At 71.0% G+C, this 457111-nt stretch carries 412 protein-coding genes, 2 tRNA genes, 9 pseudogenes and 1 riboswitch (2 of these 424 running past the window's edge); of the genes and pseudogenes, 231 read left to right on the top strand and 192 right to left on the bottom strand.

Features of this window, described 5'->3' with window-relative positions; all coding sequences use genetic code 11:
* The 3 genes from ACQEU8_RS13855 to ACQEU8_RS13845 form a co-directional block, all read left to right on the top strand.
* Positions 1-585 carry the 3' end of a cytidylyltransferase domain-containing protein gene (locus tag ACQEU8_RS13855; RefSeq protein ID WP_433100370.1) on the top strand. Its footprint begins 696 nt before the window's first position, so only the last 585 of its 1281 coding nucleotides appear in the window; its start codon lies off the left edge, out of view; the stop codon is at positions 583-585.
* 186 nt (positions 586-771) lie between these two features.
* A complete protein-coding gene (locus tag ACQEU8_RS13850) occupies positions 772-1755 on the top strand; it encodes an N-acetylneuraminate synthase family protein (RefSeq protein WP_433100368.1) in 984 nt (327 codons plus the stop codon).
* Positions 1756-2164: 409 nt separating this feature from the next.
* Positions 2165-3286 carry a hypothetical protein gene (locus ACQEU8_RS13845; protein WP_433102371.1) on the top strand — a complete coding sequence of 374 codons (1122 nt, stop codon included), beginning with the start codon at positions 2165-2167 and terminating at the stop codon, positions 3284-3286.
* 32 nt (positions 3287-3318) lie between these two features.
* Here ACQEU8_RS13845 and ACQEU8_RS13840 read toward each other — a convergent pair whose 3' ends face one another.
* From ACQEU8_RS13840 to ACQEU8_RS13830, 3 genes are all read right to left on the bottom strand, one after another.
* Positions 3319-3819, bottom strand: coding sequence for an NUDIX domain-containing protein (locus ACQEU8_RS13840; protein ID WP_433100366.1), 501 nt, complete (start codon positions 3817-3819; stop codon positions 3319-3321).
* An 85-nt stretch (positions 3820-3904) separates the two neighbouring features.
* On the bottom strand, positions 3905-4582 hold the full coding sequence (locus ACQEU8_RS13835) for a YdcF family protein (protein WP_433100364.1): 678 nt from the start codon (positions 4580-4582) through the stop codon (positions 3905-3907).
* A gap of 16 nt (positions 4583-4598) precedes the next feature.
* A complete protein-coding gene (locus ACQEU8_RS13830; RefSeq protein WP_433100362.1) occupies positions 4599-5711 on the bottom strand; it encodes a helix-turn-helix domain-containing protein in 1113 nt (370 codons plus the stop codon).
* A gap of 153 nt (positions 5712-5864) precedes the next feature.
* Here ACQEU8_RS13830 and ACQEU8_RS13825 point away from each other — a divergent pair, with 153 nt between their 5' ends.
* Entirely contained in the window at positions 5865-6236 is a 372-nt protein-coding gene (locus ACQEU8_RS13825) for a hypothetical protein (RefSeq protein WP_433100360.1), read from the top strand.
* 8 nt (positions 6237-6244) lie between these two features.
* Positions 6245-6667, top strand: coding sequence for an ATP-binding protein (locus ACQEU8_RS13820; RefSeq protein ID WP_433100358.1), 423 nt, complete (start codon positions 6245-6247; stop codon positions 6665-6667).
* A 144-nt stretch (positions 6668-6811) separates the two neighbouring features.
* Here the strand turns inward: ACQEU8_RS13820 and ACQEU8_RS13815 are convergent, their stop codons facing one another.
* Positions 6812-7462, bottom strand: coding sequence for an NADPH-dependent F420 reductase (locus tag ACQEU8_RS13815; RefSeq protein WP_433100356.1), 651 nt, complete (start codon positions 7460-7462; stop codon positions 6812-6814).
* Between the two features lie 75 nt (positions 7463-7537).
* On the opposite strand from ACQEU8_RS13815, the pseudogene ACQEU8_RS13810 reads away from it, so the two are divergent.
* The 8 genes and pseudogenes from ACQEU8_RS13810 to ACQEU8_RS13775 form a co-directional block, all read left to right on the top strand.
* Positions 7538-7876: pseudogene (locus ACQEU8_RS13810) on the top strand (winged helix-turn-helix transcriptional regulator); the annotation flags it as partial.
* Between the two features lie 685 nt (positions 7877-8561).
* Entirely contained in the window at positions 8562-9860 is a 1299-nt protein-coding gene (locus ACQEU8_RS13805; RefSeq protein WP_433100354.1) for an amidohydrolase, read from the top strand.
* A gap of 290 nt (positions 9861-10150) precedes the next feature.
* Entirely contained in the window at positions 10151-11182 is a 1032-nt protein-coding gene (locus tag ACQEU8_RS13800) for a BMP family lipoprotein (protein WP_433100352.1), read from the top strand.
* A gap of 61 nt (positions 11183-11243) precedes the next feature.
* Positions 11244-13100: an ABC transporter ATP-binding protein gene (locus ACQEU8_RS13795; protein WP_433100350.1), complete on the top strand. Its 1857-nt coding sequence runs from the start codon at positions 11244-11246 to the stop codon at positions 13098-13100.
* Positions 13097-14272: an ABC transporter permease gene (locus tag ACQEU8_RS13790; protein ID WP_433100348.1), complete on the top strand. Its 1176-nt coding sequence runs from the start codon at positions 13097-13099 to the stop codon at positions 14270-14272. Before ACQEU8_RS13795 ends, ACQEU8_RS13790 begins: the two co-directional genes overlap by 4 nt.
* Positions 14269-15582 carry an ABC transporter permease gene (locus tag ACQEU8_RS13785; protein ID WP_433100346.1) on the top strand — a complete coding sequence of 438 codons (1314 nt, stop codon included), beginning with the start codon at positions 14269-14271 and terminating at the stop codon, positions 15580-15582. The genes ACQEU8_RS13790 and ACQEU8_RS13785 overlap by 4 nt, the downstream gene beginning before the upstream one ends.
* Positions 15583-15646: 64 nt before the next feature.
* Positions 15647-15991, top strand: a complete 345-nt coding sequence (locus tag ACQEU8_RS13780) for a cytidine deaminase (RefSeq protein ID WP_433102369.1) — start codon at positions 15647-15649, stop codon at positions 15989-15991.
* A gap of 131 nt (positions 15992-16122) precedes the next feature.
* Positions 16123-17397, top strand: a complete 1275-nt coding sequence (locus ACQEU8_RS13775) for a thymidine phosphorylase (protein ID WP_433100345.1) — start codon at positions 16123-16125, stop codon at positions 17395-17397.
* Positions 17398-17404: 7 nt separating this feature from the next.
* Here the strand turns inward: ACQEU8_RS13775 and ACQEU8_RS13770 are convergent, their stop codons facing one another.
* Both ACQEU8_RS13770 and ACQEU8_RS13765 read right to left on the bottom strand, forming a co-directional pair.
* Positions 17405-21463 (bottom strand): amino acid adenylation domain-containing protein, encoded by a 4059-nt coding sequence (locus ACQEU8_RS13770; RefSeq protein ID WP_433100343.1) that lies wholly within the window; start codon positions 21461-21463, stop codon positions 17405-17407.
* A 164-nt stretch (positions 21464-21627) separates the two neighbouring features.
* Entirely contained in the window at positions 21628-22947 is a 1320-nt protein-coding gene (locus ACQEU8_RS13765) for an MFS transporter (RefSeq protein ID WP_433100341.1), read from the bottom strand.
* A 103-nt stretch (positions 22948-23050) separates the two neighbouring features.
* Here ACQEU8_RS13765 and ACQEU8_RS13760 point away from each other — a divergent pair, with 103 nt between their 5' ends.
* On the top strand, positions 23051-24082 hold the full coding sequence (locus ACQEU8_RS13760; RefSeq protein WP_433100339.1) for a LysR family transcriptional regulator: 1032 nt from the start codon (positions 23051-23053) through the stop codon (positions 24080-24082).
* Positions 24079-24981: a class I SAM-dependent methyltransferase gene (locus ACQEU8_RS13755; protein ID WP_433100337.1), complete on the top strand. Its 903-nt coding sequence runs from the start codon at positions 24079-24081 to the stop codon at positions 24979-24981. Before ACQEU8_RS13760 ends, ACQEU8_RS13755 begins: the two co-directional genes overlap by 4 nt.
* 95 nt (positions 24982-25076) lie before the next feature.
* Here the strand turns inward: ACQEU8_RS13755 and ACQEU8_RS13750 are convergent, their stop codons facing one another.
* Entirely contained in the window at positions 25077-25880 is an 804-nt protein-coding gene (locus ACQEU8_RS13750) for an alpha/beta hydrolase (RefSeq protein WP_433100334.1), read from the bottom strand.
* An 86-nt stretch (positions 25881-25966) separates the two neighbouring features.
* Between ACQEU8_RS13750 and ACQEU8_RS13745 the strand changes: the two genes are divergently transcribed.
* Positions 25967-27097: an adenosine deaminase gene (locus ACQEU8_RS13745; protein WP_433100332.1), complete on the top strand. Its 1131-nt coding sequence runs from the start codon at positions 25967-25969 to the stop codon at positions 27095-27097.
* Between the two features lie 209 nt (positions 27098-27306).
* A complete protein-coding gene (locus ACQEU8_RS13740) occupies positions 27307-27735 on the top strand; it encodes a hypothetical protein (RefSeq protein ID WP_433100330.1) in 429 nt (142 codons plus the stop codon).
* Between the two features lie 82 nt (positions 27736-27817).
* Here ACQEU8_RS13740 and ACQEU8_RS13735 read toward each other — a convergent pair whose 3' ends face one another.
* From ACQEU8_RS13735 to afsQ1, 5 genes are all read right to left on the bottom strand, one after another.
* Positions 27818-28021, bottom strand: a complete 204-nt coding sequence (locus ACQEU8_RS13735) for a PspC domain-containing protein (protein ID WP_433100328.1) — start codon at positions 28019-28021, stop codon at positions 27818-27820.
* A 121-nt stretch (positions 28022-28142) separates the two neighbouring features.
* Positions 28143-28745, bottom strand: coding sequence for a VanZ family protein (locus ACQEU8_RS13730; RefSeq protein WP_433100326.1), 603 nt, complete (start codon positions 28743-28745; stop codon positions 28143-28145).
* 220 nt (positions 28746-28965) lie between these two features.
* Positions 28966-29589, bottom strand: a complete 624-nt coding sequence (locus ACQEU8_RS13725) for a hypothetical protein (protein ID WP_433100324.1) — start codon at positions 29587-29589, stop codon at positions 28966-28968.
* Positions 29586-31247, bottom strand: a complete 1662-nt coding sequence (locus ACQEU8_RS13720; RefSeq protein ID WP_433100322.1) for an ATP-binding protein — start codon at positions 31245-31247, stop codon at positions 29586-29588. Before ACQEU8_RS13720 ends, ACQEU8_RS13725 begins: the two co-directional genes overlap by 4 nt.
* Positions 31248-31329: 82 nt before the next feature.
* Positions 31330-32007 (bottom strand): two-component system response regulator AfsQ1, encoded by a 678-nt coding sequence (gene afsQ1 / locus ACQEU8_RS13715; protein WP_433100320.1) that lies wholly within the window; start codon positions 32005-32007, stop codon positions 31330-31332.
* A 202-nt stretch (positions 32008-32209) separates the two neighbouring features.
* On the opposite strand from afsQ1, the gene ACQEU8_RS13710 reads away from it, so the two are divergent.
* The gene (locus ACQEU8_RS13710; RefSeq protein WP_433100318.1) at positions 32210-33109 is read left to right on the top strand and encodes a SigE family RNA polymerase sigma factor; all 900 of its coding nucleotides are present in this window, start codon (positions 32210-32212) and stop codon (positions 33107-33109) included.
* Positions 33110-33250: 141 nt separating this feature from the next.
* Here ACQEU8_RS13710 and ACQEU8_RS13705 read toward each other — a convergent pair whose 3' ends face one another.
* Positions 33251-33871: a uridine kinase family protein gene (locus ACQEU8_RS13705; protein ID WP_433102367.1), complete on the bottom strand. Its 621-nt coding sequence runs from the start codon at positions 33869-33871 to the stop codon at positions 33251-33253.
* A 273-nt stretch (positions 33872-34144) separates the two neighbouring features.
* On the opposite strand from ACQEU8_RS13705, the gene ACQEU8_RS13700 reads away from it, so the two are divergent.
* The 3 genes from ACQEU8_RS13700 to ACQEU8_RS13690 all read left to right on the top strand — a co-directional run bounded on the left by ACQEU8_RS13700 (position 34145) and on the right by ACQEU8_RS13690 (position 36646).
* A complete protein-coding gene (locus ACQEU8_RS13700) occupies positions 34145-35233 on the top strand; it encodes an S-(hydroxymethyl)mycothiol dehydrogenase (RefSeq protein ID WP_433100316.1) in 1089 nt (362 codons plus the stop codon).
* A complete protein-coding gene (locus ACQEU8_RS13695; protein WP_433100314.1) occupies positions 35233-35838 on the top strand; it encodes an MBL fold metallo-hydrolase in 606 nt (201 codons plus the stop codon). Before ACQEU8_RS13700 ends, ACQEU8_RS13695 begins: the two co-directional genes overlap by 1 nt.
* 97 nt (positions 35839-35935) lie before the next feature.
* Positions 35936-36646, top strand: a complete 711-nt coding sequence (locus ACQEU8_RS13690) for a hypothetical protein (protein ID WP_433100312.1) — start codon at positions 35936-35938, stop codon at positions 36644-36646.
* A gap of 18 nt (positions 36647-36664) precedes the next feature.
* Here the strand turns inward: ACQEU8_RS13690 and ACQEU8_RS13685 are convergent, their stop codons facing one another.
* Positions 36665-37876: a pyridoxal phosphate-dependent aminotransferase gene (locus ACQEU8_RS13685; protein WP_433100310.1), complete on the bottom strand. Its 1212-nt coding sequence runs from the start codon at positions 37874-37876 to the stop codon at positions 36665-36667.
* Between the two features lie 88 nt (positions 37877-37964).
* Here ACQEU8_RS13685 and ACQEU8_RS13680 point away from each other — a divergent pair, with 88 nt between their 5' ends.
* The gene (locus ACQEU8_RS13680; RefSeq protein ID WP_433100308.1) at positions 37965-38669 is read left to right on the top strand and encodes a winged helix-turn-helix transcriptional regulator; all 705 of its coding nucleotides are present in this window, start codon (positions 37965-37967) and stop codon (positions 38667-38669) included.
* 179 nt (positions 38670-38848) lie between these two features.
* On the opposite strand, the gene ACQEU8_RS13675 is transcribed toward ACQEU8_RS13680, so the two are convergent.
* The 5 genes from ACQEU8_RS13675 to ACQEU8_RS13655 form a co-directional block, all read right to left on the bottom strand.
* Positions 38849-39745, bottom strand: coding sequence for an aldehyde dehydrogenase family protein (locus ACQEU8_RS13675; protein ID WP_433100306.1), 897 nt, complete (start codon positions 39743-39745; stop codon positions 38849-38851).
* Positions 39732-41198 (bottom strand): aldehyde dehydrogenase family protein, encoded by a 1467-nt coding sequence (locus ACQEU8_RS13670; protein WP_433100304.1) that lies wholly within the window; start codon positions 41196-41198, stop codon positions 39732-39734. Before ACQEU8_RS13670 ends, ACQEU8_RS13675 begins: the two co-directional genes overlap by 14 nt.
* Positions 41199-41201: 3 nt before the next feature.
* A complete protein-coding gene (gene deoC, locus ACQEU8_RS13665) occupies positions 41202-42179 on the bottom strand; it encodes a deoxyribose-phosphate aldolase (protein ID WP_433102365.1) in 978 nt (325 codons plus the stop codon).
* 500 nt (positions 42180-42679) lie between these two features.
* A complete protein-coding gene (locus ACQEU8_RS13660) occupies positions 42680-43237 on the bottom strand; it encodes a GNAT family N-acetyltransferase (protein ID WP_433100302.1) in 558 nt (185 codons plus the stop codon).
* Between the two features lie 57 nt (positions 43238-43294).
* Positions 43295-44572, bottom strand: a complete 1278-nt coding sequence (locus ACQEU8_RS13655) for a hypothetical protein (protein WP_433100300.1) — start codon at positions 44570-44572, stop codon at positions 43295-43297.
* Positions 44573-44788: 216 nt separating this feature from the next.
* Here ACQEU8_RS13655 and ACQEU8_RS13650 point away from each other — a divergent pair, with 216 nt between their 5' ends.
* Positions 44789-45250 (top strand): ATP-binding protein, encoded by a 462-nt coding sequence (locus ACQEU8_RS13650; RefSeq protein WP_433100298.1) that lies wholly within the window; start codon positions 44789-44791, stop codon positions 45248-45250.
* Here the strand turns inward: ACQEU8_RS13650 and ACQEU8_RS13645 are convergent.
* Together ACQEU8_RS13645 and ACQEU8_RS13640 are read right to left on the bottom strand one after the other, a co-directional pair.
* Positions 45211-45594, bottom strand: coding sequence for a helix-turn-helix domain-containing protein (locus ACQEU8_RS13645; protein ID WP_433100296.1), 384 nt, complete (start codon positions 45592-45594; stop codon positions 45211-45213). The genes ACQEU8_RS13650 and ACQEU8_RS13645 overlap by 40 nt on opposite strands.
* Positions 45595-45701: 107 nt before the next feature.
* Positions 45702-46271, bottom strand: coding sequence for a dihydrofolate reductase family protein (locus tag ACQEU8_RS13640; protein WP_433100294.1), 570 nt, complete (start codon positions 46269-46271; stop codon positions 45702-45704).
* 162 nt (positions 46272-46433) lie between these two features.
* Here ACQEU8_RS13640 and ACQEU8_RS13635 point away from each other — a divergent pair, with 162 nt between their 5' ends.
* A complete protein-coding gene (locus ACQEU8_RS13635; RefSeq protein ID WP_433100292.1) occupies positions 46434-47180 on the top strand; it encodes a PH domain-containing protein in 747 nt (248 codons plus the stop codon).
* Here ACQEU8_RS13635 and ACQEU8_RS13630 read toward each other — a convergent pair.
* From ACQEU8_RS13630 to ACQEU8_RS13615, 4 genes are all read right to left on the bottom strand, one after another.
* A complete protein-coding gene (locus ACQEU8_RS13630) occupies positions 47177-48037 on the bottom strand; it encodes an arylamine N-acetyltransferase family protein (RefSeq protein ID WP_433100290.1) in 861 nt (286 codons plus the stop codon). The two genes, ACQEU8_RS13635 and ACQEU8_RS13630, sit on opposite strands and share 4 nt — an antisense overlap.
* Before the next feature lie 144 nt (positions 48038-48181).
* Positions 48182-49882 (bottom strand): phospho-sugar mutase, encoded by a 1701-nt coding sequence (locus tag ACQEU8_RS13625; protein ID WP_433100288.1) that lies wholly within the window; start codon positions 49880-49882, stop codon positions 48182-48184.
* A 350-nt stretch (positions 49883-50232) separates the two neighbouring features.
* The gene (locus tag ACQEU8_RS13620; RefSeq protein ID WP_433100286.1) at positions 50233-51054 is read right to left on the bottom strand and encodes a purine-nucleoside phosphorylase; all 822 of its coding nucleotides are present in this window, start codon (positions 51052-51054) and stop codon (positions 50233-50235) included.
* Positions 51055-51161: 107 nt separating this feature from the next.
* A complete protein-coding gene (locus ACQEU8_RS13615; protein ID WP_433100284.1) occupies positions 51162-51599 on the bottom strand; it encodes a gamma-glutamylcyclotransferase in 438 nt (145 codons plus the stop codon).
* A gap of 339 nt (positions 51600-51938) precedes the next feature.
* Between ACQEU8_RS13615 and ACQEU8_RS13610 the strand changes: the two genes are divergently transcribed.
* The 3 genes from ACQEU8_RS13610 (at position 51939) to ACQEU8_RS13600 (ending at position 55734) form a co-directional block, all read left to right on the top strand.
* Positions 51939-53390: an NAD(P)H-quinone dehydrogenase gene (locus tag ACQEU8_RS13610; protein ID WP_433102363.1), complete on the top strand. Its 1452-nt coding sequence runs from the start codon at positions 51939-51941 to the stop codon at positions 53388-53390.
* 161 nt (positions 53391-53551) lie between these two features.
* The gene (locus tag ACQEU8_RS13605; RefSeq protein ID WP_433100282.1) at positions 53552-54472 is read left to right on the top strand and encodes a DeoR/GlpR family DNA-binding transcription regulator; all 921 of its coding nucleotides are present in this window, start codon (positions 53552-53554) and stop codon (positions 54470-54472) included.
* A 104-nt stretch (positions 54473-54576) separates the two neighbouring features.
* Complete coding sequence (locus tag ACQEU8_RS13600; RefSeq protein ID WP_433100280.1) at positions 54577-55734, top strand: CapA family protein; 1158 nt, start codon at positions 54577-54579, stop codon at positions 55732-55734.
* Between the two features lie 188 nt (positions 55735-55922).
* Here the strand turns inward: ACQEU8_RS13600 and ACQEU8_RS13595 are convergent, their stop codons facing one another.
* Positions 55923-57707, bottom strand: coding sequence for a biotin carboxylase N-terminal domain-containing protein (locus ACQEU8_RS13595; protein WP_433100278.1), 1785 nt, complete (start codon positions 57705-57707; stop codon positions 55923-55925).
* A gap of 446 nt (positions 57708-58153) precedes the next feature.
* Here ACQEU8_RS13595 and ACQEU8_RS13590 point away from each other — a divergent pair, with 446 nt between their 5' ends.
* Complete coding sequence (locus ACQEU8_RS13590; RefSeq protein ID WP_433100276.1) at positions 58154-58627, top strand: hypothetical protein; 474 nt, start codon at positions 58154-58156, stop codon at positions 58625-58627.
* Here ACQEU8_RS13590 and ACQEU8_RS13585 read toward each other — a convergent pair.
* The 4 genes from ACQEU8_RS13585 to ACQEU8_RS13570 form a co-directional block, all read right to left on the bottom strand.
* Positions 58602-59222 (bottom strand): Maf family protein, encoded by a 621-nt coding sequence (locus ACQEU8_RS13585; RefSeq protein ID WP_433100274.1) that lies wholly within the window; start codon positions 59220-59222, stop codon positions 58602-58604. The genes ACQEU8_RS13590 and ACQEU8_RS13585 overlap by 26 nt on opposite strands.
* A gap of 87 nt (positions 59223-59309) precedes the next feature.
* Positions 59310-59447 (bottom strand): morphogenic membrane protein MmpB, encoded by a 138-nt coding sequence (gene mmpB / locus ACQEU8_RS13580; RefSeq protein ID WP_209240091.1) that lies wholly within the window; start codon positions 59445-59447, stop codon positions 59310-59312.
* Between the two features lie 88 nt (positions 59448-59535).
* Entirely contained in the window at positions 59536-59790 is a 255-nt protein-coding gene (locus ACQEU8_RS13575; protein ID WP_433100272.1) for an acyl-CoA carboxylase subunit epsilon, read from the bottom strand.
* 10 nt (positions 59791-59800) lie between these two features.
* A complete protein-coding gene (locus ACQEU8_RS13570) occupies positions 59801-61405 on the bottom strand; it encodes an acyl-CoA carboxylase subunit beta (RefSeq protein ID WP_433100270.1) in 1605 nt (534 codons plus the stop codon).
* Between the two features lie 788 nt (positions 61406-62193).
* Between ACQEU8_RS13570 and ACQEU8_RS13565 the strand changes: the two genes are divergently transcribed.
* The 4 genes from ACQEU8_RS13565 to ACQEU8_RS13550 all read left to right on the top strand — a co-directional run bounded on the left by ACQEU8_RS13565 (position 62194) and on the right by ACQEU8_RS13550 (position 66862).
* Positions 62194-63042, top strand: coding sequence for a biotin--[acetyl-CoA-carboxylase] ligase (locus ACQEU8_RS13565; protein ID WP_433100268.1), 849 nt, complete (start codon positions 62194-62196; stop codon positions 63040-63042).
* 165 nt (positions 63043-63207) lie between these two features.
* Entirely contained in the window at positions 63208-64662 is a 1455-nt protein-coding gene (locus tag ACQEU8_RS13560; protein WP_433100266.1) for an adenylate/guanylate cyclase domain-containing protein, read from the top strand.
* Positions 64663-64682: 20 nt separating this feature from the next.
* Positions 64683-65492 (top strand): enoyl-CoA hydratase/isomerase family protein, encoded by an 810-nt coding sequence (locus tag ACQEU8_RS13555; protein WP_433100264.1) that lies wholly within the window; start codon positions 64683-64685, stop codon positions 65490-65492.
* A 125-nt stretch (positions 65493-65617) separates the two neighbouring features.
* Positions 65618-66862 carry a diguanylate cyclase domain-containing protein gene (locus tag ACQEU8_RS13550; RefSeq protein WP_433100262.1) on the top strand — a complete coding sequence of 415 codons (1245 nt, stop codon included), beginning with the start codon at positions 65618-65620 and terminating at the stop codon, positions 66860-66862.
* Positions 66863-67052: 190 nt separating this feature from the next.
* Here ACQEU8_RS13550 and ACQEU8_RS13545 read toward each other — a convergent pair whose 3' ends face one another.
* Together ACQEU8_RS13545 and ACQEU8_RS13540 are read right to left on the bottom strand one after the other, a co-directional pair.
* Positions 67053-67916, bottom strand: a complete 864-nt coding sequence (locus ACQEU8_RS13545) for an alpha/beta fold hydrolase (protein ID WP_433100260.1) — start codon at positions 67914-67916, stop codon at positions 67053-67055.
* A gap of 14 nt (positions 67917-67930) precedes the next feature.
* Positions 67931-68527, bottom strand: a complete 597-nt coding sequence (locus ACQEU8_RS13540; protein WP_433100258.1) for a TetR/AcrR family transcriptional regulator — start codon at positions 68525-68527, stop codon at positions 67931-67933.
* A 143-nt stretch (positions 68528-68670) separates the two neighbouring features.
* Here ACQEU8_RS13540 and hutH point away from each other — a divergent pair, with 143 nt between their 5' ends.
* On the top strand, positions 68671-70224 hold the full coding sequence (gene hutH, locus ACQEU8_RS13535; RefSeq protein ID WP_433100256.1) for a histidine ammonia-lyase: 1554 nt from the start codon (positions 68671-68673) through the stop codon (positions 70222-70224).
* A 627-nt stretch (positions 70225-70851) separates the two neighbouring features.
* Positions 70852-72084 carry a L,D-transpeptidase gene (locus tag ACQEU8_RS13530; RefSeq protein WP_433100254.1) on the top strand — a complete coding sequence of 411 codons (1233 nt, stop codon included), beginning with the start codon at positions 70852-70854 and terminating at the stop codon, positions 72082-72084.
* An 89-nt stretch (positions 72085-72173) separates the two neighbouring features.
* On the opposite strand, the gene ACQEU8_RS13525 is transcribed toward ACQEU8_RS13530, so the two are convergent.
* Positions 72174-72617 (bottom strand): acyl-CoA thioesterase, encoded by a 444-nt coding sequence (locus ACQEU8_RS13525; protein ID WP_433100252.1) that lies wholly within the window; start codon positions 72615-72617, stop codon positions 72174-72176.
* A gap of 145 nt (positions 72618-72762) precedes the next feature.
* Here ACQEU8_RS13525 and ACQEU8_RS13520 point away from each other — a divergent pair, with 145 nt between their 5' ends.
* A complete protein-coding gene (locus ACQEU8_RS13520; RefSeq protein ID WP_433100250.1) occupies positions 72763-73113 on the top strand; it encodes a DUF1330 domain-containing protein in 351 nt (116 codons plus the stop codon).
* A gap of 36 nt (positions 73114-73149) precedes the next feature.
* Here ACQEU8_RS13520 and ACQEU8_RS13515 read toward each other — a convergent pair whose 3' ends face one another.
* The gene (locus tag ACQEU8_RS13515) at positions 73150-73557 is read right to left on the bottom strand and encodes a YybH family protein (RefSeq protein ID WP_433100248.1); all 408 of its coding nucleotides are present in this window, start codon (positions 73555-73557) and stop codon (positions 73150-73152) included.
* 17 nt (positions 73558-73574) lie between these two features.
* On the opposite strand from ACQEU8_RS13515, the gene ACQEU8_RS13510 reads away from it, so the two are divergent.
* Both ACQEU8_RS13510 and ACQEU8_RS13505 read left to right on the top strand, forming a co-directional pair.
* Positions 73575-74006 carry a winged helix-turn-helix transcriptional regulator gene (locus ACQEU8_RS13510; RefSeq protein ID WP_433100246.1) on the top strand — a complete coding sequence of 144 codons (432 nt, stop codon included), beginning with the start codon at positions 73575-73577 and terminating at the stop codon, positions 74004-74006.
* A gap of 669 nt (positions 74007-74675) precedes the next feature.
* Positions 74676-76289, top strand: a complete 1614-nt coding sequence (locus ACQEU8_RS13505) for a hypothetical protein (RefSeq protein WP_433100244.1) — start codon at positions 74676-74678, stop codon at positions 76287-76289.
* 13 nt (positions 76290-76302) lie between these two features.
* Here ACQEU8_RS13505 and ACQEU8_RS13500 read toward each other — a convergent pair.
* Both ACQEU8_RS13500 and ACQEU8_RS13495 read right to left on the bottom strand, forming a co-directional pair.
* Positions 76303-76773 (bottom strand): annotated as a pseudogene (locus ACQEU8_RS13500) (NAD(P)H-dependent oxidoreductase); the annotation flags it as partial.
* The gene (locus ACQEU8_RS13495) at positions 76770-77420 is read right to left on the bottom strand and encodes a short chain dehydrogenase (protein WP_433100242.1); all 651 of its coding nucleotides are present in this window, start codon (positions 77418-77420) and stop codon (positions 76770-76772) included. The pseudogene ACQEU8_RS13500 and the gene ACQEU8_RS13495, both read right to left, overlap by 4 nt.
* 183 nt (positions 77421-77603) lie before the next feature.
* Here ACQEU8_RS13495 and ACQEU8_RS13490 point away from each other — a divergent pair, with 183 nt between their 5' ends.
* On the top strand, positions 77604-78314 hold the full coding sequence (locus ACQEU8_RS13490) for a helix-turn-helix domain-containing protein (RefSeq protein WP_433100240.1): 711 nt from the start codon (positions 77604-77606) through the stop codon (positions 78312-78314).
* A 63-nt stretch (positions 78315-78377) separates the two neighbouring features.
* Here ACQEU8_RS13490 and ACQEU8_RS13485 read toward each other — a convergent pair whose 3' ends face one another.
* Positions 78378-79514, bottom strand: coding sequence for a substrate-binding domain-containing protein (locus ACQEU8_RS13485; protein WP_433102361.1), 1137 nt, complete (start codon positions 79512-79514; stop codon positions 78378-78380).
* 454 nt (positions 79515-79968) lie between these two features.
* On the opposite strand from ACQEU8_RS13485, the gene ACQEU8_RS13480 reads away from it, so the two are divergent.
* From ACQEU8_RS13480 to ACQEU8_RS13465, 4 genes are read left to right on the top strand one after another with little or no spacing between them, the layout of a single operon-like run.
* The gene (locus ACQEU8_RS13480; RefSeq protein WP_433100238.1) at positions 79969-82518 is read left to right on the top strand and encodes an ATP-binding protein; all 2550 of its coding nucleotides are present in this window, start codon (positions 79969-79971) and stop codon (positions 82516-82518) included.
* A complete protein-coding gene (locus ACQEU8_RS13475) occupies positions 82499-82975 on the top strand; it encodes a roadblock/LC7 domain-containing protein (RefSeq protein WP_433100236.1) in 477 nt (158 codons plus the stop codon). The genes ACQEU8_RS13480 and ACQEU8_RS13475 overlap by 20 nt, the downstream gene beginning before the upstream one ends.
* 51 nt (positions 82976-83026) lie before the next feature.
* A complete protein-coding gene (locus ACQEU8_RS13470; protein WP_433100234.1) occupies positions 83027-83470 on the top strand; it encodes a DUF742 domain-containing protein in 444 nt (147 codons plus the stop codon).
* Positions 83418-84029: a GTP-binding protein gene (locus ACQEU8_RS13465; RefSeq protein ID WP_433100232.1), complete on the top strand. Its 612-nt coding sequence runs from the start codon at positions 83418-83420 to the stop codon at positions 84027-84029. Before ACQEU8_RS13470 ends, ACQEU8_RS13465 begins: the two co-directional genes overlap by 53 nt.
* A 118-nt stretch (positions 84030-84147) precedes the next feature.
* Here ACQEU8_RS13465 and ACQEU8_RS13460 read toward each other — a convergent pair whose 3' ends face one another.
* The 7 genes from ACQEU8_RS13460 to ACQEU8_RS13430 form a co-directional block, all read right to left on the bottom strand.
* The gene (locus ACQEU8_RS13460; protein WP_433100230.1) at positions 84148-85566 is read right to left on the bottom strand and encodes a HAMP domain-containing sensor histidine kinase; all 1419 of its coding nucleotides are present in this window, start codon (positions 85564-85566) and stop codon (positions 84148-84150) included.
* Complete coding sequence (locus tag ACQEU8_RS13455; RefSeq protein WP_433100228.1) at positions 85541-86311, bottom strand: response regulator transcription factor; 771 nt, start codon at positions 86309-86311, stop codon at positions 85541-85543. Before ACQEU8_RS13455 ends, ACQEU8_RS13460 begins: the two co-directional genes overlap by 26 nt.
* The gene (locus tag ACQEU8_RS13450; protein ID WP_433100226.1) at positions 86259-87959 is read right to left on the bottom strand and encodes a sulfatase family protein; all 1701 of its coding nucleotides are present in this window, start codon (positions 87957-87959) and stop codon (positions 86259-86261) included. The genes ACQEU8_RS13455 and ACQEU8_RS13450 overlap by 53 nt, the downstream gene beginning before the upstream one ends.
* Positions 87960-88105: 146 nt before the next feature.
* Positions 88106-88693 (bottom strand): snapalysin family zinc-dependent metalloprotease, encoded by a 588-nt coding sequence (locus tag ACQEU8_RS13445; protein WP_433102359.1) that lies wholly within the window; start codon positions 88691-88693, stop codon positions 88106-88108.
* 240 nt (positions 88694-88933) lie between these two features.
* Positions 88934-89932, bottom strand: a complete 999-nt coding sequence (gene gap / locus ACQEU8_RS13440; RefSeq protein WP_433100224.1) for a type I glyceraldehyde-3-phosphate dehydrogenase — start codon at positions 89930-89932, stop codon at positions 88934-88936.
* A 130-nt stretch (positions 89933-90062) separates the two neighbouring features.
* Positions 90063-91019 (bottom strand): GlxA family transcriptional regulator, encoded by a 957-nt coding sequence (locus tag ACQEU8_RS13435; protein WP_433100222.1) that lies wholly within the window; start codon positions 91017-91019, stop codon positions 90063-90065.
* 43 nt (positions 91020-91062) lie between these two features.
* Entirely contained in the window at positions 91063-91515 is a 453-nt protein-coding gene (locus ACQEU8_RS13430; RefSeq protein ID WP_433100220.1) for a MarR family winged helix-turn-helix transcriptional regulator, read from the bottom strand.
* Between the two features lie 75 nt (positions 91516-91590).
* On the opposite strand from ACQEU8_RS13430, the gene ACQEU8_RS13425 reads away from it, so the two are divergent.
* Both ACQEU8_RS13425 and ACQEU8_RS13420 read left to right on the top strand, forming a co-directional pair.
* A complete protein-coding gene (locus ACQEU8_RS13425; protein ID WP_433100218.1) occupies positions 91591-91812 on the top strand; it encodes a hypothetical protein in 222 nt (73 codons plus the stop codon).
* 132 nt (positions 91813-91944) lie between these two features.
* Positions 91945-93405, top strand: a complete 1461-nt coding sequence (locus ACQEU8_RS13420) for a recombinase family protein (protein WP_433100216.1) — start codon at positions 91945-91947, stop codon at positions 93403-93405.
* A gap of 137 nt (positions 93406-93542) precedes the next feature.
* Here ACQEU8_RS13420 and ACQEU8_RS13415 read toward each other — a convergent pair whose 3' ends face one another.
* From ACQEU8_RS13415 to ACQEU8_RS13400, 4 genes are all read right to left on the bottom strand, one after another.
* Entirely contained in the window at positions 93543-94901 is a 1359-nt protein-coding gene (locus tag ACQEU8_RS13415) for a replication initiator (RefSeq protein ID WP_433102357.1), read from the bottom strand.
* Positions 94902-95232: 331 nt separating this feature from the next.
* Positions 95233-95430 (bottom strand): hypothetical protein, encoded by a 198-nt coding sequence (locus tag ACQEU8_RS13410; RefSeq protein ID WP_433100214.1) that lies wholly within the window; start codon positions 95428-95430, stop codon positions 95233-95235.
* Entirely contained in the window at positions 95423-96739 is a 1317-nt protein-coding gene (locus ACQEU8_RS13405) for an FtsK/SpoIIIE domain-containing protein (protein WP_433100212.1), read from the bottom strand. The genes ACQEU8_RS13410 and ACQEU8_RS13405 overlap by 8 nt, the downstream gene beginning before the upstream one ends.
* Positions 96739-97101 carry a hypothetical protein gene (locus ACQEU8_RS13400; protein ID WP_433100210.1) on the bottom strand — a complete coding sequence of 121 codons (363 nt, stop codon included), beginning with the start codon at positions 97099-97101 and terminating at the stop codon, positions 96739-96741. Before ACQEU8_RS13400 ends, ACQEU8_RS13405 begins: the two co-directional genes overlap by 1 nt.
* Before the next feature lie 172 nt (positions 97102-97273).
* Here ACQEU8_RS13400 and ACQEU8_RS13395 point away from each other — a divergent pair, with 172 nt between their 5' ends.
* Positions 97274-98038 carry a GntR family transcriptional regulator gene (locus tag ACQEU8_RS13395; protein ID WP_433100208.1) on the top strand — a complete coding sequence of 255 codons (765 nt, stop codon included), beginning with the start codon at positions 97274-97276 and terminating at the stop codon, positions 98036-98038.
* Between the two features lie 939 nt (positions 98039-98977).
* Positions 98978-99451: a very short patch repair endonuclease gene (locus ACQEU8_RS13390; protein ID WP_383150740.1), complete on the top strand. Its 474-nt coding sequence runs from the start codon at positions 98978-98980 to the stop codon at positions 99449-99451.
* On the opposite strand, the gene ACQEU8_RS13385 is transcribed toward ACQEU8_RS13390, so the two are convergent.
* From ACQEU8_RS13385 to ACQEU8_RS13360, 6 genes are all read right to left on the bottom strand, one after another.
* A complete protein-coding gene (locus tag ACQEU8_RS13385; protein WP_433100206.1) occupies positions 99429-100049 on the bottom strand; it encodes a hypothetical protein in 621 nt (206 codons plus the stop codon). The two genes, ACQEU8_RS13390 and ACQEU8_RS13385, sit on opposite strands and share 23 nt — an antisense overlap.
* Complete coding sequence (locus tag ACQEU8_RS13380) at positions 100049-101701, bottom strand: helicase-related protein (protein WP_382933903.1); 1653 nt, start codon at positions 101699-101701, stop codon at positions 100049-100051. Before ACQEU8_RS13380 ends, ACQEU8_RS13385 begins: the two co-directional genes overlap by 1 nt.
* The gene (locus ACQEU8_RS13375; protein ID WP_433100204.1) at positions 101698-104055 is read right to left on the bottom strand and encodes an ATP-binding protein; all 2358 of its coding nucleotides are present in this window, start codon (positions 104053-104055) and stop codon (positions 101698-101700) included. Before ACQEU8_RS13375 ends, ACQEU8_RS13380 begins: the two co-directional genes overlap by 4 nt.
* Positions 104052-105236, bottom strand: a complete 1185-nt coding sequence (locus ACQEU8_RS13370) for a DNA cytosine methyltransferase (protein WP_433100202.1) — start codon at positions 105234-105236, stop codon at positions 104052-104054. The genes ACQEU8_RS13375 and ACQEU8_RS13370 overlap by 4 nt, the downstream gene beginning before the upstream one ends.
* Before the next feature lie 866 nt (positions 105237-106102).
* On the bottom strand, positions 106103-106393 hold the full coding sequence (locus ACQEU8_RS13365; RefSeq protein ID WP_433100200.1) for a hypothetical protein: 291 nt from the start codon (positions 106391-106393) through the stop codon (positions 106103-106105).
* 629 nt (positions 106394-107022) lie between these two features.
* Positions 107023-107313, bottom strand: coding sequence for a hypothetical protein (locus ACQEU8_RS13360; protein ID WP_433100198.1), 291 nt, complete (start codon positions 107311-107313; stop codon positions 107023-107025).
* Between the two features lie 188 nt (positions 107314-107501).
* Here ACQEU8_RS13360 and ACQEU8_RS13355 point away from each other — a divergent pair, with 188 nt between their 5' ends.
* Complete coding sequence (locus ACQEU8_RS13355) at positions 107502-108839, top strand: XRE family transcriptional regulator (RefSeq protein ID WP_433100196.1); 1338 nt, start codon at positions 107502-107504, stop codon at positions 108837-108839.
* 4 nt (positions 108840-108843) lie between these two features.
* Here ACQEU8_RS13355 and cutA read toward each other — a convergent pair whose 3' ends face one another.
* The 4 genes from cutA to mca form a co-directional block, all read right to left on the bottom strand.
* Complete coding sequence (gene cutA / locus ACQEU8_RS13350; RefSeq protein WP_433100194.1) at positions 108844-109176, bottom strand: divalent-cation tolerance protein CutA; 333 nt, start codon at positions 109174-109176, stop codon at positions 108844-108846.
* An 82-nt stretch (positions 109177-109258) separates the two neighbouring features.
* Positions 109259-109948, bottom strand: a complete 690-nt coding sequence (gene msrA / locus ACQEU8_RS13345; RefSeq protein WP_433100192.1) for a peptide-methionine (S)-S-oxide reductase MsrA — start codon at positions 109946-109948, stop codon at positions 109259-109261.
* A gap of 45 nt (positions 109949-109993) precedes the next feature.
* Positions 109994-110278: a hypothetical protein gene (locus ACQEU8_RS13340; protein ID WP_433100190.1), complete on the bottom strand. Its 285-nt coding sequence runs from the start codon at positions 110276-110278 to the stop codon at positions 109994-109996.
* Between the two features lie 4 nt (positions 110279-110282).
* Positions 110283-111161, bottom strand: coding sequence for a mycothiol conjugate amidase Mca (gene mca / locus ACQEU8_RS13335; RefSeq protein WP_433100188.1), 879 nt, complete (start codon positions 111159-111161; stop codon positions 110283-110285).
* 178 nt (positions 111162-111339) lie between these two features.
* Here mca and ACQEU8_RS13330 point away from each other — a divergent pair, with 178 nt between their 5' ends.
* Together ACQEU8_RS13330 and greA are read left to right on the top strand one after the other, a co-directional pair.
* Positions 111340-111771: a DUF4307 domain-containing protein gene (locus ACQEU8_RS13330; RefSeq protein WP_433100186.1), complete on the top strand. Its 432-nt coding sequence runs from the start codon at positions 111340-111342 to the stop codon at positions 111769-111771.
* Between the two features lie 196 nt (positions 111772-111967).
* A complete protein-coding gene (gene greA / locus ACQEU8_RS13325; protein ID WP_433100184.1) occupies positions 111968-112465 on the top strand; it encodes a transcription elongation factor GreA in 498 nt (165 codons plus the stop codon).
* A 120-nt stretch (positions 112466-112585) separates the two neighbouring features.
* Here greA and ACQEU8_RS13320 read toward each other — a convergent pair whose 3' ends face one another.
* From ACQEU8_RS13320 to ilvA, 3 genes are all read right to left on the bottom strand, one after another.
* Positions 112586-113443, bottom strand: coding sequence for an ABC transporter permease (locus ACQEU8_RS13320; RefSeq protein WP_433100182.1), 858 nt, complete (start codon positions 113441-113443; stop codon positions 112586-112588).
* A complete protein-coding gene (locus ACQEU8_RS13315; RefSeq protein ID WP_433100180.1) occupies positions 113440-114492 on the bottom strand; it encodes an ATP-binding cassette domain-containing protein in 1053 nt (350 codons plus the stop codon). The genes ACQEU8_RS13320 and ACQEU8_RS13315 overlap by 4 nt, the downstream gene beginning before the upstream one ends.
* 173 nt (positions 114493-114665) lie before the next feature.
* Positions 114666-115913, bottom strand: coding sequence for a threonine ammonia-lyase (gene ilvA / locus ACQEU8_RS13310; RefSeq protein WP_433100178.1), 1248 nt, complete (start codon positions 115911-115913; stop codon positions 114666-114668).
* Positions 115914-116141: 228 nt separating this feature from the next.
* Between ilvA and ACQEU8_RS13305 the strand changes: the two genes are divergently transcribed.
* The 3 genes from ACQEU8_RS13305 (at position 116142) to ACQEU8_RS13295 (ending at position 117527) form a co-directional block, all read left to right on the top strand.
* Positions 116142-116726 carry a MarR family winged helix-turn-helix transcriptional regulator gene (locus ACQEU8_RS13305; protein WP_433100176.1) on the top strand — a complete coding sequence of 195 codons (585 nt, stop codon included), beginning with the start codon at positions 116142-116144 and terminating at the stop codon, positions 116724-116726.
* Positions 116727-116815: 89 nt separating this feature from the next.
* Entirely contained in the window at positions 116816-117286 is a 471-nt protein-coding gene (locus tag ACQEU8_RS13300; protein WP_433100174.1) for a sigma factor-like helix-turn-helix DNA-binding protein, read from the top strand.
* Positions 117273-117527 (top strand): hypothetical protein, encoded by a 255-nt coding sequence (locus ACQEU8_RS13295; RefSeq protein ID WP_433100172.1) that lies wholly within the window; start codon positions 117273-117275, stop codon positions 117525-117527. Before ACQEU8_RS13300 ends, ACQEU8_RS13295 begins: the two co-directional genes overlap by 14 nt.
* Before the next feature lie 23 nt (positions 117528-117550).
* On the opposite strand, the gene ACQEU8_RS13290 is transcribed toward ACQEU8_RS13295, so the two are convergent.
* A complete protein-coding gene (locus ACQEU8_RS13290; protein ID WP_433100170.1) occupies positions 117551-118744 on the bottom strand; it encodes a cystathionine gamma-synthase in 1194 nt (397 codons plus the stop codon).
* A 121-nt stretch (positions 118745-118865) separates the two neighbouring features.
* Between ACQEU8_RS13290 and ACQEU8_RS13285 the strand changes: the two genes are divergently transcribed.
* Positions 118866-120035 (top strand): hypothetical protein, encoded by a 1170-nt coding sequence (locus ACQEU8_RS13285; protein WP_433100168.1) that lies wholly within the window; start codon positions 118866-118868, stop codon positions 120033-120035.
* Positions 120036-120108: 73 nt separating this feature from the next.
* Positions 120109-122136: a thioredoxin domain-containing protein gene (locus ACQEU8_RS13280; RefSeq protein WP_433100166.1), complete on the top strand. Its 2028-nt coding sequence runs from the start codon at positions 120109-120111 to the stop codon at positions 122134-122136.
* A 29-nt stretch (positions 122137-122165) separates the two neighbouring features.
* Here the strand turns inward: ACQEU8_RS13280 and ACQEU8_RS13275 are convergent, their stop codons facing one another.
* Positions 122166-122819 (bottom strand): TetR/AcrR family transcriptional regulator, encoded by a 654-nt coding sequence (locus tag ACQEU8_RS13275; RefSeq protein WP_433100164.1) that lies wholly within the window; start codon positions 122817-122819, stop codon positions 122166-122168.
* Between the two features lie 5 nt (positions 122820-122824).
* Positions 122825-124336: an MFS transporter gene (locus ACQEU8_RS13270; protein ID WP_433102355.1), complete on the bottom strand. Its 1512-nt coding sequence runs from the start codon at positions 124334-124336 to the stop codon at positions 122825-122827.
* Positions 124337-124547: 211 nt separating this feature from the next.
* Here ACQEU8_RS13270 and ACQEU8_RS13265 point away from each other — a divergent pair, with 211 nt between their 5' ends.
* Positions 124548-125759 (top strand): pyridoxal phosphate-dependent aminotransferase, encoded by a 1212-nt coding sequence (locus ACQEU8_RS13265; RefSeq protein WP_433100162.1) that lies wholly within the window; start codon positions 124548-124550, stop codon positions 125757-125759.
* Positions 125760-125855: 96 nt separating this feature from the next.
* Positions 125856-126269, top strand: coding sequence for a hypothetical protein (locus ACQEU8_RS13260; RefSeq protein WP_433100160.1), 414 nt, complete (start codon positions 125856-125858; stop codon positions 126267-126269).
* Positions 126270-126519: 250 nt separating this feature from the next.
* Here ACQEU8_RS13260 and ACQEU8_RS13255 read toward each other — a convergent pair whose 3' ends face one another.
* On the bottom strand, positions 126520-128427 hold the full coding sequence (locus ACQEU8_RS13255) for a phosphoenolpyruvate carboxykinase (GTP) (RefSeq protein WP_433100158.1): 1908 nt from the start codon (positions 128425-128427) through the stop codon (positions 126520-126522).
* A 516-nt stretch (positions 128428-128943) separates the two neighbouring features.
* Here ACQEU8_RS13255 and trhA point away from each other — a divergent pair.
* The gene (gene trhA / locus ACQEU8_RS13250; RefSeq protein ID WP_433102353.1) at positions 128944-129609 is read left to right on the top strand and encodes a PAQR family membrane homeostasis protein TrhA; all 666 of its coding nucleotides are present in this window, start codon (positions 128944-128946) and stop codon (positions 129607-129609) included.
* A gap of 89 nt (positions 129610-129698) precedes the next feature.
* On the opposite strand, the gene ACQEU8_RS13245 is transcribed toward trhA, so the two are convergent.
* Together ACQEU8_RS13245 and ACQEU8_RS13240 are read right to left on the bottom strand one after the other, a co-directional pair.
* Entirely contained in the window at positions 129699-131294 is a 1596-nt protein-coding gene (locus ACQEU8_RS13245) for an N-acyl-D-amino-acid deacylase family protein (RefSeq protein ID WP_433100156.1), read from the bottom strand.
* 13 nt (positions 131295-131307) lie between these two features.
* Positions 131308-132658, bottom strand: a pseudogene (locus ACQEU8_RS13240) (alanine racemase).
* A 221-nt stretch (positions 132659-132879) separates the two neighbouring features.
* On the opposite strand from ACQEU8_RS13240, the gene ACQEU8_RS13235 reads away from it, so the two are divergent.
* The 6 genes from ACQEU8_RS13235 (at position 132880) to ACQEU8_RS13210 (ending at position 138742) form a co-directional block, all read left to right on the top strand.
* Positions 132880-134010, top strand: a complete 1131-nt coding sequence (locus ACQEU8_RS13235) for a sugar kinase (RefSeq protein WP_433100154.1) — start codon at positions 132880-132882, stop codon at positions 134008-134010.
* A complete protein-coding gene (locus ACQEU8_RS13230; protein ID WP_433100152.1) occupies positions 134007-134801 on the top strand; it encodes an IclR family transcriptional regulator in 795 nt (264 codons plus the stop codon). The genes ACQEU8_RS13235 and ACQEU8_RS13230 overlap by 4 nt, the downstream gene beginning before the upstream one ends.
* Positions 134798-135211, top strand: coding sequence for a RidA family protein (locus ACQEU8_RS13225; RefSeq protein WP_433100150.1), 414 nt, complete (start codon positions 134798-134800; stop codon positions 135209-135211). The genes ACQEU8_RS13230 and ACQEU8_RS13225 overlap by 4 nt, the downstream gene beginning before the upstream one ends.
* 86 nt (positions 135212-135297) lie before the next feature.
* Positions 135298-136761, top strand: a complete 1464-nt coding sequence (locus ACQEU8_RS13220) for a GntP family permease (protein WP_433100148.1) — start codon at positions 135298-135300, stop codon at positions 136759-136761.
* Positions 136762-136956: 195 nt separating this feature from the next.
* The gene (locus tag ACQEU8_RS13215; protein ID WP_433100146.1) at positions 136957-137814 is read left to right on the top strand and encodes a S1 family peptidase; all 858 of its coding nucleotides are present in this window, start codon (positions 136957-136959) and stop codon (positions 137812-137814) included.
* 70 nt (positions 137815-137884) lie between these two features.
* Positions 137885-138742, top strand: a complete 858-nt coding sequence (locus ACQEU8_RS13210; protein WP_433100144.1) for a S1 family peptidase — start codon at positions 137885-137887, stop codon at positions 138740-138742.
* A gap of 84 nt (positions 138743-138826) precedes the next feature.
* On the opposite strand, the gene ACQEU8_RS13205 is transcribed toward ACQEU8_RS13210, so the two are convergent.
* Complete coding sequence (locus ACQEU8_RS13205) at positions 138827-139864, bottom strand: chitinase (RefSeq protein WP_433100142.1); 1038 nt, start codon at positions 139862-139864, stop codon at positions 138827-138829.
* A 234-nt stretch (positions 139865-140098) separates the two neighbouring features.
* On the opposite strand from ACQEU8_RS13205, the gene ACQEU8_RS13200 reads away from it, so the two are divergent.
* The 13 genes from ACQEU8_RS13200 (at position 140099) to ACQEU8_RS13140 (ending at position 152087) form a co-directional block, all read left to right on the top strand.
* A complete protein-coding gene (locus tag ACQEU8_RS13200; protein ID WP_433100140.1) occupies positions 140099-141406 on the top strand; it encodes an Nramp family divalent metal transporter in 1308 nt (435 codons plus the stop codon).
* Positions 141407-141686: 280 nt separating this feature from the next.
* Positions 141687-142706, top strand: coding sequence for a hypothetical protein (locus ACQEU8_RS13195; RefSeq protein WP_433100138.1), 1020 nt, complete (start codon positions 141687-141689; stop codon positions 142704-142706).
* The gene (gene cpaB / locus ACQEU8_RS13190) at positions 142703-143449 is read left to right on the top strand and encodes a Flp pilus assembly protein CpaB (RefSeq protein WP_433100136.1); all 747 of its coding nucleotides are present in this window, start codon (positions 142703-142705) and stop codon (positions 143447-143449) included. The genes ACQEU8_RS13195 and cpaB overlap by 4 nt, the downstream gene beginning before the upstream one ends.
* A 7-nt stretch (positions 143450-143456) precedes the next feature.
* Positions 143457-145214 (top strand): AAA family ATPase, encoded by a 1758-nt coding sequence (locus ACQEU8_RS13185; RefSeq protein ID WP_433100134.1) that lies wholly within the window; start codon positions 143457-143459, stop codon positions 145212-145214.
* A 6-nt stretch (positions 145215-145220) separates the two neighbouring features.
* On the top strand, positions 145221-145637 hold the full coding sequence (locus tag ACQEU8_RS13180) for a TadE family protein (protein WP_433100132.1): 417 nt from the start codon (positions 145221-145223) through the stop codon (positions 145635-145637).
* Positions 145638-145650: 13 nt separating this feature from the next.
* A complete protein-coding gene (locus ACQEU8_RS13175; RefSeq protein WP_433100130.1) occupies positions 145651-147021 on the top strand; it encodes a CpaF family protein in 1371 nt (456 codons plus the stop codon).
* Entirely contained in the window at positions 147018-147995 is a 978-nt protein-coding gene (locus tag ACQEU8_RS13170; RefSeq protein WP_433100128.1) for a type II secretion system F family protein, read from the top strand. The genes ACQEU8_RS13175 and ACQEU8_RS13170 overlap by 4 nt, the downstream gene beginning before the upstream one ends.
* 5 nt (positions 147996-148000) lie before the next feature.
* Positions 148001-148891 carry a DUF5936 domain-containing protein gene (locus ACQEU8_RS13165; protein WP_433100126.1) on the top strand — a complete coding sequence of 297 codons (891 nt, stop codon included), beginning with the start codon at positions 148001-148003 and terminating at the stop codon, positions 148889-148891.
* Positions 148892-149112: 221 nt separating this feature from the next.
* Positions 149113-149316, top strand: a complete 204-nt coding sequence (locus tag ACQEU8_RS13160; RefSeq protein ID WP_433100124.1) for a hypothetical protein — start codon at positions 149113-149115, stop codon at positions 149314-149316.
* Between the two features lie 53 nt (positions 149317-149369).
* On the top strand, positions 149370-150014 hold the full coding sequence (locus ACQEU8_RS13155; RefSeq protein ID WP_433100122.1) for a hypothetical protein: 645 nt from the start codon (positions 149370-149372) through the stop codon (positions 150012-150014).
* A gap of 71 nt (positions 150015-150085) precedes the next feature.
* Positions 150086-150649: a hypothetical protein gene (locus tag ACQEU8_RS13150; protein WP_433100120.1), complete on the top strand. Its 564-nt coding sequence runs from the start codon at positions 150086-150088 to the stop codon at positions 150647-150649.
* Positions 150650-150652: 3 nt separating this feature from the next.
* On the top strand, positions 150653-151405 hold the full coding sequence (locus ACQEU8_RS13145) for an OmpA family protein (RefSeq protein ID WP_433100118.1): 753 nt from the start codon (positions 150653-150655) through the stop codon (positions 151403-151405).
* 133 nt (positions 151406-151538) lie between these two features.
* Positions 151539-152087, top strand: coding sequence for a hypothetical protein (locus ACQEU8_RS13140; protein WP_433100116.1), 549 nt, complete (start codon positions 151539-151541; stop codon positions 152085-152087).
* 159 nt (positions 152088-152246) lie between these two features.
* Here ACQEU8_RS13140 and ACQEU8_RS13135 read toward each other — a convergent pair whose 3' ends face one another.
* Both ACQEU8_RS13135 and ACQEU8_RS13130 read right to left on the bottom strand, forming a co-directional pair.
* Positions 152247-153107 (bottom strand): hypothetical protein, encoded by an 861-nt coding sequence (locus ACQEU8_RS13135; protein ID WP_433100114.1) that lies wholly within the window; start codon positions 153105-153107, stop codon positions 152247-152249.
* A 98-nt stretch (positions 153108-153205) separates the two neighbouring features.
* Positions 153206-153427: a hypothetical protein gene (locus ACQEU8_RS13130; protein ID WP_433100112.1), complete on the bottom strand. Its 222-nt coding sequence runs from the start codon at positions 153425-153427 to the stop codon at positions 153206-153208.
* 198 nt (positions 153428-153625) lie between these two features.
* On the opposite strand from ACQEU8_RS13130, the gene ACQEU8_RS13125 reads away from it, so the two are divergent.
* The gene (locus ACQEU8_RS13125) at positions 153626-154387 is read left to right on the top strand and encodes a prepilin peptidase (protein WP_433100111.1); all 762 of its coding nucleotides are present in this window, start codon (positions 153626-153628) and stop codon (positions 154385-154387) included.
* A 133-nt stretch (positions 154388-154520) separates the two neighbouring features.
* Here the strand turns inward: ACQEU8_RS13125 and mgrA are convergent, their stop codons facing one another.
* The gene (gene mgrA / locus ACQEU8_RS13120) at positions 154521-155615 is read right to left on the bottom strand and encodes an L-glyceraldehyde 3-phosphate reductase (protein ID WP_433100110.1); all 1095 of its coding nucleotides are present in this window, start codon (positions 155613-155615) and stop codon (positions 154521-154523) included.
* A 149-nt stretch (positions 155616-155764) separates the two neighbouring features.
* On the opposite strand from mgrA, the gene ACQEU8_RS13115 reads away from it, so the two are divergent.
* The 4 genes from ACQEU8_RS13115 (at position 155765) to ACQEU8_RS13100 (ending at position 161292) form a co-directional block, all read left to right on the top strand.
* Positions 155765-156526 (top strand): isoprenyl transferase, encoded by a 762-nt coding sequence (locus ACQEU8_RS13115; protein WP_433100108.1) that lies wholly within the window; start codon positions 155765-155767, stop codon positions 156524-156526.
* Positions 156527-157150: 624 nt separating this feature from the next.
* Positions 157151-158476, top strand: a complete 1326-nt coding sequence (locus ACQEU8_RS13110; RefSeq protein WP_433100106.1) for a PhoH family protein — start codon at positions 157151-157153, stop codon at positions 158474-158476.
* A 418-nt stretch (positions 158477-158894) separates the two neighbouring features.
* Positions 158895-159629 (top strand): transglycosylase SLT domain-containing protein, encoded by a 735-nt coding sequence (locus tag ACQEU8_RS13105; protein ID WP_433100104.1) that lies wholly within the window; start codon positions 158895-158897, stop codon positions 159627-159629.
* A 244-nt stretch (positions 159630-159873) separates the two neighbouring features.
* Positions 159874-161292, top strand: a complete 1419-nt coding sequence (locus tag ACQEU8_RS13100) for an AI-2E family transporter (protein ID WP_433100102.1) — start codon at positions 159874-159876, stop codon at positions 161290-161292.
* Positions 161293-161327: 35 nt separating this feature from the next.
* Here ACQEU8_RS13100 and ACQEU8_RS13095 read toward each other — a convergent pair whose 3' ends face one another.
* Entirely contained in the window at positions 161328-163334 is a 2007-nt protein-coding gene (locus ACQEU8_RS13095; protein WP_433100100.1) for an alpha/beta hydrolase, read from the bottom strand.
* Positions 163335-163621: 287 nt separating this feature from the next.
* Here ACQEU8_RS13095 and ACQEU8_RS13090 point away from each other — a divergent pair, with 287 nt between their 5' ends.
* From ACQEU8_RS13090 to ACQEU8_RS13070, 5 genes are all read left to right on the top strand, one after another.
* The gene (locus ACQEU8_RS13090) at positions 163622-164107 is read left to right on the top strand and encodes a hypothetical protein (RefSeq protein WP_433100098.1); all 486 of its coding nucleotides are present in this window, start codon (positions 163622-163624) and stop codon (positions 164105-164107) included.
* A gap of 7 nt (positions 164108-164114) precedes the next feature.
* Positions 164115-165890 (top strand): alpha/beta hydrolase, encoded by a 1776-nt coding sequence (locus ACQEU8_RS13085; RefSeq protein ID WP_433100096.1) that lies wholly within the window; start codon positions 164115-164117, stop codon positions 165888-165890.
* Between the two features lie 64 nt (positions 165891-165954).
* Positions 165955-166431, top strand: coding sequence for a hypothetical protein (locus ACQEU8_RS13080; protein WP_433100094.1), 477 nt, complete (start codon positions 165955-165957; stop codon positions 166429-166431).
* Positions 166432-166641: 210 nt separating this feature from the next.
* Positions 166642-167577: an SPFH domain-containing protein gene (locus ACQEU8_RS13075; RefSeq protein ID WP_433100092.1), complete on the top strand. Its 936-nt coding sequence runs from the start codon at positions 166642-166644 to the stop codon at positions 167575-167577.
* Complete coding sequence (locus ACQEU8_RS13070; RefSeq protein ID WP_433100090.1) at positions 167574-167852, top strand: hypothetical protein; 279 nt, start codon at positions 167574-167576, stop codon at positions 167850-167852. Before ACQEU8_RS13075 ends, ACQEU8_RS13070 begins: the two co-directional genes overlap by 4 nt.
* A gap of 92 nt (positions 167853-167944) precedes the next feature.
* Here the strand turns inward: ACQEU8_RS13070 and ACQEU8_RS13065 are convergent, their stop codons facing one another.
* Positions 167945-168946: a LysR substrate-binding domain-containing protein gene (locus tag ACQEU8_RS13065; protein ID WP_433100088.1), complete on the bottom strand. Its 1002-nt coding sequence runs from the start codon at positions 168944-168946 to the stop codon at positions 167945-167947.
* Between the two features lie 275 nt (positions 168947-169221).
* On the opposite strand from ACQEU8_RS13065, the gene ACQEU8_RS13060 reads away from it, so the two are divergent.
* The 3 genes from ACQEU8_RS13060 (at position 169222) to ACQEU8_RS13050 (ending at position 170886) form a co-directional block, all read left to right on the top strand.
* On the top strand, positions 169222-169527 hold the full coding sequence (locus tag ACQEU8_RS13060) for a hypothetical protein (protein WP_433100086.1): 306 nt from the start codon (positions 169222-169224) through the stop codon (positions 169525-169527).
* A gap of 265 nt (positions 169528-169792) precedes the next feature.
* On the top strand, positions 169793-170347 hold the full coding sequence (locus ACQEU8_RS13055; protein WP_433100084.1) for a peroxiredoxin: 555 nt from the start codon (positions 169793-169795) through the stop codon (positions 170345-170347).
* 5 nt (positions 170348-170352) lie between these two features.
* Positions 170353-170886: an alkyl hydroperoxide reductase gene (locus ACQEU8_RS13050; protein WP_433100082.1), complete on the top strand. Its 534-nt coding sequence runs from the start codon at positions 170353-170355 to the stop codon at positions 170884-170886.
* A gap of 337 nt (positions 170887-171223) precedes the next feature.
* On the opposite strand, the gene ACQEU8_RS13045 is transcribed toward ACQEU8_RS13050, so the two are convergent.
* The 4 genes from ACQEU8_RS13045 to ACQEU8_RS13030 all read right to left on the bottom strand — a co-directional run bounded on the left by ACQEU8_RS13045 (position 171224) and on the right by ACQEU8_RS13030 (position 176442).
* Positions 171224-173353, bottom strand: coding sequence for a SpoIIE family protein phosphatase (locus ACQEU8_RS13045; RefSeq protein ID WP_433100080.1), 2130 nt, complete (start codon positions 173351-173353; stop codon positions 171224-171226).
* A gap of 49 nt (positions 173354-173402) precedes the next feature.
* Positions 173403-174113, bottom strand: a complete 711-nt coding sequence (locus ACQEU8_RS13040) for a class I SAM-dependent methyltransferase (protein ID WP_433100078.1) — start codon at positions 174111-174113, stop codon at positions 173403-173405.
* 109 nt (positions 174114-174222) lie between these two features.
* On the bottom strand, positions 174223-174915 hold the full coding sequence (fomD, locus tag ACQEU8_RS13035) for a cytidylyl-2-hydroxypropylphosphonate hydrolase (RefSeq protein ID WP_433100076.1): 693 nt from the start codon (positions 174913-174915) through the stop codon (positions 174223-174225).
* A 96-nt stretch (positions 174916-175011) separates the two neighbouring features.
* Positions 175012-176442 carry a class II fumarate hydratase gene (locus ACQEU8_RS13030; protein ID WP_433100074.1) on the bottom strand — a complete coding sequence of 477 codons (1431 nt, stop codon included), beginning with the start codon at positions 176440-176442 and terminating at the stop codon, positions 175012-175014.
* 66 nt (positions 176443-176508) lie between these two features.
* On the opposite strand from ACQEU8_RS13030, the gene ACQEU8_RS13025 reads away from it, so the two are divergent.
* Complete coding sequence (locus tag ACQEU8_RS13025) at positions 176509-176877, top strand: VOC family protein (protein WP_433100072.1); 369 nt, start codon at positions 176509-176511, stop codon at positions 176875-176877.
* A gap of 23 nt (positions 176878-176900) precedes the next feature.
* On the opposite strand, the gene ACQEU8_RS13020 is transcribed toward ACQEU8_RS13025, so the two are convergent.
* Together ACQEU8_RS13020 and ACQEU8_RS13015 are read right to left on the bottom strand one after the other, a co-directional pair.
* The gene (locus ACQEU8_RS13020) at positions 176901-180407 is read right to left on the bottom strand and encodes an NACHT domain-containing protein (RefSeq protein ID WP_433100070.1); all 3507 of its coding nucleotides are present in this window, start codon (positions 180405-180407) and stop codon (positions 176901-176903) included.
* Positions 180408-180501: 94 nt separating this feature from the next.
* On the bottom strand, positions 180502-182202 hold the full coding sequence (locus ACQEU8_RS13015; protein WP_433100068.1) for a fumarate hydratase: 1701 nt from the start codon (positions 182200-182202) through the stop codon (positions 180502-180504).
* Positions 182203-182349: 147 nt separating this feature from the next.
* Here ACQEU8_RS13015 and ACQEU8_RS13010 point away from each other — a divergent pair, with 147 nt between their 5' ends.
* On the top strand, positions 182350-183111 hold the full coding sequence (locus ACQEU8_RS13010) for a DUF1707 SHOCT-like domain-containing protein (RefSeq protein ID WP_433100066.1): 762 nt from the start codon (positions 182350-182352) through the stop codon (positions 183109-183111).
* Positions 183112-183347: 236 nt separating this feature from the next.
* Positions 183348-183713, top strand: coding sequence for a WhiB family transcriptional regulator (locus ACQEU8_RS13005; protein ID WP_433100064.1), 366 nt, complete (start codon positions 183348-183350; stop codon positions 183711-183713).
* 149 nt (positions 183714-183862) lie between these two features.
* Here ACQEU8_RS13005 and glpX read toward each other — a convergent pair whose 3' ends face one another.
* Positions 183863-184897, bottom strand: a complete 1035-nt coding sequence (gene glpX, locus ACQEU8_RS13000) for a class II fructose-bisphosphatase (RefSeq protein WP_433100062.1) — start codon at positions 184895-184897, stop codon at positions 183863-183865.
* Positions 184898-185119: 222 nt separating this feature from the next.
* On the opposite strand from glpX, the gene ACQEU8_RS12995 reads away from it, so the two are divergent.
* Positions 185120-185728 carry a DUF4245 domain-containing protein gene (locus ACQEU8_RS12995; RefSeq protein ID WP_433100060.1) on the top strand — a complete coding sequence of 203 codons (609 nt, stop codon included), beginning with the start codon at positions 185120-185122 and terminating at the stop codon, positions 185726-185728.
* 135 nt (positions 185729-185863) lie between these two features.
* Here ACQEU8_RS12995 and ACQEU8_RS12990 read toward each other — a convergent pair whose 3' ends face one another.
* The 4 genes from ACQEU8_RS12990 to ACQEU8_RS12975 form a co-directional block, all read right to left on the bottom strand.
* Positions 185864-186457, bottom strand: a complete 594-nt coding sequence (locus ACQEU8_RS12990; protein WP_433100058.1) for a malonic semialdehyde reductase — start codon at positions 186455-186457, stop codon at positions 185864-185866.
* An 82-nt stretch (positions 186458-186539) separates the two neighbouring features.
* Positions 186540-186854, bottom strand: coding sequence for an exodeoxyribonuclease VII small subunit (locus ACQEU8_RS12985; RefSeq protein ID WP_433100056.1), 315 nt, complete (start codon positions 186852-186854; stop codon positions 186540-186542).
* A gap of 9 nt (positions 186855-186863) precedes the next feature.
* Positions 186864-188078 (bottom strand): exodeoxyribonuclease VII large subunit, encoded by a 1215-nt coding sequence (xseA, locus tag ACQEU8_RS12980; protein ID WP_433100054.1) that lies wholly within the window; start codon positions 188076-188078, stop codon positions 186864-186866.
* Positions 188079-188186: 108 nt separating this feature from the next.
* Positions 188187-189635 carry an APC family permease gene (locus ACQEU8_RS12975; RefSeq protein WP_433100052.1) on the bottom strand — a complete coding sequence of 483 codons (1449 nt, stop codon included), beginning with the start codon at positions 189633-189635 and terminating at the stop codon, positions 188187-188189.
* Positions 189636-189782: 147 nt separating this feature from the next.
* Here ACQEU8_RS12975 and ACQEU8_RS12970 point away from each other — a divergent pair, with 147 nt between their 5' ends.
* Complete coding sequence (locus tag ACQEU8_RS12970) at positions 189783-190820, top strand: 4-hydroxy-3-methylbut-2-enyl diphosphate reductase (RefSeq protein ID WP_433100050.1); 1038 nt, start codon at positions 189783-189785, stop codon at positions 190818-190820.
* A gap of 100 nt (positions 190821-190920) precedes the next feature.
* Here the strand turns inward: ACQEU8_RS12970 and ACQEU8_RS12965 are convergent, their stop codons facing one another.
* The gene (locus ACQEU8_RS12965; RefSeq protein ID WP_433100048.1) at positions 190921-191673 is read right to left on the bottom strand and encodes a DUF6542 domain-containing protein; all 753 of its coding nucleotides are present in this window, start codon (positions 191671-191673) and stop codon (positions 190921-190923) included.
* A gap of 317 nt (positions 191674-191990) precedes the next feature.
* Here ACQEU8_RS12965 and ychF point away from each other — a divergent pair, with 317 nt between their 5' ends.
* Entirely contained in the window at positions 191991-193079 is a 1089-nt protein-coding gene (gene ychF, locus ACQEU8_RS12960; RefSeq protein WP_433100046.1) for a redox-regulated ATPase YchF, read from the top strand.
* Between the two features lie 118 nt (positions 193080-193197).
* Here ychF and ACQEU8_RS12955 read toward each other — a convergent pair whose 3' ends face one another.
* The 4 genes from ACQEU8_RS12955 to ACQEU8_RS12940 form a co-directional block, all read right to left on the bottom strand.
* Complete coding sequence (locus ACQEU8_RS12955) at positions 193198-194097, bottom strand: hypothetical protein (RefSeq protein WP_433100044.1); 900 nt, start codon at positions 194095-194097, stop codon at positions 193198-193200.
* Positions 194098-194188: 91 nt separating this feature from the next.
* Positions 194189-194566, bottom strand: a complete 378-nt coding sequence (locus tag ACQEU8_RS12950) for a peptidase inhibitor family I36 protein (protein WP_433100042.1) — start codon at positions 194564-194566, stop codon at positions 194189-194191.
* Between the two features lie 11 nt (positions 194567-194577).
* Entirely contained in the window at positions 194578-194955 is a 378-nt protein-coding gene (locus ACQEU8_RS12945; RefSeq protein ID WP_433100040.1) for a peptidase inhibitor family I36 protein, read from the bottom strand.
* 28 nt (positions 194956-194983) lie between these two features.
* Positions 194984-195361 carry a peptidase inhibitor family I36 protein gene (locus ACQEU8_RS12940; RefSeq protein ID WP_433100038.1) on the bottom strand — a complete coding sequence of 126 codons (378 nt, stop codon included), beginning with the start codon at positions 195359-195361 and terminating at the stop codon, positions 194984-194986.
* A gap of 802 nt (positions 195362-196163) precedes the next feature.
* On the opposite strand from ACQEU8_RS12940, the gene ACQEU8_RS12935 reads away from it, so the two are divergent.
* Positions 196164-196418, top strand: coding sequence for a hypothetical protein (locus tag ACQEU8_RS12935; RefSeq protein WP_433100036.1), 255 nt, complete (start codon positions 196164-196166; stop codon positions 196416-196418).
* A 90-nt stretch (positions 196419-196508) separates the two neighbouring features.
* On the opposite strand, the gene ACQEU8_RS12930 is transcribed toward ACQEU8_RS12935, so the two are convergent.
* Positions 196509-197048 (bottom strand): hypothetical protein, encoded by a 540-nt coding sequence (locus tag ACQEU8_RS12930; protein WP_433100034.1) that lies wholly within the window; start codon positions 197046-197048, stop codon positions 196509-196511.
* Positions 197049-197157: 109 nt separating this feature from the next.
* A complete protein-coding gene (locus ACQEU8_RS12925) occupies positions 197158-197613 on the bottom strand; it encodes a VOC family protein (RefSeq protein WP_433100032.1) in 456 nt (151 codons plus the stop codon).
* Between the two features lie 227 nt (positions 197614-197840).
* Here ACQEU8_RS12925 and ACQEU8_RS12920 point away from each other — a divergent pair, with 227 nt between their 5' ends.
* The 3 genes from ACQEU8_RS12920 to ACQEU8_RS12910 all read left to right on the top strand — a co-directional run bounded on the left by ACQEU8_RS12920 (position 197841) and on the right by ACQEU8_RS12910 (position 200720).
* A complete protein-coding gene (locus ACQEU8_RS12920) occupies positions 197841-199175 on the top strand; it encodes an MFS transporter (protein WP_433100030.1) in 1335 nt (444 codons plus the stop codon).
* Complete coding sequence (locus tag ACQEU8_RS12915; RefSeq protein WP_433100028.1) at positions 199172-199876, top strand: helix-turn-helix domain-containing protein; 705 nt, start codon at positions 199172-199174, stop codon at positions 199874-199876. The genes ACQEU8_RS12920 and ACQEU8_RS12915 overlap by 4 nt, the downstream gene beginning before the upstream one ends.
* A gap of 199 nt (positions 199877-200075) precedes the next feature.
* Positions 200076-200720, top strand: coding sequence for a dihydrofolate reductase family protein (locus ACQEU8_RS12910; protein ID WP_433100026.1), 645 nt, complete (start codon positions 200076-200078; stop codon positions 200718-200720).
* A gap of 45 nt (positions 200721-200765) precedes the next feature.
* Here ACQEU8_RS12910 and ACQEU8_RS12905 read toward each other — a convergent pair whose 3' ends face one another.
* On the bottom strand, positions 200766-201359 hold the full coding sequence (locus ACQEU8_RS12905; protein WP_433100024.1) for a hypothetical protein: 594 nt from the start codon (positions 201357-201359) through the stop codon (positions 200766-200768).
* A 322-nt stretch (positions 201360-201681) separates the two neighbouring features.
* On the opposite strand from ACQEU8_RS12905, the gene ACQEU8_RS12900 reads away from it, so the two are divergent.
* From ACQEU8_RS12900 to ACQEU8_RS12880, 5 genes are all read left to right on the top strand, one after another.
* A complete protein-coding gene (locus ACQEU8_RS12900) occupies positions 201682-202434 on the top strand; it encodes a GntR family transcriptional regulator (RefSeq protein ID WP_433100022.1) in 753 nt (250 codons plus the stop codon).
* Positions 202435-202633: 199 nt separating this feature from the next.
* Positions 202634-202846 carry an SPOR domain-containing protein gene (locus ACQEU8_RS12895; RefSeq protein WP_433100019.1) on the top strand — a complete coding sequence of 71 codons (213 nt, stop codon included), beginning with the start codon at positions 202634-202636 and terminating at the stop codon, positions 202844-202846.
* 170 nt (positions 202847-203016) lie between these two features.
* On the top strand, positions 203017-205602 hold the full coding sequence (locus tag ACQEU8_RS12890; protein WP_433100017.1) for a SpoIIE family protein phosphatase: 2586 nt from the start codon (positions 203017-203019) through the stop codon (positions 205600-205602).
* Between the two features lie 327 nt (positions 205603-205929).
* The gene (locus tag ACQEU8_RS12885) at positions 205930-207945 is read left to right on the top strand and encodes an ATP-binding SpoIIE family protein phosphatase (protein ID WP_433100015.1); all 2016 of its coding nucleotides are present in this window, start codon (positions 205930-205932) and stop codon (positions 207943-207945) included.
* Positions 207946-208149: 204 nt separating this feature from the next.
* A complete protein-coding gene (locus ACQEU8_RS12880; RefSeq protein ID WP_433100013.1) occupies positions 208150-208833 on the top strand; it encodes a response regulator transcription factor in 684 nt (227 codons plus the stop codon).
* Positions 208834-209016: 183 nt separating this feature from the next.
* Here ACQEU8_RS12880 and ACQEU8_RS12875 read toward each other — a convergent pair whose 3' ends face one another.
* Positions 209017-209703: a response regulator gene (locus ACQEU8_RS12875; protein WP_433100011.1), complete on the bottom strand. Its 687-nt coding sequence runs from the start codon at positions 209701-209703 to the stop codon at positions 209017-209019.
* Positions 209700-211130: a sensor histidine kinase gene (locus tag ACQEU8_RS12870; RefSeq protein WP_433100009.1), complete on the bottom strand. Its 1431-nt coding sequence runs from the start codon at positions 211128-211130 to the stop codon at positions 209700-209702. Before ACQEU8_RS12870 ends, ACQEU8_RS12875 begins: the two co-directional genes overlap by 4 nt.
* 212 nt (positions 211131-211342) lie before the next feature.
* Here ACQEU8_RS12870 and ACQEU8_RS12865 point away from each other — a divergent pair.
* From ACQEU8_RS12865 to ACQEU8_RS12825, 9 genes and pseudogenes are all read left to right on the top strand, one after another.
* A pseudogene (locus ACQEU8_RS12865) lies at positions 211343-212242 on the top strand (ATP-binding cassette domain-containing protein); the annotation flags it as partial.
* Complete coding sequence (locus ACQEU8_RS12860) at positions 212229-213104, top strand: ABC transporter permease (protein ID WP_433100007.1); 876 nt, start codon at positions 212229-212231, stop codon at positions 213102-213104. The pseudogene ACQEU8_RS12865 and the gene ACQEU8_RS12860, both read left to right, overlap by 14 nt.
* A gap of 237 nt (positions 213105-213341) precedes the next feature.
* Positions 213342-213467, top strand: coding sequence for a lasso RiPP family leader peptide-containing protein (locus ACQEU8_RS12855; protein ID WP_433100005.1), 126 nt, complete (start codon positions 213342-213344; stop codon positions 213465-213467).
* Between the two features lie 337 nt (positions 213468-213804).
* A complete protein-coding gene (locus tag ACQEU8_RS12850; RefSeq protein ID WP_433100003.1) occupies positions 213805-215739 on the top strand; it encodes an asparagine synthase-related protein in 1935 nt (644 codons plus the stop codon).
* Entirely contained in the window at positions 215736-215996 is a 261-nt protein-coding gene (locus ACQEU8_RS12845) for a lasso peptide biosynthesis PqqD family chaperone (protein WP_433100001.1), read from the top strand. The genes ACQEU8_RS12850 and ACQEU8_RS12845 overlap by 4 nt, the downstream gene beginning before the upstream one ends.
* Positions 215993-216547, top strand: coding sequence for a lasso peptide biosynthesis B2 protein (locus ACQEU8_RS12840; protein ID WP_433099999.1), 555 nt, complete (start codon positions 215993-215995; stop codon positions 216545-216547). Before ACQEU8_RS12845 ends, ACQEU8_RS12840 begins: the two co-directional genes overlap by 4 nt.
* Positions 216534-217511 carry an ATP-binding cassette domain-containing protein gene (locus tag ACQEU8_RS12835; protein ID WP_433099997.1) on the top strand — a complete coding sequence of 326 codons (978 nt, stop codon included), beginning with the start codon at positions 216534-216536 and terminating at the stop codon, positions 217509-217511. Before ACQEU8_RS12840 ends, ACQEU8_RS12835 begins: the two co-directional genes overlap by 14 nt.
* Positions 217508-218395, top strand: coding sequence for an ABC transporter permease (locus tag ACQEU8_RS12830; RefSeq protein WP_433099995.1), 888 nt, complete (start codon positions 217508-217510; stop codon positions 218393-218395). Before ACQEU8_RS12835 ends, ACQEU8_RS12830 begins: the two co-directional genes overlap by 4 nt.
* A 136-nt stretch (positions 218396-218531) precedes the next feature.
* The gene (locus ACQEU8_RS12825; RefSeq protein WP_433099993.1) at positions 218532-219257 is read left to right on the top strand and encodes a phosphatase PAP2 family protein; all 726 of its coding nucleotides are present in this window, start codon (positions 218532-218534) and stop codon (positions 219255-219257) included.
* A gap of 88 nt (positions 219258-219345) precedes the next feature.
* On the opposite strand, the gene ACQEU8_RS12820 is transcribed toward ACQEU8_RS12825, so the two are convergent.
* The 7 genes from ACQEU8_RS12820 to ACQEU8_RS12790 form a co-directional block, all read right to left on the bottom strand.
* Positions 219346-220032 carry a response regulator gene (locus ACQEU8_RS12820; RefSeq protein WP_433099991.1) on the bottom strand — a complete coding sequence of 229 codons (687 nt, stop codon included), beginning with the start codon at positions 220030-220032 and terminating at the stop codon, positions 219346-219348.
* A gap of 67 nt (positions 220033-220099) precedes the next feature.
* Entirely contained in the window at positions 220100-221641 is a 1542-nt protein-coding gene (locus ACQEU8_RS12815; protein WP_433099989.1) for a sensor histidine kinase, read from the bottom strand.
* 75 nt (positions 221642-221716) lie between these two features.
* Complete coding sequence (locus ACQEU8_RS12810; RefSeq protein WP_433102351.1) at positions 221717-222517, bottom strand: succinate dehydrogenase/fumarate reductase iron-sulfur subunit; 801 nt, start codon at positions 222515-222517, stop codon at positions 221717-221719.
* A 53-nt stretch (positions 222518-222570) separates the two neighbouring features.
* On the bottom strand, positions 222571-224583 hold the full coding sequence (locus ACQEU8_RS12805; protein WP_433099987.1) for a fumarate reductase/succinate dehydrogenase flavoprotein subunit: 2013 nt from the start codon (positions 224581-224583) through the stop codon (positions 222571-222573).
* A gap of 16 nt (positions 224584-224599) precedes the next feature.
* A complete protein-coding gene (locus tag ACQEU8_RS12800) occupies positions 224600-225451 on the bottom strand; it encodes a hypothetical protein (RefSeq protein ID WP_433099985.1) in 852 nt (283 codons plus the stop codon).
* Positions 225452-225533: 82 nt separating this feature from the next.
* A complete protein-coding gene (locus ACQEU8_RS12795; protein WP_433099983.1) occupies positions 225534-225821 on the bottom strand; it encodes a hypothetical protein in 288 nt (95 codons plus the stop codon).
* Between the two features lie 125 nt (positions 225822-225946).
* Positions 225947-226561, bottom strand: a complete 615-nt coding sequence (locus ACQEU8_RS12790; RefSeq protein ID WP_433099981.1) for a Uma2 family endonuclease — start codon at positions 226559-226561, stop codon at positions 225947-225949.
* Positions 226562-226882: 321 nt separating this feature from the next.
* Between ACQEU8_RS12790 and ACQEU8_RS12785 the strand changes: the two genes are divergently transcribed.
* The 7 genes from ACQEU8_RS12785 to ACQEU8_RS12755 all read left to right on the top strand — a co-directional run bounded on the left by ACQEU8_RS12785 (position 226883) and on the right by ACQEU8_RS12755 (position 237236).
* Positions 226883-229207, top strand: coding sequence for an ABC transporter family substrate-binding protein (locus ACQEU8_RS12785; RefSeq protein WP_433099979.1), 2325 nt, complete (start codon positions 226883-226885; stop codon positions 229205-229207).
* A gap of 183 nt (positions 229208-229390) precedes the next feature.
* Complete coding sequence (gene typA, locus ACQEU8_RS12780) at positions 229391-231262, top strand: translational GTPase TypA (protein WP_433099977.1); 1872 nt, start codon at positions 229391-229393, stop codon at positions 231260-231262.
* A 172-nt stretch (positions 231263-231434) separates the two neighbouring features.
* A complete protein-coding gene (locus tag ACQEU8_RS12775; RefSeq protein ID WP_433099975.1) occupies positions 231435-233084 on the top strand; it encodes a peptide ABC transporter substrate-binding protein in 1650 nt (549 codons plus the stop codon).
* A gap of 6 nt (positions 233085-233090) precedes the next feature.
* The gene (locus ACQEU8_RS12770; RefSeq protein WP_433099973.1) at positions 233091-234014 is read left to right on the top strand and encodes an ABC transporter permease; all 924 of its coding nucleotides are present in this window, start codon (positions 233091-233093) and stop codon (positions 234012-234014) included.
* Positions 234015-234158: 144 nt separating this feature from the next.
* The gene (locus ACQEU8_RS12765; RefSeq protein WP_433099971.1) at positions 234159-235121 is read left to right on the top strand and encodes an ABC transporter permease; all 963 of its coding nucleotides are present in this window, start codon (positions 234159-234161) and stop codon (positions 235119-235121) included.
* A 5-nt stretch (positions 235122-235126) separates the two neighbouring features.
* Positions 235127-236107 (top strand): ABC transporter ATP-binding protein, encoded by a 981-nt coding sequence (locus ACQEU8_RS12760; RefSeq protein WP_433102349.1) that lies wholly within the window; start codon positions 235127-235129, stop codon positions 236105-236107.
* Complete coding sequence (locus ACQEU8_RS12755) at positions 236097-237236, top strand: ABC transporter ATP-binding protein (protein WP_433099969.1); 1140 nt, start codon at positions 236097-236099, stop codon at positions 237234-237236. The genes ACQEU8_RS12760 and ACQEU8_RS12755 overlap by 11 nt, the downstream gene beginning before the upstream one ends.
* 30 nt (positions 237237-237266) lie before the next feature.
* Here ACQEU8_RS12755 and ACQEU8_RS12750 read toward each other — a convergent pair whose 3' ends face one another.
* Entirely contained in the window at positions 237267-238268 is a 1002-nt protein-coding gene (locus ACQEU8_RS12750) for a hypothetical protein (protein ID WP_433099967.1), read from the bottom strand.
* Between the two features lie 487 nt (positions 238269-238755).
* Here ACQEU8_RS12750 and ACQEU8_RS12745 point away from each other — a divergent pair, with 487 nt between their 5' ends.
* The 5 genes from ACQEU8_RS12745 to ACQEU8_RS12725 all read left to right on the top strand — a co-directional run bounded on the left by ACQEU8_RS12745 (position 238756) and on the right by ACQEU8_RS12725 (position 245072).
* On the top strand, positions 238756-239790 hold the full coding sequence (locus ACQEU8_RS12745; protein ID WP_433099965.1) for an ABC transporter permease: 1035 nt from the start codon (positions 238756-238758) through the stop codon (positions 239788-239790).
* 95 nt (positions 239791-239885) lie between these two features.
* Complete coding sequence (locus ACQEU8_RS12740) at positions 239886-241679, top strand: ABC transporter substrate-binding protein (protein WP_433099963.1); 1794 nt, start codon at positions 239886-239888, stop codon at positions 241677-241679.
* A 156-nt stretch (positions 241680-241835) separates the two neighbouring features.
* Entirely contained in the window at positions 241836-242813 is a 978-nt protein-coding gene (locus ACQEU8_RS12735; RefSeq protein WP_433099961.1) for an ABC transporter permease, read from the top strand.
* A gap of 12 nt (positions 242814-242825) precedes the next feature.
* Complete coding sequence (locus tag ACQEU8_RS12730) at positions 242826-243896, top strand: ABC transporter ATP-binding protein (RefSeq protein ID WP_433099959.1); 1071 nt, start codon at positions 242826-242828, stop codon at positions 243894-243896.
* Between the two features lie 24 nt (positions 243897-243920).
* Positions 243921-245072 carry an ABC transporter ATP-binding protein gene (locus ACQEU8_RS12725; protein WP_433099957.1) on the top strand — a complete coding sequence of 384 codons (1152 nt, stop codon included), beginning with the start codon at positions 243921-243923 and terminating at the stop codon, positions 245070-245072.
* Between the two features lie 98 nt (positions 245073-245170).
* Here the strand turns inward: ACQEU8_RS12725 and ACQEU8_RS12720 are convergent, their stop codons facing one another.
* On the bottom strand, positions 245171-247345 hold the full coding sequence (locus tag ACQEU8_RS12720; RefSeq protein ID WP_433099955.1) for a prolyl oligopeptidase family serine peptidase: 2175 nt from the start codon (positions 247343-247345) through the stop codon (positions 245171-245173).
* Between the two features lie 276 nt (positions 247346-247621).
* On the opposite strand from ACQEU8_RS12720, the gene ACQEU8_RS12715 reads away from it, so the two are divergent.
* From ACQEU8_RS12715 to ACQEU8_RS12680, 8 genes are all read left to right on the top strand, one after another.
* On the top strand, positions 247622-247816 hold the full coding sequence (locus ACQEU8_RS12715; protein ID WP_433099953.1) for a hypothetical protein: 195 nt from the start codon (positions 247622-247624) through the stop codon (positions 247814-247816).
* Positions 247817-248022: 206 nt separating this feature from the next.
* The gene (gene mshB, locus ACQEU8_RS12710; RefSeq protein ID WP_433099951.1) at positions 248023-248985 is read left to right on the top strand and encodes an N-acetyl-1-D-myo-inositol-2-amino-2-deoxy-alpha-D-glucopyranoside deacetylase; all 963 of its coding nucleotides are present in this window, start codon (positions 248023-248025) and stop codon (positions 248983-248985) included.
* The gene (locus ACQEU8_RS12705) at positions 248982-249392 is read left to right on the top strand and encodes a DUF6113 family protein (protein WP_433099949.1); all 411 of its coding nucleotides are present in this window, start codon (positions 248982-248984) and stop codon (positions 249390-249392) included. The genes mshB and ACQEU8_RS12705 overlap by 4 nt, the downstream gene beginning before the upstream one ends.
* 128 nt (positions 249393-249520) lie before the next feature.
* Complete coding sequence (locus ACQEU8_RS12700; RefSeq protein ID WP_433099947.1) at positions 249521-252040, top strand: peptidoglycan binding domain-containing protein; 2520 nt, start codon at positions 249521-249523, stop codon at positions 252038-252040.
* Between the two features lie 196 nt (positions 252041-252236).
* A complete protein-coding gene (locus ACQEU8_RS12695; protein ID WP_433099945.1) occupies positions 252237-253220 on the top strand; it encodes an ABC transporter ATP-binding protein in 984 nt (327 codons plus the stop codon).
* A complete protein-coding gene (locus tag ACQEU8_RS12690; RefSeq protein WP_433099943.1) occupies positions 253217-253954 on the top strand; it encodes an ABC transporter permease in 738 nt (245 codons plus the stop codon). The genes ACQEU8_RS12695 and ACQEU8_RS12690 overlap by 4 nt, the downstream gene beginning before the upstream one ends.
* A gap of 64 nt (positions 253955-254018) precedes the next feature.
* Entirely contained in the window at positions 254019-255170 is a 1152-nt protein-coding gene (locus ACQEU8_RS12685; RefSeq protein WP_433099941.1) for a sensor histidine kinase, read from the top strand.
* Between the two features lie 4 nt (positions 255171-255174).
* Positions 255175-255780 carry a response regulator transcription factor gene (locus tag ACQEU8_RS12680; protein WP_433099939.1) on the top strand — a complete coding sequence of 202 codons (606 nt, stop codon included), beginning with the start codon at positions 255175-255177 and terminating at the stop codon, positions 255778-255780.
* A gap of 26 nt (positions 255781-255806) precedes the next feature.
* Here ACQEU8_RS12680 and ACQEU8_RS12675 read toward each other — a convergent pair whose 3' ends face one another.
* The gene (locus ACQEU8_RS12675; RefSeq protein WP_433099937.1) at positions 255807-256730 is read right to left on the bottom strand and encodes a transglutaminase-like domain-containing protein; all 924 of its coding nucleotides are present in this window, start codon (positions 256728-256730) and stop codon (positions 255807-255809) included.
* A 1-nt stretch (position 256731) separates the two neighbouring features.
* Positions 256732-257730, bottom strand: coding sequence for a GNAT family N-acetyltransferase (locus ACQEU8_RS12670; RefSeq protein ID WP_433099935.1), 999 nt, complete (start codon positions 257728-257730; stop codon positions 256732-256734).
* Positions 257731-257880: 150 nt separating this feature from the next.
* Here ACQEU8_RS12670 and fdxA point away from each other — a divergent pair, with 150 nt between their 5' ends.
* Both fdxA and dapC read left to right on the top strand, forming a co-directional pair.
* Positions 257881-258207, top strand: coding sequence for a ferredoxin (fdxA, locus tag ACQEU8_RS12665; protein WP_016469573.1), 327 nt, complete (start codon positions 257881-257883; stop codon positions 258205-258207).
* Between the two features lie 177 nt (positions 258208-258384).
* On the top strand, positions 258385-259482 hold the full coding sequence (gene dapC, locus ACQEU8_RS12660; protein WP_433099933.1) for a succinyldiaminopimelate transaminase: 1098 nt from the start codon (positions 258385-258387) through the stop codon (positions 259480-259482).
* A 237-nt stretch (positions 259483-259719) separates the two neighbouring features.
* Here dapC and ACQEU8_RS12655 read toward each other — a convergent pair whose 3' ends face one another.
* On the bottom strand, positions 259720-260127 hold the full coding sequence (locus tag ACQEU8_RS12655; RefSeq protein WP_433099930.1) for an ATP-binding protein: 408 nt from the start codon (positions 260125-260127) through the stop codon (positions 259720-259722).
* Positions 260128-260434: 307 nt separating this feature from the next.
* Complete coding sequence (locus tag ACQEU8_RS12650; protein ID WP_433099928.1) at positions 260435-261469, bottom strand: heavy metal transporter; 1035 nt, start codon at positions 261467-261469, stop codon at positions 260435-260437.
* 119 nt (positions 261470-261588) lie between these two features.
* On the opposite strand from ACQEU8_RS12650, the gene dapE reads away from it, so the two are divergent.
* On the top strand, positions 261589-262668 hold the full coding sequence (gene dapE / locus ACQEU8_RS12645; protein WP_433099926.1) for a succinyl-diaminopimelate desuccinylase: 1080 nt from the start codon (positions 261589-261591) through the stop codon (positions 262666-262668).
* A 156-nt stretch (positions 262669-262824) separates the two neighbouring features.
* Positions 262825-263571 carry a TIGR00730 family Rossman fold protein gene (locus tag ACQEU8_RS12640; RefSeq protein WP_433099924.1) on the top strand — a complete coding sequence of 249 codons (747 nt, stop codon included), beginning with the start codon at positions 262825-262827 and terminating at the stop codon, positions 263569-263571.
* On the opposite strand, the gene folP is transcribed toward ACQEU8_RS12640, so the two are convergent.
* On the bottom strand, positions 263568-264461 hold the full coding sequence (gene folP, locus ACQEU8_RS12635; protein WP_433099922.1) for a dihydropteroate synthase: 894 nt from the start codon (positions 264459-264461) through the stop codon (positions 263568-263570). The genes ACQEU8_RS12640 and folP overlap by 4 nt on opposite strands.
* Before the next feature lie 147 nt (positions 264462-264608).
* On the opposite strand from folP, the gene ACQEU8_RS12630 reads away from it, so the two are divergent.
* Both ACQEU8_RS12630 and ACQEU8_RS12625 read left to right on the top strand, forming a co-directional pair.
* Complete coding sequence (locus tag ACQEU8_RS12630) at positions 264609-265109, top strand: DivIVA domain-containing protein (protein WP_433099920.1); 501 nt, start codon at positions 264609-264611, stop codon at positions 265107-265109.
* Positions 265106-265720, top strand: a complete 615-nt coding sequence (locus ACQEU8_RS12625; RefSeq protein WP_433099918.1) for a DNA-3-methyladenine glycosylase I — start codon at positions 265106-265108, stop codon at positions 265718-265720. Before ACQEU8_RS12630 ends, ACQEU8_RS12625 begins: the two co-directional genes overlap by 4 nt.
* Before the next feature lie 25 nt (positions 265721-265745).
* Here ACQEU8_RS12625 and ACQEU8_RS12620 read toward each other — a convergent pair whose 3' ends face one another.
* The gene (locus ACQEU8_RS12620; protein WP_433099916.1) at positions 265746-266534 is read right to left on the bottom strand and encodes an enoyl-CoA hydratase-related protein; all 789 of its coding nucleotides are present in this window, start codon (positions 266532-266534) and stop codon (positions 265746-265748) included.
* Between the two features lie 309 nt (positions 266535-266843).
* Here ACQEU8_RS12620 and ACQEU8_RS12615 point away from each other — a divergent pair, with 309 nt between their 5' ends.
* The gene (locus ACQEU8_RS12615; protein ID WP_016469583.1) at positions 266844-267011 is read left to right on the top strand and encodes a DUF3117 domain-containing protein; all 168 of its coding nucleotides are present in this window, start codon (positions 266844-266846) and stop codon (positions 267009-267011) included.
* 132 nt (positions 267012-267143) lie between these two features.
* On the opposite strand, the gene ACQEU8_RS12610 is transcribed toward ACQEU8_RS12615, so the two are convergent.
* Positions 267144-267839 (bottom strand): O-methyltransferase, encoded by a 696-nt coding sequence (locus tag ACQEU8_RS12610; RefSeq protein ID WP_433099913.1) that lies wholly within the window; start codon positions 267837-267839, stop codon positions 267144-267146.
* A gap of 127 nt (positions 267840-267966) precedes the next feature.
* Between ACQEU8_RS12610 and sigE the strand changes: the two genes are divergently transcribed.
* The 5 genes from sigE (at position 267967) to ACQEU8_RS12585 (ending at position 273387) form a co-directional block, all read left to right on the top strand.
* The gene (gene sigE, locus ACQEU8_RS12605) at positions 267967-268740 is read left to right on the top strand and encodes an RNA polymerase sigma factor SigE (protein WP_433099911.1); all 774 of its coding nucleotides are present in this window, start codon (positions 267967-267969) and stop codon (positions 268738-268740) included.
* The gene (locus tag ACQEU8_RS12600; protein ID WP_433099909.1) at positions 268737-269843 is read left to right on the top strand and encodes a zf-HC2 domain-containing protein; all 1107 of its coding nucleotides are present in this window, start codon (positions 268737-268739) and stop codon (positions 269841-269843) included. The genes sigE and ACQEU8_RS12600 overlap by 4 nt, the downstream gene beginning before the upstream one ends.
* A gap of 147 nt (positions 269844-269990) precedes the next feature.
* Positions 269991-271892, top strand: a complete 1902-nt coding sequence (locus tag ACQEU8_RS12595; protein ID WP_433099907.1) for a trypsin-like peptidase domain-containing protein — start codon at positions 269991-269993, stop codon at positions 271890-271892.
* A 96-nt stretch (positions 271893-271988) separates the two neighbouring features.
* Positions 271989-272507, top strand: a complete 519-nt coding sequence (locus tag ACQEU8_RS12590) for a sec-independent translocase (protein WP_433099905.1) — start codon at positions 271989-271991, stop codon at positions 272505-272507.
* 223 nt (positions 272508-272730) lie between these two features.
* The gene (locus ACQEU8_RS12585; RefSeq protein ID WP_433099903.1) at positions 272731-273387 is read left to right on the top strand and encodes a hypothetical protein; all 657 of its coding nucleotides are present in this window, start codon (positions 272731-272733) and stop codon (positions 273385-273387) included.
* Positions 273388-273468: 81 nt separating this feature from the next.
* Here the strand turns inward: ACQEU8_RS12585 and ACQEU8_RS12580 are convergent, their stop codons facing one another.
* The 3 genes from ACQEU8_RS12580 to ACQEU8_RS12570 are packed head-to-tail and all read right to left on the bottom strand — an operon-like array spanning position 273469 to position 276511.
* Positions 273469-274629, bottom strand: coding sequence for an Mrp/NBP35 family ATP-binding protein (locus tag ACQEU8_RS12580; protein ID WP_433099901.1), 1161 nt, complete (start codon positions 274627-274629; stop codon positions 273469-273471).
* 45 nt (positions 274630-274674) lie between these two features.
* Positions 274675-275190: a DUF1003 domain-containing protein gene (locus tag ACQEU8_RS12575; RefSeq protein ID WP_433099899.1), complete on the bottom strand. Its 516-nt coding sequence runs from the start codon at positions 275188-275190 to the stop codon at positions 274675-274677.
* A complete protein-coding gene (locus ACQEU8_RS12570) occupies positions 275183-276511 on the bottom strand; it encodes a magnesium transporter MgtE N-terminal domain-containing protein (RefSeq protein ID WP_433099897.1) in 1329 nt (442 codons plus the stop codon). The genes ACQEU8_RS12575 and ACQEU8_RS12570 overlap by 8 nt, the downstream gene beginning before the upstream one ends.
* Positions 276512-276728: 217 nt before the next feature.
* On the opposite strand from ACQEU8_RS12570, the gene ACQEU8_RS12565 reads away from it, so the two are divergent.
* A complete protein-coding gene (locus ACQEU8_RS12565; protein ID WP_433099895.1) occupies positions 276729-277499 on the top strand; it encodes a hypothetical protein in 771 nt (256 codons plus the stop codon).
* A gap of 42 nt (positions 277500-277541) precedes the next feature.
* On the opposite strand, the gene ACQEU8_RS12560 is transcribed toward ACQEU8_RS12565, so the two are convergent.
* Together ACQEU8_RS12560 and corA are read right to left on the bottom strand one after the other, a co-directional pair.
* On the bottom strand, positions 277542-278093 hold the full coding sequence (locus tag ACQEU8_RS12560; RefSeq protein WP_433099893.1) for a hypothetical protein: 552 nt from the start codon (positions 278091-278093) through the stop codon (positions 277542-277544).
* A 9-nt stretch (positions 278094-278102) separates the two neighbouring features.
* The gene (gene corA / locus ACQEU8_RS12555) at positions 278103-279233 is read right to left on the bottom strand and encodes a magnesium/cobalt transporter CorA (protein ID WP_433099891.1); all 1131 of its coding nucleotides are present in this window, start codon (positions 279231-279233) and stop codon (positions 278103-278105) included.
* Between the two features lie 540 nt (positions 279234-279773).
* Between corA and ACQEU8_RS12550 the strand changes: the two genes are divergently transcribed.
* The 4 genes from ACQEU8_RS12550 (at position 279774) to ACQEU8_RS12535 (ending at position 283067) form a co-directional block, all read left to right on the top strand.
* Complete coding sequence (locus ACQEU8_RS12550; protein WP_433099889.1) at positions 279774-280367, top strand: suppressor of fused domain protein; 594 nt, start codon at positions 279774-279776, stop codon at positions 280365-280367.
* Between the two features lie 260 nt (positions 280368-280627).
* Positions 280628-281266 carry a DUF6758 family protein gene (locus tag ACQEU8_RS12545; protein WP_433099887.1) on the top strand — a complete coding sequence of 213 codons (639 nt, stop codon included), beginning with the start codon at positions 280628-280630 and terminating at the stop codon, positions 281264-281266.
* A 135-nt stretch (positions 281267-281401) separates the two neighbouring features.
* A complete protein-coding gene (locus ACQEU8_RS12540; RefSeq protein WP_433102347.1) occupies positions 281402-282247 on the top strand; it encodes a PHP domain-containing protein in 846 nt (281 codons plus the stop codon).
* Between the two features lie 211 nt (positions 282248-282458).
* Positions 282459-283067, top strand: coding sequence for a MarC family protein (locus ACQEU8_RS12535; RefSeq protein WP_433099885.1), 609 nt, complete (start codon positions 282459-282461; stop codon positions 283065-283067).
* Positions 283068-283079: 12 nt separating this feature from the next.
* On the opposite strand, the gene ACQEU8_RS12530 is transcribed toward ACQEU8_RS12535, so the two are convergent.
* Both ACQEU8_RS12530 and ACQEU8_RS12525 read right to left on the bottom strand, forming a co-directional pair.
* Positions 283080-283973, bottom strand: a complete 894-nt coding sequence (locus ACQEU8_RS12530) for an alpha/beta fold hydrolase (protein ID WP_433099883.1) — start codon at positions 283971-283973, stop codon at positions 283080-283082.
* Positions 283974-284476: 503 nt separating this feature from the next.
* The gene (locus ACQEU8_RS12525; protein ID WP_433099881.1) at positions 284477-286093 is read right to left on the bottom strand and encodes a DEAD/DEAH box helicase; all 1617 of its coding nucleotides are present in this window, start codon (positions 286091-286093) and stop codon (positions 284477-284479) included.
* Between the two features lie 532 nt (positions 286094-286625).
* Between ACQEU8_RS12525 and ACQEU8_RS12520 the strand changes: the two genes are divergently transcribed.
* Positions 286626-287420 carry a ferritin-like fold-containing protein gene (locus ACQEU8_RS12520; RefSeq protein WP_433099879.1) on the top strand — a complete coding sequence of 265 codons (795 nt, stop codon included), beginning with the start codon at positions 286626-286628 and terminating at the stop codon, positions 287418-287420.
* On the opposite strand, the gene ACQEU8_RS12515 is transcribed toward ACQEU8_RS12520, so the two are convergent.
* The 4 genes from ACQEU8_RS12515 to ACQEU8_RS12500 all read right to left on the bottom strand — a co-directional run bounded on the left by ACQEU8_RS12515 (position 287371) and on the right by ACQEU8_RS12500 (position 289457).
* Positions 287371-287730 carry a hypothetical protein gene (locus ACQEU8_RS12515; protein WP_433099877.1) on the bottom strand — a complete coding sequence of 120 codons (360 nt, stop codon included), beginning with the start codon at positions 287728-287730 and terminating at the stop codon, positions 287371-287373. The two genes, ACQEU8_RS12520 and ACQEU8_RS12515, sit on opposite strands and share 50 nt — an antisense overlap.
* A 227-nt stretch (positions 287731-287957) precedes the next feature.
* Complete coding sequence (locus ACQEU8_RS12510) at positions 287958-288185, bottom strand: DUF3107 domain-containing protein (protein ID WP_209265775.1); 228 nt, start codon at positions 288183-288185, stop codon at positions 287958-287960.
* Between the two features lie 168 nt (positions 288186-288353).
* Complete coding sequence (locus ACQEU8_RS12505; protein WP_209210737.1) at positions 288354-288977, bottom strand: TetR/AcrR family transcriptional regulator; 624 nt, start codon at positions 288975-288977, stop codon at positions 288354-288356.
* A gap of 228 nt (positions 288978-289205) precedes the next feature.
* Positions 289206-289457: a hypothetical protein gene (locus ACQEU8_RS12500; RefSeq protein ID WP_433099875.1), complete on the bottom strand. Its 252-nt coding sequence runs from the start codon at positions 289455-289457 to the stop codon at positions 289206-289208.
* 231 nt (positions 289458-289688) lie between these two features.
* On the opposite strand from ACQEU8_RS12500, the gene ACQEU8_RS12495 reads away from it, so the two are divergent.
* The 7 genes from ACQEU8_RS12495 (at position 289689) to moeZ (ending at position 299073) form a co-directional block, all read left to right on the top strand.
* Positions 289689-290744 carry an alpha/beta fold hydrolase gene (locus ACQEU8_RS12495; RefSeq protein WP_433099873.1) on the top strand — a complete coding sequence of 352 codons (1056 nt, stop codon included), beginning with the start codon at positions 289689-289691 and terminating at the stop codon, positions 290742-290744.
* Positions 290744-292228 (top strand): DUF3152 domain-containing protein, encoded by a 1485-nt coding sequence (locus ACQEU8_RS12490; RefSeq protein ID WP_433099871.1) that lies wholly within the window; start codon positions 290744-290746, stop codon positions 292226-292228. Before ACQEU8_RS12495 ends, ACQEU8_RS12490 begins: the two co-directional genes overlap by 1 nt.
* A 224-nt stretch (positions 292229-292452) precedes the next feature.
* Positions 292453-294423, top strand: coding sequence for a DUF3492 domain-containing protein (locus tag ACQEU8_RS12485; RefSeq protein WP_433099869.1), 1971 nt, complete (start codon positions 292453-292455; stop codon positions 294421-294423).
* Entirely contained in the window at positions 294420-295745 is a 1326-nt protein-coding gene (locus ACQEU8_RS12480) for a hypothetical protein (protein WP_433099867.1), read from the top strand. The genes ACQEU8_RS12485 and ACQEU8_RS12480 overlap by 4 nt, the downstream gene beginning before the upstream one ends.
* A 181-nt stretch (positions 295746-295926) precedes the next feature.
* Positions 295927-296973 (top strand): NAD-dependent epimerase/dehydratase family protein, encoded by a 1047-nt coding sequence (locus tag ACQEU8_RS12475; RefSeq protein WP_433099865.1) that lies wholly within the window; start codon positions 295927-295929, stop codon positions 296971-296973.
* Positions 296961-297809, top strand: a complete 849-nt coding sequence (locus ACQEU8_RS12470; RefSeq protein ID WP_433099863.1) for a spherulation-specific family 4 protein — start codon at positions 296961-296963, stop codon at positions 297807-297809. Before ACQEU8_RS12475 ends, ACQEU8_RS12470 begins: the two co-directional genes overlap by 13 nt.
* 85 nt (positions 297810-297894) lie before the next feature.
* The gene (gene moeZ, locus ACQEU8_RS12465; protein ID WP_433099861.1) at positions 297895-299073 is read left to right on the top strand and encodes an adenylyltransferase/sulfurtransferase MoeZ; all 1179 of its coding nucleotides are present in this window, start codon (positions 297895-297897) and stop codon (positions 299071-299073) included.
* Between the two features lie 78 nt (positions 299074-299151).
* Here moeZ and ACQEU8_RS12460 read toward each other — a convergent pair whose 3' ends face one another.
* On the bottom strand, positions 299152-300840 hold the full coding sequence (locus ACQEU8_RS12460; RefSeq protein WP_433099859.1) for an alpha/beta hydrolase: 1689 nt from the start codon (positions 300838-300840) through the stop codon (positions 299152-299154).
* A 134-nt stretch (positions 300841-300974) separates the two neighbouring features.
* Positions 300975-304019: a flippase-like domain-containing protein gene (locus ACQEU8_RS12455; RefSeq protein WP_433099856.1), complete on the bottom strand. Its 3045-nt coding sequence runs from the start codon at positions 304017-304019 to the stop codon at positions 300975-300977.
* A 176-nt stretch (positions 304020-304195) separates the two neighbouring features.
* Here ACQEU8_RS12455 and ACQEU8_RS12450 point away from each other — a divergent pair, with 176 nt between their 5' ends.
* The 5 genes from ACQEU8_RS12450 to nudC all read left to right on the top strand — a co-directional run bounded on the left by ACQEU8_RS12450 (position 304196) and on the right by nudC (position 314420).
* Positions 304196-304591, top strand: a complete 396-nt coding sequence (locus ACQEU8_RS12450) for an MGMT family protein (protein WP_433099854.1) — start codon at positions 304196-304198, stop codon at positions 304589-304591.
* A gap of 179 nt (positions 304592-304770) precedes the next feature.
* A complete protein-coding gene (locus ACQEU8_RS12445) occupies positions 304771-308295 on the top strand; it encodes an ATP-dependent helicase (protein ID WP_433099852.1) in 3525 nt (1174 codons plus the stop codon).
* A gap of 166 nt (positions 308296-308461) precedes the next feature.
* Complete coding sequence (locus tag ACQEU8_RS12440; protein ID WP_433099850.1) at positions 308462-311800, top strand: ATP-dependent helicase; 3339 nt, start codon at positions 308462-308464, stop codon at positions 311798-311800.
* Positions 311801-311828: 28 nt separating this feature from the next.
* Positions 311829-313238: a dipeptidase gene (locus tag ACQEU8_RS12435; protein ID WP_433099848.1), complete on the top strand. Its 1410-nt coding sequence runs from the start codon at positions 311829-311831 to the stop codon at positions 313236-313238.
* 270 nt (positions 313239-313508) lie between these two features.
* Complete coding sequence (gene nudC, locus ACQEU8_RS12430; RefSeq protein ID WP_433102345.1) at positions 313509-314420, top strand: NAD(+) diphosphatase; 912 nt, start codon at positions 313509-313511, stop codon at positions 314418-314420.
* 58 nt (positions 314421-314478) lie between these two features.
* On the opposite strand, the gene ACQEU8_RS12425 is transcribed toward nudC, so the two are convergent.
* A complete protein-coding gene (locus ACQEU8_RS12425; RefSeq protein WP_433099846.1) occupies positions 314479-314721 on the bottom strand; it encodes a mycoredoxin in 243 nt (80 codons plus the stop codon).
* Between the two features lie 180 nt (positions 314722-314901).
* Between ACQEU8_RS12425 and ACQEU8_RS12420 the strand changes: the two genes are divergently transcribed.
* The 4 genes from ACQEU8_RS12420 to ACQEU8_RS12405 all read left to right on the top strand — a co-directional run bounded on the left by ACQEU8_RS12420 (position 314902) and on the right by ACQEU8_RS12405 (position 318448).
* Positions 314902-317112 carry an ATP-dependent DNA helicase UvrD2 gene (locus ACQEU8_RS12420; RefSeq protein ID WP_433099844.1) on the top strand — a complete coding sequence of 737 codons (2211 nt, stop codon included), beginning with the start codon at positions 314902-314904 and terminating at the stop codon, positions 317110-317112.
* Between the two features lie 212 nt (positions 317113-317324).
* On the top strand, positions 317325-317597 hold the full coding sequence (locus tag ACQEU8_RS12415) for a hypothetical protein (protein ID WP_433099842.1): 273 nt from the start codon (positions 317325-317327) through the stop codon (positions 317595-317597).
* A gap of 132 nt (positions 317598-317729) precedes the next feature.
* A complete protein-coding gene (locus ACQEU8_RS12410; protein ID WP_209241054.1) occupies positions 317730-318098 on the top strand; it encodes a WhiB family transcriptional regulator in 369 nt (122 codons plus the stop codon).
* Positions 318095-318448: a hypothetical protein gene (locus tag ACQEU8_RS12405; protein ID WP_433099839.1), complete on the top strand. Its 354-nt coding sequence runs from the start codon at positions 318095-318097 to the stop codon at positions 318446-318448. The genes ACQEU8_RS12410 and ACQEU8_RS12405 overlap by 4 nt, the downstream gene beginning before the upstream one ends.
* A gap of 70 nt (positions 318449-318518) precedes the next feature.
* Here the strand turns inward: ACQEU8_RS12405 and ACQEU8_RS12400 are convergent, their stop codons facing one another.
* Positions 318519-319169: a TetR/AcrR family transcriptional regulator gene (locus tag ACQEU8_RS12400; protein WP_433099837.1), complete on the bottom strand. Its 651-nt coding sequence runs from the start codon at positions 319167-319169 to the stop codon at positions 318519-318521.
* Positions 319170-319249: 80 nt separating this feature from the next.
* Between ACQEU8_RS12400 and ACQEU8_RS12395 the strand changes: the two genes are divergently transcribed.
* Entirely contained in the window at positions 319250-319657 is a 408-nt protein-coding gene (locus tag ACQEU8_RS12395) for a RidA family protein (RefSeq protein WP_433099835.1), read from the top strand.
* A 62-nt stretch (positions 319658-319719) separates the two neighbouring features.
* Here the strand turns inward: ACQEU8_RS12395 and ACQEU8_RS12390 are convergent, their stop codons facing one another.
* Positions 319720-321138 carry an ABC1 kinase family protein gene (locus ACQEU8_RS12390; protein WP_433099833.1) on the bottom strand — a complete coding sequence of 473 codons (1419 nt, stop codon included), beginning with the start codon at positions 321136-321138 and terminating at the stop codon, positions 319720-319722.
* Between the two features lie 60 nt (positions 321139-321198).
* Positions 321199-322305 carry a ThiF family adenylyltransferase gene (locus ACQEU8_RS12385; RefSeq protein WP_433099831.1) on the bottom strand — a complete coding sequence of 369 codons (1107 nt, stop codon included), beginning with the start codon at positions 322303-322305 and terminating at the stop codon, positions 321199-321201.
* Between the two features lie 208 nt (positions 322306-322513).
* Between ACQEU8_RS12385 and ACQEU8_RS12380 the strand changes: the two genes are divergently transcribed.
* The gene (locus ACQEU8_RS12380) at positions 322514-323077 is read left to right on the top strand and encodes a M48 metallopeptidase family protein (protein ID WP_433099829.1); all 564 of its coding nucleotides are present in this window, start codon (positions 322514-322516) and stop codon (positions 323075-323077) included.
* On the opposite strand, the gene ACQEU8_RS12375 is transcribed toward ACQEU8_RS12380, so the two are convergent.
* Both ACQEU8_RS12375 and ACQEU8_RS12370 read right to left on the bottom strand, forming a co-directional pair.
* Positions 323049-323627 (bottom strand): NUDIX hydrolase, encoded by a 579-nt coding sequence (locus ACQEU8_RS12375; RefSeq protein WP_433099827.1) that lies wholly within the window; start codon positions 323625-323627, stop codon positions 323049-323051. The two genes, ACQEU8_RS12380 and ACQEU8_RS12375, sit on opposite strands and share 29 nt — an antisense overlap.
* The gene (locus tag ACQEU8_RS12370; RefSeq protein ID WP_433099825.1) at positions 323624-325135 is read right to left on the bottom strand and encodes a zinc-dependent metalloprotease; all 1512 of its coding nucleotides are present in this window, start codon (positions 325133-325135) and stop codon (positions 323624-323626) included. Before ACQEU8_RS12370 ends, ACQEU8_RS12375 begins: the two co-directional genes overlap by 4 nt.
* Before the next feature lie 189 nt (positions 325136-325324).
* Between ACQEU8_RS12370 and ACQEU8_RS12365 the strand changes: the two genes are divergently transcribed.
* The 4 genes from ACQEU8_RS12365 to ACQEU8_RS12350 all read left to right on the top strand — a co-directional run bounded on the left by ACQEU8_RS12365 (position 325325) and on the right by ACQEU8_RS12350 (position 328721).
* Complete coding sequence (locus tag ACQEU8_RS12365) at positions 325325-326425, top strand: SDR family oxidoreductase (RefSeq protein ID WP_433099823.1); 1101 nt, start codon at positions 325325-325327, stop codon at positions 326423-326425.
* Between the two features lie 157 nt (positions 326426-326582).
* Complete coding sequence (locus ACQEU8_RS12360) at positions 326583-327083, top strand: molybdenum cofactor biosynthesis protein MoaE (protein WP_433099822.1); 501 nt, start codon at positions 326583-326585, stop codon at positions 327081-327083.
* Between the two features lie 254 nt (positions 327084-327337).
* Positions 327338-327580 (top strand): hypothetical protein, encoded by a 243-nt coding sequence (locus ACQEU8_RS12355; protein ID WP_433099820.1) that lies wholly within the window; start codon positions 327338-327340, stop codon positions 327578-327580.
* Positions 327581-327605: 25 nt separating this feature from the next.
* Positions 327606-328721, top strand: coding sequence for a YlbL family protein (locus ACQEU8_RS12350; RefSeq protein WP_433099818.1), 1116 nt, complete (start codon positions 327606-327608; stop codon positions 328719-328721).
* A 104-nt stretch (positions 328722-328825) separates the two neighbouring features.
* On the opposite strand, the gene ACQEU8_RS12345 is transcribed toward ACQEU8_RS12350, so the two are convergent.
* Entirely contained in the window at positions 328826-329392 is a 567-nt protein-coding gene (locus tag ACQEU8_RS12345) for a PPA1309 family protein (RefSeq protein WP_433099816.1), read from the bottom strand.
* 162 nt (positions 329393-329554) lie between these two features.
* On the opposite strand from ACQEU8_RS12345, the gene ACQEU8_RS12340 reads away from it, so the two are divergent.
* The 4 genes from ACQEU8_RS12340 (at position 329555) to ACQEU8_RS12325 (ending at position 334766) form a co-directional block, all read left to right on the top strand.
* Complete coding sequence (locus tag ACQEU8_RS12340) at positions 329555-332452, top strand: UPF0182 family membrane protein (RefSeq protein WP_433102343.1); 2898 nt, start codon at positions 329555-329557, stop codon at positions 332450-332452.
* Between the two features lie 47 nt (positions 332453-332499).
* Positions 332500-332576, top strand: a tRNA-Met gene (locus ACQEU8_RS12335).
* A 166-nt stretch (positions 332577-332742) separates the two neighbouring features.
* Positions 332743-334623, top strand: a complete 1881-nt coding sequence (locus ACQEU8_RS12330; protein ID WP_433099814.1) for a tetratricopeptide repeat protein — start codon at positions 332743-332745, stop codon at positions 334621-334623.
* A gap of 69 nt (positions 334624-334692) precedes the next feature.
* Positions 334693-334766 (top strand) — tRNA-Met (locus ACQEU8_RS12325).
* A 189-nt stretch (positions 334767-334955) separates the two neighbouring features.
* Here the strand turns inward: ACQEU8_RS12325 and ACQEU8_RS12320 are convergent.
* Positions 334956-335372, bottom strand: a complete 417-nt coding sequence (locus ACQEU8_RS12320; protein WP_433099812.1) for a Fur family transcriptional regulator — start codon at positions 335370-335372, stop codon at positions 334956-334958.
* A 134-nt stretch (positions 335373-335506) separates the two neighbouring features.
* Between ACQEU8_RS12320 and ACQEU8_RS12315 the strand changes: the two genes are divergently transcribed.
* Complete coding sequence (locus tag ACQEU8_RS12315; RefSeq protein ID WP_433099810.1) at positions 335507-336973, top strand: catalase; 1467 nt, start codon at positions 335507-335509, stop codon at positions 336971-336973.
* A 103-nt stretch (positions 336974-337076) separates the two neighbouring features.
* Here ACQEU8_RS12315 and ACQEU8_RS12310 read toward each other — a convergent pair whose 3' ends face one another.
* Both ACQEU8_RS12310 and hisN read right to left on the bottom strand, forming a co-directional pair.
* Complete coding sequence (locus ACQEU8_RS12310) at positions 337077-337499, bottom strand: CBS domain-containing protein (RefSeq protein ID WP_433099808.1); 423 nt, start codon at positions 337497-337499, stop codon at positions 337077-337079.
* Between the two features lie 154 nt (positions 337500-337653).
* Positions 337654-338448 carry a histidinol-phosphatase gene (gene hisN / locus ACQEU8_RS12305; protein ID WP_433099806.1) on the bottom strand — a complete coding sequence of 265 codons (795 nt, stop codon included), beginning with the start codon at positions 338446-338448 and terminating at the stop codon, positions 337654-337656.
* Between the two features lie 126 nt (positions 338449-338574).
* Here hisN and ACQEU8_RS12300 point away from each other — a divergent pair, with 126 nt between their 5' ends.
* Complete coding sequence (locus ACQEU8_RS12300) at positions 338575-339171, top strand: TetR/AcrR family transcriptional regulator (RefSeq protein ID WP_433099804.1); 597 nt, start codon at positions 338575-338577, stop codon at positions 339169-339171.
* 111 nt (positions 339172-339282) lie between these two features.
* Here ACQEU8_RS12300 and ACQEU8_RS12295 read toward each other — a convergent pair whose 3' ends face one another.
* The 4 genes from ACQEU8_RS12295 to ACQEU8_RS12280 all read right to left on the bottom strand — a co-directional run bounded on the left by ACQEU8_RS12295 (position 339283) and on the right by ACQEU8_RS12280 (position 342952).
* Complete coding sequence (locus ACQEU8_RS12295) at positions 339283-339606, bottom strand: DMT family transporter (RefSeq protein WP_433099802.1); 324 nt, start codon at positions 339604-339606, stop codon at positions 339283-339285.
* 91 nt (positions 339607-339697) lie between these two features.
* Complete coding sequence (gene rsgA, locus ACQEU8_RS12290) at positions 339698-340717, bottom strand: ribosome small subunit-dependent GTPase A (RefSeq protein ID WP_433099800.1); 1020 nt, start codon at positions 340715-340717, stop codon at positions 339698-339700.
* A 13-nt stretch (positions 340718-340730) separates the two neighbouring features.
* Complete coding sequence (gene aroA, locus ACQEU8_RS12285; protein ID WP_433099798.1) at positions 340731-342143, bottom strand: 3-phosphoshikimate 1-carboxyvinyltransferase; 1413 nt, start codon at positions 342141-342143, stop codon at positions 340731-340733.
* Positions 342144-342199: 56 nt separating this feature from the next.
* Entirely contained in the window at positions 342200-342952 is a 753-nt protein-coding gene (locus tag ACQEU8_RS12280; protein WP_433099796.1) for a M50 family metallopeptidase, read from the bottom strand.
* Positions 342953-343072: 120 nt separating this feature from the next.
* Between ACQEU8_RS12280 and ACQEU8_RS12275 the strand changes: the two genes are divergently transcribed.
* The 8 genes and pseudogenes from ACQEU8_RS12275 to def all read left to right on the top strand — a co-directional run bounded on the left by ACQEU8_RS12275 (position 343073) and on the right by def (position 350531).
* The gene (locus ACQEU8_RS12275; RefSeq protein ID WP_433099794.1) at positions 343073-343915 is read left to right on the top strand and encodes an SOS response-associated peptidase; all 843 of its coding nucleotides are present in this window, start codon (positions 343073-343075) and stop codon (positions 343913-343915) included.
* Positions 343916-344056: 141 nt separating this feature from the next.
* Positions 344057-344737 (top strand): alpha/beta hydrolase family protein, encoded by a 681-nt coding sequence (locus tag ACQEU8_RS12270; RefSeq protein ID WP_433099792.1) that lies wholly within the window; start codon positions 344057-344059, stop codon positions 344735-344737.
* A gap of 346 nt (positions 344738-345083) precedes the next feature.
* Positions 345084-345755: a sigma-70 family RNA polymerase sigma factor gene (locus tag ACQEU8_RS12265; protein WP_433102341.1), complete on the top strand. Its 672-nt coding sequence runs from the start codon at positions 345084-345086 to the stop codon at positions 345753-345755.
* Positions 345752-346135 carry a mycothiol system anti-sigma-R factor gene (gene rsrA / locus ACQEU8_RS12260; protein WP_433099790.1) on the top strand — a complete coding sequence of 128 codons (384 nt, stop codon included), beginning with the start codon at positions 345752-345754 and terminating at the stop codon, positions 346133-346135. The genes ACQEU8_RS12265 and rsrA overlap by 4 nt, the downstream gene beginning before the upstream one ends.
* Before the next feature lie 311 nt (positions 346136-346446).
* Positions 346447-347280 (top strand): annotated as a pseudogene (locus ACQEU8_RS12255) (HD-GYP domain-containing protein); the annotation flags it as partial.
* On the top strand, positions 347277-348593 hold the full coding sequence (locus ACQEU8_RS12250) for an HD-GYP domain-containing protein (RefSeq protein WP_433099788.1): 1317 nt from the start codon (positions 347277-347279) through the stop codon (positions 348591-348593). The pseudogene ACQEU8_RS12255 and the gene ACQEU8_RS12250, both read left to right, overlap by 4 nt.
* A gap of 163 nt (positions 348594-348756) precedes the next feature.
* On the top strand, positions 348757-349758 hold the full coding sequence (locus ACQEU8_RS12245; protein ID WP_433099786.1) for a tetratricopeptide repeat protein: 1002 nt from the start codon (positions 348757-348759) through the stop codon (positions 349756-349758).
* Between the two features lie 128 nt (positions 349759-349886).
* Positions 349887-350531, top strand: coding sequence for a peptide deformylase (gene def, locus ACQEU8_RS12240; protein ID WP_433099784.1), 645 nt, complete (start codon positions 349887-349889; stop codon positions 350529-350531).
* Between the two features lie 25 nt (positions 350532-350556).
* Here the strand turns inward: def and ACQEU8_RS12235 are convergent, their stop codons facing one another.
* The 6 genes from ACQEU8_RS12235 to ACQEU8_RS12210 all read right to left on the bottom strand — a co-directional run bounded on the left by ACQEU8_RS12235 (position 350557) and on the right by ACQEU8_RS12210 (position 358415).
* Complete coding sequence (locus ACQEU8_RS12235) at positions 350557-351570, bottom strand: ribonucleotide-diphosphate reductase subunit beta (RefSeq protein ID WP_433099782.1); 1014 nt, start codon at positions 351568-351570, stop codon at positions 350557-350559.
* The gene (locus ACQEU8_RS12230) at positions 351570-353981 is read right to left on the bottom strand and encodes a ribonucleoside-diphosphate reductase subunit alpha (RefSeq protein ID WP_433099780.1); all 2412 of its coding nucleotides are present in this window, start codon (positions 353979-353981) and stop codon (positions 351570-351572) included. Before ACQEU8_RS12230 ends, ACQEU8_RS12235 begins: the two co-directional genes overlap by 1 nt.
* 120 nt (positions 353982-354101) lie before the next feature.
* A riboswitch (cobalamin riboswitch) is annotated at positions 354102-354233 on the bottom strand.
* A 65-nt stretch (positions 354234-354298) separates the two neighbouring features.
* Positions 354299-354796 carry a GNAT family N-acetyltransferase gene (locus ACQEU8_RS12225; RefSeq protein WP_433099778.1) on the bottom strand — a complete coding sequence of 166 codons (498 nt, stop codon included), beginning with the start codon at positions 354794-354796 and terminating at the stop codon, positions 354299-354301.
* 40 nt (positions 354797-354836) lie between these two features.
* Positions 354837-355055, bottom strand: a complete 219-nt coding sequence (locus tag ACQEU8_RS12220; protein ID WP_433099776.1) for a YbdD/YjiX family protein — start codon at positions 355053-355055, stop codon at positions 354837-354839.
* A complete protein-coding gene (locus ACQEU8_RS12215) occupies positions 355052-357250 on the bottom strand; it encodes a carbon starvation CstA family protein (RefSeq protein ID WP_433099774.1) in 2199 nt (732 codons plus the stop codon). The genes ACQEU8_RS12220 and ACQEU8_RS12215 overlap by 4 nt, the downstream gene beginning before the upstream one ends.
* Before the next feature lie 370 nt (positions 357251-357620).
* Positions 357621-358415 (bottom strand): GntR family transcriptional regulator, encoded by a 795-nt coding sequence (locus ACQEU8_RS12210; protein WP_433099772.1) that lies wholly within the window; start codon positions 358413-358415, stop codon positions 357621-357623.
* Between the two features lie 327 nt (positions 358416-358742).
* Here ACQEU8_RS12210 and ACQEU8_RS12205 point away from each other — a divergent pair, with 327 nt between their 5' ends.
* The 7 genes from ACQEU8_RS12205 (at position 358743) to ACQEU8_RS12175 (ending at position 367149) form a co-directional block, all read left to right on the top strand.
* Positions 358743-359969, top strand: a complete 1227-nt coding sequence (locus ACQEU8_RS12205) for an extracellular solute-binding protein (protein WP_433102339.1) — start codon at positions 358743-358745, stop codon at positions 359967-359969.
* A gap of 118 nt (positions 359970-360087) precedes the next feature.
* The gene (locus tag ACQEU8_RS12200) at positions 360088-361056 is read left to right on the top strand and encodes a carbohydrate ABC transporter permease (RefSeq protein ID WP_433102337.1); all 969 of its coding nucleotides are present in this window, start codon (positions 360088-360090) and stop codon (positions 361054-361056) included.
* Entirely contained in the window at positions 361056-361886 is an 831-nt protein-coding gene (locus tag ACQEU8_RS12195) for a carbohydrate ABC transporter permease (RefSeq protein WP_433099770.1), read from the top strand. The genes ACQEU8_RS12200 and ACQEU8_RS12195 overlap by 1 nt, the downstream gene beginning before the upstream one ends.
* Before the next feature lie 89 nt (positions 361887-361975).
* The gene (locus ACQEU8_RS12190; protein ID WP_433099769.1) at positions 361976-363517 is read left to right on the top strand and encodes a glycoside hydrolase family 3 protein; all 1542 of its coding nucleotides are present in this window, start codon (positions 361976-361978) and stop codon (positions 363515-363517) included.
* 105 nt (positions 363518-363622) lie between these two features.
* Entirely contained in the window at positions 363623-364684 is a 1062-nt protein-coding gene (locus ACQEU8_RS12185) for an SIS domain-containing protein (RefSeq protein ID WP_433099767.1), read from the top strand.
* An 11-nt stretch (positions 364685-364695) separates the two neighbouring features.
* Positions 364696-365346, top strand: coding sequence for a class II aldolase/adducin family protein (locus ACQEU8_RS12180; RefSeq protein ID WP_433099765.1), 651 nt, complete (start codon positions 364696-364698; stop codon positions 365344-365346).
* Positions 365347-365673: 327 nt separating this feature from the next.
* Positions 365674-367149, top strand: a complete 1476-nt coding sequence (locus ACQEU8_RS12175) for a sensor histidine kinase (RefSeq protein WP_433102335.1) — start codon at positions 365674-365676, stop codon at positions 367147-367149.
* Between the two features lie 250 nt (positions 367150-367399).
* Here ACQEU8_RS12175 and ACQEU8_RS12170 read toward each other — a convergent pair whose 3' ends face one another.
* Both ACQEU8_RS12170 and ACQEU8_RS12165 read right to left on the bottom strand, forming a co-directional pair.
* A complete protein-coding gene (locus ACQEU8_RS12170; protein ID WP_016469673.1) occupies positions 367400-367663 on the bottom strand; it encodes a WhiB family transcriptional regulator in 264 nt (87 codons plus the stop codon).
* Between the two features lie 314 nt (positions 367664-367977).
* Complete coding sequence (locus ACQEU8_RS12165; protein WP_433099762.1) at positions 367978-368946, bottom strand: diacylglycerol/lipid kinase family protein; 969 nt, start codon at positions 368944-368946, stop codon at positions 367978-367980.
* A gap of 108 nt (positions 368947-369054) precedes the next feature.
* Between ACQEU8_RS12165 and ACQEU8_RS12160 the strand changes: the two genes are divergently transcribed.
* Positions 369055-369453: a hypothetical protein gene (locus ACQEU8_RS12160; protein ID WP_433099760.1), complete on the top strand. Its 399-nt coding sequence runs from the start codon at positions 369055-369057 to the stop codon at positions 369451-369453.
* 49 nt (positions 369454-369502) lie between these two features.
* Here the strand turns inward: ACQEU8_RS12160 and ACQEU8_RS12155 are convergent, their stop codons facing one another.
* The 5 genes from ACQEU8_RS12155 to ACQEU8_RS12135 form a co-directional block, all read right to left on the bottom strand.
* On the bottom strand, positions 369503-370432 hold the full coding sequence (locus tag ACQEU8_RS12155; protein ID WP_433102333.1) for an RNA polymerase sigma factor SigF: 930 nt from the start codon (positions 370430-370432) through the stop codon (positions 369503-369505).
* Between the two features lie 20 nt (positions 370433-370452).
* On the bottom strand, positions 370453-370866 hold the full coding sequence (locus ACQEU8_RS12150; RefSeq protein WP_019354516.1) for an anti-sigma regulatory factor: 414 nt from the start codon (positions 370864-370866) through the stop codon (positions 370453-370455).
* Positions 370867-371387: 521 nt separating this feature from the next.
* Positions 371388-372308: a 1-aminocyclopropane-1-carboxylate deaminase/D-cysteine desulfhydrase gene (locus ACQEU8_RS12145; RefSeq protein WP_433099758.1), complete on the bottom strand. Its 921-nt coding sequence runs from the start codon at positions 372306-372308 to the stop codon at positions 371388-371390.
* 42 nt (positions 372309-372350) lie between these two features.
* Entirely contained in the window at positions 372351-372941 is a 591-nt protein-coding gene (locus ACQEU8_RS12140; protein WP_433099756.1) for an N-acetylmuramoyl-L-alanine amidase, read from the bottom strand.
* A gap of 83 nt (positions 372942-373024) precedes the next feature.
* Positions 373025-374788 carry a hypothetical protein gene (locus tag ACQEU8_RS12135; protein WP_433099754.1) on the bottom strand — a complete coding sequence of 588 codons (1764 nt, stop codon included), beginning with the start codon at positions 374786-374788 and terminating at the stop codon, positions 373025-373027.
* Between the two features lie 250 nt (positions 374789-375038).
* Here ACQEU8_RS12135 and ACQEU8_RS12130 point away from each other — a divergent pair, with 250 nt between their 5' ends.
* Positions 375039-376394 (top strand): transcriptional regulator, encoded by a 1356-nt coding sequence (locus ACQEU8_RS12130; protein WP_433099752.1) that lies wholly within the window; start codon positions 375039-375041, stop codon positions 376392-376394.
* Positions 376395-376479: 85 nt separating this feature from the next.
* Positions 376480-377010, top strand: coding sequence for an NUDIX hydrolase (locus ACQEU8_RS12125; protein ID WP_433099750.1), 531 nt, complete (start codon positions 376480-376482; stop codon positions 377008-377010).
* Positions 377011-377114: 104 nt separating this feature from the next.
* Here the strand turns inward: ACQEU8_RS12125 and ACQEU8_RS12120 are convergent, their stop codons facing one another.
* Positions 377115-377348: a hypothetical protein gene (locus ACQEU8_RS12120; RefSeq protein WP_433099748.1), complete on the bottom strand. Its 234-nt coding sequence runs from the start codon at positions 377346-377348 to the stop codon at positions 377115-377117.
* A gap of 262 nt (positions 377349-377610) precedes the next feature.
* On the opposite strand from ACQEU8_RS12120, the gene ACQEU8_RS12115 reads away from it, so the two are divergent.
* The gene (locus tag ACQEU8_RS12115) at positions 377611-378810 is read left to right on the top strand and encodes a methyltransferase (RefSeq protein ID WP_433099746.1); all 1200 of its coding nucleotides are present in this window, start codon (positions 377611-377613) and stop codon (positions 378808-378810) included.
* Positions 378811-378864: 54 nt separating this feature from the next.
* On the opposite strand, the gene ACQEU8_RS12110 is transcribed toward ACQEU8_RS12115, so the two are convergent.
* Positions 378865-379833, bottom strand: coding sequence for an AraC family transcriptional regulator (locus ACQEU8_RS12110; RefSeq protein WP_433099744.1), 969 nt, complete (start codon positions 379831-379833; stop codon positions 378865-378867).
* Between the two features lie 265 nt (positions 379834-380098).
* Here ACQEU8_RS12110 and ACQEU8_RS12105 point away from each other — a divergent pair, with 265 nt between their 5' ends.
* Positions 380099-380917, top strand: coding sequence for an ANTAR domain-containing protein (locus tag ACQEU8_RS12105; RefSeq protein ID WP_433099742.1), 819 nt, complete (start codon positions 380099-380101; stop codon positions 380915-380917).
* A gap of 226 nt (positions 380918-381143) precedes the next feature.
* Here ACQEU8_RS12105 and ACQEU8_RS12100 read toward each other — a convergent pair whose 3' ends face one another.
* From ACQEU8_RS12100 to ACQEU8_RS12050, 11 genes are all read right to left on the bottom strand, one after another.
* Entirely contained in the window at positions 381144-381404 is a 261-nt protein-coding gene (locus ACQEU8_RS12100) for a gas vesicle protein K (RefSeq protein ID WP_247746887.1), read from the bottom strand.
* Between the two features lie 65 nt (positions 381405-381469).
* Complete coding sequence (locus ACQEU8_RS12095; RefSeq protein WP_180289756.1) at positions 381470-381709, bottom strand: gas vesicle protein; 240 nt, start codon at positions 381707-381709, stop codon at positions 381470-381472.
* The gene (locus ACQEU8_RS12090) at positions 381696-382613 is read right to left on the bottom strand and encodes a GvpL/GvpF family gas vesicle protein (protein ID WP_433099740.1); all 918 of its coding nucleotides are present in this window, start codon (positions 382611-382613) and stop codon (positions 381696-381698) included. Before ACQEU8_RS12090 ends, ACQEU8_RS12095 begins: the two co-directional genes overlap by 14 nt.
* A complete protein-coding gene (locus ACQEU8_RS12085) occupies positions 382610-383017 on the bottom strand; it encodes a gas vesicle protein (protein ID WP_433099738.1) in 408 nt (135 codons plus the stop codon). Before ACQEU8_RS12085 ends, ACQEU8_RS12090 begins: the two co-directional genes overlap by 4 nt.
* A gap of 12 nt (positions 383018-383029) precedes the next feature.
* The gene (locus tag ACQEU8_RS12080) at positions 383030-384118 is read right to left on the bottom strand and encodes an SRPBCC family protein (RefSeq protein WP_433099736.1); all 1089 of its coding nucleotides are present in this window, start codon (positions 384116-384118) and stop codon (positions 383030-383032) included.
* Positions 384111-384818, bottom strand: a complete 708-nt coding sequence (locus ACQEU8_RS12075; RefSeq protein ID WP_433099734.1) for a hypothetical protein — start codon at positions 384816-384818, stop codon at positions 384111-384113. Before ACQEU8_RS12075 ends, ACQEU8_RS12080 begins: the two co-directional genes overlap by 8 nt.
* Positions 384815-385174, bottom strand: coding sequence for a gas vesicle protein GvpG (locus ACQEU8_RS12070; protein ID WP_433099732.1), 360 nt, complete (start codon positions 385172-385174; stop codon positions 384815-384817). The genes ACQEU8_RS12075 and ACQEU8_RS12070 overlap by 4 nt, the downstream gene beginning before the upstream one ends.
* A gap of 1 nt (position 385175) precedes the next feature.
* Positions 385176-385955, bottom strand: a complete 780-nt coding sequence (locus ACQEU8_RS12065; RefSeq protein WP_433099730.1) for a GvpL/GvpF family gas vesicle protein — start codon at positions 385953-385955, stop codon at positions 385176-385178.
* A gap of 3 nt (positions 385956-385958) precedes the next feature.
* Complete coding sequence (gene gvpJ, locus ACQEU8_RS12060) at positions 385959-386489, bottom strand: gas vesicle protein GvpJ (RefSeq protein ID WP_433099727.1); 531 nt, start codon at positions 386487-386489, stop codon at positions 385959-385961.
* Positions 386490-386541: 52 nt separating this feature from the next.
* A complete protein-coding gene (locus ACQEU8_RS12055; RefSeq protein WP_433099725.1) occupies positions 386542-386868 on the bottom strand; it encodes a gas vesicle protein in 327 nt (108 codons plus the stop codon).
* Between the two features lie 78 nt (positions 386869-386946).
* Positions 386947-388650 carry a serine/threonine-protein kinase gene (locus ACQEU8_RS12050; protein WP_433099723.1) on the bottom strand — a complete coding sequence of 568 codons (1704 nt, stop codon included), beginning with the start codon at positions 388648-388650 and terminating at the stop codon, positions 386947-386949.
* 292 nt (positions 388651-388942) lie between these two features.
* On the opposite strand from ACQEU8_RS12050, the gene ACQEU8_RS12045 reads away from it, so the two are divergent.
* From ACQEU8_RS12045 to ACQEU8_RS12035, 3 genes are read left to right on the top strand one after another with little or no spacing between them, the layout of a single operon-like run.
* Positions 388943-390028, top strand: a complete 1086-nt coding sequence (locus ACQEU8_RS12045; protein WP_433099721.1) for a type III polyketide synthase — start codon at positions 388943-388945, stop codon at positions 390026-390028.
* Positions 390025-390612 (top strand): cupin domain-containing protein, encoded by a 588-nt coding sequence (locus ACQEU8_RS12040; protein WP_433099719.1) that lies wholly within the window; start codon positions 390025-390027, stop codon positions 390610-390612. Before ACQEU8_RS12045 ends, ACQEU8_RS12040 begins: the two co-directional genes overlap by 4 nt.
* A gap of 1 nt (position 390613) precedes the next feature.
* Entirely contained in the window at positions 390614-391810 is a 1197-nt protein-coding gene (locus tag ACQEU8_RS12035; RefSeq protein WP_433099717.1) for a cytochrome P450, read from the top strand.
* A 165-nt stretch (positions 391811-391975) separates the two neighbouring features.
* On the opposite strand, the gene sodN is transcribed toward ACQEU8_RS12035, so the two are convergent.
* Positions 391976-392371: a superoxide dismutase, Ni gene (sodN, locus tag ACQEU8_RS12030; RefSeq protein WP_209241145.1), complete on the bottom strand. Its 396-nt coding sequence runs from the start codon at positions 392369-392371 to the stop codon at positions 391976-391978.
* Between the two features lie 163 nt (positions 392372-392534).
* Between sodN and ACQEU8_RS12025 the strand changes: the two are divergent.
* Positions 392535-392819, top strand: a pseudogene (locus tag ACQEU8_RS12025) (S24 family peptidase); the annotation flags it as partial.
* An 89-nt stretch (positions 392820-392908) separates the two neighbouring features.
* Here ACQEU8_RS12025 and ACQEU8_RS12020 read toward each other — a convergent pair.
* A complete protein-coding gene (locus ACQEU8_RS12020; RefSeq protein WP_433099715.1) occupies positions 392909-393589 on the bottom strand; it encodes a CGNR zinc finger domain-containing protein in 681 nt (226 codons plus the stop codon).
* A 77-nt stretch (positions 393590-393666) separates the two neighbouring features.
* On the opposite strand from ACQEU8_RS12020, the gene ACQEU8_RS12015 reads away from it, so the two are divergent.
* Positions 393667-394455, top strand: coding sequence for a class I SAM-dependent methyltransferase (locus tag ACQEU8_RS12015; protein ID WP_433099712.1), 789 nt, complete (start codon positions 393667-393669; stop codon positions 394453-394455).
* 83 nt (positions 394456-394538) lie between these two features.
* Here ACQEU8_RS12015 and ACQEU8_RS12010 read toward each other — a convergent pair whose 3' ends face one another.
* On the bottom strand, positions 394539-395735 hold the full coding sequence (locus tag ACQEU8_RS12010; protein ID WP_433099710.1) for an NAD(P)-dependent malic enzyme: 1197 nt from the start codon (positions 395733-395735) through the stop codon (positions 394539-394541).
* 531 nt (positions 395736-396266) lie between these two features.
* On the opposite strand from ACQEU8_RS12010, the gene ACQEU8_RS12005 reads away from it, so the two are divergent.
* From ACQEU8_RS12005 to ACQEU8_RS11985, 5 genes are all read left to right on the top strand, one after another.
* Positions 396267-397223, top strand: a complete 957-nt coding sequence (locus ACQEU8_RS12005; protein WP_433099708.1) for an ABC transporter substrate-binding protein — start codon at positions 396267-396269, stop codon at positions 397221-397223.
* Between the two features lie 86 nt (positions 397224-397309).
* The gene (locus ACQEU8_RS12000; protein WP_433099706.1) at positions 397310-398281 is read left to right on the top strand and encodes an amino acid ABC transporter permease; all 972 of its coding nucleotides are present in this window, start codon (positions 397310-397312) and stop codon (positions 398279-398281) included.
* Complete coding sequence (locus ACQEU8_RS11995; protein WP_433099704.1) at positions 398278-399039, top strand: amino acid ABC transporter ATP-binding protein; 762 nt, start codon at positions 398278-398280, stop codon at positions 399037-399039. The genes ACQEU8_RS12000 and ACQEU8_RS11995 overlap by 4 nt, the downstream gene beginning before the upstream one ends.
* An 85-nt stretch (positions 399040-399124) precedes the next feature.
* Positions 399125-400030, top strand: coding sequence for a TIGR03620 family F420-dependent LLM class oxidoreductase (locus tag ACQEU8_RS11990; protein ID WP_433099702.1), 906 nt, complete (start codon positions 399125-399127; stop codon positions 400028-400030).
* A 109-nt stretch (positions 400031-400139) separates the two neighbouring features.
* Positions 400140-401102 carry a zinc-binding dehydrogenase gene (locus tag ACQEU8_RS11985; RefSeq protein ID WP_433099700.1) on the top strand — a complete coding sequence of 321 codons (963 nt, stop codon included), beginning with the start codon at positions 400140-400142 and terminating at the stop codon, positions 401100-401102.
* Positions 401103-401129: 27 nt separating this feature from the next.
* Here the strand turns inward: ACQEU8_RS11985 and ACQEU8_RS11980 are convergent, their stop codons facing one another.
* Positions 401130-401660, bottom strand: coding sequence for a DUF6624 domain-containing protein (locus ACQEU8_RS11980; RefSeq protein WP_433099698.1), 531 nt, complete (start codon positions 401658-401660; stop codon positions 401130-401132).
* A 73-nt stretch (positions 401661-401733) separates the two neighbouring features.
* The gene (locus ACQEU8_RS11975; RefSeq protein WP_433099696.1) at positions 401734-402540 is read right to left on the bottom strand and encodes a class I SAM-dependent methyltransferase; all 807 of its coding nucleotides are present in this window, start codon (positions 402538-402540) and stop codon (positions 401734-401736) included.
* A 237-nt stretch (positions 402541-402777) separates the two neighbouring features.
* Here ACQEU8_RS11975 and ACQEU8_RS11970 point away from each other — a divergent pair, with 237 nt between their 5' ends.
* A complete protein-coding gene (locus ACQEU8_RS11970) occupies positions 402778-403374 on the top strand; it encodes an NADAR family protein (protein WP_433099694.1) in 597 nt (198 codons plus the stop codon).
* Here the strand turns inward: ACQEU8_RS11970 and ACQEU8_RS11965 are convergent.
* The 4 genes from ACQEU8_RS11965 to ACQEU8_RS11950 form a co-directional block, all read right to left on the bottom strand.
* Positions 403349-404428, bottom strand: coding sequence for an NAD(P)H-dependent flavin oxidoreductase (locus ACQEU8_RS11965; protein WP_433102330.1), 1080 nt, complete (start codon positions 404426-404428; stop codon positions 403349-403351). The two genes, ACQEU8_RS11970 and ACQEU8_RS11965, sit on opposite strands and share 26 nt — an antisense overlap.
* A gap of 71 nt (positions 404429-404499) precedes the next feature.
* Complete coding sequence (locus tag ACQEU8_RS11960) at positions 404500-405252, bottom strand: CoA-transferase subunit beta (RefSeq protein ID WP_433099692.1); 753 nt, start codon at positions 405250-405252, stop codon at positions 404500-404502.
* Complete coding sequence (locus ACQEU8_RS11955; protein WP_433099690.1) at positions 405249-406115, bottom strand: CoA transferase subunit A; 867 nt, start codon at positions 406113-406115, stop codon at positions 405249-405251. The genes ACQEU8_RS11960 and ACQEU8_RS11955 overlap by 4 nt, the downstream gene beginning before the upstream one ends.
* Positions 406116-406120: 5 nt before the next feature.
* Entirely contained in the window at positions 406121-406882 is a 762-nt protein-coding gene (locus tag ACQEU8_RS11950; RefSeq protein WP_433099688.1) for an enoyl-CoA hydratase family protein, read from the bottom strand.
* 86 nt (positions 406883-406968) lie between these two features.
* Between ACQEU8_RS11950 and ACQEU8_RS11945 the strand changes: the two genes are divergently transcribed.
* Both ACQEU8_RS11945 and ACQEU8_RS11940 read left to right on the top strand, forming a co-directional pair.
* On the top strand, positions 406969-407724 hold the full coding sequence (locus tag ACQEU8_RS11945) for an SDR family oxidoreductase (protein WP_433099686.1): 756 nt from the start codon (positions 406969-406971) through the stop codon (positions 407722-407724).
* 14 nt (positions 407725-407738) lie between these two features.
* Positions 407739-408686: an SDR family oxidoreductase gene (locus ACQEU8_RS11940; protein WP_433099684.1), complete on the top strand. Its 948-nt coding sequence runs from the start codon at positions 407739-407741 to the stop codon at positions 408684-408686.
* 89 nt (positions 408687-408775) lie between these two features.
* Here the strand turns inward: ACQEU8_RS11940 and ACQEU8_RS11935 are convergent, their stop codons facing one another.
* The 4 genes from ACQEU8_RS11935 to ACQEU8_RS11920 are packed head-to-tail and all read right to left on the bottom strand — an operon-like array spanning position 408776 to position 412276.
* Positions 408776-409594 carry a hypothetical protein gene (locus ACQEU8_RS11935; RefSeq protein WP_433099682.1) on the bottom strand — a complete coding sequence of 273 codons (819 nt, stop codon included), beginning with the start codon at positions 409592-409594 and terminating at the stop codon, positions 408776-408778.
* A 46-nt stretch (positions 409595-409640) separates the two neighbouring features.
* A complete protein-coding gene (locus ACQEU8_RS11930; protein ID WP_433099680.1) occupies positions 409641-410804 on the bottom strand; it encodes an acetyl-CoA C-acetyltransferase in 1164 nt (387 codons plus the stop codon).
* 18 nt (positions 410805-410822) lie between these two features.
* The gene (locus ACQEU8_RS11925; RefSeq protein ID WP_433099678.1) at positions 410823-411437 is read right to left on the bottom strand and encodes a TetR/AcrR family transcriptional regulator; all 615 of its coding nucleotides are present in this window, start codon (positions 411435-411437) and stop codon (positions 410823-410825) included.
* 47 nt (positions 411438-411484) lie between these two features.
* Entirely contained in the window at positions 411485-412276 is a 792-nt protein-coding gene (locus ACQEU8_RS11920) for an SDR family oxidoreductase (protein ID WP_433099676.1), read from the bottom strand.
* 115 nt (positions 412277-412391) lie between these two features.
* Between ACQEU8_RS11920 and ACQEU8_RS11915 the strand changes: the two are divergent.
* From ACQEU8_RS11915 to ACQEU8_RS11905, 3 genes and pseudogenes are all read left to right on the top strand, one after another.
* Positions 412392-413243, top strand: a pseudogene (locus ACQEU8_RS11915) (enoyl-CoA hydratase); the annotation flags it as partial.
* Between the two features lie 191 nt (positions 413244-413434).
* Positions 413435-414643, top strand: a complete 1209-nt coding sequence (locus ACQEU8_RS11910; RefSeq protein WP_433099674.1) for an acyl-CoA dehydrogenase family protein — start codon at positions 413435-413437, stop codon at positions 414641-414643.
* Between the two features lie 6 nt (positions 414644-414649).
* The gene (locus ACQEU8_RS11905) at positions 414650-415612 is read left to right on the top strand and encodes an acyl-CoA dehydrogenase family protein (RefSeq protein WP_433099672.1); all 963 of its coding nucleotides are present in this window, start codon (positions 414650-414652) and stop codon (positions 415610-415612) included.
* Positions 415613-415656: 44 nt separating this feature from the next.
* Here ACQEU8_RS11905 and ACQEU8_RS11900 read toward each other — a convergent pair whose 3' ends face one another.
* Positions 415657-416364: a permease prefix domain 1-containing protein gene (locus tag ACQEU8_RS11900; RefSeq protein ID WP_433099670.1), complete on the bottom strand. Its 708-nt coding sequence runs from the start codon at positions 416362-416364 to the stop codon at positions 415657-415659.
* Positions 416365-416459: 95 nt separating this feature from the next.
* On the bottom strand, positions 416460-416846 hold the full coding sequence (locus tag ACQEU8_RS11895; RefSeq protein WP_433099668.1) for a PadR family transcriptional regulator: 387 nt from the start codon (positions 416844-416846) through the stop codon (positions 416460-416462).
* A gap of 101 nt (positions 416847-416947) precedes the next feature.
* On the opposite strand from ACQEU8_RS11895, the gene ACQEU8_RS11890 reads away from it, so the two are divergent.
* Both ACQEU8_RS11890 and ACQEU8_RS11885 read left to right on the top strand, forming a co-directional pair.
* Positions 416948-417448 carry a DUF2269 family protein gene (locus tag ACQEU8_RS11890; RefSeq protein ID WP_433099666.1) on the top strand — a complete coding sequence of 167 codons (501 nt, stop codon included), beginning with the start codon at positions 416948-416950 and terminating at the stop codon, positions 417446-417448.
* A 252-nt stretch (positions 417449-417700) separates the two neighbouring features.
* Positions 417701-417817 (top strand): annotated as a pseudogene (locus tag ACQEU8_RS11885) (TetR/AcrR family transcriptional regulator); the annotation flags it as partial.
* A gap of 127 nt (positions 417818-417944) precedes the next feature.
* Here the strand turns inward: ACQEU8_RS11885 and ACQEU8_RS11880 are convergent.
* Both ACQEU8_RS11880 and ACQEU8_RS11875 read right to left on the bottom strand, forming a co-directional pair.
* Entirely contained in the window at positions 417945-418505 is a 561-nt protein-coding gene (locus ACQEU8_RS11880; RefSeq protein ID WP_433099664.1) for a transglycosylase SLT domain-containing protein, read from the bottom strand.
* Positions 418506-418818: 313 nt separating this feature from the next.
* Complete coding sequence (locus ACQEU8_RS11875; RefSeq protein ID WP_433099662.1) at positions 418819-420003, bottom strand: sensor histidine kinase; 1185 nt, start codon at positions 420001-420003, stop codon at positions 418819-418821.
* Between the two features lie 266 nt (positions 420004-420269).
* Here ACQEU8_RS11875 and ACQEU8_RS11870 point away from each other — a divergent pair, with 266 nt between their 5' ends.
* The 11 genes from ACQEU8_RS11870 (at position 420270) to fxsT (ending at position 435517) form a co-directional block, all read left to right on the top strand.
* The gene (locus tag ACQEU8_RS11870; RefSeq protein WP_433099660.1) at positions 420270-420482 is read left to right on the top strand and encodes a hypothetical protein; all 213 of its coding nucleotides are present in this window, start codon (positions 420270-420272) and stop codon (positions 420480-420482) included.
* A gap of 118 nt (positions 420483-420600) precedes the next feature.
* Positions 420601-420780, top strand: coding sequence for a DUF6104 family protein (locus ACQEU8_RS11865; protein WP_433099658.1), 180 nt, complete (start codon positions 420601-420603; stop codon positions 420778-420780).
* Positions 420781-420971: 191 nt separating this feature from the next.
* Positions 420972-421994 carry a DUF4097 family beta strand repeat-containing protein gene (locus ACQEU8_RS11860; protein ID WP_433099656.1) on the top strand — a complete coding sequence of 341 codons (1023 nt, stop codon included), beginning with the start codon at positions 420972-420974 and terminating at the stop codon, positions 421992-421994.
* Between the two features lies 1 nt (position 421995).
* On the top strand, positions 421996-423090 hold the full coding sequence (locus ACQEU8_RS11855) for a helix-turn-helix transcriptional regulator (protein ID WP_433099654.1): 1095 nt from the start codon (positions 421996-421998) through the stop codon (positions 423088-423090).
* Between the two features lie 147 nt (positions 423091-423237).
* Positions 423238-423669, top strand: coding sequence for a CU044_2847 family protein (locus ACQEU8_RS11850; RefSeq protein WP_433099652.1), 432 nt, complete (start codon positions 423238-423240; stop codon positions 423667-423669).
* Positions 423670-423923: 254 nt separating this feature from the next.
* The gene (locus tag ACQEU8_RS11845) at positions 423924-426290 is read left to right on the top strand and encodes a trypsin-like peptidase domain-containing protein (protein WP_433099650.1); all 2367 of its coding nucleotides are present in this window, start codon (positions 423924-423926) and stop codon (positions 426288-426290) included.
* An 11-nt stretch (positions 426291-426301) separates the two neighbouring features.
* Positions 426302-427366, top strand: coding sequence for an AAA family ATPase (locus ACQEU8_RS11840; protein WP_433099648.1), 1065 nt, complete (start codon positions 426302-426304; stop codon positions 427364-427366).
* 7 nt (positions 427367-427373) lie between these two features.
* Positions 427374-430574 carry an SAV_2336 N-terminal domain-related protein gene (locus ACQEU8_RS11835; RefSeq protein ID WP_433099645.1) on the top strand — a complete coding sequence of 1067 codons (3201 nt, stop codon included), beginning with the start codon at positions 427374-427376 and terminating at the stop codon, positions 430572-430574.
* A gap of 175 nt (positions 430575-430749) precedes the next feature.
* Positions 430750-431112, top strand: a complete 363-nt coding sequence (locus ACQEU8_RS11830) for a hypothetical protein (RefSeq protein WP_433099643.1) — start codon at positions 430750-430752, stop codon at positions 431110-431112.
* Complete coding sequence (locus ACQEU8_RS11825) at positions 431099-432436, top strand: aKG-HExxH-type peptide beta-hydroxylase (RefSeq protein WP_433099641.1); 1338 nt, start codon at positions 431099-431101, stop codon at positions 432434-432436. Before ACQEU8_RS11830 ends, ACQEU8_RS11825 begins: the two co-directional genes overlap by 14 nt.
* A 60-nt stretch (positions 432437-432496) precedes the next feature.
* On the top strand, positions 432497-435517 hold the full coding sequence (gene fxsT, locus ACQEU8_RS11820; protein ID WP_433099639.1) for an FxSxx-COOH system tetratricopeptide repeat protein: 3021 nt from the start codon (positions 432497-432499) through the stop codon (positions 435515-435517).
* 106 nt (positions 435518-435623) lie between these two features.
* Here fxsT and ACQEU8_RS11815 read toward each other — a convergent pair whose 3' ends face one another.
* The 4 genes from ACQEU8_RS11815 to ACQEU8_RS11800 all read right to left on the bottom strand — a co-directional run bounded on the left by ACQEU8_RS11815 (position 435624) and on the right by ACQEU8_RS11800 (position 442537).
* On the bottom strand, positions 435624-439499 hold the full coding sequence (locus ACQEU8_RS11815) for a multifunctional oxoglutarate decarboxylase/oxoglutarate dehydrogenase thiamine pyrophosphate-binding subunit/dihydrolipoyllysine-residue succinyltransferase subunit (protein ID WP_433099637.1): 3876 nt from the start codon (positions 439497-439499) through the stop codon (positions 435624-435626).
* 224 nt (positions 439500-439723) lie between these two features.
* Positions 439724-440881 carry an ATP-binding protein gene (locus ACQEU8_RS11810; RefSeq protein WP_433102328.1) on the bottom strand — a complete coding sequence of 386 codons (1158 nt, stop codon included), beginning with the start codon at positions 440879-440881 and terminating at the stop codon, positions 439724-439726.
* 89 nt (positions 440882-440970) lie between these two features.
* Entirely contained in the window at positions 440971-441768 is a 798-nt protein-coding gene (locus ACQEU8_RS11805) for a response regulator transcription factor (protein WP_433099635.1), read from the bottom strand.
* Positions 441769-441838: 70 nt separating this feature from the next.
* Entirely contained in the window at positions 441839-442537 is a 699-nt protein-coding gene (locus ACQEU8_RS11800; RefSeq protein ID WP_433099633.1) for a spermidine synthase, read from the bottom strand.
* Between the two features lie 299 nt (positions 442538-442836).
* Between ACQEU8_RS11800 and lon the strand changes: the two genes are divergently transcribed.
* A complete protein-coding gene (gene lon / locus ACQEU8_RS11795; RefSeq protein ID WP_433099631.1) occupies positions 442837-445323 on the top strand; it encodes an endopeptidase La in 2487 nt (828 codons plus the stop codon).
* Positions 445324-445572: 249 nt separating this feature from the next.
* Here the strand turns inward: lon and ACQEU8_RS11790 are convergent, their stop codons facing one another.
* On the bottom strand, positions 445573-446526 hold the full coding sequence (locus ACQEU8_RS11790) for a lysozyme (RefSeq protein ID WP_433099629.1): 954 nt from the start codon (positions 446524-446526) through the stop codon (positions 445573-445575).
* A gap of 236 nt (positions 446527-446762) precedes the next feature.
* Here ACQEU8_RS11790 and ACQEU8_RS11785 point away from each other — a divergent pair, with 236 nt between their 5' ends.
* Positions 446763-447296, top strand: coding sequence for a MarR family winged helix-turn-helix transcriptional regulator (locus tag ACQEU8_RS11785; protein ID WP_433099627.1), 534 nt, complete (start codon positions 446763-446765; stop codon positions 447294-447296).
* A 36-nt stretch (positions 447297-447332) separates the two neighbouring features.
* On the opposite strand, the gene ACQEU8_RS11780 is transcribed toward ACQEU8_RS11785, so the two are convergent.
* On the bottom strand, positions 447333-448145 hold the full coding sequence (locus ACQEU8_RS11780; protein WP_433099625.1) for a roadblock/LC7 domain-containing protein: 813 nt from the start codon (positions 448143-448145) through the stop codon (positions 447333-447335).
* Positions 448142-450955, bottom strand: a complete 2814-nt coding sequence (locus ACQEU8_RS11775; RefSeq protein ID WP_433099623.1) for a sensor histidine kinase — start codon at positions 450953-450955, stop codon at positions 448142-448144. Before ACQEU8_RS11775 ends, ACQEU8_RS11780 begins: the two co-directional genes overlap by 4 nt.
* A gap of 536 nt (positions 450956-451491) precedes the next feature.
* Between ACQEU8_RS11775 and ACQEU8_RS11770 the strand changes: the two genes are divergently transcribed.
* Positions 451492-452319, top strand: coding sequence for a protein phosphatase 2C domain-containing protein (locus tag ACQEU8_RS11770; protein WP_433099621.1), 828 nt, complete (start codon positions 451492-451494; stop codon positions 452317-452319).
* 59 nt (positions 452320-452378) lie between these two features.
* On the opposite strand, the gene ACQEU8_RS11765 is transcribed toward ACQEU8_RS11770, so the two are convergent.
* The 5 genes and pseudogenes from ACQEU8_RS11765 to ACQEU8_RS11745 all read right to left on the bottom strand — a co-directional run.
* On the bottom strand, positions 452379-453359 hold the full coding sequence (locus ACQEU8_RS11765) for a C40 family peptidase (protein WP_433099619.1): 981 nt from the start codon (positions 453357-453359) through the stop codon (positions 452379-452381).
* Between the two features lie 730 nt (positions 453360-454089).
* Positions 454090-454974 (bottom strand): protein kinase domain-containing protein, encoded by an 885-nt coding sequence (locus ACQEU8_RS11760; protein WP_433099617.1) that lies wholly within the window; start codon positions 454972-454974, stop codon positions 454090-454092.
* Positions 454975-455313: 339 nt separating this feature from the next.
* Positions 455314-455595 (bottom strand): hypothetical protein, encoded by a 282-nt coding sequence (locus ACQEU8_RS11755; protein WP_433099615.1) that lies wholly within the window; start codon positions 455593-455595, stop codon positions 455314-455316.
* Between the two features lie 163 nt (positions 455596-455758).
* Positions 455759-456211, bottom strand: a pseudogene (soxR, locus tag ACQEU8_RS11750) (redox-sensitive transcriptional activator SoxR); the annotation flags it as partial.
* A gap of 218 nt (positions 456212-456429) precedes the next feature.
* Positions 456430-457111, bottom strand: partial view of a TetR/AcrR family transcriptional regulator gene (locus ACQEU8_RS11745; protein ID WP_433099613.1) — the 3' portion only. 65 nt of this gene lie beyond the right edge of the window; only the last 682 of its 747 coding nucleotides appear in the window; its start codon lies beyond the right edge, outside the window — the gene reads right to left on this strand; it ends in the stop codon at positions 456430-456432.

Here is a 457111-nt window from a genome sequence, read left to right as displayed (position 1 = left end):
GTCCGTACCGACCCGGCGCGCGTACTGGAGATCGACGACCCGCACGACCTCGCCCGCGCCCGCGCGCTGGCCCCCCTGCTTGACGCGCGCCGCGACGGGCCGGGCGCGCTGCCGACGCGGGACGACGTGGACGCGGTCGTACTGGACTTCGACGGCACCCAGACCGACGACCGGGTCTACATCGACGCGGAGGGGCGGGAGATCGTCTCCGTGCACCGCGGCGACGGACTCGGTATCGCCGCGCTGCGCCGCGCCGGCCTGGAGGTGCTGATCCTCTCCACGGAGACCAATCCGGTCGTGGCGGCCCGCGCCGCGAAGCTGCGGCTTCCCGTGCTGCACGGCATCGACCGGAAGGACCTCGCGCTCAAACAGTGGTGCGAGGAGAAGGGCATCGCGCCGGAGCGCGTGCTCTACGCCGGCAACGACGCGAACGACCTGCCGTGCTTCGCGCTTGCGGGCTGGCCCGTCGCCGTCGCCGACGCCCATGACGTGGTGCGCGCAGCCGCGCGGGCCGTCACGACGCGGGGCGGAGGAGCGGGAGCCGTCCGCGAGATCGCGGGGTGGTTGGTGGGGGCGGAGTTGTGAGGGGGGCCAGTCGCGGCAGGGCGGCCCTCTTGGTTGGGCCCACCCACAAAGGAAGCCCGCCGGAGCCCCCGACGCCCACACCCGCCGCCTCCTGACCAGCACAAACCCTACTCCCCGCACCACCCACCACCCCCGCAGAACCACCCACCGACCTTCTGCACCAACCCAAGAACGAAACCCCCGGAAATGGTGAACATGTCCAGCAACGCCCAGCACATCAGCGCCCACGCCAACGGTCACACCCCCCGTGTCCGCACCCTCGGCAGCAAGACCGTCGGCCCGGGCCACCCCGTCTACGTCACCGGCGAGATCGGCATCAACCACAACGGTGACCTCGACAATGCGTTCGCCCTCATCGACGCCGCCGCCGAAGCGGGCTGTGACGCCGTCAAGTTCCAGAAGCGGACGCCGGAGATCTGCACCCCGCGCGACCAGTGGGACCTCGAGCGCGACACCCCCTGGGGCCGCATGACCTACATCGACTACCGGCACCGCGTCGAGTTCGGCGAGGACGACTACCGCGCCATCAGCGAGCACTGCGCCGAGCGCGGCATCGACTGGTTCGCCTCCCCGTGGGACGAGGAAGCCGTCGCCTTCCTGGAGAAGTTCGACGTCCCCGCGCACAAGGTGGCCTCCGCGTCGCTCACCGACGACGACCTGCTGCGCGCTCTGCGTGCCACCGGCCGCACGATCATCCTCTCCACCGGCATGTCCACCCCCAAGCAGATCCGGCACGCGGTCGAGGTGCTGGGCAGCGAGAACATCGTGCTCTGCCACGCGACTTCCACCTACCCGGCGAAGGCCGAAGAGCTGAACCTGCGGATGATCCACACCCTCCAGGACGAGTTCCCCAACGTCCCGATCGGCTACAGCGGCCACGAGACCGGTCTTCAGACCACTCTGGCCGCCGTCGCCCTCGGCGCCGTCTTCGTGGAGCGGCACATCACGCTGGACCGCGCCATGTGGGGCTCGGACCAGGCCGCTTCCGTCGAACCGCAGGGTCTGCAGCGCCTGGTGCGGGACATCCGCACCATCGAGGAGTCCCTCGGTGACGGCGTCAAGAAGGTGTACGACAGCGAGCTGGCGCCCATGCGCAAGCTGCGCCGCGTCAAGGGCGTCGTGGCCGAGGAGGCCGAGGGAGCCGAGACCCGCGAGCCGGCCACGGTCTGACGCGGGCCGCCAACCCGGCACCTCCCAACCCGTCACCACCCCCCCGCAACCCCCACAGCGGAACGGAGCGTATGCGCACATGTCCCGTAGCCGCTCCGCACAAGGAGCGATGAGCCGCTCCATCCGAGGAGCATCCGCAGCGGCACTGTCCGCGAGTCTCCGCTCCGGCCACGGAGCGGAGCCCGCGAACCGCCGCCCGGGGCACGGGCCGGAGCCCGCGGCACCGCCCGCGAGCCCCGACTCCGCCCCCGGAGCCGATCCCACGAGCTACAGCTCCGAGCAAGCGAGCCCCGGCTCCGAGCCCACGAGCTACAGCTCCGGCCATACGGCGAACCCCGCTGCGGACCCCGCGGCACTCTCCCCGGGCGACATCAGCTCCGACACCGGAGCCGAGTCCGCGTGGGAGCCCGTGCCCGACCCCGGGGGCGGAGCCACCCCTGGGTCGGGCGCGCGGGACGGGGCTCTCGCTTTCGTCGAGAGCCCCGTCCAGCTCCTCAACGTCCTCGAGTGGGCGCACAACCACCCCGCTCCCGACACCGCGACCCCGCTCACCCTCGTAGTACTGCCCCCGCACGACCCCATGACCCGCGGCCAGTTGCGCCGGATGGCCGAGCTGGCCCGCGACGAGGGGATCACGGTGAGCTGGCAGGAGGCTCGCGACGGCCTGGGGGGCGCACTCACCAGCCTGCTCGCCCTCGCCCGCAGACTGCGCAAGGCGCGCACGCTGGTCATCGGCGACCCCTTCTCGCGCTACGTCCAACTGCTGCTCGCCCTCACTCCCGCCCGCGCCGAACGGCAGATCACCGTGGTGGACGACGGCACCGCCACCATGGAGTTCGTCGCCCAACTGGCCAGTGGCGAACGGTTCGTACGCTGGCACCGGCGCGGCGTACGGGGAGGAGCGCGCGGACTGCTCTTCGCGCCGATCTCCCGCCGCGCACGCCGCCGCCTCACTCCCCGCCCGGACCGCAGGCGCCCCGTGGAGGTCTTCAGCTCCATGCCGGTGGAGCCGCCGGAGAATGTGATCGTGACGGCCAACGAATTCGCCTGGACCCGCGCCCGGTTCGGACCGCCCCGGCTGACCAAGGGCGCCGACCTGGTGGGCACCTCCCTTGTGGAGACCGGTGTGGTGGACACCGAGCGCTATCTGGAGGCGGTCGCCTCACTGGCCCGTGAATACGGCGCCACCCGCTACTTCGCCCACCGCCGCGAGAGCAACGAGAAGCTCCAGCAGGTCAGCGCCGCCACCGGCCTGGAGATCGTCCGCCCGGACCTGCCACTCGAACTGGTCGCCCGCCGCGGCCCCGTCGGCCGTACGATCCTCAGCTTCCCCTCCACCGTCGTCCACACCCTGCCGCTGGCACTCGCGGGCACCGCCGTGACCGTGGCCGTATGCGACGTCGACCCCGCCTGGCTGACCCGCACCGCCTCCCCCCGCGCCCAGGGATTCCTCGCCGGCGTCACCGGCACCGCCCGCGGCGCCCGCCGCCTCCCCTCCGCCCTCCCCACCCCACCGGGCCAGAGCGCCTAGCCGTATCTCACAAAGGACGGGCCTCCGCGGTCTCAGTCGGCCCAGCCGTCGAGGGAAACCTGTTGCCCCTCCGAGAGATAACCGTGCAGAGCGTTGGCAGTCGTGTTGACGAATTCCTCGGGGATGGCGTCAGCCCCGACCCAACGGACTTGGGCGTGCTTGCGGGGCTCGCGATTCTCCGGTTCGCCGGACCATTCGTGGGCGACGAAGACGACCGTCAGGAAACCGTTGGGAGCCTCGACGCCCCAGGCGCCGTGGATGATGTGGGCGACGCGGAGGTCTTCCGGCCGCACAGTAACGCCCGTCTCCTCGTACAGCTCGCGGACAGCCGTGGCGGTGACGGGCTCACCGGGATCACTCTTGCCGACCGGGAGATCCCACTGCCCTCGGGCGAACTTCGCGTTGGGCCCGCGCTGGAGGAGCAGGACGCGATCCGTGGCCTTGTCATGGACGATGACCGCGGCGACGAGCAGCGTCATGGAGCCCAGGGCGGGCGGGAGAGCGTCGGGCCGGTCGGTCCGCGGGTGAGCCATGGGGAGGTTCCCTCCGTTCGACGGTGGCGGTCGTGGCGCCAGAGGAGCGGGCCGAGCCCACGTCGTGACCATCTGCGCCGACAGGTCAGGTTGTGATGAGGCGGCTGGTGAAGCCGGCGGTGAGGAGCGACTCGTAGGCGGCACGCACGTCCTCCGGGACGTCCTGCTCGATGGCGAACCCGAGCTTCGGATACTCGATCACCCGTTGGAGGTCGCCGACGAGCATGTCCAGGACCAGCTTCTCGTCTCCGATGCTCTTGACGTAGTCGTCGAGTTCCAAAGGTTCCGAGGCGCAGCACACCTCGGCCTCCGGCCACAGTTTGCGGGCGGTGGCATAGGAGCGGCGTTCCATGTACGGCTTCGAGACGAGGAGCACCGTGGCCGGGGTGATCCCCGCTGCATCGAGGACCTGGCGGGAGTACGTGATGTTGTGGCCGGTGTTGGCAGCGTTCGGCTCCAGCAGGATCGCGGAGTCGGGCACGCCGAGGGACAGGGCGTGCTCGCGGTAGTGAACGGCTTCGCCACGCGGGAAGCGGGCTGCGGTGGTCGGGCTGTTGCCGCCTGTGAAGACCACAGTGGGGAAGAGGCCGGCGTGATAGAGCTTGGCCGTAGTGGTGGCCACCCCCAGATCATGGCTGCCCAGCGCGATCGCGACATCCGCCGGCCGCAGCTCATGGTGCATCTGGTGGTAGTCCCAGATCAGCAGGGCGTTCCGCCAATGCTCGCCGGTCACGGTCTGCTGGCTGTCCGTCGATCCCGTCACTGCCGTCTCTCCCTGGTCAACGGCGCCAAGGGCTGGTCGCCCCGCCGTACATGGACTGCGTACTCCTGATGCCCTCGATGCTGCGCTGCTGGTGGCTGAGGCCGTACTCAGCGGCCACCTTCGCGGCGTTTTCGAGGACTTCAAGACCATCATCCAGGGTGGCCGGGTCCGACAGCAGGATGTGACCGTGAGCCGTGTCCAGGCGTACGCGTTGTATGGGCGAGTCGGTCGTGCCCGTTGTACGGGCAATGTCCATGCAGCGGAGGGCGGAGGTGAGATCGCCCGCACCTCGGTGGGCGAGGGCGAGCTTCTGATGGGCCACCGACCAGTCGTCCGGCTCTGCGAGGTCCTCGAACTCGTGGATGGCGGCGAGCATGACGCGGGAGGCGTAGTCGTGGTTGCCGTCCTTGCTCAGCGCGGTGCCAACCCAGAGCCTGGCACGGGCGCGATCGCGCCGGGAGAGCCGGTCATCGACGGCGAGGGTCTCGTACCGACGGGCGGCCACCTCCAGTTGACCGGACATCTCGGCGACGACCGCCGTGGAGAGGTCGACCTGTGCGACGCGGCGCGGAATGTCGAGCTGCGAAAGGACCGCGCGGGCACCCGCGTAGGAGCGCTGTGCCGACAGTGGTCCGACAATCGCTCCCCGGTCGCGCTGTAGGTCGCCGAGCAGGGCGGTGGAGCGAGCGTAGAGGTACAGGCCCTTGTCGTCCAGCTCGGCCGGTGCAAAGCGGGCCAGCCAGCGGCGCAGCAGATCGTCTGCGAAGCCGAAGTTCTGCCGGGAGAGCGCGACGACCGTCCGGTCCAGGTCATCGGTCCACGTCTCGTACTCCCAGGCGCGGGGGCCGGCCACCGTGACCCGGCGTCGTCCGGCCCCTGAACCGGGCCGCCCGGCCTCGGACAGGTTCGTCTCGAAGCGCAGATGGACAGCAGCGTCCGCGCGGGCGAGGGCCGTGTCGAGGATGGCCTGCGTGTCCTGCCGCGGCTCGGTGGAGGAGAGGAGCTTCTCCCACTTGGAGATCGTGCGCACGCCGACACCGAGATGCGCGGCGAAGGTGCGGACGCTCATGCGCAGGGCGAGCCGCAGGGCCCTGGCTTCCAGGCCGGTCCAATGGTGCACGGTCGCCACGCGTTGCTCCCTTCCGGCCGTCATGCAAGCACGCGTTCCGGGGCCGGGGGGACGGAAGTGCCACGGAAGTGCGACAGGCGGCCATTGGACGAGCGGTGGTCTGTCGCCAAGCTCGAAGAACCAGCCACTTCGAGCCTTTCGGATGGTCACCGTATGGAACCACTCACCGAGCACCGCCCGGTCAACGGACCAGTCGTCTACGGCTACCTACGCCTGGTCCGCTCTTCGCCCACCCGGCACGAGGCCCTCACCGCTTCGCTTGCCGAGTACTGCCGACAGCACGAGCTGCGACTGTCCGGGCTGTTCACCGAGCGCCGCGGTCCGGCCGACGGGGTGGCGGCGTTCTCCGGCCTGCTCGACGTCCTCGAACTGCCGGACACATACGGCGTCGTCGTACCGGCGACCTCCCACCTCGGCCCCAGGGCGATGGCCGCCGAGCGCGAGCGGCAGATCGAGAGGGCCGGTGGCCGGTTGCTACTGGTCCGGCGAAACCAGCGGACTCCGGTTCCGGGCTACCGGAGGTGAGGTACGTCATGACCAACAAGCTGCACAAGTACTTCGAGGCCAAGCCGCGGTCGGTCGGTCTCGCCCGGGAGTTCGTGCTCGTCACTCTGACGTCGTGGGGTATCACCGGCGACCCCGTGGACGACATCCGCCTTTGCGTCTCCGAACTGGCCGCCAACGCGCTGGCCCACGGCACGCGTCGCGGCCACGGCTTCTTGGTACGCCTCTCCGCCGAGGAAGGTTTCGTACGCTTGGAAGTCCACGACAGCCGAGACATCGGCGCCGGCGCGCGCTACCCTCAGGTGCGCGAGGCCTCCGTCACGGACACCGCCGGGCGCGGCCTGCACATCGTCGAACTGCTCGCCGACGGCTGGGGCGTCGAGGACCGCGATCCATACGGAAAGGTCGTCTGGTCCCGCTTCAAGGCCGTCCCCGAGATCCAGCCACTCTGAGCCGCCCTGTCCCCGCCGACCCATTGGCCCTGATGCAAGGAAGAGCAGCCTGCAATCCTTCGAGCGCCCTAAAGAACGCCTCCACGCCCGGGACGGTGCACGCCTCCGCTGTTGATACCGCCCTCGCATGGGGCCGGCCCTCCCTCACAACCCCGCCCCCGCCGCATACGCCAGCGGCGGTGCGATCGCCTGCGCGTCCGCGCCCTCTCCGACCCACAGCGCGATGAACAGGGCGGCGGTCGCCTCCAGCAGTCCTGCCCGTTCGAGGCCGCCTGCGGACACGGGCTCGCAGCCCGCGTCCCGCACGAGTCCACCAACGAGCGCGAGGGCCGCCGCGTCGTCCCCGCAGACCGGGACGGCCAGCGGCCGGCCGTCGAAGACCGGTGGGTTCATCCGCCACACGTCCTCATGGCAGAGGTTGAACGCCTTGACGACCCGCGCGCCGGGGGCCGCCGCGGCCAGCCGCTGTGCCGCCGAGGGGCCGGCTCCGGTCAGCAGCCGGAATCCGGCCCCGACCGGGTTGGAGCAGTCGACCAGCACCTTCCCGTCCAGTGCCGCGCCCAGCTCCCCGGCGACCTCCTGCCCCGCGCCGTACGGCAACGCGGCCAGCACCACCTCGCCGAACCCGGCCGCCGCGCGCGGACTGCCGTGCCGTACGCCACCGCCGATCCGCGCCGCGAGCCGCCGCGCCTTCTCCTCGTCCCGCCCTCCGACGATCACCTCGTGCCCGGCCCGCACCCAGTGGGTGCCGAGTGCGTCCGCCATGTTGCCCGTCCCCAGTACGCCGATCTTCATCGAGAGCCCTCTCCGCCGGATGGTTCAGCTGCTTCCGGAAGGACACTAGGGAGCCCGTCAGGCACCATCTGGTACGTGACGACCGACGCCTTCCTCGCCGACTGCCGGGCCCGCCTCGCCTTCGACCTGCTCTCCAACACCTGGAACGCCGTGGTCCTCTGGGCGCTGCGCGAGGGCCCCAGCCGCCACGGCGAGCTGCGCGAGCGGATCGGCGGCATCAGCTCGAAGGTGCTCACCGAAACGGTACGGCGCCTGGAGTTCAACGGCCTGGTGGCCCGGCACGCCTACCCGGAGGCCCCACCCCGCGTCGAATACGAACTCACCCCGCTCGGCCGCATCTTGCTGGCCCCCATCGACACCATCGGCGCCTGGGCCTTCGAACACGGCGACGAGGTCATGGCAGCGCAGGACCGCGCCCTCAGCGGGGCGGATCAGGACACCGTTCCCCCTCCCGCGGACACACCAGCGCACACCGCACCACCAGCTGCCCATGCGAATACGAGTAGTAGCCCGCATACGCGTCCGCACCCCGATCGACACAGCCCCGCAGATTCGCCAGCTTCCCCTCGACGTCCCGGGGTGGCACCGCCCGGACTTCCCTCTCCAGCCAGGCACAGACCTCGTCCCGGTCAGTGAACGTCCCCGCCCGCATCGACTGCGGCTTCCGGAACCACTGGCTGATCGTGTTCGGCGGAACGGCCGCCTCAAGATTCCGCGCCTCACCGCTGAGCCTGGTCGTACGGGACGGCATGGATCCGTCGAGCCATGCCCTTCCCCTCCCTCGTCGAGTGACCGGACCATTTCGCACAGTAGCCGCCCCGAGTCGGGCGATGCGGGCCGTCCGGGAAGTCGGCGCGGAGGTTCGGTCGGGCGGTGTGCGGGCACCCGGTGCAGGCGAGCTCGGTCGGGGCAAGTGGCGGCGGGCCGACAGCCGTGTCGGGGCAGTGCTTTCAGGGGAGGGGTGCTCGGCGAAGCTCGTAGGTATACCCAGCCGCATCTGGACATAACCGCCGCCCAGCCTAGATTTTCTTCCCCTGGAGGGTTGAACTTTGGTGGATCTCTAGTGAGTTGCGGTGTCAAGGGGCCTACTCTTCGGACCATGAACGAACTCCTGTCCCCTGCAGCACCGGAGGTAGACGCACGCGGGGCCGCCGGCGTACTTCCCGAGCTGCCCGGCCGGCTGACCGAATCCCTCCGCCGCGAGCTCATCGCTTTCCGTCGCGACCTCCATATGCACCCAGAGCTGGGTAACCAGGAGTTCCGCACGACCACCGCCCTCAAGACGAGGCTCGAGCGGGCGGGGCTGCGTCCCCGGGTGCTTGCCATGGGCACCGGACTCATCTGCGACATCCACCCGGCGGCGGGCGAGGAGGGCGGACAGGACACCGAGCCGGTCGGGGCCGGGGGTGCCCCGCCGCAGGCCGCCCCGCCCATGCTGGCGCTGCGTGCCGACATCGACGCGCTGCCCATCCCGGACACCAAAGAGGTGCCCTACCGCTCCACGGTGCCGGGCCGCGCGCACGCGTGCGGGCACGATGTGCACACCACCGTGGTGCTCGGCGCCGGCCTGGTGCTGGCGGAGCTGGCCCGCGCCGGTGCGCTGCCCCGCCCTGTACGGCTGCTGTTCCAGCCCGCCGAGGAGGTGCTGCCGGGCGGCGCCGCGGACGCGGTGGACTGCGGGGTGCTGGACGGCGTCGGTTCGATCCTCGCCGTGCACTGCGACCCCCGGGTGGACGTGGGCCGGATCGGGCTGCGCGCGGGGCCGATCACCTCGGCCTGCGACCGGCTGGAGGTGGTGCTCAGCGGCGCGGGCGGGCACACCGCGCGGCCGCATCTGACGACGGACCTGGTCACAGCCGCCGCGAAGCTCGTCACCGAGGCGCCCGCGCTGCTGGCCCGCCGGGTGGACGCGCGCTCCGGGCTGTCGCTGACCTGGGGCCGGATCGAGTCCGGGCACGCGCCGAACGTGATCCCGCAGCGCGCCGAGCTGTCCGGCACGCTGCGCTGCCTGGACCTGCCGACCTGGCGCGAGGCGCCCGACCTGGTGCACGCGGCCATCGACGAGCTGGCCACGCTGCACCGGGCCAAGTGCGAGCTGACGTACGTACGCGGTGTGCCGCCCGTGGTCAACGAGCCCTCGGCGACGGCGCTGCTGCGCGAGGCGATGGCGGCGCGCTCGGGCGCGGCCGCCGTGGAGACGACGGAGCAGAGCCTGGGCGGCGAGGACTTCTCCTGGTATCTGGAGCACGTACCGGGCGCGATGGCCCGGCTGGGGGTGCGGCCCGTCGGCGATCGCCGTACCCGCGATCTGCACCAGGGCGATTTCGACGCGGACGAGGGCGCGATCACCACCGGCGTCGAGCTCTTCACGGCCGCCGCGCTGCTGCACCGTTCGTGAGGTGGAGAGGGACGGGAGGGACCCGGGCCGCCGAAGGGTCGGGCCCCCTCCCGACGGCCCCTCCCCAGCGCCCCCGCCACCATCTCCGCTCCCACCCCCGAAAGCCCCCATCACCACGGGGATAAAAGGGGCAGCTGCGTGGAAGTCGCCGCCGTTCGCGACGATCCGATAACAGCGGTTCCCGTCTTCTTCTGCTGGAAATCTACGCGCGTTAATCTGTGGCCGTCTCAAGGGCCGGAACCCTACTGCGGTGCCGGAACCGGTGCTCCACGACTCGAAGGGGACTCCTGTTGCGTCGGGTAACAAAGCTGGCTGCCGCGGTCACCGCCACTGCGGCTCTCGCACTGACGGCCACCGCGTGCGGTGAGAGCTCTACGGAGTCGGGTGGCAAGAAGAACAAGGGCGTCGGACTCGCTTTCGACGTCGGCGGCCGGGACGACCACTCGTTCAACGAGGCGGCGGCCCGCGGTACCGACAAGGCCGAGAAGGAACTCGGCGTCAAGACCAAGGAGATGACCGCCGGCAACAACGAGACGGAGGAGACCCGCGAGCAGCGCCTCTCCTCCCTCGCGAAGGCGGGCTACAACCCGGTCATCGGGGTCGGCTTCAACTACGGCAAGTCGGTCAACAAGGTGGCCAAGGACTTCCCCGACACCACCTTCGGCGTGGTGGACGAGCAGTCCCACACCAAGAACGTCGTCGGTATGACCTTCGCCGAGAACGAGGCGTCCTACCTGGTCGGCGTGGCCGCGGCCAAGAAGACCAAGAGCAACAAGGTCTCCTTCATCGGCGGCGTGGACAACGCGCTCATCCAGAAGTTCGAGGCGGGCTACGTCAAGGGCGTCAAGGACACCAACCCCAAGATCAAGGTCGAGGTCGACTATCTGTACAAGGAGTCCGACAAGGGCTTCAACGACCCCGCGCGCGCCAAGAGCATGGCCAAGGGCATGCTCGCCCGCGGCAACGACGTGATCTACACGGCGGCCGGCCAGTCCGGTGCCGGATCCATCGAAGAGGTCAGCAAGAAGAAGGGCGCCTGGGCCATCGGGGTCGACTCCGACCAGTACCGGCAGAAGGGCCTGGAGAAGTACAAGGACGCCATCCTGACCTCGTCGGTCAAGAACGTCGACGTCGCCGTCTACGAACTGATCAAGAGCGTCAAGGACAAGAAGCCGCTCAAGGGCAACCAGACCTTCTCCCTCAAGGAGAAGGGCGTCTCGGTCGCCACGTCCGGCGGGTTCATCGACGACGTCAAGGGCGACATCGACAAGGCCAGCGAGAAGATCACCTCCGGCAAGGTCAAGGTTCCGGCCAAGCCGTGACCTGAAGGCGACGGCACCGTACGCAGCGCGGCGCGTACGGTGCCGCCCGCAGTCCCGCACCATGAGCCGTCACCGCCCACAGGGCGGACGACGGCGGTCGGCCTCAGGCCCAGCAGCCCAGCAGGTAAGCCCGCGAGCAAGTGAGCCGGTGTCGGCCTCAGCGCCAGCAAGGGAGCGCGTCAGTCAAGTGTCCAGCGAGTCCAGCGGCAGCAGCGGCGCGCCGTCCGGGGCGGGCCAGGAGTCCGCGGCGGCCGTCGAACTGCGCGGCATCACCAAAAGATTCCCCGGCGTCGTCGCCAACCGCGACATCGACATCCGGGTCGAACGCGGCACCGTGCACGCCCTCGTGGGCGAGAACGGCGCGGGCAAGTCCACCCTGATGAAGATCCTCTACGGCATGCAGCGGCCGGACGAGGGCACCATCAGCATCGACGGCGCGTACGTCAATCTGCACAGCCCCGCGGACGCCATCGCCCGCGGCATCGGCATGGTGCACCAGCACTTCATGCTGGCCGACAACCTCACCGTGCTGGAGAACACCGTGCTGGGCGCGGAGAAGCTGCACGGCATCGGCTCCCGCGCCCGCAAGAAGATCAAAGAGCTCTCTGACGCCTACCAGCTCGGTATCCGCCCCGACGTCCTGGTCGAGGAGCTCGGCGTCGCCGATCGGCAGCGGGTGGAGATCCTCAAGGCCCTCTACCGCGGCGCCCGCATCCTCATCCTCGACGAGCCCACGGCCGTGCTGGTCCCGCAGGAGGTCGACGCGCTCTTCGCCAACCTGCGCGAACTCAAGGCCGAGGGCCTGACGGTGCTGTTCATCTCGCACAAGCTGGGCGAGGTGCTCTCCGTCGCCGACGCGATCACCGTCATCCGGCGCGGTACGACGGTGGCGTCCGTACGGCCCGAGGAGACGACGCCCAAGCAGCTCGCGGAGCTGATGGTCGGCAGCGAGCTGCCGTCGGCCGAGACCCGCGAGTCGACCGTCACCGACGAGCCGATGCTGCGGGTGGAGGGCCTGCACCTGTCGGCCACCGACCCCGACGGTGGCCGGCGTACCGTACTGGACGGGATCTCCCTCACCATCCACAAGGGCGAGGTGCTCGGCGTCGCCGGTGTGGAGGGCAACGGCCAGGCCGAACTGGTCGAGGCCATCATGGGCATGAGCGACCCGGACGACGGCACCGTCACCCTCGACGGCCAGGACATCTCGCACGCGCCCACCCGCATCCGGCGCGAGAGCGGCATCGGCTACATCCCCGAGGACCGCCACCGGCACGGGCTGCTGCTGGAGGCCCCGCTGTGGGAGAACCGCATCCTGGGCCACGTCACCGAGAAGCCCAACGCCAAGGGCCCGGCGCTCGGCATCCCCGGCGCGCCCCAACTGCTCGCCCTCAAGGAGGCGCGGGCCGACGCCGAGCGGATCGTCGCCGAGTACGACGTACGCACCCCCGGCATCGAGGTGACCGCCGCCAGCCTCTCGGGCGGTAACCAGCAGAAGTTCATCGTCGGCCGGGAAATGAGCCACGACCCCAAGCTGCTGATCGCCGCGCATCCCACCCGGGGTGTGGACGTCGGCGCGCAGGCGCAGATCTGGGACCAGATACGCACGGCCCGCCGCGAGGGCCTGGCCGTGCTGCTGATCTCCGCCGACCTGGACGAGCTGATCGGCCTCTCGGACACCCTCCGGGTGATGTACCGGGGCCGCCTCGTGGCGGACGCCGACCCGGCGACCGTCACCCCGGAGGAGCTCGGCTCGGCCATGACCGGCGCGGCCACGGGTCATCTGGAGGGCGCCGCGGAGCCGGGGGATGCCGCGGAGCCGGGGGACGCCGCGGGACCCGAGGACGCCGACGAGCCGCAGGACGCGGACGACAGCAACGACTCCCGGAACGAGCCGGAGAGGGGAGGCGACAAGTGAGCCGTCTCAAGGACAAGTTCAGCGCCCAGGCCGTACTCCAGGCGCTGGCCGCGCCGGCGCTCGCCCTCCTCGCGGCGTTCCTGCTCTCCTCCGCCGTCATCGCGGCGACCGGCAAGGACCCGTTCCACGCCTTCTTCGTCATGATCGACTTCGGTTCGAAGAGTGACAGCCAGGTGTGGATCATCAACAAGGCGATCCCGTACTACCTGTCGGCGGCGGCCGTGGCCATCGGCTTCCGGATGAACCTCTTCAACATCGGGGTGGACGGGCAGTACCGGGTGGCCGCGTTCTTCGCGGCGGTCGTCGGCGGGGCGCTCGCGCTGCCCGGCGCGCTCCAGATCCCGCTGATCATCATCGTCGCGATGGCCGTCGGCGCACTGTGGGCGGGTATCGCCGGTGTGCTCAAGACGACCCGCGGGGTCAGCGAGGTCATCACCACGATCATGCTGAACTCCATCGCGGGTTCGCTGATCGGCTACTTCCTCGCCGAGGACAAGCTGGCCGTCAAGGACGGCAACCTCTTCCACACGCCGAACATCCCCGCCTCCAGCCACTTCTTCCTCATCCCGACCACACCCGACCCGATCTACGGCACCGTGATCATCGCCGTCGTCATCGGGCTGGCCTACTGGTTCGTGCTGGGCCGCACCCGCTTCGGCTTCGACCTGCGCGCTGTGGGGCGCAGCGAGTCGGCAGCCTCCGCCAGCGGCGTCAGCGTCCGCCGGATGGTCGTCACCAGCATGGTGCTCTCCGGCGCCGTCGCCGGCCTGGTCGGCATCCCGACGCTGCTGAACAAGTCCTTCAGCTACGGCACCGACTTCCCCACCGGCGTCGGCTTCACCGGCATCGCCATCGCCCTGCTGGGCCGCAACCACCCCATCGGCATGGCACTGGCCGCGCTGCTGTGGGGCTTCCTGGAACGCACCGGCCTCCAGCTGGAGTTCGAGGGATACGCGCAGGAGATCGTCGGCGTCATGCAGGGGATCATCGTGCTGTGCGTGGTCATCGCGTACGAGATCGTCCGCCGCGTCGTCCTGCGCAGGCAGCAGAGCGCGGTCGGCGCCGAGCTGAGCGCCCGGAGCGCCCAGGGCGGCCAGGACGGCGACCAGGACGCAGAAGGCACCCAGAGCGAAGAGAGCACCCAGGACAAGAAGGCGGGGAGCACCGCATGAGCACCACAACGTCCTCCTCGTCCGCGTCCTCCGCGCCGAAGAACGCCACCGCCGGGCCCCCGGCCCCGGGCGGCAGGCGCAAGCTGTCCTACCCGGTCGTCCTGCTGCTCATCGCCGGCGGACTGCTGCTGCTCTCCCTCATCCGTGTCGTCACCGGGGACGAGCAGCTCAGCAACAGCGACCAGTTCTCCTCCGCGCTGAGCGCCGCCGTCCCCATCGGGCTGGCCGGGCTCGGCGGGCTGTGGGCCGAACGGGCCGGCGTGATCAACATCGGCCTCGAAGGCATGATGATGCTCGGCACCTTCGCCGCCGGCTGGATCGGCTGGCAGCACGGGCCGTGGATGGCGATCCTCGCCGGTGTCGTCGGCGGCGCCCTGGGCGGACTGCTGCACGCGCTGGCCACCGTCACCTTCGGCGTCGACCACATCGTCTCCGGTGTCGCCCTCAACATCCTCGCGCTCGGCCTCGTCCGCTATCTGGCCAAGCTGTGGTTCGGCGCCCCCGGCAGCGAGGCGGCCGAGGCAGGCGGCAACGACAAGCAGTCACCGCCGATGAGCGACATGCCCAGCTTCACCGTGCCCGGCCTCGCCGACGGGCTGGGCAGCATCGAGAAGCACCACTGGTTCCTCGTCTCCGACCTGGCGGGCATCCTGCGCGCCCTGGTCGACGACGTCTCCCCGGTGACGCTGCTGACCGTGCTGCTCTTCGTCGGCAGCTTCTTCGTCCTGTGGCGGTCCTCCTTCGGACTCCGGCTGCGCTCCTGCGGTGAGAACCCGGTCGCCGCCGAGTCGCTGGGTGTGAACGTCTACACCTACAAGTACGCGGCGCTGACCGTCTCCGGCGCGCTGGCCGGGCTCGGCGGCGCGTTCCTCGCCGTCGGCGTGCACATCTACCAGGAGAACCAGACCGGCGGTCGCGGCTACATCGGTCTCGCCACCATGATCTTCGGCAACTGGCGCCCCGGCGGCGTAGCCATGGGCGCCGGACTCTTCGGCTTCATGGACGCGCTGCGCGTCGTCGGCGGCGGCACCACGGTGCACGCCATGCTGCTGCTGATGGCCGTGCTGCTGGTCGGGCTCGCCGGCTGGAAGCTGCGTACGGGCCTGCGCAGCGCCCGTATCCAGGCCGCCGTCAGCCTCGTCATCGCCGTACTGCTCGTGCTGTGGTACGCGCTGACCGAGACCGTGGCACTGGAGTTCGTCGAGATGACGCCGTACGTCACGACGCTGCTGGTGCTCTCCCTCGCGGCCCAGCGGCTGCGTGCGCCACGCGCGATCGGCAAGCCGTACCGCCGGGGCGAGGGAACGTAGCGTGGACGCCGTGCACAAGGCGGACATCGACTGGAACACCCTGCGCGAACAGGCCCGGCAAGCCATGTCCCGCGCGTACGCCCCCTACTCCGGCTTCCCCGTCGGTGCCGCGGCACTGGTCGACGACGGCCGTACGGTGACCGGCTGCAACGTGGAGAACGCCTCCTACGGGCTCGGCCTGTGCGCCGAGTGCGGTCTGGTCTCCGAGCTGTTCGCCACCGGCGGCGGCCGGCTGGTCGCCTTCACCTGCGTCGGCGGCGACGGCGCTGTGGTCGCCCCCTGCGGGCGCTGCCGCCAACTGCTGTGGGAGCACGGGGGCGGCACCCTGCTGATGGAGGCACCCTCGGGGGTGCGCCCTCTCTCGGAACTGCTGGTGGACGCCTTCGGGCCGGACGATCTGGCCCGCTGACCGATACCGGTCACGGACCCGCTGACCGACACCGGTCGTCGAAGAGGACCCACCGGCCGTCGGGAAGGACCCACCGGTCGTCGAAAAGGAACCACCGGTTCGTCGAAAGGAACAGGTAGACATTCATGGCCATGGACGCCATCTCCGTCATCCGCGCCAAGCGGGACCGCCACGAGCTGACCGGCGAGCAGATCGACTGGGTCATCGACGCGTACACGCGGGGCGTGGTGGCCGACGAACAGATGTCGGCCCTCGCCATGGCCGTCTACCTGAACGGCATGACCCGTACGGAGATCTCCCGCTGGACGGCGGCGATGATCGCCTCCGGCGAGCGGATGGACTTCGGCGGCTTGGACCGTCCCACCGCCGACAAGCACTCCACGGGCGGCGTCGGCGACAAGATCACCCTGCCGCTGGCCCCGCTGGTGGCGGCCTGCGGCGCGGCCGTCCCGCAGCTCTCCGGCCGCGGCCTCGGCCACACCGGCGGCACCCTCGACAAACTGGAGTCCATCCCCGGCTGGCGCGCTTCGCTCACCAACGCCGAGATGATGGAGGTCCTCCGGGATGTCGGCTCCGTCATCTGCGCGGCCGGCGACGGCCTGGCCCCCGCGGACAAGCGGTTGTACGCCCTCCGTGACGTCACCGGCACTGTGGAATCCCTCCCGCTGATCGCCTCGTCCATCATGTCCAAGAAGATCGCCGAGGGCACGGGCGCGCTGGTCCTGGACGTCAAGGCGGGCTCCGGCGCGTTCATGAAGAACGTGGAGGACGCCCGCGAACTGGCCGCCACGATGGTCGAACTGGGCCATGACCACGGCGTACGGACAGTCGCCCTCCTCACCGACATGAACACCCCGCTCGGCCTGACGGCGGGCAACGCCCTCGAAGTCCGCGAGTCGATCGAGGTCCTGGCGGGCGGCGGCCCGGCGGACGTCGTGGAACTCACTGTGGCTCTGGCCCGCGAAATGCTCGACGCCGCGGGCCTGCCGGACGCCGACCCGGCCAAGGCCCTCGCCGACGGCTCCGCCATGGACGCCTGGCGCCGCATGATCACCGCCCAGGGCGGCAACCCCGACGCGGAGCTGCCCACGGCGAGGGAACGCCATGTGGTGACGGCGCCGGTGTCCGGCGTCCTGACCCGCCTGGACGCCTACGCCGTCGGCCTGGCCGCCTGGCGCCTCGGCGCCGGCCGCGCCCGCAAGGAAGACCCCGTCCAGGCAGGAGCGGGCGTCGAGTTGCACGCCCGCCCCGGCGACCAGGTCACAGCCGGCTCCCCCCTCCTGACCCTCCACACGGACACCCCGGACGCCTTCCCCTACGCGGAGGCCGCACTTGAGGGAGCCATCGACATCAGCGCATCGGGTTCGTTCGCACCGGCACCACTGATTTTGGACCGGATCGGCTGACACCCCTCTATCGCGCCTCCAGCAGCCGCCCCAGTACCCGTCCCACCGCCGCCATCGGTTCCGGTTGGCCCATGGCGGAATGGGTGCAGGGGATGTCGTGGAGGGTGAGGGTGCCGGTGAGATGGGAGTGCCAGGCTTCGGGGTCGGTGGCGTCGTCCGGGGCGGTTTCGGTGGCGCGGAAGTAGTGGGCGTCGCCCTGGTGGACGGCCGGGGACCAGGTCGCCCGCAGGGTCGCGTAGTGGGCCAGCATGCGGGTGACGGCGGTCAGTTGGGCGTCGTCGACCAGGTCATGGCCGACGGCCTCGGTGACAAGGCGGCGGACGACGGACGGGTCGGCGTCCGGGTCGAGGCGCGGCGTCCGGTCGAGCGGCGCCGAGTCCAGCAGGGCCAGCATGCCGATGTCCTCGCCGTCCTCCTGGAGGCGGGTGGCGACGGCGTGCGCCAGCGCGCCGCCCAGCGACCAGCCGAGCAGCCGGTAGGGCCCGCGGGGTTGGACGGAGCGGATGCGGGCCACGTACTCCGCGATCAGGTCGGGGAAGCTCGCGGCGAGCTCGTCCGTCGGGCGCAGGCCCTGCGCCTGGAGGGCGTAGACCGGTACGGACGGCGGCAGATGCGGCGGAAGAGTGGCGTAGCACCAGCCCAGCCCGCCCGCCGGATGGACGCAGAACAGCGGCGCGGCGTCACCTGCCGTACGCAGCGGCAGCAGCATGTCGTAGGCGTGGTCGGCGGGGGGCCGCGGGCCTGCCGCAGTGTCGAGCAGCTTCGCCAACTGGCCCACGGTGGGCGCCTGGTACAGGGCACCGAGGGAGAGCTCGGCGCCCAGCTCCGTATGGATACGGGCCAGCAGCCGGGTGGCGGCCAGCGAGTGGCCGCCCAGCGCGAAGAAGTCGTCGTCGAGCCCGGCCTCGGTCACATCGAGGACCTCGGCGAACAGCGCGCACAGCGTCCGCTCCCGCTCGCTGGCCGCCGTACGGGGCTGCCCGGCCCCGTCCGTGCGGCCGGCCTGGTCCGGGAGGTCGGCGGCGAGAAGTGCGGCGCGGTCCAGCTTGCCCTGCGGAGTCATGGGCAGCGCCTCATGCGTGTAGAAGGCGGCGGGCACCATGGCGGAGGGCAACCGGGACGCGGCCCACGAGCGCAGCTCGGCCGGATCCAGCGAGGGCGGCGCGGACAGGGGGGAGGGGCTGCCGTCGCCGGACGCGTGCGGCTCGGACAGGGGCGCGGGAGAGGGGCGGCCGTTGCCGGACGCACGCGGCGCGGGCACCACGTGCGCCGCCAGATGCACAGGCCCGCTCTCCGGATCGTCCCCGGCCCGCTGGACCGCGACGGCGACCTGTGCCACATGCGGATGCCGGGCCAGTACGGACTCGACCTCCTGCGGCTCGATCCGTACGCCGTGCACCTTCAACTGCCCGTCGGTGCGGCCGAGATACTCCAGTACGCCGTCGTCCGTCCACCGCACCAGGTCCCCGGTGCGGTACATCCGCGAGTACGGCCCGTCCGCGTCCGAGGGGTCGGCCGCCGCGAACGGGTCGGGCAGGAACTTCTGAGCCGTCAGCTCGGGTGCGCCCAGATATCCGCGGGCCACCTGGGCACCGCCCAGGTGGAGTTCACCCGGGACGCCCGGCGGCACCAAGTGGCCGTGCCGGTCGAGTACATAGGCGCGCAGGTTGTGCCCGGGGCGGCCGATGACCGGCTGGGGGCCCTCCCGGTCGAGGCGGCACCAGACGGCGTCCACCGCGCACTCGGCCGGGCCGTAGCAGTTGTGCACGGCGACATCGGTCAGGGCACGCAGCCGCTGCCACAGGACGGGGTCCACCGCCTCTCCGCCGACCAGCAGCGTGCTGGGGCGGTGGTGCTGTCCCGGGTCGAAGAGCCCGGCCGCCAGCAGGGCCCGCACATGGGTGGGGGTGAGGGCGAGCAGGTCGATGCGCTGCTCGTCGATACGGGCGGCAAGGGCGGCCGGGTCGTGGCGTACCCCGTCCTCGATCAGGTGGAGTTCGTGCCCGGCGGCCAGGCACAGCCACGCTTCCCAGGAGGCGTCGAAGCAGAACGAGGCGGTCTGTGCTGCCCGCAGCCTGCGCCCGGCGGCCTCGGCCGCGGGGGAGAGGAGCGCCGTGCGGTGGTCGTGGTACAGGTTGGCCAGCTGCCGGTGCTCGACCGCCACGCCCTTGGGGCGTCCGGTGGTGCCGGAGGTGAAGGCGATGTACGCCACGTCGTACGGCCGCAGCGGTCGCGGCCGGTCGCGGTCCCCGGGGTCGGTCGCCGACTGCTGCGCCACCTCGCGTACCGTCGCCGCCGCGTCGACGATCAGCAGCGGTGCGCCCTCCGTCGGCACACTGGCAGCCGATTCACCGGCCGTCAGTACGCACACCGGCGCCGCGTCCGTGAGCATCTGCCGGGTGCGTTCGGCGGGGTGGTCGACGTCCAGCGTCAGGCAGGCGGAGCCCGTCTTGAGGACGGCCAGCAGCGCGACGGCGTAGTCGGCGGTGCGGGGCAGGGCGAGCGCCACGGTGCTGCCGGGGCCCGCGCCCCGGCCGAGCAGCAGGTGCGCGAGCCGGTTGGCCCGCACGTTGACCTCGCCACGCGACAGCCCGGTTCCGCCGCACACCAGCGCGCTCGCCCCGGGCTCCTCCCGTACCCGCTCCTCGAAGGCGGCGTGCAACGGCACGAAGGGGAAGGCGCGTTCGGGCCCGCGCCCCCAGGCCAGTACGCGCTCCCGCTCGGCGGCCGTCAGCAGCTCCACGTCCGTCAACGGGGTCGCGTCCGTCGCGGCGGCGAGAGTACGCAGCAGCGCGAGGAAACGGCGATGGTGTGCGGCGATCCGCTCGGTCGGATAGACGTCGGGATCGGCCTGGAAGTCGATGCGCAGGGAACCGTCCGAGGGACGGTCGTAGACGTTGACGGCCATGCCGGTGACCGGGCCGTTGGACAGGTTGTGCAGCGTGGCCGGATGCCGCCCGAAGCTGATCTGCTGGTCGTGGAGCATCACATTGATGCCCCAGTCCTCCATCCGCCCCGCGGCGGGCCGCCGGGCGTGCGGGCCGCGCACCAGATTGACGTAGCTGTAGCGCTGGTGCCGCAGCAGGGCCTTGGCCTGTGCGGCGGTCTTGCGCAGCAGTTCCCCGACGGTGCCGTCCGACGGCTGCGGGACGCGCAACGGCAGCACATTGGCGACCATGCACGGTACGTCGCGGGTCGCGGGACCGCGGGCCGCCACCGTCATGTCCACCACGGCGTCGTCCCGCGCGTCATCGGCGAGCCGGTGCACATACAGCGCCAGCGCCGCCATGGCCACGGTCGCGATACCGGTGCGGGCGGTACGCGCCAGCGCGCGCAGCTCCCCGGCGGTTCCGGCGTCCAGATGGCCGGTCTCCCGAACGAAAGCAGGCGCCGGTTTCGGCAGCCGGCCCGAGGTGGCGGGCGCGGAGACGGCGCACCGGGCCAACTCCTCGGCCCAGTAGGCACGGTCGCGCTCCTTGCGCTCGGAGCGCGCGTAGGCGGCCTCGTCCTCCAGTGCCTGGCGCAGCGGCGCCAGCCGGGACGGCGGCACGGGCGCGCCGCTCTCCAGCGCGGTGTAGACCTCGGCGATCCGCGGCGCGAACAGGCTGTTCGCGTAGCCGTCCATGAGAATGTGGTGGCTGCTCAAGTAGAGCAGGAAACACTCCTCGGCCGGGCGCAGTACGGCGAACGAGAACAGCCCGGCACGGTGCATGTCCATCGGGGCTCGCAGATCGGCCCACATCCACTCCTGCGCCGCCGCGTCGGGGTCGGCCGCGCCCCGCAGGTCGATCAGCGGGAACGGCCAGTCGGCGCAGGGCTCGACGATCTGCCGTACGTCCTCGTCGCCGTCCGGCCCGCCGGGGACGAACCGTACGCGGAGCGCCTCCGTCTCGAACACGGCCTGGCGGAGCGCCCGCTCCAGCAGCGCCACGTCGACGGCGCCGTGGATCTCGATCACCTCGGCGGGCCTCAGGCAGGCGCTGTCCGGGGCAAGCTGCTGCGTGAACCACATCCCCGACTGCGCCGCCGTCAACGGCAGACCCTCACCGATGTCGAACCTGGCCATCCGTACCAACTCCCGATCGCAGCCTCACGTCTGGGAGCACAACGAGAAGGGCAGGGGAGAGGGCACCTTCACAGCGGAAGGCGTCCTCCGGGCCGGGAGAACGCCTTCCGGGCGGGGCCCTTCGAGCAGTACGGCGCACGCGCTCGCACACGCGCGGCGCACTCTCAGGCGCGCGCCAGCACCACCGCGCGGCGGGTGGCGTACAGGGTGATCCCGGCGGCGAGCACCATGGCGCCCAGTGCCAGCGCGACGGTGGCGGCCCAGCCGCCCGCGGCGAACGCGACAGCGCCCAGCGCGCCGCCGAGCGAGCTGCCGATGTAGTAGCTCATCTGGTACAGCGCCGAGGCCTGCGCGGCCCCGTGGGTCGCGGTGTGGCTCACCGAGCCCGAGGCCACCGCGTGTCCGGCGAAGAACCCGGCGGTGATCAGGACGAGGCCCGCGACCACGGCCACGATGCTGTCGGCCAGACTGATCAGCAGCCCCGCCGAGGCGGTGCCGATACCCAGGTACAGCGTTCCGCGCCGGCCGAGCCGCGCGTTGAGCCGGCCGGCCGTGGCCGCCCCCGCGGTACCCACCAGGTAGATGACGAAGATCGAGCCGACCAGGCCCTGCGAGAGCCCGAACGGCTCGGCCACCAGCCGGTAGCCGATGACGGTGTAGACCGCGCCGAACACCGTCATGAACAGCAGCCCGATCGCGTACAGCCGCAGCAGCAGCGGATTGCCCAGGTGCGCGCGTACCGTCGCGGCGACCCGGCGCGGGTGCAGGGGGACGGGGGTGAAGTGCCGGGCCGGCGGCACCAGCAGCCGGAAGGCGACCGCGCACAGCAGCGAGGTGACGGCGACGGCGCCGAGCCCGGCCCGCCAGCCCCACGCCTCGGTGACCCACCCGGTGAGAATGCGCCCGCTCATCCCGCCGACGCTGTTGCCCGCGACGAACAGCCCGACGGCGCCCACCAGATGCCTGGCCCGCACCTCGTCCGACAGGAACGCCATCGCCGAGGCGGGCACGCCGGCGACGGCTGCCCCCTGGAGCGTCCGCAGCGCGATCAGCACCGGCAGACTGGGCGCGAACGGGATGACGAGGGCGAGCGCCACAGCGACCGCCATGGAGACGGTCAGCATCCGGCGCCGCCCGAAGCGCTCGGAGAGCGCCGCCAGCGGCAGCACCGCGACGGCCAGCCCGATGGTCGCGCCGGAGACGGTCCAGCTCGCCTGGTCGGGAGCGGCGTGCAGGGCGTGGGAGATCTCGGGGAGCAGCGCCTGGGTGGAGTAGAGCAGCGCGAACGTCGACAGACCGGCGGCGAACAGCGCGAGCCGCATCCGCCCGTGCCCGGGGTCACCGGGGCTCAGCTTCGTGGCGTCGGAGTGCTTCGCCGCACAGGAGTGCTTCGCCGCGTCGGAGTTCTCGGAAGTCGGGGAGGTGCGAGTGACAGCTGAGGCGTCCACCGGTGCGGTGGACGCCCCGGTATCAAGAGCAGGCATGCCTCGAACGTACGACCCCGCATTTCATCCGTCCAATGCATGAAAGTGCGAGAATCGATCCCCACACGCATCATCGCAGCTAACAGCAGTCCGGGGGAGCCACTTGTCACCGTCACGCAACAGGAAAGACACCTCCGCCACACCGTCACCCGACGACGCCGCGTCCTCGGCAGCACTCTCCCTCACCCCGCGCCTCGCACAGTTCGCCGCCGTGGCCCGGCACGAACACGTCACCCGTGCCGCCCAAGAGCTCGGCATCCCGCAGTCCTCCCTCAGCCGTGCCCTCGCCCGGCTGGAGGAGGACCTGGGCGTCGCCCTCTTCGCACGGCACGGCCGCGCCCTCTCCCTCACCCCGGCAGGCCGCACCTTCCTCGCCTCCGCGGAGCGCGCGCTGGCCGCCGTCGAACAGGCGGCCGAGGCCGTACGGTCCGACGCCGACCCCGCCACCGGCAAGGTCGCCTTCGGCTTTCTGCACACCCTCGGCTGGGAGACGGTCCCCGGACTGCTGCGCGCCTTCCGCGCCGACCATCCGCGGGTCCGCTTCGCCCTGGTGCAGAACTACGGTGAGGCCATGCTCGACCGACTCCGCGCCGGCGAGCTGGACCTGTGCCTCACCTCGCCCATCCCGGAGGCACCCGACCTGGTCGCCCGGCGCCTGGACGAACAGCGGCTGCGGCTGGTCGTACCGGACGACCACCGGCTCGCGGCGCGCAAGCGGGTGCGGCTCGCCGAGGCGGCCGAGGAGTCCTTCGTCACCCTGGAGCCCGGCTACGGCATGCGGCGCATCCTCGACACGCTGTGCGCCGAGGCCGGATTCACCCCCCGGATCGCCTTCGAGGGCGAGGAGGCCGAGACCATCCGCGGACTGGTCGCCGCCGGTCTCGGCGTCGCGCTGCTGCCGCCGCCCGTCCTCCCGCGGCCCGGCGTACGCGAACTGACGGTCACCGCGCCTCGGGCCGTCCGCGAGATCGGGCTCGCCTGGTCGGCCGGGCGCCCCGACACCCCGCCGGTCGCCGCGTTCAAGAAGTTCCTGCTCAGCCGCAGGGGCCGGCTCCTGCGCGCCGAGCCGACCCCCGAACCCGCCCGGCCGGCGGCCGAGCAGCCCGCCCACCCCGCATCCCAGGAGGCCCCATGACCCCGCACGCGCACGGCCACCAGCACTCCCACACGCACCACGCCCACTCGTCCACCACCGAGCCCGACTGGGCGGCGCTCGCCGCGCACCTGGAACGCGACGCCGAACTGAAGGTGTCCTTCCTGGAGGACGCCGCCGCCTGGCTGCACGACCTGTTCGGCCACCGCCAGGTCACCCGCGTCCTCGACTTGGGCAGCGGACCCGGCGTCACCACCACCGCGCTGGCCCACGCCTTCCCCGGCGCCGAGACCGTCGCCGTCGACAGCACCCCCGGACTGCTGGAGCGGGCCCGCGCCCGCGCCGAACGCGAGGGCTTGGCCTCCCGCATCACCATCCGGCAGGCCGAACTCCCCGCCGACCTGCCCGAGCTGGGCACCGCCGAACTCATCTGGACCAGCAACGTCGTCCACCACCTCGGCGACCAGCGCGCCGCACTGGAGTCCTTCGCCGCTGCGTTGCGACCCGGCGGCGTACTGGCCGTACGCGAGGGCGGCCTGCCGACCCGCTTCCTGCCCCGCGACATCGGCATCGGACGGCCCGGTCTCCAGGCGCGGCTCGACGCCGCCGAGGAGGAATGGTTCGCCGCGATGCGCGCCGAACTGCCCGACCACACCCACACCGTTGAGGACTGGCCCGCGCTGCTCGTCGCCGCCGGACTCGCCCCCACCGGCAGCCGCACCTTCCTCACCGACCTGTCGGCCCCGCTGGACCCGGTCGCCCGCGCCCATGTACGCGCGCGCGTCGAACGCTTCCGGGAAAGTCTGGCCGACAGCCTCTCCGAGGAGGACTGCGCCACCCTCGACGCGCTGCTGGACGACACGTCCGCCGACGGCATCCTCCGCCGCCCGGATGTCTTCTATCTGACGGCGACAACTGTCCATACGGCCGTACGGACCTGAGGGCCGGGGAGGGGTTGCCCCTGCCCGATGTCTGCGGTCTGCGGACCCGTTGCGGCTTGTCGCGCAGTTCCCCGCGCCCCTTCGGGGCGCAGCCCCTACCGCAAGTGCTTGCCGAAGCCACTCGCCAGCGGCATCCGCAGGCCCAGCGGTGGGGGAGCGGCCAGCGCGTCGGTCAGGGGACGGCACAGATCGCCCCCGCACAGGGTGCCCAGGACGAAGTCCTGGGTGAGGGCGGCGACTTCGGAGGCGTACCCCCGCAGACCGTGCCCATCGGTGTGCACCTCGAAGCGGCACACCTTGCTGTTGACCTTCTTCGCACGCTGGGCGAGGCGGAAGGAGAGCTCGGGGGCGCAGCGGGTGTCGTTCGTACCGTGCACGATCAGCACATGGCGGCCCCGCAACTGCTGCACGGGCTCCTCGTCGTCCGTGCCCCCGGGCCCGTCCGGCGCCTCCCGCAGCAGCGGGGCCAGGGCCACCACCGAGGCGACGGCCTGGTGCCCGGCGGCGCGCAGCGCGGCCAGAGCGCCGATGTCGGTACCGACCAGGCAGACCGGCACGTCCCCGTACCGCCGCACCACTTCCTCCACCGCCCACTCGGTGTCGGCCGTGCACTCCGCCGTACGGCTCACGGCACCGCCCGCCGCGGCGCCACCCCGGTCCCGGCTGCCGTTGCGGTAGTGCACGATGTGGGTGACCAGAGGGTCGTCGTCCGAGGTGGCGCGCCCCAGCCGGCGCGCCAGCGGTACCGCGGAGGCCGCCGCCAGCGTCGCCCCGCGCCGGGCGCCCGCCACCGGACCGCCGCCCGGCAGTAAGAGGACGACGGCGTGCGGGGCCCTCCCCACCGCCCCACGGGGCCGTCCCAGTCGTGTTTCCCTCCCGGGCAACGATCGCTGAGCCATGGCGCAACAATGGCACGCCGTAACGCGTTCGTAAGGCAGTTGACAAAGCACATGCGATCTACGCGCGTAGGAGCTAGAGTGCCGTGATGGCAAGCGAATCCCCGAACACCGTCCCCACCAGGGAGCAGATCCGCCGCGCACCCAAGGTTCTGCTCCACGATCACCTCGACGGCGGGCTGCGCCCCGCGACCATCGTCGAGCTGGCCCGCGAGACCGGCTACGACGCGCTGCCGGAGACGGACGCGGACCGGCTGGAGGTCTGGTTCCGCGAGTCGGCCGACTCCGGGTCCCTTGAGCGCTATCTGGAGACGTTCTCGCACACGGTCGGCGTCATGCAGACCCGCGAAGCGCTCTTCCGTGTCGCCGCCGAGTGCGCCGAGGACCTGGCCGCCGACGGCGTCGTCTACGCCGAGGTCCGCTACGCACCCGAGCAGCACCTGCTCGGCGGGCTGACCCTCGAACAGGTGGTGGAGGCCGTCGACGAGGGCTTCCGCGAGGGCGAGCGCCGTGCGCGTGCCGCCGGGCACCGCGTCCGGATCGGCGCGCTGCTGACCGCCATGCGGCACGCGGCCCGCGCCCTGGAGATCGCCGAGCTGGCCAACCGCTACCGCGATCTGGGCGTCGTCGGCTTCGACATCGCGGGCGCCGAGGCAGGCCACCCGCCCACCCGCCACCTGGACGCGTTCGAGTACCTCAAGCGCGAGAACAACCACTTCACCATCCACGCGGGCGAGGCGTTCGGGCTGCCGTCCATCTGGCAGGCCCTCCAGTGGTGCGGCGCCGACCGGCTCGGCCACGGGGTGCGCATCATCGACGACATCCAGGTCGGCGAGAACGGCGCCGTCAAGCTCGGCCGGCTGGCGTCCTACGTACGGGACAAGCGCATCCCGCTGGAGCTGTGCCCCACCTCCAACCTGCAGACCGGCGCAGCGCCCTCCTACGCCGAGCACCCCATCGGGCTGCTGCGCAAGCTGCACTTCCGGGCGACGGTCAACACCGACAACCGGCTGATGAGCGGCACGAGCATGAGCCACGAGTTCGAGCAGCTCGTGCGGACTTTCGACTACACGCTGGACGACATGCAGTGGTTCACGGTCAATGCGATGAAGTCCGCGTTCATTCCTTTCGATGAACGTCTCGCCATGATCAACGACGTGGTCAAGCCCGGATATGCCGCGCTCAAAGCCGAATGGCTTTTCCGGGAAACATCCCGCTGACCCCCGGTGACCAGCGGTTCAGCCGCCGCCGTACGCCGTGTACGGGGCGGCTGAACCCGCTCCGAATACCGCCGGAAAACACCCCCGGGCGGCGACTTACGGCACCGTCGACGTGTTTGCGACTCCTCGGAATTCCTGGCTACGTTCGCCAAGCTGCTCAAGCCCCCCTTCGGGCTGCTCAAGCCCCCATTCCGAGGACGTAAACACTGATGAAGCAGGTAGCCAAGAAGACCCTGGGTGTCGCCGCGATGAGCGCGGCGGTCGTAGTGTCGGGCGCCGGTGCCGCCTCCGCGCTCCCCGTCGACACGCTCGGTGCCCCTACCGGCGTACTCGGCGGCGAGGCGGTCAAGGCGAGCGGCCGGGCGCTCGGCCCAGCGGTCAAGACCACCGGGAAGGTCGTCGGGGAGCTCCCCCTCGAGGAGACCACCAAGGGCCTTCCCGTCAACGCCTCCAAGCCGGTCGGCGTCGCCCAGGAGGCCCTGGCCGGAACGCTGACCGGCACCCCGCTGGAAGCAGCCACCGACAAGGCGGCCGACCTCCCTCAGAAGACCGTCAAGGGCAAGAGCTCCAAGCCCGGCGGCGGCATGATCGGCGGCCTGCCGCTGGGCAAGGCCCTGCCGGTCGGCGGCTCGCACTGACGGCCGGCTCCCTGACGCACGCCACGGCGGGCGCCCCAACCGGGGCGCCCGCCGTCAGTGTTGCCGCGTGAGTACGGAGTCGTCACCAGGCGGAGCTGTGCTTGCGGCTCTCGTCAGGGAGCAGGATCCACAGCGCGATGTAGAGCAGGAACTGTGGTCCGGGCAGCAGGCACGAGGCGACGAAGAGCACCCGCATCGTGGTGGGTGTGGTGCCGAACCGACGGGCGAGCGCGGCGCACACGCCGCCGATCATCCGGCCTTCGGTGGGGCGGGCAAGTGCGGTCATGAGGACTGCTCCTTCTTCCCCGGCTGACACCGGGAGGTACTCCCGGTCCGGTCACTGGGGTACGGCTGTCGTTGCTGTACCGCCTTCGACGGTAGACCGGACTTACGGGGCGTACCTCGCCTTAGGGTGCCATTCCGACCCTGGTTGCTCTCGGGGTCGAACCCTGAGCCTTCTCCTCCCGCAGCCGGAGACCGGCCCGGGGCGAAGCGGAACCTGACCGCTGCCGGCGGTCCTCCAGCCGGTCGCCGTGCCCCCCGTCCCGGTGCCGCAGCCAGCGGCGCAGCAGCGGGAAGACCAGCCCGGCGGAGAGCGCCACTCCCGTGGTGTTCAGCAGCACCGAATCGACGTCGGCGACATGCCCCGGCACCCCCGTCTGCGCCAGGGCGAGCACGACCGACACCATCGCCCCCGCGAAGACGGTGCTCGCCACGGTGCCCGGCAGCCGCCGGTGCAGTCGCCCGGTGGCCAGCGGCAACAGCACCCCGAACGGCGCCAGCAGCAGCAGTCCCCCGCCGATCCCCTCCAGCGCGGCCCGCGGTCCGTCGGCCAGATCGGTGCGGATGGTGGCCAGCGGGTGCAGGTTGGCCGGTGCCACCCAGGGCACCGCCAGCGGGCGCAGCGTCAGCCAGCCGACGAAACACAAATGGGCCGCCAGCAGGAGGAGTCCCGCGAGGCGGATTCGGGAGGCGGGGGAGGTCGGGCCGCCGGAGCCTAGGCGCTGCACGTCTCAAAAGACGCCCGGGCGCTCCGCTGTGGTTCCGGCACCTTGTTCTGAGCGGGTCAGGGGTATGTCACACGCGTGTTCCGTGTCGGGGTTCGGGGACCGCCGTTGCGGTGGGGGTTGTCGCCCCCGCTGCGAGTGCGCTGTGGCTGGTCGCGCAGTTCCCCGCGCCCCTTCGGGGCGCGCCCCCCGGTCCCTGTGCGCCCCTTCGAAGCGCCCGCCCCTACAAGTGAGTGCCTGCTGATTCGGCGGACTGGGGGTGGGTGCGTAGGGCGGGGCCGCATTCGTAGCGTCGTACTTGGGGCTTCTTTCCGCTGTCGGTCTCGGGGGGTCCGCCGAGGACCACACCGCCCTCGGCGTCGGCCGCCGAGGTGTCCGCGTAGGTGCACACGATCTGGGCCAGCGCGTACGGCGGCAGCTCGTCCAGTGGCTCGCTCAGCCGCAGCGCCTCGTCCGGGTCGTCGTCCGTGCCGCTGTTGATCGTCAACTCCCGGGGCACGGCTGTCTCGAAGCCCGCCGTGTCCTCCACGGCGCGCGGCTGCTGCTTCAGCTCGTCCAGCAGCTTGCGGGCCACCGGCAGCCGCTCGGCGGAGGAGCGTCCGCCGGGCATCCGCACCTCCCGCTCGACGGGCGAGACGCGCGAACCGCACACCAGATAGACGCGGATGACGGATGCTGTGTCGCCGCCGTCCGGGCCCTTATGGTCGTTCGGCAGCACACAGCCCACCCGGGAGGGCGCAGCGCCGGCGTCCACCGGTACGGACGTGGCGCGGATGCCGCACCCGGAGAGCATGGCGAGGGCGGCGAGGACGCACAGCAGAGCCGGCGCGGTGGCACGGCGGATCATCGGTCGTCCTCCGTCTCCGGTCCCTCGGCACCGTTGTCGCCCCGGTTCAGGCCGCTGTCACCGGCACCCTCCGCTGGCCCCGCGCCCCTCTCGGCTGTTTCGCCGCTGTCACCGTTCTCACCGTTCTCGCGCTCCTCGGCGACCCGGCGGGCGTCCCGGGGCAGCCGCAGGGTGAAGACCGCGCCGCCCTCGCCCTCGGGTGCGTTGTGCGCGGTGATCTCGCCGCCGTGGATGTGGGCGTTCTCCAGCGCGATGGACAGCCCGAGACCACTGCCCTCGGAACGCGGCCGGGACGCGCTGGCCTTGTAGAAGCGGTCGAAGACATGGGGCAGCACGTCCTCGGGGATACCGGGGCCCTGGTCGGCGACCTCGATCACCAACTCGTCGCCCTCGTCACCGTTGTCGCCCTCGGTCCGTACCGACACCCGCACCGGGGAGCCGCCGTGCTTGAGGGCGTTGCCGATGAGGTTGGCGAGGATGACATCGAGGCGGCGCGGGTCGAGCCGGGCCATGATCCCGCGGTCGGCGTCCAGTTGCACCGCGTCCAGCCAGGCACGGGCGTCGATGCAGGCGGTCACCTGGTCCGCCACGTCCACATCGTCCAGCACCAGCTTGGCCGTTCCCGCGTCGAAGCGGGTGACCTCCATCAGGTTCTCCACGAGGTCGTTGAGCCGCCGGGTCTCGCTCACCACCAGCTGTACGGCGGGCGCGATCATCGGGTCGAGGTTGTCCTGCTCCTCCTCCAGCACCTCGGTGACCGCGGAGATCGCCGTCATCGGCGTACGCAGCTCGTGCGACATGTCGGCGACGAAGCGCCTGCTGGACGCCTCCCGGGCGCTCAGTTCGGCGACGCGCTGCTCCAGGGAGGCGGCCGCGTCGTTGAACGTACGGGACAGCTCGGCCAGCTCGTCCGTGCCCGAGACCCGCAGCCGGGTCTCCAGCTTGCCCTCGCCCAGCCTGCGTGCCGCCTCGCCCAGCCGCCGTACGGGCCGCAGCACGGTCGTCGCGGCGGCCTGCGCCAGCAGCATGGCGCCGATCAGCGCCAGCGCGGTGGCGATCCCCAGCGACCAGGCCAGCGAGTTGAGATCGTCACGCTCGGGCGCCAGGGACTTGAGCAGATAGCCGGTCGGTGTCGGCTCTTTGCCGATCACTTTCGCGCCGCCGACCAGATACGGGTCGCCGTCCAGCGTGATCCGCTGCCAGTACAGGTGGTACGGGTGCTTGTTCTTCTTGTCGACGGGGCGCTTCTTGGCGACGGCGCTGCGCAGCCGCTCGGGGACGTCCTGGAGGGTGAAGTCGTCCTCGTTGGAGGCAGCGGCGCACTTCTTGCTGTCCTCCGTCCGGTCGATGAGCAGCACCTGGTAGTTCTGCGAGCTGCGGGCCATCTTGGCGGCGGCCTCGCGCAGTTCCTGGCAGCTGACCTTGCGGGGGAGGTTGCCCGCGTTGTCCTCCATCGCCTTGCGGAAGTCGTTCAGGGCCGCGTTCTGGGCGCGGGTGAGGACCGCGTCGCGGTTGAGCCAGTAGGCGATGCCGGACGCGGAGACGGCGGCGGTGAGCGCCACCAGCGCGAAGACGACGACCAGCCGCAGCCGCAGGGTCGGCAGCATCCCGGCGAGCCGGGTACGCAGGCGTTCGCCGAGGGAGGAGGCGTCGGTCACTCGCCGGTCCCGTTCGCCGTCCGCGCCGTACCCGGCATCGTCGCCGTACGCGTCAACACTGCTGTTCCGTTCGTGCGTCGGGTCACTGTGGGGCGTCCAGCCGGTAGCCGACGCCGCGCACCGTGCGGATCAGGGTGGGAGAGGAGGGCACGTCCTCGACCTTGGCGCGCAGCCGCTGCACACAGGCGTCGACCAGCCGCGAGTCGCCCAGGTAGTCGTGCTCCCACACCAGCCGGAGCAGCTGCTGGCGGGAGAGGGCCTGACCGGGCCGCCTGCTCAGCTCCAGCAGCAACCGCAGCTCGGTCGGGGTGAGTTGCAGGTCCTCGCCGTTCTTGGTGACCGTCATCGCCGAGCGGTCGATCACCAGCGAGCCGAACGTCGCCGAGTCGTTGGACTCGCGCTCGCCGCGCCGCATCACGGCGCGGATACGCGCGTCCAGCACCCGGCCCTGCACGGGCTTGACGACGTAGTCGTCCGCTCCCGACTCCAGGCCGACCACGACGTCGATATCGTCGCTGCGCGCCGTCAGCAGGATGATCGGCAGCTGGTCGGTGCGGCGGATGCGCCGGCACACCTCGAAGCCGTCGATGCCCGGCAGCATGACGTCCAGCACGATCAGGTCGGGGCGCTGTTCGCGCAGCAGTTTCAGGCCGTCCTCGCCGGTCGCGGCGGTCACCACACGGTGCCCCTGGCGGGTCAGACCCATCTCCAGGGCAGTACGGACAGCGTCATCGTCCTCGATCAGCAACAGGAAAGGCACGCGCGCCATTCTGGCCCATGGCACCCCCATACTTCGACCGGCGGTCGCCGCCGGGCATCGACACGCCCGCCGGCCTGCGTGTTGTGGGGCCCGTCGACCCTTGTGACACCGCTGTGACAGACGAGGGACCTGGCCATGAAATCGGAGCGGCAGTGTGTACGACGTCAAGCAAGCGACGGGTTCTGCTCCGAGGGGGCGCGAGATGAACACACTGCACGGAACCAATACGAGCGCAGTCCTTCACACGCGTCTGCACGTCCCTTCGGTTCCGGCTTCCCAGAGGTCCGCCGACAAGTCCGGTGTCGAGGGGGCAACCGCCCTGCTCGAGCGGAGCCGGGAGCTCGGGGGAGCGCGGGGGTGCGCTCGCGGCACCGGTCGGATGCGTCCGCGGACCGTTTTCGGGCCCGCGGTCGAGGGGCTGAGGGGGAAGGCCCCTGGGGGGAAGACGGGGGAAGAGGGGGACACGGGGGAGAACGGGAGTCGGGGGGACTCCCGGGATAGTGGCGAGTACAGGGAGGCCGCCGTTCTGGGCACGGCCGGGACAAGCGCGGGGGGCGCCGCCTCGGACGTGGACGCGGACGCGGAAGCGGCGTTCACCGCGTACGTACGCGAACGCCGGGCCTCCCTGTACGCCACCGCCTACCACCTGACCGGCGACCGGTACGAGGCCGAGGACCTGCTGCAGAGCGCCCTCTTCTCCACGTACCGGGCCTGGGGCCGGATCAGCGACAAGGCAGCCGTCGGCGGCTACCTGCGCCGCACCATGACCAATCTGCACATCAGCGCCTGGCGCCGCCGGAAGCTGAACGAGTACCCGACCGAGGAACTGCCCGAGACGGCCGGCGAGCAGGACGCCATGCGGGGCACCGAGTTGCGCACCGTGCTGTGGCAGGCCCTGGCGCGACTGCCCGAACTCCAGCGCACCATGCTGGTGCTGCGCTACTACGAGGGCCGGACCGACCCGGAGATCGCGGACATACTGGACATCAGCGTCGGCACGGTGAAGAGCAGCATCTGGCGCTCACTGCGCCGCCTCCGCGACGACGAGGTGCTCAGCTTCGGCCGCGACCAGGAAGAGAGCTTCGACGAACTGGTCGCCTGAGCGCGGCCGGCTGAGACGATCGCCTGACCCCGCGGGGACACGGGGCACAGGCGATACGGGGGAAAGGGAAGAGGGGAAACAAGGGGGAACACGGGGAACACCGGGGGGACAGGGAGAGCGGTTCCGGCCGAGGCGCAAGCCTCAGCCGGAACCGCTCTTTTCCTGCGCTGCCGTGCGGGGCGCGACGCTGCGCGCGGTCGCGTGCAGCCGGGCTATCCGGGCTGTCGCCTCCGGGTGGGCACAGGCGTGGGCGCCGAGCGACTGATGGCGCGCGACGATGGCGGGCTCCGTGCGCAACAGGCGCCAACCCCGGGTCAGAAGCACCGGGAGCGGTTTGCGGGACTCGCGGATGTCGCGCAGGAGCCGGCGGCGGAACGTCGTCGTGGGGCGGCCGCGCAGACAGATGGCGTCGGCGAGCAGACCGAGCGCTGAGCAGCGCGCGGTGATGTCCGCGGCGAAGATGCCCTCCGCGATGAAGAGCGGGGAGTCGGCGAGTTCCAGCCGCTCCGCGCCGGTACGGGCGCTGGCGGAGATGTCGTACAGCGGAACCGTCGCGGCGCCCTCGCGGCAGAGCCGGGTGATGGCGCGTACGGCGGCGTCGGCGTCCCAGGACAGCGGCGAGTCCCAGTCGACCTCGGCTCCGACGTGGGGGAGCGTCGGGTCGTCGCCCTCCTTGTAGAAGTCGTCCAGGCGGAGGACGGGGAGGCCGCTGTCGGCGGCCAGCCGGGTCTTGCCGGAGCCGGAGGGCCCCGTGAGCAGGATGACCCGGGCGGGGACCCCTGCCGTGGAGGCCGGGGTGGGGGCCGGGAGCGCGGGGGTCGCTCTCCCGGATACGTCACATGCGTCGCGTGAGTCGGTCACGGGCAACCATTGTCCGCCATGCACCGGGTGGATTCGAAGCCACGTGCGACGGAAGCCGAAGGGGAGCGGCGGAAAATCGTTCGCGCCGAGCCGTGTTCGCCCCTCCCGGAATCCGCCTCCGGCCAGCGAGAATGGCGCCCCACAGCACCCGATGGAAGAGGGAGGCCCTCACGTATGGCTCAGGAAGTACGCGGGGTCGTCGCGCCGGGCAGGAACGAGGCGGTGCGGGTCGAGACAATCGTCGTTCCCGACCCGGGCCCCGGCGAGGCAGTCGTTCAGGTGCAGGCGTGCGGCGTATGCCACACGGACCTGCACTACAAGCAGGGCGGGATCAGTGACGACTACCCCTTCCTCCTCGGGCACGAGGCGGCGGGCGTCGTGGAGGCGGTCGGCGACGGCGTGACGGACGTCGAGCCGGGCGACTTCGTGATCCTCAACTGGCGGGCGGTGTGCGGACAGTGCCGGGCCTGCAAGCGCGGCCGGCCGTGGTACTGCTTCGACACCCACAACGCCGAGCAGAAGATGACCCTCAAGAGTGACGGGCGCGCGCTGGAGCCCGCGCTGGGCATCGGTGCCTTCGTCGAGAAGACGCTGGTCGCCGCCGGGCAGTGCACCAAGGTCGATCCGGCGGTCTCGCCCGCCGTGGCCGGGCTGCTGGGCTGCGGCGTGATGGCCGGGATCGGTGCGGCGATCAACACCGGGCAGGTGACCCGCGGGGACACCGTCGCGGTCATCGGCTGCGGCGGGGTGGGGGACGCCGCCATCGCGGGGGCGCGGCTCGCGGGCGCGGCGAAGATCATCGCCGTGGACATCGACGACCGCAAGCTCACCACCGCGGAGAAGATCGGCGCCACCCACATCGTCAACTCCGCCACCGCGGACCCGGTCGCCGCCATCCGCGAGCTGACCGGCGGCTTCGGCGCGGATGTCGTCATCGAGGCGGTCGGCCGTCCCGAGACGTACGAGCAGGCGTTCTACGCCCGTGATCTGGCGGGCACCGTCGTCCTCGTCGGCGTACCGACACCGGAGATGAAGCTGGAGCTGCCGCTGCTCGACGTCTTCGGACGGGGTGGTGCGCTCAAATCCTCCTGGTACGGCGACTGTCTGCCGTCCCGGGACTTCCCCATGCTGATCGATCTGCATCAGCAGGGGCGGCTGGACCTCGGCGCTTTCGTGACCGAGACCATCGCGGTGGACGAGGTCGAGAAGGCGTTCGAGCGGATGCACGGCGGCGACGTACTGCGTTCGGTGGTGGTCTTCTGATGGCGGCCCGTATCGATCACCTTGTCACCAGCGGGGAGTTCCGCCTCGACGGCGAGACGCACCAGGTGGACAACAATGTGTGGATCGTCGGCGACGACGCGGAAGCCGTCGTCATCGACGCCGCGCACGATGCCGACGCCATCGCGGCGGCGGTGGGAGAGCGGACGCTGCGGGCGATCGTGTGCACCCACGCGCACAACGATCACATCGACGCCGCGCCCGCCCTCGCGGACCGGACGGGCGCACCGATCCTGCTGCACCCGGACGATCTGCCGCTGTGGAAGATGACCCACCCGGATCGGGCACCTGACGGTGAACTCGCGGACGGCCAAGTGGTGTCGGTGGCGGGCACCGACCTGACCGTCCTGCACACCCCGGGCCACGCGCCCGGCGCCGTGTGCCTGTACGCCCCGACCCTGGGCACCGTCTTCACCGGCGACACCCTCTTCCAGGGCGGCCCCGGCGCCACCGGCCGCTCCTTCTCCGACCACCCGACGATCGTCCGCTCCATCAAGGAACGGCTGCTGACGCTGCCGCTGGAGACGGTGGTGCGGACGGGGCATGGGGACAGCACGACGGTGGGGGAGGAGACGGCGAACGTCTGAGGACCGCTCCCCGGCCGGGGCTTCCCGGCCTGGGCTTCCCGGCCGGGGAGCGGACGTCAGTACGATGGCCCCCTTTCGTCGAAGGAGGCATCGTCACGTGCAGGGCAACACCGTCCACACCCCCGGCCGGCCCGAAGACCTGCCGCGCCCCGAACGACTGTGGCAGTACGGGGTGTTGGGTACGCTGGTCGCCGCGGCGACGGGAGAGCCGTGCGCCGAGCGTTTCGAGTACCCGTGGTGGGTGTTCCGGGAGCCGGACGAGCTCGGCTGGGACGACTCGGGCGGCCAGTGGTGGATACTCCGGCCGCTGCCCGAGGGCCGCGCCGTCCTCTTCGGCGTCGACCACGAACTCAGCGACACCCGCAACCCCTACGCCCCGCCCACGGACCTCTTCGACGGCGCTCCCGACTGGCTGCCGCTCGCGGAACTCCAGGACATGGACGACATGCTCGGGTACCTCTACTGGTGGGACGGTGCGGGATGGCACCGCGCCCCGTACCCGGAGGGCTTGAAGGACGACGGCCTTGAGACGACCGTCGGCAAGTTCATCACCGAGGAACTGGCCGTCGACGAGGCGGCGTGCACTTTCACGGAGGGCCTCGGGCCGGTCGAAGCCACTCTGCCCGTAACACGCGGGCTGCTCGGCCTGGTCGAGCAGCGCGGGGTGACGGAGGCGGCGGTACGGGAACTGCTCGATGCCCTGCCGACGAGCGAGGACGACGAGGGCGAGATCGAGCCGCCCGAGGGCGGCTGGGACCTCGCCGCGCTGCTCGATGTCGCGCACCGGGCGCGCGTCACCCCTGCCTGAGCCGGGCGCGGGCCGGGCTCACTGCCGGTAGCCCTCCAGGAAGCGGCCGATGCGGGAGATCGCGGCGTCCAGGTCGTCCGCGCGGGGCAGCGTGAGGACGCGGAAGTGGTCGGGGTGGGCCCAGTTGAAGCCGGTGCCCTGGACGACCTGGATCTTCTCGCGCAGCAGCAGGTCGAGGACGAAGCGTTCGTCGTCGTAGATCTTGTGCACCTCGGGGTCCAGCCGGGGGAACGCGTACAGCGCGCCCTTCGGTTTGACGCAGCTGACGCCGGGGATCTCGTTCAGCTTCCGCCAGGCCACGTCGCGCTGTTCGTGCAGCCGGCCGCCGGGCAGCACCAGGCCCTCGATGGACTGGCGGCCGCCGAGTGCGGCCTGGATGGCGTGCTGGGCCGGGGCGTTGGGGCACAGCCGCATGGAGGCGAGCATGCCCAGGCCCTCCAGATAGTCGCGGGCGTGCTGCTTGGGCCCGGAGACCAGCAGCCAGCCGGAGCGGAAGCCCGCCACCCGGTAGGACTTGGACAGTCCGCTGAAGGTGAGGCAGACCAGGTCGGGGGCCAGCGCCCCCACGTGGTGGTGGACGGCGCCGTCGTAGAGGATCTTGTCGTAGATCTCGTCGGAGAAGACCATCAGCCCGTTGCGGCGGGCCAGGTCGAGAATGCCCTCCAGCAGCTCGCGCGGGTAGACGGCGCCGGTGGGGTTGTTGGGGCTGATGATGACGACGGCCTTGGTACGGGACGTGATCTTCGCCGCCATGTCGTCCAGGTCGGGCAGCCACTCCGCCTGCTCGTCGCAGACGTAGTGCACGGCCTTGCCGCCCGCCATCGTCGTCACGGCCGTCCACAGCGGGAAGTCCGGGGCCGGGATGAGGATTTCGTCGCCGTCCTCGACCAGCGCCTGTACGGCCATCGAGACGAGCTCCGAGACGCCGTTGCCCAGGTAGATGTCGTCCACGTCGGCCTCGGGGAAGCCGCGCTGCTGGTAGTGCTGGGCGACGGCGCGGCGGGCCGGGAGGATGCCGCGCGACTCGGTGTAGCCGTGCGCCTGGGGGAGCATCCGCACCATGTCCTGGATGATCTCCTCCGGCGCCTCGAAACCGAACAGCGCGGGGTTGCCCGTGTTCAGCCGCAGCACGCTGTGACCGGCCTCCTCCAGCGCGTCGGCCTGCTCGATCACCGGGCCGCGGATCTCGTAACAGACCTCGCTGAGCTTGTTCGACTGCCGGAACTCCATGCTGCCCCGCCCTCCTGGTCCACATTTGGCTACTTGGTTCTACCAAGCCCGGGCTTGGAAAGTCCAACTACTTGTCTAGACTGAGCGCATGCCGAGTCAGCGTCACGCGAGTACGACCAGCCAGGGGCGGCCCCGCCGCAGTTACGACCAGTTCTGCGCCACGGCGCGCGCCCTCGACTCCGTGGGGGACCGCTGGACCCTGCTCATCGTCCGCGAACTCCTCGCCGGGCCCCGCCGTTACACCGATCTGCACGCCGACCTGCCCGGCGTCAGCACCGACGTACTGGCCGCGCGGCTCAAGCACATGGAGGGCGAGGGGCTGGCCGAACGGCGCCGCCAGCCGCGGCCCGCCTCCGGCTACGTCTACGAACTGACCGAGCGGGGCCGCGCGCTGCTGCCCGTACTGACCGCGCTGGCCTCCTGGGGCGCCCCCGCGCTGGGCAAGCCCCGCGCCACCGACGCGGTACGCGCCCACTGGTGGGCCCTGCCGCTGCGGGACGTCGTGCGGCGGGCGGTCGGGGAGGAAGTGGCCGCCCTCATCGATGTCGTACTGCCCGAGGGCGCCTTCCACCTGCGGCTGGACGACACCGAGGACGGCCGCCCGCTGTACGGCGAGGGTCCGGCACCGGAGGGCGCCGAAGCGCGGCTGGAACTGGACGCCGAGGCGTGCGTCGCGCTCGCGGACGGCTCACTGACCTTGGCGGACGGCATCCGGGCCGGGACGGTGCGGGTGGGCTCCCTGCAAGGAGAGCGGGAGGTGGCGTTGGCGCGGGCGCTGGGTGCGGGCGATTGATCTTGCGTACCCAGCAATGGGGGCTGCGCTTGCCAGCCCTGCGCCTCTGGCGCAGACCTCCCAAGCGCAGCGGGGGGGGCCGCGCCCCGTCAGGGGGCGCGGGGAACTGCGCGACAAGCCACAACCAACCCGCAGTCCGCCCGCGTCGGACAGGCTCACCCCCTCACCGGAACGACCGCTCAGGCCCCGATCGGATGCCAGACCGTCTTCGTCTCCAGGAACGCCGTCATCCGCTCAAGCCCCGGCTCGGCGGCCCAGTCGGCGTCGGCATCGGGCCGCAATACCCGCTTCAGGTTCTCCGCGGCGGCGCCCTCCAACTCGACGGCCAACTCCCCATCGGCCCCCGCCAAATCGATCGCGTTCACATCCTGGTGCGCGGCCAGCGGGCGGGCGATCTCCGCGGTGTCGCCGGACAGCACATTGACGACGCCGCCGGGCAGATCCGAGGTCGCCAGCACCTCCGCGAGGGACAGCGCGGGCAGCGGCGCGGTGCGCGAGGTGACGACGACCGCCGTGTTGCCGGTGACGATCACCGGCGCCAGTACGGATACCAGACCCAGCAGCGACGACTCCTGCGGGGCCAGCGCCGCCACCACGCCCGTCGGCTCGGGGGTCGACAGATTGAAGAACGGCCCCGCGACCGGGTTGCCGCCGCCCACCACCTGGGCCACCTTGTCGGACCAGCCCGCGTACCAGACCCAGCGGTCGATCGCCGCGTCGGTCTGCGCCTGGGCCTTCGCCTTCGACAGCCCCTCGGCCGCCGCCACCTCGGCGGCGAACTGCTCGCGGCGGCCCTCCAGCATCTCCGCGATCCGGTAGAGGATCTGCCCCCGGTTGTAGGCCGTCGCGCCCGACCAGCCGCCGAACGCCTTACGGGCCGCGACGACCGCGTCCCGCGCGTCCTTGCGGGAGGCGAGCGGGGCATTGGCCAGCCACTGGGCTTTCGCGTCGGTCACCTCGTACACCCTGCCGCTCTCGCTGCGGGGGAACTTCCCCCCGACGTACAGCTTGTAGGTCTTCAGTACGGACAGCCGTGCGGCCCGTGCCGGGGATGTACGTGCCTCAGGCGTGCTCAAGGTAAGCCTCCAGACCGTGCCTGCCACCCTCGCGGCCGTAACCGGACTCCTTGTAGCCGCCGAACGGCGAGGTCGGATCGAACTTGTTGAACGTGTTGGCCCACACCACGCCGGCGCGCAGCTGGTTGGCCAGCTTCAGAATCCGCGAGCCCTTCTCCGTCCAGATGCCGGCGGAGAGGCCGTAGGGCGTGTTGTTGGCCTTCGCGACCGCCTCGTCGGGCGTACGGAAAGTGAGCACCGACAGCACCGGGCCGAAGATCTCCTCGCGGGCGATCCGATGGGCCTGGCTGACGCCCGTGAAGACGGTCGGCGCGAACCAGTAGCCCTCGCCGGGCAGCTCGCACGGCGGCGACCAGCGCTCGGCGCCCTCCGCCTCGCCCGCCTCGGCCAGTTCGGTGATCCGGGCCAGCTGCTCGGCGGAGTTGATGGCGCCCACATCGGTGTTCTTGTCCAGCGGATCGCCGACCCGCAGCGTGCTCAGCCGCCGCTTGAGCGCGTCCAGCACTTCCTCCTGCACCGACTCCTGCACCAGCAGCCGGGAGCCCGCGCAGCACACCTGCCCCTGGTTGAAGAAGATGCCGCCGACGATGCCCTCCACAGCCTGGTCGAGCGGCGCGTCCTCGAACACGATGTTCGCGCCCTTCCCGCCCAGCTCCAGAGTCAGCCGCTTCTGAGTCCCGGCGACGGTCCGCGCGATCTCCTTACCCACGGCGGTCGACCCGGTGAAGGCCACCTTGTTCACATCCGGGTGCCCCACCAGCGCCGCGCCCGTCGCACCGTCGCCCGTGACGATGTTGACGACACCCTTGGGCAGCCCCGCCTGCCGGCAGATGTCCGCGAAGAACAGCGCCGAGAGCGGCGTCGTCTCGGCGGGCTTGAGCACCACCGTGTTGCCGGTGGCCAGCGCCGGGGCGACCTTCCAGGCGAGCATCAGCAGCGGGAAGTTCCACGGGATGACCTGCGCGGCGACCCCCAGCGGACGCGGATCGGGCCCGCACCCGGCGTACGAGAGCTTGTCGGCCCACCCCGCGTAGTAGAAGAAGTGCGCCGCCACCAGCGGCAGATCGGCGTCCCGCGTCTCCCGGATCGGCTTGCCGTTGTCCAGCGTCTCCAGCACCGCCAGCTCGCGGGACCGCTCCTGGACAATACGTGCGATCCGGAACAGATACTTCGCCCGCTCGGCACCCGGCAGCGCCGACCACGGCCCGAAGGCAGCACGTGCCGCGCGCACCGCCGCATCGACATCGTCCCCGTCGCCGTACGCGACCTCGGACAGCACCTCTTCACTGGCGGGCGCCAGCGTCTTGAACACCCGGCCCGAGGCGGCCTCGCGGAACTCACCGTCGATGAACAACCCGTACGACGGTGCGATGTCGACAACGGCGCGGGACTCGGGCGCGGGCGCATAGGCGAACAACTTCGACTCCGCCGACTTGGACGGCTGGTCGTTCATGGCTCAATCCACCGTTACGTAGTCGGGACCGGAGTACCGCCCGGTCGAGAGCTTCTGACGCTGCATCAGCAGATCGTTCAGCAGACTGGAGGCACCGAACCGGAACCAGTCCGGGCTGAGCCAGTCGTCACCCAGCGTCTCGTTCACCATCACCAGATACTTGATCGCGTCCTTCGCCGTACGGATGCCCCCGGCGGGCTTCACCCCCACCTGGCGCCCGGTGGCAGCCCGGAAATCGCGGACGGCCTCCAGCATCAGCAACGTGTTCGACGGCGTCGCGTTGACGCTGACCTTGCCCGTCGACGTCTTGATGAAATCGGCCCCGGCGAGCATGGCCAGCCAGGAGGCCCGCCGGATGTTGTCGTAGGTGGCCAGCTCCCCGTTCTCGAAGATCACCTTCAGATGAGCACCCCCGCAGGCGGCCTTCACCTCCTGGATCTCCTCGAAGACCTGCATATAGCGCCCGGCCAGGAAAGCCCCCCGGTCGATCACCATGTCGATCTCGTCGGCCCCGGCAGCGACCGCATCCAGGGTGTCCGCCAGCTTGACCGACATCGCGGCCCGCCCGGACGGGAACGCGGTGGCCACGGACGCCACACTGATCCCGGCCGCCCCCAGCCCGGCCAGCGCCTGCTTGGCGACGGCCGCCATGTCCGGATACACACAGATGGCAGCAACCCGAGGCGTCGACCGGTCACCCGGATCGGGGTTCGCCCCCTTCGCGCACAGGGACCGCACCTTGCCCGGCGTATCGGCCCCCTCCAGCGTCGTCAGGTCGATCATCGAGATCGCCAGATCGAGCGCGTACGCCTTGGCGGTCGTCTTGATGGAACGGGTCCCCAGCGCACCGGCCCGGGCCTCCAGCCCGACCGCGTCGACACCCGGAAGCCCATGCAGAAAGCGACGGAGAGCGGCGTCGGAAGTCGCGACGTCGGAGAGGGAGCCCCTCCCCGCGTCGCGAGGGGCCGCATCAGTAGACATGCTCACCAGAGCACCATATCTACGCGCGTAGTGGCTGTCACCCCCATCTCCTGCCCGGCGTCAGCACTGCCCCCACGGGTCGCCGCCGGGGGCCGCACAACGCGCCCCGCACAACTCTCAAAAAAGAAGACGCCCACCCCCGGCCAACCACCCACCGGCGTGCCACGAGCGGAGCGAGAGTACGAAGCCGCAACTACAACGCGGCAGCAGCCAGCTCCCCCGCAACCCATACCGACCGGCTGGTCGGCTCACGAACCCCCACCCCACGACGGCGGCGGCACGGCGCGCAACCCAACGCAACCCGCACAGCACCGCCACCCACCGCAACCCACGACCCCTCCCCCCGTAGCCAGCCCCAAGGCGCGTTCGCACGAACCGAAAACCCGGCAACCAACGCCAAATTTACGCACCCCAGCGAATCCGCCACCCCTCACGGAGCCCCCGCATCTCCCTCCAGCCGGCGCCGCACTCCCTCCCGCCGGTACCGCACAAAGAACCGCTCACCGCAGAGCGAGCATCATCACGTCATGCACCTCCGCGCCCTCCCACGGCCGCGCCTCGCCGACCTTCCGATACCCCCACGCCCGATAAGCAGCGGCCGCCCCCTCACTCCCCGGATGAACATTCAGCAGCACCCGCTCGGCCTCGACCCCGTCGAGCAACGCGTCGTGCAGTCGCCGAGCGATGCCCTGTCTGCGCCACGGACCGCGTACGGCCAGCTCCATCAGTCCGAAAGTACGGTGCCCGTCCTCACGCCGCATCTCTTCGGACACCGGATCGATCAGCCGGCCCCACCACCCGGTGTCCGGCCCGAGCGGATACCCGTACGCCATGCCAACCGGCTCATGGCCGCCCCCAGCAGCCCCGCCGGCCCGTCCACCGTCGCCATCCGCCCAGGCCAGAGCCGCACGAAAGGTGCCCTTGCGCGTCTGGGAGCGGAAGCGTCGAAAGGTATCCGCCACATCATCGGCGGTCTCGTTGTAGGGCGGCTCCGCGAACGCCTCGGCGTACACCAGCCGGAACGCGTCCTCGGCCCGCGCGGCCGCGACCCCGTCCATACGCTCAACCGTGACGGCCGCCCCCGCCCCTTCCCGCTTCATGCGATGCCCCCTCGTTCATGCGATGCCTCCTCGGAAGGTCTCCCGAATACGTTCACCACACTCGCGGGCCGCGACACTTTCGACGCGAGCAGCGGCTACCTGAAACGCCCGGACCTTCCCCATCAAGCGTGCCGAGGAGATACGGCCGAGTGCGTCGAGAACCGCGCTCATCTCAGCGCATGCTTCATCGACTTCACCTGCTTCCAGGAGCACGTCGGCCAGCTTCACTCGGTACGAGGCACTGTTGCGGGCCAGGTCTTGCCCGATGCCACGTGCGGCGGCCCGCAGGAACGGCACGGCACGTTTCGGCTGCCCGGCGCGCACGTACAGGTCCGCCGTCGCGTAGTCGACCTCGAATCCACCGACAAAGCGCGCCCATTTGGGCACCTCGGTGTCCATGTCCACCCGCCCCTGGCGGCTTACGGCATGACTCAGCGCACGCCGCGCCGCGGATAGGTCTCCTGCGTGCGTGGCGACATTGGCGTCCCGCAGCGCAATCACCAGATGCACGGTGTGCCCGGCCCCCGCGCGCTTCGCAAGCCGAGCGGCGTGTTCGACCGCGCTTGCAGCCTCCCATAGCCGTTCGGCCTTGATCGCGAGAAGTACGAACGTCTCCAGTACTGAGACCTGGAGCAGCGGGTCATCGATGAGTTGAGCGGCCGAAAGGGCCTCCATGCAAGCGGTGCGTCCTTGGACAACACGTCCGCTGTCGTAGCCGTACCAGGCACGGTGGCCATGAAGCTCGGCGAGCATGATTTGCAGCTCGCGGCCGATGTGGTTTGTGTACGAGGCAGCTGAGAGCCTGTCCGTGAGCTGTCTCTCGATGCAGTTCGCCTGCGCCATGGCAGGCGCGCTGCCCGCTGCATGGTCCGTCTGATACAGACCGTCGAGGCTCGCGCGCAGTCGCGCGACGTCGGGCGTGCCCACCCACGGACCCCTCCGGGAAGTTACGAGGGCGGTGGTGGCAAGCGCCCCGGCGTCGGCGACGAACCTTCTCCGCTTCACCTCTTCAGGGTGGCTGATCGGTGCCGAGACCGTCACGCGGTGACGCGGGACGGCAAAGCCCATCTCAGCGAGGGGCACTCCGAACAGCGCTTCCAGTACGGCCTGCTGGCCCGGGTGGGGTAGCGGCGGGGGAGTCTCGCGTTCCCAGCGGCGGAGCTGGCGAATGCTCACTGAAGCGGCGATTCCAATGCGTGCTGCTTCCTCCGCAAACGCATTGATGAAGGAACCCTGCGTGTAACCGGCGGCCTGCCGTAACCGCGCCAGCTTGCTCATGTACGTGCTCGCCATGCGTCTCCTTACGGTCGCGCTCCGCTTTCTCAGCGTAGTGAATCGGTTACTCACGGGGAGACGAAAACGTCCGCCGAAATGTCCGGCCGTTCGTTGCCCATCGTGCTCGTCGCGCCGGTGCACTGGTGCCACGCCACTTCAACCAGCGGCCTTTCCGGAACTGTGCGGCGCCCTGCGTCGGACATCTCTCGACGCTGAGCCGCTCGAAGGAGACACATGCGCACATCACTTGTACCGACCACCACGACACTGCCGGGTACACCCCGCGCCGCGGCAGCTGCACGTGCGTACACGCGGCGAGCCGTTGCTCGTCACGCCCCCGCCATGCCCATGGACCGCATCGACGACCTGTGCCTCGTCGTCTCGGAGTTGGTGACCAACGCGATCCGATACGGCACGGAACCGGGCGACAAGCTCGCACTCAAGGTCGTTCTCAGCGCCGACCGCGCCCGCATCGAGGTGCACGACCCCGTACGTCGCCGACCACGGCCTCGACCGGAGTCATGTGATCGCACCAGCGGACGCGGCCTGTTGGTCGTCGCGGCGCTCGCCGAATCCTGGGGTACCGACGATCGCCCCCTGGGCAAGATCGTCTGGGCCGAGCTCGCATGGGCGACGCCCCCGAACCAGGCCATTGCTCAGCGGGACGCTGCTCTCACTCGTTCCCACCAGCGGTGATGGACAAGATTGACGGCGGCGGTCAGGTGTGAACGGCAGGCAATTCTGCATGCCACTCCGCCACCGGCACACAGCAAGGTGCTAGTGCTGGCGGTTGTCGTTGGGCACTGCGCTGCAACGCTCAAGAGCGGGTGGCCGACCAGATCGCAACAGCTCTGGCCGTCGATTCGAATGTCTGCATCGGACGGGGATGTGCGGCCGTGCTCGATGCGCGAGCACTTCGACTCATGCCATCCGGCAAGTCCGGCCAGAGCCTGCGCGGTGAGTCCGGCGTCCTTACGGATCTCCCGCAGGCGTTGGCCGAGGGGCTGTCGGGCCCCTGCGACGTTGGACGACGACGGCAACGCTGGAGTCTCAGCCCTTCCTGACCGGGCGATACTCCGTGTGCGGAACCGCCCGCTGCCACACCGCCTCGAAAGCGGATCCGCACAGTTCGGCCAGCAGTCGGCCCTCAAGCGTGGGCGCCGCTGTCGTCGCCCGTCGCCGGGCCGTAGACCAGGTGAGCCACGCCGCCTTCGAATCGTTCGCAGGTGGTGAGGGAGAGCTTCTGTGCGGGGGTGTCCTCGGGGAAGAGACGCTGGCCCTTGCCGAGGGTGACCGGGTACATGAACAGGTGCAGTTCGTCGACGAGTTGGTCGGCGAGCAGTGCGCGTACCAGGGCGGCGCTGCCGCTGACGTAGATGCCCTGAGTGCTGTTCTTCAGGTCGCGAACGGCCTTCGGGTCGTACGGGCCGAGGATCGTCGTGTTGTTCCAGTCGGCCTTCTCCAGCGTCGAGGAGACGACGTATTTGGCCGTCTCGTTGAAGAAGGGCGCTCCGGGGTCGTCCTCCGCGGTACGGGTCGACCACGCGGGCGCGAACATCTCGTAGGTGTTGCGGCCCAGCAGGATGGCGTCGGCGGAAGCCGTGAGTCCGCCGACGGCCTCCATCATCTCCGCACCGAACGGGTAGTCAGCCGTCCAGCTCGGGGACTCGATGACACCGTCGAGGCTGATGAACTCGTGCACCTTGAGGCTTCCCATGGTCTTCTTCTCCGTATCGGTAGGCTCGTCGGCTTCTTGGTCGTACTGAGTCGTACTGATGTGTTGACCGGCGCCGGACGGAAACTCATCGCTTCCCCGGAACTCTTCTTCGATGCCGTACCGCAATGTCCGTCATCCGGACGGTCCGGCACAATCGTTCGCATGAGGAGCGAGGACAAGGATCAGGGCGACGAGGCCGGAAGCGGGGCCGGGAGCGGAGACGACGGCGGAGCCGGAAGCGGGGGCGGGGACGAAGCCGCGAGCGGGGCCGTGAGCGACGGGCAGGAGTACCCCGACCGGGTGTACCGCTCGCCCGCCGGGATGGCGGGCGGCATCGTCCTGCTGGCCATCGGCCTGTGGCTGTCGATCGACGCGATCGTCGGCGGCGAGGGCCGCACACCGTGGCTCGCGCTCGCCGGGCTGCTGTTCGCCGTACCGCTCGTCGTCGCCTTCACCCTGCGCCCCGCCGTGTTCGCGGGGGAGCGGCGGATCCGGGTGCGCAACCCCTTCCGGACGATCGAGGCGCCGTGGGGTGCCGTGGAGACGGTACGCGCCGGGTACTCCAGCGAGGTCGTCGCGGACGGCAGGAAGTACCAGCTGTGGGCCATCCCCGTCTCGCTGCGGGCCCGCAAGAAGGCGACCCGGCACAACGAGCGGATCGCCTCGGGCCGGCCGCCCGTCGCCGGGCCCGGTGGGCTGTTCGGCGGTCGCGGCGTGCCGGATGTCGTCCCGGACGAGTCCGAGAAGCGGGCTCCCTCCGACCAGTCCGTCGACGAACTCCGCGAGTTGCTGGAGGCCCACGGGGGGAAGGAGGAGGCCCAGGGTGAGGTTGCCGTCCGCTGGTCCTTCGAGGTCATCGCCCCCGCCGCGGTCGGCGCTGTGCTCCTCGCGGTCCTGCTGGTGGTCTAGCCGTCCCGCTGCTGGTCCTGTTCGACCCGTTGGACCACCAGTTCCGCCTCCTTCTGCGAGAGCTCCACGCCGAAGGTGTCCCACAGCAGCTTGGGCAGCTCGTTCGGTTCGACGACGCGCGTCTCGTCAGGTCCCGCGCCGGCCGCGGCGGCAGTCGCGGAGGTCGTCGTCCAGGTGAGGCCGTCCAGCTGATCGGTGCGGTCGGGTCGGATGCGCTGGAGGAAGGGGCGGCGGTTGAAGGGGGAGTGGCCGCTGGTGGCGATGAAGTGGTTGCCGAGCTCGTAGTCCACCGGATACTGCGGGTTCTCCGTGAAGTTGTGCCGCACCAGCCAGCCGCCCCGGCCGTCCGGCTCGTGCAGCGCCCAGCCGTCCGCGCCCGGCGTGATCTCCGTACGGCGCAGCAGGAAAGGACGGCCCTCGATCGTCACCTCGTTGCCGTCCACCAGCTCGATCGGGGCGAGCGGGCTGCTGCCGAAGCCGACGTCGCTCAGCCAGCGCCGCCCGTCGATGTCGACCAGCAGCATCGCGTGCGTCGCCGGCAGGATCTTCTCCGCGCCCATCTGCACCCGCCCGCTCACCGCGGTGAAGCGGAAGCCCAGCCGCTCCAGGGCGGCCGCGTAGAGCGTGACGTGCTCGTAGCAGTAACCGCCCCGGCCGCGGTGGACGAGCTTGGCCTGCAGATCCGCCAGGTCGAGCGAGACCGACCGGTAGAGATAGCTGTCCAGATTGTCCCAGCGCACCGACAGCACATGCGCGCGGTGCAGCGCACGCGACGTCTCCAGGGTGGGTACGCGCTCCCCCTGGTACCCCAGCCGTGCAAGATACGCCTCAAGATCGAGCTGCTCACCGTGCCACATGGTCGTCGGTCTCCCGCCTGAAGTTCCGCGAGGGCGTTCGTCTGCCTGCTCGGGAAACTCACGCGGCGGGGGCGGCTATTCCGCTCTCCCGCACAACAGCGGAACAGCGGAACAGCCGCCCCCGGGGCCCGCGGCCTCCGGGGCTCAGAGCCCCGTGACCCGCTTCAGATCGGCCTTGATCCGCTCCAGCACCCCCGCCGCCCGCTCCCGCGCAGCGGCGAGCCCAGCCGCCTCCCCGACCGGGACGACGACCTCCAGATAGCACTTGAGCTTGGGCTCCGTACCGCTGGGCCGGACGATGACCCGGCCGCCCTCGACGCCGTCCGTACCGGCCAGCTGATAGCGCAGCCCGTCCGTCGGCGGAAGATCCTCGCTCCCCCGGCTCAGATCGTCGGCCTGCGCCACGGCCAGCCCGCCCAGGGCGGCCGGCGGCTCGGCGCGCAGCCGCCGCATCCCGGAGGCGATCAGCGACAGGTCGGCCACCCGCACCGACAGCTGGTCCGTCGCGTGGACGCCGTACTCGACGTCGAGGTCGTCCAGCAGATCCGTCAGCGTGCGCCCGGCCTGCTTCAGCTCGGCGGCCAGCTCGGCGACGAGCAGCGCCGCCGTGATGCCGTCCTTGTCGCGTACGCCCTCCGGGTCGACGCAGTAGCCCAGCGCCTCCTCGTAGCCGTACCGCAGGCCATCCACCCGGGCCAGCCACTTGAAGCCGGTCAGCGTCTCGGCGTACGGCAGCTTCGCGGCCTCGGCGATCCGGGAGAGCAGCGAGGAGGAGACGATGGTCGTCGCGAAGGTCCCCTTGGCGTGCTTGCGGATCAGATGGGTGGCCAGCAGCACGCCGACCTGGTCGCCGCGCAGCATCCGCCAGCCGTCCGCGGCAGCCGGGTCCGGTACGGCGACGCCGCAGCGGTCCGCGTCCGGGTCGTTCGCGATGATCACGTCAGGACGCTCACCGTGCTCGTCCTCCCAGGCGCGCGCGGTCGCGAACGCGCGGTCCATCGCGCCGGGCTCCTCCGGATTGGGGAACGCCACGGTGGAGAAGTCGGGGTCCGGCTCGGCCTGTTCCGGCACCGGGACAGGGGCGGGGAAGCCCGCACGCTCGAAGGCGAGCTGCGCCGTACGGTGGCCGACGCCGTGCATCGCGGTGTGGACGACCCGGACCTCGCGCGGCGAGCCCTCGGTGAGGACGGCGCCGGTACGCGCGAGGTAGGCGTTCAGTACGTCGTCGCCGAGCACCTGCCGGCCCGAGTCGGGGCGGGGCACGCCGGCGAGCGGTCCGACGGATGCGATCTCGTGGGCGATCTCCCCGTCCGCGGGTGGCACGATCTGCAGGCCGTCGTCCAGGTAGACCTTGTAGCCGTTGTCGCGCGGCGGATTGTGGCTGGCGGTGACCATGATCCCGGCGGCAGCGCCCAGGTGCCGTACGGCGAACGCCAGTACGGGCGTGGGCAGCGGCTCGGGCAGCGTCGCCGCGCGCAGCCCCGCACCGACCATGACGGCCGCGGTGTCCCGTGCGAAGTCGGCGCTCTTGTGCCGCGCGTCGTACCCGATCACGACCAGCGGCCGGTCACCGTCCGCTGTACGGGCGCGCAGATACGCGGCGATCCCGGCCGCCGCGCGGATGACGACGGCGCGGTTCATCCGCATCGGGCCCGCGCCCAGCTCACCGCGGAGTCCGGCCGTGCCGAACTGGAGGGTGCCGGAGAACCGGTCCCGCAGCTCGGCCAGATCCCGGGCCTCGACCAGCTTGGCGAGCTCCTCGCGGGTCTCCGGGTCAGGGTCCTCGGCCAGCCAGTCACGGGCCCGGGCGAGCAGCGCGTCGTCGTCCCGCAGACCGTCGCTCATCGGGACTCCTCCGCGGATTGCCGACCCACTTGGTCGCCGCAGCTTGTAGGATCGACCCACCTGGTCGGGGCGGTAGCCAAGCTTCGTCCCGGTCTACCGTCGGGCCGGCGGGAAGTCAGGTCTGTGGAGCTTGAGTAAGACCGATGGTTGGCACACCAACCCTCGCCGTTGATTCGGGTCGGCAACGGGCTGCGAAGCAGAAAACTCGAGCCGCGAGGCTTGAATCCCTCTGCTTCAGCTGGGGGAGAGGTCAACTTCTTGGTCCTGCCTTTCCGGTGGTCTCAAGAGCCGATGGAGTCAGTGGGCAGCCCCTCAGGCTGCCCACGGGCGGCCTCTGGCCGTAGCGGGGCTCAGAGCCGGTTCAGCACCTCGCCGAGCAGCGATCCCATGCGTACCGCCGAGTCGCGGCCCGCCTGGAGGACCTCCTCGTGGTTGAGGGGCTCGCCCGTCATCCCGGCGGCCAGGTTGGTCACCAGGGAGACGCCGAGCACCTCGGCCCCGGCCTCACGTGCGGCGATGGCCTCCAGGACGGTGGACATGCCGACCAGGTCTCCGCCGATCGTGCGGACGAAACCGATCTCGGCCGGGGTCTCGTAGTGCGGCCCGGGGAACTGGACGTAGACGCCCTCTTCCAGCGTCGGGTCGATCTCCTTGCAGAGCGCGCGCAGCCGCGGCGAGTACAGATCGGTCAGGTCGACGAAGTTGGCGCCGACGATGGGGGAGGTGGCGGTGAGATTGATGTGGTCACTGATGAGGACCGGCTGACCAGGACGCATGCCCGGCCGCAGCCCGCCGCAGCCGTTGGTGAGGACGATGGTCTTGCAGCCCGCCGCCACGGCCGTACGTACCCCGTGCGCGACGGCCGCGACACCGCGGCCCTCGTACGCGTGCGTACGGCCGAGGAAGACGAGCGCGCGCTTGTCGCCCACCCGGTGCGAGCGGATCTTGCCAGCGTGGCCGGCGGCGGTCGGAGGCGGGAACCCCGGCAGCTCGGTCACCGCGAGCTCATGGTCGGCCACCCCGAGCGTGTCGGCCGCCGGCACCCAGCCCGAGCCCATGACGAGGGCCACATCGTGGCTGTCCTCGCCGGTCAGGGCCCGCAGCTTGGCGGCGGCCTCCTCGGCGGAGCGGTAGGGGTCGTCGGCGATGTGCGTAGTGGCAGAAGCGTTCACGCGACGAGGGTAGCCCGTTATCGCCTACGCGCGTAGACGTGGGACGCAACTCATCTCCAAGTCCGGACGAACACACGGCCGAAACCGGCGCGGGACGGTGTTTTCCGCTAGCAGGGCCGCTTACGGAGCTCCATGACGTAGTCGTGCGGCGCCCCCGCCGACTCCGCCGCGTCCGCGATGTCCCCCAGATAGCGGGCCGAGGGCAGACCGCCCTCGTAGCCGTTGAGGACGAAGCACCACGCGGGCTCCTCGCCTTCCAGCGTCTGCACCCGCACCCGCATCCGCCGGTATATGTCCAGGCCGACGCCCTCCCACCGGTCCACGGAGTCCTCGTCCATCGGCGCGATGTCGTACAGCGCCACAAAGGTCTGGCAACGCGGCGCCTCCACGATCGTGGCCAGCGCCCCGTCCCACCCCATGTGCTCCCCTCCGAAGGTGAGCCGCCAGTCCGTGAGCCAGCCGGTGCCCCGCAGCGGAGAGTGCGGCGCACGGCGGGCCATCAGACGGGCGTCGAGATTGCCGGCGTACGCGGCGTAGAGCGACATCCCCCGAGCCTAACGGCCCCAAAAGAGAGGGTCCCGCCCCTCCACCACCCCAGATATGGGCACCACCGGCAGCCAAAGGGCAGCAGCCACGAAGCGGACAGCTCTTACGTCAGTAGAGCCCGAAAGTGCGGAAGGGGGGTCCTAGGGGGGCGAAGCCCACCTAGCTGGGGGCCGTTGGGGGGCGGAGCCCCCCGACACGACCACTCGGCGCCAGCCGAAAACACAAGGGGGCGTGCCCCCACAACCCAAAGCGGCGGCCAAGGGCCGAGCCCGCAAAAAGGCCGCCCCTCCCGCAGGGAGGGAGCCCCACCGCGCGGCCCTCACGACGGGTGCGGGACAATAGGCCATGTGACTCGGATCGTGATCATCGGCGGCGGCCCCGGCGGATACGAAGCAGCCCTGGTGGCAGCACAACTCGGCGCGGAAGTCTCCGTCGTCGACTGCGACGGCCTGGGCGGCGCCTCGGTCCTCACCGACTGCGTACCGTCCAAGACACTCATCGCCACCGCCGAGGTGATGACCAACTTCGACTCCTCCTACGAGGAGCTCGGCATCCGGGTCGAGGACACCACCCACGACCCGGACGACCCGGCCCGCGTGGTCGGCGTCGACATCGGCAAGGTCAACCGCCGTGTCAAACGCCTCGCCCTCGCCCAGTCGCACGACATCACGGCCGCGGTCACCCGCGCCGGCGGCCGCGTCGTCCGCGGCCGCGGCCGCCTCGAACCCGGCCAGGCGACCGACGGCTCCCGCGTCGTCACCGTCACGGCGGCGGACGGCAGCCAGGAGCAGCTCACCGCGGACGCCGTACTGATCGCCACCGGCGGCCACCCGCGGGAGATCCCCGACGCCCGCCCGGACGGTGAGCGCATCCTGAACTGGACGCAGCTCTACGACCTCCAGGAACAGCCCGAGGAACTGATCGTCATCGGCTCCGGCGTCACCGGCGCCGAGTTCGCGGGCGCCTACCAGGCGCTGGGCTCGCAGGTCACCCTGGTCTCCTCCCGCGACCGGGTGCTCCCCGGCGAGGACCCGGACGCGGCAGCGGTCCTGGAGGACGTCTTCCGGCGCCGCGGGATGAACGTGATGAGCCGCTCCCGTGCTGCCTCCGCCAAGCTCACGGACGACGACCGCGTCGAGGTCACCCTCCAGGACGGCCGTACGATCACCGGCACGCACTGCCTGGTGGCGGTCGGCGCCATTCCGAACACCGCGGACATGGGCCTGGAGGAGGCCGGGGTCCGGCTCAAGGAGTCGGGCCACATCTGGACCGACAAGGTCTCCCGCACCTCGGCACCCGGCGTCTACGCCGCGGGCGACTGCACCGGCGTCCTCGCGCTCGCCTCCGTGGCGGCCATGCAGGGCCGGATCGCGATGTACCACTTCCTCGGCGACACGGTGAACCCGCTCGATCTCAAGACGGTCTCCGCGAACGTCTTCACCGACCCGGAGATCGCGACCGTCGGCTACACCCAGGCGGACGTCGACAACGGCGCCATCGAGGCCCGTGTCGTCAAGCTGCCGCTGCTGCGCAATCCGCGGGCGAAGATGCAGGGCATCAGGGACGGTTTCGTGAAGCTGTTCTGCCGCCCCGGCACCGGGATCGTCGTCGGAGGTGTGGTTGTCGCACCACGGGCCAGCGAGCTGATCCATCCGATCTCGATCGCCGTTGACAACAATCTGACCGTCGAGCAGATCGCGAACACGTTCACCGTGTACCCCTCGCTCACCGGCTCGATCGCCGAGGTCGCCCGCCAGCTGCACACCCGCAAGCTGACCGAACTGCACTAGGGCCTGCCCGGCGGCCTTGTCCCAAACGATCCCCTATACCACGTTCGGCGCCGCTGTACGAACAACTTCTGTTAATCGGCGCATAGCGCTGAAAGCAGACGGTCGTTGGCGTTACTGTCAGTTTCGTGTTCGCTGCGGAACGTCGTCAATTGATCCTTGAAATGGTGCGAGCCAACGGAGCTGTCTCGCTCCGCGAGCTCGCCCGCGTCGTCCAGACCTCTGAGGTGACCGTGCGCCGTGACGTACGGGCGCTGGAGGCCGAAGGACTCCTCGACCGCCGTCACGGCGGGGCCGTGCTGCCGGGGGGCTTCACCCGGGAGTCCGGTTTCCCCCAGAAATCCCACCTGGCCACCGCGGAGAAGACGGCCATCGCCGACCTCGCCGCGGGTCTCGTCTCGGAGGGCGAGGCCGTCGTCGTCGGAGCCGGTACGACGACCCAGGAGCTCGCGCGACGGCTCGCCAGAGTGCCGGGCCTGACCGTCGTCACCAACTCGCTGCTGGTGGCGCAGGCGTTGGCGCACGCCAATCGTGTCGAAGTGGTGATGACCGGAGGCACCCTGCGTGGCTCCAACTACGCGCTGGTCGGCAGCGGTGCCGAGCAGTCCCTCCAGGGGCTGCGCGTCTCCCGCGCCTTCCTGTCCGGCAGCGGGCTGACGGCCGAGCGCGGGCTGTCCACCTCCAACATGCTCTCCGCGAGCGTGGACCGGGCGCTGGTGCAGGCGGCCGGCGAGGTGGTCGTCCTCGCCGACCACACCAAGCTGGGGACCGACACCATGTTCCAGACGGTGCCCACCGATGTGATCACCCGGCTGGTGACGGACGAACCGCCTGCCCACGACGACCGTGCGGAGACCGAGTTGCAGGCCCTCGCCGACCGCGGCGTCCAAGTCGCCGTCGCCGGGACCTCGCCGGCCTCCGCCTCCCACGAGAGGGGGCGCTCCGAGGTCCCCATGCCCACCCCGCGCCGGGCCGCCTCCCAGGGCGGGGGCCCGAACCAGGGCGGGGGCACCCCTCCCGCCCATCTGCGGTCGGCCCCCGCGGGCCCGCCCCGGGTGGCGGATCTGGCACCCCGACGCCGCTAGCGGGGGCGCCGACCCCGGGCTCCCGCGAGGCTCCCGCACGGCGACGCCCTCGCGGGAGCCCGCGCGAGTAGCAGCGGACGAGAGGGCTCCACTACCGTGGAGACGTGTCCGGGAACGCGGTGACGCTTGCCCTGACCGGCGACGTCATGCTGGGGCGCGGCGTCGACCAGATCCTGCCGCACCCCGGCGATCCCGTGCTGCGCGAGCCGTGCGTACGGGACGCGGGGAGCTACGTAGAGCTCGCGGAGGCGGCGAACGGGCCGGTGCCGTGCCCGGCCGAGTTCGCCTGGCCCTGGGGCGAAGCGCTGCGCACCCTCGACGGACTGGCCCCCGCCGCGCGGGTCTGCAACCTGGAGACCAGCGTCACGCGCAGCGGCGACTTCGCCCCGTGCAAGGACGTCCACTACCGGATGAACCCCGCGAACGTGTCTGCTCTCGGCGTCGCCCGGCCCGATGTGACCGTACTGGCCAACAACCATGTGCTCGACTTCGGCGTGCGCGGCCTGCTGGAAACGCTCGACACCCTGGCGGCGGCCGGACTGCGGACGGCCGGCGCGGGCCGGAACGCGACCGAGGCCAGGGCGCCCGCCATCGTCCCGCTCGACGGGTCAGCCGGCGGCCGGTTGCTCGTCGTCTCGATGGGGTCGCCGTCCAGCGGAATTCCCCGGCACTGGGCCGCGACGGGCAAGCGGCCGGGCGTGCACGTGGTACGGGAGTCCTCCTTGGCGGACGCGGAGGAAGTCGCCCGCCGGGTGGGCGAGTTGAAACGCCCGGGCGACGTGGCCATCGCCTCGGTCCACTGGGGCTCGAACTGGGGCTACGACGTACCTCCCGAACAGGTACGTTCCGCGCACGCGCTGATCGACGGCGGCCTGAACCTCGTCCACGGCCACTCCTCGCACCACCCGCGCCCCGTCGAGCTCTACCGGGACAGGCTCGTCCTCTACGGCTGCGGGGACTTCATCGACGACTACGAGGGCATCGGCGGGTACGGCGCGTACCGCGACGATCTGCGGCTGCTGTACATGGTCACGCTCGATACGGGGACCGGTCTTACCGCCGAGGTGCGGTTGTTTCCCTTCCAGGCGCGCCGCGTGCGGCTGTTGCCCGCGTCGCCCGCGGACACCGAGTGGCTGCGCGTCACCTTGGACCGGGTCAGCGCGCCATTCGGAGCCCGCGTCGAGACGGACCCGCCCGGGGTTCTCACGGTGCGGGCCCGCACCGATTCCCGTCGCAACGGCGCTCAGCCACGATGCATGTGATCGGCGGTGCCGAACCCACCGGCTGGGGTGGGTTCGGCACCTCCCCCAGCCTCCGGCCGGGAGGTGCCCCCATCACGTTCGTTCCTCGTCTCGCCGTCGCGGCGGAAAAAAGGACCGCGGCGGGAAGGGAGAAGCGGCGCGAAAAAGGACAGCCGCGGGAAGAAGGGAGCCGCGAAGAAGCTGAGGCTTCAGTCCTTGATCTCGCAGATGACGGCGCCCGAGGTCACGGAGGCGCCGATCTCCGCACGGAGATCCTTCACGGTGCCGGCGCGGTGCGCGTTCAGCGGCTGCTCCATCTTCATCGCCTCCAGGACGATGATGAGTTCGCCCTCCTCGACCTGCTGGCCCTCCTCGACGGCGACCTTGACGATGGTGCCCTGCATCGGGGAGGCGAGGGCGTCGCCGGAGACGGCGGTGCCGGACTTCTTGGCGGCCTTCCGGCGCGGCTTGCGGGCGCCGCCCTCGACGGCGGCACGCGCCAGCGGCATGCCCAGCGAGGAGGGGAGGGAGACCTCCAGCCGCTTGCCGCCGACCTCGACGACGACGGTCTCGCGTCCCGCGCCCTCGTCCTCCTCGGCCTCACCGGGGGCGGGCGCCGCGAACGGCTTGATGTCGTTGACGAACTCCGTCTCGATCCACCGGGTGTGGACATCGAACGGCTCGCCCTCGCGGCCGCTTACCTCAGGGGCGAAGGCCGAGTCCCGTACCACCGTGCGGTGGAAGGGGATCGCGGTGGCCATACCGGTCACCTCGAACTCGTCCAGCGCCCGGGCAGCGCGCTCCAGGGCCTGCTTGCGGGTGGAGCCGGTGACGATGAGCTTGGCGAGCAGCGAGTCCCACGCCGGGCCGATCACCGAGCCGGACTCGACGCCCGCGTCGAGCCGGACGCCGGGACCGGTGGGCGGGGCGAAGGTGGTGACGGTGCCGGGCGCCGGGAGGAAGTTGCGGCCAGGGTCCTCGCCGTTGATACGGAACTCGAAGGAGTGACCGCGCAGCGGGGGGTCGTCGTAGCCGAGCTCTTCACCGTCGGCGATCCGGAACATCTCGCGGACCAGGTCGATGCCGGTGACCTCTTCGGTCACCGGGTGCTCGACCTGGAGGCGGGTGTTGACCTCCAGGAAGGAGATGGTGCCGTCCTGGCCGACGAGGAACTCGCAGGTGCCCGCGCCCTCGTAGCCGGCCTCGCGCAGGATGGCCTTGGACGCGCGGTACAGCTCGGCGTTCTGCTCGTCCGTCAGATACGGCGCCGGGGCCTCCTCGACCAGCTTCTGGTGGCGGCGCTGGAGGGAGCAGTCGCGGGTGGAGACGACGACCACGTTGCCGTGCTTGTCGGCCAGGCACTGGGTCTCCACGTGCCGGGGCCGGTCCAGATAGCGCTCGACGAAGCACTCGCCGCGGCCGAAGGCGGCCACGGCCTCGCGCACTGCCGAGTCGTACAGCTCGGGGACCTCCTCCAGCGTGCGGGCGACCTTCAGGCCGCGTCCGCCGCCGCCGAAGGCGGCCTTGATGGCGATGGGCAGGCCGTGCTCCTCGGCGAAGGTGACGACCTCTTCCGCGCCGGAGACCGGGTCCTTGGTGCCCGCGACGAGGGGGGCGCCCGCGCGCTGTGCGATGTGCCGGGCCGCGACCTTGTCGCCCAGGTCGCGGATGGCCTGCGGGGGCGGGCCGATCCAGTTGAGGCCCGCGTCGATGACGGCCTGCGCGAACTCGGCGTTCTCGGAGAGGAATCCGTACCCGGGGTGTACGGCGTCCGCGCCCGAATCGGCGGCGGCCTTCAGCACCTTGGCGACATCCAGGTAGCTCGCCGCCGGGGTGTCACCGCCCAGGGCGAATGCCTCGTCGGCCACGCGGACGTGCAACGCGTCCCGGTCCGGCTCGGCATAGACGGCGACGCTCGCGATTCCCGCATCCCGGCACGCGCGGGCGACGCGGACGGCGATTTCGCCGCGGTTGGCGATGAGCACCTTGCGCACGATGGCTCCCTCCTTGAAACAAGCTGAGTTTAGGTACAGGCGACACCTGACGCCGAGCCGCCAAGGGGGGTGAGCTTGCCCACACGGAGTGTCACCCGCGGGTCGCGCAGAACCGGATCTCCCCTCGTTGTCCCACGGTACGCCGCATTCGGTGCGGGATCGCCCGCCTCAGGCATGTGGGCTAGCTCTCTGTTGGAGTCGTGAGCCTTGAGGGTTCGTCTTTGTGGAATCCCTACGACTGAGAGGGAGAAATTTTGCTTTGCGTCGTTTCCCTTGCCCCGGCTTGTACCCGTGAGTAGCGTTCGCCCTGCCAAGAGCACGTACCTGGAGTAACGCACAACACGTACCAGCGAGCAGCAGAGCGGCAACGCGATCGCGTCGGCGGGCGGGTGGCCAAGTGGCGGCTCGCGCACCGCAGATGCGCGGCGACGGAAGAGGTGGGCTGAGTGGCAGGGCGCAGACGGGCGGTGGCCGCGGTGACCGCGTTGGTGCTGACGATGGAAGCAGCCCTGCTCGTGGGGCTGAACCTCTTCCTGGGCAAGGTGGCCGACGCCCAGCAGATGTCCCTGGCGGGCATCGACCCGCGTGCCATGACGGTTTCGGCGGTCATCGGCGCCGTACTCGTCGGCGGCTATGTGCTCGGCTGCGCGCTGATCCTCGTCCGTACGGCGATCCGTGATGTGCCGCCGCGCGGTTTTCTGCGGATCGTGCTGATCAGCTGCGCGGTGGTGCACGGGGTGCTCGGTGCCTTCTGTGTCGGCCTGGTCGGCTGGGCGGCCTTCGTGGTGATGATGGCCGTGCTCGGCCTGATCGTCTGGTCGTTGACCTGGTACGGCGAGGCCATGGAACAGCCCGCCGACCGCGCCGCCGGCCGGCCCGTCGACGGGTCGGGGATCAGCGCGGAGCCCACAGGTCCGTGATGGCGACGCCCAGGTCGCGCAGCAACTTGCGCAGCGTGGGCAGGGACAGGCCCAGCACATTGCCGTGGTCGCCCTCGATGCCGTCGACGAATGGGCCCGAGCGGCCGTCCAGCGTGAACGCGCCCGCCACATGCAGCGGTTCGCCGCTGGCGACATAGGCCGCGATCTCCTCGTCCGTCGGCTCACCGAAGTGCACCGTCGTGGACGCCGTCACCGAGCGGGTGTTGTCCTGCGAGCGCGCGTCCGTACGCGTATCGATGACGCAGTGCCCGGTGTGCAGGACGCCGGAGCGGCCCCGCATGTCCTTCCAGCGCGCCGTCGCCTCCTCGGCGTCCGCCGGCTTGCCCAGCGGGCGCCCGTCCAGCTCCAGCACCGAGTCACAGCCGACGATCAGCGCGCCCGCCACCCCGGGCCGCCCGGCCACCGCAGTCGCCTTCGCCTCGGCCAGCACCCTGGCCAGCGCGGAGGGGGTCGGTGCGCTGAGCGCGTCCTCGTCCACGCCGCTGACGACCACCTCGGGGGCCATCCCTGCCTGCCGGAGCAGCGCGAGACGGGCAGGAGAAGCTGAGGCCAGTACGAGACGCGGTGAGTCCATACCGCCATCGTAGGGAGTGGCGCGGGCCCGCGAGATGGGTGCCCTGTGCTGCGGCTGACACCCGCCGCTGATGAGCGCCCGAGCCGCTTACGAGTACGCGACCGACAGGAGCAGCAGCATCACCACCCCGGTGACCACTAAGAGCACCCAGCCCAGGCGGTGCATCTGCTCCTGGGTCCTGCTCAGTTCCGGCGGCGGCTCGTCTCGGGGGTCGGACCACAGCATGCGCCCATGGTCGTCGCGGGCGCAGACCCGCGCCTGAGTACGCGTACTCAGGCGCGGGGCGTCGGCGTGCGCCGTGCGCGGGAATCGGTCAGCCGGGCCAGAACGTACGGCGCCAGGCACCGGGGCCCGGCATCGGCAGCGGGCCCGGCACGGTGCGGGCCGGGTCGGACCAGGCGCTCGGCGCGGGCCGCTCCGGCTCCCCGGCCGCAACGGCCGAAGCACGGATCCGCACCACCGCCAGCGCCGCCGCCAGCTCCTCGGGCGTCGGGTTGCCCCGTACGACCCGGATGGGCGGCTCGGCGGGTGCGGCGCCCGGCGCCGTTTCGATGGACTCCGTCGTCATCGCGGCCTCCTCACAGCGGGATGTTGCCGTGCTTCTTCGGCGGGAGCTGTTCCCGCTTGGTGCGCAGTGTGCGCAGGCCGCGGATGATGTGGCGGCGGGTCTCCGCCGGACGGATCACCGCGTCCACATAGCCGCGCTCGGCCGCCACATACGGGTTGAGCAGCGCGTCCTCGTACTCCTGGGTGAGCTGAGCACGCAGCTCCTCGGTCTCCTCGGGGGTACCGGCGGCGGCCAGCTTCTTGCGGTGCAGGATGTTGACCGCGCCCTGCGCGCCCATCACGGCGATCTGCGCGGTCGGCCAGGCGAAGTTCAGATCAGCGCCCAGGTGCTTGGAGCCCATGACGTCGTACGCGCCGCCGAACGCCTTCCGCGTGATCACCGTGATCAGCGGCACCGTCGCCTCCGCGTACGCGTAGATCAGCTTGGCGCCGCGCCGGATGATCCCGTCGTACTCCTGGTCCGTACCGGGCAGGAAGCCCGGCACGTCCACGAACGTGAGCACCGGAATATTGAAGGCGTCGCAGGTACGGACGAAACGCGCCGCCTTCTCGCTCGCGTCGATGTTGAGACAGCCCGCGAACTGGAGCGGCTGGTTGGCCACCACGCCCACCGACTGCCCCTCGATGCGGCCGAAGCCGGTGACGATGTTCGGCGCGAACAGCGCCTGCGTCTCCAGGAACTCGCCGTCGTCCAGCACATGTTCGATGACGCCGTGCATGTCGTACGGCTGGTTCGCCGAGTCCGGGATGAGGACGTCCAGCTCCCGGTCCTCCTCGGATGTCTCCAGATCCGCCTCCTCCGGGAAGGCCGGCGGCTCGGAGAGGTTGTTGGACGGCAGATACGACAGCAGCGCCTTGACGTACTCGATGGCGTCCTTCTCGTCCCCCGCCATATGGTGCGCCACGCCTGAGGTCGCGTTGTGCGTACGGGCGCCGCCCAGCTCCTCGAAGCCGACGTCCTCGCCGGTGACCGTCTTGATCACATCCGGGCCCGTGATGAACATGTGCGACGTCTGGTCGACCATCACCGTGAAGTCGGTGATCGCCGGTGAGTAGACCGCGCCGCCCGCGCACGGGCCGAGGATGAGGCTGATCTGAGGGATCACGCCGGAGGCGTGGGTGTTCCGGCGGAAGATCTCCGCGAACAGCCCGAGCGCCGCCACGCCCTCCTGGATCCGGGCGCCACCGCCGTCGTTGATACCCACGACGGGACAGCCGGTCTTCAGCGCGAAGTCCATGACCTTCACGATCTTCTCGCCGTAGACCTCGCCGAGGGCGCCGCCGAAGATGGTGAAGTCCTGCGAGAAGACGCAGACGGGGCGGCCGTCGACGGTGCCGTAGCCGGTGACGACGCCGTCCCCGTACGGGCGGTTCTTCTCCAGCCCGAAGTTGGTCGAACGGTGCCGTGCGAACTCGTCCAGCTCGGTGAACGAACCCTCGTCGAGGAGCAGCGCGATGCGCTTACGCGCGGTCAGCTTGCCCTTGGCGTGTTGCTTTTCCACTGCTCGTTCGGAGCCCGCATGGACGGCTTCCTTGGTGCGGCGCTCGAAATCCGCGAGTTTGCCCGCGGTGGTGTGGATGTCGAGGTCGTCGATGTCGGGGCTGGGCGAGGACATCGCGGGGGGCTCCTTACCGTCGCGGGTTGGCTACCGACCCGTAGGGTATCGGCGACCTGCCCATTTGCGGAGTGCGGTGTTGAACACATCGCGTGGGTGGGTGGGGGTGGGCGGGTGGGGGAGGTGGTGGGTTGAGGGTTGGGCGGGCTTGAGGGCCCCACCCTGGGCCCCCTCCTGTGTTGGGGGCGCTGCCCCCAAACCCCCGGTCCTCGCCGGACGGGCGTTGGGGCGGCTCCGCCCCCCAACTGCCCCCCGCTACGGGGGCTCCGCCCCCCTAGGAGCCCCCCCGACCCCATGCCTCCGTCTGGACAATTTGTCCTCCGCCCCTGGTCCAGGACTATTCGCTGCGGGTGGCGCCCATATCTGGGGTGGTTGAGAGCGGCCATTGCTCCAGCCCCAGATATGGGCGCCACCCGCAGACAAAAGGCAGCAACTCGCAGGCGGACGGCTCTTACGTCAATGGCTTCCGCGATTGCGGAAGGGGGGTCCTAGGGGGGCGAAGCCCACCTAGCGGGGGGCCGTTGGGGGGCGGAGCCCCCCGACACGACCTGTCGGCGGCAGCCGAAGACGAAAGGGGGCGTGCCCCCACAAGCCAGCCGGCCAGGCGGCAGGAGGGGGGAGCCGCCCCCAACCCCCACCCACCCACCCCAGGCCACCACGAACCCCCACCCACCCACGCCACCACCACCCCCTCCCACCCCAGCCCCCCACCCACCAGAGCCCTCTCACGCGGCGGCTCACCCGGCGCGTGCCCTCACAGGCGATGGGCCCACCCATAGCCTGGCGGTATGACTCCCAATCGCTGGTCCGATCTCGACCGCCCCCCACTCAACGAGGCGGCCCTCCGCAAAGCCCTGCTCGGCGAGAGCTCGCTGTGGACCGACCTGGACGTGGTCGAATCCATCGGCTCGACCAACACAGAGCTCGCCGCCCGCGCGGCTCGCGGCGAAGCCGCACCCGGCGCGGTCCTCGTCGCCGAGGAGCAGACGGCCGGCAAAGGCCGTCTGGACCGCTCATGGACGGCCCCACCCCGCTCCGGCCTCTTCTTCTCGGCGCTGCTCCGCCCGGAGGTCCCCCCGCACCGCTGGGGCTGGCTGCCCCTGCTCGGCGGGGTGGCCGCGGCGGGCGCCCTGGCCCGTTCGGCGGGCGTCGACACCGGCCTGAAGTGGCCCAACGACGTGCTGACCACCGGCAAGGGCGGCGAACGCAAGATCGGCGGCATCCTCGCCGAACGCGTCGGCGAGGACTCCGTCGTCCTCGGCATCGGCCTCAACGTCACCCTCCGCGAGGACGAGCTGCCCGTACCGACCGCGGGGTCGCTGGCCCTCGCGGGAGCCCAGGGCACCGACCGGGACCCGCTGCTGCGTGCGGTGCTGCGTGCGGTGGAGGACTGGTACGGCCGCTGGACGGAGGCCGACGGCGACCCGGCGGCCGGCGCGCTGCTGGACGCGTACGCGGCGGGATGCGTGACGCTCGGCAGGACCGTACGGGCGATGCTGCCCGGCGGGGACGAGCTGGTGGGGGAGGCTGTCGCGGTCGACGGCGACGGGCGGTTGCTCATCGCTTCGGAACAGGGCGTACAGCATCCGATCGCTGCCGGTGACATCGTCCATCTGCGCCCCGCAGCTGGAGAGTGAGGTAGCGCACAACTGCCGTATGGTGGGCAATCGGCGGTGACATCGGGTGCCATCAGGCAGCGGTGTCCCGGCCCGGAGCAGGTTGAGCAAGAGGAACGGAAGGGCTGTGCGCAGGGACGACGCGAGGCCGAGACACCACGCCGCGGAGGGTGCGGGGAGCCCGCGGTGACCGTGGACGAACCGGGCATGCCCGAACGCAGAGCGGCTTCCTCCCCGGACCTTCGGCCGGGAGGCGCCCCCGGGTCCTCGACGGCCCCGGGCGCCTCCGACGCCGCCGAGACCGACGACCGCGGAGCACACGGCCCCGCCACCCAGGAGCCCCCCGAACCGACCCCGGCCGGGGGTGCCGCCTCGGCGGATGGAGCGGCGGACGGATCGGCGTCGGGGGACAGCACCGCCGATGCAGCCTCGGCCGCGTCCGCCAACGCCGCGTCCGGCGATGGAGCCTCCGCCGCGTCTGCCTCCGCCGCATCCGCCGATTCAGCGTCCGCCGCGTCCGCCCCGGCCGCCGGGCCGGCGCCCGGCCAGTCGGCGGCGTCCGGCGACGGGGGCATCGGGGGCCCCTTCCGGGACGGCGCTGCGGGGGACCCGGACGACGAGCCCGATCCCAGTGCGCTGCGGATCGAGGAGCTCATCCTCGGCTCCGAACGGCAGTACACGCCGTTCCAGGCCGCCCGCGCCGCCGGGGTCTCCATGGAGCTGGCGTCCAGGTTCTGGCGGGCGATGGGGTTCGCCGACGTGGGGCAGGCCCGTGCGCTGACCGAGGCCGATGTGCTGGCGCTGCGGCGGCTGTCGGGTCTGGTGGAGGCGGGGCTGCTGAGCGAGACGATGGCGGTGCAGGTGGCCCGGTCGACGGGGCAGACCACTGCGCGGCTCGCGGACTGGCAGATCGACTCGTTCCTGATGGGGCTGACCGAGCCGCCCGAGCCGGGGATGACCCGTAACGAAGTCACCTTTCCGCTGGTGCAGTTGCTGCTGCCCGAGCTGGAGGAGTTCCTGGTCTATGTGTGGCGCCGCCAGCTGGCCGCCGCCACGGGCCGGGTCGTACAGGCGCAGGACGACGAGGAGATGGTCAACCGGCGGCAGGCCATCGGCTTCGCCGACCTGGTGGGCTTCACCCGGCTGACGCGGCGGCTGGAGGACGAGGAACTGGGCGAGCTGGTCGAGGCGTTCGAGACCACCTCCGCGGATCTGGTCGCCGCGCACGGCGGGCGGCTGATCAAGGCGCTCGGGGACGAGATCCTCTACGTCGCCGAGGACGCGAGCACGGCGGCGGAGATCGGGCTGCGGCTGATCGAGACGATGGCGAACGACGAGACGATGCCCGAGCTGCGGGTCGGCATCGCGTTCGGCACGATGACGACCCGGATGGGCGACGTCTTCGGCAACACGGTCAACCTCGCCAGCCGGCTCACCTCGATAGCGCCCAAGGACACGGTGCTGGTGGACGGCGCCTTCCGCGCCGAGCTGACCGCCTCCGGTGCGGCGCCGGAGTCGGAGAAGGAGAGCGAGGACCTGTCCGGGTACCGGTTCGCCCTCCAGCCCCTCTACCAGCGGCCCGTGCGTGGCCTGGGCGTGGTGGAGCCGTGGCTGCTGCGGCGCCGTACCCAAGAGAGTTAACCGTCGTTATCGTGATCCGTATGGATCACAGCGAGCAGAGCGAGCAGGCGTTCGGGGAGTGGGTGCGGGTCCGCAGGGACGGGCACGTCGCGGAGCTGGTGATGGACCGGCGGGAGGCCATGAACGCGGTGTCGAGCGCGTTCGCGGGCGCGCTCGCCGACGCGTGTGCCGCGCTCGCGCGGGACGGCGGCGTACGGGCCACCGTGCTGACCTCTACGCACGAGCGCGCGTTCTGCGTCGGCGCCGACCTCAAGGAGCGCAACTCCCTCAGCGACGCCCAGCTCGCCGCGCAGCGCCCGCACTCCCGTGCCGCCTACAGCGGGGTGCTGGAGCTGCCGATGCCGACCATCGCCGCCGTGCACGGCTATGCGCTGGGCGGCGGGTACGAACTCGCGCTCTCCTGCGATCTGATCGTCGCCGACCCCACGGCCGTCGTGGGGCTGCCCGAGGTGTCGGTCGGTGTGGTGCCCGGCGGAGGCGGCACCCAGCTGCTGCCGCGCCGGGTGGGTGCGGCCCGCGCCGCCGAGCTGATCTTCTCGGCGCGCCGGGTGGCGGCGGCCGAGGCACACGCGCTCGGGATGGTCGATCTGCTCGCCGCGGAGGGTGAGGACCGCGGCGAGGCGCTGGCGCTGGCGGAGCGGATCGCCGCCAACTCGCCGGTCGGACTGCGGGCCGCCAAGCGGGCGCTGCGCACCGGATGGGGCATGGACCTGCGCGCGGGGCTTGAGGTGGAGGAGGCCGCCTGGCGCACCGTCGCCTTCTCGGGCGACCGCGCCGAGGGCGTCGCTGCGTTCAACGAGAAGCGGAAGCCGGACTGGCCCGGGGAGTGACTACGGCAATCTGGCCCAGAGGGCAGTCGTGATTCCCCGGCAAGACAGCGGCTTTCTTCGTAGAGTGAGGCTCTCCGTAGGGGCCTGCGCGGCAGAACGGGGCGAAGCCTCCTAATCTTGGCGGTATGGGCCGAACAGGAGAGGACGCGGACGCGCGCCTCAGCGCCGTCGTCGGGCTGTCCCAGGCCATGGCGGCCGCACAGACGTCCGCACCCGCGACGGCCCGGCCGCACCCGTACGACGAGGACGAGCCGGAGGCCGCCGCCGCGCTCTCCCACCGGGACATAGCCCACGCGGCCGCATGGGGTGCCTGCGAGGCGATGGGCGGCGCGTTCGCGTCGATATCCGTCTGGGAGCGGGCCCGCGGCCGACTGCGGGTGCTGGTCAACGTGGGGGAGCGGGCGCCGGAGGAGGCCGAGTTCCCCACCGACGAGTCGTACCCCGTACGGGACTTCCCGCAGGTCGCCGAGTTGCTGCACGAGTGGTGGGCGGGCGGCGGCAGGCCGCAGGCGTGGGTGGAGGGCGACGGGCCCGAGGAGACCGCGGAGGCCGAGGGCGAGGCCGCACACAGCTACCGCCGGGTGGCGGCACTGCGCCGCAGGGGCCGCGGCTCCTGCGTGATCGCGCCGATAGTGCTGCACGGACGGGCCTGGGGCGAGCTGTACGTGGCCCGGGCCGCCGCGGCGCCCCCCTTCACCCGGGACGACGCCGACTTCGCCGCCGTACTCGCGGCCCTCATAGCCTCCGGCATCGCGCAGAACGAGCGGCTGGAAGAGGTCCGCCGCCTCGCCTACACCGACCCCCTCACCGGACTGGCCAACCGCCGCGCCGTCGAGAACCGGCTGGACGAGGCCGTCGAACTCCACCGCGACCTGGGCACCGTCGTCAGCCTCGTCGTCTGCGACATCAACGGGCTCAAGGGCGTCAACGACGCACATGGCCACGAGGCCGGGGACCGGCTCCTGGAGCGGTTCGCCGCCGTGCTGTCCGCCGGCGCGGCGACACTGCCCGGCGCACTGGCCGGACGGCTGGGGGGTGACGAGTTCTGTCTGCTGGCCGTCGGGCCGACGGCTGACGAGGTCGTACGCGCCGCCGACGAACTGTGCCGGGGCGCGGCCGAACTGGAGCTGGGGGAGGGCGTGGCCTGCGGGGTCGCCTCCACCGGCGATCCGGTCGGCGAAGTGCGCACGGCGCACCGGATCTTCCGGCTCGCGGACGCGGCCCAGTACCGAGCGAAGTCGCTGCGCTCGGCCAAGCCGGTGGTGGCGGGGCGTGAGGGCGGGCCCCACGACCCCACGGTGCGGATGGCTGTCACCCCCGACCCGTTGCCCCCCTCGCCCCCGGAGCGCCGGCGCTTCCGCAGGCGCTGATTTGTTGGGCCGTGTCGGGGGTTCCGGTGAGGGGGTGCCCCTACCCCTTGCTTGCGGACTGCGGGGTGCGTTGTGGTTGCTCGCGCAGTTCCCCGCGCCCCTTCGGGGCGCGTCCCCCCGTGCTGCGCTTGGGCAGTCTGCGCCAGGGGCGCAGGGTGGGCAAGCGCAGCCCCCTGTGCCGGGTACGCAACTAGCCGCGGCCAGCCCTCAGCAGCGTCGCGGCCAGCGCTTGCGCAAACGCGGTGGGGTGCTCGACGCAGCCGATGTGGCTGCCCGGGAAGGTGCGGCACTCCGCACCGACGTGCTCAGCCAGCGCCGTGGCGAGGGTGTGCGGGAGCTGCCCGCGTGAGGTCCGCCCGACGCCGACGACGAGCTGCTCGGAGACGCCCTTCAGCAGGCCGAGGTCCGGGCTGTGATGGGTGAACGGTTTCAGCACGTGCTGGAGGAACTGGGCGCTGCTCGCCTCCACGGTCGCCCGCAGCTGCGGCGACATCGGCTGCGGCTCGCCCGCGTCGTCCGCCACCGGCTCCGCCTCACCCACCGCCGCGCCCAGCCGTGCGTATCCGGCGCCGACGCCCTCCCGTACGGCGACGTCCCGGACCTCCGCGAAGGCGGCCAGCGCGGGTTCGGGTTCCGGCAGCATCCGGGCCAGCGGCGGCTCGTGCGCGACGGCGAGGCGGATCCGCTCGGGGTGCCTGGCCAGCAGTTCGACCGCGACGATGCCGCCGGAGCTGGTGCCGAAGACATAGCCCGGCTCGGCGGGTGAGAACAGATCGAGCAGACGGTGCGCGTCGGCCGCGTGCACCTCGGGCCGCTGGTCCTCGCCCGGTACGTCCGACGGGCTGGCGCCGATGCCGCGTGGGTCGTAGCCGACGACGGTGAACCGGTCGGCGAGCGCGGCCGCGATCCCCTGGCAGGCGGCCAGGCCCCCGGCCCCACCCGGTATGAGCAGCAGCAGCGGTCCGGTGCCGCGTACCTCGTACTGGAGGGTGGCGCCGGGGACGGGCAGGGTGCCGACGCGGGGTTCGCTGGCTTCGGTGGGTCGGTCGCTCATGACTCTCCTCGTGCTCATGACTCTCCTCGTTTCGTCTGCTCAGGTGTCGTCGGCCAGTTCTCCAGCAGGAAGTGCAGCGCCTCCAGGGAGCGGCGCCAGGAGTCGTCGAGCCGGCGGGGGTGGCTGAAGCCGGTGCGGGTCTCCAGATCGGCGTAGCCGTGGAAGGTGCTGCGCAGCAGCCGCCCCGCGTCGGTCAGATCGGGCTCCTGGAGGCCGTAGGCGCGGAGCATCCCGTACGTCAGCTCGACGCTGCGGCGATGGCCGACCGACTCGGCGGCCACCGCCGGGTCGACCTGGAGCTGGCCCGCGGCGTAGCGGCCCGGGTGCTCCAGGGCGTAGCCGCGGTAGGCGTCGGCGAACGCGATCAGCGCGTCCTTGCCCGCGCGCCCGGCGACGGCGGCACCGATCCGGTCGGTCATCTCGCGCGCTGCCAGCACGCACAGCCGGGTACGCAGATCGGCGAGGTTGCGGACGTGGGAGTAGAGGCTGGCGTCCTTGACGCCGAACCTCCGGGCCAGCGCGGACAGCGTGACGTTGTCCAGACCCACCTCGTCCGCGAGTTCGGCCGCCGCCTGGACGACCCGTTCCACCGTCAGACCCGCGCGCACCATGCGCCATCACCCGCCGTTCCCGCTCGTGGCCGTATTGGTGAAGACCATAAAGCTAGGGGCCCTAGGAAGAAAACTAGTTATCCTAGGCAGCCACGGCCGTCCGCTCGTGACAGATGCCAATTCACTCATTAGGGTTCGTGAATATGAATATGCACACTGTGGTGGTCGGAAGCTCGGGCATCAGCCCCGAGGAGGTCGTCGCCGTCGCCCGGGACGGTGCCCGCGTAGAGCTGCACCGGGAAGCCGTCGAGGCGCTGCGTACCGCCCGGCGCTTCATCGACGACCTCGCCGCCAAGCCCGACCCCGTCTACGGCGTCTCCACCGGTTTCGGCGCCCTCGCCGTCCGCCACATCGGCCCCGACCTGCGTGCCCAGCTCCAGCGCAACATCGTCCGCTCGCACGCCGCCGGCATGGGCCCGCGGGTGGAGCGCGAGGTGGTACGCGCACTGATGTTCCTGCGGCTGAAGACCCTCGCCTCGGGCCGCACCGGGGTGCGCCCCGAGGTCGCCCAGGCCATGGCCGACCTGCTGAACGCGGGCATCACGCCCGTCGTGCACGAGTACGGCTCCCTCGGCTGCTCCGGCGATCTCGCCCCGCTGTCGCACTGCGCCCTCACGCTGATGGGAGAGGGCGAGGCGGAGGGCCCCGACGGCGTACTGCGGCCGGCCGGCGAACTCCTCGCGGAGCACGGCATCACCCCCGTCGAGCTGCGCGAGAAGGAGGGCCTGGCCCTTCTCAACGGCACCGACGGGATGCTCGGCATGCTGCTGATGGCCTGCGCCGACCTCGCGCGCCTGTTCACCTCGGCGGACATCGCCGCTGCCCTGTCGCTGGAGGCGCTGCTGGGTACGGACCGGGTGCTCGCGCCAGAGCTGCACGCCATCCGGCCGCATCCGGGCCAGGCCGCCAGCGCCGCCAACATGCTCAAGGTGCTGGCCGGTTCAGGCCTGACCGGGCACCACCAGGACGACGCACCACGGGTGCAGGACGCCTACTCGGTGCGGTGTGCCCCACAGGTCGCCGGCGCGGGCCGGGACACCCTGGCGCACGCCCGTACGGTCGCCGAACGGGAGCTGGCCTCGGCCGTCGACAACCCCGTCGTGCTGCCCGACGGACGGGTCGAGTCCAACGGCAACTTCCACGGCGCGCCGGTCGCCTACGTCCTCGACTTCCTCGCCGTCGCCGCAGCCGACCTCGCCTCCATCGCGGAGCGGCGTACGGACCGGCTGCTGGACAAGAACCGCTCGCACGGCCTGCCGCCGTTCCTCGCCCACGACGCCGGGGTGGACTCGGGGCTGATGATCGCCCAGTACACGCAGGCGGCCCTGGTCAGCGAGCTGAAGCGGCTGGCGGTGCCAGCTTCCGTCGACTCCATCCCCTCCTCCGCGATGCAGGAGGACCATGTGTCCATGGGCTGGTCCGCTGCGCGGAAGCTTCGTACGGCGGTGGATGCGCTGGCTCGCGTCATCGGAGTGGAGGTCTATGCGGCCACGCGAGCCATTGAGCTCCGCTCGGGCACGGCCGGGCTGACGCCCGGGGCTGCCGCCCAGGCCGTGATCGCCGCACTGCGGGACGCCGGGGCCGAGGGCCCGGGCGAGGATCGCTACCTCGCGCCGGATTTGGCGGCCACTGAGGCTTTCGTCCGGTCCGGTGCGCTGGTGGCCGCTGCGGAGTCGGCGACGGGGCCGCTGATCTAGGGCATGCCCGGCATGGGGGCTGCGCTTGCCCACCCTGCGCCCCTGGCGCAGACTGCCCAAGCTTCGCAGGGGCACGCGCCCAACAGGGACGGCCCCGCTTCAGAGCAGGCGCGAGGGGGTCACTCCGCGCCCGCGTCATGTCCCAACCGCGTCACAGTGTTGCTGTGATGGGTGGGATGGTCGGGTTTTTCGGGGGTAGCGTTGGCTGTGGGCACGAACCAGAGGGCGAGCAGCACTCCGCCGGCCGCCGCAGCGGTGGCCAGAGGACGGCGGTGGACTGACAGCTTCGAGGGTCCGGCCTCGGACACGAAACGCCCTCCTGGGTGCGTGGGTACGACGTACGGCTCGGGGGACCAGTGTGAACTAGCCGTACGCGGGCCGATGTTACTGAGTGCTGGAGGCGAGGGGGAAGGCATGCTTCCGCTTTTCCTGGGAACCAGAAGGGTTCGCAAACCAGGCGGATGGGTGTCCTAGGCCACAGTTTTATAGAAAGTGGAACCGGTCATAGTCCCCGGTGCGTTCTTATGCACAGAGCTGGAGCGCACATGTCCGATTTCGGACGCTGTGGGGGCTACGCAGCTTTACCGGGGAGACATGGGGTTCTGAAGGCATATGGAGAAGCCAGTGATGACGGTGGGGAAGCACCGCAAGGGTCTCGCGGTCACGGCCGCGCTGCTCGGTGGGGTGCTCACGCTGAGCGCCTGCGGCGGTGGTGACGACGGGGGTGACACCGAGAAGTCGGCCGCGAAGAACGACATAGCCGCAGGTAAGGACAGCTCGGCCGCCCGAATAAAGATCCCCGCGAAGGACGGCGAGGACAACGCCAGCATCAACAACGGCGCCAATGTCTCCGTCAAGGGCGGCAAGCTCACCAAGGTGAGCCTGAAGGCGGCCCAGAGCGGCACCGCCATAGAGGGCACCCTCTCCTCCGACGGCAAGAGCTGGAAGCCCAAGCAGCAGCTCGAGCGCGCCACCAAGTACGAGATCAGCGCGACGGCCAAGGACGGCGACGGGCGCAAGGCCGTGGAGAACCGCACCTTCACCACCGTCGCGCCGGAGCACAGCTTCATCGGGACGTACGCCGGTGAGGACGGCGCCACCGTCGGCGTCGGGATGCCGGTCTCCATCACCTTCGACAAGCAGATCCAGAACAAGAAGGCCGTCCAGTCCGCGATCAAGGTCAGCTCGTCCAGCGGCCAGGAGGTCGTCGGCCACTGGTTCGGCAACGACCGGCTCGACTTCCGTCCTCAGGAGTACTGGAAGCCCAACTCCAAGGTCACCCTCGACCTCAAGCTCGACGGTGTGAAAGCGGGCAACGGCAACGTCGGTGTCCAGAACAAGAAGGTCACCTTCAACATCGGCCGCAAGCAGGTCAGCACGGTCGACGTGAAGAGCTACAAGATGAAGGTCGAGCGGGACGGCAAGGTCATCAAGACCATCCCGATCTCCGCGGGCAGCGCCAAGAACCCGACGTACAACGGCCAGATGGTGATCTCCGAGAAGCACAAGGAGACCCGGATGGACGGCAACACGGTCGGATTCGGCCGCAAGGGCGCCGAGGGTTACGACATCAAGGACGTCCCGCACGCCATGCGGCTGTCCACCTCGGGCACCTTCATCCACGGCAACTACTGGGGCGCGCCCTTCGGTTCCGGCAACACCAGCCACGGCTGCGTCGGCCTGAAGGACAGCCGCGGTGCCGGCAGCACCTCCACGGACGGTGGCTGGTTCTACGAGAACTCGATGATCGGTGACGTCGTCGTGGTCAAGGGCTCGCCCGACAAGACGATCCAGCCCGAGAACGGCCTCAACGGCTGGAACATGAGCTGGTCGGAGTGGAAGGCCGGCTCCGCGATCTGAGCCGGAGCCGCTGAACAACTGAACACCTCGACATGACTGTGGGCCCCGCCGAGTGCGGGGCCCACAGTCGTGCGCGGTGCGGAACGGCGCTACTCCAGTCCCAGCACCTTGGGATCGGTGGCCAGTTCGCGCAGCGCCCCGCCGGGGTCGGCCACCAGACGCCGGGCGCTCAGATCCATGATCCCGCCCACACCGGTCAGTTCGGCGGCCAGTGTGCCGTCCGTCTTACGGATGAGCTGGCGCACCCCGAAGATCTTGCGGTCGCTCCACTCGAAGGCGCAGCTGACCGTCACCTCGTCCCCGGCCCGCAGCTCGGCCTTGTAGCGCAAGGTCTGCTCCAGGGTGACCGGGCCGATGCCCGAGCCCACCAGTGCGGCCTGCTCGATACCGGCCGCCTTCAGCAGCGACCAGCGCGCATGCTCCGCGTACTGGAGGTACACCGCCTGGTTCAGATGCCCCTGGGTGTCCGTCTCGTACCCCCGCACCGTCACCGGAACGGTGAACGGCTCGCTGTCCGCCTGTGCTTGTGACACGTGCTCCTCCGTCTCGCGGCGTGCCCCCCGAGGGCCGCCATTACCCGCGGCGTAATCGCCCCTACCGCCCGACGTGGCGACACTGGTCACGCTACACAGCGCCCCGTACCGGCGTTCCATCGATGTCCCCCCGCAGGAGGCCCTTGTGACCGCATATGGCGTTGCCCGGCTGACCAACCGCGAGGTGCACACCGACCTGATCACCTACGTGGAGCGCATCCAGGCCACCCTCGACCCGTACCAGGGCCGCTTCCTCGTGCACGGCGGTGACCCCGAGGTGCTGGAGGGCTCGTGGTCGGGCGGCGTCGTCATCATCGAGTTTCCCGACCGCCAGGCCGCCCACGACTGGTACGCCTCCCCGGCCTACCAGGAGCTGATCCCGCTGCGTACGGCGCATATAGACGGCGACATCGTCATCGCGCAGGGTGTCGGCGACGACTACGACCCCGCCTCCATGGCCGCCGCCTTCCGGAGTGCGATGGCGCAGCACGAGTAGCCGCGGCCGGCGCGGCCGTCGCGGCCGGACGCCGGGTTACCCCACCGGGCGGTCGATCACATACCGCCACACCCCGTCGGAGCCGCGCCGCGCGACATCGGTCGCCGTTCCCCTGATGTGCAGCGGCTGCCCGTCCGGGCCCGTGCCCTCGATCTCCCAGTCGACGATGAGGAGGGCGGTGTCGCCCGCCGTGTAGACGTGCCGCGGCCGGACGGTGATCGGCAGGCCCAGCCCGAGGAAGTCCGCGTTGGCGCGGGCGATGCTCTCGGGGGAGTCGGCCACGCTGCCGTCCGGCGAGACGAACACGGCGCCCGGGGCGTACATCTCGGCCACCGCTTGCGGCTGTCCGGAGTTGAACCGTTCGGCGAAGACCGCCGGGACGTCGGCCGCTTCGCGGGCCGGGCGGGTGGGGGTGGTCATGCTGTTTCTGCTGCTCACGGTCATGATCCTCCTCGGCTTGGATGGCGCCGTACGCTCGGCTCGTACGGATGCTTCCGACGTTAGGACCCGTTGTCGTGGCTCACCGAACGGTCAGTTGCGGCCACCGCCTCCCGCGGCCCGGCCTGCCCGACGATCCGCGTGCCCGGACTGCCGTTCCGGAGCCGTCCTGTCCGGTCGAGATCACCTTGCATGCGTTGCGGGGGCGGTGGACGACGTTGGTCGTGCGGGAGTTGTTGCGGGGGCCGCATACGTTTAGTGAGTTGGCCGCTGTGTTGCCCTCGCTCTCCGACAAGGTGCTGGCCGAGCGGTTGCGGCAGTTGGTTGATGTGGGGGTTGTTCGTCGTGAGCGGTTTCCTGGGTGGCCGACTGTGGTTCGGTATCAGCTGACCGATCGTGGCCGCGCCTTGGAAGACGTCCTCCAGGCCCTGTGGGACTGGGGTGCCAATGCGTGAGGGCCCAGCCTTGGGCCCGGGGTGGGTGGGGGTGGTGGTGGGTTGAGGGCCCCACCCTGGGCCCCCTCCTGTGTTGGGGGCTCTGCCCCCAAACCCCCGGTCCTCGCCGGACGGGCGTTGGGGCGGCTCCGCCCCCCAACTGCCCCCCGCTACGGGGGCTCCGCCCCCCTAGGAGCCCCCCCCGGCCCCATGCCTCCCTATGGACAATTCGACCTCCGCCCCCGCTCCAGGACTATTCGCTGCGGGTGGCGCCCATATCTGGGGTGGATAACAGCCCCCATTGCTCCAACCCCAGATATGGGCGCCACCCGCAGACAAAAGGCAGCAACTCACAGGCGGGCTGCTCTTACGTCAATGGCTAGGCGATTTGCGGAAGGGGGGTCCTAGGGGGGCGAAGCCCACCTAGCGGGGGGCCGTTGGGGGGCGGAGCCCCCCGACACGACCCCTCGGCGACAGCCGAAAACGATAGGGGGCGTGCCCCCACAAGCCAGCCGTCCCGGCGGCAGGCGGGGGGAGCCGCCCCCAACCCCCACCCACCCACCCCGAGCCGCAACAGCCACCCCCTCCCACCTAAGCCACCACCCCACGCCGTCGCCCCCACGCAGTGGGCCCGCAACACGCCTGCTCGGCGGCGGCCGAGGGGGGCTCGGCGGCGGGAAGATGCGGCGTATGTCATGGAATGCCGAGCACGCCGACCGCCACCGGCTGGCCGCAATCTGCGGGGTGTTCGGGGCACTCTCACTCGCCGTCGTCCAGCCCGGACTCCCTCTCGGCTGGGACGAACTGGTGTATGCGAGCCGCTTCACGGCGTTCGGCCCGGAAACCCCGTTCAGCGCGCCCAGGACGCGTGGTGTGCCGCTGCTGATCGCACCAGTGGCGGCCCTGAATGACTCCGTGGTGCTGCTGCGCTGCTATCTGACCGTCGCGGCATCGCTGGCCCTCTACCTGGGGTATCTGCCGTGGCTGTGGGTGGTCGAGAGGCGGTGGGTGGTGCCGCTGGCGGCGGCGCTGTACAGCAGTGTGTGGTTCGCGCTGTTCTACGCGGGCGCTGCGATGCCCAACCACTATGTGGCGATGGGGTTGACGGGCACCGTCGGCTGCCTGTTGCGCGGACCGGGGCGGAACGCCCCCACGGCGCGTACGTACGCGGCGGCGGCAGCGGCACTTGCCGGTGCCACGCTGATGCGGCCCAACGACACGGTGTGGCCCGCCGCCGTACTGCTGGCGGCTGCACTGTACGCCGGCGCGAGGGGGAAGCTGCCCAAGGGGCAGGCTCTGCGGTCCGCCGCGGCCGTCGCCGGTGGGGCCCTCCTCGGGGTGCTGCCCTGGGCGGTTGAGGCCCGGCTCCGGTTCGGCGGCGTAATGGAGCGGGTGCGGGCGGCCGGGGAGGTCCAGGGCGGGATGGGGCCGCGGCTGTCCCTCGACACGCTGTGGCAGCACGCCGCCGCACTCGACGGGCCGCTGCTGTGCCGTCCCTGTGAGGGGGCGACGGTCGAGTGGTCGTCCGCCGGGTGGTGGCTGCTGATCCCGCCGCTGGTCGCGCTGGGCCTCCATGCGGCACGCGGCGACGGCCGTACGGCGGTCGCGGTGCTGCCCACCGTCGCGGCTGCCGCGGTGGCTGTCCCGTATCTGTTCTTCATGGACTACGCGGCCCCGCGCTTCCTGCTGCCCAGCTATGCGCTGCTGGCGCCCGTGGCGGCGCTGGGGGTGGGCAGCGCCGTGCGGCTGGCGCGCGGGACCGGACAGGCGCGCGGGACCAGACCGGGGCGTGGGGCGGGAGTACCGGCGCGCGGGGTGCGGCTGCCGCGGATGCTCGTCCCGCTCGGCGCCGCCGTGGCGCTGCTGCATCTGGCGCTCCAGCTGCACCAGTTGGAGCTCCACTCCGGCATCCAGGCCGCGGCCCGCAAGGACTGGCAGCGTATGGAACGCGTGCTGCGTGCCCATGGCGTGCGCCCGCCCTGCGTACTGGCCGGCAACAGCTCCGCCATCCCTGTCGCGCATACCGCGGGGTGCCGTAGCGCTCCCGAGGGCCGTCCGCAGGCCCTTGTGCTGCGGCGTTCCCCGCTGCCCGGTTGGGCGGCGCGGGCGGGCTGGCACCTCCATTCCGTCCCTGGCGCCTACAACCCGGGCTGGCGCGTTGCCGTACCTCCCCGCCGGGTCACGCCCTACCCGCTGGCAGCGGCTCCCGCTCCGGCACCCGCACCCGCATCTCCTCCGACTCCGGTCGGCCGAGCAGCAGTTGCCGGTAGCGGTCCGCCCGATCGGCCAGCTCCGCGTCCGTGAGCACATGCGTGCCGTGGACGAGGAACGGCTCCAGGAAGCGCATGCCCGTCAGCCGCGCCGTGGCGGCGAAGGGGCGGAGGAGATCGGTGGCGGGGAATCCGTGCATACCGTCCGGGTGGTATGCGTGGGCGCCGCTGCCGATCGTGGTGGCGATCCGCAGCGACTTGCCGTGCAGCGCGGTTCCCTGCGATCCGTAGGCGAAGCCGTGCTCGAAGACCTCGTCCAGCCACTGCTTCAGCAGCGGCGGCGCCGAGTACCAGTAGAACGGGAACTGGAGGACGATCCGCTCGTGAGCGCGCAGCAGGCGCTGCTCGCGGGCGACGTCGAGCGAGCCGGGGAGCGGCTTCGGGTAGCTGTCGTACAGATCGTGGAGGGTGACGTTGCCGACGGTACGGGCAGCGCGGGCGAGCGCCGCGTTGACCCGGGAGGTGGCCAGGTCGGGGTGGGCGAGGACGACGAGGGTGCGGGGGGCTGCGGTGCTCATCGGGTGCTCCTGGTGGTGAGTGCGGAAAGCTCGGGGAGGGTGAGCGTCCGGCCGTGTGCCGTGCCCTCCACGGCCGCCACATACAGCCGGGCCACCTCGGCGGCAGGGGTGCCGTCGGCGGGGCGTACTACGCGCAGGGCCGCGGCCGTCCCCGCGTCCAGGGCGGTGAGGGTCTCGCGCAGCCAGCCCGGGCTGACGACGTTCAACCGCAGGCCGCGCGGCATCTCCAGCGCGGCGGCCCGGACGAACGCCTCCAGTCCGGAGTTGACCAGGAAGCCCGGCGAACTGCCCGGGACCGGGCGGTCGAAGCGGCCGCTGGTGAGCGTGATGGAGCCGCCGTCCCGCAGCCGGGACAGCGCGCGCCGCACCAGGTTCACCTGGCCGATCAGCTTGCCCTCCAGCCCGGCCCGGAAGTCGGCGTCCGAGGCGGAGTCGAGCGGCGCCAGGCCGCCACTTGCGGCGCAGCACATCACCGCGTCGAGCGGGCCGGCCTGCGCGAACAGCGCGTCAAGCGAGCCGGGGTCGGTCAGGTCGGCGCGAACGGGGCCGTGCCGCGAGGCCCGTACGACCTCGTGTCCGCTTGCCGCCAGCGCTTCGGCGACCGCGGACCCGAGGGTGCCCGTCGCGCCGATCACAAGGGTCTTCATGGGGAGGTGTCCTCCGTCGTCCGTCTCATCAGGTGCTCTCGTACCGCGGGACCGGACCGGCCCCGCGAAGCAAGAGTCGGACAACGGTTCACCCCCACCCAGCCCTCTGCCACACGTACCACCGCTGTGCCTACACCTGACAGGTGCAGGCAGGCGCGCTCGCGCATCCCGCACACTTGGCTCATGGACACACGCGGCGAGCTGGGCGCGTTCCTACGGGCGAAGCGGGCGCAGGTGCGGCCGGAGGAGCTGGGACTGCCCACGTACGGCGGCCGCCGCCGGGTGCCGGGTCTGCGGCGCGAGGAGCTGGCGCAGCTGGCCGGGGTGAGCGCCGGCTACTACACCCGGCTGGAACAGGGGCAGAGCCCGAACGCCTCGGACGCGGTGCTGGACGCCGTCGCCCGGGTGCTCTTCCTCGACCAGCACACCCGCGAGCTGTACGAGGACTGGCACGGCAAGACGCACTCGACCGTCGCCGATCTCCGGCTGATCGCCGGCCGCTACCCCGAGGCGCCACAGCTCGCCTCGCTGATCGGCGAACTCTCCGTACGCAGCCCTCAGTTCGCGCAGCTGTGGGCCGACCACACGGTGGCCGACTGCGGAGCCGCCAGCCGCACCTTCCGCCACCCCCTGGTCGGCACCCTCACCCTCAACGTGGAGTTCCTCGCCCTCCCCGACGACGGGCAGCGCGTGGCGATCCACAACGCGCTGCCGGGCACCCCATCGGAAGCGGCCCTGACGCTGCTCGCGGACCTGGCGGCCGAGCGCCGTACGGCCGTACGCGCGGAGCACACGGCCGTACGCGCGGAGCACACGGCCGCCCGCGCGGAGCACATGGCCGCCCGCGCGGAGGCGCGGACCGCCCGACAGGAGCCCCGGACCGCCCGCCGCTGATCGGGCCGACCACGCCGCCCCCGGCCCGGCGCCGCCGCCCGGTGGCCGCCGGGCGGGCAGTCGTCATTTGTCCCAGATCTTGCGGTATGCCTGCCGATAGCCCTCGGAGTTCCAGGCGAGAGCGCCGCCGTTGTTGTCGGCGGTGGAGATGTGGACGGGAGCGACGTATCCGCTGGCCGGTTCGTCGGCGAAGGCGCGGTTGAACTCGTCGACGATCTGCCAGCCCTGTTCGGAGAGCGGCTCGGGCACGGTGGCGGCCTGGTACTGCTTGCCGTTGATGCGCTGGAAGGCCGACGGGTCGCCGTCACCGGCGCCGATGTTGTACGGGGCGCCGTCGCCCTCCTTGCCCGCGGCGCGCAGCGCGGGGGCCGCGTGCCGGAAGTACAGGTCGTTGATGGCGGCGGAGTGGGTCCACTTGTCGCCGAAGCGGGAGTGCAGGGAGGAGACTTCCTCGGTGGCGCGGGTGTTGGCTTCGGGGATGGGCAGGTTCTTGTAGCTCAGCAGCTTGACGTCGGAGCAGGTGGCGAGTCGCTTCTTGATCAGGTCGGACTTGCGCTTGGCGAACGGTATCGAGGCGTCGGTGAACAGCACGACGCCTGCACGGCCCTTGGACCGGGCGATGATCCAGTCGGCGCTGATGCTCGCCACGTCCTCGACCTTGGAGGTGATGTTGCTGAAGAGGTTCAGCTTTTCGCTGGGCCCTGGGGCCGGGGTGGAGTGCCAGCCGATCAGCGGGATGCCGAGTTTCTTGGCCTTCTCGACCTGCTCGGCGGTGCTCTTGGGGTGGAATCCGCCGAGGACGATGCCGTCCGGTTCGAGGTCGAGAGCCTTGTCGAAGGCGGCACGGTAACCGGCATCCGTGCCCTTGCCGTTCAGGGTGCGGGCTCGCCATCCGACGACCTTGGCGGCTTCCTGGACGCCCTGGGCGACCCCGGTGGGGCCGGGATTGGACAGGGACTGGGAGATGAAGACGAGGCTCTTGCCCCGGACGGCCTCGGGCCCCGAGGTGGGGCCCGCCCAGGGCGAGTCGACGTCTTCGGCCTTCTTGACGGCTTGCCTCGCCTTGGCGAGGGCGGTGGGGCAGCCGGGCTTGACGGGGCTTCTGTGGGACGTGGTGGCGGTGTCCGGTTCGCAGCCGGCGGTGGCGGCCACCGCCAGGAACGCGGCGGCTGTCGCAACCGCCTTGCGGGTGGGGTACACGGTTCTCCTCACAGGGCAAGAGAGGATACGGACGGCTTGGAGCCGGGGGGCAGCGGGGGAGAGACAGCGTACGGGGGGCGACGGCCCGGCAGGCAGCCCCCTCCGCAAGGGAGCGCGCGTAGCCGGGCCGAGGGCGGCAGCGCGCGAGTCCGTCCACGTGGGCCGCGGGGCAGTCATCGGTCCCGGCGGGCGGTGTGACGGGAGTCCCAGGTGAACGAAAAGCCCACAAACAGCGCAGACTTCGTGGCCTGAATTGAGTCATGTCTTGCATGTACGCGCCCAAACGGTAGTGTTCACCGCCCCCGGATGTGTGGCGCGATCTTTTCGCTCATAATCGGCGTGCGTTCGGCACGAGGTATGAGAGCGTCACGCTTCCCGGGTCGTCGTCGGCGGTCGGCAACAACGACAACCCCGGTCACCGCTCGAAAGTGCATGGAAGGAGCCAGGGGCGTCTGTGGACACAGTGGACCCACCGCGCGAACGCGAGCCGTCCCCGCGCGCGCCGCTGACACCGCGGTTCCGCAGGCGGGCGGGAGCCTTCCTCGACCGATGGCCGTTCCGGCGGAAACTCAACGTCCTGGTGATCGTGCCCGTCGTCGCTGTCGGCGTGCTGCTGGGCGTCAGCGTCAACAGCCAGATGAACCAGGCCCAGGACGCCGGGCGTATCGCCGAGTTGGTGCGTGACAGCAAGCAGGTCACCCGCCTGATCAACGAGGTACAGCACGAACAGCGCCAGGCGCTCCTGCTGTCCGTACGGCACGAGTCGACCCGGCCAGGGGGCGCGCTGCCGTCGACCACCGGCTACCGCCAGTCGCAGCGGGAGACCGACAAGCAGGTCGCCGCCGTGCGTTCCGCGTTCGGGTCGGATCTGCCGAAGGAACAGACGCAGGCACTGGAGTACATCCAGGGCCTGACCGTGCTGCGCGACAAGGTCGAACGGGGCTCGGTCCCCGCGGCCGGTATCTCTCCCGCGTACGCCGCCGCGGTGACCTACCTGATCGACGGCGTCGGACTCGACCGGTTCTCCGGCACCAAGACGTCCTCGGTCACCGGTCTGCTCGACGCGGTGCTGCGTGCCGACGCCGCTCACGCGGCGTTCGAGAGCGCGGTGTTCTCCGCGCAGACGCAGGACGCCAACGCCCTCACCGAGTACTCCCGCGCGGTCGGCGCCCACGAGCTCTTCAAGCACCAGGAGGAGCGATTCTCCAGGATCGCCGGCCGCAAGCAGGTCCTGACCCTGAGCGGTATCGAGCGCAGCGCCGAGGAGAACGGCGTCGACGCCCAGTTCGCGGAGCTCCAGATCGATCCGGCCTCTCTCCAGGGCCAGTCGCCGCGAGCGCTGGGCAAGGCGATGGACGCCGGAACCCGGCAGGCTGAGGCCCGTCACCAGGTCACCGGGTCGCTGATCGAGCAGATCGCCGCCCGTGCCGACCGGCTCTCCGAGAACGCCCTGGACAAGGCGCTGACCCTGCTCGGTCTCGCCCTGCTCGGGTTCGTGGGCTGGCTGACCTTCTCGGTGCTGGTCCGGCGCTCGGTCGTACGTCCCCTGGCGGCCCTGACCGGCGCCGCGCAGCAGGTGGTCGACGTGACGGCCGAGGAGCTCGCCCGGGTCGGGGAGGAGGACGAGTCGGAGGACAGCACCCCGCTGCGGCCGCGGCCGATCCCGGTCCCGGTCCGCGACGAAGTGGGCGAGCTGGCCGAGGCGTTCAACCAGGTGCAGGTCACCGCCGCGGCGCTGCTGGAGCGGCAGGTGCTGAGCCGCCGCAACGTCGCCGAGATGTTCGGCAACGTCGGGCGCCGCGTCAGCAACCTCACCTCGAGTCAGCTCATGCTGATCGACGCCGTCGAACGTGAGGAGACCGACCCCGAGGTGCTGGAGCGGCTCTACCGCATCGACCACATCGCCGTCCGCCTCCAGCGGAACGCCGACAGCCTGATGCTGCTCGCCGGGATCAGGGAGACCGAGGTGGAGGCCCGCCCGACCACCCTGGCCAACGTCCTGCGCGCGGGGCTCAGCCAGATCGAGGCGTATCAGCGGGTGTCCCTGCGGGCCGAGGCGGATGTCACCGTCGCGCCCGACGTCATCGGCGACCTGACGCTGATGCTGGCCGAACTGCTGGAGAACGCGGTCACGTTCTCCCCGTCCCACACCCCCGTCGAGGTGGTCGTCCGGCCCGGTGCCGACGTCACCTCGGACGGTGGCGCGCTGATCGAGGTCATCGATCACGGCCTCGGCATGAGCGCGGAGCGGCTCGCCGAGGAGAACGCCCGGCTGGTCCGCCGGGAACGGCTCGACCTCGTACCGACCAAGGTGCTCGGCCTCTTCGTGGTCGGCAGCCTCGCCCGGCGCTGGGGCATCCGGGTCACCCTGAGCCGGACGCCGGGCGGCGGGGTCACCGGTACGGTCTGGGTCCCCGCCGCGCACCTGCTGACCGACGGCCCGACGGAGCCTGCGCCGTCGCCGGTCACGGCCGTGGCCGGACCCGCCCCGGAGCTCCCGGCGGCCGCCGAGCAGGAGCCCGCCGGGTCCGCACCCACACCTGCGCCGGTCGCCGCCGCGCCCGCGCCCGCACCGGTCGCCGCCACCATGCCCGAACGGCGTCCGGCAGCCCCCGCACCGGAGGGCGGCCTTCCGCGGCGGGTCCCGGTCCGCAGGAGTACGGAGCAGACGGGCACCGCCGAGGGCCCCGAGCAAGCGACCCCCACGGCCACCGCCGACCAGCCGGCCGGGCTCCAGGCACCCAGGCCGCTGCGCCGGCGGGTACGAGGAGCGACACTCCCCATGACCACCCCACAGGGCCGGGGCGTTCCGGACGTACGCCGGCCCGTCGACGCCGACGCGGTCCGTTCGGAACTCGACGAGTTCGAAGCCGCCGTACGCAAGGCGGAGCAGGACAGCGCCACTCCCCCCACGGAAACCAGCGCCACTCCCCCCACGGAAACAGCAGCACCGCGACACCAGCACTCTCCGAAGGAGCCGGGCAGTGAGCACGCCGACAGGTAACAGCAGTTCCGAGCGGGCAGAACCCACCGACCTGCGAGCCGCCGTGGCCGACTTCAACTGGCTGCTCGACCGGTTCGCCACCCAGACCGCCGGTGTCGTCGACGCCATCGCGGTGTCCTCCGACGGCCTGCTGATCGCCGTCTCGCAGCCGCGCGAGCAGGACGCCTCCGAGCGGCTCGCCGCGATCGTCTCGGGCATCACGAGCCTCGCGGCGGGCGCCTCCGGCAACTACGGACTCGGCGGCCTCAACAAGGTCATCATCGACCTGGAGGGCGGCCATGTGCTGGTGTCGGCCATCGGCTGCGGTGCCGTTCTCGGCGTGGTGACCTCGAAGGAGGCGAAGCTGGGCAACATCGCCTACGAGATGACCCTGTTCGCCAACCGGGCCGGTGCGGCGCTCACCCCCCAGCTGGTGCTGGAGCTCAAGAAGAGTGCCGGTGCCGCACCGGCAGGCTGATCCCGTCCCGCGACGCGGAGAGATGGGTGCAGGCACTCAGGAGGGATCGTGATGGCTGCCGGTGAACCAGTACCGCACGAGGCTGCGGGCAGCGCATGGGACGCGCCGGAGCCGGTCGGCCGCGCTCCCGCGATCCGGCCGTTCCTGCTGACCGCCGGCCGGGTCTCGGGGAGCGGCGCGGCGACACCGCTCCCGGTCGAGACGCAGATCGTGGCGACGTCGGCCGGGCTCTCGGCCCTGGCCTCGCTCACCTTCGAACAGCACGACATCGTCGCCGCCTGCCGGCGTCCGCAGTCGGTGGCGGAACTGGCCGCCCGGCTGCGACTGCACCTCAACGTGGTCCGGGTGCTGGCCGATGACCTGCGTGCCGCCGGACACCTGGCGGTGCACGTGCCGAATGCCAGGACAGCTCAGGACATCTCCGTACTGCGAAGGGTTATCGATGGTCTCCGTGCCGTCCCCGACTCACGGGGCTCACTCCGCGACAGCAGTTGAACAGCCGCCGCTGCCGGTCAAACTGGTCATCGCCGGTGGCTTCGGGGTCGGCAAGACCACGGCTGTGGGCGCGATATCCGAGATCCGTCCGCTGACCACCGAGGCCGCGATCACGGAGGTCGCAGCCGGCGTGGACGATCTCACGCACACTCCCGGCAAGACGACCACCACGGTCGCCATGGACTTCGGCTGCATCACGATCTCCCCGACCCTGAAGCTCTATCTGTTCGGCACCCCCGGCCAGGACCGGTTCGGCTTCATGTGGGACGACGTGACCGAGGGCGCCCTCGGCGGGCTGGTGATCGTGGACACCCGCCGGCTGGACGACTGCTACGCGGCGGTGGACTACTTCGAGCACAAGGACATTCCGTTCGCCGTCGCCGTCAACGCGTTCGACGGTGAGATTCAGCACGACCTCGACCAGGTGCGGTGGGCGCTGGATGTCTCCGATCACGTACCGCTGGTTGTTTTTGACGCCCGGGAGACGGGGTCGGTCCGCGATGCGTTGTTGGTGGTTTTGCAGGTGGCCCTTGCCCGCGCGGAGAACGCGGAGGTCTGACTTCCGTGTTCCGGTGAGGGGCTGCCCCTTTCGGTTGCTTGCGGACTGCGGGTTGCGTTGTGGCTGGTCGCGCAGTTCCCCGCGCCCCTGACGGGGCGCAGCACCCCATGCCGAGAACTCAGCGCCGCAGGCGAACCGTGAAGTGGGCGCCGCCTTCCGGGGCGTGAGTCGCGATGATCGTGCCGCCGAGCCGGTCGACGAGCTGGGCCGCAAGGGCGAGGCCGAGGCCGGTGCCGACCGGGCGGCGGTCCCGGTAGCGGCGGTGGAGCCTGCCGCGCTCGAAGGCGACCCGGAGGTCTTCGTCCGTCAGCCCCGGACCGCCGTCGCGTACTGAGAGCAGCACCAGCCCGCCGCCGGCGTCGGCTTCCGCAGCCAGCGCCACCACCAGCGGCGCATGCGGTGCGACCCGGCTCGCGTTCTCCATCAGGATGTCCAGCACCTGCCGCAGCCGTACCGGATCGGTGTGCACCAGTACGGAATCTCCGGGCAGCTCGGTACGCAGTTCGGTGCCGGATCCCTCCAGTGAGGGACGCCAGGCGGTCACCGCCGCCGCGGCCAGTGCGGTGAGGTCGACTTCCTCCCGCTCGACGGCGAAGTCGTCGGCCTGGAGGCGGGCGAGCGCGAGGAGGTCGGTGACGAGCCGGTCGAGGCGTTTCGCCTCGGTCAGCACGGTGCGCCCGGCATCCTGCGCGGTGTCGGCGTCCGTGGACAGCACACCGTCGGCGAGGGCTTCCGCGTAGCCGCGTATGGTCGTCAAAGGAGTACGCAGCTCGTGGGAGACGGACATCAGAAAGTCTTTCTGACGCTGCTCGCTGACCTCCAGCGCGGTGCTCAACTCGTTGAGGGCGCTGGAGAGTTCACGTACCTCCTCCGGCGGATCCAACGGCATGCGGCAGCCGCGGTCGCCGTGCCGTATCCGGTCAGCGGTCCGTGCCGCCTGCCGCAGCGGCCGGGACAGCCGCCTGGCCAGAAACACCCCGGCGAGGGTGCCGGCGGATGCCCCGACGGCCAGCGCGAGCGCCAGCCGCGGCCCGACGGTTTCCCCGCGCGCCTCGGAAACCCGCTGCGCGAGCACGACACCGTTCGCCTTTCCGACCGGCCGGGCCTCGAAGAGCACATCCGTGCCGTTCCGGGTGACGCGGCTGTGCACGGGCTTCCCGTTGCGCAGCTTGCGCATGGCGTCCTGGGGGACCCAGCCGCGGTCGGCGGTGTGGGCTCGTACGAGTGAGATACGGATGCCGTTGCTGCGCATCAGCCGCGCCAACTCCTGCACCCGGGCGGGGCGGCCCGTGCGCGCGGCGAGCATGGTCGCGGCCAGGTCGGCCTGTTTGCGCAGCGACTCGCGTGCGTGCTCGGTCGCGGCCTGACGGATGAGCGGTACTCCCACAGCAGCGGTGGCGAACACCGAGACAGTCGCGACGAGCAGGGTGACGAGCACCGTACGGGACGTCATCCCCCTGGCGCGGCCGAACAGCGACCGCCCGGACAGCCGGCCCGCACCGGTGCCGGGGTCACTCCTCCACGCTGTATCCGACACCGCGCACCGTCCGGATCATCCCTGCCCCCCGGCCCAGCTTGGCCCGTAGCTGCGCGATGTGCACATCGACGGTCCGCGTCCCCACATCGGAACGGTGCCCCCACACCGCGGCCAGCAGATCGCTGCGGGTACAGACCCGCCCGGGCCGCTCCATCAGATGGGCGAGCAGATCGAATTCGGTGGCCGTCAGCTCCACCGGCCCGTCGTCCACCAGGACACGGCGGCGCGGTACATCGGCCTTCACCCGGCCGACGGTGCGTATCTGCTCGGCGACGACGCCCGAGCTGCGGCGCAGCACCGCACGCAGCCGGGCCACCAGCTCCCTGGGGCTGAAGGGCTTGGTGATGTAGTCGTCACCGCCCAACTCCAGGCCGAGCAGCCGGTCCACCTCCTCGTCGCGCGCGGTCAGGAACAGCACCGGTGTCCAGTCCTGCCGGCCGCGCAGCAGCCGGCACACCTCGGTGCCCTCCATGTCGGGCAGCATGATGTCGAGGATCAGCGCAACCGGGCGGTGGCGGCGCGCGGTGGCCAGCGCCGCCTCCCCGGTCGACTCGATGATGACGGTGAAGCCTTCGCGTACCAGATAGGTGCGGACCAGCTCGGCGATGGCCCGTTCGTCCTCGACGACCAGTACGAGACCGCGGTTCTGTCCGGTCAGTTGTCCTCCTCCTCCATCTGGTCGCGGCTGCTGCTCATGCGGGCCCGGGCGCCTGCGGTGTCTCCTCCCGGCACTCCTCGCCCGCACACCCTTGCAGCTTGTCCAGCCGACGGTCGAGGAACGTACGCGCCTTCGCGTAGTCGGGATCGTTGTGGCGCGAGGTCAACTCGTGCGGATCGGCCGACAGGTCGTACAGCTCCCGGGCGCCCGTGACGTAACGGATGTACAGGTAACGGTCGGTGCGGATCGCCTCGTACGCCGCGGAACCTCCCTTCCGGAAGCCCTTGCGGTTCTTCTTCAGGGCCTTCTTGGTGGTGGGCGAGGCGTCGCCGTCCTGATCGAGGTCTCCGGCGCCCGCGGCCCGCCCCGCGGAGATGTCGTCGTCCGGCGGGCCCGCGGCGGGCGGCTTGCCTTTGCCGTGGCCGGTCACCGGCGAGCGGCGGGCACCTTCCGCGATCTCCTGCAGCACCGGCCTGCCGCTGCGCTTGCTCGGGTCACGCCCGTACGGCAGCAGGGAGCGTCCGTCGAGCGCGAGGTCCGGGTCGGCGCCGCCGATGTCGGCGATGGTGGCGGCCAGATCGACGTTGCTGGTGAGTTCCTTCGAGTGCTGTCCTTCGGAGATGCCGGGGCCGCGCAGCAGCATCGGTACCTGTCCCGAAGCGCCGTGCGGGAGGAACTTTCCGGCGGGCACCCGGTGCTCGCCGAAGAAGAACCCGTTGTCGGAGGTGAACAGCACATAGGTGTTGTCCAGTTGGCCGGTGGCTTTCAGCGTGCTCATCAGCTTCCGTACGGCCTCGTCCACGGCCAGCAGCGATTCCAGCCGCCCTCGGTAGTTCTCGGTGATGCGCTGGGTGGTCACGCTGTCCAGCTTCGGACGCTTCTTGAGGAACGCCGGCTTGTCCCGCATATCGCTCTCGCCGTACGCGGGATCCTCGGGCAGCTCCTCCTTCGCGAACTCGCCCTTGTGCCGGGGCGCCGGACGCGGGGGCTGCCCGACGGCCGGACGTGATTCCTGCTTCCGGGGCTTTCGGAACTTCCCGCCCCGGGTGTTCACACTCTCCCCGTGCGGTGCGAGGAAGGCGAGACTCAGGAAGAAGGGCTTGTCACCTTCGGCCTTGCGCTTGATGAAGTCGACGCCTTTGTCGCGGTACACATCGGTCTGATAGAGCTTCGGATCCTCCTCGCCGGGCTTCCCGTACGTGTGCAGCTTCCCGTTCTCGTTGAGCCGGTAGCCCCACATCCGGTACGTGGACGGGTCCACCGAGCCGCGCCACTCATCCCAACCGGGCGGTATGTGCTTCGGGTCCTTGCTGCCGTAGCCGTTGGGGTACTTGCCGATGTGCGAGGTGACGTATCCGGCCTTCTGCATCCACACCGGCAGCGTCTTCTTCTCGTCGAGCTTGTCGTAGCCGCCCTGCGGGGCCTTGTTGTGCCGTACGCCGTTGTTGTGCGCGTACTGCCCGCTCAAGTAGGTCGACCGCGAGGGACAGCACAGCGGTGTCGACGGGTGATAGCGGTCGAAGGTCACGCCCTCGTCGCCCAGCAGTTTCCGGGTTTCTGACATGACGCGCATCGACTCGAGCCACTGGTCGTCGGTCATTACCATCAGCACGTTCGGCCGCTTGTCCTCGCTCTGCGAGCCGCCGCCGTTTTCGACGCACCCTGTGGCGGCCGGCAGCAGCAGAAGCAGACCAATCGTCGCCGCGCTCCTCGCGGTGGTGCTTGTGGTCCTCATACGGGCCAGCATCCGGAAGCAATGTTCGAGGAGTGTGAAGCCCGCGTACGAATGCGATCAGCGCTCGGCGGGCAGCCCCACTCGCCGCATGGTCACTGTGCCCCGCGCGGCGGCGGGACACAGTGACCGTCTGAGGAACGGTCCGGTCAGTCCTGGTACACCCGGGGCTGGAACACCGCGGGGCTGACGCCGGCGCCCGTGAAGTTGTCCTCGACGGCGGCCTTTTCACTGGCGTCGGGGTTGGGGTTGGTGCACCCGACCCCGGCGGAGGAGCCGGACATGAGGCTGCTGCACGGCCCCGGCTTCTTGTCCGGGAGACCCAGGATGTGGCCGAGTTCGTGCGCGGCGATACGGGTGGTGTCGTAGCCCTCGTTCACCGCCTGCCGCCCCATCCAGACGGTGCCGTTGCCCAGGCTGGTGGTCTGCGCGCGCGGCCAGCCGTCGTCCGCGAGTATCTCGATGTTGGCCCGGTCGCCCGACCCGGCCGGTTTCAGCTGGACGTTCTTCACGCTGTCGTTCCAGACCGCCGCGCCCTTGTCGACCGCGTCGACGAACTCCTCGGCTCCCGATGTGTCGTACGTCAGGACGACCGCGGCGGCGGACCCTGGGGACGTGGCTGAGGCGGACGCCTGGCTGATACTCCAGGACAGCGCCACCACGAGCACGGTTATCAGTGCCCGCACAGCGTTTCTGACTGTCACGGTGATCCTCCTGTGGGGGAAGGGTGGAATCATGCTCATGACACAGTGCACAAGCGCCCCTGCCCCCTGCACACCCGTCCCAATCCTTCACTGTGCGGCTTGAGTTCGAATGCGCCACAGTGTGTGGGCGGTGGCGCCCTGATCGACCGCCACCTGATTCACCGTCAGTGTCGGATCCCCGGATCCACCCTCCAGCCCTCCCAGGCCCGAGCCAACTGAGCGCTCTGGCCGACCCGACTGGTCAACCAGAGCGCCCAAAGCAAGTGCTGCCGGTCAGCGGGCGGCGAGCAGTTCGAGCGTGTCGATCACGCGGTTCGAGAAGCCCCACTCGTTGTCGTACCAGGCGACCACCTTGATGTGGCGGCCGTCGACGCGGGTGAGGGCCGAGTCGAAGATCGACGAGGCGGGATTGCCCGTGATGTCGGACGACACGAGCGGGTCCTCCGAGTATTCGAGCACGCCGGCGAGCGGCCCCTCCGCCGCGGCGCGGTACGCCGCCAGAACATCGTCGCGCGTCACGTCGCGGGCGACGGTCGTGTTGAGTTCGACGATCGAGCCCACCGGCACCGGTACGCGGATCGAGTCGCCCGACAGCTTGCCGTCGAGGTTCGGCAGCACCAGGCCGATCGCCTTGGCGGCGCCGGTCGTGGTCGGCACGATGTTGACGCCGGCGGCCCGGGCGCGACGGGCGTCGCGGTGCGGACCGTCCTGCAGGTTCTGCTCCTGCGTGTAGGCGTGCACCGTCGTCATGAACCCGTGCTCGATACCGGCGAGTTCATCCAGCACCTTGGCCAGCGGGGCGAGCGCGTTGGTGGTGCAGGAGGCGTTCGAGACGATCGTGTGCAGGTCCGGGTCGTAGGCGTCGGTGTTGACCCCGAACGCGAGCGTGACGTCGGCGCCGTCCGACGGTGCGCTGACGAGCACCTTGCGTGCGCCCGCGTCGAGGTGGGCGCGGGCGGCCTTCGCCGAGGTGAAGCGGCCGGTGGCCTCCAGGACGAGGTCGACGCCGAGTTCGGCCCACGGCAGCTGCGCCGGTTCGCGCTCGGCCGTCACCGTGATCCGGCGGCCGTCGACGACGAGGGCGTCCCCGTCGGCGGTCACCGGGCGCCCGAGCCGGCCGGCTGTGCTGTCGTAGGCGAGCAGCCGGGCGAGAGTGGCGGGCTCCGTCAGGTCGTTGACGGCGACGACATCGAGGGCGCTGTCGCGCTCCAGCAGCGCACGCAGCACATTGCGTCCGATGCGGCCGAATCCGTTGATGGCGATGCGAGTCATGAGTGCTGTCCCTTCCCTTCGGCACCAGGCTCGCCCGCAGTCGGTGCCGCTGACAGTGGCGATATCGCCATGGTTCAAAAGGATCCCGCCAGGTCCCGCCACGCGGTGCCGGGCGGGTCACTCGCCCCGGTCACTCGCCCCGGGTGAAGGTGCGCCGGTACTCGCTCGGTGTGGTGCCGAGGATCTGCTGGAAGTGCAGGCGCAGGTTCGCGCTGGTGCCGAGCCCGACGTCGGCGGCGATCTGTTCGACGCTGCGCTGTGAGCGTTCGAGCAGTTCGCGGGCCAGGTCGATGCGGGCGCGCATCACCCACTGCATCGGCGTGTAGCCGGTCTCCTCGACGAAGCGCCGGGAGAACGTGCGCGGCGAGACCCCCGCCTGCCGCGCCAGTATGTCGAGGGTGAGGGGCTCGCCGAGCCGGTGCAGCGCCCACTCGCGGGTGGCGGCGAACCGCTCGCCGAGCGGCTCGGGGACGCTGCGCGGCACGTACTGGGCCTGGCCGCCGCTGCGGTAGGGAGCGGCGACCAGCCGCCGGGCCGCGTGGTTGGAAGCGGCAACTCCGAGGTCGCCGCGCAGGATGTGCAGGCACAGGTCGATGCCGGAGGCGGCGCCGGCCGAGGTGAGCACGCTGCCCTCGTCGACGAACAGCACGTTCTCGTCGACCTGGACGAGCGGATGTCTGGCCATGAGTGCCCGCGTGTAGTGCCAGTGCGTCGTGGCGCGCCTGCCGTCGAGCAGGCCCGTGGCGGCGAGCGCGAAGGCGCCCGTCGAGATGGCGGCGAGCCGCGCGCCCCGGTCGTGGGCGGCGATCAGTGCGTCGATGACGGCCTGCGGCGGGTCGTCGCGGTCCGGGAACCGGTAGCCGGGGACGAAGACGAGGTCGGCCCACGCAAGCGCGTCGAGGCCGTGGGCGACGTAGTAGGCGAGGCCGTCGCCGCCGGTCACAAGACCGGGTGTCGCCCCGCACACCCGCACCTCGTACGGCATGCTCGCGCGGGTCGTGAAGACCTGTGCGGGAATTCCGACATCGAGTGGCTTCGCACCCTCCAGCACAAGGACGGCGACGCGATGCAGGCGGGAGGCTGGCACAGGAAGAGGTTACGTGCGGCGTGACTTCGCTACCTCGGACCGGTCACTCAGCCACGCGTGCGCCGAGGGAGTCGACATCGCGTACGAAGCGGGTGAGGAGGCGGGCGAAGGCGGCCCTGTCCTCGGCGGGCCACTCGGCGGTGGCTTCGGCGAAGATCCGGCGGCGGAAGTCGCGAATGCGCGTCAGGACGGCGTGGCCCTCAGGGGTGAGGACGAGGAGCGAGCGGCGGCCGTCGTGCTGATCGGCTTCGAGGCGCATGAGCCCCGCCTCGATGGCCTGCCCGGCGAGGCGGCTGGCTCTGGGCTGATCGACGCCGAGTGCGGCTGCGGCCTCGGTGACCGTTGGTGCCTTGGCCTCGCGGGTGGTGGAGTCGGCCGCGTCGAGCAGCTCGAAGACCGCATCCGGGAGAGCGGCATGGGAAGCCACCCGCGCCGTACTGCTCAAGGGGCTGACGCCGGAGCAGTACGCCGAAACCGTACGGAATCTGTCCGTCATGGCGGCCAATGTCGAAGCCGGTCTGGCGGCGCTCCGGTCCCACTCAGGGCTCGGACAGCGCACACTGGACTCACAATGACGAATTCCCCCGCGCCTCGGCGCCATCTGCCCACAAGCCCCTTCAAGGCTCCGGCCGCTCCGGTGGCCAAGCACTTCACGCTGGGAGACCGGGTCTCACACGACCGGTACGGCCTCGGCAAGATCATCGGCGTCGAGGACGGAGTCGCGATGCTCGTCGACTTCGGCCCTCACCAGGCCCGCATCGTCAGCCCGTACACGGGAATGGACAAGCTCTGACGCCGCTCCCACCGTCCCGCATCCCCCGGCGGGGCGGTGGGCCCGGCGTTCTGTGCGGCGTCACTCGCTCTTCGGGCTGACCCCGACCGGACAGCTCACGCCCGTGCCTACGAGGGTGTACCTATGTGACCCATGGCGAACTCGATGGGTACGCGGCGAGCAGCGATCTACTGCCGGATCAGCCAGGACCGGGGCGGCGCCGGACTGGGTGTCACGCGCCAGGAGGAGGACTGTCGCGCGCTCAGTGCCCGCAAGGGCTGGGACGTGCTCACCGTGCACACCGACAATGATGTCAGCGCCTACTCCGGCGCTCCCAGGCCCGCATGGCAGGAGCTGTTGGAGGAGGTACGGAGCGGCTACGTCGATGCCGTCGTGTGCTGGCACGTGGACAGGCTCACGCGCTCACCCCGTGAGCTTGAGGACGTGATCGACCTTGCTGATCAATACGGCGTGGAGCTGGCCACCGTCAGCGGGGAGATCGATCTGGCGACGCCTACCGGCCGCATGATCGCGCGCATGCTGGGTGCGGCAGCCCGTCATGAGGCTGAGCACAAGGCCGAGCGTCAGAAGCGGCAGCGCCGCCAGGCCGCGGAAGCCGGGAAGATAGCCGGGGGAGGGAAGCGCCCCTACGGATACGAGGACGACCGCGTAACCGTGCGGGAAAGCGAGGCCGCCGTTATCAGGGAAGGCGCCCGCCGCGTACTGGCGAACGAAGGTCTGTCGAGCATCTGCCGCGACTGGCAGGCGCGCGGCATCGTCAGCCCCGCTGGGAAGCCATGGAAGCCGAGCGGACTTCGCCGTCTGCTGGCATCGGCCCGTATCAGTGGCCGCAGGGAGCACACACCTCGGGGCTCGTGGGAGCACACGCGTCCGTTGCTCGGCGAAATCGTGGCCGACGCCGTCTGGCCGAGCATCATCAGCCATGAAGACTCGGACCGCCTACGCGCGATCCTGTCCGACTCCGAGCGCCGCAAGCGAGTGGAGGGCAGCGAGCGCCGCAGCTACCTCCTGTCGGGCATCCTCCATTGCGCGAAGCCGCACACGGACGGCAAGCCGTGCGGACACAGCATGCACGGTCGCCCACGCTCAGGAGTTCCGCGTTACGTGTGCCCGAACGTGCCGGGCACCGACTCCTGCGCCGGGACTGCGACCAACGCGGAGCGGACAGACGACCACGTACGGGACATGGTGCTGGCGGCATTGGAGTCGCCCGTGTTCGTGCAGCGGCTACGTGCTCCGGACGACGAGGAGAACAAGCTCTACGAAGAGATCCGCAGGGATGAGGAGGAACTGGAGGAGCTGGCACGGGACGTGGGGGAGCGCCGAATCACCCGCAAGGAGTGGATGATCGTTCGCCAGCCCGTCGAGGAACGGCTGGAGCGGAACCGTGCCCAGCTCTCGAAGGTGTCCCGTGCGGCGGTTCTGCTGGATTTTGTCGGCAGCTTCGAGGACATGCAGGCGCGGTGGAAGAAGATGAACAACTCCCAGCGCCGAGCGATCGTCACCGCGTGCGTCCGTCGCATTGATGTGAATCCGGCGAACCCGCGCCGACGCTGGGACCCCGAGCGGTTCGTATTCGACTGGCTTGCGTAGCGGTGCGCGGACAGGCGTCAGCTTGCTCGGGCGGTATCAGCGCGAAGACGCGCGCCGCACGCTCTATGACTGCAAGGTCTTCGATCACGGGCGGCAGGCCCTGACGAGTCCGCGAGGCCGCAACCCGGCGTCTGAGCTCATCCGGTGCCAAGGGCGCCCCCTGGTGCAACGGCAAGCGCTTCGCGTGCGGCTTCGCGAGTGGCCGCCAGATCTTCCGCAATCCCTGCCGCGATGAGCGCCGCGCCCGGGGTGTGGCCCGAGCCGACATAGCGCCAGTGGCGTTCGGTGGTGGTGTCGCCGGCTTCGGTCGCGTCGGCACCTCGCTGGTGTTCGGCTCGTTCCTCACGGAGTGCGGCATAGGTCGTTGAGTAGCTGCGAGATTTGGTGAGGATGTGGCCCCGGTAGCCGAGGGTGTGTGCCCAGGGCTGCAACCGGAGCGAACCCAATTCCGGCAGCGCGCCGAGCCGCCAACAGGTGGCCATCAAACCGCGTACGTGCGGGGAGACCGGCGCGGTGGCGATCTCTTCTGGACCCTCCACTCTGTGGTCGAGCCCCGCAGCGGTCTCGGCCGCTCCCTTGGTGACGTATTTGGCTACGTAGGCGGCAACGGCGTCATCGCTCAGCGCGCTGGGGTCGTTGAAGGCTCTCAGCGTCCGGACGTCGAGCTGGTTGCCCCAGCGCAGGTCGTATTCGCCGAGGGCAGGTGTGTACGGGGTGCGCAGATGCACGGCAGACGCGGCGGTGTGCACTGCGAATGCGAGCGTGCGAGCGTCGAGCCAGATGGGCGGCACGGTGTTGGGTCCGTCGGCTCCGTCGAGGCGTACGACGGCATGGAGGTGGACAGCGGCACGCTGTTGGTACTCGGCAACCTTTGCGTAGGAGACGCGCACCGCACGACGCAGGCCCGCCCGAGTGCGGCCAGTACGCGCGGCCAGGTGGTTGTAGAGGTTGTCCGTGAATGCCTTCCACAGGCGTCCGGCATGTGCGTGCCAGAGGACATGTGCCGGGTAGTCGTAGCAGCCGACGCACAGGGGTTGGCCGACCAAAGGGTCACCGGACCGGTGTACGGCTCCGCAGCTCTTTGAGCGTCCGTGTTCGCAGGTGTGGGACGTGCGGCGCGGTCGGCAGCGTTCACCGTCGGTGGCACGGTGGACAGGCCCGAAGCTGGGAGCGGTAAGGGTGATGAACAAGCGAGGGTGTTCCCGGACGGCATCCGGTACGCCTTTGCCCCCGTTGAGACCAGCGCGGACGAGATGGAAGGTGTCCCCGGCATGGAGTCGGGAGCAGGGCGCGCAGACCGATGCGCGGCGGTTGCGGCAGCGGACGGAGAGGCGTTCGCCGGGTTCCGCGGATGTGTCGTAGTGGTGCAGGAGTTCACCGGTTGCTGCGTCGTACGCGCTGGTTGAGCCGGAGAGGTGCACGGGGTGAGCGCAGCCGCCGGTAGCGGTGACCTGTTCGAGCCAGCGCGGGAACTGCGGATCTTGGGCGAGTCGTATGACGTCGCGGTCGACTTCGGAGAGCTGACGCAGGCGCGCCGCGCGGTCGAGTACGGCGCGCCTGTCAGCCGAGGTGATCTCGGCGGTGATGGTGGGGACCTCCCGGGGTGGGCCGCCGCAGCGGCACGGATGGTTGCGGTTGGGTGGTTGTCGTCCATGGCGATCACTCCTTGATTCGCTGGTTGGTGGTGTGGGTCAGCGGATGGTTCCGGTGCCCCGGCAGCAGCGGCAGCGCCGCATGCGTCCGGTGCGGGTTCTGCGGTAGCGCTCTCCCTTGCAGATGGGACAGCGGACGCGATGCATGGTCATCTGCTGGGCCTCCCTGAGGGGTCTAGCTGTTGCGGGAAAAGCCGGAGAAGAGCCAGCTCACGAGGCCGTCTGCGGTGAAGATGACCGGTGTCTGACCGAGGTACATGCCGAAGAGGCCGATGAGCACCGCTTCCCACCACCGCACGTGGCGGGAGCGGACGAGAAGTACGGTGGCGAGCCCGAAGAGCAGCACGAGCGGAAGAGCAGCGTTCTCACTCATGGGCGTCGCCTCCTTCCAGGTCTTCCAGAGCGCGGACGACCCCGCCCAGGCGGGGAGCCATCCCCGCATATTCAGATGCCGTCGCTTGGGCTTCAGAGGGTGTGGTCATGTGGGAACGCCCACGCATCCAGCCGCCCAGCTCGCCGGTGGTGACGGCAACGCCTTGTTCGGCTTCGCTGATGGACTGGGCGACCGTCACGGCGTCCTTGTTGAGGTCGCCCAGGGCCATTTCCGCTGTGCCGGGGTCGTTGACGCGGTGGCAGATACGGCCGCCCAACTGGGCCCGCAGGGCTGTCACGCCCGGACCCAGACCCGAGCCGACGCGCTGGCCGGCCACGACCAGGTGCATGCCGAGCGCCGCCCCGAGTTGGGCCAGCCGCAGGAGGTAGGTCGAGCACTGCTCAGCCTCTGCCCGCTGTTCCCTGCTGCCGTTGGTCAGATACAGCTCAGCGAGTTCGTCCACGACCACGACGACGGGTACCGGCCGTTCCTTCTCCGGCAGGTCCCAGATGGACCGGGCTCCGGCCATGCGGCAGAGGCGCATCCGGTCTTGCATGTCGACCACAAGGGCCCCGAGCAGGGCGATGGCTTCCGTACGGCACGTGGCCAGGGCCGAGAGTCGCCGTTGGAACAGTCCCAGTTCCATGCCGCCCTTGCAGTCGACACCGACCAGGGCGACGGGTTGCGGAGCAAGCTCGCTGATCAGCCGGGCGATCAGCGTCGACTTGCCCGACTGTGTGGCCCCGACGATCAGCCAGTGAGGTACGCGCCGGAAGTCCATCAGCCAGGCGTGACCGGTCTCCAGCGCGCCGACAACGGCCGAGAGCAGCGATCCGGAGACCTCCCCCGTGGTGCGGTTCGGACTCGCCAGCGGGTCACTGGCCGTCGCCGTGATCAGGACGATCCCGCGTTCGGGCGAGACGACCCGCACCGCGTGCACCTTCCAGGCGTGCACCAGAGCGTCAGCCGCCGCCAGGAACGGAGCCGGAGTCTGCCCCGCATACAGCCGCACCCGCAGCGACAGACCGTTAGGTGTGGGATGAGGGAAGGAGCAGCGCGGTGTGTGGGTACGCAGGGGATCGCCCTTGACCGCCAGGACCCCCAGCAAACGCCGGTTGGGCTTGTGGGAGACCGTGAGGTCATTGAGGTGAGCAACCTTGCGCCAGGTGAGCAGGACCCGCAGCGCCGTACGCGGGTACCCGGTCACGTACCAGTGCCAGTCCGGCCGCTTGGCCCGCAGGCGATCACTGCCGACCAGCAGCCAGAACAGAACTGCTAAAGCGAACACAAGCAGACTGAGTCGGTCCATCAAGCACCACCGCCCTTGCCGGCCGCAGGACCGGGCGCCGGTGCAGGCGTCGCCACAGGCGTGATCGCCGAGGCCCGAAAGCTGACGCCGTGCCTGTCTCCCATCGACCAGGCGAACGCCTCCAGCCCGGTAACCCGGACCTCAACGCCCTCCACAATGCCTTTCGGTTCACCAGGTACGGCGATCTCGATCACCGAGACTCGGCGGCCTTCCTGCCGCACCATCACGCCGACGGTGTACACGGTGTTGCCGTCCCGGTCCTTCTTGACCTCACGGTTCTCGTAATTGCTGTACTTCGTTTCCGGCTCGACAGCGCACCGCAGTACGCCAAGCCGGGATGTGTCCACAGGTATGGACTGCATGAGTTGGGGGCCTCCTTGGCCACTCGGACGTCTCGGCGGACGTCACTCGTACTGACGAGTGACGACTATGCATGCCTTGACGCCGAAGCGCAACCACTTATGCTGACGAGTGACGTGACACATCCGGTTAAGTGCATGACCAACGAGTGCGCCACCGATCAGGAAGGCCGTTATGGGAGAGATCCAGCGCCCCGGAGCGCTCTACCGCCAGGTCGCAGCCGCGATCCGTGACGCCATCCTGTCCGGCGAGTTCGAACCAGGCGCGCCACTGCCTTCCGAGGCCCATCTGATCGACCGCTACAACGTGTCGCGGCCCACTGTGCGCAACGCCATCGCTGCCCTGCGCGCCGAGGGGCTGATCGAGGTCATCCACGGCAAGGGCAGCTTCGTTCGCAGCGCGCCCCCATCCGCCTTCACGATGGATCGTGCCGTCAGTCGGGACGCCGAGGGTGCATACGCCATCGGAACGGAGGGTTGGCAGCTCCACGAAGAGCCGAGCATCTACCGCACTTCAGTCGCGTTCGGCGAGGAACAAGAGCCCGAGGAAACCGCGTTCGGTGTGGACCGCCTATGGGTTGACCCGGACACCGGTGTTCGCATCGCGCACCGCACACTCATTCCGTTCCGGACCGCAGAGGGCACCGAGTTGGAACAGGCACCGGACACACCACCGGAGAAGATCTACGCCCTCCTGGCAGAGGCCGGGCACAAGCTCCGATGGACAGAGACCGCCCGAGCCCGCATGCCGCTCCCGGATGAGCGCACCACGCTCCAACTCCCCGACGCCACACCCGTTCTGCACACCACCCGCACCACGTACGGCCGCAAGAACGCCGCTCTGCTGCGCGAAGAGTTCCGAGTCAACGGCGACCGAGCACAAGCCGCCTACCGCATCACAACCGAGAGCACCCGCCAACTGCGCGCCGTACGCGACTGAGCCGCCGCGGGGTGTCGAAACCTGTCTTCACTTCCTCAAGGGCTCGCTCCGCTCGCCGCGCGATCCGGCTTGCCGCCGGGCCGACGCTTCTGATGGCGTCGGGCCCCGCCGCGCTCCTGCCCGGCCGCCGTTCTGCGCGGCGCGAGCCAAGAGAGAGCACGGCGTCGGCGGGGGCGGTCGGCTCCACGACTTTAGGCAGCCACCATGGGGCGAGCCTCGAAGATCGGGGGCCCACTTCGGGCTATTGCGGGCAGGCTAGGAGCTGCCCGAGTCGCGGGGAGCTCACGGGCCCCCGACCTCTTGCCCTATGACAGCTCCAGCCCAAAGTCGTTCCACCAACCGCGTGGCTACGTATCCGTGTCATGATCAGGGACGGTCTTTGCAGCTAGCGTCTTGAAGGCCGTTTCTGCCTGCTTCCTGTCCTGCTCCGTTACTCCATCAGGGGAGTTGTGATAAGGGATGTAAGTTCTGGGGTGAGCCACGTGATCGAAATGCAGGGTGAAGCTGAGCAAAGACTGCCGGCGCTCGCGACGTCCCAGTTTTGCCTCGGCCAGGATCACATAGCCCCGGGGCTCAGGAGCAAAGCCAGGAGGCGAGACACCAAATGCAAACAGCAACTGCTTGGCTTCTCAGTCCCGTCACGGCAAAACCGCAGGCAAGGCATGGCCGTCTTCCGTTCTTGGCATGAGCTGTGATCTCGAATTACGCCAAGCAAGCGGTGGCCTGTCCACCGGTTCGCTCGGGAATCGGAGCCTCAGATCTCCACACGGCGAACAGACTGTGCCCGCAGGCTGCGCTGGGACTCGGTGGTGTGGGACGGGCCGGAGTCGGGTTACGCTGACGTCCGGTTCCTCGCTGAGCCCCATACAACCGGCGACTGGTGGGTCTCGGCTGTCGATCTCGTCGCGGACTTTGTCCTAGCGGATCTCGTCAGCCTTGATGAACGTGTGGGCTGCGAGGTCGGGGCCGGAGTTCGGGTGGAGGGATCTGATGTCCGCAGGTGTCGACCCGGTCGTCAGTGCCCGCATGTCTCGAATCCGAGGGCGAGACACCGGACCTGAGATGAGCGTACGTCGGGAGTTGCATCGGCGCGGTCTCCGGTACCGGGTGAACTTTAAGCCCGTGCCCACGCTGCGGCGGACGGTCGACGTCGCCTTCACCAGACAGCGGGTGGCCGTTTTGATCGACGGGTGCTTCTGGCATGGCTGCCCGGAGCACTTCCGGCCGGCGAAGGGCGATCGGAAGGAGTACTGGGCGGCCAAGGTCGCGGAGAATCAGCGGCGTGACCAGGACTCCACCAGGGCGTTCACGTCGGCGGGGTGGACCGTGCTTCGCTTTTGGGAGCACGATGGCCCAGTCGAGGTGGCCGACGAGATCGAAAACGAAGTGATCAGACGGTCCGTGCGTCGGTGATCATCTTCCGGGAGACCGCGTAGGTGACCTGCTCGCATCGTGCCCCCACGATGGTGGCTAGCGAGAGCGCGAGGTTCCACTCGTCGTCGGGCAGTGGCGCGGCGTTGGGCTTGGTGACGGCGATGGTGATCGGCTGCGACTCGGACTCGACCCGGCGTAGGCACGCGTGCCAGACCATGCCCTGAAGGCCGTTCATCGGGCCCCAAGTGACGAAGGCCGCCTCACCGTCGGGACCGTCAGCCAAGCACCGCATCGGCTTCACGTCCAGTGTCTCAGCGCGAGGGGTCCAACCCGCACCCAGGGCGACCCGGACCACCGACCGCGGACCGGGGTACTCGCGTGACGTCATCTGGGCCATAGGCCCGACCCCTTCGAGCGCCCGGCGGTACTGCTTCGCCGGTCCGTCCTTGATCCACGGGCGTATCTTCTCCGTGGGCATGAACTGAGCGAGTCGCCCCCCGATCTTGGGATCCTTGGCGAAGCGGTCGTACATCTCCGTCGCCGCAGGTGCTGAGACTTCCTCCCACCGTACGGTGTCGAAGTGGCGGGCTAACTCCGCGAAGATCTCCAAGCGGATCGGTTCCGGAAGGGCCGCCATCAGACCCCCTCGATGGGCGGGAACTCCAAACGGACGCTGTCGTCGGCTCTCCCAAGGTCACCCACGTCGGCCATCCATTGATCCAGGAGCCCCTTCACCCTCAGGTCCTCGAATTCGAACTGGTTCCGCCCGACCGATACCTGCTCGATCTCGCCCTCGGATACCTGTTCGCGCATGTCGTACACCTCGGCCAGCCGCCGGATGTCGCTGACGAAGTCCAGCACCTCCACGTGGGTCTTTCCCTTACGAAGACGCAGTCCGCGACCAAGCTGCTGTACGAAGATGCGCCGACTGTGGGTCACCCTGGCGAAGCAGAGGATGTTGACGTCGGGCACGTCGACCCCCTCGTTGAGGATGTCAACGGCGACGAGGATGGGCACCTCTCCTGAGCGGAACTTGAGTAGTCGTGTCCGTCGATCCCGCGTCTTCAGCTTGGCGTGTAGCGTCTCGGACCGTTCCCAGCCGGGCCGTCGGGCGAGCACGTCGCGCATCCGCTCCGCGTGCTCGATCGTCTGACAGAAGATGATGGCGCGTGGGTTCGTGGTCTGGTCCCAGACCTTCTCAAGATGCCCCCGGACTGACTCGTCCCGCTCGGGGATGAAGAGACGCTTGTTCAGGTCCTTGATGGAGTAGTCGTGCTCGGAGGCGTGGCGGACGAAGTCCCAGTCGATGTTGTCGGCGAACACGCGGTACTTCACGTCGGCGAGGTAACCCAGTCTCATGCCCTCCGAGATGGACACCCGCTCGACTGCTTCGCCGAAGGTCCGCTCGATGTCGTACTTGTCGCCCCGCCAGGGCGTGGCCGTCACACCCATCCGTTTGGCCTTGGGCAGCAGACCCACCATGGTGGCGTAGTTCCCGGCCTCTCCCACGTGGTGCGCCTCGTCCACTATCACCAGTTGAGGGTCATAGCCCGATTGAATGTAGTCACGTGCCGTGTTCGATACGCCGAAGGTGACGCCTGGCAGGGAGTCCGGTTTAGAGTCGCCGTGCAGCAGACGGGTCGGTACGTCCTTCGGGACGTCCCGCCACATCGCCCGTTCGAGTTGCTCCACGAGGTCGATCATGTGCGCAGTAACCAGCACCTTGGAGCCCGGGTTGGCGAGGAGGAATCGTCGCAACACCCTGCCGGCAACGACCGTCTTACCAAGGCCCGTGGCGAGGTAGATAAGTGCCTCGCCGGTGTCCTCTAGGGCGGCCCAGGCCGCTTCCACGGCGCGGTCCTGATAGGGGTGGAGGTCGAACGGTGTGACTCGCTGCGGAGCGCGATCGTAGATCGTCGCCAGGCGTCGGCCGTCCCAGAGGGTCACGTTGACTCCGACGTCCCTCAGCGCGTCCGCTCGCTCCTTGGCCTTCTGGGTGAACAGTCGGTTGGTGACCACGACCGCGCGGTGGATGGCGTAATGCCGCATCGCCGCGTGGGTCTCATCCACGGCCTCACGATCCACGTTGCCCGACTTCTTCCATTTCGACTGGAAGATCCATTCCTCATCGTTGAGTCGGCCAAGGAGGTCAGCACCTCTGTCTCCGGGACCATCGATGTTGACCACGTCCGTGAACGAGATCAGGCCGAGCAACCGCTCCAGCTGGCGTGTGAAGCCCTTCGGGCCCTCCTCGACGAGGAAGGCCGGCTCTAGGAATGATCTGTTCATGCCTGGACGATCTCCGTGTCCAGTAGGTCCGCGGTAAGGAGCAGGCGGGACAACTCCAGGGTGTTCTGCAGGGGTGGGCCCACGACCATCCGCTTGAGGTCGGCGAGGAAGGCGCTGATGCGGGCCACTTGGTCCGCCTGCGTCTTCTCGCCCAGCGCCGCGTAGGTGCTGCGGAACAAGCCGCCGTCCAGTACCAGTTCGGGACCGCTCGTAACGAGGTCGAGGACGCCCTCGGCGCCCAGGTAGCGTGCGAACTCGCCGTTTTCCACCGCCGCTTTCCAATCGACGTCCGGTGCCATCGCGATGGCGGACGACTCGGCGGCCCGCTTCGACTCGCCGGACAGCGCGGACCAGAACGTGGACGCGTCCTTCGAAGTGAGCTCGGCGAGCCGCTCGCGCAGGCCCTCCAGCAGCATCTCCGCGCGACTACGCACCGCGCTGGAGTCCACCCGCCGGTCCGGGAACTGCTCGAGGATCGAGGTCACCAACCCGTCGATGGAGCCCGATACGGAGTACACGCTCTTCAACTGTGGTGCCGTGCAGAAAAGCGCGACGTTCAGCGGGGACCACCCGTAGCGTGCGATCAGCGCGGTATCGGAGTCCACGTAGATCTCCACCTCGCCAGCTACGATCCGAACCACGGTCGGCTGCCGGTGGCCGTCCTTGATCAGTTCGACTCCAGAGGTGACATAGACGCGAAGGATCGCCTGAGCGGTACCGAGGCGAACTTCGCGGTCGGTGTCGGGAAGCAGCATCGCGTGCTCCCTGTACCTCGCGAAGCGTTGCTCTTCGGTCTCTGGCCGTGTCTCCGCAGCTGCCTCCGGCTGCTTCTGATCCTTGGACGGTGTGTGACCGTCGGCCGCCCCCGTCCCCAGATGTCCGAGCCCCTCCTCCTTGAGCCAGTCATCCTCGTGAGAGGGCGGTGCTGGCTCCGGTGATGGTCCGTTCTTGACCCGATCGTGATCGGCTGCGGCCTCGTACCACTTCTCGTCGGTCTGATACTCCGGATCCCCGCTGCGGAACTTCTGTGCCCATCTCTTCGCCTCAGTGTGGATGGCGGTGCTGCCGTTACCGGGCATGAGGTACCGGAGACCCGGCTTGTTCTCCCGGAACGCGTTGAAGAACCGGCTCATCGGAGAGTCGTTCTCACGACTGAACAGGCGCTTCGCGAGCTGTGGACGCAAAGGCAGGTCGCCTCGCACCTTCTCGACCATGTACCGCCACTCCGGCGACGACGTGTCGAAGTTGGTCTTGCGGACGTTGACCGGCGCGTGGTCGAGATGGATCTCGCCGACGATGCGGCCCATACCGAGCTCGATCGGATACTCCAGCTCGATGTCCCCGTCTGGCCCCTCCCAGTCGAACAGCGACCGGTCCCTGGTCGTGATCGCGCGCCCGTTCCGGAGGAACGTCAGACCGAAGTCGGACTTGTCTGCGAACCTCTGCACGCCCAGCCACCCCACGATCCGGCGCTCTCGCTCCTGGATGTCAGTGCTCTCGCAATCAACGCACTGGTCGTACCTTGAGGTGTACCAGCGCCCGCAGCTCATGCAGGCGAACGCGTTGGTGAGTGGCACGTCGATCGGTTCCGCAGCAGACACCTCCGCGGCCTTGTACGTGACCGACCGGGTCGGACCCCAGATGCATGGTACGAGAGGGGGTACCTGGCGAGCGTTGACGTACAGGCGCTGGTTCAAGCCGCCCATCAGCTCCGCGCCTGAATGAGGACCACCGGGATCACGCAGCATGTAGGTGTAGATCCGCCCCAGGTTCTTGCTGACCTCTCGGATCGAACTCGCCGACCTCAACTTGTCGACCATGTCTTCGCGGAGGTTCGTCACCGAGACGAGAGTGCCGTGCTCGTCGGGATCCTTCGGCTCGTAGAGGAGGGGCACCTCGTACGACGATCGCTGTTGCATCGCTCTAAGGTCGATGGTGGCGGTGATCCATTGGTCGTCGCCACGTCGTCCCGTACGGACCTCCGTCACCGTGCCAAGGCGGGCCGTGGCGATGTTGAAGCCCATGCCGAACAGGCCGAGACTGCCGAACCGTTGCTTACCCGACGTGCCGGCGCTCAGAGCGTGCCGCAATTCCGCCGGAGACATCCCCCGGCCGTTGTCACTAACGACGACCTTGGCGCCCCTGTTCGCCTTGCCCGCCGTGGGCAGGGTGATGTCTATTCGAGGTTCCAACGTCTCATCGGCACGGGTGGCCTCGATGAGCTCGTCGAGGCAGTTGTCGATCAACTCGCACAAACACTGGTGGAGTTGGAGGTCGACCTCCGCGATCATCTCCAAGATCCGCGGCGACGGCGTCAGGTTGAGGGTGCCAGGTCGCGTCTCCGTCTCCGTCATGATTCGGCTCCCTCCGCGCGCAGGGCGGCATGGACGCTGCTGGCCACGACCCGCGCCAGCTCGACGGGGACCGCGTTACCGAGCTGGCGCATCGCCTTGCCCCAAGGGCCGTGCAACTCGTAGTCGTCAGGGAAGGTCTGCAGGCGGGCGCTTTCCCTGACCGTGAAGTAGCGTATGGAGCCGTCCGTCTCACGCAGCATATTCTCGCCGCCGGGGACCCCGTGATGCCCCGCTTTCAACGTCTTGGCCGGCCAATCCATCGGGCTACCGGTGTGACCGTGGTAGGAACGAGCTCCGGGCTGAAGGACGTGGTTGAGGACGCCCGTAGCGCCCGTGAGCGTCGGCTCGGGAAGACCGACCAGCGCATCACGTATGGTGCGCCAGCGTGCTTGGACCTCGTCCGGCCGCAGTTCCGCGGGGATGGGGACGTTGGGCCGTTCCGGACGTCTCGCCTTGGGTACTTCGTGTTCCTCCCAGTACTCGCCAGTGGTCCACTGGGAATGCAGCAGCGCCCTCTTCGAGTGCGTAGCATGCGGGAATTCCCAGGTCACGTCCAGATCGTTTCGGAAACCGACCAGGAAGACGCGCTGGCGCTGTTGCGGTACTCCGTAGTCCGCCGCGTTGGCGAAGGCGGGTGTGACCCGGTAGGTCAGCTCTTGGTTGCCGATGTCCTTGCGTGCCGCCTGGAGCCGCCGCAGGTGATCCGCCCACAGTTCGTCGGGCTCCGCGGCGACGAGGGGCAGCGAAAGCCTGGCCTGGATGTACTGGAAATAATCGGCGAACCTCGGGCGCGCTAGGCCCCTCACGTTCTCGATGATGAACGCGCGGGGCCTCAGATGGGCGACCACCTCCGCCGTGGCCGGGAACATGTCACGCTCGTCGTCGTCCGCCTTGCCGTAGCCGCCAATGGAGAACGGCTGGCACGGCGGACCAGCGGCGACGAGGTCCACCTCGTCAGTGATGCGGGACCAGTTGAAGTCCCGCACATCGCCCTCCTCGACGTGCCAGTTCGCGACGAGCTCGTGACCCCGGGCCTGGTTCTGTCGCACCGTGTCACAGGCCCACTTGTCTAACTCCAGGGTCGCCAGCGGGTCGAAGCCGGCCTCCTGACAACCCAGCGCGAGCCCGCCCGCGCCAGCGAACAACTCCACGCTCGCGAGCCGGGTGGGCGTGTTCCTCATCAGTAAGAGGGAGGGGCAGCGAACGGTAACGCTCGCGGGGACGACCGCAGTCTCAGACATCCACTTCTTTCCAGCCGTAGCCTTCGTCTGAACATCATGATGCCGCACGGTCTGACGATCTTGCCAGGACCTGCTGGTCTCCTGATCGTCCCAGACATGCTCGAACGGTATGCGCGGACGCCGCCCCCGGCAGTGGGGCCTGCTCCACCATCGGGACACCTGCACACCCCGCCCACGGTTCGCAAACGAGATCTTCGGCCGTGCCACTCGCCTGCCAGATGGGACGGGGCGTAACGGGGAAACCGGGGGTATCAAGGGCGAGTTGACGGCCACTGGGCCAGTATGTGCCCTCGCAGGTCAGAGCGGATCTGCCCTACAACACTCCTAAAGCGGGTGTCGCCTCTCGGAATGATGGCCTGGCCTGCCCACTGGGTGCTCCTCAGCGAGCGCTCCGAGTGCGCGCTGGGGGTCGGCTCAGCCGCTCCGGCCGGGCGTGCGGCCTTCGGCCGGTCCCGTCCGGGCGGCAGCCGCCCCCGGGCTGACAGACGACATGAGGCATGAGGAGCCCTGCTGATCGCAGGTCTTTCGTTGGCCCCAGTGCGCCCACCGGGAATTTCAGCAGTGCCGGCTCTCGTATCGAGCCCGAGTTGGAGCCCGCACCCTGTTGTCGGCGGAGATGACGACGAGCGGCAGTCGACGTCAGGGAACTGCTTGCGCGGCGTGGTACAAGGGGCGCTACAGCGCGCCCCTTGACCCCGCCCGAGCGGCACGTCCTCAAGCGCGGATGCGGGCATCGTTGGGGCAGAGATCCGTACGCGCTTGAGAACGTGCCGCCTGTGCCTCCCTCTGCCCCCGGTGTAGGGACCTCAGCCTGCTTCCCGCAGTTGGGCAGACGCGACCCGCACCAGCATGGCCAACTCCCGAGCAGCTTCCACCGGGACCGCCAGCCGGACCACGCCCGAGCCGTCCGCAGTCGCATCAGCCCGCGCCCGCAGATCACCGGTGTCGACTCCTGCGGCTCTCAGCGCGTGCAACAGCTCTTCCCCCGTCTCCTTCGCGTCCCGCCATCCACCCACGTAGTCCACTCCGCGCACCCACAACTCTTCGTCCAGACTGGCCGCCTCACCGTCGAACCTGCCGTCCCCAGGGCCGCACATCCGTCTCAAGTCCCTTTCTCCGCACGCCGTCTGACGTTGACCGTGTGGGCCGTGCCGAACGAGAGCACGACGACGACCCCGGTACCATCGGCACCGGGGTTCGTGATCGATCCCCAGCCGGACCACCCCGGATGCTGTCCAGGCGAGGGGTGGTCCGGTATTGCGTATGCGGTTGTTCCGCGTGGCCCGACTCCCCGTCCATCGACGGGAACGAGGGACGCGGGAGTCGGGCCGTCTCAGGGCGACAGCGGTTTCAACGCCCGCCACCACCCGACGACCACTTGTTGAGCTTGCGCACGGCCGCCTCCAACTCTTCTCGCTTCGTCGCCTGATCTTTCTGCCCGTGGCCGCGGCTTTGCTGCTTTCCTTGGGCCTCCGCCATCAGTACGGCCTCCAAGGACTCAGTGCGCCCTTCCGCCCCTGTGGTGCCAGGCCCGCTCTCTCGCACAGGAGCCGCGTCAACTGTGCTTCCAGCAAGGCGGCATCATCCACGGACAGCACAGCCGACTCGGTCGAGACGTGAGCGTCACCCCGAAAGACCTGAACCGGGATGTGGAACCGGTCATCGACCAAGCGCACATCGCCAGCCACCTTGAAGCGGCGTGGCATGTCCTCATTGCGGTGGCCGCTCACCTCATCACCGCCATGTCGTATCGCGTGTACGCCAGCACCGCGCGACGAAGCCGCTCCCGCTGCTGTGCTTCCCGCCTCTCGTGTGCCACGACATAGGGCCGGACCAGGCCGACATCTTCGCCACGCAGCGAAGACCGATCGAAGACCCGATGCACGCGCGGCAGCATCAGGGTCGGGGTGTCGCCGCGCATCGCGGGGGAAGCTGTCTCGACAGTGCGATGACGACCCGCACCAGGCAGCAGGAGTTGCAACAGCCATCGCACGAATTGAGGGATAGGGTTTGCCACGTTGACGCTCCTACACAGCGTTGACCACGCCCCCGGACCGTTCGCATCGGTCGCGGGGGTCTCTTGCGTCGCCAACTGTGCTGGGAGAGAACGGCGGTGGCTTCCCGCCCGTGGCTATCCCCATGATGGGTAGGCTGACGGTCAGGCTTCGCGACACACTGTCACCAGCAGGCGCAACGGGGCACACGATGACTGGTTACCAACCGCCGACCGCACTACCGCGAGAACTCCTCAGCCACCCCGAGATGCGCGCCGCGATCGTGGCTCACGACTTCGGCGCGGTCTTCTCACTCGCCCGCCAACAGGCCAAGATCAGCTACTCCAAGATCGCCGCCGAATGTGACATCAAGCCGGAACGCGTCGGCACCCTCGCCCGTGGCCAGGGCCGCATCACGTCATTCGACAAGATCGCAGCAATCGCGGATGCCTTACGCATCCCCGGACACCTACTCGGCCTCGCCCCCCGAGACTGGGAAGCAGCAACCGCATCCGGTCACGCCCCTACCGCCTCAGCACGCTCCACGCCCGCCACGCGAGAGGGAAGCGAATCAGTGCTGCGCAGGGAATTCTTCAAAAGCTCGGCCGGAGCAGGTCTGGTACTCGGCCTGCCCGAACTGACCCAGATCAAGGCAGGCCGACACATCGGCCGAGACGTGCCGGACCAGTTGCGCCACCGCACGGCACGACTGCGGCGCCTCGATGACGTCCTCGGCGGTGGAGACACCTACCGCGTCTACCTCGGCGAGTACCAAGCAACCAAGACGATGCTGCGAGAGGGCAGCTATACGGAGGAGACCGGGCGCGCGCTTCTGTCAGTGCTCTCCGAGCAGGCGCAGCAAGCAGGATGGGCCGCGTTCGACGCGGGCAATCACACCGACGCCCGGAGCCTCTACGAGGACAGCCACCAGGCCGCCACCGAGGCGAAAGACGCCGCCCTGGCCGGGAACGCCCTGGCCTTCCTCGCCTACCAGAAGATCAACACGGACCGGTCTGCCGGGATAAAGACCGCCGTCCAGGCATGCCGCACCGCAGGCCCCGACGCCCCGCCCGGGGTACGCGCACTGCTGCATGAACGACTGGCATGGGCCTACGCCGTCGCCGGGAACGCCAGCGAGACCGAACGCGCTCTGAACATCGCGGAAGGTGCCCTCAGCGAGAGCGACGGAAGCCCGCAGCCCGACTGGTCATCATGGGTCGACCGTAACGAGCTCCAGATCATGACCGGCCGCTGCTGGACCGAGCTGCGCCGGCCACTGCGCGCCGTTCCCGTCCTGGAAGACGTGCTCACCCGGTACGACGACGCCCACGCACGGGACAAGAGCCTCTACCTGTCGTGGCTCGCGGACTCCTACCTCGCTGCTGGAGAGATCGAGCAGGCCACGGCCATCACCAGCCGCGTACTGGAGCTCTCAGCCGGAGTGGCGTCCGTCCGCCCACGGCAGCGCCTCGCCCCGATCCTCCAGCAGCTCAGCGGTCACCACGAGCTTCCGGCCGTCGCCGAAGTGCTGGAGAAGGCCAGGGCCTGAGCGGTCAGTCCGCAGGGTTCGGGTCAGTGGTTCGCTCCACCCACCGCAGATAGGCATCCGAACCCGCCACGATCGGCACGGCCGACACCTCCGGGTTCTTCCACGGGTGATGCTCCAAGAGGTGCGTCTCAAGATCTGCGTACCGGTCGGCACGGGTCTTGAACAGCAGTTGCCACTCTTCCCCCGTGCCGAACTCGCCCAGATGCCAGAAGACGGAGACCACCGGACCCACGATCTGCGCACCGGCCGCAAGCTGGGCCGTCACCACCGACCCCGCAAGTTTCGTGGCTTGCTCGCGAGTCTCCGTCGCCGTCGCCACCTGAAGGAAATCAGTCATGCCTGCGACCCTAGTTCGCGTCACGGGTCACCGCTCCAACGCGGGCGGAAATGGGGCGCCCAGCCCGTGAAAACGGCGCGCCTCACTCGCCGGTGGGCATGATCCCAGTGGGGCAGGAGCCACCCTCGGGCGGGTCACTTAGCTTGACGCCCGTGCCGCCGATTCCGCAGTAGCCGCCGGGGTTCTTGTCCAGGTACTGCTGGTGGTAGCCCTCGGCGGGGTAGAAGGGGCGGCCCTCGGCGGGGAGGATCTCCGTGGTGATGTCGCCGTGGTTGGACGCGGTGAGGACCTGCTGGTAGGCGTCCCGGGAGGCTTCGGCGGCGGCTGCCTGGGCGGGGGAGTGGGTGTAGACCGCAGAGCGGTACTGGGTGCCGGTGTCGTTGCCCTGGCGGAAGCCCTGGGTCGGGTCGTGGCCCTCCCAGAAGCGCTTGAGCAGAGCCTCGTACGAGACCTTCGACGGGTCGTACACGACGCGCACGGCCTCGGTGTGACCCGTCAGCCCCGAGCAGACCTCCTCGTACGTCGGATTCGGGGTGGAGCCGCCCTGGTAGCCGACGAGAGTCGTCCAGACACCGTCAGTCGTCCAGAAGACGCGCTCGGCGCCCCAGAAACAGCCCATGCCGAAGTCGGCGATCTCCAGGCCCTCCGGGTACGGACCCTGGAGCGCCGTGCCGAGCACGGTGTGCCGCTCGGGGACCGCGTACTCCGGTTCCGGGCGGCCCTTGAGGGCCTCCTCAGGAGTGGGGAGGCGGTTCTTGAACCTGCCGAACATGTCGTTCTCCAGACGGACGGAGGTTGGACGCGGAGGGGCGCGGACTCAGCCCTTCCGCTTCGGGGGTGCCGAGGCCGCGGCCTCGGCGGGTGCGTCGTCATCCCCCGCGGTCTTCGCGGAGGCTTCTTCCGCTGCGGGCTGCTCGTCCGCCGGCTGCTCCTCGAAGTCCACGCGCTTCATGTGCTTGTTCATCGACTTCATCAGCATCCACACGGCGGCGCCGATCAACGCGAAGACGATGAAGCCGAGCACACCGGGGGTCACCTTGTTCTCGTCCAGGTCCTTGGCCAGCGGAAGGACCTGGACGAGCGTTGTCTGCGTCGGGCTCATACCGTCAATTCTCGCGGATCCCCGCGAAGAGGTCGTCCTCGGGGAGGGAGGTCTCCACGCGGGACTTCGCCAACTCGTACTCCTCGGTCGGCCAGACCTCCTTCTGGATCTCCATCGGGACCCGGAACCAGCCGCCGTCGGGGTCGATCTGGGTGGCGTGCGCGATCAGCGCCTTGTCGCGGATCTCGAAGAACTCGCCGCAGGGCACGAAGGTGGTGATCTGGCGCTCCTTGATCCCCATCTTCTCCCAGCGCTCCAGCCACTCCGTGTACGGGGACTCCAGGCCGCGCTCCAGCATCGCGTTGTGCATCGCCTCGGTGCGCTGCCGGTTGAAGCCCTGGTTGTAGTAGAGCTTCTGCGGCTGCCACGCCGGGCCGAACTCCGCCTCCGGGTACTTCTCGGTGTCGGCGGCATGCTCGAAGGCGACCATCGAGATCTTGTGGGTCATGATGTGGTCGGGGTGCGGATAACCGCCGTTCTCGTCGTAGGTGGTGATCACCTGGGGACGGAACTCGCGGATGAGCCGCACCAGTGCGCCGGCGGCCTCGTCCACGTCCTGCAGCGCGAAGCAGCCCTCCGGCAGCGGCGGCAGCGGGTCGCCCTCGGGCAGCCCCGAGTCGACGAAGCCGAGCCACGACTGCTTGACGCCCAGGATCTCCCTGGCCTCGTCCATCTCCTTGCGGCGCACCTCGTGGATGTGCTCCTCGACGTAGGTGTCACCCTGCAGCTTCGGGTTGAGGATGGAGCCCCGCTCTCCCCCCGTGCACGTCGCGACGAGCACGTCCACCCCCTCGTCGACGTACTTCGCCATGGTGGCCGCGCCCTTGCTCGACTCGTCGTCGGGGTGCGCGTGCACAGCCATCAGTCGCAGTTGCTCAGTCACAACTCAATCCTCATAGGTCAAAGCGGCTCCGCCATCGGCCCGGCCCGCCTTCAGCGGTTTCGCGAGCGGCTCCTATAGTGACCGAATCAGCACCGTGATGTATTCCCGGTACGACCCCGCTCAGCTCCGGCCCGGCCCTCCAGGGCGCCGCCGGAGCGCATGCCGAGAGGAACGGACCATGGTTGACCTGCGCCAACAGGTCCCCGAAGGGCGTTACGGGCGCACGGCGGGCAGCTCAGCTGGCCGGGGCGGGAGCGCGGAGGCGCGCACGGACCGCCGTCTGAAGATCACCGGCGGGGTGCTGGGTGTGCTGATGCTCGCGCTGATCGGCTGGATCGGGGCCTCCTACGTGTCGAGCCAGGACGTGAGCGGCGAACTGATCAAGTTCAAGGTCGTCTCCGACAGCGCGGTCGAAGTGCATCTGGAGGTCCGCAAGGACGCCGATGCCGCGGGCGTGTGCACGCTGCGTACCCGGGCGGAGGACGGCAGCGAGGTCGGCCGCAAGGAGGTGGAGTTCCGCAACGGGAGCTCCCGCGTCGACAAGGTGATCACGGTGCGTACGACGGCTCGCGCCACCAGCGCGGAGCTGGTGGGCTGCCAGCAGCAGTGAGCCCGGCGGCGGCCGGCTCTGCCTTGCCCACCGCCATGCCTCGCGCACCGCGCTGACCTGCGGCGGAGCGAGGGTCTTCTTCCCTTTTCCGGCGGAATTGTTAAGCTCGTGGTTTCGCCCACCAGTGAAGGCGCACCCTTTCTGGTAGGGCGTTTGCTGCATCAGCTGATATCCCCAGTACCGACGAGGAGCACCTGTGACCCAGACCAGCGAGAACGTCACCTGGCTGACCCAGGAGGCGTACGCCCAGCTCAAGGCCGAGCTGGAGTACCTGTCGGGTCCTGCACGCACCGAGATCTCCAAGAAGATCGAGGCGGCTCGCGAGGAGGGCGACCTCCGCGAGAACGGCGGGTACCACGCGGCCAAGGAGGAACAGGGCAAGCAGGAGCTGCGGATCCGGCAGCTTCAGCAGCTCCTGGAGAACGCCAAGGTCGGTGAGGCTCCGGCGGACGACGGTGTGGTCGAGCCCGGCATGGTGGTCAAGATCGCCTTCGACGGCGACGAGGACGACACCATCACCTTCCTGCTGGCGTCCCGTGAGTACGCCAGCTCGGACATCGAGACCTACTCTCCGCAGTCGCCGTTGGGCTCCGGCGTGATGGGCAAGAAGGTCGGCCAGGACGCCGAGTACGAGCTGCCGAACGGCAAGATGGCCTCGGTCCGCATCCTGGAGGCCAAGCCGTACCAGAGCTGAGCCCCAGCCGGGGCTGGACCCTGGCAGGGCACCCCCTCCCCGAGCCTGCGGGCCGGGACCCCGAACACCGAAGGCGGACGGCCCGCGCAGCAGCGCGGGCCGTCCGCCTTCGGTGTGTGCTCACGCCGTCGCCGAGCGGTACTTGCGGACCGCCAGGGTGCGGAAGACCACGACGATGGCGACGGACCAGAGCAGCGAGGCCCATGCCGGGTGCTGCATCGGCCAGGCGTCCGGCACCGGGTAGTGCGGCGGCAGATTGCCGAACAGCTCACGGCAGGCGACCACCGTCGCGCTGAACGGGTTCCACTCCGCGACGTGCTGGAGGAACGTCGGCATGTTCTGCGAGGGCACGAACGCGACGGAGATGAACGTCAGCGGGAACAGCCAGATCAGCCCGCCGGAGGTGGCGGCCTCCGGAGTACGTACGGAGAGCCCGATCAGCGCACCGATCCAGGTGAACGCGTAGCCGAGCAGCAACAGCAGCCCGAAGCCGGCCAGGGCGTCGAGGAGGCCGTTGTGCGGCGCCCAGCCGACGATGGCCGCCACGACGGCGAGGACGACCAGCGTCAGTGCCGTCTGCACGAGGTCGGCGATGGTGCGTCCGGTCAGCACGGCGCCGCGGGTCATCGGCAGCGAGCGGAACCGGTCGACGAGGCCCTTGTGCATGTCCTCGGCGATGCCGGCGCTGGCGCCCGCCGTCGCGAAGGTGACGGTCTGCGCGAAGATGCCCGCCATCAGGAACTCGCGGTAGGAGCCGGGGTCCGTCCCGGCGCCCGGCACCTTGATGGAGCCGCCGAAGACATAGCTGAACAGCACCACGAACATGATCGGCTGGATCAGCCCGAAGATGACGACCTCGGGTATGCGCACCATGCGTATCAGGTTGCGCTTGGCCATCACGAGAGAGTCGGTTATCGACTGGGTGAGGCCGCCGCGCCCGCTGGGGGCTGTCGGCGCCGCCTGCGCTGTGGCAGTCACTTCGTGGCCTCCTCGGACTCGGGCGTGTGCGGGGTGGTGTCGGCGGACTCGTCCTCGGGCGGGTTGCCGCGGGTGGCTTCCAGCTCCCGTTCGGCCTCGGCCGCGTGGCCGGTCAGGGAGATGAAGACGTCGTCGAGGGTGGGGCGGCGCAGGCCGATGTCGTCGATTTCGATACCGCGTGCGTCCAGCTCCCTGATGACCTCGGCGAGGAGCTTGGCGCCGCCGGTGACCGGGACGGTCAGCTTGCGGGTGTGCTGCTCGACGGTGCAGCCCTCATGCGCCGTGCTGCGCAGCCCGTAGCTGTTGAGGACGTCCATCGCCGCGGGGATGTGCTCGCGCTCGTGGACGACGACCTCGATGCGCTCGCCGCCGGTCTGGGCCTTGAGCTGGTCGGAGGTGCCGCGGGCGATGACCTTGCCGCGGTCGACGACGGCGATGTCGTGCGCGAGCCGGTCGGCCTCCTCCAGATACTGCGTCGTCAGCAGCAGCGTCGTGCCGCCGGCGACCAGTTCCTCGATGACCTCCCACAACTGCTGCCGGTTGCGCGGGTCGAGGCCCGTGGTCGGCTCGTCCATGAACATCACGGGCGGGCTGACGACCAGCGCGGCGGCGAGGTCGAGGCGGCGGCGCATGCCGCCCGAATACGTCTTGGTCGTACGGTCGGCTGCGTCGGCCAGGTTGAAGCGCTCCAGCAGTTCGGACGCGCGCTTCTTCGCGTCGCGTGCCGACATCTGGTAGAGCTGCCCGACCATTTGCAGGTTCTCGCGGCCGGTCAGATACTCGTCGACTGCCGCGAACTGGCCGGAGAGGCCGATCGAGCGGCGTACCGCCGTGGGGTTCTTCAGCACGTCGACACCGGCGACGACGGCCTTGCCCGCGTCGGGCTGCAAGAGTGTGGTCAGCACCCGGACCGCGGTGGTCTTGCCCGCGCCGTTCGGCCCCAGCAGGCCGAGCACGGTGGATTCGGGGACGTCGAGATCGACGCCGTCCAGAGCCCTCACCTCGCCGAAGGTCTTCACCAGTCCCTCGGCGTAAATGGCACCTGGCATGGATGGACTCCCAGAGTGTGGAGCGTGAAGCTCTACGAAGATGCTAGATCCGCCGGACAGTTCCGGCATGTACGGAATGCACTACGGGCGAAGCCCGTCGCACAGCAGTATGAAGTAACGCGATGTATCGCGTCAACAAATACGCGATAGTCCGCCTCCGGCTCTCCGGTCTCTCAGCTCATCACCGTGTAGCCCGCCGCCCGCAGCCCCGAGGCGACCTCGACGCAGTGCTCGGGGCCCTTCGTCTCCAGGTGCAGCTCGACCTCCACCTCGTCCAGGCCGAGCCGCGGGTCGGTCCGCACATGGCTCACGTCCAGCACGTTGGCGTCCATCACCGACAGCTCCCCGAGCAGCGCCGCCAGCGCCCCCGGCCGGTCCGAGAGGCGCAGCCGCAGTGACAGATAGCGCCCGGCCGCGGCCATGCCGTGCCGCAGCGTCCGCTGCATGACGAGGGGGTCGACGTTCCCGCCCGAGAGCACCGCGGCGACCGGGCCCTCGAAGCTGTGCGGAGCCGACAACAGCGCTGCCACCGAGCTCGCCCCGGCGGGCTCCACCACCAGCTTGGCCCGTTCCAGACAGAGCAACAGCGCGCTGGAGAGGGCGTCTTCGGACACCGTGTGGATGTCGTCCACCAGGGTGCGGATGATCTCGAACGGTACGTCGCCCGGCTTGCCGACCTTGATGCCGTCCGCCATGGTCGAGACCGACTCCAGTGCCACCGGGCGGCCGGTCCGCAGCGACGGCGGATACGCGGCCGACCCCTCGGCCTGCACCCCGATCAGCCGCACGTCAGGGCGCAGCGTCTTGATGGCCACCGCCATCCCCGCGAGCAGTCCGCCACCGCCGACGCCCACCACGACGGTCCGCACCTCGGGGATCTGTTCCAGCAGCTCCAGGCCCAGGGTGCCCTGGCCTGCCACCACATGCGGGTGGTCGAAGGGGTGGATGAAGACGGCACCGGTGGCGTGCGCGTACTCCTTGGCGGCCTCCAGGGTCTCGTCCACGACCTGGCCGTGCATCCGCACCCTGGCCCCGTACTCACGGGTGGCCGCGACCTTCGGCAGCGGCGCCCCCACCGGCATGAAGACCGTGGAGGTCACGCCCAGCAGCGAGGCCGCGAGGGCGACGCCCTGCGCGTGGTTGCCCGCGCTCGCGGCGACCACCCCGCGCCGCCGCTCCTCGGGCGAGAGCCCCGCGATCCGTACGTACGCGCCGCGCAGCTTGAACGATCCGGTGCGCTGGAGGTTCTCGCACTTGAGGTGGACGGGCGAGCCGACCAGCGAGGAGAGGTGCCGGCTGCCCTCGACGGCAGTCGTACGGGCGACTCCTGCGAGGGTCTTCTGCGCGAGGCGTACGTCGTCCAGCGAGACGGGGAGTTCGCGGTGCTCGGAGGGGGTGGAGGGCGTTGCACTGGTGACCATTCGGCCAGTCTGGCAGTCAGCGCCCGGGCAGGCAGGCGGACGGGTGCCGGGCGGAGGCGGGGGGCCGGGGTGGTCCGCGTCACTGGTTTGTGCACTGGAGGTACGACTTGGGGCTGCTCCGCGTACTCTGTGCCCACCACCTCAGGGTCGACCCACCCAATAGACCACCCCAGAACTGTCAAAATTCCACAAAAAATCCCGCAGACCGACGAAGTGAGCGCACCTGCCATGCCCACGCACCCGGACATGACGACAGACACCCCCGACGCGCCGGACAACGAACCCGCGGTGCCTGCCGACGACGGTGCCACCGCCTCAGCCGCCCCCGATGCCGCTTCCCCGACCGCCGTGCTGGACGCGATGCAGCACCAGCTGGCCGTGTACGCGCGCCGGGCGGAGCAGACCCGGCTCGGCGGGCTCGGTCAGGCCCGCAACTCCATGGACCGCGCGGCCTACCTCCTGCTCAACCGGCTCGACCAGGAGGGCCCGATGGGCGTCAAGGCGCTCGCGGCGGGCATGGGCATCGACTCCTCGACGGTGACCCGGCAGGTCGCACCGCTCGTCGAATCCGGCCTGGTCAAGCGGACCTCGCACCCCGAGGACGGGCGCGCTGTCGTGCTCCAGCTCTCGCCGCGCGGCGAGGCCAGGCTGGAGGAGGTGCGCTCCTCGCGCCGCAACCTGATGCAGCTCATCACCAAGGACTGGACCGACGAGGAGCGCGCGACGTTCTGCACGCTGCTGACGCGCTTCAACACGTCGATGCTCGAACTGCACCCGAGCAGCCTCGCGCAGCCCCCGAGGCCCGGTTCCTGACAAGTCCGGCTTTCCTGCGCCCCAGCCCCTGGCACGCCTCTTGATTTGATCTGCCCGCCTGCCGTCCTATAGGCGGCACGGGAGGCGGCGTGCGAGAGCGTCAGGCACGGCAGGAGCGCCTCCGCGCCCGGGAGTTCGAGGCGTTCGTCGCGGGCGCGGGTGGCCGGCTGCTGCATGCCGCCACACTGCTGACCACCGAACCTCCAGGCGCCGCGCCCGAGGCGGAGCGGCTGCTGGTGTGGGCGCTCGCCCGCACCCGGGCCGACTGGGGCAGGCTGCGCGGCGAGGATCCCTACGACCGCACCCGGCAGACGCTGGCCGCACGCTTCGCCCACACCGGCTGGCGGCACCGACGCGCGCGGGGCGGACTGCTGGGAGTGCTGACCCCGCAGGAGCGGCTGGTGCTGGTGCTGCGGCTGTACGAGGGGGTGGCCGAGGAACAGGCCGCCGCCGGGCTGGGGCTCCCCGTCGAGCGGGTGCGCGCGCTGCACACCCGCGCCATGGCGACGGTGCTCAGCCGCCCACGCGAGGATGCGAGGGCGGCGCATGAGCCTGCCTGACCGCAAAGAGGCCGAGGTGCGGCGCCTGTTGGTGCAGCGCACCGCCGAGCCCGTGCCCGCCGACCTCGCCGAGCGGGCCCTCGCGGACGGGGCCCGCCTGCTGCGGCGGCGCCGGGTACTGCGTACGGCGCTGTGGACCATGGTGCTGGCCGGACTGCTGGCGCTCGGCGTCTGGTCCCTCACCCTCCACCCCTGGTCGGACCCGCCCCCGACGACGACGCCACCTGCGGTGGGCTGGTGAGGGGGTGCCTCTTACGGGCCCCCTCAGCCCAGCGCCTGGGTCAGGTCCGCCAGTAGATCGTCGGCCGACTCGATGCCCACCGAGAGGCGGACCAGATCGGCGGGGACCTCCAGCGCGGAGCCGGCCGCCGAGGCGTGGGTCATCCGGCCGGGGTGCTCGATCAGGGACTCGACACCACCGAGCGACTCACCCAGCGTGAACAGCTGCGCCCTGTCGCACACCCGTACGGCGGCCTCCTCGCCGCCCGCGACCCGGAAGGACACCATCCCGCCGTAGCCCCGCATCTGCTTGGCGGCGATCTCGTGCCCGGGGTGCGTGGGCAGCCCGGGGTAGAAGACCTCGGTGACCTTCGGGTGGGTGGTCAGCAGCTGCACCACGCGGGCCGCGTTCTCCCCGTGCCGGTCCATCCGCACGCCCAGCGTCTTGATGCCGCGCATCACCAGCCAGGAGTCGAACGGCCCGGCGATACCACCCATCGCGTTCTGGTGGAAGGCCAGTTCGTCGCCGAGCGCCGGATCGGTGACGACCAGCGCGCCGCCCACCACGTCGGAGTGGCCGCCCATGTACTTCGTCGTCGAGTGCACGACGACATCGGCGCCGAGCGCCAGCGGCTGCTGGAGATACGGGCTGGCGAAGGTGTTGTCGACGACGAGCCGCGCGCCCCCCTCGTGCGCCACCTGGGCGACCGCCGCGATGTCGGTGATGCCCAGCAGCGGATTGGAGGGGGTCTCCACCCAGACGGCCTTGGTGCGCTCCCGCAGTACGGCCCGTACGGCGGCCGGGTCGGAGGAGTCGGCCACCGACCACTGCACGCCCCACCGCTCGGCGACCCGCGCGAAGAGCCGGAAGGTGCCGCCGTACGCGTCGTCGGGGATGACCACATGGTCGCCGGGGCTGAGCAGCGTGCGCAGCAGGCAGTCCTCGGCAGCCAGCCCCGAGGCGAAGGCCAGCCCCCGCCTGCCGCCCTCCAGCGCCGCCAGGTTCTCCTCCAGCGCGGTGCGGGTCGGGTTGGCGGAGCGGCTGTACTCATAGCCGCCGCGCAGCCCGCCGACGCCGTCCTGCTTGTAGGTGGAGACCTGGTGGATGGGCGGTACGACCGCCCCCGTGCTCTCGTCGGCGGCCTGCCCCGCGTGGATGGCGAGGGTCTCGAAGCCCTGCTGTACCTGGCGCGGTGATTCCGCCCCGCTGCCGATGCCGTTGTCGCGCTGCTCACTCATGGGGGCGAGACTAGTGGGCCGTACGGTGGAGTGGGGCGCACAGCCTCCCCACCCGGCATCCCCGAGCCTCTCCGGCCGCCGGGAGGTGCCACAGCCCGACACAGCGTGGAGATCCGACGCCATGGAAGCCCTGCTCCTCCTGATCGCACTCGTCGCCATCTTCGGTGTGGCCGTCTACCCGGCGCTGCGCCGCAGGCGGTCGCGGCAGGACGGTATGAGAGGGCTGACCCAGGCGGTCGACCCGACGGCCGGTTACGGCTTCGTCCCCTCCGACGAGCTCGACATCCGGCTGCCGGGCCCCGACCGGGAGCTGGTCGAGGCGCTGGAGGAGGCCCAGCGCACCCAGGACTGGCAGCCGGTGGCGCGGCTGCTGGCGTTCACCGGCGACGAGTACGAGCTGCGCTGGCAGCGGGTGCAGTCCCTGGCGGGCGCGGCGGCGATGGAGCTGGCGCGCTCCCGGGCGCACAGCGCCACCGCGGGCGCGGACGGGCCGCCCGATGTGGTGTCGTTCAGCAAGGACCGGCAGGCCGCACAGGTGCGGGACGCGCGGTGGCTGCGGGAGTGGCGGGCCGAGCAGCCGCGTGACCACGGGGGCGCGCAGGTGTACGCGCAGTTCCTGGTCTTCCAGGCGTTGACGGACTCCGGCTCCGGCGACCACCGCATCATCCTGGAGGAAGCCCGCAAGGTCGCGCACGACGCCGCGAAACTCGCGCCCGCCGACCCGACGCCGTACATCACCGAGCTGTTCATCGCCCGCCACCTCGGCTACCGCGAGGCCGACTTCGAGTCGCTGTGGGCCACCGTGCGCAGGCTGGCACCCGACCACATGGGCGCCCACCTCGCGGCGCTGCCCTACTGGTCGGCGAAGGGGATGGGCTCCAAGGAGCAGGCCGACACCTTCGCCCGCACCGCCGCGGCGCAGGCCCCCGAGGGCTCGCTGCTGGCCGCGCTGCCGCTGTTCGCGACCTACGACCACCTGCCCGAGGTCAACATGGTCCGCGGCCTCTACCAGAGCGAGGAGATCGGCAAGGCCATCGAGGCCGCCGAGTACGCCGTCGACCAGGTCGAGGACGACCATCCGGTACGCCCGCACGTGCTGCATCTGCTCGTCTGGTTCCTCGTCCGTGCCGAGCGCTACGGCGAGGCCATGGAGGCCCTCGCCGCGGTCGACGGCCACGTCGGCGCCATCCCCTGGGTCGACGAGGGCGACCCCGCCGCCGCCTACACCGCCTACCGCGCCCTCGCGGTCGCCGGCTGGGAGGCCACCGGCGGCGACCGCGCCTCGTACTGAGACCCCCGCCCGCTCCTTCGCGGAGTCGTTCGCCGAGTCGGCGGCTGTCGGGGCCGTGCGTCACCATGGCCATATGGCGAATCGACTCGCGGAAGAGACCTCTCCGTATCTGCTCCAGCACGCGGAGAACCCCGTCGAATGGTGGCCCTGGGGCCAGGGCGCGTTCGAGGAGGCGCGGCGGCGCGGGGTGCCGGTGCTGCTCAGCGTGGGGTATGCGAGCTGCCACTGGTGCCATGTGATGGCGCACGAGAGCTTCGAGGACGAGGCGACGGCGCGGCTGATGAACGAGAGCTTTGTCAGCGTGAAGGTGGACCGCGAGGAACGCCCGGATGTGGACGCCGTCTACATGGAGGCCGTGCAGGCCGCGACCGGGCAGGGCGGCTGGCCGATGACGGTGTTCCTGACGCCGGACGCCGAGCCGTTCTACTTCGGGACGTACTTCCCGCCGGAGCCCCGGCACGGCATGCCGTCCTTCCGGCAGATCCTGGAGGGCGTACGGACCGCGTGGCAGGACCGCCGCGAGGAGGTGGCCGATGTCGCCTCCCGGATCAGCGCCGACCTGGCCGGGCGCAGCATCCGGCTGGGCGCGCCGCAGGCCCCCGGCGCCGAGGAGATGGGCGCCGCGCTGCTCGGGCTGACCAAGGACTTCGACGCCCGGCGGGGAGGGTTCGGCGGCGCGCCGAAGTTCCCGCCGTCGATGGTGCTGGAGTTCCTGCTGCGGCACCACGCCCGCACCGGCTCCGAGGGCGCGCTGCAGATGGTCGAGGCGACCTGCGAGGCGATGGCCAGAGGCGGCATCTACGACCAGCTCGGAGGCGGGTTCGCCCGCTACTCCGTCGACGCGGAGTGGGTCGTTCCGCACTTCGAGAAGATGCTGTACGACAACGCACTGCTGTGCCGCGTGTACGCGCATCTGTGGCGCTCCACGGGGGCGGAGCGGGCCCGCCGGGTCGCCCTGGAGACCGCGGGCTTCATGGTCCGCGAACTGGGCACCGCCGAGGGCGGTTTCGCCTCCGCGCTGGATGCCGACAGCGACGACGGGCACGGCGGCCACGCCGAGGGCGCCTACTACGTTTGGACCCCCGCACAGCTGGCCGAGGTGCTGGGCGAGGCCGACGCGCAGCTGGCCGCCGAGTGCTTCCACGTCACCGACGAGGGCACCTTCGAAGGCGGCGCCTCCGTGCTGCAACTCCCGGACCGCGCCTCGCCGCTGATGGACGCGGCCCGCTTCGAGTCCGTACGGCGCAGGCTGTTCGAGGCGCGCGCCGGCCGGCCCCGGCCCGAGCGCGACGACAAGGTCGTCACCGCCTGGAACGGCCTGGCCGTCGCCGCGCTCGCCGAGACCGGCAGCTACTTCGACCGGCCCGACCTGGTCGAAGCCGCCGTCGGTGCCGCGCGGCTGCTCGCCGAGGTGCACACCCACGACGGGGGACGGCGACTGGTGCGCACCTCACGCGACGGAGTCCCAGGCGGCAGCGCGGGGGTGCTGGAGGACTACGCCGATACGGCGGAGGGCTGGCTGACGCTCTACGCGGTGACCGGCGACCCGGAGTGGCTGCGCCGCGCGGGCCTGCTGCTGGACACGGTGCTGGAGCGGTTCGCCGGCGAGGACGGCACGCTCTACGACACGGCCGACGACGCCGAACAGCTGATCCGCCGCCCGCAGGACCCCACCGACAACGCGGTGCCCTCCGGGTGGAACGCCGCCGCGGGCGCGCTCCTCACATACGGCGCCTACACCGGGGACCACCGGTACCGGGAGGCCGCCGAGCAGGCACTCGGCGTCGTCCGCGAACTGGCCGCACGGGCACCCCGGTTCCTCGGCTGGGGGCTCGCCGTCGGCGAGGCGTTGCTGGACGGACCGCGTGAGATTGCCGTGGTGGGCGACGAGGGCGCCGGTGCGCTGCACCGGGCCGCCCTGCTGTCCGACGCACCCGGCGCGGTGATCGCCGTGGGTGCGCCGGGTGCCTCCGAGGTGCCGCTGCTACGGGACCGGGGGCTGGTGGAGGGCAAGCCCGCCGCCTATGTGTGCCGCGGGTTCGTATGTGCCGCACCGGTCACGGAGCCGGAGGCATTGGAGGCCGCCCTGCGGGAGGGGTAGTCGGCCCCTGGCCGGAGACCAGCCACCAGCTACAGCGTCAGCCCGCGTTCCAGTACGCCCAGCGACCGCGTGACCAGGGCGCGCAGGTCCTCCAGGGTGCCCGCCATACCGGTGTCCACCCACGCGTACATGGCCTCCGTGAGCGCGCCGAGCATGGCGCCGGTCACGATGCGCAGTTCGAGGTCGTCCTCCGAGCGGCCGGTGCGCTCGGCGAGGGCGCGCCGCAGCAGCCAGGCCGTCTCGGCGGAGTGCTCGCTCATCCGGCCGCGCAGTGCGGGCACCTCCCGGATGAGACGGATGCGCTGCACGGTCTCGGCGGCGTCGGCCTGGTAGATGCGGGCGATCGAGGAGTACAGGGCTTCGCGCAGGGCGGCGACCGGGGGCTCGTTCGGCGGGCGCTGCCGCAGCGTCTCCTCGATCAACGGGTCGTACTCGTCGGTCAGCACGATGTCTTCCTTGGTGGGGAAGTAGCGGAAGACGGTGCTGGGGGAGACCTCCGCCTCCTCGGCGATCTGGTCGACGGGCGTGGCGTCGTACCCCTGTTCCTCGAAGAGGCGGTAGGCGGTCCGCCGGATGGCTTGGCGGGTCTGGATCTTCTTGCGCTCGCGCAGACTCGGCTTGGCCGGGGGGAGGTCTGTGTCCGCGGCGCTGTCGTCGGTGGATTCTGTACGTGCGGGGGCCATGGATCTCATTGTCGGGCATCGTCCCCGGGCAGGGCCATGTTCGCGACACCGCCGGTCTCCGTCCGGCGCCGCCGCGGCAGCGCGCGGGGCCCGGCCACCAGCAGCACGGCGCCTGCCAACGCCGCCGCTCCGCACACCAGCAGCACCTGGCTCATCCCGGCCAGGAACGCGGCGTCGGCGGCGTCCGCGAGCCGGGGCGAGCCGAGCCTGTCGGCGACCGCGTGGGCGGCGACGACCGAGTCCTCCGCGGCTGCCGCGGCCGGCCCGCCCACCGCCTCGCGGTCCACCTCCAGCCGCGCGGTGTAGGTCTGTGCGAGCAGGCTGCCCAGCAGCGCGATGCCGAGCGCCGTGCCCATCTGCCGTACCGTCATCAGCAGCCCCGATCCGCTGCCGGTGCGGTCGGCGGGGAGCGCGGCGAGGGCGGCGTCCATGCCGGGCACCATGGCGAGCCCGGTGCCCAGCCCGGTGATCGTCAGCCAGGTGGCGGCCAGCAGATAGCCGTCGGCGGTGCCGGTACGGGCGCCGAGGAACGCGGCGAACGCGAGCACGGTGAGGCCCGCGGCGATCACCGGCCGGGCTCCCAGCCGCGCGGCCAGCGGTCCGGCGGCCCGGGCCGCGACCACGATCCCGGCCATCAACGGCAGCAGCCGCACCCCGGTGCCGAGCGCGTCATGGCCGAGGACCGCCTGAAGGTACTGCGGGACGATGAACAGCAGCCCGGACAGCACCATCGTCACCAACGTCACCGTGGGCGCGCTCCATCGGAACCCGGGGGCGCGCAGCAGCTCGAGGTCGAGCATCGGCCGGGCCCCGCGCTGCCCCGCGCGCCGCTCGCGCAGCAGCAACCCGGCGAGCAGCAGCACCGACCCCGGGAAGAACCCCACGACCAGCGGATCGCTCCAGCCGCGCGCCGGGCCCTCGATGATCGCGAAGACGAGCGCGGCGAGTCCTGCGACGCCCAGCGCGCCGCTCAGCGGGTCGACGCGGGGTGCCGACGGGTCGCGGGACTCCGGCAGCAGGAGCAGACAGGCGAGGATGCCGAGCGCCGCCAGCGGAACGTTGACGAGGAAGATCGAGCCCCACCAGTAGTGGTCCAGCAGCCAGCCGCCGACGATCGGACCGAGCGGCATCCCGCCCGCGACAGCCGCGGTGACCACTGCGATGGCCTTGGTGCGCTCCTTCTCGTCCGGGAAGAGCGGCGGCAGCACGGCCAGCACCAGCGGGGAGACCAGCGCCGCGCCCAGCCCCATCCCGGCGCGGGCCGCGATCACCCAGCCCGGCCGGTCGGCGAGGGTGCCCAGCAGCGAGCCGACGACGAAGACGGCGAGCCCCGCCATCAGCAGCCGCCGGCGGCCGAAGCGGTCGCCGAGAAGGCCCGCGGGCAGCATCGTCGCGGCGAAGACGACGACGTACGCGTCGACGATCCACTGCATGTCGCCGGTGTCGGCGTCCAGTTGGGACGCCATCTCGGGCAGCGCGACGTTCAGGATCGTCAGATCGAATCCGAGCGTGAGCATGCAGGCGCCGAGCGCCCCGAGCGCCCACCAACGGCGGGCCGTGGTGCGGGGTGCGGTGGTCATGGGGCTGCCCCTTTCCTCCGAGCAAGAGTGACAGTAACTCTCAAATAGGAGGCACTGTCAATACGCTCTCCGAGGTCGGCGGCGCGGGGGTCCCCGAGGTGAGGGAAAACACGAAGCGGCCGGTAAACGGCGCCCGTAGGGTGGCGCTATGCAGGTCATCCAGTCGACGAAGCTCGCCAATGTCTGTTACGAGATCCGGGGCCCGGTCCTGGAGGAGGCGACGCGGCTGGAGGCGGCAGGGCACCAGATCCTCAAGCTCAACACCGGCAACCCGGCGGCGTTCGGCTTCGACTGCCCGCCGGAGATCCTCGAGGACATGCTCCGCAACGTCGGCACCGCGCACGGCTACGGCGACGCGAAGGGGCTGCTCTCGGCACGCCGCGCGGTGATGCAGCACTACCAGAAGCAGGGCATCGAGCTGTCGGTCGACGACATCTACCTGGGCAACGGCGTCTCCGAGCTGATCCAGATGTCGATGCAGGCGCTGCTGGACGACGGCGACGAGGTGCTGGTCCCGGCGCCCGACTACCCCCTGTGGACCGCCTCGGTCTCACTGGCGGGCGGCACCGCGGTGCACTACCGCTGCGACGAGCAGTCCGACTGGATGCCCGATCTGGCGGACGTCGAGCGCAAGATCACCGACCGCACCAAGGCGCTCGTGATCATCAACCCGAACAACCCCACCGGCGCGGTGTACGACGAGGAGGTGCTGCGCGGCCTCACCGACATCGCCCGCCGGCACGACCTGATCGTGTGCTCCGACGAGATCTACGACAAGATCCTCTACGACGGCGCCACGCACACCCCGACCACGCTCGTCGCCCCCGACCTGCTGACACTGACGTTCAACGGGCTGTCGAAGTCGTACCGGGTCGCCGGCTACCGCAGCGGCTGGCTCGCCGTCTGCGGGCCCAAGGCGCACGCCGAGAGCTATATCGAGGGCCTGACGATTCTCGCCAATATGCGGCTGTGCGCGAACATGCCCGCGCAGCACGCGGTCGCCGCCGCGCTGGGCGGACGGCAGTCGATCGAGGACCTGGTGCTGCCCGGCGGCCGGCTGTGCGAGCAGCGTGACGTGGCGTACGAGCTGCTGACGCAGATCCCGGGTGTCTCGTGTGTACGGCCCAAGGGCGCCATCTACGCGTTTCCGCGGCTCGACCCGAAGGTGTACAAGATCAAGGACGACCGGCAGATGGTGATCGATCTGCTGCGGGCCGAGAAGATCATGATCGTCCACGGCACCGGGTTCAACTGGCCCGAGCCCGATCACTTCCGGATCGTCAATCTCCCCGGCGTGACAGAGCTGCGCGATGCGGTGACCAGGATCGGTCGCTTCCTGGATGGTTACAGCCAGCCGTGACCGTTTGTGAGCATCTGTAGCTACTCGATGAACATGAGACAACTTTAGACGGAGTCTAAGTTAGGATGGCCTCCTGTACGCATCAGGAGGCCGTCCATGTACGAACCGATCCGCACCAAGTCGGTCCACACCGTGGCCGAGAGCACCCAGTCCGGACTGCCGCGGCGCACCCGCGAGGAGGAGCTGGACATCCGCCTCGCGGGGCACCTGACCGCGTTGCTGACGGTGACGGACGAGTTGCGGGCGCTGACGCCTTCCGCTTCGCTGGATGCCGCCGCTGGTGAGCTCGCCGCCCATGCGGGGCGGCTCCTCGGCGGGAGGGCGCCGCTGCGCGCCGAGCCCTCAGCCCTGCGGGCCGACGCCGAGCATGTCGCCTCCCTCCACGCGCGGGCGCGCACCCTCGCCGGCAACGCGCTGGCTGTCGCCACCTCCCGCGACGATGAGGCAGTCGCCGCGCTGATGACCTCCCGCCTCGCGGCGCACTCCGCCGCCGAGACCGTGCTGGCGTAAGGCCTCGCCCCTGCTGCTGCGCTTGGGCGGTCTGCTCCCCCAGCCTCCGGCCGGGAGGTGCCCCCATGGGGGTACCCCCTGCTCGAAGAGCTTGGGGGAGCAGGGTGGGCAAGCGCAGCACCCACCACCGGGCCGCACCCGAGGGGCGCCCACTGCACGGTGCGGGGTACGGCCGTCGTGCGGCGTGCGGGCCGGTTGTGCCCACCCGTTCCGCCCCTGCGGAACGATTGCCCACAACCGGCCGTGCCGGTTATCCCAGGCGCTGCACCAGGGCGCGGTATTCGTCCCAGAGGGCACGCGGCGTGTGGTCACCGAAGGTGTTCAGGTGCTCGGGGATGAGCGCCGCCTCGTCGCGCCAGACGTCCTTGTCGACCGCGAGTACGAAGTCCAGCTCTTCCTCGGAGAGGCCGAGCCCTTCGGTGTCGAGGTCCTCCTTCCGCGGCAGGATGCCGATGGGGGTCTCGACGCCCTCGACCTCCCCGTTCAGCCGCTGCACGATCCACTTCAGCACCCGGCTGTTCTCGCCGAAGCCGGGCCAGACGAACTTTCCGTTCTCGTCCTTCTTGAACCAGTTGACGTAGTAGATCTTCGGCAGCTTCGCCGCGTCGGCCCGCTCGCCGACCTCCAGCCAGTGGCCGAAGTAGTCGCCCGTGTTGTACCCGCAGAAGGGCAGCATCGCGAACGGGTCGCGGCGCAGTTCACCGACCTTGCCCTCGGCGGCCGCCGTCTTCTCGCTGGCGACGTTGGCGCCCAGGAAGACGCCGTGCTGCCAGTCGAAGGACTCGGTCACCAGCGGGACCGCGGAGGCGCGCCGGCCGCCGAAGAGGATGGCCGAGATCGGCACCCCGCGGGGGTCCTCCCACTCGGGGGCGATGATCGGGCACTGCCCGGCGGGAACGGTGAACCGCGCGTTGGGATGGGCGGCGGGGGTGCCGGACTGGGGCGTCCAGTCGTTGCCCTTCCAGTCGGTGAGGTGGGCCGGTGGCTCTTCCGTCATGCCCTCCCACCACACGTCGTTGTCGTCGGTGAGCGCGACGTTGGTGAAGACCGCGTTGCCCCACAAGGTCTTCATGGCGTTGGCGTTGGTGTCCTCGCCGGTGCCCGGTGCCACGCCGAAGAAGCCGGCCTCCGGGTTGATGGCGTAGAGGCGGCCGTCCTCGCCGAACCGCATCCAGGCGATGTCGTCGCCGATCGTCTCGACCGTCCAGCCGGGGACGGTGGGCTGGAGCATGGCGAGGTTCGTCTTGCCGCAGGCGGACGGGAAGGCCGCGGCCACGTACTTGGCCTCGCCCGCCCGTCGCCCGCCACCACCCTCAAACGAAGACCTTCGGTCTGCCCCCTGGTTGGGCGGCGGCGTCAGCTTGAGCACCAGCATGTGCTCGGCCAGCCAGCCCTCGTCGCGCGCCATCACGGAGGCGATGCGCAGCGCGTAGCACTTCTTGCCGAGCAGCGCGTTGCCGCCGTAGCCGGAGCCGTACGACCAGATCTCCCGGGTCTCGGGGAAGTGGGAGATGTACTTGGCCGAGTTGCACGGCCACGGCACGTCCTCCTCGCCCTCGGCGAGCGGGGCGCCCACGGTGTGCACGGCCTTGACGAAGAAGCCGTCCTCGCCCAACTCGTCCAGCACGGGCTGTCCCATCCGGGTCATGGTGCGCATGGCGACAGCCACGTAGGCGGAGTCGGTGATCTCCACGCCCAGCGCCGAGAGCGGCGAGCCGAGGGGGCCCATGCAGAACGGGACGACGTACATCGTGCGGCCGCGCATCGAACCGCGGAAGATGCCCTGTTCCCCGGTGAAGATGTCGCGCATCTCCGCGGGGTCCTTCCAGTGGTTCGTGGGGCCCGCGTCCTCCTCCTTCTCGGAGCAGATGAAGGTGCGGTCCTCGACCCGGGCGACGTCCGACGGATCGGAGGCGGCGTAGTAGGAGTTGGGGCGTTTGACCGGGTCGAGTTTCTTGAACGTGCCCTTGGCGACCAGCTCTTCGCACAAGCGGTCGTACTCGGCCTCGGAGCCGTCGCACCATACGACACGGTCGGGTTGGGTCAGCTCGGCGATCCCGTCGACCCAGGAGAGCAGCTCCTGATGGCGGGTGGGGGCGTCCCCGGGGGCCGAGGTGGACGAGGTTGAGGTGAGGGGAGCCGCAGAACTGCGCGCCACGATCGCTCCAGACGTTTGAGGGTTTTTTCGACTGTCAGCGCGCCCCTTGGGGGCCGCGACCCGGATGCATTCGTGGCAGTTTGTCTCGTCGCTCATCCGGTGCCGCTTGTGCTCATCTGATCATGCGATGCGAATGGTTCTCTGTCCAGACGGGGGTTGTGTGGCCGTCGACACGTAGGGTCTTCCCAGCTGACACGCAGGGTCATGCCGCCTGGCGGCGGCCCGTAACCTACGGGCGCGTAGGTGGGAATAACCCGTAGGTACGATGGCGAGATGACCGACTCCGCGTCCCCGTCTTCGGAGCCCGCCGCTGTGACGTCCCCACCGTCCGGCGCGTCGTCCTCGTCCGACTCCCGCTCGGCCTCCCCCACGGCCTCCGCCACCTCCTCCCGCCCGGCCCCGCACCCCGATTCCCCCGCGGCCGTCGACTCGTCCGCCCCCGGGGCCGTCGACTCGTCCACCCCCTCGGCCGCCGCTACGGCCGTGTCCTCGGCCGGTCACTCGGCCGCCGCCCGGCTGTCCGCATCGGCGCACTCCGCGGCGCAGGTCATCAAGCCCAAGCTGCGGGGCTGGCTGCATCTGGGCATGTTCCCCGCGGTGCTGGTCTCCGGCATGTTCCTGACTGCGCTCGCCGACAGCACGCGCGGCCGAGTCGCCTGCGCCGTCTACACGTTGACGGCCTGTCTGCTGTTCGGGATCAGCGCGCTCTACCACCGCGGTGACTGGAGCCCGCGGGTCAACGCCGTGCTGCGGCGGCTCGACCACGCCAACATCTTCCTGATCATCGCGGGCACCTACACCCCGCTGACGATCCTGCTGCTCCCCGACGGGCGGCGCGATCTGCTGCTGTGGGGCATCTGGATAGCCGCCGGTCTCGGCATCGCCTTCCGCGTCTTCTGGGTCGGCGCCCCGCGCTGGCTCTACACCCCCTGCTACATCGCGATGGGCTGGGCCGCCGTCTTCTTCCTGCCCGACTTCATGCGGACCGGCGGGATCGCGGTGCTGGTGTGCGTCATCGTCGGCGGCCTCCTCTACAGCGCGGGCGGCGTCATCTACGGCATCAAGCGCCCCAACCCCTCACCCCGCTGGTTCGGCTTCCACGAGGTCTTCCACTCCTTCACCCTGGCCGCGTTCGCCGTCCACTATGTGGGGATTTCATTGGTGGCCTACCAGCACGCGTAGTCCCTGCCGGGAGCGGGCGATCGGCAATGTGCGGCTGAGGGGAGCGGATCGAGGTCGACACCTCCCAATTCCCCGTACGGGACTAGTCCTCACACCGTGCGTCGTACCGCCCGTCCGGGGAGGACGTCCGTGCGGTGGCCGTCGGCGATGACCGGGTGGCCGGCGACGAAGACGTAGGGGATGCCGACGGGGAGGGAGCGGGGCTCGGCGAAGGTGGCTGTTGCCGTGACCGTTTCCGGGTCGAAGAGGACCAGGTCCGCCATATAGCCCTCGCGGATCACTCCTCGGTCGGGGAGGTGCAGGCGGGTGGCGGCGCGGCCGGTGAGGTGGGCGACGCACTCCTCCAGGGAGAGGATGCCCAACTCGCGTACGTAGCGGCCGAGATACTGCGGGAAGGTGCCGTAGGCGCGGGGATGGGGTTTGGCGCCCTGGAGAATGCCGTCGCTGCCGCCGGTGTGCACCCGGTGCCGCATGATCGCTCGGACGTTCTCCTCATGGCCGACGTGTTGCAGGATCGTCGAGCCGAGCCGGTCCTCGGTCAGCAGCCGGTGTGCCGTCTCCCATGGCTCCTCGCCGCGCAGCGCGGCGGACTCGGCGACCGTACGGCCCACATGGCCGGCCAGCGAGGGGTTGCTGACGCCGGAGATCTCGATGGTGTCCCACTCGATGGGCACCCCGTGGCAGCCGTCGGCGCCCTCCACCTCCAGCACGTGCCGGATACGGGCCGCTGTGGCCGGGTCGGCCAGCCGCGCCAGCGTCGCCTCGGGGCCGCCCTCGTTGGCCCAGCTCGGCAGCATCGCGGCCAGCGTGGTGCAGCCCGGGGTGTAGGGGTAGGTGTCCAGGGTGATGTCGGCGCCGTCCGCGAGGGCCGCGTCGAGGAGGGCGAGGAGTTCGGGTGCCCGGCCCTTGTTGACGCCGAAGTTCATCGTGGCGTGCGCGAGATGGAGCGCGCAGCCCGCCTCGTGGGCGAGCGCGACCATCTCCGCGTACGCCTCCAGCGCACCGGCTCCGTAGGAGCGGTGGTGCGGGCAGTAGTAGCCGCCGTACTCCGCCACCACCCGGCACAGTTCGGTCAGCTCCGCGTCGGAGGCGTACATGCCGGGGGTGTAGGTCAGTCCGGACGACATGCCCATCGCGCCCTGTGCCATCCCCTCGGCGACCAGGCGCTTCATGGTGGCGAGTTCGTCCGCGCCGGCCGGCCGGTCGTCCCAGCCCATCGCCAGCATGCGGACGCTGCCCTGCGGGATCAGATACGCGGCGTTGATCGCCGTGCCCTGGCGGTCGATACGGTCCAGATAGCCGCCGACCGTGCGCCAGTCGAAGTCGATGTCACTGCCGTCGCCGTTCCAGCCGGTGATCGCTTCGCGGATCGCGGTGAGCGTGGTGTCGTCGGCGGGCGCGTACGACAGCCCGTCCTGGCCGAGCACCTCCAGGGTGACCCCCTGGGCGGCCTTCGCGGTGTGCTCGGGGTCGCGGAGGATGGCCAGGTCCGAGTGGGCGTGCATGTCGATGAAGCCGGGGGCCAGGGCGAGGCCGTCGGCGTCGAGCGTGCGGGAGCCGGCGGCGCGCGGGCCGCCTTCGGGGGCGATCCGGTCGATCCGGCCCTCGCGGAGGGTGACATCCGCCCGGTAGGAGGGGGCGCCCGTGCCGTCGACGACGCGGGCGCCGCGGATGACGGTGTCCATCTCGGTGGCCGCCTCAGAAGAAGGTGCGGATCAGGTCGGTGACCGTGCCGTCGGCGTCGACGACGGGGAACAGCTGCCACTTGTCGAACATGGTGCACGGGTGGGACATCCCGAGGCCCACCCACTCGCCGACCTCCAGGTCGACGCCCTCGTCCACCCGCAGCCACGCGTGCTGGTCGCTCAGCGCGGTGACGGTGAGACCCGCGGCGGAGCGCATCTTTCTTCCCCCAGCCTCCGGCCGGGAGGTGCCCCCAGCGCCCCGCACCACATGGGGTTCGGGAAGTGCCAGGTCGAAGGCGGCGTCCCGCTTGCCGGCGTTGACGAACGCCTGCCCCGGCTCGGGCCGGGAGACGACCTGCGTCCACAGCGTGAAGGCCGCCTGCAGCCCTCCTTCGTCGGGGCGCCGGTTGAACGGGGTGAGCCGCCGGTAGTGGCCGTCGTCATGGGAGATGTACGCACCCGAGCGCAGCAGCTTCAGCGTGGGCGCCGACAGTTCGGGCAGCTCGGCGAAGGCGTCGGCGACCGCGTCGAACCACGCGCTGCCACCCGCGCTGACCACGATCTCGTCGACCCTCGAACCGCCCCGCCGTATCGAACGCGACGGCCAGCCCGGTCAGCCGCCCGACCCAGCCGCGTACCGCCGCCAGGTCGGCCCCGGGCACCTCGGCCTCGTATCCGGCGACGCCCACCAGTCGCAGCGTGCCGGTCGCGGCCACCGCGTCGGCGACGGCTTCGCACTCGGCCTCCGTACGGGCGCCGGTGCGTGCGCCCTCGCCGCCGCCGAGCTCGACCACCACCTCGACGGGGCGGCGGGCACCGGCCGTGCGCAGGGCCTCGTCCATCAGGGCGACGCCGCGCGGGGAGTCGACGTAGCAGATGAAGCGGAAGTCGGGATCGGCGTCCAGTTCGGCGGCGAGCCAGGCGAGCGCGGCGGGGTCCACGAGTTCGTTGGCGAGGAAGATCCGCGGGATACCGAAGGCGCGGGCCACCCGCACCTGGTGCGGTACGGCGAGTGTGATGCCCCAGGCGCCGTGCTGGAGTTGGCGGACGAAGAGCTGGGGTGCCATGGAGGTCTTGCCGTGCGGGGCGAAGGCGAGCCCATGGCGGGCCGAGTAGTCGGCGAGCGCGGCGAGGTTGTGCTCCAGGCGCTCGGCCGAGAGGGCGAGGACGGGGGTGGTGAAGCCGCCGGTGAACAGGGAGCGGCGCTCGGCGGCCAGTTCGCCGAGAGTGAGGCCGGCGGCGTCGGGGGGCAGCCCCTTGAAACGGTGGTCGGCGGGCTCGTCCGCGAGGCGGGCCACTGCCGCGGCGGCGGTGGCGACTCCGTCGGCGGAGGCGGGGCCGGGGGAGGGGGCGGGGGCTGCCATGCGGTCTCCGGGGTAGCAGTAGGTTGCAGTATGTGCAACGACCATTGCGTATGACGCTTGGTGCTGTCTAGCATCCCGCGGAACAGCGGTCAATGGAGCCGGACCCCACGCCGGACCCCCATGCCGAGGCCGCACGCCGAGGCCGCACGCCCGGCCCCCTCCCCGAGACCCGTGCCCCCCGAGATCCGCGGCCGACACCGCAGCGAGGAGCAGCACCCGCCGTGACCACCACCTCCGACATCGACGTCGTCTGCCTGGGCGAGTCCATGGTCACGTTCCTGCCCGCACGCCCGGGACCCCTCGCCGACGTGCCCTCCTTCGACCGCGCGATCGGCGGCGCCGAGTCCAACGTCGCCTGCACGCTGGCCCGTGCCGGGCACCGCGCCCGCTGGGTCAGCCGGGTCGGTGCCGACGGCTTCGGCGACCATCTGGTCCGTACGATCGCCGCGCACGGGGTGGACACCACCGCCGTCGAACGCGACCCCGAGCGTCCCACCGGGATCTACTTCCGTACGGACGGCGAGCGCGCCACCGGCACCGCCGACCCCGCGACCCACCAGGCCGCGCTCTCCGAAGTCCTCTACTACCGCGCCGGGTCGGCCGCCTCCGCCATGTCCCCGGCCAACGTCCCACCGCGGGCCCTCCATGCGGGCCGGGTGCTGCATCTGACCGGGATCACCGCGGCCCTCTCCGCCGACTGCCTGGCCCTGCTGCGCGCCCTCACCTCGGCACGCACACCCACCGGGACGGGCGGCGGCCTGGGGCCGCTGGTCTCGTTCGACGTCAACTACCGCGTCGGCCTGTGGTGTACGCGTACCGCTCCGGAGCCCGGCCCCGAGGTGCTGCGCGAACTCGCCCGGCACAGCGACATCGTCTTCGTCGGCGAGGACGAGGCGGCTGCCGCCTGGGGAGTGACGGGCGGGCCCGAGGCGGTGCGGGAGCTGCTGCGCGAGCCCGCGGTGCTCGTCGTCAAACAGGGCAGCGCCGGGGCCACCGCGTTCGTCGGGGACGGGAACGCCGTCTTCGCGCCCGCGCTGCGCGTGGATGTCGTCTCGCCGGTGGGCGCCGGGGACGCCTTCGCCGCGGGCTTTCTCGCCGGGACCCTGCGCGGGCTGCCGATACGTGAACGGCTGCGGCACGGGCATCTGATGGCCGCCGCGGCGCTCACGGACGCCGGTGACCTCGCCGCGCCGGCAGCGCTCGACGTCGCCGACCGGCTGGTGGCCCTCGACGACGACAGCTGGGGGAGACTGCGGCTGGGCCCCGGCTGGACGGTACGCGGGTCACACGCCGCAGCCGCCGGGCAGGCCGACGAGCCCGGCGAACAGGAGCCGGAGGTGCGTTCCGTATGAGTCAGACCGTCGACCGGGCGCTGAGCATTCTGCCGCTGCTCGCCGAGGGGCCCGCCAACCTGGAACAGGTCGCGGCGTGGCTGGAGGTGCACAAGTCGACCGCGCTGCGGCTGCTGCGCACCCTGCACGAGCACGGCATCGTCTACCGCCAGCCCGACCAGCGCTACCGGCTCGGGGCACGGCTGTTCGCACTCGCGCAGCAGGCCATGGAGAACCTCGACATCCGCGAGATCGCCCACCCGCATCTGGCCGAGCTCAACGCGGCCTGCGGCCACACCGTGCATCTCGCCGTCCACGAGGAGGACGAGGTGCTCTACATCGACAAGGTGGAGAGCCGCTACCCGGTACGGATGTACTCGCGCATCGGCAAACCCGTCGCCATCACCGTCGCCGCCGTGGCCAAGCTGCTGCTGGCCGACCTGCCCGAGCCGGAGCGGCGCGCTGTCGCCGAACGGCTCGACTACCCCCGATACACGCCCCGTTCGACCCCGGACGCCGCCGCGTTCCTCGCGGAGCTGGCCAAGGTGCGCGAACAGGGCTGGGCCACCGACCTCGGTGGCCACGAGGAGTCCATCAACTGCGTCGCGGCGCCGATCCGCGGCGCCGAGGGGCGGGTGGTGGCGGCCATGTCGGTCTCCGCGCCGAACGTCGTCGTCTCCGCCGACGAACTCCTCACCCTGCTGCCCCGCGTACGGAGGACCGCTGAGGCCATCAGCGCGGAGTACACGGGACAGCCACCCCGCCATCGATCCGACGAACCCCCGACGAGAAGCAAGAGAGCCGCACCATGAGCGAGAAGCTTGCCAAGACCGCCCTCACCCCGGCCACGCACACCACGCCGCCCGCGAAGTTCTCGCACGGCGTGCGCAAGGGGAACATCCTCCAGGTCGCCGGGCAGGTCGGGTTCGGCCCCGCCGTCGAGGGCCGGGCCCCGACGCCGGTCGGCCCCGGGCTGCGGGAGCAGACCCTCCAGACCCTCGCCAATGTGGAGTCGGTCCTCAAGGAGGGCGGCGCGGGCTGGGAGGACGCGATGATGATCCGCGTGTATCTGACGGACACCGCGCACTTCGCGGAGTTCAACGAGATCTACAACGAGTACTTCGCGGGGCTCTCGGAGCCGCCCGCCGCTCGGACGACCGTCTACGTCGGCCTTCCCGCCGGACTACTGGTCGAGATCGACGCGCTCGCCGTCCTCGGCTGAGCGGAGCCCTCTCTTTCCGGCCCCTCCCCTGGTCGCCGTTCCGGGGAGGGGCCGGCGTCTTCCCAGCGCCGAACAACGGAGTTCACATGCTGCTCGCCGAAAAGGCGGCGCCGCCCCATACGGGCGGCCTGCTCGCGCTCATACCCGGCACCGGGGGCCTGCTCACCGTGGCGGCCCTCGGTATCGTCCTGCTGCTCGTACTGATCATCAAGGTCCGCCTCCAGCCGTTCGTCGCGCTGCTCGCCGTCTCCATCGCGGTGGGGCTGGGAGCGGGTCTGTCCGTCACCGAACTCTTCGGTACCGTCCAGAAGTCCGACGCCGTCTCGATGATCGAGTCGGGGATGGGCGGCATTCTCGGCCACGTCGCGATCATCATCGGCCTCGGCACCATGCTGGGCGCGATCCTGGAGGTCAGCGGCGGTGCCGAGGCGCTCTCGGCGCGGCTGCTGGGCCTGTTCGGCGAGCGGCGCGCACCGCTCGCCATGGGGCTGACCGGCCTGATCTTCGGCATCCCCGTCTTCTTCGACGTCGGCATCTTCGTACTGGCCCCCATCGTTTACGCGGCAGCCAAGCGGAGCGGTAAGTCGGTGCTGCTGTACTGCATGCCGATGCTCGCGGGGCTGTCGATGACGCACGCGTTCCTGCCCCCGCACCCGGGACCGGTGGCCGCCGCCGGGCTGCTCGACGTGGACCTGGGCTGGGTCATCCTGATGGGCGTCGTCTGCGGTATCCCCGCGGTGCTCGCCGCCTGGGCGTACGCGGCGTGGATCGGTGAGCGGATCTTCGTCGAGGTGCCGCAGGACATGGTGGAGGCCGCCGAGGAGGCCAAGCGCGCCGTAGCCGAGGAGAAACGGGCGCTCGGCAGCGAGGCGGAGGAGAAGCCCGTCGCCCTCGGCACGGTCCTGGCCATCATCGGCACCCCGCTGGTGCTGATCCTGGCGGCCACCTTCTCCTCCCTCGCGCTCGACCCCTCGACCCTGCGCTCCGTCATCGAGTTCGTCGGGCACCCCTTCGTGGCGCTGACCGTCGCACTGCTGCTGGCCTACTACCTGCTGGGGCTGCGCCGCGGGTGGAGCCGCAAGTCGCTGGAGACGGTCTCCACCGCCTCGCTCAAGCCGGTCGGCAACATCCTGCTGGTCGTCGGTGCGGGCGGCATCTTCGGTGCCGTACTCCAGGGTTCGGGCGTGGCGCGGGCCCTCGCCGATGTGTTCGGGGACGCGGGGCTGCCGGTGATCGTGCTGGCGTATCTGATCTCGGTGGTGCTGCGGGTGGCGCAGGGTTCGGCGACGGTCGCCATCGTCACCACGGCGGGCATCGTGGCGCCGCTGCTGGCCCAGGGCGACCCCTCGCAGGCGCACCTCGCGCTGGTCATCATGGCGATCTCCGCGGGCTCCATCTTCGCCTCGCACGTCAACGACGGCGGGTTCTGGATGGTCTCGAAGTACTTCGGCATCTCCGAGCGGGACACCCTCGCCTCGTGGACGGTACTGGAGTCCGTGCTGTCGGTCGCGGGCTTCGCGGTGGCGGCGGTGGTGAGCATCTTCGTATAGGCGTCTTCGTGCAGGCACCTTTGTGCAGGCATCTTCATGCAGCCGCACGGCTGTTCGCCCGCTCCGCGCGGGCCCACGCCCCCGGAATCGCGTCTCCCGATTCCGGGGGGCGCTCTTGTGGTGGGCGTCAACTGGCCCAAGAATGCACGGCGTCAGACCGAACGAACCTTCGGTATCCAGAGGGGACCCCCCACCATGAACAGACCTCTCATAGGCTCCCTGAGCGCCGCGCTCTTCGGTGCCGCGGCGCTCACCGGCATGGCCGCGACACCCGCGGCAGCCGCCGACCACGGCAACGCCCCCCACGGCAAGCCGGCGGCGGCGCCCTCCTTCGAGGGCACCGTCGCGCTCAGCAACTGCTCGGGCTCCGTCGTCAAGATGCCCAACTCCAAGCCCGCCGACCCCGCGCTCGTCCTGTCCAACGGCCACTGCCTGGAAGAGGGCATGCCCGAGCCGGGAAAGGTGATCACCGACAAGGCGTCCAACCGCGCCTTCACCCTGCTGAAGGCCGACGGCGGCAGGGCGGGCACCGTCCGCGCCGACAAGATCGCGTACGCGACGATGACGGACACCGACGTCTCCCTCTACCAAGTCGGCGCCACCTACCAGGAGATCGAGTCGAGGTTCGGCGTCAAGGCGCTCGACGTCGAGACGGCCCACCCCGAGCAGGGCAACGACATCACCGTCGTCTCCGGCTACTGGAAAGAGAAGTACGGCTGCGCCATCGACGGCTTCGCGTACCAGCTCAAGGAAGACGGCTGGACGATGAAGGACTCGATCCGCTACACCGCCGACTGCAAGACCAAGGGCGGCACCTCCGGCTCCCCCGTGATCGACAACGCCTCCGGCAAGGTCGTCGGCGTCAACAACACGCGGAACGAGAACGGCGAGGAGTGCACGCTCAACAACCCCTGCGAGGTGGACAAGAACGGCAAGACCACCGTCCACGAGGGGATCGGCTACGGCCAGCAGACCTACATCATCGCGCCGTGCGTCGGCGAGGGGAACAAGCTCGACCTCAACCGTGAGGGCTGCACGCTCCCCAAGCCGTAACGCCCCCTGTCCGTGCGGACCGGGGCTCGGCGCAGGCACATCTGTATCCCTGAAACAGAATGAGGAGTACATGAGAAAGTCCCTGGTCGGCACGGCTGCGGCGGCGCTGTTCGGCGCCGCCGCACTGGTGGGCATAGCCACCGCACCGGCAGCCGCAGACTCCGCCTCCGCCCAGCCCACCGCGCACCGCACCCCCTCCTTCGAGGGCACCGTCGCGCTCAGCAACTGCTCGGGCTCCGTCGTCAAGCTGAAGAACTCCAAGCCCGGCGACCCGGCGCTCGTCCTCTCGAACGGCCACTGCCTCCAGGAAGGCATGCCGGGCGCGGGTGAGGTCGTCGTGAACAAGAAGACCAGCCGCGACTTCACGCTGCTGAACGCGGACGGCAGCGACGCCGGGAAGGTGCACTCCGACAAGATCGCGTACGCGACGATGACGGACACCGACATCTCCCTGTACGAGACGACCTCCACGTACCGGCAGATCGAGAAGAAGTACGGCATCGACGCGCTGACGCTGGACGCGAAGCACCCGCGGCAGGGCCGGGACATCACCGTCGTCTCCGGCTACTGGAAGGAGAAGTTCGGCTGCTCCGTGGACGGCTTCGCCTACCGGCTCAAGGAAGCGGACTGGACCTGGAAGGACTCCATCCGCTACACCATGGACTGCCAGACCAAGGGCGGTACCTCCGGCTCCCCGGTGATCGACAACGTCTCCGGCAAGGTCGTCGGCGTCAACAACACCCACAACGAGGACGGGGAGCGCTGCACCCTCAACAACCCGTGTGAGGTGGACAAGAACGGCAACGTCAGCGTCCGTCACCTCAACGCGTACGGTCAGCAGACCTACCTGATCAACCCCTGCTTCGGCCGCGGCAACCAGCTCGACCTGGACGCGCGCGGCTGCGTCCTGCCGGAGCCGAAGGCCTAGGCCAGACCCCGCAGGACCCGCCACCGGCACCCGTCGCCCCCGGACCTGCCAGCCAGGCCCGGGGGTGCGGGGAACGGTGGTCGGTTACGGCAGGCCGTGTACGTGCGGGCCCACTGTGCTGGACCACTTGTTGCCGTTGCTGGCGTCCCATGCCGTGGACCAGGTCATGGCGCCGCGGATGCCGGGCCACTTCTCGTCGGGGGTGAAACTGCCGCAGCCGGTGCCCTTGGCGAGGCAGTCCAGCGCGTTGTTGACCACGCCCGGGTCGACGTAACCGGAGCCCGCGGCGCTCGGTGAGGCGGGGGTGCCGATGCCCACCTGGGAGGGGTCGAGGCCGCCCTTGATCTGCACGCAGGCCAGCGCGGTGAGGAAGTCGACGGTACCGGCCGAGTAGACCTTGCCGTCGCAGCCGTTCATCGAACCGCTGTTGTAGTACTGCATGTTCACGACGGTCAGGAAGCTCTTGATGTTGAGCGCCGTCTTGAAGTACTCGTTCTGCGGCGACTGCATATCGACCGTCTGCGGCGCCATCGTCACCACGACATCGCTCTTGGCGGCGTGGATCGCGTTCAGGGCCTTGGTCATGTAGGTCGAGTTGAGACCGTTCTCCAGGTCGATGTCGACGCCGTCGAAGCCGTACTCGTCCATCAGGGAGACGATGCTCTTGGCGAAGGCGTCGGCGGAGGCGTCGTCGTTGACCGAGACCGCGCCCTTCTCACCGCCGACGGAGACGATCACCGACTTGCCGGCGTCGTGCTTGGCGGCGATGTCCTTCTTGAACTGCTCCTCGGAGTAGTTCAGGGCCGGGTCGAGCTTGAAGTCGACCTGGCCCGGTGTGCCGGTCGCGTCCGCGAAGGCGACGGCGATGATGTCGTACTCGTTCTGGACGTCGGCGAGGGTCTGGACGGTCGCGCCGTTGTCGAAGTTCTGCCAGTAGCCGGTGACCGCGTGGGCCGGCACCTGCGAGGCGCCCACCTGGGGGCCGGCCTCGGTGGAGGTGGGAGTTCCGGCCTGCGCCGCGGCCGGTCCGAGGGCGAACAGGCCACCCGCGGCCAGGGCCGAGGCGACGAGACCGACGAGCGCGCGGGGGAACGAGAGACGTCTGGTACGGGAACGTGCCACAACTGCCTCCGGTGTGGGGGGAGAAGGGAGGTGGTGGTGCGCGTGCGCCGTACAACCTGGTCCAGACCAATGAGGTTGTCAAGGCATCGGGCACCGCTCACCGGCGGCGGACGCCTCGAACGCGCGCACATCTCCGCGGCCCCCGACCCCTTGTGCTGATCGTCCGCAGGCGGTTACATCACCCGTGACCTGCACGGTCGTCCACCCTCGAAGCTCGCGTACGGCGGAGGCGTCATGGCAGCGGAGGACCTCACACCCGGAACGTCCGACAGCGCGAAACCCCCGGTGCGCAAGCCCAGTTGGAAGATGATCGGCCCCGGCATGGTCGTCGCGGCGACGGGAGTGGGCGCCGGAGATCTGGTCGCCACGCTCATCGCCGGCAGCAAATTCGGCTACACACTGATGTGGGCCGCCGTCATCGGCTGCGTCATCAAGATCGCCCTCGCCGAGGCGACCGGCCGCTGGCATCTGGCCACCGGCCGCACGATCTTCGACGGCTGGCGCAGCCTCGGACCCTGGACCACGGTCTACTTCGCGGTGTACGTCGTCATCTGGGGCTTCGTCTACGGCGCCACCGCCATGTCCTCCAGCGCGCTGCCGCTGCAGGCGCTCTTCCCGGATGTGATGCCGCTCAAGGCGTGGGCCATCCTCACCGGCCTGATCGGCCTGGTCTTCGTATGGACCAACCGCTACGCCATCGTCGAGAAGATCATGATGGTCTTCGTCGGCGTGATGTTCCTGGTCGTCGTCTATGTCGCGATCCGCGTCAGTCCGAACCTGGGCGACGCCTTCGCCGGGCTGCTCCCCGTGCTGCCGTCCGGCTCCATGATCTTCACGCTGGGCCTGATCGGCGGCGTCGGCGGCACCATCACGATGGCCGCGTACGGGTACTGGATCAACGCCAAGGGATGGGCCGACAGCAGCTGGATGAAGATGATGCGGCTCGACAACCGCGTCGCCTACATCACCACCGGGATCTTCGTCGTCGCCATGCTGATCGTCGGCGCGGAGCTGCTGCACAGTTCGCAGATCGCCCTCGCCACCGGTGACAAGGGCCTGCTCGATCTGGACGAGGTTCTGGAGAAGCGCTTCGGCAGCTCCACCTCCACGCTCTTCCTGATCGGCTTCTTCGCCGCCTCCTACTCCTCGCTGGTGGGCGTATGGCACGGGGTGAGCCTGATGTTCGCCGACTTCGTGGAGCGGCTGCGAGCCGCGCGAGGGCTGGCCGCCGAAGCGGGCGTCGAGCCGCTCACCCGCGGCGAGCAGGAGCGCTCGGTGCCCTTCCGCGGCTATCTGCTGTGGCTGACCTTTCCGCCGATGGTGCTGCTCTGGCTGGACCAGCCCTTCGCTCTCGTCGTCGCGTACGGGGTTCTCGGCGCGTTCTTCATGCCCTTCCTCGCGGCGACGTTGCTCTGGCTGCTCAACAGCGAGCGGACTCCGCGGGAGTGGCGTAATGGCTGGCTCAGCAATGTTCTGCTGGGCGCCTCTTGTGTGTTGTTTTTGATTCTGTGCGTTCAGCAGGTGCGGGAATTGCCCTGGTGAGGCTTGCCATTTCCGGGTGCCGCTCCTGTTGTTCTGGTCACGGGGTGCCCCTGGCCGTCGTCCGCAGGCTGCGGCGTGCTTTATGGCTTGGCGCGCAGTTCCCCGCGCCCCTTCGGGGCGCAGCCCCCATTGCCCGTGGGGATTGGGGGACGGGGTGGGGCGGGTAGTGGTCTCGCTGTTCCGGGTTCGGGAAACGGTTCGCATTGCGGCGAACCGTTCACTGTGTGGGGGGCCATGGCTAGTGTGGTAGGCCGGTGGCGGGCCCCGGGGGGAGGCGGATGTGTCTACGGCGTTAGCGGTCACCTGCCCCGACCACCTGCTCGCCCCCGCCGACCGGCACACCCCGCACGCCCACGTGCTCTCCCCGCCGGAGGAGCAGCCGCTGGAGGCGGCGCTCGCCGAGACGCAGGCCCTGCTCGAACAGCACGGCTACCTCGTCACCGTCTACCCGGCCACCCTGCCCACTCCGTTCCGGCACCGCCTGCACACCGTGCGCGCGCTCCTGGAGAGCAGGCGGATCGCGCTGCTGCCGGTGGAGCTGCCGCCGCTTGCGACGGGTGTGCTCGTACGGCAGCTGCGGCAGCTGTCGCTCTGTGACTTCACGCCCGGTGTGCTGGCCGCGGCAGCCCGGTTGCTGACGCACTATCTGTACGCCGGTGCCGTACTCGGCTCGGTCGCCAAACTGGACCGGGTGCCCGTCGGCGTCACCTCGCACGCCCGCTCCTGGCTGCCCGGCAGCGAGTTCGCGGTCCTCGCGGCACCCACGCCCGAGCTGATCCGACTGGGGACGCCAGAGGCGGAAGGCGGGCTCACCGGACCGCAGTTCGCCACCCAGTTGACCGTAGCGCCCGGCCGGCTCACCTCCGACTGGGCCCTACGTACTCTCCCGGCCCGCTGGCGGGTCGCCCAGGTCCAGGAGGCCCCGCTGCCACGGGACTCGGCGGCCTGGTGGCGGACGGCCCGGCTGACGGAGTTCGTCGCCGCGATCCCCGACGTCTCGGTCCTCTACCAGTTGGTCGCCTCGGTACGGCGGGACGAGTGCCACGGGTGCGGCCTCGAACTCATCGGCGACCGCTGCGCGTTCTGCGGCACGCCGCTGCCGCCGCCCACGCCGCGTACACCACCGGCACCGGAGGCACCGCCTGCCGCCATCGCGCCACCCGCCCCCGAAACGCCACCCGCCCCCGATGCGCCGCCTCACCACGCTGCGCCCCCCGCCCCCGACGCGCCGCCCTCCCACGCTGCGCCCCCCGTCACGTCCGACCCAGTCGTCGCCGACCCCCGAGGTATCCGTCCATGAACTCACGCCAGCGCCGCGGTGTCCTTCTGCTGGTGCTCTCGGTCCTGTGCGCCCTCGCCGCGTTCGCCGGGGTGTTGGCCGTCGTCAGGAACGTGGAGTCCAAGGTGGGCGACGAGACGACGGCCTACAAGCTGAAGGAGGACGTACCCGCCTACCAGGCGCTGACCAGCGCGCAGTTCACCAAGGTCGCCATGCCGAAGCGGTGGCTGCCCAGCACCGCCGTCACCGATCTGAGCGACATCCACCGCAAGATCGCCGTCAACCCGCTCAAGAAGGGCTCGCTGCTCCAGTCCGACATGATGGCCAAGCGGCCCGAACTCGGCGCGGGCGAGCAGGAGATCGCCATCATGATCGACGCGGAGACCGGCGTCGCCGGGAAGATCAACCCCGGCAACCGCGTCAACATCTACGCCACCTTCGAGGGCGAGCAGCGCCCCGGCGCCAAGGGCGACGACAGCGGAACCAAGGCGCCGTCCGAGTCCCGCGTCATCGTCAGCCGCGCCAAGGTCATCGACGTCGGCAAGCTCACCCCCCTCGAGGACGACGGCGACCGCGACGAGCGCACCCGGCAGCGCGAACGCGACGGTGTGCCCATCACCTTCGCGCTGACCACGAAGGACGCCCAGCGCGTCGCCTACGCCGAATCGTTCGCCGAGCACGTCCGGCTCGCGCTGGTCGCACCGGGTGACGACACCGAGGTCCCCGCGGAGGACCGCACCTACACGCTGCCCGGAGACAAGTGAGGCCCCGATGGTCATCCGCATCCAGCCGGCCGTCAGCGACCCGGACGCAGCCCGCCCGCTCGTCACCCTGCTCAGCCAGCTGCCCGACGCCGAGCCCGTGCCGCCCGCCGTCGACTCCACCCAGCTGCTGGACGCCCTCGCCCAGCAGGCCGGCGAGGCACCCGCCGAGCTGCCCGAGGTAGTGCTCGTCCACGAGCTGATCGGACCGGTGCCCGCACTGGAGCTGATCAGCCAGATCGCCCTCCGGTTCCCCGCCGTCGGCGTCGTCCTCGCCACGCAGGACACCAGCCCCGCGCTGTACGCGGCGGCCATGGACGCCGGAGCGCGCGGTGTCGCCGGACTGCCGCTCAGCTACGACGAGTTGGCGGCCCGGGTCGGCGCCGCCGCCAACTGGGCCACCGGGGTCCGCCGCCACCTGGGCGGATACGAGAGCCCCGGGTACGGGAGCCGGCCGTACGGCTCCGATGGACAGGGCGGCGGCACCGTCGTCACCGTCGCCGGGGCCAAGGGCGGTGTCGGCACCACCCTGACCGCCGTCCAGCTCGCCCTCGCCGCCCGCGCCAGTGGCCGCGGCACGGTGCTGGTCGACCTGGACCTCCAGGCCGGCGATGTCGCCTCCTACCTGGACGTTCGCTTCCGCAGGTCCGTGGTCGACCTGGCCGGCATCAAGGACCTGACGCCGCGCGTCCTCCAGGACGCCGTCTACGTCCACGAGACCGGACTCGGCCTGCTGCTGGCGCCGGAGGAGGGCGAGCGCGGCGAGGACGTGGACGAACGGGCCGCCCGCCAGCTGGTGGCCGCGCTGCGGTCCCGCTACGAGATCGTCGTCCTCGACTGCGGTACGCAGATGCACGCGGGCAACGCGGCGGCCATCGAGGCGGCCGACCTCGCGCTGCTGCTGACCACCCCCGACGTGATCGCCGTACGCGGCGCCAAGCGCATGGTGCGGCTGTGGGACCGGCTGCAGATCCGCAAGGCCCAGGAGACCGTCACCGTGGTCAACCGGGCCTCCCGGCACACCGAGATCCAGCCGCAGCTCGTCGCCCGGATCACCGGCAGCCCCGTGGCCCGTACGACGGTTCCGGCGGGCTTCAAGGAGCTCCAGTCCGCGCTGGACGCCGGACGTATGCAGGACCTGGACGCCAAGGGCAGCGTGCGGCAGGCGCTGTGGGGGCTCGCGGGGGAGCTCGGACTGGCCGCCGCGCCGGAGGGGGAGCAGCCGCGCTCCCTCGGTGCGCGCCGCAGGGGGAGCGGGCGGCAGCAGGGGAGCGGAAGCGGTACGGACACGGGCGACGCGGCGGGACACAGACCCTCGCTGGCCGGGCGGTCACGGCACGCCCTGCCGCCGGGACCGGCGCCCGGCACCGGGTCCCCTCCGGCGCCCGGTCCCTCCCGGCTCGGCTCCGACCGGGGTTCGCTGAGCGTGGAGTTCGCCGGGATGGCGCCGATCGTGCTGGTCACCCTGGTGTTGCTGTGGCAGTGCGTGCTGATCGGCTACACCTTCTCCCTCGCGGGCAACTCCGCCGACGAGGCCGCCCGCGCCGCCACCGCCGCCGGCGCATACGGGGACCCGCAGGGCGCGTGCGAGGCGGCGGCGCGCGAGCAGCTGCCCGCGAAATGGCGCGAGGACGCCTCGGTCAGCTGCACCCGCGGCGGCACCGTCTGGAAAGCGAACGTCGACCTGCGGACGCCCCTGCTGTTCCCGGGCGCGGCCGGCCTGCCGTTCACGGTCGGCGGCGAGGCGGGCGCGGCGGAGGAGGGGTGAGGGGGCATGGCTGTCCGTACGCCCGGGAGCGACGAGCGCGATCGCGGCTCCAGCGCGCTGGAGTTCGCCGGGATGCTGCCGCTGCTGCTGCTCGTCGCGATGGCGGCCATCCAACTCGGCATCGTCGGCTACGCGGTGCAGCAGGCGGGCACCGGTGCGCGGGCCGCGGCACGGGTGGCCTCCCAGGAGGAGATCGCGGACCGGTACGAGGCGAGCGGACGCGCTGCCATGTCCGGCTGGACCGCGCGCCGCAGCAGCTTCGCGCTCGCGGACGGCGGCGACGAGGTGAAGGTCACCACGAGCGTCACCATCCCCTCCCTCATCCCCGGCATGGACAGCATGGGCACCGCTTCCCGCTCCGCGACCATGCCCAGCGACAGCGCGGGAGCGGCCGGCAGCGGCGAACGAGGGGGAGACCAATGAGCGAGGTCGGTCCATGAGTCTGCGCTCCCGTATCACCACGCCCGAGAGCAGCACTGCGGCGGGCGGCGGCCCCCACACATCCGGGGCCTCCGTCGACAGCACCGGGCATCTGGTCGCCGCCTACCGCGCCAAACTGCTGGAGGAGATCGACCTCGCCGAGATGTCGGCGCTCAGCCCCGCCGAGCGCCGCGCCCGTCTCGAACGCGTACTCGGCCACATCATCAGCCGCGAGGGCCCGGTCCTGGCGACCGGGGACCGTACGCAGCTGATCCGCCGGGTGGTGGACGAGGCCCTCGGACTCGGGGTGCTCGAACCGCTGCTGGAGGACGGCTCGATCACCGAGATCATGGTCAACGGGCCCGACAACATCTTCGTCGAGCGCGCCGGGCGGGTGGAACAGGTGCCCGTCAGGTTCGCCTCCGAAGAGCAGCTGATGCAGACGATCGAACGCATCGTCTCCACCGTCAACCGCCGCGTGGACGAGTCCAACCCGATGGTGGACGCCCGGCTGCCGTCCGGTGAGCGGGTCAACGTCATCATCCCGCCGCTCTCGCTGACCGGCGCCACCCTCACCATCCGCCGGTTCCCCCGCGCCTACACCCTCGGCGAACTGATCGGCCTCGGCACGCTGGACGAGCACATGCTCTCGCTGCTCTCCGGGTTCATCCGGGCCCGCTTCAACCTGATCGTCTCCGGCGGTACGGGCAGCGGCAAGACAACCCTCCTCAACGCGCAGTCGGCGCTGATCCCCGAGCACGAGCGCATCATCACCGTCGAGGACGCCGCCGAACTCCAGCTCCAGCAGCAGCACGTCATCCGGCTGGAGACCCGGCCGCCCAACGTCGAGGGCAAGGGCCAGGTGACCGTACGCGACCTGGTGCGCAACTCGCTGCGGATGCGGCCCGACCGGATCATCGTCGGCGAGGTGCGCGGCGGCGAGACGCTGGACATGCTTCAGGCCATGTCCACCGGACACGACGGCTCCCTGGCCACCGTGCACGCCAACAGCGCCGAGGACGCCCTGATGCGGCTCCAGACCCTCGCCTCCATGTCGGAGGTCGACGTCCCCTTCGCGGCCCTCCAGGACCAGATCAACTCCGCCGTCGACGTGATCATCCAACTCGCGCGGCTGGCCGACGGCTCCCGCAAGATCGTGGAGATCGCCCTGCTCGCCTCGCACGGCCGCGAGACCTTCCAGATCGCGACGGTCTCCCGGTTCGCGGCCCGGCCCATGGGCCCCGACGGCCGGGTGCACGGCACGTTCGACCATCTCCCGCTGCCGCGCCGCGTCGCCGACCGGCTGTATCTGGCGGGCGAACCGGTGCCCGCCGCCTTCGGTGTGGCCCGCTCCGACGATCAACTCGCCACCCGGGAGGCGGTGTGAGCACCTGTGTCCTCGCCGTGGCCCCCGCGGCCCAGTTCGCGCTCGGCGCCACCCTGGCCGCCTGCGCCCTGGCCATCGCGGGAGTGCTCCTGTTCGCCTCCGGGCGCGCCCGCCGCCGGGCCCTCCTGGAGCGGCTCGGCCGGCACGACGGCCCCGCGCCCGCCCTCCCGCCGGGCAGCGGTGGCAGACGGCGCCGCTTCGCGGGCGTGGACCGGCGGGTACGCGCCACCGGGCCCGGGCGCCGCATCCAGGCCAAGCTGGCCAGCACCGGACTCGACCTCACGCCCGGCGAGTACGTCGTCTATCTGGCGGGCCTGGTGGCCGTGCTGTGGATGCTGGCCTCGTCCGTACTGGCCCCGTTCTTCGGGCCGATCGCCGGACTCGTCGGTGTACTGGCCGCCAACGCCTTCCTCAACCACCAGCGGCAGCGCCGCACCGAGCAGTTCATCAACCAGCTCCCCGAACTCGCCCGTATCCTCGCCAACGCCACCTCGGCTGGACTCGCGCTGCGTACGGCACTGGGCATGGCCGCCGAGGAGCTGGAGGCCCCGGCGGGCGACGAACTGCGGCTCGTCACCGACCAGCTCGCCGTGGGCCGGTCCATCGACGACGCGCTGAACGAGCTCGCCGAGCGGCTGCCCTCCCGCGAACTCGTCGTCCTGGTCACCACGCTGGTCCTCGCCAACCGCGCGGGCGGCACCATCGTCGCCTCGCTGCGCAACCTCACCACCACGCTGGAGGAGCGCAAGGAGACCAGGCGGGAAGTACGCACCATGCTCGCCGAGGTCAACGCGACGGCCTTCACCATCCCGCTGCTCGGCCTGGGCGCCATGCTGATGATGAACTCGATGATGCCCGGCGCCCTCTCCCGGGTCACCGGCAGCCCGGTCGGCCAGGTCGCCATGGTCGTCGCCGTGGGGCTGTTCGCCGCCGGGTTCCTGGTCATCCGCCGGCTCGGCCGGATCGAGGTGTGAGAGACATGGTCGCTCTCGGACTGGCCACGCTCTGCGCCCTCGCCGTCTACGGTGCCTTCGCGGGCATCCGGATGTACCGGGCCGAGACGAAGCTGCCGCCCGACCTGGCCGTCGCCCTGGAGGTCGGCGCCACCCGCACCAGTAAGGGCGGGGCCGCCGTCGACCGGCTCGGCATGCGGCTGGCGCCGCTGGTGCTGCGGCTGATGGGCCCCAAGCAGGTCGCCGCCAAACGCCGCAGGATCGACCAGGCCGGCAACCCCGGCGGCCTCACCCTGGAGCGGTACGCGGCGCGCCGCGCCGTCTACGGCGCCTTCGGCATCGTGATGGCGCTGGTGGGGCTGTCGGCGGGCAGCCTGTTCTTCACCGTGCTCGTGCTGGCCTTCGGCTGGTTCGCGGCGGACCTCGCCATCCGGCAGGCGATCAAGGACCGGCGGCGCGTCATCGAACGCACCCTGCCCGACTTCCTCGACGTTCTCGCCGTCGTCGTCTCCGCGGGGCTCGGCTTCCGGCAGGCGCTGGAACGGGTCGCCGACCGCTATCAGGGGCCCTGGGCCGACGAACTGCGGATCACCCTGCGTCAGATGGACATGGGCGTCAGCCGCCGCCAGGCCTTCGACGAGCTGCGCAGACGCAACGCCAGCGACCAGGTCGACCAGTTCGTCACCGCACTCCAGCAGGGCGAGGAACTCGGCGCCCCCATCGCCGAAACGCTCATCCAGATCGCCACGGACATGCGCCGCACCGACGCCCAGAACGCCCGGCGCAAGGCCGCCAAGACGGTGCCCAAAGCCACCATGACCACCATCGCCTTTCTGCTTCCGGGCACCCTCATCCTCATCGTCGCCACCTTCATCCTCGGCTCCGACACGGACTTCGGCGCGGTGCTGGGTGGCTGACGCAGATGCACTGCGCAGGCGGCCCGCAACCGACTGCCATGCGTTCCCCCTCACCCCATCGCTCTCCGCGTGGAGTTATGGCACAGTCTGCATTCGGGTAACGACTGTTAGCTACACCGCGGAGTGGCAACGGGAGGGGGCACGCGACGTGACGTTACAAACCCGCGGCGGCGGCCCCCGAGAGGGCAGCTCCGAGTCAGCCAGCAACGGAGGAGAACCCGATGTCGAACGCCACGCGTGGGCGCGTCCGCACCCGCCTAGCCCTGATGCGGGGGCGCCGGGGAGACCGGGGCGCCAACTCGATCGAATACGCCGGCATCGTCATCCTCGTCGCAGGCATCATCCTGGCGATCCGGGCCCTGGGGCTCGACGCGATGATTTCCGGCGCGATCGCCAACGCCGTGAGCGCCGTGCTGGGTGGCTGACCGCGCGCCAGGCGTCAGCTGACAGCGGTCAGACGGTCCTGCTGTACGGCGCGGTGATCGCCGGACTCCTCTTCCTCGCCTTCGCCTTCTTCGCCGTCGCCCAGGCCGGTACGGTGCGCAACGGCGGTCAGACGGCGGCCGACGCGGCAGCGCTCGGAGCCGCGGAGGACGATCGTCAGCAGTTCTTCGACGGCTTTCTGGACGCGCTCGACGACAAGGACGGCTGGCAGGACTGGCTCGCCGCGACCGCCCCGCTGACCGGCAACGGCTGCGGCGCGGCAGCACACTTCGCGGACCGGAACCGCGCCGACCTGCTCTCCTGCGATCTGGTCACGCGCGAGGGCGACGACGGATACAGCGTCAGCATCGAAACGCGGTTTGACACGGGCAACACGGTCGTCCCCGGCACGGACAACAAGACGGCCAAGGCCACGGCCACCGCGGTGATCAGACCACGGTGCGAGGCCGACGACACCGACTCCGACACCGGCGGCGACAGTGACGACGACCCCGGCTCCGACACCGGCGGCGACAGTGACGACGAAGCCGGCGAAGACAGCGACAGCGGCGCCGACGGGGACACCGCCGCCGAGGAGATCCAACTCACCTGCGACGGCGAAGAGTTGACGATCGACCCGGAGGACGAGGGTCGCGACCTGAAACCGTCAGATCTGTTCTCAGTGGTGCTGGTCGAATGACGAGCGAACGACGACGAACGAGAGTCGAGTACTCCATGAATCTTCGGCGCGTCCTGCGGGCTCGCAGGGGTATGACCGCAGTGGCCCTCGCGGCCGGACTGGTCCTCACGGTCGCAGGCTGCGGTGGAGGCGACGGCGGGGACGACGCGAAGGAACCCCGGCCCTCCCAGAAGGCGAACGGCAACGGGGGCGGCAGCAGCGGTGGACAGTCCGACGGATCCGCGGGCGGCGAACCGCTGGCGGAGGTACGGGGAGGCGAGGACATCACCCTCACCGTCAACTCCGCCCGCCGCGAGACCGGCGGCTTTGTGACGATCACCGGAAAGGTGACCAACGGCAGCGGCAAAGCCTGGGTGGCGCCCGGCTGGGAGGGCAACGAATCAGAAGTCGCCCTGCGCAACAAGCTGTCGGTCGCCGGCGCCAAACTCGTCGACAAGAAGGGCAAGAAGCGCTATCTCGTTCTCAGGGACACCGAGGGAAAGTGCCTGTGCACCTCGTTCGGCCAGCCGCTCCAGGCGGGGAAGTCGAAGACCTGGTACGCGCAGTTCCCCGCGCCCCCGAAGGGCAATGACGAGGTCGAGTTCCAGATCGCCGACATGCCTCCCGCCGGCGTGACGATCGGTGGAGGGGAGTGAGGGATGGGCTTCACCCAGCGGCACCTGACGAAGACCGTGGCATGTTCGTCCTTCTCGGCCGCGCTCGTACTCGGTATCACCGCGTCGGCCGCGCGGGCCGAAGACCCCACCCCGAGGCCCACCCCCTCCATCCCCGACATCGCCACCCAGTACCCCACCGACGACCCCACCGGCATCCCCACCGGTCAGGCGCCCTCGCTGCCGGGGGAGAAGGGGCCGGGGGACCCCGGGTTCAGTGAGCCGCCGGACAACATCGGTGACTCGGAGAAGCCGGTGCAGGTCGACCGGAAGGCGGACGGGCTGCGGCTCGCCGCCGGGGCGAAGCTGGCGGAGCCCAGGGTGCTGGACATCAAGTTCGTGACCGAGGACCTGGGCGGCGAGGAGCGCCGCGAGGACAGCACCGTCAAGACGAAGTTCACCCTCCAGGCCGAGGTGCTGTTCACCAAGAACAGCTCCAAGCTCAACAGCGGCGCGAAGTCACGCATCAAGACCATCGCGGACGAGATCGAGAAGCAGCAGAGCACCGAGGTCAACGTCTTCGGCTTCACCGACGACCTCGGCTCCTACGAGCACGGCAAGACGCTCTCCAAGAAACGCGCCACGGCCGTCCAGACCGAGCTGTCCCAGCAGTTGGGCTCCGAGGTCAGCTTCAATGTACGGGGCTACAGCGAGGACTACCCGGTCGCCGACAACAGGACCGAGGAGGGCCGCGCGAAGAACCGCCGCGTCGAGGTGTCCTTCCCGAAGAAGGACTGACCGCGGACGCGGGCCCGTTGGCCCCCGCGGGCTTGCGGGCGGGTTTCCCGCGCCGGATCATGAGTGGGGGCCGGCCCGGGGAGCGCGGTCCAGGGGCGAGGGTCGAGGGGGCGGTGCCGGCGTGAAGAGCGCGGTGACGACGACGGAAGCCGAACCGGCACCGGACGAGCGCCCCGACGGCGCCGCACACAGCGATGCCTCCCGGCTCAGGGCCTGGACCGTCGGCCGCACGACGGGACTCGCGCAGGCACTCGGCGCCGCGGTGCTGCTGATCACCGAGTTCGTACGGCAGGACGTCGCGGCCCTCGGCGCGCGGGTGCCCCAGGGTGCCCGGCTGCCCGACTACGCCGCCGACTTCCCGCGCCTGATGGACACCGTCGACGGCCAGTGGTGGTTCCGGGCAGCCGAAGCGGTACGCGACGCCATCAGCTTCGGGGAACCCCGCGCCGCGCTCTGGGCAGCCGTCTGCGCCGCACTCGTCGTCCGCCTCAACCCCGACGGACCGCCCCGCACCCAGCTCTTCCTCTCCCTCACCGGCGCCGGCTACTGCGCCGTCGCCACACTCTCCGCGCTCCCCCACCTAGCCCTAGCAGGCGCAGCCCTCCCCTTCGCCCTACTCCTCGGCGCCATCGCGGTGGCCCTAGCCACTGCGGTCCCTCACGCCATGCGCACCCGGCAATGAGGGCTGCGCTTGCCAGCCCTGCGCCTCTGGCGCAGACCTCCCAAGCGCAGCGCAGGGGACGGGACCGCGCCCCGTAAGGGGCGCGGGGAACTGCGCGACCAGCCACAACGAAACCCGCAGCCCGCAACCTTCGGGCAGGGGTACCCCGGACGCGGCAAATCACCGGGCCGCATCCGCCGTGCACAAGGTGCGCCCCCCATCCACCTTCCACGCCCAATAGCGAGGGTGCCCACCCGAGTCGCCCTCCCGGCAGGGAGTGGGCTCGTCATAGACGCCGGTGATCATCAGCAGCCGGTCATAGCGGCCCGCCCCCGAGGGCCGCTCCGTCGAGCACGCGGGCGCCGACATCAGCGCGGCCCGCATACCGTCGCCGCTCGACTCGGCCAGCAGGCACTGCCCGGTGCGGAACTGGCGGGTGACGCACAACGTGGTGTCACCGTGCGTCCAGGTGGCCCGCCCGTTGCCGGTGGGGCACGCACGCTCCGGCTCGCCGTCCGCGCTCGTACGGCGTACAGCAGTCACCCGGGTGTACGCCCGGTCGTCGCCGCAGTCGACCCGGGTGGCCTCGGTGGGCGCCGGGCGGCTCCATCCCGAGCCGTTGCCGTGCACGGTCAGACACTGCCCTGCCCGTACCGAACGGAACGCGCCCGCGAGGGAGTCGGAGCCGGGGCCTGTCACGGGCCCGGAGCCGCCGGGCGTGGGAGTGCCGGTGGGCGGACTCGGCAGTGCGCCGCTGGGGCCGGGGTCGGGGAGGGAGGGCGCCGGTGAGGGGGAGGAGCCGTCGCGGTGCCGGGGTGTCGGCTGGGCGGAGACGCCACCGGCACCGGGCGAGGGCCGGGCGGCCTCCGCGCCGTCGGACCCGCCCGCGTATCCGGGGGTGTCGACGACCTTGGGGAGGATCAGCGTCGCGAACAGCGCTCCGGCGACCAACAGCCGCCACCGCCCGCGCCGGGCGCGCGCCTCGGGGCCGTCCTCGGAGCTGCTCCCGGGACTCTCGCCGTCGTGCTCCATACCGCTCACGCGTACATGTTTGCGGATCAACCGGCGGGTGGCGAGACCCCGTTCAGCGAAGACGGGAAGGGATAGGGATCAGAATGAGATGGCCAAGGCGGCGGCCCTCACGCCGCCTTGACCATCTCGGCACGAACGGCGCGCTGCCACTGCCCGCGCAGCCGGTCCAGCTCGGCGAGTGCTTCCTTCGACCAGAGCGTGCGGCCCGCGACGAACTCCCTGATCGCGTCGTTGGCCGCGGTGACGGAAAGCTCCGGCGCGGGCACACGGGCCGCGCCGGTCTCCCGGGACCTGCCGGGCTCTCCGGGCCCGGTGGAAGTCGATGTCATACGGACTACAGTACGGGCCGCCACTGACAGAGGCAGTTGCTTAACGAGGCGCCCGAGACGGCTGGTTGGTGCTGCGCCGCAGGTGTCGGCGCTGTCCTGCTCCGAGATGCTCCGGCCGGGTGTGAGATGAATCGCTCCCGATCCCCTTCGTACGGGGGAGTAAGGAGCTGTCCCGTAAGCCCGACGTAAGCTCACGGTGTGCCGCTGTTGGAGTGGATAGCGATCGTGGCCGCCGCCGGTTACGGCGCCGCGGCGGGCTCCCTCCTGCCGCGCGCCGTCTACCGCCTCTCGGTGGAGCCCGGGGAGCCGTGGCGCCGCAGCTGCCCGGAGGGGCACCCGCTGGGCGGGGGAGTGCGCGGCGCGCTGGGGCCCGCCATGTGCGGTGCGTGCGCCGGGAGCCAGAAGCTTCAGGGGGCGTACGGTCGCGGCAGGGGCGCCCTCGCAGTGCTCGGTGCCCTGATCTGCGCCGGGCTGACGGCGGCCGTCGGACTCCGCCCCGAACTGGCCGTGTGGCTACTGGTCGTGCCCGTCGCCCTGCTGCTCGCGACGGTCGACCGCGCGGTGATGCGGCTGCCCGACATGCTCACCCTCCCCCTCGCGGTCGGCACCGCGGCCCTGCTCGGACTCGCGGCCCTGCTGCCCGGCGCCGGCGGCAGCTGGCGCCTGGCGCTGCTGGGCGGGCTGGTGCTGGCCGGGGCGTTCTTCGTGCTGTTCGTGATCAGCCCGCGCGCGGTCGCCTTCGGCGACGTCAAGCTCGCGCTGTCGGTCGGGGTAGCCCTTGGGTGGTACGGGTGGGGGGTGCTGTTCGCCGGAGCCTTCCTCGGCTTTCTGTCGGCAGCCGGCTATGGCCTCACGCTGATGGTGACCGGACGGGCCCGCCGCAACAGCGCCATGGCCTTCGGCCCCTTCATGGTGCTCGGAGCGATGGCGGGTGTCGTACTGGGCGGGCTGGCGGTCTGAAGCTCGCGGATCCGCTTGCGCGACACGGTCGTTGGTGTGCGGAACATCGTGTCCGAGGGGCTATGGTGGGAACCCCCCCTCGGGCCGGTCCGTATCCCCCCACGGACCGGCCCGCTTTATGTCCGGGACGGGCTCAGGAGCTGCTGCTGGCGGCCCAGATGTTGGTGCCGGGCTCCGACACCGCGAACTCGTCGATCTCGCGCAGCTCACCCTCGGTGAGCTGCGGCCCGCGCAGGGCGGCGACATTGGCCTCCAACTGGGCGACGGAGCTGGCGCCGATGAGCGCCGAGGTCATCCGGGGATCGCGCAGCACCCAGCGCAGCGCCAGCTGTGCGAGGGACTGCCCGCGCCGCTCGGCGATACCGTTCAGGCCGCGCAGCCGTCGTACGACCTCGTCCGTCAGCAGCGCCGGGTCCAGGGACTTGCCCTGGGCGGCCCGGGAACCCTCGGGGATGCCGTCGAGGTATTTGTCGGTGAGCAGCCCCTGGGCGAGCGGCGCGAAGGCGATGCAGCCCATGCCCTCGTCCTCCAGCGTGCCGAGCAGCCCGTCCTCCTCGGTCCAGCGGTTGATCATCGAGTAGGAGGGCTGGTGGATGAGCGCGGGCACGCCCATCTCGCGCAGCAGCCGGGCGGCCTCGCGGGTCCGTGCCGCGCTGTAGGAGGAGATCCCCGCGTAGAGCGCCTTGCCCTGTTGTACGGCGGTGGCGAGGGCGCCCATCGTCTCTTCGAGGGGGGTCTCGGGGTCGTAGCGGTGGGAGTAGAAGATGTCGACGTACTCGAGGCCCATCCGGCTCAGCGACGCGTCCAGGGAGGAGAGCAGATACTTGCGTGAGCCCCACTCCCCGTAAGGACCCGGGTGCATCAGGTAGCCGGCCTTGGTGGAGATGACCAGCTCATCGCGGTACGGCCGGAAATCCTGGGCGAAGATGCGGCCGAAGTTCAGCTCGGCGGAGCCGGGCGGCGGTCCGTAGTTGTTGGCAAGATCGAAATGCGTGATCCCCAGGTCGAAGGCGCGGCGCAGGATCGCCCGCTGGGTGGCCAGTGCGCGGTCGTCGCCGAAGTTGTGCCACAAGCCGAGGGATATCGCGGGCAGCTTCAGCCCGGAGCGGCCGGTGCGGCGGTACTCCATGGCGTCGTAGCGCGCCGGGTCGGCCCGGTGCAGCGTGTCGGACGGGACTGCCGTGGGGACGGGAACGGGCGATGCGGTGCGATGTGTGCCGAGCGTCATATGCCACTTCCTATCACCGCGCCGTGCGGGGATCCTCGCCCCCCGTGAGGGTCCGGTCCGGTACCCGTGACCGGCCCGGTTCGTACGCTCGGGCGAACGGCAGTATGGTGCTGGGATCCCGACTCGGCACGGAGAGGCTGGCCGTTCCCATGAAGTTGCGCGACCTGGTGTACAAGCTCTATGCGCGCCGGGTGGAGGACCGTCTCGACCACGCCCAGGTGCCCAAGCACATCGGCGTCATCCTGGACGGCAACCGGCGCTGGGCGCGTAACGCCGGCAGCACGACCGAGCAGGGACACAAGGCCGGCGCCTCGAAGATCGAGGAACTGCTCGGCTGGTGCGCCGAGACGGATGTCGAGGTCGTCACCCTCTGGCTGCTGTCGACGGACAATCTGAACCGCCCGGAGAGCGAGCTGCTCCCGCTGGTCGGGATCATCGAGGACACCGTGCGCGACCTGGCCGCCGACGGGCGCTGGCGCGTGCACCACGTGGGCCAGCTCGATCTGCTGCCCGCCAGCACCCAGAAGGTGCTCAAGGAAGCCGAGCAGCAGGCGGGCGACGTCGACGGAATACTTGTGAACGTCGCCGTCGGCTACGGCGGACGACAGGAGATCACCGACGCCGTCCGCTCGCTGCTGACGGATCGCGCCTCGCGCGGGATAAGCCTCGACGAGTGCGCGGAGAGCCTCACGGTCGAGGACATCTCGGAGCACCTCTACACCCGGGGACAGCCCGACCCGGACCTCATCATCCGCACCAGCGGGGAGACCCGGCTGTCGGGCTTCATGCTCTGGCAGAGCGCGCACTCGGAGTACTACTTCTGCGAGGTGCTGTGGCCCGGGTTCCGTAAGGTCGACTTCCTGCGGGCCCTCCGCGATTACGCTGCGCGGCACCGCCGCTACGGAGGCTGACCCCTCCCACGCCGCCGCTGCGCTTGGCACCTAGCGCTGTGCTGCGCCGCGCTTCGCTGCGCTTGGGCACCTGCGCTGTGCTGCGCCCGCCCCCTGCTGCGCTTGGGCAGTCTGCGCCAGGGGCGCAGGGTGGGCAAGCGCAGCACCGGCCACCGGCCCGCAGACGGCAACGAAACGCTGGGGTCGGCGCATCGTCGCCGGGTGCGGCCCGGTGCGCTGCGCTTGCCAGCCCTGCGCCTTCGCGCAGACCTCCCAAGCACAGCGCAGGCGCGGCGCAGCCGCGGCCGGGTGCAGCCCTCGCGTTGGCGCAGCGTAGATGGGTGGAGCCCTCTCGTTTGGGCGATGGGGCGCAGCGCAGCGTACCGGCATGCGGACTGGGCATTGCATGGCCGGCCGCTCGCGAGGGAATATCCCTCACGACCGTGCCCCTCCCAGGGGGTGGCGGTCGCCGGGAGGCCCTTTGGACACCACGGATGCCCCCGGACCGCGCGCAGCAGTACCGCGTGCGGGCCGGGCGCAGGACGCGGAGGGCCGGAGTCCGGCCCGTGTGGTGCGGGTCATCTCCGGTCACTTCCCCCGCGACGCCGTCGCTCCCCGACCTCATCCGAGGGGGTTCGTCCCACCGTGGTGATCAGCAAGAAGCGCAGCGAGTCCGACCGACGCACGTATGTCATCGACACGAGCGTGCTGCTGGCGGATCCGGCCGCCATGGACCGGTTCGACGAGCACGAGATCGTGCTCCCCGTGGTCGTCGTCACCGAGTTGGAGGCCAAGCGCAACCACCCAGAGCTGGGCTATTTCGCCCGGCAGGCCCTCCGCAGGCTCGACGAGTACCGCATTCGCCACGGACGGCTCGACGCACCGATCCCGATCGGCGAGACAGGCGGCACGCTCCGGGTCGAGCTGAACCACTCGGATCCGGGGGTACTTCCCGCCGGCTTCCGGCTGGGCGACAACGACTCGCGCATCCTCGCCGTGGCCAGAAACCTCCAGGCGGAGGGGTATGACGTCACCGTCGTCTCCAAGGACCTGCCGCTGCGTATCAAGGCGTCGTCCGTCGGGCTGCTGGCCGAGGAGTACCGCGCGGAGCTGGCCATCACCGACTCCGGGTGGACCGGAATGGCCGAACTCACCCTCGCGGGGGAGGACATCGACGAGTTGTTCGCCGCGGAGAGCGTTGCCATGCCGTACGACGCTCCCGAACTGCCCGTGCACACCGGGCTGGTGCTCCAGTCGGAGAAGGGCAAGGCACTCGGCCGGGTGACGCCGGACGGCCGCATCCGGCTGGTGCGCGGCGACCGGGAGGCGTTCGGCATCAAGGGCCGCAGCGCCGAGCAGCGCATCGCGCTGGATCTGCTGCTCGACCCCGAGGTCGGCATCATGTCGATGGGCGGCCGGGCGGGCACCGGGAAGAGCGCGCTGGCGCTGGGCGCCGGTCTGGAGGCGGTGCTGGAGCGCAGGCAGCACAGCAAGGTGATGGTCTTCCGGCCGCTGTACGCCGTCGGCGGGCAGGATCTGGGCTATCTGCCGGGCACCGAGGCGGAGAAGATGAGCCCGTGGGCGCAGGCCGTCTTCGACACGCTCTCGGCGGTCACCAGCAGGGAGGTCATCGAAGAGGTGGTGGCCCGGGGCATGCTGGAGGTCCTGCCGCTCACCCATATCAGGGGCCGTTCGCTGCACGACGCGTTCGTCATCGTCGACGAGGCGCAGTCGCTGGAGCGGAACGTGCTGCTGACCGTACTCTCCCGGATCGGCACCGACTCGCGGGTGGTCCTCACCCACGATGTGGCGCAGCGGGACAATCTGCGGGTGGGGCGGTACGACGGAGTGGTCGCCGTGGTCGAGCGGTTGAAGGGTCATCCGCTCTTCTCGCACATCACACTGACGCGGTCCGAGCGTTCTCCGATTGCCGCACTGGTGACCGAAATGCTGGAAGAGGGCCGGGTTTGACCGGCACAACTGAGCACGTCATGCTCAACAGAGCCGCATAGCAACCCACGTTCGACCGGGCCCCGTGCGAAAAGGGCACAGCACCTTAGCCGCACGGGGCCCGGTCGCGCGCCTATTTCCGGGATTCCCGTGCCCCAAACGCCGTGTGAGCTTTCCCACTCAACGCAGAATTGCTTCGGCGCGTCCGGTTCCGGCAGGGTGTGGTTCCTGTCAGGCCCCGCATACGGCACACCCGCACCACCAACGGTGCGACACCGCAACGCAGTACAGAACTGAACAGCAGTAACGCCGTATGCCGCCCGAGCACCACGCGGGCTCTCCTGTCGGGGAGACCCACCGGGCCCGTGCCTCCCGTGGCCAGTACGAGGGAGGCCAGTGTCAGGGGCACGATTGCGTCCGCGAGGTCACCCCAGCGGGCATGTTGGAAGGAAACCGTGTGACTGCTCGGATTTCGGTCCGGGGATTCGCCGTGGCGTCCGCCACCGCGGTCACCACCGTCGGCGCCGTCGTCGGGGTTGCCGCAGGCGCCGACCAGGGCCAGGCGTCCGGTGACGCCGAGGCCACCGCCGCCCAGGCGACGCTCCTAGAGGACATACCAGCCGGGTCGCAGACCCATGCGCAGACAGCCGCCCTCACCCAGCAGGCGGACGCCGCGTCGTCCGCTGCCGACGCAGAGGCGAAGAAGTCCGCCGAGGAAGCCGCCCGTAAGCAGGCTGCCAAGGACGCGGCGGCCAAGAAGGCGAAGGCCGCCAAGGAGGCCGCAGCCAAGGAGGCCGCCGAGAAGGCCAAGGAGCGCGACAAGGTCAAGTCGGCCGCCAGCCGCTCCAGTGGCCGTACGGACTTCGCCCAGAAGTCGTCGTACTCGACCGCCGAGGTCCAGTCGATGGCGAAGCAGATCGTCGGCGCAGGCCAGTACCAGTGCTTCTCCCAGATCGTCGAGCGCGAGTCGGGCTGGAACTACAAGGCCACCAACGCCTCCTCGGGTGCCTACGGCCTCGTCCAGGCGCTGCCGGGCTCGAAGATGGCCTCGGCGGGTGCGGACTGGCGGACGAACCCGGCCACCCAGATAAAGTGGGGCCTCAACTACATGAACGACCGGTACGGAAGCCCGTGTGGCGCATGGGACTTCTGGCAGGCCAACCACTGGTACTGAGCCGGACCGGTCCACCGCGACTCACCGGACCCTGACACGTCCGGACGGGATGCCCCCTTGTGGCGATCTGTGAGGATCAGCCCAGGGGGCATCCCTATGTCCGGATACGGGCACCGGGCGCGGTGCCCGGTTCCTCCGTGCCGAGCTTCGTCCGTAGAGGTTTCCGGTTCGGAAGCAACCATCGGCGCGGGTAACGTCGTCCCTCACACGGCGAAGCCACTGGCCAGGGGGCGGAGGAAGCGGAATGACGAGAGGCATGGACAGGCTCAGAGCGGCTGCGGGCCGCTGGGCCGCGAAGGCCGCCGAGCGGCGCGCCGAAGCGGAGCGCAGCTCCAGCGCCGCCCGCCGCAGGGCCGACGGCATCGACCCGGCGCTCTCCAACACCGAGGCGGGCCGTGCGCAGGCCGAGGCCGAGGCCGGCGGCGCGGGGCAGGAGAGCGGCTATGTGCCGCCGCCTCCGCAGTACGCGCCCGCGATAGCCGCCAAGCCCGAGCCGGCCGCCGCCGTGCCGTGGGGGATGCGGGTCGCCGCCGAGGCCGGATGGCGGCTGCTGGTGCTCGCCGGCGTCATCTGGGTGCTGATGAAGGTCGTCAGCACGATCAGCCTGCTGATCATCGCCTTCTCCGCCGGTCTGCTGATCACCGCGCTGCTCCAGCCCACCGTCGCCCGGCTGCGGCGGATCGGCCTGGGGCGCGGGCTGGCCACCGCCATCACCTTCATCAGCGGTTTCGTCATCATGAGCCTGGTCGGCTGGTTCGTGGTGTGGCAGGTGATGGAGAACCTGGACACCCTCACCGACAAGGTGCAGGACGGTATCCAGGAGCTGAAGAACTGGGCGCTGAACGGGCCGTTCCATGTCTCCGAGGACCAGATCAACGAGATCGCCCAGAACCTCAGCGACTGGATCGGCGACAACAGCAAGGAACTGACCTCGGCGGGCATCGAGGGCGTCACCGTCATCCTCGAGTTCCTCTCCGGCGCGCTGCTGACGATGTTCGTCACCCTCTTCCTGCTGTACGACGGCCGCCGCATCTGGGAGTGGACACTCAAGTTCATCCCGTCCGCGGCCCGGGACGGCGTCGCGGGCGCGGGGCCGCGCGCCTGGGCCACGCTCACCGGCTATGTACGCGGGACCGTGATAGTCGCGCTGATCGACGCGGTCTTCATCGGCGTCGGGCTGTACTTCCTCAAGGTTCCGATGGCCGTGCCGCTCGCCGTCTTCATCTTCCTCTTCGCCTTCATCCCGATCGTCGGTGCCGTGATCTCCGGCGCGCTCGCCGTCGTCGTCGCGCTGGTGACCGACGGCATCTTCACGGCGCTGCTGGCGCTGGCCGTCGTGCTGGCCGTCCAGCAGATCGAGAGCCACATCCTCCAGCCGTTCATCCTCGGCCGCCTGGTACGCGTCCATCCGCTCGCCGTCGTCCTCGGTGTGACGGGCGGCAGCCTGATCGCCGGCATCCCCGGCGCTGTGGTGTCGGTCCCGTTGGTCGCCGTCACCAACACGGTCGTCGGTTATCTGAAGGGGTACGCCCAGGAGCAGACCCTCCGCAGGCTGCGGGAAGCCGCCCCGCAACCGGCCGGTGGGCCCGCGGAGGGGACCGCCGGCCCCGAGCCGGGTCCGGGTCAGCCGCCGCTCCCCGAGGGCAACAACGACAAGTCATGAACTGAAAACCCGCACAGCCACAACGGGAGGCCCGCTCAGTAGGGGGCCTCCCGTTGGTCCATGAACCGGCGCAGCTCCTCCGTGTCGGTCTTCGTCCAGCCCTTGGCGGGGGCGACGGCTGCCCAGCCCTCCACGGAGCCGTTGCCGTAGCGGTGGCCGTGTGGGGCGCCGACGCCGTAGGAGACGGCCATGTCCACCGTCGTCTGCCAGAAGGTGACCAGCGGGAACCAGTTGACCTCGTCGGTGATGTCAGGTCCCAGCGGCTCGCGCAGCCAGCGGGGTGGGTCGAGGGCGAGACCGGGTGACCACCACACGATGGCGTCCGAGGCGTTCTGGAGGTAGACGACGCGCGGCGTCCGCCACGTGGCCGCGGGGCCCGGCCGGGCCAGATCCTTCTTCGGCCACTGGGCGAAGCGGAAGTGCCGCCCCTTCTCGTACTCCGGCCGCCAGATCGGGCTGCCCGGGTCGCGGTGCGAGGTCAGCTCCCGGCGGATGGGGGAGAAGTTGGGCGGCCCGGCCAGCAGCGCGCCGTCCACCTTGGCCAGCATGTCGTCGGGGCCGTCGAAGGAGGCCTCGATGCCGTAGGCGCCCAGGGACTCCCCGAATACGACGAGTTTGGGCCGCTCGGCGACCGGTATCCGGAGCCAGCGGGCGCGTACCGCCTTCACCAGCGCCCGGGTGGCGCGGCCCGCCTGCTCCTTGTCCACCATGAAGGAGGCCCAGCTGGGCAGGTAGGAGTACTGCACGGCGACGATCGCGGTGTTCCCGCCGTGGATGTACTCCAGCGGTTCGGCGTCCGTGGAGTTGACCCAGCCCCGCCCTGTGGTCCCCGCGATGGCCAGCACGTCCCGGTCGAAGGCGCCGGTACGCTCCAGCTCCCGTACCGCGAGCGCGGCGCGGGAGGTGAAGGTGGGTGCCGACTCCTGGCCGATGTAGACCCGGATCGGCTGCACGGCACGCTTGCCGGTGACGGTGGCGATCTGATGGGGCGTCAGCGACGAGCCGGTGAAGTTCCGCCCCTCGTAGCCCAGCTCGCCCCAGCGCACCAGCGACGCCGAGCTGCCCGAGACGAGTGGTGAGCCGGGCCGGACAATGCCGTCCTTGGTGCTCTGGTCGGTCTTCTCGGCCAGCCGTGCGGCGACGTCGATGATCCCGCGGTCGAAGACGACATCGCGGGTGCCGAAGACCACGACAGTGGCGCTGACCAGCAGCCCCACGCCGATGGCCAGCGGACGCGGTACGAACCGGCCCAGCAGCCGGATGAGGGCGCGGGTGCCGAGCCGTACGGCGCGGCCGATGGCCACCAGCGCGAAGCAGATCGCCATGGCCAGCAGGGCGATCATCATGGAGTGCCAGGTGAGGGTCTCCGGCATCTCCTGGAGCCGGCGCAGCTCCCGTTGGGCGTCGGCGCTCCAGGAGAGCGCGGCGATGGTGAGGACGGTGCTCAGCGTGTAGTACGCCAGCCAGGCGCGCGCACGCCAGTGTGGTCCCGGCCGCCCGGGCAGGCGGCGGAGCACATGGCGGCGGAGCATGTGACGGCGGCGCACACGCCGGTACGCCGGGCCGAACGCGAGCCGGGTCAGCCATTCCGCGAGCCCGCCGATGGCGTACCCGATGGCCGCCGTTATCCCGCCGATCACCCCTTGCAGCAGCCAGGGCCTGGGCACGAGCGAGGGCGTCAGCGAGAGCCAGAAGAACAGCGTGGCGCAGCACATGGCCGTCAGCCCGGGCCAGCGTCGTACGACGTATGAGGAGCTGGGCGCCTCCCAGTACGGGCGCCGGAGGAAGCGTCGTACGCAGCCGAGCGCGCGTCGGCGGACACGGTGCGGCAGCAGTGCGCTGTTGGGCGTCGGGGCGCGGTCCGGGAACCGGATACGGCGCGGCGGTACGGCACGGACGGGCGACGCGGTGTGGCGGGAGGGCCCGATGGGGCGGGAGTGCCCGGCGTCGTAGGACGGCTCGGTGTCTTGGGACGGCTCGGTGTCGTCGAGCGGCTCCGCGCGAGGTTGCGTGGTCAGCCGGTCGTCCGCTGCCTGTCCCATCGCCCACTTTCCCGCTCGATGTCCGCATACGAGGCCGACCGTCCGGCTTCGACCGTCCCGTTGGCTGACGCAGAGAGGGGCGGGCGGGTTGCTCGCCGCATCGGGGCCTGCGCGACAACGACGTCAACTGCCCAGAAGGAGATGCGTGAGCGACTGCGGGTCAGCGATGTGTCCGGGTTCGGATACATGTTCGTGAAGGCTTGAGGAAAGCCCCGCGCGAGCCCGATTTCCTTTGCTAGCTTTGCCGATTCGAAAGGGCTGACAAGCCGAGGAAACGGGGCGCGGGCATGACGAACGGGGCGGTGTCCGAGAGCTGGCAGCGGCTGCTCGACGAAGCCAACGGGGCGGGCGTGAAAACGAACCTGGCGAGTGCGAACGCAAAAGCCGGCGGGGGCGACAACGGCGGCGGCGAGGGTGGCGGCGAGCCGGACCTGAAGAACGCCAAGAACCCCTGGACCACCGCGTCGGGTTCGCTGGAGTCGCTGCGGAACAACGTCTCCCGCGCGCTGGGCGAGATGCGTACCGGACAAAAGGGCGCCGGTCGCTTCGACGACGGGGTCGACGGGCTGGAGAGCGCCGCCATGCAGGTGCGGGTCTTCGACTCCTGGCTGGCGCGGCTCACCCTCGTACGCGACGAGTGCGACGAGGTCTCGGGCAAGCTGGAGAAGGCGGGCACGACCCTGTCCGGCAAGGACGAGGAGATCAAGGACCAGTTCGGGAAGTACGAGGCCAAGCCCACCCCGCCGCCCGGCGGGCCCAGCGGAAGCTGGTGACCCGGCCATGCTGACCTACAAGCAGCTCAAGGACCTCGACCCGGGGCAGTTCGAGCAGGCGGCAGACGGCTGGCACAAGGCGAGCAGCTGCGCGGGGGAGGCCAAGGACCGGCTCAACGACGCCGTCAACCCCAAGCTGCGCGCGGGCCTGAAGGGCCAGGGCGCGACAGCGGCGTCCACCCGGCTGAAGAAGCTCGCCGAGAGCTTCCACTACGCGCAAGTGCAGTGCGGACTGGTGCGTACGGCCCTCAACGGGCTCGCCGGTGAACTGCGCGCCGCCAAGCGGAAGCTGACGGAGGCGGTCGCGGACGCCGAGGCGGTGGGGATGTCCGTCGGCGGCGACGGGTCGGTCCACTACACCATCAAGGACCAGGGCCCGATCATGCCCGGCAGCGGAAGCGTGAAGCCGGGGCAGACCACCGTCCCCTTCTCCCCCGTGCCGCCGAGCCCCGAAGAACGCAAGGCGCAGGGCTTCGCCGATCGCATCGGGGACGCCCTGCGGGAGGCGGGGCGGGTCGATCACGAGTACGCGCAGACGCTCCGCCGGCTGATCACCACCGCCACCCTGAAGGTGACCGCGGACGACTGGGCCGACTCGCGCAAGGACCGCTCGGCCGTCGGCAAGGCCGCCGACGACTACTTGGACCCGGTGCCCAAGGACCGCACCCCGCAGCAGAACGCGGCCTGGTGGAAGTCGCTGTCCGAGGAGGAGCGGGCCGACTACACCTCGCTGTACCCGGCCAGTGTCGGCAAGCTCGACGGCATACCGGCCGAGGCCCGCGACGAGGCGAACCGCGCGGTCTTCAACGAGAAGCGCGCCCAGTATCAGATGGAGCTGGACAACTACCCGCCCGAGCCGAAGATCCGCTACATCACGGCGGGCAAGGCGGGTTCGATCCCCGACTCCGACGACAAGGCGAAGTGGCAGCAGTGGCACGACCGCCAAGAGCACCTGAAGAGCGCGCTCAACGGGATGAAACGGATCCAGACGCGCTTCGACGACACCGGAACCGCCGGCTTCGACAACTACGGGCCCAACAAGGACAACCCCGGCCAGAAGGGCCTCCCGCCCGCCTATCTGCTGGGCTTCGACCCGGAGAACAACGGCCGCGCGATCATCGCCAACGGCAACCCGGACAAGGCCGACCACACCGCCGTGATGGTGCCGGGGATGAACACCACGCTCGGCGGCATCAACAAGTCGCAGATCGCCTCGGACAACCTGTGGCAGGCCACCTCGGCCCAGCCGGGCAACCCCAACGTGTCCACGATCAACTGGTTCGGCTACGACTCGCCGTCCGGCATGATCAACGCCTCGAACGACGACGCGGCCGAGCGCGGCGCCCCGGACCTGAACCGCTTCCTGGACGGCCTGGAGGTCACGCAGGGCGGGCCCGGTGCGAGCCACACCACGGTCATCGGGCACAGCTACGGCAGCAACCTCGTCGGCTTCGCCTCCAAGGGGGGCGACCTGGGTGCCGACGACATCATCTTCGCCGGCAGCCCCGGCGTGGGCCTGGGCCATGCCAACGATCTGGACGCGCCACGGGGCCATGTGTGGAACGAGAAGGCCGGGAATGACAACCTCGTACCCGAACTGGGCCGCTTCGCCCACGGTGGTGGCAGCGACGCGGCCGTTCCCAGCGACAAGGATTTCGGGGCGAACCGGATGACGACTCACGACGGCGACCACGGCGGCTACTGGTGGGAGGGCTCGGAAGGGCTCAGGAACCAGGCGTACGTGGTCACGGGCCGCGGCGGGCGGGTCGACCTTGAGGACTGAGATCCTCGGCGCACGCGTGCTGGTGGCGGCGGCCACGGCACTGGTTCTGATGACGGGATGCTCGATGTCAGACTCCGACGGCCCCGGCTACACGCCTGAGGTCCGGGAGACCCGCCGTTCCCTGGAAGACGCGGGCAAGCTCTCCAGCCAGCTCTACGACCTGATGCGGCTCAAGGGAAAGGTCACCCCGCCGGGCCCGATCCTCGACGTGTGCGGGGACATGGACGCCGACAGGTACTACAAGGTCCGGCACACCTGGTCGATCTACGGCCGCTCCGACAAGTCCTTGACCAAGGCGTGGGAGCGGCTCGAGGACGCCCTGCCCGGCAACGGCTGGAAGATCACCGGCCGGGGCAGGGAATCGGACGCCTACAAGACTCCCTACCTCGAAGCGGACTCCCGCGAGAAGAAGTTCACCGTACGTATCACCCTGGAACTGGTCCCCGAGGGCCGCACCCCCGCCAAGGGCGAGGAATCCGGAATCATGTTCTCCCTCGTCTCCGCCTGCTTCCAGGTACCGAAAGGCAAGACGGTCCACTAGTTCTCTGTCCTGCGGCTCCTGCGTACCCGCGGGCGCTGCGGCTGATCTGAAATCCTGTCGAAGACTGGACAGTTTTTCTGCTGACCGCCGGAGTGGGCGCCGGACTGGCGGTGCCCGCGCTCAGGGATTAATCTGCTATCACATTGATAGAGGCGTGCTCTCCACGACCGGGTGCGCGCCTGACCGTATGACCGAGCCGGGGGGATCGCGATGAGCCTTGATCAGCCGACCGACGCACCTGAAATGCCCACGCCCGAAGTGCGGGAGACGACAGCGCACAGCATTCCGGGCGGGCTCGCCCTGCTGCTGGGGCTGATCGGCTTTCTGCTCGGCGTCGGCGCCGTGATCGTGGGCGGCGGCCTCGCCTCGGGCGGTAGCGGAGCCGGCGGCGGTGTGCTGATCGTCCTCGGCATCGTGCTGGTGATCGCCTCCGTCTTCGGCATGGCGGGGCTGAACATGGTGGCGCCGGGGGAGGCCCGCGTCGTCCAGCTCTTCGGCCGCTACACCGGCACCATCCGCGCGGACGGCCTGCGCTGGGTCAACCCGCTGACCAGCCGCACCAAGATCTCCACCCGGGTCCGCAACCACGAGACCCCGGTCCTCAAGGTCAACGACGCCTACGGCAACCCGATCGAGCTCGCCGCGGTCGTCGTCTGGCAGGTGCGGGACACCGCCCAGGCCACCTTCTCGGTCGACGACTATGTGGAGTTCGTCTCCACCCAGACCGAGGCCGCGGTCCGGCACATCGCCATCGAGTACCCGTACGACGCACACGACGAGGCGGGCCTCTCGCTGCGCGGCAACGCCGAGGAGATCACGGAGAAGCTGGCCGCGGAGCTGACGGTCCGGGTGCGGGCCGCCGGGGTCTCGGTGGTCGAGTCCCGCTTCACCCACCTCGCCTACGCCCCCGAGATCGCCTCCGCCATGCTCCAGCGGCAGCAGGCGGGCGCCGTCGTCGCGGCCCGCAAGCAGATCGTGGAGGGCGCCTGCGGCATGGTCGAGGACGCACTGGCCCGGATCACCGCGCAGGACTTCGTGGAGCTGGACGAGGAGCGCAGGGCCAGCATGGTCAGCAACCTGCTGGTGGTGCTGTGCGGCGACCGCTCCCCGCAGCCAGTGCTGAACACGGGGTCGCTCTACCAGTGACGGCCGACGGCGAGGGCGCGGGCGCCGCCCCCGACCCCGGGCGGGCGGCGTCGGAGAAGGCGTCGGGAAAGGGCAAGCCGCGGCAGCGCAAGCAGGTGCTGCTGCGGCTCGACCCCGCGATGCATGACGCGCTCGCCCGCTGGGCGGCCGACGAACTGCGCTCCACCAACGCGCAGATCGACTATCTGCTGCGCCAGGCCCTCAAGGAGGCGGGCCGCCTGCCCAAGGACACCCGCCCCCACCCGCGCCGGGGCCGCCCACCGCGCGAGGGCTGAGGCGCGGACGGAACGCGTACGGGCGGAACAGCGCGGGCTCGCCGAGCATGACCGAGCATGCCCAGCGGCCGCTACGCCAACGTCCCCCGCCCCTACGGCAGTACGGGCCGTACGGGCAGCGACCGCATGGCGGCCCGCAGGGCGTCGCCGAAGGCCTGGAACTCCTCCTCGCGCGCCGCGCCCTCCCGCATCGCCAGCGCGATCCGCCGGGACGGCGCGGGGTCGGCGAAATGTGCCGTACGCAGGGACTCGTTGCGCCCCGCCTCCACCCGGACCGCCGTATGCGGCAGCAGGGTCACCCCCATGCCCCCGGCCACCAGTTGCACCAGCGTGGAGAGGCCCGCGGCGCTGGTCGTCACGCTGGCCGACTCGGTGCGGCCCGCCTCGCGGCAGATGTCGAGCGCCTGGTCGCGCAGGCAGTGCCCCTCGTCCAGCAGCAGCAGATCGAGCTCGCGCAGCATGGAGCGCGGCAGGTCCGAGCGCCCGGCGGCCGGGTGATCGTCCGGGGTGACCAGCACGAAGTCCTCGTCGAACAGCGGCACCTCACGCACCGACGGCGCCTGGGGGTACCCCCTGGACGAAGTCCTCGGGGGAGGCACCGCGCACAGCAGCAGATCCAGCCGCCCCTGCCCCAGCCCCTCCAACAGCGAGGCGGTCTGCTCCTCATGGACCTGCAGGTCCAGATCCGGATACCGCTTGTGGACGAGACCGAGCACGGTGGGCAGCAGATACGGTGCGACCGTCGGTATGACGCCCAGTCGCAGCACCCCGGTGAACGGGGCCTGCGCGGCCTCGGCCTCCTCCATCAGCTCGCCCACGGCGTGCAGTACGGACCGCGTACGGGCGGCCATGCGTTCACCGGCGGGGGAGAGCAGCACCTTTCTGGTGGTGCGCTCCAGCAGTTGCACCCCCAGCGTCTCCTCCAGGGCGGCGACCGCGCCGGACAGCGCGGGCTGGCTCATGCCGAGCGCCGCGGCGGCCTCCCGGAAGTGCAGATGCTCGGCGACGGCGGCGAAGGCCCGCAGCTGCGAAAGGCTGGGCTGCCGCGCGCGGGCCGCCCGCGTCGGCTGTGCGGGGACAGTGGTGCCGGTCACTGATAACTCACTCCAATCAACCGACCCAACTGTAGCCATTTCCGCGATCAACCCCCGCGATCACGCCTGACGCAGACGGGGTATCCGCCGCTGCCCGGCCAGCGGTGGCTTTTTCGCAGGTCAAGCGGCAGATTAAAGCGGGCTGGGCGGGGGAGGGCGCTGCCGCCTGACAGGTGAATTCACGTCATATATTGCGTAAAGATTGCCTCAAAGGAGGATAAGTTCATTGTCGTACAACACCGGACGAACTCGACATGTACGAGGAGGAGTCAACAATGAAGAGATGCGCCCGTGCCGCAGCTGTGGTTGGTCTCACTGTCGCTATCGGTGGTCTCTCGGCGCCGGTCGCCATGGCCGACGTCCACCTCGGAGCGAACGTCAACCTCCAGAAGATCCGCGAGAGCGGTCCTGGGGACCTCGGCTACAACAACGTGGAGGACTCCCTCGGTGTAGCCACGTCGCAGCTGGACAAGTCCGTCGAGGCGGGTGACTTCATCACGAACCTCGTCGGCAGGTTCGGCCAGGCCACGATCACTCCTGAGGTCGAGGGCGCCGAGCAGGACCAGGGCGAGAAGTCCTGAACTGATCGCGCAGGGGCCCGGACCGTCCGCGGTCCGGGCCCTCCGGCTGCTGTCCCGCGGCCCGTTTCCCGTCGGCTCGTATCGACGCCGTACCGGGGCACGGGCCCGCGATGACCCTTCGTACTGGCTGATAGCTTCGGCCGATCAAACGACTCGCTGCGGGCTATTTCCGCGATCAATGTCGTATGTGGTTAGGTGGTGGCGACCAACCTCCAGGAATGCATGCAATACGGGCATCCTGGCCGCAAGTGCAAGGAGTGTGTACGTGCTCACTGTCGGTGACAAGTTCCCTGAGTTCGAGCTGACCGCCTGCGTCTCTCTGGAGAAGGGCAAGGAGTTCGAGACGATCAACCACAAGACCTACGAGGGCAAGTGGAAGGTCGTCTTTGCTTGGCCCAAGGACTTCACCTTCGTCTGCCCGACGGAGATCTCCGCGTTCGGCAAGCTGAACGAGGAGTTCGCCGACCGCGACGCGCAGATCCTCGGCTTCTCCGGTGACTCGGAGTTCGTGCACCACGCGTGGCGCAAGGACCACCCGGACCTGACCGACCTGCCCTTCCCGATGATGGCCGACTCCAAGCACGAGCTGATGCGCGCGCTCGGCATCGAGGGCGAGGACGGCTTCGCGCAGCGCGCCGTCTTCATCGTGGACCAGAACAACGAGATCCAGTTCACGATGGTGACCGCCGGCTCCGTCGGCCGTAATCCCAAGGAGGTCCTGCGGGTCCTCGACGCGCTCCAGACCGACGAGCTGTGCCCCTGCAACTGGACCCAGGGCGAGGAGACTCTCGACCCGGTCAAGCTGCTGGCTGGTGAGTGAGCAGCATGGCTCTCGATGACCTGAAGTCGGCCCTTCCGGACTACGCGAAGGACCTCAAGCTCAACCTCGGCTCCGTCATAGGCAACTCCGAGCTGCCCAAGCAGCAGCTGTGGGGCACCGTTCTGGCCTGCGCCATCGCGTCCCGCTCCGGGATCGTGCTGCGCGCGCTGGAGCCGGAGGCCAAGGAGAACCTGAGCGACGAGGCGTACACGGCAGCGAAGTCGGCCGCCGCCGTCATGGCGATGAACAACGTCTTCTACCGCACCCGGCACCTGCTGTCGGACCCGGAGTACGGCACGCTGCGCGCCGGGCTGCGGATGAACGTCATCGGCAACCCCGGTGTCGAGAAGACGGACTTCGAGCTGTGGTCGCTCGCCGTCTCCGCGATCAACGGCTGCGGGCAGTGCCTCGACTCGCACGAGCAGGTGCTGCGCAAGGCCGGGGTGGACCGCGAGACGATTCAGGAGGCGTTCAAGATCGCCGCGGTCGTCCAGGCAGTCGCCACCACCCTCGACGCCGAGGCCCAGCTCTCCGCCTGACGCTGCGCTGAGGGCTGCGCCCTGTGCTGCGCTTGGCGCCTGCGCTGCGCGGTGCTGCGGCTGCGCCGCTTCGCCTGCGCTTGGGCAGTCTGCGCCAGGGGCGCAGGGTGGGCAAGCGCAGCCACCGGCCCGCGGACGGCAACGAAACGGCCCGCACACCGGTCACGGCCGGCCCCCGTTGGGGCTGGCGCTTCGTCGCCGGGTGCGGGCCGTTGCTGCGCTTGCCAGCCCTGCGCCTTCGCGCAGACCTCCCAAGCGCAGCAGGGGCGCAGCCCCAAGTACAGCCGGGGGCGCAGGTCCAAGCGCAGCCAGGGCGCAGGCCCAAGCACAGCAGGGGTCACAACTCCGGTTCGGGCTCCGGGACCGGGAGTTCGAACCAGACGACTTTGCCCGTCGACAGACGGGTGGCGCCCCAGCGGCGGGCGAGGCGGTTGACCAGGTACAGCCCGCGCCCGCCCTCATCGGTGGCGCGGGCCTGCCGCAGCCGGGGCAGCTGCGGCACGTCGTCGCCCACCTCACACCGCAGCGTGTCGGTGCGCAGCAGCCGCAAGGTGATGGGGCGTTCGGCGTACCGCACGGCGTTGGTGACGATCTCGCTGACCAGCAGTTCGACCGAGTCGGACAGCTCTTCCAGGCCCCAGCGGGCCAGCGCTCTTCGGGCCAGCCGGCGGGCCTGGCGCGCGGTCTGGGCGCGCGGGTCCAGGAACCAGTACGCGACATCGCTCGGCGCGATCCCGTCGAACCGGGCGGCCAGCAGGGCGATGTCGTCGTCCCGGTCGCCGGGGCCGAGGATGTCGAGCACCTCGTCGCACAGCGGCTCCAGCGGGGCCGAGGCGCCCGGCCGGGTCAGCCGGGCGGTGGCGGCCAGCTTCTCGCGCAGATGCTCGATGCCGGTCCACACATCGCGCTGCCGCGACTCGACCAGCCCGTCGGTGTACAGCAGCAGCGTGGCGCCCGCCGGCGCGTCCAGCTCGACGGCCTCGAAGTCGACGCCGCCCACCCCGATCGGCGCGCCGGCCGGTATCCGCAGCACCTCGGCCCGCCCGCTGCGGTGCAGCATGACCGGCGGCGGGTGGCCCGCGTTGGCGACGACGATACGGTGCGCCACCGGGTCGTATACGGCGTACAGGCAGGTGGCCATCCGGTCGCTGCCGAGCCGCTGCGCCTGCTCGTCCAGGTGGTGCAGCACCTCCTGGGGAGGCAGGTCGAGTCCGGCCAGTGTCTGCGCCGTCGTCCGCAGCTGGCCCATGATCGCCGCGGAGGTCATCGAATGGCCCATCACATCGCCGACGACCAGCGCCACCCGCGAGCCGGGCAGCGGGATGGCGTCGTACCAGTCGCCGCCCACCCGTGCCGTCTCGGCGGCGGGCAGATAGCGGCTGGCGAGGGTGACGCCGGTGGGCTGCGGGAGTTCGTCGGGCAGCATGGTGCGCTGGAGCTCGTCGGCGATGTACGCCTCCCGCCCGTAGAGCACCGCCTTGTCCACACCGAGTGCCGTATGGGTGGCCAGCTGCGCCGCGATGAGCAGATCGTCCGGCTCGAAGGCGGGCCGGTCCGGGCGGCGCAGAAAGACCGCGGCGCCAATCACCCGGCGCCGTCCGCGCAGCGGGGCGAGGATCGCGCGGTGCCCGGCGGGCACCTCCCGGTCCGGGCCGAGGAGTTCGGGCAGCGCGGCGCTGGCCGCGGGGGAGTCCGCGAAGACCGGCCGTACCCCGCGCAGCACCTCGGCCAGCGGGCCGCCCGGGCGCACCTCGGCGAGTTTGGCCGCGGCCGTGCCCGCCGTACCGGCCGCCATGCCCGCGGCCATCCCCAGGGAGAGGCCCGCGGCCTCGGCGGCCACCTGCCCGGGGTAGCCGACGGTCTCCGGATATCCGCCGGCCTCTCCCGTCCGGACGCCGGACACCGCAGCCTGGGCCTGTGCGGCCTGCAACGCCTGGGCGGCCAGCGGGTCCTCGGGAATCCGGTCGCTGCGCCGCAGCCGCAGCACGAACGGGCCGGTTGGCCGCTCGTCGCCGACCGGCAGCGGATCGCGCAGGTAGACGAGGATCGCGTCCGAGTACGCGGGAACGCTGGCGCGGCACAGACCCAGCACCGTCTCGTCCAGGTCGACCCCGCGCGCGATGCGCCGGGTCGCCGCGCCGACGAACCGCAGCCTGTCCCCGCCCCGGCGCTCCCGCTCGGACCGCTCGCTGCCGGCGTCGTCGACGGGCGGCCCGGCGGCGACGGGTGACTCGGCCGCCCCGGCCGCCCCGGCGGCCATGGCCGGTTCGGCAGTCAGGTCCGGTTCGCCGGGCTGTGGGGGATGCGGCCGCGGTCGCGGCGGTGCGCCATCGCGACCGCGCGGGGCCGGCTGTCCCTCGGCGCCGCCGGGGCCGGTGCGGGCGTTCGCCGACGGTGTGGGGTGCGTCGGTTCGGTGGTGCTGCTCGCCGCAGGTTTCTCGTGCTCCGTCACGCGTTCGGTTTCCATCCATCCGGGGCTGCGCATCGGCGCACGCCCTGCGCTGGGTGCTCGCGGTCTATGGGCGTCGTCGGCACTGCAAGAAGAGCTGAATCTCGGGAGGTACATCCGTGCTCGCAGGAGCGTACGCGCGCGCGTCCTCTCCTACGACATCGAATCCCGCGTCCTGGACCACCCCGCGCAATTCGTCCCGCAGATAGCCGGATACCCGGATCGTGTTGCCCAGGAACGGGATGGAGAAATCGTTCACGTCCGCCTCCACCATCCCCAGGACCAGCGGTCCTTCGCCGCGCAACTGCCCGTGCAGCGCCCGCAGCGCGTACGGGATCTCCGGCCGGGGCAGCATGAGCAGCGAGAAGAAGGCGACGATGCCGTCGAACGGGCCCAGGCCCGACGACTCCAGGTCGGCGATGTCCAGCTTGCGGCACTCGCTCTCCGGGACGTTGTCGCGGCACAGTTTCAGCATCGAGGACGACAGGTCGATGCCGACGACCCGGAGTCCGGCGTCGGTGAGCTGACGCGCCGTCGGCAGCCCGGTGCCGCAGCCCACATCCAGCACCCGGGCGCCGGGCGGCAGCTGCTCCGCCAACCAGTCGGCACCGGCGATCTGGCCCTCTTTGTGGGGGAATGCCTCGTCGTACCGGTCCCCGATGGCGTCGAATGCCGCGGATTGCCCCGACCTGTCGATGTTCGTACGGTCAAATCCGTCATATGCCCCGGCACCTGCCCCGGATCTCCCGCTAGCCCCAAAATCCGCAGAGCTGCTCACGGCTGGGCTCCTTCCTGGCTGCCGGTCAAGTCCCCGGGGGGTGAGGGGAGTTGTGTTGTGCAGCGTACGTTTACGGACGTTGATCCTACGTTTGCAGTATGGGGGCGTATCAAGGGGCATCGGGAGGTCGGTGCAGACACACGTTGAACGGCGGCCTGTCCCAGTCGTCCGGCAACCGGGGCACCGGCCAGGCCGGGTCGGGCCGCCAGCGCTCCCAGCCGTCCGCGAACGGCGAGCCCCAGGACCGTACCGCCGCAACGGCCCGTCGGCCCGCCTCGCGGACCCGGCCGGCCTGTGCCTCCTCCAGCAGCCCGGCGTCCTGCGCAGCGGCGAACTCGTCCTCGTCCAGCCACTTCCAGCGCCCGTCGGGGCTCACTTCGAGGTCCAGGAAGTGGTCCTCGGAGTCCACCCCGCCCGGCCAGCGCAGCAGCGGCTCCTCGAAGTTCACGTAAAAGTTTCTGAACCGCCAGCCCGGCTCCCAGAACAGCCACACCGACCACGGCTGCCCGGGGCGCGCCAGCTTCAGCACCCCCATGCCGGACCAGCGGGAGAAGGCGGCCCGGCGCGGCTTGGTGTAGCGGGTCGCCAGCGGCTCGCGGTGCACGGGCGTGCCGTCGGCGAGTTCGGGCCTGACGCACAGCGTGCCGGGCGCCATCCAGACCGCCAGCAACTCCGCCGTGTCGCGTACGACAGTGACGGGACGACAGATATGGGGATGCGCGGCGCCGTTGGCGCGGTAGCGCCACAGGATCGGAGTGCCCGCGGGCCAGCGCTCCTGGGGCGCCGCCTGATCAACTGTCATGGCGGGATCTTAGGTGGCCGGACCCCGGGCCCGCCGTGAGCTGTGCCGCAGCGCTGCCGACGGCGGGCGGATCAGGGGCTTTCCGGATCGCGGGCGTCAGGGGTGTGTCATCCGCAGTACGTCCAGCGCCTCGTCCAGCTGCTGGAGTGTCAGCTCGCCGCGCTCGACGTAACCGGACGCCAGTACGGCCTCGCGGATGGTCAGCTGTTCCGCCATGGCCTTCTTGGCGACGGCGGCCGCGTTCTCGTAGCCGATGTACTTGTTGAGCGGAGTGACGACAGAGGGGGAGGACTCCGCGAACTCCCGCGCCCGCTCCACGTTCGCGGTGATGCCGTCGACGGTGCGGTCGGCCAGCAGCCGCGCGGCGTTGGCCAGCAGCCGCACCGACTCGAGCAGGTTCTTGGCGATGACGGGCAGCATGACGTTCAGCTCGAAGTTGCCCGCGGCGCCCGCCGCCGCCACCGTCGCATCGTTCCCCGTGACCTGCGCGGCGACCATCAGCACCGCCTCCGGGATGACGGGGTTGACCTTTCCCGGCATGATCGAGGAGCCCGGCTGGAGGTCGGGCAGCGTAATCTCCGCCAGTCCCGTACGCGGTCCTGAGGCCATCCAGCGCAGGTCGTTGCAGATCTTGGTGAGGCCCACCGCGATGGTGCGCAGCTGCCCCGAGGTCTCCACCAGCGCGTCCCGGGCGCCCTGCGCCTCGAAGTGGTCGCGTGCCTCGGTCAGCGGGAGCCCCGTGGAGCGGGCCACCTCCTCGATGACGGCGGCGGCGAACCCGGGCGGGGTGTTGATGCCGGTGCCCACGGCCGTACCGCCCAGCGGCAGTTCGGCGAGCCGGGGCAGTGCGGCCCCCAGCCGTTCGACGCCGTACCGCATCTGGGTCGCGTAGCCGCCGAACTCCTGGCCGAGCGTCACCGGCGTGGCGTCCATCAGATGCGTACGCCCGGACTTCACCACATCGGCGAACTCGCGCGCCTTGCCCTCCAGCGACGCGGTCAGCCGCTCCAGCGCCGGGATCAGATCGGCGGTCACCGCGGCCGTCGCGGCGATATGGATGGAGGACGGGAAGACGTCGTTGGACGACTGGCTGGCGTTGACATGGTCGTTCGGGTGCACGGACGGGGCCTTTGCGCCCGAGGCGGTCAGCCGCTCGGTGGCCAGGGTCGCCAGCACCTCGTTCATGTTCATGTTGGATGAGGTGCCCGAGCCGGTCTGGAAGACGTCGACCGGGAAGTGGTCGTCCCAGCGCCCCTCGGCGACCTCTTCGGCCGCTGCCCGCACGGCGTCGGCCCGCTCCTGGTCGAGCACCCCGAGCCGGGCGTTCACGACGGCGGCCGCCGCCTTGATCCGGGCCAGCGCCTCGATGTGCGCCCGCTCCAGCCGCTGCCCGCTGACGGGGAAGTTCTCCACGGCCCGCTGTGTCTGCGCCCGCCACTTGGCGTGCGCGGGGACCCGCACCTCTCCCATCGAGTCGTGCTCGGTCCGGTAGGCCGGGTTGTCGGCGCTGCCAGTGCTGTCGGTCATCGTGCGAACACCTCCATGCGGTTCAGCATCCCGTATCGCGGAGGCATTCCTGGCTATGGTCCGGCCATGACGAGTCGTATCGCTGCGCTGAGCATCGACGCCGTGGATCCGCGGACCGTGGCGGACTTCTGGTGCCGGGCGCTGGACTGGCGGGTCAGGGACGAGCAAGAGGCCGGCATCGAGATCGGCCCGCCCGACCCGGCACAGCCGGGCATCGACGTACTGCCCGTACCGGAGCGCAAGACGCTGAAGAACCGCCTCCATCTGGATCTGCGCGCCGACGGGACGACCACCGAGCAGGAGCTCCAGCGGCTCCTGGAGCTGGGCGCTGTCCGAGTGGACGTCGGACAGTCCCCCGATGTGCCCTGGACGGTGCTGGCCGATCCGGAGGGCAACGAGTTCTGCCTGCTGGGGACGGCCGTGCAGGACCTCTGACGGCGTGGAACGTGCTGTTCGGCTCACCGCCCGCCGCCGGTCTGGGTGTACGCGCTGTTGACGATCTTCTGGGCGAGCTCGGCGTGCTCGGGGGCAACACGGACGCGGAGCCATAGCCGGCGCCGGTCGAAGGGGGCGAACCGGTACTCGCGCAACAGGTGCATCTCGTACGACTCGGCACCTTTGCGTACCGCGTACCGCGTGTCCTTCGTTCCTTCGGGCTGTCGCCAGCGCACCGATTCCGCACCTGGGCGGGTCCGCTCGAAGGCGCGGGTCTCGCGCTGCTGGCACCGGCCGCCGCACTCCATTTCGGCGAGGTCGATGCGGACGTGGGGGGCCGGGCGTGCGGGGAGACCGTCTTCGGGGGGCTTGCAGACGTAGGCGGACAGGTCGAGGGCTTGCGTCGTCGACTCGACCGCGTCGTCCTCGTCGCGGTATTCCGTGTCGCACTCCAGCTGCCGGGGAGCGCGGAGGGGGACGCCCAAGTGGTCGAAGGTCAGGATCCGTGAGGGCTCGTCGCCCTGCCACACCGCACCGTGCAGCGACCGCTCCTCGCGCGCGTAACCGGCCAAGCGGTTGCGCTCGGGCACGCGCGTGCGCGGGATCGACGCGAGGTCCCGCGCGCCGGGCCGGTCCAGAGCCTTGCGGAGCAGCGATTCGGCGACGGCGGAGACGCGCCGCGCCGACGCGTACTCCTCGGCGTAGAAGACGTAGGCGCGCAGGTTGCCGTCCCGGGCGTAGTAGCGGGCCTGCCGCATCGGCGGCACCCCGTCGCTGGGGGACCTCGTGCCGACGACGCGCAGTTGCTGGTCGGCCAGGTCCGGGCCGCGCAGGATGGACGAGCGGGGGGTCCGCCGCTCGATGCCCGCCCACTCCCGGAAGACGTGGCGTGCCGCCTCCACGCCGCTGCCGCTCGCCGTCGCCGTATCGGCGGACAGCCCGATCCGGACCTCGACGTCGGGGCGGAACGGCGACTGCTCCGCCGCGACGCACTTGGTGCGGCCGTCCTGCACCGCCAGCGGGCGGTCCATCAGTGTCTTCCGGTCGTGCGCGCTGAGCACGGAGCAGGCGGGCGGACGGGTGCCGTGCGGAAACGGGGTGGGCTCGGCCTTCGGCGTGCCGAAGACGGACGCGGCCAGGAGCAGCAGGGCGCTCAGGGTGGCGAGGGCGCCTGCAAGTGATGACCCGAGTTTCCGTACGTTCGCGGGCACGCGCGTGCGCACGTTCGCGGGCACGAGCGGGGAGCGGGCGCGTGACGGTGCGTGTGCCGCGAGCCGGTTGCGCAGCTCGATGTGCCGGAAGCGGTACACGCCGCCCGCCTGGCGCAGCACGCCCCTGCGGTGCGCGTCGCGGAGGAAGACCATGAGCCGCCACGGCAGTTGGCCGTGCCGGGCGCACCAGACCCGGGCGAGCGTGAAGCGGCCCCACGCGGAGAGCGCGAAATCGTGCAGATAGGACGCCACCGCGGCGCCCGCCAGGACCACGGCCCACGTCCGGGCGGTGACCACGTCCCGCCCGCCGGAGAGCTGCCAGAGGCCGAGCGTCACCACGAGCACCCAGCCCACGTAGGGGCGCGGCCTGGCGAAGCCGGCGTCCGCGTCGAGGCTCTTGGCGATGCCCGAGCCGACGGCGCCGAGCGCCAGCACGGAGCGCCGGTCCAGCCGGAGGAGACGCGCGGGTTCGGGGGCGGTCTCGGGATCGGCGGGGGTGCGCAGGTGGTTGAGGAGGGCGGTGAGCGGCAGGCAGACGAGGCCCGCGACGGCCAGTGCGGCGGCGTCTGTCTGCAGCTCCCCATTGATCGTGCCGAGTATCCACAGGGCCGTGGCCAGAGCGGCCAGATACAGCGTTCCCCCGGCCCACCAGCTCCACCGCCGGAGCGGTGCGTGCGCTCCCGCCCCGTCCGGCCGGGCGCGCCGTGGCCACCGCACCCGCTGCGGCCCGCGCGGGTGCCCGCCGGGGAGGACGTCCACGGCGAAGCCCAGCCACAGCCCGGCGCCGAGCACCAGCCACAGCGGCGCCGCCACCCACCGGTCCCACCACGGGGTGCCGATCCCCGCCAGGTGGACGGTCAGCGCGGCCACCGCCGCGCTCGGCAGCAGCGCAAGCGCCCGTACGGCGCTGGGCACCGCCTCGTCCAGCCGCCACCAGGCGAGGTCCTGCCGGCCGGCGTCCCGCAGCCGGGCCGCGAGGAAACCGGCCCAGCGGGTGGCATCTTCGGCTTGCCGCCCGTAGGCGGCGGTGAAGAACGCGTCGTACAGGTGGCGTTCAACGGCCTGGCGGACGGTGAAGCGCCCGGCGCCGAGAAGTTCGGCCGGGTCGGCGTCGGTCCCGCTGTACGCGACGCGGGCGAGCGCCACCATCAGCGGCGTGCTGAGCACCGCGCGCAGCACCCGCACCTCGCGCGCGGTGTCCGCCGGGTCCGCGAGCCGCCGCAGTACGGGCTGCCAGGTGGTGTCGGTACGGCCGCTGGTGCGCGGCAGATACGCGGCGAGGTCCTGGGCGGTCAGCGGGCACAGCCGTACGGCTGCGGCGCCGGGCAGCGGCAGGCCGCCCGCGGCCCGTACCGCGCGGGTGTACTCGGCGACCCGGCTCGTCAGCACACAGCGCGCGGGCGCGGCGAGGCTGCGGCGCAGCTCGCTCAGCGCGTCGGCCCGTACCGGTTCGGGCAGCTCGTCGAAGCCGTCGAGTACGGGCAGCAGGCGGCCGGACTCGATGAGGTCGAGGGCGAGTTCGGGGGTGGGCAGCAGCGCGGGCTGCTCGGCGGAGAGCCGCTCGGCGGCCCAGTGCCACAGGCCGCGCGCGTCCGCCGGGTCCCAGGAGGCGAGCGGCAGCACGACGGGGACGGGCGCGCCGGACGCCGGGCCGCGGTGCTCCAACAGGGTGCGCGCCAGCCGGTAGGCGAGCACGGTCTTGCCCGCGCCGGGCTCGCCGAGGACCACGAGCCGCTGCCGGGGGAGCGCGGTGAAGAAGGCCCCGATCTCGGCGAATTCGCCTGCCACGTCGAGCGGTTCGCCGGATTCGGCGGCGCCCGCCGGCAGGCCCAGCACGTTGGCCTCGTGCTCGGACACCGCCGGGTCGGCGGCCTCCCAGCGCACGGGCAGCGGGGTGGGGGTGCTCACGGGGGAGAGCGCGAGCTGGTCCTCGCGCCCGTACTGCCGGGTCAGCACCTCGGCGAGCTGCCCTGCGGTCCAGTCGAGCCGGTGCGCCGGCACGGGCTTGCGGGGCCGGGTGAAGCGGCGGCGTTCGAGCGTACGGTTCAGTGCTGCCGTCCCGGTGAGCGCGGCGGAGGCCAGCGCGAGCAGTCCGGGAAGCGGGCCGTAGCGTTGTGCGAGGTACGCGGCCGCGCTCGCCAGTAGCGCGGTGAGCCCGTACAGGAGCCGCCGGGAGGGGGGTAACTCCCGATCGGGGTCGTGCACATGGATGTGCAGCGCTTCGATGCGGTCCGCCTGTACGACGTTCCCGAACCGCCCGCCGGTGATGGTGTTCCGGACCGGGGCGCGCCCTTCGCTCCCGCCCGTCAGCGCTCTCACCCCCGGTTCCTCGGCCCGGCCGGAGGGGATCGTACTCCCCGCCGCGCGCGACGGGGAGTGGGCGGACGCGTCCCTTGGCGTGGTCCTGGCGGCGTCAGCTCCCCGCGCGCACCGGGATCGAGGTGACGAACGGCTGCTCGGGGGCGGGGTCGGCGAAGAAGTCGTTGCCCTTGTCGTCGACGACGATGAACGCGGGGAAGTCCTCCACCTCGATCCGCCAGACCGCCTCCATGCCCAGCTCCTCGTACTCCAGGACCTCGACCTTCTTGATGCAGTCCTGGGCGAGCCGGGCCGCCGGGCCGCCGATGGAGCCGAGGTAGAAGCCGCCGTGCGTGGCGCACGCGTCGGTGACCTGCTTGCTGCGGTTGCCCTTGGCGAGCATCACCTTCGAGCCGCCCGCCGCCTGGAACTGCTCGACGTAGGCGTCCATCCGGCCCGCCGTGGTGGGCCCGAAGGAGCCGGAGGCGTAGCCCTCGGGGGTCTTGGCCGGGCCCGCGTAGTAGACGGGGTGGTCCTTGAGGTACTGCGGCATCTCCTCGCCCGCGTCCAGCCGCTCCTTGATCTTGGCGTGGGCGATGTCACGCGCGACGACGAGGGTGCCGGTCAGCGACAGGCGGGTCTTGACCGGGTGCTTGGTGAGCTCGGCGAGGATCTCGTCCATGGGGCGGGCGAGATCGATCTTCACGGCGTCCAGGTCCGCACCGGCGCCCTCGGTCAGTTCGGACTCCGTCGTCTCCGGCAGGAAGCGCGCCGGGTCGGTCTCCAGCTGCTCCAGGAAGACGCCCTCGGCGGTGATCTTCGCCTTGGCCTGGCGGTCCGCCGAGCAGGACACGGCGATGGCGACGGGGCAGGAGGCACCGTGCCGCGGCAGCCGCACCACGCGTACGTCGTGGCAGAAGTACTTGCCGCCGAACTGCGCGCCGATGCCGATCTTCTGCGTCAGCTCGAAGACCTGCTCCTCCAGCTGGGTGTCCCGGAAGCCGTGCCCGGAGGGCGAGCCCTCGGTGGGCAGCTCGTCGAGGTAGTGCGCGGAGGCGTACTTGGCGGTCTTGAGCGCGTACTCGGCGCTGGTGCCGCCGACGACGATCGCCAGGTGGTACGGCGGGCAGGCGGCCGTGCCCAGCGAACGGATCTTCTCCTCCAGGAACTTCATCATGGAGGCCTCGTTCAGCACCGCCTTCGTCTCCTGGTACAGGAAGGACTTGTTGGCGCTGCCGCCGCCCTTGGCCATGAACAGGAACTTGTAGGCGTCGCCGTCCGTCGCGTACAGCTCGATCTGTGCCGGCAGATTGGTGCCGGTGTTCTTCTCCTCCCACATGGTGAGCGGAGCCATCTGCGAGTAGCGCAGATTGAGCTGGGTGTAGGCGTCGTGGATACCGCGCGAGAGGGCCTCCTCGTCGCCGCCGGCCGTCAGTACCTGCTGGCCGCGCTTGCCCATCACGATCGCCGTACCGGTGTCCTGGCACATGGGCAGCACGCCCGCCGCCGCGATGTTGGCGTTCTTGAGCAGGTCGAGGGCGACGAAGCGGTCGTTGGCGCTGGCCTCGGGGTCGTCCAGGATGCGGCGCAGCTGCGCCAGGTGCTCGGGCCGCAGATAGTGCTGGATGTCGTGGATCGCCTCGGCCGCCAGCTTGCGCAGCGCCTCCGGCTCCACCTTGAGGAAGGTCCGTCCGTCCACCTCGAAGGTGCTCACGCCCTCGCTGGTGATCAGGCGGTACGGCGTGGGGTCCTCACCGGTGGGGAGCAGATCCGTGTAGGAGAACTCCGGGCTGGCCGGTTGGGAGCTGGCAGACATACGGGGACTCTTCCTCTCACACTTACGGCTCTCCACGAGGGGAGCCCGGCTCTCGACGATGGGAGCGCGTCTCACAGCGTAGAACCCGGCGGCAAGAGGCCGCTGCGGGGGTAGTCGCGATCTATCGCGTTTGGGTACGCTGCTCATGTGACTGAAGACTCTTCGCGTACTTCGCTCCAGAAGCAGCCGTCAGCCGAGCGGTCCCCGGCGCCCGCGCCCGCGGCGGACGCGGGTGTCCGCGCCTCGGACGCCGACCGTGACCGGGTCGCCGACATCCTCCGCGAAGCCCTCGCCGAGGGCAGGCTGGACGCGGAGGAGCACGGCGAGCGGATCGAAGCCGTCTACGCCGCCAAGACGATGGGGGAGCTGGAGCCGCTGGTCCGCGACCTCCCGGCGGGCCGCTCCGGCGTCTCCGGCGCGGAGTACGACGGCGAGCAGTCGGGTGCGAGCGGCCAGCGCTCCTATGGCACCGCGTTCGCGAACTTCGCCGCCTCGCACACCTCGGGTCCTGCCCTGCCCGGTTACGGGCCGAAGGAGAACTTGGTCGCCATCTTCAGCGGCACCGGGCGCAAGGGGCGCTGGCGGGTCCCGCGGAAGATCAACGCGTTCGCCTGTTTCGGCGGCATCGAAATCGATCTGACCGAGGCGCTGTTCGAGCACCCGCATGTGCAGATCAACGCCACTGCGATCTTCGGGGGAATCGAGATCCGCGTCCCGGAGAACGTCACCCTGCAGCAGAAGGGCGCCGGGATCTTCGGCGGGTTCGACGTCCAGGTCACCGACTCCCCGGACCCGAACGCGCCGACCGTCCTGGTCGAGGGGGCCGCTGTTTTCGGGGGCGTGGACGCAAAACCGAAGCGCGGCCGGCTCGTCCAGAACTTGCGCGACCGGTTCCGTAAAGAGCTGTAGGAGAAACGGCGCAAACGGGGTTAGACGCGCGCCGGGGGGCGCACACCTGGGCGCGTATCGGACGACACGCAATGCATACCGGCGCGTACAGCGGGTAGGGCTCGGGCATCGTCTTTCGTACGGCATGAGTTTGCGAGTCGGCCCCCGAGGGGGCCCGTGGGGGAGCCGTGAACTGCCGTGCGCTGCAAGACGGGTGAAGGGGCAACAAACCTCCGTCGTCGCGTCAGGAGCAGACCGTGCTGCACACGCCGCATCAGTCCCCACAGGCCGCCGCCACCATCCCAGTACAGCGAACGCCTGAGCGAGATGATCAAGCGGGTCCCTGGCATGCGGAAGCCGTCTGCCGCCGCGACGAGGCGGGCCTCTTCTTCGCCCCCTCCAAGGAGCCCACTGCCGCCCGGCTCTCCCGCGAGCAGGCCGCCAAGCGGGTCTGCGCCCGCTGCCCCGTGCTGGTCGAGTGCCGCGAGCACGCCCTTGTGATGCCCGAGCCGTACGGCGTCTGGGGCGGACTGACCGCCGCCGAACGCCGCGTGGTCCTCTCCCGCCGCCGCAAGACCGCTGCCGCGGGGCAGCCGACGACGGAGGTGTCCCGCATCGCGTAGCGGTTGCGGCTCCGCCCGGCTTGGCCCCTCTCCATCTCCGGAGAGGGGCTGCCCTGTCCGACGTCGGCAGGCTGCGGGTGGTTTGTGGCTGATCGCGCAGTTCCCCGCGCCCCTTACGGGGCGCAGCCCTCGTTACCGGGCAACCGGACTTACCGGGCGCGGTCGAAGTCGATGGCGCTGTAGGCGCGGAGCTTCGAGAGCCGGTGGACGGACTCGATCTGCCGGATCGTCCCCGACTTCGACCGCATCACCAGCGACTGCGTGAACGCGCGCTCGCCCCGGTAGTGGACGCCCCGCAGCAGGTCGCCGTCGGTGATGCCGGTGGCGACGAAGAACACGTTCTCGCCGCTGACCAGGTCATCGGTGAGCAGCACCTGGTCCAGGTCGTGGCCCGCGTCGAGGGCGCGCTGCCGCTCCTCGTCGTCCTTGGGCCACAACTTGCCCTGTATCGTCCCGCCGAGGCACTTGATCGCGCAGGCCGCGATGATCCCCTCCGGGGTGCCACCCACGCCCAGCAGCAGGTCGACGCCGGTCTCCTCGCGGACCGTCATGACGGCGCCCGCGACATCGCCGTCCGAGATGAACTTGATCCGCGCGCCGGCCTCCCGGATCTCCTTCACCAGCCCCTCGTGGCGCGGCCTGTCGAGCACGACGACGGTGACGTCCTCGACGCCGCAGCCCTTGGCCTTGGCGATCCGCCGGATGTTCACCGCGGGCGGTGCCGTGATGTCCACGAACTCCGCCGCCTCGGGGCCCGTCACCAGCTTGTCCATGTAGAAGACCGCGCTCGGGTCGAACATAGAGCCCCGCTCGGCCACCGCCAGCACCGAGACCGCGTTGCCCATGCCCTTGGCGGTGAGCGTCGTACCGTCGACCGGGTCGACCGCGACATCGCACTCGGCGCCCGTACCGTCGCCGACGCGCTCCCCGTTGTAGAGCATCGGGGCCTCGTCCTTCTCGCCCTCGCCGATCACCACGACGCCGTTCATGGAAACCGTGGAGACGAGGGTGCGCATCGCCTTGACGGCCGCACCGTCGGCGCCGTTCTTGTCGCCCTTGCCGACCCAGCGGCCCGAAGCCATCGCCCCCGCCTCGGTGACCCGCACCAGCTCCAGCGCCAGGTTGCGGTCCGGGGCCTCCGGGCTGACTTCGAGCTGGGAGGGGAGGTGGTTGTGTTCGGTCATCGGAACACACCTTTCTGTACGGCGACTCTTACGACCACTGCGGCCAGGTGAGCTGTGCCGATTCGGCGAGGGTGGGCAAGATTTTACCCGTCGGCCACAGACTGAGCAGGGGCGCCCACGGATGAGCAGACCGGGGGTGAACTGCGGGGGACGGAACGGGGGCGCCGGTGCAGCCCCCGCCCCTCGCACAAGCCGCCGACCGGCATAAGGGACGATGGGGGCGTGGCAGCAGACAAGAAGCGGGGCGCGCAGGCCGTGCGCGACATGGTGATCTCGCTGGCGGTGATCATTTTCGCGGCCTGGATCATTTATCTGTTCATCCCGCACGACGACAAGAAGGACCCGGTCAAGACGGTGGGTTACGGCGTGGAGCTGGCGTCGGCACGACGCGCGGCGCCGTACCCGGTGGCCGCGCCGCAGGGGCTGTCCAAGGAGTGGCGCGCCACCTCCGTCCGCTACACGGCCGACGGCCCGGCGGGGTCCGTATGGCACCTGGGCTTCATGACCCCGGACAACGAGTACGCCGCCGTCGAGCAGAGCGACCAGCGGCGGCCGGTCCGGTTCATCGACGACGTCACGCAGGGCGCCGAGAAGACGGCGAAGAAGCAGCGCGTCGCCGGCGAGGAGTGGACCCGCTACAAGGGGCCGAAGTACGACGCGCTGGTGCGCCCCGCCGACGACGGCAAGTCCGTGACCGTGGTCACGGGCACGGCGAGCTTCCGGCAGCTGGGGCAGCTGGCCGGCGCGCTCGAGGCCAAGTCGGAGAGGCCGGAGGAGTCGGCGAAGCCGGGGAAGTCGGGCGGGAGCGGTTCCGCGACGCCCGCGGGGTAGGCGCCGGGCGGACCGGGAGGCCGGGCAGCGGTCGGGAGGGGCCAGCAGCGGCCGGGAGGGGAACCTCCGCGAAAAGGGAAGCCCCCCGCGCGAGGGGGGGAGTACGCGCGGGGGGCGGTCTGTGGGGGCGGCGTCTCAGAGGACGGTCGCCACATCGTCGTAGGGCAGCCGCGGCGAGCGGGGGGCGAACGCGTCCGGGCCCGGCTTGCCGATGTTGACGACCAGCAGCACGCGCCGGCGGCCGTTGCCGAAGAACTCCTTGTTGATGCCCTGCGGGTCGAAGCCGGTCATCGGCCCCGCGGCGAGCCCCGCCGCGCGCACCCCGAGGATGAAGTACCCGGCCTGGAGCGTGGCGTTGAGGGCGCCGGCGCCCTCGCGGGCGCTCTCCTCGGCGAAGAACGCGTCCTTGATGTGCGGGGCGTGCGGGAAGAGCTCCGGCAGCCGCTCGTGGAAGTCCAGGTCGTAGGAGAGGATCGCGGTCAGCGGGGCCGTGCGGGTCTTGGGCACATTGCCCTCCGCCATATGCGTCAGCAGCCGCTCGCGGGCCTCGGGCGAGCGCAGCAGCGTGAGCCGCAGCGGCGACTGGTTGAACGCCGTGGGCCCGTACTTCACCAGGTCGTATATCGCCTGGATCTGCTCTTCGGTGACCGGCTCGTCGGTGAAGGCGTTCGCGGTGTGGGCCTCGCGGAAGAGGAGGTCCTGGGCTGCGGGGTCGAGGGCGAGAGCCATGGGGTGGTGCCTTGCCTTTGCGTACGACGTCGAGCGTGCTCAGGCAAGTGTAACCAGCACTAGTTCAAGCTTGAACAAAGGGTCAGTCCTCCTCGTCCTCCTCGGCTTCCGCCTCTTCCTCTTCCAGCACCGCGTCCAGCCTGGCCCGCGCCCCCTCCAGCCAGGCGCGGCAGATGCCCGCGAGCTCCTCGCCGCGCTCCCACAGCGCCAGCGACTCCTCCAGCGTCGAGCCGCCGGACTCCAGGCGCTGTACGACCTCGACCAGCTCGGCCCGCGCCTGCTCATAGCTGAGCGCGTCCGCCGTCGCCAGCTCCGCCTGGGACGTGCCCGCCGAGGCATCCGTCGCGGCACCCGCCGGGCTGCTCCCGGCCGTCCGGCCTTCCGTTTCCGTCGTCATGCCGCCAGCCTATGCGTGGGGTCCGACAGCGACACCGAACTCTCCCTCCGCCACCCGGGCCCGCAGCAGGTCGCCCTCCGAGACCTCGGCGGCGTCCCGCACGACGGCACCGTCCTCCCGCTGGAGCACCGCGTAGCCCCGCTGCAACGTCGCGGCCGGTGACAGCGCGACGACCCGGGCGTGGGTGTGCGCCAGCGCGTCCTCCGCGCGGGCCAGCCGGTGGTCGAGGCAGCGCCGGGAGCGGTCGAGCAGCCCAGCGATCTCGTCCTCGCGGTCCTCCACCATGACGTGCGGGTCGGCCATCGCCGGCCGGCTCATCACCTCCGCCAGGCCACGCTCCTCACGCTCCAGCAACCCGTTGATGACGCGCCAGGAGCGCTCCCGCAGCGCCCGCACCCGCTGGTGCTCCTCGCCGACGTCCGGAACGGTGTCCTTGGCGGCGTGGGTCGGCGTACGCGAGCGGAGATCGGCAACAAGGTCCAGCAGCGGAGAGTCCGCCTCGTGCCCGATCGCGGACACCACCGGGGTGCGTGCCGCGGCCACAGCGCGCACCAGGCGCTCGTCCGAGAACGGCAGCAGGTCCTCCATTCCGCCCCCGCCCCGCGTCACGATGATCACGTCCACGTCCTCGCGGGCGTCCAGCTCCTGCAGCGCCTCAATGATCTGCGAGACGGCGTAAGCGCCCTGCACCGCCGTGTTGCGCACCTCGAAGCGCACGGCGGGCCAGCGCTCCCGCGCGGTGTGCAGCACATCCCGCTCGGCGTCCGAGGCCCGGCCGGTGATCAGCCCTATCCGCTGCGGCAGGAACGGCAGCGGCTTCTTGCGCTCCGCCGCGAACAGCCCCTCGGCCGCCAGCGCCCTGCGCAGCCGCTCCAGCCGCGCGAGCAGCTCGCCCACGCCCACCGGGCGGATCTCGGCAGCGCGCAGCGAGAGCCGCCCCGTCTTCTCGTACCACTCCGGCTTCGCGTGCACGGTCACCCGCGTGCCCTCGCTGATGACGTCCTTGACCTGCTCGTACACCTGACGGAAGCAGGTGACGCTGAGCGAGACCTCGCGGGAGGGGTCGCGCAGCGTCAGGAAGACCATTCCGGCGCCGGGGCGCGGGGAGAGCTGGATGATCTGCCCCTCGACCCACACGGCGCCCAGCCGGTCGATCCAGCCACGGATCAGCCGGGAGACCTCGCTGACGGGGATCGGGGATTCGGCGGACGTGGTGAGAGCCATGCGAGAAGGCTAGGCCCTGCCACCGACAGCCCCCGCCGCCGCGGGCACCGCTCGGGGAACCGGCAACAGCCCCCGAACCCCCTCGACCGGCCGCTGCCTCGCGCCCTGTCAGCCGGCCGCCGCCTCGCGCCTGTCCCGCCGGCGGAGTACCGCCAGTGCCACCAGCGCGACCACCAGCCACACCAGCCCCACCCAGTGCGCCTCGCGGTTCGCGGTGACGATCACCGCGACGATGATTCCGAGCCCCACCAGCGGTACGACCCAGTCCCACAGCACGCTCATCCGGCGCTGGTCCCCCGCCTCCGCAACGGCTGCCCGCTCGCCCACCTGACGCCTGCCCTCGCGCCGTCCCAGCCCGTGGTAACCCATGACCGACAGGTGCAGCATGCCGAAACCGAACAGGGCGCCGATGTCCACGATGGACACCAGCCGGTCCAGCCCCTCGGCGGCCCGCGCGGCCCACACAGCGGCGCACAGCGTCAGCACCGCACTCAGCAGCAGCGCCCGCCCCGGCACCCCGGTACGCGAGCTGACACTGCCCAGCGCGCGCGGCAGCCGCCGGTCGCGGGCCATGGCGTACAGCAGCCGGGCGGCCGCCGCCTGCCCCGCCAGCGCCGCGAACGCCGCGCCGATCGCCTTGCTCACCGCCACCGTCGTCTGCAGCCAGCCGCCGACCGCCGCCTCGGTCGCCGTGTAGAAGGCGGCGCCCTGTGCGGCCGGGTCCTCGGCCAGCTGCCGGGAGGAATCCTCCGACAGCAGTGCGGCCAGATACGTCTGGACGACGAAGAGCACACCTGTCACCAGCAGGCACCACACCAGTGCCCGCGCCACCATGGCGGCGCTGCTGCCCTTGCCGCCCACCGCCTCCTCGGCGAAGTTCGCGATGGCGTCGAAGCCCAGAAAGGACAGCACCGCGACGGAGACCGCGCTCAGCAGCGCCGTCAGCGAGAAGCCGCGGTCCCCGGTGAGCGGCGAGAGCCAGTCGCGCTGAGGCCCGTCCTGTGCCAGCACGACGAGTGCCGCGACGACGAACACCAGCAGCACCAGGATCTCCATGGCCAGCACCAGAAAACCGACCACTGCTGCACGGCGCACACCCGAGAGATTGAGTGCTGTTGTCACCACCACCGCGAGCGCCGTCCAGACCCACTGGTCCACTTCGGGCACCAGCTGCGCCATGGCGATCCCGGAGAAGAGATAGGCGACAGCAGGGATGAGCAGATAGTCCAGCATCATCATCCAGCCGGCCACGAAGCCCGCCCCGTGCCCGAGGCCCACGCGCGCGTACGCGTACACGGAGCCCGCCTGCGGCACCGTATGGATCATCCGCGCGTAGGAGTAGGCCGTGAACGACATGGCCACTGTCGCGACCACATACACCAGGGGGACCACGCCATGGCTGCGCGCGTCCAGTGCGCCGTAGATGCCCACTGGTGCCATCGGCGCGATGAACAGCAGCCCGTAGACGATCAGATCGCGCAGAGTGAGACTGCGCCGCAGGGCACCGCCCGGCCGGTCCCCCAGGATTTCGGCTGTGTGCGAGCGAGCTCCAGGCATGAGGCCAGCTTGCCGCAGAAGACCCCCGCCGGCAGCGGGGCACGCGCCCGGACGTACGCCCCGAGTGCCCCCGCACTCCCGGCGCCTCTAGGGGGATGCCACCCGGCGGCCCCAGGACGATACGAGCACGGCCCTTACGATGGAGCCATGACTGGTTCGCCCGACCGCAGGCCCGCCGACGCACCGGAAGCCACCGCACCGCAATCCACCGCTCCGGGCCGCCGCCGCGTCCTGCTCGCCGCCCCCCGGGGCTACTGCGCGGGCGTGGATCGCGCGGTGATCGCCGTGGAGAAGGCGCTGGAGCAGTACGGCGCTCCGATCTACGTACGGCACGAGATCGTGCACAACAAGTACGTCGTCCAGACCCTGGAGAAAAAGGGAGCCATCTTCGTCGAGGAGACGGACGAGGTGCCCGAGGGCGAGATCGTCATCTTCTCCGCGCACGGCGTCGCGCCCACCGTCCACAAGGAGGCCGAGCGCGGCAAGCTGGCCACCATCGACGCCACCTGCCCCCTGGTCACCAAGGTGCACAAGGAGGCCGTGCGGTACGCCAAGGAGGACTACGACATCCTCCTGATCGGCCACGACGGCCACGAGGAGGTCATCGGCACCAGCGGCGAGGCGCCCGACCACATCACGCTGGTCGACGGCCCCGAGGACGTGGAGAACGTCGAGGTCCGCGACCCCGAGAAGGTGGTGTGGCTCTCCCAGACCACCCTGTCGGTGGACGAGACCATGGAAACGGTCGACGCGCTCAAGAGCCGCTACCCGAACCTCCTCTCGCCGCCCAGCGACGACATCTGCTACGCCACCCAGAACCGCCAGACCGCCATCAAGCAGGTCGCCGCCGAGGCCGACCTGGTGCTGGTGGTCGGCTCCAAGAACTCCTCCAACTCCGTACGCCTGGTCGAGACAGCACTGACACACGGCGCCAAGGACGGCCACCTGGTCGACAACGCGGACGAGATCGACGAGGCGTGGCTGGAAGGCGTCGAGACGATCGGTCTCTCCTCCGGCGCCTCCGTGCCGGAGGTCCTGGTCGACGGCGTCCTGGAGTGGCTGGCGCAGCGCGGCTGGGACGAGGTCGAGATCGTCAAGCCGGTCGACGAGCACATGCAGTTCTCACTGCCGAAGGAGCTTCGCCGCGACCTGCGCGCGGAGGCAGCGGAGCGACTGCGGGCCTGACGGAGTATGCGGGGCCACGGCTGTCGGACCGTCGGGGTGTCCCGTGTCCCCTCACCTGGGGGCCGGGCCCGACGGTCCAGGTCGTCGGGTTCCGTGTACGTCAGCCGCTCTCGGCGCGCCGTCGCGAGCGGCGCTCCTGCAGGCTGAGCGCTGCCTTGCGGATCAGCCCGATCAGTGCGGCGGCCAGCGTTCCCGCGTATAGCCACCCCGCGTGCAGCGCCAAGCCGGTGAAGACGTTCTGGAGTACACCGGTGAAACCGTCACCGGTGCCCCCGGCGAAGAACAGCCCGATCGTGTACGCGAGCGGTGCGGCGATCGGCGCGGCGAACAGCTCCGTCGGCCGCACCCACACCGCGGCGGCCATGGCGACGAGCACGAACCCGATGCCGTAGAACGCGGGCGCCCCGCCGGGCAGAAGCGACACCAGGCCGCCGAGCAGCACCATCAGCAGTGAGGCGAACACCCCGACGCCCAGGCCCGTCAGCCGGGGCGTCGGCAACCTGTCGCGTGCTCCGCGGCGCCGGCCGTCGGCCGTACGGGGCGCGGCTCCCTGCGCGCCCCGCGCCTGCCGGGCCGTTCCGCGCCGGGACGCCCGCTGCCGGCCGGGAGCCTGCGGGGCGGCTCCCCGCGCGGGAGCGGCGCCCGGGGCGGCGGGCCTCGCCTGAGCGGTGGCCTGCGCCTGGCCCGAGGCTCTGGATGCGGCGGCGGCCGGGGGCGCGGGCGCGGCCGGATGCGGGAGCCGCGGACTGCGCCGGGCGGCGTCCCCACCGCCGTCGGCGCCCTCGCCCGGGGGAGGGGCCCCGTACCGCTCGTACGGGTCGTGCTGGGTCGTGCGCGCGCTGCGTTGCTCCACCGGGCCACGGTAGGTGGTACAGGCCCGCAGTTGCCGTCATGAACACGCGGAATCCGCCAATGGCACCGGTCCGGCGCTGTCGGCCGTACCCGGTCCGGCGGTGTCGGGATGCCCCGTCCGCCGGTGTCGGCCGTGCCCGGTCCGGCGGGGTCCGTCGTGCCCGGTCCGGCCCTGTCGGCCGCGCACCGTTCCCCGAAGCCCCGGGGAGTGCGACCCCGGGCGCCCGTAGACTGGGTGGTCGGCCTCCGGGCCGCCTGTCCGCGAAAAGACCCCACTACGGAGAACCCCCGCCAGGGGCAACGGGAAGTAGTCGCAACGTGTCGCTCACGATCGGAATCGTCGGCCTGCCGAACGTCGGCAAGTCGACCCTTTTCAACGCCCTGACCAAGAACGAGGTGCTGGCGGCCAACTACCCGTTCGCCACCATCGAGCCGAACGTCGGCGTCGTGGGCGTCCCCGATCCCCGCCTCGGAAAGCTGGCCGAGATCTTCAACTCCCAGCGCGTCCTCCCGGCCACCGTCGACTTCGTCGACATCGCCGGCATCGTGCGGGGCGCGAGCGAGGGCGAGGGCCTGGGCAACAAGTTCCTGGCGAACATCCGTGAGTCCGACGCCATCTGCCAGGTCATCCGCGCGTTCAAGGACGACAACGTCGTGCACGTCGACGGAAAGATCTCGCCCAAGGACGACATCGAGACGATCAACACCGAGCTGATACTGGCCGACCTGCAGACGATCGAGAAGGTCCTGCCCCGGCTGGAGAAGGAAGCGCGGGTCAAGAAGGACAAGCAGCCGCAGGTCAAGGCCGTACAGGAGGCGAAGGACATCCTGGAGGAGGGCCGCACCCTCTTCTCCGCGGGCATCGCCCAGGGCACCGAGCGCGCCGAGCCGCTGCACGAGCTGCACCTTCTCACCACGAAGCCGTTCATCTACGTCTTCAACGTGGACGAGGACGAGCTGATGGACGACTCCTTCCAGGACGAACAGCGCGCGCTGGTCGCCCCCGCCGACGCCGTCTTCCTCAACGCCAAGCTGGAGGCCGACCTCGCCGAGCTGGACGAGGACGAGGCCCTCGAACTCCTCCAGACCGTCGGCCAGGAAGAGCCCGGCCTCGCCACCCTCGCCCGCGTCGGCTTCCACACCCTCGGCCTCCAGACCTACCTCACGGCAGGCCCCAAGGAAGCCCGCGCCTGGACCATCAAAAAGGGCGCCACCGCTCCCGAAGCCGCCGGCGTCATCCACACCGACTTCCAGAAGGGCTTCATCAAAGCCGAGGTCATCTCCTACGAGGACCTCCTCGAAACCGGCTCCGTCCCCGAAGCCCGCGCCGCCGGCAAAGCCCGCATGGAAGGCAAGGACTACGTCATGCGGGACGGTGACGTGGTGGAGTTTCGGTTCAATGTGTGACGCCTGCCGTCGCAGCTGATCGCTGACCTGCATGCGCGCAGGTCTTGCGGGGTCGGCCCGATTTCGAGTCGGCCCCACAAAGACATTCGTGAGGGTGGTTGGGCGCCGCGTTTACTGATCAGCTGCTGGTGAGGATGCGGTGGGCGGCTTTGAGTTGGACTTGTTTGGTTTTCTTCAGGGCTTGGAAATCCTTGGGGTGTTTGCGGATTGCGTTGGTTTGGATGTGCTTTTCGGTTGCCATCCAGATGGTCGCTAGGTTGGTCTTCTTCTTGCAGCGTACGTCTGCCTTGGCGGTGCGGATCTCGTTGTGGGAAGGTTTGGCCGTCTCCCAACGTTTGTCGGTGACGGCGGCGAGGGGGTCTTTGTAGCGGAAGCCTGCATTCTTCATGCAGGTGCTCCAGGAGCGGAAGGCGCGCTTGACCTTCGGGTCACGCTGGGATGCGTCGAAGGTTTGCTTGATGCGCGTGTTGAAGAGGGGGATATTGATCTTGGGTGCCCCCTTCATCACTTGATTCCGGGCCTTTTTCAGGCAGCCGCCGGGGCCGCTCTTGGACTTGTCGCCGTATGCGGCACGCTGCTCCTTGGGGGAGAGCTGTTTTTCGCGGGCATCGGCTTTCTCGCTGCGCCGGGTCACGGACGGGCGGTTCTCGGGGTCGTGAAAGCCGAAGATGCGGGCAGCGTCCGGCTCGACAACGCCGTAGCGGCGGCGGTTGGTCGGCTCGATATCGCGTTCCGGGGGGAGCGGGACCGCTTTCCATTTCATGCCCCGGTGACGCATGCACTCGCCCACCAGGGAGTCCTCGGCGGTATCGATCCTCATGCCCTCGGCCGGGGAGATGTTGTACGCGTCGAACGGCACGGTGATCTTCCGCGCTTCCTCGCCCGGGAGGGGAACGGGACCGGAATACTTCGGGCCGCCCTCCCGCTGGCGCTGCGGCGGGGAATCCGACGATGACGCCGAACAGCCCACAGTCGTGGCGACAAGCAGCAGGGCCACACCCCACAGGCGAACAGACACGCTGTTACTCCTCGACTTCTTTGAAATCGTGCAAGGTGTGTGGCGCCAGTTGTGCGGGCGCCACACACCGCCTTACTGCACTACGGGGTTACTACTTGATGGAGTTCGTCTTGTTGTCCCACCCGTTGTTGGTGAAGTCCGCGTCGTGACTATCGGGTCTCGCGCGGTAGCCGTGCGAGCCGGCGCAGTTGTCCCTGTCGTACATGTACACACTTCGGTTCGATCTATTGATCATCGAGCTGGCCCAGTTGGGGCTGCCGGTCCTCTTGCAGCGGCCGTCGGGAACTCTGCTCCACTCGCGGACGGTGCCGGACGCGCCCTCGTTGAAGTCGTCGTGCTCGTACAGGCAGAAATAGTCGCGGAGCGTGCAGTGCTGGCCGGGCGACGCCTGCGCGGTGGAGCTGAAGCCGATCACGCTGGAAACGGCCAGCGACAGCGTGCCCACGCCAATGGCAAGAGTGCGTTTCATGAGAAAACCTTTCAGATCGATGCCTTGAAGGAACTAGCCTTGTTGTCGAACCCGTTGTTCGTCAGGTCCTTGTCCTTGCTCTTGGGAGCCGCGTAGTAGCCCGAAGCGCCGGAACAGTTGGCCTTGTCGTACAGCCGCACCCAGTAATTCGAGCCGCTGGTCATCGAGCTGGCCTTGTTGTTCATGTAGCTGGGCACGTTCTGGCAGAGGTCGTCGGCGAAGGAGCTCCTGACCTTCCCCTTGTAGTTGTCGTGCTCGAAGAGACACAACGACACATCCGAGGCGCACTTCTGGCCTGTCGCGTCGGCCTGCGCGGGCGAGCTGAAACCGATCAGACTCGTTGCCGCCAGCGACAGCGCGCCGACGGCGAGGGTGATGGTGCGCTTCACGCGCTTTTCCTCTCTTCTTCGGCAGCGGTTAGTACCTGGCCGAGGTGGCCTTGTTGTCGAACCCGTTGTTGGTGAAGTCCTTGTCCTCGCTCTTGGGCTTGGCGGCGTACCCGGACGAGCCCGCGCAGTTGGCCTTGTCGTACAGCCGGATCCGGTCGTTCGAGGCGTTGATCATCGAACTCCCCTTGTTGTTCATGATGCGGCCGACGTTGTCGCAGCCTTCGTCCTGGGGATTCTGCATGTAGTCCCCGTCGAAGCGGTCGTGCTCGTACAGGCAGAACGCAGCGCTGAATTTGCACTGGGGTACGTCGATCCGAGCGTCGGCCTGCGCCCCCGGGGTAACCGCCACAAGGCTCGCCGCGCTCAGCGAGAGGGCGCCCAGGGTGAGGGCGATAGTGCGTTTCAAGAGGAACCTTCCTTCATGAACGGTGCGCGGCACCGGCACCGGTAATGCGGGCACCAGCACACAGGGCAATTGACGGCATGCCAGTTGAGAGGGCGCCCTGGAAACCGCGCAGGGCAGCTCCGCGGCAGGAAATGGAATCTGCATTCCGCAGTGGTCGCATACTCTGCGGACGGGTCGGTATGGCCGGGTCCAGGCCAATCAGGATCAATGCGCTCAGCGACGGCGCGCTAACAGCGAGACAACTGCGCGCGCCACAAGTTCCCCTCTTCTGCACGCCAGAAATCGCTGAAAGTATAGCCGCGTAATCGCACCCGTCCAGCCCTCATTTCTCCGTAACTCGCCGGTAGCGAGGGCCAGTTGGTGCCGTCTCTTGGGTTGGGACGCCAGTGTGCGGCCGTGAACTGGGTGGCGCGCAGCCGCGGGTGCCGTCGGGCCGAGAGGGCGGGGCCCGTCGCGGTTGGTTCCGGCGCTGTTTCAGAGCTACTGCTCCCGCGACAGGTTGTGGCCGGCGCCGCGAGGCGAGTCGACCGCGGGCAAAAGCGCCGGTGCTGTGCCGAGGGCTTCCGTTACGGCGACGCCCGTCCGGTGCGCGGGGCGGGTGCGCGGCGGGCAGGGAGGGCCTCAAGCGTCGGTGACCGGCCGACAGGGCCGCCGTACATCACCGCGAAGAGCGTGAGTGGCCCCTACTCTCTGACCGGGGCGTGTCGGATCGGGGCGACGGGGCGACGCCAGGGCGGCGTGCCCGGGGTACGTCACATGGGTGCTCGTGCCTCCCATGTCAGATAGATGAACGAGGGTCACCATGCAAGCACCGGAACAAGTGCCCTCGGCCGGATACGCCGAGGTTCGAATCGTCGCGGCGTCCCCGGAGACGGCACGTCAGGTGGCGGAGGTGCTCCGGCGCTGCTTCAGGGCCACGGAACAGCGCAGCTATCCCATCGGGCACGACGGCGGCACCCGTCTGGACCTCACCGTGGACACCACCCATGCTGCCGAGCCCGCCCGTTCCTGGCTGTCGACCAGTGGGTCGTCGGACGACGGTCAGTCGGACGAGTGAGGTGTGGCGTTCCATCCGCTGGTCCACCGCTCGCCGGCTCCGGCTCGGGGAGCGTCTTACAGGCCGGACCGTATGACAGTCCGGACCGTCTTACAGTCCGCGCGCGAAGAGCAGCTCGTAGGGCATGCGGTCGTTCTCCGTCGACACAGGCGCGAAGTCGGGTGACGTACGCGCGGCGGTGGCCCGCAGTCGGGTCACCGCCTGCTCGGCGGGCAGCGGTTCGAGGTCCAGGGCCTTCAGCAGGCGGTCCCGTAGCTCGTCGAAGTCGGGATGGTCGTCGCGCATGTCTTCCTCGAGTTCGTGCCAAGGGAAGCCCGCGCCAAGATCCCGCCAGTACGGGCAGTGCGCTATCAGCCGGATGGCCTCGACGAGATCGTCGGCCATGAGGGTGGCCTGTCCCTCGGAGTCCGCGTACAGCACAGGGCGCTGCTGCACTCCCGGCTCGCCGCACAGGAAGTAGGTGCCTCCCGCGCCGCATCCGGCTATCGGGTACAGCGGCATACCGTTCGGGAGCCGGAGCTCCTCGACGGGGTCGCGGCGCTCGATGTCGAAGTCGCCGGGCCACACCAACAGCTCCGCGAGAGCAGGGTCGTTCTCGATCCGGTGCAGGAGATCGTCCGATGCGGTCATGTCCGGAACGTAGCAGGGGCCACCGACAGCCGGACCCGCCCTCTGCGGCTGGGTGTGTGCGGATGAGCCCCGTACAGCGGCTCCGTCACCGTGGTGAACGGCGGGTCGATTACGGGTGTTCTGGTGCCGGAGTGTCGCCGAAGGTCCAGGGAGCCAGGACGAGGAGCCAGCCGTCGGGGTCCTCGAAGAGGGTTGCTCCGTGGTCGGGCCAGTAGGGGTTGGCCGCGGGGACGGGGTGGTGGCCGCGGGAGCGCAGATGGGTCACCGCGTGGTCGTGGGCGGTCTGGTCCGTCAGATAGAGGACCAGTTGGTTCTCGGGGTGCGGGGCGGGGATGCGGGGTGGGTCGCCGTGCTGGGTGAGCTCCATGTGGACGGGTGTGCCGGGCAGGCCCAGGACGATTCCGTCGTAGCCCGCGTGATCGCGCCACTCGGCGAGGACGGGCAGGCCGAGATCGTCCCGGTAGAAGGCGCATACGGCATCGAAGCGGGCCGTCGGCCGTGCGAAGCGGACCGCGCCCACGGACAGGTGCTCCGGCCAGCTGTGGGGATGGGTGCTGCTGCTCATGGGGGCACCGTTGCACAGGGGAATGTGCCTGGGCCTCGGGCGCGGGACGGAAGTGATCTCGGGCCTTGGGGGTAGGGCGCCGCAGGGCCGATGCGAGCCGACCGCCCAAGAACCGCCAGGACCGCCAAGAACCGCCAGGACCACCGGAACCGCCGGAACCGTCGAAACCGGCACCACCTCCAAAGAAGTGTTTGACGGTCGGCTCCGCGTACCGCACACTCCCTTACGTGACCTCTTCCACCTCTCCCAACTCCCCTCGCCCCGAGCGTCCGGATCGCGCCGCGCTCCGCGGCATACTGCGCCGGCGCGGCTTCCGTGAGCTCGCGCTCGGCAGGGCACTCACCTTCTTCGGCAACTCCATGGCGCCCGTAGTCCTCGCCTTCGCCGTCCTCGACATGGGTGGCTCCGCGGTGGACGTGGGGCTCGTGGTCGGAGCCCGGTCGGTCAGTAACGTGGTGCTGCTGCTGTTCGGCGGATTGCTGGCGGACCGGATGCCGCGGGCGCTGGTGCTCCAGGGCGCTGCCCTCTCCGCCGCGCTGGTGCAGAGCGGGGTCGGGCTCGCGGTGCTGCTGGACCGGGCGCCGCTCAGCGTGCTGCTGGTGCTCAGCGTGGTGCAGGGTGCCGCGGCGGCCGTCTCCATACCGGCCTCCGCCGCGCTGGTTCCGCTCACCGTGCCGCCCGGCGAGTTGCGGCCCGCCAACGCGCTGTCCCGGATGGGGGTCAACACCGGGATGATCGCGGGCACTTCGCTGGGCGGGCTGCTGGCCGCCGTCGCGGGGCCGGGGTGGGGGATGGTGCTCAACGGAGTGGCGTTCCTGGGAGCCGCGTTCGCCTATCGGCTTGCCGGGCGTGAACTCGTACGCCGCGATCCCGCACGCCGCGATGCCGGCGCGCGGTCGGCTGCGCCCGCCGAACCGGTGCGCCCCTGGCGGGAACTGCGCGAGGGCTGGACGGAGTTCGTGTCCCGTACCTGGGTGTGGGTGGTGGTTCTCCAGTTCTTCGTGGTGAACGCCGTATCGGCAGGCGGCATCCAGGTGCTGGGGCCGACGGTCGCCGATGCGACATTCGGCCGTACCGCCTGGGGATTCGTCCTGGCCACCCAGATGGCCGGGGCGCTGATCGGCGGACTGCTGGTGGCACGCTCCCGTTCGCGGCACGCGCTGCGGATCGGCGTCGCAGTGGTGGCGCTGGACGCGCTGCCGCTGTTCGCCCTCGCACAGTCGGCCGATGTGCTGCTCCTGATGGCGGCGATGTTCGTGAACGGTATGGCCATCGAACAGTTCAGCGTGGCATGGGACCTCTCGCTCCAGGAGAACGTGCCGCAGGACAAGTTGGCCCGCGTCTACTCCTACGACGCCCTCGGCTCCACCCTCGCGCTGCCGCTGGGCGAGATGGCGGCCGGGCCACTGGCGGAACGCTTCGGGGTACGTCCGACGCTGCTGTGTGGAGTCGCGCTCGTCGCGCTGGTGACGGTGGGTTCACTGTGCAGCAGTCAGGTGCGGGGGCTGACGACGGGCGAGCCGGTGCCGGACCGGAGCGCTCCGCAAGGTGCGGAGGCGTGAGGCAGACTGGCCGGGTGCCCGAACCCCGCTCCTCCGACTCGTCCCGCCCCGCCGGGGCCTCGTCAGGCCCCTCCCGTTCCTCGTCAGACTCCTCCGGGTCCTCGTCAGGCCCCTCCGGCCCAGACGTCTCCGGTTCCGATGCTCCGCACGCGGGCGATCCTCGTCCCGGGGCCGACGAGGCCTCTGTCGCGGATCTGCGGGTGCTGGCTCATCCGCTGCGGCTGCGGCTGCTGTCGTTGCTGACCGGGCAGGCGTACAGCGCCGCAGAGGCCGCGCGGGTCCTCGACCAGTCACAGGCCAACGTCAGCTACCACCTGCGCAGACTGCACTCGGCAGGACTCGTCGAAGCGGCCGGCGAAGTCCCCGTACGGGGTGGGACGGCCAAGCGGTACCGCCACGACCCCGACAGCGGCGAACTGCTGGGGCGAGGCGTCCCACAAGGCGTCGACTCGTATCTCGCTCTGGCGGGTGCGCTCGGCGAGGAACTGCGGCGGCGTACGGCGCAGCGGGACACCGGGGTACGGGGCGAGATGACGGACGCCGAGGTGTGGCTGGAGCCCGAGGTGTGGCAGCGGGTGCGTGAGCGTGCCAAGGAGTTGGGCGAGGACCTGCACCGGCACGCCCTCCCGCCCGGTACGGAGGGCGCTGTGCGGGTCAGCGCGACCATGGTGCTGTTCGCGATGAGGGCAGGCGAGGGCTGAGCCGTCCGGGCCGCCCCGGCCCCCCGCACACCGTGACGGCACCTGGCCGGTCGGGCGGCACGGGGAGCCGATGTCAGTGGCGGGCTCCATACTCGGAGAAGTGTCGGAGCTGTCGCCACCGCGCGGGTCGGGGGGCTCGTGGGGGGCGGCAGTCCGCACGGGACCACCACCACGCCACTCACTGCTGGGAGAGCGCCTCATGTCTCGTGTACGGGTCCACAACTTCGCCGTCTCGATCGACGGTTTCGCCACAGGTGAGGGGCAGAGCGCCGAGGCTCCGTTCGGGCACGCGGGTGAGCGGCTGCACGAGTGGTTCATCCAGACCCGTGCGTTCCGCCGGATGCAGGGGGCGAAGGGCGGAAGCACCGGGGTGGACGACGCCATTGCCGCTACGACGGACGAGGGCATCGGCGCGGAGATCATGGGGCGGAACAAGTTCGGCCCGCAGCGCGGCCCCTGGGAGGACCACGCCTGGCAGGGGTGGTGGGGCGAGAACCCGCCTTTCCACACGCCGGTGTTCGTGCTGACGCACCACCCCAGGCCGTCCATCGAGATGGAGGGCGGCACCACGTTCCACTTCCTCGACGCCACACCGCAGGAGGCGTTGCGGCAGGCGCGGGAGGCGGCAGGCGGGCTCGACGTGCGGATCGGCGGCGGTCCTGGCACGGTGCGCGAGTTCCTGGAGGCCGATCTGGTCGACCATATGCATGTGGCCGTGGTGCCGATCCTGCTGGGGCGCGGGGTCCGGCTGTGGGACGGACTGGAGGGGCTGGAGGAGCGGTTCGACATCGAATCCGTGGCCACACCGTCGGGGGTGACGCATATGACCTTCACCCGCCGTTGACCGTAGCCCGGGTCAGGCGCCCGGCTCCGTTGGCTCCCGCCCGGATCAGGCGCCCGGCTCCGCGGGCTCCCCGCTGAGGAAGTCCACCACCAGCTCAGGTGGGTTGGCGGCGCGGGTGAGGGCGAACATCTCGTCCGGGGCGAACATGTCGTACAGCACCACGGGCACTGGACGCCCCAGGGCGCGTACGAGGTCACCGTCGGCATGGAGCTGCCGCGCCAGGTCGACGCACAGCTCGTGGAACCGGGTATCCAGGAGCTCCGCCCGTTCGTCCTGTAGGTGCTCGGGGTCGTCGTCCTCGTACCAGAGGCCGTCCGCGTGCGCCTCCCGGCGGTGCAACTCGGCGCCGCGTGGGTCGTGTTCCTCGTCGTGCCCGATGATGCGGACGCCCTCCAGCCCCGAGGGCGGGAAGTAGGCGTAGTTCCAGCGGGCGTCCCATGGCTCCGTCGAGGCCTGCTCCGCGAGCAGCCGGGCCACCTCGTGCTCGGTGTTGTAGCCGAGGGCCAGGTAGGGGAACCGGGGGTCCTGGTCGACGCTGTCGATCCGGAACGTGACGGTATAGAGGCCGGATTCCGGCCCGGAGGGGAACTCCGCCAGGGCGCTCGCCGCCGTCTGCCTCATGTGCTGCCGGAACGTCATGGTGCGCTCTCCCGGGGCCGTGGTGGCTGTGACATCGGTGGTGCGGATGTGGCTGGAAGTGGCCAGTGGCGCGGAACTCTAGCGGCCCGCCCGCACCGTGCTCCGGGCGCGTCCGGACTCGCGCCCCCGCCTCCCGGAGTCTCCGTCGAGCGCGGGCGGACAAGCCGGATGTGTAGGGCCTGAGCAGGCGCTCATCACATCGGGTGAAACTTTGGCCGATCGTTGCGGTCAACAACCCTCTGTTGCCAAGCTGTTGCTGACCGTCAACAACTCTGCACCAGTCGGCTTCGCCCAGTATCTGGCCGAAACGGGGAGGGCACACGTGCCATTCGGTGAGCAGCCCGCGTATCTGCGTGTGGCCTCGGATCTCCGCAAGAAGATCGCGGACGGCTCCCTGCCGCCGCATGCCCGCCTCCCCTCGCAGGCCCGCATCCGCGAGGAGTACGGCGTCTCCGACACGGTCGCCCTGGAGGCACGCAAGGTGCTGATGGCGGAGGGGCTGGTCGAGGGCCGCTCCGGTTCCGGGACGTATGTACGCGAGCTCCCGTCCGCACGCCGGGTCTCGCGTACGGGCTACCGCTCGCTCGGCGAGTGCACCCCCTTCCGTCAGGAGCAGTCCGACGAGCGGGTGCAGGGTACCTGGGAGTCGCAGAGTGAGCAGGAGGACGCCTCGGCGGACATCGCCGAGCGGCTGTTCATCGAGCCGGGCGACCGGGTGATGCGCACTCGCTACGTCTTCCATGTCAGCGGTGACCCGGTGATGCTCTCCACCTCCTGGGAGCCGCTGGCGGTGACGGGGCGGACGCCGGTGATGCTCCCGGAGGAGGGCCCGCTGGGCGGCCGGGGGGTAGTCGAGCGGATGGCGGCGATCGATCTGGTGGTGGACAACGTCACCGAGGAGGTCGGTAGCCGTCCGGGGCGGGCCGAGGAGATGACGGCGCTGGGCGGCGTCCCCGGCCATGCGGTGCTGGTCATCGCGCGTACGTACTTCGCGGGCAAGCGGCCGGTGGAGACGGCGGACGTGGTGGTGCCCGCCGACCGCTTCAAGCTCGCGTACCACCTTCCGGTGAAGTAGCCGACCGCTTAGAGAGTCGATTCCCCGGCCCCCGCTCGCCCTGTTCCGTCCGGCCCTGTCCCGCTCTGTTTCCCCCTGCCTTGGACCGCCCCCGCCCGAGCGTCGGCTCGTCCCGGGACGGCGAACACCTGGCCGAAAAATCTGCCCCAATGTGCAAAGCTGAATGCGGTGAGTGAAGGCCGGGCGTAAGCTCCGGCATATGCGAAGTGCGAGCGGCGACAGTGATGCGGTGCTGCCCTGGCAGCTCATCCGCCAGGACTGCCACGGCAACCGCTACCGCGTGGGCAGTTACGCCACCCGGGCCGAGGCGCAGCATCTCGCCGAACGGCTGGGCGGACAGGGCGAGGGTTACCTCGTGGAGCACCGCGACCGCCTCGCGGTACGCGGGGAGCGCGACGAGAGTCGCGCCTGACGCAGTCCGGCCACCCCTGTCCCCTCTCCCTCCCCCTCCGGTCTTGCGTATCCGGCTTCCCCGGCAGCGGACGCGACGCTCCGTGTGCGCACGATCGCGCACCGTGTCAGGTATATGGATAATTGGTCCATCTTGGACGTATCCAGATCCCGACCGGGGGCGTGGGCCGTGTGAGCACCGAACCCGCCGACCAGGCGACCTCGCTCCTCGACACCCTCCGCGTCGGGATCGTCATGCTGGACGGCCACGGCTCCATCCTGCTGTGGAGCCCGACGACCGAGGAGATCCTGGGCTGGTCGGCCGAGGAAACCGTCGGGCGCTCCATCGAGGAGCTCGTGGAGAGCGACGACGCGGAGCGCCGCGCACGCCACAACAGCCTCGGCCGTAGCGGAAGCTGGCGCGGCATCCTGCACATCAGGCACCGGGATGGACACGTCGTCGAGGTCGAGGGGCGCGGCTCGCTGCTGCGGGACACCGACCGGCGTCCGTTCGTCCTGGCGAACATCATGGAGACCAGCAGGCTCCGTGCCGTCGAACACGATCTGGCGGCGCTGGACGCGCTGTTCGCCTCCTCGCCGCTGGGGATCGCGGTCTTCGACACCGAGAAGCGCTTCGTCCGCTTCAACGACGCCCTCGTACGGCTGAACAACGCCACCGGCGCCGACCTGCTCGGCCGCACGGTCGCCGAGGTGCTCCCCGCCGAGATGGCCGCGGAGGTGATGCAGATCCAGTCGGCCGTGCTGGAGACGGGCCGCTCCGTCGTGGACGTGGTGACCAGTGCGCCGGACGGCAGGGGCGCGCGCTCCGTCTCGTACTCCCGGATCACCGACCGCAGCGGCAAGGTGCTCGGCGTCAGCTGCACCGTCATGGACATCACCGAGCGGCTGGAAGCGCTCAACAAGGCGGAGGCGGCGCGGCAGCGGCTCGCGCTGCTGGACGACGTCGGGGTGGCGCTCGGCAATCTGCTCGATGTCCGCGCCATCTCGCAGGCGCTCTCCGATGTACTGGTACCGAGGTTCGCCGACTACGCGGGGGTCATGTTGCGCCGTGAGGTCGCAGTCGGAGGCGATCTGCCCGAACCCGTCATCCCCGTGGGCACACCGCTGCAGTTGTTCGGTTTCGCGGCCCGGGAGGCCGGCGAGCGGGTGGAGCGGCTGCTGCGGCTCGGCGGCGAGATCATCTACGAGCGGGAATCGCTGCTCGGGCGGGCGCTGGACAGCGGCGCGCCCCAACTCGCCACCACTCCGGAGGAGATCCTGCGCGCGACCCGGCCGGGCGACCCCAAGGTCGAGGCCACGTTCGAGCTGGGGGTGCACTCGCTGATGGCGGTGCCGCTGCGGGCGCGCGGCACGGTGCTCGGACTGCTGCTGGTGAGCCGGGCGCAGGGGGACGAGCCGTACGTGGCCGAGGACCGGGCGCTCGCCATGGAGCTGTCCGACCGCGCCGGAACCTTTCTCGACAACGCCAGGCTGTACGCCCGGGAGCGGGAGGGCGCGCTGATGCTGCAGCGCAGCCTGCTGCCGCAGCACATCGCCGAGCCGCCCGGGGTCAGCATCGCCTACCGCTATGTGCCGGGCAGCAGCGGTACGGAGGTGGGCGGCGACTGGTTCGACGTCATCCCGCTGCCGGGCGGCCGGGTCGCCTTCGTGGTCGGCGATGTGATGGGCCACGGTCTGCACTCGGCCGTCACCATGGGACGGCTGCGCACCGCCGTCCGTACGCTGGCGGGGCTCGACCTGCCGCCGGACGAACTGCTCGCCCGCGTCAGCACTGTGGGCGACGATCTGTCCCATGGGCCCGACGACCCGCTGATGGCCACCTGTCTGTACGCCGTCTACGAGCCGGCGCCGACCTCGGCGGGCAAGCGGTGCGGGGTGCTCACCATGGCCAGCGCCGGGCACGTGCCGCCGCTGCTCGTCACGCGCGAGGAGGACGGCGGCTGCCGGGCCCGGCCGGTCGACATCCCCTCGGGCACCCCGCTCGGCGTCGTCGGTACGGCGTCGGACGGGGAGTTCCAGTTGGCCGAGGTGGAGATCGAGCAGGGCAGCGTGCTCGTCCTCTATACAGACGGTCTCGTGGAGAGCAGAGGCGAGGACATCACCGAGGGCATCGACCGCGTCTGCTCGCTGCTCGCCGGACCTGACGGCCGACGGGCGGCACCGGAGGAAGGCTTCACCTGGAACGGCGCGGGCGCTTACGTCTCGCCGGGCCCTGTGGAGGAGACCGGGTGCGGTGGCATCGAGGACGCGTGTGACGTTCTCATCGACTCGCTGCGCCGGCACGGCAGCACCGTCAACGGCCGGCTCAGTACGGGCGACGACGTCGCGCTGCTGATGGCCCGGCTCGGCGGGCTGCCCGGACACACCGCCGCCTCCTGGTCGTTCACCACCGGGAGCTATGCCGTGCGCCGGGCGCGGGAGGCCGTCCGTACGACGCTGCGTGAGTGGGAGCTCAGGGAGTTGGAGGACACCTGTGTGCTGTTGGTGAGCGAACTGGTCACCAACGCGCTGCGGTACGCCCACGGCCCCATCGGTGTGCGGATGGTGCGCGACTCCGGACGGGACCCCGCGGGGCACGACGGGGTGCTGATCGTGGAGGTGTCGGACCTGCTGCCGGAACCGCCGCGCGAACGCATCGTCACCGAGGAGCAGGAAGGCGGCCGGGGGATCCAGATGGTGGCGAGTGAGGCCCGTCGCTGGGGCACCCGGCACGGCCCCGAGGGCAAGACGGTGTGGTTCGAACTGCCGTTGCCCTGAGCGGAGACGACCTCAGCCCTTAACGTGTCCTCAAACCGAATTGGTCTCAGCCGAAACGGGAAACGGGGAAGGGCGGCCTCGGTGGCGCGGGGTGGCGTGGAACTGCCGGGCGATCCGGTCCGGTGCCGGTGCGTACTCCTGGGGTTCGATCCGGCATTCCCTGGTTAGGAGTCAGGGGTGACCCCCGTGAACAACGGGGGTGTGCGCATGTTGCCTCGTCGTGACAAGGAAGACTTGTGGCGATCGGGAAGAGCGGGCTCCGGATGGCTCTCCGGGCTGCCACACTGCTCGGACCGGAGGCGAGCACCGGCAGTGGAAGGGGCGGCATTGAGCGATATCCCAGTGGAGGCGGCCGGTAAGCAGGACGACGTACGTCGTGCCCTGGCCCTGCTGAACGCCGCGGGCGCGCGGATCGGCAACTCACTGGATCTGGAGACCACGGCCCGCGAACTGCTGGACGTGGCGGTGCCCCAGTTCTGCGACCTGGCCTCCGTCGACCTCTACGAAAGTGTGCTGGCCGGGGACGAGCCCCGCCCTGTCGGACCGTCGGACGCCGAGGACGCCGAGCACTTCGCCGGTTTCGGCGGGACGGACACCGTGCGGCGCCAGGGGCCCGAGGTACGTCTGGGCACCGAGCTGCCCCGGCGGCGCCGGAAGCCGGTCGGCTCGCCACGCGGTGAACTGCGCAGAGTGGCATTCGCCAGTGCCGTCTCGAACACCCCTTACGGCTATGGCCTTCCCGACGAGGAAGCCCGCACCGGCGAGACGGTGGTCCGCCCGCGCGACGCCACCCAGGAAAGCGCCGTCCGCGCCCGGGCCAACGGCGTTCCGTCCGTTGCCGCGGCGCAGCCGGGCCAGCCGGCGGAGGTCGGCTCCACGCACTGCTACGCCGAGCACTCCCCGTTCGCCATCGCGCTGCGCACCGGCCGGGTGCAGAACATCACCAGCCAGGACGGCACCGTTCCGGCGCAGTTCGGAGCCGTGGTGCAGTCGACGCTCGCCGTCCCCATGGTCGCCAGGGACCGGGTGCTGGGGCTCGCGCAGTTCTCCAGGGCCAAGGGCAGCGAGCCGTTCGGTGAACGGGACGGTGCGCTCGCCGCGGAGCTGGCGGCCCGCGCCGCCGTCTGCATCGACAACGCCCGCCTCTACCGCAGGGAGCACGAGCGCGCCCTCATCCTCCAGCGCAGCCTGCTGCCACCGGGCGACCCGGAGGCCGCCGGGCTGGAGATCGCCTGCCGCTATCTGCCGGGCAACCCGGCCACCGAGGTGGGCGGCGACTGGTTCGACGTCATCGAACTGCCGGGCCACCGCACCGCCATCGTCGTCGGCGACGTGATGGGGCGCGGGCTGCGCGCGGCCGTCGCCATGGGCGAACTGCGCACCGCCGTACGTACGCTGGCCCTCACCGACATGGAACCGGCCGAGGTGCTGGGCGCGCTGGACGAGATCGCGCGCGGCCTCGGCGACCCCCGCAGACAGCACCCGCAGCGGGGACACCGGGGCAGCGACACCGATCTGTCCGAGGTGTATCTGGCCACCTGCATCTACGCCGTCTACGACCCGGTCTCGCGGCGCTGCACGTTCGCCAACGCCGGGCATCTGCCGCCCATCATGGTCGAGCCGGGCGAGCCCGCGCTGCTGCTTGAGGTCCCCAAGGGCGTGCCGCTGGGCGTGGGCGGCGAGCCGTTCGAGGAGATCGAGATCGAACTGCCGGAGGGCGCGATGCTCGCCCTCTACACCGACGGCCTGGTCGAGTCCCGCGACCATCCGCTCGACGAGGGGCTCGACCGGTTCCGGTCGGCGCTCACCGACGCCACCGAACCGCTGGAGGACACCGCGGACCGGGTGCTGCGCACCCTCAACGTGCACCACGGTGAGGACGACATCGCGCTGCTCGTCGCCCGGGTGCAGGGTCTGGACCCGGAGAACGTCGGCGACTGGACGCTGCCGCCCGAGCCGCGTTCGGTGGCGCGGGCCCGGGAGCTGACGTGCGAACAGCTCTCCGCCTGGGGCCTGGACGCGCTCAGCGACACCGCGGAGCTGCTGGTCAGCGAACTGGTCACCAACGCCCTGCGGTACGGCGAGGGCAACATCCGGCTGCGGCTGCTGCTGGAGCGCACGCTGGTGTGCGAGGTGTGGGACGCGGGCCAGGTGCAGCCGCGCAGGCGCCGGGCCCGGGACACCGACGAGGGCGGCCGTGGTCTGCAACTGGTGGACCTGCTCAGCACCGGCTGGGGGAGTCGCCGGGTGCCCTCGGGGAAGGCCGTCTGGTTCCAGTTGCCCCGCCCGGAGGAGGGCAGGGCGGCTCCGGATCCGACCGAGGCGTTGCTGAAATTGTTCTGAGTGACGCGCTTGGTTCGAGTAAATGGCTGAAATGCGGCGCCCTATTTCGGGGTGTTGCATGGAGCCCTTACATATGTCTGGATGCCCCTTTTTTCTGGGTCCCTGCCCCGATAAGATTTCCGCTCGGGGGTCAGTGATTCTTGAAACGGGGGGTGCTGCATGGGTGTGCGGCTCATAATCCTTGACGACGACCCGGTGTATCGCATGGGAGTCAGAGCGGCGGCGGAATCCGACAGCGCTATTGCCGTCGTGGCGGAACAGGGCCTTCCGGAACGCCGCGCCGGATGGGCGCCGCCCCCGCTCGGGGAACTCGTGGCGCAGGCGGACGTGGTTCTCGTCGGCGGCCCGAGCCCGGCCCGGCTGGTGCGTACGGTACGTCTGCTGACGTCCGAGGCGCAGCGGATGCCGACGCCCGAAGCCTCGCTGATTCGGCAGCGCCAAGTCCCGGCTGCGCGGGTGCTGGTGGCCTCCGACGACGGCAGCACGGCGGCGGTTCTCTCGGTGCTCCGCTCCGGCGCCATGGGGTATGTGATGAAGAGCGTGAGCGCCCGTACGCTGCTCAGATCGGTGCATCTGCTCGCCGAGGGCGGCGCGGCCTTCGGGGCGGGGGTGGCCGAGGGGCTGCGCGGCGGGCTGGGACTGCTGCCCCAGCTTCCCAGCCGGCTGGCCTTTCCCAACCTGACGGAGCGGGAGCGGGACATCCTGGAACTGCTGGCACTGGGCTGGGAGAACAAGCGCATCGCCCGTCGCCTCGTGCTCGCGGAGAAGACAGTGCGCAACCACATCACGGGTCTCTTCAGAAAGCTGGATGTCCCCGACCGGAACGCCGCAATGTTGCGGGCGCGGGCTGCGGGGATAGGAGTGGAACAGAAAGCAGCCGAGGTCTGAATTCCTGGCGCGGAATCCCGCGCCAGGAATTCACGGACAGTGAGAAATGCGTTGAGGTGGCCGGTTGTTGCTTGGCGGCCCTTAGCGACCCTTGGTGGCCCTTGGCGGCCGTAAAACCCGGGCCTCGGAATTACGTGTAGTGACTGCCGGTGCCGCGTTCCACGTTCGCGGTACCGGCGGTATTCATTTCCCCTTCGACGGGGTGACGAGGCCGTGTTCGTACCCGGTGATCACCAACTGGACGCGGTCCCGGGCGCCGAGTTTGTCGAGCAGCCGTCCGATGTACGTCTTCACCGTGGCCATGGACACGTGCAGTTCGGCGGCGATCTCCGTGTTCGACAGCCCTCTGGTGACCAGCAGCAGCACCTCGCGTTCGCGTGCCGTCAGCGGAGCGAGGCTGTCGGAGACGGTGGGGACGCCCTCCGGCTGGCGGCAGAACTCCTCGATCAGCCGGGACGTCACGCTCGGCGCCAGCAGCCCCTGGCCGGCGGCCACCGTACGGATCGCCCGCACCAGATCGGCCGGGGCGACGTCCTTGAGGAGGAAGCCGCTGGCACCCGACCGCAGCGCGGCGAACACATATGAGTCCATGTCGAACATGGTCAGCACCAGCACCCGGACCCCCTCGGCGTCCGGATTCGAGCGGATCAGCCGGGTCGCCTCGATCCCGTCGAGACCGGGCATCCGTACGTCCATCAGCACCACGTCCGGACGCTCGCTCACCGCCAGCCGGACCGCCGCGTCACCGTCCTCGGCCAGCCCTACGACCTCGAGACCCGGTTCGGCGTTCACCAGCACGCGGAAGCTCTCGCGCAGCAGCTCCTGGTCGTCGGCGATCAGCACCCTGACCGGTACGGGGGGATTGCTCATCTCGACTGTGACGCCTCCTGAGTCGGGGCCTGCGCGGGCTGCTGCGCCGCCTCTTGTGCGGGCTGTGTGGCCTGTGCGGCCTCTTGTGCGGCCTGTGTGGCGTGGGTGGCCTCTTGTACGGCATCCTTCGGCGAGGCCTGCCGCCCGTGCAGCGGGATGCACGCACGCACCGCGAAACCGCCGCCCGGCACGGGAGCTGCCGTCAGCTCGCCGCCGTACATAGCGACGCGCTCCCGCATTCCGATCAGCCCGTGCCCGGCGCCTGATCCGGCCCCGGGCCCGGCCGTGTCGCCCGGCCCCGGACGCGTGCCGAGAGCCGTCGCGAGCGCCCCCCGGTGAGCCGCGCCCTTTCTGTGGTGGCTGTGCCACTGCCCGCCGTCGTCGATGACCTCCAGCCGCAGTTGCTCGGGCCCGGCGGTCAGGGCGAGCCGGCAGTAGCAGGGAGCCGCGTGCTTGATGACGTTCGTCAGCGCCTCCTGCACCACCCGGTGCCCGGCCCGGGCCACCCCGTCCGGCAGCCTGCCGAGCCCCACGGTGCTCAGCTCCACCTCTACGCCGGCTTCACCCGCCCGGCGCACCAGCGCGTGGACGTCCGCCTCGTCGGCCAGACTTCGGTCCGGGTGGCGCGGCTCCTCCTCGCCGTTGGGCCCGTTGCGCAGCAGGCCCAGGATGCCCCGCATCTCCTGGAGCGCCGTACGGCTCTCCTGGTCGATCACCCGCAGCGCCTCGGCCGCCTCCTCGGGCGCCACCGCCGCCACATGGCGCGCGACACCCGCCTTCACGGCGATCACCCCGACGTGGTGCGCGACCACATCGTGCAACTCGCGTGCGATCCGCAGCCGTTCCTGCGCCACGGCGTTGAGCGCCAGCTGCCGGGCCGCCCGCTCGGCGTAGGCGCGCCGCTCCCGGATGGCCTGCCCGGAGGCCCAGGTCAGCCCGCACACGATGAGACCGGACAGCCAGGCGGGCAGCCCCGCGTCGAAGGTGGCCGACGGTGTGCCGCCGGCGAGGAGTACGAGCAGTATCAGCGCACTGCCGCCGACGACGACCCACCGCACCACTCGCCCCGCTTTGGCGGTGGTCACGGCAACCGCGTACAGCGCGTACGCCACCGCGAGGAACGGCTCCAGGAGCACGTCCAGCACCGCGGCCGCCGCCGACGCCGCGACGACCACCAGCAGCACGCTGCGCGGCCATACGCGGCGCACCGCCAGCGGCAGGCTCATGGCGAGGACGAGCGGCACCCGGAGCGCGGCGGGCGCGGCGGAGGCTGTGGCTCCGTGCTGCACGGGGGACAGCACGGAGTAGAGCAGCGCGAAAGCCAGCGCCGCGGCACCGTCCCATGCCACGAGTTGCCGCCGGGTCAGCCTGGCCTGCACCCAACCGCGACGCTGTCCTTCGTCGCCCTTCCCGGAGTCACCGGTCACTCGCACACCGTAGCCCGCACCCCGCCTTCCGCACGTCCGACCACGGTCGGTCAGACCACGGTAGGAAGCGTGCTGTTCGGCCCGGTGGCCGTCCACCCCCGGTCGTGGTGGAAACTTCGGAGCCCGGTCCGATGTGTGCGGGGTGTGCCCGGCGCGATGCTCGATGCGTGATTGAAGTCCAGCATCTGACCAAGTCCTACGGCCCCACCCGGGCCGTCGACGATCTGAGCTTCGTGGTGCGGCCGGGAAAGGTCACCGGCTTCCTCGGCCCCAACGGTGCGGGCAAGTCCACCACGCTGCGGTTGCTGCTCGGTCTCGGTGAGCCGGACGCGGGACAGGCCCTGCTGTTCGGCAAGCCCTACCGGGAGCTGGCCGACCCGCTGCTGCGCGTCGGGGGGCTGCTGGAGGCGAAGTCGACCCAGCGCACTCGCAGCGCCTACCACCACCTGCTGTGGCTCGCCCACACCCATCGCCTCCCGCGGTCGCGGGTGCGGGAGGTGCTCGACATGGTCGGCCTCTCCGACGTGGCGGGGCGCAGCTCGGGCGGCTTCTCGCTCGGCATGTCCCAGCGGCTGGGCATAGCCGCCGCGCTGCTGGGCGACCCGGATGTGCTGCTGCTGGACGAGCCGGTCAACGGTCTCGATCCGGAGGGCGTGCACTGGCTCCGCAACCTGCTCAAGGAGCGGGCCGCAGCCGGGCACACGGTGCTGCTCTCCAGCCATCTGATGAACGAGATGGCCGTCACCGCCGACCATCTGGTCATCATCGGGCGCGGCAGACTGCTGGCCGACACCAGCCTGGCCGACTTCACCGCAGAGCACTGCCGCAGCGTGGTCCGTATCCGCAGCCACGAACCCGAACGGCTGCGCGGGCTGCTGCGTGAGGCAGGCGCCGAGGCCGAGCCCGAGCCGGACGGCACCCTTCGGGTGACCGGGTTGGAGAGCCGAGACGTGGCGAAGCTGGCCCGCGCTCACGACATCGGATTCGACGAGCTGGCAGGGGAGTCGACCTCGCTGGAGGAGGCGTTCTTGGAGATGACCGCACGCGATACGCAGTTCATGGCCGGCAGTGGTGCCGGTCTGCGGGGAGGTGCCGGTCATGGTGTCCTCTGAAACCACAGCCGCCGCATCCTCGGGCTCCTCCGGCTCGTCGGGCTCGTCCGGTTCCGCGGGCTCGTCCCGGGTTTCCGGTCCTCCGGCGGTGCGCGGCAACGCGATGCTGTCGGCGATCCGCGCGGAGTGGACGAAGGCCCGCACCCTGCGCTCCACGCTCGCCGTGCTGGCGGCCACCTTCGTGGTCAGCACCGGCCTCGCGCTGATCTCCGGCCTCTCGGTCGCCAACGCCCTCGAGGCCGACAACGGCAGGGTCCGCCCGGACTTCAACCCGGTGGACTCCGGTTTCAACATCGTCTGGTACACGCAACTGGGGCTCGTCGCCTTCGGAGTGCTGCTGATCACCGGTGAGTTCGGCAGCGGCATGATCCGGGTCTCCCTCGCGGCAGTGCCCCGGCGCAGTCGGCTGTTCCTGGCGAAGGCCGCCGTGTGCGTCGCCGTGACGCTCCCCCTGGCGGCGGTCACCGTGGTGCTGTCCTGGCTCCTGGACCAGGTGGGGCTCGGCGAGTACGGCGTCTCGCTGGACGAGCCAGGCGTGCTGCGGGGCATGGCGCTGGGGGCGGTGTATCTGACGCTGATAGCGCTGCTGGCGTTCGGGGTGGCGACCGCGGTGCGCTCGACGGCGTTCGCGCTGGGGGCCATGTATGTCTTCCTGTTCGCCGTCTCGCCCCTCAGCCAGGCCGTGCCCGGGCTGAAGGACGCGGCGCGCTATCTGCCCGACAAGGCGGGCATCCAGGCCCTGAAGGTCGGCGCCGATGCGGACCCGTCCCTCGGCCCGTGGGGCGGCATCCTCGTCGTCGTCTGCTGGACGGCGCTGGCCCTGCTCATCGGCTGGCTCACGTTCCGGCGCAGGGAGGTGTGACGGCTCGGGCCGGGGAGGGGCGAACACGCAGTTGGGGGGAGGAGCCGACGGGTGGAGGGAGGAGCCCGACGGGGCGGGAGTAAGGGACACATCCGGGACCGAACAACGGGACACATACGGGACCACTGTCCCAAGTCGCAGGGACACGAGGGCACTTAACGTCGAGGGTGTTCACGGGTTACGGCGGTGCATCGGCCGACATCGCCCAACCGACCGATGACTCTCACGGAGGATCCCATGGAGTACACCTACGAGCCCCCGGCCCTGACCGAGCTCGGCGACTTCGAGGAACTGACGCAGTGCCTGCCGTCGGGCGACTGCCCCGACTTCCTCGGGTGCGGCCGCGCGCTGTGGTGCATCTGACGGTCGTGCGAATGCATGGCTGAGCCGATGTAAGTGAGTGGCCGGGAAGTGGTCTTCCCGGCCACGGCGGTTTCGGACTTCGTCCTTCTAACCATGAGGGGTGACCGGCCGCCGGTCTGGGGCCTGGCGGACTTGCCTGTCTTCCCCTGCGCTGGGAAGGGGGGCTCTTGGCTGACGTCCGCAGGCTGCCAGTTGTGTTGTGGCTTGTCGCGCAGTTCCCCGCGCCCCTTGCGGGGCGCCCCCCCCGCGAGGTGCCCCCGTGGTCACGCCCTTGTCGGCTGCCAGGCCGATCTCGTTGCCGTACGTCTGCTGCCACGCACCAGGAGAAGTGCTGGACATGGACTTTCTTGTTCTTCCCGACCATCCGGCTGCACAGGACCTTGTTGCGCGTACTCCGGCGCTCGGTGCTGCGACGGTGATACCGCATGCCTCCGGGCGGCCCTGGCTGCTCGGTTGGTGGGACTGGGGAGGGGATGGTGAGGGAGCAGGGGACGCGGTGCAGGTGTTCGTCTCCGGGGAGCGGCGGCTGGCGGTGTTCGGCCACGTCCGGCTCGCGGCCGACCGGATTCAGAGTGCGCTGGACGGGACCGGATCGCTGACCGATCTCGACGGGGTCGCCCGCTCGACGGTGGGCTGCTGCCACTTGGTGGCCAGCTTCGAGGGGCGGGTCCGTGTGCAGGGGGCGCTCTCGACGGCGCGGCAGGTGTTCACCGTCCGGGTCGCGGGCGTCACGGTTGCCGCGGGGAGCCCCGCGACGCTGGCAGCGCTCGCCGAGGCGTCGTGTGACGAGGCCGCGCTCGCTGCCCGGCTGCTGACGCCGTACGTGCCGTGGCCGCTGTCCGACCGGTCGGTATGGCGCGGGGTGGAGGCGGTCACCCCGGGGCACTGGTTGGAGCTCGCACCCGACGGGACCGCGCGAGAGCGGCGCTGGTGGCAGCGGCCCGCGCCGGAGACTCCGCTGCCGCAGGCCGCGGCAGCGCTACGGGAAGCGCTTCGGGAGGCCGTGCGCGTACGGGCGGAGACGGCGGGCACGCTCAGCGCGGATCTGTCCGGTGGGTTGGACTCCACCTCGCTGTGCTTCGTCGCGGACGACGTGGGGGCGAACACCCGCACCTACCACGCGGTTCCGCTCGATCCGCGTAATCCCGACCACCGTTGGGCCCAGCGGGCCGCCGCGCACTTCGGCGAGACCGTGCACCACACCGAGCTGGCACAGGACCACTCAGCGCGGCTGTTCGGCCTCGCTGTCGGCGACGTGGACGGAACGGACGAACCCGACGGTGGCGAGGGCCCTCTCAACTGGCGCTGGGGCGGCCCCCATCTGCGGGCGCTGTCGCACACGGCGGCCGAGGCGGGCTCCCGGCTGCATCTGATGGGGCTCGGCGGTGACGAGCTGTTCGGCCCGCTGCCCAACGGGCTGTGGGCCATGCTCCGCACCGAGCCCCGCGCTGCCCTCCCGCAGATCCGCCGTCGCCAACTCCTCAACCGCTGGTCGCTTCCGGCGACCGTGCGCGGGCTGGCCGACCGCTCGGACTTCTCCACGGGCCTGCGCACCCTCGCCGGACGGCTGACCGGTCCGCCGCCGCAGCGCTGGGAGGTCGGCTTCGGCTGGACGGGTGAGCTGCGGATGCCCGCCTGGAGCACACCGGAGGCCGTCGATCTGGTACGCGGGGCGCTGCTGGCGGAGGCCCGGGCGGGCACGCCGCCGCTGGACGGCGACCGGTTCGGGCACCAGGTGCTGGAGTACCTCGCCTTCGAGGGCACCACCATCCGGCAGACCGCGCGGGCCATGGCGCGGTACGGCATCGCCTGGGAGGCGCCGTTCCTCGACGACCGGGTGATCGAGGCAGCACTGTCCGTACGGCTGTCCGAGCGGATGCCCTCCGGCCGTTTCAAGCCGCTGCTGGCAGCGGCCATGCGCGGGATCGTCCCGCAGGAGATTCTCGACCGTACCGACAAGGGCGAGTTCAGCGCGGAGCTGTACGAGGGCCTGGCGCGCGGCAAGGGGGCGGCCGTCGAGATGTGCGCCGGGCTGCGGCTGGCCGCGCGCGGCCTCGCCGACGCCGACGCGCTGCGTGCCGCACTGCTCAGCCCGCCCGACCAGGGCCGCTACGCGGCGCACTTGGAGAACACCGTCGCCGTCGAGGCCTGGCTGCGCTCCCCGCACACCCGCCCTGCGTTGCCGCACACCGCCCCGCCGCCCCCGCCGGAGGCCCCCGCACGGGCCGCGCAGAAGACATCGCCGACGTCCCCGCTGAAGGAGGCATCATGACGCTCGCTCTGCCCCGCGAGGTCATCCTGACCGAGACCGAATCCGGAGTGGTGCTGCTCAACGAGAAGGACGGCCGCTTCTGGCGGCTGAACGGCTCGGGTGCCACCGCGCTGCGGCTGCTGCTGGAGGGCAGAACCGCGCGGGAGGCGGCCGAGCAGCTGACCGCCGCCGGCCCGCAGTTCCTGGAGCGGGCCATCGCGGATGTGCGCGGTCTGGTCGACGCGCTCAAGGCCGCAGGACTGCTGGTGGCGCGATGAGTCTGCCAGGAGTGGGCGAGCGTGCGGTGCGGCTGGCGCCGCACCGGCAGCTGGAGGCACGGCTGGCGGTCGGGGCGGCCCGGCTGCTGGTGAAGCTGAAGCCGGGCCGGCTGCGCCGGGTTCTGACGGTGCTCAGCCGTGGTGCCCGGCCCGCCGGGCGGGAGCGCGCACTGTACGCGCGGCAGGCGGCCGTTTCGGTGAGCGTGCGCTGCGCCGGGCTCGGCTGTCTGCAACGGTCCGTCGCCGCGGCACTGTTGTGCCGTCTGCACGGCGAATGGCCGGACTGGTGCTCCGGGTTCCGTACCAGGCCGTTCGGGGCGCACGCGTGGATCGAGGTGGACGGCGAACCGGTTGGGGAGGGCCAGGCCATCGGCGCGTTCCGCACGGTGATCGCCGTACGCGCCCAGCCGCGGAACGCGCGCCCGGCGCGCGGCCGCCCAGTGCGCGCCCATCCGGTCCGCGCCCAGCGGTACGGCGCGCCGGTCCCCGCGCGGAAGCCGCTCCGCACAGGCGACGGGACGGGGGAGGGAGCAGACCATGGGAACGACTGACGAGCTGGCCGTCTGTACCGAGGATCTGGGCAAGACCTATGGCGACACCCCGGCGGTCGTCGGGCTCGACCTGGCCGTGCCCCGCGGGGTGACGTTCGGGTTCCTCGGGCCGAATGGCGCGGGCAAGACGACGACCATCAGCATGCTGTGCACCCTGTTGCGGCCCACCGTGGGACGCGCCTTCGTCGGCGGGCACGATGTGGTGACCGAGCCGCACGCGGTCCGCGAACGCATCGGGCTCGTCTTCCAGGAGACGACGCTCGACCTGGACCTGACGGCGCAGGAGGCGCTGCGTTTCCACGCGGAGCTGTTCGGCGTTCCCTGGCGGGAGAGTCGCCCCGCAGTGGCGGCGATGCTCGATCTGGTGGGCCTGACCGAGTGCCGGGACCGGCCGGTGCGGGAGTTCTCCGGCGGCATGCGGCGCCGGCTGGAGATCGCGCGGGGGCTGCTGACGGCACCGCAGGTGCTCTTCCTGGACGAGCCGACCACCGGCCTCGACCCGCAGACCCGCACTGTCATCTGGGAGCACCTGCACCGGCTGCGGGAGGAGCGCGGCATCACCCTCTTCCTGACGACGCACCACCTGGAGGAGGCCGAGCACTGCGACCGGCTGGCAATCATCGACAACGGCCAGATCGAGGTGGAGGGCAGCCCGGCCGAGCTGAAGGCGGAGGTGGCCGGCGACACCGTGCTGCTGCGGACCCGTGACGACGCGGACGCGGTACGTGTCGTACGGGAGCGCTTCGGGATCGAGGCGTCGTCCGGCCAGGACGGGGTGCGGCTGAGTGTCGCGGACGGTGCGGCGTTCGTCCCGAAGTTCTGTGCGGAGGCGGGCATTCCGGTGCTGTCGGCGACCGTGATCCCGCCCTCGCTCGACGATGTGTTCCTGCACCACACCGGGCGCACCATCCGTGCCGAACGCAGCGGCCCGCTGACCGTCGACGACGTGGGGAGGCGGCGATGAGCGCCGTACAGGCAGTACCGCAGGGCATCGGGGCCGCGCCACCCGGGCTTCCGGCGGCGGGGGAGGCAGGGGCCGGGCGGGCGCGGCTCGCGCGCGAGCTGCGGGCGGTCCGTGTGCTGTGGCACCGCGAGATGGTGCGGCTGCTGCGCACCAAGGTGCAGATCGTCATGGGGCTGGTGACACCCGTGATGTTCCTGCTGGTGATGGGCACCGGGCTGGAGTCGATGGGCACCACGACAGGGGACGCCTTCGAACAGTTCCGCAGCTTCCTCTTCCCCGGCGTCCTGGTGATGGCGACCCAGGCCCCCGCGCTTGCCGTCGGCCTTTCCGTGGTGATGGACCGACAGAGCGGCATGCTGCGGCAGGCGATGGTCGCGCCGGTACGCCGGGTCAGTCTGCTGCTGGGCCTGTCCCTGGGCGGGGCCACCTGTGGCGCCGTCTACGGCGGACTGGTGCTCGCCATCTCCGGCACCGTCGGCATCGCCTACCATCCGTTGCTGCTGGTCGCGCTGCTGGAAGTGGCCGTCATCGCACTGCTGTTCACTGTGGGCGGCATGCTGGCGGCCGTCACCATCCAGCGCATCCAGACCTTCCAGGTCCTGATGGGGCTGGCTCTGATGCCGCTGATGTTCCTGTCCGGCGCGATGTTCTCGCCCAGCGGGCTGCCCCGCTGGCTGGGCATAGTCGTCCACCTCAACCCGCTCACCTACGCTGTCGACGCGGTACGCCGCACCCTGCCCGGCGAACTCGACATGGGCGGCTACGCGGGCCCGCCGCAGATCGCGGGCTGGACCCCGCCGGTGGCCCTTGAGGTCTGCTTCGTCACCGTGCTCGCAGTTCTGATGCTCTGCGCGGCTGCCCGGCGCTTCGCCCGCCGCGGGTAGCGGTACCGCCTGCGGACAGCCGTACTGCCGCGGGCAGTCGTACGCACGCCGACCGGTCAACCCTGACGAACGACCAACCCGCGGAGCGACTTTCGGGCCGGGCCGGTGGCCGGATGCCGTCCATAGCGTCCGTGCCATGTCCACGGAACGAGGAATACGACGGCGGTCGGCTGTGCGCGGGCCGCTCGGTGCGGTGGCGGTACTGCTGGTCGGCGGCGCCGGAGTGCTGGCTCTCTCGCCGGGCGGGCTCGGCAGGGAAGCGCCGGTACGGATCACGGACGGGGCCTCGGCGTCCGTCTACCGGGAGGTGAGCGGAGTCGCCGGGGACGGGCCCGGCTGGCTGGGTGGGCTCTTCGAACTGGCCACCGAGGGCACTCTGGTTGCCCTCGGCCTGTTGCTGCTGTGGGTGGCGTGGTGCGGCTGGCGCGACGGGCGCGCGAAGGACCCGCGACTGGTGGGCGCGGTGCTGTCCGGTGTCGGCACGGTCGTGGCGTACGCGGCGAGCGAGGCGCTGAAGCTGGTGGCGGACGAGGAGCGGCCGTGCCGGGCGCTGACCGGAATCGAGCCCGTCGCGGAGTGCCCGCCTCCGGGCGACTGGTCGTTCCCCAGCAACCACGCCACGCTGGCCGCCGCACTGGCGGTGGGCCTCGCCCTGACACTGCCCCGCCTCGCGGCCCTGACGCTCCCACTGGCCGGCGCCGCGGCGCTGCTGCGCGTGCTGGTGGGAGTGCACTATCCGCACGATGTGCTGGCCGGCGCGTTGCTGGGGGCCGCGTTCGCGGGTGCGGCAGTGCTCATGTGGCCCCGGCGGCATGTTGCGGCTCCCCCCGCCCCGTCTTGGCAACGGGGTGCCCCTTCCTGACGTCCGCAGGCCGCGGGTTGCTTGTGGCTTGTCGCGCAGTTCCCCGCGCCCCTTACGGGGCGCAGCCCGCCCTCATGCCGGCCAAGCACTAAGCCATGGACGGCGGCACCAATCCCGCCTCGTGGGCCACCACCGCCGCAGCCGCGCGGTTGTCCACGCCCAAACCCGCCAGTACGGCGCTGACATGGGCCTTCACCGTGCCCTCCACCACCCGCAGGCGCCGCGCGATCTGGGCGTTGGACAGTCCGGCACCCAGATACGAGAGGACCTCCCGCTCGCGGGCCGTCAGCGTGTCCACCCGGGTACGGGCACTGGCGCGGCGTCCGGCGGCCGATCCGGCGTCGGTCGCCGCGAGATGGGCGACGACGCGGGCCGCCACCTTCGGGGAGAGGTAGGCGGCGCCGTCGGCCACCGCCCGTACGCCCGCGAGCAGTTCCTCCGGCTCTCCGGCCTTGACCAGGAAGCCGGCGGCGCCGCCGCCCAGTGCGCGGAGGATGTAGTCGTCCTCGCCGAACGTCGTCAGGACCACGGCACGGGTGCCGGGTACGGCCCGGCCGAGCGCGGCCAGTGCCTCGATGCCGTCGGCCTTGGGCATCCGGATGTCGAGCACGGCCACGTCTGGGCGGTGCAGTCGCGCCAGTTCGACGGCCTCGTGTCCGTCACCCGCCTCGGCGACGACCTCGATGGCGGGGTCGGTGCCCAGGATGGCCCGTACGCCCGCACGCACCATGGGTTCGTCGTCGGCGATCAGTACCCGGATCGTCGGTACGGTCATCGCTCGCAACCCCTCACGCCCGGAACTCCCTCGCAGAGCCTCACACCCGCAACCCCCTCGCGGCCCCTCACGCCCGCAGCGCCTCGGCCGAAATCAGCGTGTCCGCGCGGAAACAGAGCCGGTAGGCGTCTCCGGAGCGGTCGTCGAACGGGTTGGCGGTCATCGCGTAGTACTCGCACGTCGTTCCGGCTCTCTGCGGCGGGGGCGGGGCGTGTTCGGGCCGGTGCCGGGTCTGCTCGTCGGGCAGGTACGGGGCGATCCGCGCCCGCTGCTGCCCGGCCCGCAGCCGGCCGAAGTCCTCGGCCGACAGCACCGCCCGCTCGGTCACCAGCATGTCCCACCAGGTCAGCGCGCCACCCAGCAGGGCGCTCAGCGTAAGACAGGCGGTGACGGCGGTGAGCGCCCTACGGCCCAGCCTGCGCCGGGCGTGCCGCTGCTCCAGCACGGGCGCGCCGGCGTACGGCAGGGCGTATGGCGTGGCAGGGGCGGCCGAGGCGGCCGGCTGGGGCATACGGGTGTGCGGCAGCGTGGCCCGTACGGCGAAACCGCCCTTGGGCGTCGGCCCGCAGCAGAACTTACCGCCCGCGAGCCGGACCCGCTCGTCGAGCCCGATCAGCCCGCGCCCTCCTGCACGCGGCCTGGCGTCGTCCGCGCTCTCCGCTCCGGCAGCGGGACCGTTGACCACCGCGACCCGTATCGCGTCCGCTTCGTGGGCCACATCGACCGTGACGTGGGCACCCGGCGCATGTTTGGCGACGTTCGTCAGCGCTTCCTGCACGACGCGGTACGCGGCCCGGAGCGTGTGCGGCGGCGGGCTGTCGGCGTCGTCGTCCGGCTCGCCCTCGATCCGCCCCGTGACGGAGAGCCCCGCGGGGTTCCGCCCCGTGACGGAGAGCCCCGCGGCGTTCCGCCCCGTGACGGACAGCCCCGCGCCGATCCGCGCCGTGACCGACAGCCCCGCGGCCGACGCCTCCTCGACCAGGCGCCGGACGCTGGTGTCCTGCGGCCGGGTGGGGGCGTCCTCCGCCGTCTCCCGCAGTACGCCGATGACTTCGCCGAGCCGGTCGACGGCCGTCTCGGCGCGGCTCCTGATGTCCTCGGCGGCCTTGCGGTGCTCCGTCTCCAGGCCGTACGCCAGTTTGAGGGCACCGGCGGAGAGGGCGAGCAGGCTCAGCTCATGGCCGAGCGCGTCGTGCATGTCCTGTGCGATACGGGACCGCTCGCGCAGCCGGGCCTGCTCGGCGACCAGTTCGCGCTCCCGCATCAGCTGCTCGGCCCGCTCCCAGCCCGCACGGGCAAGCTCCCGGTACTGCCGCAGAAAGCGGCCGGCGAACCACGAGAGCATCCCGGCGGTGAGCGCCACCGCGACGAACCGCGTACCCGGCGTCAGCCAGGCGGGATGGGCGAGGGCCGCCGTCATGCTCGCGGCGAGTGCCCCGGCGAGGAACAGCCCCGGTACGAGGGCGCTGCCCGGACGCCGCCCGGCGAGGAAGGCACAGCCGGCGGCCGGTGCGATCCACCACGGTCCGGCGAGCACTCCGAGGAGTGCCGCCAGCCCGGCGGCGGCGGTGAGGGCGTGGGTGGCGGTCTGACTTCGTGCGTCGGTCACAGGGCCGACGGTAGAGCGCCGGGGGCGGCCGGTGACACTGCCGAAAGTCGAAGAGTCACCGGCCGCCCGGCCGCCTCACGTCCGGCGCCGGATCTTGTTGCCGAGCCACACCAGCGGGTCGTACTTCCGGTCAGCGGCCCGTTCCTTGAGCGGGATCAGGGCGTTGTCCGTGATCTTGATGTGCTCCGGGCAGACCTCGGTACAGCACTTGGTGATGTTGCAGTAGCCGAGTCCGTGCTCGTCCTGCGCCGTGGTCTTACGGTCCAGGCCGGTGTCCTCGGCGCGGTCCAGCGGATGCATGTCCAGTTCGGCGACCCGCATCAGGAAGCGGGGCCCGGCGAAAGCCGCCTTGTTCTCCTCGTGGTCGCGGACCACATGGCAGGTGTCCTGGCACAGGAAGCACTCGATGCACTTGCGGAACTCCTGGGAGCGCCCGACGTCCTCCTGCTGCATCCGGTACTCGCCGGGACCCAGGTCCGGCGGCGGCACGAAGGCGGGCACCTGGCGCGCCTTCTCGTAGTTGAAGCCGACGTCGGTCACCAGGTCGCGGACGACGGGGAAAGCACGCAGCGGGGTGACCGTGATGGTCTCGGCGCGGTCGAAGACCGACATACGGGTCATGCACAACAGCCGGGGCCGCCCGTTGATCTCCGCGCTGCACGAGCCGCACTTGCCCGCCTTGCAGTTCCAGCGGACCGCGAGGTCGGGGGCCTGGGTCGCCTGGAGGCGGTGGATGATGTCGAGAACGACCTCGCCCTCCTTCACCTCGACGGTGAAGTCCTCCAGACCGCCGCCGTCCACATCCCCGCGCCACACCTTGAAGTGCGCGTCGTAGCTGGTCTCCGGCCGCGTCGTGTCCGGGGCGCCGCCGCTCACCGCGCCATCGATGCCCTCGGTTCCCGGGCCCGCACCGTGATGCGCTTGGGTAGTCACTCGCTCGTCAGCTCCTCGTCGGTCAGGTACTTGATCAACTCCTCCTTCTCGAACAGCTCAAGGAGGTCCTTGCGGATCGGCGGCATCTCGCGGCGCCGCAGCGCGATCCGCCCGGCGCGGCCCGCCTCCGCTTCGGCTCCTGCCGCGCCTGCCTCGGCCGCGGGCACGGGGGACTCCGGGGAGGACGCGGCGAGTGTGCAGACGAGGTTGGCGCGGCGCCACTCGCGGTCCATCTCGGGGTAGTCGTCGCGGGTGTGCCCGCCGCGCGACTCCGTACGGTTCAGCGCGGCGCGGGCCACACACTCGCTGACCAGCAGCATGTTGCGCAGATCGAGAGCGAGGTGCCAGCCGGGGTTGAACTGCCGGTGCCCCTCCACCTTCGCGCGGCGGGCCCGCTCACGCAGCTCGGCGAGGCGCTCCAGGGCCTCCGACATCTCCTCCTCGCGGCGGATGATGCCCACCAGGTCGTTCATGGACCGCTGGAGGTCCTGGTGCACCGCATACGGATTCTCGACCAGCTCCTCCGCGCCCTCGACCGCCTCGTCGTCCGCCGCGGTGCCGACACCGAAGGGCCGCAGCGCCTCGGCCGCCGCCGCGTCGATCTGCTCGTCCGCCACCCGGGGGCGCTCCTGGGCGCAGCCGCGTGCGTACTCCGCTGCGTACAGCCCCGCCCGTCGGCCGAAGACCAGCAGGTCGGAGAGGGAGTTGCCGCCCAGCCGGTTGGAGCCGTGCATTCCGCCCGCGACCTCGCCCGCCGCGAACAGCCCGGGCACGCCGTGGGCCGCCGCGGTGTCCGAGTCGACGTCCACTCCGCCCATCACGTAGTGGCAGGTCGGGCCGACCTCCATGGGTTCGGCCGTGATGTCGACGTCTGCCAGCTCGCGGAACTGGTGGTGCATGGAGGGCAGTCGGCGTTTGATCGTCTCGGCGGGCATCCGGGTGGAAACGTCCAGGAAGACACCGCCGTGCGGGGAGCCGCGCCCCGCTTTGACCTCGGCGTTGATGGCGCGCGCCACCTCGTCGCGGGGCAGCAGCTCGGGCGGGCGGCGGTGGTTGTCGGGGTCCTCGTACCAGCCGTCGGCTTCCTGTTCGGTCTCGGCGTACTTCTCCTTGAAGACGTCCGGGACGTAGTCGAACATGAACCGCTTGCCCTCGGAGTTGCGCAGCACCCCGCCGTCGCCGCGCACCGACTCGGTGACCAGGATGCCCTTCACCGACGGCGGCCAGACCATGCCGGTGGGGTGGAACTGCACGAACTCCATGTTGATCAGCGAGGCCCCGGCCAGCAGCGCCAGCGCGTGCCCGTCCCCGGTGTACTCCCAGGAGTTGGAGGTCACCTTGAACGACTTGCCGATGCCGCCGGTCGCCAGCACCACCGCGGGTGCCTCGATGACGAAGAACCGGCCGCTCTCGCGCTCGTAGCAGAAGACCCCCGAGACCCGGTCCGGCTCCCCCGCGTTCGGGCTGGGTTCCTTCAAGACCTGGGTGACGGTGCACTCCTGGAAGACCTTGATGCGCGCCTCGTAGTCGCCGCTCTCCTTGAAGTCCTCCTGCTGGAGCGAGACGACCTTCTGCTGGAGCGTACGGATCAGCTCCAGGCCCGTACGGTCGCCGACGTGGGCGAGGCGCGGATACTCGTGGCCGCCGAAGTTGCGCTGCGAGATCCGGCCGTCCGGGGTCCGGTCGAACAGCGCCCCCCAGGTCTCCAGCTCCCACACCCGCTCGGGTGCCTCGCGTGCGTGCAGTTCGGCCATCCGCCACTGGTTGAGGAACTTGCCGCCGCGCATGGTGTCGCGGAAGTGCACCTGCCAGTTGTCGCCCTCGTTGACGTTGCCCATGCTGGCGGCGATACCGCCCTCGGCCATCACCGTGTGGGCCTTGCCGAAGAGGGACTTGCAGATCACCGCGGTACGCAGGCCCTGCTCCCGCGCCTCGATCGCGGCCCGCAGTCCGGCGCCGCCCGCGCCGACGATGACGACGTCCCATTGCTGACGTTCGACGTGTGCCATGTCGCTGTTGTCCCTCTCAGAAGAGCTGCGGGTCGGTGAAGGCGCCGGTGGCCAGCAGGTAGACGTAGAAGTCCGCCAGCGCCACGCTGAGCAACGAGGCCCAGGCGAGCAGCATGTGCCGCTCGTTGAGCTTTCCGACCCAGCCCCACAGCCGGTAGCGCACCGGGTGCTTGGAGAAGTGCCGCAGCCTGCCGCCGACGATGTGCCGGCAGGAGTGGCAGGAGAGGGTGTACGCCCAGATCAGCACGATGTTGGCGAGGAAGACCAGCGTGCCCAGACCCATATGGCCCCACTCGTACTTCGCGTCGCGGAAGCCCAGCACGGTGTCCCAGGTGAGGATCACCGCGACGAGCATCGCCGCGTAGAAGAAGTAGCGGTGGATGTTCTGCAGGATCAGCGGGAAGCGGGTCTCGCCGGTGTACTTCTTGTGCGGCTCGGCCACCGCGCAGGCCGGGGGAGAGGCCCAGAAGCCGCGGTAGTACGCCTTGCGGTAGTAGTAGCAGGTGAGCCGGAAGCCCAGTGGGAAGATCAGGATGAGCAGTGCGGGCGAGAGCCCCCACCACTCACCGAACAGGCCCCAGTTGGGCCCGTCCTTCATCGACGCGCAGTTGTCCGCCAGACAGGGCGAGTAGAACGGCGAGACGTACGGCGCGTGGTAGTAGTCGGCGTTCGCGAACGCGCGCCACGTCGAGTAGACGACGAACGCCAGCAGCCCGAGCGCGGTGGCGGCGGGCGCGAGCCACCAGCGGTCCTTGCGCAGGTGGGGTTCGGCGATGGCGGCGCGCGTGCTGGTGTGCACGCCGGTTGGCTGGGGGCCCGCGGGAGGTCGGGGCCCCGTGCTCTGTTGGGGTTCGGTGCCAGTGGCCAACGGTTTCTCCGGATGAGACGGCTGGGATCAGGGCAGGCCCGGGCAGCAAGGGCCTGCCTTCAACGACTCGTTGTCCAACGAGTCACGGTGCGTGCCGGTCGCGCGCTCCGAGCCCCTCGTCGTCGACATCCGTCCACAGGCCCGGGTCGTAGGGCTGGTCGGGGATGGTCACCATCTCGGCGTGCGGCTCGGTCCTCGGCCGCGGGGCGGTAGCACTCAGCAGGGAAAGCGACTCCTTCAGATGTTCGGCGTCGCTGCGTACCCGCCGGATCTCCAGGCCGGTGCCGATGTGTCCCTCGAGGCGGCTGACGCAGCGTGCGAGATCGTCGAGGCAGCGCTGAGCGGCTGCCAATTCATCGTGCAGAGACATGACTTGCCCACCTCCGCGGTGGTGCGGCTGGCGTGGTCGATGCGCGTGGCGAGTGTTGCGCGTCACACTCCCGCTTGTGAAGGGTGCGACACGCCTTTCCGCCCGTACGTGACCCTGCGGGCCGCTCAGTCCCGGATCAACGCGGAGGTGTCGAGGGCAGGGTAGGGGGCAGGGAGGGGAAGCGGAAGCCCGAGTTCGACCTCGCACTTTGTCTTGTACGACGCCTCGCGGTCGTCACCTTCGTGTGAGACCGGGTCGGAGAAGGCGTACGCCTTGCCTTCCTTGCGGTGGATCAGCACGTAGACGGGGACTCCGGCAGCGGCATAGGTCCGGTACTTCGGTCCTGAGTCCACCTCATGATTGCTGGAGGTGACCTCGCCCACGAGGGCCAGCAGATCGGCTGAGTACCAGCCGCGGTGAGCCTTGCGGTAAGCCTCGTCCAAATCGCTGGGCCGGCGGTGGAGTACGAAGAAGTCCGGGACCACCAGGCTCCAGGTAGTGGATCCCTGAGCGGCCCGGAAGCCGGTGCACACCCCGGTATGGCGGAAACCGGCTTCACGGAGCTGAATGACGAGGCTGAGCGCCACGTCGTTGTGCTGGTAGTCCGGGTGCGGTGGCACGACGACCATTCCCTCGATGTATTCGGGCCGGATCGCCTCATCCGAGGCGTCCTCGACCGCGATCAGCAGGTCGATGGGGTCCATGGCCTTCACCGGCTCCGTCACAGGTTCGGCGGTCATCGCTGGTCCTCCTCGTGGCTCTCCCAGATTACGCCGGGGCCGGACACCCCGGGAGCATCCTGTGGCCCGGTCCGAAGCCGTGTGCGGGGTTTCCCTGTCCGTTGCCTCTTTCGAGTGGCGCGGGGGTGCGATAGCCGAGACGTGCGCCCCCGCAGCCCGTCGCCGGGCTGCTCCGCATGAGTGGCATGTGTGCTCCGTACGACGTGTCTTCCCGGCCTCAGGCGTGGGCTCGCTTTCAGTGGGGCGAAAAGATGTGATGAGCCGCCAAAACCGCCGAAAGTGGACGTACGCGGACGCGCGGCCAGCCCCGGAGGTTTCAGCATGCGAGCCGTCCCAGCCGAATCACGAAGGCCCCCGAGGCCGCCACAGCCAGGGGAGCCCCTCAGCCGTGCCGCGACCGTCCGGCCCCGCCGGAACCGGCGCTGGGCGGCGGCGCTCGTCGCCGGTGCGCTGCTGCCACTGCCGCTGGCCGCCTGCGGCGGCTCCGACTCGCAGGACGCCGAGGTCAACAACGGCAGCGGCTCGGCGGGCAGCAGCGGCGACGTACGGGCCACCGAGCGGCAGCAGGTCGCCTCCGGCGGCACCCTGCGCTGGGCGGTGGACGACGCCCCCACCACCTTCAACGTCTTCCAGCCGGACTCGACCGAGGCCACCAAGCAAGTGGCCGGGGCAGCCCTGCCCACGCTGTTCACCCTCGACCAGCGCGGGCGGCCGCAGGTCGACGAGGACTTCCTGCGCAGCGCCGAGGTCACGGAGACCGAACCGCGGCAGACCGTCGTCTACAAGCTCAACTCGAAGGCCCGCTGGAGCGACGGGCGCCGGCTGGGCGCTGCGGACTTCCGCGCCCAGTGGAAGGCGCTGCGCGGCAAGAACAACGCCTACTGGACGGCACGGAACGCCGGATACGACCGGATCAAGAAGGTCACCAAGGGCGAGGGCGCCGACGAGGTCAAGGTCGTCTTCGGCAAGCCCTACGCGGACTGGCGCTCGCTGTTCACCCCGCTCTACCCGAAGCAGGCGATGAGCAGCCCCAAGGCCTTCAACGACGGCGTCCGCAGCGCGCTGCCCGCCGTCGCCGGCCCGTTCCGCGTCGTCAAGACGGGCAAGAACCGCGACCGTACGGTCCTGGAACGCAACCCGCGGTGGTGGGGCGAGCGCGCCAAGCTGGACCGTCTGGTGCTGACGGCCGTACCCCGCGACGAGCAGCCCAAGGCGCTGGCGAAAGGGAAGGTGGACGTCGCCGACGTCAGCGCGGCGGGGGCCAAGCGGATCGCCGCCGCGAACGGGCTGGGCGGTCCCGGGCGCCCCGACACCGCCCGGAACGCGAAGGACGCCAAGAAGCGCGAGGCCGAGCGCGAGGCGCGCAAACGGGAGGCCCGCAAGCAGCTCGGCGCCGCCGCGGCACGCCATCTGGGCAGATACGAGGTGCGCCGGGCGCTGGACCCCGCCTACACCCAGCTCACCCTCAACGGCGCCGCGGGACCGCTCGCCGACGAGCGGGTACGCCGCGCGGTGGCCCGCGCCATCGACCGCGCGGAACTGGCCGAGAAGGCACTGGCCGGGACCGGGCTGCCGGACAAGCCGCTCGGCAGCCATCTGCGGATGGCCAACCAGGACGGCTACCAGGACAACAGCGGTGACTTCGGCAGCGCCGATGTCGACTCCGCGCAGTCCCTGCTGGCCGACGCGGGCTGGAAGACCGGCGGTCTCGGCGGGGCGGGCGCCGAGAAGGCCGCGAAGGCCCGCGCGGGGCACCACGACAAGAAGGAGAAGCGGGCCGACGGCGGGCCCGCCGAGCCGCCCGGCGCGGCCGGCTCCCCCGAAGCGGGGGGCCGCGCGCCGCACCGCTCGGAGGCCGAGGCGTCCGTCGTCCGGCTGACCGCCGCCCAGATCGCCCGGGTCGTCGACAAGCCGCTGGGCCTCTCCGTCTCGGCCACGGCCCAGCGGGGCGCCATCCTGGAGCAGGCCGCGCACTCCAGCCTCGCCTCCGCCAGACAGGCCGGCTCCGAGCGCAAGCTGAGCCGCGCCAGGGCGGCGCTGGAGACGGCCGGGAAGGTGCAGGCGACGGCCCGGGAACTACGGCTGCTGGCGGGCGACCCGGCCAGCGCGGTGCGCAGCAAGAACGGCAAACCCCTCGCCCTGCGGTTCGTCCTGCCGGGCGGCAAGGCGTCCGCACAGCTGCGGGGCACCGGCAAGCGCATCGCACGGATGCTGAACGAGGTCGGCATCCGTACGCAGATCAAGGAAGTGCCCGGCGAGAGCTACTTCAAGGACCACATCGCGGCGGGCGACTACGACCTGGCGCTGTACTCGTGGCCCGCGACGGCGTTCCCCGCCACCGAGGCGCGGCCGATCTTCGCCAAGCCGCGGCCCGCGTCGGACGGCTCGCTGCTGGTCGAGCAGAACTACGCCCGGGTCGGTACGGACCGGATCGACCAGCTCTTCGAGCAGGCGGCGGGCGAGCTGGACGACGGACGGCACCGGGAGCTGATGCAGAAGGCCGACCAGCGGATCTGGGCGGTGTCCGGTTCGCTGCCGCTCTACCAGCGGCCCCAGCTGGTGGCGGCCAAGCGGAACCTGGTCAATGTGGGCGCCTTCGGCTTCTCCACCCCCGTATACGAGGACATGGGCTACCGCAGGAGCTGAACCCGCCCCTGAGCTGCCCACCGAGCGCCGGACGGACCGCACAGCGGCCCCGTCCGGCGCTTCGCGCGACGGCCCGTACCATGGTTGACGAGGCCGCGGCGAGTCCTGCCCGGCGTCAGGGAGCGCGAACCGGCCGCACAGGCGGTCACGCGGCCCATCCGTCAACCCGGGAGACACCCCCCAGTGCCCACGCGCCACGACATCCGTAACGTCGCTATCGTCGCCCATGTCGACCACGGCAAGACGACCCTGGTCGACGCCATGCTCAAGCAGGCCGGAGCCTTCGCGGCCCACCAGCTCGAATCCGTCGACGACCGGGTGATGGACTCCAACGACCTGGAGCGCGAGAAGGGCATCACCATTCTCGCCAAGAACACCGCGGTCAAGTACCACCCCAAGGACGGCGGTGACCCGGTCACCATCAACATCATCGACACCCCCGGTCACGCCGACTTCGGCGGCGAGGTCGAGCGCGGCCTGTCGATGGTGGACGCGGTCGTGCTGCTGGTCGACGCCTCCGAGGGCCCGCTGCCGCAGACCCGTTTCGTGCTCCGCAAGGCGCTCCAGGCGCGGCTCCCGGTCATCCTCTGCGTCAACAAGACGGACCGGCCCGACGCCCGGATCTCCGAGGTCGTGGACGAGACCTACGACCTCTTCCTCGACCTGGACGCGGACGAGGAGCAGATCGAGTTCCCCATCGTCTACGCCTGCGCCCGTGACGGTGTCGCCTCGCTGACCCAGCCCGCCGACGGCGCGGTGCCCGCGGACAGCGACAGCCTGGAGCCGTTCTTCAGCACGCTGCTGGAGACGGTGCCCGCGCCCACCTACGAGGAGGGCGCGCCGCTCCAGGCGCACGTCACCAACCTGGACGCCGACAACTTCCTGGGCCGGATCGCGCTGCTGCGCGTCAAGGAGGGCTCGCTGAAGAAGGGCCAGTCCGTGGCCTGGATGAAGCGGGACGGCTCCGTGCACAACGTACGGATCACCGAGCTGCTGATGACCGAGGCGCTGACCCGCAAGCCCGCCGCCGAGGCCGGTCCCGGCGACATCTGCGCGGTCGCCGGCATCCCGGACATCATGATCGGCGAGACGCTGGCGGACGCCGAGAACCCGGTCGCGCTGCCGCTGATCACCGTGGACGAGCCGGCCATCTCCATGACCATCGGTACGAACACCTCTCCGCTGGTCGGCAAGGGCGGCAAGGGGCACAAGGTCACCGCGCGGCTGGTCAAGGACCGGCTGGACCGCGAGCTGATCGGCAACGTCTCGCTGCGGGTGCTGCCCACCGAGCGCCCCGACGCCTGGGAGGTGCAGGGCCGCGGTGAGCTGGCGCTGGCCATCCTGGTGGAGACGATGCGCCGGGAGGGCTTCGAGCTGACCGTGGGCAAGCCCGAGGTCGTCACCCGCGAGATAGACGGCAAGCTGCACGAGCCGGTCGAGCGGATGACCATCGACGCCCCCGAGGAGCACCTGGGCGCCATCACCCAGCTCATGGCGACCCGCAAGGGCCGGATGGAGACCATGACCAACCATGGCTCCGGCTGGGTGCGCATGGAGTGGCTCGTCCCCTCCCGCGGGCTGATCGGCTTCCGTACGGAGTTCCTGACCGAGACCCGCGGTACGGGCATCGCGCACTCCATCTTCGAGGGCCACGAGCCGTGGTTCGGCGAGCTGCGCACCCGGCGCAGCGGCTCGCTGGTCGCGGACCGCTCCGGGGTGGCGACGCCGTTCGCCATGATGAACCTCCAGGAGCGCGGCACCATCTTCATCGAGCCGGGCACTGAGGTGTACGAGGGCATGATCGTCGGGGAGAACTCCCGCTCCGACGACATGGACGTCAACATCACCAAGGAGAAGAAGCTCACCAACATGCGGGCGGCCTCCGCCGATACGACGGAGAACCTGGTGCCACCGCGGAAGCTCTCGCTGGAGCAGGCGCTGGAGTTCTGCCGCGAGGACGAGTGCATCGAGGTGACGCCGGAGACGGTGCGCATCCGCAAGGTGAACCTGGACATGAAAGAGCGGGCCCGCGCGGCGGCTCGCGCCAAGCGGTAGCCGAACCCTTGCAACGAAGGGCCCTCACCCCGGCGGGTGGGGGCCCTTCGCGTCTCGCCCAAACGGGTTCAGGCCTGTTCCCCGGCGGGCAAGGCAGCCAGGCATATGGTGTCAAAAGGTGTTATGTGGGTGAGAGGCGTACTCGTACCCCCAGCGCACCCAGGAGGCACCCATGCGTGGAGCCACCCGCAGCAGCATGACGAGGCGGGCGCTCGCCGCCGCCGGGGCGGTCGCTCTGACGGCAACGGCATGTGGCGGCGGCTCCAGCGCCGGGAGTGCCACGGGCGGCGCGCAGAGCGGGGTCGTACGCGCGTTCTGGACCGATCCGCAGCACCCGGTCGAGCCCGCGAACACCAATGAGGTGCAGGGCGGCAAGGTCCTCGACATGATTTCCCGGGGGCTGATGAAGTACAACCCGGTCACGGGTGAGGCCGAGAAAGCCGTCGCCGAGTCCATCGAGAGCGACGACCAGCAGAACTTCACCATCAAGCTGAAGAAGGGCTGGAAGTTCTCCGACGGCACCCCCGTGACGGCCAAGTCCTTCGTGGACGCCTGGAATTACGGGGCGCTGGTCACCAACAAGCAGATCAACTCGTACTTCTTCCAGTACATCGAGGGCTATGAGGACGTCCACCCCGAGAAGGGGAAGCCCAAGGCGAAGAAGCTGTCCGGACTGAAGGTGCAGGACAACCACACCTTCACGGCGAAGCTCAACCAGAAGTTCTCCCTCTGGCCGCAGACCCTCGGCTACAGCGCCTACGCACCCCTGCCGAAGTCGTTCTTCACCGACCACAGCGGCTGGCTGAAGAAGCCGGTCGGAAACGGCCCGTACAAGGTGGACTCCTACACCAAGGGCCAGTCGATGCAGCTTTCCCGGAACACGCACTACGCCGGGAAGGACAAGCCCCGGAACAAGGGCGTCGAGCTGAAGGTCTACACCGACCAGAACACCGGCTACACCGATCTCCAGGCCGGAAACCTGGACATCGTCGACGAACTCCCCGCCGGCCAGCTCAAGAACGCCAAACGCGATCTGGACGGGCGCTACATCAACCAGCCCGCTGGCATCACCCAGAGCCTGTCCTTCCCCATGTACGACAAGAAATGGCAGAGCAAGAAGGCCGCCATGGTGCGCCGCGGACTCTCCAAGGCGATCGACCGGAAGGAGGTGACCGAGGAGATCTATCACGGCACCCGCGAGCCCGCGACCGATCTGACCTCGCCCGTACTGAAGACCAAGGGCGGCTACAAGCCCGGGCTGTGCGGCGATGTGTGCAAGTACGACCCCAAGGGCGCCAAGAAGCTCATCAAACAGGGCGGCGGACTTCCGGGTGGGAAGATCACCCTGACCTCCAATGTGGACACCGGCTCCCACCGGCAGTGGATGGAGGCCGTCTGCAACAGCATCAACCGCACCCTCGGCAAGAACAACGCCTGCACCATCAACCCGGTGCCGACGTTCGGCGAATTCCGCTCCGACATCACCGACCGGAAGATGAAGGGGATGTTCCGGACCGGCTGGCAGATGGACTATCCGCTCATCCAGAACTTCATCCAGCCCATCTACTACACCGACGCCTCCTCCAACGACTCCGGCTTCTCCGACACCAAGGTCGACCAGCTCATCGACAAGGCGAACGAGGCCACCGACGAGAAGTCCGCCGTCGGCCTCTTCCAGCAGGCGGAGAAGCGCATCCTGGACACCTTCCCCTCGATTCCGCTGTGGTATCAGAACGGGAACGCCGGCTATTCCAGCCGCGTCAGCAACGTCAATCTCAACCCCTTCTCCGTGCCGGTCTTCACCGACATCAGGGTCAAGTGAGCCGCCGTGGGGCGCTACGTCATCAGACGCATGCTCCAGATGATCCCGGTCTTCGTCGGGACCACGTTTCTCATCTTCGTGATGGTGTATGCCGTCGGCGACCCGGTCAACGCGCTGTTCGGGGAGCGGGCCCCCGACCCGGCCACCGCCCGGCAACTGCGCGAGGAATTCAATCTCGACAAGCCCATCTGGGAGCAGTACGGGCTCTACATGGGCAAGATCTTCACGGGTGACTTCGGCAACGCGTTCAACGGCCAGCCGGTGACGGAGCTGATGGGCACGGCCTTTCCCATCACGATCCGGCTCGCGATCGTCGCCATCGTCATCGAGATCCTCGTCGGCATTGTGCTGGGTGTGGTCACCGGGCTGCGGCGCGGGCGGCCGATCGACTCCGGGGTGCTGATGATGACCCTCGTCGTCATCTCCGTACCGACCTTTGTGACCGGCAGCATCGCGCAGTATCTGCTCGGCGTGAAATGGGGCTGGATCGCCCCCGCTGTCTCGCCCGCGGCCCCGGTGAACGAGTTGCTGCTGCCGGGCCTTGTGCTCGCTCTGGTGTCGCTGGCCTACGTCACCCGGCTGACCCGGACATCGATCGCGGAGAACGCCCGCTCCGACTATGTGCGGACGGCCATCGCCAAGGGGCTGTCGCGGAGGCGGGTGACGGTGCGGCATCTGCTGCGCAATTCGCTGATCCCTGTCGTCACCTTTCTGGGTACGGACGTCGGCAACCTGATGGCAGGGGCGCTGGTGACCGAGCGGATCTTCAATATCCAGGGGGTCGGCTTTCAGCTGTGGCAGGGCATCGTCCGGCAGAACTCGCCGACCGTCGTCGGCTTCGTGACCATCCTCGTCATCGTCTTCCTCCTCGCGAACCTGCTCGTCGATCTGTTGTACGCGGTGCTTGACCCGAGGATCCGCTATGCGTAACCCACCCACCCGCCCTTACGCCGCCGACGGTGGCTTGCCCCCTCGCGCAGGTGCGCGACCCCGCTCCGGGGCACTGCCCCGCTCCCTCCGCCGAAGCGGCTCGCACCACCGTGTTCGGGTGGCTGCGGGAAGTGGGGCGGTGCTGTGACGGGGACGCCTGCTATTGAAGGGCCCGGGGAAGCCACGGAGTTGGTCGAGGAGGAGGGGAAGGAGGGCCGGGGGGCGCCGCCCTCGCCCGGGGGAGCGCAGCCCGCGAAGGGGCGGAGTCTGTGGTCCGACGCATGGTACGACCTGCGCCGCAACCCGGTGTTCGTGATCGCGGGGCTGCTCATCTCTTTTCTGCTGCTCATCTCGGTCTGGCCGGGCCTCATCGCCACGCAGGACCCGCTCTCCTGCCGGCTCGGCCGCTCCCTCGACCCGTCCGCGGCGGGGCACTGGTTCGGGTACGACACACAGGGCTGCGATGTCTATACGCGGGTCGTCTACGGGGCCCGTACCTCGGTGACGGTGGGCGTCTGTGCCACGGCGGGGGTAGCGGTGCTCGGCAGTCTGCTGGGCGGACTCGCGGGGTTCTTCGGCGGAGTGTGGGACGCGCTGCTCTCCCGCGTCACCGACATCTTCTTCGGCATCCCGATCGTCCTGGGCGGACTGGTCTTCCTCTCCATGACCGGCAGCCGCTCCGTGTGGACGGTGGTCACCTTCATCGTGCTGCTCGGCTGGCCGCAGGTGGCCCGTATCGCACGCGGATCCGTCATCACCGCCAAGCAGAACGACTATGTGCAGGCGGCGCGGGCACTGGGTGCGAGCAACGTACGGATGATGGTGCGGCACATCCTGCCGAACGCCGTCGCGCCGGTGATCGTGACCGCGACCATCGCGCTGGGCACCTACATCTCGCTGGAGGCCACGCTCAGTTATCTCGGCGTCGGCCTCCAGCCGCCCACCGTCTCCTGGGGCGCGGACATCTCCGCGGCCTCCCAGGGGATGCAGTTCCGCAACGCGCCGCACATCCTGCTCTACCCCGCCGCCGCGCTCAGCCTCACCGTGCTGGCGTTCATCATGCTCGGCGACGCGGTGCGCGACGCCCTCGACCCGAAGCTGAGGTGAGCGCGGTGAGCCTGCTGGACGTCCGTGACCTGCATGTCGAGTTCCGTACCCGGGACGGGGTGGCCCAGGCCGTCAATGGCGTGAGCCTCAGCGTCGAGGCGGGGGAGACGCTGGCGGTGCTGGGCGAGTCGGGGTCGGGCAAGTCGGTGACCGCGCAGGCGATCATGGGCATCCTCGACATGCCGCCGGGCCGCATCACGAGCGGGGAGATCCTCTTCCAGGGCCAGGATCTGCTGATGCTCCCCGAGGAGGAGCGGCGGAAGATCCGCGGCTCCGGAATGGCGATGATCTTCCAGGACGCCCTCTCGTCACTCAATCCGGTACTGACGGTGGGCTACCAGCTGGCTGAGATGTTCCGTGTCCACCAGGGCCTGAGCCGCAAGGAGGCGAAGGCCAGGGCCGTGGAGCTGATGGAACGGGTGCGGATCCCGGCCGCCCGGCAGCGGGTGGGGGACTTTCCGCACCAGTTCAGCGGCGGGATGCGGCAGCGGATCATGATCGCGATGGCACTGGCGCTGGAGCCGGATCTGATCATCGCGGACGAGCCGACGACGGCGCTGGATGTGACCGTACAGGCACAGGTGATGGAGCTGCTGGCGGAACTCCAGCGCGAGTTCACCATGGGGCTCATCCTCATCACCCACGATCTGGGCGTGGTCGCGGACGTGGCCGACAAGATCGCGGTGATGTACGCGGGCCGCATCGTGGAGCGGGCCGCGGTCGGCGAGCTGTACCGGACGCCCGCGCACCCGTACACCAGGGGCCTGCTCGACTCGATCCCGCGGCTGGACCAGAAGGGGCAGCAGCTCAGCGTCATCCGGGGAATGCCGCCGAGCCTGCTGGAGATCCCGCCAGGCTGCGCCTACAACCCGCGCTGCCCCATGGCACGCGCCGTGTGCCGTACGGACGAGCCGCCGCTGTACGAGGTCTCCGAACGCCGGCGCAGCGCCTGCCACTTCTGGAAGGAGATGTTCGATGCACGCTGACCGCTCGGGGCGCAGCCTGGCCCGGGAGGAAGGCTGGGCGGCGCAGATGCTGCTGACCAGCTCGCGAGCGGAGAAGGCGCGCGCCGGGCGGGAGGCCATCCTGGAGGTGCGGGACCTGGTCAAGCACTTCCCGCTGACGCGGGGCATCGTCTTCAAACGGCAGATCGGCGCGGTCAGGGCCGTCGACGGTGTCTCTTTTGACCTGCGCAAGGGCGAGACGCTGGGCATCGTCGGCGAGTCCGGCTGCGGCAAGTCCACCGTCGCCAAGCTCGTCACCCACCTCGAACAGCCCACCGCAGGCACCATCCGCTACAAGGGCGACGACATCACCAGGCTGTCCGGGCGAGCGTTGAAGGCGGTGCGGCGGAACATCCAGATGGTGTTCCAGGACCCGTACACGTCGCTGAATCCGCGGATGACGGTGGGGGACATCGTCGGGGAGCCGTTCGACATCCACCCGGAGGTGGCGCCGAAGGGGGACAGGCGGCGAAAGGTGCAGGAGCTGCTGGATGTGGTCGGGCTCAATCCGGAGTATGTGAACCGGTACCCGCATCAGTTCAGCGGCGGTCAGCGGCAGCGGATCGGGATCGCGCGAGGGCTGGCGCTGCGGCCGGAGATCATCGTGGCCGACGAGCCGGTCTCGGCGCTGGATGTGTCGGTGCAGGCGCAGGTGGTCAATCTGATGGACCAGCTGCAGGACGAGTTCGGGCTGTCCTACATTTTCATCGCGCACGACCTGTCGATCGTCCGGCACATCTCCGACCGTGTCGCCGTGATGTACCTCGGCAAGATCGTGGAGATCGGCACCGAGACCGAGATCTATGAGCACCCGACGCACCCTTACACCCAGGCGCTGCTGTCGGCCGTTCCCGTACCCGACCCGGAGACGGAGGAGGGGCGGGAGCGCATCGTGCTGGAGGGCGATGTGCCCTCGCCGGCCGACCCGCCCTCGGGCTGTCACTTCCGCACCAGGTGCTGGAAGGCCCAGCAGCGCTGCGCCGTCGAGGAGCCGGCGCTGGCCGTCCCGGAGAACTTCGCCGACACCCTTCCCGAGCAGCCCGTGCACCATCCCTCGGCATGCCACTTCGCCGCCGAGCGCACCGCGGTGATCCCCCCGGTGGGCGGCTGAGGCGCGAGGGGGGCAGCTCGCGGACGGCCGTCAGGTCTGCGGCGCGTGTCCGTACGCGCTACCGCCCTGGTACCCCGGGACGCGCTGCGGGTCGCGCTGCTCGCCGCGGGAGAGCGCCAGGAGTACGGCCAGGCCGATGGCGACCTCGAACGCGCTGGTGAGCAGGCGCAGCCGGCCCTCGATACCGAGGTCGCCGAAGTGCCCGAACAGCTCCATCTTGATGCCGTACGCCACGGCGAAGATGCCGACGGCCAGCAGCGGGGCGGCGACGATCAGGCCGAGCGGGCGGGCGAAGGGCACACCGGCGAGCGCCGCGACCGCGGCCACCAGGCTGAGCAGTACGACAGCCCACAGCACCCAGCCCGAGGGAGCGTCCAGCAGCCGCACGATGGTCCGCTCGCCGGTCAGCGTCGTCTCATAGCGGTCCCAGCCGGTCTGCTGCCAGGCGCGTATCTCCCAGGCGGCGAGCACCACGGCGCTGGAGCCCAGCAGCAGGAAGGCGGCCACGGCCCCGCTCCGGGTGGGACCGGCGGGCGGCTCGTCGGCGGGGTCGGGCGCGGCCGAGAGGCCGTAGCCGTCGGTGGACTGGGCGGGGCGGCGGCCCGCGACGGCGGTGATGATCAGTACGGCCCCGATGACGACTGCCGCGATCGTGCTGAACAGCACCTTGCTCAGCAGCCCGTCGGGGACGCCCTGCATCCAGTCGGCGTTGAGGTTCCACAGGCCGGGGGTGCGTACGGCCACCGTCAGCAGCCCGGTCCAGGTCAGTATCGCCCCGGACGAGGAGGAACGGTACGCCGTCACGGCGGCGACCGAGTACAGCAGCAACAGCATCGGTTCGAGGAAAGAGGTGACCCACACCCCGTCCTCGGCGCGGGCCGGCAGACCGGCCCAGTTCCACCAGACGTCGACGACCTCGTGGGCCTTGGTGAAGTCACGGATGATCCACGCCAGACTGACCAGCGCGAGTGCGGCTGTCAGCAGTGACCCGAAGGCACGCGCCCCGCGCGCCAGCGTTCTGTCCTGGCCCATGGCCCGGCCCCCCGTTTGTGCGGTGTCGCGACGTCCCAGATCTCCCCGTGTCTACCTGTGATCGCCGTCCGGCTACAAGCGCCCCCCTGTGCCGCGACGCACGCCCTTGCGACCGCGCGCCAATGTTCGCACGGTGCACATCGCTCGCGCATGGGAACGCCACGAATCCAGCCGGACGGAGGAGTTGGGGTCGTACGAACTTCAGGGCGGCGGTCTCGGATATCGGTGAGACGTCGGCTGGGTTGCGGGTTTGTTAAGGCGTTTCCTTCGTACTTTTGCTGCTATGTCCGTTCGGTGCCTGTGATGTCAAGCACGTTGCGACCTCGATCTGCGCAACGTTCGCTCAAGAAACCAGTGGACGGCGTTCAGCTGGTCCAACACCCCTTGACTGGTACGTAATTGGCTTGCCAAAGTCCGGCTCAACCCACCCGCATCACGCCCAACGATTCGGGTTCCGGCGAGATTTGAGCGCGGGAGCACACACGCGATGACGAGTCCTTCCCAAGCTGCGGCAGCCGAGGCCGAGACCCCTGGCCCCGATGACGCAGCTGCGAGTTCTACGCGAGTTGCCAAGGGGGGCGAACTCGCGGGCCGGTCCCCCGGCCAGCTCATGTGGCTGCGCTTCAAGCGCGACCGTACGGGCGTGATCTCGGCGTGCATCGTGCTCGCCTTCTTCCTGATCGCGGCGCTGGCCCCGGTGATCTCCAAGCTCTACGGCAAGGACCCCTACACCCGTTACGGCGAGCTGGACCCGACCCTGCTGAACGACAACGCCTACCCGGTGAAGCCCAACGGCGGCATCGACGGCGAGTTCTGGTTCGGGCTGGAGCCGGGGCTGGGCCGGGACGTGTTCACGCAGCTGATCTACGGGATCCGCACCTCGCTCTCGCTGGCCCTGGTCGTCACGCTGCTCTCGGTGCTCACCGCCATCGTCATCGGCGTCGCGGGCGGCTACTTCGGGGGCAAGGTCGACTACTTCCTCGGCCGGTTCACCGACTTGATGATGTCCTTCCCCAACCAGCTGTTCTTCGTGGCGTTCACGCCGGTCGTCGGGGCCATGCTGGTGCCTCCGCAGGACGAGATGCCGACCTGGCTGCGGTCCTGCGTGATCATCTACGTGATGTGGCTGCTGGGCTGGATGACGCTGGCGCGCCTGCTGCGCGGCCAGACGCTGTCCCTGCGGGAGCGGGAGTTCATCGAGGCCGCGAAGGTCGCCGGTACGCCGCCGGGACGCATCGTCCGCAAGGAGCTGCTGCCGAACCTGGTGACGCCCATTCTGGTGCAGGCCACCTACATGCTGCCGAACAACGTCACCGCCATCGCGGGGCTCTCCTTCCTCGGCGTCGGCCTGCTGGAGCCGACCCCCGACTGGGGCCGGATGTTCGCCAAGGGCGCCGAGGTCTACCAGAGCGACATCACCTACATGTTCTTCCCGGGCGGCGCGATGGTGATCTTCATCCTCGCGTTCAACCTGCTCGGAGACTCGGTCAGGGACGCGTTCGACCCGAAGTCGGGCCGATGAGGGCCAGACGCGACCGAGTGGTGGGGGGTGCTGCCACCCCGTACGGCATCAGTCAGGCAGCGACGGACAACCGACAGGCAGGTGCAGACACCACCATGAGCAGAGTGAGCATAGGCACGGCGCGGGCCTCCCTGGCGGCGGTCGCCGCCGGCGCGCTGTTCCTCACCGGTTGCAGCAGCGGCGGGGGCGGCGAGGACAGCGAGAAGACCAAGGCCAAGAAGCAGGGCCAGGACGTCTCCTACTCCTTCGCCGACGAGGCCGCGTCCAAGGGACCGGCCCCCGCGGTGAAGGGCAGCCGCAAGGGCGGCACCATCAAGGTCCTCCAGCGTGACAGCTTCGCGCACCTGGACCCGGCCCAGATCTACGTCAGCGACGAACAGGCCATGGCCCGGCTGGTGCACCGCGGGCTGACCACCTACAAGCGCTCGAGCCCCGACAAGTACGAGGTCGTCGGTGACCTGGCCACCGACAGCGGCAAGAAGTCCGACGGTGGCAAGACGTGGACGTACAAGCTCAAGGACGGGATCAAGTTCGAGGACGGTTCGGCCATCACCTCGAAGGACATCCGCCACTCCATCGAGCGCACGTTCGCGCCGTTCATCACCGAGGGCCCGACCTTCGTCCAGCAGTGGCTGGCCGACACCGGTGGCACCGACTACCGCAAGCTGCTCAAGGACGGCCCCTACAAGGGCAAGCACCTGCCGGACAGCGTTCTCGAGACGCCGGACGACAAGACGGTCATCTTCCACTTCAAGAAGCCGCAGGCCGAGTTGCCCTACGCGCTGGCGATGGCCGGGTACGCGGTCGTCTCCGAGAAGAAGGACACCAAGGAGAAGTACGACAAGAAGCCGCTCGCCAGCGGCCCGTACAAGATCCAGTCCTTCAAGTCCGGCAAGAGCATGAAGCTGGTCCGCAACCCCGAGTGGGACCCCAAGACGGACCCGGGCCGACACCAGTTCCCGGACGCCTTCGACATCCAGTTCGGTGTCTCCTTCGAGGACTCCACCAAGCGGCTGATGTCCGACGCGGGTGAGAACCAGACCGCGACCAGCTTCACCAACAGCGTCGACGCCTCCAGCATGCAGAAGGTGCGCAGCGACCAGAGCATCAAGAAGCGCTCGGTGTCCGGCTACCAGTCGTACGTCAGCTACATGAACATCAACATGGACCGGATCAAGAACAAGAAGGTCCGGCAGGCCATCGCCTACGCGATGCCCAACCAGTCCATCGTCTCCGCGTTCGGTGGCGCCGGCGGCGGCGACCTCGCGGGCAACTACGTCAGCCCGACGCTGGTGGGCCACAAGCCGACCGACCCCTTCGGCAAGATCAAGAAGCCGCAGGGTGACGTCAAGAAGGCGGCCAAGCTCCTCAAGGAGTCCGGCAAGAAGGGCATGAAGCTGACCTTCGCCTTCCAGAACGCCCCCGAGTGGCAGCAGTTCTCCGTGGCCGCGACCCAGAACCTGGAGAAGGCCGGGTTCAACGTCCAGAAGAAGGACGTCATCGCAGACACGTACTACGACCAGATCGGCAAGGTCAAGAACAACTACGACATCTACCACAACTCGTGGGGTGCCGACTGGCCGAGCGCCTCGACCGTCGTCCCGAACCTGTTCGACGGGCGGCAGGTCCAGGACGGTGCGGCGAACTACTCGCACCACAAGAACCCGAAGTTCGAGAAGGAGATGGACCGGATCCGGGCCATGTCCAACCCGAACGAGGCGGCCAAGGAGTGGCAGAAGCTCGCGGACAAGATCCTCACCGAGGACGTCCCCGCGGTGCCGATGCACTACTACAAGACGATCCAGCTCTCCGGATCGAAGGTCGGCGGCTCCTACTTCGACGAGCAGCTGCACGACATCAACCCGGCGTCGCTGTACGTGAAGAAGTAAAGCGCCGGCGCAGACCGCGCCGACTCCGCCGCCCGGCCCACGCGGGCCGGGCGGCGGAGCCCCGCGGACCGCTCCACCCTCCCCCAGCCTCCGGCCGGGAGGTACCCCCAACCCGCACGTCTCGATCCCGCTGTCGCACGAGAGCTGCGTTCCGTCATGCTGCGATTTCTGATCCGCCGGTCGCTCGGCGCCCTGGTGATCCTGCTGATCATCAGCGCCATCACCTTTTTCCTCTTCTACGCCGTCCCACGGGATCCGGCGGCGCTGGCCTGCGGCAAGAACTGCACGCCGGACGCGCTCGCGATCATCCGCAGGAACATGGGCATCGACGATCCGATCCCGGTGCAGTACTGGAACTTCATGGTCGGTATCGTCGCCGGGCGCAAGTTCCCCGTGGGCGACTGCCCTGCACCGTGCTTCGGTTACTCCTTCGCCAACCAGGACCCCGTCTGGGAGACCATCCTGGACCGCTTCCCGACCACCATCTCGCTGACCGTCGGCGGCGCCGCGGTCTTCCTGACCATCGGTCTGGGCGCGGGCATGATCGCCGCCTGGAAGAAGGGCACCGTCCTCGACAAGGCATTCAGCTCCATGTCGCTGGTGCTCTCCTCGATGCAGATCTACTTCATCGGGCCGCTCGTGCTCGCGCTGGTGGTCTACAACCTCAACTGGCTCGACCAGCCCAAGTACGTGCCACTGACGGAGGATCCGGTCGGCTGGTTCCTGGGGCTGCTGATCCCCTGGATGGTCGTACAGATCATCTTCACCGCGAACTACACCCGTCTGTCCCGGTCCTCGATGATCGAACAGCTCCAGGAGGACCACGTCAGAACGGCGCGGGCCAAGGGCATGTCCGGGAAGTACGTCTTCTTCCGCTACGCCTGGCGGGGCTCGCTCATCCCCATCGTCACCATCTTCGGCGTCGACCTCGGCTCGCTCTTCGGCGGCGCGATGATCACCGAGTGGACGTTCTCGCTGCCCGGGCTCGGCACCCTCGCGGTCAACTCGGTGGCGAACACCGACATCCCCATGGTGATGGGCGTGATGCTCTTCGCGGCCACCTTCATCATCCTTTTCAACATCATCGTGGACGCCGCCTACGCGTTCATCGACCCGCGCGTGCGACTGTCCTAGGAGAACCGGCACATGACCACCCTGACCAAGGAAGCGGACGTACCGGCTCCGCGTGGCGAGGGGGACGGGGACGCCTTCCTCTCGGTGCGCGACCTGTACGTGCACTTCGACACCGAGGACGGCACCGTCAAGGCCGTGGACGGGCTCTCCTTCGACGTGGAGCGCGGCCGCACCCTCGGCATCGTCGGCGAGTCCGGCTCCGGCAAGTCGGTCACCAACCTGTCCATCCTGGGCCTGCACAACCCGCGTACGACCGCGGTCTCCGGCGAGATCCTGCTGGACGGCCAGGAGCTGACCGGCGCGCGGGAGAAGACGCTGGAGTCGCTGCGCGGCAACAAGATGGCGATGATCTTCCAGGACGCGCTCACCGCGCTCTCGCCGTACTACACGATCGGGCGGCAGATCGCCGAGCCGTACCGCAAGCACATGGGGGTCTCCAAGCGGGAGGCGCATCTGCGGGCCATCGAGATGCTGGACAAGGTCGGCATCCCGAACGCCAAGATGCGGGTCAACGACTATCCGCACCAGTTCTCCGGCGGTATGCGACAGCGCGCGATGATCGCCATGGCGCTGGTGTGCAACCCGGACCTGCTGATCGCGGACGAGCCCACCACGGCGCTCGACGTCACCGTGCAGGCGCAGATCCTCGACCTGCTCAAGGATCTCCAGCAGGAGTTCGGCTCCGCGATCATCTTCATCACCCACGACCTCGGCGTGATCGCCAACGTCGCCGACGACATCCTGGTGATGTACGGCGGACGCGCCGTCGAGCGGGGCTCGGTCTCCGAGGTGCTGCGCTCGCCCCAGCACCCCTACACCTGGGGCCTGCTCACCTCCATGCCCCGGCTGACCGGAAACGTGAGCGAGGAGCTCTCACCGATCCCCGGCACCCCGCCCAGCCTGCTCGCGCCCCCACCCGGCTGCCCGTTCCACCCGCGCTGCGGTTACGTGGACGAGGTGGCCGGCAAGTCCTGCACCGCCGACCGGCCGCCGCTGCCGGACGGAAGGGGCGCCGCCTGCCATCTGACGGCGGAGCAGAAGCGGACGTTCTTCGTCGAGCAGATCAAGCCCAGGCTGAGCTAGGACAGGCAGAGGGAGACCAGACCAATGAGCGATGACCTCACCCTGACCAAGCCAGGCGAGGGCGAACCACAGGACGCCGGGCCCGCCCGTACGGGAGAGCCGCTGCTGAAGGCCGAGAACCTGGCCAAACACTTCCCGATCATGGGGGGCTTCCCCTTCAAACGGAAGGTGGGCGAGGTCCAGGCCGTCTCCGGCGTCGACCTGACCGTGCACGAGGGCGAGAGCTTCGGGCTCGTCGGCGAGTCGGGCTGCGGCAAGTCCACCACGGGACGGCTGCTGACCCGGCTGCTGGAGCCCACCGGCGGCTCCCTCAGCTACGCCGGGCAGGACATCACCCATGCGACGCGCAAACAGATGGCGCCGATCCGCTCCGAGATCCAGATGATCTTCCAGGACCCGTACTCGTCGCTCAACCCGCGGCAGACGGTCGGCGCCATCATCGGCGGCCCCATGGAGGTCAACGGCATCAACCCGCCCGGCGGCCGGGAGAAGCGGATCCGCGAGCTGCTGGAGACCGTCGGCCTCAACCCCGAGCACTACAACCGGTTCCCGCACGAGTTCTCCGGCGGCCAGCGCCAGCGCATCGGCGTCGCCCGCGCTCTCGCGCTGGAGCCGAAGCTGATCGTCGCCGACGAGCCGGTCTCCGCGCTGGACGTCTCGATCCAGGCCCAGGTGGTCAACCTGCTCCAGAAGGTGCAGCGCGACATGGGTATCGCCTTCGTCTTCATCGCCCACGACCTGGCGATCGTCCGGCACTTCTCCGAGCGGGTCGCGGTGATGTACCTCGGCAAGATCGTCGAGGTGGGGGAGCGTGAGGCGATCTACAGCCGGCCCCGCCACCCCTACACGCACGCGCTGCTGTCGGCGGTGCCGGAGGCCGTGCTCCAGGAGGAGGAGTCGTCCGGCTCCGGCTCCGGGGAGGGCAAGGAACGTATCCGGCTGGCGGGCGACGTGCCCTCGCCGATCAACCCGCCCTCGGGCTGCCGCTTCCGCACCCGCTGCTGGAAGGCGCAGGACAAGTGCGCCACCGAGGAGCCGCCGTTGGTCCAGCTCCCCGGGAACGAAGCGGGCCATTTGACGGCCTGCCACTTTCCCGAGGAGCCGACGATCGCGGCTCGCGGGGAGGACATCGTCATGGACAAGGCGCTCCGCGAGATGGAGGACAGTGCGCACTAGTCCCTCCGGGGGGTTGAAGGGCTGGGGAGGGGGTGCCCCCGCCGCCCGTCCGCAGGCTGCGGGTTGCGTGTGGCTTGGCGCGCCGTTCCCCGCGCCCCTTACGGGGTACCCGTCATCCCCAACGACCGCTTCAGGAAGCCCACTTGCAGCACCAACAGGTTCTCCGCCACCTCGGCGCCGCTGGCCATATGGGTCACCCCGCTCAACGGCAGCACCTCGTGGGGGCGGCCGGCGGCCAGTAGGGCGGAGGACAGGCGCAGGGCGTGCGCGACCACGACGTTGTCGTCGGCCAGGCCGTGAATGATCATCAGCGGGCGATGCGGGCTGTCCGCTTCCACCAGGGACAGCCCTTCATCGGTGAGCAGTGACGACTCCGCGTACACCTCGGGGTCGTCCTGCGGGGTACCGCAGTACCGCTCCGTGTAGTGGGTGTCGTACAGCCGCCAGTCCGTCACCGGGGCACCGGCGACCGCGGCGTGGAAGACGTCGGGCCGCCGCAGCACCGCGAGCGCCGCGAGATAACCGCCGTACGACCAGCCGCGGATGCCGACCCGCGACAGGTCCAGCGGAAAGTCCTCGGCGAGCGCGTGCAGCGCCTCGACCTGGTCGTCCAGCGTGACGGCGGCGAGCTGCCGCGAGACGGCCTTCTCCCAGCCGGGACTGTGCCCCGGTGTTCCCCGCCCGTCCGCCGTGACCACGGCGAAGCCCTGGTCCGCGAACCACTGGGCCGTCAGATGCGCGTTGTGGGCCGCGACGACCCGCTGCCCGTGCGGTCCGCCGTAGGGGTCCATCAGCACCGGCAGCGGCCCGTCCGACTCCCGGTATCCGGTGGGCAGTACGACGGCGGCCGGGATACGGCGCTTCCCCGCGGACAGCAGCCGCGGCGCGGTGGTGAGCACGGGTGTCTCGGCGTACGACTCGAGAGCACCGATCCGCGCCGAGTCGGCCTCCCGCAGCAGCACCACCCGCGCACCCGGCCGCGACAGGGTCGCGGTCGACAGCACCAGCGTCCCGCCGCCGCGTACGGCGGACGCCAGGTGAGGGCCGTCCTCGTCGGCGATCCGTACCGCCTCGCCGCCGGCCAGCGGCACCCGGTACACCCCGATGTCCCCGGGCCGCGAGCGCCGGCCGCCGTCGCCGTCGCCCTCCGAGGCGGAGAAGAGGACATCGTCGTCACCGATGTCGAGTACGGCCCGCACATGCAGTGCGGGCGAGGTGAGTCGCCGTGCGCCCGCCATGAGTACCCGTGCGCCGGAGCTGTCGTCCGCACCGTCCGTGTCGTCGACGATCCGCACCAGGCTGCCGTCCGGCGCCCACGCCGGAACCCCGCCGAAGAGTTCCAGCCAGATTGGATCATTCTCGGTGAGTGTGACGGAAGTCGCACCCGTTGCGGTGTCCACGCTCAGATACGCGTTCTCACGCTGGTCCCTGGTCTGCACCAACAGCAGTGGCGGGCCGGCGTCCGACCAGTGCGCGCGGGCCAGATACGGATAGCGCTCGCGGTCCCAGACCACCTCGGTCCGGGACCCGTCGAGGCCGAGCAGATGCAGCGTGACCTCGGCGTTCTCCGTTCCGGCCGCCGGATAGGCGACCCGGGCCGGCTCCGCCTGCGGGTTGGCCGGATCGGCGATGGTCCAGCGGCGTACCGGCGCGTCGTCGGCCCGCGCGACGAGCAGCCGGTCCGAGTCCGGGGACCACCAGTGGCCGCGGGTCCGGGACATCTCCTCGGCGGCGATGAACTCGGCCAGCCCCCAGGTGACGGTCTCCGCCTCGGGCTCGGCCAGCGCCCTGTCGTCCTTGCCCGTGGCAGTGACAACCCGCAGCGCCCCGCCCGTCACATAGGCCACGTGCCGTCCGTCGGGGGAGGGGCGCGGGTCCACCACGGGGGTGGGCGTCGGCAGCTCCTGGGACCGCCCGGTGAGCAGGTCGGCGGTGAAGAGTCGGCCCGAAAGAGCGAAAGCGGCCATCTTCACGGAACTGTCAGTGGCATATCCGACCACGCCCGCAGTGCCCTCACGGCTGCGCTCGCGCCGCGCGCGCTCCTCCGGGGACAGCTCCTCCGCGGCGCCTCCCAGCAGCGCCTCGGGATCCGCCGCGATCCGCTCCTCACCGTCGGCGACGTCCCGCACCCAGAGGAGGTTGGCCAGGTCAGAGCCGCTACGGGAGCGCAGGAAGACAACTCGTGAGCCGTCCGGGGCGACGGTGAAAGACCTCGGAGCGCCAAGTGTGAATCTGTGGGTACGGGCGTGCTGCCGCGGGAAAGTCGTAGCCATGCGGCCGACCGTACTGCGCTTGAGCCGGGCTGTGATCCGCTCCGGGTGCCCTCCGGGACGATGGTCGTGTGGTGTGCAGTTGGCTGGAACTGAATATGCGCCCCTCCTCTGCACCTGTGCACCGAGCCGTGCGGTCGTGCGGATAATTATGATCCGTTGCGCATGGTGAGTGCTGGGTATGAAGCCGGTGGCTCCTCCATGCCGGAGGCGTGCTGCCGTGTCCGTGTGACCCGTATCGATCCCGTACCGACCGTGCGTACTTGGAGGTGAACCGCCGTGGCACTCTCGATTTCGGCGGTGGTGCTGCTGGCGATCATCGTCGTCCTGCTCGTCAGGAAATCCGGGCTCAAGGCCGGACACGCGGTGATCTGCGTGCTGTTGGGCTTCTATCTGGCCAGTTCATCGATGGCGCCCACCATCAACGACCTGACCACGAACGTCGCCGGGATGATCGGGGAGCTCAAATTCTGACCCGGCCTCCTCGGCACTCCTGTCCCGGTCCCACCGCGAACTGACCCAGCGCGACCTCACCTCACACAGCGAGCACCCCGCATCCGTTCGGCCGTCCGCAGTACCCGAGTCGGCGTCCATGTCGGCTCCCGGCCCGGTACGCGTGTCGGCTTCCGAGTCGGCATCCGCATCGGACCCCCGTACGGCGTCCGTCGTAGGCTCGGGGTATGACCGCTGCGTTTCCCCCGGGGGCGGCCCCCGGCTCACCGGCCGCCCCCGAGCGGCGTCTGCTGCTGGTGCACGCGCATCCCGACGACGAGTCGATCACCACCGGCGCCACCATGGCCAAGTACGCGGCGGAGGGCGCCCACGTCACCCTCGTCACCTGCACCCTGGGCGAGGAGGGTGAGGTCATCCCGGACGGGCTGGCGCATCTGGCGCCCGACCAGGACGACACCCTGGGCCCGCACCGCATCGGGGAACTCTCCGCCGCCATGCGGGCGTTGGGCGTGACCGACCACCGCTTCCTCGGCGGGCCCGGACGCTACCGCGACTCCGGCATGATGGGCGCCCCCACCAACGACCGCCCCGGCTGCTTCTGGCAGGCCGACCTGGACGAGGCCGCACGGCTGCTCGCCGCCGTACTTCGCGAGGTGCGCCCCCAGGTGCTCGTCACCTACGGCCCCGACGGGGGGTACGGCCACCCGGACCACATCAAGGCCCACCGCGTCGCCATGCGAGCCGTCGAGCTCGCGGCGCTGGAGAACGGCCGTACGGGTGGCGAGCCCCATCAGGTGCAGCGCGTCTACTGGAACGTCGTACCGCGCTCCGTGCTCGACGAGGGCTTCGCCCGGCTGCACGCTGCCGACGACGCCGGGGAGGTCTTCCCCTTTTCCGGCTTCTCGGGCAGAACGGGCTTCGCGCAGCCGGACGATGTGCCGGGGGTGGTGGAGACCGCGGCCGAGGTCGATGTCACGGTGGACGCCGACGCATACGTGGAGGCGAAGGCGGAGGCGATGGCAGCACACGAGACCCAGGTGTCCGTACGCCGCACCTCGCGCGGCCACTTCTTCGCGCTCTCCAACGGCCTGGCCCAGCCGCTGACCGGCGTGGAGTTCTTCCAGCGCGCTGACCGCGCCGACGCGGCCCCGGCCGGTGCCGACGATCTGTTCGCGGAGGTACGGGTATGAGTGCGACGGACGGGAACGGAGCGGACTGGGGCGCGTATCCGCGGGCGCTGGAGGGGCGGATCGCCGTCTACGCGGCGCTCGTCGTTCTCGGCCTGCTGACCGGGGCCGCCGGAACTCTCGTACAGGGCGGGTGGTTCCCGCTCGGGCTGCTGCTCGCGCTGGCCGCCGCCGTCGGGCTGTTCTGGGGTGGCGCCAAGTTGTGCCGTACGAAGGTCGGGGCCGCGGCGCCGGGTGCCGGTTGGGTGCTCGCTGTGCTGCTGATGACCCCCTCGCGGACCGAGGGCGACTTTCTGTTCGCTGCCGGAATCGCCAGCTATGTCTACCTGTTCGGCGGCATGCTCGCGGCTGTGATGTGTACCACCATCGCGTTGCCCGCGCCCCCCGTGTCCGTCGGCAAAAACCGCTGAGAGGACCGGCACCGGGACGATTCGGTGGTCCCGGGGTCGGTGTCCCGTACCCCAAGTACAGTGGTGCGCGCCGGCGAGCCGCCTTCAGGCCGACAGGAAGACGGCGAATCCATCCGGGAGTACCTGCTTTGAGTCGTGAAACTGACAGTTCGTCCTCCGGGCCCAAGAGGCGCGGCGGTTCGTCGTACCCCTCGGGGACGGAGCCGTACGGCACCTCGGGCCCCGACGCGGGCCAGGGCGACCGGGGAGCCGAACCGGCGGCCGGGTCCAAGCCGGACGAGCCGAAGACCGAGACGACGCTCACCACCCGCATCCGCATCAACATCCCCGGATCGCGGCCGATTCCGCCGGTGGTGATGCGCACACCGGTCGAGGACGGTGCCGAGGGCACGTCCGAGAGAGCGGACAAGAGCGGCAGCCAGAACACGAAGGGCGCCCCGGACCTCGGGGCCGGCAAGCGTGCGACCACCGGTGGTTCCGGTGCCGCCGCCGTGCCCCCGCCGCCGCCCGCGTCGGGCGCGTCGGCGGCGGCGCCCTCGGCCTCCGGAAGCGGTCAGGGCTCTGGCGGGGACGACGCGTCCGGCGCTGAGGAGAAGTCCGCCCAGCGGACCAGCGACTGGTTCGCGCCCCGCAAGCCGCCGAAGAGCACATCGGCGCCGTCCGGCCCTGCGCCCGCCGGTCCCGGCGCGGGTGCCGGTGCCGGTACGGGCCCCGGCGTCGCCGGCGGCGACCGGGGCGATCTGCCGTACTACTCCGGACCCGGGCCCGAGACGACCGGTACGCACGGAGTGCCGGAGACCACGGGTACGCACGGGATGCCCGAGACGACGGGCACGTACGGGTATCCGGAGACGACCGGTACGCACGGGATGCCAGACACCACCGGCACGCGCGGGTTCCCCGAGGCGACCGGTACGCACGGGATGCCGGACAGCACGGGCACGCACGGGATGCCGGACACCACCGGGACCCACGGGCTGCCGGAGACGACCGGTACGCACGGTGTGCCCGGGGCGCCGGGTGCGGGATCGCCGTTCCCGGGCGGAGCCGGCCCGATGGACACGCCACCCGACGGCGTGCCGCACCTGGGGCCGCTCCAGCCGGGCGGGCCCGCCGGTCCCACCACCGGTCCGGCCACCGGCGATATGCCCGTACCGCCCGCCCGGGGCAGCGCGGCCCCCGGCCCTCTGGCGGCACCGGGCGCGGGCCAGGACTTCGGCTCGGGTTCCGATTTCGATACCGGGCCGGTGACCGGAGCTCAGCCGCCCGGCGCGGGCCAAGGGCACGGACCGGGCCAGGGCGATGGCCCGGCGCGGGACGGCTCCGGGCTGGACGCGTTGGACCGCGACCCCGGCGCCGGTCCGCGCGCACCCGGGGTCGGCCCGAGCGGCACGCCCCCGTCCGGAACCCCGATGATCCCGGGCGCGGGCGCACCGGGTGGCATGGAGCCCCCCGGCGCACCCGGAGCCGCGGGCCCCGGTCCCGGAGGCCCGCAGACCGCACCCGGCGGCGAGGCCCGGCTGTCGAGCGACACCATGATCAGCGGCGTACCGCAGACAGGCGGTACGGGCGAGCCCGGCGGTCCCACCGCACCCCCGCCCGGCCCCTCGTCGCCCCCGCCCGGCACCGGCTCCACCGGTGCGCAGTCGGCGCAGAGTGGGGCGAGGTCCGCCAAACCCGCCAAGAAGGGCGGCCGTTCCAAGCTGGTACTCGCCGGGGTCGCCGTCGTCGGCGTACTCGGTGTTGCCTACGGCACGGGCCTGCTGCTCGACCACGCGGACGTCCCCAAGGGCACCACCGTGCTCGGCGTGGAGATCGGCGGGCTGAGCAAGCATGAGGCCGTCAACAAGCTGGACGACGAACTGGGCGACCGGTCGAAGGAGCCGTTCAGGATCGAGACGAGCGGCGGTCCGACGGAGCTGAAGCCCAGCGTCGCCGGGGTGACCCTCGACACCGAGGCCACCGTGCGCTCCGCCGCGGGCCGCGACTACAACCCGGTCTCGGTCATCGGCTCCCTCATGGGCGGTACCCGCGAGGCGGATCCGGCCGTCCAGGTGGACGAGGCCAAGGTGCGGGCCGCGCTCGAGCCCGTCCTCGCGAAGGCGGAGGCGAAGTCCCCGGCCGAGGGCATGGTCAAGTTCACCGGCGGCAAGGCGGTGGCCGTCAAGGGCAGCCCGCACAAGGTCATCGACGTCGACAAGGCGCCCGCCGCGCTGGAGAAGGCGTTCAAGCAGCGGGCGGTCTCCGGGAAGAACGAACCGGTCGAACTGCCGGGCAAGGTCAGCAAGCCCAAGGTGACCGCCGCGCAGCTCGACAAGGCGGTGAACGGCTTCGGCCGTACCGCGATGTCCGGCTGGGTGTGGCTCAAGGCGGGCGACGTGAAGGTGCCGTTCAGCCAGAAGACCATCGGGAAGTTCCTCACGATGCGGGCGGTCGGCAGCGGAACGCTCCAGCCGGTCATCGACACCGCGAAGCTGAAGGCGACCTACGGGTCGGCGTTCGACAACGTGGTGATCGAGGGCGGTGCCGGCAAGGTCAAGATGACCCCGAAGCACGCGGCCTCCGCCATGGTGCAGGCCCTCCGCAAGAAGGCGCCGCCGGAGCCCGCACAGCGCGTCGCCGAGGTCCCGGGAGCCGGCTCCCGCTGACCCGGCCGCCGAGACGGACATGAGGGGCGCCCCGCCGTAGTGGTGGGGCGCCCTTCGCTCTGCCGACCCGTGCCCCTCGCTCTGCCGCCCCGACCCCCGCACGGCGCCCGTCATCCCCCAGGCATGACATCTGTCAGCCCCAGGTCACGACTGCCGGCACTGCCCCGGGCACCTGCCGCTCGGCGAATCTTGGGACATGACATCGACCCACGCCACGGCACCGGCCGTGGAGTTCACCTCGGCCAGTAAGACCTACGGCTCCGTACGGGCGCTCGACGGACTGACCGTCAGCCTCCACCCCGGCGAGACCGTCGCCCTCCTCGGCCCCAACGGGGCGGGCAAATCCACCACGCTCGACCTGTTGCTCGGGCTCCGCAACCCGGACCAGGGCGGCCGGGTACGGCTGTTCGGTACGACGCCGCGGCAGGCGGTCACCGACGGACGGGTGGGCGCCATGCTCCAGTCCGGCGGCCTGATGGAGGGCGTACGGGTCCGCGAACTCGTCGGGCTGGCCTGCGCTCTGCACCCGCGGGGGTACGCGACGGACCGGGTGCTGGCCGACGCCGGGATCACCGAGCTGGCCGACCGGATGGTGGGCAAGCTGTCCGGCGGCCAGGAGCAGCGCGTCCGGTTCGCGCTGGCGACCGCGGGGGACAGCGACCTGATCGTGCTGGACGAGCCGACCACCGGTATGGATGTCACCGCTCGCCGCTCCTTCTGGTCGGCCATGCGGGCGCAGGCGGCGCAGGGCCGCGCGGTGCTGTTCGCCACGCACTATCTGGAGGAGGCCGACGAGGTCGCCGACCGGGTGCTGGTGCTGCACCGCGGCCGGCTGCTCGCCGACGGCAGCGCGGCCGAGATCAAGGCCATGGCGGGCGTGCGTCGGGTCGGCTTCACGCTGGAGATGGTGCCCGACGGGGTGCTGGAGGCGCAGCTGCGCGCCCTGCCCGGGGTCTGCGAACTCGACCTGGCCGGAGCCGCCGTACGGCTGCGCTCCACCGACGCGGACGCCACCGTGCACGCCCTCTACGCGCTGGGGCACTACCCGCACGGCCTGGAGGTCACCGGACTCGGCCTGGAGGAAGCGTTCGTCACCCTCACCTCCCGCGCGGAACAGACCCACTCGCCCAACCACCCCGAACTCGGCCTCGACACGCACCGGAAGGCGGCCGCCAAGTGAAGACCCTCGTCAAGCTGGAGATCTCGCGCTCGCTGCGCAACAAGAAGTTCATGTTCTTCTCGGTGATCTACCCGCCGATCCTCTATGTGCTGATCGCCGGCCGGGACACCCAGGGCAATATGCCGGGGCTGGCGGTGGATCTGAAGCTGTACTACATGGTCGCGATGGCCGCCTTCGGTGCGATGACCGCCGTACTGATGGGCAACAGCGAACGCATCGCCAAGGAGCGTGAGACCGGCTGGGTGCGGCAGCTGCGGCTGACCGCGCTGCCGGGACGCGGCTACGTCACCGCGAAGATCGCGTCGGCCGCCACCGTCAGCCTGCCGTCGATCCTGCTGGTCCTGCTGACCGGCGCCACCATCATGGGCGTACGGCTGGAGGCCTGGCAGTGGGGCGCTGTCGCACTGTGCTCGTGGGCGGGCAGCTTCGTGTTCGCGGCGCTGGGAGTGGCGATCGGCTATCTGGCGACAGGGGACGCGGTACGGCCGATCACGATGCTGTTCTACTTCGGGCTGGCGTTCATGGGCGGGCTGTGGCTGCCGATGTCGAGCCTGCCCGACTGGGTGCAGAACATCGGTGAGTGGATGCCCACCCACGCCTACACCGCCCTTGGCCAGGCCGTGGAGGTCGGCGAGGCACCGCATCTGGACGACGCGGGGCTGCTGCTGGGCTATCTCGTGCTCTTCACCTCAGCGGCCGCCTGGCTCTACCGCAAGGACACCCGCAAGGCATGATGCAACGACCGTGGACGCACCGACATGAGAGACCCGCGTACGACATGAGAGACACGAGCCCGACATGAGCAGCCGGGTCCCCGTCATCGGGGACACCACCGAGACCCGGCGGCAGAAGTGGTCCAAGGCCGCCATGATCACGGTCTGGATGGTCTTCCTCGCCGGACCCGTGACCGACCTGTGGACGGGCGGCCACAGCGGACCCGGCATCGCCGGCGCCGCCACCGGGCTCGCCGCGTTCGTCACCGCCTACGTCGTACTCGCCTACCGGCACACCAGGTCGCCGCTGCCGGGCCGCATCGTGTACCCGCTGCTCGCCGTCCTGTTCACGCTGGCCCTCGTCCTCCCGCTCACGGTGGGCCTGGAGTGGCTGGTGCTGTTCGTCTACGTCGCGGTGGCGACCGGGGCTGTGCTGCCCGTGCGGCAAGCGGTGGTGGGCCTCTTGGCGTGTGTGCTCGCGCTGGCCGCGGTCGGTACGCACTTCGGCACCCGGCCCTCGTGGGACGTGTGGACGTCGTTCGTCATCTTCTGCCTGCTGGGCGGGTTCGCGCTGATATCCGCGCGAAAGACCGTACTGACGTTGCGGGAGCTGCGCGAGGCCCGCGCGGTGGTGGCTCAGCTGGCGGCCAACGAGGAGCGGCTGCGGCTCGCCCGCGATCTGCACGACCTGCTGGGGCACTCGCTCTCCCTCATCACCCTCAAGAGCGAGCTGGCGGGCCGGATGCTGCCCGCACGGCCCGAGGAGGCCGCCACCCAGGTCGCCGACATCCAACAGGTCAGCCGGCAGGCCCTCACCGACGTCCGCGAGGCGATCAGCGGCTACCGCCGCCCCACCCTCGCCGTCGAACTCGCGGGCGCCCGCACCGCGCTGGACACCGCGGGCATCGCCGCCGAGCTGCCGCACGGGCCGCCGCCGGTACGGCTGACGCCCGAACGGGAGGACCCGCTGGCGTGGGCACTGCGCGAGGCGGTCACCAACGTCGTACGGCACAGCGGCGCCACCCGCTGCACGGTGACCCTCCAGACCCCGGACGACAGCGCGGGGATGCTGCGGCTCACCGTCACCGACGACGGCAAGGGCCCCTCCGGCGCGGGGGAGGGCAACGGGCTGAGCGGGTTGCGGGAGCGGCTGGCACTGGCCGACGGCACGCTGTCGACCACGGCGGGCGTGAACGGGGGCTTCACGCTGAGCGCGACAGTGCCCTCAGTACCCTGAGGCGGTGATCAGACTGCTGCTCGCCGAGGACCAGGCGATGGTCCGTGAGGCGCTCGCCGCGCTGCTGGGCCTGGAGCCGGACATCGAGATCGCCGCCCAAGTCGGCAGGGGCGACGAGGTGCTGGACGCGGTCACGGCCCACCAGCCGGACGTGGCGCTGCTGGACATCGAGATGCCCGGCCTGACGGGACTCGACGCCCTGGAGGGACTGCGGGCACGGCACCCGGCGCTGAAGGTCGTCATCCTCACCACGTTCGGCCGGCCCGGCTATCTGCGCCGGGCCATGGAGTCGGGCGCCGACGCGTTCCTCGTCAAGGACGCGCCCGCCGCCCAACTCGCCGACGCCGTACGCCGGGTGCGGGCCGGCGAGCGCGTCATCGACCCGGGGCTGGCCGCGGCCGCGCTCGCCGAGGGCGCCAGCCCGCTCACCGACCGGGAGCGTGACGTACTGAGCGCGGCCCGCGAGGGCGCGGGCAACGCCGAGATCGCCACCGCGCTGCATCTGTCGCACGGCACGGTCCGCAACTATCTGTCCACCGCCATCCAGAAGACCGGGGCCCGCAATCGGACCGAGGCCGTCCGCATCGCCCGCGACAAGGGGTGGCTGTAAGCCGCATCCGGCGGATGGATCAGTTATCAGTTCAGCCGGGCCCGCGCCGCCCGCGCCGCCCTGCGGACGTTCTCCGCCGCGTTCGGCTCCATCGCCGCGACCACATCGGCGTACTCCTCCATCTCCCGCGCACCTCTTATGAAGTCGCCGCGCTCCACCAGCAGTTGCGCCCGCTCGAAGCGCAGCCTGCCCGGGTGGTGCGGCAGCAGCAGCGACAGCTCCACCGCCCACAGGCGCACCCCCGACTGCTCGGGCCGCGAGCTTGCCCAGGCCCTGATGTTGTTGAGGATGCGCAGCACCGTCTCCAGCGGCCCGGCCGGCCGGAGCGAGGCGGCCGACAGCGGCGTCCCCCCGGTGGCCCCCGCGACCATGACGGACAGCTCCTCCTCGTCCAGCTGCTTGCCGCCGCCGAACGGGTCGGCCAGCACATGGAGGTCCCCCGGATCGCCGAACCCGACCACGAAGTGTCCCGGCAGTGCCACCCCGTACACCGGTGCACCCGCGCGCCGGGCCACCTCCGTCCAGACCACCGACAGCAGAATCGGCAGCCCGCGCCGCCTCCGCAGCACCTCGGGCAGCAGCGAGGACTCCAGCCGCTGATAGTCCGCGGCGGAGCCGCCGAACCCCAGCTGCTCGCCCAGCGTCTGCTCCAGCGCCTGCGCCCACTGTGCGGGTGTACGGCCACGCTCGTACGGCAACAGCCCGGCCAGCCGGTCGAGTTCCGCCTGACCCTCGTCCACCAGCCGGTCGACGGCCGCCTCCTCGTCCTGCGGATCACGCTGCTCATCGGACGCGCTCGCGAGGGTGCCGCCCTGCGCGCCGCGGGCCGCCTCCGCGCCGATCAGCAGACACAGCAGCGCCAGATCGGGCCGCTCCTCACGGGCCGCCTCCGCGAACCGGCGCCTGACCACGCCGGGCGCTTCCTCGTCGCCCACACCGTTTCCGTCCATCTCAGTCCTGCGGGGCGCGGAGGTAGAGGTAGGCGTGATGATCGGCGAAGCCGAGCTTCTCGTAGAGGGCACGCGCGGGCGCGTTGTCCCGCTCCACCTGGAGGTAGGCGGCCGACGCGCCCTCGCCGAGCGCCGCTCTGGCCAGCTCGCCGGTCACCGCCTGCGCGAGCCCCTGCCGGCGCCGCTCGGGGGCGACCTCTATGGCGGCGAACCCGGCCCAGCGGCCGTCCACCACGCACCGCCCGATCGCCATCGGGGAGCCGGCCTCGTCCCGCGCCGTCGCGAACCACACCGAGGGCCCGCCCGCCAGCACCTTCAGCGCGGCGTCCGCCGGCCGGTCGCCGTCAGCGCGGTTGTAGAGCGAGAGCCACCGCTCGTCCGGCGTACGGTGCAGCAGCACCCGCTGGTCCGGCTCCCGGTCGGCCAGCGGGGCGAGCGCGCCGACCTGTATCAGCCCGTGCCGCTCCGCCGTCCAGCCCCGCTCCCGCAGCTGGTCGGCGAGCAGCGCGTGCTCGTCCACGGTGACCTGCATCAGCGCCGGCAGCCCCCGCTCGGCGTACCAGCCGGTGACCCGCCCCAGCGCCGCGGGCAGCGGAAGCCCGGGGTCGCCCAGCGGCAGCACGGAGTTCGCCCGCGCGGTGAACCCCGCGGCCACCCGCAGCGTCCACCCGCCCAGCTGCCGGGACTCGACCGGCGGCCAGCCCCGCGCGGCGACGGTGACCAGTTCCCTCACATCGGCGGCAGGCAGCCCCCGGCGGCGCGCAGGCGTACGCGGTACGACCTTTCCAGCGACCATCGACGCCTCCTCGATCTCGACCTGCTCACCATCGCGACGGGTGATGGTGAGCACGCCACCGGTCCACGATGTGAGAATCCCGAGCGTGTCCGTGAACCGTCCGTGCCGCTCCGCGGCAGCCGTCAACGACCGAACCGAGACACGTTTGCCCACGTCGGAAGGGGTGATGCGGACCTCCAAGCGTCCGCCCGTGGTGAATTCCACAGTTCTGACCGCCCCTCCTGTTCGTCTTGTCTCCGCGAACGGAGATACTAGGTGTGGGCATCGCCGCCGTCCGAAGCGAAAGAGCGCTCCCGCGCGCCCGCGGCGGAGCCGGGCACCGGCCCGCCAGCCCTAACGAGGAGGAACGACAGCGTGACTTACGTCATCGCGGAGCCTTGTGTCGACCTGAAGGACAAGGCTTGCATCGAGGAGTGCCCGGTCGACTGCATCTACGAGGGCCAGCGGTCCTTGTACATCCACCCGGACGAGTGCGTCGACTGCGGTGCCTGCGAGCCCGTCTGCCCGGTGGAGGCCATCTTCTACGAAGATGACACTCCCGAGGAGTGGAAGGACTACTACAAGGCCAATGTCGAGTTCTTCGACGACCTCGGCTCGCCCGGCGGCGCCAGCAAGCTCGGCCTGATCGAGAAGGACCACCCGCTCATCGCCGCGCTCCCCCCGCAGGAACACGACGAGTGACCCACGGGTGACCCCCGACGAGTGAGCCACCGGCCCCTGCGCCCGGTGGCTCCTTCGCAGTCCCGTACGGCGACCTCAGCGTCCTGTCGTACGGGACTGCGGTGTTTTCCGCGCCGTACCGGCCGGCTGTCCGCACCGCGCACGGCAGTGTGCGGACAGCCGAAGAAAGTGAGCACCATGCCCTCCGTCTCCGACCGTCTCCCCACCTTCCCCTGGGACCGGCTCGAGCCGTACAAGACCACCGCCGCCGGGCACCCCGACGGCATCGTCGACCTGTCGGTCGGCACCCCAGTCGACCCGGTCCCGCCGCTGGTCCGGCGTGCGCTGACCGACGCGGCCGACAGCCCCGGCTACCCCACCGTGTGGGGGACCCGGGCGCTGCGGGACGCGCTCACCGGCTGGTGCGAGCGCCGACTGGGCGCGCACGGCATCACCGAACGGAACGTGCTGCCCGTCGTCGGCTCCAAGGAACTGGTGGCCTGGCTGCCGACCCAGCTCGGCCTGGGCCCCGGCGACCGGGTGGCCTTCCCCCGGCTCGCCTACCCCACCTACGAGGTCGGCGCCCGGCTCGCCAGGGCCGACTACGTCGCCTACGACGACCCTCTGGAGCTCGACCCGGCCGGGCTCAGGCTGCTGTGGCTCAACTCGCCCTCCAACCCGACCGGACAGGTGCTGCCGCCGGAGAAGCTGCGCACCGTCGTCGCCTGGGCCCGCGAGCACGGCGTACTCGTCCTCAGCGACGAGTGCTACCTGGAGCTCGGCTGGGAGGCCGACCCGGTCTCCGTGCTGCACCCGGACGTGTGCGGCGGCTCCTACGCGGGCCTCGTCGCCGTGCACTCCCTCTCCAAGCGCTCCAACCTCGCCGGCTACCGCGCGGCGTTCATCGCGGGGGACAGCGATGTACTCGGCGAGCTGCTGCACATCCGCAAGCACGGCGGAATGATGACGCCCGCGCCCGTGCAGGCGGCGACCGTCGCAGCCCTCGGCGACGACACCCACGTGGCCGAGCAGCGGGAGCGCTACCGTGCCCGGCGTACGGCGCTGCGCGGGGCGCTGGAAGCCGCGGGCTTCCGGATCGAGCACAGCGAGGCGTCGCTGTACCTGTGGGCGACCCGGGACGAGTCCTGCTGGGACACCGTCGCCGACCTCGCCAAGCGGGGGCTTCTCGTCGCCCCGGGCGACTTCTACGGCCCCGCCGGTGCGCGACATGTGCGGGTGGCGCTCACCGCCACGGACGAGCGGGTTGCCGCCGCGGTGCGACGGCTGGCGGAGTAGCCGAACGTGAGGGTGCGGCCGTCCTCGATGCGGCCGGACGCTCGCCGTTGTTGTTGCGCGCCCCGTCGTTGGTGCGCGCTGTCGCGGCCGGAGATTGTTCAGGGGCCTCGCCCCTGAGACCCCGAGCGCATGCGAAGGGCCGCCCGGACCAGGAGGTCCGGGCGGCCCTTGTGCGCCGGGGTTTCAGAGGGGGTGCCCCCTGAGCCTTGACCGGCCGCAGCCCCACGCGGCAAGCCCTCAACCGAGGGGCAGGCCCCCGAGGTTGGCGGTGGAGGGGAGCTTGGTGTCGGCGGCGGCTGAGGCGGCGTCGCCCAGCATGTCACCGGCCTGGCCGACGGCGTTCCCCGCAAGGTGCTGCGCGGTGGGCGCCACGGTCTTGCCGGTCTGGCCCACGGTCCGGCCGGCGGCCGGCACGGTCTTCTTGAGGGCGTTGCCGCCGGTCTCGCCGGCCAGCGTGGTGGTGTCGCGGGCCGTCTTGTCCAGCGTGTTGCCGACGCCCTCGCCGTCCAGCTTGTCGATCCCGCCCACGGGGGTCGCGGGCAGTTCCACGGCGCTCGCGGCTCCGGCGGCACCGACGACGGTGGCGGCGCCGGCTGCCGTCAGCAGCGCGGTGCGGGCGATCCGGCGCGTGAGAGGGTTGGACATGGTGCTCCTTTGACGGAGAGGGGTTCTTGGCGTGTCAGCCGGGGTCCCCCGGTCAGACGCAGTGCCTATCGGCCGGAACGGCGGGAAGGTTGCGGGCGCCGAGGGTAAAGGATTGGCAATCCAGGTTTGCCGCGTGAGCCGCCAAACTGGGCATTCCTCGCAACCGGTTGACCTGTACCGGAGGAGCCGAACCGGCCGCTGCCAGGCACGATTCGCCTAGTGCGTTCACTCCTCGTGGGGACCGTCGCGCGAGGGAAGAAACGTCCATCCTGTGGACCGGCTTCGCCCCTGCGGGGGACGGGCTGGACTAGTGACCGGTGGCCAGCCGCAGCTCCACGGCGCCGCCCCCGGCGCGGCCGGTGCCGCCGCTCTTCGCGTCGTCCGTACCGGCCTTGCGCCAGCCCTCTCTAGAGCGCTCGGCGCTCCACTCCAGGCCGCCGTAGGAGATCCGCTCGATATGCAGCCCCGCGGCGTTCGCGACCGCCCAGTGGGCCAGCTCCCACCCCTGGCGCCCCCCGTGCGCGGGCAGCGAGACGGCGGGCTCCGCCTCGGTGCGGTCGGCGGTGCGGGCGGTCGTGTGCGCGGTGGTGTGCGCCACCCTCCCGCGCGCCTGCCCCGCGGTCAGCGCGCCGCTGCCGTCGGCCAGTACCTCCCGGCCGAACTCCCGTACCAGGCGCTTGCGTACCTGCTTCGGATCGCCCGGCTCGCCGAGGTCCCGGGCGCCTGTCGTACAGCTGAGAGCGGCCGGCTGGCGTCCGGTGAGCGCACCGGTCAGCAGCGTCGCGTTCGTCTCGTGTTTGGCGTACGCCTGCGGGAAGCCGCTGCGTTGCACCCGCTGGGCGGCGACGGTCAGCGGCAGCCTGGAGTAGCCGGGGACCTTCACCAGGCGTTCGTAGAACCGGCCCGCCGAGTAGACGGGGTCCTGGATCTCGTCGACGGTGCCCCAGCCCTGCGAGGGGCGCTGCTGGAAGAGCCCCACCGAGTCGCGATCCCCATGGCTGATGTTGCGCAGCTGCGACTCCTGCATGGCCGTGGCCAGGGCTATGGTCACCGCCCGCTCGGGCACCCCGCGCTGCGCCCCGACGGCGGCGATGGTCGCGGCGTTGGCGGCCTGGACGGGCGTGAGTTCGTAGGTCTGCGTGGTGTCCGGGTCATGTGAGGCGCCGGAGGTGTCGGAGTCGGCGTCCCTGCCGCCCGTGGCGCGTACGGTGCACATCGCGTCGTTGTGGCCCGCCAGTCCGCGCAGCGCGACATAGGCGGTGACAGCGAGTAGCACCGCGCAGGCCACGGCGGTCCTGAACAGCCTGCCGCGGCCCCCGGGTGCGGGCATGCGCTCGGGCATGCGTGAGGAACGGTCCGGTACGGAGTGGGGCACGCGCTCCAAGGTAGCCGCTGGGTATGACAGCGTTCCGGGCACGGGGCGACACCGAAGCCGCCGTGCGGTCGCCGTAGGCTGGGGCCATGCCTCACAGCGCACTCGACCTGCGACAGGACGCCGCCCGGCTCACCGCGCGGCTGGTGGACTTCCCTTCGGAGAGCGGGAACGAGAAGGCGCTCGCGGACGCCGTCGAGGAGGCACTGTCCGAGCTGCCTCATCTGACCGTCGACCGGTACGGCAACAACGTGGTGGCCCGCACCCGTCTCGGGCGGGCCGAACGCGTCATCCTCGCGGGCCACATCGACACCGTGCCGATCGCCGACAACGTGCCCTCCCGGCTCGACGAGGACGGCCTGCTGTGGGGCTGCGGCACCAGCGACATGAAGTCGGGCGTTGCGGTGCAGCTGCGCATCGCGGCGACGGTGCCCGAGCCCAACCGCGACCTGACGTTCGTCTTCTACGACAACGAGGAGGTCGCCGCGCACCTCAACGGCCTCGGCCACGTCGCCGAGGCCCACCCCGACTGGCTGGCGGGTGATTTCGCCGTACTGCTGGAACCTTCCGAGGGGCAGGTCGAGGGCGGCTGCCAGGGCACGCTGCGGGTGCATCTGCGCGTCCGCGGCACCCGTTCGCACTCGGCACGCAGCTGGATGGGTGCGAACGCCATCCACGCGGCCGGGCCGCTGCTGGAGCGGCTGGCCGGCTATCAGCCGCGGCGACCGGTGATCGACGGGCTGGAGTACCGGGAAGGTCTCAACGCCGTCCGTATCGAAGGCGGGGTCGCGGGCAACGTCATCCCGGACCTGTGCACCGTCACCGTCAACTACCGCTACGCGCCCGACCGCGCCGAGCAGGAGGCTGTGGACCATGTGCGCGAGGTGTTCGCCGGCTGCGGCGTCGAGGAGTTCGAGGTGGACGACAGCTCGCCGGGTGCGCTGCCGGGCCTCTCGCACCCGGCGGCCCGCGCCTTCCTGGAGGCGGTGGGCGGTGAGCCGAAGCCCAAGTACGGCTGGACCGATGTCTCCCGGTTCAGCGCGCTGGGGGTGCCTGCCGTCAACTACGGCCCCGGGGACCCCAACCTCGCCCACAAGAGGGACGAGCGGGTGGAGACGGCGCTGATCATCCGGTGCGAGGAGCGGCTGCGGCGCTGGCTGACGGCCTGACCCGGCCCCCGGACCAGCCTGCTCCACCCGCTGCGGGAGCCCGGTCCACCTGCCGGTAAGGCGATCGACAGCTGCCGGCCGTGCGAATTCCCGACGGGCCTCTTCGCCCTGCGCATACCCTGAGGCGGAAAGATCGCAGGCGGAAGGAGTGTCTTGATGACCGACGGACCCGGTAAGGAGCCGAAGGAACAACGGCTGGGCCCTGTCGTGCGCCGCCGCGACCAGGTGCAGCCGGGGACCACGGACCAGCGGCTGCTGGACACCGCGGGCCCCTCCGACTTCATCCACCAGGACCCCTGGCGGGTGATGCGCATCCAGTCCGAGTTCGTCGAGGGCTTCGGTGCCCTGGCCGAACTGGGCCCCGCAGTCAGTGTCTTCGGCTCGGCCCGCACCCCGGTGGAGTCCCCGGAGTACGACAGCGGTGTACGGATCGGGCGCGCGCTGGCCGAGGCGGGCTTCGCCGTCATCACCGGCGGTGGTCCCGGGGCGATGGAGGCGGCCAACAAGGGCGCGCTGGAGGCGGGCGGCACCTCGGTGGGGCTCGGTATCGAGCTCCCCTTCGAGCAGGGCATGAACAGGTACGTCGACATCGGCGTCAACTTCCGCTACTTCTTCGTCCGCAAGACGATGTTCGTGAAGTACGCCAGCGGATTCGTCGTCCTGCCGGGCGGCCTGGGCACGCTGGACGAGCTGTTCGAGGCGCTGACCCTGGTGCAGACCCAGAAGGTCACCCGCTTCCCGATCGTGCTGTACGGCACTGAGTACTGGAAGGGCCTCATCGACTGGGTGCGCACCTCGGTCGTCGGCGGCGGCAAGGCATCCGAGCGCGACCTGGAACTCTTCCACGTCACCGACGACATCGAGGAAGCCATCGCGCTGGTGACCAAGGAGGTCGGCGGCTAGGCGAGTCCGCGGCGGGCCACCGCAGGCGCCCGGTGGCCCGCGATGGAGGCCACCATGTCGAGCACCTGTCTGGTCTCGGCGACCTCGTGCACGCGGTAGACGCGCGCCCCCAGCCAGGCGGAGATCGCGGTGGTGGCCAGGGTGCCGGTCAGCCGCTCCTTGACGGGGCGGTCCAGGGTCTCGCCCACGAAGTCCTTGTTGGACAGCGAGACCAGCACCGGCCAGCCCGTCCGGGTCAGCCGGCCCAGCTCCCGCGTCGCCTCCAGCGAGTGCCGGGTGGACTTGCCGAAGTCGTGCCCGGGGTCGATGAGGATGCCGTCACGGCGCACCCCGAGCTCCACCGCGCGCTCGGCCAGCCCGAGCGTCACCCGCAGGATGTCGTCGACGACCCCGCTGGGGCCCGTATCCGCCGTACGCCCAGCAGGCTCGTACGCCACCCGGTGCGGACGGGTGCGTGGCTCGGCGCCGCCCGCGTGGGTGCACACCAGCCCCGCGCCGTACCGCGCGGCGACCTCGGCCAGCCGGGGGTCGACCCCGCCCCAGGCGTCGTTGATCAGGTCGGCGCCCGCCTCGCACACCGCCTCGCCCACCTCGTGCCGCCAGGTGTCGACGCTGATCACCACGTCCGGCCAGCGCCGCCGCACCTCCGCGACGAAGCCGACCGTGCGCCGCGCCTCCTCCTCGGCCGTGACCTCGTCGCCCGGGCCGGCCTTCACCCCGCCTATGTCGATGACGGCGGCGCCCTCGGACACCGCCTGCTCGACCCGGTCGAGTGCCGGTTCGTCACGGAAGGTGGCACCCCGGTCGTAGAAGGAATCCGGCGTCCGGTTCACGATCGCCATGATCACCGGCTCGTGCTCACCGAACTCGCGCGTGCCCAGGCGCAGCATCAGCCTTCCTCTTCCTCTCGACGGTGCCCGCCTGCTGCCCGCACCCGCGTGGCCCGTGCACCGATCCCCGCCGCCGACCCTAGCTGTCGGTGGGCCGTGGCACGATCAGGGTCGGCCCACATCCGGCAACCATTCGGGAGTCGTTCCGTGTTCGTGTTCCTGCTGATCTCGCTTGTCGTGGTCGTCGCCGCGGTGACGCTCGCCGTCGTCGGGAGCGCCGACCGGCCCGGCGGGAGCCGCGGTGCCACGGGCGGGCTCACCGACGCGCCGCCCGACCTGCTGGACGAGCCGCTGCCGCCCGAGCGCCCCGTCACCCACGCGGACGTGGCGGGGCTGCGGCTGGCCGTCGGCGTACGCGGGTACAGGATGGAGCAGGTCGACGACGTCCTCGACCGGCTCGGCGCCGAGCTCGCGGAGCGCGACGCGCGGATCGCCGAACTGGAGTCCGCGCTGGCCGGCGCCCAGGCCGTCGCGATGAGCCGGGCAGCCGGCGCCGGCCGCCCGGCGGGCCCTGAGCGGAGGGAGGCGGGCCTGCCGGAAGACGAACCGCGGGACCGGGGCCCGCACACCGGGGGCACGTCCCCGGCACCACCCGGCCGGAGGCCGGGGGAGGGGTCCGGGGGCGGCCCGGAGGGGAACGCGCGATGACCACCGAACCCGTGACGAGCGCCGAGCCCGCGGCGCCCGAAGGCAGCGCGCTGCCAGGGCCCGACGGCCGGCTGCGCTGCCCCTGGGGCACGATGCCGGAGGACTACACGGCCTACCACGACACCGAGTGGGGCCGGCCGGTGCACGGCGACGACGCGCTCTTCGAGCGGCTGTGCCTGGAGGCCTTCCAGTCCGGCCTGTCCTGGCTGACGATCCTGCGCAAGCGCGAGGCCTTCCGGGTCGCCTTCGCGGACTTCCACATCCCCGCCGTCGCACGGTTCACCGAGGACGACGAACTGCGGCTGCTCGCCGACAGCGGCATCGTCCGCAACCGCGCCAAGATCAGCGCGGCGCTCAACAACGCGCGGGTGGCCGCGGAGTGGGAGCCGGGCGAGCTGGACCGCCTGGTGTGGTCGTACGCACCCGATCCGGGCGCCCGCCGCGCTCCCCGTACGACGGCGGAGGTGCCCGGCAGCACGCCCGAGTCCACCGCCCTGGCCAAGGAGCTCAAGAAGCGCGGCTTCCGCTTCGTCGGCCCCACCACCGCCTACGCCCTGATGCAGGCCTGCGGCCTGGTCAACGACCACCTGGCGGACTGCTGGCGCCGTTAGCCCGGCCCACGCCCGTCGTAGGTGCTCAGTGGCCGGTGAAGCGTGGCTGCTCCTTCTTCACGAACGCCTCGACGGCGATCCGGTGGTCGGCCGAGTCGCCCAGCCGCACCTGGAGTTCGGACTCTTTGCCGAGGGTTTCGGCGAGGGAGTGCGAAGCGCCGTAGGCCAGGGACTCCTTGAGCGCGGCGTAGGCGGCGGTCGGCCCCTGCGCGAGCTTGCGGGCGACGGCCTCGGCCTCGGCGGCGAGCTCGGCGGCCGGCACCACCCGGCTCGCCAGCCCGAGCTCCAGCGCCTCGTCGGCCTTGACGCTGCGCGGGAAGAGCAGCAGATCCGCGGCCCGGCCGGGGCCCACCAGCCGCGGCAGCGTCCAGGAGACGCCGGAGTCCGCGGTCAGCGCCACCCCGGCGAAGGAGGTGTTGAACGCCGCGGTGTCCGCCATCACCCGGTAGTCGCAGGCGAACGCAAAGCCCGCGCCCGCCCCGGCCGCCACTCCGTTCACACCCGCCACCACCGGCTTGGGCATACCGGCGAGCGCCAGCGTGATCGGGTTGTAGTGCTCCTCGACCGTGTTCAGGGCGCTGCCGCCGCTCTGCTCCAGGGCGCCGGTGTGCTCCTTGAGATCCTGGCCCACACAGAAGGCGCGGCCGCTCCCGGTGAGCAGTACGGCGCGGACCCCGTCGTCGGCGGCGGCCCGCTGGAGGGTGTCGCGCAGGGCGACCTTGAGCTCGTTGTCGAGGGCGTTCATCGCGTCGGGCCGGTTGAGGGTGACCGTCGCGAGTCCCTCGTTCACTTCGTAGCGCACGGTGTCGGACATGCGCTCAGCATGACCTAGATCATCGAGCCCCGACAGGGCACGCACCGCTCTGCCCGGCCCCGGCGAATGTGACCTGCGTCAAACCGCCGGGCAGCGGTGGTGGAGCGGAAGCAGGGCAGTACCGCAGGCTGATCGCCACATTGGGTGGTTTTGTGAGCGGTCGAGGAAGAAGAGATGTGGACCGATGTTGGTCATCGGGTCCTGCCATGCGGGATAATGGCCGAGAAGCAATGTGTTCGATGCCGGTGAAACTGTGCCCGCTTACGGGACCCCCGGCGCGATCGGCTGGTTTCAGGAAGGGGAACGAGCATGGCGGCCATGAAGCCGCGGACGGGCGACGGCCCGCTCGAGGTGACCAAAGAGGGGCGGGGCATCGTCATGCGCGTTCCGCTCGAAGGCGGTGGGCGACTCGTCGTCGAGCTGACACCGGATGAGGCGACGGCGCTTGGCGAGGAGCTGAAGAAGGTCTGCGGCTGAGCAGTCCGCAGACGCCGCCCCGGGGTGTACGCGCAGCGCGTACACCCCGGGGCGGCGTCGTTTTCCGACCCGGGAACGGTCGTCACCGGGAGCAACCGCGCGGGTACGTACCGCCGTACCGCAACAGCCCGGTCACTCACCGCGTTTGACCGCGCACAGCAGGCCGTCGCCCACCGGCAGCAGAGAGGGCACCAGCACCGTGCTCTCCCGCACTGTGCGCAACAGCTCGCGCAGCCGCAGCACTTCGGGCGACTGCGCCGCGGCCTCTCCCGTACGCCCCTCGGCGAAGACCCCCGCGAAGCAGATCAGTCCGCCGTCGCGCAGCAGACGCAACGATTCGGCGAGATAGTCCAGACACTCCGTACGGTCACCGTCGCAGAAGACCAGGTCGTATCCGCCGTCCGCGAGCCGGGGCAGCACATCCAGGGCCCGGCCCGGAATGAACCGCACCCTGTTGCCCCCGTTGCCCACGAATCCCGCGGCCCGGAACGCCTCGCGGGCGAACTGCTGCCGCTCCGGTTCGATGTCGACAGTCGTGAGCACTCCGTCGGGCCGCATCCCGTGCAGCAGATGCAGCCCGGAGACGCCGGTGCCGGTGCCGATCTCCGCGACCGCCTTGGCTCCGGCGGCTGCCGCCAGCAGCCGCAACGTCGCTCCGGTGGCAGGGGAGACCGAGCGCAGCCCAGCTTCCTGGGCCCGGTCGCGGGCCCAGCGCAGTGCTTCGCTCTCGGCGTTCTCGACCAGCTCGGCGCCGTACGCGTCGGCGAACCCCCAGCTGGTCTGCCGGTTGCCGGTAATGGCCCTCTCCTGTCCCCGTCCTCCACGCACTCGTGACTGTATCCGTTGGCCCGGGAACCTGCTGATGGGACTGGGCGTTGAAGGAGCAGGGACCGCGGCACGGCGGCCGGCAAAGCCGGGCAAATTTTCTTATCCGGAGCTAACGGGAGATGTGGCTATGGTAGGGGCTCCAGTGGACACCACCAGAGCCGACAGGGGAGGTGCGGCTGCGAGCCGAGACCGCGGCGTCTTCTCAAGATTCCGCAGGTCGACGGGACAGCCGAAATCCGTGACCGACACCGCTGACCAGTCCCGCACCGCCGACTCCGCGACCACGGCGACTTTCGCGACCGATGCGGACGCGCAGGCGTGGACCCCTCCCTCCTGGGAGGAGATCGTCAGCACCCACAGTGCCCGGGTCTACCGGCTCGCCTACCGCCTGACCGGTAACCAGCACGACGCGGAGGACCTCACCCAGGAGGTCTTCGTCCGCGTCTTCCGGTCGCTGTCGACCTACACGCCAGGCACCTTCGAGGGCTGGCTGCACCGCATCACCACCAACCTCTTCCTGGACATGGTCCGGCGCAAGCAGCGCATCCGCTTCGACGCGCTGGCCGACGACGCCGCCGAGCGGCTCCCCAGCCGAGAGCCCACCCCGCAGCAGCACTTCAACGACACCCACTTCGACGCGGACGTCCAGCAGGCCCTGGACACCCTCGCCCCCGAGTTCCGCGCCGCCGTGGTGCTCTGCGACATCGAGGGGCTGTCGTACGAGGAGATCGCCGCGACCCTCGGGGTGAAGCTGGGCACCGTCCGTAGCCGTATCCACCGTGGCCGCTCCCACCTGCGCAAGGCGCTCCAGCACCGCTCGCCCGCCGCCAGGGCCGAGCAGCAGCGCACCCTGAGCGCGGTGGTGCCGACGGCCCGGACGGGAGAGGTGAGCGCCGGGTGACCTCCGCCGAACACCACCTCGGAGACCGGCTCGCCGCCCTCGTCGACGGCGAGCTGGGACACGACGCCCGCGAGCGGGTCCTCGCCCATCTGGCGACCTGTCAGGGCTGCAAGGCCGAGGCCGACGCGCAGCGTCGGCTCAAGAACGTCTTCGCCGACGCGGCACCGCCGCCGCCCTCCGCCGGGCTCCTCGCCCGGCTGCAAGGCCTGCCCGCGGACGGTGGTCTACGCGCGGGGCACATGGACGACATCGACCGCGGTCCCGGCGCACCAGGGGGCTCGTCGGACGGGGAAGCAGCAGCGGGCAGCGCGTTCACCGCGACCGCGCTGCCCGGCTCCGACCGCTCGCCCTGGGTGTTCGACCACCTGCCGACCGGCCGGGGTGGCGGGCGCAGCCCGCTCATCCCGCAACGCGGCTTCCGGATACATGAGATCCCGGCGCCGGGCCGCGTCGAGCGCGCCGCCGAACGGGCCGCCGACCGTGTCGAGCGGGAGCGCTCCGCCTCCCGTGGCCGCCGCTTCGCCTTCGCCGCGGCAGGCGCGTTCTCGCTCGCTGCCCTGGCCCTCGGCGGCACCCTGGCGACCGGTGCGGCGAGCAGCTCCGGAGGGGCGAGCGCCGACAACCCCTCCGCCAACCCGGTGCGCAGCGCGTCCTCCGGCTCCGGCGCCTCCCGGGACGCCAGACGGCGCGGCGGCGATCCGCGCGGCGCGGTGCAGAGCACCCGTGCGTCGGACTCCGGCCCCACCTTCGCCCCCGTCGCCTCGCACGGCGCCGCTGCCCCCGGCACGCGGCTGACCGCGCCGGTGAGCCTTATGCAGAGTTCGGCACCCTCGCCGCTGTCGCTGCTCAAGCAGCCGCGGGTCTCACCCGCCACCAACAGCTCCGGCTGGTACGGGCAGCGCAGCGCGGGGACCCTGAGCTCGCTGCGTGGTTCGGCGTCCCTGCTGCCCGGCGGCCCTCAACTGCCGTCCGCGGACGTGCGGCTCGCCAGCGGCAGCGCCCGGCCCGACCCCACCGTGCTGCGGTCCTACCCCGGCCGGGCTCCGGCCGGCACGGGCCCGCTCTCCGCCTCGGCTGCCGGGACGGGCTCGGCGGGGCGCTGACGCGGTGCCGCGTTGACGCCCGCTGTGCGGTGCGCCGCGTTCCTGGTTGAATCCTCTCGACAACCCCCTTGCCCAGCTGGGCAACCGCCTTCCGGGGCCGGAGGTGGCCGGGGAGCTGAACAGTGCGGGTGACCAGCTGGAGAGGGCATGGACGAGCCGAAAGCCACCAGGCAGGAGCCGAAGTGGTGGAGCCGCCCACGCTGGGCTCCGGGCAAGCGCCCCGAGCCCGACACCGAGCCCCCACCGGCGCCCGTCGCCGGTACGGACACCGAGCCCCCCTCCGCGCGGGGCGCCGTCACCTCTGACGACTCCGAGCCGGGTGACTCCGGCGCCTCCCGCGCTCCGGGGGCCTCCGCGCAGGCCGCACACGGCGACTCCGCAGCGCTCTCTCAGGGAACCCAGGGAGCCCATGGGACGTCCAGCGCGCCCGTGACCGAGGAGACCGCGGCGCCCGTGCCCGTACCAGTGCCTGCGGCCCGTCCCGAGCCGCTGCACGGAGTGGACCCGTACTCCACACCCCCGTACGGAGGACCCGGCCCCTGGGCCCCGGCCCCGCCCGTCCAGCGCCCGTCGGTCACACCGCCGCGGGGAGTCGTCGTGCCGCCGGGTCCTGCGGCTCCGTCCTACGAGGGCCAGGCGGTCACGCCGCCGCAGGGTGTCGCTGTGCCGCCGGGTGCTGCGGCTCCGTCCTACGAGGGCCCGACAGTCACGCCGCCGCGGGGAGTCGTCGTGCCGCCCGGTGTCACGACCCCGCCCTACGGGGTGCCCACCGACGGCCCCGGAAGCGAACCGGGACCTGCGCAGGAGTGGGCGGCCGGCCGTACGTCCGTCGTATCCGGGGACCCGCAGCCCCTCATGCCGCCGGCGGCCGTCGAGCCGCAGTCTCCGCTGTCCCTCGGTTCCGCCCCGGGGCGCCCGCGCCGTAGGTCCCGTATCGCGATCGGCGCGCTCGTGCTGGCGTTGGCGGCGGGCGGCGCGGGCGGGGTCATCGGGGCGTACGTGGAGCGGAACGGCAATGTGAGCGATGTGAAGCTGCCGCAGACCGCCGCGGGCCCGGCGGGTGAGGGCGGCGAGCGGCCCAAGGGCAGCATCGCGGGGATCGCCCGGCAGACCCTGCCCGGCGTCGTCACGCTGCACGCGCGCGGTGGCGGCGCTGAGGCGACGGGCACCGGCTTCGTGCTGGACCGCCGCGGCCACATCCTCACCAACAACCACGTCGTGGAGTCGGCCAAGGGCACCGACGGGGTGCGGGTCACCTTCAACGGCGGCCAGACCGCGACCGGCGAGATCGTCGGCACCGACAGCGGCTACGACCTGGCCGTCGTCAAGGTCTCCGGCGTCTCCGGACTCACCCCGCTGCCGCTGGGGAACTCCGACGCGGTGCGCGTCGGTGACCCCGTGATCGCGTTCGGCGCGCCCTTCGATCTGGACGGCACGGTCACCACCGGCATCGTCAGCGCCACCCAGCGGCCTATCACGGCGGGCGGCGAGGAGCCGGGCAGCGAGTCGAGTTACGTGGACGCGCTCCAGACGGACGCCCCGATAAACCCCGGCAATTCCGGCGGTCCGCTGGTGGACAGCCGGGGCCGGGTCATCGGGGTGAACAGCGCGATCAAGGGCGCGGGCAGCGACTCCGGGCTGCCCGAAGGCGAGGGCGGCGGGAGCGGCAGCGTAGGCCTGGGCTTCGCCATCCCGGTCAACCAGGCCCGCCGGGTCGCCGAGGAGCTGATCAACGAGGGCCGGGCCACCCATCCGGTCATCGGCGTCACCCTCGACACCGAGTACGAGGGCGCCGGCGCCCGGATCGGCGGCGCGGGCGGCGGCCAGGGCGATGCGGTCGTACGTGGCGGACCGGCGGACAAGGCGGGGCTCAAGGCGGGGGACGTGGTCACCAAGGTCGGGGACAAGCTGGTGACCAGCGGTGAAGAGCTGATCGTCCGCATCCGCAGCCACCGCCCCGGCGAAAAGCTGGAGCTGACCGTCCGGCGTGGCGGTCCCGATGGCGCGCAGCGGACGGTGCGGGTGACCCTCGGCTCCGCCACGGGTTGACCGGAGGGTGAGAGGGCGGGCTCCCGTTTGCGGGCCGTGGGCGGGTACCGTGACATCTGGCTGCAAGAGCCGTGGACGGAGTGAGGGAGCTGCGCGGTGTTCTTCGATATAGGACCACTGGAGCTGGTCGCACTCATCGTGCTCGCGGTGTTGGTGTTTGGCCCCGAGAAGCTCCCCAAGGTGATCCAGGACGTCGCCGCTTTCATCCGCAAGGTGCGTCAGTTCTCCGACAGCGCCAAGGAGGACATCAGGAGCGAGCTGGGCCCGGAGTTCAAGGACTTCGAGTTCGAGGACCTGAACCCGAAGACGTTCGCGCGTAAGCATCTGCTGGACAACGACGACCTGGGCATCAAGGAGATCAGCAACAGCTTCGACCTGCGCAAGGATCTGGCCGAAGTCACCGACGCGGTCAACGGCACCGACAGCGCCGGCAACGGCGCGGCGCGCAACGGCGGCTCCGGCAAGGTCGACACGGTCAAGAAGAGCGTGCAGGGCGCGGGGCAGCAGGCCGCTGACCTCACAAAGAGCACCTCCGACGGGGTGAACGGCCGACCGGTGCAAGGGGACGTGCTGCGCAAGAGTGACCCGCCGCCGTTCGACGCGGACGCGACCTGACATCGCACCTGATGTCCCATCAGGCAACGATCGTGTCACCTCGGCGTTCGCACCAGTAGGACATCTACGGCTTTTGCCGTCCATCTCGCCACCCGCACCGCGTCCTGATCCACCGGGCATGACCGACACGGCGGACCGGTGTGGCTATCCTCCCAGTGTCGGGGGTCGCCGTCCGAGGAGCTCGGCTGCCCAGGCAACAGGGCAATGAGGAGGCGTCGCACAGATGGAGACGACGAGTCGGCTAGCCGGTGAATCCGGGCCCGCCGCACAGGGAGTACCCAACGCGCGGCGGGCGGTGGACGACTATCTGATGGCTGCCTTTCCGTGGTACGGCCTGGACGCGGCCTTCACCGGGCCGCGCTGGCTGATGCAGGTCGGTACGGCCGCAGACGGCACGGTCGAGCACGGCTCCACCGGCCATGGCGAGGAGCCCTCCCTCCGCGCCGAGACCACCCCTGAGGACCAGAGCTTCGCCGTGGTCGTCACACTGGCCAGCCGCCCGGTGCGGCGCAGCGCCGACGGCACCGGAACGCTGGAGGCCACCTCGGTCTCCACCGCCGCCTGGCTGGCGGGCTCGGGGCTGCTCTCGTGCAGCTTCCCGATGGAGATGGACCGCAGCCTGCGCCAGGACTGGCTCGACCAGCAGACCAGCGTTGCCTGGGAGCTCGCCGACGATCTGGAGGGCTCCGGCTGGAGCACCCTCTCGCTGCCGGTGGACGGTGTCCCCACCGACTTCCACTACCGCGAGTCCGAGTACGGCTGGGTGCTCGCCGGCTCGGCGCAGGAGGGCGTCCACCTGGGTGCCTACGGGCGCGGGATGAGCGCGTACGGCCTCGGCTTCGCCGTGGTGAAGGACATCACCGAGTACGAGCAGGGCTGAGCACCGCCCGCTGCCACGGACAAGCGCACGGCCCCCGTACGGAGTCTCCGTACGGGGGCCGTGCGCTGTGTGGTGGAGGTGTCAGAATTTGTTGCTCGGGGTGAGGCCCAGCGACATGCCCGACAGGCCGCGCTGGCGGGAGCTGAGCTTGTCGGCGACCGTGCGCAGCGCCTTGCCCGCGGGGGAGTCCGGGTCGCTGAGGACCACCGGCTTGCCCTCGTCGCCGCCCTCGCGCAGCCGGATGTCGATCGGGATGCCGCCCAGCACGGGGACATCGGTGCCGGTCGTACGGGTCAGGCCCTCGGCGACCTGCTTGCCGCCGCCGGTGCCGAAGACGTCGACCATCTCGTCGCAGTGCGGGCAGGGCATGCCGGACATGTTCTCGATCACGCCGACGATCTTCTGGTGGGTCTGCACCGCGATGGAGCCCGCACGCTCCGCGACCTCGGCCGCGGCCTGCTGCGGGGTCGTCACCACCAGGATCTCCGCGTTCGGGACCAGCTGGGCGACCGAGATGGCGATGTCACCTGTGCCGGGCGGCAGGTCCAGCAGCAGCACGTCCAGATCGCCCCAGTAGACGTCGGCGAGGAACTGCTGGAGCGCACGGTGCAGCATGGGCCCGCGCCAGACCACCGGGGCGTTGCCCGGGGTGAACATGCCGATCGAGATGACCTTCACCCCGTGTGCGGACGGCGGCATGATCATGTCCTCGACCTGGGTGGGCCGGCCGTCCGTGCCCAGCATCCGGGGGACGGAGTGGCCGTAGATGTCGGCGTCCACCACGCCGACCTTCAGCCCTCCCCCAGCTGCCAGCGCCGCGGCGAGGTTGACGGTCACCGAGGACTTGCCGACGCCGCCCTTGCCCGAGGCCACGCAGTAGACGCGGGTCAGCGAACCGGGCTGGGCGAAGGGGATCTCACGCTCGGCCTTGCCGCCGCGCAGCGAAGCGGCCAGCTCGCGGCGCTGCTCGTCGCTCATCACATCCAGCTCGACGGCGACCGAGGTGACGCCGGGCACGCGCTGCACGGCCTCGGTCACGTTCGCGGTGATGGTCTCGCGCAGCGGGCAGCCGGAGACCGTCAGATAGACCCCGACGTCCACCGCGCCGCCGGGCGCGATGGCGATGGATTTGACCATCCCCAGGTCGGTGATCGGCCGGTGGATCTCCGGGTCGTTCACCGTCGCGAGTGCCGCACGCACCGCGTCTTCGGTGGGGGTGGTTTCCTGGGTCTCGGTAGCCATGACTGAATGGTAAGGGCGTAAGCGCCGGCTTAGCTAAGCGGCCGGTCAGCGGTCTTGGTCACTCTCCCGGGCCCCCGCCGCCTCACGGTCGTTCTGCTCCAGTTCCTTGACCAGTTCGGCCAGCTCGGAGCGGATCCAGTCCCGGGTGGCGACCTCGCCCAGCCCCATCCGCAGCGCGGCGATCTCCCGGGAGAGGAACTCGGTGTCGGCAATGCTGCGCTCGTTGCGCTTGCGGTCCTGTTCCAGATTGACCCGGTCCCGGTCGTCCTGGCGGTTCTGTGCGAGCAGGATGAGCGGGGCGGCGTAGGACGCCTGGAGGGAGAGGGCCAGGGTCAGGAAGATGAACGGGTACTCATCGAACTTCAGCCCCTCAGGGGCGACGATGTTCCAGCCCATCCAGACGATGATCACGATCGTCATCCACAGCAGGAAGCGTCCCGTGCCCAGGAAGCGCGCGATCCGCTCCGAGGCCCGCCCGAAGGTGTCCGGGTCGTAGGTCGGCAGCAGCGTACGCCGGGGCGTACGCGGTACGTCCAGCCGCGGTCCCTCCCGCTCAGCCATTGCCGCTCCCTCGTGCCTGGGGTTCCTGGTTCTCCTGCTGCTTGCCGGGGGCGAAGCCGGGCAGCCCGTCCACGGCCGCCGCTTCCCGCCAGTCCTCCGGAAGCAGGTCGTCCAGCACGTCGTCCACCGTGACGGCGCCCAGCAGATGGCCGTCCTCGTCCACCACGGGGGCCGAGACGATGTTGTAGGCCGCCATATAGCTCGTCAGCGTGGGCACCGAGGCGGTGGGCGGCAGCGGCCGGAGATCGGCGTCCACAAGGGCACCCACGAGCGCGAACGGCGGTTCCCGCAGCAGCCGTTGGAAGTGGACGACACCGAGATACTGACCGGTCGGTGTCTCGTCCGGCGGCCGGCATACGTAGACCTGGGAGGCCAGCGGCGCGGACAGGTCCTCGTTGCGCACCCGGGCCAGCGCCTCCGCGACGCTCGCGTCCGGCCGCAGCACGATCGGCTCGGTCGTCATCAGGCTGCCCGCCGTGCCCTCCTCGTAACTGAGCAGCCGCCGCACCGGCGCCGCCTCCTGGGGCTGCATCAGATCCAGCAGGCGCTCCTTGTCGGCCTCCGGCAGCTCGCCGAGCAGGTCGGCCGCGTCGTCGGGGTCCATGGCCTCCAGGACGAGTGCGGCGCGCTCGTCGGCGAGCTTGCCGATGATCTCCACCTGGTCGTCGTCCGGCAGCTCTTCCAGTACGTCGGCGAGCCGGTCGTCGTGGAGAGCCGCTGCCACCTCGGCCCGGCGCTTCTCGGAGAGGTGGTGCAGGACGTTGGCCAGGTCAGCGGGGCGCAGCTGCTCGAAGGTGGCCAGCAGATTGGCGGTGCCCTGCTCGGGCTCCTCCAGGTTGAAGCCGGTCACCGCGTCCCACTCCACGGTGAGCGTCTCGCCGCGCCTGCCGCGCAGCCCGCCGCCCTTGCGCCCCTTGCGTACGAACAGCCGGTCGATCTCCCAGTCGCGGCGGGCGGGCAGCCGCTGGAGACCGACGTCGAGCACGGTCACCTCTTCGCCGGTCTCCTGGAGGGTCACCTGGCGGTCCAGCAGCTCGCCGAGGACCAGCCGTTCGTTGGGGCGCCGTTCGAAGCGCCGGATGTTGAGCACCCCGGTGGTGATGACCTGGCCGGATTCCACGCCCGTCACCCGGGTCATGGGCAGGAAGACCCGGCGTCGGCTGACGACCTCCACCACCAGCCCGAGGACACTGGGCAGCCGCCGCCGGCCGCCCACCAGTGCGACCACATCGCGGACCCTGCCGAGCTGGTCGCCGTTGGGGTCGAAGACGGGGACGCCGGCCAGGTGGGAGACGAAGACCCGGGGAGCGCTCGCTGCCATGAGCCGCCTGCCCTCCTCGGCCTCACCGACCGATCGCTACCACGTCGCATTACTTCTGCGGCCTTACGCCACTCTTGCACGTATATGCCGGTTTCAGGCTAGCGTGACCGGCGCCACAGCCGTCGCAGCCGAGTGCTCCGGACGGCTGCCTTCCGGGGAGCCGTCTCGGGGCGGGTAGGGTGCCCTCTGCCGCCGCCGAGCACAGGAGGAACGCCTCGTGACTGGACGCGCCCGCGCACCCCGGAGTGCAGCGCTGCTCGCCCTCGTCTGCGTAGGAGCGAGCACGGCACTGAGCGGTTGCGGAGGAGGGGGCGAGGACCCCGACGCGGGCACCAACGGGGTCGGCAAGCTGTCGGCGACGAAGATCGAACGGAAGGCGAAGACGGCCGCCGAGCGGGCCGAGTCCGTACGCGTTTCCGGCAACGTCGTCAGCAAGGGCCAGACCTACCGGCTCAAGATGCGGCTCAAGAGCAACGGCGGCATCGGCGAGGTCTCCTCCGAGGGCGGCTCCACCTTCCAGCTGCTGCGCACGGGCCGGGACCTCTACCTCAAGGCGGGCACCGGCTTCTGGGCCCGGCAGGAAGGCGGCAAGAAGCCCGGCAAGAGCGACATCGCCGCGGCGGGCAAGCTCAAGGGCAAGTACGTCAAGGTTCCCGAACATGACCCGGCGTACAAGCAGTTGAGCGTCTTCACCGACATGAGAACCCTCCTGGACGGGCTGCTGGCCATGGAGGGCAAGCGCGAGACGGGGGAGCGCTCAACGGTGGGCGGCACCAGCACGATCCGGGTCACGGCCGGCAAGGGCCGCGGCGGCACGGTGGACGTCTCGCTGGAGGGGACCCCCTACCCGCTGCGGCTGCGTCGCGCCGGGGGCGCGGGGACGGTGCAGCTGAGCGACTGGAACGGCAACTTCTCGCTGCACGCGCCGAAGAAGGAGGAGACCGTCGACTACGGCAAGAAGATCTCCCCCGAACAGCACGGCGGCTGACCGGCCCACCGGCCGGGAGGGGCCAACTCCGTCGGGCAGGCTCTAACCGCGGGTTCGGCGGCGCCGGAAAAGCAGCCGCGGCAGCCCGGCGGGCTGGGGCCGACGGGTGGTGGCGGGGGTCGGCGGCGGCGGCGCGGCCTGTGAACCGTGCGGCATCGCACCGGGCCGCTCCAGCGATTCGCCCACCGGCTCCAGCCGCAGCACCCGGCTCTCCCTGGCCCAGCGCTCGGTCATGGTGTCGGCGTCCGGCGCGTTGAGCCGCTTGCCCTTCAGTTCGCCGACCGCCGCCTCCCACTCCTCACCGTACGGCGGGAGTTCACGAACCCGCGCAGGCCATACGACCAGCCGGGCCCCCTTGTCCTTGCCGCGCACGCTGACGGTGGCGCTGCCGCCGTCCGTCAGCCCCAGGCCGTCGAGCGGCTGCTCGAGCGAGCCGTCACCGACCAGGCACACCGCTCCCTCGTGCCACACATGCCACAGGCCGCGCGCCGGCCCCTCGGGACCGCGCACCCAGACGAGTCCGGACTTCTTGGCCGTCTCCTCGATCAGCGCCCGGTCCAGATGGCTGTCGGTCGGCTGCGGCGTCACGCTCATAGCCGCAGGCTACAGCCAGCCGTTGCGCTTGAAGCCCCGGTGGATGCCGTAACAGATGGCGACGATCAGCAGCAGCACCATCGGGTAGCCGTACTTCCAGCGCAGCTCCGGCATGTAGTCGAAGTTCATGCCGTAGATCCCGGCGATCATCGTCGGGACCGCGAAGATGGCGGCCCAGGCGGTGATCTTCCGCATGTCCTCGTTCTGCGCGACCGTCGCCTGCGCGAGGTTGGCCTGGAGGATCGAGTTGAGCAGGTCGTCGAAGCCCAGCACCTGCTCGTTGACCCGGGTCAGATGGTCGGCCACGTCGCGGAAGTACTTCTGGATGTCCGGGTCGATCAGCCGTACGGGGCGCTCGCTCAGCGTCTGCAGCGGCCGCATCAGCGGCGAGACGGCGCGCTTGAACTCCAGCACCTCGCGCTTGAGCTGGTAGATCCGGCCCGCGTCACCGCCGCGCTTGCCGCTGCCGGAGCGGTCGGAGAAGACATCGATCTCCACCTCGTCGATGTCGTCCTGCACGGCGTCGGCCACCGCCATGTAGCCGTCGACGGTCTGGTCGGCGATGGCGTGCAGCACAGCGGAAGGGCCCTTGCTCAGCAGCTCGGGGTCGTCCTCGAGCCGGTGCCGCAGCGCCCGCAGCGAGCCCTGACCGCCGTGCCGGACGGTGATGATGTAGTCCCGGCCGGTGAAGCACATCACCTCACCGGTCTCCACCACCTCGCTGGTGGCGGTCAGTTCGGCGTGCTCGACGTAGTGGATCGTCTTGAAGACGGTGAACAGGCTCTCGTCGTACCGCTCCAGCTTGGGGCGCTGGTGCGCGTGCACCGCGTCCTCGACGGCCAGCGGGTGCAGGCCGTACACCTGCGCGATGTCGGAGAACTCCTCCTCCGTCGGCTCGTGCAGGCCGATCCATACGAACCCGTTGCGGTGCTGGCCCTCCGGCGAGCGCACCTTGCGCAGCGCCTGGGCCGGGGTGAGCTGTTCGGTCTCCCGGCGGCCGTCCAGGTAGACGCCGCAGTCCACCACGGCGCTGCTGGTGCCGGCCGCGCTGACGCGCTCGTATCCGACGCCGTATCCCGAACGGTTGTCCTTGCGCAGGGCCGGGCGCACTGCGGCGCGCAGCTCTCGGATCATCGACATGAGGCCCCTCCACGGTGCCGTGCCATGTCGCCGTGACACAGGCCGGAGCGTCGTGCTGCCCGGAACGGGGGCCTACGGGCCACCACCCGGAGGTCCGCAAAGCGGGCACCACACGCAAGCTGTGACGACGGCGATTACTGACAGACGGAACAATGCGAAACTGCGAAACGCGGACGCTCTTCCGCCGTGCGCACCCCGATGCGAACCGGTTCTCGGTCCTGGGGGGAGAGTGCGCCCCTGGCCGCTGGGAGATCAGACCTGGATGAAGATCAGCGTCTGAGTGAGGCGGTCGTCGCCGGGCAGGAAGAGCGGCTGGTACTGCACGGTCGACTCGGATCCATGTCAGTCCCACCTCCTCCGGCCGGGCCCCTGTGGGGGACGATGTGTACACGCCTTGACCGGCAGCCAACGGTAGCACTGCACAAGAGGTCCCCGTGCCCGTCGCGCCCGATCCTGACGCCCCTTTGCCGCCTCCTTACATACCGGCGCCGCGCCGAAACCGCCCTGATACCTGCTTGTACGGCGCTCTATGCTCGCCGGATGAACGACGCACTGACTCTGGTCGACTCCCGGCTGCGCTGGGCCTTCGGTGAGCCCGAAGCCCGCGCCTCGGTCACCTTTCTGGGTACCGAGCGCATCGAGGTGCTGCGATTTCTGGACGCCGAGGCGGGCACTGTGCGTTATGCCACCCTCGGCATGTCGGCCGCACCGATGACCGACCCGGCCCAGGCGCTGGCCGACCCGGAGGTGGGGCCGCGCGCCGAACTGCTGCTGACCGTACGGGCCGGAATCGCCGACACGGACAAGGTGCTGCGGCCGCTGGCCGTACTGGCGGCCTCGCCGCAGGTCGAGGGCGTCGTCGTCGCCCCGGGCGCCTCCCTGGACACCGGCGAACCGCTGTGGCCCGGGGCGCCCTTCACCTCCGTACTGGTCGCCGAACCCGGCGGCCTGGTCGAGGACTTGGCCCTCGACCCTCCCCGTGACCCGGTCCGCTTCCTGCCGCTGCTGCCCATGACGCCGACGGAGGCCGCCTGGAAGCGCGTCCATGGCGCCGACGCGCTCCGCGAACGGTGGCTCCGCCACGAGACGGACCTCCGCGATCCGCTGCGCGGGGCCGTGCCGCTGGGGGACTGACCCCTCGAAGGAGACTGCCCCCGCCCTCGTCGAACGGATCGACACTCATGCCTGCCCCTCCTTACGGTGCCTCGCCGGCGAAATAGCTGGTGTGAACACGCGATAAGTTAGGCACGCTAACCAATGCAGACCGCATCCCTATGATCAGCAGGTCATCGCCTCTTTCTTCGGGCCCCTTACACACAGTGCCGCCAGGGCCCCAGGTCCAGGTGGGTGATCGTCCTTGACGGGAGAGCAGCCCGGTAGGACCGTTAGGGCTCATGAGGGGCGAACCCAGTTGCCCGAAGTGCGGTGGCCGGGTCAGGGCGCCCGGTCTCTTCGCCGACACCTGGCAGTGCGGCGTGCACGGCGCCGTGCACCCGCTCCAGCCTGTCCTTCCGCCCAGCGTCGAGGCCCTCGCCGTCGTGGTGGGCCGCACGCAGGTGCCCGTATGGATGCCCTGGCCGCTGCCCGTGGGATGGCTGTTCACCGGCGTCGCCTGCGCGGGGGACGACCGGAGCGGCGGCCGGGCCACCGCCGTCGCCTGCTCAGGGCCCGCACCGCTCGGCGGCCCGGGTGAACTGCTGCTGATCGCCGAGGAGCTGGGCATCGGCCTCGGCGCGCGCTACGCCGGTATCGACGGCCCGGACCCGGGACCCGCCATCTGCGCGGGCAAGCCACCGCAGACCAAGGTCCATGCCGCGGGCCATCCCACCCCCCTCTGGCACGTCAGCGGTACGCCCGACGACCGCGCCGTCTTCGCGGGTGAGGCCTGCGGGCTGTGGCTCTGGGCGATCGTCTGGCCGCAGGAATCCGGGCTGCTGTTGTACGACGAACTGGTGCTGACCGACCTGCGGGACGCGGGGGCCGAGGTGGAACTGGTGCCCTGCGGGGCACTCTCCCCGCGCCTGATCTCCTGAGCGGCCCCTGATCTCCTGTGCGGCCTCGCCGCCCGCGCCTCCTGGCCCGAAGGAACGCCGGACGGTGCGGCTATTGTGGGGAGCGCTCGCCATGAGCCCGTCATGCCCGCCGTCCACCTTTCGGAGCCCGTCGAAGTGCGCATCGACCTGCACACCCACTCCACCGCCTCGGACGGCACCGACACCCCCGCCGAGCTGGTGCGCAACGCCGCGGCCGCGGGACTGGACGTGGTGGCGCTGACCGACCACGACACCGTGGCGGGACACGCCGAGGCCGCCGCCGCGCTGCCCGCCGGGCTCACCCTGGTGACCGGCGCCGAGCTCTCCTGCCGCCTGGACGGCATCAGCCTGCACATGCTCGGCTACCTCTTCGACCCGGCGGAGCCCGAACTGGCCCGCGAGCGCGAACTCGTACGGGACGACCGCGTACCGCGCGCCCGGGCGATGGTCGGCAAGCTGCGCGACCTCGGCGTGCCCGTCAGCTGGGAGCAGGTCCAGCGCATCGCGGGCGACGGATCGGTGGGCCGCCCGCACATCGCGGCGGCCATGGTGGAGGAAGGCGTCATCGAGACCGTCTCCGACGCCTTCACCGAGGAGTGGATCGCCAACGACGGGCGGGCCTACGTCAGCAAGCACGAACTGGACCCGTTCGACGCGCTGCGGCTGATCAAGGCTGCCGGCGGCGTCGCCGTCTTCGCGCATCCACTGGCCGCCAAGCGCGGCCAGTGCGTTCCCGAGAGCGCGATAGCCGAGCTGGCGGAGGCCGGACTCGACGGCATCGAGGCCGACCACGCCGACCACGAACCCGAGACCCGGAAGCGGCTGCACGCGCTCGCCGACGACCTCGGGCTGCTGGCCACCGGCTCCAGCGACTACCACGGCACCCGTAAACCCATCGCGCTCGGCGACTTCACCACCGCGCCCGACGTGTACGCCGAGATCGCCGCACGCGGCTCAGGTGCCACGCCCATCACGGGCTGAGCGGCACCAGGCACCTCTCTGGCCTGTCGGGCCGCTCTTCGCGGGCCGGGGGCGTTTTCCGCGGGCCATGGCAACCCCCTCGTGCGCGTAAGCGCTGCAAGCCACGTGCCGGCGCCCCGCGCCCCGGGTCCGCGCCGCCGCGCGCCTGAGCTCCCCGCCCTCCCTCCCCCTCTCCCTTCCAGCCCTCTTTCAGCAAGGCACAGGCACCACCGTGTTCGACTTCGCGCTCTTCGGGTCCGTCTTCCTCACTCTTTTCGTGATCATGGACCCGCCCGGTATCACCCCCATCTTTCTCGGCCTCACCTCCGGGCGACCGGTGAAGGTCCAGCGCCGGATGGCGGGGCAGGCGACGGCCGTCGCATTCGGAGTGATCACCTTGTTCGGGATCTGTGGCAAGCAGATCCTCGACTATGTGCACGTCTCCATCCCGGCGCTGATGGTCGCGGGCGGACTACTGCTGCTGCTCGTCGCGCTCGACCTGCTGACTGGCAAGTCCGATGAGCCCACCCAGACGAAGGAAGTCAATGTGGCGCTCGTCCCGCTGGGCATGCCGCTGCTGGCGGGGCCAGGTGCGATCGTCTCCGTCATTCTGGCCGTTCAGCGCGCCGACGGCTGGGGCGGACAACTCTCCGTCTGGGCGGCCATCGTGGCCATGCACCTGGTGCTGTGGCTGGTGATGCGCTACTCGCTGCTGATCATCCGCGTCATCAAGGACGGCGGCGTCGTGCTCGTCACCCGGCTGTCGGGGATGCTGCTCTCCGCCATCGCCGTCCAGCAGATCGCCGGCGGCATCACCCAGTTCATCCAGGGGAAAGGCTGAGCGGCAGCCAGGTCAGAGGCTGAGCCAGAAGTCCACGAGCGCCCGCGCGGTCTGCGCCGGCTGCTCGGCGTTGGGGGAGTGGCCCGTACCGGCGACGACCGTACGGCGGGCGCCGAGCCGCTCGGCCATCCCGTCCAGCAGCGGCACCGGCCAGGCGTCGTCCTCCGCGCCGGAGACGACGTGGAACGGAAGCCCGAGCGCGGCCAGTTCGCCCACTCGGTCCGGCTCATCGAGCAACAGCCGCCCCGTCGCGGCCAGTTGCTCGGGTACGTTGGCGAGCCAGCGGCGGCGAAGGAACTCCTCCATCGCCACGGACGCCTCCTCCACCTCCTGCCGTGAGTACGGCGCCTCACCGGCCGAACCGACCGACTGGTCGAGCTGCTGCATGATTTCCCAGATCGCCGCCATGCTCATGGTCTCCATCGCGCCCAGCAGCAGTCTGACGCGCTCCTGCTGGGAGGGCGAGACAGCCGCCGGTCCGCTGCTCAGCAGCGTCAGCGAGGCGAACGGCGCGGCATCCAGCAGTACGGCCGCACGTGCGACCAGGCCGCCCAGCGAGTGGCCCAGCAGATGCACAGTGCCGGGTCGCTCGAGTTCGAGCACGGCCGCGATGGCGTGCACGTCCCGGGCGAGCTCTGCCTGCGCGTAGGCGGCCTCGTCAGGCGGCCCGCCGGTCTCGAACTGCCCCCGCCCGTCCACCGCCACAGCCCGGAAGCCCGCCCGCGCCAGCGGTTCCAGCAGCCCGATGAAGTCCTCCTTGCTGCCGGTGAACCCTGGCAGCAGCAACACGGTCCCCCCGGCACCGGCCGTATCCCCTGTGTCATGCACGGCGAACTCCCCGCGCGCAGTGGCCATACGGTACGCACGCACACCCGCAGGCAGCGCGAGAAACGGCGGCTTACTCATGCCAGGACGCTACCGGTTGCCACCCGGCCCCCCGCAATCGGCCCGAGTGCCCCCGACTTCGCTGGTTACGGACAGCGGCAGCAGCCGTAGGCGGGCGCAGCCGACCCCGACCGGTGGCCGCCCGCTGCGATCTGGCGCGGCGCCCGACTGCGGTCTTGTGTGGCGCTCGGCTTGTGGTTTTGGGTGGGCCGGGGCAGTCACCGGTGCGCGCCGCTGGTCCCGAGCGGCTGCCTGTCCGCTGCGGTCTCAAGCGGTGCCCGGCTGTGGGCGTAGGCGGTGCTGGAGCAGTCACCGGTGTGCACAGCCAGCCCCGACCGGTTGCCGTCCGCTGCGGTGTGGAGCGGTGCTCGGCCCTGGTCCTGAACGGGGCCCGGCGCGGCGCAGGGCCAGGGGCCCGCAGCCGTTCGCGCGGTCCGTGGCCCGGCGTCGGCTGCTGAGGCGCCCGCCGGACAGCGAACGGCCCGGCATCCCTCGTGGGGTGCCGGGCCGTGCGGGTTGGCGGATCAGCCCTCGGCGGACTGCTGGGCCGTGCTGGCGGTGCGGCTGCTCGCGCTGCTGGAGCGGGTCCTGCGGCGGCGGGGCTTGCGCGGAGCCTCTTCCGTGGCGACCGCGGTCTGGACCTCGCCGCTCTCTCCGGCCGCGGAGGTCTGTGCCCCGCCCTCGGAGGCAGCCGCTCCGGCGCGGGTGCGCCGGCGGCGGCGCGGCTTGCGGGCGGCAGCGCCACCCTCGCCCGCCTCGACGCTCGGGGCGCCCTCGGCGGTGGCGACGGCCTGCTCCGCGCTGTCCGCCGTCGCGGCGGCATCGGCCTCACCGGCGCGCAGCGCCCCCCGCGTGCGCCGCCGCTGGCGCGGCTTGCGCGCCGGGCGTGTGCCCTCGGTGGACGACGCGGACTTGCCGGCCTTGCCGGACTTCCCGTGCGACCGGCCGCCGGGCTCGCCCAGGTCCTCGATCTCCTCGGCCGCGAGCCCGGCGCGGGTGCGCTCGGCACGCGGCAGGATGCCCTTGGCCTCCTTGGGGATCTTCAGCGCCTCGTACAGGTGCGGCGAGGTGGAGTAGGTCTCCTCCGGGTCGTTGAAGTCCAGGTCCAGCGCCTTGTTGATCAGCTGCCAGCGCGGGATGTCGTCCCAGTCGACCAGCGTGACGGCGATGCCGGAGTTGCCCGCCCGGCCGGTGCGGCCGATGCGGTGCAGATAGGTCTTCTCGTCCTCGGGCGTCTGGTAATTGATCACGTGGGTGACGTTGTCCACGTCGATACCGCGCGCTGCCACGTCCGTGCACACCAGCACGTCGACCTTGCCGTTGCGGAACGCGCGCAGCGCCTGCTCGCGCGCCCCCTGGCCCAGGTCGCCATGGACCGCGCCGGCCGCGAAGCCGCGCCGCGACAGCTGCTCGGCGACGTCTGCCGCCGTGCGCTTCGTACGGCAGAAGACCATCGCCAGGCCACGGCCCTCGGCCTGCAGCATCCGCGCGACCATCTCCGGCTTGTCCATCGAGTGGGCCCGGAAGACGTGCTGTGTGGTGTTCGCCACCGTCTGGCCCTCGTCGTCCGGCGCGGTGGCGCGGATGTGCGTGGGCTGGCTCATATAGCGGCGGGCCAGCGAGATGACCTGGCCGGGCATGGTCGCGGAGAAGAGCATCGTCTGGCGCCGGGCCGGCAGCATCTCGATGATCTTCTCGACGTCGGGGAGGAAGCCCAGGTCGAGCATCTCGTCGGCCTCGTCCAGGACGAGCGTCCTGATCTCGGACAGCCGCAGCTTCTTCTGGCCCGCCAGGTCCAGCAGCCGCCCGGGTGTGCCGACGACCACGTCGACACCCTTCTTCAGGGCCTCGACCTGGGGCTCGTAGGCACGGCCGCCGTAGATCGAGAGGACCCGGACGTTACGCACCTTGCCCGCGGTGAGCAGATCGTTGGTGACCTGCTGGCACAGCTCACGGGTGGGGACGACGACGAGCGCCTGCGGGGCCTCGGAGAGCTCCTCGGGCTTGGCGCGGCCCAGCTCGACATCGGCGGGGACGGTGACCGACTCCAGCAGCGGCAGTCCGAAACCGAGCGTCTTGCCGGTGCCGGTCTTCGCCTGGCCGATGACATCGGTGCCGGCGAGGGCGACCGGGAGCGTCATCTCCTGGATCGGGAAGGGGGATGTGATGCCGACGGCTTCGAGGGCCTCGGCGGTCTCGGGGAGAATCCCGAGATCTCTGAACGTAGTGGACAGGATGCTTGCCTCTTCTGTGTGACGCGCGAATGCGGCTACGGCGTCCGGCCGACCCAGCTTCTGGGCGGGCCGACGGAGCGAGGAGAGGATCTACCGCGACCAGGCGGCCGTCGTTGCGGCCCGCCTAGCGGTTGCGGGACCACTGTCTCCCGCTCAAGCGCCTCACTTGCGCGAGCGGTCCCTCTCGGCGCGGTCCGCGCGGGGAGCGCGGGCCGGCGGAAGGCTGTCGGGTCGGAGCCGATCGGGCCACCGACCGGGCATCCGCATTTCATGCATGCAGCGAGTCCACGCCATCCGGTGGACTCAATATCACTGTACCCCGGATCCGCGCATCTGTACCGGGGCAATCGTTGTGTACGAGCTCACCTGAGCCCTCGTGAGGCCGATGAGGGCCGGAGGGGTCCTTCCCGACCTGCGGTTGCGGGCTATCGTGCGAGGTATGGAGACGCCTGACAAGACCGCCGCCGAAGCAGGTTCCGCCGACAACGGGTCCGCTTCCGCCGACAACGGGTCCGCCGAATCCGAGTCCGCCCCCGCCACCTCGATCGCCACCCAGAGCTGGGAGCAGGCATCGGCGGACCCAACCTACCGTGCCGCGGTCGTCGATCTGCTGGGAGCGCTGGCCTACGGCGAGCTGGCGGCCTTCGAGCGGCTCGCCGAGGACGCCAAGCTGGCGCCCTCCCTCGCGGACAAGGCCGAACTGGCCTCGATGGCGTCCGCCGAGTTCCACCACTTCGAGAAGCTGCGCGAACGGCTGGCCCTGATCGACGAGGAGCCCACGGCCGCCATGGAGCCGTTCGCCGCCGCGCTGGACGAGTTCCACCGCCTCACCGCACCGTCCGACTGGCTGGAGGGGCTGATCAAGGCGTACGTCGGGGACTCCATCGCCTCCGACTTCTACCGCGAGGTCGCCACGAGGCTCGACGCCGACACCCGCGCGCTGGTGCTGAGTGTGCTGGACGACACCGGGCACTCCAGCTTCGCCGTGGAGAAGGTCCGGGCCGCCATCGAGGCCGACCCGCGGGTGGGCGGGCGGCTGGCCCTGTGGGCGCGGCGGCTGATGGGTGAGGCGCTCTCCCAGGCCCAGCGGGTGGTCGCCGACCGGGACTCGCTCTCGACGATGCTGGTCGGCGGGGTGGCCGACGGCTTCGACCTCGCGGAGGTCGGCAAGATGTTCTCCCGGATCACCGAGGCCCATACGAAGCGGATGGCCGCCCTGGGGCTTGCTGCCTGAAGCCGGCGCTCGCGGCGGCGGGCGCCGGGGCGCTGGGCAGCGCGTCCTGGCGCCACTGCCGGCGTCCCGCCGACTCGTCCCGCAGCAGCAGGGAGAGCAGGGCCGCGCTGAAGCCCAGAGCGACACACCAGATCGCCGGCGAGTGGCCGGGGCCGAGCACGGTGTGGCTGATGAGACCGCCGGCGACAGCGGCGACGGGGCCCGTCGCCAGCACCAGCCGCCGGTCGGGGAGCCGCTCGGGGAATCGCCTGGTCGCGGCGAGCGCGAGCGCGAGTCCGAGGGCTGCGGAGCCGAGAGCCTCCCAGATCATGAGGACCTCCTCGGGTGGGGCCGGGTGCGGAACCGCGATCAGGTGGTTCGCGGTCGTTCCCGTCCTCCCCTCGGGTACGGAGGCTGAAACGGCGGCCGCGGGAGGAATCCCGCGGCCGCCGTTTGCCATGTACGCCGACGCTGTCACCTGCGTACACCTGTGCGTTTTCGTGCGTGCGTCTCACGCGCGCGTGCGTCTCGTGCGTGCGCCCGGTTGGCGCCGCCCGGTCAGATCGCGCCGAAGCCCACCCTGCGGCCCGATGCCTCACCGATCTCGACGTAGGCGATGCGGTCCGACGGGACCAGGATCTTCCGGCCGTGCTCGTCCATGAGGCTGAGCAGCCCGGAGCCCTTCTCCAGTGCCGCCGCCACCGTGCTCTCGACCTCGTCAGGAGTCTGCTTGCTCTCCATGACGATCTCGCGAGGCGCGTGCTGCACGCCGATCTTGACCTCCACGGCTATGTCCCTCCGACGGTCCTGGTATCCCGTGGCGATGCCCGGGATGCGATGCGCGGCCAGCCGCGCCGTACGGAGCAACCCTAGCTCTCAGCAGGGACGCAAAGGGGGCGCGGTCGCACGCCAGCAGCGAACAACCGCGCCCCTGTGCACTGCGGCACCGTGTCCCTACTGCATCGGGAACCCGGCGATACCGCGCCAGGAGAGCGAGGAGATCAGCTTGGCCGCCGCGTCACGCGGAATCTGCTGACCCGCTCCCAGCCAGTACCGCGCGGTGATCTGCGCCATTCCGCACAGCCCCACCGCCAGCAGCATCGACTGCTCAGCGGGCAGCTTGGTGTCCTCGGAGATGACCTCGCTGACGGCCTCGGCGCAGTCCAGGCTCACCTTGTCCACGCGCTCGCGCACCGCGGGCTCGTTGGTCAGGTCGGACTCGAAGACCAGCCGGAAGGCGCCGCCCTCGTTCTCCACGAAGGCGAAGTAGGCGTCCATGGTCGCCGCCACCCGCTGCTTGTTGTCCGTGGTGGACTCCAGAGCCGTGCGCACGGCCTGGAGCAGCGCCTCGCAGTGCTGGTCCAAGAGCGCGAGGTACAGCTCGAGCTTTCCCGGAAAGTGCTGGTAGAGCACCGGCTTGCTGACTCCGGCACGGTCGGCGATGTCGTCCATGGCCGCCGCATGGTAGCCCTGCGCGACGAAGACCTCCTGAGCCGCGCCCAGCAGTTGGTTACGCCGTGCCCGGCGGGGCAGACGCGTGCCACGCGGGCGCGCCTCGGTCTGCTCGATGGCTGTCACGCCGCCTCCCTGAATGTTCCTGAGCGCGAGCTGCGCTGCGCCGCCATCGTACTTTTCGGTAACGGGGGTGGTAGCTTCCCGGCCGACGAAATTTCGCTCCGGTGTCCGGGTCTGCTGCCTCCGGCGTCCCGGTCCGACGGGCGCTTTGGCGGCACTCGTCCAGTTATCGGTACGCGCAGTCTGGCGCGCGTGCTGTCGGTACGCGTCATCGGCACTGTGCGGTGCGCGCTATCGGTACTCGTCCTCTTCCATCTCCACCACGCGGGCCTGCTCCGCCGCGTCGGCCGGATCGACCTCGTGGTAGCTGCGCCCGGTCAGCGGGTCGTCGCGTTGCACCAGCAGGTCGGCCTGCTGCTCCGCCGCGTCCGCCTCGGGGGCCTCAGGTGCCTCGGCCCCCTCCGGTTCTTCCTCGTAGGAGTCATAGGCGTCGTAGGCGTCATAGGGGTCGATGGTTTCCGGATCGGTCGGATCGACAGACATGCCGCTCCCCTTTCCAGGCGGGACCCGACCATGCGGGCCCTACTTACGAGACTACGAGCGGGTCACCGGGGGCGCACGCCGCATGCCTCCCGCTCTCTGACTGCATACTCCGATACTTCCCGGCGACTGTTGCGACAGGCGGAAGCCCGTGCCTCTCCTGTACACCAGTGTGCTTCTTCATGTGACGGTGAACACGTGAGGGCCCGCGTGATCGTCTCGTAACATTGCTCCATGTCGTCAACCGAGCAGCCGGGAGCCCCCGCCTCCGCGGCCCGTACTGCTGTGTCGTCGCCCTCGCTCACGCGGTCCCGCGTGGGGCAGCAGGAGACGTTGCGGACGGTCTCGTTGCCCGGGCTGACGCTCGCCGTACGAGGGCGGCGCGAGGACGGCGCGGACGCGGCCGGCGACACCCGCCCGGCCGCGCTTTATGTGCACGGGCTGGGGGGCTCTTCCCTCAACTGGTCAGCGCTGATGCGTGAGCTGGCTCCCGATGTGCGCGGTGAGGCCCTCGATCTGCCGGGCTTCGGTGACTCCCCGCCGCCCGACAGTGGCGACTACTCGGTCTCCGGGCATGCCCGTGCTGTCATCCGTTATCTGGACTCCTGCGGCCACGCGCCCGTGCATCTGCTGGGCAACTCCCTGGGCGGCGCGGTGACGACCCGGGTGGCTGCTGTACGGCCCGACCTCGTCCGGACGCTGACGCTCGTCTCGCCCGCGCTGCCGGAGATCCCTCCGCAGCGCACTGCCTGGCCGACGGCCATGCTGGCGGTGCCCGGAGTCGCCGCACTGTTCGGCCGGCTGACCCGGGACTGGCCCCCGGAGCGGCGCACGGGCGGTGTGCTCGGGCTCTGCTACGGCGACCCCGCGCGGGTCTCGCCCGAGGACTTCGCGGTCGCCGCCGAGGAGTACGCGCGCAGGGAGAAGCTGCCGTATTTCTGGGACGCCATGGTCCGCTCGACGCGGGGCATCGTCGACGCCTACACCCTGGGCGGGCAGCACGCGCTGTGGCGGCAGGCCGAGCGGGTGTTGGCACCCACGCTTCTGGTCTACGGTGGGCGCGACCAGCTGGTCGCCTTCCGCATGGCGCGGCGTGCCTCGGCCGCCTTCCGTGACTCCCGGCTGCTCGCGCTGCCGGACGCGGGTCACGTCGCCATGATGGAGTATCCGGAGATCGTCGCGGCTGCCGTTCGCGAGCTGATCGACGACACGGCCACGGCGATACAGCGGCTGAACAACTCCTCGGCCGGTGCCGTCACACAGGCCCCGGTAACCCCGGAAGGTGACTAGTGGGACGCCATAGCCGCAAGGGCAAGGCCGGTCTCGGGCGCAGAGAGGAACGCCCCCCGATACCCGAACATCCCGGCCCCGCCGCAGCCGCCCGAGCCCGCCCGGCCGGCGCTCCCGGCGAGCACGGCGGTGCCGGCGTACGGGAGTACGGCGTTCCCGCGCCCGGCAGCCCCGCCGCCCCATCACCCGCGGCTCCGGGGCACGGCCAGCACCCGGGGCGTCCCGCACCGCAGGGCACCCCCGCGCACGGCGTGCCGGTGTTCACCGACGAGCAGCCCGCCCGCGGCGGCCACCCGCAGCAGGCGGAGGGCCGCCCAACGCGCGGCCCCCACGGTCACCCCGCCGGACACGGGCCCGCGCAGGGGTACGCGCCGGGCCAGGACCAGGGTTACGGCCAAGTGCCGGGCCAGCGGCGGCGGCCGGGTGGGCCGCGCCAGGACTATCTGGACGCCTTCGACGACGACGTCTTCGCGGCCGGCGCCCCCGGCGCCGTACCGCACGGCCGGAATCCAGCGGCGGCCGCTCACCCGGCTGTTGCCGCGCCGACAGAGCCCGGGCCCGGTGTCCAGGACGGGACGGGAGAGCGCCAGGACGGCGCCGTCGGCGGCCCCCCTGCCGGTGTGCCGCAGACGTCCCCCGAGCCGGGCCCGGAGCCGCGGAAGCAGGGCAGTCGTGCCCGTACCGGCGCCGGGGTCGTCGCCGCGGCCATCACCACCGTGCTGGCCTTCGTCGCCGCCGCCCAGGTGACGGGTGGGGAGCACAGTTCCGGGGAGTCCGACCGGGGGCTGAAGACCGGCGAGCGCACCCCGGAAGACGTCGACGTCCCCTCCGCCCCCGAGCGTGCCGACCGTGGCACGCGCCCCACACCGGGCGGCGAGCCCGCCTCGTACGACGCGAAGATGGCGCGGCAGTACCCGCTGGCCGACGATCTGAAGGGCTCGGGCAAGTTCACACCCGTGCCCGGGCACGAGAAGGGGCCGGCCAAGGGCAAGGCGGTGCGCTACCGCGTCGACATCGAGAACGGACTGCCGCTGGACGGCAAGCTGTTCGCACAGGCGGTGCACAAGACGCTCAACGACAAGCGCAGTTGGGCACACGACGGCAAGCGCAGCTTCGAGCGGGTCTCCTCCGGGAAGGCCGAATTCGTCATCACGCTGGCCAGCCCCGGCACCACTGACGTGTGGTGCGCCAAGTCAGGGCTGGACACCAGTGAGGACAAGGTCTCCTGCGACTCGGCCGCCACCGAGCGCATCATGATCAACGCGTGGCGGTGGGCGCGTGGCGCCGCGACGTACGGCCCCGGTCAGATGCATGCCTACCGGCAGATGCTCGTCAACCATGAGGTCGGTCATCGGCTCGGCCACGACCATGTGGGCTGCCCCGCGGACGGCAAGCTCGCGCCGGTGATGCTGCAGCAGACCAAGCATCTCACCACGGACGGCAGGACCTGCCGCATCAACGCCTGGCCGTTCCCGCGCGGTTAGCGTTCTCTTCACCGGCCGTTTGCCGAGTTGAAAAGTGCGCGAACGCGCGACTCGCTCGAAAGTCACGGGTGTTCACCCCTTCTGGTGGCGTGACGGACAACCGTCCAGCACGCGGTGGGGGCGCATGCATACCGTCTGCTGCGTCTTCAACGTTCCGCCGCTGCGCCACGCGCTGAGCCGCGTCCGGCGCGCGGCACGCCACGAGAGTGATCGGGGGTGCGCACGTGCGCATCGCACTGCTTACGGAGGGTGGTTACCCCTATGTGAGGGGTGAGTCCGCGCTGTGGTGCGACCGCCTGCTGCGCGGCCTGGACGGCCACGAGTTCGCGGTGTACGCCCTCAGCCGCAGCGCACGCCAGGAGGAGAGCGGCTGGTGCGAGCTGCCCCCCAACGTCGCCCGGGTGCGCACCGCACCGCTGTGGGGCCCCGGGCCCGCCACGGGGGGCGCACGCGGGCTCGCGTGCGGCTCCTACGGACGGCGGGAGAAGCGCCGCTTCCGCGAGCACTTCGCGGCGCTCGCCGAGGCAATCTGCGGCCTCGACACGGACGGTCCCTCGGGCGGCGGCAGCCCCTCCGACGGGCAGGCGGACCGTTTCGCCGCAGGTCTGTACGGGCTCGCGGAACTGGCCGCCGAGCGGGGCGGGCTGGCCACCGCGCTGCGCTCCGAGAGCGCCGTGCGCATCCTGGAGTCCGCCTGTCGTGCGCCCGGCGCGCTCCCCGCCGCGCACGCGGCTCAGGTGCCCGATCTGCTCGCCGTCACCGAACGCCTGGAGCGTGCCCTGCGCCCCCTCTCGCTGGACTGGTACGGGCAGCGGGGCGAGGACCCGGGGCTTTCGGCCGCCGATCTGTGCCACGCCGTCGGAGCCGGACCCGCCGCGCTGCCGGGGCTGCTTGCCAAGCGGGCGTTCGGGGTGCCGCTGCTGATCACCGAGTACGGCGTCCGGCTGCGCGAGCACTATCTGACCAGTGCCGCCGGCGCCGTCGCGCGCGGAGTCGCGGGCGCCCCCGTACGCGCGCTGCTGGCCTCCTTCCAGCGGCGGCTCGCCCGCGAGGCGTACACACAGGCTCAGTTGATCACCCCGGGGAACGCACACGCGCGGCGCTGGCAGGAGCGGTGCGGCGCCGACAGCGAGCGGCTGCGCACCGTCTACCCGGGCATGGACGCCGCGCCCTTCGACGCCGTGGGGGAGCAGGCCGCACATCTGCCGCCGACCGACGGCGCACGCCCCGCCGGTGCCGCCACGCTGGTGTGGGTGGGCGCGAGCAGCCCGGTCAAAGATCTGGGCACACTGCTGCACGCCTTCGCCAGGGTGCACGAGGTGGTGCCGACGGCGCGGCTGCGCATCGTCGAGACGGGCGGGCCGGGCGGGCGTACGGACGCTCCGGGCGGGCGTGCGGACGGTGTCTCCGGTGGGAGCGCGGATGGTGTTTCCGGTGGGGGCGCGGAAGGGTCGGTTGCGCTTACGGGAGGGGCATGCGGGAGCGCGGACGGGGCCGGGGAGCGCGACGGTGCCTATCTGGCGCACTGCCGGGCGCTTGCCGCGTGGCTCTTCCCGGAGACGCCGGAGGGGGAGAGTCCAGTCAGCTTCGAGGAGTTGGGCAGCTCCGCCGTGCCGACCCTCGCGGACGCCTATGCGCTGGGCAGGGTCGTGGTGCTCTCCAGCGTGGTGGAGGGCTTCCCGGTGGCGCTGGTGGAGGCGATGTTCTGCGGCCGGGCCACGGTCTCCACCGATGTCGGGGCGGCCCTGGAGGTGGTCGGCGGCACCGGCCTCCTCGTCCCGCCGCGTGATCCGCGTGCGCTGGCTGACGCCTGTACGGCGCTGCTGCGCGACCCGGCGCGCGCCGCTCGGCTGGGCGCCGCCGCGCGTGCGCGGGCGCTGGAGCTGTTCACGGTGCGGCAGAACGTCGAGGCGTTCGGCGGCATCTACCTGGAGCTGATGTCGCGCCACCCGGTTGCCCGGGAGGAGACCGCTGCCGAGGAGGCCATGGGGGAGGACGGGGTGCGCCCTTTCGCACGCCCCGCTGAATCCCATCTGCCGGGCCGCTGGACGGAGGGGCGCCGTACGAGCGGCCGTTCCGGCCGGCGCCCCGGCGGGCCGCGGGTGGCGCAGGGCGGACCCGCGTACGTGCCGAGCTGGGCGCGGCCGGAACGGGCCGCCGTCGGTGCCGAGCCGGGGGAGGCGACAGCGCCGTGACGAGACATCCGGCACCCGGTGACCCGGTACGCGTACTGCTGCACCAGCACCGCGCGTTGTGCGAGCGCGCCGTCGACCCGCTGGAGATCGCCGCCGGCCTGGAGGCCAGCGGCATCACGGACCGGACAGCCGCCCGGTGCCGTCACCGTGACGTCTTCTCCCTCGCCGAAGAGCTGTACGCGCGCGCCCCGTACCCGAAAGGCAGCACCCCAGCGGGCAGCGCCCCGCCCGCAGAACATGGCGTTTGCCCGACAGGCGTCACCCACACGGGAAGCAGCCCGCACGCCGACTGCCCGCCCGGACAGTGCCTCTGCGCACCGGAGGCCGGGAGCACCAAGAGCGCCCATGACACCCGGAGCACGCGGAGGACCGCGGGATGGCGGCTGCCCGCCTGGTGTGCGCCGTTCGCCCTCCCGCTGCTGCCCGGCCTGCTGTGCGCCGGCACGCTCGCCTGGCTCGCCCTGCTGGACGGCGGCCCGGCAGCTGTGCGGGCCGGCCTGTGCGCACTGGGCGCGGCTGCTGTGCTGAGCAGCGTCATCGTGGCCGTACGTGTCGTCCCCCGCGTCCCGCGTTCTGCCGGCACGTCCGCGTTTCCCAGTGCGCTGTTTCTGTGCGCCTGTTGGCTCACCGCGTATCTGCTGTACGGAGACTGGCTGCTGGAGCAACTGCTGGGCGGCGGGCCCGAGTCCCTGGGCGGCGCTCCCCGGGTCCCCTCGCCTGCTGTCCCGTTGGGGCTCGCGCTGGCTGTCGCGCCCGCCGTCTGGTGTGCGCGCGGGTTCGCCCTGGTGGCGCGCCGCAGGCTGGCGGGCAGTCGCAGCCTGGGGGAGTTCGCCTCCGGAGTGCGGCCCCTGCTGGTGCTCGCCGTGTGCGCCGTCGCGGTGAGCCTTCCCGCGCTCCAGTGGGCGGCCCGGCTGCTGGTCGACGGCCCTCTTGCGATGTCCTGCGCTTCCGGCGTCGCCGAGGTCCCCGGCGGCGGGCAGGGACCGCTCAGCGCATGGCGCTCCGCCGTGCCGGGCGCGGGCGCCCTCGGCATGCTGCTGTTCCTCGCCCTGCTGCTGGCCGCACACGGGTTCCGGCACGCGGCCTCGGCCGGGCTCGCCGTGGCCGGCGCACTGGAGGCCGCTGCGCTGCTCTGCGTACCGGCCGCGCGGCTGCCCGGCCTGACGGTGCTGAGCCGGCCTGTGGAGGCGCTGGTGGCGCACCAGGGCGCGGCGGCCGTCCCCCTGATCGCCTGCGGCTGTGCGGCGCTCTTTCTGCTGGCGTACGCGACCACTGCGCTGGCCGGCGCCTCGGCACACCACCGGGAGGCGGTGTCCGCATGAGCGCCGAGCCGCCCTCGACCCCACGTTCCGGCACGGGCTTATGGACCCGCTCGTGCGACACCGACAAGGAGCAAGCCCCCATGATCCACGCTCAGTTGGCACCCAGTGGCACCGCCGGACGACCACCGCACGCCGGTGTGCGACGGCGTCGGGCTCCCCTCTCGGCCGTGGAGGTCGCACGATGAGAGTGCTGCTGCTGGGCTCCAGCGGATACCTGGGCCGTTTCGTCGCCGACCGGCTGCTGGCCGACCCCGCCGTGCAGCTCACCGCGCTCGGCAGGAGCGACGAGGCGGACGTCCGCTTCGACCTGTCCACCGGGAGCCCGGGCGCCCTCACCCGCTTCCTGGACGCCGTCCATCCCGGCGTCGTCATCAACTGCGCCGGGACCACCAGGGGCAACGGGCGCGAACTGATCCGGCACAACGTGGTGTCCACGGCGGCCGTCTGCGAGTCGCTGCGCCGCAGTGGCTGTGGTGCCCGGCTGGTGCACATGGGGTGCGCCGCCGAGTACGGGCCCTCCCAGGTCGGCTCCTCCACCAGTGAGGACGCGGTGCCACGCCCCGGTGGGCCGTACGGCGTGAGCAAGCTCGCCGGCACCGAACTGGTACTCGCCTCCGGGCTGGACGCCGTCGTGCTGCGGGTCTTCTCGCCGATCGGACCCGGCACCCCCGCGGGCTCGCCACTGGGCCGGGTCGCGGAGGCGATGCGGCGGGCGATGCAGCAGGGCGACAGTGAGCTGAAGCTGGGCGGGCTGGGCGTGCAGCGCGACTTCGTGGACGTCCGGGACGTGGCGCGGGCCGTGCACGCCGCGTCCCTGTCGGCGGCGCAGGGCATCGTCAACATCGGCACCGGGAGGGCGGTGCGGCTGCGCGACGCCGCCTCGCTGCTGGCCCGGGTTGCCGGATATGCGGGGGCCGTCCACGAGCAGGGGGGCGGTCCGGCAGGTCAGGGGCCGGGGGAGGGCCCGGGCGGGGGCGCCGGCCCGGGCGGGGTGGTCGGCGGACTGGGCGGCAACACCCCGGTCATCCCCGCGCAGACACACGGCACACAGACAGCCCCGGCCCACCCTCCGCAGCCGCAGCCCGCGTCGTTCCCGTATCCCGACGGCTGCGGGGCCTGGCAGCAGGCGGACGTCCGCACAGCGCGCGACCGGCTCGGCTGGCGGCCCCGGATCGGCCTGGAGGAGTCCCTGGCCGACATCTGGATGGAGGCGGCGTGCCGTATCTGACGACACCTCCGGGCCGGACCCGGCCGGCCGGTGACAGCAGTGGGACGGTCAGACAGCGGCTGGGGATCGGCGTGCCGGGCTGCGCCCACCCGATGCTGGCGCCCATGGAGTGGGCGGAGCTCTCCCGGCCCGGCCTCGGCGCCCACCCCGGACCGGGCCGCGCCGCGGGGCCGTTGCACTGGGTGGTGCTGGACATTTCGGATGGACCGGGCACACGGCCCGACCCGTTCTGCGCACCTGCGGCGGCCGCGCTGCGTTCTGCGGGCGTCACTGTGCTGGGGCGTCTCGACATGCGAGACGGTGTGCGGACGTTCGGTGAGCTGGTCTCCGAGGCGCACCGGTTCCTCGACTGGTACCGGGTCGACGGCTTCTATCTGGCGCACTGTCCCGGCGACCCGGCACGGCTGGGACAGATCCAGCGCCTCACCGCCACCCTGCGCGCCCTGTGCGGCGGTGCCGGCGAAGGAAACGGCGGGCATGTGCCCGGTGGAGACGTGCACAGTGGACACCTGGTGCTGGCGCACGGCACGCATCCGCACCCGGAGTACCTCGAGTGCGCCGACCAGCTGGTGACCTACGCCGGAAGCTGGGCGGACTACCGCTGGTCGCAGGCCGAGGAGTGGACGGCCGCCCATCCCGCCGCGCGCTTCTGCCACCTGGTGCACTCGCTGCCGCACACGCACCTGGAGGAGGCGCTGCGGATCGCCCGCTGGCAGGGCGCCGGCACTGTCTGCTTCACGGACCGGACCCGGAACAGGGGCCAGGACCCGTGGGCGGCGCTGCCCGGCTACTGGGACGAGATCGTCTCGTGCCTTGGACCAGGTGTCTCGGAATGAGATAGCCCGTGGCAGTGTTACGAGAGGAACAGCCCGCCCCCGGGCGGGTGACTTCCCGCACGTCCCACCGACCATCGGAGTCTCCGTGTCACTGCCACCCCTGGTCGAGCCAGCCGACGAGCTCACCGTCGACGAGGTCCGCAGGTACTCACGTCACCTGATCATCCCGGATGTCGGGATGGAAGGTCAGAAGCGGCTCAAGAACGCGAAGGTCCTCTGTGTGGGCGCGGGCGGCCTCGGTTCGCCCGCCCTGATGTATCTCGCGGCCGCCGGCGTCGGGACGCTCGGCATCGTCGAGTTCGACGAGGTCGACGAGTCCAACCTGCAGCGGCAGATCATCCACAGCCAGTCGGACATCGGCCGGTCGAAGGCGGAGTCGGCCAAGGACACGGTGCTGGGGATCAACCCGTACACCCAGGTCAATCTGCACCAGGAGCGGCTCGACTCCTCCAATGTGATGGAGATGTTCGCGCAGTACGACCTGATCGTGGACGGTACGGACAACTTCGCCACCCGCTACCTGGTCAACGACGCCTGCGTGCTGCTGAACAAGCCGTACGTATGGGGCTCGATCTACCGCTTCGACGGTCAGGCCAGCGTGTTCTGGAGCGAGCACGGGCCGTGCTACCGCTGCCTGTACCCGGAGCCCCCGCCGCCCGGCATGGTGCCGAGCTGCGCCGAGGGCGGCGTACTGGGCGTGCTGTGCGCCTCCATCGGCTCGATTCAGGTCAACGAGGCGATCAAGCTGCTGGCGGGCATCGGTGAGCCGCTGGTCGGCCGCCTGATGATCTACGACGCCCTGGAGATGAGCTATCGGCAGGTCAAGGTCCGCAAGGACCCCGACTGCGCGGTCTGCGGCCCGAACGCCACGGTCACCGAGCTCATCGACTACGAGGCGTTCTGCGGCGTCGTCTCCGACGAGGCGCAGGAGGCCGCCGCGGGCTCCACCATCACTCCCAAGCAGCTCAAGGAGTGGATCGACGACGGCGAGAACGTCGACATCATCGACGTGCGCGAGCCGAACGAGTACGAGATCGTCTCGATCCCCGGCGCGCGGCTGATCCCCAAGAACGAGTTCCTGATGGGCAGCGCGCTCCAGGACCTGCCGCAGGACAAGAAGATCGTCCTGCACTGCAAGACGGGTGTCCGCTCCGCGGAAGTTCTGGCGGTGCTGAAGAACGCCGGATTCGCCGACGCCGTGCACGTCGGCGGCGGCGTCATCGGCTGGGTCAACCAGATCGAGCCGGAAAAGCCGGTCTACTGAGCGCGCTCGTCCCGGCCTTCAACGGGAGCGAAGGGTGGCACTGCCGGATGTGACGGTGCCGCCCTTCGCGCTCTCCGGTCAGCGGCAGACGGTGCCGTCCTGTGGCACCCGACCGCGCAGCAGATAGCCGTCGACCGTCTTGCGCACACAGGGGTTACGGCTGACGTACGCGCCGTGCCCCTCGCCCTTGTAGGTGACCTCCACCCCCACGTCGCCACCGAGCTTCTTCTTCATCGCCCGCGTCCCGGCGTACGGGGTGGCAGGGTCGCCTGTCGTGCCGACCAGCAGGATCGGGTCGGAGCCTGTGGCCCGTACCGGGGGCGTCGTCCACCTGCCGCGGACCGGCCAGTCGTGGCACGAGGTCAGCCCCCAGGCGGACATCGGCCCGAAGACCGGGGACGCCTCGGCGAAGTCGGGCAGCTTGCCCTTGACCGCCCGCATGCCGTAGCGCTCCTTGTTGTCGGCGCAGCTGATGGCCGTCAGTGAGGACTGGAGCGTGCTGTAGGTGCCGTCCTGGTTGCGCCCGTTGAGCGCGTCGGCGAGCAGCAGCAGCGTCGATCCGTTGCTGTCCACCAGCGCCTCCTCCAGCCCTTGGGTGAGCAGCTCCCAGGTCTCCTTGGCGTACAGCGCCTGGGAGATGCCGCCCTCGGCGAGTGCCTCGGTCAGCTTGCGGCCGCTGTCGGTGGGCATCGGTTCGGCGTCCAGATCGGCCAGCAGGTCGGTGATGCGCTGCCTGCCCTCCTCCGGGTCCTCGCCGACCGGGCACTCCTCGCCGCGCGCTGTGCAGTGCTTCAGAAAGTTGTCGAGCGCCAGCTGGAAGCCGCTGGTCTGCTTGAGCGAGCCCTGCGCGGGTGTCGTGCTCGGGTCGACCACCGCGTCGAAGACGATCCGGCCCACCTGCTGCGGGTACAGGTGCGCGTAGACGCCGCCCAACTCGGTGCCGTAGGAGATGCCGAAGTAGTGCAGCTTCCGGTCGCCGAGCACATGCCGCATCAGATCCATGTCGCGGGCCGTGTTCTCGGTCGTCAGGTGCGGCAGCAGTGCGCCCGCCCGCTTCTCGCAGCCCTTCGAGAAGGACCCCTGGCGGGCGAAGAGGCGGTGCTCCTCCGCGTCGGTGTCCGGCGTCCAGTCGGCGGCGAAGTAGGCGTCCAGCCGCTTGTTGCTCAGACAGCTGACGCCCCCGCTGCGGCCCACTCCGCGCGGGTCGAAGCTGACGAGGTCGTAGCGGCCGCGCAGTTTCTCGTAGTCGTCCGCGAAGGACGGGAGGGTGGCCACCCCGGAGCCGCCGGGGCCGCCGAAGTTGAACAACAGTGAGCCGATGCGCTTGCCGCCGCCCTTGCGTTCGCGGGCGCGGATCATCTCGATGCCCAGGGTCCTGCCCTTGGGCTTGCTGTAGTCCACCGGCACCCGCAGCGTCGCGCACTCCCAGCGGCGGCCTCCCGGCAGCGGGGAGGGAGAGCCCGCGTCGGTGCCCTGCGCCGCATTCGGTGCGGGGCACGGCGACCAGTGCGGCTGCTGCCCGGTGAGGGAGCCGGGGAGGGCGGGGGTGTGGTCACGGGACGCGCTGTGGGAGGAGCTGTCGGGCGGCGCCGAGGGGGAGTGGGGGGCGCTCTTGGAGGCGGGTGAGCCAGTCTCGCCGCCCGGTCGGGCCTCGCCCTTCCTGGTGCTGTCCGAGTCACCGTCGCCGCAGCCGCTGGCTACGGCAGCGGTGGCTATGAGCGCGGCTATGAGGGCGGCACCCGGCCGCGGGGAGCGGGAATGGCGCATGGGACGTCCTCCCGACAGACAGTGGGATGTTCATCGTGCGGACGGTCCCCGCCCCGCGGCGCGCTGTGTGGTGCGTACGGGTGGTACGGCGGCGGGCCGGTGGCGTGTCTGCTGGGGTGCACCCCGGGGGGGTGCTAGAGCGCGCCCTTACGGGTCAGCTGGGTGAAGGACAGCCAGCCGGGAAGCACCGGCAGCCAGAGCGTCAGCAGCCGGAACAGCAGCACCGCGGGTGTCGCGACCTCCTTCGGCACCCCGAAGGCGATCAGCGCGGCGATCAGCGCCGCCTCCACGGCACCCAGCCCGCCCGGGGTGGGCGCCGCCGAGCCCAGCGCGTTCGCCGTCAGGAAGACCACGGCGAGGTTCGCGTAGCTCGTCTCATGGCCGAAGGCGCGTACGCACGCGTCCAGGCACATCACGAACGCCAGCGTCAGCAGCAGCATCCCCAGCACGCCGGTGAGCAGCTTCTGCGGGCGCTGCACCACGTCCAGCATCCGGGGCACCACACCGGCGAACAGCGAGCGCACCCGGTTCGAGACGAACCGGCGCAGCGCCGGCACCGCTGTGACGATCAGCACCAGTACGGCCGCTGTCAGCAGCCCCGCGATGACCGCCCGGGACGGCGAGAGGGTGGGCGTGTGCTCGGTCCCCGTGATGTAGCCGAACAGCATCAGCAGGGTGATGTGGCTGCCCAGCCCGAACAGCTGGGAGGCGCCCACACTCGCCACCGCGTGCCCGGGCCGTACCCCGGCGCGCTGGAGGAAACGGGCGTTGAGCGCGACACCGCCGACCGCCGCCGGGGCGACGAGTTTCACGAAGGAGCCGGCCACCTGTGCCTGCACAGTGCGCCACCAGGAGACCTTCTCGGGGACGAAGCCCAGCAGCGCCATCGCCGCGAACACATAGGTCAGTGCGGAGAAGAGCACAGCGCCGCCGACCCAGGCCCAGTTCGCGCCGAGCACCTTGTCGAGCGGCACCTGGGACAGCTGGGTGAGCAGGAAGTAGGCGGCCAGTGTGCCCGCGATGAAGCTGACCAGGGTGCGCGGTCTGATCCGCTCCAGCCGCGCGGGCTCTATGGGCGCCTGCGGTCTGATCCGCAGCACCTGCTGCCGGATCTGTGCCAGCAGATCCTCCTCGCGGGCCTCCTCCAGTGCCTCGTCTATCGCCTTCTTCTCGGCGTTCTTCTCCGCACGCAGCGACTTGCGGTGTGCGCGCCCTCCGGCCGCCTGTTCCGCGGCCTCGTCCCGGGTTCTGGCGCTTCTGCGGGCACGGGCCGCCTCGATGACGGCCTCGCGCTCGCGCTGTGCACGCTCCTTGGCGAGGCGCCGCAGTGTGGTACGGGTGCTGCGGCTGAGCGCGATGGGCTGCAGCAGCGGCAGGCTGTCCGCGATGGCGTCCGGGCCCAGCACGTCCACGCCCGTCGCCACCGCGCGCTCGGCGCCCACCCGCAGCCCCAGCGTCGTCAGCAGCTGTGCGATGTCCATCCGCAGGATGAGATCGCCTGCTGCGATCTCACCGCCGCGCAGGTCCGTCAGGTAGACGGCGCCGGAACGGTCCACCAGCAGCGCGTCGCCCACCAGCCTGCGGTGTGCGATACGGCGCGACTGGAGCGCCTTGACCTGCTGCCAGGTCGTGCGCATCAGTTCGTCGGTGATCTCCTCGTCCGGCAGCGCGTCCAGGCTGCGGCCCCCGATGTGCTCGTAGACGAGCATCACGGCGTCCGGACCGAGCTCCGAGGTGGCGATCAGTCGTGGTGCGTTGGCGCCCGCGGAGATGGCCGCGTAGGCGAGCAGCGCCTCCTGCTCCAGGGCCTGCCGCAGCGACTGGAGACTGCGCCGCTGGGTGATGCCGCGCAGTGCCAGCCTGCGCCAGACGCGGTAGAAGAAACCTTGTGCCTGCCGCTCACGGTCGACCACGGTCACATCGAGCGGAGGGCCGTCCTCCAGGGTGACGCGGTAGCGGCGTCCCCGGTCGTTGTGGTCGCGCCTGTCGGCCTCGCTGGTGTCCTCCACCCGTAGCGCGCTGACCGGCTTGAAGCCGACCCTGCGCAGTCCCGCGAGCAGCGTCTGTCCGGTCGGCCTGACGTTCGGGGTGCCGACCGCGTACAGCGTGCCGTAGGCGACGGTCCACCCGATCAGGACGGTGACGACGATGGAGAACGCCGTCGTGTACCCGGGCACCAGCACCGCGGTCGCGTTCAGCAGCAGCACGCCCCACAGCACCACCCGCCAGCGCGGTCGGCGTGCCATGCCGACAGCCGTCATATAGGCGATGACGGGCGCCAGATAGCTGTGCACCGGGGTGGTGGCGTCCTGCGGGGTGATGGCCTTGGTCAGCGCGTCCCGGATCGAGTCGGGCGCGGCCTGGGCGACCCACAGGTCCACAGCCAGTGAGGCGCCGTGCGCGAGGACGGCGGCCAGTACGCCGTCGGCGATCCGCAGTCCGTCCCGTTTGATCAGCCGTTCGATCGCGAACGCGACGGGGACGAGCAGCACCGCGATGCTGGAGGCCAGTCCGGTCAGACTGATCAGCAGGTCGGGGGCTTCCGCCGTGCCCTTGTCGATGTCCTGTTCGAGCCCGGCGGTGGTGCCGTGCGCGAAGTTGGCGATGACGAGCACCAGCGCGATGCCCAGCAGTCCGAGCACCATCCGCAGCAGATCGGAGGGGCGGTGCACGCGCGCGGAGAGCAGTGGTTCGTCGCTCTCGATCTCGATACGTTCGCCCTCGGCGCCGCCCTCCGGCGGCTCGTCGGGAGTCCGCCGGCCCGGTGTGTCCGAGCTGTTCGCGTCGTCCGAGCTAGCCTCGTCGTCCGAGCTGTTCCCGTCGTCTGAGCTGTTCCCGTCGTCCGAGCCGCCTCTGTTCGAGTTCTCGCCTGAGTGCTCGCCGGGCGGGTCTTCCTCGCGCGGGTCTCCGGGGTTTGCCGGATCGCCGTCGCCCGTGTCGTCCTCGCGGTCTTCCTCGCGCGGGTTCTCCCCGTCCGGGTCGGTCCCGTCCGGGTCGGTCCCGGCCGAGGCTCCTCCGGACGCCTTCCGGGCGGATTCCTGCGCGGCGTCCCGCTCGGCTTCCTGCTCGGCGTCCCCAGGAGGGCGGGCAGCGCTGTCGGCGGCGGGTGCGCCCTCCTTGCGGGGGTTGTCACCGTGCCGCTGTCCTGCTGCTGCCGTCTCGTCCTGATCCCGTATCACTCGTCACCGCCCGGAAGATGGTGGCATGTGGAAAGGATCGACGGGACCACGAGGGTGCATTCCGGCGATGTGAGGGACGAATCGGCAGTCTTCCGGGACCGCCTGTTGACGAGAGTTCGGGGCTGTCCGTGGACAACGCGGCCGCGCTGTCGGTGGCATGCGGCACCATGGCCCGCATGCCTGGAGATCGCCGAGCCGAGGAGTTGCCCGACGGCCCTGCCCCGCCCGGGGCGGACGTGCCCGTGCTGCCCGATTACGCGGAGCGCGTACTGGAGGTCGCCGAGCTGATCCCGGCCGGCCGGGTGATGACCTACGGGGACATCGCCGAGTGGCTGGAGGAGGGCGGCCCCCGCCAGGTGGGCCGGGTGATGGCGCTGTACGGCGGCGCGGTCCCCTGGTGGCGGGTGGTGCGTGCGGACGGCGTACCACTGCCGGGGCAGGAGCGCGAGGCGCTGGCGCATTACCACGCGGAGGGCACCCCGCTGCGCGAGACCACCGCAGCGTCCCGCCGCCAGGGGCACATTCCGCGCATCGACATACGCCGGGCCCGCTGGGACGGGAAGGCCGGGTGACCTTGCGCTACGGCTCCTCACAGTTCCCAGCTTCCGCCATGCCGACCGGCCCCATGCGCTGGACAGTCCGTACGGAGTACAGCAGCCGTACGGGGTACAGGAGCGATGCGCTGCGACACGTGTGTGCCCTGGCGTAGCGTCTGAACCACTCCGCACAGACCTCCCCCTAGGCGATCCACGTGAGTCCCTCCCTTGCTGCCGACGCGCATCAGCGGTCCCGCGAGCCCGGCGCGTACCGGCTGGTGCGCTCCGTGGCCGAACGGGCCGATCTCCCTGCCTCTGACGCGGCGCAGCGCGCTGTGGTTGACCACCGGGACGGCCCGCTGCTCGTCCTGGCGGGACCCGGCACCGGCAAGACGACCACCCTGGTCGAGTCGGTCGCGGCACGCGTCCGGGAGGGTATGGATCCCGAGCGCGTCCTGGTGCTGACGTTCAGCCGCAAGGCCGCCGTCGATCTGCGCGACCGGATGACGGACCGGCTCGCACGGGAGGCGGCCCCCGCCCCGCTGCCCCGCCAGCCGGGACCCGAGGGCTCCGTCGGCGGTGCGCCGCGAGCTCCCCAGGCGACGACGTTCCACTCGTACTGTTACGCACTGGTGCGCGCACATCAGGACGCCGATCTGTTCGCCGAACCGCTGCGGCTGCTGACCGGTCCCGAACAGGACCTGCACATCCGCGAGCTGCTCGAGGGACAGCTCGCGCTGGAGCGCCAGGGGCGCGCACCGGTGCGCTGGCCCGATGAGTTGCGCGCCTGCCTGACGACCAGAGGCTTCGCCGACGAGGTCAGAGCCGTGCTCGCGCGCAGCCGGGAACTGGGCCTGGGGCCCGCGGCCCTCGACGCCTTCGCCCGCCGTGCCGGCCGCCCCGACTGGCGCGCGGCCGCCGGGTTCTTCGCCGAATATCTGGACGTACTGGATATGCAGGGGGTGCTCGACTACGCCGAACTCGTGCACCGCGCCGTCCTGCTCACCCAGCGCGAGGAGGTCGCCGCCCGGCTGCACGGCGCGTATGACGCGATCTACGTCGACGAGTTCCAGGACACCGACCCCGCACAGGTGCGGCTGCTGCGCGCGCTGGCGGGCGGCGGGGCACGCACCCTGGTGGCGTTCGGCGACCCGGACCAGTCGATCTACGCGTTCCGCGGCGCGGACGTGAACGGCATCCTCGACTTCCCCGACATGTTCCGGCAGCGCTCCGGCGCACCCGCGCCCGTCCGCGTACTGCGCACGGCCCGGCGCTCCGGTGCCCGGCTGCTGGCCGCCACCCGGCAGCTGACGGCCCGGATGCCGCTCACCCGGCTCCCGGCAGACGCCGTCCGCGCCCACCGCGCTCTCCAGCCGGTGCAGCAGTTCGACCGTGTGGGGAACGCCGGCCCTGAAGGCGGTCGCGTCGAGGTCTTCACGTATCCGACAGCCGGTGCCGAACTGGACAACATCGCCGACCTGCTGCGCCGCGCCCACCTCGAAGACGGCCTCCCCTGGGGCGAGATGGCGGTGCTGGTGCGGGCAGGCGGGCGCTCCCTGCCCGTCGTGAGGCGCGCCCTCATCTCCGCGGGCGTGCCGGTGGAGGTGGACGGTGACGATGTGCCGCTGCGCCACGAACCCGCTGTCGCGCCCCTGCTGACAGCGCTGCGCGTGGCGGCCACGGGCGCGCTGGAGGAGCACCTGGAGCTGGGCACCGAGACGGCACTGACGCTGCTGACCTCGCCGCTCGGCGGCATGGACGCCGCCGACCTGCGCCGCCTGGGCCGGGCGCTGCGCGAGGAGGAGCGGGCCGCCGGGGTCAAGGTGCCGCGCCCCTCCGACGTCCTGCTGGCCGAAGCCCTCGCCGAGCCCGAACGGCTGGTCGCCCACACCCCGCACTCCGCCGCCACGGCGGCGGCACCTGCCGGGAGGTCCGTCGAGGGCGCGCACAGTCTCGGACTGCTGTTGCGCAAGACCCGCGAGCTGCTCGCCGGGGGCGGCACGGCCGAGGAGGCCCTGTGGGAGCTGTGGAACGGCACCAGCTGGCCCGACCGGCTGGAGCGGGCCGCGCGCCGCGGCGGTCCCGCAGGCCGCAACGCGGACCGTGACCTGGACGCCGTCTGCACCCTGTTCGCCGTCGCGGCGCGTGCCGAGGAGCGCGGCGGCGGCCGGGGAGCGCTCAACTTCCTGGACGAACTGGAAGCCCAGGACATCGCCGCCGACACCCTCGTCCAGCGCGCGGTGCGGCCCGCCGCCGTACGGCTGCTGACCGCGCACCGCGCCAAGGGCCGCGAGTGGCGGCTGGTCGTCGTTGCCGGGGTGCAGGAGGGGCTGTGGCCCGATCTGCGGCGGCGCGGCTCCCTCCTGGAGGCGGACCGCATCGGCTGGGACGGTCTCGCCGAACCGCTGTCCCCGGGGGCGCTGCTGGCCGAGGAGCGCAGGCTGTTCTACGTCGCGACGACCCGCGCCAAGGACCGGCTGGTGGTCACGGCGGTGCGGGCCCAGGCGGAGGACGGTGACCAGCCCTCCCGGTTCCTGACCGAGCTGGGTGTCGAGCCGCAGGCGGTCGGCAGCCGCCCCCGCCGCCCGCTGTCGGTGCCCGCACTGGTCGCGGAGCTGCGGGCCACCACCGTCGACCCGGCGGCCTCGCCCGCGCTGCGGGACGCGGCCGCGCGGCGGCTGGCCAGGCTCGCTGCCGAGCGCGACGAGGAGGGCTATCCGCTCGTTCCGGCAGCACACCCGCAGCGCTGGTGGGGGCTGGCCGAACCGACCCGCACCAGCGTGCCGCTGCGCGAACGGGACGCACCTGTCGCACTGTCCGGCAGCGCGCTGGAGCAGCTCGCGCGCACCTGTTCTCTGCAGTGGTTCCTCGCCCGCGAGGTCAAGGCGGACGAGCCGGCCACTGCTGCGCAGGGCTTTGGCAACCTGCTGCACGTGCTGGCCGACGAGGTGGCCTCCGGCAGCAGCCCCGCGGACCTGTCCGTACTGATGGAGCGGCTGGACGCGGTCTGGGACGGGCTGGCCTTCGACGCGCCGTGGAAGTCACGCCAGGAGAAGGAGAGCGCGCGTGCCGCACTGGAGCGCTTTTTGCGCTGGCACGTGATGGAGCGTGGAGAGGGCCGCGAGCTCGTCGGCAGCGAACACGGGTTCGACGTCACGCTGAGCGCGGGTGAGCACGCCGTTCGCATCCGGGGCAGCATGGACCGCGTCGAACGCGACGCCCAGGGGCGCGCGTACGTGGTCGATTTCAAGACGGGCCGCACCCGCCCCACCGGCCCCGAGGCCGAGCGCCACCCCCAGCTCGCCGTCTACCAGCTCGCCGTACGGGAAGGCGCGGCGGACGAACTGTTCGACGGGGCCCGCCCGGAGCCGGGCGGGGCCGAGCTGGTGCATCTGCGGCTCGGCGCCGCCAAACGTGACGGCGGGGACACACTGCCGGTCGTCCAGCGCCAGGAGGCGGCACCGGACCTGGGGGTGTCGCACTCCGCGCCGCATGGCGAGGGCGGCGCGGACGGTGAACGCGGTACGGATGGTGAACGCGGCACCGACGCTGAAGGCGGCGCGGGCGGTGAGGCCGGTGCGGGCGGCGCGAGCGGCGACTGGGTGGGCGAACTGCTGGCCACCGCGGCGGCGCGGGTCCTGGACGAACGCTTCACCCCCTCACCCGGCCAGCACTGCACCCACTGCGCCTTCCGCGCGGCCTGCTCCGCCCGCCCCGAGGGCCGCCACATCGTCGAATAGGCCCGCCACAGCCGGCGGGCGCCGTGGCGGCCCCGCGCGGGGAACGGGCCGGGAACGGGGCGGCCCCGCGCGGGGAACGGGCCGGGAACCGGCCGGGAGCGGGCCGGGTGGCCGCATCCCTCAGCCCCGCGGTGATCTGTCAGCCGCGAGCGCTAGCGTCTTACGAGTGCCCGCACAGCTCACCGACCCCGCACAGCTCACCGAGCTGCTGGGTATCCCGTTCACCCCGGAACAGACGGCCTGCATCACCGCGCCGCCTGCTCCCCAGGTGATCGTCGCCGGTGCGGGCTCGGGGAAGACCACCGTCATGGCCGCCCGCGTGGTCTGGCTGGTGGGCACCGGACAGGTCGCACCCGACCGCGTCCTGGGGCTGACGTTCACCAACAAGGCCGCCGGTGAGCTGTCCGAACGCGTACGCAAGGCACTGCTGCGCGCCGGAGTGACCGATCCCGACCCTGCCGAGCCCGACGGCGCCGAGCCGGGAGAGCCGCTCATCTCCACGTACCACGCCTTCGCCGGACGGCTGCTGACCGAGCACGGCCTCCGCCTGGGCATCGAGCCGACCGTACGGCTGCTGGCGGACGCCACCCGCTTCCAGCTGGCCGCCTCGGTGCTGAGCGCGGCGCAGGGCCCCTTCGAGGCGCTCACCAAGTCGGTGCCGGCGCTCGTGGAGGATCTGCTCGCACTCGACGCCGAGCTGTCCGAACACCTCGTCACCCCCGAACAGCTCCGCGAGCACAACGCGGAACTCCTCAGCAGCCTGGAGGGCGCACGGCTGACCAACGAAAAACTACGCAAGGTGCCGCAGGCGACACTCGCCCGGGGCGAACTGCTCGGCCTGGTCGAGGAGTACCGCGCCCGCAAACAGGCGCAGGAGCGCATCGATTTCGGTGACCAGATCGCACTGGCCGCACAACTCGCAGGCATGCCGGAGGTGGGCAGGGCGCTGCGCGAGCAGTTCTCCGTCGTGCTGCTGGACGAGTACCAGGACACCTCCGTCGCACAGCGCGTGCTGCTCGCCGGGCTCTTCGGACAGGGCACCGGCCACCCCGTCACAGCGGTCGGCGACCCCTGCCAGGCGATCTACGGCTGGCGCGGTGCCTCCGTCGCCAACCTGGACGACTTCCCGCACCACTTCCCGCACGCCGACGGCACCCCGGCACGCCGCCAGTCCCTGAGCGAGAACCGGCGCAGCGGCGGCCGACTGCTGCACCTCGCCAACGGACTGGCCGCGCCGTTGCGGGAGCGCCACGAAGGCGTCGAGGCGCTGCGCCCCGCACCCGGCGCCGAACGGGAGGGACGGGTGCGCGCGGCACTCCTCGACACACAGCCCCAGGAAATCGCCTGGCTGGCCGACTCCCTCGCCCACCTGGTGCGCACCGGCACACCCCCCGGCGAGATCGCCGTACTGTGCCGCAGCGCCGCCGACTTCGCCGAGATCCAGGGCGCACTGGTGGAACGTGACCTGCCCGTCGAAGTCGTCGGCCTGTCCGGACTGCTGCACCTGCCGGAGATCGCCGACATGGTCGCCGTCTGCGAGGTCCTCCAGGACCCCACCGCAAACGCCGCACTGGTGCGCCTGCTGACCGGGCCGCGCTGGCGGATCGGCCCGCGTGACCTCGCACTGCTGGGACGCCGTGCGGCACTGCTGGTCGCACACCAGCGGGGCCGCGCAGGCGACAGCCCGGACGAGCGGCTGGCCGCAGCAGTCGAAGGCGCCGACCCGACCGAACTGCGCTCCCTGGCGGACGCCCTGGACACCTTCCTGGAGGCCGACGGTTACGACGACGAACTGCCCTTCTCCGCCGAGGCGCGAGTGCGCTTCGCACGGCTCGCCGCCGAACTGCGCGACCTGCGGCGCTCGCTGGCCGACCCGCTGATGGACGTACTGCACCGGGTGCTGGCCGTCACCGGGCTGGAGGTCGAGCTGGCCGCCTCCCCGCACGCGGTGGCGGCCCGGCGGCGCGAGACCCTCGGCCAGTTCCTCGACATCGCCGCCGGCTTCGCCTCGCTGGACGGTGAGGCCACACTGCTGGCCTTCCTGGCGTTTCTGCGCACTGCCGCGCAGTACGAGAAAGGGCTGGACAGTTCACTCCCAGGCGGTGAGAACACGGTGAAGGTGCTGACCGCGCACAAGTCCAAGGGGCTGGAGTGGGACGTCGTCGCGGTGCCCGGCCTGGTCGCCAAGCAGTTCCCCAGCGAACAGGCACGTGAGACCTGGCTCACCCAACCCAAGGTGCTGCCGTATGCACTGCGCGGCGACGCGGCGACACTGCCCACCCGGCCCGAGTGGAACGCCAAGGGCCTCAAGGCGCACGAGAACGCGCTGCGTGCTCACCAGACGACGGAGGAGCTCCGGCTCGGCTACGTCACCTTCACCCGCCCCCGCAGCCTGCTGCTGGGTTCGGGCCACTGGTGGGGGCCCTCCCAGAAGCGGCCCCGCGGCCCATCCGCCTTCCTGGAGGCCCTGCGCGCCCACTGCGAGGCCGACCCGGCGCACGGCGAGGTCGAGCACTGGGCGGAGCCACCGGAGGAAGGCGCGGCCAACCCCGCACTGGAGGAGCCCGCCGAGGAACGCGTCTGGCCACTGCCCCTGGACGAGAACGCGCTGGCGCTGCGGCGTGCGGCGGCGGACAGGGTGCTGTCGTACCTGGAAGCGGCGGACGATGAGGCACAGCCCGCCCCCGCGACGAACCCCGCGACGGCCCCAGCAGCGGGGTCGGAAACGGATCCGGCGGCGGAAGAGCTCACCCCCGAAGAGGCTCGGCTGGTCGCCGCATGGGACCGCGACCTGGAGGCACTCACCGACGAACTGCGCCGCTCCCGCGCCGCCGTACGGGACATCCCGCTGCCGCGCACACTGAGCGCCTCCCAGCTGCTGCGCCTGGCAGCCGACCCGGAGGGCTTCGCGCGGGACCTGGCCCGCCCAATGCCGCGCCCACCGCAGCCCGCCGCCGCGCGCAGGGGCACCCGGTTCCACGCCTGGGTGGAGTCCCGTTTCGAGGAACTGCCGCTGCCCCTGCTCGGCCCCGACGAGCTGCCCGGCGCGGACGGCGAGGGCCCCTACGGCGCCGAACCCCCGCACATCGTCGACGAACGCGACCTGACAGCTCTCAAAGAAGCCTTCGAACGCACCCCCTACGCACAGCGCACGCCCTACCGCGTCGAGGCGCCCTTCCAGCTCGTCCTCGCCGGACGCGTCATCCGCGGCCGGATCGACGCCGTCTACCGGGACCACGCCCCGGACGGGGGTGTGACGTACGACATCGTCGACTGGAAGACCGGCCGCGGCCGGGACGCCGACCCCCTCCAGCTCGCCGTCTACCGGCTCGCCTGGGCCGAACAGGAAGGCGTGCCACTGTCCGCTGTCAGTGCGGCATTCGTCTACGTACGCAGTGGTGAACTGGTGCGCCCCCGGCAGCTGCCGGACCGGGCCGCACTGGAACGGCTGCTGCTGGGCGACACCCACCCCGACGATCAAGGCAGCCCTCCGGCTGAGGGCTGATCACCCCGGGCCCGTTAGGCTCGATGGCATGAGCACCACCCCGGCTCCTCCGGACAGCGCCGTCCGGACCTTCATCCACGACCAGCGTTCCGCCTTCCTCGCCGACCTGTCCGACTGGCTGCGGATACCCTCCGTCTCCGCCGACCCGGGGCGCGCGGACGACGTCAGGCGCAGCGCCGACTGGCTCGCCACCACCCTGCGCGAGACCGGCTTCCCCGTCGCTGAGATCTGGGAGACCGACGGCGCGCCCGCCGTCTTCGCCGAGTGGCCCTCCGACGACCCCACAGCACCCACGGTCCTCGTCTACGGCCATCACGACGTCCAGCCCGCCCAGCTCACCGACGGCTGGCACAGCGAACCGTTCGAACCACAGGAACGCGACGGACGTCTCTACGCACGCGGCGCAGCAGACGACAAGGGACAGGTGCTCTTCCACCTCCTGGGACTGCGCGCACACCTGGCCGCCACCGGACGCACCGCACCCGCAGTGAGCATCAAGCTGCTGATCGAGGGCGAGGAGGAATCCGGCTCCCCGCATTTCCCCGCACTGCTGCGCACCCACACCCAGCGCCTCGCCTGTGACGCCGTCGTCGTCTCCGACACCGGCATGTGGAACGAGGACACCCCGACCGTCTGCACCGGTATGCGCGGCCTCACCGACTGCCAGATCGACCTGTACGGGCCCGGCCAGGACGTGCACTCCGGCTCCTTCGGCGGCGCCGTGCCCAACCCGGCCACCGAAGCGGCCCGGCTCGCCGCAGCACTGCACGACGAGAACCGCCGGGTGACCCTCCCGGGCTTCTACGACGGCATCGTGGAGCTGACGGAGGAAGAACGCGCCCTCTTCGCCGAGCTGCCCTTCGACGAGGACGCCTGGCTGCGCACCGCCCACTCCCGGGCCACGCTGGGCGAGCACGGCTACACCACACTGGAGCGCGTCTGGGCCCGCCCCACAGCTGAGGTGAACGGCATCAGCGGTGGCTACCAAGGCCCCGGCGGCAAGACGATCGTCCCGGCACGCGCCCAGTTGAAACTGTCCTTCCGTACCGTCGCAGGACAGGACGAGGAAAAGATCCAGCAGTCGCTCCGGCAGTGGGTCGCCACCCGGCTCCCCGCAGGCATCCAGCACGAGATCACCTTCTGGGGCGCCACCCGCCCCTGCCTCACCCCGCTCGACCACCCCGCGCTGCGCTCACTCACCCGCGCCATGGGACGCGCCTTCGGACAACAGATCCGCTACACCAGAGAGGGCGGCTCGGGCCCCGCCGCCGACCTGCGGGACGCACTCGGCGTGCCCGTACTGTTCCTCGGGATCTCCGTCCCGTCCGACGGCTGGCACGCCCCCAACGAGAAGATCGAACTCGATCTGCTGTTCAAAGGCGCCGAAACAGCCGCATACCTCTGGGACGATCTCGCGGCACACTGGAGCGCGAACTGAACGTCCACAGCGCCCCCGGCCCCACCCTCCGAGCCGCCCATCGACCGACTCACGAACGCTCGCCAACCGCCCCCCGACCCGGCCGCCGGGCGGGGAGCCCCGACCCAGGGGGAGTAGGAAGCAGAAGTGACCATCCCGACCTCGACCGACCGCACCGCCGACGAGACCGCAGGGCCCGCCGGAACCGCCGACCAGACCGCAGTGCCCACCAGTGAGACCACCACGGCCGCAGCCGGGACCCCCGCGCCCCCGTCCCCCACCGACCGGCCCATCTGTCTCACCAGCACCGGAGGCATCGACCGCGCCTCCCACCACCGGCTCGACGAGGCATGGCTGGCGGCCGCATGGAGCCACCCCAGCACCCGCGTATTCGTGGTCTCGGGCGGACAGGCACTGGTCGAGGACAAGGAAGACGGCACGACGGAACTCGTCACGATGCCGTCCTTCGACGCACCCTTCACCGAAGCCCACCGCTACTTCCTGGGCATCGACGAGGAAGGCGTGCGCTACTTCGCACTCCAGAAGGACTCACTGCCCGGCAGGATGGACGACATCGCCCGCCCCGCCGGACTGCGCGAGGCCGGCGTCCTGCTCTCCGACCGCGACAGCGAACTGATGGTGCACGCCATCGGCCTGGAGAACTGGCAGCGCACCCACCGCTTCTGCTCCCGCTGCGGCGAGCGCACCGTCATCGCGGCAGCGGGACACATCCGCCGCTGCCCGGCCTGCGGTGCCGAGCACTACCCGCGCACCGACCCCGCCGTGATCATGCTGGTCACCGACGAACAGGACCGCGCACTGCTGGGCCGCCAGGTGCACTGGCCGGAGGGCCGCTTCTCGACGCTCGCGGGCTTCGTCGAGCCCGGCGAGTCCCTCGAAGCAGCCGTACGCCGCGAGGTCGCCGAGGAGGCGGGCGTGTCCATCGGACCTGTCACCTACGTCGCGAGCCAGCCCTGGCCCTTCCCCTCCAGCCTGATGCTGGGCTTCATGGCACGCGCCACCTCGCCCCGCATCGAGGTGGACGGCGACGAGATCGAAGAGGCCCGCTGGTTCTCCCGCAACGACCTGCGGGCCGCGATCGAGTCCGGCGAGGTGCTTCCGCCCTCGGGAATCTCGATCGCGGCCCGCCTGGTCGAACGCTGGTACGGACAGCCGCTGCCGCAGCCCCGCCGCCACAGCTGATACGGCGGGCCCGGCCCACGGCGCCCTCCGTACGGGGCACTGTGGGCCCTACCGGAAATCAGGCGCCGATCTTCTCCTTGACCTGCGCCAAGGAGGGATTGGTCAGCGTCGAACCATCCGGGAACAGCACGGTCGGCACCGTCTGGTTGCCGCCGTTCGCCTTCTCGACAAAGGCCGCAGAATCCGGGTCCTGCTCGATGTTGATCTCGGTGTACGCGATGCCCTCGCGCTCCATCTGGCCCTTCAGCCGACGGCAGTAGCCGCACCAGGTGGTGCTGTACATCGTCACAGTGCCCGTCATCTTCTCCAGTGCTCCTTCATCTCGACCGGTGCCACCAGTGAACGCACAACAGCTCCGCGACATTCCCCCCCGGGGGCACCCACGCCCAGGAGGGGCGCAACAGAGGAAGTAGTACGACTAACTAGGCCGGGCTGTGGACAGCCGTGCCACGGCCCCCGCCCGTACTGGCAGCATGGCGGGGTGACAGCAGCAACGGACTCCACTCTCTTCCCGCAGGTTCCCGACTCCCCCGACGCGGTGCTCGAAGGGCTCGACCCCGAGCAGCGCGAGGTGGCGACGGCCCTGCACGGTCCGGTGTGCGTACTGGCCGGCGCGGGCACCGGCAAAACGAGAGCCATCACCCACCGCATCGCCTACGGCGTCCGCGCAGGCATCCTGCCCCCCGCCGGAGTGCTGGCCGTCACCTTCACCCAGCGCGCCGCCGGCGAGATGCGCGGCAGGCTGCGCCAACTCGGCGTCAACGGCGTTCAGGCTCGCACCTTCCACTCCGCGGCGCTGCGCCAGCTCCAGTTCTTCTGGCCCCGCGCGGTCGGCGGCGAACTCCCACCACTCGTCGAGCGCAAAGCCACCCTGGTCGGCGAGGCCGCAGCCCGCTGCCGCATCCGGCTCGACCGCACCGAGCTGCGCGACGTCACCAGCGAGATCGAATGGTCCAAGGTCACCCAGACCGTCCCCGAGGACTACCCGGCCGCCGCCGCCAAAGCACGCCGCGAAGCCCCCCGCGACCCCGCCGAGATCGCCCGCATCTACGCCCTCTACGAGCAACTCAAACGCGAACGCACCGTGATCGACTTCGAGGACGTGCTGCTCCTGACCGTGGGCATCCTCCAGGACCGCCCGGACATCGCCGAAACCGTCCGCGGCCAGTACCAGCACTTCGTGGTGGACGAATACCAGGACGTCAGCCCACTCCAGCAGCGGCTGCTGGAACTGTGGGTGGGAGAACGGGAGAGCCTGTGCGTCGTCGGCGACGCCAGCCAGACCATCTACTCCTTTACCGGAGCCACCCCCGACCACCTCCTCGACTTCCGCACCCGCCACCCCAGCGCCACGATCGTGAAGCTGGTCCGCGACTACCGCTCCACCCCCCAAGTGGTCCACTTCGCCAACGGGCTGCTCGCCCAGGCCCAAGGTCGCGCCGCCGAACACCGCCTGGAACTCGTCTCCCAGCGCGAACCCGGCCCCGAGCCGGTCTGCGCCGAATTCGCCGACGAACCCGGCGAAGCCGAAGGCGTGGCCCGCCGGGTCAGAGACCTCATCTCCTCCGGCGTCCCCGCCAGCGAAATCGCCGTCCTCTACCGCATCAACGCCCAGTCCGAGATCTACGAACAGGCCCTCGCCGACCTCGGAGTCCCCTGCCGGCTCCGCGGCGCCGAGCGCTTCTTCGAACGCCCCGAGGTACGCGAAGCATTCGTGGTACTGCGCGGAGCAGCCCGCGCGGGCGGGAACGACGCCCTCCTGGACGACGCCGTCGACCTCCCCTCCCAGGTACGCGCCGTCCTCGGCACCAAGGGCTGGACCCCACAGGCACCGGCCGGATCCGGAGCCGTCCGCGACCGCTGGGAATCCCTGGCCGCCCTGGTGCGGCTGTCCGTCGACTTCGCCGCCGCCCGGCCCGAGGCAACCCTCTCCGATCTCGTCGCGGAACTCGACGAACGGGCCAGAGCCCAGCACGCCCCCACCGTCGAAGGCGTCACCCTCGCCTCACTGCACGCCGCCAAGGGCCTGGAGTGGGACGCCGTCTTCGTAGTGGGCCTCACCGACGGCATGCTGCCGATCACCTACGCCAAGACCGACGAGCAGATAGAAGAGGAACGCAGACTCCTCTACGTCGGCATCACCCGCGCCCGCCGCATCCTCACCCTCTCCTGGGCCCTCGCCCGCTCCCCGGGCGGCCGCCCCAGCAGACAGCCCAGCCGCTTCCTCAAGGGCCTGCGCCCCGGCACCACCACAGGCGCACCCCACCCGGCAGCAGCCGGCGGCAGCGTCACCGGCGGCGGGATCGAGCGCGGCCCGGCCGGGAGCCGCAGACGGATGCCACGCGCCCCGGCACGCTGCCGGGTGTGCGGCCGCTCACTCACCGACCCCGGCGAAGTGAAACTGATGCGCTGCGAGGACTGCCCCTCGGAACTGGACGAGGTGCTGTACGAACGGCTCCACCAATGGCGCGCGCGGCAGGCCGCGTTGCTGGGACAGCCCGACTACTGCGTCTTCACCGACAAGACCCTCCTCGCCATCGCCGAGACCGTCCCCGGCGACGCGGCGGCCCTCTCCCGGATCTCCGGAGTCCGCGCCCGCAAGCTCCAGCAGTTCGGAGCCGACGTGCTCGCCCTGTGCTCCGGCGAGCAACTCCCGGCAGGCTCCGAACAGGACGCCGAACAGCGCGGGTGACCTGAAACCGAGGGACGCCCGGCTTCTGTCACAGAAGCTGTGACAGAAAGCCGCGAAAAATAGTTTGCGCGCGCCGTACGGAGCCTCATAGCCTTCCGGACATGGAGAGGGCGGGGCTTTTCGCTCCACCTCTTCCATGCTGTACTGAGTCCTGAACATTTCCGGACCGGCCTGACGGCGGGTCCCCGAGACGCCGAGAGGAGGCGAGACCAGTGGCCACGATCATTTCCCAGCTCAAAATGACCGATCACTCGGTCGTTCCCGCCTGCCTGCTCGGCTCCCGCCTCCACGGCACCGGTCTGTCCGGCGTCACGCTGGGCGGCAATGAGCGACCGACCAAGGCACCCGAGGTAGCAGCACAGGCACAGGCAGCCGCCTTTGCCAGCAGCTCCGCGGCCAACGGTGCCGGCGAAGGACGCCAGAAGACGCAGCGCTACACCATGTGGGCCTTCCGTGGCCTCCGACCCTGGAGAGATCCAGCCTGATCGGCAAGATCAGGTCGGCACCTTCCAGGGCCGCGGAACCCACATCGGGATCCGCGGCCCTTCTGTTTGCCCCGACCGGCCACCAGCCGGCCCGACACGACAACAGACAACCAACAGACAGGAAGAACCGCAGTGCACACCGAGACGCACCCCGACACGTTGCGCCCCGCGCCTTCTCTGCCGCCTGATCCCACCACGGAGGACTCCTTGACTGCCCCGCAGATCACCCTCACCGAGCTCGACGACGCCATCGAGCGGCTCGGCGTCGATGTTCCCTGCCGCTCCTACGACCCGGAGGTCTTCTTCGCCGAGTCCCCCGCGGACGTCGAGTACGCGAAGTCCCTCTGCCAGACCTGCCCGCTGCGTGAGGCCTGCCTCGCCGGCGCCAAGGACCGTCGCGAGCCCTGGGGCGTCTGGGGCGGCGAGCTGTTCGTCCAGGGCGTCGTCGTTCCGCGGAAGCGTCCGCGGGGGCGTCCGCGCAAGAACCCGGTGACGGCATGAGCTCCCGTCGCCAAGGATCGCCCGCCCGCCGCAAGACGGTTGCCGGAACGATCGACAGCCCGTCGGCGCTGGACCCGCGCCACCTCACGAAGCAGGACCCGACGATGACACCCATCCACGAGACCACCGCACGCACCCACGCCGACGCGACAGTCGTCCGTCAGAACAGGACCCGCGACATGCAACTCATGCCAGAAAGCCTGGCGAGAGCCCAGATACAGGACAGGCTGCACGAAGCCGAATCAGAACGGAGGGCGCTGCGGCTGATGACCGCGCGCCGCCTCCAGCGCCGGGCAGAACGCGCCACCCTCCGCGCGCGCCGTGCCCTCGCGATGGCCGTGATGCAGTGACCTGACCCACCGGAGAGCCGGGGCAACCGCCCCGGCTCTCCGGCGTTTTGCCGCTGACTCTCCGCTCCGGCTAGGGCCTGTCCGCCCGATCACGAGAGGTGGACCCGCCCGGGGCCGGCTGTCCCCAGCCGTTCTCGACCGACCGGCGGCAGCGGTCGTATTCGTCGCCCGCGCTGCTGAACAGCGCGGTCAGCATCGGCACGCCGTGAGCAAGTGCCTGGTGCGGCAGGGGACCTGTGGCGACGAGTGAGGCGAGCCCGTGTCCGATGGTCCAGCTCTGGGTCGCGAGTTCCAGCGGGTCGACCTCGGCGCGGAAGCGGCCGCTCGTCTGGGCCCGTTCGATGGCGCGGACGAGACAGTGCAGGGTTTCGTCCGCGGTGTCGGTGTCTTCGAGAGCAAAGCCCGCGTCGAACATGACGCGGTAGAGATCAGGGCTCTCCAGGGCATTGGACAAGTACGCGGCCCCCAGGGCGGCAAGGTCTCGTACCGGGTCGGCGGACATTTCGACGGCCGTGAGCTTGGCCGTCAGACGGATGAAGCCTTCCTGTCGCAGTGCCTTCCACAGGCCGTCCATGCCGCCGAAGTAGGTGTAGACGGCCATCGTTGACACGCCGGTTCCGGCGACCAGGGTGCGCAGCGTGACCGGTTGCCTCGTACGCAGCATCTGTGCGGCTCGGTCGAGCAGCAGGGAGCGGACCGCCGGATCTTTCGTCCTCGCCATGGCCCCACAATACATAGCATCGCTATGCTTTCGTGGGGCGCCGATCCTGTTGCCCTGACGCCCAGAGGAAGAGGCCGCTCATGCCCGTCACGCTGATCAACCCCGAGGGGCTGCCGAAGCCCGAGGTCTACCGGCAACTGTCGGTCGCCACCGGCTCGAAGATGGTCTTCCTTGCGGGACAGGTCGCCCGCGACGCCGACGGCCGGCCCGTGGGCGAAGGCGACTTCGCGGCACAGGTCGAGCAGTGCTACCTCAATGTCGCCACCGCCCTGGCCGGAATCGGCGGCTCCTTCGATGATGTGGCGAAGCTGACCATCTACGTCGTCGACTGGAGTCCCGAGAAGATGCCGCTGCTGGGCGAGGGGGTCGGACGTGCGGCGGCAAAGCTTGGCATTGACCCGGTCAAGCCGATCACTCTGCTGGGCGTTGCCGCGCTGGGGGAACCGGACCTTCTGGTCGAGGTGGAAGCTACGGCGGTCATCGCATAGCCGTATCTCCAGGGGCCCCGCCCCCCTCCCCTCCCCCCTCCGCCCCTACGGCCGTGTGCGTGTCACAGCGCCACCTGTGACGGCTCTTCGGCTTCCGGCGCAGCCGCGTCGCCGGATGCCTCTTCGTACCCGGCCTTCTCCTGCGGTGGGGCAGGGGCGAAGCCGGGGACCCAGGTTTCCATGTCGTCCTGCATCCGCACCGTCGCGCCGAGCTGGCACAGGACGCCGATCGTGCTCAGCGTCACCCGGTGTATCAGCAGATACGCCGGCGGCAGGTTGAGCTGCCGCCCCAGCTGGTGCGCCGGGGAGCGGGGATCGGCCACCCGGGCCGCCTGCCCGCGCATCCACTCCCTGCTGAAGGTGAACTCCTCGACGCAGGCGGGCTCGATGATCGGCAGCAGATACTCCCGCACCGCCTCAGGGTCCAGGTCTATCTGCTCCTTGACGAACCCCTCTTCGCGCAGCAGCTCGTAGGCGGTCTCCGCGTCGCCGTCCAGCGTCAGCCGCAGGACCTCGCCGATCGTCGGCGGCAGTCCGTCGGGCAGCCGGTCCACGGTGCCGAAGTCCAGCACGCCCAGGCGCCACTCCTCGGGATCGTCGCTGCCCCCTGTCACCAGGCGGAAGTTGCCCGGGTGCGGATCGGCGTGCAGTAGTCCCGTGCGGACGGTGCCGGAGAAGAGGAAGCGGCTCAGCAGCTGTCCTGCCCGGTCCCGCTGCTCCTGGCTGCCCTCGGCTATCACCTCCGAGAGCGGTATGCCGTCCAGCCACTCCGACACCAGCACCTGGTCCGCCTGGTGCACCACTCGGGGAACGATGACGTCCTCGTCGGCTTCGTACTCCGCCGCGTAGGTGCGCTGGGCGTCCGCCTCCAGGCTGTAGTCCAGCTCCTCGGTGATTCGGTCGTGCAGCTCGGCGATGAGCGGCTTGATGTCCATTCCCGGGATCAGCGGCCCCAGCAGACGGGCGAACCGGCCCAGTTGGGTGAGGTCGGAGACGAGGGCCTCGCCCGCGCCGGGATACTGGACCTTCACCGCGACGTCCCGCCCGTCGTGCCAGACGGCGCGGTGGACCTGGCCTATGGAGGCCGCCGCGGCCGGTCTGTCGTCGAACTCCGCGAAGTTCTCCCGCCACTCCTCGCCGAGCTGCTCCGCCAGCACCCTGTGCACGGTGCCGGCGGGCATCGGGGGAGCGGCTTCTTGAAGGCGGGTCAGTGTTGCGCGGTAGGGGCCCGCCAGCTCGTCGGGGAGCGCGGATTCGAAGACCGAGAGCGCCTGCCCGAACTTCATGGCGCCCCCCTTCAACTCGCCCAGCACCTTGAACAGTTGCTCTGCGGTCCGCTGCTGGAGCTCTTGGCCGACGAGATCCGCGGAGAGGCCCCCGAGGCGCTTGCCCAGCCCCCAGGCGGAGCGGCCCGCGAAGCCCAGCGGCAGGGCGGCCAGTTTGGCCGTGCGCGTCACCGCCTTGCGGGGAAGATCAGACATGCGTCCCTCCAACTCCCTGACAGCTCAACCGAGACAGCACCGAGGATGTCGGCCACGTGGTCATTGTCGCCTGCCTTCGGTCGTTCGTGAGGTGGCGGGTGGAGAGGTCACCGAAGCGGCACCGCACGGACACTCCGGGTGCGCGGTGAACTGTTCGGTGTCCGGCAGCAGATGCGGCAGGGCGAACCGCAGTCGGTAGCCCACCGCGCAGGCGCCGTCCCCGTCCAGGTAGCTCAGTGCGTAGGAGGCCGCGGCGCCGGCCACCATTGTGGCCAGCGCGGTGTCGCAGGCGGGGACCCCCGTACGCCGCCTGCTCGCCGTCCGCCACTGTCCCACCAGCAGCGGCCAGCTCGGCTCCCGCTCCGCACGGGTGCGTGCCAGGCACTCGGCGCACGGTGAGTCGCCGGGCAGCACCAGCGGGCCCACCACGCCGGTGGCCTCCACCACTCCGCCGTACAGATGCGGGGTGCCCGCGCTCATGAACCGCTCGGTGGTCTCCGGGTCCGGCGCGTAGGCGTCCAGCCCGTCCCGCGGTGTCACGATGACGAGGCTCACCTCGGACCGGGAGCGGCTTCGCCAGGGGCGGGACTTGCGCACCACGCCGCGTGCGGCCACATCGCGGCGGGTGCCCACGTGCTCCGGCGAGAGCCCGCCCGGTGCGGTGTCCCACTCTTCGACCACGCCCCCGTCCACCACATCCACCTGGCCGACCCCCGCCGCGGACAGTGTCGCGGCGACAGCGGTTCCCACCCGTCCGAGTCCGCGCACCTGGACCCGGGCGGTGCGCCGTGCGGCCAGCCTGCGTACTCCGCCGCCGGGTTCGCGGTGCACCACGGACAGTGACGCGAGGTCGGGCCGTAAGCGGTCGGTGACGCTTGCGGCGGCGTCGCGGTCGGCCGTCGCGTCGTCCAGCACACCGGCCGCGGCCAGCCGTTCGGTGAGTTTGTCCGGTGTCTGGGGTGCCAGTCCGAGCCGGTGGGCCTCCTGCTTCAGCCGCTCCATGCTGCGGGTGCCGTCCATCAGTTCCAGGAATGCTGCCGTGGCGTCGCTCACCGGGCCCAGCAGTACCGCGTGTGCGGGTGCCATGCCGCACTGCACCGTCTGCCTGTCCCGCCAGCCCCGCCGCAGTGCGGGCTTGATCATCGGGTGCACGTTTCCCCCTGACATGCCGGGTTTGTTCCGACTCGGCTGTTGATCACTGCGGACAGCATGCCGTCATCGGAGGGATTGGCGGGGTGAGTTATCCACAGGTACCGGCATTAGTCATACAACCGTGAGCTGCTTGCTGTGGCCGTGCCACGACTGTTGTCGCCTTTCGCTCTCGAACAAGGCTGGAGGCAGGACTTCCGCCGTTGGCAGCGGGTAACGTCATGGCGTGCCCGCCGACCCTCTGAACAGCATCAGCCAGAGCGCGGTCGAGGTGCGTCGCAGTGCGCGCCGACGCCGCACGGTCTCCGCCTACCGGGAGGGGGATCGCACTGTCGTGCTGCTTCCCGCGCGTATGACGGCGGACGAGGAGGCACGCTGGGTCGGCGTGATGCTCGACAAGCTCGCCGCCCAGGAGAGCCGGCGCATGCTCGACGACGGCGACCTCGCCCGGCGCGCGGCACAGCTGTCCGAGCAGTACCTCGACGGGCATGCCCGGCCCGTCTCGGTCCGCTGGGTGACCAATCAGAACACCCGTTGGGGCTCGTGCACGCCCGCCGAGGGCAGCATCCGGCTCTCCCACCGGCTGCAGGGAATGCCGGAGTACGTCATCGACTACGTACTGCTGCACGAGCTGTCGCATCTGCTCGTGCCCGGTCACGGCCCGCGGTTCTGGCGGCTGCTGCAGGCGTACCCGCGCACCGAACGGGCCCGGGGCTATCTGGAGGGCGTCGCGGCAGCCGAGCGGCTGCCGCACCAGCCCGTCAGGGGAGAGGGTCCGGACGAGGACTGACGGCGACGGCCGCAGCCGTGAGCCGGGTCAGCCGCGCCACGGACTCGTCCGCCACCCCTGCCACCTCGTCGAAACCGAACCAGCGCAGGTCCAGTGACTCCTCGCTGACCGTCTCGACGGCTCCCTCCGGGGCGAGAGCCGCGTACTGGACGTCCAGATGCCAGGCGCACGGTGTGCGGTGCTTGTCGAGCCGGAGCGGGCCACCCGGCAGCAGCGTCAGCCCGGCGATGCCCGACTCCTCGGTCGCTTCCCGCAGCGCGGCCCCGGCCAGGGTGGTGTCCTCCGGTTCGCAGTGGCCGCCCATCTGGAGCCACCGGCCCAGCTTGCGGTGCAGCGTCAGCAGTACGCGGTCACCGTCCGGGTCGACGACCAGTGCGCTGGCGGTGATGTGCCCGGTGGTGCACGCCTTCCACATGCCGTCCGGCTGGTCGGCGATGTGGCGCAGATACTCCTGCCGCAACTGCTCCTGCGCCGGGTCGGTGTCCCGGCTGCGCCACTGCTCCAGCACGCGCTCGGCGTCCGCGCGGAGGCCGTCCGGCGGTGCGCTCACCGCTTGCCTTCGCCCTCGCCGCCCTCGGCGTCGTCCCCCCTGCCCCTGTCGGACTGCCCCTCGGACGGTCCTTCCCGCCCTTCCCCGGTACGGCCTTCCCCGGAGCGGTCGGTCTCGGTGCGTCCGTCCGCCGAGTCCGCGGCCGCGTCGCCCAGCATCCGGTCCAGCTCGGAGAAGTCCGCGTGCTCGTGGTGGACGAACGCGTCCGGGTCGTCCAGGTCGGCCGCCGTGGGCAGCATGTCCGGGTGCTCCCACAGGGCGTCACGGCCCTCGGCGCCCCGGGCGTCCGCCAGCGACGCCCACAGCCGGGCCGCGTCACGCAGCCGGCGGGGGCGCAATTCCAGACCGATCAGCGTCGAGAAGGTCTGCTCAGCGGGACCGCCGGAGGCGCGCCGCCTGCGCAGCGTCTCCCGCAGCGCGGAAGCGGACGGCAGATGCGGCTCTGCCGCCGCGTGCACCACTGCGTCCACCCAGCCCTCGACCAGCGCCAGCGCCGTCTCCAGCCGGGCGAGCGCCGCCTTCTGCTCCGGAGTGTCCTCGGGCTGGAACATGCCCTGCTGGAGGGCCTCCTGGAGCTCCTCGGGGCGCTGCGGGTCGATCTGGCCGACGACGTCCTCGAGCTTGGCGGTGTCCACCTTGATGCCGCGCGCATACCCCTCGACGGCGCCGAAGAGATGCGAACGCAGCCACGGGACATGCGCGAACAGCCGCTGGTGCGCGGCTTCCCGCAGTGCCAGGTAGAGGCGGACCTCCTCCTGGGGAATGCCCAGACCCTTGCCCAGTGCCTCGATGTTGACCGGCAGCAGCGCGGCCTTGTTGGCCGGTCCCAGCGGCAGCCCGATGTCCGTCGAGCCGACGACCTCGCCGGCGAGGACTCCGAGCGCCTGCCCGATCTGCGTACCGAACATGGCGCCCCCCATGGAGCGCATCATGCCCAGCAGCGGGCCGGCCATCGCCTGCATCTCCTCGGGCAGCACATCGCCCATGGCCGCGCCGACGCGCTCGGCGACCGGGTCGACCAGGTCCTTCCAGACCGGCAGGGTCGCCTCGACCCACTCCGCGCGGCTCCAGGCCACCGCCGAGCCGGAACCGGACGGCAGGGACGTCACACCGTCCAGCCACAGATCGGCCAGACGTACGGCTTCCTCGACGGCTGCGCGGTCGTGCGGTCCGACCGATGCGTCCTTGGAGCCGTCCTGTGCTCCGGCGGCCACTGTCTGCCGCGCGATGTCCTTGGCCATGTCCCAGTTCACCGGGCCGCCCTCGTAGGAGAGCATCTGGCCCAGCTTCTGGAAGGCGGCGCCCAGGTCGCTCGGGTCGAGCTGGCCCTGCCCGCCGCCCAGCGAGCCGAACATCGCGGCCAACGGGTTGTCGGCGCCGCCCGAGCCCGGGCCGCCGCCGAAACCGAACGGGTTCGGCTGGCCGCCGCCCGGCTTCTTCTTGCCGTCGTCGTCCCCGTCCTCGGGCTCCTCAGGAGGTACGCCGAATCCGAATGGGGTGTCACTCACGGGTTTCCTCGGCTCTGTCTCGTAGGACGGTCTGGTGGTTCCCGGACGGTCTGCGTGTCCTGGGTACGGTCTGGGTCTGTGTCGGTATGTCCTTGGTGCGATCTGCGAGCTCTGCCCCCAGCCTAGACACCAGTCAGGCAGGATGGAGCCTGCGCACCTCGTACCAGAAACAACCACTGGAGACGCCCGGTGAGTTCCTCCGAGTCCCACGTTCGCGCAGCGCGAACCCCGACCGTCGCCGTCACCGGCGCCGCCGCAGGGGTCGGCGCGCTGCTCACCGAGCGGCTCGCGGCCTCCGAGGAGATCAAGCAGGTCATCGCCCTGGACGAGCGCCGCGGCGAGGTGAGCGAGGCCCAGTGGCACACCCTGGACGTACGCGACCCGGCCATCGCCGACCGGCTGCGCGGCGACGGCGATCCGGTGGATGTCGTCGTCCACCTGGCGCTCGACCTGGATCTGGAGACCGACCCGGCGGCCCGTACCGCCTACAACGTGCGCGGCACCCAGACCGTGCTGACCGCCGCAGCGGCGGCGGGTGTGCACAGGGTGGTGCTGTGCACCTCCGCGATGGTCTACGGAGCGCTCCAGGACAACGACGTACCGCTGTCGGAGGACGCCGAACTGCGGGCAACGGCGGACGCGACAGGCGTGGGCGACCTGCTGGAGATCGAACGTCTCGCCCGCCGTGCGCCCCGCGCGCACCCCGGTCTCAACGTGACCGTCGTACGCCCCACCGTGCTGGTCGGCGCGGGTACGGACACCACGCTCACCCGCCACTTCGAGTCACCGCGGCTCCTGGTGGTCGCCGGATCGCGTCCCTGCTGGCAGTTCTGCCACGTCGAGGACCTGGTCACGGCCCTCGAGTACGCCGCCCTGGAGAAGGTCGAGGGGGAGATGGTGGTCGGCTGCGACGGCTGGCTGGAGCAGGAGGAGGTCGAGCAGCTGACCGGCATGCGGCGCATGGAACTGCCCTCCAGCGTCGCGCTGGGCGCCGCCTCCCGGCTGCACCGGCTCGGGCTGACTCCGTCCCCCGCGGCAGACCTCGCCTACACCATGTACCCCTGGGTCGTCAGCGGCAGCAGGCTGCACGACGCGGGATGGCGGCCCCGCTGGACGAACGAGGAAGTCCTCGCCGCGCTGCTGGAGGAGGTCGCCGGCAGGCACACGGTCGCCGGACGGCGGCTGGGGCGTACGGAGGCGGCAACAGCGGCCGGAGCCGCGGGCGCGACCGTCGCACTGCTGGGCACCGCCGCACTGGTGCGCAGGGCCCGCAAGCGGCGCGGGCTGTGAGCGGAGAGCGGGGCAGGCGGCAGCACAGGTGTAGCGGCACAGCAGTCGGAAGGCGCGGCGCAGCAGTCGAGCCCTACGGCACAGCAGTCGGGCGGCACAGCAGCCAGCGCCGCAGCGCAGCAGTGAGGTGTTCCGGATTCGCGGCAGGTAGGGCAGCATGACCGGCATGGCACAGACGCACGACGACGGTTCCGGCCGCAGGGCCGAGCCCTCCGACCACCCGGGCGAGCAGCGGGCCGAGGACCCCATCCGCCTGCTGGAGATCCGTGAGGCACCGCTGTCCGTGGACGAGGTGTTCACCGCGGTCGGTGACGCCGCCGCGGGGGGCACCGCACTGTTCGTGGGCACCGTCCGCAATCACGACGGTGGCACCGATGTCGCACGTCTGGGCTACTCCTCGCACCCCAGCGCCGAGGCCGAGCTGCGCCGCGTCGCCGAGAAGGTCGTCGCCGACCATCCCGTGCGCGCCCTGGCGGCGGTGCACCGCGTCGGCGACCTGGAGGTGGGTGACCTGGCCGTCGTGGTGGCCGTCTCCTGCCCGCACCGCGCCGAGGCGTTCGACGCCTGCCGCAAGCTCATCGACGACCTCAAGCACGAGGTCCCCATCTGGAAGCACCAGACGTTCTCCGACGGCACCGAGGAGTGGGTGGGCGTCTAGGGCCCGCTGCCCAATACCTCCCCTGCCCAATACCGTCCCCTGCCCGAGACCGTCCCCTGCCCGAGACCGTCCCGCTGTGCCCGAGACCGTTCGGCCGACCCCGGCAGCGCACGCGGGTGCGGCTCGTTCCGGTTGCGTAACCGGGTCCTGGAACCGACCGTTGAGACACCGACGGTTAATCTGCTCATCGGCCGGTCTGCCGGTCGCCGGGCCGTGTGCCCGGGAGGCACCTACGAGGGGTCGGGAGGTTCCAGATGGCGGCTCTCGCCTGGTTGCTGATTCCGTTGGTCGCCGCAGTCGCCGCGAGCCTGTGGGGAAGCTGGGTCGGGCGGCGCCGGGCCAAGACACCCGACGCCGCGGGCGTCGCCGGATACGAACGTTTCCGCGCCGCCATGGAACGCGGCAGTTCCGACAGCGCCGCCACGGACGCCGAGCTCGCCTCGGCGGGGGCGAGCGCCCGTGCGACCCCGGACGGACCGGCCCGGGAAGCAGGCTGACAGACCCTTCCCGTACTGTCGTGCCATGCCTCGCCGCACCGCGACCCTGCTTACCTCTGCGCTGCTGCTCATAACGATGTTCTGCGCCGGAGCACTCATCAACGTGCCCTATGCCGAGATGTCACCCGGCCCGACAGTGAACACCCTGGGCGTGCACAGCGGCGATCCGGTGCTCAAGGTCAAGAACGAGCCCGGGCACAAGGGCAAGCCGAAGAAGTACGACACCTCGGGCCACCTGAACATGACGACCGTCCGCGTCACCGGCTCCGAGTACCGGATGACCCTCATCGGGGCGCTGTCCGGCTGGCTGCGCCACGACAGCCTGGTCGTTCCGTACGAGACGCTCTATCCGGACGACAAGTCGGCCCAGGAGGTCGACCGGGAGAACGCCGAGGAGTTCACCGCCTCCCAGGAGAGCGCCAAGGCCGCGGCCCTGAAGGAACTCGACATCCCCGTCGGCACCCACGTCCTCGTCGGCTCCGTCGAGAAGGGCGCCCCCGCCCACAACCGGCTGCACGCGGGAGATGTCATCACGGCGGTGGACGGCACCCCGGTCGGCAGGGCCGAGAGCGTCGCCAAGCTGGTCACCGAGCACAAGCCGGGGGAGAAGGTCACCTTCACGGTGATCCCGGCGGCCAAGGCGAAGGCCGCCCAGAAGCAGGGCCACAAGCCGTCCGCCGAGGACGCCAGGAAGATCACCGTCGGCACCAGGAAAGCCTCGGACGACGGTCGCGCGGTCGTCGGCATCCAGCCTGCGGTGGGACACAGCTTCCCGTTCGAGATCGACATCAAGCTCGCCGACATCGGCGGTCCCAGCGCCGGGCTGATGTTCGCGCTGGGCATCGTCGACAAGCTCACCCCCACCGACCTGACCGGCGGGAAGTTCGTCGCCGGCACCGGCACGATCGAAGACAACGGCAAGGTGGGCGAGATCGGCGGCATACAGATGAAGACCGTCGGGGCACGCAAGCAGGGCGCCGAGTACTTCCTCACTCCGGCGGGCAACTGCGCCGCCGCCGCCAAGGACAAGCCCGACGGTCTCACCCTGGTGAAGACCTCCTCCATGGACGACGCGCTCAGCTCGCTGAAGAAGATCCGCAGCGGCAAGACGGACCAGCTGACCCAGTGCAAGGCGCACTGAGCCGCCGTCCTCCCACCGCCGCCGGGCCCGCCGACTATCCGGCCCGCTGTGCCCTGCCAGTCGGGGGCTCCCGGAAACCGGCCGACGGCCCCGAGGGGCTGGCGCTACTCCTCGAACGTCGCGGCCAGCGCCTCCGCGAGACCGGGCACCAGGTCGGAGCCGGTGAGCACCTCGGTGGGGGAGTCCTTCTCCCGTAGCCGCAGCGCCGACTCCCGCTCACCATCGCGCAGGACCGCCACCGTCATCCGCACCTCACTGCGCTCCGGGTGCTCGGCGACCCACCGGGCGAGCTGTTCCTCGTCCAGGTCCTCCGGCACGGCCGCCTCGGCCGACGGCGGCAGCATCAGCCGCTCGACGGTCACCGCGCAGCCGTCGACCGTCTCGGGCCACGCGATGGTTCCCAGGAACTCGTCCAGCGGCGCGTCCGCGGGGATCTCGTCCTGCTCGACGGGCGTGAAGGTGGTTCCCCGGGCGTCGTTCGCCTGCTGGTCAAGGCCCAGCTGACCCGCCAGCCCGGGCTCCTCGGTCCGCAGCCGCTCGGTGTCCACCAGGGCGAAGAGCCGCGCGGGCTGGTCCCAGCCGAGCCCGGATGCGTACTCGTCGATCTCCAGCACCGCGCGGGTCAGGGGTCCGGAGGCGAGGGGCGTGCCCTCGGGAGAGAGGTTGTCCATGCCCATATCGTGCCGTCTCCGGTGCGAAAAACATGACTCGGACCCCGGAATCGGGAACTGGGTAAAGCTTGAGTAAGTTGCCTAGATGGGCCTTACGATGCGGGCCCAGCATCATCGCTTCATAAACTGCGAATCTTTGAGGTGCGCACCTTGGCTTTCCAGATGCCGGACCGGGGCTCAGGAGGCCCCTCCGGGCCACGGATCAGAGTGGGCCGGCCATCCCGGCGTGCCCGGACGCTGTTGATGACAGCGGGCGTGCTGGTCGTTCTGGCGATGCTCTTCGTCATGTTCTCCGGGTTCTGGACGGACTGGCTGTGGTATCGCTCGGTCGCCTACAGCTCGGTCTTCACCAAGACCCTGTGGACGAAGGTCGGCCTGTTCGCGGTCTTCGGACTGCTGATGGCCGTGGCCGTGGGCTTCAACATCTGGCTGGCGCACCGGCTGCGTCCGCCGCTGAGCGCGATGTCGCTGGAGCAGCAGAGCCTCGACCGCTACCGCATGGGGCTGGCGCCCTACAAGAAATGGGTGCTGCTGGGCGTCACAGCCCTGGTCGGACTGATCTCCGGCGCCTCCGCGGCAGGCCAGTGGCGCACCTGGCTGATGTGGGTGAACGGCGTCTCGTTCGGCACGAAGGATCCGCAGTTCCACAAGGACATCTCGTTCTACGCGTTCGATCTGCCCTTCTACCGCTTCCTGCTGAGCTTCGGCTTCGCCGCCGCGATCCTCTCGCTGCTGGCGGCCGCGCTGGTGCACTACCTCTACGGCGGACTTAGGGTGACCACCCCGGGCGCGCGCGCCACGGCGCAGGCGACCGGGCACCTCTCGGTGCTCCTGGGCATCTTCGTCGGGCTGAAGGCGGTGGCCTACTGGCTGGACAGGTACGGGCTGGCGGTCAAGTCCGGCGACTTCAAGTCGACCGACAGCTGGACGGGTCTCAAGTACGTCGACGCCAACGCCTACCTGCCGGCGAAGACGATCCTGTTCATCATCGCCATCATCTGCGCACTGCTGTTCTTCGCCACCATCTGGCGCCGCACCTGGCAGCTGCCGGTCATCGGCTTCGGACTGATGGTGCTCTCGGCCATCCTGATCGGCGGGCTCTACCCGGCGCTGGTGCAGAAGTTCCAGGTCGCGCCGAACGAGCAGGCCAAGGAAACGCCGTACATCAAGAAGAACATCGAGGCGACGCGCCAGGCGTACGACATCGACGACGCCGAGGTGCGCGACTACACAGGCACCAGCAAGGCCGGCAACGAGAAGCTCAGGAACGCGGCGGACACCACCGCGAGCATGCGTCTGCTGGACCCGAACGTCGTCTCCCCGACCTTCCAGCAGAAGCAGCAGGTGCGCGGGTACTACCAGTTCCCCGCGACGCTCGATGTGGACCGCTACAAGAAGGGCGGCAAGGAGCAGGACACCGTCGTCGGCCTCCGGGAGATCAACACCAGCGGCATCCCGGAGAAGAACTGGATCAACGAGCACTTCAAGTACACCCACGGCTACGGCATGGTCGCCGCCAAGGGCACCTCCGTGGACAAGGACGGCGCACCGGACTTCACCGAGAAGGACCTGCCGCCCAGGGGCAACCTGGACAAGTACCAGGGCCGGATCTACTACGGCGAGAAGACGACGCAGTACTCCATCGTCGGCGGGCCGCAGAAGGAGCTCGACTACGCCGACGACAACGGGGAGAAGACCTACACCTACAAGGCCAAGAGCGGTGTCAACCTCTCCAACCCGATCAACCGGGCGGCCTACGCGGTCAACTTCAACGAGCCGCAGATCCTCTACTCAGGGGCGATCGGCGAGGGTTCGCGCATCCTGTACAACCGCACCCCCAAGGAGCGGGTCGAGGCGGTCGCCCCCTGGCTGACCATCGACGGTGACCCGTATCCGGCCGTGGTCGACGGCCGCATCAAGTGGATCGTCGACGCTTACACCACCTCCAACGGCTACCCCTACTCGTCGCGTACGACCCTGGGGGACACCACGGCGGACTCGCTCACCGACGGCCAGCGCGCGGTGGTCGCCCAGCAGAACCGGGTCAACTACATCCGCAACTCGGTCAAGGCGACGGTGGACGCCTACACCGGCAAGGTCGACATGTACCAGTGGGACAAGAAGGACCCGGTACTGAAGACATGGATGAAGGCGTTCCCGAACACGGTGAAGCCCAAGAGCGCCATCAGCGGCGACCTGATGGACCATCTGCGCTATCCGCAGGACCTGTTCAAGGTGCAGCGGGACCTGCTCCAGACCTACCACGTGACCTCGCCGTCGCAGTTCTACAGCGGCAGTGAGCGCTGGCAGGTCCCGGACGACCCCACACACAAGGGCAACGCGGTTCCGCCGTACTACCTGAGCATGAAGATGCCGGGACAGCAGAACCAGCAGTTCCAGCTCACGACGACGTACAACCCGAACAAGCGCGAGACACTCGGCGCGTTCATGGCCGTCGACGCCGATGCGCGCAGCAGTGACTACGGGAAGCTCAGACTGCTGAGACTGCCACCCAACACCGGTGTGGCAGGACCCTCGCAGGTACAGAGCAAGTTCAACTCCGATCCCGTCATCGCGGACAAGATCAACATCCTGAAGAAGGGTGACTCCGAGGTCGAGTACGGAAACTTGCTGACTGTGCCACTGGAGGGCGGCCTGCTCTATGCGGAGCCGGTGTACGTCCGCGGTGCCGGTACCAACTACCCACGGATGCGCAAGGTGCTCGTCGCCTACAACGAGCGCATCGCCTTCGAGGACAGTCTCGACCAGGCACTGGACAAGGTGTTCGACACCAAGGGCCAGGAGAGCGGGGAGAGAACCGGTCCCGGCGACGAGGGCGAGAAGGAAGATCCGCCCAACGCCACGGTCGAGGACGCCCTCAAGGACGCCCAGACCGCGTGGGACAAGAGCGAGAAGGCCCGCGAGAAGGGCGACTGGGAAGAGTACGGCAAGCAGCAGAAGGCGCTGGAGGAAGCGCTGCGCGACGCCTCCGAAGCCGAGCAGAAGGGCGGGGGCAAGAACGGATCCGCCGAGAAGAACCCACCCGGCGGCAACAGCTAGCTGGTCAGGTCACCCCGTGGCGTGGTGTAGAGTTATGTACACAACGGCGCGGGGTGGAGCAGCTCGGTAGCTCGCTGGGCTCATAACCCAGAGGTCGCAGGTTCAAATCCTGTCCCCGCTACCAAATGGAAGAGGCCCGGAGTCAACAGACTCCGGGCCTCTTCGCTTGTGCGGGGGACAGCGGGGCCCAGGGGTTTGGAGTATCTCTACGTCGGGAAGTCGACAAACCTCTGAAGTGACCTCACTGGCTGCGGTATACCAGGTGTACGCGGGTTGCAGGTGGTGCGACGATGGAGCTTATGGGGGAGAAAGCAAGGCTGACGGACCCGGTACGTCCCGGTCCGAGCCTGAGTGTGGAGGAGTACGCCGAGCAGACCGCAGCCGAGAAGACCGCAGCAGTCGGAAGGACGGCGGCAGCCGGGAGGACGACAGCGGACAGGACCGCGACAGTGACGACATCGGCGGCGGACAACACCGCGGCCGACAGCGTGCTGGGCGCCCAACTGCTGCGCCGGGGGGACCTGGACGGTGCCGAGCCGCATCTGCGCGCCGCCACAGCCGCGGGGGACCGTGCGGCCGCCAACAATCTGGGCGTCCTGCTGCACCAGAGGGGATACCCGGAGGAGGCCGCGGGATGGTGGCGTACCGCCGCCGTCGCCGGCTCCGCAGCCGCGGCGCACGCGCTCGGCCGGTACCACCGGGAGCGCGGCGACGAGCCCGCAGCGCACTACTGGCTGCGGCAGTCCGCCGAGTCCGGTCACGCGCTGGGCGCGTACGCGCTCGCGGACCTGCTGGAGCACCACGGCGAGGACGGTGCCGAGGAGTGGTTCCGGGCCGCCGCCGAGCGCGGGCACAGAGAAGCGGCGTACCGCGTCGCGCAGTTGGTCAGCGCGCGGGCCGAAGAGCTGGCCGCCAAGGGCGAGTCCGGCGCCGCTGCCGTACGCGAGGCCGAGGAGGAGGCCGAGCGCTGGTTCCGGCAGGCAGCCGCCCGCGGCCACCGCAGGGCGGCGCTGCGCCTGGGCGCCATCCTGGAGCGCCGTGGCGAGCTGAAAGAGGCCGGACGGTGGTATCTGACCTCCGCCAAGGACGGTGAGGCGCGGGCCGCTTGTGCGCTGGGCTTCCTGCTGCGCGACGCGGGCGACGAGGAGAGCGCCGCCGTCTGGTGGCGCCGTGCGGCCGAGGACGGCGACGGCAACGCGGCCAACGCACTGGGCGCGCTGCACGCCGACCGCGGCGAGCGGCAGGCCGCCGAGCGGTGGTACCGCGTCGCCCTCGAAGCGGGCTGCGACAACGGTGCCTTCAACCTCGGACTGCTGTGCGCGGCGCAGGGCCGCACGGCGCAGGCCGAGCAGTGGTACCGGCGTGCCGCCTACGCGGGTCACCGCGAGGCCGCCAACGCGCTTGCCGTGCTGCTGCTTCAGCGCGGGGACACCCAGGGTGCCGAGCCGTGGTTCTCCAAGGCCGCCGAGGCCGGCAGTGTGGACGCCGCCTTCAACCTCGGCATCCTGCACGCGGGACGCGGCGACGAGCGCGCCGCACGCGCCTGGTACGAGCGCGCGGCGGCGTCCGGGCACGCGGAGGCCGCGCTCCAGGTCGGTATCGCGCTGCTGCGCGAGGGCGAGCTGCACACGGCGGAGCGGCATCTGCGGTGCGCCGCGGGCGGCGGGAGCGTCGAGGGGGCCTTCCGGCTGGGCGCTCTGCTGGAGCGGGTCACCCGGCGCGGCACCGGCGAGCTGGGCTCGGAACACGAGCTCGGCAGGGCGGACGGCGCCAGACCCGAGTACGAGGAGTGGTACGAGCGTGCGGCCGAGCACGGCCACCGCCGCGCCCAGGTGCGGCTGGGCATGTGCGCGGCCGCACGCGGCGAGGTCGTGGACGCGGCACGCTGGTACCGCGCCGCGGCCGAGGCGGGCAGCCCGAACGGTGCGTTCAACCTCGGGCTGCTGCTCGCCCGCGAGGGCAGCGAGCCGGAAGCGGCACTGTGGTGGACCCGGGCCGCCGAGGCCGGGCACGGCAGGGCGGCGCTCCGGCTGGCGCTGATCAGCGCGCGCCGGGGCGAGCTGGAGGAGGGACAGTTCTGGTGCGCGCGTGCGGTGGAGCTGGGTCCGGTCGAGGTGGCCGAACGTGCGGCCAGGCTCCGCGAGGCCCTGCGCTCGGAACTGACGGCCTAGGCCCCACCCGCCCCTGGGACCTCGATTTGCACTGGTCGTCGACCCGCGTTAAAGTTGTGCACACAACGGCGCGGGGTGGAGCAGCTCGGTAGCTCGCTGGGCTCATAACCCAGAGGTCGCAGGTTCAAATCCTGTCCCCGCTACTGAAAGACGAAGGCCCGGATCCTCGGATCCGGGCCTTCGTCATGTTCCGGCCGGCCCTCATGTGGCGGTACGGCACCGTACGGCATGTCCGCCGCGGTGGCACAACGCGTACGGCACAAACAAAACGGCCCGCATCCCTTGACTGGGACGCGGGCCGCTTCCGGCTCCGGGGGCGTGCGGCGGGTCGCTCAGGCCTCGTTGCAGTTCGGGCAGACGCCCCGGTAGGTGACGGTGGCCTCGGCGATGGTGAAGCCGTAGCGCTCGTCCTCCGGGAGGGCGGCCAGCGGGTCACCCGTCGGGTGGACGTCGCGGATCGTCCCGCAGCGGGAGCACACCAGGTGCTGATGGGTGTGGCGCGCGTTCGGGTCGTAGCGCTTGGCGCGGCCGTCGGTGCTCACCTCGAGCACCTCGCCGAGGGCGACCAGCTCGCTCAGCGTGTTGTAGACGGTCGCACGCGCGATCTCCGGCAGCCGGTCCGCCGCGCGGGCATGGACCTCGTCCGCCGTGTAGTGCACATGATCACCGTCGAGTACCTCGGCGACGACTCGCCGCTGTGCGGTGAGCCGCCAACCGCGATCGCGGAGCCGTTCCAGCAGGTCACTCATGCCTACAGCCTAGCAGCGGCATGTCCATGGACAGAACCCGTATGGAATTCGGCTTCTTCTTGACTTAGACAATGTCCAATGTAGGCTTGCGAGTGGTTGAACCACAGGACAGATGTGAGGCACAGGAGGCGCACGTGACGGTGCAGGACGAGACGGCCGGACCCATGACGACGGAAGCCGGGGCTCCGGTCGCGGACAACCAGAACAGCCAGACCGCAGGCGCGGGCGGCCCGGTGCTCGTCCAGGATCAGCACCTGCTGGAGAAGCTGGCCCACTTCAACCGCGAGCGCATCCCGGAGCGCATCGTGCACGCCCGGGGCGCGGGTGCGTACGGCAAGTTCACCGTCACCGCCGATGTGACCAAGTACACCCGGGCGAAGTTCCTCTCCGAGATCGGCAAGGAGACCGAGGTCTTCCTGCGGTTCTCCACGGTGGCGGGCAACCTCGGTGCCGCGGACGCGGTGCGTGACCCCCGCGGCTTCGCGCTGAAGTTCTACACCGAAGAGGGCAACTACGACCTCGTCGGGAACAACACCCCGGTGTTCTTCATCAAGGACGCCATCAAGTTCCCCGACTTCATCCACACCCAGAAGCGCGACCCCTACACCGGCTCCCAGGAGCCGGACAACGTCTGGGACTTCTGGGGCCTGTCGCCCGAGTCGACGCACCAGGTGACCTGGCTCTTCGGTGACCGCGGCATCCCCGCCTCGTACCGCCACATGAACGGCTACGGCTCGCACACCTTCCAGTGGACCAACGAGGCGGGCGAGGTCTTCTGGGTCAAGTACCACTTCAAGACCGACCAGGGCATCAAGAACCTCACGGCCGCCGAGGCCGAGGAGCTGGCCGGCAAGGACCCCGACAGCCACCAGCGTGATCTGCGTGAGTCCATCGAGCGGGGCGAGTACCCGACCTGGACGGTGCAGGTCCAGATCATGCCCGCGGCGGAGGCGGCCAACTACCGCTTCAACCCGTTCGATCTGACCAAGGTCTGGCCGCACGCGGACTACCCGCCGATCGAGATCGGCAAGCTGGAGCTCAACCGCAACCCGAGGAACATCTTCGCCGAGGTCGAGCAGTCGATCTTCTCCCCGCACCACTTCGTGCCGGGCATCGGCCCCTCTCCGGACAAGATGCTCCAGGGCCGGCTCTTCGCCTACGGCGACGCACACCGCTACCGCGTCGGCATCAACGCCGACCTGCTGCCGGTGAACGAGCCCAAGGCGACCCGGGCCCGCACCTACGGCCGGGACGGTGTGATGTACGACGGGCGGCACGGCGGGGCGAAGAACTACGAGCCGAACAGCTTCGGCGCACCGGCCGAGACCGGCCGCGCGCTGTGGCAGCCGCTGGCGGTCAGCGGCACCACGGAGGACCACCCGGCTCCCTCGCACGCCGAGGACGACGACTTCGTCCAGGCCGGGAACCTCTACCGCCTGATGTCGGAGGACGAGAAGGCCCGGCTGATCGACAATCTGGCGAACGCCATCGCGGGTGTCTCCCGCGACGACATCGCCCAGCGCGCGATCGAGAACTTCCGCAAGGCGGACCCCGACTACGGCAAGCGGCTGGAAGCCGCGGTCCAGGCCCTGCGCGGCTGACCGACCGCTCGCCGTACGAACCCGGAGGGACCGGACGCCATGGGGCTCCGGTCCCTCCGGTGCGTCCGGGTCCCTTCCGGGCCCCGGCGAGCGGCCGGGCGCGCTAGACCGCCACTTCCTCCGCGGGCTCCGGCGCCACCGGAACACTGTGGTCCGACCAGTTCCTGACGATGTCGCGGACCGAGAGGACGCCCACCGGCTCCCGCTCGTCGAGGACGATCAGATGCCGGAAGCCGCCGCGCGTCATGGCCTGTGCCGCCGCGTCCAGCGTCCAGTCGGGTGTGGCGAAGACGACGTCGGTCGTGGTGTGGTCGTGTGCCCGCTCCCGGTCCGGGTCCTGGCCCGCGCCGAGGGAGTCGAGGATGTCGCGCTCGGTGAGGATGCCGAGCCCGCTGGTGTCGGGGTCGAGGACGACGGCGGCGCCGACGCGGCGGGCCGACATCAGCCGGGCTGCCTGGCGGAGGGTGTGGGCGGGGCCGATGGTGAGGATCACTTTGCTCATGGCGTGGTGGACGCGACCTGGCATGAGGGGGCTACCTCCTTGGCGGAACGGCTTCCCGGCACGCGGATGCTGCTCGAGAAGTGGTTCACAAAGGCACAAGCGAGCGGATTCTCATGTTCACATGTGAGGGAGGTCTCAACAAGGACGCGTGTACAGGCCACCCGGACGAGCGGTGGGATCAAGCCGTCAGATAGCTCAGCAGTGTCTCGTGCAACAGCCCGTTCGAGGCCGCCGCGTTGCCGCTGTGCGGCCCCGGATTCCCGTCCAGCCCGGTGAAGGTGCCGCCCGCCTCCTCGACGATGACGGCGCTGGCCGCCATGTCCCACAGCGACAACTCCGGCTCGGCGCACATGTCCACCGATCCCTCGGCGACCATCATGTACGGCCAGAAGTCGCCGTAGCCGCGGGTCCGCCAGCAGTCCCGGGTCAGATCCATGAAGCCGCCCAGCATGCCCCGCTCCTCCCAGCCGTGCAGCGAGGAGTAGGCGAACGAGGCGTCCCGCACCTCGGCGACCTTGGACACCTCCAGCCGGGTGGCCTTGGACAGGCTGCGGCCGCTGTACGCGCCGGCGCCCTTCGCCGCCCACCAGCGGCGGTTGAGCGCGGGCGCCGAGACGACGCCGACGACCGGCCGGTCGCCGCCCTCGCCCATCTCCATCAGCGCGATGAGCGTCGCCCACACCGGGACCCCGCGCACATAGTTCTTCGTACCGTCGATCGGGTCGATCACCCAGCGACGTGGTCCGTGCCCCTCGGTGCCGAACTCCTCGCCCAGCACCGCGTCCCGCGGCCGGGTGCGCTGGAGCGAGGTGCGGATCAGCTCCTCGGCCGCCTTGTCGGCCTCGCTCACCGGCGTCATGTCCGGTTTGGTCTCGACTTTCAGGTCGAGAGCCTTGAACCGCTCCATGGTCGCGGCGTCGGCGGCGTCGGCCAGCACATGGGCGAGACGCAGATCATCGTGATAGTCCAGCATGTCCGAACAGTATCGAGCGGCGAAACCCCCGGCCACACGGCCATGCGCGTGCGCCGCGTATTGACACCTCTTGGCGGTGCGTCAATTCTGTGCCGCACGCCGGGCTGTCGGTCGGGGGAGGCGACGATGCCTACTGCACGCGAGACCCTGCTGGACGCCGCTCACGTGGCGGTGCGGTCACAGCCGTGGGCGGTCGTACGGATGGTCGATGTCGCCGCGGCCGCCGGGGTGTCGCGGCAGACGCTCTACAACGAGTTCGGCAGCAAGGAGGGGCTGGGCGCCGCGCTCGTCGACCGGCTGCTGGAGGACTTCCTGGACGGCGCGGGCCGCGCGGTGGCCGAGGCGTGCCGGAGCGGGGCCGACCCGGCCGCCTGCTGCGCCGCCGCCGCGCACTGGGTGCTGCGTACGGCGCGTACGGAGCCCATCGTGCGCGCCGCGCTCACCGGTTGCTTCGGGGCGCTGGTGCCCTCGCCCCCGGGCGAGCCCGGGAAGCTCGCCGCCGCGTTGCGGAGCCGAGTGGTGTCCGGGCTGGACCGGGCCAGACGGGTGCCCGTCGGCGGACCCGCCCCGCGGGAGGGGCCCGGCCGGCGGGAGCTGGAGCGGGCGTACGACGCGGGGTTACGGGTTGCGCTCTCGTACGTCATCGCACCGGTGCGGGAGTCTGGCGACGAGGACCCGTGCGGGCGGGTGGACGAGGTCGTCCGCGCGTTGCTGGCCCACTAAAGCTTGCGTACCCGGCGTGGGGGCTGCGCTTGCCCACCCTGCGCCCTGGGGGTACCCCCTGCTCGAAGAGCTTGGGGGAGCAGACTGCCCAAGCGCAGGGGGCGGCTTCCCTCAGTGCGCGCTGCCGGAGAGCTGTAGCCCTATCACGCCGACGATCACCAGCGTGATGGAGATCAGCTTGAGCGCGGAGACCACATCGCCCATGAAGACCATGCCGTAGATCGCCGTACCCGCGGCGCCGATGCCCGTCCAGACCGCGTACGCCGGGCCGACGTCCAGCCGCTTCAGCGAGAGGGTCAACAGGCCGAAGCTGCCGAGGGCGAAGGCGCAGAACGCGACCGTGGGCCAGAGCCTGGTGAAGCCGTGGGAGAGCTTCAGGCACACAGCGAAGCCGGTCTCCAGCAACCCCGCGACTATCACCAGCAGCCACGCCATGTGCTCTTCCTCTCGTCGCTCCCGCCGGGATCCCCTGGGACAAGGTCAAGCGCAGGCAGACCAGTATGCAGCGGCGGCCGGGCGGAAGCGATCAGTCCCCTTCACGCCTCTCCCGCGTCGCCAGCAGGCGGCGCAGCGAGTGCAGTCGGGCCGGGTCGGCGTGCCCGTCGGCCACCCACTGGTCCAGCGCGCAGCCCGGCTCGTTGTGGCTGCACGCCCGCGGACACTCGGCGGCGCCCGCCTCCAGGTCGGGGAACGCCTGGATGACGCGCGAGAGCTGAATGTGGTTCAGGCCGAAGGAGCGCACGCCCGGGGTGTCGATGACCCAGCCGTCCTCGCCGACGGGGGACGGCGGCAGCGGGAGCGCCAGTGCCGAGGTCGTGGTGTGCCTGCCGCGTCCGGTGACCGCGTTCACCACGCCCGTGGCCCGCTGCCGCTTTGGTACCAGCGCGTTGACGAGCGTCGTCTTGCCGACGCCGCTGTGCCCCACGCACACCGTGACCTGACCGCGCATCAGCTCGCGTACCGCCTCGACGCCCGAGCCGTCGGCCCACTCGTCCCTGCTGGTGACCACGTAACGCACCCCCAGCGGGGCGTACGTCTCCAGCAGCGGCCCGGCCGGCGCCAGATCGGACTTGGTCAGCACCAGCAGCGGTTCGAGCCCCGCGTCGAACGCCGCGACCAGGCAGCGGTCGATCAGCCTGGGACGCGGCTCGGGGTCGGCCAGCGCGGTGACGATGGCGAGCTGGTCGGCGTTGGCCACGATGACGCGCTCGTACGGATCGTTGTCGTCCGCCGTCCTGCGCAGCACCGAGGTGCGCTCCTCTACGCGGACGACGCGCGCGAGGGTGTCCTTGGCGCCGGACAGATCACCGACGACGGCCACCCGGTCACCCACCACCACGGCCTTGCGGCCCAGTTCGCGTGCTTTCATCGCGGTGACCGTGCGGTCCTCCACCAGGCACGTCAGCCGGCCACGGTCGACGGTCAGTACGAGGCCCTCGGCCGCGTCCTCGTGCTTGGGCCGGGTGTGGGTACGCGGGCGGGTACCGCGGCGGGAGGGACGGACCCGGATGTCGTCCTCGTCGGTGTGCTTGCCGTAGCGGCGCATCGCGGGCGCCCTCTCAGGCTCTCTCTCCGGCTCCGGCTCCGGAACCGGCTGCTGCCGGAATGCCGAGCATGCCGCCCCACATCTGCGGGAAGTCCGGCAGGGTCTTGTACGTCGTCGCGACGTTCTCCACCTCGACGCCCTCGACCGCCAGGCCGAGCACCGCGCCGGCCGTGGCCAGCCGGTGGTCGTCGTAGGTGTGGAAGACGCCGCCGTGCAGGGCGCGTGGCCGGATCCGCAGGCCGTCCTCGGTCTCGGTGACATCGCCGCCCAGGCCGTTGATCTCCTTCACCAGCGCCGCCAGCCGGTCCGTCTCGTGCAGCCGCAGATGGCCGACGCCGCGCAGCACCGACTCGCCGTCCGCCAGCGCGGCCACGGCGGCGATGCCTGGCGTCAGCTCGCCCACCTCGCCCAGGTCGATGTCGATGCCGTGGATCCGGCCGCTGCCGGTGAAGGTGAGGCCGCGCTCGTCCAGTACGCAGGAGCCGCCCATGGCCGTGAAGATCTCGCGCAGCGCGTCTCCGGGCTGCGTGGTGCGCTCGGGCCAGTCCGGGACGGTGACCTGGCCGCCGGTGACCAGCGCCGCGGCGAGGAAGGGCTGCGCGTTGGACAGGTCGGGCTCGATCGTCAGATCGCGGCCCAGCAGCGCGCCGGGCGTCACCCGCCACACGTTCGGCGTTCCGCCGTCCTCCGGGGCGTCCACCTGCGCGCCCGCGGCGCGCAGCATGTCGACCGTCATCCGGATGTGCGGCATGGACGGCAGCGTGCGGCCCGTGTGGCGGACCTCGACGCCCTGGTTGAAGCCCGGACCCGACAGCAGCAGTGCGCTGACGAACTGGCTGGAGGAGGAGGCGTCGATCTCCACCGGACCGCCCGCCAGCGAGCCGTTGCCGTGCACGGTCATCGGCAGCGCGCCCCGGCCCTCGTCCTCCACGCGTGCGCCCAGCGTGCGCAGGGCGTCGATGACGCCGTGCAGCGGGCGCTCGTAGGAGCGCGGGTCGCCGTCGAACCGGATCGGGCCCTCGGCCAGCGCCGCGAGCGGCGGCAGGAAGCGCATCACGGTGCCCGCGTTGCCGACGTCCACCGTCGCCGGGCCGCGCAGCGTGGTCGGGATCACCCGCCAGGCCTCGCCGCCGGGGCGCTCACCGGCCGGGCGGCCGCCGTCGGCCGTGGGGGAGGCGGAGGCGGAGGAGACCGTCTCCTCGATCTGGACGCCCATGGTGCGCAGCGCGCCGGCCATCAGCAGGGTGTCCCGGGAGCGCAGCGGCCGGCGCAGCCAGCCCGGTTCGGAGGACAGCGCGGCCAGCACCAGCGCGCGGTTGGTGACCGACTTGGACCCCGGCACGGTGACGGTCGCCTCGATACGGCCCGGCGCCGTGGGCGCGGGCCAGAGGGCGGAGTCTGCGGGGCTGATGCGCTGGTCGGTCATGGGGCCCACTGTAATGGCTGGGGCTCGGCCGCCTCGGTGACCGACCGGAGCCGGAGTCACAGCCCGAGCAGCCAGCGCCCGCCGCCGATGAGGGAGCACAGCGCGACCGCGTGGAAGAGGAACAGCCACGCGGCGGCGGGGAGATGGGTGAGCCGCGCCAGCTGGTCGGCGTCCGAGTCCGGAGCACCCTGGGCCATCCCGCCGGGCCGGAACACCCCGCGCCGCATTCCCTGCCGCCGCTTGCCTTGCAGCTCGAAGACCGGGCGCACTCCGCCAAGCAGCAGGAACCACACCACGACGTAGGCGAACGCTGCCTGCACCTCGGGGTCCGTCAGCCAGGAGACGAGCAGGAAGGCGCCACCTGCCAGCAGGACGGTCAGCACCCCGTAGGCGTTGCGGATCATCACCAGCATCGCCACCAGCAGTGCCGTGGCCCCCCACAGCAGCGCCGTGATGTGGTTGGCGGCCAGCAGCCAGGCGCCGCCCAGCCCGAGCAGCGGGGGAGCGGTGTAGCCCGCGGCGGCGGTCAGCACCATGCCTATGCCGTGCGGCTTGCCCCGCGAGACCGTCAGCCCCGAGGTGTCCGAGTGCAGCCGTATGCCGTCCAGCCGACGCCCGGTGACCAGGGCTATGAGTCCGTGCCCGCCCTCGTGCGCGATGGTGACGGCGTTCCGCGAGATACGCCACACCCCGTGCGGAGCCACCGCGAGCAGCGCCACCAGGCCGGTGACGAGCACCAGCCACTGCTCGGGGTCCGGCTGACTGCCGACGACCCGGTCCCAGACGTCCGTGATGCTCGCGTTGTCCATGTTCGGGGTGCTCTCCTCGTGTGCTCCGGGGCCGTGTCCCCGCTGTGTCCCGTCGGCGCACGTCGACGTGTCCTGTCAACGCCCGGCGACGGCCCGGCGTGCCGTGGCAGTCTTGCAGGCATGTGCGGACGGTATGCAGCGAGCCGGGGGGCCGAGGATCTGGCCCGGCTGTTCGAGGTGGAGAAGTGGGAGCCCGCGGAGGCGCTGGCACCGGACTGGAACGTCGCACCCACCAAGCAGGTGTACGCGGTGCTCGACCGCCCGCTCAAGGGCGGCGACGACCCGCGGCCCGTGCGGCAGCTGCGGACCCTCAAATGGGGCCTGGTGCCGGGCTGGGCCAAGACGCCGGACATGGGCGTCAAGATGATCAACGCCAGGGCGGAGACCGTGCACGAGAAGCCCGCCTACCGCCGTCCCTTCGCCGCCCGCCGCTGTCTGCTGCCAGCCGACGGCTACTACGAGTGGGTCACCGCGCAGGGTGAGCTGAAGCTCGAACAGGAGGGCAAGCGGAAGCGGCCCCGCAAGCAGCCGTACTTCATCGCGCCGACCACCGACGGCTCCGCGGATGAGCAGCCGGTGCTGGCGATGGCCGGGCTGTACGAGTTCTGGCGGGACAAGACGCTGCCCGACGACCATCCGCAGGCCTGGTGGACGACGTGCACCGTCATCACCACAGCCGCGGAGACCACCCCGCTGGCCAACGCGGACGAACTGAGCGAGGGCGGCCCACGGTCGCTGGCCGACATCCACCCCCGGATGCCGCTGATGCTCACCCCGGACCGCTGGGACGCCTGGCTGGACCCCTCGCGGACGGACTCCGAGCAGCTCCGCGAGTTGCTGACGCCACCGCCGCCCGGAACGATGCGGGCCCACCCCGTCTCCACGGACGTCAGCAACGTCCGCAACAACGGCCCCCACCTGCTGAAGGAGCTGCCCGCTCCGGAGGAGGAGACGCTGTTCTAGGGGCTTCACCCGTGCCCCGAAGGGGCGCGGGGAACTGCTCCCCCAGCCTCCGGCCGGGAGGTGCCCCCACCAGCCACAACGAAACGGCAGCTTGTGGACGGGCAGCCAGGGCCATCCCCTCCCCAGTGGCACCATGCGGTCATGACTGCGCACAAGGACAAAAGCCGCAAGGACACAGGCAGCGAGCGGCAGGCCGAAAAAGTCGCGACGCCCATGGGCGACGCCCGCATCACCTGGTACCCCGCGGCGCGAAAGGCGCACACCGTGCTCGCCCTCGGCCATGGCGCGGGCGGCGGGATCGAGGCCCGCGACCTGCGGGCACTGGCCGCCGCGCTGCCCGGCGAGGGCGTCACCGTGGCACTGGTGGAGCAGCCCTGGCGGGTGGCGGGCAAGAAGGTGGCCCCGGCGCCGCGGACCCTGGACGCCGCCTGGAGCGCGCTGTGGCCCGCGCTCACGCTCCCCGGTCTGCCGGTGATCGCGGGAGGGCGCAGCGCGGGCGCCCGCGTCGCCTGCCGTACCGCGGGGGAGCTGGGCGCACGGGCGGTGCTCGCCCTGTCGTTCCCGCTGCACCCGCCGGGCAAGCCCGACAAGTCCCGCGCCGACGAGCTGACCGGCGTGGAGCTGCCGGTGCTGGTGGTGCAGGGCGGCCGCGACCCGTTCGGCCGCCCCGCGGAGTTCCCGGACGGTACGGAGCTGGTGGAGGTGCCGTACGCCGACCACGGTTTCGCGCTGCCGAAGTCGGCCGAGCTGACCGAGGAGGAGGCGATGGGGGTGATCACCGGCGCCGTCACGGCATGGATCGCCGGCCGGCCCGGCGGGTGAGCGAGCGCTGGTGCGGGCGGCGGGCCGGGCGAGCGCGGCGGGCTGGGAATGACCGGCCGGGGCGGGAATGATCGGCGGGCCTTCGTGGTTGCACCCGGTATCCGGCTACGGACATGACCCGTGACCGGAGAAGAACGTGAGATGCCGTACCTCTCCACACGAAGGAAAGGGAGCCGCCCAGATGGGTTCTGTCGCTTGCCCCCAGCGTCCGCGGGCCGCTGACCTGGACTGGGCCACGATGGCGCTGGCCTCAGGCGCGAAGATTCAAGCGGCGGGCGGTGGCGATCGTCGTCTATTCTCCGATTCGAGCGGGTCCTCGTTCGGGCTCGCCGCGACGTTGGAGGAGGTGGGTCCGGTCACCGGGACCGAAGGCGGCTCAAGCGCACAGCAGGAGACACAGGCATCTGAGACGGTGGAGCAGCGCAGTGCACGCTTCGAGCGTGACGCACTCGCTTTCCTCGACCAGATGTATTCCGCCGCGCTGCGCATGACGCGGAACCCGGCCGACGCCGAGGACCTGGTGCAGGAGACCTACGCGAAGGCGTACGCGTCCTTCCACCAGTTCCGCGAGGGCACCAACCTCAAGGCGTGGCTGTACCGCATCCTGACGAACACCTTCATCAACTCCTACCGCAAGAAGCAGCGCGAGCCCCAGCGCAGTGCCGCGGAGGAGATCGAGGACTGGCAGCTGGCGCGCGCCGAGTCGCACATGTCGACCGGGCTGCGCTCGGCCGAGGCACAGGCGCTCGACCACCTGCCGGACTCGGATGTGAAGGAAGCGCTCCAGGCCATCCCCGAGGAATTCCGCATCGCCGTCTACCTCGCCGATGTCGAAGGCTTTGCGTACAAGGAGATCGCCGACATCATGGGCACACCCATCGGTACGGTGATGTCCCGTCTGCACCGTGGACGGCGCCAGCTTCGGGAGATGCTGGAGGGTTACGCGCAGGAGCGCGGCCTGGTCCCGGCAGGTGCCGCGGCGGACGGGTCGCAAGACCGGAAAGGCTCGGGCTCATGAGTTGCGGAGAGCCGCACGAGACGGACTGCTCTGAGGTCCTCGACCACCTCTACGAGTACCTCGACCGGGAGATGCCCGAGGGCGACTGCGCCAAGTTCAAGGAGCACTTCGACGAGTGCTCGCCCTGCTTCGAGAAGTACGGGCTCGAGCGCGAGGTGAAGAAGCTCGTCAAGCGCTGCTGCGGGCAGGACGACGTCCCCTCGGATCTGCGGGCCAAGGTCATGGGCCGGATCGAGGTGATCCGGCAGGGCGAGACCCCCGCGAGTGCCGATGCCGTCCAGGCCGAGGACACCCGTTCCGCCGCCGGGACCGGGACCGTCGACGCCGCGATGGAGACCGTCGACGCCGCCGGCTCCGAGGACGACAAGAACCCCGCCTGAACCGGGAGTTCGCACCTGGCGCACGCGCGCTAGTGGTTCCGTCTTTTCTCGCTCGTTCGGGTGAGCTCCTGCCGTCTCGTACGGGGGAACGCGCCCGAAGGCCAACGGGCCCGCTGCCCGCCGCTCCTATTCTCCCCGCCATGTGACAGGTGGGGAGGAGGCCGGTGATGCGGCTCACGATGCGTACAGCGGGGACAGCCGGACCAGCGGGAGCGGCGGCGACAGCGCGGCCGGCAGCAGCGGCAGGGCCCGCGGAGGACAGCCGTGTGGCGCTCGCACTGGCATGGGTGCTGACCGTGCCGGTGGCAGTCGTCCTGTGGCGCAGCGCCTACGGGCCGCTCGCGGCGCTGCCCGCGCTGGGCCCCGTCTGGCTCGCCTGGTGGGGGCTGCGGCGGTGCCGCCCCGAACGCGCGGCGCGGCAGGCCGCCGTGCAGGCGCTCGCCCAGGCCGTGCACATCAAGGACCGCTACACCCGCGGGCACGGCGAACGGGTCGGCCTCGCCGCCGCGCTGATCGCACGCGAGCTGGGTCTGGACGAGGAGCGGACCGAGCTGCTCCGCTGTGCGGGCGTCCTGCACGACGTCGGGAAACTCGGCGTCCCCGCCCGGCTGTTGCGGAAAGAGGGCCCGCTCACCCCCGCCGAGCGCCGCGTCATGGAACAGCACCCCGAGCACGGGGCCGAGATCGTGCGCGGGCTCGACTTCCTGGGCGAGGCACGCGCCGCGGTACTGCACCACCACGAGCGGATGGACGGCACCGGCTATCCGCGAGGGCTGGCCGGCGAGGAGATCCCCGAGGCCGCACGGATCGTGGCCGTCGCCGACGCGTTCGACGCGATGACCTCCACCCGCTGCTACCGCCCGGGCCGGCCCGTCGCCGCGGCGCTGGAGGAGCTGGAGCGGTGCGCGGGAACGCAGTTCGACCCCCGGATGGTCGCGGCCCTCACCCGCGCGCTGCGCCGGCACGGCTGGCCGTACGCGGACCCGCACGCGCCCCGGAAACCGGCAGCGGATCCGGCCGCGGACCCCCGCGCAGCCCCGCAGCCGGCAGCGGCCCGTGCCGCCCTCGGCGGCGCGGACCCGGTGGCCGGTGCGGCGGCCGGTCCGACGGCCGGGGTGCGATCCGGCGGAAGCGTGGCCGTATGACGCGGCGGACGGCCGCACGGCTGGTCGCCGCCGCCTATGGGGTGGCCGCGCTGGTGGCGGGGAGCGCGTTGGGCGTCACCCTGTGGCGCGGGGTGACCCGGCCCGATGTGGCGCTGGCGTTCGGACTGGTCGTCGCCGTGGGCGAGTTGGCCCGCGTCCGGCTGACCGAGGACGGCGTCGGCGTACGCACCACAGGACTGCTGTCCGGGGCCGGGGCGCTCGGCTACGCACTCTGCGGCCAGGTGGGCGGCACACCGGCAGGGCCCGGCGCGGCACAGGCCGTCGCGGTGGCCCTCTTCGGCTCCCTCGTCGGGCTGGCCCCGCAGGTCGCGCTCGGCCAGGCGCCGCCGCCGCAGGCGCCCGCACGGCTGGCGCTCGGCGTGGGGTTCGCCGCGGTCTGCTGCCAACCGCTGTACGGGGAGGGCTGGTTGGGCCGCGCCGTTCAGCCGGGCGGAGTCTTCACCCTGTGTCTGCTGGGCCTGGCGCTGCTCGTCGGATGCCTCGACGCTCTCCTGGCCGCCGCCACCAACGCGCTCGCCGCGGTCCCGAAGACCGAGGCAGGCTACGGGCGGGCGGTGCGGCAGGAGTTGAGCGTCCGGCTCGGCACCGTTCCCGCGCTCGCCGCCACCGCCGTCCTGCTGGCGCTGGCCGTCGCGGTCGCCGGGCTGTGGGCGCTGCTGCTGTGCTGCGCGCCGTTGCTCGTCATCCAGTTCGCCCTCCGCCGCCGCGCCTCCGTACGAGCGACCCACCGGCGCACTCTCGCCTCCCTCGCCCGGGCGCCCGAGGTGGCCGGCTGTACCCCGCACGGGCATGCGCGCCGAGTAGCGGAGCTCAGCCGCGCGGTGGGGCGCGAGCTGGGCCTGACGGGAGGGGAACTCACCGCGCTGGAGTATGCGGCCCTCACACATGATGTGGGGCAGCTCTCGCTGGCCGAGCCGGTTCCCGGCGGGGCAACGACAGCGCTGGAACCCGGCAGACAGCGCCGTATCGCCCTGCTCGGCGGCGCGGTGCTCCGGCAGGCCGGTGCCCGCTGGCGGGTGGCGTCGGCGGTGGAGGCCCAGGCCGACCCGTACCGCGAACAGTCGGTGACGGCACGTGTCGTCCGTACGGTCAACGCGTACGAGGACCTCGTCACGGGCAGCCACACGAAGGGCCGTACGACGGGCGAGGAGGCGCGCGAGTGGGCCCTGCGCCAACTGCGCACGGCCACCGGGCGTGACCACGAACCACGCGTGGTGGAAGCCCTGTCACGCGTGGTGGCAAGGGCCGGGGAGGGGCGCGGTGCGGGCTGCGGACGTCTGACGCACGGGTAATGAGCGGGCACCCGAGCGGGCATGGTTGGATGCGAAGGGGGGAACCGCGAGAGGCGAGGACCGGCGCGTGGTGTCCGGTGCACGGAACCCCCATCGGCAGACGACAGGCCGGGCAGCAGCCGGGCCGCAGGACAGGTGGAACGGCGGGATCGGCGGGAGCACAGTGAGGATCTTCGGCAAGGTGCGGCACCGTCCCTCCGCCTCGTGGCGGCAGGCGACGGACCGTGCGTTCACGCTTATCGGCGACGGGCGCTACGAGGACGCGGGCGCTCTGCTCACCCGTGCCGCCGACCTGGAGCCGTGGCTTTCGGAGTCCTGGTTCAACCTCGCGCTGCTGCACAAGTTCCGGCACGACTGGGAGCAGGCGCGTACGGCGGGTCTGCGTGCCGTGGCGCTGCTGGACCGCGAGACCGGGGCGCCCGACTGGTGGAACGTCGGCATCGCGGCCACCGCGCTCCAGGACTGGCCACTGGCGCGCCGTGCCTGGCAGGCGTACGGGCTGCATGTGCCCGGACAGTCGCACGGTGCGGCGGCGGCCGAGGAGCCCACCGGTATGCAGCTGGGCAGCGCCGCCGTGCGGCTCTCCCCGGAGGGCGAGGCGGAGGTCGTATGGGGCCGCCGAATCGACCCGGCCCGGATGGAGATCCAGAGCATTCCGTTGCCCTCCTCGGGGCGCCGCTGGGGCGAGGTCGTACTGCACGACGGCGTTCCGCACGGCGAGCGCACCACGGCCGCCGGGCCCTCCTATCCCGTCTTCGACGAGATCGAGCTGTGGGCCCCCTCGCCCGTACCCACCTGGGTGGTGCTGCTGGAGGCCGCCACCGAGAGCGACCGGGACGCGCTGGAGCGGCTGGCGGCCGACGCCGGGTTCGCCGCCGAGGACTGGTCCTCGTCGGTGCGGCTGCTGTGCCGTGCCTGCTCGGAGAGCGCCATGCCGGCCGACGAGGGCGACGGGACCGTGCATCTGGACCCGCACGACCACAGTTCGCCCGGCCACCCCGGGCCGCTGGGCCATATGACGCAGGGCGGCCCCGGCGAGCTGTGGGTGCCCGAGCGCGAGTGCGGACTGGCGGCGCCCGCCGCGCTGGTGCGCGGGCTGCTGGACGGCTGGGTCGCGGACAGCCCGGACACCCGTGAGTGGCGGGATCTGGAGGAGGTCTGCTGAGCCTCCACCGGCGGCCCCGTACCCTGTAGGGCGGGTCCTTACGGTACGCAGCCGTACGGTGCTCAGCCGGTTCACCGGCGGATCTCAGCTCTCACGGTCTTACGGGTCGCAGGAAGGCGTACGACGGCATGGCGCAGCAGCAGGAAACAACGGCCGAGTCGGCCGCCACCGCCGAGGGCGAGTTCGTCGACGACGTGACGGACGCGGCAGCCCGCGAGGAGGCCCACACCGCGCGGGGTACGGCCCGGCCGGTCACCGTCATCGGCAACCCGGTGCTGCACCGGGAGTGCAAGGACGTGGCGGAGTTCGACGACGAGCTGGCCGCGCTGATCGACGACATGTTCGCCAGCCAGCGCGCTGCCGAGGGTGTCGGCATCGCCGCCAACCAGATCGGCGTCGACCTGAAGGTGTTCGTCTACGACTGTCACGACGACGAGGGCGTACGGCACGTGGGTGTCGTCTGCAACCCGGTGCTCGAACAGCTCCCCGCCGAGCAGCGGGTGCTGGACGACGGCAGCGAGGGCTGCCTTTCGGTGCCCGGCGCCTACCACCCGCTGGCGCGGCCCGACTACGCCGTGGTGCGCGGGCAGGACGCGCAGGGCAAGCCGATCATGGTGCGGGGCACCGGGTACTTCGCGCGCTGCCTCCAGCACGAGACCGATCACCTTTACGGGTATCTGTACGTCGACCGGCTTTCGAAGCGGGAGCGGAAGGACGTGCTCCGGCAGATGGCCGAGAGCACGCCCCGCTACGAGACGGTGCCGAACGAGTAACCGGCACCACCATCCGCCGTACCGCTCAGAAGTCGTCGTCCAGCGACACCGAGCCCTCCACCGCCACCTGGTAGGCCGAGGGGCGGCGCTCGAAGAAGTTGGTCAGCTCCTGCACGTTCTGCAGCTCCATGAAGGAGAACGGGTTGCTGGAGCCGTAGCGCTCGGGGAAGCCGAGCCGGCGAAGCCGCTGGTCGGCGACGGCCTCCAGGTACTGGCGCATGGACTCGGTGTTCATGCCGGACAGGCCGTCGCCGCACAGGTCGCGCGCGAACTGCAGCTCCGCCTCGACGGCTTCCTCCAGCATCGCCGTGACCTGCTTCTCCAGCTCCGCGTCGAAGAGTTCGGGCTCCTCCTCGCGGACGGTGTCCACCACGTCGAAGGCGAACGACATGTGCATCGACTCGTCGCGGAACACCCAGTTGGTGCCCGTGGCCAGCCCGTGCAGCAGTCCGCGTGAGCGGAACCAGTAGACGTAGGCGAACGCGCCGTAGAAGAACAGCCCCTCGATACAGGCGGCGAAGCAGATCAGGTTGAGCAGGAAGCGGCGGCGGTCGGCCTTCGACTCCAGCTTGTCGATGGTCTCCACAGAGTCCATCCAGCGGAAGCAGAACTGGGCCTTCTCCCGGATGGAGGGGATGTTCTCCACTGCTGCGAACGCTGCCGCACGCTCGTCGTGGTCGGGCAGATAGGTGTCCAGCAGCGTCAGATAGAACTGGACGTGTACGGCTTCCTCGAACAGCTGCCGGGACAAGTAGAGCCGGGCTTCCGGCGAGTTGATGTGCTTGTAGAGCGTCAGCACGAGGTTGTTGGCGACGATCGAGTCCCCGGTGGCGAAGAACGCCACCAGACGGCTGATCATGTGCTGTTCGCCCGGTGTGAGCTTGGCCAGGTCGGCGACGTCCGAGTGGAGGTCGACCTCCTCGACGGTCCAGGTGTTCTTGATGGCGTCGCGGTAGCGCTCGTAGAAGTGCGGATAGCGCATCGGGCGCAGGGTCAGCTCGAAGCCCGGGTCGAGCAGGTTCTTGTTGTCGTCTCGCATTACTGGCAGGCCTCGCAGGACTCGGGGTTTTCCAGGGAGCAGGCGATCGCTTCGTCGGCCGCCTGCTGGGGGACGGTGGCGGTCCTCGCCGCCTGGGCGATGCGCGTCGCGGGGCGCGAGCGCAGGTAGTACGTGGTCTTGATGCCGCGCTTCCAGGCGTACGCGTACATCGAGCTGAGCTTCCCGATGGTGGGGGAGGCCAGGAAGAGGTTGAGCGACTGGCTCTGGTCCAGATACGGGGTGCGGGCGGCGGCCATGTCGATCAGGGCGCGCTGCGGGATCTCCCAGGCCGTGCGGTACAGCTCCCGGACGTGCGCGGGCACCCACTCCAGCTCCTGCACGGAGCCGTTGGCCTGGCGCAGCGCCTCCCGGGCGCGCGCGTCCCACAGCCCCAGCCGCTTCAATTCCGCGACCAGATAGGTGTTCACCTGAAGGAACTCGCCGCTCAGCGTCTCGCGCTTGAACAGGTTGGAGACCTGCGGCTCGATGCACTCGTAGACGCCCGCGATGGAGGCGATGGTCGCGGTCGGGGCGATGGCGAGCAGCAGGGAGTTGCGCATCCCCGTGCGCGCGATACGGGCGCGCAGCGCGTCCCAGCGGTCCGCCCAGTGCGGCTCGGCGTTCGGGTAGTGGTCCGGGTGCAGTACGCCGCGCGCCGTGCGGGTCGAGGACCAGGCCGGCAGGGGGCCGTGCCGGTCGGCCAGTTCGGCGGAGGTCTCGTACGCGGCGAGCATGATGCGCTCGGCGATCCGGGTGGACAGCACGCGGGCCTCGTCCGAGTCGAACGGCAGCCCGAGCCGGAAGAAGACGTCCTGGAGGCCCATCACCCCCAGACCCACCGGCCGCCAGCGGGAGTTGGAGGCTGCCGCCTGACCGGTCGGGTAGTAGTTGATGTCCACCACGCGGTCCAGGAACGTCACGGCGGTACGGACGGTGGCGTCCAGCCGCTCCCAGTCCATCGCGCCGTCCTCGCCGAGATGGGCGGCGAGGTTGACCGAGCCCAGGTTGCAGACCGCCGTCTCACCGTCGTCGGTGACCTCCAGGATCTCGGTGCACAGGTTGGAGGAGTGCACCGTGTGGCCCGGCTCGGCGGTCTGGTTGGCGGTGCGGTTGGAGGTGTCCTTGAACGTCATCCAGCCGTTGCCGGTCTGCGCCAGGGTGCGCATCATCGCGCCGTACAACTGCCGTGCGGGCAACTGCTTGACGGCACGGCCCTCGGCCTCGGCGCGGCGGTACGCGGTGTCGAACTCCTCGCCCCACAGGTCGACCAGCTCCGGCACTTCGGACGGGGAGAAGAGCGACCACTGGCCGTCCGCCTCGACGCGGCGCATGAACTCGTCCGGCACCCAGTGCGCCAGATTGAGGTTGTGCGTACGGCGCGCGTCCTCGCCCGTGTTGTCGCGCAGTTCCAGGAACTCCTCGATGTCCGCGTGCCACGTCTCCAGATAGACGCAGGCGGCGCCCTTCCGCCGGCCCCCCTGGTTGACCGCGGCGACGGACGCGTCCAGCGTCCGCAGGAACGGGACGATGCCGTTCGAGTGGCCGTTCGTCCCCCGGATCAGCGCCCCGCGGGAGCGGATCCGGGAGTACGACAGACCGATGCCGCCCGCGTGCTTGGAGAGCCGCGCGACCTGCTGATAGCGCTCATAGATCGAGTCCAGCTCGTCGCTGGGCGAATCCAGCAGATAGCAGGACGACATCTGCGGATGGCGGGTGCCGGAGTTGAACAGGGTGGGGGAGGAGGGGAGATAGGCGAGGGAGCTGATGAGCCGGTAGAACGCGGCCACCTCTTCGAGCGCGTCGGCCGAGCCGTCAGCGGCCAGCCCGCAGGCGACGCGGAGCAGGAAGTGCTGCGGCGTCTCGACGGTGCGCCGGGTGGTCGGGTGCCGCAGCAGGTAACGGGAGTGGACGGTACGCAGCCCGAAGTACTCGAACCGGTCGTCGGCGCCGCCCTCGACGGCTTCCTCGACCAGGGTGTCCAACTGGCCGGCGTGCTCGCGTACGAACGCGTGGGTGCGGTCCGCGATCAGCCCTTGGGCGTGGCCGAGGGCCACCGATGCGGAGAACGAGGTGACGCCCTCGGCCGCCGCCTCGTCGCGGATCGCGCGGGTGAGCAGCCGCGCCGCCAGCCGCGAGTAGGACGGCTCCTCGCTGATGAGGCCCGCAGCCGACTCGATGGCCAGGGCCCGCAACTCGGCCTGGTCCGCGCCCGGTTGCCGACCGCGCAGTGCCGCCGCCAGCACCGGTGCCGGGTCCGCGTCCTGGAGATCCGCCGTGAGTGCGGCGAGGGTTTCGCGGAGCGCGGTCGCCTGTGGGTCCTCGCGGGTGGCGTTCCCTGGGGAAGCGGCGCCGGTGGGCGCTGCCCCGGTGGGGGCGCGTTCCGGAAGGGTGGGGGCGGTGGTGACGGTCACGCGATGCTCTCCCTCGCTGCTGACTGTCCGTGGGCAGCACGGAGGGAGGGAGCGCACGCCGCGCCCTCAGCAGGGCATGGCGCGCTCCGCCCGCCGGTCCAACCCACGAGACCCGGACGTTCGTCGATGCCGCCGCCGGCAGGTACTCGGACTTGCGGGCGCGCTTGCGTGGGCCCCCTCACCGTTGCGGGCCAGTTCCGGATTCGCACCGGATTCCCCTGCATCGGAGGCGACGGCGTGTGCGAGCATACATGTTGTGCCCCGCCGATCCAGAACCCCCACATGTTGTGCCGCCCCGCCCGGGAGGCCGGGCGGGGTCACAGGGAGAGGGCGTAGGTCCACAGGATGAAGCCCTCGAGGGGCGCCCAGTCACGCTCGGGGGTCCGGCGGAAGCCGATCCGCTCGTAGAGGCGGTGCGCCGCGTGCATGGTCGGCTGGGTGGACAGGACGAGCCCGCTCAGGCCGAGGGCGCGGCCCCGCGTCATACAGGCCCGGACGAGGGCCTCGCCCACCCCGCGGCCGCGGGCCGACTCCCTGACGCCGAGCATCCGGAACTCGCCCTCGCCCTCCCGCGCCAGGTCGGCGTAGGGGCCACCCCGGCCGACGAAGGTGACGGTGCCCAGCAGTGCGCCCTGGTGGTCCTCCGCGACGAGCAGCTCGGCCTGGGCGGCGCGGCCCGCCGCGTCGCGGAGGGTGTCCAGATATGGGTCGGCTTCGGCGAAGTCCAGCAGCCCGCCGTCGAGATAGGCGCGTGCCACCAGTTCCCCGGCCTCCGCGTACTCCTCAGGTCTGGCGGTTCTCACAGTGATGTCCATGGCGGCCATCATGCGGCACGCCACCGACAATCCGCGCTGCTCAGCAGCAGCGGAAGCCCTCCCGCGGATCGCCCTCCCGGGCGTCCGTGCGGCGGCGTTCGAACTCCTTACGGCTGGGGATCTCCGCGTCGGGGCCCTGGTGCTGCCGTACATGCGCGACGTACCGCTCGTAGGCGCTCTCGTCGGTGAACTCGCGCACGTACCAGCGCAGCCAGCGCCCGGCGCGCAGCACGGGGTTGGCCGACTTCGCCGCGTTCACCGCGAGCCGCCCCCCGACTCGCCGCTCTGCTGTCCGGCGGCGGCCAGTGCCGCCTCGTGCTCGGCCTGCTCCGCCTTCTCCTCCTTCGTGGCGATCAGCCCGGCGGGCTCCACCAACTTCGACTCCTGGTAGGGCGCCTCGTACATCCGGGTGCCCTCCGGGTTGCGTACGGCGCGCACGCAGGTGCGGGCCGCGTCCGCGAGAACGATGATGACGAGAACGGCGAAGAGTGCCGACAGGATGCCGTCCACCGTGGAGTTGGTGACGATGGTGTGCATGTCGTCCATGCTCTTGGCGGGGGCGATGACCTTGCCCTGCTCGATGGCGTCTTGGTAATTGGCGCGCTGCTGGAAGAAGCCGACCTTCGGGTCGGTGGAGAAGACCTTCTGCCAGCTGGCGGTCAGTGTGACGACCGCGTCCCACACCAGCGGTACGGCGGTCACCCAGGCCCACTTCAGCCGCCCGGACTTGACCAGCAGCGTCGTACAGACGGCCAGCGCGACGGCGGCCAGCAGCTGGTTGGCGATGCCGAAGAGCGGGAAGAGCTGGTTGATTCCGCCCAGCGGCTCGTGCACGCCGACCCACAGGAAGTAGCCCCACAGCGCGACGATGGCGGCGCTGGAGAACAGCAGCCCGGGCCACCAGCTGACCCGGCGGAAGGGCTTGTAGACGTTGCCGAGCATGTCCTGGAGCATGAAGCGGCCCACGCGGGTGCCCGCGTCGAGCGCCGTCAGGATGAACAGCGCCTCGAACATGATGGCGAAGTGGTACCAGAACGCCTTCATCCCGGCGCCGCCGATGACCTCCGAGAAGATGTTGGAGACACCGATGGCCAGCGTCGGCGCGCCGCCCGTACGGGAGAGCAGCGACTGCTCCTCGACGGCCTTGGCTGCTGCCGCGAGTTGGTCCGGGGTGATGGTGTAGCCGAAGTTCTTCACCGCCTCGGAGGCGGCCTGCACGTTGTCGCCGATGACGCCGGCGGGCGCGTTCATCGCGAAGTAGAGCCCCGGGTCGATGATGCTGGCCGCGACCATCGCCATGATGGCGACGAACGACTCCATCAGCATGGAGCCGTAGCCGATCATCCGGATCTGGGTCTCCTTCTGGATCATCTTCGGCGTGGTGCCCGAGGAGATCAGCGCGTGGAAGCCGGACAGGGCGCCGCAGGCGATGGTGATGAAGACGAACGGGAAGAGCGAGCCCGCGAAGACCGGCCCGTTGCCGACGCCCGCGAAGTCGGTGATGCCGTCCATCTTCATCGTCGGCAGCGTCACCACGACACCCACGGCCAGCAGCCCGATGGTGCCGATCTTCATGAACGTCGACAGGTAGTCACGCGGTGCCAGCAGCATCCACACCGGGAGGATGGAGGCGACGAAGCTGTAGACCAGGATCCAGATCACCAGCGTGCCGGGCTCCAGGGTGAAGGTGTCCGCCCAGGACGACTCGGCGACCCACCGCCCGGAGACCAGCGCGAGCAGCAGCAGCCCGATGCCGATCAGGGAGACCTCGGTGACCCGCCCGGGCCGCAGCACCCGCAGGTAGAAGCCCATGAACAGGGCGATCGGGATGGTCATGCCGATCGAGAACGTGCCCCAGGGCGATTCGGCCAGCGCGTTGACGACGACGAGGGCCAGCACCGCGAGCAGGATGATCATGATGGCGAGGACGGCGAGCAGCGCGGCGGCCCCGCCGATCGGGCCGATCTCCTCGCGCGCCATCTGCCCCAGCGATTTGCCGTCCCGGCGCATGGAGAAGAACAGCGTCACCATGTCCTGCACGGCGCCCGCGAAGATCACGCCGACGATGATCCAGATGGTGCCCGGCAGATACCCCATCTGGGCCGCCAGCACCGGGCCGACCAGCGGTCCGGCGCCCGCGATGGCGGCGAAGTGGTGGCCGAGCAGCACCCGCCGGTCGGTGGGGTGGAAGTCGATGCCGTTGTCGAGCCGCTCGGCCGGCGTGGCCCGCGTCTTGTCGACACGGAGCACGCGGGTGGCGATGAAGCGCGAGTAGAAGCGGTAGCCGATGGCGTACGAGCCGAGCGCGGCAGCCACCATCCAGGCGGCCGAGATCTCCTCGCCGCGGGCGAGCGCCAGCATGGCCCAGCCCGCGGCGCCGATCAGCGCGACTGCGGTCCAGACGGCTATGGACCGTGGACTGAGCTTGCTCGCTGGCTGTGCAGTGCTGCGCACGCGTTCCTCCTCGACCTCACCCACCGACCATTCGAGGTGGCGGGCAATACCACGACGGCAGGCCGACGGTAGAACAACCGCCTGATCAGCGCCATACCTCGGAACGGATGAACCACGATCCGAGACAGGGGCGTGATCTGCGGCTTCGCCCTCCGGAGACGGTCGAGCCGGGGCGGCGGGCGCGCTCGTGCGGCGGTGGGCGCCCTCGCACGGCGGCGGGCGCTCTCGTGCGGCGGCACGGGCGCTTCGTGCGGCGGGCGGGGACCCTCGTGCGGCGGCACCGGCGCCCTCGTTCGGCGGCGGGCGCCCTTCTGCGGCCGCGAGCGCCCTGGTGCGGCGGGCGGGCCCGCTCCCCGTGGCGCCGGAGCCGTCAGTCCGCAGGGCGCTTGAGGTTGGCGACGAACTTGTACCGGTCGCCGCGGTAGACCGAGCGCACCCACTCCACCGGCTCCCCTGCGGTGTCACGGGAGTGCCGGGAGAGCATCAGCATCGGCAGTCCGACGTCGGTGCCGAGCAGCCCGGCCTCGCGCGGGGTGGCCAGCGAGGTCTCGATCGTCTCCTCGGCCTCGGCGAGATGGATGTCGTACACCTCGGCGAGCGCGGTGTAGAGGGAGGCGTACTTGACCAGGCTGCGGCGGAGTGCGGGGAACCGTTTCTGGGACAGATGGGTGGTCTCGATCGCCATCGGCTCACCGCTGGCCAGCCGCAGCCGTTCGATCCGCAGTACGCGGCCGCCGGTGGGGATGTCCAGCAGCGTGGCGAGCCGGTCGTCGGCGGTGACGTAACCGATGTCCAGCAGCTGTGAGGTGGGTTCGAGGCCCTGCGCCCGCATGTCCTCCGTGTAGGAGGTCAGTTGCAGCGCCTGGGAGACCTTGGGCTTGGCGACGAAGGTGCCCTTGCCCTGGATGCGCTCCAGCCGCCCCTCGACGACGAGCTCCTGGAGGGCCTGCCGCACGGTGGTGCGCGAGGTGTCGAACTCGCTGGCCAGCGTGCGCTCGGGCGGTACGGGGGTGCCGGGCGGCAGCGTCTCGGTCATCTCCAGCAAGTGCCGCTTCAGCCGGTAGTACTTGGGCACGCGCGCGGTGCGGGCCGCCGATCCGTTGCCGCCTGCGGTCTCGGTGTCCGCCGCGGCCGGCGCGACCGCGCCGCCCCCGTCCGTGCCCATGGCCCGCCTTCCCAACCCATGTCGTGCTGCCGTCACCGGCTTCCTCCGTGTACGTAGCGGCTCACATCGTGGCACGGCCCCGGTGTGGGCGGGCGTCCCAGCTCAGATGTCGTTCCGATAACGGAACCGACAGCGAGCTTTATACACCGTTGACACCCCTAAAGGTCTAGGCCAAGCTGCGCATGGTTCTTATTGGTCTAAACCAAATCAGGGAACTCAGGGAATCCACTCCGGGTTTGCTGTCGCGGAGCGTTCCAGTGTGCAGGGGAGAATGCTGTGGTACGCAGAAAACATGGCCTCATGGCCGCGGCCGGTGTCGTGGCGTTGATGGTGAACGTCGCGGCCTGTGGGTCCGACGATGACAAGAAGAGCGGACCCGACAGCTTCAAGGGTCAGACCCTGACCCTCTGGGCGATGGACGGCTCCACGCCCAAGCAGTGGACCAAGGACGTCAAGGCGGCCTTCGAGAAGAAGACCGGGGCGAAGCTCAAGCTCGAAGTCCAGCAGTGGAACGGCATCCAGCAGAAGATCACCACAGCCCTCTCCGAGTCCGACCCGCCGGACGTGATCGAGGTCGGCAACACCCAGACCCCCGCCTACGCCCGCACCGGCGGACTGGCCGACCTGAGCGACCTGAAGAAGGGCGTGGGCAAGGACTGGACGCCCTCCCTCAACAAGTCCGCGGTCTACGACGGCAAGCAGTACGCGGCCCCGTGGTTCGCCGTCAACCGCACGGTGATCTACAACAAGAAGATCTGGGCCGAAGCCGGCATCAAGGGCACGCCCAAGACCCGCGCGGAATTCTTCGACGCGCTCAAGAAGATCGACAAGAAGACCGACGCCGAGCCGCTCTACATGCCGGGCCAGAACTGGTACTTCCTGGACGGCCTGCTCATCGGCCAGAACGCCGACCTGGTGAAGAAGAAGGGCGGCAAGTGGGTCTCCAACCTCTCCGACCCCAAGGTCGGCAAGGCCATGGAGATCTACAAGAAGTACGCCTCCTACTCCAAGGCCCCCAAGGACAAGGACGAGGCCACCCCGCAGCAGGCCGAGGTCTTCGCCAAGGGCAGGACCGGCGCGTTCATCGGGCTGAGCTGGGAGGCGGCCACCGCGATCGAGGCCAACAAGAAGCTCAAGAAGGACATCGGCTACTTCACCATCCCGGGTGAGACCGCGGACAAGCCCGAGGGGGTCTTCCTCGGCGGCTCCAACCTCGCGATCGCCGCGGGCAGCGAGAAGCAGGAACTCGCCAAGGAGTTCCTCAAGATCGCGCTGTCCGACAAGTTCGAGGGCGCGCTCGCCAAGGAGGGCGGCGTCATCCCGAACAAGTCAGCCCTCCTGAGCAATCTGAAGGGCAACCCCGCCGCGGAGGCGGCCGCGCCGGCTGTCGAGGGCGGTGGGCTCACGCCGCTCATCCCCGAGTGGGGAGCCGTGGAGAACCCGCCCAACCCGATCAAGACGTATATGACGTCGGTGCTGAACGGAAAGTCGCACGGGGCCGCTGCGCGGGGCGTCGAGGGCGAGATGAACAAGAGGCTGTCGCAGAAGCAGTGACCCTCTTGCGAGGGCTGTTGTGGGGGCGGCAGCAGCCGTCCCCGCAACCGGGGTGGGAGTTTGAATGTCTGTGAAAACCCAAGAGGCGCCGCCGCGCGACAAGGTTCCCGTACGGCCGATGGGGGTCGACGGGGCGCCGCGTGAGGCGCGGGGGGCGAGGAAGGGCACGCTGCCCTATCTCCTGCTGCTGCCCGCCCTCGCGCTGACCGCTGTCTTCCTCGGGTATCCGCTGGTCACCAACGGCATGTTGTCGTTCCAGAACCTCAACATGACCCAGTTGATCCAGCACCTCACCGAGTGGAACGGGGTCACCAACTACACCGACACGCTCGGCAGCGAGACCTTCTGGCGGGTCACGCTGCGGTCGGTGATCTTCACCGCGGTCAATGTCGTCGTGATCATCGTCGTCGGCACCCTCGTCGGGCTGCTGCTGGCCCGGCTGGGGCCCAGGATGCGGCTGTTGCTGTCCATCGGTCTGGTGCTGGCCTGGGCGATGCCGGTGATCGCCGCGACCACCGTCTACCAGTGGCTGTTCGCGCAGCGGTTCGGCGTCGTCAACTGGGTGCTGGCGAAGCTCGGTTTCGACTCGATGGCGGACTACAACTGGACGGGAACCCAGCTGTCCACGTTCTTCGTCATCTCGCTGCTGATCGTGTGGACCTCCGTCCCGTTCGTCGCGATCAACCTCTACGCCGCGACGACGACGATCTCCAAGGAGCTGTACGAGGCGGCGGCGCTGGACGGCGCGGGGTCGTGGCAGAGCTTCAAGAGCGTCACCTTCCCGTTCCTCAAGCCGTTCCTGATGGTCGCGACGTTCCTCGAAGTCATCTGGATCTTCAAGGCGTTCCCGCACGTCTTCGCCGTCAACGAGGGCGGCCCGGACCGGCTGACCGAGACGCTGCCCGTCTACGCGTTCGTGGAGGGCGTCGGCAACCAGCACTACGGCACCGGCGCGGCCATCTCCGTCCTCACCATCCTGATCCTGCTGGCCCTGATGTCGTACTACCTGCGCCTGGTGCTGCGGCAGGAGGACGCCGAGGACGCCGACGCCGCCGAAGGTTCGCAACAGAAGGGGGCCAAGGCCTGATGCAACGGTCACTGCTGGGCCGGATATGGCCGAATGCCGCCGCGCTGGTGCTGTTCGTGGCGTTCGCCTTTCCCGTGTACTGGATGTTCAACACGGCGTTCAAGCCGAACGGGCAGATCATCAGCGAGGACCCCGTCTGGTTCCCCACCTCGCCCACCTTCGAACACTTCCGGACGGCGGTCGAGGCCGAGCACTTCTGGTCGCTGGTGCGCAACTCCGTGACCGTCACGGTGCTGGCCGTCGGCTTCTCGCTGCTGGTTGCGCTCTTCGCCTCGTTCGCGCTGGCCCGGATGCGGTTCAAGGGGCGCAAGGGCATCATCCTCACCTTCATGGTGGCCCAGATGGCGCCCTGGGAGGTCATGGTGATCGCGATCTACATGATCGTGCGGGACGCCGAGATGCTGAACAGCCTGGTGCCGCTGACGCTCTTCTACACCGTCATGGTGCTGCCGCTGACCATCATCACCCTGCGCGGCTATGTGGCGGCCGTGCCCAAGGACCTGGAGGAGTCGGCCATGGTGGACGGCTGCACCCGGCTCCAGGCGTTCCGCCGGGTCATCTTCCCGCTGCTGGCCCCCGGTCTGATGGCGACCTCGCTGTTCGGCTTCATCACGGCATGGAACGAGTTCCCCATGGTCCTCATCCTCAACAAGGACGCCGAGGCCCAGACGCTGCCGCTGTGGCTGTCGAAGTTCCAGACGGCGTTCGGCGACGACTGGGGTGCCACGATGGCGGCAGCCTCGCTCTTCGCCGTCCCGATCCTGCTGCTCTTCCTCTACCTCCAGCGCAAGGCGGTCGCCGGCCTCACCTCCGGCGCGGTGAAGGGATAGCCGATGGCCGACGGTACCGAAGGGACAACCGCACAGCACCGCCGCCGCAATCCCCGGCACATCAGTGAAGTGAAGGGACACCGCGCCGCATGACCACTTCAGTACGAGCATCCGACACCCTCACCCGCGACGCCCTCGCCGTCCTCCAGCCCGGCTTCACCGGGACCTCGGCCCCCACCTGGCTGCTGCGGCAACTGGACGAAGGGCTCGTGTCGGTCGGCCTGTTCGGGCGCAACATCGACTCTCCCGAACAACTCGCCCTGCTCACCGAACAGCTGCGCGACGTACGTCCGGAACTGCTGGTCGCCATCGACGAGGAGGGCGGTGACGTCACCCGGCTGGAGGCCGGGACCGGCTCCTCCTACCCGGGCAACCTCGCCCTCGGCCATATCGACGACCCCGACCTCACCCGGGCCGTCGCCCATGAACTCGGCAGCAGGCTCGCCGCGGCCGGCGTCAACCTCAACTGGGCGCCCTCCGCCGATGTGAACTCCAACCCGGACAACCCCGTCATCGGCGTACGGTCCTTCGGCGGCGACCCCGAGCTGGTCGCCCGGCACACCGTCGCCTATGTCGAGGGCCTCCAGGCGGCGGGCGTCGCCGCCTGCGTCAAACACTTCCCCGGGCACGGCGACACCGCCGTCGACTCGCACCACGCCATGCCCCGCATCGACGCCGACCTGGAAACCCTCAGAGCCCGCGAGCTCGTGCCCTTCGCCGCGGCCGTCGACGCCGGCAGCAAATGCGTGATGAGCGCCCACATCCTGCTGCCGGCCCTCGACGAGGCACACCCCGGAACCCTCAGCCCCGCCGCGCTGACCGGCCTGCTGCGGGCGCCGCGCAGCGAGGGCGGACTGGGCCACCAGGGGCTCATCGTCACCGACGGCATGGAGATGCGGGCCATCTCCGCCACCTACGGGCTCGAACGCGGCAGCGTCCTGGCGCTCGCCGCCGGGGCCGACGCCATCTGCGTGGGCGGCGGACTGTCCGGCGAGGACACCGTGCTGCGGCTCCGCGACGCGCTGGTCAGGGCCGTGCGCGAGGGCGTGCTGACGGAGGAGCGGCTCGCCGACGCGGCGGCACGGGTACGCGGCCTCGCCGCGTGGGCGCGGGGGGCGCGGCGGTCGGACACGGGGGGTCTGGCCGACCCCGCCCTCCGCGCGGACCTGACGGGCTCGGGCGCGGGCATCGGGCTGGAGGCGGCGCGCCGCGCACTGGTCGTGACCGGGCTGGAGGGCTACCGCCGTCCCTCCGGGCCGCTGTTCGTCGCGGCGCTCACCACCGTCGCCAACATCGCCGTCGGCGACGAGACACCGTGGGGGCCGGCGGCCGAACTGGAACGCATGGTTCCGGGTACTCGGACGGGCACGTACGGGAGCGCCGACGGGGATGTCGGCGCCCGGGTGCCGGCGGACGCGGGGGAGCGGCCCGTGGTGGTCGTCGTCCGCGATCTGCACCGGCACGCGTGGATGGCCGAGGCGGTGCGGCGGATCGCCGCCGCCCGGCCGGAGACGGTGGTGGTGGAAATGGGGGTGCCCCAGGCCCCTCCGCAGGGCGCCCTGCATATCGCCACCCATGGCGCTGCCCGCGTGTGCGGACGTGCCGCCGCGGAGGTCATCGCCCGCGGGTGAGCGTGCGATTGGCCGCCCCTCGGGGAGCAAATCCCGCTGTATCGCCCACACCGTAGGATCGAACCGCGACCCACGCTTACGCAACGCACCCCCGGAGGGACCCGCATGTCCTCGAACGCCCCGTCCGAGCCGGGCACCATCATGTCGGGCGAGATGGCCGAGCAGCCCGCCGTGCTGCGCCGCATCCTGGACGAGGGCGCCCCGGCCATCCGCGAGGTGGCCGAGCAGATCGCCGCGAGGAACCCCCGCTTCGTCCTGCTGACGGCGCGCGGCACCTCCGACAACGCCGCGCTGTACGCGAAATACCTGCTGGAGATCCAGCTGGGCAAGCCGTGCGGGCTGACCTCCATGTCGACCACCACCGCGTACGGCGCCCAGCCGGACCTCACCGACTGCCTGGTGATCACCATCAGCCAGTCCGGCGGCAGCCCGGACCTGGTGGCCTCCACCGAGGCGGCCCGCGAGGCGGGGGCGATCACGCTCGCGGTCACCAACAACGCCGGCTCGCCGCTCGCGCGGGTCAGCGAGTTCCACATCGACGTACTGGCGGGACCGGAGAAGGCGCTGCCCGCCACCAAGACCTACACCGCCGAGCTGCTGGCGCTGTATCTGTTCGTGGACGGTCTGCGCGGCGGCAGCAGGGCCGAGGCCGCCAAGGCGCTGCCCGAGCTCGCCGAGGCCGTACTGGCCCGCAAGGACGAGGTCAGAGCGCTGGCGGCGCGCTACCGGTTCGCCGAGCGCATGGTGCTCACCTCGCGCGGCTACGGCTACCCCACGGCGAAGGAAGCCGCGCTCAAGCTGATGGAGACCAGCTACATCCCCGCGCTGTCCTACTCCGGCGCCGACCTGCTGCACGGCCCGCTGGCCATGGTGGACAACATCTCGCCGGTGATCGCCGTCGTCGCGGACGGCAAGGGCGGCGAGGCGCTGCAGCCGGTGCTGGAGCGGCTCCGGGACCGGGGCGCCGACCTGGTGGTCATCGGCCGCCAGGAGGAGGTGGACCGGGCCTCGGCCGGGTTCGCGCTGCCCACCGACGGGCTGCCGGAGGAACTGCAGCCCATCGTGCAGATCCTGCCGCTCCAGATGCTCGCCTACGAGGTCACCATGGCACGCGGCCAGGACCCGGACGCACCGCGCTCGCTCGCCAAGGTCACCGAGACCCGCTGAGGGAGGCTGCGATGCACCAGGTGAGCATGGGGCGGGCGACCACTGTCGACGGCCTGATCGAGCAGCTCATCGACGTGGGGGCCACTGCCGTGCGGCGCGGTTTCGTACTGGCCAGCGGCGGCAATCTGTCGGCCCGGCTGCCGGGCTCGGATGAGTTCGTCGTCACCGGCAAGGGCACCTGGCTGGACCGGCTGGCGCCCGGTGACTTCACCCGTATGAACCTGGCGGGCGAGATCGTCGGCGGCAACCCCGAGCCCTCCAGCGAATGGAAGCTCCACCAGCGCACCTACCGGGTACGGGAGGACGCCAACGCCATCGTCCATATGCACCCCCAGCACGCCGTACTGGTCGACGCGCTCGGCCACGAGATCCGGCTGCTGACGCTGGACCACGCGGTGTACGTACGGTCCGTCGGCCGTACCGACTTCTACCCGAACGGGTCGGACGAGCTGGCCGACTCCGCGGCCGAGCAGGCCAAGGAGCACAACTGCGTGCTGCTGGCCCACCACGGCTGCTCGGCCCTGGGGGAGGACGTCGGGATGGCCTTCCGGCGGGCGATGAACCTGGAGGAGGCCGCCACGGCGACCTACCGCGCCCTGCTGCTGGGCGACCGTACGACGCGCTTCCCGGTGACCGCGGACGAGGCGATCCAGCACGCCTGAGCGCGTCCGTCGCGCCGGGAGGCCCCGGAACGCACTTCGGGCCGCGGCGCCGGTGCGGGACCCTCAACCCGCCCGGCACCGCAGCCCGGAGCTACAAGACCCGGACGCTGTCAGGGCAGAGAGCGCCGCGGGCCTCGATCTGCCCTCCTGTGCGGGGAGGGCAGAAGTTCTTTCGGGAGGATTCTGGACTAGACCACGGCCGTCTGTCTACGGATCGCGCGGTTCTGCCCCGCCCATTCTCCACCGCCCCCCGACCAGCCTTCGTCCGCCCCCCGACCGGCGTCCGCCGGCCCGCCGGCTTGTCGTACCCTCGGCCCCGTGCCCTCCATGAACGACCTCGTACGCCAGCACACCGCTCTCTCCGACGTGGAGCTGGAGTGGCTGCACCTGCTGGTGTCCGAGTGGCAGCTGCTCGCCGACCTGTCCTTCGCCGACCTCGTGCTGTGGGTGCCCACACTGGACGGCACCCGCTATGTCTCGGTCGCCCAGATGCGGCCGAACACCGGCCCGACCTCGCATCAGGACGACATGGTCGGCCACCTGGTGCCCCGGGGCCGCCGGCCGCTGCTGGACGCCGCGCTGGACGAGGGCAGGATCGTGCGGGAGGGCGACCCGGAGTGGCGCGAGGAGGTGCCGGTACGGGTCGAGTCCATCCCCGTCCGGCGTGAGGGCAGGGTGCTGGGCGTCATCGCCCGCAACACCAATCTGCTGACCGTACGCACCCCCAGCCGGCTGGAGCTGACCTACCTCCAGAGTGCCTCCGACCTCGCCCAGATGATCGCGGCGGGCAGCTTCCCGTTTCCGGGGCACGAGGTGGACATGGACCATGTGCCGCGCGTAGGCGACGGACTGATCCGGCTGGACGCCGACGGGCATGTGCAGTACGCCAGCCCCAACGCCCTGTCCGCCTACCACCGGCTGGGCCTGGCCACCGACCTGGTCGGCGTGCACCTGGGGGAGGCCACCGCCGAACTGGCGCCCTCCCGCGGCCCGGTGGACGAGGCGATGGTCAAGCTCGCCAGCGGCTGGGCCCCGCGCGGCGCCGAGGTGGAGGCGAACGACTGCATCGTGCAACTGCGCGCCATCCCGCTCAAACCCAAGGGCACCCGCATCGGTTCGCTCATCCTGTTGCGCGACATCACAGAAGTGCGCCGCCGCGAGCGCGAGTTGATCACCAAGGATGCCACCATCCGGGAGATCCACCACCGGGTGAAGAACAACCTCCAGACCGTGGCCGCGCTGCTGCGTCTCCAGGCCCGCAGGATGGACTCCGACCGCGGCAAGGAGGCGCTCAACGAGGCGGTGCGCCGGGTCGGTTCCATCGCCATCGTGCACGAGACGCTCTCCCAGAACCTGGACGAGCGCGTGGACTTCGACGAGATCGCCGACCGGGTGCTGGCGATGGTGGCCGAGATCTCCCCCGGCAGAATCACCGGACGCCGTACGGGGCGCTTCGGCATTCTCGGCGCCGAGATCGCCACACCGCTGTCCATGGTGCTCACCGAGGTCCTGCAGAACGCCATCGAGCACGGCTTCGGCCCCGAACAGCAGGGCTCCATCGAGGTGCACGCCGTCCGCGGGGTGGCGGCGGGCCAGGACGAGGCGCGGCTGCTGGTCACGGTGCAGGACAACGGCCGCGGGCTGCCGGCCGGCTTCGACGCCAAGAACGGCGGAAACCTGGGCCTCCAGATCGTCCGCACCTTGGTGGAGGGCGAGTTGGGCGGCACCTTCGACATGCTCCCCGCCCCCACCGGCGGCACCCGGGTCCTGTTCGACCTCCCGGTGGCGACGGACAAACGCTGACCGGCGGCAACCAAAGTCGCCGACACGGCAGCCCCGAGCCACACACGGCAGCCCCACAGACACACGGCAGCCCGCGGAACTCACGCCAGCCCGGCCCAACACAAAAAGCGCCGAGCCCCCGGTCCTTGGGCGGGACTGGGAGCTCGGCGCTCTTACGCTCTGCGTTCTGTGCGGGCGCTCTGCTTGCTGCTAGGCGCTCCGAGGGCACTGCGCGCTGCGTCTCGGGGTGCAGCTGGTGCGGGGCTGGGCGTCAGGCGGTCGCGGCGTTGTTCCGCGCCCGGTTGCGGGCGGCACGGCGCTTCATCGCGCGGCGCTCGTCCTCGCTGAGACCACCCCAGACACCGGAGTCCTGACCGGACTCCAGAGCCCACTGCAAGCACTGCTCCATGACGGGGCAGCGGCGGCAGACGGCCTTGGCTTCCTCGATCTGCAGCAGCGCAGGACCGGTGTTGCCGATGGGGAAGAACAGCTCGGGGTCTTCCTCGCGGCAAACGGCGTGGTGACGCCAGTCCATGGCTGCTACCTCTCCTCGTGTGTGCTTTGCTTGTGAATGTGAACGCTTTCACGAATCCCTCGACGGGGGAAGTGGGGCCTCACAGATGTGATGCGGGTCCCACTGGAGTCAAAGGAAGGGATTCCGGCTCTCAAGGGGGCCCGATGGCGGGGCCGTCCCGATCGCCATGAAGAGACTCGCAAACCTCGGCGGCGGATACAACCCCTTCCGGAAACTTTTTTTTGAATCCTTGGTGTCGACTAGCTCACAGCCGTCATTCGAGGGGGTGGACCCTGGCCTAAACGTTCGAGTGGAAGGACTTTCGCCCCTTCCACTTACACAATCACACGCAGTGCACGCCGTACGCCTGTGAAGCTCACGCTCGTACGCAGTCCCAGATGGTCACCGTCCATCTGAAACGGCAGCGGCGCCTGCGAATGCAAGGTGAACCGGGTGAGGTCGTGCAGCGTCACCGCGTGCTTGCCGCGAGGCCCCCGCTCGGGGCTGGAAGTCAGTAGCTGGGTGCCGTACCGGCTCACCGCCAGCGGCGTCAGTCTGCGCAGTCCCAGCACGTCGAGGCCGGTGTCGAAGGACGCCTCGGGCGCCGCGTAGAGCGGCTTGTTCCCCAGGTACGACCAGGGGGCGGTGTTGCACACGATCGAGAGCGCCAGCTCCGTCTCCGGCTCGACGCCCTCCCGCTCCAGCGTGATCGTCCCCTTGCGGCGGTGCGGCTCGTTCAGGAATTGCCGTACGACCTGGCGCACATAGAGCGGGTGCGTGGAGCGCTTGCCCCGCTCCCGCTGCTGTTCGACTCTGCCGATCACCCCGGCGTCGAAACCCAGCCCCGCCGTGAACGTGAACCAGCGCTCGGGGATCTCGGCGTCGTCCGTTCCCGGCACGCCGCCGGCGATGCCCAGACCGATGGTTCTCTCCGAACGCGCCTCCAGCGCGTCCAGCAGATGCCCGGTCGCCTCCACCACGTCGTTGGGCATCCCCAGCGCACGCGCGAACACATTGGTGGAGCCGCCGGGCACCACGGCCAGCCGCGGCAGCCGCTCCGGGTCGGGCCCGTCGTGCAGCAGACCGTTGACCACCTCGTTGACCGTGCCGTCCCCGCCGAGCGCGATGACCAGCTCGGCGGTGCCGCCCAGCGTCGCCTGGTGGGCGAGGTCCCGGGCGTGGCCCCGGTACTGGGTGGTGGCGACCTCGAGTTTGAGATCGCTGGCGAGCGCATGCGCCAGCACGTCACGGGTCCGAGCGCTGGTGGTGGTGGCTGCCGGGTTGACCACGAGTAGTGCGCGCATGGAGTGAGCGTACCTACCGCGTGGTACACGGCCCAGCCCTGCCGGGGGCCTGAGGGCTAGGCTGCGGGGGTGAGTGGGAGCGGGACCGAGACGGATACGGAAGATTCGATGGAGACGCAGACACCGGCACCGCGCAGGATCGTCGCCGCCGCCGCGGTGACCGGGATCGAAGGACTGGTCGTCGCCGGGTTCGGGATCGTCTCGCTCGTGATGCTGGTCACCGGCCGGCCGGACGACATGATGCAGGCCGCCACCCTCGCGGTGACCGTGCTCGCGCTGTCGGTGCTGCCGCTCGCCGCTGCGCGTGGGCTGTGGCTGCGGCGCCGCTGGAGCCGGGGGCCCTCGATGATCGTCCAGCTCATCGCGCTGCCGGTGGCGTGGCAGATGGCGCAGAACGGGGGCGCGTTGCTGGCCGCCGCCGTCGCGCTGGCGCTGGCCGCCGTCGCTGTTCTGGGGTGCCTGGTGAACCCCACGGCCACCGAAGCCCTCGGCATCGGCCCCAGATGAGAGCCCCTGCCCCGCGGGGGGCAGGGGGGAGATCACTCCTCGGGGAAGCTCACTCCTCGACCAGCAGCCGGTCCCGCAGCTGGGCCAGGGTCCTGGCGAGGAGCCTGGACACGTGCATCTGGGAGATGCCGACCTCCTGGGCGATCTGCGACTGGGTCATGTTGCCGAAGAAGCGCAGCAGCAGGATCTTCTTCTCCCGCGGCGGCAGTTCCTCCAGCAGCGGTTTGAGGGACTCCCGGTACTCGACGCCCTCCAGGGCGTCGTCCTCGGCGCCGAGGGTGTCGGCGACGGCCGGGGACTCGTCGTCGGTGTCGGGTACGTCGAGCGACAGGGTGCTGTAGGCGTTCGCCGACTCCAGGCCCTCCAGGACCTCTTCCTCGGAGATCGACAGCCGCTGGGCCAGCTCGTGCACGGTCGGCGCCCGGCCGTGCTGCTGGGAGAGCTCTGCGGTCGCGGAGGTGAGGGAGAGCCTCAGCTCCTGGAGACGGCGGGGCACACGCACGGCCCAGCCCTTGTCGCGGAAGTGGCGCTTGATCTCGCCGACAACCGTGGGTGTCGCGTACGTCGAGAACTCGACGCCGCGCTCGGGGTCGAAACGGTCGACCGACTTGATCAGACCGATCGTCGCGACCTGCGTCAGGTCGTCCAGCGGCTCGCCGCGGTTGCGGAAGCGGCGGGCCAGATGCTCGACCAGGGGCAGGTGCATACGCACCAGATGGTTGCGCAGCTCTGCGCGCTCGGGGCCGTCGGGCAGCTTGCGCAGTTCGATGAAGAGCGCACGCGCGCCGCCGCGGTCCTGCGGATCGAATCCGCGGGAGTCCCCGCCTGCGGCCCGCTCACGCCGCTCGTGCTGCTGCTGGTCCATAGCGTCCGCCCGCTCTGGCTGCTTGGGTCGCTGCATGCTGGGGTCGGCCGGGTGCGGCCGGGGCTGTTGTTCGGGAATGCCCCGGGAGACCGCCCCCGGGCGGCCTGACCACATCTGACTTGCCTCGTGCTCGGTCACGACGCTCCGGGCCCCGCACCGCGCTTCTTGTGCAGGCTGATGCTGACCGTACGGTCATCCGACACTGCTGAACCCACCTCACCGGCCAGGGCCGAGAGCACCGTCCACGCGAAGGTGTCGCGCTCGGGAGCACGGCCATCGGTCGTCGGCGCCGAGACGGTGACGTGCAGCGAGTCGCCGACGAGCTGGAAGACACAACTGAGTACGGAGCCGGGGACGGCCTGCTGGAGCAGGATCGCGCACGCCTCGTCCACGGCGATCCGCAGATCCTCGATCTCGTCGAGGGTGAAGTCCAAGCGGGCCGCGAGCCCGGCGGTGGCCGTCCGCAGCACCGACAGATAGGCACCCGCAGCCGGCAGCCGGACCTCGACGAAGTCCTGCGACGCGGGCTCGCCTGCGATCTGGGACACCCTCACCTCCAAGGTGACACGAGCCGGTTGGGCCTCGCGGGCCGAAGCGGCTGTTGGTTCGCTTTCGTCAGTGACGCTATCGCGATCCGTCTCACGATGCCGCACGCATCGATCACTGCCGCCTCATTCGCGAGCGTCACCCATAGTAAACATATGGGTACTGTCTGTGGCTAGGGGGTGGAGGCCCCAAATCCTCCACGATTACGCTGTGTTGGTTTTGCGGGGCTACCGTAGACCGCTTCCCGGGGTGGATCCCCGGACTTCCCCGGCCACCCTGTGTGTCCGTTCTTCGGGCACCGTGGTGTCGCTGGAAGGGCCTGTCATGTCAGTACCCGTCACCTGATGCGTTCATAGCCCCTGGAGGCACACCCTCCGACAAGGGCCGAAACCTGCCCCTGTGGGCGACCCCGAGACGGACCCGAGTTGCCCGAGGGGAGCGATGGGTGACTACGCAGTGTGAATGTGGCGGGGAGTGTTGTGAGTTGATGAGCGCGGAGAGTGACGAATTTTCTCACTCTGAGTCACGCCTTCAGGGGGAACGACTGCCCCGTCACGACCGCCGTCAGCGTGCTGCCGCGCGGGAAGGCGCCCTCCGTCGCGAGCCGGGTGAGGGCGAACAGCAGCTTGGCGACATAGATCTCGTCCAGCGCGGGCAGCCCGTGGCGCTCGGCGAAGTCCGCAGCGAAGTCGGACAGCTGAGGGCTCACTTTCGCGTAGCCGCCGCCGTGGAAACGTTCCTCCAGCCACCAGTCGCCGCGCGGCCCGCCGAAGGTCTCCCGCTGGAGCCGCGCCACCTGTCCACCGAGGAACCCGCCCTTCAGCACGGGCACGCCGAGTCCGCGCTGACCTGCGGAAAGACCGGCCGCCATGCCGGCGAGGGTGCCGCCGGTGCCACAGGCGACGGCCGCCACATCGGTACGCCCGCGCAGTTCCTCGCCGAGCGGAACGCACCCGCGTACGGCCGCCTCGTTGCTGCCCCCCTCGGGGATGACGGCGCACGCGCCGAAGCGGGCGCGCAGCTCGTCGTGGAAGTCCGGATCGGCCCGGCGGCGGTATGCGGCCCGCGAGACGAAGTGCAGCAGCATGCCGTCCTCGGCGCAGCGCGCCAGGGAGGGATTGAGCGGCCGGCCGGCCAGCTCGTCCCCGCGGACCACCCCGACGGTGCGCAGCCCGAGCAGCCGGCCCGCCGCCGCGGTGGCTCGGAGATGGTTGGAGTAGGCGCCGCCGAAGGTCAGCAGCCGACGGTGACCGGTCTCGGCCACCGACCGCAGATTAGGGGCGAGTTTCCGCCACTTGTTACCGGGGAGTGCGGGATGGATGAGGTCGTCGCGCTTGAGGAGGAGCCGCAGCCCCTGGCGTGCGAACCGCTCGTCGTGCACCTCCTGGAGCGGGGAGGGCAGCCGTGGGGCGAGCGGGGCGAGGGGGTCGGGATGGGGCGGCACCCTTCCATTGTGGTGCAGGGGGACCGGGTGCCGCCCTGGCCCTCACTTCAGGCGTTCGGCGATCCGCTCGCGCATGTCGTCCATGGTGAAGCCGCGCGGATCGCTCTTCTGGTCCGTCCACTCCAGATGGCCGATGACCGAGCGGGCGCCCCATCCGTGGTGCCGGCACAGTGCGGCGGCGGCGCGCTCGATCGCGTCCAGCTGCGCGTCGGGCCACGGGTCCTCGCCGTCTCCGAGGTTCTCGCACTCGAAGCCGTAGAAGTACCTGTTGCCGTCGGTGTTCTGCTGGTTGGGCCGGGGGGTGGCGCGCTCGGCGATGACGGCGCGCAGTACGTCGTCATCGCCCGAGCCCGCGTGGTTGGCCCGGCCGTGCCCCGTCAGATGCACGGTGCCATCCTTGGTGATGCAGCCGTGCGAGAGGGGGCCCGGCAGCTCCGGGTGGCCGTCGTAGATCAGGTCGACGGTCTCGGCCGAGCCGCTGGTGACGGTGTGGTGGATCATGATGCCGTGCACCGGGCCCCACGGCCCCTGCTGGTTGCGGTTGTGGTTGCGCCAGTCGCGGACCTCCTCGACCTGTACGCCCTCCTTCTTGAGGGCCTGGACGAAAGCGGTCGCGGTGATGGGTGTGGCCATGCTCGCCCCCGTCTGCTGGGTGTCCGGTCGCCGATGCCGTTGCCGGAACGTGCCCCGGTTTCCTACCCGTTATCGGGCTCCTTCTAGCCGACCTGCCCCGCACCCGAGGGCGGGTTCGCCTGTACGAGGAGCGCGCGCACCTGGCGGTCGCGTGCGTACGGGCGCAGCAGCCCGGGTATCCGCGCGCGAGCCGCCCGTACCCGGCCCGAGCGGACCTGCGCCGACACCTCCAGGAAGCCGCTCCAGACGGCGCAGGCCTCCTCCAGCCGCCCGCGGGAGAGCAGCAGTTCGGCCAGTTCGGCCTGGCACAGGGCGCGTGTGCGGCGCTCGCCGGTGGGGCGTGAGTGCAGTGAGGCGCGCAGATCGCGGATGGCGCCCTCGCCGTCGCCCAGTGCGACCCGGACCTGGCTGGACTGGTAGAGCAGCGCCGCGCTCTGGTACGTACCGACCGGCTCGCCGTTCGGGCTCTCCGGGCCCGTCGTCAGGTCGGCCGGCGCGCGGGCCAGTTGGCGCTCGGCGCGGCCCAGCGCGTCCAGCGCCCGGTCCCGGTCACCGCACGCCGCGTCGGCGACGGCCAGCCCCGCGTACAGGAACGCGCGGGCCGAGGGGTCGGTGTCCGCCGGGGCCGCCGCCAGGGCCGCCTCGGCGAGGGCCAGGCTCGCGCGGGGGTGGCCCAGCTGGTGTGCCTGCGAGCTGAGCGCGCGGCGGGCCAGCGCCACGCCCTCCGGGTCCGCCGCCTCCTCGGCGAGTTCGGCGGCGGTGAGGAAGGCGCGCTGGGCGAGGCCGTGCCGCTGTTCGTCGGCGTAGACCCGGGCCAGCAGATAGCTGAGCCGCGCGGCGCCCGCCTGCATCCCCCGGTGGTGCACGCCCTCCTCGCCGCGGCGCAGGGTACGGACGAGCCCGGAGAGGTAGGCGGCCAGCGAGGTACGGATGTGGCCGCCGCCGTACCGGTCCGCCTGGAGGGCGAAGAACCGGGCGTGCTCGTGGACCGAGGCCACCTCGCCCGGGCCCGGGCTGTCGGCGGGGCGGGAGCCGCGCGCCGTACAGCTGTTGCGCGCGCCGGGCAGCGGAGCCGGAGTGGGGGCACCCGGCTCCGCGGCGGGGTGGGCGGTGGTGGGTGCTGTGCGGTCCGCATCGGCCGCGCCGTCCTGGTGCCCGCCTCCGGGACGGCGGACCGTCTCGGCCAGCAGCCGCAGCGTGTACGGCGCCGGGGGAGGGGCGTCGGCGCGCGGCGGCGGGACCACCGGGGCCGTGAGGGCGGTGAGCTGGTCGGCGGGGTGGGACGGTCTGCCGAGCCCGAAGAGCCGTACGTCCACGGGGTGCGCACGCGCCGCTGTGCCCGACTCTTGACCGGCCGGGGCGTGGATGTCCGTGCTGCCGGCGGGGGCAAGCGCTTCTTCCCGGTGCGCGAAGTGCTCGGCCTCCGCGCGGGGTTGCGGCCCTTCCTCTGGATCGGAGGCGTCGTCGTCGCCTCCCTGGGACTCCGCTCGGGGGGACCCCCAGCCGCCGCGCGGACGGGCCGCCGCGCCGGTGCGTCCGCCCCGCGCGCCGTGCATCCCCAGGTCCGTCACCGTGATCCGGCGTCCGAGACGCCGGGAGAGCGCCTCCGCCATGAGGTGCTGGACCCGGGGGTCGGGACGGCTGCCGCGCAGCCAGTGGGCGACTGAAGTTCTGTCGTACCGAAGGTGGATACCGACCTCGGCGCCGAGACGACCCAGGGCGCGTGCGAACGCCGCCTGCGTCCACTCGCTCTCCTCCAGCAGGGCGCGCAGCGCGCGGTTGGGGGTGCGGCTGCGGGACCGGGAGTTCGGGTACGCCGTGGCACGTACGGGATCAGCGGGACACATGGGCGTTCCCGAGGTGGAACTTGATGGGGTCGTTCACGGTTCTGCCTCACTTCCGGAATCGAGTGATGTCTTTCCGTAGCTCTCCGTGTGCTGAATGTGCTGTCATGCACGCGGACGGTTTCAGGAAAGCGCATCGCTCGCGGCTTCGGGAGCATGTGCCGGGCGCACGACTGCGTGGTGCTTTCACACCCCGTGTGAACGCAGGTCCGTTACTCTGCGAAACAACACGTTGGACCCGACGGAGGGCGGCATGGAGCCCAACAGTCAACTGGACGCGCTCCTTGACCAGTCAGGAATGTCCCGGGCTGGTCTCGCGGCAAGACTCAATCGATTAGGCAACCAAGCGGGGATAACCCTGCGTTACGACCACACGGCCGTCGCGCGCTGGCTGAAGGGGCAGCGCCCGCGCGGCAGGGTCCCCGAGTTGATCTGCGAGGTCCTCGGCCGCCAGCTCGGCAGGGCCCTCACCCTCAGTGACATCGGGATGGATGTCACCACGGCAGGACGGCCCTCAGGACCCCCGCTCGGCTCCGAAGAGGCGGGTCTCGGCCGGTTCGTGGAGCGCGCCGCCTCGCTGTGGCGCTCCGATCAGGTGCACAGCGACTGGCCGGGCCCCTCCCTGCTGACCGGCGCGGCGGCCGTCGCCCCTGTATGGGAATGGGAGAACCCGCCCGAGGACCGCGATGTCTCGCACGCGGGCGGCCCCGAGGTGACCGGCGCCGACGTGAGCGTGCTGCACGCCGCGCGGGGCCACTACGAGCACCTGTACCGCAACGCCGGCGGGGTCGCCACCCGCGCCCGCGTCGTCGGCTTCCTCAACGGCGAGGTCGCCCCCCTGCTGCGCGGCAGCTACAACGACACCACAGGCCGCGAACTGTGCCGCGCGGCGGGCTCGTTGGCGGCCATCAGCGGTATCTGCGCCTACGACGCCGACGCACAAGGGCTGGCACAGCGCTACTTCCACCAGGCACTGCGCCTCGGCAAGGCGTCCGGCGATCTGCTCTTCGGCGGCTATGTGGTGGCCCTCCTCGTCAACCAGGCGCTGTTCCTGGGCGACTGCCGCCATGCGCTCGCCTGCGCGCAGGCCGTGCTGCGCACCACCGGGCCGCACATCAGCCCCGCGCTCGCCACGGATGTGTACGCGATGCAGGCCGGCGCGTACGCACGGCTGGGCGACCGGCGCAACGCGCACGACTGCATGCGCAGGGCCGAGGCGTACTCCGAGCGCATCCGTCCCGAGGACGAGCCCGAGGAGACCAGCTACGTCCAGCCCGGCCTGGTCGAGGTGCGATTGGCCGAGGCGCTGATCCTCCTGGGAGAGCTGTCCGCGGCTGCCAAGTACGCCCAGGAGGCGGCACGTGCGCCCGCGCACGTCCGCGGCCGCGTCAACCGGCTGGCCACCCTCACCGACGTGGCGTTGCACGCCGGGGAACCGGAGCGCGCCGCGGTCACCGCCGCCGAGATGGTCGACACCGCGCAGGGCATCGAGTCACAGCGGCTGCGCGGGCGCATGCGCAGGGTCAGAAAGCGGCTGGAGCAGCACCCCGGGACTTCAGCGGTCGAGGCGGCGAAGCTCATCGAGGACTCGCTGAGCGTGCCGTTCTGAGCCGGGGCGCGCGGAGTGCCTCTGTCAGTGGGAGCGCACGACATGCTGGGATGTGCCCAACCTCCGTCGGGAAGGGGGCACATACGTGCGATGGAAGAACCTGGGTGAACACACTGTGTACGAGAACCAGTGGCTTCGGGTGAATCTGGCGGACGTGGAACTGCCGGACGGGCGGCATCTGGATCACTATCTGATCCGGCTGCGGCCCGTGGCCATGGCGACCGCGGTCAACGAGCGCAACGAGGTGCTGCTGCTGTGGCGGCATCGTTTCATCACGGACAGCTGGGGGTGGGAACTGGCGGCGGGCGTCGTCGAGGAGGGCGAGAACCTCGTGGAGGCCGCCGCCCGGGAGATGGTGGAGGAGACGGGCTGGCGCCCCGGACCGCTCCGCCATCTGATGACGGTCGAGCCGTCCAACGGGCTGACCGACGCACGGCACCACATCTACTGGTCGCCGAGCGCCGAGTACGTGGGGCCGCCCGAGGACGACTTCGAGTCCGAGAAGCGGGAATGGGTCCCGCTCAAGGAGGTGCCCGACCTCATCGCCGCGGGCGAGGTTCCCGCGGCGAACATGGCCGCGGCGCTGCTGATGCTGCACCGCGTCCGCTTCGGGTAGACCGGACGTTGTGGTTGCGGTCGCTTGCCTTTTCCGCCGGACCCTGCCGGTGGGGGCTTCCCGCCGTTGCGGCGGGAAGTTGCGCAGCGGCGGGGGCGGGTTTCTCAGCTCTTGAGGAAGGCGTCACCGTTCTGGGCCACGTGCTCCTGGACGGCCGCTAGGGCGCGCTGGACCTCCTGGGCGGAGCCGGTGCCGTTCTGCTCCGCGTAGTAGGCGGCGCCGAGGCGGCGCAGCAGGTCGTTGCCCGTGCGCTGGGCCTGGACCTCTTCCATCTTCTCCTTGCCCTGGGCGAGGCCCCGCTGAGCCTGCTCCTTGGCGCGGTCGAGAAAGCCTGCCATGGTCCTACCTCCGTCGTGTGTGGCTGTACCGGCCCGGTCGGCTCCGGTACTCGGCTCAACGTATGCCGTGATCAGCTGGTTCCCCGCAGTTCACGGCGGTGCGGAAGCGGCCGGCCGAACCATTTCACACGATCGACCGAGGGCACTTGGCGTGTCGTTCATGACGGCAGGCACGGGCGCCGTACGCACCCCGCGCGCCGGCGCCCGGCAGCGCGGACCGCGTGCGGACCGGGGTGTCGGTGGGCGCGGTTACCGTTGTCCGGTGAGTGCACAGCCGAAGGACGAGGCCGGGACCGTCAGCTGGGAAGAGGGCGGCCAGGAGCGTACCGCCGTGTGGCGGTCCGAGAGCGGGGCGCGGCCGCCGCGGCGGATCGCCGTCGCCGACGACCGGATGGCCGCCGACATCGCCTACAAGCTCGTCTGCGAAGGCACCGCGCTGCTGTGGCGCGGCGACTACCACGGCGCCCGGCAGCTGCTGGCGGCGCTCGGCCGCCGGGTGGACCGCAAGCCGCCCAAGCAGGGTGCGACACCCCGCGAGAGCTTCCACCTCTACCGGCAGGCACGCACCCGCCGCGCCAGGGTCCTCGGCATGCTGCTGATCCCTCTGGAGACCGCGCCCGGCGGCTCGTACGCCGTACCGCTGCGCCGCGCGCCCGAAGTGGGACCGGCCTGCGTGGCGGCGTACGGCCCCGCCGAAGGCGCCGTCGGCGAGTTGGCGCTGGTCTCGCTGCGCGAGTTGCAGGGCGTGCTCGGCGCCTATGAGTGGCAGCGCAAGGGGGTGGCCGTCGACGCGCTGGGCGGCGAGCGGATCCACCCGTACCACGGGGTCTTCTCACCGGTGCGCGGCGAATACGTCGACCTGGTGGCGCGGGCACCGCTGCCCCGCCAGGAGGCGGGCGGAATCGTCGCGTTCGACATCGGTACGGGTACGGGAGTCCTCGCCGCGGTGCTGGCCAGGCGCGGGGTGGGGCGGGTGCTCGCCACCGATGTGGGGGAGCGGGCGCTGGCGTGCGCGCGGGAAAACGTGACGCGGCTAGGCGTGGCCGGGACGGTGGAGGTCATACGGTCCGACCTGTTCCCGCCCGAGGCCGCCGGGCAGGCGGACCTCGCCGTGTGCAACCCGCCGTGGCTGCCCGCCAAGCCGACCTCCGCACTGGAGCAGGCGGTCTACGACCCGGACAGCCGCATGCTGTGCGGCTTCCTCGCCGGACTGGCCGGACGGCTGGCACCCGGCGGCGAGGGCTGGCTGATCCTCTCCGACCTCGCCGAGCACCTGGGGCTGCGGCCCCGCGAGCAGTTGCTGGAGTGGATCGAGGGCGCAGGTCTGCGGGTCGCCGGGCATCTCGACGCGAGCCCGCGGCACGGCCGGGCCAGCGATCCGGAAGTCCCCCTGCACGCGGCGAGAGCGGCGGAGACGACAAGGCTGTGGCGGCTGCGCCGGGCGGAGGACGCGGCGGGCTGAGCCGGTCCCGCCGGGTGCGGGCCGCGCGCGTTGCGGGCAGGCGGCGGGATCGCGTCAGGTGCGGAGCGTTCGGCTGGGCGCCACTCCGTACCGCTCGCGGTACTGGCCCGCGAAACGCCCCGCCTTGGCGAAGCCCCAGCGGGCGGCCACCGCGGCGACGGTGACGTCCGACGACGGGTCGGCGGCCTGGAGATCGCGGTGCGCCCCCTCCAGCCGGACCTGGCGCAGATACCCGGTCGGTGTGGTCTCGCAGTGCCGCGCGAAGGCGTGCTGGAGGGCGCGTGGACTGGTGCGGGCGGCCTGCGCGATCTCGTGCAGGGTCAGCGGACGTGCCGCGTTGGCGTCGATGTAGGCCATGGCCCTGCGCAGTGCCGCGGGCGCCAGCCAGCCGGGCGACGGCAGCCGGGACCGCTCGGCGAAGTCGTGGGGGAAGGTCGCCAGTGCGGCGGTGGCCAGCAGCCGCGCCGCCTCGTCCAGGATCAGCGGGCTGCCCGCGGCCTGCGGGTTGCCCAGCACATCGTGGCTGACGTGCCGGACGACGGCCTGCCAGTAGCGTGCCCGCTCAGGTGAGACGGGGCGCGCGAAGGAGAGCCGCGCCGTCGCCGCCTCCTCTGTTCCCGTCAGGTCCGCCGCGACCCGTTCCACCTCGCGCAGTCCGATGCGGACCACGCCCAGCCGTACGTTGTCCCAGTTCACCAGCGTCGGCGCGTACGGGTCGCACAGGTGCAGATCGCCGGGTCCCGAGCGCAGTTCGTTGCGTCCTGAGGCGATCTCCAGCGTGCCGCCGAGCACCTGCACCACGTAGACGCAGTGGGACGGTTCGGCCTCGGCGCGCACCCGCATGGAGTGTGCGAAGCGCTCCACGCCGATCGCGCCCGCCTGGGTGAGCGCGGCGTCGAACCTGAACCGCTCGTGGTCGCCGAAGAGTTGTGGGGTGTGTTCGGCGTAGGTCCGCCGCAGGAAGTCCTCGGCCTCCTGCGGGTCGGACGTCCGCATCCGGATACGGCGCACAGGATCGTCCATGGCCCCGTACCTCCTCGCTCGGTCCGCGGGCCGCCGGATTCCGATGCTAGGCCCGCGTCACGGCCGGACGCAGCCCTCTTCGCGCTGCGGTTGACCGGAAAACGACAAGGGGGCAGTACGCCGCTTGCGCGGTGGCTCGGACGCGCGCTGTTCTGGCCCCTCGCCGCGCTGCGTGCCCCTCTCGTCCCGAACCGTACGGGAGGGCCGGACTTGACGGATTCGCCGTAGTGGCCGAGCAGAACAGGACCGGAGACCCGGAGTGAACATGTCTGTGCCCAGCTCCCGTGCGGTGGCCGCACGCGGGCCGGTTGACGCGGGCGAGCGCGAACGGGAGCTGGCCGAGGCGCTGTTGGAGCTCGCGGGCGCCGGGGAAGCGGACGGCACCCGTCCGAAGCCGGCCGCGCTGGCGGCCCATGCCTGCCGCCGCCTCGCCCGCGAGGGACGGCACTGCGAGGCCGCGGCGGTTCTCGGCGCCCCGTCGGGGGTCGGCCCTGAGTCGTTCGGCCACAGCGGCGCACGCGCGGCGCAGCTGCTGCGGGTGGAGCACGAGCAGCACGAGGGCCCCGCCACGGACACGCTCCGCACCGGCCTCGCCCTCCCCGCCCTGCCGCTGGACGGCGCGGCCGCCCGCTGGCCCCGGTACGCGCCGACGGCACTGGAGGCGGGCGTACGTGCCGTGCACACCGTTCCGCTGCCGGGCGGCCAGGGGCCGGGCGGTGTGCCCGGCGTCGGTGTGCTCGTCGTCCATCTGCTGGACGAGGCTCCGCTCGACCCGGCCGCCGCCGAAGCGCTGACCGTGCTCGCCCGGGCGTGCGCGCTGGGGGTGGCCCATCGGACCGCGCTGCGCCGCGCCGCCGAGCTCCAACAGGCGCTCGGCAGCAGGGTGGTGATCGAGCAGGCCAAGGGGGTACTCGCGGAGCGCGGGCGCGGCTCCGTCGACGACGCCTTCCGCACGCTGCGCGCCTACGCCCGCTCCCGGCAGCGTCCGCTGCACCATGTGGCCCGGGATGTGGTCGAGGCGCGGCTGGTGGCTCCGCCCTTCGAGCGCCGCACCGGTCCGCCGCCGTCCCGCCGGAGCCGGTGACCGGGCCGGCCGCATGACACGGCCCGGGGCGTGAGGGGGTTGCGGGGCCGCCCCGGGCCGCTCGGGTCCGCCGCCGATAGGCGCGGCGGCGGGCCCCACACCGGCGGGGGATCGCCGTCCAAGCCCCCGAGGTGCGCCCGGCGGCCGAGCCGCTGGGCGCACCCATCATCCTCTTTCCGGACCGGGTTCCGCGCGACTTCCGCCAAAACAGCGGGAGTTGACCATCTCAGCGCTCCAGCAGCGTCCCCAGCGGGCCGAGGTCGAGGTTCAGCTCGTCCCGGGTGAGCCCGTGCTGGGCGCACAGTTCGTCCATGCGTTCGTCCAGCAGCATCAGGGTCGTACCGATCCGCTCGATCTGCTCGTCGGTCACATCTCCCTGGTCGCAGCGGTGCAGTGCCTGGCGTTCCATGAGCTGGCGCAGCAACTCCACGACGGTGAGGACGAGGCAGACCAGGTCCCGGCCCACCCGGTCGGGGTCCAGCTCCAGGCGGCCGTTCGCGCGGCGGACCGGTTCGCGGCCTCCGCCCGGTTCGCGCTCTCCGCCGGATTCCGTCACAGCGGGCCCCCGTCCCCCCAGGGCGCGGCCACCCGTTCGTTGACCGAGGACAGCAGTGCGTTCAGGGAGAGCCGCACCAGCGGTACCTCCGCGATCGCCAGCACCAGATCGCCGCTGACCACGACACCCGTGGCCAGCACCCGGTCCAGCAGGTCGACCAGCGGCACCCCGATCGGTGCCCCGCTCTCCGGCCCCTCCCAGGGCACGACCTCGCCGACGTGTTCACCCACGGGCATCGGTGTCACCCCCGTCCACGAACGAGTACGGCACCCACGGTCCGGTGACCTCGACCTCGACGCCCCGGCACGCGGGGGCGCGCCGTACTTCGTCCACGGCTTCGGCCACTTCGCGTTCACATCCTTCGGCCACCAGATAGGCGGCGTTCAGCAGTTGGACGCCGCGCTCGCCGGTGAGCTGGGTGTCGTGCGTACGGAGCCGACGGCTCGCCACCGCGACGCCGCGCAGCGCCCGGTCCACCGCCTGAGCCGCGTCCAGCCCGGCTTGCTGCCGCCGCTCGCGCTCCTGGCGTGCGCCGCGCACTCGCTCCAGGTACGCGCGTCCGGAGCGCGCGCCGGAGCCGACGCCCCCCGCGCCGGAAGCACCGGCTCCCGCCGGTGTTGGTGCCGGTGCCGGTTTCCGTGCCGGGACCGGCGTCGCGGAACGGATCGGCCGGGCGGTGGTCTCGCGGTGCGCGTACACCTTGACGCCCCACTCGACCCGGCCCGCGATGCGCTCCAGCACCGCACGGAAGCGGCGCTCGTCAGCGCGCAGCGCCACCCGGGCCCGCTCGTCGCCCAGATACAGGGTCGCCAGCGGCAGCGGCACCGTCGGAGCGGTGCGGGCCACGGCGGCGATCACCGCGTGGTGGGCGCGGGCGCAGCGCTCCAGCTCCGTCCGGTCGGTCAGCCGCTCCCGCAGCGCCTCCTCGCCGAACTCCGCCGCGGGGACGTCCTGGACCACAGCCTCCAGCGAACCGAACCGCAGCAGACGTACCGGGGCTCCCGGGGCCTGGCCCGGCAGTCCGTCCGTCGCGGCCGGGTCGCCGCCGCGACAGACGGCGAAGACATAGGTGGCGGTGGCCGCTGTGGCATCCCCGCCCGGAGGCGTGAGCGGTCCGGGTTCCTCCACCGTCCGTGTCATCTGCCGTCTGCCTCCTTCACGTGGTGCCAGCTGTGGCTTCGGCGCTCGTCCCAGCCCGCGTCCCGTCGCCCGGTGCGGCCCTCGCCGGTGCCCGCCTCCAGCTCGGCGACGCGTTCCCGCAGCCGCTGGTTCTCCTCGTCGACGGCGTCCCGGTGGGCGCGGGTGGAGAGGGCTGGGTCGGTCTCCCACCAGTTGATGCCGGCTTTCTTCGCCGTCTCCACGGAGGAGACGAACAGGCGCAGCCGGATGGTGAGCAGCTCGATGTCGAGCAGGTCGATCTTGATGTCCCCCGCGATCACGATGCCCTTGTCCAGCACCCGTTCCAGGATGTCGGCGAGGTTGGCGGGGCCGGAGGGGGTGGAGGGGGCGTGGGTGATGGGGCGTTCGGCGGTGCTTTCGGTCACGGTCGGCCTGCCTCACCGTTGGTCATCCTCGGCCTCTTCCTCGTCCTCGGTGTCCTCGGCGTCTTCGTCCGCGTCGTCCTCGTCCTCGTCGTCGCGGTCCTCCTCTTCCTCCTCCTCGTCGTCGAAGTCCTCGTCCTCCTCGTTCTCCTCGTTCTCCTCGCCCTCGTTCTCCTCGCCCTCGTTCTCCTCGCCCTCGTTCTCCTCGCCTTCGGCACGCTCGTCCTCGTCGGGCTCCCGGCCCTCCCGGTCCTCCCGCTCGTCTTCCTCCTCCTGGCGGACCACGTCCTCATGGCTGCGGACGACCTCCCCGTCCCGGATCTCGCCGCGCCAGCCCTCCACCTCCTCAGCCTTGAGGGTGACGTAGCGCTGGAAGTGCTTGAGGTCGAGGCGGAGCCGCCGCCCCTGGGCGCGCCAGATGTTGCCGGTCTTCTCGAAGAAGCCGGAGGGGTAGTACTCGACCACCGCCGTGATGCGGGTGAGGTTCTCATCGAGACGGTGGAAGCTGACGGCGCCCTTGGTGGTGCCCTTCGAGCCCTCGGACGTCCAGACGATCCGCTTGTCCGGGATCTGCTCCAGCACGGTGGCGTCATAGCTGCGGGTCGAGGGCCAGACGCGGACCTTCCAGGTTGACTTGGTCTCGTCGTCCTCGTCCCGCTGCGCGCTGCTGACGCCGTTCATGAAGCTGCCGAAGTCCCAGTACTGCGTGAACTGGTTGTAGACCGGGCGCAGCGGACGGCCGATGTCGATGTGCTCGATGATGTTGATGGCCTTGAGGTCGCCGGGCTTGCTGCTGCCGCCCGCGCCGACCGCTTCCTTGGCCTTGTCGACGATCTTGTCCTTGGCGCCCTTCGCCTTCTCCTTGGCGGCCGCCTTGACCGGGCTCTCACCCTGGGCCGCGCGGGCCGCGATCCCGGCGACTTCACCGCCGTCGCCGTCCCCGGCGCCGGGCACCAGCTTGCTCGGGTCGGCGAGGTGCGTCAGCTTGTCGGTGGCCTTGCCGACGGCCTGCCGGCCGACCGCGCCCAGATACTCCAGGAGTTCCTCGCGCACCCGGTTCAGCGGCGAGTCGCCGCCGTCCGTGTTCTTGTGCTGCTCAGCCATGGCGCCTACCTCCTGCGGCGGACCGGTCGGCGGGCTTCTTGCGGGTGCCGTCGGCGGACGGCCTCCCGCCCGCCCCGCCGGACGACGACTTCTTCCTGGGCCGGTCGGACGACGGGGCTCGCCTGGGGCGGTCCGACGAGGGCTTTCCGGCGGCCCGGTCACCGGACGGGCCGCCCCGCTCGCCCTCGTCCTTGGCGCCCTTCCCGGCCTGCTCGTCTGCTCCGCGCTCGGGCTGTTCGCCTTCCTTGCCTTCCGGGCGCTGTCCGCTCTCGCTCTCCCCGCCCTTGCCTTGTCCGCCCTCGCCCTTTCCGCCCTCGCCCTCTCCGCGCTCGTCCTCCCCGCCGTCCGACGATTCGCGCTGTCCGCCTTCGCCGCCGTCGCCGCCCTCACCTCCCAGCCGGTCGGTACGGTCGCGGAGCGAGTCGGCCAGGGACTCCAGACGGCGGTTGGCCGCCGAGCTGACGGCGGTACGTGCGGCGGCCATCAGTTGGTGCTTGACCTGGTCGGTCAGCTCTTCGAACTGCGGCGTCTCGGCAATCTTCCGTACGCCTGCTCTGAGCAGCTCCTGTGGATCCAGGCCGAGCCGGCGCCCCACCACCACCGAACCGACGGTCAGGGCCAGCTTGGCCTTCCTGGTGCGGCCGAGGAGGTAGCCGCCCGCGACAGCGGCGAGGACGGCTGTCTTGCAACTGTCAGTCATGACTGGCCCCTTGAGCTCGATTCATCCCGGTCTGTTGCGGTGTCGGGGGAGTCCGCCCCCGAGCCCTCGGTCTGCTCGTCGGCCAGGGTCCGTACCCGGGTGCGGGTCACCAGGGTGGGAGCGACGCGGGACGCACCCTGTTCCAACTGGTCGAGCAGGCGGTCCTCCTCCCGCTCGAACTCCTCCTCGGAGATCTCTCCCGCCTCGTACGCGCGGTTCAGCTCGGCGAGGCGCGCCCGGAGCGTGGCCGGGTCGCACAGTTCCCGCTCCGCGGCCTCCAGCAGCCGGTCGGCCACCCATTCGACGCCCCGCACCGGCGCCAGCGGCAGCAGCAGCACTCCGCTGAAGAGCCCCATGTCAGCCCCCCGCCACGGCGTGCTCGGCGTGCGGCCGACCGGACGGCGCCGCACCGGCACCGTCCTGGGGCACGAAGCTGTAGCAGGGCAGCGGGCCCGTCAGACTCAGCTCCACGCACTCCGCGTGCGTGGCGGCGAAGCGCTCCACTTCCGCACGGAAGCGCTCCTCCGTCGCCTTCGGCACCAGGAACGATCCGTTCAGTACGCACCCGGGCACGTCAGGTCCGCGGACGAACCCGTCCGCCAGCGCGGTCAGGCCGGGCAGCGCCTGCTCGACGGCCTGAGTCGCACGGCGTGCCAGCCCTTCGGCGACCGCCTGGCCGAGCCGCACGTTCCCCTCGTAGGAGGGCCTGCGCCGCACATCCGCCAGCAGCCGTCGGACACCCGCGTCGGCCCGGACCAGGGCCTCGATCCCGGACTGTGCCGGGGTGGCCTTGAGGTTCATCTCCGTGCGGTCGCGCAGGCGTTCGAGGGCTGCCAGGTGTGTCGCGGCGGCGGCTTCGACGGCCTGTTCCACCGTCGCCGCGTCGTCGGCCACCATGCCGAACCGCATCGGGAGCACCGGCGCCTCGGCCCCCAGGCGCGTCAGCAGATCCTGATGTGCCATCAGATCGCGGCGGCGTGCGCGGAGGTCGTCCGGTACGTCGCTGACCACCGCCGCCAGCTCGCCCACCGGCAGCAGCCGGACCGCCGCCGCGGGCCGGCCCACACCGCGGACGTCCGCCGGGAGGCTGCGCGCGGCGTGGACGATGCCGTAGACGTACACCCGGGGGCTGGCCATGCCTCAGTCCTCCTGGCTGCGACGGGCGGTGCCGCGCGTCGTCCGGCCGCCGCCCGAGCCGCGGGAGGCGGCGGAGCCCTCGGCGGTACGGCGCTTGCGGGGCTTCTCGGCGTGCTCGGCCTCCTCCTGCCTGTCCTCGTCGGTCTCGTCCTCCTCGTCCTCGTCCTCGCCCGCCACCCCGATGGCTTCCTTGACCTTGCCGCCGACCTTCCCGCCGGCCGACTTGACGGCCCTCTTCGCGCCCGTCGTGGTCACGCCGCTCGCCATGTTGGAGAAGAGCTCGGGCACCGTCCTGCTGGCCGCGTCCTGGTTGAGGTCGAGCCGGTTGCAGACCTCGGCGAAGCGCAGATACGTGTCGACGCTGGCAACCACGATCCGGGCGTCGATCTTGAGGATCTCGATACCGACGAGGGACACCCGTACGAAGATGTCGATCACCATGCCGCGATCGAGGATCAGTTCGAGGACGTCGTAGAGGGTGCCGGCGCGCGGCACGCACACCGCGGCCTCGTTGTAGGTGGTGGTCGTCGTCATGGGCGGCTCTTCCTCTCGGGCTGTGACGGCACCTTCGGGTGGTACGGCGCCGTCAGTCGTCGCTCGCGCCACGCCGGTAACGCCGGATCCTGCGGTACTGGCTGAGCTCTCCCTTGCCGTCGAGCTCCACCTCGTAGGTGGCCAGGAGGCTCGTGGTGTCCGGGATGCGCGGGACCTCCAGCACATCGACGTGCACGCGCCAGCCCTCCTCGGTCCGGCGTACCGCCGACACCCCTTCGGCCCGGTGGCCGATCAGCCGGCGCAGCCCGCGGCAGGCGCGTCGCGCCGCGTCCTCCGGACCTCCGGCTTTCGAGGCGGACCGTTTCGAGGCGGCGGACTTCGTCGCGGTCCGCGTGTGCCGTTCACGTTGCTCAGGCATGCACACAGTCTGTGTACGGGTGAGCGCGCTTCGCACCCGGAGTTGAGCCGTACGGGCACTACCCCTGGCGGGGACCGGTCACTTCCGGGTCGCGCACAGGGTGCGGCCGGTGAGCACGACCGGGGTGCCGCCGGCGGTGCAGGTCCGGGTGCCGGTGGCGGAGAGCGGGGCGTACAGGCTGCTCACCTCGTACTCGGCGGCCGCGGACCAGCAGGGCACCCGCACCCACTCGCCGACGGGACCGGCCTGCTTGTCCGCATCCTGGTGGGTGTCGTAGAAGAGGCAGTCGCCGACCTTGGAGGTCGAGGCGTCGTCGTGCAGCTCGTGGCTGACCCAGCGGGAGAACCCCTGGTGCTGCCCGTACAGCAGCAGCGCCAGCCCGATGGCGGCCAGCACGAGGAGGACACAGCCCGTTCCGGAGTTGTCGGTGGAATTGCTCGTCCCTCCGGACGGCTTCGCTCCCGAGCCGGCCGGCGACCCGGCGGACGACGGCCGGGCGGACGACGACCCCGCGGATGACGCCCCAGCCGATGACGACCCCGCCGACGACGGTGCCCTGGAGGCCGGTGCCGATGTCCCGGCGCTGCTCAGCAGCAGGTCCTTGCCTCGCTTACGGGCAGCGAGCCGTACGGTCTCGCCGGGCTTGGCTTTCAGTTGCCACAGTCCGCGGTTGAGGCCGGAGCTCGTCACCTCGATGGCGCGGGCCGCGGCCTTGACCTTGAAGGTGGCGGTCGTTCTGGCTGCGGCCCAGCCCACGGTCACCTCGTCGGCCCGGACCCGCAGTTGCGCCCCGGCCTCGTTGGCGATCTCCAGTTTCACCTTCTGGGCGGCAGGCGCGGCCGGCTTCTTCTGCGGCGGGAGCTTCTTGGTCGTGGCCTTCTTCGTCGGGGTCTGCTTGGCCGTGGTCTTCTCGGCCGTGGTCTTCGTCGGCAACTCGGCCGTGCCTTGGCGGCCGCCGCCCGTCGTACCTTCCGACGGCTTGTTCGGCCAGTCCTTGCCCTTGAGCATGGCCGCCGCCTCGGCAACCGAGGGGCGGTCCGCGGGAGCCTTGGCCAGCAGCGCCGTGACCAGCGGTTCGAGTGGTCCGGCCCGCCGCATCCGGGGGGCTTCCTCGTACGCCACCGCGTGCAGGGAGGCGGCGCTGGACTCCCGGTGGAACGGCGAGGCGCCCTCCAGCGCCTCGAACAGCGTCACCCCGAGCGAGAAGAGATCGCTGGCGGGGCCGTACTTCTCACCCTTGGCCCGCTCCGGTGCCAGATAGGGGGCCGAGCCGACGACCACCCCGGTCGCCGTCAGCCCGGTGCCGGCCTCCGAGGCGGCGATGCCGAAGTCGGTGAGCAGGATCTGCCGTTCCTCGGTCACCATGACGTTGGCCGGTTTGACGTCGCGGTGCACGATGTTGTGCCGGTGCGCGGCATCGAGCGCGCCGAGCAGGGCCTTGGCGAGTCTCCTGGCGGCGGAGACGGACACCGGCCCATCGGTGAGCCGGTCCTGGAGCGTGCCGCCGGAGACGAGCTGCATCACGATCCAGGGGCAGCCGTCCTCGACGAGGACGTCGTGCACGGTGACGATGTTGGGATGGTCGCGCAGTCTGGCGGCGTTGAGCGCCTCCAGCTCGGCCCGCTTCAGCCGCTCGGCACGCTCCTCGGGCGCCATCGCGGGCGGCAGCCACAGCTCCTTGAGCGCCACCCGGGTGTCCAGCCGCCCGTCGTGTGCCTCCCAGACCCGGCCCATGCCGCCGGAGCCGAGCGTACGCAGCAGCCGGTAGCGAGCTGAGATCACATCGCCCTGCTGAGCCCCTTGTGTCACTGTTCCCCCGATCCCCCGACCATGTGCCTGAGCCTGCGCCACCCGGGCGCCCGTCGCGCCGGGCAACTGCCGGAAGTTGAGCATCCTGTCGCCGGCGCGGCTGGGCAAGAGGGCCCAGGAGCCCGGGCTTCGGGGCGCGCAGTGCTTGTCCTGTTCGAAGGACAGTTGCCCGCTGAGCGGCTGTTGGGGATTGTTGTTACAGATTGGGGCAGTTGCCCTCTATAAGGGGAGTATCCGGCGATGTCGGGCTGTCGTTGATTTCTGTATGGCGACATTGTGCAGGCCTGCTGTGCAGGTACCGCCACATGTGATCACGATGGCGGACACTCTCGCACTGGCGCGTTCCCGGCACCCGGACCATCCTCAACTCCCGCTCGTGCTGCGGCTGATCGAGAACACCGGCGTCCTGACGAGACATCTCGTACAGCCCCTGGAACTGACGCTGAGTCACCCGGGGTTCGAGGCGCGGAACACGGTGTACGAGACCGAGGCGAAGGCCCGGGTACCGCAAGTGATCTCCCGGGCGCTGGAGGCCGCCGAGCTGGACGCCGAGGACATCGACCTCATCGTCTATGTGTCCTGCACGGGCTTCATGATGCCCTCGCTCACCGCCTGGCTGATCAATACGCAGGGGTTCCGTTCCACGACCCGCCAACTGCCCATCGCGCAGCTGGGATGCGCGGGCGGCGGGGCGGCGATCAACCGGGCGCACGACTTCTGCACGGCACACCCCGACGCGAACGTCCTCATTGTCGCGTGCGAGTTCTGCTCGCTGTGCTACCAGCCGACGGACGTCGGGGTCGGATCGCTGCTGTCCAACGGCCTGTTCGGGGACGGCGTGGCCGCTGCCGTGGTGCGGGGCTCGGGCGGCACGGGGATCCGGCTGGAGCGCAACGGCTCGTATCTGATCCCGGACACCGAGGCGTGGATCTCCTACGACGTGCGGTCCACGGGCTTCCATTTCGTGCTGGACAAGCGGGTGCCGTCCACCATGGGGCCGCTCGCGCCGGCGCTGGGTGAGCTGGCGGCGCTGCACGGCTGGGACGTGACCCGGCTGGACTTCTACATCGTGCATGCCGGTGGCCCCCGCATCCTGGTCGATCTGGGGGAGTACCTCCAAGTGCCCCAGCACGCCTTCCGGTTCAGCCGGGCCACGCTGACGGAGTACGGCAACACGGCCAGCGTCGTCGTCCTGGACGCGCTGCGCAGGTTGTTCGAGGAGGGCGGGCCCGGCGACGGGGCGGCGGGGCTGCTGGCCGGTTTCGGGCCCGGAATCACCGCGGAGATGACGCTGGGCCGGTGGCGGAGCGCCGTCGGCAGCCGACCGGAAGGAGTCCTCAGTCGCTCATGACCGATACCGGACATCAACAGCCCGCCGGGCAGGCTCCCCGCCCGGGCCCGGCCCGCGGCCTGGTCGTACCCCCGGGCCAGGGCCGCACCGTACGGACCGCGGCGCAGCAGGTGACCTACAAGGTGACGGGGGAGCACTCACGCGCCGCGTCCAGCTTCGAGGTGGTGGTGCCGCCCGGCTTCGACGTCGGTGCGCACGTCCACGCCCGCACCGAGGAGCTGTTCTATGTGCTGGAGGGCGAGCTCGACATCTTCGCCTTCGAGCCGCGCGTCCGCACCCGCGACAGCTGGCGGGGCTGGCAGTCGGCGGCGGGCGACCGCGTCGTCCGCGCCACGGTCGGCACCGTCGTACTGGTACCGCCGGGCTGTCCGCACGCGTTCGCCAACCCGACAGGCAGCCCCGCCCGGATGTTGTTCCAGTCGGCACCCCCGCCGGACCACGAGCGGTACTTCGACGAGCTGTTGGACCTGCTGGCCGCCGGCGGCCCCCCGGACGAGACAGCCGTCGCGGAGCTGCGCGCCCGCTACGACATCGAACAGCTCACCCCGCTGCGGCACGGCCCGGCCCCGGCCGAGGAGCGGTGACATGTCCGAGTGTCCGCTGTACGAGGTCCCCGACGACCCGCCGGAGCTGAGGTTCGATCCGTTCCTGCGGACCGCCCTGCAGATGCCGCCGGCCCGGATCCGGCTGCTGTACGGGGAGGGGGACTGCTGGCTGGTGACGCGGTACGACGACGTCCGGTTCGTCACCTCCGATCCCCGGTTCAGCCGGGACATCGTGGGCCGTCCCACGCCCAGGATGACCAGACATCTGATCCCGCTGGACCGCGCGGTGAGCTTCGTCGACCCGCCCGATCACGCGCGGGTGCGCGCCGTGGTGGCCCCGGCCTTCAGCCGGGCCGGGGTCGAACGAGTACGGCCCTGGGTGGAGTCCGTGGTGGACGGCCTGGTGGACGACATGCTGGCGGCCGGGCCGCCGGCCGACCTGGTGCGGTACGTCACCTCGCCCTTTCCGCTCGAAGTGGTGGGGGAGGTGCTCGGCGCTCCACCCGAGGACCGGCCGCGGCTGCGCGACTGGGCCGACGCACTGTTCACCCGGGCCGCGGACGACGCAGGCCTGGAGCGAGCGCAGCAGATCAAGACCGCGGCCCGCGCCTACTTCCGCCGGCTTGCGGCACGGCGCCGCCGCCGGCCGGCCGACGATCTGATGACGCGGATGGTGGAGGCGGTCGACGCCGGCCGGCTGGACGAGGAGGAACTGCTCGCACTGGCCACGCTGATCGGGCTCAACGGCTGGCACGCGGTGCGCAACAACGTCTCCAACATGGTCTATCTGCTGCTGACCCGCGACGAGCTGCGCGAGCGGCTGCTGTCCGCACCGGAGCTGCTGCCGCAGGCGGTCGAGGAGTTGCTGCGCTGGATCCCGCACAAGAACGGTGTGGGGCAGCCGAGGATCGCCACCGAGGATGTGGAGGTCGGGGGCGCGCTGATCCGGCGCGGCGAGGTGGTTCAGGTGTCGTATGTGGCGGCGTGCCGGGACCCCGGGCGCTTCTCCGACCCGGACACTATCGACGTCGACCGTCAGGGCCCGCCGCATCTGGCCTTCGGGCACGGGCCGCACCACTGTGTGGCGCCGCTGCTGGCCCGGATGGAGGCCGAGGTGCTGCTGTCCACGCTGCTGAACCGGCTGCCGGGGCTGCGGCTGGCCGTTCCCCGGGAAGAGGTCTCCTGGCAGCAGCAGGTGCTCATCAGGGGACCGGTCGGGCTGCCGGTCAGCTGGTGAACCGGCCGGTGCCGTCGCCCGGATCGCCCGGATCGTAGCCGAGCGCGGACGGCGGAGACGACCGCGCCCGGTCCGTGGTGGCCGAGGCTGTCGGCGGTGTACGGACCGGGCGCGACCGGTGATCTCGCGGTGGAAAAGCCGCTGACCATGAGGCTTGAGGGTGGTTCAGCCCTTCTTGGTCTCCCAGAAGATCTTGTCGATCTGGGCGATGTAGTCCAGCGCCTTCTGCCCGGTGGCCGGGTCGGTGGAACCCTTGGCCGTGCTGAGCGCCTTGAGGGTGTCGTTCACCAGCTGGTGCAGCTCCGGGTACTTCTCGAAGTGCGGCGGCTTGAAGTAGTCGCTCCACAGCACCGAGACATGGTGCTTGGCGAGTTCCGCGCGCTCTTCCTTGATGGTGGTCGCCCGGGCGCGGAAGTGCGGGTCGTCGTTGGCCTGGTACTTCTCCTGAATGGCCTTCACGGACTCGGCCTCGATCCGGGCCTGCGCCGGGTCGTAGACGCCGCACGGCAGGTCACAATGGGCGCTGACCTGCACCTTGGGGGCGAACAGTCGGGAGAGCATAAAAGCCGTCCTTCCTCGTGATCGTCTTCTCACGTGCGAGATTACTCCGTGTGGGAAGTCTTTTCGCGTGTGCCCCCACGGGCTTAGGACAAAAGTCCAGTGACGGGCTGGATCTGCTGGAGTAATCGGGCCGGAGGCGGCCTTGGGACCGGAGGCGGAAAAGATGTCGGAGCGTACGCCACAGGGCGGTCTGACCCACGGTGCTCAGGGCCGGGAACGGGACGGGCACGGTGGACCGCTGAAGCGGATCGGGCTGGCCGAGGTCTACAACCCGTCGATGGAGCCGACGCTGCTGCCCGGGGACCAACTGGCCGTCACCTACGGCGCCCCCGTGCGGCCCGGCGACATCGTCGTGCTGCGCCATCCCTTCCAGCACGATCTGCTCATCGTCAAACGCGCCATCGAACGGCGCCCCGCCGGCTGGTGGGTGCGCGGCGACAACCCACGGGTGAAGAACGACAGTCGGGAGTTCGGCGCGGTGCCCGACGAGCTCCTCGTGGCCCGCGCGTGGCTGCGGCTGCGCCCGCCGCGCGGGCTTCAGCGCTCGCCGGGCCCGCTGCTGCGCTGGTCGGTCTCCGCGGTGCGCCCGCTGGTCGGGCCGGGGCGGCCGCGCCCGCCGGCCGACGGGTCCGGCGCGTCCTCGGGTCCGGCCGGGCTGCTCTCCAGGCGCTTGCGGGCCCGGTAGGCGGCCACGTTGGCGCGGGTCGCGCAGCGGTCCGAGCAGTAGCGGCGCGAGCGGTTGGTCGAGGTGTCCAGATAGGCGTTGCGGCAGGGCGACGCCTGACAGATGCCCAGCCGGTCCACGCCCAGATCGGTGAGGTGGAAGGCGAGCCCCATGCAGGCTGTCGCCGCGTAGGCGGCGGTGGCGTTGGCCGGCTGCTCGGCCAGATGCATGTGCCATCTGGGGCGCCCCTCGTCGTCCAGATCGCCGTGTCCGGAGATCTGCGGACTGGTCGGGAACTCCATCAGCAGCGCGTTGAGCAGATCGACGGCGCGGACCTCGTCACCCTCGGAGGCCGCGGTGAAGACGGCGCGCAGCCTCGTGCGGACGGCACGCAGCCGGTTGACATCGGCCTCGGTCGCCCGGCGCGCCATGGTCCCGTGCGCGCCGAAGAGTTCGCGGACCGACTCGACGGAGGTGAGGGTGTCCTCCCCGCGCTCGGGTTGCTCGCTGTTCACCAGTCGCACTGCCAGATCGGAGTAATAGTTGAGTTCCACTTGTGATCCTTACGGCGGGCGTTCTATCGTCAGTAATAGTTGAAGGCACTACGAGCGTATTACGGCGGAGGACGGGTATGGCGACCCACGCACAGCACAAGGCCGACTGGCAGCGCTGGCAGGAGAGTTGGGACCGGCAGCAGGAGTGGTATCTGCCCGACCGCGAGGAGCGGTTCCGGGTCATGCTCGACATGACCGAGGCCCTGGTGGGACCCGAACCCCGGGTGCTCGACCTCGCCTGCGGTACGGGCAGTATCACCGACCGCGCCCTGAAGCGGATGCCGAACGCGAGGACCGTCGGCGTCGACCGTGACCCCGCGCTGCTGGCCATCGCGCGCGGCACCTTCGCGGAGGACGAGCGGGCCCGGTTCGTGACGGCCGACCTGAGCGACCCGGACTGGCCGAGCGCACTGCCGGAGGGCCCCTTCGACGCCGTACTCACCGCCACTGCACTGCACTGGATGCGTACCGAGCCGCTGCGTGCGCTCTACGGGCAGCTCGCGGGGCTGGTGCGGGAGGGCGGGGTCTTCATGAACGCCGACCATATGCCGGACGAGTCGACGCCGCGGATCAACGCCGCGGTGCATGTGTTCGACGAGGCCCGGCGCAAGCAGCTGGCCGGCGAGGGCGCGCAGGACTGGCGTGGGTGGTGGCGCGCGCTGGCCGAGGACCCCGCGCTGGCGGACGTCGCCAAGGAACGGTTCGCCCTCTTCGGCAACCCCGCGGAGGCGGAGCACGCCGACCACAACGACGAGGAGTTCCAGAACGCGGAGTGGCACGCGGCCACCCTCCGGGGGGCCGGCTTCGCCGAAAGCCGCGTTGTGTGGGCTTCGCCGACGGACGCGCTGGTGCTCGGCCTGCGGTGAGAGGGGCCCTCCGGTGAGAGGGGCCCTCGCGACAGGGGCACCCCCTCACCGGCCGCCGGAGAGGGGGAGGCCCGACGTCCGGTCTAGCGGCGTGCAACGCCCTCCGCGCGGGCGGCGGCGGCGACCGCCGAGGTGACGGCGGGGGCGACGCGCTCGTCGAAGGGGGAGGGGATCACCTTCTCGGGGCTGAGCTCGTCGGCCACCACAGCGGCCAGCGCCTCCGCGGCGGCCAGCTTCATGCCCTCCGTGATGTCGGTGGCACGGACCTGGAGCGCACCGGCGAAGACACCGGGGAAGGCCAGCACGTTGTTGATCTGGTTCGGGTAGTCGCTGCGCCCGGTGGCGACCACGGACGCGTACTTGCGGGCGACGTCGGGGTGGATCTCCGGGTTCGGGTTGGCCATGGCGAAGATGAACGCGCCCTCGGCCATCGTGGCGACGGCCTCCTCCGGCACCGTGCCGCCGCTGACGCCGATGAACACATCGGCGCCCTCCAGCGCGGTCTCCAGGGAGCCGGTGACGTTCGCCTTGTTGGTGAAGCCGGCCAGCTCCTTCTTGACCTCGGTGAGGTCGCCGCGGTCCCGGGAGACGACGCCCTTGCGGTCGCAGACCGCCACGTCCCCGATGCCCGCCTCCACGAGGATCTTCGCGATGGCGACACCGGCGGCACCCGCGCCGGAGATGACGGCGCGCAGCGAGCCCAGCGCGCGGTCCTTCAGCTTCGCCGCGTTGCGCAGCGCGGCCAGCGTGACGATGGCCGTTCCGTGCTGGTCGTCGTGGAAGACCGGAATGTCCAGCGTCTCCTTGAGGCGGGCCTCGATCTCGAAGCACCGGGGTGCCGAGATGTCCTCGAGGTTGACCCCGCCGAACGAGGGGGCGAGCCGGGTCACCGTCGCCACGATCTCGTCGGTGTCCTTGGTGTCCAGCGCGAGCGGCACCGCGTCGACGCCGCCGAACTGCTTGAAGAGGATGGCCTTGCCCTCCATGACCGGGAGCGAGGCCCCGGGGCCGATGTCGCCCAGTCCGAGCACCGCGCTGCCGTCGGTCACCACCGCGACGACCTGGGACTTCCACGTGTAGTCGTCGACGAGCTCGGGCTGTTCGGCGATGGCGCTGCAAACCTTCGCGACGCCGGGTGTGTAGGCGAGGGACAGGTCGTCGGCGTCCCGCACCGGCACGGTCGCCTGAACGGCCATTTTGCCGCCCCGGTGCAGGGCGAACGCCGGATCGATCACGTCCGGCTCCAGCCCGTCCTTCTGATTGACGATCTCCGCTGCCACTGTGTTGAACCCCTTTGTCGAATCTGTGTGAGGGTGACCGCTCCCTGCGGTGAGGAACGGGCGGGCACCGCGTCCGCTTCCCGGGCCGGCGGATGGCCGCGGCCCGGAGGGAGGCACGGACGCCGGGCGCGCCGCACACGCGCCCTGGTCCCCGGGTGAGGGGTGTAATCGACCTTTCTACCCGACACCTGCCGCCGGGGACGACCTACTTCCGGCCGCACCGGTATCGAAGGTGGAGTAATGCGGGGCAAAGCGCCTCGACTCCGACTCGAAGTCCGCAGAGTGAGACAGTCCGGCGGTGTGAGGGACAGCACTCCCGGCGCTCGCCCCCTTTACGGCCTTTCGCCGCGCCCTGTAATCGGAGTCGCATATCCGTTATCCGATTTTGACCTCGGAGGCGCCCTGCTGCCGCTTGTCCGGATGGCAAGATGCCCCCCATCGTTCATCCGTTCATCCGTCGGACACGGTCGCGACATCCGAAGGTGTGCGCTCGACCCCACGGCTTCCCCCTCATCTCAGGAGGACCCGCCCATGACCGTAAACAGGCTCATGACCGCCGGTCGGGCCGCATGTGTGGCCGCGCGCCGCGCCGCGACCGTGCCGGTCGCCCTGGCGGTCGGTGGCTCCCTGCTGCTGGCCGGCTGCGGTGACCAGACCGACGGCGCCTCCGGCGGCTCCGGCGGTGGGAGCGGCAAGCTGAACGCCATGCTGCCGGAGAAGATCCGCAGCGCTGGCGTGATCAAGGTCGGCACCGATGCCGCGTACAAGCCCATGGAGTACAAGGAGGGGGCCGAGATCGTCGGCCTCGACCCGGACCTCGCCAACGCGATGGGCAAGAAGCTCGGTGTCCGTTTCCAGTTCACCAACGGCACCTTCGACGGTCTGATCACCTCGATGCAGACCGGCCGCTTCCACATGATCATGTCCTCGATGACGGACACCAAGGACCGCCAGGAGGGCCTGGACGACAAGGGCAAGAAGGCGGGCAAGGGCGTCGACTTCGTCGACTACCTCTCCGCCGGCTCCTCGATCCTGGTCAAGAAGGGCAACCCGGAGAAGATCGACTCGGTCGACCAGATGTGCGGCAGGAAGGTGGCCACCCAGCGCGGCACCACCTCGCACGAGATCCTCAAGACGCAGACGAAGAAGTGCGTCAAGGAGGGCAAGAAGAAGATCGACATCGAGCCGTACAACACCGACGACGAGGCCCGGGTGCGGCTGAAGGCCGGCGGTGTCGTCGCCGACATCTCCGACTTCCCCGTCGCCGCCAACGCCGCCAAGTCCGGCGCCGACTTCGAGGTCGTCGGCGAACAGATGCAGTCGGCCCCCTACGGCATGGCCGTCAGCAAGGACAACCGGAAGCTCCGCGACGCCCTCGAGGCCGCCATGAAGGCGATCATCAAGGACGGCTCGTACAAGAAGGCGCTGGAGAAGTGGGGCGTCCAGGACGGCGCCGTGAAGAAGGTGACGATCAACGCCGGTACCTGAGCCACTCGCGAAGGCCCCACGAGAAGCACCCGCCCCCCACGAGAAGCACCCCGCAGGACGCCGAGGACGCTGAGAGGCAAGCCCCCGTGACACCACCCATCACCGACAAGATCCCCGCCGACGGGGCACCCCCGTCGAAGGAAGCCCCGGAGGCCATCAAGGCCATACCCGTACGGCACTACGGGCGGTACGTTTCCGCCGTCGTGGTCCTCGGGCTGCTGGCGCTGCTCGTCCGCGCGTTCGCCACCGCCGAGGGGCTGCGCTGGCAGGCGGTGGGGGACTTCTTCTTCAACGACCAGATCCTCGAAGGCGTCAGGAACACGCTGGTCGTCAGCGTGCTGTCGATGCTCATAGGCCTGGTGCTGGGCATCGTCCTGGCGGTCATGCGGATGTCGAAGAACCCGGTGACCTCGTCCGTCGCCTGGGGCTACATCTGGTTCTTCCGCGGCACGCCTGTCTATGTGCAGCTGCTGCTGTGGTTCAACCTCGCCCTGATCTTCCCGGTCTTCAACATCATGCCCATCTACAAGGACGAGATGACCGACGTCATGACCCCGTTCATGGCGGCGCTTCTCGGCCTCGGCCTCAACGAGGCCGCGTACATGGCGGAGATCTGCCGGGCCGGTATCCAGTCGGTGGACGAGGGCCAGACCGAGGCGTCGCAGGCGCTCGGTATGACACAGGCGCAGAACATGCGGCGCATCGTGCTGCCCCAGGCGATGCGGGTGATCGTGCCGCCCACCGGCAATGAGTTCATCAACCTGCTGAAGACCTCCTCGCTGTGTTCCGTCGTGATGTACGAGGAACTGCTGCGCAAGGGGCAGAACATCGGCAACAACTCCAGCGCCGTCGTGGAGATGCTGCTGGTGGCCACCATCTGGTACCTCGTCGTCACCAGCGTCTTCAGCGTGGGCCAGTACTACCTGGAGCGGCGCTACGCGCGTGGCTCCCTCCGCCAGCTGCCCGACACTCCGTGGCAGCGCATACGCAAGAACGTCTTCACCATGAGCCGCGGCACCGGCTCGGGGGCACAGGGAGCCGGAGGGGTCGGCGCATGAGCACGATGGTCAAGGCCGAACGCGTCTGCAAGTCGTTCGGGCACGTCGAGGTCCTCAAGGGCATCGACCTGGAGGTGAAGACCGGCGAGGTCTTCTGCATCGTCGGTCCTTCGGGTTCCGGCAAGTCCACCTTCCTGCGGTGCATCAACCACCTGGAGAAGATCAACGCCGGGCGGCTGTACGTCGACGGCACCCTGGTCGGCTACCGCGAGAAGGGCGGCAAGCTCTACGAGCTGCGGGACCGCGAGGTCGCGGCCCAGCGGCGCGACATAGGCATGGTCTTCCAGCGCTTCAACCTCTTCCCGCACATGACGGCGGTGGAGAACGTGATGGAGGCGCCCGTCCAGGTCAAGGGGACCCCGCGGGGCGAGGCGCGCAAGCGGGCCACCGAGCTGCTGGACCGGGTGGGGCTGGCCGACAAGGTCGACAGCTACCCCGCGCAGCTCTCCGGCGGCCAGCAGCAGCGGGTGGCCATCGCACGGGCGCTGGCCATGGACCCCAAGCTGATGCTCTTCGACGAGCCGACCTCCGCGCTCGACCCCGAGCTGGTGGGCGAGGTGCTCGACGTGATGAAGGCGCTGGCCCGGGACGGTATGACGATGGTCGTCGTCACCCATGAGATGGGCTTCGCCCGGGAGGTCGGCGACTCGCTGGTGTTCATGGACGGCGGTGTCGTCGTCGAGTCCGGCAACCCCAAGGACGTGCTGGGCAACCCGCGGCACGAGCGCACCAAGTCGTTCCTTTCCAAGGTGCTGTAGGCGGCGGGAGGGCCGCAGCGCTCGTTCTGCGCCGCCGGCTGTTCGTTCCTGGAATAGCGGGCTGCGATGTGATGCTGTGTCGGCCATGGCATACAACGCACAACTCGGCAGGGTCGGCATCTGGGCCGGCGCGCTGCGTACGGACGACACGGCACGACGGCCCCAGGTCGAGGAGGCGGCCGCCGAACTGGAGGAGCTGGGATACCGGGCCCTCTGGATCGGCGGCAGCCCCTCGCCCGATATGGCGTACCACTTGCTGGCCGCCACCTCGCGGGCGACGGTCGGCACCAGCATCCTCAGCATCTGGCAGCACGCGGCCCCCGAGGTCGCCGCGCGCCACGCGCAGTTGACGGACGAGTACGGCGGCCGCTTCCTGCTCGGCCTCGGCGTCAGCCACGCGGAGGCGCAGACCGGGCACACGCTCGACCACCCGCTGGCCAACCGGCCCTACTCGGCCATGCGCTCCTACCTCGACATGCTCGACAACGCGCCCCGCCCGGTGCCCGCCGAGGGGCGCGCGCTGGCGGCGCTCGGCCCGAAGATGCTCCAGCTGGCGGCCGAACGTTCGCTGGGCGCCCTGCCCTATCTCGTCACGGCCGCGCACACCGCCGAGGCCCGCGACATCCTCGGCGCCGACCCGCTGCTCGCCCCGGAACTGAAGGTGATCCTCCTGCGCCCCGGCGCCGACCGCTCCGCGGCCTATGCCACGGCGCGGGACTACCTCTCCTTCTATCTGGGCCTGGCCAACTACCGGAACAGCCTGCTGCGCCTCGGCTTCACCGAGTCCGACTTCGCCGACGGCGGCAGCGAACGCCTCGTGGACGCGGTCGTCGCCATCGGCGACGCCGAGGCCATCCGCGCCCGCGTGGACGAGTTCTTCACCGCCGGCGCCGACCATGTGGCCGTTCAGGTGGTCACCCCGGGCATCGGCACCGACCTCCCCCGCGAGGAGTGGCGGACCCTGGCCGAAGCCCTGCCGCTGGAGGGCTGACACCGGACCGGCGCGGAGCGGCCCCGAGGGTGCGCCGACGGCGTGAGATGGGTCGCTCCCACCTCGGACGGACTGTCGGTCGGGGGACGCAGCGGCGTAGCGTCGGGGCATGTTTGCTGCTTACGCCGCTCGTATCGACAAGGAAGAGCCGCTCAACGGGCTGGAGCTGGGTGAGAGGCCGGAGCCCAAGGTGCCGCCCGGGTGGATGACCGTGGCGGTGAAGGCGGCGTCGCTCAACCATCACGACCTGTGGTCGCTGCGCGGTGTGGGGCTCGGTGAGGAGTCGCTGCCGATGATCCTCGGCTGCGACGCTGCCGGGATCGACGACGACGGCAACGAGGTCGTGCTGCACTCCGTCATCGGGCAGACCGGGCACGGCGTGGGGCCGCGCGAGCCCCGGTCGATCCTCACCGAGCGGTACCAGGGCACGTTCGCCGAGCGGGTGGCCGTACCGCAGTGGAACGTACTGCCCAAGCCGAAGGAGCTGTCCTTCGAGGAGGCGGCCTGCCTGCCGACGGCGTGGCTGACCGCGTACCGGATGCTGTTCACCAACGCCGGGGTCCGGCCCGGCGACTCCGTGCTGGTGCAGGGCGCGGGCGGCGGTGTGGCCACCGCCGCCATCGTGCTCGGAGCCGCCGCCGGACTGCGGGTGTTCGCCACCAGCCGGGACGAGACAAAGCGGAAGCGGGCGCTGGAGCTGGGGGCCGAGGCCGCCGTGGAGGCGGGCGCCCGGCTGCCGCACAGGGTGGACGCCGTGCTGGAGACGGTGGGCGCCGCCACCTGGGCGCACTCGGTCAAGTCGCTGCGCCCCGGCGGCACTCTCGTCATCTCCGGCGCCACCAGCGGCCCGAACCCGCCCGCCGCGGAGCTGAACCGGATCTTCTTCCTGGAGCTGAAGGTGGTCGGCTCCACGATGGGCACCAAGGAGGAGCTGGCCGGGCTGCTGAACTTCTGCGCGGCCAAGGGCGTACGGCCCGTCATCGACTCCGTCCTTCCGCTGGACCGGGCCCGCGAGGGCTTCGCGAAGATGGCGGGCGGCGACCTGTTCGGCAAGGTCGTGCTGACCGTCTGAGCCCCGGCGCCGCGCGGCCGGGAGGGGCTACCTCTTCGGCGCGTGCTGCGCCGTGTACTCGGCGAACGGCGGGATGCCTGCCTCCGCGCGGTAGGCATCCATCTTCTCCGCGTCCTCGACCGGCCACAGCACCGGTGCTCCGTCGGCGGTGATGCCCTGGATCTGGGTGCCGTAGCGCTGCGGCAGGCCCGCGTTGACGTGCAGCCGGTCGCGGAGGAAGGCGAGCCGGGAGGGGCCCTCGGGCCCCGCCGTCCCGTCCTCGACGGCCTGCTCCAGCAGTCGGAGGGCGAGCCGCTGCACGTCCAGTTGCCGGTCCGCGTGCTGGGCCACCAGCCAGGCGCCCAGGGCCGCTTCCTCGCCGACCTCCTCGGCGGTCGGCCAGTGCCCGTGCTGCTCCAGCAGGGCGCGCAGCCGGTCGCCGTGCTGGGCGGTCAGCCGTCGCCAGGCGAGCTGCTGGGCGGGGTCGTCGCTGTTGGCCTGCGGCGCGGCCTGCTGGTCCGCGGTCTTCATGGTGACCAGTTCGTGGCTGAGTTCGAAGTGCTGTTCGCGTGCGGTCATGGCAGCGACTCTAGGAGCGATTCGAGCGCCCGATGTCGTACTGGAGGACGGTGACGAGACCCCCTCCGAGCAGTCATACTGGAACAGACGGCGCGGCCGGGAGGGGTTCCGCGGTGACGCGGATCTTGGACTGGCCGTGGCCCAGCAGCTCCCAGTCGTTCATGAAGCAGGCGCTGAGGCCGTGCCGCTCCGCCAGGCCCGTCAGCGTCTCGGTGCGGTAGTAGAAGTCCTCGCGCAGTACCTGGTGTTCGGTGCCGACCGTGCGGTCGAACGTGAAGTCGAAGAAGCCGCCGGGTGCCAGCACCCGGCCCACATGGGCCAGACACTCCTCGATGACATGCAGCGGCGAGTGCGAGAAGACGCTGTGCGCGTGTACGACGTCGAAGTGCGCCTCGGGCAGGAAGTCCAGCTTCAGATCCTGGGTGAGCGTCAGATGCGGCAGCTTCGCCTGGAGGCCCTGCTCGGTGAGGGTGCGTTTCGCGGCGATCAGCACATCGGGGGAGATGTCGATGCCGTAGTAGTTGCCCGGCTCCAGGTAGTCGATGAAGCGCCAGCCCGCGCGGAGGTTGCCGCAGCCGATGTCGAGCATCCGCGCGGACGGCGCCAGGCCGTGCCCCAGCAGGTAGTCGAACTGGAGCCGGCCCAGCCGCAGCCACTCCTCGCGGGTCGGACTGCCGACCGCGGCGTCCGGGCTGCGCCGGGTGTCGGAGGCCATCACCGCGCGGTAGTAGCTGACGTGGTCGCGGTACTTGAAGGCCAGCCACCGGTCCCGGCCCGCCCGCCGGAGGTAGCCGGGGACGCGCTGCGGGTGGGTCAGCGCGTACCGCGCCTTGTGGGCGAGGGCTGTCCGGTCGACGACGAGGTTCTTCCTGCTGGCCATGGGCACTCCTGGCTGCGAGGCGTCAGGCGCGGGCGGGGCCGCCCGGTGGGTCGGGTGCGCTCGTACGACGAACGCGCTGCTGCCAGTCTTGGCATCGGATTCCGGGAGACGCGCCGTCGGGCTGCGCCGTACGGGCCCTGACTGCCACCCGCAGGGGTGACCCGCGAAAACCGCTGGTCCGTGCGGGTGACCTGCTGCAAGGGTGCGGGGAGAGGGAGCGCCGATGGGAGGGGAGCGATGAGCGGGACGGCTGCGGACGGAACCGCCGCGCGGGACCGGGACGAGCTGTGCGAGATGGTGCTCGGGGGCCACCGGGTGAAGTACCTGTTCTTCTGGGGCCACCGCCCGCCCAGGGGCGGCGGTATCGGTCCCGGCTGTCTCAGCCAGTGGTGGCCCGCCCGGTTCACGGTGGACGGGGTGGAGTACGCCTCCGCCGAGCACTACATGATGGCCGCCAAGGCGCGGCTGTTCGGTGACGCGGAGACGGAGCAGCGGGTGCTGGCGGCGCCCCATCCGGGCGCGGCGAAGGCGCTCGGCCGTCAGGTGCGCGGCTTCGACGAGCAGACCTGGGCACGGGAGCGCTACGGCATCGTCGTACGGGCCAGTACCGCCAAGTTCGGGCAGGACGCCGGGCTGCGGGACTTTCTGCTGGGCACGGCCGGGCGGGTGCTGGTGGAGGCCAGCCCGCTGGACCGCGTATGGGGTATCGGGCTGGCGGCCGACGACGAGCGGGCCGCCGCACCGGACCGCTGGCGCGGGCTCAATCTGCTGGGCTTCGCGCTGATGGAGGCCCGGGACCAGCTCGCGGTCACGCAGCCGCGGGCGGGTCGCTGACCTGCGCCGCCAGCTCCCTCAGCAGCGCCGCCGCCTGGTGGACCGTTCCCTCCACCACTTCGGCGACACTCGGCAGATCGTCGATCACCCCCGCAACCTGGCCCGCGGCCATCACCCCGGCGTCCGTACGGCCCTCCACCATGGCGGCCTTGAGCAGCATGGGGGTGTTGGCGGCGAGCAGCAGCCGGCCGAGGGACAGCTGCTTGCCGTGCCGCAGGGCCCGCCCGTCGCGAAGCATCTCCGCCCATGACAGGCCCGAGTGCTTCTTGAAGGCGGCGGCCTGCCGCAGCGCGCGCAGCAGCGTCGCGGCCCTGCCGGAGGACTCCAGGGCCGCCACCATCTCGCTGCGCAGCATCCGGTGCGGCAGCCCGTCGACCTTTGTGGTGACGGTGATGTCGGTGACCCGGGCCGCCAGATAGCGGGCCTTCACCGCGTCGGGCACCGTCGACTCGCGGGTCAGCAGGAACCGGGTGCCCATGGCGGCGCCCGCCGCGCCGTAGCAGAGCGCGGCGGCCAGCCCGCGCCCGTCGTGGAAGCCGCCCGCGCCGATGACGGGGACACAGGCGCCCCGCAGGGCGTCCACCACCTGCGGCAGCAGCACCGAGGTGGCGACCTGTCCGGTGTGTCCGCCGCCCTCGCTGCCCTGCACCAGCACCGCGTCCGCGCCCCACTCGGCGACCTTCCGCGCGTGCCGTACGGCGCCGACGGACGGGATGACGACGACTCCCGCGTCCTTGAGCCGCCCGATCAGCTCCCGGGAGGGGGCCAGCGCGAAGGAGGCGACGCGGACTTCCTCGTCGATGAGGAGCCGCACCCGGTCGGCCGCGTCGCCCGCGTCGGCGCGCAGGTTGACGCCGAACGGGGCTTCGGTGCGGGACTTCACCTCCCGTACGGCGTCGCGCAGTTGCGGCAGCGTCATGGTGGCCGACGCCAGAATGCCCAGTGCGCCCGCCTCGGCCGTGGCGGAGACCAGGCGCGGTCCTGCGACCCAGCCCATGCCGGTCTGTACGACGGGGTGACGTACGCCGACGAGCGAGGTGAGGGCGGTGCTCAGTGGGGAGCCGGCCGGCGCCGGGCGCGGGTCGGGGCCTGGTTGCCGTTGCGGGGCGGGCTGTGCGCGGGGGGTCATACGCGCACCTCGCGGTCGCGGGTGCCGTGCGGGTCCAGCACGTCGCGGAGCAGCCGCAGTTCGTCGGCGGTCGGTTCGCGGGTGACGGGCACCTCGTCGGGGACGGCGAGTTCGAACCCCGTCCGCTCGCGCACCTGCGCCACGGTGACGCCGGGGTGGACGCTCGCCAGCCGCATCCGGTGGTCTGGCGTCGCGAAGTCGAGTACCGCCAGATCGGTGACGACCCGCCGCAGCCCGTGGAACCGCGCTGCGACCGGGCCCGCCTCGGCCGCCCGGTCGTAGCCCACACCGCTGACCATGTCCACGCGGGGGACGAAGACCCGCGGCGAGTGCCGGGGCACCCAGTAGGAGACGGGGTGGTTGACGGTGTTGGAGGGCGCCCCGCGTGCGCCGAGCAGCTGCCGCTTCGGGCGGGCCCAGTCGCCGATGCAGGAGATGTTCTGGTTGCCGTACCGGTCGAGTTGGCTCGCGCCCATCATCATGTGCCGCTTGCCGCGCGCGGCGAGGGAGAGGTGTTTGCGGTACGGCAGCCAGCCCTCGATCCGCGCCGGGTCCTCCGGTGTGCTCAGCAGCATCGCCTCCCCATCGGTCAGCAGCAGCCGCGGGCTGAACGTCAGCCGGGCCAGCCGGGCCCCCAGCGTGGGGACGGTGCCCGCCGTCGCGGCCAGCACCTCGCCGTCGCCGCGCCACGCCTCGGCGCAGGCGACGACGCAGACCTCAGCGCGCGCGGCCGCAGTTGGTGCCGTCATGCCGGTGCCTCCTCCCGCGTGGAGTGCGCGCTCACCGCCTGCTGGTAGGAGTGTTCGTCGCCGGACAGGAAGCGTGCCTCGAACGCCCGCCAGGTGTCCGGGGCTTGGGCGGCCTGCACGTAGGTGCGCTGGAACACCTCGTCGCGCCCGTAGTCGGGGGCGCAGCTGGTGAAGTGTGCGCCGCGCGGGGTGTGCAGTACCCCGGTGATGTTCTGCCGCTGCACCAGTAGCGACTGCGGCGGCCCGGTGAAGCGGTCGACGAGCTGTTCGCACGACAGATAGGCGCGCTCGGCCGCTTCGGTGAACAGGTCGTCGAAGTAGGGGTCGGGGCCCAGTAGTTGCCCGTTGCCGCGTACGTCGGCGCGGTTCATGTGCACCAGCGCCACATCCATCGTCAGCGCCGGTGCCGCCAGCAGTTCCTCGCCGTCCTCGTACGGGGAGACCACCGTGCGCAGCCGGGGGTTGTGGCGGGGGATGTCGGAGCCGAGGCCGCCGCGTACGGGCAGGAACGGCAGCCGGTGCGCGGCTGCCGTCAGCCCCCACAGGAACATCGACTCGTCCCACTCCTCGAACTCCAGGGCCGCCGTCTCGCGGGCGGCGCGGAAGTGCGGCTCCAGCGGCACCGAGTCCAGCGTCACGAACGGCGCGATCAGTCTGCGGATCCGCCCGGCCGCGGCGAGCAGCCCGACGTCGGGTCCGCCGCAGGAGATGACGGTCAGATCTGTGACGTCGGTACGCAGCAGCGCCCGTACGAGCGCCATCGGTTTGCGCCGCGCGCCCCAGCCGCCGATGCCGACGGTCATGCCGGACTCGATCCGCCCGGCGAACCCGGCGAGGGAGAGCCGCTTGTCGAGGTCGGTCACTCAGCTCAGCTCCCTTGCCGGTGCGGTGCGTCGACGAAGGCGTCCCGGTGCCGGTCGGAGACGCCCGCGAGGTTGGCCTCGAAGGTGAAGCCCTGCTCGTAGCGGTAGCTGCGGCGCACATCGACCGGGTCGATCCCGTTGAGCGCCTCCTTGGCCAGCCGGAGCAGATACCCGTCCTTGGCGGCGATCCGGCCCGCCAGCTCCAGCGCCGTCTCCAACAGGGTGTGCCGGCTGTCGGCCAGCGCCCATACGGCCCCGTGGTGATGCAGTTCGCGTGCGGTCACGGTGCGGCCCGTGTAGTAGAGCGGGCGCACCAGGTGCGGTGGCAGCAGGCGGGACAGATGGGTGGCCGCGCCCAGGGCACCGCGGTCGAGTTCGGGGAGCCCGAAGGTGGCGTCCTCGGTCGCCACCAGCGCGTCGGCGTTGCCGACCAGGCCGATACCGCCGCCCAGGCAGTGGCCGTGCACGGCTGCGACGACGGGCACCTCGCACTCGTACACCGCCGCGAACGCCGCCGCGCAGCCGCGGTTGGCGCCGATGAGGGCGCTGTGGCCCGCGGTGCGCTGCATCTCCTTGATGTCGACTCCCGCGTTGAAGCCCCGGCCGGCGCCGGTCAGTACGACGGCGCGGTGTGCCCGGTCGCGGCCCGCGGCCGTGAGGGCTTCCGCCAGTTCGTACCAGGCCCGCACCGGGAGGGCGTTGACGGGCGGATGGTCGACGGTCACCACTGCGACGCCGTCGCGTGGGGTGGAGGTGGAGACAGACATCGCGGGATCAGCTACCTTTCCCTTTCCACCTAACGTTTGTTTGGTGCAAGCTAGCAGCGCGGTCGTCCCGAAGAAAGAGCCGAGCCATGAGCGTTGCTGTCGTCACCGGCGGAACCCGCGGCGTGGGTGCGGGTATCGCCCGCGCGTTCCTCCGCGACGGTGCGGAGGTCGTCGTCTGCGCCCGCAACCCACCCGCGCACCCCCTCACGGCCGAGGGCCGCCGGGCCCGCTACCTCCCGCTCGACGTACGGGACCCGGACGCGGCGGCGGAGTTGTGCCACCGCGTCGCCCGCGACCACGGCTCCCTCGACGTGCTGGTCAACAACGCGGGCGGCACCCCGTACCGCCCACTGTCCGAGGGCGCTCCCCGCCAGCACGCCCGTATCGTCGAGCTCAACCTCCTCGCGCCGCTGCACCTCTCCCGCGCGGCGTACCCGATCATGCGCGGCCAGCGGGGCGGCACCGTCGTGATGGTGGGCAGCGTCAGCGGCGGCCGTCCCTCGCCGGGGACGGCGGCGTACGGCGCGGCCAAGGCGGGGCTGGAGAATCTGGCGCGGTCGATGGCGATGGAGTGGGCCGCCGACGGGGTGCGGGTCAACACCGTCGTCCTGGGGATGGCCCGCACCGAGCTGACCGAGCTGCACTACGGCGACGAGGCAGGCGTCGCGGCCGTCAGCGCCACGGTGCCGCTGGGACGGCTGGCGGAGCCCGAGGAGGTGGGCGCCGCCTGCGTGTTCCTGGCCTCCGACGCCGCGCGCTACATCACCGGCGCCTCCCTCGCGGTGCACGGCGGCGGGGAGCGCCCGGCTTTTCTGGACGCCGCGAACGTCAACAGAGCCTGAGCCCGGAGGTCGTCATGCCCCAGCAGCGAGCCACCCCCACCCACGACCGCCCCGCCGAGGGCCGCGTCGTCATCGTCACCGGCGCCGGCCGTGGGCTGGGCCGTGCGCACGCGCTCGCGTTCGCCCGCGCGGGCGCCCGGGTCGTCGTCAACGATCTGGGCGTCGCCCTCGACGGCGCGGACAGCGCGGAAGCCGCCGCGACCCCCGCCGAGCAGGTTGCCGCCGAGATCCGCGCGAGCGGCGGCGAGGCGGCCGTCAGCACGGACGACGTGGCCGACAGCGAGGGAGCCGCGCGGCTGGTCCGTACGGCACTGGACCGGTTCGGCCGCCTGGACACCCTCGTCAACAACGCCGGGTTCCTGCGCGACCGGATGCTGGTGAACCTCGACGAGGACGACTGGGACGCGGTTGTACGGGTGCACCTCAAGGGGCACTTCCTGCCGATGAGGCACGCGGCGGCGCACTGGCGCACCGAGTCCAAGGCGGGCCGTACGACGCGGGCCCGGATCGTCAACACCTCGTCGGGCGCCGGGCTGTTGGGCGCCGTGGGACAGGGCAACTACGCGGCGGCGAAGGCCGGTATCGCCGCGCTCACCCTCGTCGCCGCCGCCGAGTTCGGCCGCTACGGCGTCCAGGTCAACGCGGTCGCACCGGCGGCCCGCACCCGGATGACGGAGCGGACCTTCGCGGCGGAGATGGCGGCGCCCGTCGGCGGCGGGTTCGACGCGATGGCCCCCGGGAATGTCTCCCCGCTCGTCGTCTACCTCGGCTCCGACGTCTCCGAGGGCATCACCGGCCGCGTCTTCGAGGCGGAGGGCGGCCGGATCACCGTCATGGCCGGCTGGCACCGCGCCGCTTGCGCTGACAAGGGCGCCCAATGGGATCCGGGGGAACTGGACGGTCCGGTCCGCGATTTGATTGCGGAGTCGCCCGATCCAGAGCCGGTGTACGGCGCGGGGTGAGGGCTGCGCCCCGTAAGGGGCGCGGGGAACTGCGCGACCAGCCACAACGCACCCGCAGCCTGCGGACAACGGGCAGGGGCACCCCCTCATCACCCCACGGGCCCGGCCACCCTGCTCACCGGGCCGCCATCCAACAACTCCGCATGACGAAGAGCAAAGTCCCCATTCGGCAGCAACCCGGAAAAACGTTCGCCGCGCACCTCGCCGGGCAGAAACGAGCGCAGCGAACGGCGCATACCGGCGGTGTAGTCCACCGGCTCACCCCACCCAGGCGGCGCCTCATCGCTGCCGTACAGCACCCAGTGGTCGACGGGGACCTTCCCCACCATGCCGGGCGGCCGCCCGGTGTGCGCGTCCAGCGCGGGCGCGGTCAGCACGTCCGGGTCGCGCGGCGAGTACCACATGAGCAGCGGCTTGGCCTGCGCCGCCTCGGTGTTGTCGAAGCAGCACACGGCCATCGCGTACCCGGGATAACGCTCCGCGTAGAACCGCATCAGCTCCGGGTTGAGGGCCGGCCGCTTGTGTGCGGGCACCCGGTGGAGCGCGGCGGGCAGTTCGGTGGGGTCGGTGGCGAGCAGCACGGTGTAGATGTCGTGCTCGAAGACCTGCACTCCGTACGCCGGCTGCTCCCACCCCATCCAGGCCATACCGCCTGCCGGAACGGACCTGGGCCGTACGGCGTCCACCATCCGCTCCAGCACGTCGGAACTGCGCCCCACGTCCAGGAAGTTGTCCTGTGTCATTCCCCGCGCGGGCAGATGCAGCAGCATCGCGTTGGGGCCGTCGGCGCGGTTGACGGCGGTGTTCTGGTAGCCGAGGACGTGCACCAGACCGTGCTCGGGATGGTGCAGCCGCCCCATGTACAGCGTGGTGCCGGAGAACTCGGCCGGGCCCATGGAGACACACATGGGCTCACGATCTCAAACCCCCTAGCGGAGCCCGGCCGCGGGTTCGTCAGAGCCGTTCGATGATCGTGACGTTCGCCTGGCCGCCGCCCTCGCACATGGTCTGGAGCCCGTAGCGGCCGCCGGTGCGCTCCAGTTCGTGGAGGAGGGTCGTCAGCAGCCGGGTGCCGGTGGCGCCGAGGGGGTGGCCCAGGGCGATGGCGCCGCCGTTGACGTTGACCTTGTCCGGGTCGCAGCCGGTCTCCCGCAGCCAGGCCAGCACCACGGGGGCGAACGCCTCGTTGATCTCGACCAGATCGATGTCCTCCAGTGTCATCCCGGCCCGCTTCAGGGCGTGCGCTGTCGCCGGGATCGGCGCGGTCAGCATGCGGATCGGGTCCTCGCCGCGTACGGAGAGATGGTGCACGCGGGCGCGCGGGGTGAGGCCATGGGTGCGTACGGCCTCCTCGGAGGCGAGCAGCACGGCGGAGGAGGCGTCCGAGATCTGCGAGGAGACGGCCGCCGTCAGCCGTCCGCCCGGCATCAGCGGGTCGAGGGCCGCCATCTTCGCCAGGCTGGTGCCGCGCCGTGGACCCTCGTCCACCGCGTGGTCGCCGTAGGGGGCGATCTCCCGCTCGAATCGGCCCTCGTCGATGGCGCGCAGCGCCCGTTCGTGCGAGCGCAGCGCCCAGCGCTCCATCTCCGTACGGCTGATGCCCCACTGCTCGGCGATCAGCTCGGCGCCGTGGAACTGGTCGACGGGCGCGTCACCGTAGCGGGCCCGCCAGCCGGCGGAGCCCTGGAACGGGCCCTCGGTGAGGCCGAGCGGGGCGCCCGCCTGCCGGGAGGCGTAACCGATGGGGACCTGCGACATGTTCTGCACCCCGCCCGCGACCACCAGATCGGCCGTGCCCGACATGACGGCCTGCGCCGCGAAGTGCACGGCCTGCTGCGAGGAGCCGCACTGCCGGTCGACGGTGACGCCGGGCACCGACTCGGGCAGCCCGGCGGCCAGCCACGCCGTACGCGCGATGTCACCGGCCTGCGGACCGACGGTGTCCAGACAGCCGAAGACGACGTCCTCGACCGCCTCCGGGTCCACCCCGGCCCACTCCACCAGCGCGCGCAGCGCGTGCGCGCCCAGATCCGCCGGGTGCACACCGGCCAGCGCCCCGCCGCGCTTGCCGACGGGCGATCTGACCGCCTGGACCACATACGCCTCACCGCGGGACATCAGGTCACGCTCCTTGGATCATCGGGCCACCGGGTGGGTGGCGATTCCGTCGAGCACCATCGAGGTGTACTGCTCGGCAATGTCCGCCGCGCTCTTGCGCCCTCCGGGCCGGAACCAGACCGCCGCCACCCACACCGTGTCGCGTACGAACCGATAGGCGACGGGGATGTCCAGCCCGCTGCGGAAGCTGCCGTCGGCCACTCCGCGCTCCAGGGTCCGCGTCCACAGCTTCTGGAAGCGCTCCTGGGAGTCGGCCAGATACCGGAACCGTTCCTGGGAGGCCAGTCTGCGGGCCTCCTTCTGGTAGATGACGACTGCCGGACGGTGCCGCTCCATCTGCCGGAACGACTCGGTGACCAGCCCCTCGAACGTCTCGCGCGGCCCCAGCCCGGCCTCCTCGATCCGCTGGTAGCCCGCCCACAGATCGGTCAGGAAGGCGCTGAGGATCTCGTCGGCCATCGACTCCTTGGAGTCGAAGTGGTAGTAGAGGCTGCCCGCCAGCATCCCGGCGCGGTCCGCGATCGTGCGGACGGTGGTCGCGTTGTAGCCCAACTCCGCGAACACCTCGGCCGCGGTCGCCAGCAGTTCGGTACGGCGCCCGGCACCGGGGGCGGTCTTCTTCGGCGTCACCATGGGTCCATTGTCCGTCGGGGCTCGTCAGGGGCGTCGGCTGCCGGTGCTCACGGGTGCTGGCTGCTGACGGCGACCGTCTCCCCTGTCATGTACGAGGAGTAGTCGCTGGCCAGGAAGACGATCACGTTGGCGATCTCCCACGGCTCCGCGTACCGCCCGAACGCCTCCCGGCCCGTCAGCTCCGCCAGCAGCTCCGGCGTGGTGACCTTCACCAGGTTCGGGTGCATCGCCAGTGACGGGGAGACCGCGTTGACCCGTACGCCGAACTCCGCCGCTTCCAGTGCAGCGCAGCGGGTCAGCGCCATCACGCCCGCCTTGGCCGCCGCGTAGTGTGCCTGGCCGCGCTGGGCCCGCCAGCCGACGACCGAGGCGTTGTTGACGATCACCCCGCCGTCCGGCTGGCCGCGCATGGCACGCAGTCCCGCACGGGTGCAGCGGAAGGTGCCGTTCAGCGTGGTGTCCAGTACGCGGGACCACTGCTCGTCGGACATCTCCACCAACTCGGCGGTACCGCCCAGGCCCGCGTTGTTGACGAGTACGTCGATGCGGCCGTGGCGGGCCGTGCAGGCGTCCAGCAGCGCGCCGACCTGGTCCTCCTCGGTGACGTCGCAGCGCACGGCCCGGACCCGGCCGGGCCCGAACTCCCGGGCCAGCGCCTGCTCCGTCTCGCCGAGGCGGCGCTCGTGCACATCACCGATGACGACACCCGCGGCACCTTCCTCCAGTACGCGGCGTGCCGTCGCACCGCCGATCCCGCTTCCGGCCGCCGCGGTGACGACGACGGAGCGGCCGGCCAGCAGCCCGTGCGGTGCCGGGCAGACGGGTGCGGCACTGCTCATACGGCGGCCCCTCGCGGCTCTCGACGTGCTGGCGGAGCCACGTTAATCTACCAAACACTTGTTAGGGAAGAGTGCGCAGCCCCATGTGATGCAGCCTCGTGCGAGGAGAGCCCGCATGCCCGACGACCGCCCCATGGCCCCGGAGGTGGTGACGTACGAGCGCGTCGGCGCCGTCGCCCGCGTCACCCTCAACCGGCCCGAGTACCGCAACGCCCAGAACTCGGCGATGACCTACGCCCTCGACGCGGCGTTCCGGCGGGCCGCCGACGACGACGCGGTCCGCGCGGTGGTGCTCGCCGGCGCGGGCAAGCACTTCAGCGCCGGGCACGACATCGGCACCCCGGCACGGGACGCGCATCTGTCCTTCCCGCGCCGGGCCGGACTGTGGTGGGACCACGTCGGCAAGGAGGGCGGCGAGTCCCGCTACGCCCGGGAGTCCGAGGTCTATCTGGGCATGTGCCGCCGCTGGCGCGAGCTCCCCAAGCCCGTCGTCTGCGCCGTGCAGGGTGCCTGCGTGGCGGGCGGACTGATGCTCGCCTGGGTGTGCGACCTGATCGTGGCCAGCGAGGACGCCTTCTTCGCCGACCCGGTGGTACGGATGGGCATCCCCGGCGTCGAGTACTTCGCCCACCCCTGGGTGATGGGGCCCCGCGTCGCCAAGGAGTTCCTGTACACGGGGGAGAGGATGAGCGCCCGGCGCGCGTACGAGATCGGCATGGTCAACCGCGTCGTCCCGCGCGCCGAACTCGCCGCCGAGGCCGAGGCGCTGGCAGCCCGCATCGCCGAGATGCCCCGCTTCGGCCTCGCCCTGACCAAGCGCGCCGTCAACCAGGCCGAGGACCTGATGGGCCTGCACAGCGGCCTGGACTCGGTCTTCGGACTGCATCACTTGGCGCACGCGCACAATGCCGAGACGGGCACGGACGCGCTGGGCGGGATGGACGCGCGTGCGATGCGGGAGGTGGGGCGGGGTGGCAATTCCCCTGCACGGGGCGCGGGTTCGAGGGTCGGGTCCGGGGGTGGGTCTGAGTCGGCGCGCGGGGCCGAGTCGGCGGCGGGTCCCGGGGGCGGATCCGAGCCGGCGTCCGAGGCTGAGCCGGTGCCCGGCCCCAGGAGCGGGTCCGGACCGGAGCCCGAGGCCGGGGGCAGGGCCTGAGTATGGATCTGGAATTCAGCCCCGCCGAGGAGGACTTCCGGGCCGAGGCGCGTGCCTGGCTGGCGGCGCACGTGCCCGCCGAGCCGTTGCCGTCGCTGGAGACGGCCGAGGGCTTCGCCGCGCACCGGGCCTGGGAGCGCGAGCTGTACGACGGCGGCTGGTCGGTCGTCTCCTGGCCGCGCGCGTACGGGGGTCGCGGGGCGAGCCTCACCGAGTGGCTGATCTTCGAGGAGGAGTACTACGCGGCCGGTGCGCCGGGCCGCGTCGGCCAGAACGGCATCAACCTCCTCGCCCCCACCCTCTTCGCACACGGCACCGAGGAGCAACTGGCCCGCGTTCTGCCGCCGATGGCCGCCGGCGAGACGATCTGGGCGCAGGCGTGGTCCGAACCGGAGGCCGGCTCCGACCTCGCCGCACTGCGCTCCCGCGCCGAACGGGCCGGTGGGGGCTGGCTGCTGCACGGTCACAAGACCTGGTCCTCCCGTGCCGCGTTCGCCGACCGCGCCTTCGGCCTCTTCCGCACCGACCCAGAACAAGAACGGCACCGGGGGCTGAGCTATCTGATGTTCCCGCTCGACGCGCCGGGCGTCACCGTACGGCCCATCGGCCGGCTGGACGGCAAGCCGGCGTTCGCCGAGATCTTCCTGGACGGCGTCTTCGTGCCGGACGCGGACGTCATCGGCGAGCCGGGCCAGGGCTGGCGTGCCGCCATGTCGACCGCGGGCAACGAGCGGGGGCTCACCCTGCGTTCACCCGGCCGCTTCACCGCCGCCGCCGAACGGCTGCGGCAGCTGTGGCGGGAGCGCGCCGCGCCCGGCGACACGGCGCTCGCCGGACGGGTGGCCGACGCCTGGATACGGGCCCGCGCGTACCAGCTCGCGGGGTACGCGGCGGCGTCGGAGGGCCCGGGGGCGGCAGCGCAGGGGAGCGCGGCGTCGCGGATGCCGGGAGTGGGGGAGCGGGGAACACCGCCGCCCTCCATGAACAAAATCTTCTGGTCCGAACTCGACATCGACCTGCACGAGACCGCACTCGAGCTGCTCGGCCCCGGTACGGCCGAAATCGCCGAGGGACCGCCGGAGTCCGGCCGGCTGGACGGCTGGCTGGACGGCTGGATCTTCGCCCTCGCCGGTCCGGTCTACGCCGGGACCAACGAGATCCAGCGCGACATCGTCGCCGAGCGCGTACTCGGCCTGCCGAGAGGACGCTGAACTGCCATGCGCTTCCTGCCGGACCAGGACCATCGCAGCTACGCCGCAACCGTCCGCCGCCTGCTCGCCGACGCCGACCATCACAAGGCCGCCCGCGCCTGGGCCGCGGGCGATTACGCCCCGGGCCGCGCCCTGTGGCGGTCCCTCGCGGACACCGGCCTGCCCGCGCTCGCCGTCCCCGAGCAACCCGGCGGTCCCGGCTGGTACCCGGCCGAACTCGCCTCCGCCTTCATGGAGCTCGGCCGTGCCGGTGCCCCCGGCCCCCTGGTGGAAACGGTCGCCCTGGCCGCGGGTCTGGGCCCCGCCTCGCCATGGCTCGCCGGTCTCCTGGCAGGGGACCAACTGGCAACCGTCGCCGACCCGGGCGCCGGGTACGCGGTGGACGCTCATGTGGCGGAGGCGGCGTTCGTTCTCGTCGGCGAGGGCCTGGCCACCGCCGACCCGCTGGGCGCGCCGTTGCGTTCCGTCGATCCCAGCCGTCATCTGATGCGCTGTGTGCCCGGCGAGGCCGTACCCGCCGACGCCCGGCGGATCCGGGCCCTGGCCACCCTGCTGACGGCGGCGCAACTGCTGGGGGCGGGGCAGGCGCTGCTGGAGGTGAGCGTCTCGTATGCGGGGGAGCGACGGCAGTTCGGGCGGCCGGTGGGATCGTTCCAGGCGGTCAAGCACCAGTTGGCGAGCGCCGCCGTGGCGCTGGAATTCGCGCGCCCCCTGCTGTACGGCGGGGCGCTGGCCGTACGGGGCGACGCCGCGGCCGACCCGCGAGATCTGCCTGCCGCCAAGGCTGCCTGCGCGGACGCCGCGTACCAGGCGGCACGCACCGCACTTCAGGTGCACGGCGCCCTGGGCTACACGGACGAGTACGACCCGACCCTGCTGCTGCGCAAGGTCCGCGCCCTCTACACCGCCTGGGGCACCCGGGCCGCCTGCCACGCGGCCGTACTGGCCGGCGATCCGCTGCCCCGTTGACCGTTCGCCTCAGGAGCTCCCTGCGAGCCCCCCATGGCGAGGGTTCACCCCGGCAGTGAGCCGGCCGCCGGTGCGAGACAGCGGCGGCAGACCCGCACCGAGGCGCTCAGCACGGCGTGCGAGGCGGCGGACAGCGCGCCCGCCAGCGCCAGCAGCGGCCACTGCGCGGTCACGAACGCCGTGCAGGCCAGCGCCAAGGTGGCGACCGCCATACCGACACTCGCCCCCGTACCGGTCCAGGCAACCAGCCGGGGCAGCGCACGAGGACTGGGGAACCGGCGCGCCAGCATCCCACCTGTGGCAGCGAGGGCCACCGCGGCCAGCACGGTGCTGACCGCCGCGAGCAGCGCCAGGGGAGCGGCCGACGGGCCGACGGCAGTTCGCGTCAGCGCCCAGCACACCAGCAGGAAGGGGGCGCAGAGCGCTGCCGCGCGTGCGGTGTGCCGGGTCTGCGCGACTGTCAGCTCACGCTGGCACTCCGGCACTAGTTCGGCCACCGGCCCGAAGTCGCGCACCGCCCGGCACGCTGCCTCGGCGCGGGGCACGCCCTCGTGGACGTACGCGTCGGTGGCGTCCAGCAGTCCGTCGTGGATCTCCGCCACCATCCGGGACTTGACCCGGGCGGGGCCCACCAGCGCGGTGCTCAGCGCCGCTGTGTAGGCGACCAGCGGATCGGGATGCTGTTGCTGCCCGCCCACGCCGGATGCGTCGCCCACACGGGACGCGTCGCCCATGCCGGATGCGTCGCCCATGCCGCGTACCTTGCCCACGCCGCTCACCCTGCCTGTGCCGTCCACTTCGCCTGTGCCGTCCACGTCGCTTGTGCCGCTCACTTCGCCTGTACCGCTCATGTCGCGGGCCGGGTCCGGGTGGGCGCGAGGGGCGCGGTGGCTGCGGCGGAGGTGCCGGTTCCGGCGGGTGCGTCGAGGACCGCGCCGATCGCCGCCGTGAACTCCTGCCATGCGGTGCGCTCGTCCGAGAGCGTACGGCGCCCCGCCTCGGTCAGTGAGTAGCAGCGTCGGCGCCGTTCGCCGACGGACTGCCAGTCGCTCGCCAGCAGCCCCAGCCGCTCCAGCCGGTTGAGCGCCGGGTAGACGGTGCCCGTCCGCAGCTCCAGCGCGCCGCCGCTGCGCTCCTGCACCGCGGTGATGATCGCGTACCCGTGCAGCGGACCGGCTTCCAGCACGGCCAGCAGCAGTCCGTCGAGATGCCCTCGTACCGCCTCCGTCTTCATAGGGGCAGTGTAGGCACCGAACGTATTGGTGTGCTACCTATTGGCAGCCAACATATATACATTGGCTGCCAACTTATTCGTACGTCGAATCGGGGGTCCCGGTGACCAAGCTGCTGCTCTCCCTCCATGTACTCGCGGCGATCCTGGCTGTGGGGCCGATCGCGGTCGCCGCCTCGATATTTCCGCGCGCCGCCCGAGAGTTGCTGGCGGCGGGAGAAGACGCGGGGAAGGGGCGCGGCGCGGGAGGCGTCGCGCTGCTGCACCGCATCTGCAAGGGGTACGCCCTCTTCGGCGTGGCCGTACCGGTCTTCGGCATGGCCACCGGCGCCCAGCTCGGTGTCCTCACCGACGCATGGCTGGTCGCCTCCCTCATCCTGACCACCCTCGCCGCGATCCTCCTCGGCGCCGTCGTACTGCCCCAGCAGGCGCAGCTGCTGGGCGCCGCGGGCATCGGCCTGGACGAGGGTGAAAAAGTGCCGGAGATACCCGACCCGCGGGCTGCCGCGGCCCGACTGGCCATGATGACCGGCATCTTCAACCTGCTGTGGGCGGTCGTTGTCGTCCTGATGATCGTCCGCCCGGGGTCGTCGACGGGGGCCTGAACGCGGGCCCGCAGGACGACAGTCGCTCTGCCCGCCGGACCGGCGTGCAGAGCGACTCCATGCGCCAGGCGGCGCGACCGCCGGTGCCCATGGCTCACTGTTCCCGCGTGTAGGTGGCCACGCTGACCCCCGACGCGACGTCGCGCGTGACGACGGCCGTGAACGCCGCCGGGGTGGACGGGCCGTCGAAGAGCGGGATTCCGGCGCAGGCCACGCGTGGGCTGCGTTTGACGATCAGCTCGTCGCCAGTTGATGCGCGATGTAGTGGCCCGCATGCGCGCCGACCGCAGCAGCTACCTGGCCATGCTGGAGCTGCGGCTGAAGGCGACCCGGCGGCCGGAGCTCTACGAGGAACTGAGAGGGGCGGCGACTGCGGGGGCAGGTCGTTCCGCTGGGCAGGGCATGCGAAGGAGCGGGTGGGAGGGTGTGTGCCTCCCACCCGCTCCTGTTCGCATGCGCGGGGGTGTGGTGCGCGTGTGTGGTCGGTGTTCCGGCCTTAGTAGGCGGAGTCGACGTTGTCCATGGTGCCGTAGCGGTCGGCGGCGTAGTTGCAGGCCGCGACGATGTTGGCCACCGGGTCGGTCAGGTCATCGGGGGTGCCCTCGACGTGGTAGGCGTCGAAGGTGGGCTGGATCACCTGGAGCAGGCCCTTGGAGGGGGTGCCCTTCTTGGCGTTGATGTCCCAGTCGTTGACCGCGTTGGGGTCACCGGCCGACTCACGGATGATGTTCCGCTTGATGCCCTCATACGAGCCGGGGATGTCGTGCTTGGCCATGATCGCGCGGGCCTCACGGATCCAGCCGTCCAGATTGTCCGCGTACTTCTGGCCACCGGCCTCGTCCTCGGCCTTCGCAGCCTGGGCAGCCTGCGCGCTCACGTGCTGCGCGGTGGAGGCGGCGCTCTCGATGGCGGCGGGCTTGGCCGTCGGCTTGGCCGGGGCCTCGGCGTGGGCGGTGCCGGCCAGCGTGGTGGCGGCGATACCGGCGGTGCCGACAACCGTGAGGGCGGTGGTGGTCAGGCGGCGGGTGGGCTTGAGGGTACGCAGGGCGTTACGCATGCGAGCGGAGAGCCTTTCGTGGGGGGACGTTCCGGCCACGCGCCCCGAGGGCTGTGCCCCGGTCTCGTCGCGACCTGGCACCCACCCTGGAAACCGGCTCCCCGGCCCCGCAAATATGTGACGTACGATCCAGAATCGTCGCAAATCCCCGACGGGCCCGATCACTCCTCGCCCTGCTTAGGTCAGGGCCATTCGGACATACGAAGCCGCCTCGTATGTGATCTGGACCCTATGGGCGCCCTCACAATCCACCCCCGCCGGCGCCGCACGACATGCACTCACAGCAAGATCACCTGCACATCGGGTGCTGCCGTCAGCTCGGCCAGGGGAGAGCGGCGTAGAGCCGGAAGTCGGAGCCGTCCCAGCCGTGTTCCAGGGTGCCGCCCGCGAGCTGGGTGCGCTCCGTCAGCCCGATGAGGCCCTGCCCGGCGCCGGGGATATCGGCGCCGGCACTCGCGCCGTCACGCTTCGCGGGGTTGCGGATCTCGACGGTCAGACCCTTGCCCGAGGCGCCACGTACGGTCACCGAGACCGGTGCGTCGGGGCCTGCTCCGTGCTTGCGGGCGTTCGTCAGGCCCTCCTGCACGATGCGGTACGCCGTACGGCCGGCGATCGCGGGCGCTGTCGCAGGACCGCCGGTCACGTCCACGTCGAGGGTGACGCGGGTGCCCGCCTGCCGTGACTCGTCCGCGAGCCGTTCGACATCGGCGAGCACCGGCTGCGGACGGGCGTCGTCCTCCGGTGCGCGCAGGACGCCGATGATGTCCCGCAGGTCGTCCAGCGCCTGGTGCGCGCTGTCGCGGATGACGGCCGCGGCCCGTCCCACCTGGTCGGGGGAGGCGCCCGGGTTGAACTCCAGCGCGCCCGCGTGGACGCTCAGCAGCGACAGCCGATGCGCCAGTACGTCGTGCATCTCGCGCGCGATGTCCTCCCGCGCCTCGCGGCGTGCCTCCGCCGCCGCATGTACGGCTCGTTCCCGCAGCGAGAGCACCAGTTGGCGCCGTGACCGTACGTACAGGCCCCAGCCGATCGCGCCGGCGATGAGTGCGAAATAGGTGATCGACGACCCTGTCCGCGGATCGTCGGCCGCCGGCTCGCTCGCCAGGAAGATCGGCACCGGCGCGAACGCCAGGGCTGACAGATACGCCGTCACCCGCGGCGGCCTGTTCACCGCGACGGTGAACAGCGCGACGAGGATCGGCCCGGTGATGAAGTGCGAGAACGGTTCGGCGAGCAGCAGTACGACGGCGAGCGGTACTGGCAGGCGTCGCCGCAGGAACAGCGCCGCACACGCCAGGCCACCGCCGAGTTGGTCCCAGAACAGCGCCGTCTTCGAGGTGCCGGGCTCGATCGCCACCGAGTCGGCGCTGAGCACCAGGAAGCACCCGGCGAACAGGAAGGCCCCGATGTCGACGGCCCACTCCCGGCCCCCGCGGCGGCTCACCCGCCTCTCCGCCCCGGCCCCCGCGGGCCCTCCCCGGCGGATCCACCCCACCATGTGGCCTACCGACCACCCGGTATGCGGAATCGACCACCGCCGCATGCGGCGAACCGACCGGTCAGTTCGCGGAATCCCTCGCCCCGTACGGCCCCTCCGAAGCAGCCTCATGCGGCGAATCTACGGCCCGCCGCCGGCTGCCGGGGCCGGTCACCCGGAGGTATCGACTTCGGTATGACACCGGGGCGCCGATCGCAGACTTCCGTCGCCCCCGCCGACCCCGAAGCCCGATCCCCGCACCGCGCCGCGCCGGTCAGCCTGCTGCCATGAAGAAACTTCTGGGCTTCGTCTCGTTCGTCCTCATCGCGCAGGGCGCGGGCGGTATCGCGTACGAACTGACCGACGGTCGCTTCCGCTTGTGGACGCTGGTCCACCGCATCGGATTCCTCGACGGCTACGAGATCTACGCCTGCGTCCTGCTGGCGGTCCTCGGCATAGCGGTCGGCGCGGCTTCCGACGCGGTGAAACGGCGCAGCTGACGGGGGCGCGGGAGGGCGGCTCGGGCCGGGTACGGAGCGGGTGCGGCCCGGCATACTCTGGGTCGAGGCGGCAGGCCGCGCCCTCACCCCCTGTAGGTATCCGACCAGGAGCAGAACCGTGTACTTCACCGACCGTGGCATCGAAGAGCTGGAGCAGCGGCGCGGCGAGGAAGAGGTCAGTTTCGCGTGGCTGTCCGAGCAGCTGCGGACCTTCGTCGATCTGAACCCGGACTTCGAGGTGCCGGTGGAGCGGCTGGCGACCTGGCTGGCCCGGCTGGACGACGAGGACGAGGAGTGAGGGCGACGTCCGAGCGCCGAAGGCGAACGCGCTGAGGAAGGCGTACGCGCTGAGGTGTCCCGCTTCCGCGACCCTTGCGCATATCGCGATACGCGACATATCGTGTCTTCATCGAGACGCGATATGTCGTTGCGCGTGTGGGGGTGCCGTGCGCTCCGTACGCCGCAGCGCCCGAGCCTGGGGAGGCCGCAGTGCCCGCACCCGAAAGCCGCGAGTGGCAGGTCACCGAGCCGCGCCGGATCGAGTTCGACGACCCGGTGACCGAGCTGGACGTGCGCGTGGTGAACGGCACCGTCAATGTCGTCGGCACCGCCGGTGCGACCACTCGCGTCGAGATCGGCAAGGTCCAGGGCCCGCCCCTGATAGTGCGGCGTGAGGGCGGCAGACTGGTCGTCGCCTACGAGGACCTTCCCTGGCGCGGTTTCCTCAAGTGGCTGGACCGCAAGGGCTGGCGGCGCGAGGTGGAGGTGTCGGTGCGGGTTCCGGCGCAGGCCGCGCTGTCGGTCGGCGTGGTGGGGGCCAGCGCCGTCGTCTCCGGTGTACGCGGCCGCACCCGGGTGGCCGGGGTCTCCGGCAACACCACGCTGGTCGGCCTGGCCGGCCGGGTCACGGCCGAGACGGTCTCGGGTGACGTGGAAACCCAACGACTCTCCGGGCCACTGCGCTTCTCCACCGTCTCCGGCGATCTGACGTGCATCGACGCTTCCGCCTCCAAGATCAAGGCCGATTCGGTCAGCGGCGCGATGATTCTCGATCTGCGGTTGCCCCGGGCGGGCGAGCCCGCCGACATCCGGCTCTCCAGCGTCTCGGGTGAGCTCGCGCTCCGGCTCCCGGACGACGCGGATCTGTCCGTGGACGCACACACCTCGGGCGGCGCCGTCTCCAGCGCCTTCGACGAATTGACCACCGGCGGCCAATGGGGCGCCCACCATGTGACGGGCACCCTCGGTGCGGGCCGCGGCGCACTGCACGCCGTCAACGTCTCCGGCGGCTTCGCCGTCCTCCGCCGCCCACCGGGCGACGACCCGGCGGACGACCTGGACCGGGTGGACGACGCGGGGCCCTGGGACGGCACGGACGACCTCGGTGACTCCGGTGACGGCGCGCCGCCCGCCGACGGCCGCGGCACCGTCGCGGCGAGCGGCCCGCACCCGACCGAGCACCCCGGCAACCCCGGCAATCCCGGGAACCCCTCTCCGGCGAAGGACCTGTGACATGCCCCCCGTCTTCGCGCACGGCCGCCTGCGCCTGTACCTGCTGATGCTGCTCGACGAGGCACCGCGCCACGGCTACGAAGTGATGCGTCTTCTGGAAGAGCGCTTCCAGGGGCTGTACGCGCCGTCCGCCGGCACCGTCTACCCGCGGCTGGCCAAGCTGGAGGCCGAGGGCCTGGTCAGCCACACCACCGAGGGCGGCCGCAAGGTCTACTCGATCACCGCGGCCGGCCGCGCCGAACTGGCCGACCGGCAGGCCGAGCTGGCCGAGCTGGAGGTCGAGATCCGCGATTCCGTCGCCGCGCTCGCCGCCGACATCCGGGAGGACGTCAGCGGTACCGCCAGCGATCTGCGCCGTGAGATGCGGGAACAGGCGCGGCACGCTCGCGGCAGGGCCAAGGGCGGCCGCGCCCGCCCCGGTGCGGGTGCGCCGCCCGGCACCGGCGAGCCCCCGGGCTGGGACGACGGCTGGGAGGGCGGCTGGGACGGCGTCTGGCAGGACAAGGAGGCCTGGCGGCGGGCCAAGGAGGAGATGCGGCGCGCCAAGGACGAGTGGAAGGAACAGGCCCGCAAGGCCAAGGAAGAGGCCCAGCAGGCCAGGCGGCAGGCGAAGAAGGAGCGCGAGGCGCACACCGAGGCGCTGGCCGAGATGCGGCGCATCGCGCACCAGGTGCAGGAGCAGGTGCAGACCCGGATGCGCGCGGGGGACTGGCCGGGCGCCGTCCGCGACGGCATGTCCGAACTGGCCCGGGAGATGGGCGATCTGAGCCGGCTCACCGGCCTGCCGTCAGCGCCCTGGCCCCCGGGGGGCGGCGTGCAGCCGTCCGGCGCGGAGCCGTCCTCCGAGCCCGAAGGCCCGCTCGCCGACTCCACGGGTGATCCCGTACGCGACCTCGAACGTCTGCTGGACCGGTTCCGCGACGACGTACGGGACGCGGCCCGCGACCACGGCGTCAGCGAGGACCAACTGCGCGAGGTGCGCCGTCGGCTGTCCACCGCGGCGGCCCATATCGGCGCCGTACTGCGCGGCCCGTACGGCGGAACGGAGAGTCAGGGGCGAGACGGTACGGAGGGCTCCGGCGCGAGCGGCAGTTGACCCTGCCCGCCCCCCAGCCCAGGCAGCCTACTGTCCGGCCCGGTCGCGCCGTGGCCGTGTGCGGGGTTCAATGTGACTCCGCGCAGGGCACGTTGACGCGAGTGGGCGCGGCACGAGTGGGCCGAGCGGGGAAGCGAGGGGGCGCAAATGGAGCGGGAGATCCGGGAGATCACGCTGCCGGGCGGGGAAACGGTGCTGGCCCGGGTGCATGTGCTGGACGAGGACGAAGTCCCGCCGGGGGCCGAGGAGTTCGATTACGACGACGTCGGCATCAGGGACCAGCTCATAGCGCGGGCCCAGCAACTCAACGAGGTCATCGGCGGCGTGGGCTCCGCCGTGCTCGCCGCCGCCCGGCACGCGCGGCCGGACGAGGTCAGCGCCACCTTCGGGATCGAGCTGGCCGTCAAGTCCGGCAAGGCTCTGGCCGCCGTCCTCGCCGAGGGGGAGGCCAAGGGCGCTGTCTCCGTCACCCTCACCTGGCACAAGCCCGGAAGGACGGCCGACGACCCGACGACCGACGGCGCGGGCACCGGCCCAGGCACCGGCGGCAGCAACACCACGGCCCCGCAGGGTGGCTGAGGACGACGAGCGAGCGCAATGTCGTCCCCGGTGCGGCACGGGTGCGGGCCCCTCAAGTCCCCTGGTTGCGCACAGGGTTGGGGGACCCACCTCTCCCGTCTGTCACACCCGGCGACTAGCCTGCTACCTCATACACCTCACACGGGGAAGCCACGGGGGAACGGGGCGTAGAGGGGGAGCGCTGTGACAGGAGTGCGAGCCGCGGTACGCGGGGGGCCACGATTCGGCGTGCTGCTGTGCGCGCCCTGTGCCGTATGAACGCCCCCGCGAACCTCGCCGACTCCGTTCGCGCATCCGTCGTGCGCATCGGGTCACCCCCCGAGGGGTACGACGCAAGCAGCGGGACAAGCGACGACAGTCGTCGCAGCGACAGGAACCGGCGAGCGTTCTGGGGGAGCGGTTTCTTCGTCGCGCCCGGATGGGTCCTCACGTGCGCCCATGTCGTCGGCAAGGGTGCCGCACCCGTGTGGAGGGGGGAGCGCGCCATCGGCATCACGATCGGGGACACCGCGGACACAGCCGACGCGGCCGGTTCGGCCGATGCCGTCGGCGCAGCCGACCTGAGCAGCGCAGGCTGGCCGGACAGCGCAGGCAGCACCGGCAGCGCAGGCAGCACCGGCACCGTCCTCCTCGGAGAGCTGGCGTTCGGGCTGCCGCTGCCCGAGGATCCCCTGGCGCCCCCGTCCCCCTGGCCGTTCCCCGACCTGGCGCTGATCCGGGTGCCGGGCGCCGAGGACGCCGACTGCCTCTGGCTGAGCGACCGTTCGGTGCTGACACCGGCGGACATCGGGCTGTACGGCTGGGCGCCGGGCGAGGTCAAGGGCGAGCAGATGTTCTTCACCGGCCTGGGCAAGGCCACCGGCGTCGTCGGCCGCCCGCTCATGCTCAGCGGCGACCAGCTGACCGAGGGCTGCTCGGGCGGGCCGGTGCTCGACCAGCGGCGCGGCACGGTGCTCGGCGTCAGCAAGGGCGCGGGCCGCAGGCCGGGCTCGGGGCTGGCCACACCCGTCACGGCGCTCCGCAGGCTGTGCGACGCGGGTCCGCGCGGCGCCCGCGTGCTGCACGAGGTGCTGTCCGCACACGACAGGCACCATCTGAAGCGCTACAACGGTTTCGGCCACAGCTGGCACCGGCAGCACGCCCGGCTGGGCCCCTCGGGCGGGGAGCCCGCCTACGGTTTCACGGTGGACAGACGCGCCGAGCTGTACGCGCTGTTCGCCGAGGTGGAGCCGCCCACCGGCGCCGGCCAGGTGCTGCAACTGGCCAACGAGGCCCGGGACATGGTGCTCCGCCGCCCCTACACGCTGCGCGACCACGATCCCCGCTCCTGGCGGGAGGGCGCAGGGCTGCTCTACGACCCGCGGGACGACAGCACGACGGAGGAGGAGCCGTCCCCCGACCTCGCGCTGGAGGCGGTGGTGCTGTACGCCGCGAAGGTGACCGCCGCGCTCACCCGGTCGGCCAGGGCACGTACGCCGCGGGCGGCCCGCGCGCTGGCCGACCTGCGCGAGTGGGTCGAGCGGACGGCGCGGACGCTGCTCAACGACGTCATCCGCGCCCGCGTCCCCGGCGTGCTGGACGGCCACCGCCCCGCGTCGGCGGCGCGTGCCGACGTGCTGGTGGAGATAGAACCGGACATCTACGGCTCAGGACGGCACGGCTGGCGGGTGGCGCTGGTCCGTTCGGCCGAGCGGCACGACCTGCTGGGCGCGGACGCCACGGATTTCGGGGACGTAGCAGGTGCGGCCATCGGGGACACCGGGGAGGGGGCCGCGGGCGAGGACGGCGAGCGCGAGGAGGTCACCGTCGAGCAGAGCCGGGAGGACGTGCCGCGCTCGCGGCTGGAGGAGGCCGTGCGCGGAGCACTGTCGCAGGCGCTGGACCAGTGCGATGTGGACGACCATCTGGCGGCGGTGGAGTTCCTGCTGCCGCGCGCGCTGTTCGATGTGCCGGTGGACGCCTGGCGGGCCCGGCCCTACGACCCGGCGGACCCGTTCAACCCGCACACTCTGCCGCTGGGCCAGCGCAGGCTCGTGGTGGTGCGCGACAGGACCCGCAAGGACCAGGGGTTCACGCCTGAATTCCGCAGCCGCGCTGCTGCCGTACTCGACGGCCCCATGGAAGCCGTACCGCTGCGCCGGGAGGTGCCCGGCTCAGGGCACGCGGCGCCCGTCCCCGAGGGCGGGCAGGCGGCCTACGGTCGGCTGCTGGCCGCGCCCCCCGGCGCCGTGCCGGTGTACTGCGCGCGGACCGGCAGCGGGCCGGGAGCCCGCGCCATGGCGGCGGCTCTTGGCGCTGGGCACGCCGTGGCGCTGTGGCGGCACTCCTACAGCGACGAGCACGACCACGACGACTGCGCCGAATTCCAGGAGCGGGCCGCCGCACTGCTGCGCGAAGCACACTCGGCGCGCCGGCTGCCGCTGCACATCCGCACACTGCGCAACAGGAACGCCGACCTGACCGACGACACAGCCGGGTCAACCGGCGTCAACGAGGCGCCAATTGATCCCTCGTCGGCCTGGGCACGGCATATCGTCCTGCTTTACGATCCGCCCCACAGAACCTCGGGGGACGGACCGCTGCGCGAACCACCGCTCATGCCCAGGCCGCCGACAGCGTAGAGGAGCACACCGTGAGCGATTGGCGCATCTACCGTGGCGCGGGGGTGCCGCACGAGGGTGTGCGAGAGTTGCCGGAGCCCCCGCCCTGGCGTGATTTCACCGGCGCCGGCACCGGGCCCGACTCCCCCGGCGGGGCGAGCGGCGACGATCCGGAGGGCGCCGACACCGCCCGGCGACTGGGTGCCAGGCGCCGCCTGGTGGAGAGCCTCCACCCGCGCCCCGAGGAGGTCGAGGCCGTCAACGCGGCGCTGTATCTGCGCCGCCCACTGCTGGTCACCGGCAACCCGGGGACCGGCAAGTCCACCCTCGCGCACGCGGTCGCGCACGAGCTGGGCCTGGGCCGGGTGCTGCGCTGGCCCATCGTCAGCCGTACGACGCTGCAGGACGGGCTCTACCACTACGACGCCATCGGCAGGCTGCAGGACGTCCAGCTGGACCGGGCCGTGGCCGGGGACACCAGCGCCCCGCCCACCCGCCCGCCGATCGGGTCGTATCTGCGCCTCGGCCCGCTCGGTACGGCGCTGCTGCCCGCGCGGCCCACCGAGCCCGACGGACTGCCGCTGCCCCGGGTGCTGCTCGTCGACGAGCTGGACAAGAGCGACATAGACCTGCCCAGCGACCTGCTGAACGTCCTGGAGGACGGCGAGTTCACCATCCCCGAACTGGAGCGCATCGCCGACCGCGAGCCGGTCACCGAGGTGCTGACGGCGGACGGCGACAAGGTGCGGATCGAGGGCGGCAGGGTGCGCTGCACGGTCTTCCCGTTCATTGTGCTGACCTCCAACGGGGAGCGCGACTTTCCGGCCGCTCTGCTGCGCCGCTGCATCCAGCTCGACCTCAAGCCACCGGGTGACGAACAGCTCGCCGCGATGGTCTCGGCCCATCTGGGGGAGGAGGCGCTGGAGGAGGGCGCCGAACTGGTCCAGCGGTTCCTGCGGCGCGAGCCGGGACAGGTCATCGCCACCGACCAACTGCTCAACGCCCTGTTCCTGACACAGCGCACCTCGGGCGTCGAGCGGGTCACCCGCGACCGGCTCGCCGAGATGCTGCTACGCCCCCTCGACCGCCCGAGGTGAGCGCCACATGAGTGCGGCGTCGACCCCGCCGCGGCAACCCCCGGATCCCGCGCGGTCCACGGCGAGTCCGTGGCCACCGCGGCAGTCCGTGCGGGACGTGGCGGAGCTGGTGGCACGGTTGCGGTCGGCCGGCTGGAACCCGTCGTCCGAAGAGATCGCCGAGGCCCTGTGGCTGGCCCGGTTCGGCGTGGGGCGGGCTGGAGAGGGACCCGACGCGGACTCCACCGGGCCGAGATACCCAGGGAACCGGACGCCGCAGCCGGAGCCTCCCATGCCACCAGCCGAGGACCACGACGCCACCGATCCGGGGGAGACACCCTCGGTCCCGGAGCGCACGGCGCCGGTCTCACTGTTCGCACCGCGCAGGCACGGCGGGGCACCCCCCGCGGGCTTCCCGGTGCGGGCACCGGCGGCGGGGGCGCTGTCCGGACTGCTCGAACTCCAGCACGCGCTACGCCCGTTGCACGGCTACCGGCCGCCGCTGCCGCCCGCCGTCGGAGCGCTGGACGAGGACGCCACCGCCGACCTGAGCGCCCGCTCCACCGCGGTACGGCCGGTCTTCGGCACCGAAGTCCGCCGCTACAGCGAGATCCAGCTCATCATGGACGCCTCGCCCACCGCGTCCGTATGGCAGCCCACCCTGGAGCGGCTGCGGCAGACCTTCGAACAGCTCGGCGCCTTCCGCGATGTCCAGGTGCGCTATCTGCACCGCGCCAGGGACGGCGCCCCGCTCATCGGCACCGGGCCCGCCGAGGGCCCCGCACGGCTGCGCCCAGCGGACGAGTACCGCGACACCACAGGACGCCGCCTCACCCTGGTGGTCAGCGACTGTGTGGGCGCACTGTGGCAGGACGGCCGCGCCCAGCGACTGCTGCACCACTGGTCGGGCCGCGCTCCGCTGGCCGTCGTACAGCCGCTGCCGCCCCGGCTGTGGCCGCGTACCGCGCTGCCCGCCGAGCCCGGGCTGCTGCTGCGGGAGCGCGGCGCGGGCGGGCGCGTCACCTTCGAGCCGGACAGCTACGGCCCGCTCCCGCCCCCCGACGCGGTCCCTGTGCCGGTGCTGCTGCCCACGCCCGAGGCACTGGGCAACTGGGCGCGGCTGCTGGGCACCGACAGCGAGCGAGCGGTGGCAGGAGCCGCCGCCTGGGTGCTGCCCCGGCATCCGGCGATGCCCCCGCCGCGCAGCCCCGCGGGCGGCGTACCGGCCCGCACCCTGCTGCGGGAGTTCCGCAACACCGCCTCGCCCGGCGCCCTCGATCTGGCCGTGCACCTGGCAGTGGTGCCGCTGCTGCTGCCGGTCATCCATCTGGTGCAGGAGGCGATGCTGCCCGACACCGGGCCGATGGAGCTGGCCGAGGTGCTGCTGTCCGGGCTGCTGACCCGGCTTCCCGAGGACGACGACGAGCAGGACGTGGCGGGCTGCCGCAGGGGTCAGCTGCACGGCCCCCGCTACACGTTCGCTCCCGGCGTCCGCGAACTGCTGCTGCAATCCCTCGACCAGGGCGCCGCCGTACTCATCCTCAAACACCTGTCCGGCTACGTGGCGCAGCGCTTCGGCAAGGGCACCCGCAACTTCGCCGCCATGGCAGTCGCACAGCTCACCGGCCGCGCCGAGGCGGACCGCGCGGCACGCGAGCCGCGCGGCGGCACCGTGGAGGACGGCGCGGAGCCGGACGAGGCCGAGAACGGCGACGAGATGTTCGCGACGATCCCCGCCGAGGTCGTCCGCTTCTACCTGCCCGAGCAGACCGCGGCCGACCAGGTGGCCGAGACCGAGCGACTGCTGCGCCAGTGGCGCGCCCAGGGCGACATCCAACTGCTGCACCGGGCCCGCTCGGTGGGCGAGGCCGCACGCGCCGCCGACCGCGACAGCGCTCGCGCCCGGCTGGCCCTCGGCCGGGTGCTGCACGCACTCGCCGGTACGGCCGCGGTACGGCGCAGCCCGCAGGGCCCCGAGCCGCTGCTGCGGGACGCCGCCGAACTGCTGACGGACAACGAGCCCGGCTCACTGCTGGAGCGCGCGGGTGTCGAGCACTCGCTGTGGCAGGTGCGCGGCGGCACCCGGCATCTGCTGCGCGCCGAAGGACTGCTGCGCTCGCTGGCGGGCCGCACCGCGGGAGACACGGTGGACCCGTCACTGCCGCCGGACGCCGAGCGCACCCGTAAACTCCGGCTGGGCCGGGTGCTGCTCGCACTGGCCTTCTCCGCACCCGAACACCGCCACAGGGCGGCCCTCGAGGCCGTCAGCGAACTCCGCGAAGCGAGCGACATGCTGGCAGACCGCGCGCCCGGGTCCCCCGAGCCCTCCAGCGCCCCCGCGACCTCCGAGACCCGGCCCGAACCGGCCGAGGGTGCCCCGTCGCCCCGGCAGGCACCCGACGCGCGGGCCCGTGACGAGACCCGGGCGCAGCGCTGCGGTGCCCTCCTCGACCTGGCGTCCGCACTGCGGCTGAGCGGCGCCCCGCCGCAGGAGCGCCTCGACGTGCTGGCGCAGGCACAGCCCCTGGCGGGCGAGCGGTCCGGGCTGCGGCTGCGCTGCGCCAGAGAGCGCGCCCGCGTGCTGCGCGAGACCCGCGACTGGGAGGCGGCGGCCGAGGCGTACACGGAGGCCGAGCGGCTGTCGGAACGCGACAGCGCACAGCGTGGCGAACTGCTCATCGAATGGGGCGAGATGCTGCTCACCGAAGCAGGCGACCTCTCACGTGCCGAGGGGCTGCTGCGCGAGGCCCTCACCCGCGCACCGTCGGGCAGCCCGACAGTTGCAAGAGCGGCACTGCTGCTCGGCCGCGTCCTGCTGCTGCGCTACGAACGGGAGAGCTTTCTGCCCGACCTGTACGAGGGCTGCCATCTGCTGGAGCAGGCGGCGCGTCAGGGCACCGACGCGGAGGGCAGGGCACAGGCGTGGCTGCGGCTCGGCAGGGCCCGTGCGCTCTTCCCCGCCGCCGCTCCCGAGTCCCAGCAGGCGGCAGCCGAGTTCTCCAAGGCGCTGGAGGAGCTGGCCGACGCCCGCGAACAAGGCTCCGTCACCGCTGCCAGGGCGCTGCACGGCCGGGCCGAATTCCACCGCTCCCAGGGGCGTACGGAGGACGCGCTGACCGACTACCGCGCGGCGGAGGCCGAATGGCAGCTGCTCGCCGGTCATCTGGCCGACGTCCCCTGGGACGAGGTACGCGACACCAGGGACCGGGTGGCCGAACTGGCGGGCTGAGCGGGGCGATCCGGTGCGGCGTGTGGGGGAGGGACCGATGCCGTACGCGGGGAAAGGCGACGACCGGCCGAATGCGGTGGCACCGCCTCTCGCTCGTGTTTCCGGATACCTGCCCCGGGAAAGAGACATCATCCGTGTTACCGCCCCCGGGTGGGGTCCTAGGGAGGAGAAGAGCGTGCCGAAGCGGACCGAGGGCGCGTCCCGCAGCCCGGGCCGTGGGCCCGACGCCGCACCGTCGTCACCCTTGCCCGATCTGACGGACGTGACCCTGCGCGCTCTCAGGACCTGCGACGATCCCGCTGTCACCGCCGCCGTGGAGAGTGCGCTGCGCGATCCGGCCGAACTGGCCCGGGTATGGCGCTCGTCCGGCACCGACGGCGGCGGCGGCAAGCTGCGGCGCCCCGGTGACGCCCGGGCGGACAGCTACCGGACAGGCGGGAAACGGGGCGTGATCCGGTCAACCTTCGGCTCGGTCCACGGCACCTCCGGCCCCCCTCCGGGCCCGGGAGACAGCGTGGGCCGCCATGAACCCCTTTGAGATACCGGGCCACCAGCTGCGCCGCATGGGGGAGAGCCGGCCGCTGCCGGGCGAGGCCGCCGCGCTGGACGGCTGGCTGCTCAGCAGGCGCTTCGTGCTGCTCAAATCGCTGCTGACCCGGGCCGAGCGTGCCCGGCTGCCCGCTGCCGCGGCGCGTGCGCTGCGCGAGCACTGGGCGCTGCTGGAGGACGCCGAACAGCACGACCCCGCAGCGGCCAGGACCGCCCTCGGCTACCCGGCGGTCGGCAACTGGCTGGCGCATACGCTGGCGGTCCCGCGAGGCGGCGCTTTCGAGGACGCGCTGGCGGGGCTGGGCACGCTCGCCGCCGCGGTCGCCACAGCGGCCGGGTGCGACTTCCGGCTCGACCTGCCGGTCCACGGCGGCCGCCTCACGCTGCCCGGGCTCGGCTCGTACCCGACCACCGCGCCCCGGGCGCGGCTGGAGGCGGCGGGCGCCACGCTCTCCCTCGTCCCGCTGGGCGAGCAGCCGTGCGTCCTGCCGCGCAGCTCCCTGCTGCGCCACGAGACGCCGCCGAACAGCGCCTGGCGGCCCTTGAGCCCGTTGCCCGGCGCCCCCGCCGTCCTCGACGACCACGACCCGCACCTCGCCCACGAGACCGCCCGCGCGGGTCTCGCGGGTCTGCTGCCCGCCACCGTGACGGCGCCGGACGAGGTGCGCGAGTGGCGTCACCTGTGGGCCGATGCGCTGGACCTGCTGCGCGAGGCCGACCCAGAGCGGGCCACCGAGGTGGCGACGCTCGTCCGCGCCGTCGTACCCGTCCTGTGGAAACCCGAAGGACGCGCCAGCGCCACCCGGCTGGCCGCGCCCTGGGCGGTGCTGACGACCCTTCCGCAGACGCCGGAGGAGATGGCCGAGGTCCTCGTCCACGAGGTGCAGCACAGCAAGCTCGCCGTGCTCGGCGGCGTCGTACGGCTCAACCAGGAGTCGGCCGAGGCCGTATACCGCGTCGGCTGGCGCAGCGATCCCAGGCCGCTGGGCGCTGTCGTGCAGGGCACCTACGCGCATCTGGCCCTCGCCGACCTGTGGGGGAGACTCGCCCGCCGGGCTTCCGCCACGCCCGCCGAGCGGGCCGCCGCCCGGCGCCGTGCCGCCGACTACCGGGCGCAGGTCGACCACGCTCTTTTCCTCCTTCTGGGCTCTGGTCAACTGACCCGGCAGGGCACAGAGTTCGTGAAGGGCATGCGCCACCGGTACGAGCGGCTGAGTGCGCCTGGCGGGCGTGCCGTTCCCGGCGCGGCGAGCCGGGGCGCGGAGAACGCCGACAACGCAGCCGACAGGCTCACAAACGGTCACTTTGGGTAATCTCGCCGTACACGCCGTCCGCGGGGCGGCGACGGCTGCTGGACGAGGGAGAACGCAAGCATGGTCGCTCAGCGGGAACCGGCTCAGGGCGGTGCGCCCGGAGGGGAGTCCGAGCACTTCGTGGTGGTCTTCCCCGGCTACCACCGGGGATGGGGGAACTGGATCTCACACCGGCTGGAGAGCCACGGGCATCGCACCACCCTCCAGCGCTGGGACCCGGACCGGGAGCAGCCGCTGGAGGAGGCGCTCGGCGACCTCCAGCTGGCCTCCGGCCGGGTCCTGCTGGTCATCAGCGATGTGTTCTTCCAGCTCGGCCCGCGCACCGAGGCCGACTGGAACGCGGTGCTGCGCGGCTATGTGGCCGAGCACGCCGAGCGGTTCGCGGCCGTCAATCTGACCAACCGCGAACTGCTGCCCGCCACGGCAGTGCTCGAACCGGTCAACCTGTGGGGCGTCGGCGAGGAGGAGGCCGAACGACGGCTGCTCAACCGGCTGGGACTGCGGCCACGCCGCCTCCCCGTCCCGCAGCCCGGCCATCTGAGCCGCTACCCCAACGATCCGCCTGCCGTCTGGGGCGAGGTGCCGCGCCGCAACGCCCGCTTCACCGGCCGCGACGTCATCCTCGGCGATCTCCAGCAGCGGCTGATGGACGCCGAGCACGGCGCCGCCGTCTGCACCCTGGTCGGTACCGCCGGTATCGGCAAGACGCAGATCGCGGCGGAGTACGCGCACCGCTTCGCACCCGACTACGACGTGGTGTGGTGGGTCAACTGCGACCAGCGCAACACCCAGCGGGACACCTTCAGCTCGCTCGCCGCCGAGATCGGTCTGGACAGCTCCGGCGAGGTCGGCGAGCGGGTGCGTGCCGTACGGGAGGCGCTGCGCAGGAACGAGCCGTCCGGGCGGTGGCTGCTGATCTTCGACGGCTGGGAGGAGCCGGAGGACGCCGCCGCCTACCTGCCGCAGGGCGGCAGCGGACATGTGCTGATCACCTCGCGCAACAAGAGCTGGCGGACCATCACCGACATCAAGCAGATCAGCGCCTTCCGGCGCGCCGAGTCCACCGGCTATCTGATGCGCCGTGCCCCGCACATCACCGTCGAGCAGGCCGACCAGGTGGCCGGCGAGTTCCAGGACCTGCCGCTCCAGCTGGCACAGGCCGCGGCCTGGCTCGGCGAGGAGGGCATGGAGGTGCCCGAGTATCTGCGCATGGTGCGCGGGGTCGGTCTCACCCGGCTGGAGACCGGCACCATGCCGGACGACTACCCGTACTCGTCGCTGACCTCCTGGTCGATGCTGCTCAACAAGCTGCGCAAGTCCGAGCCGCGCGCTGTGGAACTGCTCTCGCTGTGCGCCGTCTTCGCGCCCGGCCGCATCCCGCTGGGCCTCGCCCGGGGAATCCCCGCCGCCGAGCTCCCCGAGAATCTGCGCTGGCTCAGCAAGGACCGCTCCGGCTGGACGCGTGCGCTGGACTCCCTCGTCAACTACTCGGTGATCACCCGCGAGGCCCGCACCCCCTCGGTGGGGGACGGCGACCAGAGCGACTCCGTGCACATGCACCAGGTCGTCCACCGGGTCATCGCCGAGCTGACCCAGGGCCGGCAGAGCGACACCTACCGCGACACCGTGCACCGGCTGCTGGTGGAAGCCGACCCCAGCACTCCCAACGACAGCCGGCAGTGGGGCCGTTACGCCGAGATGCTGCCCCACCTGATCGCCTCCGGGGCGCCCTCCAGCAAGGAACGCCGCGTCCAGGAGATGCTGCTCAACTGTCTGCGCTACTGCTACTCCAGCGGTGAGTACACCCTCGGTGCCGAACTGGCCGACAGTATCCGCGCCGACTGGGAGACGTTCCTGGACGCCGCGGCCCCCCAGATGCTGGTCCTCACCACACTGCAGGGCAATCTGCTGCGCGGGGGCGGCCGGTTCCGTGAGGCGCAGGCACTCGACAGCGCCCGCCTGGAGTGGCTGCGCGAGATGCCGCACGCCGACGGCGCCCACGACGAGGCCGTCATGGACGCCACCAGCTGCCTCGCCTCCGATCTGCGGCTGCTCGGCCAGTACGACGAGGCGCTGCGGTTGCAGCAGCAGGTTGTCGAGGTCTCCCGTCAGCTGTACGGCCCCGAGGAGTGGACGAGCCTGCTCGCCCAGCACAATCTCGCCGTCGGCCTGCGGCTACTGGGCCGATACGGGGATGCCTACGAAACGGATCTGGACACCCTCCGTAAACGTGAGCAGGTGCTGCGCGCCCGGCACCCCAACACCCTCGCCTCCGGCAACGCGTGCGCGCGCGACCTTCGGCTGATGGGCCGATACCAAGAAGCGCTGGCCCGCCAGGAGCTAGGTATGCGGCTGCATCTGCAAGTGCTCGGTGCCCAGCATCCGCAGACGCTGATGGCGCGGCACAACATGCTGCTGTGCCAGCGCAGAGCGGGCACCCCGCGGCAGGACCTGGCCACTGCCATGGCCGTACTGCTGGAGCAGCACGAGCAGGTGCACGGCCGCACCCACTACTCCACGCTGTCCCTGCTGACCGACTACGGCAACTTCCTGCGCGAGCACGGCGATCTGTCCCTGGCCCGCGAGCTGCTGACCGAGGCGGAGGACGCCTTCCGGGCACTGCTGGGCCCGGCACACCCGGTGCCAACGGCGATGCAGTCCAACGCGGGTCTGGTGCTCCAGGCGGAGGGTGAACGCGACGGCGCGCTCAACATGTTCGAGCAGGCGCTGGCCGGGCTCACCACGCTGCTGGGCGCCGACCACCCGGCCACCCTCGGCTGCGCCCTCAACACCAGCGGCGGCCGCAACTTCAGCGAGGCCCTGGAGGACGCCTTCGAACTGAGCCGCGACACCCTGGAGCGCTGCCGGCGGGTGCTGGGCGAGGACCACCCCCTCACCCTCTCGTGCATGGTCGCCCACGCCGGTGACCTGCGCTCCCTGCGGCGCCGTGAGGAGGCCCGGGCGATGGAGAGCGAAGCCCTGGAGCGGTTCACCCGCTCGCTGGGTGCCCAGCACCAGCACACCCTCGCGGCCCGCCAGCGCACCCGCCCGTACTGGGACTACGAGCCGTATCTGGGCTGAGCCCGGCACACACGGCCGAGGGCCCGTACGGAAAGGACCCGCATACGGCCGAGGGCCCCCGCCGCGCGATGCGGCGGGGGCCCTCAGCTGGGTGCGGCAGGGCCGCTCAGATCTCGAAGACCTCCTTGACGAGCTGCGCCTGCTCCTCCGCGTGCCGCTTGCCCGAGCCCACGGCGGGCGAGGACGAGGACGGCCGGGAGACGCGACGCAGCCGGTCCGCGTTCGGGACGGGCTCGGAGCCGATGATCAGGTCCAGGTGGTCGACCAGGTTGAGGGCGATGAACGGCCATGCACCCTGGTTGGCTGGCTCCTCCTGCGCCCACACGTACTTCTCGGCGTTGGTGAACCGCGCCATCTCGGTCTGGATCTCCTTGCCGGGCAGCGGGTAGAGCCGCTCCAGCCGGATGATCGCCGTGTCGGTCAGCCCGCGCTTGGTCCGCTCCGCGTCCAGGTCGTAGTAGACCTTGCCGGAGCAGAAGACGACCTTGCGGACGTTGGCCGGGTCGATCTGGCCGCCGTCCACCAGCGTGTCACCGATCACCGGGCGGAAGCCGCCACTGGTGAACTCCTCCGTCTTGGAGGCCGCTGCTTTCATCCGCAGCATCGACTTCGGGGTGAAGACGACCAGCGGCTTGTGGTGCGGGTTGTGCACCTGCCAGCGCAGCAGGTGGAAGTAGCTGGAGGGCAGCGACGGCATGGCGACCGTCATGCTGTTCTGCGCGCACAGCTGGAGGAACCGCTCGATACGGGCCGAGGAGTGGTCCGGGCCCTGGCCCTCGTAGCCGTGCGGCAGCAGCAGGGTGACACCAGAGGTCTGGTTCCACTTCTGCTCGGCCGAGGAGATGAACTCGTCGATGACCGTCTGCGCACCGTTGGCGAAGTCGCCGAACTGCGCCTCCCACATCACCAGCGCCTCGGGGCGGGCCAGCGAGTAGCCGTACTCGAAGCCCATCGCCGCGTACTCGCTCAGCAGCGAGTCGTAGACGTTGTAACGGGCCTGGTCGTCGGAGAGGTACAGCAGCGGTGTGTAGTCGTCACCGGTGTTCTGGTCGAGCAGCACCGCGTGCCGCTGGCCGAACGTGCCGCGCCGCGAGTCCTGGCCCGCCAGCCGGACGGGGGTGCCCTCCATCAGCAGCGAGCCGATGGCCAGCGTCTCGCCCATGCCCCAGTCGATCGTGTCGTCCTCGACCATCTGGGCCCGCCGCTGGAGCTGCGGGGTCAGCCGGGGGTGGACGGAGATCCGCTCGGGGACGTTTACCTGCGACTCGGCGATGCGCTTGACGACCTCCTGGCTGATGGCCGTCTCCACGTGCACGGGGAACTCCGGCTGCGGCGCCGGGACCTCGGCCGGTGCCGGTGCCGCGGTGGCGTCCCGCACCTCGGTGAAGACCTTCTCCAGCTGCCCCTGGAAGTCCTGGAGGGCCTGCTCGGCCTCCTCCAGCGTGATGTCGCCCCGGCCGATCAGCGACTCGGTGTAGAGCTTGCGCACCGAGCGCTTGCGGTCGATCAGGTCGTACATCAGCGGCTGGGTGAACTTCGGGTTGTCGGTCTCGTTGTGACCGCGGCGCCGGTAGCAGATCAGGTCGATGACCACGTCCTTGTTGAACGCCTGCCGGTACTCGAACGCCAGCCGCGCCACCCGGACCACGGCCTCCGGGTCGTCACCGTTCACATGGAAGATCGGCGCCTCGACCATCCGGGCCACGTCCGTCGAGTACATCGACGAGCGCGCCGACTCGGGAGCCGCGGTGAAGCCGACCTGGTTGTTGATGACGACGTGGATGGTGCCGCCGGTGCGGTAGCCGCGCAGCTGCGACATGTTGAGCGTCTCGGCCACCACACCCTGGCCCGCGAAGGCCGCGTCACCGTGCAGCGCGATCGGCAGTACCGTGAAGTCCGTGCCGCCCTTGCCGATGATGTCCTGCTTGGCGCGTGCCACGCCCTCCAGGACCGGGTCGACGGCCTCCAGGTGCGAGGGGTTGGCGGTCAGCGAGACCTTGATCTGCTCGCCGTCCAGCCCGGTGAAGACGCCCTCGGCACCCAGGTGGTACTTCACGTCGCCGGAGCCGTGCATGGACTTCGGGTCGAGGTTGCCCTCGAACTCCCGGAAGATCTGCGCGTACGGCTTGCCCACGATGTTCGCCAGCACGTTCAGCCGGCCGCGGTGGGCCATGCCGATGACGGCCTCGTCCAGCCGCGACTCGGCAGCCGCGTCGATCACCGCGTCCAGCAGCGGGATGACGGACTCGCCGCCCTCCAGCGAGAACCGCTTCTGGCCGACGTACTTGGTCTGCAGGAACGTCTCGAATGCTTCCGCGGCGTTGAGTCGGCGCAGGATGCGCAGCTGCTCCTCGCGCTCCGGCTTGACGTGCTGGAGCTCGACCCGGTCCTGGATCCACTTGCGCTGCTTGGGGTCCTGGATGTGCATGTACTCGATGCCGGTGGTGCGGCAGTACGAGTCACGCAGCACGCCCAGGATGTCGCGCAGCTTCATCATGGACTTGCCGGCGAAGCCGCCGACCGCGAACTCCCGCTCCAAGTCCCACAGGGTGAGCCCGTGCTCGGTGATGTCCAGGTCGGGGTGCTTGCGCTGCTTGTACTCCAGCGGGTCGGTGTCGGCCATGATGTGGCCGCGCACCCGGTAGGAGTGGATCAGGTCGAAGACGCGCGCCGCCTTGGTGACGTCGTCGTCGTGCGAGGCGTCGATGTCCTGCATCCAGCGCACCGGCTCGTACGGGATGCGCAGCGCCTTGAAGATCTCGTCGTAGAAGTTGTTCTCGCCCAGCAGCAGGTTGGCCACCAGGCGCAGGAACTCGCCCGACGCGGCGCCCTGGATGACGCGGTGGTCGTAGGTGCTGGTGAGCGTCATCACCTTGGAGACGCCGAGCCGGTTCAGGGTGTCCTGCGAGGTGCCCTGGAACTCCGCCGGGTACTCCATCGCGCCGACGCCCATGATCAGGCCCTGGCCCGGCATCAGCCGCGGCACGGAGTGGACGGTGCCGATGCCGCCGGGGTTGGTCAGCGAGCAGGTGACGCCGGAGAAGTCCTCCATCGTCAGCTTGTTGTTCCGGGCGCGGCGGACGATGTCCTCGTACGCCTGCCAGAACTCGAAGAAGGTCAGCGTCTCGGCCTTCTTGATGCCCGCGACGACCAGCTGGCGCTCGCCGTTCGGCTTCACCAGGTCGATGGCCAGGCCCAGGTTCACGTGGTCCGGCTTGACCAGGGTGGGCTTGCCGTCCTTCTCCGCGTAGGAGTAGTTCATCGACGGCATCGCCTTCAGCGCCTGCACCATGGCGTAGCCGATCAGGTGCGTGAAGGACACCTTGCCGCCACGGGCGCGCTTGAGGTGATTGTTGATGACGATGCGGTTGTCGAACAGCAGCTTCACCGGGACGGCGCGCACGGAAGTGGCCGTGGGCAGCTCCAGCGAGGCGTTCATGTTCTTCGCCACAGCCGCGGAGGGACCGCGCAGCGCCACATACTCCGGGCCCTCGGCGGTCTCAGCGGCGGGTGCCGCCTTGGCGGCCGGAGCCTTCGCGCCGCCGGCCTGGGCGGGCTGGGTCGGCTGTGCCGCGGGCTTGGCGGGCGCGGCCTGCTTCGGCTGGGCCTGCTGCTGCGCCGGCTGGGCGGGCTCCGCCTTCGCCGGGGCCGGGGCGCTCGGCTGCGCGGGCTGCGGGGCAGCCTGCTCGGCGGCGGGCGCGGCGGGTGCCTGGGCCGGTGCGGCCTTCGCGGGCGCCGGGGCGTTGTCCCGTGGCGTGCCCGCGCCGTCCGGCGCCGCGCTTCCGTCGGAGGACTCCGGCTGATAGTCAGCGAAGAAGTCCCACCAGGCTCGGTCTACCGAGTTCGGGTCCTGGAGGTACTGCTGGTAGATCTCGTCGACGAGCCACTCGTTCGGCCCGAACGAAGGGCCAGGGTCCTTGCCCTGTCCGTCCTTCCGATCCGTAGTGGTGCTCGATGAGCTGTTGGGGGACTGTGACGACACGGCGGCAACCGCCCTCTTCCGCTTCCTTAGGTGGTGGACAGCGGAAATAAAGGCTACGCCTCTCCGGACGATTGGTGGAGTCCGGACCGCTCATGGTCACGTACATCACATCGCAGCGGCGGTTTCGGGGCAGGATTTGGCGGGAATCACTCACGGTTTTACCCCGAGGCCGGAACCGCGCAGCCCTCATTTCGCGTCCGTGGGCTCTCACCTGCGAGGGTACGTCAAGCCTGGGTACCTCCCGTGCCCGGAAGAGTGAGCTGTATACGACAGCCGCGGGGAGATTCGGCCACCCTGATCCGTCCCCCGTGCAGCTCCACCGCCCATCGAGCTATGGCCAGCCCCAGACCGGTGCCGCCGCCCGGGCTGATCCCGCCCTTGCGGCCCGCCGGCGACTCGGCGCTGTGCGTGCCGCTGAACCGGTCGAAGACCCGCTCCCGCTCGGATTCGGGGATACCGGGCCCCTCGTCCAGCACCTCGACCTCCAGGCTGCCGTCACCGCCGGTGCCCGTCCCCGCTCCCGCGCCCGGCCTGGCCTTGACCGTGACCCGGCCGTGCTGCGGGCTGTGCTTGACGGCGTTGTCTATCAGGTTGGCCACCACCTGGTGCAGCCGCTCGGGGTCCGCGTAGGCCATCAGCTCGGGCGGTGAGACATCCAGATGGAGGTGGACGTCCTTGCGGGAGTGGCCCGAGCCCTTGCTCATGTTGGCCTCCTTCAGCACGCCCGCCAGATACGGCCACACCTCGAAGTGCCGCGAGTGCAGCGGCACCACACCGTTGTCCAACCGGGAGAGGTCCAGCAGATGGTCCACGAGCCGGCCCAGCCGCTCGGTCTGCGACAGGGCGGTGCGCATCGTCTCCGGGTCGGCGTCCGAGACGCCGTCCACCACGTTCTCCAGCACCGCGCGCAGCGCGGCGATGGGGGTGCGCAGCTCGTGCGAGACATTTGCCACCAGCTCCTTGCGGTGCTGGTCGACGGCTTCCAGATCGGCCGCCATCCGGTTGAAGTTCGCGGCCAGCTCACCGAACTCGTCCCGCCGCTCGCCGCGCACCCGTCGGGAGTAGTCGCCGTTCGCCATCGCCTTGGCCGCGTCGGTCATCTCGTCCAGCGGCGCCGTCAGCGACTGCGCCACGAACTGGGTGATCAGCAGTGACGCGACGATCGAGATGATCGTGATGACCCGCAGCTCGGTCGCCGACTGCATGGCGAACAGCGCCAGCAGCGTCGTGATCACCACGGAGACGATCACCAGCGCACCCAGCGCCGCCTTGACCGACCGGTAGGGGTCGACCGGACGCAGACCCTCCCACAGCCGCTCCCACGCCCGGGCGCCGTGCCGCAGGGCGACCCGCTTGCAGTGGGCCAGCCCGCGGGCCAGCAGCCGCCCCACGGAGCGCGCGAGTGAGCGCGTACGGGCTGTCAGGGAGAAGGACACGGAAACGGACACCTCGGCTCCGTCCCCTCCGGCCGTCAGGAGCTCTCCGTCGCGGCGCCCGTCACCGGCGCCGCCGCACCACCGTCCGGGCCCGGGGTCTCGAGGGCGTATCCGACGCCGTGCACGGTGCGGATACGCTCCGCGCCGATCTTGCGCCGCAGGGCCTTGATGTGACTGTCGACGGTGCGGGTGCCGGAGGCGTCGGCCCAGTCCCACACCTCGGCCAGCAGCTGCTCGCGCGAGAGCACCGCTCGGGGAGAGTGCGCAAGGCACACCAGCAGGTCGAACTCGGTGGGGGTCAGATGCACATCGTCACCGGTGACCCGCACCCGCCGCTGCGCATGGTCGATCTCCAGCTCCCCGAGCCGGAGTATGCCGCTGCGCGGCGTGTGCGCGGCCAGCGTCGCGCGTTCCACCCTGCGCAGCAGTACATGGACCCGGGCCGCGACCTCGCGCATGGAGAACGGTTTGGTCATGTAGTCGTCGGCGCCCACACCGAGGCCGACCAGCATGTCCGTCTCGTCGTCCCGCGCCGTCAGCATCAGCACCGGCACCGGCCGCTGGGCCTGTACCCGGCGGCAGACCTCCAGGCCGTCGAAGCCGGGCAGCATCACATCCAGCACCAGCAAGTCCGGCTGCCATGCCTCGGCGGTGTCCACTGCCGCGGGCCCGTCGCCCGCGGTCTGCACCTGGAAGCCCTCGGCCCGCAGCCGCCGCGCGATGGCGTCGACGATGGTGGGGTCGTCCTCCACGACGAGGATGCGACGCTGGGCGCCCGGGGTGGTCGCGGCAGCAGCGCCGCCAGGTGTCTGAGTGGTGTTCTTCTGGTCCATACGACCCCGCCCCTGTGGCTCTTTCCGGCTTTCCTGGGACAGCAGCGTAAGGGCCTGTTGAGGGCTTCGGCTACGCCGGTCGTGCAGCGAAGTGGACCACGTCGGGGACGCCTCGGGCGACCGGGATCTCATCGGTCCTAACGCGGCAGAATCCCGTATTACTCAGACATCCCTCGAATGTCGGCGACGGTTGCGCCGACCACACGGCAAGCACGCCGCCCGGTGCGAGGGCCTCCCGGCAGGCCGCCAGTCCGGCGGGGGAGTAGAGGGCGGCGTTGTCGTCGGTGACCGTCCAGTCGGGTCCGTTGTCGATGTCCAGGCACAGTGCGTCGAAGCGCCGCCCGGCGGCAGCCGACTCGTGCAGATACGCCACCAGGTCGGCCTCCACCAGCTCGGTACGCGGGTCCGCCTGCGCCTGGCCGCAGACCGCGGAGAGCGGCCCTGTGCGGTGCCAGTCGAGGATCGCGGGCTCCCGCTCGACGACGGTGATCCGCGCCCAGCGCGGCTCACTGGCCGCCTCGGCCAGCGAGAAACCGACCCCCAGACCGCCGATGAGCAGTTGCGGCCGGGCCCTCCCGGCGAGCTCGTCGAGCGCCGCACGCACCAGCAGCCGCTCGGAGCGGCCGTCGGAGGTGTCCATCAGAAAGCACCCGTTGGCGATGATCTCGTAGTGCGGGCCACGCCGCCGCAACACGACCTCGCCGTACGGTCCTTGGCGCCTCTCGACCACGACTGCCGGCTCCGGGACTGCTGAGATCGGGTTCGACATAGGGGGCAGGGTAAGCCGCCCGCCGCCGGGTCGGGGGCGATCGGCGGCGTCGTGCCCGGGTGGGGTCCGCCGGAATGTCCGGGTGCGGCTCCGGCGTTCCGCTGACCCGGCCTTGTCCCTCACCGCCTTGTCCCTCATCGCCTTGTCCCTCACCCGGAACCCCGGCCACCCCTCACCCGGGCTCACCCGGCGGGACGGCGATCGCTGACAGCGAACAGTTGTCCTCGAACCTGGGGAACATACGGAGCCTCAAAAGCATTGAGTGGATATTACTCAACTTGCCTGCCTAGGGAGAGATCATGGCTGCTGAGTCCCTGGAGTCCACACCGCTCACCCTGCCTGTGCTGCCCATCGACGCCGAGGACGGCGTCGTGCTGCCGGGAATGGTGGTGCCGCTGGATCTCTCGGACAGCGATGTGAGGGCCGCCGTCGATGCCGCGAAGTCCGCGGCATCGGACGCGCCGGACGGTGCGAAGCCCCGGGTGCTGCTGGTCCCGCGGGTCGAGGGCAGCTACGCCGAGATCGGCGTCGAGGGCCGGGTGGAGCAGATCGGACGCCTCGCCGACGGCGACCCCGGCGCCCTGATCCGCGGGCTGCGCCGGGTCCGCGTCGGCACCGGCACGACAGGACCCGGAGCCGCACTGTGGGTGGAGGGCACGCCGGTCACCGAAACGGTGCCCGACCCGCTGCCCGGCCAGGTCGCCGAGCAGATGAAGGAGTACAAGGCCCTCATCACCGACTGGCTGCGCAAGCGCGGGGCCTGGCAGGTCGTGGACCGGGTGCAGCAGATCGACGACGTCGGCCAGCTCGCCGACAACGCGGGCTACTCCCCGTTCCTGTCCACCGAGCAGAAGCTGAAGCTGCTGGAGACCACCGCACCCGTCGAGCGGCTGAGGATCGCCACGACCGCCCTGCGCGAGCACCTGGCCGAGCAGGACGTGGCCGAGTCCATCGCCAAGGACGTCCAGGAGGGCGTCGACAAGCAGCAGCGCGAGTTCCTGCTCCGCCGCCAACTCGAAGCCGTCCGCAAGGAACTGGCCGAGCTGAACGGTGACCCGGAGGACGAGAGCGAGGACTACCGCGCCCGCGTCGAGGTAGCCGACCTGCCCGAGGAGGTCAAGAAGGCCGCCCTCAAGGAGGTCGACAAGCTGGAACGCTCCAGCGACCAGTCACCCGAGGGTAGCTGGATCCGCACCTGGCTCGACACCGTCCTGGAGATGCCCTGGAACGAGCGCACCGAGGACGCCTACGACATCTCCGGCGCACAGGGCGTACTGGACGCCGACCACGCCGGGCTCCAGGACGTCAAGGAGCGCATCACCGAGTACCTGGCCGTCCGCAAGCGGCGCGCCGAGCGCGGCCTCGGCGTCGTCGGCGGCCGTCAAACAGACACTGCCGCGCGCAGCGCGTCCACAACGGGTGGTGGTGGGCGACGGGCGGGCGGAGGGGCTGTGCTGGCGCTGACCGGGCCGCCCGGGGTGGGCAAGACCTCGCTCGGTGAGAGCGTCGCCCGCGCGATGGGCCGCAAGTTCGTCCGGGTCGCGCTCGGCGGCGTCCGGGACGAGGCGGAGATCCGCGGCCACCGGCGGACCTACGTCGGCGCCCAGCCCGGCCGTATCGTCCGCGCCATCAAGGAGGCCGGTTCGATGAACCCGGTCGTGCTGCTGGACGAGGTCGACAAGGTCGGCTCCGACTTCCGAGGCGACCCGGCGGCAGCTCTGCTGGAGGTGCTGGACCCGGCGCAGAACCACACCTTCCGGGACCACTACCTGGAGGTCGAGCTGGATCTGTCGGACGTCGTCTTCCTGGCCACCGCCAACGTACTGGAAGCGATCCCGCAGCCGCTGCTCGACCGGATGGAGGTCGTCGAGCTCGACGGATACACCGAGCACGAGAAGATCACCATCGCCCGCGACCATCTGCTGCCCCGCCAGCTCGAACGTGCCGGGCTGGAGAGCGGCGAGGTCACCTTCGACGAGGCGGCACTGCGCAAGCTCGCCGCCGAGTACACCCGCGAGGCGGGCGTCCGCTCCCTGGAGCGGTCGGTCCAGCGGGTGCTGCGCAAGGTCGCGGCCAAGCACCAACTGGACGAGGCCGAGTTGCCCTACACCGTCGGGGTGGACGAGCTGCGCGAGCTGATCGGCCGTCCGCGGCACACCCCCGAGGCCGCACAGGACCCGGCCGAGCGCCGTACGGCGGTGCCGGGCGTGGCCACCGGGCTGGCCGTCACCGGCGCGGGCGGCGACGTGCTCTTCGTCGAGGCGTCGCTGGCCGACCCCGAGACGGGTGCCTCAGGGCTCACCCTGACCGGCCAGCTCGGCGATGTGATGAAGGAGTCCGCGCACATCGCCCTCTCCTATCTGCGCTCGCGCGGCGCGGAGCTGGAGCTGCCGGTCGGCGATCTGAAGGAGCGGGGCATCCATCTGCACGTGCCCGCTGGTGCCGTGCCCAAGGACGGGCCCAGCGCCGGTATCACCATGACGACGGCACTGGCCTCGCTGCTCAGCGGCCGCCAGGTGCGGCCCGAGGTGGCGATGACCGGTGAGGTCTCGCTGACGGGGCGGGTGCTGCCCATCGGCGGCGTCAAGCAGAAGCTCCTGGCGGCGCACCGCGCCGGGGTGACCACGGTGATCATCCCTAAGCGGAACGAGCCCGACCTGGACGACGTTCCGGCGGAGGTGCTGGACGACCTCGACGTCCACCCTGTCTCCGACGTCCGCCAGGTCCTGGAGCTGGCCCTGACGCCCGCCCAGACACCCGCCCGTGAGGCGCCGGTCGCGGCGTGACGGACGCGACCGGCAACAGAGTGGCCCCCACCGGAAGGTGGGGGCCACTCACATGTGAGGGGGGTTGAAAGCACTGCTCAGGGGTGGGTTGCTGGGTTGCGTGGGGGCTGCCCCCATGGCTCTCTGCTGGGAGGGGGCGGCCGCGCGGCCGGGGAGGGGTCAGCCGCCGTTGGCCAGTACCTTCAGCCGGTCCATCGCCCCATTGCTGTGTCGTGTGGGGGGCAACCCCTCCCCCGGCCGGGGGAGGGGTCAGCCGCCGTTGGCCAGAACCTTCAGCCGGTCCATCGCACCGTTGAAGTAGTTGTGGTCGCCCACGGTCGGGCCGGTGGAGGTGTACTGCCAGAAGGTCCAGAAGCCCCAGCCGGCCGGGAGGGTGCCGGGCGAGGAGGCGTAGCGGGCGATCCAGAGCGGGTTCGAGTTGCCGAACGCGCTGCTGTTGCCGGTGCACTGGGTCCACCAGTTCGTGGTCGTGTAGATGACCGCGTCCCGTCCGGTCTTCGCCTTGTAGGTGCTGGTGAAGTCCTTGATCCAGTTCACCATCGCGCTCCGGCTCAGGCCGTAGCAGGTCGCGCCGTAGGGGTTGTACTCGATGTCGAGCACGCCCGGCAGTGTCTTGCCGTCCTTGCTCCAGCCGCCGCCGTTGTTGACGAAGTAGTTGGCCTGGGTGGCCCCGCTGGAGGAGTTGGGCAGTGCGAAGTGGTAGGCGCCCCTGATCATGCCGACGTTGTAGGAGCCGTTGTACTGCTGGGCGAAGTAGGGGTTCTTGTAGCTGGTGCCCTCGGTGGCCTTGGAGTAGGCGAACCGGACCCCGCTGTTCCACAGGGTCGACCAGGCAACGTTGCCCTGGTGGCTGCTGACGTCCACGCCGTGCACCGTCGCGGCCAGGCCCGCGCGCTTCTTGTCGGGCGGAGTACCGTCCGTGGAGTCCGCCTCGTGCATCTGGACACCCGCGCCCATCCAGGCTTCCCCGGGCTTGCCGGGCGCCTTGGGGTTGCCCCGCAGGCCCTCGGTGTCCTTGGCCGAATCCGTGGACTTACCGGACGCGGCGGACGTGGCCGACTTCGTACCGCTGTCCCCGCTGCCGGGAACCGCCGATGCCGCGCCCGGAAGTGCCAGGACGAGCGCGAGAAGGGAGACGAACATCCCGATGACAGCCGCGACTCCGCGTCTGTGTCGGGCCGTACCGGATCTGAAGCTGGGCATCGCTGCCTCCGGAGCCTCGATGGTGGGGGTCTGGTACGTGCGAAGTATTTACTGATGTGGGGGGTTTTGCTCTGCGACGCGCTGAGCAACTACACGCCAATGGTGTGCCCATGTCAGGAGGAAAGTACGCGCGTAGACCGGCCACGCGGAAGATGCCCCACCGTCTGCCGTTGGTCTACTCCTGCGAAATACTGGCGGAGCTGGGAGTATCGGCCTGGCTGGAGATAAGTTTCTTCATGGAAAACGCCGGAGACACCACTGACGTGCACAAGAACTCCACGGACTCCACCGACGCCGCGGGCTCCACGAACGCCGCGGACATCGTCGAGTCGTTCGGCACCGAATGCCTGGACGTGGAACGCGAGTTGGCCGTCTTCCTGCGCCGTGCCCGCGCCTCGTCCGGCGAGATGGCCCGGCAGGTCCACCCCGACCTGGAACCCGCCGCCTACGGACTGCTGGTGCGCCTCGAGGACGCGGGCGAGCAGCGGGCGACCGAACTGGCCGCCTACTTCGGCGTCGGCAAGGCGACGATAAGCCGTCAGCTGCACGCGCTGGTGCAGCTCGGCCTGGTGGACCGGCGTCCCGACCCCGCGGACCGCCGCGCCTCGCTGGTACGTCTCACATCGGAGGGCCGCGAGCGGTTCACCCGCGTACGGGACGCGCGCCGCCTGTCGTACGCGCGCAAGCTCGCCGCCTGGGACCGCCGGGAGATCGCCGAGCTGGCCCGCCTCCTCCACCGCCTCAACTCGCTGGCCGACCAGGAGGAGTGAGCGGTCAGGAGGTCGGCCCTTCGGTCTATCGGCGCCCTACCGGCCTGCTCCCGCAGTCACGCCGACCTCCGTGCCCGCACCAGCCCTCACGCCAGCTCCTGTTCCCACGCCGGTCCCCGCACCGCTCCCGGCACTGGTCCCCGCACCGGTCCTCGTGCCCACCGCCCCGCGAAGCTCGCTCCGCAGCTCGGGCGTCAGCACATGGCCCGCCCGCCCCACGAAGAGCCCCATCTGATAGCCGACCGCCCCCATGTCGCAGTCGGCCGCGGCGTGCACCCCCAGCAGCGAGCCGTCCCCGATGGCCATGACGAGCAGCGCGCCCTCGTCCATGGACACCATGGTCTGCTTCACCCCGCCGGCCTCCATCAGATCCGCGGCCGCGGCCGTCAGCGAGGCCACCCCGGAGACAAGCGTCGCCAGGTCGCCACTGGAGCCTCTGGGACCGCGCCCCCGTCCACCGCCGCGCCGCCGTCGCACCGGCATCCCGCCCCGCACGGCACCCGAACCCGCGGGAACCGCCGCCTCCTCGGCCCCCGGCGTCGCAGCTGCCTCCCCGGCGGTCAGCGCGGCAGCCCGGTGCTCGGCACCGAATGCGGCAGGACCGTGTTCGGCGCCCAGCGGCGCAGGCCCGTGCTCGCCGCCCAGCGCCGCAGGTCCGTGTCCGCCGCCCAGCGCGGCAGGTCCGTGCTCAGCGCCCAGTGTGGGATCGGACGCGAGCAGCAGCAGACCGTCGGACGAGACAACGGCCACGGACCGGATGCCCGGCACCTCTTCGACCAGTTTGTCGAGCAGCCACCGGAGATTACGCGCCTCCGCACTGTGGGGCGTGCCTGTGGTGAGCGGGTTCACTTACGTGCCTCCTCGGCGGTACCACCGTCAACCTGCGCCCCCGCTCGCTCTTCCGCGTTGCCGGTGTCCTCGGTCTGCTGCTCGGCCTGTGCCGTTTTCCCGGGCTGCTGGTCCTGCCGCCGGGCTTGTCGGGCCTGCTGGTCGGAATCGGTCTGGGTGGTCGGAGTGGTCTTGGTGGTCTGAGTGGTCGCGGTGGTGGGGTCCTCGGTCGCGACATGGGCCATGGCGTCCCGCAGGCCCTCGCGGGTGCCCTGCTGGAACCCGTCGAGCTTGCGCCGCAGTTCCTCAGCGGTGGCGCCGCCCTTGCGCGCACGCGGTGCGGTCGGCTCGCGCGGTATCTCCCTGCGGACCCGCTGCGGCAGCCCGAAGTGTGTGACAGCCGACGCGGCGGGCTCGTCCAGCTCACCCTGCCCCGCCGCCCCGCCCGGACCCGCCGCCGGCTCGGGCTCCTCCGCCTGGGTGGGAGCCTGGTCATCGGTCCGCGCGTGCTCGTCGTCATCGGCCCGGGCGTGCTCGTCGCTCTCGCCCCGAGAGGGCTCGCCCGCGTCGGCGCCGTCGGACATTTGCGTGCCGTCGGCCGGCTGGGCGCCGTCGGACATCCGCGCATCGTCGGACAGCTGGGTGCGGTCGATGCTGTCGGGCAGCAGCGCGTGCGGGACGGTGACGTCGGCCACGGTGCCGCCGTCCTCCGCCTCGCGCAGCCGCACCCGTATTCCGTGGCGCGCCGAGAGCCGGGTGACCACATACATGCCCAGCCCCCAGGGGCCGCTCGTGCCCTCCCTCGCCGTCTGCGGCTCGCTCAGCCGGGAATTGAGCTCGGCAAGCCGCGGCCCGGGCATGCCCTCGCCCTCGTCCTCCACGGACACCACAGCCTCGCCGCTCTCCAGCATCCGCGCGCTCAGCCGTACCCCGGACTCGGCGGGGGAGAAGGCGGCGGCGTTGTCGAGAAGTTCGGCGACCAAGTGGCTCAGGTCGTCGGCGGCAAAGCCGTCGACCCGCACGTCCTGCGGCAGCGCCCCCAACTCGACGCGTTCGTACTGCGCTATCTCGCTGACGGCGGCACGCAGCACGTCCAGCAGCGGCGCCGGGGCGACGGTCACCGACGGCGCACCGCGCTCGGCCCGCTCCGCGCCCGCCAGCAGCAACAGGTTCTCGCTGTGCCGCCGCATCCGGGTCGCCAGATGGTCCAGCTTGAACAGCGTGTCGAGCCGGTCGGGGTCGGCCTCCCTCTCCTCCAGCCCTTCGATGATGCCGAGCTGCCGCTCGACCAGCGTGAGCGTCCGGCTGCCCAGATCGGCGAAAGCACCGTGGTCGTCCGCCGTGGCGGTGGCCCCATCGACACCAGCACTCGCACTCGCGTCCGTGCCCTGGCCCGGGCTCACGCCACTGTCCTGCCGCATCGACGCGGACACCTGCTCGCGCACCGTCTCCAGCTCGGCCTGCAGGGCGGCGAATTCCTCGCCCAGCAGTTGGTGCTTCTCGGTCAGTTGCGCCTTCTCGACCGCCAGCTGGTCCTGCTCCCGCTCCGCGCAGGCGGACCGGCGCCGCAGCTCGGCGGCGGTGGCCCGCAGCGTGTTGAGTGCTCTCACCACATCGGCGAACTCGTCGTTCCGGCCGCGGAACGTGATCGGCTCCTCGCCCGCCGGGTCCTCGGCGAGCCGCCGCGAACCACGCTTGAGCACCGACAGCGGGCGGGTGAGCGACCTGGCGACGGCGACGCTGGTGGCAACAGCGAGCAGCAGACAGCCGCCCACCAGACCGGCTCGCAGCTGCAACGTCGTCACATCGTCGTCCCGCAGTCGCTCCAGCCGCTTGACCTCCGCCACCGCGAACGACGACTGCACCCCGCGCATATGGGCCAGCCGCGCCGAGACGGAGCTTTCGAACCGCTCCCGGTCCATGGCGCGGGCCCCGCTCGTGAGGTGGTTCTTCGCGGTGACGGCCTTGAGATAGCGCTCGGCGACGTTGACGTCCGTGCCGTTGACGGTCGTGCTGTAGCGGTCCCAGGCCTTGGCGTCGGCCGTCTCCTCGAAGTCCGCGAGCGCCGCCTGCTCCCGCACCCGGGCCTGCCCTGCCGCCGTGACCAGCGGGCGCTGGGAACCCTGCCCCGCCAGCGCCGCCTCCAGCAGGCCGCGGGTGGCCGATGCCTGGTCGACGGCGCGCGCCAGGTCGCCGAGCGCCGCCGCCGTCCGGTTCTCCGCCCGCGCGGGCAGGCCGTCGGAGATGCCCCGGGTCAGCTGACGGAGCGTCTCGATGACGTCGGAGTAGGCGTCGTAGGAGTCGAGCGGGCCGCGCTTGCCCTTCATGGCACCCTGCCGGATGGCGGGCAGCTTTCTGACGGCCTTGGCGACGGCGCCGGGGGACGCGGACGGAGCGGCGGAGCCGGGCCCGGACGGTGCCGAGGACGCGGCCGCGCGCAGCTCGCGGGCCTGCCGGTCCACCCGGTTGCGCTGGGCCTCACTGACGCCCGTACCACCCTTGCCGCTGCGGCCCGCCGCGATGTACTCGACCATGCCGTCGCGCTCGTCCGCGAGGGAGTGGGACAGGGCGATGGCCTGCTGGTTGAGCCGGGCCAGATCGACGAGTTCCTGTGCGTCCGCGGCGTCCTGGGAGCCGGCGACGAGAGTGGGCGCCCCCGCCGCCACGACGGCTACAGCACCCACCGCGACGGACACCAGCAGCCTGTTGCGCACCCGTGCCCGCCTACGTCCCACAGGGGTGGCCGCTTCCGCTTCGGTGGTGGCAGTGGCGCCGGGGCCGGTCGCCGTGGCCTGGGGAACGTCCGCACTGAGACGTTGCTTCTTCCGCACCCGCACTCGCAATCTCGTCCCGCCTCTCCCGGAGGGCCCGGGCGGCACAGTCCAACGTGTGTGGCGAGAGGGTGGCCCCGCCCCCGCGCCGGCACCCTCTGCGACCTTCGGTTCCCAGCTGTCTCTCCTGGCCTCCGGCCGCGCGGTGCTCCGCAGCGGTGTCCCCACACTCGACGACCGACCTTGGCAGTGCGCTCCTGAGGCGGGTGAGAATCCCCTGCTGGGCCACCCGAAGGAGTGAACATCACTCCTCGGCGGCGGAACAACTCGGCCTGAGCCGGGCACTGTCCGCACCCCGGGCACTGGTTGGAAATCCGTCCGGCGTCCTGGCAGGATGCCTGCCGAACTTTGCGGAAGGACAGATTCCGTTCTGCGCCCGGTCGTTTTCCAGCCGCCCGTGCCCGCGCGCATCCGGGCGCGCGATAACGCCGTAGGAGGGGTGGGCGGCGTCGGGCACCGGTCCGCTGCGGCCCGCGCCGCGCCCGCTGCGGAAGTCACCGGCCCCTCCAAGATCGACCGTCCGGCAGACTGCCGTCATGCGCATCGACATGGTCACCGAACCCGGTAATCCTCAACGTCCCAATGAGGATTACGTGTCGGCCGCCCTGCCTGCCTCCGGCTGCGGCGGAGCACTCGTGGTGCTGGACGGAGTCACCCCGCCGGAGGGCACGGACGGCTGCCGCCACGGTGTGCCGTGGTTCGTGGCGCGGCTCGGCGGCGCCTTGCTCGAACTCGCGGGAGCACGCCGGGACATGGAACTGGCCGAATGCCTCGCCGTCGCCGTGGCCCGCACTGCGGACGCCCACCGCGAGACATGTGATCTTTTTCACCCGCGTACTCCTCAGGCAACCGTGGTTGCCGCCCGGTGGGATGAGGAGCGGGTCGAACACCTGGTGCTGTCCGACTCCGCGCTCGTCCTGGAGACCGCCGACGGGACGGTGCGCCCCGTGCTCGACCGCCGACTGGCCGAACTTCCGCCCGCCGTACAGGCACTGCGCGACCGCGTACGGCTCACAGGGGAGGAGCCGGACCGCGCGGCCTACGTGCGCGCCGTTGAAGGGTTGCGCAACGCGCCGGACGGCAGCGGTTTCTACACGGCCGCAGCCGACCCGGGCGTCGCTGCACAGGCGGTGACGGGCAGTCACCTGAGGGCGGACGTTCGTGCCCTGCTCGCCCTCACCGACGGCGCCACCCGCTGGACGGAGACCTTCCACCTCGGCGACTGGGCCGGCCTCTTCGCCCTCGTCCGTAAGGAAGGACCACGTGCCCTCATCCACCGGGTCCGCACCGCCGAGTCGGAATCGCCCCCCAGCCGTGGGAAGCAGCACGACGACGCCACGGTGCTCCTGGCCGAGCTGAGCTGAGACCGCAGCCCGCACCGCCGTCTCGGGGGCGAGCACCTCACCCCTCCTCTTCGCGGCCCTCATGCCCGCCGTCCGTCCGGACGCACAGCGCCGAGCGGCCGGTCGGCGGCGAGAGGCGTCAGCCGCACCGCGCTCCCCGGCCGAGGGGCCTGCACCACGCGGCCGTTCCCCGCGTACATCCCCACATGTGTGGCGCCCTCGCGGTAGATGACCAGGTCGCCGGGGCGCAGCTTGTTCAACGGCACCCTCGGCAGCCGCCGCCACTGCTCCTGGCTGGTGCGCGGAATATCGCGGTCCGCATGGCGCCACGCCTGCTGGGTGAGCCCCGAGCAGTCGAACGCCCCTGGCCCCTCGGCGCCCCACACATACGGCTTGCCGATCTGTTTCAGTGCCCAGTCGAGAGCCTTCCGTCCCTGCGCGGAAGGCGAGCCCGTTGCACCGCTCGGATCCAGCGCCCCCGAGGCCACCAGCTTCTGCTGCGCGGCATCCGTACGGTCCCGCTCCAGTTCGTGCAGCCGGGCGAGCTGATCCCCGGTCAGCGACGAGAGAAGACTCTCGACCTTCTTCAGCCGCCGGCGCACCTCATTCCGCTGCTCCTTCTTACGCTTCGCCAGCCGCTCCTGCCGCGCCACCGCCGCACGCGCTCGCTGTGCCGCCGCCGCGTGCCGCTGCCTCCCGTCGGTCAGCTTCCGCACCGTGGTGGCCTGGTCGCCTGCCGCTCGCTGCAACAGATGTCCGCGCTCCAGCAGCCGGTAGGGGTCCCGCGCGAGCAGCATCTGCACCGTCGGCGGGATGCCGGTTCCCTCACCCCGGTACTGCTGCCGGGCCAGCTCACCCGCTTGCATCCGCCCGGTCGCCAGCGCGGACTGGGCCCGGGAGAGCTTGGACTGCGCACGGCGGGCCTTCGCACGCTGGGTCTTCAGCTTCTCCGCCGTGCTGTTGTACGCCTCTGACGCCTCCTCAGTGCGCTGATACAGCAGACTGAGCTCGCCCAGCAGCTCGCCGACGGACTTGCGCCCCGCGTCGGGCGGCTCCGCCACGGGCCCAGGATCAGGGGCGCCGGGCGCCCTCGGACCTGCCGCCGGCGCCGTACCGACGAAACTCGCCGTACCACCAAAACCCGCTGGGGCGCCGAAACCCGCAGGGGCGGCAGGCCCCAGCACGGTCACGGCCGCCAGCACGATCCCGATCACTACCGCACCGGTGCCCGGCCTGGCCCCCCTGGCCCCTCCGCCGCGCGCCGTTCGCGCCGCTCGCGCCCTCGTCTCCCGCACTACCTGCAACACCCGAAACACCGCACACCTCGCTCCCGAGCGGCGTCTCCCCGTCGTCGACCGCTCTGCCGCGATCGTGGCACGGGAATCGGGACCGGCTCAGGGCGAGCGAAGCGGCTGGGTGCACGTCTCTCACTCGAACGAGAGACCCAAGGGCCCGCGCCCGGCGCCAGCTGCCGAACCGGCACGGACCAGCGCCGGCGAACACACGACGGGCGGCGACGGCGAGAGCCCCGCAGCCTTGCTGGTCCGGGGCTGCACGGGCGCGGGGCAGGGTCCGGGCGAACCGAAATCGCCTGTCCCTACCTCCACTCCACCGTGGTGTCCAGCGCCTTCGTCCCGCCCCTCCTCACCCGTACGTGTGAAGAGTTACGCCCACTCGCTCATCCGGACCCGCACGCACCCCTGGTCTTCCGGCCGTTCCGCGCCCCCCGACCGCCGCCACCGCTCGCACCCCCACCACTGCCACCCGCCCAGCCCTCACCCGCTCCACCGCTCAGCGTCCCCAGCCCCTCCGTCCGACCAGCGCCCGCGCGGCGTCCGCGCGTTCACCGATCTCGTGGAGGTACGGCTCCGGAAGCCACTCCCGCGCCGGGCGGGTTGCCGCGCCCGACAGGTCCAGGGTGTGGGCCAGCGACTCCGGTTGTGGCCGCGTCTCGGGCGTCTTGTGCAGGCACGACAGCAGCGGCATGCACAGAGCGTCGGGCACTCCCGTCAGGTCCGGGCCCTCGCGTGCCGAGGGCAGCGGGCTGCCCGCGAACGGATGCCGCGCGCTCGCCGCCAGCACCAGTACGGCGCCCAGCGCGAAGACATCCTCGGCCCTCCGCGCCGACGGCCCGAAGCCGGCACCGCCGACGGCCGCGGAGTGCCTGCCCAGCGCGATGCCGTAATCCACCACGCACGGCCCTTCGCCGGTCAGCAGTACGTTCGCGGCCCGTAGATCTCCGTGCGCGGTCCCCGCCGCGTGCAGCGCCATCAGCGCACGGGCGAGCGCACCGCCCAACGCGCGGACCGACATCTCCGGCAGCGGTCCGTACACGGCCACCAGCGCCGACAGCGGCACGCCCGGTACGAACGCCTCGGCGGTCCAGGGCTGCTCGCTGTCGAGTTCGCAGCCGAGAAAGTCGGCGACGAACGGGCTGTCGACCGCCTCCGCGACCCGCGCCGTCTCCTGCCGCAACCGCGCCCGCAGCTGCCGGTCGCGCAGCAGTTCGGGCCGTACGGCGCGCACCGCGGCCACCCTTTTGCGCGCACCTCGCCGCGGAGCGCCCCTGCCCAGGTAGACAGTGCCCGCCCCGCCGTGTCCGAGGACTCCGAAGAGCCGGAAGGGCCCGAGCCGCTGGGGATCCGTCTCGCGCAGCCGCGCGATGGCTTCGATCACGCCAGCAGAAAACCGCCTCTACACGGTGCTGTCCAGGCTGTGCGCGCCATCCGGGACCGGATCTCCGGTCCGACGGAGAGCGGCTCCACGGGGCAACCGGTCCAGACCACTGACGTCAGCTGCTGCGAACTCCCGCGTCAGCTGCCGCGGTCTCCGGCACCAGACACCACGACATCTGGCGCCACGATCGTCAGACGGCCACGAACGTCAGTCGCCACCGACTCCCGCGTCAGCTGCCGCGGACTCCGGCATCAGCCGCCACGAACGTCAGCCGCCACGACCGTCAGACGGTGATGCACGCCAGACAGCCACGAACGTCAAACGCCACCGAACCCAGCCTCAGCGACCCCCACCACGCCTCCTGCGCCACGGCAGCCGCTCCAGCGGTCCCTTCGCCGGCACCCCCTCCGGGTCGTAGACGTACGCCCAGCCCCGTGGCAGTCCCAACCGGTTCACGGCGGCAGGCTCCAGCCGGTAGACGTGGACAACCGGCGGGCCGCCGTCCGGATCCGGCACCGGGATCTCGTAGCTACGCGGCGGCCTGCCCGTAGGGCCCAGCGGAACGGACAGTGTCCGCCCGTCCAGCGGGCCGCCGCGGAAGGCGGTCTCCTCGCTGCGCACGGCCTCAGCCCACTTCGCCGTCGGCCACGGCGGCGACCGCCGTACCATCCGACCCCGCACAACGGTCCCCGTCGGCCGAGGCTTCGCACGACCCCTCGTCGTCCGCTCCCTCACCACCGCACCCACCGGATCGGTCGCCGCCTGTCGGGTCCGGGCCGCACGGCTGGGCGAGCTGGCGGGCGCCGGGGCCCTGCTCGCCGAGCCAGTCCTGCGGGTTGACCAGCGCGCACGCCGTCAGCGACAGACAGCCGCAGCCGATGCAGTCGGTGAGGTGATCGCGGAGCTGCTCCATCAGCGCGATCCGCTGGTTGAGGTCTTCCCGCCAGCACTCCGAGACGGCAGCCCAGTCGTCCCGGGTGGGCGTACGGCCCTCCGGCAGCAGGGAGAGCGCTTCCCGGATGGCGGCGAGCGGTAGGCCGAGCCGCTGAGAGGCCCGGATGAAGGCGACGCGGCGCAGCGTGTCGCGGCTGTAGCGGCGCTGGTTGCCGGAGGTACGACGGCTCTGGATGAGCCCTTCGCGCTCGTAGAAGCGCAGCGTTGACGTGGCCACACCGGCGCGCTCCGCCAGCTCCCCGACGGTCGCTTCCCTGGCCTTCCATGACAGCTGAGACGGCATGGCCTCAGCCTAGCCCAGTCTTCAAGTAATCTTTAAGTCCGAAACCGGCGCTCACCAGGTCCGAAACCGGCGCCCATCAAGGCCCATCAAGCCTCTGGATCCGGCGCCCATCAAGTCCGGAACCGCCACTCACCGCCGCTCATCCGGCCAGCGCAGCCGCGCGATATCAGGCCCGCACAGCAGCCGCGGGCCCCTTCTCACAACAGCCGCCCCGAATCTCACAGCAGGTGCCCCGAATCCGCGACCACCGGGAGCACCCTGCGCACCAGTTCCGCGACCGCACCGTCGGGCTCCTCCAGAGCCAGCGCCCGCCGGACCACAGCGGCGGTCTCCGCGTCACCGGCCGCGGTGGCGGTCAGCAGAGCGACGAAATGGTCCACCAGCCAGTCCCGCAGTTGCGGCAGCGGCGGCTGTTTTCCCTCGTCCAGCCAGATCAGCGACGCGGCCTCCACGGCCGAGATCCACGTCCGTACGGCCATCCGCATCCGGGGCGACCCACGCCCCTGGCTGCCGCTGCTCCGGTCCGCCGCCAGGTGGGCGAGGATCTGCTCGGCGGCGTCCCTGCGTACCTCGTCGACGATGGCACTCGTGCGCGAGGTCTCCACCACGCTGCCGCCCTGCAGCAGTGCCATGAATCCGGCGTCATGCTCGTCGACGAACGCCAGGTAGCGGTCGAGCGCGCGGGCCAGCCGGGTGGTGAGCGGGCCGGTGGGCGGCTCGGCGAAGCACTGCTCGAGCTGGTCGGCCGCGCTGCGCAGCGCGGCCTCGTACAACTGCTGTTTGCCACCGGGGAAGTACCGGTAGACGAGCGGGCGGGACACCCCCGCCGAGGCCGCGACATCGTCCAGCGACACATCCTCGGGCCGCCGGTGTGCGAAGAGGCCGAGGGCGTGCCCGAGC

It is taken from the genome of Streptomyces sp. CA-250714, from assembly GCF_050936705.1.
GTDB lineage: Bacteria > Actinomycetota > Actinomycetes > Streptomycetales > Streptomycetaceae > Streptomyces.
The sequence above is the reverse complement of the archived record's forward strand: the minus strand, read 5'-3'. Positions and strand labels throughout refer to the sequence as shown.

Bases quoted from the DNA above. Each gene is read 5' to 3' on its own strand.
- ACQEU8_RS13850 (WP_433100368.1), top strand. From the start codon at position 772: ATGGTGAACATGTCCAGCAACGCCCAGCACATCAGCGCCCACGCCAAC.
- ACQEU8_RS13840 (WP_433100366.1), bottom strand. From the start codon at position 3,819: ATGGCTCACCCGCGGACCGACCGGCCCGACGCTCTCCCGCCCGCCCTG.
- ACQEU8_RS13825 (WP_433100360.1), top strand. From the start codon at position 5,865: ATGGAACCACTCACCGAGCACCGCCCGGTCAACGGACCAGTCGTCTAC.
- ACQEU8_RS13820 (WP_433100358.1), top strand. From the start codon at position 6,245: ATGACCAACAAGCTGCACAAGTACTTCGAGGCCAAGCCGCGGTCGGTC.
- ACQEU8_RS13815 (WP_433100356.1), bottom strand. From the start codon at position 7,462: ATGAAGATCGGCGTACTGGGGACGGGCAACATGGCGGACGCACTCGGC.
- ACQEU8_RS13805 (WP_433100354.1), top strand. From the start codon at position 8,562: ATGAACGAACTCCTGTCCCCTGCAGCACCGGAGGTAGACGCACGCGGG.
- ACQEU8_RS13795 (WP_433100350.1), top strand. From the start codon at position 11,244: ATGAGCCGTCACCGCCCACAGGGCGGACGACGGCGGTCGGCCTCAGGC.
- ACQEU8_RS13785 (WP_433100346.1), top strand. From the start codon at position 14,269: ATGAGCACCACAACGTCCTCCTCGTCCGCGTCCTCCGCGCCGAAGAAC.
- ACQEU8_RS13780 (WP_433102369.1), top strand. From the start codon at position 15,647: ATGTCCCGCGCGTACGCCCCCTACTCCGGCTTCCCCGTCGGTGCCGCG.
- ACQEU8_RS13775 (WP_433100345.1), top strand. From the start codon at position 16,123: ATGGACGCCATCTCCGTCATCCGCGCCAAGCGGGACCGCCACGAGCTG.
- ACQEU8_RS13770 (WP_433100343.1), bottom strand. From the start codon at position 21,463: ATGGCCAGGTTCGACATCGGTGAGGGTCTGCCGTTGACGGCGGCGCAG.
- ACQEU8_RS13765 (WP_433100341.1), bottom strand. From the start codon at position 22,947: ATGCCTGCTCTTGATACCGGGGCGTCCACCGCACCGGTGGACGCCTCA.
- ACQEU8_RS13755 (WP_433100337.1), top strand. From the start codon at position 24,079: ATGACCCCGCACGCGCACGGCCACCAGCACTCCCACACGCACCACGCC.
- ACQEU8_RS13750 (WP_433100334.1), bottom strand. From the start codon at position 25,880: ATGGCTCAGCGATCGTTGCCCGGGAGGGAAACACGACTGGGACGGCCC.
- ACQEU8_RS13745 (WP_433100332.1), top strand. From the start codon at position 25,967: ATGGCAAGCGAATCCCCGAACACCGTCCCCACCAGGGAGCAGATCCGC.
- ACQEU8_RS13740 (WP_433100330.1), top strand. From the start codon at position 27,307: ATGAAGCAGGTAGCCAAGAAGACCCTGGGTGTCGCCGCGATGAGCGCG.
- ACQEU8_RS13735 (WP_433100328.1), bottom strand. From the start codon at position 28,021: ATGACCGCACTTGCCCGCCCCACCGAAGGCCGGATGATCGGCGGCGTG.
- ACQEU8_RS13725 (WP_433100324.1), bottom strand. From the start codon at position 29,589: ATGATCCGCCGTGCCACCGCGCCGGCTCTGCTGTGCGTCCTCGCCGCC.
- ACQEU8_RS13710 (WP_433100318.1), top strand. From the start codon at position 32,210: ATGAACACACTGCACGGAACCAATACGAGCGCAGTCCTTCACACGCGT.
- ACQEU8_RS13700 (WP_433100316.1), top strand. From the start codon at position 34,145: ATGGCTCAGGAAGTACGCGGGGTCGTCGCGCCGGGCAGGAACGAGGCG.
- ACQEU8_RS13695 (WP_433100314.1), top strand. From the start codon at position 35,233: ATGGCGGCCCGTATCGATCACCTTGTCACCAGCGGGGAGTTCCGCCTC.
- ACQEU8_RS13685 (WP_433100310.1), bottom strand. From the start codon at position 37,876: ATGGAGTTCCGGCAGTCGAACAAGCTCAGCGAGGTCTGTTACGAGATC.
- ACQEU8_RS13680 (WP_433100308.1), top strand. From the start codon at position 37,965: ATGCCGAGTCAGCGTCACGCGAGTACGACCAGCCAGGGGCGGCCCCGC.
- ACQEU8_RS13670 (WP_433100304.1), bottom strand. From the start codon at position 41,198: ATGAACGACCAGCCGTCCAAGTCGGCGGAGTCGAAGTTGTTCGCCTAT.
- deoC (WP_433102365.1), bottom strand. From the start codon at position 42,179: ATGTCTACTGATGCGGCCCCTCGCGACGCGGGGAGGGGCTCCCTCTCC.
- ACQEU8_RS13660 (WP_433100302.1), bottom strand. From the start codon at position 43,237: ATGGACGGGGTCGCGGCCGCGCGGGCCGAGGACGCGTTCCGGCTGGTG.
- ACQEU8_RS13655 (WP_433100300.1), bottom strand. From the start codon at position 44,572: ATGGCGAGCACGTACATGAGCAAGCTGGCGCGGTTACGGCAGGCCGCC.
- ACQEU8_RS13650 (WP_433100298.1), top strand. From the start codon at position 44,789: ATGCGCACATCACTTGTACCGACCACCACGACACTGCCGGGTACACCC.
- ACQEU8_RS13640 (WP_433100294.1), bottom strand. From the start codon at position 46,271: ATGGGAAGCCTCAAGGTGCACGAGTTCATCAGCCTCGACGGTGTCATC.
- ACQEU8_RS13635 (WP_433100292.1), top strand. From the start codon at position 46,434: ATGAGGAGCGAGGACAAGGATCAGGGCGACGAGGCCGGAAGCGGGGCC.
- ACQEU8_RS13630 (WP_433100290.1), bottom strand. From the start codon at position 48,037: ATGTGGCACGGTGAGCAGCTCGATCTTGAGGCGTATCTTGCACGGCTG.
- ACQEU8_RS13625 (WP_433100288.1), bottom strand. From the start codon at position 49,882: ATGAGCGACGGTCTGCGGGACGACGACGCGCTGCTCGCCCGGGCCCGT.
- ACQEU8_RS13615 (WP_433100284.1), bottom strand. From the start codon at position 51,599: ATGTCGCTCTACGCCGCGTACGCCGGCAATCTCGACGCCCGTCTGATG.
- ACQEU8_RS13605 (WP_433100282.1), top strand. From the start codon at position 53,552: ATGGTGCGAGCCAACGGAGCTGTCTCGCTCCGCGAGCTCGCCCGCGTC.
- ACQEU8_RS13585 (WP_433100274.1), bottom strand. From the start codon at position 59,222: ATGGACTCACCGCGTCTCGTACTGGCCTCAGCTTCTCCTGCCCGTCTC.
- mmpB (WP_209240091.1), bottom strand. From the start codon at position 59,447: ATGCTGTGGTCCGACCCCCGAGACGAGCCGCCGCCGGAACTGAGCAGG.
- ACQEU8_RS13575 (WP_433100272.1), bottom strand. From the start codon at position 59,790: ATGACGACGGAGTCCATCGAAACGGCGCCGGGCGCCGCACCCGCCGAG.
- ACQEU8_RS13570 (WP_433100270.1), bottom strand. From the start codon at position 61,405: ATGTCCTCGCCCAGCCCCGACATCGACGACCTCGACATCCACACCACC.
- ACQEU8_RS13565 (WP_433100268.1), top strand. From the start codon at position 62,194: ATGACTCCCAATCGCTGGTCCGATCTCGACCGCCCCCCACTCAACGAG.
- ACQEU8_RS13555 (WP_433100264.1), top strand. From the start codon at position 64,683: ATGGATCACAGCGAGCAGAGCGAGCAGGCGTTCGGGGAGTGGGTGCGG.
- ACQEU8_RS13550 (WP_433100262.1), top strand. From the start codon at position 65,618: ATGGGCCGAACAGGAGAGGACGCGGACGCGCGCCTCAGCGCCGTCGTC.
- ACQEU8_RS13545 (WP_433100260.1), bottom strand. From the start codon at position 67,916: ATGAGCGACCGACCCACCGAAGCCAGCGAACCCCGCGTCGGCACCCTG.
- ACQEU8_RS13540 (WP_433100258.1), bottom strand. From the start codon at position 68,527: ATGGTGCGCGCGGGTCTGACGGTGGAACGGGTCGTCCAGGCGGCGGCC.
- hutH (WP_433100256.1), top strand. From the start codon at position 68,671: ATGAATATGCACACTGTGGTGGTCGGAAGCTCGGGCATCAGCCCCGAG.
- ACQEU8_RS13530 (WP_433100254.1), top strand. From the start codon at position 70,852: ATGACGGTGGGGAAGCACCGCAAGGGTCTCGCGGTCACGGCCGCGCTG.
- ACQEU8_RS13515 (WP_433100248.1), bottom strand. From the start codon at position 73,557: ATGACCGTGAGCAGCAGAAACAGCATGACCACCCCCACCCGCCCGGCC.
- ACQEU8_RS13510 (WP_433100246.1), top strand. From the start codon at position 73,575: ATGGCGCCGTACGCTCGGCTCGTACGGATGCTTCCGACGTTAGGACCC.
- ACQEU8_RS13505 (WP_433100244.1), top strand. From the start codon at position 74,676: ATGTCATGGAATGCCGAGCACGCCGACCGCCACCGGCTGGCCGCAATC.
- ACQEU8_RS13495 (WP_433100242.1), bottom strand. From the start codon at position 77,420: ATGAAGACCCTTGTGATCGGCGCGACGGGCACCCTCGGGTCCGCGGTC.
- ACQEU8_RS13490 (WP_433100240.1), top strand. From the start codon at position 77,604: ATGGACACACGCGGCGAGCTGGGCGCGTTCCTACGGGCGAAGCGGGCG.
- ACQEU8_RS13470 (WP_433100234.1), top strand. From the start codon at position 83,027: ATGGCTGCCGGTGAACCAGTACCGCACGAGGCTGCGGGCAGCGCATGG.
- ACQEU8_RS13465 (WP_433100232.1), top strand. From the start codon at position 83,418: ATGGTCTCCGTGCCGTCCCCGACTCACGGGGCTCACTCCGCGACAGCA.
- ACQEU8_RS13450 (WP_433100226.1), bottom strand. From the start codon at position 87,959: ATGAGGACCACAAGCACCACCGCGAGGAGCGCGGCGACGATTGGTCTG.
- ACQEU8_RS13445 (WP_433102359.1), bottom strand. From the start codon at position 88,693: ATGATTCCACCCTTCCCCCACAGGAGGATCACCGTGACAGTCAGAAAC.
- gap (WP_433100224.1), bottom strand. From the start codon at position 89,932: ATGACTCGCATCGCCATCAACGGATTCGGCCGCATCGGACGCAATGTG.
- ACQEU8_RS13430 (WP_433100220.1), bottom strand. From the start codon at position 91,515: ATGACGGACAGATTCCGTACGGTTTCGGCGTACTGCTCCGGCGTCAGC.
- ACQEU8_RS13425 (WP_433100218.1), top strand. From the start codon at position 91,591: ATGACGAATTCCCCCGCGCCTCGGCGCCATCTGCCCACAAGCCCCTTC.
- ACQEU8_RS13420 (WP_433100216.1), top strand. From the start codon at position 91,945: ATGGCGAACTCGATGGGTACGCGGCGAGCAGCGATCTACTGCCGGATC.
- ACQEU8_RS13410 (WP_433100214.1), bottom strand. From the start codon at position 95,430: ATGAGTGAGAACGCTGCTCTTCCGCTCGTGCTGCTCTTCGGGCTCGCC.
- ACQEU8_RS13405 (WP_433100212.1), bottom strand. From the start codon at position 96,739: ATGGACCGACTCAGTCTGCTTGTGTTCGCTTTAGCAGTTCTGTTCTGG.
- ACQEU8_RS13400 (WP_433100210.1), bottom strand. From the start codon at position 97,101: ATGCAGTCCATACCTGTGGACACATCCCGGCTTGGCGTACTGCGGTGC.
- ACQEU8_RS13395 (WP_433100208.1), top strand. From the start codon at position 97,274: ATGGGAGAGATCCAGCGCCCCGGAGCGCTCTACCGCCAGGTCGCAGCC.
- ACQEU8_RS13390 (WP_383150740.1), top strand. From the start codon at position 98,978: ATGAACGTGTGGGCTGCGAGGTCGGGGCCGGAGTTCGGGTGGAGGGAT.
- ACQEU8_RS13385 (WP_433100206.1), bottom strand. From the start codon at position 100,049: ATGGCGGCCCTTCCGGAACCGATCCGCTTGGAGATCTTCGCGGAGTTA.
- ACQEU8_RS13380 (WP_382933903.1), bottom strand. From the start codon at position 101,701: ATGAACAGATCATTCCTAGAGCCGGCCTTCCTCGTCGAGGAGGGCCCG.
- ACQEU8_RS13375 (WP_433100204.1), bottom strand. From the start codon at position 104,055: ATGACGGAGACGGAGACGCGACCTGGCACCCTCAACCTGACGCCGTCG.
- ACQEU8_RS13370 (WP_433100202.1), bottom strand. From the start codon at position 105,236: ATGAGGAACACGCCCACCCGGCTCGCGAGCGTGGAGTTGTTCGCTGGC.
- ACQEU8_RS13365 (WP_433100200.1), bottom strand. From the start codon at position 106,393: ATGTGCGGCCCTGGGGACGGCAGGTTCGACGGTGAGGCGGCCAGTCTG.
- ACQEU8_RS13355 (WP_433100196.1), top strand. From the start codon at position 107,502: ATGACTGGTTACCAACCGCCGACCGCACTACCGCGAGAACTCCTCAGC.
- cutA (WP_433100194.1), bottom strand. From the start codon at position 109,176: ATGACTGATTTCCTTCAGGTGGCGACGGCGACGGAGACTCGCGAGCAA.
- msrA (WP_433100192.1), bottom strand. From the start codon at position 109,948: ATGTTCGGCAGGTTCAAGAACCGCCTCCCCACTCCTGAGGAGGCCCTC.
- ACQEU8_RS13340 (WP_433100190.1), bottom strand. From the start codon at position 110,278: ATGAGCCCGACGCAGACAACGCTCGTCCAGGTCCTTCCGCTGGCCAAG.
- ACQEU8_RS13330 (WP_433100186.1), top strand. From the start codon at position 111,340: ATGGTTGACCTGCGCCAACAGGTCCCCGAAGGGCGTTACGGGCGCACG.
- ACQEU8_RS13315 (WP_433100180.1), bottom strand. From the start codon at position 114,492: ATGCCAGGTGCCATTTACGCCGAGGGACTGGTGAAGACCTTCGGCGAG.
- ilvA (WP_433100178.1), bottom strand. From the start codon at position 115,913: ATGGTCACCAGTGCAACGCCCTCCACCCCCTCCGAGCACCGCGAACTC.
- ACQEU8_RS13305 (WP_433100176.1), top strand. From the start codon at position 116,142: ATGCCCACGCACCCGGACATGACGACAGACACCCCCGACGCGCCGGAC.
- ACQEU8_RS13295 (WP_433100172.1), top strand. From the start codon at position 117,273: ATGAGCCTGCCTGACCGCAAAGAGGCCGAGGTGCGGCGCCTGTTGGTG.
- ACQEU8_RS13290 (WP_433100170.1), bottom strand. From the start codon at position 118,744: ATGAGTGAGCAGCGCGACAACGGCATCGGCAGCGGGGCGGAATCACCG.
- ACQEU8_RS13285 (WP_433100168.1), top strand. From the start codon at position 118,866: ATGGAAGCCCTGCTCCTCCTGATCGCACTCGTCGCCATCTTCGGTGTG.
- ACQEU8_RS13280 (WP_433100166.1), top strand. From the start codon at position 120,109: ATGGCGAATCGACTCGCGGAAGAGACCTCTCCGTATCTGCTCCAGCAC.
- ACQEU8_RS13275 (WP_433100164.1), bottom strand. From the start codon at position 122,819: ATGGCCCCCGCACGTACAGAATCCACCGACGACAGCGCCGCGGACACA.
- ACQEU8_RS13270 (WP_433102355.1), bottom strand. From the start codon at position 124,336: ATGCTCACGCTCGGATTCGATCTGACGATCCTGAACGTCGCGCTGCCC.
- ACQEU8_RS13265 (WP_433100162.1), top strand. From the start codon at position 124,548: ATGCAGGTCATCCAGTCGACGAAGCTCGCCAATGTCTGTTACGAGATC.
- ACQEU8_RS13260 (WP_433100160.1), top strand. From the start codon at position 125,856: ATGTACGAACCGATCCGCACCAAGTCGGTCCACACCGTGGCCGAGAGC.
- ACQEU8_RS13245 (WP_433100156.1), bottom strand. From the start codon at position 131,294: ATGGACACCGTCATCCGCGGCGCCCGCGTCGTCGACGGCACGGGCGCC.
- ACQEU8_RS13230 (WP_433100152.1), top strand. From the start codon at position 134,007: ATGAGTCAGACCGTCGACCGGGCGCTGAGCATTCTGCCGCTGCTCGCC.
- ACQEU8_RS13225 (WP_433100150.1), top strand. From the start codon at position 134,798: ATGAGCGAGAAGCTTGCCAAGACCGCCCTCACCCCGGCCACGCACACC.
- ACQEU8_RS13220 (WP_433100148.1), top strand. From the start codon at position 135,298: ATGCTGCTCGCCGAAAAGGCGGCGCCGCCCCATACGGGCGGCCTGCTC.
- ACQEU8_RS13215 (WP_433100146.1), top strand. From the start codon at position 136,957: ATGAACAGACCTCTCATAGGCTCCCTGAGCGCCGCGCTCTTCGGTGCC.
- ACQEU8_RS13210 (WP_433100144.1), top strand. From the start codon at position 137,885: ATGAGAAAGTCCCTGGTCGGCACGGCTGCGGCGGCGCTGTTCGGCGCC.
- ACQEU8_RS13200 (WP_433100140.1), top strand. From the start codon at position 140,099: ATGGCAGCGGAGGACCTCACACCCGGAACGTCCGACAGCGCGAAACCC.
- cpaB (WP_433100136.1), top strand. From the start codon at position 142,703: ATGAACTCACGCCAGCGCCGCGGTGTCCTTCTGCTGGTGCTCTCGGTC.
- ACQEU8_RS13185 (WP_433100134.1), top strand. From the start codon at position 143,457: ATGGTCATCCGCATCCAGCCGGCCGTCAGCGACCCGGACGCAGCCCGC.
- ACQEU8_RS13180 (WP_433100132.1), top strand. From the start codon at position 145,221: ATGGCTGTCCGTACGCCCGGGAGCGACGAGCGCGATCGCGGCTCCAGC.
- ACQEU8_RS13175 (WP_433100130.1), top strand. From the start codon at position 145,651: ATGAGTCTGCGCTCCCGTATCACCACGCCCGAGAGCAGCACTGCGGCG.
- ACQEU8_RS13165 (WP_433100126.1), top strand. From the start codon at position 148,001: ATGGTCGCTCTCGGACTGGCCACGCTCTGCGCCCTCGCCGTCTACGGT.
- ACQEU8_RS13160 (WP_433100124.1), top strand. From the start codon at position 149,113: ATGTCGAACGCCACGCGTGGGCGCGTCCGCACCCGCCTAGCCCTGATG.
- ACQEU8_RS13150 (WP_433100120.1), top strand. From the start codon at position 150,086: ATGACCGCAGTGGCCCTCGCGGCCGGACTGGTCCTCACGGTCGCAGGC.
- ACQEU8_RS13145 (WP_433100118.1), top strand. From the start codon at position 150,653: ATGGGCTTCACCCAGCGGCACCTGACGAAGACCGTGGCATGTTCGTCC.
- ACQEU8_RS13130 (WP_433100112.1), bottom strand. From the start codon at position 153,427: ATGACATCGACTTCCACCGGGCCCGGAGAGCCCGGCAGGTCCCGGGAG.
- mgrA (WP_433100110.1), bottom strand. From the start codon at position 155,615: ATGACGCTCGGCACACATCGCACCGCATCGCCCGTTCCCGTCCCCACG.
- ACQEU8_RS13115 (WP_433100108.1), top strand. From the start codon at position 155,765: ATGAAGTTGCGCGACCTGGTGTACAAGCTCTATGCGCGCCGGGTGGAG.
- ACQEU8_RS13105 (WP_433100104.1), top strand. From the start codon at position 158,895: ATGTTGGAAGGAAACCGTGTGACTGCTCGGATTTCGGTCCGGGGATTC.
- ACQEU8_RS13100 (WP_433100102.1), top strand. From the start codon at position 159,874: ATGACGAGAGGCATGGACAGGCTCAGAGCGGCTGCGGGCCGCTGGGCC.
- ACQEU8_RS13095 (WP_433100100.1), bottom strand. From the start codon at position 163,334: ATGGGACAGGCAGCGGACGACCGGCTGACCACGCAACCTCGCGCGGAG.
- ACQEU8_RS13090 (WP_433100098.1), top strand. From the start codon at position 163,622: ATGACGAACGGGGCGGTGTCCGAGAGCTGGCAGCGGCTGCTCGACGAA.
- ACQEU8_RS13085 (WP_433100096.1), top strand. From the start codon at position 164,115: ATGCTGACCTACAAGCAGCTCAAGGACCTCGACCCGGGGCAGTTCGAG.
- ACQEU8_RS13080 (WP_433100094.1), top strand. From the start codon at position 165,955: ATGTCAGACTCCGACGGCCCCGGCTACACGCCTGAGGTCCGGGAGACC.
- ACQEU8_RS13075 (WP_433100092.1), top strand. From the start codon at position 166,642: ATGAGCCTTGATCAGCCGACCGACGCACCTGAAATGCCCACGCCCGAA.
- ACQEU8_RS13060 (WP_433100086.1), top strand. From the start codon at position 169,222: ATGAAGAGATGCGCCCGTGCCGCAGCTGTGGTTGGTCTCACTGTCGCT.
- ACQEU8_RS13050 (WP_433100082.1), top strand. From the start codon at position 170,353: ATGGCTCTCGATGACCTGAAGTCGGCCCTTCCGGACTACGCGAAGGAC.
- ACQEU8_RS13045 (WP_433100080.1), bottom strand. From the start codon at position 173,353: ATGGAAACCGAACGCGTGACGGAGCACGAGAAACCTGCGGCGAGCAGC.
- fomD (WP_433100076.1), bottom strand. From the start codon at position 174,915: ATGACAGTTGATCAGGCGGCGCCCCAGGAGCGCTGGCCCGCGGGCACT.
- ACQEU8_RS13030 (WP_433100074.1), bottom strand. From the start codon at position 176,442: ATGACCGACAGCACTGGCAGCGCCGACAACCCGGCCTACCGGACCGAG.
- ACQEU8_RS13025 (WP_433100072.1), top strand. From the start codon at position 176,509: ATGACGAGTCGTATCGCTGCGCTGAGCATCGACGCCGTGGATCCGCGG.
- ACQEU8_RS13015 (WP_433100068.1), bottom strand. From the start codon at position 182,202: ATGTCTGCCAGCTCCCAACCGGCCAGCCCGGAGTTCTCCTACACGGAT.
- glpX (WP_433100062.1), bottom strand. From the start codon at position 184,897: ATGACCGAACACAACCACCTCCCCTCCCAGCTCGAAGTCAGCCCGGAG.
- ACQEU8_RS12990 (WP_433100058.1), bottom strand. From the start codon at position 186,457: ATGGCTCTCGCCCTCGACCCCGCAGCCCAGGACCTCCTCTTCCGCGAG.
- ACQEU8_RS12985 (WP_433100056.1), bottom strand. From the start codon at position 186,854: ATGACGACGGAAACGGAAGGCCGGACGGCCGGGAGCAGCCCGGCGGGT.
- xseA (WP_433100054.1), bottom strand. From the start codon at position 188,078: ATGGCTCTCACCACGTCCGCCGAATCCCCGATCCCCGTCAGCGAGGTC.
- ACQEU8_RS12975 (WP_433100052.1), bottom strand. From the start codon at position 189,635: ATGCCTGGAGCTCGCTCGCACACAGCCGAAATCCTGGGGGACCGGCCG.
- ACQEU8_RS12970 (WP_433100050.1), top strand. From the start codon at position 189,783: ATGACTGGTTCGCCCGACCGCAGGCCCGCCGACGCACCGGAAGCCACC.
- ACQEU8_RS12950 (WP_433100042.1), bottom strand. From the start codon at position 194,566: ATGAAACGCACTCTTGCCATTGGCGTGGGCACGCTGTCGCTGGCCGTT.
- ACQEU8_RS12935 (WP_433100036.1), top strand. From the start codon at position 196,164: ATGCAAGCACCGGAACAAGTGCCCTCGGCCGGATACGCCGAGGTTCGA.
- ACQEU8_RS12930 (WP_433100034.1), bottom strand. From the start codon at position 197,048: ATGACCGCATCGGACGATCTCCTGCACCGGATCGAGAACGACCCTGCT.
- ACQEU8_RS12925 (WP_433100032.1), bottom strand. From the start codon at position 197,613: ATGAGCAGCAGCACCCATCCCCACAGCTGGCCGGAGCACCTGTCCGTG.
- ACQEU8_RS12910 (WP_433100026.1), top strand. From the start codon at position 200,076: ATGTCTCGTGTACGGGTCCACAACTTCGCCGTCTCGATCGACGGTTTC.
- ACQEU8_RS12905 (WP_433100024.1), bottom strand. From the start codon at position 201,359: ATGACGTTCCGGCAGCACATGAGGCAGACGGCGGCGAGCGCCCTGGCG.
- ACQEU8_RS12895 (WP_433100019.1), top strand. From the start codon at position 202,634: ATGCGAAGTGCGAGCGGCGACAGTGATGCGGTGCTGCCCTGGCAGCTC.
- ACQEU8_RS12880 (WP_433100013.1), top strand. From the start codon at position 208,150: ATGGGAGTCAGAGCGGCGGCGGAATCCGACAGCGCTATTGCCGTCGTG.
- ACQEU8_RS12875 (WP_433100011.1), bottom strand. From the start codon at position 209,703: ATGAGCAATCCCCCCGTACCGGTCAGGGTGCTGATCGCCGACGACCAG.
- ACQEU8_RS12860 (WP_433100007.1), top strand. From the start codon at position 212,229: ATGGTGTCCTCTGAAACCACAGCCGCCGCATCCTCGGGCTCCTCCGGC.
- ACQEU8_RS12855 (WP_433100005.1), top strand. From the start codon at position 213,342: ATGGAGTACACCTACGAGCCCCCGGCCCTGACCGAGCTCGGCGACTTC.
- ACQEU8_RS12850 (WP_433100003.1), top strand. From the start codon at position 213,805: ATGGACTTTCTTGTTCTTCCCGACCATCCGGCTGCACAGGACCTTGTT.
- ACQEU8_RS12845 (WP_433100001.1), top strand. From the start codon at position 215,736: ATGACGCTCGCTCTGCCCCGCGAGGTCATCCTGACCGAGACCGAATCC.
- ACQEU8_RS12840 (WP_433099999.1), top strand. From the start codon at position 215,993: ATGAGTCTGCCAGGAGTGGGCGAGCGTGCGGTGCGGCTGGCGCCGCAC.
- ACQEU8_RS12835 (WP_433099997.1), top strand. From the start codon at position 216,534: ATGGGAACGACTGACGAGCTGGCCGTCTGTACCGAGGATCTGGGCAAG.
- ACQEU8_RS12830 (WP_433099995.1), top strand. From the start codon at position 217,508: ATGAGCGCCGTACAGGCAGTACCGCAGGGCATCGGGGCCGCGCCACCC.
- ACQEU8_RS12825 (WP_433099993.1), top strand. From the start codon at position 218,532: ATGTCCACGGAACGAGGAATACGACGGCGGTCGGCTGTGCGCGGGCCG.
- ACQEU8_RS12820 (WP_433099991.1), bottom strand. From the start codon at position 220,032: ATGACCGTACCGACGATCCGGGTACTGATCGCCGACGACGAACCCATG.
- ACQEU8_RS12805 (WP_433099987.1), bottom strand. From the start codon at position 224,583: ATGGCACACGTCGAACGTCAGCAATGGGACGTCGTCATCGTCGGCGCG.
- ACQEU8_RS12795 (WP_433099983.1), bottom strand. From the start codon at position 225,821: ATGTCTCTGCACGATGAATTGGCAGCCGCTCAGCGCTGCCTCGACGAT.
- ACQEU8_RS12790 (WP_433099981.1), bottom strand. From the start codon at position 226,561: ATGACCGCCGAACCTGTGACGGAGCCGGTGAAGGCCATGGACCCCATC.
- ACQEU8_RS12785 (WP_433099979.1), top strand. From the start codon at position 226,883: ATGCGAGCCGTCCCAGCCGAATCACGAAGGCCCCCGAGGCCGCCACAG.
- ACQEU8_RS12775 (WP_433099975.1), top strand. From the start codon at position 231,435: ATGCGTGGAGCCACCCGCAGCAGCATGACGAGGCGGGCGCTCGCCGCC.
- ACQEU8_RS12755 (WP_433099969.1), top strand. From the start codon at position 236,097: ATGCACGCTGACCGCTCGGGGCGCAGCCTGGCCCGGGAGGAAGGCTGG.
- ACQEU8_RS12750 (WP_433099967.1), bottom strand. From the start codon at position 238,268: ATGGGCCAGGACAGAACGCTGGCGCGCGGGGCGCGTGCCTTCGGGTCA.
- ACQEU8_RS12745 (WP_433099965.1), top strand. From the start codon at position 238,756: ATGACGAGTCCTTCCCAAGCTGCGGCAGCCGAGGCCGAGACCCCTGGC.
- ACQEU8_RS12740 (WP_433099963.1), top strand. From the start codon at position 239,886: ATGAGCAGAGTGAGCATAGGCACGGCGCGGGCCTCCCTGGCGGCGGTC.
- ACQEU8_RS12735 (WP_433099961.1), top strand. From the start codon at position 241,836: ATGCTGCGATTTCTGATCCGCCGGTCGCTCGGCGCCCTGGTGATCCTG.
- ACQEU8_RS12730 (WP_433099959.1), top strand. From the start codon at position 242,826: ATGACCACCCTGACCAAGGAAGCGGACGTACCGGCTCCGCGTGGCGAG.
- ACQEU8_RS12725 (WP_433099957.1), top strand. From the start codon at position 243,921: ATGAGCGATGACCTCACCCTGACCAAGCCAGGCGAGGGCGAACCACAG.
- ACQEU8_RS12720 (WP_433099955.1), bottom strand. From the start codon at position 247,345: ATGGCTACGACTTTCCCGCGGCAGCACGCCCGTACCCACAGATTCACA.
- mshB (WP_433099951.1), top strand. From the start codon at position 248,023: ATGACCGCTGCGTTTCCCCCGGGGGCGGCCCCCGGCTCACCGGCCGCC.
- ACQEU8_RS12705 (WP_433099949.1), top strand. From the start codon at position 248,982: ATGAGTGCGACGGACGGGAACGGAGCGGACTGGGGCGCGTATCCGCGG.
- ACQEU8_RS12695 (WP_433099945.1), top strand. From the start codon at position 252,237: ATGACATCGACCCACGCCACGGCACCGGCCGTGGAGTTCACCTCGGCC.
- ACQEU8_RS12685 (WP_433099941.1), top strand. From the start codon at position 254,019: ATGAGCAGCCGGGTCCCCGTCATCGGGGACACCACCGAGACCCGGCGG.
- ACQEU8_RS12675 (WP_433099937.1), bottom strand. From the start codon at position 256,730: ATGGACGGAAACGGTGTGGGCGACGAGGAAGCGCCCGGCGTGGTCAGG.
- dapC (WP_433099933.1), top strand. From the start codon at position 258,385: ATGCCCTCCGTCTCCGACCGTCTCCCCACCTTCCCCTGGGACCGGCTC.
- ACQEU8_RS12655 (WP_433099930.1), bottom strand. From the start codon at position 260,127: ATGTCCAACCCTCTCACGCGCCGGATCGCCCGCACCGCGCTGCTGACG.
- ACQEU8_RS12650 (WP_433099928.1), bottom strand. From the start codon at position 261,469: ATGCCCGAGCGCATGCCCGCACCCGGGGGCCGCGGCAGGCTGTTCAGG.
- dapE (WP_433099926.1), top strand. From the start codon at position 261,589: ATGCCTCACAGCGCACTCGACCTGCGACAGGACGCCGCCCGGCTCACC.
- ACQEU8_RS12640 (WP_433099924.1), top strand. From the start codon at position 262,825: ATGACCGACGGACCCGGTAAGGAGCCGAAGGAACAACGGCTGGGCCCT.
- folP (WP_433099922.1), bottom strand. From the start codon at position 264,461: ATGCTGCGCCTGGGCACGCGCGAGTTCGGTGAGCACGAGCCGGTGATC.
- ACQEU8_RS12625 (WP_433099918.1), top strand. From the start codon at position 265,106: ATGACCACCGAACCCGTGACGAGCGCCGAGCCCGCGGCGCCCGAAGGC.
- ACQEU8_RS12620 (WP_433099916.1), bottom strand. From the start codon at position 266,534: ATGTCCGACACCGTGCGCTACGAAGTGAACGAGGGACTCGCGACGGTC.
- ACQEU8_RS12615 (WP_016469583.1), top strand. From the start codon at position 266,844: ATGGCGGCCATGAAGCCGCGGACGGGCGACGGCCCGCTCGAGGTGACC.
- sigE (WP_433099911.1), top strand. From the start codon at position 267,967: ATGGTAGGGGCTCCAGTGGACACCACCAGAGCCGACAGGGGAGGTGCG.
- ACQEU8_RS12595 (WP_433099907.1), top strand. From the start codon at position 269,991: ATGGACGAGCCGAAAGCCACCAGGCAGGAGCCGAAGTGGTGGAGCCGC.
- ACQEU8_RS12585 (WP_433099903.1), top strand. From the start codon at position 272,731: ATGGAGACGACGAGTCGGCTAGCCGGTGAATCCGGGCCCGCCGCACAG.
- ACQEU8_RS12580 (WP_433099901.1), bottom strand. From the start codon at position 274,629: ATGGCTACCGAGACCCAGGAAACCACCCCCACCGAAGACGCGGTGCGT.
- ACQEU8_RS12575 (WP_433099899.1), bottom strand. From the start codon at position 275,190: ATGGCTGAGCGGGAGGGACCGCGGCTGGACGTACCGCGTACGCCCCGG.
- ACQEU8_RS12570 (WP_433099897.1), bottom strand. From the start codon at position 276,511: ATGGCAGCGAGCGCTCCCCGGGTCTTCGTCTCCCACCTGGCCGGCGTC.
- ACQEU8_RS12560 (WP_433099893.1), bottom strand. From the start codon at position 278,093: ATGAGCGTGACGCCGCAGCCGACCGACAGCCATCTGGACCGGGCGCTG.
- corA (WP_433099891.1), bottom strand. From the start codon at position 279,233: ATGTCGATGATCCGAGAGCTGCGCGCCGCAGTGCGCCCGGCCCTGCGC.
- ACQEU8_RS12550 (WP_433099889.1), top strand. From the start codon at position 279,774: ATGAACGACGCACTGACTCTGGTCGACTCCCGGCTGCGCTGGGCCTTC.
- ACQEU8_RS12545 (WP_433099887.1), top strand. From the start codon at position 280,628: ATGAGGGGCGAACCCAGTTGCCCGAAGTGCGGTGGCCGGGTCAGGGCG.
- ACQEU8_RS12530 (WP_433099883.1), bottom strand. From the start codon at position 283,973: ATGAGTAAGCCGCCGTTTCTCGCGCTGCCTGCGGGTGTGCGTGCGTAC.
- ACQEU8_RS12525 (WP_433099881.1), bottom strand. From the start codon at position 286,093: ATGACGCTCCCGGTCGCCCTCGCCGGCACCGATGTCATCGGCCAGGCG.
- ACQEU8_RS12520 (WP_433099879.1), top strand. From the start codon at position 286,626: ATGGAGACGCCTGACAAGACCGCCGCCGAAGCAGGTTCCGCCGACAAC.
- ACQEU8_RS12515 (WP_433099877.1), bottom strand. From the start codon at position 287,730: ATGATCTGGGAGGCTCTCGGCTCCGCAGCCCTCGGACTCGCGCTCGCG.
- ACQEU8_RS12500 (WP_433099875.1), bottom strand. From the start codon at position 289,457: ATGTCTGTCGATCCGACCGATCCGGAAACCATCGACCCCTATGACGCC.
- ACQEU8_RS12495 (WP_433099873.1), top strand. From the start codon at position 289,689: ATGTCGTCAACCGAGCAGCCGGGAGCCCCCGCCTCCGCGGCCCGTACT.
- ACQEU8_RS12475 (WP_433099865.1), top strand. From the start codon at position 295,927: ATGAGAGTGCTGCTGCTGGGCTCCAGCGGATACCTGGGCCGTTTCGTC.
- ACQEU8_RS12460 (WP_433099859.1), bottom strand. From the start codon at position 300,840: ATGCGCCATTCCCGCTCCCCGCGGCCGGGTGCCGCCCTCATAGCCGCG.
- ACQEU8_RS12450 (WP_433099854.1), top strand. From the start codon at position 304,196: ATGCCTGGAGATCGCCGAGCCGAGGAGTTGCCCGACGGCCCTGCCCCG.
- ACQEU8_RS12435 (WP_433099848.1), top strand. From the start codon at position 311,829: ATGAGCACCACCCCGGCTCCTCCGGACAGCGCCGTCCGGACCTTCATC.
- ACQEU8_RS12425 (WP_433099846.1), bottom strand. From the start codon at position 314,721: ATGACGGGCACTGTGACGATGTACAGCACCACCTGGTGCGGCTACTGC.
- ACQEU8_RS12405 (WP_433099839.1), top strand. From the start codon at position 318,095: ATGAGCTCCCGTCGCCAAGGATCGCCCGCCCGCCGCAAGACGGTTGCC.
- ACQEU8_RS12400 (WP_433099837.1), bottom strand. From the start codon at position 319,169: ATGGCGAGGACGAAAGATCCGGCGGTCCGCTCCCTGCTGCTCGACCGA.
- ACQEU8_RS12395 (WP_433099835.1), top strand. From the start codon at position 319,250: ATGCCCGTCACGCTGATCAACCCCGAGGGGCTGCCGAAGCCCGAGGTC.
- ACQEU8_RS12390 (WP_433099833.1), bottom strand. From the start codon at position 321,138: ATGTCTGATCTTCCCCGCAAGGCGGTGACGCGCACGGCCAAACTGGCC.
- ACQEU8_RS12385 (WP_433099831.1), bottom strand. From the start codon at position 322,305: ATGTCAGGGGGAAACGTGCACCCGATGATCAAGCCCGCACTGCGGCGG.
- ACQEU8_RS12360 (WP_433099822.1), top strand. From the start codon at position 326,583: ATGACCGGCATGGCACAGACGCACGACGACGGTTCCGGCCGCAGGGCC.
- ACQEU8_RS12355 (WP_433099820.1), top strand. From the start codon at position 327,338: ATGGCGGCTCTCGCCTGGTTGCTGATTCCGTTGGTCGCCGCAGTCGCC.
- ACQEU8_RS12350 (WP_433099818.1), top strand. From the start codon at position 327,606: ATGCCTCGCCGCACCGCGACCCTGCTTACCTCTGCGCTGCTGCTCATA.
- ACQEU8_RS12345 (WP_433099816.1), bottom strand. From the start codon at position 329,392: ATGGACAACCTCTCTCCCGAGGGCACGCCCCTCGCCTCCGGACCCCTG.
- ACQEU8_RS12340 (WP_433102343.1), top strand. From the start codon at position 329,555: ATGCCGGACCGGGGCTCAGGAGGCCCCTCCGGGCCACGGATCAGAGTG.
- ACQEU8_RS12330 (WP_433099814.1), top strand. From the start codon at position 332,743: ATGGAGCTTATGGGGGAGAAAGCAAGGCTGACGGACCCGGTACGTCCC.
- ACQEU8_RS12320 (WP_433099812.1), bottom strand. From the start codon at position 335,372: ATGAGTGACCTGCTGGAACGGCTCCGCGATCGCGGTTGGCGGCTCACC.
- ACQEU8_RS12310 (WP_433099808.1), bottom strand. From the start codon at position 337,499: ATGCCAGGTCGCGTCCACCACGCCATGAGCAAAGTGATCCTCACCATC.
- hisN (WP_433099806.1), bottom strand. From the start codon at position 338,448: ATGCTGGACTATCACGATGATCTGCGTCTCGCCCATGTGCTGGCCGAC.
- ACQEU8_RS12300 (WP_433099804.1), top strand. From the start codon at position 338,575: ATGCCTACTGCACGCGAGACCCTGCTGGACGCCGCTCACGTGGCGGTG.
- ACQEU8_RS12295 (WP_433099802.1), bottom strand. From the start codon at position 339,606: ATGGCGTGGCTGCTGGTGATAGTCGCGGGGTTGCTGGAGACCGGCTTC.
- rsgA (WP_433099800.1), bottom strand. From the start codon at position 340,717: ATGCGCCGCTACGGCAAGCACACCGACGAGGACGACATCCGGGTCCGT.
- aroA (WP_433099798.1), bottom strand. From the start codon at position 342,143: ATGACCGACCAGCGCATCAGCCCCGCAGACTCCGCCCTCTGGCCCGCG.
- ACQEU8_RS12280 (WP_433099796.1), bottom strand. From the start codon at position 342,952: ATGGACAACGCGAGCATCACGGACGTCTGGGACCGGGTCGTCGGCAGT.
- ACQEU8_RS12275 (WP_433099794.1), top strand. From the start codon at position 343,073: ATGTGCGGACGGTATGCAGCGAGCCGGGGGGCCGAGGATCTGGCCCGG.
- ACQEU8_RS12270 (WP_433099792.1), top strand. From the start codon at position 344,057: ATGACTGCGCACAAGGACAAAAGCCGCAAGGACACAGGCAGCGAGCGG.
- rsrA (WP_433099790.1), top strand. From the start codon at position 345,752: ATGAGTTGCGGAGAGCCGCACGAGACGGACTGCTCTGAGGTCCTCGAC.
- ACQEU8_RS12250 (WP_433099788.1), top strand. From the start codon at position 347,277: ATGACGCGGCGGACGGCCGCACGGCTGGTCGCCGCCGCCTATGGGGTG.
- def (WP_433099784.1), top strand. From the start codon at position 349,887: ATGGCGCAGCAGCAGGAAACAACGGCCGAGTCGGCCGCCACCGCCGAG.
- ACQEU8_RS12235 (WP_433099782.1), bottom strand. From the start codon at position 351,570: ATGCGAGACGACAACAAGAACCTGCTCGACCCGGGCTTCGAGCTGACC.
- ACQEU8_RS12225 (WP_433099778.1), bottom strand. From the start codon at position 354,796: ATGGACATCACTGTGAGAACCGCCAGACCTGAGGAGTACGCGGAGGCC.
- ACQEU8_RS12210 (WP_433099772.1), bottom strand. From the start codon at position 358,415: ATGGGCACGGACGGGGGCGGCGCGGTCGCGCCGGCCGCGGCGGACACC.
- ACQEU8_RS12205 (WP_433102339.1), top strand. From the start codon at position 358,743: ATGGTGAACGTCGCGGCCTGTGGGTCCGACGATGACAAGAAGAGCGGA.
- ACQEU8_RS12200 (WP_433102337.1), top strand. From the start codon at position 360,088: ATGGGGGTCGACGGGGCGCCGCGTGAGGCGCGGGGGGCGAGGAAGGGC.
- ACQEU8_RS12195 (WP_433099770.1), top strand. From the start codon at position 361,056: ATGCAACGGTCACTGCTGGGCCGGATATGGCCGAATGCCGCCGCGCTG.
- ACQEU8_RS12190 (WP_433099769.1), top strand. From the start codon at position 361,976: ATGACCACTTCAGTACGAGCATCCGACACCCTCACCCGCGACGCCCTC.
- ACQEU8_RS12185 (WP_433099767.1), top strand. From the start codon at position 363,623: ATGTCCTCGAACGCCCCGTCCGAGCCGGGCACCATCATGTCGGGCGAG.
- ACQEU8_RS12180 (WP_433099765.1), top strand. From the start codon at position 364,696: ATGCACCAGGTGAGCATGGGGCGGGCGACCACTGTCGACGGCCTGATC.
- ACQEU8_RS12175 (WP_433102335.1), top strand. From the start codon at position 365,674: ATGAACGACCTCGTACGCCAGCACACCGCTCTCTCCGACGTGGAGCTG.
- ACQEU8_RS12170 (WP_016469673.1), bottom strand. From the start codon at position 367,663: ATGGACTGGCGTCACCACGCCGTTTGCCGCGAGGAAGACCCCGAGCTG.
- ACQEU8_RS12165 (WP_433099762.1), bottom strand. From the start codon at position 368,946: ATGCGCGCACTACTCGTGGTCAACCCGGCAGCCACCACCACCAGCGCT.
- ACQEU8_RS12160 (WP_433099760.1), top strand. From the start codon at position 369,055: ATGGAGACGCAGACACCGGCACCGCGCAGGATCGTCGCCGCCGCCGCG.
- ACQEU8_RS12155 (WP_433102333.1), bottom strand. From the start codon at position 370,432: ATGTGGTCAGGCCGCCCGGGGGCGGTCTCCCGGGGCATTCCCGAACAA.
- ACQEU8_RS12140 (WP_433099756.1), bottom strand. From the start codon at position 372,941: ATGGCCACACCCATCACCGCGACCGCTTTCGTCCAGGCCCTCAAGAAG.
- ACQEU8_RS12135 (WP_433099754.1), bottom strand. From the start codon at position 374,788: ATGTGTCCCGCTGATCCCGTACGTGCCACGGCGTACCCGAACTCCCGG.
- ACQEU8_RS12130 (WP_433099752.1), top strand. From the start codon at position 375,039: ATGGAGCCCAACAGTCAACTGGACGCGCTCCTTGACCAGTCAGGAATG.
- ACQEU8_RS12120 (WP_433099748.1), bottom strand. From the start codon at position 377,348: ATGGCAGGCTTTCTCGACCGCGCCAAGGAGCAGGCTCAGCGGGGCCTC.
- ACQEU8_RS12110 (WP_433099744.1), bottom strand. From the start codon at position 379,833: ATGGACGATCCTGTGCGCCGTATCCGGATGCGGACGTCCGACCCGCAG.
- ACQEU8_RS12105 (WP_433099742.1), top strand. From the start codon at position 380,099: ATGTCTGTGCCCAGCTCCCGTGCGGTGGCCGCACGCGGGCCGGTTGAC.
- ACQEU8_RS12095 (WP_180289756.1), bottom strand. From the start codon at position 381,709: ATGCCCGTGGGTGAACACGTCGGCGAGGTCGTGCCCTGGGAGGGGCCG.
- ACQEU8_RS12090 (WP_433099740.1), bottom strand. From the start codon at position 382,613: ATGACACGGACGGTGGAGGAACCCGGACCGCTCACGCCTCCGGGCGGG.
- ACQEU8_RS12080 (WP_433099736.1), bottom strand. From the start codon at position 384,118: ATGGCTGAGCAGCACAAGAACACGGACGGCGGCGACTCGCCGCTGAAC.
- ACQEU8_RS12075 (WP_433099734.1), bottom strand. From the start codon at position 384,818: ATGACTGACAGTTGCAAGACAGCCGTCCTCGCCGCTGTCGCGGGCGGC.
- ACQEU8_RS12070 (WP_433099732.1), bottom strand. From the start codon at position 385,174: ATGGGGCTCTTCAGCGGAGTGCTGCTGCTGCCGCTGGCGCCGGTGCGG.
- ACQEU8_RS12065 (WP_433099730.1), bottom strand. From the start codon at position 385,955: ATGGCCAGCCCCCGGGTGTACGTCTACGGCATCGTCCACGCCGCGCGC.
- gvpJ (WP_433099727.1), bottom strand. From the start codon at position 386,489: ATGACGACGACCACCACCTACAACGAGGCCGCGGTGTGCGTGCCGCGC.
- ACQEU8_RS12055 (WP_433099725.1), bottom strand. From the start codon at position 386,868: ATGCCTGAGCAACGTGAACGGCACACGCGGACCGCGACGAAGTCCGCC.
- ACQEU8_RS12045 (WP_433099721.1), top strand. From the start codon at position 388,943: ATGGCGACATTGTGCAGGCCTGCTGTGCAGGTACCGCCACATGTGATC.
- ACQEU8_RS12040 (WP_433099719.1), top strand. From the start codon at position 390,025: ATGACCGATACCGGACATCAACAGCCCGCCGGGCAGGCTCCCCGCCCG.
- ACQEU8_RS12035 (WP_433099717.1), top strand. From the start codon at position 390,614: ATGTCCGAGTGTCCGCTGTACGAGGTCCCCGACGACCCGCCGGAGCTG.
- sodN (WP_209241145.1), bottom strand. From the start codon at position 392,371: ATGCTCTCCCGACTGTTCGCCCCCAAGGTGCAGGTCAGCGCCCATTGT.
- ACQEU8_RS12015 (WP_433099712.1), top strand. From the start codon at position 393,667: ATGGCGACCCACGCACAGCACAAGGCCGACTGGCAGCGCTGGCAGGAG.
- ACQEU8_RS12005 (WP_433099708.1), top strand. From the start codon at position 396,267: ATGACCGTAAACAGGCTCATGACCGCCGGTCGGGCCGCATGTGTGGCC.
- ACQEU8_RS11995 (WP_433099704.1), top strand. From the start codon at position 398,278: ATGAGCACGATGGTCAAGGCCGAACGCGTCTGCAAGTCGTTCGGGCAC.
- ACQEU8_RS11990 (WP_433099702.1), top strand. From the start codon at position 399,125: ATGGCATACAACGCACAACTCGGCAGGGTCGGCATCTGGGCCGGCGCG.
- ACQEU8_RS11985 (WP_433099700.1), top strand. From the start codon at position 400,140: ATGTTTGCTGCTTACGCCGCTCGTATCGACAAGGAAGAGCCGCTCAAC.
- ACQEU8_RS11980 (WP_433099698.1), bottom strand. From the start codon at position 401,660: ATGACCGCACGCGAACAGCACTTCGAACTCAGCCACGAACTGGTCACC.
- ACQEU8_RS11975 (WP_433099696.1), bottom strand. From the start codon at position 402,540: ATGGCCAGCAGGAAGAACCTCGTCGTCGACCGGACAGCCCTCGCCCAC.
- ACQEU8_RS11970 (WP_433099694.1), top strand. From the start codon at position 402,778: ATGAGCGGGACGGCTGCGGACGGAACCGCCGCGCGGGACCGGGACGAG.
- ACQEU8_RS11960 (WP_433099692.1), bottom strand. From the start codon at position 405,252: ATGACGGCACCAACTGCGGCCGCGCGCGCTGAGGTCTGCGTCGTCGCC.
- ACQEU8_RS11950 (WP_433099688.1), bottom strand. From the start codon at position 406,882: ATGTCTGTCTCCACCTCCACCCCACGCGACGGCGTCGCAGTGGTGACC.
- ACQEU8_RS11945 (WP_433099686.1), top strand. From the start codon at position 406,969: ATGAGCGTTGCTGTCGTCACCGGCGGAACCCGCGGCGTGGGTGCGGGT.
- ACQEU8_RS11940 (WP_433099684.1), top strand. From the start codon at position 407,739: ATGCCCCAGCAGCGAGCCACCCCCACCCACGACCGCCCCGCCGAGGGC.
- ACQEU8_RS11935 (WP_433099682.1), bottom strand. From the start codon at position 409,594: ATGTGTGTCTCCATGGGCCCGGCCGAGTTCTCCGGCACCACGCTGTAC.
- ACQEU8_RS11930 (WP_433099680.1), bottom strand. From the start codon at position 410,804: ATGTCCCGCGGTGAGGCGTATGTGGTCCAGGCGGTCAGATCGCCCGTC.
- ACQEU8_RS11925 (WP_433099678.1), bottom strand. From the start codon at position 411,437: ATGGTGACGCCGAAGAAGACCGCCCCCGGTGCCGGGCGCCGTACCGAA.
- ACQEU8_RS11920 (WP_433099676.1), bottom strand. From the start codon at position 412,276: ATGAGCAGTGCCGCACCCGTCTGCCCGGCACCGCACGGGCTGCTGGCC.
- ACQEU8_RS11910 (WP_433099674.1), top strand. From the start codon at position 413,435: ATGGATCTGGAATTCAGCCCCGCCGAGGAGGACTTCCGGGCCGAGGCG.
- ACQEU8_RS11905 (WP_433099672.1), top strand. From the start codon at position 414,650: ATGCGCTTCCTGCCGGACCAGGACCATCGCAGCTACGCCGCAACCGTC.
- ACQEU8_RS11900 (WP_433099670.1), bottom strand. From the start codon at position 416,364: ATGGGCGACGCATCCGGCATGGGCGACGCGTCCCGTGTGGGCGACGCA.
- ACQEU8_RS11895 (WP_433099668.1), bottom strand. From the start codon at position 416,846: ATGAAGACGGAGGCGGTACGAGGGCATCTCGACGGACTGCTGCTGGCC.
- ACQEU8_RS11880 (WP_433099664.1), bottom strand. From the start codon at position 418,505: ATGCGTAACGCCCTGCGTACCCTCAAGCCCACCCGCCGCCTGACCACC.
- ACQEU8_RS11875 (WP_433099662.1), bottom strand. From the start codon at position 420,003: ATGGTGGGGTGGATCCGCCGGGGAGGGCCCGCGGGGGCCGGGGCGGAG.
- ACQEU8_RS11870 (WP_433099660.1), top strand. From the start codon at position 420,270: ATGAAGAAACTTCTGGGCTTCGTCTCGTTCGTCCTCATCGCGCAGGGC.
- ACQEU8_RS11855 (WP_433099654.1), top strand. From the start codon at position 421,996: ATGCCCCCCGTCTTCGCGCACGGCCGCCTGCGCCTGTACCTGCTGATG.
- ACQEU8_RS11850 (WP_433099652.1), top strand. From the start codon at position 423,238: ATGGAGCGGGAGATCCGGGAGATCACGCTGCCGGGCGGGGAAACGGTG.
- ACQEU8_RS11845 (WP_433099650.1), top strand. From the start codon at position 423,924: ATGAACGCCCCCGCGAACCTCGCCGACTCCGTTCGCGCATCCGTCGTG.
- ACQEU8_RS11835 (WP_433099645.1), top strand. From the start codon at position 427,374: ATGAGTGCGGCGTCGACCCCGCCGCGGCAACCCCCGGATCCCGCGCGG.
- ACQEU8_RS11825 (WP_433099641.1), top strand. From the start codon at position 431,099: ATGAACCCCTTTGAGATACCGGGCCACCAGCTGCGCCGCATGGGGGAG.
- fxsT (WP_433099639.1), top strand. From the start codon at position 432,497: ATGGTCGCTCAGCGGGAACCGGCTCAGGGCGGTGCGCCCGGAGGGGAG.
- ACQEU8_RS11805 (WP_433099635.1), bottom strand. From the start codon at position 441,768: ATGGACCAGAAGAACACCACTCAGACACCTGGCGGCGCTGCTGCCGCG.
- ACQEU8_RS11800 (WP_433099633.1), bottom strand. From the start codon at position 442,537: ATGTCGAACCCGATCTCAGCAGTCCCGGAGCCGGCAGTCGTGGTCGAG.
- lon (WP_433099631.1), top strand. From the start codon at position 442,837: ATGGCTGCTGAGTCCCTGGAGTCCACACCGCTCACCCTGCCTGTGCTG.
- ACQEU8_RS11790 (WP_433099629.1), bottom strand. From the start codon at position 446,526: ATGCCCAGCTTCAGATCCGGTACGGCCCGACACAGACGCGGAGTCGCG.
- ACQEU8_RS11785 (WP_433099627.1), top strand. From the start codon at position 446,763: ATGGAAAACGCCGGAGACACCACTGACGTGCACAAGAACTCCACGGAC.
- ACQEU8_RS11770 (WP_433099621.1), top strand. From the start codon at position 451,492: ATGCGCATCGACATGGTCACCGAACCCGGTAATCCTCAACGTCCCAAT.